At 66.3% G+C, this 378,888-nt stretch carries 342 protein-coding genes, 4 tRNA genes, 1 rRNA gene, 3 pseudogenes and 1 riboswitch; of the genes and pseudogenes, 148 read left to right on the forward strand and 202 right to left on the reverse strand.

The window, feature by feature from the left end; translation table 11 throughout:
* The coding region (locus tag G370_RS0115880; RefSeq protein WP_026347196.1) for a M20 family metallopeptidase at positions 1-1,271 on the reverse strand (1,271 nt) is incomplete at its 3' end.
* A 185-nt stretch (positions 1,272-1,456) separates the two neighbouring features.
* Here G370_RS0115880 and G370_RS0115885 point away from each other — a divergent pair.
* From G370_RS0115885 to G370_RS0115930, 10 genes are all read left to right on the forward strand, one after another.
* Positions 1,457-2,701: an efflux RND transporter periplasmic adaptor subunit gene (locus tag G370_RS0115885; protein WP_019661485.1), complete on the forward strand. Its 1,245-nt coding sequence runs from the start codon at positions 1,457-1,459 to the stop codon at positions 2,699-2,701.
* A 74-nt stretch (positions 2,702-2,775) separates the two neighbouring features.
* On the forward strand, positions 2,776-6,009 hold the full coding sequence (locus tag G370_RS0115890) for an efflux RND transporter permease subunit (RefSeq protein WP_019661486.1): 3,234 nt from the start codon (positions 2,776-2,778) through the stop codon (positions 6,007-6,009).
* 31 nt (positions 6,010-6,040) lie between these two features.
* Entirely contained in the window at positions 6,041-9,163 is a 3,123-nt protein-coding gene (locus G370_RS0115895) for an efflux RND transporter permease subunit (RefSeq protein ID WP_019661487.1), read from the forward strand.
* A 326-nt stretch (positions 9,164-9,489) separates the two neighbouring features.
* Positions 9,490-11,547, forward strand: a complete 2,058-nt coding sequence (locus tag G370_RS0115900) for a TonB-dependent siderophore receptor (protein ID WP_019661488.1) — start codon at positions 9,490-9,492, stop codon at positions 11,545-11,547.
* A gap of 182 nt (positions 11,548-11,729) precedes the next feature.
* Positions 11,730-13,907 (forward strand): YccS family putative transporter, encoded by a 2,178-nt coding sequence (yccS, locus tag G370_RS0115905; protein ID WP_019661489.1) that lies wholly within the window; start codon positions 11,730-11,732, stop codon positions 13,905-13,907.
* Positions 13,908-14,048: 141 nt separating this feature from the next.
* A complete protein-coding gene (locus G370_RS0115910) occupies positions 14,049-14,843 on the forward strand; it encodes an SDR family NAD(P)-dependent oxidoreductase (RefSeq protein WP_019661490.1) in 795 nt (264 codons plus the stop codon).
* A 99-nt stretch (positions 14,844-14,942) separates the two neighbouring features.
* The gene (locus G370_RS0115915) at positions 14,943-16,832 is read left to right on the forward strand and encodes an MFS transporter (RefSeq protein WP_019661491.1); all 1,890 of its coding nucleotides are present in this window, start codon (positions 14,943-14,945) and stop codon (positions 16,830-16,832) included.
* A gap of 182 nt (positions 16,833-17,014) precedes the next feature.
* Positions 17,015-17,302, forward strand: a complete 288-nt coding sequence (locus G370_RS0115920) for a CD225/dispanin family protein (protein ID WP_005419784.1) — start codon at positions 17,015-17,017, stop codon at positions 17,300-17,302.
* A gap of 34 nt (positions 17,303-17,336) precedes the next feature.
* Complete coding sequence (locus tag G370_RS0115925) at positions 17,337-17,615, forward strand: CD225/dispanin family protein (RefSeq protein WP_019661492.1); 279 nt, start codon at positions 17,337-17,339, stop codon at positions 17,613-17,615.
* Between the two features lie 43 nt (positions 17,616-17,658).
* Positions 17,659-18,084, forward strand: coding sequence for a DUF2752 domain-containing protein (locus G370_RS0115930; protein ID WP_019661493.1), 426 nt, complete (start codon positions 17,659-17,661; stop codon positions 18,082-18,084).
* 522 nt (positions 18,085-18,606) lie between these two features.
* Here the strand turns inward: G370_RS0115930 and ampE are convergent.
* The 5 genes from ampE to G370_RS0115955 form a co-directional block, all read right to left on the reverse strand.
* Positions 18,607-19,494 carry a regulatory signaling modulator protein AmpE gene (ampE, locus tag G370_RS0115935; protein WP_019661494.1) on the reverse strand — a complete coding sequence of 296 codons (888 nt, stop codon included), beginning with the start codon at positions 19,492-19,494 and terminating at the stop codon, positions 18,607-18,609.
* 146 nt (positions 19,495-19,640) lie between these two features.
* Positions 19,641-20,546, reverse strand: coding sequence for an NAD(+) diphosphatase (nudC, locus tag G370_RS0115940; protein ID WP_019661495.1), 906 nt, complete (start codon positions 20,544-20,546; stop codon positions 19,641-19,643).
* Positions 20,547-20,706: 160 nt separating this feature from the next.
* Positions 20,707-21,099 (reverse strand): iron-sulfur cluster insertion protein ErpA, encoded by a 393-nt coding sequence (gene erpA, locus G370_RS0115945; protein ID WP_005419789.1) that lies wholly within the window; start codon positions 21,097-21,099, stop codon positions 20,707-20,709.
* 31 nt (positions 21,100-21,130) lie between these two features.
* Entirely contained in the window at positions 21,131-21,595 is a 465-nt protein-coding gene (locus tag G370_RS0115950) for a bactofilin family protein (protein WP_006398829.1), read from the reverse strand.
* 4 nt (positions 21,596-21,599) lie between these two features.
* Positions 21,600-22,343 carry a DUF6776 family protein gene (locus G370_RS0115955; RefSeq protein ID WP_019661496.1) on the reverse strand — a complete coding sequence of 248 codons (744 nt, stop codon included), beginning with the start codon at positions 22,341-22,343 and terminating at the stop codon, positions 21,600-21,602.
* Between the two features lie 179 nt (positions 22,344-22,522).
* On the opposite strand from G370_RS0115955, the gene G370_RS0115960 reads away from it, so the two are divergent.
* The 3 genes from G370_RS0115960 to G370_RS0115970 are packed head-to-tail and all read left to right on the forward strand — an operon-like array spanning position 22,523 to position 27,304.
* Positions 22,523-23,140, forward strand: a complete 618-nt coding sequence (locus tag G370_RS0115960) for a DUF4126 domain-containing protein (protein WP_019661497.1) — start codon at positions 22,523-22,525, stop codon at positions 23,138-23,140.
* 44 nt (positions 23,141-23,184) lie between these two features.
* Positions 23,185-25,071: an EAL domain-containing protein gene (locus tag G370_RS0115965; protein WP_019661498.1), complete on the forward strand. Its 1,887-nt coding sequence runs from the start codon at positions 23,185-23,187 to the stop codon at positions 25,069-25,071.
* A gap of 1 nt (position 25,072) precedes the next feature.
* Positions 25,073-27,304 (forward strand): ATP-binding protein, encoded by a 2,232-nt coding sequence (locus tag G370_RS0115970; RefSeq protein WP_019661499.1) that lies wholly within the window; start codon positions 25,073-25,075, stop codon positions 27,302-27,304.
* 1 nt (position 27,305) lies between these two features.
* Here the strand turns inward: G370_RS0115970 and bfr are convergent, their stop codons facing one another.
* The 3 genes from bfr to G370_RS0115985 all read right to left on the reverse strand — a co-directional run bounded on the left by bfr (position 27,306) and on the right by G370_RS0115985 (position 28,856).
* Positions 27,306-27,776 carry a bacterioferritin gene (gene bfr, locus G370_RS0115975; RefSeq protein ID WP_005414691.1) on the reverse strand — a complete coding sequence of 157 codons (471 nt, stop codon included), beginning with the start codon at positions 27,774-27,776 and terminating at the stop codon, positions 27,306-27,308.
* A gap of 141 nt (positions 27,777-27,917) precedes the next feature.
* Positions 27,918-28,127 carry a (2Fe-2S)-binding protein gene (locus tag G370_RS0115980; RefSeq protein WP_019661500.1) on the reverse strand — a complete coding sequence of 70 codons (210 nt, stop codon included), beginning with the start codon at positions 28,125-28,127 and terminating at the stop codon, positions 27,918-27,920.
* 108 nt (positions 28,128-28,235) lie between these two features.
* Positions 28,236-28,856 (reverse strand): RNA pyrophosphohydrolase, encoded by a 621-nt coding sequence (locus G370_RS0115985; protein WP_019661501.1) that lies wholly within the window; start codon positions 28,854-28,856, stop codon positions 28,236-28,238.
* A 121-nt stretch (positions 28,857-28,977) separates the two neighbouring features.
* On the opposite strand from G370_RS0115985, the gene G370_RS0115990 reads away from it, so the two are divergent.
* Both G370_RS0115990 and G370_RS0115995 read left to right on the forward strand, forming a co-directional pair.
* Positions 28,978-29,054: transfer RNA gene (locus G370_RS0115990), tRNA-Met, on the forward strand.
* Between the two features lie 55 nt (positions 29,055-29,109).
* A tRNA-Gln gene (locus tag G370_RS0115995) sits at positions 29,110-29,184 on the forward strand.
* A 282-nt stretch (positions 29,185-29,466) separates the two neighbouring features.
* Here G370_RS0115995 and rpsI read toward each other — a convergent pair.
* Both rpsI and rplM read right to left on the reverse strand, forming a co-directional pair.
* Entirely contained in the window at positions 29,467-29,859 is a 393-nt protein-coding gene (gene rpsI / locus G370_RS0116000) for a 30S ribosomal protein S9 (RefSeq protein WP_019661502.1), read from the reverse strand.
* A 2-nt stretch (positions 29,860-29,861) separates the two neighbouring features.
* Positions 29,862-30,290 (reverse strand): 50S ribosomal protein L13, encoded by a 429-nt coding sequence (rplM, locus tag G370_RS0116005; protein ID WP_005414692.1) that lies wholly within the window; start codon positions 30,288-30,290, stop codon positions 29,862-29,864.
* 198 nt (positions 30,291-30,488) lie between these two features.
* Here rplM and coq7 point away from each other — a divergent pair, with 198 nt between their 5' ends.
* Positions 30,489-31,133, forward strand: coding sequence for a 2-polyprenyl-3-methyl-6-methoxy-1,4-benzoquinone monooxygenase (gene coq7, locus G370_RS0116010; protein WP_019661503.1), 645 nt, complete (start codon positions 30,489-30,491; stop codon positions 31,131-31,133).
* A gap of 85 nt (positions 31,134-31,218) precedes the next feature.
* Here the strand turns inward: coq7 and G370_RS0116015 are convergent, their stop codons facing one another.
* Entirely contained in the window at positions 31,219-31,539 is a 321-nt protein-coding gene (locus G370_RS0116015; protein WP_005419816.1) for a DMT family transporter, read from the reverse strand.
* 167 nt (positions 31,540-31,706) lie between these two features.
* Positions 31,707-32,501, reverse strand: a complete 795-nt coding sequence (gene speD / locus G370_RS0116020) for an adenosylmethionine decarboxylase (RefSeq protein WP_019661504.1) — start codon at positions 32,499-32,501, stop codon at positions 31,707-31,709.
* Between the two features lie 149 nt (positions 32,502-32,650).
* Between speD and crp the strand changes: the two genes are divergently transcribed.
* Entirely contained in the window at positions 32,651-33,340 is a 690-nt protein-coding gene (gene crp / locus G370_RS0116025; protein ID WP_010482649.1) for a cAMP-activated global transcriptional regulator CRP, read from the forward strand.
* Between the two features lie 62 nt (positions 33,341-33,402).
* On the forward strand, positions 33,403-34,164 hold the full coding sequence (locus tag G370_RS0116030) for a sulfite exporter TauE/SafE family protein (protein ID WP_019661505.1): 762 nt from the start codon (positions 33,403-33,405) through the stop codon (positions 34,162-34,164).
* A gap of 118 nt (positions 34,165-34,282) precedes the next feature.
* Here G370_RS0116030 and G370_RS0116035 read toward each other — a convergent pair whose 3' ends face one another.
* The 11 genes from G370_RS0116035 to G370_RS0116085 form a co-directional block, all read right to left on the reverse strand.
* Positions 34,283-34,999, reverse strand: coding sequence for a haloacid dehalogenase-like hydrolase (locus G370_RS0116035; RefSeq protein ID WP_019661506.1), 717 nt, complete (start codon positions 34,997-34,999; stop codon positions 34,283-34,285).
* Complete coding sequence (trpC, locus tag G370_RS0116040; protein WP_019661507.1) at positions 34,996-35,790, reverse strand: indole-3-glycerol phosphate synthase TrpC; 795 nt, start codon at positions 35,788-35,790, stop codon at positions 34,996-34,998. The genes G370_RS0116035 and trpC overlap by 4 nt, the downstream gene beginning before the upstream one ends.
* Before the next feature lie 75 nt (positions 35,791-35,865).
* Positions 35,866-36,897, reverse strand: a complete 1,032-nt coding sequence (trpD, locus tag G370_RS0116045) for an anthranilate phosphoribosyltransferase (RefSeq protein ID WP_019661508.1) — start codon at positions 36,895-36,897, stop codon at positions 35,866-35,868.
* A 16-nt stretch (positions 36,898-36,913) separates the two neighbouring features.
* Positions 36,914-37,501, reverse strand: coding sequence for an anthranilate synthase component II (locus tag G370_RS0116050; RefSeq protein ID WP_019661509.1), 588 nt, complete (start codon positions 37,499-37,501; stop codon positions 36,914-36,916).
* A 2-nt stretch (positions 37,502-37,503) separates the two neighbouring features.
* Positions 37,504-38,283 carry an SIMPL domain-containing protein gene (locus tag G370_RS0116055; protein WP_032955477.1) on the reverse strand — a complete coding sequence of 260 codons (780 nt, stop codon included), beginning with the start codon at positions 38,281-38,283 and terminating at the stop codon, positions 37,504-37,506.
* 3 nt (positions 38,284-38,286) lie between these two features.
* On the reverse strand, positions 38,287-40,326 hold the full coding sequence (locus G370_RS1000000121100; protein ID WP_195670310.1) for an acyltransferase family protein: 2,040 nt from the start codon (positions 40,324-40,326) through the stop codon (positions 38,287-38,289).
* Positions 40,327-40,403: 77 nt separating this feature from the next.
* Complete coding sequence (gene trpE, locus G370_RS0116065) at positions 40,404-41,879, reverse strand: anthranilate synthase component I (RefSeq protein ID WP_014648670.1); 1,476 nt, start codon at positions 41,877-41,879, stop codon at positions 40,404-40,406.
* Between the two features lie 309 nt (positions 41,880-42,188).
* Positions 42,189-43,118, reverse strand: a complete 930-nt coding sequence (gene yegS / locus G370_RS0116070; protein WP_019661512.1) for a lipid kinase YegS — start codon at positions 43,116-43,118, stop codon at positions 42,189-42,191.
* Between the two features lie 223 nt (positions 43,119-43,341).
* Positions 43,342-43,824, reverse strand: a complete 483-nt coding sequence (locus tag G370_RS0116075; RefSeq protein WP_026347198.1) for a GNAT family N-acetyltransferase — start codon at positions 43,822-43,824, stop codon at positions 43,342-43,344.
* Between the two features lie 12 nt (positions 43,825-43,836).
* On the reverse strand, positions 43,837-44,514 hold the full coding sequence (gene rpe / locus G370_RS0116080; protein ID WP_019661514.1) for a ribulose-phosphate 3-epimerase: 678 nt from the start codon (positions 44,512-44,514) through the stop codon (positions 43,837-43,839).
* Positions 44,515-44,571: 57 nt separating this feature from the next.
* Positions 44,572-44,901, reverse strand: a complete 330-nt coding sequence (locus G370_RS0116085; protein WP_008265098.1) for a J domain-containing protein — start codon at positions 44,899-44,901, stop codon at positions 44,572-44,574.
* Between the two features lie 141 nt (positions 44,902-45,042).
* Here G370_RS0116085 and G370_RS0116090 point away from each other — a divergent pair, with 141 nt between their 5' ends.
* The 8 genes from G370_RS0116090 (at position 45,043) to G370_RS0116125 (ending at position 52,846) form a co-directional block, all read left to right on the forward strand.
* Positions 45,043-45,969: a phosphoribosylaminoimidazolesuccinocarboxamide synthase gene (locus tag G370_RS0116090; RefSeq protein ID WP_019661515.1), complete on the forward strand. Its 927-nt coding sequence runs from the start codon at positions 45,043-45,045 to the stop codon at positions 45,967-45,969.
* A 135-nt stretch (positions 45,970-46,104) separates the two neighbouring features.
* Positions 46,105-46,590, forward strand: a complete 486-nt coding sequence (locus G370_RS0116095; RefSeq protein ID WP_010482667.1) for an Mpo1 family 2-hydroxy fatty acid dioxygenase — start codon at positions 46,105-46,107, stop codon at positions 46,588-46,590.
* 333 nt (positions 46,591-46,923) lie between these two features.
* The gene (locus G370_RS0116100; protein WP_019661516.1) at positions 46,924-49,752 is read left to right on the forward strand and encodes a monovalent cation/H+ antiporter subunit A; all 2,829 of its coding nucleotides are present in this window, start codon (positions 46,924-46,926) and stop codon (positions 49,750-49,752) included.
* On the forward strand, positions 49,752-50,144 hold the full coding sequence (locus tag G370_RS0116105) for a Na+/H+ antiporter subunit C (RefSeq protein WP_019661517.1): 393 nt from the start codon (positions 49,752-49,754) through the stop codon (positions 50,142-50,144). The genes G370_RS0116100 and G370_RS0116105 overlap by 1 nt, the downstream gene beginning before the upstream one ends.
* The gene (locus G370_RS0116110; protein WP_019661518.1) at positions 50,141-51,676 is read left to right on the forward strand and encodes a monovalent cation/H+ antiporter subunit D; all 1,536 of its coding nucleotides are present in this window, start codon (positions 50,141-50,143) and stop codon (positions 51,674-51,676) included. Before G370_RS0116105 ends, G370_RS0116110 begins: the two co-directional genes overlap by 4 nt.
* On the forward strand, positions 51,673-52,179 hold the full coding sequence (locus tag G370_RS0116115) for a Na+/H+ antiporter subunit E (RefSeq protein ID WP_019661519.1): 507 nt from the start codon (positions 51,673-51,675) through the stop codon (positions 52,177-52,179). The genes G370_RS0116110 and G370_RS0116115 overlap by 4 nt, the downstream gene beginning before the upstream one ends.
* Positions 52,176-52,460, forward strand: coding sequence for a K+/H+ antiporter subunit F (locus G370_RS0116120; RefSeq protein WP_005411334.1), 285 nt, complete (start codon positions 52,176-52,178; stop codon positions 52,458-52,460). Before G370_RS0116115 ends, G370_RS0116120 begins: the two co-directional genes overlap by 4 nt.
* The gene (locus G370_RS0116125) at positions 52,457-52,846 is read left to right on the forward strand and encodes a Na+/H+ antiporter subunit G (protein ID WP_019661520.1); all 390 of its coding nucleotides are present in this window, start codon (positions 52,457-52,459) and stop codon (positions 52,844-52,846) included. Before G370_RS0116120 ends, G370_RS0116125 begins: the two co-directional genes overlap by 4 nt.
* An 83-nt stretch (positions 52,847-52,929) precedes the next feature.
* Here the strand turns inward: G370_RS0116125 and G370_RS0116130 are convergent, their stop codons facing one another.
* A complete protein-coding gene (locus G370_RS0116130) occupies positions 52,930-53,895 on the reverse strand; it encodes a sodium:calcium antiporter (protein ID WP_019661521.1) in 966 nt (321 codons plus the stop codon).
* 72 nt (positions 53,896-53,967) lie between these two features.
* Positions 53,968-54,624, reverse strand: coding sequence for a hypothetical protein (locus tag G370_RS0116135; RefSeq protein ID WP_019661522.1), 657 nt, complete (start codon positions 54,622-54,624; stop codon positions 53,968-53,970).
* Positions 54,625-54,749: 125 nt separating this feature from the next.
* On the opposite strand from G370_RS0116135, the gene G370_RS0116140 reads away from it, so the two are divergent.
* Entirely contained in the window at positions 54,750-55,289 is a 540-nt protein-coding gene (locus G370_RS0116140; RefSeq protein ID WP_019661523.1) for a hypothetical protein, read from the forward strand.
* A gap of 48 nt (positions 55,290-55,337) precedes the next feature.
* On the opposite strand, the gene hmgA is transcribed toward G370_RS0116140, so the two are convergent.
* Together hmgA and hppD are read right to left on the reverse strand one after the other, a co-directional pair.
* Positions 55,338-56,645, reverse strand: coding sequence for a homogentisate 1,2-dioxygenase (gene hmgA / locus G370_RS0116145; protein WP_019661524.1), 1,308 nt, complete (start codon positions 56,643-56,645; stop codon positions 55,338-55,340).
* 85 nt (positions 56,646-56,730) lie between these two features.
* On the reverse strand, positions 56,731-57,843 hold the full coding sequence (gene hppD / locus G370_RS0116150; protein WP_019661525.1) for a 4-hydroxyphenylpyruvate dioxygenase: 1,113 nt from the start codon (positions 57,841-57,843) through the stop codon (positions 56,731-56,733).
* A 129-nt stretch (positions 57,844-57,972) separates the two neighbouring features.
* Here hppD and G370_RS0116155 point away from each other — a divergent pair, with 129 nt between their 5' ends.
* Positions 57,973-58,464, forward strand: coding sequence for a MarR family winged helix-turn-helix transcriptional regulator (locus tag G370_RS0116155; RefSeq protein WP_026347199.1), 492 nt, complete (start codon positions 57,973-57,975; stop codon positions 58,462-58,464).
* 81 nt (positions 58,465-58,545) lie between these two features.
* Here the strand turns inward: G370_RS0116155 and G370_RS0116160 are convergent, their stop codons facing one another.
* The 4 genes from G370_RS0116160 to G370_RS0116175 all read right to left on the reverse strand — a co-directional run bounded on the left by G370_RS0116160 (position 58,546) and on the right by G370_RS0116175 (position 63,130).
* Positions 58,546-59,685, reverse strand: coding sequence for a hypothetical protein (locus G370_RS0116160; RefSeq protein WP_019661527.1), 1,140 nt, complete (start codon positions 59,683-59,685; stop codon positions 58,546-58,548).
* Positions 59,686-59,948: 263 nt separating this feature from the next.
* Positions 59,949-60,554 (reverse strand): thioredoxin family protein, encoded by a 606-nt coding sequence (locus G370_RS0116165; RefSeq protein ID WP_019661528.1) that lies wholly within the window; start codon positions 60,552-60,554, stop codon positions 59,949-59,951.
* Between the two features lie 19 nt (positions 60,555-60,573).
* Positions 60,574-62,073: a peptide MFS transporter gene (locus tag G370_RS0116170; protein ID WP_005419890.1), complete on the reverse strand. Its 1,500-nt coding sequence runs from the start codon at positions 62,071-62,073 to the stop codon at positions 60,574-60,576.
* Between the two features lie 181 nt (positions 62,074-62,254).
* Positions 62,255-63,130 (reverse strand): tryptophan 2,3-dioxygenase, encoded by an 876-nt coding sequence (locus G370_RS0116175; RefSeq protein ID WP_019661529.1) that lies wholly within the window; start codon positions 63,128-63,130, stop codon positions 62,255-62,257.
* A gap of 335 nt (positions 63,131-63,465) precedes the next feature.
* Between G370_RS0116175 and pdhA the strand changes: the two genes are divergently transcribed.
* The 5 genes from pdhA to G370_RS0116200 all read left to right on the forward strand — a co-directional run bounded on the left by pdhA (position 63,466) and on the right by G370_RS0116200 (position 68,568).
* A complete protein-coding gene (gene pdhA / locus G370_RS0116180; RefSeq protein WP_019661530.1) occupies positions 63,466-64,548 on the forward strand; it encodes a pyruvate dehydrogenase (acetyl-transferring) E1 component subunit alpha in 1,083 nt (360 codons plus the stop codon).
* Positions 64,541-65,608 carry an alpha-ketoacid dehydrogenase subunit beta gene (locus G370_RS0116185; RefSeq protein WP_019661531.1) on the forward strand — a complete coding sequence of 356 codons (1,068 nt, stop codon included), beginning with the start codon at positions 64,541-64,543 and terminating at the stop codon, positions 65,606-65,608. Before pdhA ends, G370_RS0116185 begins: the two co-directional genes overlap by 8 nt.
* Before the next feature lies 1 nt (position 65,609).
* Positions 65,610-65,963: an SH3 domain-containing protein gene (locus G370_RS0116190; protein WP_005411349.1), complete on the forward strand. Its 354-nt coding sequence runs from the start codon at positions 65,610-65,612 to the stop codon at positions 65,961-65,963.
* Positions 65,960-67,351, forward strand: coding sequence for a dihydrolipoamide acetyltransferase family protein (locus tag G370_RS0116195; RefSeq protein WP_019661532.1), 1,392 nt, complete (start codon positions 65,960-65,962; stop codon positions 67,349-67,351). The genes G370_RS0116190 and G370_RS0116195 overlap by 4 nt, the downstream gene beginning before the upstream one ends.
* Before the next feature lie 266 nt (positions 67,352-67,617).
* Positions 67,618-68,568, forward strand: coding sequence for a hypothetical protein (locus G370_RS0116200; protein ID WP_019661533.1), 951 nt, complete (start codon positions 67,618-67,620; stop codon positions 68,566-68,568).
* 37 nt (positions 68,569-68,605) lie between these two features.
* On the opposite strand, the gene G370_RS0116205 is transcribed toward G370_RS0116200, so the two are convergent.
* The 3 genes from G370_RS0116205 to G370_RS0116215 all read right to left on the reverse strand — a co-directional run bounded on the left by G370_RS0116205 (position 68,606) and on the right by G370_RS0116215 (position 70,529).
* A complete protein-coding gene (locus tag G370_RS0116205; RefSeq protein WP_019661534.1) occupies positions 68,606-68,992 on the reverse strand; it encodes a VOC family protein in 387 nt (128 codons plus the stop codon).
* Positions 68,993-69,186: 194 nt separating this feature from the next.
* Entirely contained in the window at positions 69,187-69,894 is a 708-nt protein-coding gene (locus G370_RS0116210; protein ID WP_019661535.1) for a helix-turn-helix transcriptional regulator, read from the reverse strand.
* Positions 69,894-70,529 carry a Rossmann-fold NAD(P)-binding domain-containing protein gene (locus G370_RS0116215; RefSeq protein WP_195670311.1) on the reverse strand — a complete coding sequence of 212 codons (636 nt, stop codon included), beginning with the start codon at positions 70,527-70,529 and terminating at the stop codon, positions 69,894-69,896. The genes G370_RS0116210 and G370_RS0116215 overlap by 1 nt, the downstream gene beginning before the upstream one ends.
* A gap of 107 nt (positions 70,530-70,636) precedes the next feature.
* On the opposite strand from G370_RS0116215, the gene G370_RS0116220 reads away from it, so the two are divergent.
* Positions 70,637-72,175: a GGDEF domain-containing protein gene (locus G370_RS0116220; protein ID WP_019661537.1), complete on the forward strand. Its 1,539-nt coding sequence runs from the start codon at positions 70,637-70,639 to the stop codon at positions 72,173-72,175.
* A gap of 95 nt (positions 72,176-72,270) precedes the next feature.
* Here G370_RS0116220 and G370_RS0116225 read toward each other — a convergent pair whose 3' ends face one another.
* Entirely contained in the window at positions 72,271-73,197 is a 927-nt protein-coding gene (locus G370_RS0116225; RefSeq protein ID WP_019661538.1) for a DUF808 domain-containing protein, read from the reverse strand.
* Positions 73,198-73,404: 207 nt separating this feature from the next.
* Between G370_RS0116225 and G370_RS0116230 the strand changes: the two are divergent.
* Both G370_RS0116230 and G370_RS0116235 read left to right on the forward strand, forming a co-directional pair.
* Positions 73,405-75,051 (forward strand): annotated as a pseudogene (locus tag G370_RS0116230) (ABC1 kinase family protein); the annotation flags it as partial.
* Positions 75,052-75,295: 244 nt separating this feature from the next.
* Positions 75,296-77,401, forward strand: coding sequence for a phosphoglycerol transferase I (locus G370_RS0116235; RefSeq protein ID WP_026347200.1), 2,106 nt, complete (start codon positions 75,296-75,298; stop codon positions 77,399-77,401).
* Positions 77,402-77,932: 531 nt separating this feature from the next.
* Here the strand turns inward: G370_RS0116235 and G370_RS0116240 are convergent.
* Positions 77,933-80,299: a DUF3772 domain-containing protein gene (locus G370_RS0116240; protein ID WP_050563275.1), complete on the reverse strand. Its 2,367-nt coding sequence runs from the start codon at positions 80,297-80,299 to the stop codon at positions 77,933-77,935.
* A 141-nt stretch (positions 80,300-80,440) separates the two neighbouring features.
* Positions 80,441-80,689 carry a hypothetical protein gene (locus G370_RS0116245; RefSeq protein ID WP_006474562.1) on the reverse strand — a complete coding sequence of 83 codons (249 nt, stop codon included), beginning with the start codon at positions 80,687-80,689 and terminating at the stop codon, positions 80,441-80,443.
* 183 nt (positions 80,690-80,872) lie between these two features.
* On the opposite strand from G370_RS0116245, the gene G370_RS0116250 reads away from it, so the two are divergent.
* From G370_RS0116250 to G370_RS0116265, 4 genes are all read left to right on the forward strand, one after another.
* Positions 80,873-81,367, forward strand: a complete 495-nt coding sequence (locus G370_RS0116250; RefSeq protein WP_019336294.1) for a lipocalin family protein — start codon at positions 80,873-80,875, stop codon at positions 81,365-81,367.
* Positions 81,368-81,488: 121 nt separating this feature from the next.
* A complete protein-coding gene (locus G370_RS0116255) occupies positions 81,489-81,917 on the forward strand; it encodes an SMI1/KNR4 family protein (protein WP_019661541.1) in 429 nt (142 codons plus the stop codon).
* A gap of 3 nt (positions 81,918-81,920) precedes the next feature.
* Positions 81,921-83,129 carry an NAD(P)/FAD-dependent oxidoreductase gene (locus G370_RS0116260; RefSeq protein WP_019661542.1) on the forward strand — a complete coding sequence of 403 codons (1,209 nt, stop codon included), beginning with the start codon at positions 81,921-81,923 and terminating at the stop codon, positions 83,127-83,129.
* Between the two features lie 126 nt (positions 83,130-83,255).
* Positions 83,256-83,738: a hypothetical protein gene (locus tag G370_RS0116265; RefSeq protein ID WP_019661543.1), complete on the forward strand. Its 483-nt coding sequence runs from the start codon at positions 83,256-83,258 to the stop codon at positions 83,736-83,738.
* Between the two features lie 83 nt (positions 83,739-83,821).
* Here the strand turns inward: G370_RS0116265 and G370_RS0116270 are convergent, their stop codons facing one another.
* Complete coding sequence (locus tag G370_RS0116270) at positions 83,822-84,256, reverse strand: PepSY domain-containing protein (RefSeq protein ID WP_019661544.1); 435 nt, start codon at positions 84,254-84,256, stop codon at positions 83,822-83,824.
* Between the two features lie 151 nt (positions 84,257-84,407).
* Here G370_RS0116270 and G370_RS0116275 point away from each other — a divergent pair, with 151 nt between their 5' ends.
* The 3 genes from G370_RS0116275 to G370_RS0116285 are packed head-to-tail and all read left to right on the forward strand — an operon-like array spanning position 84,408 to position 86,673.
* The gene (locus tag G370_RS0116275; RefSeq protein WP_010482069.1) at positions 84,408-84,698 is read left to right on the forward strand and encodes a PepSY domain-containing protein; all 291 of its coding nucleotides are present in this window, start codon (positions 84,408-84,410) and stop codon (positions 84,696-84,698) included.
* A complete protein-coding gene (locus G370_RS0116280) occupies positions 84,698-85,357 on the forward strand; it encodes a response regulator transcription factor (protein ID WP_019661545.1) in 660 nt (219 codons plus the stop codon). The genes G370_RS0116275 and G370_RS0116280 overlap by 1 nt, the downstream gene beginning before the upstream one ends.
* Positions 85,354-86,673: a sensor histidine kinase gene (locus tag G370_RS0116285; protein ID WP_019661546.1), complete on the forward strand. Its 1,320-nt coding sequence runs from the start codon at positions 85,354-85,356 to the stop codon at positions 86,671-86,673. The genes G370_RS0116280 and G370_RS0116285 overlap by 4 nt, the downstream gene beginning before the upstream one ends.
* 263 nt (positions 86,674-86,936) lie before the next feature.
* On the opposite strand, the gene G370_RS0116290 is transcribed toward G370_RS0116285, so the two are convergent.
* Both G370_RS0116290 and speA read right to left on the reverse strand, forming a co-directional pair.
* Positions 86,937-87,257, reverse strand: a complete 321-nt coding sequence (locus G370_RS0116290; RefSeq protein WP_019661547.1) for a DUF6122 family protein — start codon at positions 87,255-87,257, stop codon at positions 86,937-86,939.
* Between the two features lie 37 nt (positions 87,258-87,294).
* Positions 87,295-89,184 (reverse strand): arginine decarboxylase, encoded by a 1,890-nt coding sequence (gene speA, locus G370_RS0116295; RefSeq protein WP_012512349.1) that lies wholly within the window; start codon positions 89,182-89,184, stop codon positions 87,295-87,297.
* Between the two features lie 191 nt (positions 89,185-89,375).
* Between speA and speE the strand changes: the two genes are divergently transcribed.
* Entirely contained in the window at positions 89,376-90,230 is an 855-nt protein-coding gene (gene speE / locus G370_RS0116300; RefSeq protein WP_010482074.1) for a polyamine aminopropyltransferase, read from the forward strand.
* A gap of 122 nt (positions 90,231-90,352) precedes the next feature.
* Here speE and G370_RS0116305 read toward each other — a convergent pair whose 3' ends face one another.
* Positions 90,353-91,258: an aspartyl/asparaginyl beta-hydroxylase domain-containing protein gene (locus tag G370_RS0116305; protein ID WP_026347202.1), complete on the reverse strand. Its 906-nt coding sequence runs from the start codon at positions 91,256-91,258 to the stop codon at positions 90,353-90,355.
* 435 nt (positions 91,259-91,693) lie between these two features.
* Here G370_RS0116305 and G370_RS0116310 point away from each other — a divergent pair, with 435 nt between their 5' ends.
* The gene (locus G370_RS0116310; protein WP_019661549.1) at positions 91,694-92,353 is read left to right on the forward strand and encodes an RIO1 family regulatory kinase/ATPase domain-containing protein; all 660 of its coding nucleotides are present in this window, start codon (positions 91,694-91,696) and stop codon (positions 92,351-92,353) included.
* Positions 92,354-92,478: 125 nt separating this feature from the next.
* On the opposite strand, the gene G370_RS0116315 is transcribed toward G370_RS0116310, so the two are convergent.
* Entirely contained in the window at positions 92,479-92,817 is a 339-nt protein-coding gene (locus G370_RS0116315) for a P-II family nitrogen regulator (RefSeq protein WP_005411374.1), read from the reverse strand.
* 137 nt (positions 92,818-92,954) lie between these two features.
* On the opposite strand from G370_RS0116315, the gene ubiK reads away from it, so the two are divergent.
* Complete coding sequence (gene ubiK / locus G370_RS0116320) at positions 92,955-93,206, forward strand: ubiquinone biosynthesis accessory factor UbiK (protein WP_019661550.1); 252 nt, start codon at positions 92,955-92,957, stop codon at positions 93,204-93,206.
* Between the two features lie 126 nt (positions 93,207-93,332).
* On the forward strand, positions 93,333-93,767 hold the full coding sequence (arr, locus tag G370_RS0116325) for an NAD(+)--rifampin ADP-ribosyltransferase (protein WP_019661551.1): 435 nt from the start codon (positions 93,333-93,335) through the stop codon (positions 93,765-93,767).
* Positions 93,768-93,918: 151 nt separating this feature from the next.
* Here arr and G370_RS0116330 read toward each other — a convergent pair whose 3' ends face one another.
* Both G370_RS0116330 and G370_RS0116335 read right to left on the reverse strand, forming a co-directional pair.
* Positions 93,919-94,284 carry a hypothetical protein gene (locus G370_RS0116330; RefSeq protein ID WP_026347203.1) on the reverse strand — a complete coding sequence of 122 codons (366 nt, stop codon included), beginning with the start codon at positions 94,282-94,284 and terminating at the stop codon, positions 93,919-93,921.
* Between the two features lie 55 nt (positions 94,285-94,339).
* A complete protein-coding gene (locus tag G370_RS0116335; protein ID WP_019661553.1) occupies positions 94,340-94,942 on the reverse strand; it encodes a DUF998 domain-containing protein in 603 nt (200 codons plus the stop codon).
* Positions 94,943-95,591: 649 nt separating this feature from the next.
* On the opposite strand from G370_RS0116335, the gene G370_RS0116340 reads away from it, so the two are divergent.
* Complete coding sequence (locus tag G370_RS0116340) at positions 95,592-95,948, forward strand: hypothetical protein (protein ID WP_019661554.1); 357 nt, start codon at positions 95,592-95,594, stop codon at positions 95,946-95,948.
* A 48-nt stretch (positions 95,949-95,996) separates the two neighbouring features.
* Entirely contained in the window at positions 95,997-96,512 is a 516-nt protein-coding gene (locus G370_RS0116345; RefSeq protein ID WP_019661555.1) for a hypothetical protein, read from the forward strand.
* Positions 96,513-96,561: 49 nt separating this feature from the next.
* On the opposite strand, the gene G370_RS0116350 is transcribed toward G370_RS0116345, so the two are convergent.
* Positions 96,562-97,335, reverse strand: coding sequence for a carbon-nitrogen hydrolase family protein (locus G370_RS0116350; RefSeq protein ID WP_026347204.1), 774 nt, complete (start codon positions 97,333-97,335; stop codon positions 96,562-96,564).
* 263 nt (positions 97,336-97,598) lie between these two features.
* On the opposite strand from G370_RS0116350, the pseudogene G370_RS01000000120910 reads away from it, so the two are divergent.
* Positions 97,599-98,441, forward strand: a pseudogene (locus G370_RS01000000120910) (magnesium chelatase domain-containing protein); the annotation flags it as partial.
* 397 nt (positions 98,442-98,838) lie between these two features.
* Here the strand turns inward: G370_RS01000000120910 and G370_RS1000000121685 are convergent.
* Entirely contained in the window at positions 98,839-99,045 is a 207-nt protein-coding gene (locus tag G370_RS1000000121685; RefSeq protein WP_152682135.1) for a hypothetical protein, read from the reverse strand.
* A 238-nt stretch (positions 99,046-99,283) separates the two neighbouring features.
* Here G370_RS1000000121685 and G370_RS0116365 point away from each other — a divergent pair, with 238 nt between their 5' ends.
* Positions 99,284-99,577, forward strand: a complete 294-nt coding sequence (locus G370_RS0116365; RefSeq protein WP_019661559.1) for a helix-turn-helix domain-containing protein — start codon at positions 99,284-99,286, stop codon at positions 99,575-99,577.
* A gap of 201 nt (positions 99,578-99,778) precedes the next feature.
* Here G370_RS0116365 and G370_RS1000000121955 read toward each other — a convergent pair whose 3' ends face one another.
* Both G370_RS1000000121955 and G370_RS0116375 read right to left on the reverse strand, forming a co-directional pair.
* A complete protein-coding gene (locus G370_RS1000000121955; RefSeq protein ID WP_019661560.1) occupies positions 99,779-100,732 on the reverse strand; it encodes an O-methyltransferase in 954 nt (317 codons plus the stop codon).
* On the reverse strand, positions 100,732-102,069 hold the full coding sequence (locus G370_RS0116375) for an ATP-binding protein (protein WP_019661561.1): 1,338 nt from the start codon (positions 102,067-102,069) through the stop codon (positions 100,732-100,734). The genes G370_RS1000000121955 and G370_RS0116375 overlap by 1 nt, the downstream gene beginning before the upstream one ends.
* 206 nt (positions 102,070-102,275) lie before the next feature.
* On the opposite strand from G370_RS0116375, the gene G370_RS0116380 reads away from it, so the two are divergent.
* The 5 genes from G370_RS0116380 to G370_RS0116400 all read left to right on the forward strand — a co-directional run bounded on the left by G370_RS0116380 (position 102,276) and on the right by G370_RS0116400 (position 107,947).
* The gene (locus G370_RS0116380) at positions 102,276-103,619 is read left to right on the forward strand and encodes a hypothetical protein (protein WP_019661562.1); all 1,344 of its coding nucleotides are present in this window, start codon (positions 102,276-102,278) and stop codon (positions 103,617-103,619) included.
* Positions 103,616-105,517, forward strand: coding sequence for a DEAD/DEAH box helicase (locus G370_RS01000000120915; RefSeq protein WP_049444014.1), 1,902 nt, complete (start codon positions 103,616-103,618; stop codon positions 105,515-105,517). The genes G370_RS0116380 and G370_RS01000000120915 overlap by 4 nt, the downstream gene beginning before the upstream one ends.
* Entirely contained in the window at positions 105,514-106,344 is an 831-nt protein-coding gene (locus G370_RS0116390; RefSeq protein WP_019661564.1) for a protein NO VEIN domain-containing protein, read from the forward strand. Before G370_RS01000000120915 ends, G370_RS0116390 begins: the two co-directional genes overlap by 4 nt.
* An 89-nt stretch (positions 106,345-106,433) precedes the next feature.
* Positions 106,434-107,351, forward strand: a complete 918-nt coding sequence (locus G370_RS0116395) for a DNA-methyltransferase (RefSeq protein WP_134709225.1) — start codon at positions 106,434-106,436, stop codon at positions 107,349-107,351.
* A 188-nt stretch (positions 107,352-107,539) separates the two neighbouring features.
* Complete coding sequence (locus G370_RS0116400; RefSeq protein WP_026347205.1) at positions 107,540-107,947, forward strand: MbcA/ParS/Xre antitoxin family protein; 408 nt, start codon at positions 107,540-107,542, stop codon at positions 107,945-107,947.
* Between the two features lie 107 nt (positions 107,948-108,054).
* Here G370_RS0116400 and G370_RS0116405 read toward each other — a convergent pair whose 3' ends face one another.
* Both G370_RS0116405 and G370_RS0116410 read right to left on the reverse strand, forming a co-directional pair.
* Positions 108,055-109,365 (reverse strand): hypothetical protein, encoded by a 1,311-nt coding sequence (locus G370_RS0116405; protein ID WP_032955482.1) that lies wholly within the window; start codon positions 109,363-109,365, stop codon positions 108,055-108,057.
* Positions 109,366-109,412: 47 nt separating this feature from the next.
* Entirely contained in the window at positions 109,413-110,522 is a 1,110-nt protein-coding gene (locus tag G370_RS0116410; RefSeq protein WP_019661568.1) for a toll/interleukin-1 receptor domain-containing protein, read from the reverse strand.
* Positions 110,523-111,224: 702 nt separating this feature from the next.
* Between G370_RS0116410 and G370_RS0116415 the strand changes: the two genes are divergently transcribed.
* The 4 genes from G370_RS0116415 (at position 111,225) to G370_RS01000000120920 (ending at position 115,942) form a co-directional block, all read left to right on the forward strand.
* Positions 111,225-111,752, forward strand: a complete 528-nt coding sequence (locus G370_RS0116415; protein WP_026347207.1) for an ImmA/IrrE family metallo-endopeptidase — start codon at positions 111,225-111,227, stop codon at positions 111,750-111,752.
* A gap of 81 nt (positions 111,753-111,833) precedes the next feature.
* Entirely contained in the window at positions 111,834-113,117 is a 1,284-nt protein-coding gene (locus tag G370_RS0116420; protein ID WP_154081356.1) for a hypothetical protein, read from the forward strand.
* 1,208 nt (positions 113,118-114,325) lie between these two features.
* The gene (locus G370_RS0116425) at positions 114,326-115,258 is read left to right on the forward strand and encodes a M48 family metalloprotease (RefSeq protein WP_019661571.1); all 933 of its coding nucleotides are present in this window, start codon (positions 114,326-114,328) and stop codon (positions 115,256-115,258) included.
* 210 nt (positions 115,259-115,468) lie between these two features.
* Complete coding sequence (locus G370_RS01000000120920; protein ID WP_019661572.1) at positions 115,469-115,942, forward strand: NrsF family protein; 474 nt, start codon at positions 115,469-115,471, stop codon at positions 115,940-115,942.
* A 25-nt stretch (positions 115,943-115,967) separates the two neighbouring features.
* Here G370_RS01000000120920 and G370_RS1000000121105 read toward each other — a convergent pair whose 3' ends face one another.
* The 7 genes from G370_RS1000000121105 to G370_RS0116465 form a co-directional block, all read right to left on the reverse strand.
* Positions 115,968-116,963 (reverse strand): TIR domain-containing protein, encoded by a 996-nt coding sequence (locus G370_RS1000000121105; RefSeq protein WP_195670313.1) that lies wholly within the window; start codon positions 116,961-116,963, stop codon positions 115,968-115,970.
* A gap of 197 nt (positions 116,964-117,160) precedes the next feature.
* Entirely contained in the window at positions 117,161-117,403 is a 243-nt protein-coding gene (locus G370_RS0116440) for a hypothetical protein (protein ID WP_019661574.1), read from the reverse strand.
* Positions 117,404-117,521: 118 nt separating this feature from the next.
* Positions 117,522-117,767, reverse strand: coding sequence for a hypothetical protein (locus G370_RS0116445; protein ID WP_019661575.1), 246 nt, complete (start codon positions 117,765-117,767; stop codon positions 117,522-117,524).
* Positions 117,768-118,041: 274 nt separating this feature from the next.
* The gene (locus G370_RS0116450; RefSeq protein WP_019661576.1) at positions 118,042-119,286 is read right to left on the reverse strand and encodes a DUF3800 domain-containing protein; all 1,245 of its coding nucleotides are present in this window, start codon (positions 119,284-119,286) and stop codon (positions 118,042-118,044) included.
* Positions 119,287-119,485: 199 nt separating this feature from the next.
* Complete coding sequence (locus tag G370_RS1000000121690; RefSeq protein ID WP_154081358.1) at positions 119,486-119,860, reverse strand: hypothetical protein; 375 nt, start codon at positions 119,858-119,860, stop codon at positions 119,486-119,488.
* Positions 119,861-119,980: 120 nt separating this feature from the next.
* Positions 119,981-121,027, reverse strand: a complete 1,047-nt coding sequence (locus G370_RS1000000121110; RefSeq protein ID WP_195670314.1) for a DUF4365 domain-containing protein — start codon at positions 121,025-121,027, stop codon at positions 119,981-119,983.
* A gap of 110 nt (positions 121,028-121,137) precedes the next feature.
* Entirely contained in the window at positions 121,138-121,752 is a 615-nt protein-coding gene (locus G370_RS0116465; RefSeq protein WP_019661579.1) for a hypothetical protein, read from the reverse strand.
* A 71-nt stretch (positions 121,753-121,823) separates the two neighbouring features.
* Here G370_RS0116465 and G370_RS0116470 point away from each other — a divergent pair, with 71 nt between their 5' ends.
* A complete protein-coding gene (locus G370_RS0116470; protein WP_019661580.1) occupies positions 121,824-122,099 on the forward strand; it encodes a hypothetical protein in 276 nt (91 codons plus the stop codon).
* Here the strand turns inward: G370_RS0116470 and G370_RS0116475 are convergent.
* The 6 genes from G370_RS0116475 to G370_RS0116500 all read right to left on the reverse strand — a co-directional run bounded on the left by G370_RS0116475 (position 122,096) and on the right by G370_RS0116500 (position 127,723).
* A complete protein-coding gene (locus tag G370_RS0116475) occupies positions 122,096-122,515 on the reverse strand; it encodes a BLUF domain-containing protein (RefSeq protein ID WP_019661581.1) in 420 nt (139 codons plus the stop codon). The genes G370_RS0116470 and G370_RS0116475 overlap by 4 nt on opposite strands.
* A 104-nt stretch (positions 122,516-122,619) precedes the next feature.
* The gene (locus G370_RS0116480; RefSeq protein ID WP_019661582.1) at positions 122,620-122,871 is read right to left on the reverse strand and encodes a hypothetical protein; all 252 of its coding nucleotides are present in this window, start codon (positions 122,869-122,871) and stop codon (positions 122,620-122,622) included.
* Positions 122,872-122,891: 20 nt separating this feature from the next.
* Positions 122,892-123,329, reverse strand: coding sequence for an NIF family HAD-type phosphatase (locus tag G370_RS0116485; RefSeq protein ID WP_019661583.1), 438 nt, complete (start codon positions 123,327-123,329; stop codon positions 122,892-122,894).
* Positions 123,330-123,550: 221 nt separating this feature from the next.
* Entirely contained in the window at positions 123,551-125,257 is a 1,707-nt protein-coding gene (locus G370_RS0116490; protein WP_019661584.1) for a hypothetical protein, read from the reverse strand.
* Positions 125,254-126,753 carry a hypothetical protein gene (locus G370_RS0116495; RefSeq protein ID WP_154081359.1) on the reverse strand — a complete coding sequence of 500 codons (1,500 nt, stop codon included), beginning with the start codon at positions 126,751-126,753 and terminating at the stop codon, positions 125,254-125,256. The genes G370_RS0116490 and G370_RS0116495 overlap by 4 nt, the downstream gene beginning before the upstream one ends.
* A gap of 412 nt (positions 126,754-127,165) precedes the next feature.
* A complete protein-coding gene (locus G370_RS0116500; protein ID WP_019661586.1) occupies positions 127,166-127,723 on the reverse strand; it encodes a hypothetical protein in 558 nt (185 codons plus the stop codon).
* A gap of 668 nt (positions 127,724-128,391) precedes the next feature.
* Here G370_RS0116500 and G370_RS0116510 point away from each other — a divergent pair.
* Together G370_RS0116510 and G370_RS0116515 are read left to right on the forward strand one after the other, a co-directional pair.
* A complete protein-coding gene (locus tag G370_RS0116510) occupies positions 128,392-129,348 on the forward strand; it encodes a hypothetical protein (RefSeq protein ID WP_154081360.1) in 957 nt (318 codons plus the stop codon).
* A gap of 75 nt (positions 129,349-129,423) precedes the next feature.
* Complete coding sequence (locus G370_RS0116515; RefSeq protein WP_019661589.1) at positions 129,424-131,262, forward strand: hypothetical protein; 1,839 nt, start codon at positions 129,424-129,426, stop codon at positions 131,260-131,262.
* Positions 131,263-131,403: 141 nt separating this feature from the next.
* On the opposite strand, the gene G370_RS0116520 is transcribed toward G370_RS0116515, so the two are convergent.
* The 5 genes from G370_RS0116520 to G370_RS0116540 form a co-directional block, all read right to left on the reverse strand.
* Entirely contained in the window at positions 131,404-132,216 is an 813-nt protein-coding gene (locus tag G370_RS0116520; RefSeq protein WP_154081361.1) for a hypothetical protein, read from the reverse strand.
* A 682-nt stretch (positions 132,217-132,898) separates the two neighbouring features.
* Complete coding sequence (locus tag G370_RS1000000122060; protein ID WP_080112549.1) at positions 132,899-133,921, reverse strand: TniQ family protein; 1,023 nt, start codon at positions 133,919-133,921, stop codon at positions 132,899-132,901.
* A 1-nt stretch (position 133,922) separates the two neighbouring features.
* Positions 133,923-134,810, reverse strand: coding sequence for a TniB family NTP-binding protein (locus G370_RS0116530; RefSeq protein WP_019661592.1), 888 nt, complete (start codon positions 134,808-134,810; stop codon positions 133,923-133,925).
* Positions 134,810-136,708: a Mu transposase C-terminal domain-containing protein gene (locus G370_RS0116535; RefSeq protein WP_032955460.1), complete on the reverse strand. Its 1,899-nt coding sequence runs from the start codon at positions 136,706-136,708 to the stop codon at positions 134,810-134,812. The genes G370_RS0116530 and G370_RS0116535 overlap by 1 nt, the downstream gene beginning before the upstream one ends.
* A 2-nt stretch (positions 136,709-136,710) precedes the next feature.
* A complete protein-coding gene (locus G370_RS0116540) occupies positions 136,711-137,298 on the reverse strand; it encodes a heteromeric transposase endonuclease subunit TnsA (RefSeq protein WP_019661594.1) in 588 nt (195 codons plus the stop codon).
* Between the two features lie 199 nt (positions 137,299-137,497).
* On the opposite strand from G370_RS0116540, the pseudogene G370_RS01000000120935 reads away from it, so the two are divergent.
* Together G370_RS01000000120935 and G370_RS0116550 are read left to right on the forward strand one after the other, a co-directional pair.
* A pseudogene (locus G370_RS01000000120935) lies at positions 137,498-138,157 on the forward strand (ATP-binding protein); the annotation flags it as partial.
* Between the two features lie 163 nt (positions 138,158-138,320).
* Positions 138,321-138,986: an Abi family protein gene (locus tag G370_RS0116550; protein ID WP_019661596.1), complete on the forward strand. Its 666-nt coding sequence runs from the start codon at positions 138,321-138,323 to the stop codon at positions 138,984-138,986.
* Positions 138,987-139,056: 70 nt separating this feature from the next.
* On the opposite strand, the gene G370_RS0116555 is transcribed toward G370_RS0116550, so the two are convergent.
* The 3 genes from G370_RS0116555 to yidA form a co-directional block, all read right to left on the reverse strand.
* Positions 139,057-139,443, reverse strand: coding sequence for a hypothetical protein (locus tag G370_RS0116555; RefSeq protein WP_026347210.1), 387 nt, complete (start codon positions 139,441-139,443; stop codon positions 139,057-139,059).
* A 95-nt stretch (positions 139,444-139,538) separates the two neighbouring features.
* A complete protein-coding gene (locus tag G370_RS0116560) occupies positions 139,539-141,857 on the reverse strand; it encodes a TonB-dependent receptor (protein ID WP_019661598.1) in 2,319 nt (772 codons plus the stop codon).
* Between the two features lie 361 nt (positions 141,858-142,218).
* A complete protein-coding gene (gene yidA, locus G370_RS0116565) occupies positions 142,219-143,052 on the reverse strand; it encodes a sugar-phosphatase (RefSeq protein WP_019661599.1) in 834 nt (277 codons plus the stop codon).
* A gap of 149 nt (positions 143,053-143,201) precedes the next feature.
* Between yidA and G370_RS0116570 the strand changes: the two genes are divergently transcribed.
* The gene (locus G370_RS0116570) at positions 143,202-143,864 is read left to right on the forward strand and encodes an exopolysaccharide biosynthesis protein (protein ID WP_010482104.1); all 663 of its coding nucleotides are present in this window, start codon (positions 143,202-143,204) and stop codon (positions 143,862-143,864) included.
* Between the two features lie 90 nt (positions 143,865-143,954).
* On the opposite strand, the gene G370_RS0116575 is transcribed toward G370_RS0116570, so the two are convergent.
* Both G370_RS0116575 and G370_RS0116580 read right to left on the reverse strand, forming a co-directional pair.
* Positions 143,955-145,265 (reverse strand): PQQ-dependent sugar dehydrogenase, encoded by a 1,311-nt coding sequence (locus G370_RS0116575; RefSeq protein WP_019661600.1) that lies wholly within the window; start codon positions 145,263-145,265, stop codon positions 143,955-143,957.
* Positions 145,258-145,698 carry a DUF2231 domain-containing protein gene (locus tag G370_RS0116580; protein WP_019661601.1) on the reverse strand — a complete coding sequence of 147 codons (441 nt, stop codon included), beginning with the start codon at positions 145,696-145,698 and terminating at the stop codon, positions 145,258-145,260. Before G370_RS0116580 ends, G370_RS0116575 begins: the two co-directional genes overlap by 8 nt.
* A 309-nt stretch (positions 145,699-146,007) precedes the next feature.
* Here G370_RS0116580 and G370_RS0116585 point away from each other — a divergent pair, with 309 nt between their 5' ends.
* Together G370_RS0116585 and G370_RS0116590 are read left to right on the forward strand one after the other, a co-directional pair.
* Entirely contained in the window at positions 146,008-147,774 is a 1,767-nt protein-coding gene (locus tag G370_RS0116585; protein ID WP_019661602.1) for a S8 family serine peptidase, read from the forward strand.
* Positions 147,774-148,352: a hypothetical protein gene (locus tag G370_RS0116590; RefSeq protein ID WP_019661603.1), complete on the forward strand. Its 579-nt coding sequence runs from the start codon at positions 147,774-147,776 to the stop codon at positions 148,350-148,352. Before G370_RS0116585 ends, G370_RS0116590 begins: the two co-directional genes overlap by 1 nt.
* 106 nt (positions 148,353-148,458) lie before the next feature.
* Here G370_RS0116590 and G370_RS0116595 read toward each other — a convergent pair whose 3' ends face one another.
* From G370_RS0116595 to cyoA, 5 genes are read right to left on the reverse strand one after another with little or no spacing between them, the layout of a single operon-like run.
* On the reverse strand, positions 148,459-149,139 hold the full coding sequence (locus G370_RS0116595; RefSeq protein WP_019661604.1) for an SCO family protein: 681 nt from the start codon (positions 149,137-149,139) through the stop codon (positions 148,459-148,461).
* Positions 149,140-149,150: 11 nt separating this feature from the next.
* The gene (cyoD, locus tag G370_RS0116600) at positions 149,151-149,483 is read right to left on the reverse strand and encodes a cytochrome o ubiquinol oxidase subunit IV (RefSeq protein WP_019661605.1); all 333 of its coding nucleotides are present in this window, start codon (positions 149,481-149,483) and stop codon (positions 149,151-149,153) included.
* 1 nt (position 149,484) lies between these two features.
* The gene (gene cyoC, locus G370_RS0116605; RefSeq protein WP_005414759.1) at positions 149,485-150,120 is read right to left on the reverse strand and encodes a cytochrome o ubiquinol oxidase subunit III; all 636 of its coding nucleotides are present in this window, start codon (positions 150,118-150,120) and stop codon (positions 149,485-149,487) included.
* Positions 150,117-152,093, reverse strand: a complete 1,977-nt coding sequence (gene cyoB, locus G370_RS0116610; RefSeq protein ID WP_014038802.1) for a cytochrome o ubiquinol oxidase subunit I — start codon at positions 152,091-152,093, stop codon at positions 150,117-150,119. The genes cyoC and cyoB overlap by 4 nt, the downstream gene beginning before the upstream one ends.
* Before the next feature lie 5 nt (positions 152,094-152,098).
* Entirely contained in the window at positions 152,099-153,004 is a 906-nt protein-coding gene (gene cyoA, locus G370_RS0116615) for a ubiquinol oxidase subunit II (RefSeq protein WP_019661606.1), read from the reverse strand.
* A gap of 183 nt (positions 153,005-153,187) precedes the next feature.
* Between cyoA and G370_RS0116620 the strand changes: the two genes are divergently transcribed.
* Genes G370_RS0116620 through G370_RS0116635 form a run of 4 tightly spaced genes read left to right on the forward strand, consistent with a single transcriptional unit; the run spans position 153,188 to position 157,060 of the window.
* Complete coding sequence (locus G370_RS0116620; protein ID WP_019661607.1) at positions 153,188-154,603, forward strand: aminotransferase-like domain-containing protein; 1,416 nt, start codon at positions 153,188-153,190, stop codon at positions 154,601-154,603.
* Positions 154,604-154,658: 55 nt separating this feature from the next.
* The gene (locus G370_RS0116625; RefSeq protein WP_019336318.1) at positions 154,659-154,937 is read left to right on the forward strand and encodes a hypothetical protein; all 279 of its coding nucleotides are present in this window, start codon (positions 154,659-154,661) and stop codon (positions 154,935-154,937) included.
* Positions 154,937-155,536 (forward strand): DUF6436 domain-containing protein, encoded by a 600-nt coding sequence (locus tag G370_RS0116630; RefSeq protein ID WP_019661608.1) that lies wholly within the window; start codon positions 154,937-154,939, stop codon positions 155,534-155,536. The genes G370_RS0116625 and G370_RS0116630 overlap by 1 nt, the downstream gene beginning before the upstream one ends.
* Before the next feature lie 9 nt (positions 155,537-155,545).
* Positions 155,546-157,060, forward strand: a complete 1,515-nt coding sequence (locus G370_RS0116635; RefSeq protein WP_019661609.1) for an aminotransferase-like domain-containing protein — start codon at positions 155,546-155,548, stop codon at positions 157,058-157,060.
* Positions 157,061-157,320: 260 nt separating this feature from the next.
* Here the strand turns inward: G370_RS0116635 and G370_RS0116640 are convergent, their stop codons facing one another.
* A complete protein-coding gene (locus G370_RS0116640) occupies positions 157,321-158,622 on the reverse strand; it encodes an aminotransferase class V-fold PLP-dependent enzyme (RefSeq protein ID WP_019661610.1) in 1,302 nt (433 codons plus the stop codon).
* On the reverse strand, positions 158,622-161,024 hold the full coding sequence (locus G370_RS0116645) for a TonB-dependent receptor plug domain-containing protein (protein WP_019661611.1): 2,403 nt from the start codon (positions 161,022-161,024) through the stop codon (positions 158,622-158,624). The genes G370_RS0116640 and G370_RS0116645 overlap by 1 nt, the downstream gene beginning before the upstream one ends.
* Before the next feature lie 201 nt (positions 161,025-161,225).
* On the opposite strand from G370_RS0116645, the gene G370_RS0116650 reads away from it, so the two are divergent.
* From G370_RS0116650 to G370_RS0116660, 3 genes are read left to right on the forward strand one after another with little or no spacing between them, the layout of a single operon-like run.
* On the forward strand, positions 161,226-162,053 hold the full coding sequence (locus G370_RS0116650) for an AraC family transcriptional regulator (protein ID WP_019661612.1): 828 nt from the start codon (positions 161,226-161,228) through the stop codon (positions 162,051-162,053).
* A 49-nt stretch (positions 162,054-162,102) separates the two neighbouring features.
* Positions 162,103-163,146, forward strand: a complete 1,044-nt coding sequence (locus G370_RS0116655; RefSeq protein WP_425423344.1) for an alpha/beta hydrolase family protein — start codon at positions 162,103-162,105, stop codon at positions 163,144-163,146.
* A gap of 54 nt (positions 163,147-163,200) precedes the next feature.
* On the forward strand, positions 163,201-163,872 hold the full coding sequence (locus G370_RS0116660; protein WP_019661614.1) for a VOC family protein: 672 nt from the start codon (positions 163,201-163,203) through the stop codon (positions 163,870-163,872).
* 1 nt (position 163,873) lies between these two features.
* Here the strand turns inward: G370_RS0116660 and G370_RS0116665 are convergent, their stop codons facing one another.
* The 4 genes from G370_RS0116665 to G370_RS0116680 form a co-directional block, all read right to left on the reverse strand.
* Positions 163,874-165,286, reverse strand: a complete 1,413-nt coding sequence (locus tag G370_RS0116665; RefSeq protein WP_019661615.1) for a TPM domain-containing protein — start codon at positions 165,284-165,286, stop codon at positions 163,874-163,876.
* A 141-nt stretch (positions 165,287-165,427) separates the two neighbouring features.
* Positions 165,428-167,152, reverse strand: coding sequence for a peptidoglycan-binding protein (locus tag G370_RS0116670; protein ID WP_019661616.1), 1,725 nt, complete (start codon positions 167,150-167,152; stop codon positions 165,428-165,430).
* Positions 167,153-167,274: 122 nt separating this feature from the next.
* A complete protein-coding gene (locus G370_RS0116675) occupies positions 167,275-167,850 on the reverse strand; it encodes a hypothetical protein (RefSeq protein ID WP_233653611.1) in 576 nt (191 codons plus the stop codon).
* A gap of 52 nt (positions 167,851-167,902) precedes the next feature.
* Complete coding sequence (locus tag G370_RS0116680; protein ID WP_019661618.1) at positions 167,903-168,427, reverse strand: hypothetical protein; 525 nt, start codon at positions 168,425-168,427, stop codon at positions 167,903-167,905.
* A 206-nt stretch (positions 168,428-168,633) separates the two neighbouring features.
* Between G370_RS0116680 and G370_RS0116685 the strand changes: the two genes are divergently transcribed.
* Positions 168,634-169,260: a YiiX/YebB-like N1pC/P60 family cysteine hydrolase gene (locus tag G370_RS0116685; RefSeq protein ID WP_019661619.1), complete on the forward strand. Its 627-nt coding sequence runs from the start codon at positions 168,634-168,636 to the stop codon at positions 169,258-169,260.
* Between the two features lie 55 nt (positions 169,261-169,315).
* Here G370_RS0116685 and G370_RS1000000121790 read toward each other — a convergent pair whose 3' ends face one another.
* The 3 genes from G370_RS1000000121790 to ubiA all read right to left on the reverse strand — a co-directional run bounded on the left by G370_RS1000000121790 (position 169,316) and on the right by ubiA (position 172,259).
* Positions 169,316-169,480, reverse strand: a complete 165-nt coding sequence (locus tag G370_RS1000000121790) for a hypothetical protein (protein WP_005414774.1) — start codon at positions 169,478-169,480, stop codon at positions 169,316-169,318.
* Between the two features lie 274 nt (positions 169,481-169,754).
* On the reverse strand, positions 169,755-171,179 hold the full coding sequence (locus G370_RS0116695; protein WP_019661620.1) for a short-chain fatty acid transporter: 1,425 nt from the start codon (positions 171,177-171,179) through the stop codon (positions 169,755-169,757).
* Between the two features lie 186 nt (positions 171,180-171,365).
* Positions 171,366-172,259, reverse strand: coding sequence for a 4-hydroxybenzoate octaprenyltransferase (gene ubiA, locus G370_RS0116700; protein WP_019336794.1), 894 nt, complete (start codon positions 172,257-172,259; stop codon positions 171,366-171,368).
* 149 nt (positions 172,260-172,408) lie between these two features.
* On the opposite strand from ubiA, the gene G370_RS0116705 reads away from it, so the two are divergent.
* A tRNA-Arg gene (locus tag G370_RS0116705) sits at positions 172,409-172,485 on the forward strand.
* Positions 172,486-172,536: 51 nt separating this feature from the next.
* On the opposite strand, the gene G370_RS0116710 is transcribed toward G370_RS0116705, so the two are convergent.
* The 5 genes from G370_RS0116710 to G370_RS0116730 all read right to left on the reverse strand — a co-directional run bounded on the left by G370_RS0116710 (position 172,537) and on the right by G370_RS0116730 (position 181,459).
* Positions 172,537-172,998, reverse strand: a complete 462-nt coding sequence (locus G370_RS0116710) for a hypothetical protein (RefSeq protein ID WP_019661621.1) — start codon at positions 172,996-172,998, stop codon at positions 172,537-172,539.
* The gene (locus G370_RS0116715) at positions 172,995-173,414 is read right to left on the reverse strand and encodes a hypothetical protein (RefSeq protein ID WP_019661622.1); all 420 of its coding nucleotides are present in this window, start codon (positions 173,412-173,414) and stop codon (positions 172,995-172,997) included. Before G370_RS0116715 ends, G370_RS0116710 begins: the two co-directional genes overlap by 4 nt.
* A 155-nt stretch (positions 173,415-173,569) precedes the next feature.
* A complete protein-coding gene (locus G370_RS0116720; protein WP_019661623.1) occupies positions 173,570-174,925 on the reverse strand; it encodes a Gfo/Idh/MocA family protein in 1,356 nt (451 codons plus the stop codon).
* A 65-nt stretch (positions 174,926-174,990) separates the two neighbouring features.
* Positions 174,991-177,966, reverse strand: a complete 2,976-nt coding sequence (locus G370_RS0116725; RefSeq protein ID WP_019661624.1) for a TonB-dependent receptor — start codon at positions 177,964-177,966, stop codon at positions 174,991-174,993.
* A 133-nt stretch (positions 177,967-178,099) separates the two neighbouring features.
* Positions 178,100-181,459 (reverse strand): TIM-barrel domain-containing protein, encoded by a 3,360-nt coding sequence (locus tag G370_RS0116730; protein ID WP_019661625.1) that lies wholly within the window; start codon positions 181,457-181,459, stop codon positions 178,100-178,102.
* A gap of 322 nt (positions 181,460-181,781) precedes the next feature.
* Here G370_RS0116730 and G370_RS0116735 point away from each other — a divergent pair, with 322 nt between their 5' ends.
* From G370_RS0116735 to G370_RS0116760, 6 genes are all read left to right on the forward strand, one after another.
* The gene (locus tag G370_RS0116735; RefSeq protein ID WP_019661626.1) at positions 181,782-182,936 is read left to right on the forward strand and encodes an SIS domain-containing protein; all 1,155 of its coding nucleotides are present in this window, start codon (positions 181,782-181,784) and stop codon (positions 182,934-182,936) included.
* Positions 182,929-183,867, forward strand: a complete 939-nt coding sequence (locus tag G370_RS0116740; protein WP_019661627.1) for an ROK family protein — start codon at positions 182,929-182,931, stop codon at positions 183,865-183,867. The genes G370_RS0116735 and G370_RS0116740 overlap by 8 nt, the downstream gene beginning before the upstream one ends.
* 17 nt (positions 183,868-183,884) lie before the next feature.
* Complete coding sequence (locus G370_RS0116745) at positions 183,885-185,219, forward strand: D-tagatose-bisphosphate aldolase, class II, non-catalytic subunit (protein ID WP_019661628.1); 1,335 nt, start codon at positions 183,885-183,887, stop codon at positions 185,217-185,219.
* A 33-nt stretch (positions 185,220-185,252) separates the two neighbouring features.
* On the forward strand, positions 185,253-186,029 hold the full coding sequence (locus G370_RS0116750; protein ID WP_010482152.1) for a DeoR family transcriptional regulator: 777 nt from the start codon (positions 185,253-185,255) through the stop codon (positions 186,027-186,029).
* The gene (gene nagA / locus G370_RS0116755; protein ID WP_019661629.1) at positions 186,026-187,141 is read left to right on the forward strand and encodes an N-acetylglucosamine-6-phosphate deacetylase; all 1,116 of its coding nucleotides are present in this window, start codon (positions 186,026-186,028) and stop codon (positions 187,139-187,141) included. Before G370_RS0116750 ends, nagA begins: the two co-directional genes overlap by 4 nt.
* Positions 187,142-187,333: 192 nt before the next feature.
* Complete coding sequence (locus G370_RS0116760) at positions 187,334-189,112, forward strand: MFS transporter (protein WP_019661630.1); 1,779 nt, start codon at positions 187,334-187,336, stop codon at positions 189,110-189,112.
* Positions 189,113-189,164: 52 nt separating this feature from the next.
* Here G370_RS0116760 and G370_RS0116765 read toward each other — a convergent pair whose 3' ends face one another.
* The 11 genes from G370_RS0116765 to G370_RS0116815 form a co-directional block, all read right to left on the reverse strand.
* Positions 189,165-189,635, reverse strand: a complete 471-nt coding sequence (locus G370_RS0116765; RefSeq protein WP_019661631.1) for a SecDF P1 head subdomain-containing protein — start codon at positions 189,633-189,635, stop codon at positions 189,165-189,167.
* Positions 189,632-190,183, reverse strand: a complete 552-nt coding sequence (locus G370_RS0116770) for an HdeD family acid-resistance protein (RefSeq protein ID WP_019661632.1) — start codon at positions 190,181-190,183, stop codon at positions 189,632-189,634. Before G370_RS0116770 ends, G370_RS0116765 begins: the two co-directional genes overlap by 4 nt.
* Before the next feature lie 58 nt (positions 190,184-190,241).
* Positions 190,242-190,937 (reverse strand): ComF family protein, encoded by a 696-nt coding sequence (locus G370_RS0116775; RefSeq protein WP_019661633.1) that lies wholly within the window; start codon positions 190,935-190,937, stop codon positions 190,242-190,244.
* A 97-nt stretch (positions 190,938-191,034) separates the two neighbouring features.
* Positions 191,035-192,375: a chloride channel protein gene (locus G370_RS0116780; RefSeq protein ID WP_019661634.1), complete on the reverse strand. Its 1,341-nt coding sequence runs from the start codon at positions 192,373-192,375 to the stop codon at positions 191,035-191,037.
* A 139-nt stretch (positions 192,376-192,514) separates the two neighbouring features.
* Positions 192,515-192,832, reverse strand: coding sequence for a hypothetical protein (locus G370_RS0116785; RefSeq protein WP_019661635.1), 318 nt, complete (start codon positions 192,830-192,832; stop codon positions 192,515-192,517).
* A gap of 132 nt (positions 192,833-192,964) precedes the next feature.
* Complete coding sequence (locus G370_RS1000000121830) at positions 192,965-193,195, reverse strand: double zinc ribbon domain-containing protein (RefSeq protein ID WP_425423338.1); 231 nt, start codon at positions 193,193-193,195, stop codon at positions 192,965-192,967.
* Positions 193,196-193,317: 122 nt separating this feature from the next.
* Positions 193,318-193,572, reverse strand: coding sequence for a hypothetical protein (locus G370_RS0116790; protein ID WP_026347213.1), 255 nt, complete (start codon positions 193,570-193,572; stop codon positions 193,318-193,320).
* Complete coding sequence (locus G370_RS0116795) at positions 193,569-194,474, reverse strand: hypothetical protein (RefSeq protein WP_019661637.1); 906 nt, start codon at positions 194,472-194,474, stop codon at positions 193,569-193,571. The genes G370_RS0116790 and G370_RS0116795 overlap by 4 nt, the downstream gene beginning before the upstream one ends.
* Before the next feature lie 15 nt (positions 194,475-194,489).
* Positions 194,490-195,365 carry a HEAT repeat domain-containing protein gene (locus G370_RS0116800; protein WP_019661638.1) on the reverse strand — a complete coding sequence of 292 codons (876 nt, stop codon included), beginning with the start codon at positions 195,363-195,365 and terminating at the stop codon, positions 194,490-194,492.
* A gap of 358 nt (positions 195,366-195,723) precedes the next feature.
* Entirely contained in the window at positions 195,724-196,098 is a 375-nt protein-coding gene (locus G370_RS0116810; protein WP_019661639.1) for a helix-turn-helix domain-containing protein, read from the reverse strand.
* 168 nt (positions 196,099-196,266) lie between these two features.
* Positions 196,267-196,596 (reverse strand): hypothetical protein, encoded by a 330-nt coding sequence (locus tag G370_RS0116815; RefSeq protein WP_019661640.1) that lies wholly within the window; start codon positions 196,594-196,596, stop codon positions 196,267-196,269.
* Positions 196,597-196,756: 160 nt separating this feature from the next.
* On the opposite strand from G370_RS0116815, the gene bioB reads away from it, so the two are divergent.
* From bioB to bioC, 5 genes are all read left to right on the forward strand, one after another.
* The gene (gene bioB, locus G370_RS0116820) at positions 196,757-197,800 is read left to right on the forward strand and encodes a biotin synthase BioB (protein ID WP_019661641.1); all 1,044 of its coding nucleotides are present in this window, start codon (positions 196,757-196,759) and stop codon (positions 197,798-197,800) included.
* A gap of 67 nt (positions 197,801-197,867) precedes the next feature.
* Entirely contained in the window at positions 197,868-199,091 is a 1,224-nt protein-coding gene (bioF, locus tag G370_RS0116825; RefSeq protein WP_019661642.1) for an 8-amino-7-oxononanoate synthase, read from the forward strand.
* Between the two features lie 17 nt (positions 199,092-199,108).
* On the forward strand, positions 199,109-199,888 hold the full coding sequence (gene bioH, locus G370_RS0116830; protein WP_019661643.1) for a pimeloyl-ACP methyl ester esterase BioH: 780 nt from the start codon (positions 199,109-199,111) through the stop codon (positions 199,886-199,888).
* Between the two features lie 29 nt (positions 199,889-199,917).
* The gene (locus G370_RS0116835) at positions 199,918-200,697 is read left to right on the forward strand and encodes an SDR family oxidoreductase (protein WP_019661644.1); all 780 of its coding nucleotides are present in this window, start codon (positions 199,918-199,920) and stop codon (positions 200,695-200,697) included.
* Between the two features lie 11 nt (positions 200,698-200,708).
* Positions 200,709-201,593 (forward strand): malonyl-ACP O-methyltransferase BioC, encoded by an 885-nt coding sequence (bioC, locus tag G370_RS0116840; RefSeq protein ID WP_019661645.1) that lies wholly within the window; start codon positions 200,709-200,711, stop codon positions 201,591-201,593.
* 113 nt (positions 201,594-201,706) lie between these two features.
* On the opposite strand, the gene G370_RS0116845 is transcribed toward bioC, so the two are convergent.
* Together G370_RS0116845 and G370_RS0116850 are read right to left on the reverse strand one after the other, a co-directional pair.
* Positions 201,707-202,351 (reverse strand): YdcF family protein, encoded by a 645-nt coding sequence (locus tag G370_RS0116845; RefSeq protein WP_026347214.1) that lies wholly within the window; start codon positions 202,349-202,351, stop codon positions 201,707-201,709.
* Entirely contained in the window at positions 202,336-203,298 is a 963-nt protein-coding gene (locus tag G370_RS0116850) for a pyridoxal-phosphate dependent enzyme (protein WP_019661647.1), read from the reverse strand. The genes G370_RS0116845 and G370_RS0116850 overlap by 16 nt, the downstream gene beginning before the upstream one ends.
* A gap of 159 nt (positions 203,299-203,457) precedes the next feature.
* Here G370_RS0116850 and G370_RS0116855 point away from each other — a divergent pair, with 159 nt between their 5' ends.
* The 9 genes from G370_RS0116855 (at position 203,458) to G370_RS0116895 (ending at position 213,947) form a co-directional block, all read left to right on the forward strand.
* Positions 203,458-203,937 (forward strand): hypothetical protein, encoded by a 480-nt coding sequence (locus tag G370_RS0116855; RefSeq protein ID WP_019661648.1) that lies wholly within the window; start codon positions 203,458-203,460, stop codon positions 203,935-203,937.
* A gap of 548 nt (positions 203,938-204,485) precedes the next feature.
* Positions 204,486-206,375 (forward strand): tRNA uridine-5-carboxymethylaminomethyl(34) synthesis enzyme MnmG, encoded by a 1,890-nt coding sequence (gene mnmG / locus G370_RS0116860; RefSeq protein ID WP_019661649.1) that lies wholly within the window; start codon positions 204,486-204,488, stop codon positions 206,373-206,375.
* A gap of 168 nt (positions 206,376-206,543) precedes the next feature.
* Positions 206,544-207,074, forward strand: coding sequence for a gamma carbonic anhydrase family protein (locus G370_RS0116865; protein WP_019661650.1), 531 nt, complete (start codon positions 206,544-206,546; stop codon positions 207,072-207,074).
* A 123-nt stretch (positions 207,075-207,197) separates the two neighbouring features.
* Positions 207,198-207,887 (forward strand): RDD family protein, encoded by a 690-nt coding sequence (locus tag G370_RS0116870; RefSeq protein WP_019661651.1) that lies wholly within the window; start codon positions 207,198-207,200, stop codon positions 207,885-207,887.
* A complete protein-coding gene (locus G370_RS0116875) occupies positions 207,884-208,876 on the forward strand; it encodes a stage II sporulation protein M (protein WP_019337015.1) in 993 nt (330 codons plus the stop codon). Before G370_RS0116870 ends, G370_RS0116875 begins: the two co-directional genes overlap by 4 nt.
* Entirely contained in the window at positions 208,866-210,488 is a 1,623-nt protein-coding gene (locus tag G370_RS0116880) for a DUF4129 domain-containing protein (RefSeq protein ID WP_019661652.1), read from the forward strand. Before G370_RS0116875 ends, G370_RS0116880 begins: the two co-directional genes overlap by 11 nt.
* Positions 210,485-211,669 carry a DUF4350 domain-containing protein gene (locus tag G370_RS0116885; RefSeq protein ID WP_019661653.1) on the forward strand — a complete coding sequence of 395 codons (1,185 nt, stop codon included), beginning with the start codon at positions 210,485-210,487 and terminating at the stop codon, positions 211,667-211,669. Before G370_RS0116880 ends, G370_RS0116885 begins: the two co-directional genes overlap by 4 nt.
* A complete protein-coding gene (locus tag G370_RS0116890; RefSeq protein WP_014648782.1) occupies positions 211,666-212,652 on the forward strand; it encodes an AAA family ATPase in 987 nt (328 codons plus the stop codon). The genes G370_RS0116885 and G370_RS0116890 overlap by 4 nt, the downstream gene beginning before the upstream one ends.
* Positions 212,649-213,947, forward strand: coding sequence for a DUF58 domain-containing protein (locus tag G370_RS0116895; RefSeq protein WP_019661654.1), 1,299 nt, complete (start codon positions 212,649-212,651; stop codon positions 213,945-213,947). The genes G370_RS0116890 and G370_RS0116895 overlap by 4 nt, the downstream gene beginning before the upstream one ends.
* 82 nt (positions 213,948-214,029) lie before the next feature.
* Here G370_RS0116895 and G370_RS1000000122025 read toward each other — a convergent pair whose 3' ends face one another.
* The 3 genes from G370_RS1000000122025 to G370_RS0116910 form a co-directional block, all read right to left on the reverse strand.
* Positions 214,030-214,353: a hypothetical protein gene (locus G370_RS1000000122025; RefSeq protein ID WP_342662206.1), complete on the reverse strand. Its 324-nt coding sequence runs from the start codon at positions 214,351-214,353 to the stop codon at positions 214,030-214,032.
* A gap of 299 nt (positions 214,354-214,652) precedes the next feature.
* Positions 214,653-215,831, reverse strand: a complete 1,179-nt coding sequence (locus G370_RS0116905; RefSeq protein ID WP_019661656.1) for a glutathionylspermidine synthase family protein — start codon at positions 215,829-215,831, stop codon at positions 214,653-214,655.
* A 7-nt stretch (positions 215,832-215,838) separates the two neighbouring features.
* The gene (locus G370_RS0116910) at positions 215,839-216,411 is read right to left on the reverse strand and encodes a DUF1190 domain-containing protein (RefSeq protein WP_005420172.1); all 573 of its coding nucleotides are present in this window, start codon (positions 216,409-216,411) and stop codon (positions 215,839-215,841) included.
* Positions 216,412-216,889: 478 nt separating this feature from the next.
* Here G370_RS0116910 and ilvD point away from each other — a divergent pair, with 478 nt between their 5' ends.
* Positions 216,890-218,728: a dihydroxy-acid dehydratase gene (gene ilvD, locus G370_RS0116915; protein ID WP_019661657.1), complete on the forward strand. Its 1,839-nt coding sequence runs from the start codon at positions 216,890-216,892 to the stop codon at positions 218,726-218,728.
* A gap of 213 nt (positions 218,729-218,941) precedes the next feature.
* Positions 218,942-219,553, forward strand: a complete 612-nt coding sequence (locus G370_RS0116920) for a hypothetical protein (protein ID WP_019661658.1) — start codon at positions 218,942-218,944, stop codon at positions 219,551-219,553.
* Between the two features lie 21 nt (positions 219,554-219,574).
* Here G370_RS0116920 and dinG read toward each other — a convergent pair whose 3' ends face one another.
* The 3 genes from dinG to aroE all read right to left on the reverse strand — a co-directional run bounded on the left by dinG (position 219,575) and on the right by aroE (position 223,047).
* Entirely contained in the window at positions 219,575-221,677 is a 2,103-nt protein-coding gene (dinG, locus tag G370_RS0116925) for an ATP-dependent DNA helicase DinG (RefSeq protein WP_019661659.1), read from the reverse strand.
* A 167-nt stretch (positions 221,678-221,844) separates the two neighbouring features.
* Positions 221,845-222,198 (reverse strand): hypothetical protein, encoded by a 354-nt coding sequence (locus G370_RS0116930; RefSeq protein WP_019661660.1) that lies wholly within the window; start codon positions 222,196-222,198, stop codon positions 221,845-221,847.
* Between the two features lie 3 nt (positions 222,199-222,201).
* On the reverse strand, positions 222,202-223,047 hold the full coding sequence (aroE, locus tag G370_RS0116935) for a shikimate dehydrogenase (protein WP_019661661.1): 846 nt from the start codon (positions 223,045-223,047) through the stop codon (positions 222,202-222,204).
* A gap of 48 nt (positions 223,048-223,095) precedes the next feature.
* Between aroE and G370_RS0116940 the strand changes: the two genes are divergently transcribed.
* Positions 223,096-223,968 (forward strand): PD40 domain-containing protein, encoded by an 873-nt coding sequence (locus tag G370_RS0116940; protein WP_019661662.1) that lies wholly within the window; start codon positions 223,096-223,098, stop codon positions 223,966-223,968.
* A 148-nt stretch (positions 223,969-224,116) separates the two neighbouring features.
* On the opposite strand, the gene G370_RS0116945 is transcribed toward G370_RS0116940, so the two are convergent.
* From G370_RS0116945 to G370_RS0116960, 4 genes are all read right to left on the reverse strand, one after another.
* Complete coding sequence (locus G370_RS0116945) at positions 224,117-224,386, reverse strand: hypothetical protein (protein ID WP_019661663.1); 270 nt, start codon at positions 224,384-224,386, stop codon at positions 224,117-224,119.
* 30 nt (positions 224,387-224,416) lie between these two features.
* On the reverse strand, positions 224,417-225,406 hold the full coding sequence (hemB, locus tag G370_RS0116950; RefSeq protein ID WP_006400669.1) for a porphobilinogen synthase: 990 nt from the start codon (positions 225,404-225,406) through the stop codon (positions 224,417-224,419).
* A 19-nt stretch (positions 225,407-225,425) separates the two neighbouring features.
* Positions 225,426-226,343 carry a bestrophin family protein gene (locus tag G370_RS0116955; RefSeq protein ID WP_019661664.1) on the reverse strand — a complete coding sequence of 306 codons (918 nt, stop codon included), beginning with the start codon at positions 226,341-226,343 and terminating at the stop codon, positions 225,426-225,428.
* Between the two features lie 122 nt (positions 226,344-226,465).
* Positions 226,466-226,714 (reverse strand): hypothetical protein, encoded by a 249-nt coding sequence (locus G370_RS0116960; RefSeq protein WP_006475755.1) that lies wholly within the window; start codon positions 226,712-226,714, stop codon positions 226,466-226,468.
* Positions 226,715-226,898: 184 nt separating this feature from the next.
* Here G370_RS0116960 and G370_RS0116965 point away from each other — a divergent pair, with 184 nt between their 5' ends.
* Entirely contained in the window at positions 226,899-227,357 is a 459-nt protein-coding gene (locus G370_RS0116965) for a hypothetical protein (RefSeq protein WP_010482223.1), read from the forward strand.
* Between the two features lie 84 nt (positions 227,358-227,441).
* On the opposite strand, the gene G370_RS0116970 is transcribed toward G370_RS0116965, so the two are convergent.
* From G370_RS0116970 to G370_RS0116985, 4 genes are all read right to left on the reverse strand, one after another.
* Complete coding sequence (locus tag G370_RS0116970) at positions 227,442-229,244, reverse strand: DUF885 domain-containing protein (protein WP_019661665.1); 1,803 nt, start codon at positions 229,242-229,244, stop codon at positions 227,442-227,444.
* Positions 229,245-229,480: 236 nt separating this feature from the next.
* Positions 229,481-229,996 (reverse strand): cytochrome c oxidase assembly factor Coa1 family protein, encoded by a 516-nt coding sequence (locus tag G370_RS0116975; RefSeq protein ID WP_019661666.1) that lies wholly within the window; start codon positions 229,994-229,996, stop codon positions 229,481-229,483.
* 25 nt (positions 229,997-230,021) lie between these two features.
* On the reverse strand, positions 230,022-232,247 hold the full coding sequence (locus G370_RS0116980; RefSeq protein WP_019661667.1) for a S9 family peptidase: 2,226 nt from the start codon (positions 232,245-232,247) through the stop codon (positions 230,022-230,024).
* 188 nt (positions 232,248-232,435) lie between these two features.
* Positions 232,436-233,125: a glutathione binding-like protein gene (locus tag G370_RS0116985; RefSeq protein WP_019661668.1), complete on the reverse strand. Its 690-nt coding sequence runs from the start codon at positions 233,123-233,125 to the stop codon at positions 232,436-232,438.
* Positions 233,126-233,235: 110 nt separating this feature from the next.
* Between G370_RS0116985 and G370_RS0116990 the strand changes: the two genes are divergently transcribed.
* Together G370_RS0116990 and G370_RS0116995 are read left to right on the forward strand one after the other, a co-directional pair.
* The gene (locus G370_RS0116990; protein WP_019661669.1) at positions 233,236-233,877 is read left to right on the forward strand and encodes a TIGR00645 family protein; all 642 of its coding nucleotides are present in this window, start codon (positions 233,236-233,238) and stop codon (positions 233,875-233,877) included.
* A 201-nt stretch (positions 233,878-234,078) separates the two neighbouring features.
* Complete coding sequence (locus tag G370_RS0116995) at positions 234,079-235,080, forward strand: energy transducer TonB (RefSeq protein WP_019661670.1); 1,002 nt, start codon at positions 234,079-234,081, stop codon at positions 235,078-235,080.
* Between the two features lie 83 nt (positions 235,081-235,163).
* Here G370_RS0116995 and G370_RS0117000 read toward each other — a convergent pair whose 3' ends face one another.
* Positions 235,164-235,418, reverse strand: coding sequence for a hypothetical protein (locus G370_RS0117000; protein WP_019661671.1), 255 nt, complete (start codon positions 235,416-235,418; stop codon positions 235,164-235,166).
* 78 nt (positions 235,419-235,496) lie between these two features.
* On the opposite strand from G370_RS0117000, the gene G370_RS0117005 reads away from it, so the two are divergent.
* Positions 235,497-236,282, forward strand: coding sequence for a helix-turn-helix domain-containing protein (locus G370_RS0117005; protein WP_019661672.1), 786 nt, complete (start codon positions 235,497-235,499; stop codon positions 236,280-236,282).
* A 67-nt stretch (positions 236,283-236,349) separates the two neighbouring features.
* Complete coding sequence (locus G370_RS0117010; RefSeq protein WP_026347217.1) at positions 236,350-236,775, forward strand: DUF7832 domain-containing protein; 426 nt, start codon at positions 236,350-236,352, stop codon at positions 236,773-236,775.
* 72 nt (positions 236,776-236,847) lie between these two features.
* Here G370_RS0117010 and G370_RS0117015 read toward each other — a convergent pair whose 3' ends face one another.
* Genes G370_RS0117015 through G370_RS0117025 form a run of 3 tightly spaced genes read right to left on the reverse strand, consistent with a single transcriptional unit; the run spans position 236,848 to position 240,298 of the window.
* The gene (locus G370_RS0117015) at positions 236,848-238,032 is read right to left on the reverse strand and encodes an ABC transporter permease (RefSeq protein WP_019661674.1); all 1,185 of its coding nucleotides are present in this window, start codon (positions 238,030-238,032) and stop codon (positions 236,848-236,850) included.
* On the reverse strand, positions 238,029-238,775 hold the full coding sequence (locus tag G370_RS0117020) for an ABC transporter ATP-binding protein (RefSeq protein ID WP_019661675.1): 747 nt from the start codon (positions 238,773-238,775) through the stop codon (positions 238,029-238,031). Before G370_RS0117020 ends, G370_RS0117015 begins: the two co-directional genes overlap by 4 nt.
* Positions 238,772-240,298: an alpha/beta hydrolase gene (locus G370_RS0117025; RefSeq protein WP_019661676.1), complete on the reverse strand. Its 1,527-nt coding sequence runs from the start codon at positions 240,296-240,298 to the stop codon at positions 238,772-238,774. The genes G370_RS0117020 and G370_RS0117025 overlap by 4 nt, the downstream gene beginning before the upstream one ends.
* Positions 240,299-240,594: 296 nt before the next feature.
* On the opposite strand from G370_RS0117025, the gene G370_RS0117030 reads away from it, so the two are divergent.
* From G370_RS0117030 to G370_RS0117040, 3 genes are all read left to right on the forward strand, one after another.
* A complete protein-coding gene (locus tag G370_RS0117030) occupies positions 240,595-241,122 on the forward strand; it encodes a DUF1203 domain-containing protein (protein ID WP_019661677.1) in 528 nt (175 codons plus the stop codon).
* A 191-nt stretch (positions 241,123-241,313) separates the two neighbouring features.
* Positions 241,314-242,486 carry a lytic polysaccharide monooxygenase auxiliary activity family 9 protein gene (locus G370_RS0117035; protein ID WP_019661678.1) on the forward strand — a complete coding sequence of 391 codons (1,173 nt, stop codon included), beginning with the start codon at positions 241,314-241,316 and terminating at the stop codon, positions 242,484-242,486.
* A gap of 178 nt (positions 242,487-242,664) precedes the next feature.
* The gene (locus tag G370_RS0117040; RefSeq protein WP_019661679.1) at positions 242,665-243,828 is read left to right on the forward strand and encodes a lytic polysaccharide monooxygenase; all 1,164 of its coding nucleotides are present in this window, start codon (positions 242,665-242,667) and stop codon (positions 243,826-243,828) included.
* 113 nt (positions 243,829-243,941) lie between these two features.
* On the opposite strand, the gene G370_RS0117045 is transcribed toward G370_RS0117040, so the two are convergent.
* Positions 243,942-244,691 (reverse strand): ferredoxin--NADP reductase, encoded by a 750-nt coding sequence (locus G370_RS0117045; RefSeq protein WP_019661680.1) that lies wholly within the window; start codon positions 244,689-244,691, stop codon positions 243,942-243,944.
* A gap of 84 nt (positions 244,692-244,775) precedes the next feature.
* On the opposite strand from G370_RS0117045, the gene G370_RS0117050 reads away from it, so the two are divergent.
* The 4 genes from G370_RS0117050 to G370_RS0117065 all read left to right on the forward strand — a co-directional run bounded on the left by G370_RS0117050 (position 244,776) and on the right by G370_RS0117065 (position 248,781).
* Complete coding sequence (locus tag G370_RS0117050; protein WP_019661681.1) at positions 244,776-245,744, forward strand: ABC transporter ATP-binding protein; 969 nt, start codon at positions 244,776-244,778, stop codon at positions 245,742-245,744.
* Positions 245,741-246,532 (forward strand): ABC transporter permease, encoded by a 792-nt coding sequence (locus G370_RS0117055; RefSeq protein WP_005420226.1) that lies wholly within the window; start codon positions 245,741-245,743, stop codon positions 246,530-246,532. The genes G370_RS0117050 and G370_RS0117055 overlap by 4 nt, the downstream gene beginning before the upstream one ends.
* Positions 246,533-246,919: 387 nt before the next feature.
* The gene (gene panE, locus G370_RS0117060) at positions 246,920-247,858 is read left to right on the forward strand and encodes a 2-dehydropantoate 2-reductase (RefSeq protein ID WP_019661682.1); all 939 of its coding nucleotides are present in this window, start codon (positions 246,920-246,922) and stop codon (positions 247,856-247,858) included.
* A gap of 29 nt (positions 247,859-247,887) precedes the next feature.
* Positions 247,888-248,781 (forward strand): Rossmann-fold NAD(P)-binding domain-containing protein, encoded by an 894-nt coding sequence (locus G370_RS0117065; RefSeq protein ID WP_019661683.1) that lies wholly within the window; start codon positions 247,888-247,890, stop codon positions 248,779-248,781.
* A 78-nt stretch (positions 248,782-248,859) separates the two neighbouring features.
* Here G370_RS0117065 and G370_RS0117070 read toward each other — a convergent pair whose 3' ends face one another.
* The gene (locus G370_RS0117070; RefSeq protein WP_026347219.1) at positions 248,860-249,657 is read right to left on the reverse strand and encodes a TatD family hydrolase; all 798 of its coding nucleotides are present in this window, start codon (positions 249,655-249,657) and stop codon (positions 248,860-248,862) included.
* A 67-nt stretch (positions 249,658-249,724) separates the two neighbouring features.
* Between G370_RS0117070 and hrpB the strand changes: the two genes are divergently transcribed.
* Both hrpB and G370_RS0117080 read left to right on the forward strand, forming a co-directional pair.
* Positions 249,725-252,229: an ATP-dependent helicase HrpB gene (gene hrpB, locus G370_RS0117075; RefSeq protein ID WP_019661685.1), complete on the forward strand. Its 2,505-nt coding sequence runs from the start codon at positions 249,725-249,727 to the stop codon at positions 252,227-252,229.
* A gap of 120 nt (positions 252,230-252,349) precedes the next feature.
* Positions 252,350-252,739: a hypothetical protein gene (locus G370_RS0117080; protein ID WP_019661686.1), complete on the forward strand. Its 390-nt coding sequence runs from the start codon at positions 252,350-252,352 to the stop codon at positions 252,737-252,739.
* Between the two features lie 90 nt (positions 252,740-252,829).
* On the opposite strand, the gene G370_RS0117085 is transcribed toward G370_RS0117080, so the two are convergent.
* The 3 genes from G370_RS0117085 to G370_RS0117095 all read right to left on the reverse strand — a co-directional run bounded on the left by G370_RS0117085 (position 252,830) and on the right by G370_RS0117095 (position 254,697).
* Positions 252,830-253,369 carry a pseudouridine synthase gene (locus G370_RS0117085; protein ID WP_026347220.1) on the reverse strand — a complete coding sequence of 180 codons (540 nt, stop codon included), beginning with the start codon at positions 253,367-253,369 and terminating at the stop codon, positions 252,830-252,832.
* A 107-nt stretch (positions 253,370-253,476) separates the two neighbouring features.
* Positions 253,477-253,728: a hypothetical protein gene (locus tag G370_RS0117090; RefSeq protein WP_224329425.1), complete on the reverse strand. Its 252-nt coding sequence runs from the start codon at positions 253,726-253,728 to the stop codon at positions 253,477-253,479.
* A 111-nt stretch (positions 253,729-253,839) separates the two neighbouring features.
* Positions 253,840-254,697: a class I SAM-dependent methyltransferase gene (locus G370_RS0117095; RefSeq protein ID WP_019661688.1), complete on the reverse strand. Its 858-nt coding sequence runs from the start codon at positions 254,695-254,697 to the stop codon at positions 253,840-253,842.
* A 169-nt stretch (positions 254,698-254,866) separates the two neighbouring features.
* Here G370_RS0117095 and G370_RS0117100 point away from each other — a divergent pair, with 169 nt between their 5' ends.
* From G370_RS0117100 to G370_RS0117120, 4 genes are all read left to right on the forward strand, one after another.
* Entirely contained in the window at positions 254,867-255,823 is a 957-nt protein-coding gene (locus G370_RS0117100; RefSeq protein WP_019661689.1) for an aldo/keto reductase, read from the forward strand.
* A gap of 650 nt (positions 255,824-256,473) precedes the next feature.
* A tRNA-Gln gene (locus G370_RS0117110) sits at positions 256,474-256,545 on the forward strand.
* 354 nt (positions 256,546-256,899) lie between these two features.
* Complete coding sequence (locus G370_RS0117115; RefSeq protein ID WP_019661690.1) at positions 256,900-258,024, forward strand: slipin family protein; 1,125 nt, start codon at positions 256,900-256,902, stop codon at positions 258,022-258,024.
* Positions 258,025-258,080: 56 nt separating this feature from the next.
* Positions 258,081-259,301: an RtcB family protein gene (locus G370_RS0117120; RefSeq protein WP_019661691.1), complete on the forward strand. Its 1,221-nt coding sequence runs from the start codon at positions 258,081-258,083 to the stop codon at positions 259,299-259,301.
* Between the two features lie 109 nt (positions 259,302-259,410).
* On the opposite strand, the gene G370_RS0117125 is transcribed toward G370_RS0117120, so the two are convergent.
* Both G370_RS0117125 and G370_RS0117130 read right to left on the reverse strand, forming a co-directional pair.
* Positions 259,411-260,316 (reverse strand): NAD(P)/FAD-dependent oxidoreductase, encoded by a 906-nt coding sequence (locus G370_RS0117125; RefSeq protein ID WP_019661692.1) that lies wholly within the window; start codon positions 260,314-260,316, stop codon positions 259,411-259,413.
* Entirely contained in the window at positions 260,306-260,761 is a 456-nt protein-coding gene (locus G370_RS0117130; RefSeq protein WP_019661693.1) for an Rrf2 family transcriptional regulator, read from the reverse strand. The genes G370_RS0117125 and G370_RS0117130 overlap by 11 nt, the downstream gene beginning before the upstream one ends.
* Before the next feature lie 182 nt (positions 260,762-260,943).
* Here G370_RS0117130 and G370_RS0117135 point away from each other — a divergent pair, with 182 nt between their 5' ends.
* Both G370_RS0117135 and dkgB read left to right on the forward strand, forming a co-directional pair.
* The gene (locus G370_RS0117135) at positions 260,944-263,064 is read left to right on the forward strand and encodes a methyl-accepting chemotaxis protein (RefSeq protein WP_019661694.1); all 2,121 of its coding nucleotides are present in this window, start codon (positions 260,944-260,946) and stop codon (positions 263,062-263,064) included.
* A gap of 245 nt (positions 263,065-263,309) precedes the next feature.
* Positions 263,310-264,119 (forward strand): 2,5-didehydrogluconate reductase DkgB, encoded by an 810-nt coding sequence (gene dkgB, locus G370_RS0117140; RefSeq protein WP_019661695.1) that lies wholly within the window; start codon positions 263,310-263,312, stop codon positions 264,117-264,119.
* Positions 264,120-264,192: 73 nt separating this feature from the next.
* Here dkgB and G370_RS0117145 read toward each other — a convergent pair whose 3' ends face one another.
* Entirely contained in the window at positions 264,193-264,894 is a 702-nt protein-coding gene (locus G370_RS0117145) for an alpha/beta fold hydrolase (RefSeq protein ID WP_019661696.1), read from the reverse strand.
* Positions 264,895-265,140: 246 nt separating this feature from the next.
* Here G370_RS0117145 and G370_RS1000000122065 point away from each other — a divergent pair, with 246 nt between their 5' ends.
* Positions 265,141-265,227: a hypothetical protein gene (locus G370_RS1000000122065; RefSeq protein WP_260832893.1), complete on the forward strand. Its 87-nt coding sequence runs from the start codon at positions 265,141-265,143 to the stop codon at positions 265,225-265,227.
* 42 nt (positions 265,228-265,269) lie between these two features.
* On the opposite strand, the gene G370_RS0117155 is transcribed toward G370_RS1000000122065, so the two are convergent.
* Together G370_RS0117155 and mgtE are read right to left on the reverse strand one after the other, a co-directional pair.
* The gene (locus G370_RS0117155) at positions 265,270-267,996 is read right to left on the reverse strand and encodes a bifunctional acetate--CoA ligase family protein/GNAT family N-acetyltransferase (RefSeq protein ID WP_019661697.1); all 2,727 of its coding nucleotides are present in this window, start codon (positions 267,994-267,996) and stop codon (positions 265,270-265,272) included.
* Between the two features lie 129 nt (positions 267,997-268,125).
* Entirely contained in the window at positions 268,126-269,496 is a 1,371-nt protein-coding gene (gene mgtE, locus G370_RS0117165) for a magnesium transporter (protein ID WP_019661699.1), read from the reverse strand.
* A 344-nt stretch (positions 269,497-269,840) separates the two neighbouring features.
* Between mgtE and G370_RS0117170 the strand changes: the two genes are divergently transcribed.
* Positions 269,841-271,619, forward strand: coding sequence for a monovalent cation:proton antiporter-2 (CPA2) family protein (locus G370_RS0117170; protein WP_019661700.1), 1,779 nt, complete (start codon positions 269,841-269,843; stop codon positions 271,617-271,619).
* A 134-nt stretch (positions 271,620-271,753) separates the two neighbouring features.
* Here the strand turns inward: G370_RS0117170 and G370_RS0117175 are convergent, their stop codons facing one another.
* The 31 genes from G370_RS0117175 to G370_RS0117325 all read right to left on the reverse strand — a co-directional run bounded on the left by G370_RS0117175 (position 271,754) and on the right by G370_RS0117325 (position 301,623).
* Positions 271,754-275,092: an ankyrin repeat domain-containing protein gene (locus G370_RS0117175; RefSeq protein WP_019661701.1), complete on the reverse strand. Its 3,339-nt coding sequence runs from the start codon at positions 275,090-275,092 to the stop codon at positions 271,754-271,756.
* Entirely contained in the window at positions 275,085-275,345 is a 261-nt protein-coding gene (locus G370_RS0117180) for a YcgL domain-containing protein (protein ID WP_014648833.1), read from the reverse strand. The genes G370_RS0117175 and G370_RS0117180 overlap by 8 nt, the downstream gene beginning before the upstream one ends.
* A gap of 160 nt (positions 275,346-275,505) precedes the next feature.
* Positions 275,506-275,946: a hypothetical protein gene (locus G370_RS0117185; protein WP_005420284.1), complete on the reverse strand. Its 441-nt coding sequence runs from the start codon at positions 275,944-275,946 to the stop codon at positions 275,506-275,508.
* Positions 275,947-276,007: 61 nt separating this feature from the next.
* On the reverse strand, positions 276,008-277,246 hold the full coding sequence (locus G370_RS0117190) for a beta-ketoacyl-ACP synthase (RefSeq protein ID WP_019661702.1): 1,239 nt from the start codon (positions 277,244-277,246) through the stop codon (positions 276,008-276,010).
* Positions 277,246-277,977, reverse strand: coding sequence for a 3-ketoacyl-ACP reductase FabG2 (locus G370_RS0117195; RefSeq protein WP_019661703.1), 732 nt, complete (start codon positions 277,975-277,977; stop codon positions 277,246-277,248). The genes G370_RS0117190 and G370_RS0117195 overlap by 1 nt, the downstream gene beginning before the upstream one ends.
* Positions 277,974-278,429 carry a hotdog family protein gene (locus G370_RS0117200; protein WP_019661704.1) on the reverse strand — a complete coding sequence of 152 codons (456 nt, stop codon included), beginning with the start codon at positions 278,427-278,429 and terminating at the stop codon, positions 277,974-277,976. Before G370_RS0117200 ends, G370_RS0117195 begins: the two co-directional genes overlap by 4 nt.
* Positions 278,426-279,610 carry a beta-ketoacyl-[acyl-carrier-protein] synthase family protein gene (locus G370_RS0117205; RefSeq protein WP_019661705.1) on the reverse strand — a complete coding sequence of 395 codons (1,185 nt, stop codon included), beginning with the start codon at positions 279,608-279,610 and terminating at the stop codon, positions 278,426-278,428. The genes G370_RS0117200 and G370_RS0117205 overlap by 4 nt, the downstream gene beginning before the upstream one ends.
* Positions 279,607-280,164: a DUF3261 domain-containing protein gene (locus G370_RS0117210; protein WP_019661706.1), complete on the reverse strand. Its 558-nt coding sequence runs from the start codon at positions 280,162-280,164 to the stop codon at positions 279,607-279,609. The genes G370_RS0117205 and G370_RS0117210 overlap by 4 nt, the downstream gene beginning before the upstream one ends.
* On the reverse strand, positions 280,152-281,402 hold the full coding sequence (locus tag G370_RS0117215; protein ID WP_019661707.1) for an NAD(P)/FAD-dependent oxidoreductase: 1,251 nt from the start codon (positions 281,400-281,402) through the stop codon (positions 280,152-280,154). The genes G370_RS0117210 and G370_RS0117215 overlap by 13 nt, the downstream gene beginning before the upstream one ends.
* Before the next feature lie 53 nt (positions 281,403-281,455).
* A complete protein-coding gene (locus tag G370_RS0117220) occupies positions 281,456-283,810 on the reverse strand; it encodes an MMPL family transporter (protein ID WP_019661708.1) in 2,355 nt (784 codons plus the stop codon).
* On the reverse strand, positions 283,803-284,432 hold the full coding sequence (locus G370_RS0117225) for a LolA family protein (RefSeq protein ID WP_019661709.1): 630 nt from the start codon (positions 284,430-284,432) through the stop codon (positions 283,803-283,805). The genes G370_RS0117220 and G370_RS0117225 overlap by 8 nt, the downstream gene beginning before the upstream one ends.
* Complete coding sequence (locus tag G370_RS0117230) at positions 284,429-284,854, reverse strand: acyl-CoA thioesterase (protein ID WP_026347222.1); 426 nt, start codon at positions 284,852-284,854, stop codon at positions 284,429-284,431. Before G370_RS0117230 ends, G370_RS0117225 begins: the two co-directional genes overlap by 4 nt.
* Entirely contained in the window at positions 284,847-286,397 is a 1,551-nt protein-coding gene (locus tag G370_RS0117235; protein ID WP_019661711.1) for an HAL/PAL/TAL family ammonia-lyase, read from the reverse strand. Before G370_RS0117235 ends, G370_RS0117230 begins: the two co-directional genes overlap by 8 nt.
* On the reverse strand, positions 286,387-287,328 hold the full coding sequence (locus G370_RS0117240) for a lysophospholipid acyltransferase family protein (RefSeq protein ID WP_019661712.1): 942 nt from the start codon (positions 287,326-287,328) through the stop codon (positions 286,387-286,389). The genes G370_RS0117235 and G370_RS0117240 overlap by 11 nt, the downstream gene beginning before the upstream one ends.
* Position 287,329: 1 nt before the next feature.
* Entirely contained in the window at positions 287,330-288,100 is a 771-nt protein-coding gene (locus G370_RS0117245; protein WP_019661713.1) for a glycosyltransferase family 2 protein, read from the reverse strand.
* Positions 288,090-289,775 carry an ApeI family dehydratase gene (locus tag G370_RS0117250; protein WP_019661714.1) on the reverse strand — a complete coding sequence of 562 codons (1,686 nt, stop codon included), beginning with the start codon at positions 289,773-289,775 and terminating at the stop codon, positions 288,090-288,092. Before G370_RS0117250 ends, G370_RS0117245 begins: the two co-directional genes overlap by 11 nt.
* Complete coding sequence (locus G370_RS0117255) at positions 289,768-290,319, reverse strand: COG4648 family protein (protein WP_026347223.1); 552 nt, start codon at positions 290,317-290,319, stop codon at positions 289,768-289,770. Before G370_RS0117255 ends, G370_RS0117250 begins: the two co-directional genes overlap by 8 nt.
* 22 nt (positions 290,320-290,341) lie before the next feature.
* Positions 290,342-290,599 (reverse strand): acyl carrier protein, encoded by a 258-nt coding sequence (locus G370_RS0117260; RefSeq protein WP_006402206.1) that lies wholly within the window; start codon positions 290,597-290,599, stop codon positions 290,342-290,344.
* 17 nt (positions 290,600-290,616) lie between these two features.
* Positions 290,617-290,874 (reverse strand): phosphopantetheine-binding protein, encoded by a 258-nt coding sequence (locus tag G370_RS0117265; protein ID WP_005411610.1) that lies wholly within the window; start codon positions 290,872-290,874, stop codon positions 290,617-290,619.
* Positions 290,861-291,658: a lysophospholipid acyltransferase family protein gene (locus tag G370_RS0117270; RefSeq protein ID WP_019661716.1), complete on the reverse strand. Its 798-nt coding sequence runs from the start codon at positions 291,656-291,658 to the stop codon at positions 290,861-290,863. The genes G370_RS0117265 and G370_RS0117270 overlap by 14 nt, the downstream gene beginning before the upstream one ends.
* Positions 291,651-292,394 carry a beta-ketoacyl synthase chain length factor gene (locus G370_RS0117275; protein WP_019661717.1) on the reverse strand — a complete coding sequence of 248 codons (744 nt, stop codon included), beginning with the start codon at positions 292,392-292,394 and terminating at the stop codon, positions 291,651-291,653. The genes G370_RS0117270 and G370_RS0117275 overlap by 8 nt, the downstream gene beginning before the upstream one ends.
* Positions 292,395-292,609: 215 nt before the next feature.
* Complete coding sequence (cydB, locus tag G370_RS0117280) at positions 292,610-293,623, reverse strand: cytochrome d ubiquinol oxidase subunit II (protein ID WP_019661718.1); 1,014 nt, start codon at positions 293,621-293,623, stop codon at positions 292,610-292,612.
* A 1-nt stretch (position 293,624) separates the two neighbouring features.
* Positions 293,625-295,022 carry a cytochrome ubiquinol oxidase subunit I gene (locus G370_RS0117285; protein WP_019661719.1) on the reverse strand — a complete coding sequence of 466 codons (1,398 nt, stop codon included), beginning with the start codon at positions 295,020-295,022 and terminating at the stop codon, positions 293,625-293,627.
* A gap of 129 nt (positions 295,023-295,151) precedes the next feature.
* Positions 295,152-296,348 carry an ABC transporter permease gene (locus G370_RS0117290; RefSeq protein WP_032955470.1) on the reverse strand — a complete coding sequence of 399 codons (1,197 nt, stop codon included), beginning with the start codon at positions 296,346-296,348 and terminating at the stop codon, positions 295,152-295,154.
* Position 296,349: 1 nt separating this feature from the next.
* Positions 296,350-297,648: an FtsX-like permease family protein gene (locus G370_RS0117295; RefSeq protein ID WP_019661721.1), complete on the reverse strand. Its 1,299-nt coding sequence runs from the start codon at positions 297,646-297,648 to the stop codon at positions 296,350-296,352.
* 27 nt (positions 297,649-297,675) lie between these two features.
* Positions 297,676-298,500 carry a hypothetical protein gene (locus G370_RS0117300; RefSeq protein ID WP_019661722.1) on the reverse strand — a complete coding sequence of 275 codons (825 nt, stop codon included), beginning with the start codon at positions 298,498-298,500 and terminating at the stop codon, positions 297,676-297,678.
* The gene (locus tag G370_RS0117305; RefSeq protein WP_019661723.1) at positions 298,497-299,714 is read right to left on the reverse strand and encodes a hypothetical protein; all 1,218 of its coding nucleotides are present in this window, start codon (positions 299,712-299,714) and stop codon (positions 298,497-298,499) included. Before G370_RS0117305 ends, G370_RS0117300 begins: the two co-directional genes overlap by 4 nt.
* A 51-nt stretch (positions 299,715-299,765) precedes the next feature.
* Positions 299,766-300,074, reverse strand: a complete 309-nt coding sequence (locus G370_RS0117310) for a hypothetical protein (RefSeq protein WP_019661724.1) — start codon at positions 300,072-300,074, stop codon at positions 299,766-299,768.
* A 325-nt stretch (positions 300,075-300,399) separates the two neighbouring features.
* Positions 300,400-300,615, reverse strand: coding sequence for a hypothetical protein (locus G370_RS0117315; RefSeq protein ID WP_019661725.1), 216 nt, complete (start codon positions 300,613-300,615; stop codon positions 300,400-300,402).
* The gene (locus G370_RS0117320) at positions 300,612-301,256 is read right to left on the reverse strand and encodes an RNA polymerase sigma factor (protein WP_019661726.1); all 645 of its coding nucleotides are present in this window, start codon (positions 301,254-301,256) and stop codon (positions 300,612-300,614) included. Before G370_RS0117320 ends, G370_RS0117315 begins: the two co-directional genes overlap by 4 nt.
* A gap of 37 nt (positions 301,257-301,293) precedes the next feature.
* Positions 301,294-301,623 (reverse strand): hypothetical protein, encoded by a 330-nt coding sequence (locus G370_RS0117325; protein ID WP_010482336.1) that lies wholly within the window; start codon positions 301,621-301,623, stop codon positions 301,294-301,296.
* A 167-nt stretch (positions 301,624-301,790) separates the two neighbouring features.
* Between G370_RS0117325 and G370_RS0117330 the strand changes: the two genes are divergently transcribed.
* The 7 genes from G370_RS0117330 (at position 301,791) to G370_RS0117360 (ending at position 310,542) form a co-directional block, all read left to right on the forward strand.
* On the forward strand, positions 301,791-304,163 hold the full coding sequence (locus G370_RS0117330) for a S9 family peptidase (protein ID WP_026347224.1): 2,373 nt from the start codon (positions 301,791-301,793) through the stop codon (positions 304,161-304,163).
* Entirely contained in the window at positions 304,160-304,579 is a 420-nt protein-coding gene (locus tag G370_RS0117335; RefSeq protein WP_019337913.1) for an NUDIX hydrolase, read from the forward strand. The genes G370_RS0117330 and G370_RS0117335 overlap by 4 nt, the downstream gene beginning before the upstream one ends.
* Before the next feature lie 30 nt (positions 304,580-304,609).
* On the forward strand, positions 304,610-305,170 hold the full coding sequence (locus G370_RS0117340) for a hypothetical protein (RefSeq protein WP_019661728.1): 561 nt from the start codon (positions 304,610-304,612) through the stop codon (positions 305,168-305,170).
* A gap of 32 nt (positions 305,171-305,202) precedes the next feature.
* On the forward strand, positions 305,203-306,321 hold the full coding sequence (locus G370_RS0117345; RefSeq protein ID WP_019661729.1) for a hypothetical protein: 1,119 nt from the start codon (positions 305,203-305,205) through the stop codon (positions 306,319-306,321).
* Between the two features lie 37 nt (positions 306,322-306,358).
* On the forward strand, positions 306,359-307,975 hold the full coding sequence (locus G370_RS0117350) for a hypothetical protein (RefSeq protein WP_019661730.1): 1,617 nt from the start codon (positions 306,359-306,361) through the stop codon (positions 307,973-307,975).
* A 54-nt stretch (positions 307,976-308,029) separates the two neighbouring features.
* Positions 308,030-308,926: an oxygen-dependent coproporphyrinogen oxidase gene (gene hemF, locus G370_RS0117355; protein ID WP_019661731.1), complete on the forward strand. Its 897-nt coding sequence runs from the start codon at positions 308,030-308,032 to the stop codon at positions 308,924-308,926.
* A 95-nt stretch (positions 308,927-309,021) separates the two neighbouring features.
* Positions 309,022-310,542 (forward strand): hypothetical protein, encoded by a 1,521-nt coding sequence (locus tag G370_RS0117360; protein ID WP_019661732.1) that lies wholly within the window; start codon positions 309,022-309,024, stop codon positions 310,540-310,542.
* Between the two features lie 43 nt (positions 310,543-310,585).
* On the opposite strand, the gene G370_RS0117365 is transcribed toward G370_RS0117360, so the two are convergent.
* On the reverse strand, positions 310,586-311,065 hold the full coding sequence (locus G370_RS0117365; RefSeq protein ID WP_019661733.1) for a DUF421 domain-containing protein: 480 nt from the start codon (positions 311,063-311,065) through the stop codon (positions 310,586-310,588).
* 328 nt (positions 311,066-311,393) lie between these two features.
* Positions 311,394-314,168 carry a DNA polymerase I gene (gene polA / locus G370_RS0117370; protein WP_019661734.1) on the reverse strand — a complete coding sequence of 925 codons (2,775 nt, stop codon included), beginning with the start codon at positions 314,166-314,168 and terminating at the stop codon, positions 311,394-311,396.
* Between the two features lie 98 nt (positions 314,169-314,266).
* Here polA and G370_RS0117375 point away from each other — a divergent pair, with 98 nt between their 5' ends.
* The gene (locus tag G370_RS0117375; RefSeq protein WP_005411628.1) at positions 314,267-314,551 is read left to right on the forward strand and encodes a DUF2782 domain-containing protein; all 285 of its coding nucleotides are present in this window, start codon (positions 314,267-314,269) and stop codon (positions 314,549-314,551) included.
* 147 nt (positions 314,552-314,698) lie between these two features.
* On the opposite strand, the gene G370_RS0117380 is transcribed toward G370_RS0117375, so the two are convergent.
* The 3 genes from G370_RS0117380 to G370_RS0117390 form a co-directional block, all read right to left on the reverse strand.
* Positions 314,699-315,145: a universal stress protein gene (locus G370_RS0117380; RefSeq protein WP_005420335.1), complete on the reverse strand. Its 447-nt coding sequence runs from the start codon at positions 315,143-315,145 to the stop codon at positions 314,699-314,701.
* A gap of 283 nt (positions 315,146-315,428) precedes the next feature.
* A complete protein-coding gene (locus G370_RS0117385) occupies positions 315,429-315,983 on the reverse strand; it encodes a hypothetical protein (RefSeq protein WP_019661735.1) in 555 nt (184 codons plus the stop codon).
* A 106-nt stretch (positions 315,984-316,089) separates the two neighbouring features.
* The gene (locus G370_RS0117390) at positions 316,090-316,416 is read right to left on the reverse strand and encodes a low molecular weight protein tyrosine phosphatase family protein (RefSeq protein ID WP_019661736.1); all 327 of its coding nucleotides are present in this window, start codon (positions 316,414-316,416) and stop codon (positions 316,090-316,092) included.
* Positions 316,417-316,554: 138 nt separating this feature from the next.
* On the opposite strand from G370_RS0117390, the gene G370_RS0117395 reads away from it, so the two are divergent.
* A complete protein-coding gene (locus G370_RS0117395; RefSeq protein WP_026347225.1) occupies positions 316,555-317,265 on the forward strand; it encodes a hypothetical protein in 711 nt (236 codons plus the stop codon).
* Positions 317,266-317,371: 106 nt separating this feature from the next.
* On the opposite strand, the gene uvrD is transcribed toward G370_RS0117395, so the two are convergent.
* The 5 genes from uvrD to rpmB form a co-directional block, all read right to left on the reverse strand.
* Positions 317,372-319,564 carry a DNA helicase II gene (gene uvrD / locus G370_RS0117400; RefSeq protein WP_019661738.1) on the reverse strand — a complete coding sequence of 731 codons (2,193 nt, stop codon included), beginning with the start codon at positions 319,562-319,564 and terminating at the stop codon, positions 317,372-317,374.
* A gap of 9 nt (positions 319,565-319,573) precedes the next feature.
* Positions 319,574-320,995 carry an FAD/NAD(P)-binding protein gene (locus G370_RS0117405; RefSeq protein ID WP_019661739.1) on the reverse strand — a complete coding sequence of 474 codons (1,422 nt, stop codon included), beginning with the start codon at positions 320,993-320,995 and terminating at the stop codon, positions 319,574-319,576.
* Between the two features lie 45 nt (positions 320,996-321,040).
* Complete coding sequence (gene cls, locus G370_RS0117410; protein ID WP_014648869.1) at positions 321,041-322,459, reverse strand: cardiolipin synthase; 1,419 nt, start codon at positions 322,457-322,459, stop codon at positions 321,041-321,043.
* 237 nt (positions 322,460-322,696) lie between these two features.
* The gene (gene rpmG / locus G370_RS0117415) at positions 322,697-322,864 is read right to left on the reverse strand and encodes a 50S ribosomal protein L33 (protein WP_169411268.1); all 168 of its coding nucleotides are present in this window, start codon (positions 322,862-322,864) and stop codon (positions 322,697-322,699) included.
* A gap of 10 nt (positions 322,865-322,874) precedes the next feature.
* Positions 322,875-323,111 carry a 50S ribosomal protein L28 gene (gene rpmB / locus G370_RS0117420; RefSeq protein WP_005411638.1) on the reverse strand — a complete coding sequence of 79 codons (237 nt, stop codon included), beginning with the start codon at positions 323,109-323,111 and terminating at the stop codon, positions 322,875-322,877.
* Positions 323,112-323,392: 281 nt separating this feature from the next.
* Here rpmB and G370_RS0117425 point away from each other — a divergent pair, with 281 nt between their 5' ends.
* A complete protein-coding gene (locus tag G370_RS0117425; protein ID WP_019661740.1) occupies positions 323,393-324,607 on the forward strand; it encodes a nucleotide disphospho-sugar-binding domain-containing protein in 1,215 nt (404 codons plus the stop codon).
* 13 nt (positions 324,608-324,620) lie between these two features.
* Here G370_RS0117425 and G370_RS0117430 read toward each other — a convergent pair whose 3' ends face one another.
* A complete protein-coding gene (locus G370_RS0117430; RefSeq protein WP_019661741.1) occupies positions 324,621-325,130 on the reverse strand; it encodes a DNA polymerase III subunit epsilon in 510 nt (169 codons plus the stop codon).
* 55 nt (positions 325,131-325,185) lie between these two features.
* Positions 325,186-326,079: a LysR family transcriptional regulator gene (locus G370_RS0117435; RefSeq protein WP_019661742.1), complete on the reverse strand. Its 894-nt coding sequence runs from the start codon at positions 326,077-326,079 to the stop codon at positions 325,186-325,188.
* 108 nt (positions 326,080-326,187) lie between these two features.
* Here G370_RS0117435 and G370_RS0117440 point away from each other — a divergent pair, with 108 nt between their 5' ends.
* From G370_RS0117440 to G370_RS0117460, 5 genes are all read left to right on the forward strand, one after another.
* Entirely contained in the window at positions 326,188-326,586 is a 399-nt protein-coding gene (locus G370_RS0117440; protein WP_019661743.1) for a RidA family protein, read from the forward strand.
* Positions 326,587-326,818: 232 nt separating this feature from the next.
* Entirely contained in the window at positions 326,819-327,151 is a 333-nt protein-coding gene (locus tag G370_RS0117445; protein ID WP_019337929.1) for a hypothetical protein, read from the forward strand.
* A 56-nt stretch (positions 327,152-327,207) separates the two neighbouring features.
* Positions 327,208-328,461 carry a TolC family protein gene (locus tag G370_RS0117450; protein ID WP_019661744.1) on the forward strand — a complete coding sequence of 418 codons (1,254 nt, stop codon included), beginning with the start codon at positions 327,208-327,210 and terminating at the stop codon, positions 328,459-328,461.
* On the forward strand, positions 328,458-329,663 hold the full coding sequence (locus G370_RS0117455; RefSeq protein WP_019661745.1) for an efflux RND transporter periplasmic adaptor subunit: 1,206 nt from the start codon (positions 328,458-328,460) through the stop codon (positions 329,661-329,663). Before G370_RS0117450 ends, G370_RS0117455 begins: the two co-directional genes overlap by 4 nt.
* 10 nt (positions 329,664-329,673) lie before the next feature.
* Positions 329,674-332,883 (forward strand): efflux RND transporter permease subunit, encoded by a 3,210-nt coding sequence (locus G370_RS0117460; protein WP_019661746.1) that lies wholly within the window; start codon positions 329,674-329,676, stop codon positions 332,881-332,883.
* 130 nt (positions 332,884-333,013) lie between these two features.
* Here the strand turns inward: G370_RS0117460 and G370_RS0117465 are convergent, their stop codons facing one another.
* From G370_RS0117465 to G370_RS0117500, 8 genes are all read right to left on the reverse strand, one after another.
* Complete coding sequence (locus G370_RS0117465) at positions 333,014-334,786, reverse strand: DUF885 domain-containing protein (RefSeq protein WP_026347226.1); 1,773 nt, start codon at positions 334,784-334,786, stop codon at positions 333,014-333,016.
* Between the two features lie 247 nt (positions 334,787-335,033).
* Positions 335,034-335,381: a lipid-A-disaccharide synthase N-terminal domain-containing protein gene (locus G370_RS0117470; RefSeq protein ID WP_019661748.1), complete on the reverse strand. Its 348-nt coding sequence runs from the start codon at positions 335,379-335,381 to the stop codon at positions 335,034-335,036.
* Positions 335,381-336,103: a glycosyltransferase family 2 protein gene (locus G370_RS0117475; RefSeq protein ID WP_019661749.1), complete on the reverse strand. Its 723-nt coding sequence runs from the start codon at positions 336,101-336,103 to the stop codon at positions 335,381-335,383. The genes G370_RS0117470 and G370_RS0117475 overlap by 1 nt, the downstream gene beginning before the upstream one ends.
* A gap of 90 nt (positions 336,104-336,193) precedes the next feature.
* Entirely contained in the window at positions 336,194-337,159 is a 966-nt protein-coding gene (locus G370_RS0117480) for an NAD-dependent epimerase/dehydratase family protein (RefSeq protein ID WP_019661750.1), read from the reverse strand.
* Between the two features lie 85 nt (positions 337,160-337,244).
* The gene (locus G370_RS0117485) at positions 337,245-338,168 is read right to left on the reverse strand and encodes a ParB/RepB/Spo0J family partition protein (protein WP_005411652.1); all 924 of its coding nucleotides are present in this window, start codon (positions 338,166-338,168) and stop codon (positions 337,245-337,247) included.
* Positions 338,168-338,965, reverse strand: coding sequence for a ParA family protein (locus tag G370_RS0117490; protein WP_019661751.1), 798 nt, complete (start codon positions 338,963-338,965; stop codon positions 338,168-338,170). Before G370_RS0117490 ends, G370_RS0117485 begins: the two co-directional genes overlap by 1 nt.
* 113 nt (positions 338,966-339,078) lie before the next feature.
* Positions 339,079-339,717 (reverse strand): 16S rRNA (guanine(527)-N(7))-methyltransferase RsmG, encoded by a 639-nt coding sequence (rsmG, locus tag G370_RS0117495; protein ID WP_012481632.1) that lies wholly within the window; start codon positions 339,715-339,717, stop codon positions 339,079-339,081.
* Between the two features lie 39 nt (positions 339,718-339,756).
* On the reverse strand, positions 339,757-340,356 hold the full coding sequence (locus G370_RS0117500; protein WP_019661752.1) for a 4'-phosphopantetheinyl transferase family protein: 600 nt from the start codon (positions 340,354-340,356) through the stop codon (positions 339,757-339,759).
* Between the two features lie 84 nt (positions 340,357-340,440).
* On the opposite strand from G370_RS0117500, the gene G370_RS0117505 reads away from it, so the two are divergent.
* Positions 340,441-340,692, forward strand: a complete 252-nt coding sequence (locus G370_RS0117505) for a GlsB/YeaQ/YmgE family stress response membrane protein (protein WP_005411656.1) — start codon at positions 340,441-340,443, stop codon at positions 340,690-340,692.
* Between the two features lie 81 nt (positions 340,693-340,773).
* On the opposite strand, the gene xth is transcribed toward G370_RS0117505, so the two are convergent.
* The 4 genes from xth to G370_RS0117525 all read right to left on the reverse strand — a co-directional run bounded on the left by xth (position 340,774) and on the right by G370_RS0117525 (position 346,491).
* A complete protein-coding gene (xth, locus tag G370_RS0117510) occupies positions 340,774-341,541 on the reverse strand; it encodes an exodeoxyribonuclease III (RefSeq protein WP_019661753.1) in 768 nt (255 codons plus the stop codon).
* A gap of 109 nt (positions 341,542-341,650) precedes the next feature.
* Positions 341,651-343,060, reverse strand: a complete 1,410-nt coding sequence (locus G370_RS0117515) for a coniferyl aldehyde dehydrogenase (protein WP_019661754.1) — start codon at positions 343,058-343,060, stop codon at positions 341,651-341,653.
* 214 nt (positions 343,061-343,274) lie between these two features.
* Positions 343,275-344,936 carry an MFS transporter gene (locus G370_RS0117520; protein ID WP_005420402.1) on the reverse strand — a complete coding sequence of 554 codons (1,662 nt, stop codon included), beginning with the start codon at positions 344,934-344,936 and terminating at the stop codon, positions 343,275-343,277.
* A gap of 127 nt (positions 344,937-345,063) precedes the next feature.
* The gene (locus G370_RS0117525; RefSeq protein WP_019661755.1) at positions 345,064-346,491 is read right to left on the reverse strand and encodes a DcaP family trimeric outer membrane transporter; all 1,428 of its coding nucleotides are present in this window, start codon (positions 346,489-346,491) and stop codon (positions 345,064-345,066) included.
* Between the two features lie 245 nt (positions 346,492-346,736).
* Between G370_RS0117525 and acs the strand changes: the two genes are divergently transcribed.
* Both acs and G370_RS0117535 read left to right on the forward strand, forming a co-directional pair.
* Entirely contained in the window at positions 346,737-348,680 is a 1,944-nt protein-coding gene (acs, locus tag G370_RS0117530) for an acetate--CoA ligase (RefSeq protein WP_019661756.1), read from the forward strand.
* Positions 348,681-348,760: 80 nt separating this feature from the next.
* Entirely contained in the window at positions 348,761-349,426 is a 666-nt protein-coding gene (locus G370_RS0117535; RefSeq protein ID WP_019661757.1) for a response regulator transcription factor, read from the forward strand.
* Between the two features lie 54 nt (positions 349,427-349,480).
* On the opposite strand, the gene G370_RS0117540 is transcribed toward G370_RS0117535, so the two are convergent.
* The 4 genes from G370_RS0117540 to G370_RS0117555 all read right to left on the reverse strand — a co-directional run bounded on the left by G370_RS0117540 (position 349,481) and on the right by G370_RS0117555 (position 356,718).
* Complete coding sequence (locus G370_RS0117540) at positions 349,481-349,936, reverse strand: REP-associated tyrosine transposase (protein ID WP_019661758.1); 456 nt, start codon at positions 349,934-349,936, stop codon at positions 349,481-349,483.
* Positions 349,937-350,083: 147 nt separating this feature from the next.
* Positions 350,084-350,659, reverse strand: coding sequence for a manganese efflux pump MntP (locus tag G370_RS0117545; protein ID WP_019661759.1), 576 nt, complete (start codon positions 350,657-350,659; stop codon positions 350,084-350,086).
* 88 nt (positions 350,660-350,747) lie between these two features.
* Positions 350,748-350,837: riboswitch (yybP-ykoY riboswitch) on the reverse strand.
* Between the two features lie 140 nt (positions 350,838-350,977).
* The gene (locus G370_RS0117550; protein WP_019661760.1) at positions 350,978-354,436 is read right to left on the reverse strand and encodes a hybrid sensor histidine kinase/response regulator; all 3,459 of its coding nucleotides are present in this window, start codon (positions 354,434-354,436) and stop codon (positions 350,978-350,980) included.
* Positions 354,437-354,570: 134 nt separating this feature from the next.
* Positions 354,571-356,718 (reverse strand): S46 family peptidase, encoded by a 2,148-nt coding sequence (locus tag G370_RS0117555; RefSeq protein WP_019661761.1) that lies wholly within the window; start codon positions 356,716-356,718, stop codon positions 354,571-354,573.
* A 122-nt stretch (positions 356,719-356,840) separates the two neighbouring features.
* Here G370_RS0117555 and G370_RS01000000120945 point away from each other — a divergent pair, with 122 nt between their 5' ends.
* Positions 356,841-357,617, forward strand: a complete 777-nt coding sequence (locus G370_RS01000000120945; protein ID WP_019661762.1) for a hypothetical protein — start codon at positions 356,841-356,843, stop codon at positions 357,615-357,617.
* A complete protein-coding gene (locus G370_RS0117570) occupies positions 357,614-358,714 on the forward strand; it encodes a hypothetical protein (protein ID WP_026347228.1) in 1,101 nt (366 codons plus the stop codon). Before G370_RS01000000120945 ends, G370_RS0117570 begins: the two co-directional genes overlap by 4 nt.
* Before the next feature lie 51 nt (positions 358,715-358,765).
* Here the strand turns inward: G370_RS0117570 and G370_RS0117575 are convergent, their stop codons facing one another.
* From G370_RS0117575 to glyQ, 4 genes are all read right to left on the reverse strand, one after another.
* A complete protein-coding gene (locus G370_RS0117575) occupies positions 358,766-362,620 on the reverse strand; it encodes a translocation/assembly module TamB domain-containing protein (protein WP_019661764.1) in 3,855 nt (1,284 codons plus the stop codon).
* Positions 362,617-364,413: an autotransporter assembly complex protein TamA gene (locus G370_RS0117580; protein WP_019661765.1), complete on the reverse strand. Its 1,797-nt coding sequence runs from the start codon at positions 364,411-364,413 to the stop codon at positions 362,617-362,619. The genes G370_RS0117575 and G370_RS0117580 overlap by 4 nt, the downstream gene beginning before the upstream one ends.
* Positions 364,414-364,619: 206 nt before the next feature.
* A complete protein-coding gene (glyS, locus tag G370_RS0117585) occupies positions 364,620-366,695 on the reverse strand; it encodes a glycine--tRNA ligase subunit beta (RefSeq protein WP_019661766.1) in 2,076 nt (691 codons plus the stop codon).
* Between the two features lie 73 nt (positions 366,696-366,768).
* Positions 366,769-367,680 carry a glycine--tRNA ligase subunit alpha gene (gene glyQ / locus G370_RS0117590; protein WP_019661767.1) on the reverse strand — a complete coding sequence of 304 codons (912 nt, stop codon included), beginning with the start codon at positions 367,678-367,680 and terminating at the stop codon, positions 366,769-366,771.
* An 83-nt stretch (positions 367,681-367,763) separates the two neighbouring features.
* Here glyQ and G370_RS0117595 point away from each other — a divergent pair, with 83 nt between their 5' ends.
* From G370_RS0117595 to G370_RS0117605, 3 genes are read left to right on the forward strand one after another with little or no spacing between them, the layout of a single operon-like run.
* The gene (locus G370_RS0117595) at positions 367,764-369,599 is read left to right on the forward strand and encodes a GspE/PulE family protein (RefSeq protein WP_019661768.1); all 1,836 of its coding nucleotides are present in this window, start codon (positions 367,764-367,766) and stop codon (positions 369,597-369,599) included.
* Positions 369,571-370,317 carry a glutamine amidotransferase gene (locus tag G370_RS0117600; RefSeq protein ID WP_019661769.1) on the forward strand — a complete coding sequence of 249 codons (747 nt, stop codon included), beginning with the start codon at positions 369,571-369,573 and terminating at the stop codon, positions 370,315-370,317. The genes G370_RS0117595 and G370_RS0117600 overlap by 29 nt, the downstream gene beginning before the upstream one ends.
* A 49-nt stretch (positions 370,318-370,366) precedes the next feature.
* Positions 370,367-371,278 carry a BPSS1780 family membrane protein gene (locus G370_RS0117605; protein ID WP_019661770.1) on the forward strand — a complete coding sequence of 304 codons (912 nt, stop codon included), beginning with the start codon at positions 370,367-370,369 and terminating at the stop codon, positions 371,276-371,278.
* A gap of 85 nt (positions 371,279-371,363) precedes the next feature.
* Here G370_RS0117605 and tatC read toward each other — a convergent pair whose 3' ends face one another.
* The 4 genes from tatC to G370_RS0117625 form a co-directional block, all read right to left on the reverse strand.
* Entirely contained in the window at positions 371,364-372,113 is a 750-nt protein-coding gene (tatC, locus tag G370_RS0117610) for a twin-arginine translocase subunit TatC (protein ID WP_010482410.1), read from the reverse strand.
* Complete coding sequence (gene tatB, locus G370_RS0117615) at positions 372,110-372,571, reverse strand: Sec-independent protein translocase protein TatB (protein WP_019661771.1); 462 nt, start codon at positions 372,569-372,571, stop codon at positions 372,110-372,112. Before tatB ends, tatC begins: the two co-directional genes overlap by 4 nt.
* 15 nt (positions 372,572-372,586) lie before the next feature.
* Positions 372,587-372,814, reverse strand: a complete 228-nt coding sequence (gene tatA, locus G370_RS0117620) for a Sec-independent protein translocase subunit TatA (protein WP_026347229.1) — start codon at positions 372,812-372,814, stop codon at positions 372,587-372,589.
* A gap of 75 nt (positions 372,815-372,889) precedes the next feature.
* Positions 372,890-373,780 (reverse strand): lipid-binding SYLF domain-containing protein, encoded by an 891-nt coding sequence (locus G370_RS0117625; RefSeq protein ID WP_019661773.1) that lies wholly within the window; start codon positions 373,778-373,780, stop codon positions 372,890-372,892.
* A gap of 165 nt (positions 373,781-373,945) precedes the next feature.
* On the opposite strand from G370_RS0117625, the gene hemH reads away from it, so the two are divergent.
* The 3 genes from hemH (at position 373,946) to G370_RS0117640 (ending at position 378,155) form a co-directional block, all read left to right on the forward strand.
* Positions 373,946-374,908 (forward strand): ferrochelatase, encoded by a 963-nt coding sequence (gene hemH / locus G370_RS0117630; RefSeq protein WP_019661774.1) that lies wholly within the window; start codon positions 373,946-373,948, stop codon positions 374,906-374,908.
* Positions 374,905-375,759 carry an alpha/beta fold hydrolase gene (locus G370_RS0117635; protein WP_019661775.1) on the forward strand — a complete coding sequence of 285 codons (855 nt, stop codon included), beginning with the start codon at positions 374,905-374,907 and terminating at the stop codon, positions 375,757-375,759. Before hemH ends, G370_RS0117635 begins: the two co-directional genes overlap by 4 nt.
* 290 nt (positions 375,760-376,049) lie before the next feature.
* Positions 376,050-378,155 carry a methyl-accepting chemotaxis protein gene (locus G370_RS0117640; protein ID WP_019661776.1) on the forward strand — a complete coding sequence of 702 codons (2,106 nt, stop codon included), beginning with the start codon at positions 376,050-376,052 and terminating at the stop codon, positions 378,153-378,155.
* Positions 378,156-378,634: 479 nt separating this feature from the next.
* Here the strand turns inward: G370_RS0117640 and rrf are convergent.
* Positions 378,635-378,749: ribosomal RNA gene (rrf, locus tag G370_RS0117645) — 5S ribosomal RNA — on the reverse strand.
* Positions 378,750-378,888 lie beyond the last annotated feature (139 nt).

Below are 378,888 nucleotides of genomic sequence, written 5' to 3' on the forward strand. Positions count from 1 at the left end.
AGCAGCGCACGCAGACCCACATCCAGCGCCTTCTCATCCAGCAGGAACTTCGGCGAATGATTGGCCGGCGCCGTCGCCGGGTCGATGCCCACGCTGGTGGAACCGACGAAGAAGAACATGCCAGGCACTTCCTTCGCGTACAGCGAGAAATCCTCCGCGCCCATCTGAAGCGGTGGCTCGTACACGTTGTCCTTGCCCACCACCGCCTGCAGGCTCGGCAGCATCTTCGCGGTCAGCGCCGGGTCGTTCACCGTGGCCGGGTTGCCCTCCGATTCGTAGATGTCGGTCACCGCCTTGGCACCGTGCGCGGCGGCCGTGTGCTCGGCCACGTTGCGCAGGTCGGCGAAGATCTGCTGGCGCATCCCTTCGTCGAAGGTGCGGATGGTGCCGACCATCTCCACTTCATCGGGAATGATGTTGTAGCGGATGCCGCCGTTGATTGCGCCGAAGGTCAGCACCGCCGGTTGCTTGGACAGGTTGGCACGGCGGCTGACGATGGTCTGCGCGGTGCCGACCAGATCGGCGGTGGCGACGATCGGGTCAACACCGTTCCACGGTGCCGAGCCATGCGTCTGGCGCCCGATCACTTTGATGCCGAAACGGTCCGAGGCGGCCATCAACGGGCCACCGCGCACCGCGATCTGGCCGGCCTGCACGCTGGAGAACACATGCAGGCCAAACACCGCCTCCGGCTTGAAATCGGCGAACAGCCCTTCCTTCAGCATAAGTGCGGCACCGCCCTCTTCCGGCGGCGGCGCGCCCTCCTCGGCCGGCTGGAAGATCAGCATCACCTGGCCCGGCAGGTCCTTCTTCATCGACACCAGTGCTTCGGCCACGCCGAGCAGCGTCGCGGTGTGCGCGTCGTGGCCACAGGCATGCATCACGCCCACGGTCTGCCCGCGGTACTGGTCAGTGGCCTTGGAAGCGAACGGCAGGCCGGTCTGCTCGGTCACCGGCAGCGCGTCCATGTCCGCGCGCAATGCGATCTTCGGGCCCGGCTTGCCGCCTTCGATGATCGCCACCACGCCGTGGTGGGCGATGCCGGTCTTCGGCTTCAGGCCCATCGCCCGCAGGCGCTTGGCGACTTCGGCCGAGGTACGCACTTCGCGGTTGGACAGCTCCGGGTGCTGGTGGAAATCACGACGCCACTCGATCACCTTGGACTGCAGCCGCTGCGCGGCGGCGGTCACTTCCGGGCGCTGCCCGTCCTGGGCGTGGGCGAGGGCCGGCAGGGCCAGCAGCAGGGCGGACAGCAGCAGCGAACGGCGCATCACAATCTCCACGGCAGGGGGTTCCAGCTGAATGTAGGGCAACACTGCCGCCACGGGAACCTCCGGCGCGGCATCCGGTCTTAGCGCCCGTCCCATCCGTCATGCAGGAAACGTGATGTGGCACAGGTATGCTTTGCGCATTGCCCCCGGGTCGCGCCCGGTCCAGCCCTTTTGGAGTCCTCGTAATGTCACGTGTTTGGAAGATCGTGCTGCTGGTCGTGGCAGTGCTGGTGCTGGCCGTGGTCGGCCTGCGGGTCATCGGCGGCGGCAAGGACGAGGCTGGAAAACCGGCTGCGGGCGCACGCCAGGGCGGCGAAGACCCGGATGCGGGCCCGGTGCCGGTGACCGTGGTCGATGCCACCCGCCAGGACGTACCGGTGTACGCCAGCGCGCTGGGCACGGTGACCGCAATGAATACCGTTACGGTCAGCCCGCAGGTCGGCGGCCAGCTGATGAGCCTGAATTTCCGCGAAGGCCAGGAAGTGAAGCAGGGTGATGTGCTGGCGGTGATCGATCCGCGCACTGCCCAGGCCAGCTATGACCAGGCCGCGGCAGCCAAGCGCCAGAACGAAGCCCTGCTGGCCACCGCGCGCTCCAACTACCAGCGCTCCAACGCGCCGGAATACCGCCAGTACGTCGCCAAGACCGATCTGGATACACAGCGAAACCAAGTGGCACAGTACGAAAGCGCGGTCGCTGCGAACGAGGCCAGCATGCGCTCGGCGCAGGTGCAGCTGCAGTACACCCGGGTCACTGCGCCGATCTCCGGCATCGCCGGCATCCGTGCGGTCGATGCGGGCAACGTGGTCAACGCCGGCACCGCGCTGGTCACGCTGACCCAGATCCATCCGATCCACGTGCTGTTCAACCTGCCCGAGCGCCAGCTGGGTGATGTGCGCCAGGCACAGGCCGCCGGCACGGTGCCGGTGGCCGCGCTGGACCGCGCCGACTCGCATGTTCTGTCCGGCGACGGCAAGCTGGACGTGGTCGACAACCTGATCAGTGCGGACAGCGGCACGTTCAAGGCACGTGCGGTCTTCGACAACACCGACAATGGCCTGTGGCCGGGCCAGTTCGTCAACGTGCGCATGCAGCTGCGCACGATCGCCGGTGGCGTGGTCATCCCGACCCAGGCGGTGCTGCGTGGCCCGGATGGCGAATACGTCTATGTCGTGCAGGGCGACAACACGGTGAAGATGCAGACCGTGCGCAGCGGCGTGGAAGTGGGCGACAGCCAGGTGCAGATTGCCGAAGGCCTGAAGGGCGGCGAGCGGGTGGTCAGTGAAGGCCAGTTCCGCCTGAAGCCGGGCAGCAAGGTCACCGCACTGAAGCCGGGCCAGACCCCGGCCGCACCGACCGAGGCCGAGCTGAAGGCGGCCGAGCAGAAGAACGGTGGCGGCGGTGGCCGTCGCGGTGGTGGCCCGCGCTGAGCGCAGGCGACTGTTCTCCCTCGCGCCGGCATGCTCGTCGGCGCCGACATTGAAGTGCCAGCAAGGATCAGTCCGTGGGCTTTTCGACGATCTTCATCCGCCGCCCGATCGCCACCTCGCTGTTGATGGCGGGCCTGTTGCTGCTGGGCATCCTCGGCTACCGCAAGCTGCCGGTGTCGGCGCTGCCGGAAATCGATGCGCCCAGCCTGGTGGTCACCACCCAGTACCCCGGCGCCAACGCCACCACCATGGCCTCGCTGGTCACCACGCCGCTGGAGCGCCAGTTCGGGCAGATCTCCGGGCTGGAGCTGATGACCTCCGACTCGTCGGCCGGGTTGTCCACGATCATCCTGCAGTTCTCGATGGACCGGAACATCGACATCGCCGCGCAGGACGTACAGGCGGCGATACGCCAGGCCACCCTGCCCTCGTCGCTGCCCTACCAGCCGGTCTACAACCGGGTGAACCCGGCTGACGCGGCCATCGTTACCTTGAAACTGACGTCTGACACGCGTCCGCTGCGCGATGTCAACAACTACGCCGACTCCATCCTGGCCCAGCGCCTGTCACAGGTGCAGGGCGTCGGCCTGGTCTCGATTGCCGGCAACGTGCGCCCGGCCGTGCGCATCCAGGTCAATCCGGCGCAGCTGTCGAACATGGGCCTGACCCTGGAACAGCTGCGCAGCGCGCTCACCCAGGCCAACGTCAATGCGCCCAAGGGCTCGTTGAACGGCAAGACCCAGTCCTACAGCATCGGCACCAACGACCAGCTGGCCAGCGCCGCCGAGTACCGCGACACCATCATCAGCTACAAGAACGGCCGCCCGGTGCGGCTGTCGGACGTGGCCGAGGTGGTCGATGGCGTGGAGAACGACCAGCTCGCCGCCTGGGCCGATGGCAAGCCGGCGGTGCTGTTGGAAGTGCGGCGCCAGCCCGGTGCCAACATCGTGCAGACGGTCGAGCGCATCCGCGCGATCCTGCCGCAGCTGCAGGGCGTGCTGCCAGCCGACGTGCACCTGGAGATCTTCAACGACCGTACCGAGACCATCCGCGCCTCGGTGCACGAAGTGCAGTTCACCCTGATCCTCACCATCGGCCTGGTGGTGGCGGTGATCTTCGTGTTCCTGCGCCGGTTGTGGGCCACGATCATTCCCTCGGTGGCGGTACCGCTCTCGCTGGCCGGCACTTTCGCGGTGATGGCCTTTGCCGGCATGTCGCTGGACAACCTCTCGCTGATGGCGCTGGTGGTGGCCACCGGTTTCGTGGTCGACGATGCGATCGTGATGATCGAGAACATCGTGCGGTATATCGAACAGGGCAAGAGCGGCAAGGAAGCGGCCGAGATCGGTGCACGCCAGATCGGCTTCACCGTGCTGTCGCTGACCATCTCGCTGGTGGCGGTGTTCCTGCCGCTGCTGCTGATGCCCGGTGTGACCGGCCGCCTGTTCCATGAGTTCGCCTGGGTGCTGAGCATCGCGGTGGTGCTGTCGATGCTGATCTCGCTGACGCTCACCCCGATGATGTGTGCCTACCTGCTCAAGCCCGATGCCCTGCCCGAGGGCGAGGACGCGCATGAGCGCGCGGCGGCGGCCGGCAAGCAGAACCTGTGGACGCGCACCGTCGGCCTGTACGAGCACAGCCTGGACTGGGTGCTGGGCCACCAGCGCCTGACCCTGGCCGTGGCCGGCGGCGCACTGGTGCTGACCGTGCTGCTGTACGTGCTGATCCCCAAGGGCCTGCTGCCCGAACAGGACACCGGCCTGATCACCGGCGTGGTGCAGGCCGACCAGAACATCGCCTTCCCGCAGATGGAGCAGCGCACCAGGCAGGTGGCCGAAGCGCTGCGCCAGGATCCGGACGTGACCGGCGTGTCGGCCTTCATCGGCGCCGGCAGCATGAACCCCACGCTCAACCAGGGCCAGCTGTCGATCGTGCTGAAGGAACGCGGCGAGCGCGATGGCCTGGAGGAGATCCTGCCGCGCCTGCAGAAGGCAGTGGCCGGCATTCCGGGGGTGGCGCTGTACCTGAAGCCGGTGCAGGACGTAACCCTGGATACCCGTGTGGCCGCCACCGAGTACCAGTACTCGCTGTCGGACGTGGATTCGGCGACGGTGGCGACCCAGGCCACGCGCCTGACCGAAGCGCTGCGCAAGCGCCCGGAACTGGCCGACGTCGACAACAACCTGTCCAGCCAGGGCCGCGCCCTGGAGCTGAACATCGACCGCGACAAGGCCAGCGTGCTGGGCGTGCCGATGCAGACCATCGACGACACGCTCTACGATGCGTTCGGCCAGCGCCAGATCTCGACCATCTTCACCGAGCTCAACCAGTATCGCGTGGTGCTGGAAGTGGCACCGGAGTTCCGCACCAGCACCGCGCTGATGGAACAGCTGGCGGTCGCCTCCAACGGCGCCGGCGCATTGACCGGCACCAATGCCACCAGCTTCGGCCAGGTCACCTCCTCCAACTCGTCCACCGCCACCGGCATCGGCGCGCAGAACACCGGCATCACGGTCGGCGCCGGCAACATCATTCCGCTGTCGGCGCTGGCCGAAGGCAAGGTGAGCAGCGCACCGCTGGTGGTCAGCCACCAGCAGCAGCTGCCGGCGGTGACGGTGTCGTTCAACGTGGCGCCGGGCTATTCGCTGTCCGAAGCGGTGCGAGCGATCCAGGAGACCAAGGACAGCCTGGACATGCCGGCACATCTGCATGCCGAATTCATCGGCAAGGCAGCCGAGTTCACCGGCAGCCAGACCGATGTGGTGTGGCTGCTGCTGGCCTCGCTGGTGGTGATCTACATCGTGCTGGGCGTGCTCTACGAGAGCTACATCCACCCGATCACGATCATCTCCACCCTGCCGCCGGCCGGTGTCGGCGCGCTGCTGGCGCTGATGCTGTGCGGGCTGAGCCTGTCGGTGGATGGCATCGTCGGCATCGTGCTGCTGATCGGCATCGTCAAGAAGAACGGCATCATGATGGTCGACTTCGCGATCGAGGCGCGCCGCGCCGGTGCCAACGCGCATGACGCGATCCGTCGCGCCTGCCTGCTGCGCTTCCGCCCGATCATGATGACCACCGCCGCAGCCATGCTCGGCGCACTGCCGCTGGCGCTGGGCACCGGCATCGGTTCGGAGCTGCGCCGCCCGCTGGGTATCGCCATCGTCGGCGGCCTGCTGCTGTCGCAGCTGGTCACGCTGTACACCACGCCGGTGATCTACCTGTACATGGAGCGCTTCTCCGAGTGGCTGGCGCGCCGCCGCGAACAGCGCGCGCTGCGCAATGGTTCGCTGCAGGAGCCGCAGGCATGATCCACGCCCCGCTGCTGCGGGAGGCCGCACGATGAACCTGTCCGGCCCTTTCATCCGCCGCCCGATCGGCACCGCGCTGCTGGCCATCGGCTTGTTCATGGTCGGCCTGATCTGCTACCTGCGCCTGGGCGTGTCGGCGCTGCCGAACATCGAGATCCCCGTGATCTTCGTGCACGCCAGCCAGTCCGGCGCCGATGCGGCAACCATGGCGTCCACGGTCACCGCACCGCTGGAACGCCACCTCGGCCAGCTGCCGGGCATCGACCGCATGCGCTCGTCGAGCTCGGAAGGCAGCTCGCTGGTGTTCATGATCTTCCAGAGCGGCCACGACATCGATTCGGCCGCGCTGGACGTGCAGACCGCGATCAACTCGGCGCAGGCCGACCTGCCCTCGGGCATGGGCTCGCCGATGTACCAGAAGGCAAACCCGAACGACGACCCGGTCATCGCCATTGCGCTGACCTCGCAGACGCAGTCTGCCGACGAGCTCTACAACGTCGCCGATTCGCTGCTGGCACAGCGCATCCGCCAGATCAGCGGCGTGGCCTCGGTGGACATCGCCGGTGCCTCGACGCCGGCCGTGCGCGTGGACGTCAACCTGCGCCTGATGAACGCGCTGGGCCTGACTGCCGATGATCTGCGCAACGCCGTACGCGCAGCCAATGTCACCTCGCCCACCGGCTTCCTCAGCGATGGAAATACCACCACCGCGATCATCGCCAACGATTCGGTCGCGCGTGCAGCCGACTTCGCCGACCTGGTGGTGAAGACCCAGGGCGATGGCCGGGTGATCCGCCTGAAGGACATCGCCAACGTCTATGACGGCCAGCAGGATGCCTACCAGGCCGCCTGGTTCGACCACAAGCCGGCGGTGGTGATGTACGTGTTCACCCGCGCCGGGGCCAACATCGTGGAGACCGTGGACCGGGTCAAGGCGCAGATTCCCGCGCTGCGCGACTACCTGCAGCCCGGCACCACGATGACGCCGTACTTCGACCGTACGCCGACCATCCGCTCGTCGCTGCATGAAGTGCAGATTACCCTGCTGATCAGCCTGGCGATGGTGGTGCTGACCATGGCGCTGTTCCTGCGCCGGCTGGCGCCGACGCTGATCGCCGCCGTAACCGTGCCGCTGTCGCTGGCCGGTGCGGCGCTGGTGATGTACGTGATGGGCTTCACCCTGAACAACCTGAGCCTGCTGGCGCTGGTGATCGCGATCGGCTTCGTGGTGGACGATGCGATCGTGGTGATCGAGAACATCATGCGCCATCTCGACGAGGGCATGCCGCGCATGCAGGCGGCACTGACCGGCGCGCGCGAGATCGGCTTCACCATCGTCTCGATCACTGCCTCGCTGGTGGCGGTGTTCATTCCGCTGCTGTTCGCCAGCGGCATGATGGGCGCGTTCTTCCGCGAGTTCACCGTCACCCTGGTGGCGGCCATTGTGGTCTCGATGATCGTCTCGCTGACGCTGACCCCGGCGCTGTGCAGCCGCTTCCTCAGTGCGCACGACCACAGCGCGCCGCCGTCGCGTTTCGGCCGCTGGCTCGATGCCGGCCACGAGCGGATGCTGCGCATCTACACCGTGTTCCTCGACTTCTCGCTGCGCCACGCGCTGCTGCTGTCGTTGACGCCGTTACTGCTGATCGCCGCCACCATCTTCCTGTTCGGTGCAGTGAAGAAGGGTGCGTTCCCGCCGCAGGACACCGGCCTGATCTGGGGCCGGGCCAATTCCAGCGCCACTGTTTCCTTCGAGGACATGGTCAGCCGCCAGCGTCGCATCACCGACATGCTGATGGCCGACCCGGCAGTGAAGACCGTGGGCGTTCGCCTGGGCAGCGGCCGCCAGGGGTCGAGTGCGCAGTTCAACATCGAGCTGAAATCGCGCAGGGAAGGCCGTCGCGAAACCACCGCGCACGCCCTGGCGCGGCTGAGCGCCAAGGCCGACCGCTACCCCGACCTGCAACTGCGCCTGCGCGCTATCCAGGATCTGCCCAGCAATGACGGCGGCGGCTCAAGCCAGGGCGCGCAGTACCGCATCTCGCTGCAGGGCAACGACCTGGCATCACTGCAGGAGTGGCTGCCCAAGCTGCAGGCGGAGCTGAAGAAGAACCCGAAGCTGCGCGACGTCGGCACCGATGTGGACAATGCCGGCCTGCGCCAGAACATCCAGATCGACCGCGCAAAGGCCGCGCGCCTGGGCATCACGGTGGGCGCCATCGACGGCGCGCTGTACGGTGCGTTCGGCCAGCGCCAGATCTCCACCATCTATTCGGACATCAACCAGTACAGCGTGGTGGTCAATGCCCTGCCCTCGCAGACCGCCACCCCGGCGGCGCTGGATGAGGTGTACGTGCGTGCGCGCAACGGCGACATGGTGCCGATCACCGCGGTGGCCACCCAGGTGCCCGGCCTGGCACCGTCGCAGATCACCCATGAAAACCAGTACACGACGATGGACCTCAGCTACAACCTTGCTCCGAACGTGAGCATGGGCGAAGCCAAGGCGATCATCGACGCCACCGTAGCCGGCATGCGCATGCCCGGTGACATCCGCCTGGCCGACGACGCGGGCTTCGGCTTCAACTCCGATCCCAGCGACATGCTGATCCTGGTGTTTGCCGCGATCCTGACCGTCTACCTGGTGCTGGGCATGCTCTACGAGAGCCTGATCCACCCGGTCACCATCCTGTCCACGCTGCCGGCGGCGGGCGTCGGTGCGCTGCTGGCGTTGTTCGGCACCAACACCGAACTGTCGGTGATCTCGATGATCGCGCTGGTGCTGCTGATCGGCATCGTCAAGAAGAACGCGATCATGATGATCGACTTCGCGCTGGTGGCGCAGCGCGAGCATGGGCTGGCGCCGCGCGAGGCGGCACGCGAGGCCAGCATCGTGCGCTTCCGTCCGATCATGATGACCACGATGGTGGCGATCCTGGCAGCGGTTCCGCTGGCGATCGGCCTGGGCGAAGGGTCCGAACTGCGTCGTCCGCTGGGTATCGCGATGATCGGCGGCCTGCTGTTCTCGCAGAGCCTGACCCTGCTCAGCACGCCGGCACTGTACGTGATCTTCTCCTGCCTGGCCGAACGCTGGCGGGCCCGTCGCGCGCGCAGGCGCGAAGCGAAGCTGCTCAAGCGCGCGCAGCGGGCGTAGAGCGGCCCATCCACGCATGGCGTGGATCTACGGGGGTAGAGCCGGCCACTGGCCGGCTTTCTCCGTACGGCGAATCTGCCGGCCAGCGGCCGGCACTACCGTGGATGCGAATGGTGGGTACGGACCGTGGGTGCGGACCGTTGGTCCGCACGCCTCCAGGTTTGACGTGCCGTAACGAAAAGAGAACAATTCTCATCCAGCTACGGTCCTGCGCCCCGTTGCGGCGCCCCGCTGCCTTCCCCGGCCAGCCTGCGTGATCCCAGCCACTGCCCCTTCCCCCACCCGTGGGCGGATGGCCTGTGGCCGTCCGTCGAGGACCACCATCGATGCTGCCTTCCCGTCTCCCCCGCCTGGCCCTGCTGGCCTCCGCCCTGTCCGCCGCCTGCGCTGCCCATGCCGAAGCGCCGGCCGTCAGCCGCAAAGCCACCGATCTGGATGCGGTGAATGTCACCGCCGAACGCACCCATACCGACGCCGGCGCACTGGGCGACCGCGCCCTGCGCGACACTCCGTTTGCGATCACCGCTGTTGGCCGCGAGCAGATCGAGCAGCGCCAGGTGGTCTCGCTGGGCGAAGCCTTCCTGCTCGACCCTTCGGTCACCACCCAGGTCAGCGCCTACGCCAGCGGCTGGAGCTCACCCATCCGCAATCGCGGTATCGAACTGAATTTTGACAGCTATCGCGTCAATGGCCTGCAGGTCTCTTCCTGGGGTACCGAATGGCCGCTGGAAGTGATGGAACAGGTCGATCTGCTGAAAGGCCCGGGCGGCTTCCTGTACGGGTTCGGTGCACCCGGCGGCATCGTCAACTACATCACCAAGAAGCCGACGGACACGCCCACCTTCTCCGCCCAGCTGGGTTGGCGTGAACAGGGCATCGTCAGCGGCGGCATCGACGTTGGCGGACGTTTCGGCAACGAGCAGATGTTCGGCTACCGTTTCAACGCCTTCCAGGAAAAGGGCGAGACCTTCAATGGTGGGCACGTCGATCGCAAGGTTGGCGCACTCTCGCTGGATGCCCGCCTGAGCGATGTACTGACCTGGACCTTCGACGGCGTATTCCAGTCACGCGATCTGCGCGAAGAATCGCCGCAGTACTACTTCCGTGGCCTGACATCGCTGCCGCGACCGATTGCCGGGGATACCCACAACAGCGTGCCCGGCACCTACTACGACACCCGATCCAGCCTGCTGTCGACCGGCTTGAACTGGCAGATCAACAGCGACTGGAAAGCCAGCCTGAGTTACGGCGTCACCACCTCGTGGAACGACGTCAACAAGATCTTCGCCTACATCGACAATCCCAACGGCGACTATGACGTCAACGTCTACGAACTGGGCGGCAAGAGCGAGTGGAAGCTGGCCCAGGCGATGCTGCAGGGCAGCTTCCGCACTGGCCCGCTGCAGCATCAGGTGGTGGCGGGCATCAGCCACCAGACCGGGCTGGGCTGGGACCGCCCCTACGAATGGAACCTGATCGGCCGCGGCAACCTGTACCAGCGCCACGCCATCCGCCACGATGCCGTCGGTTCACGAGTGATGACCCGTGGCGACGAAGCCGTGCAGCAAGCGGTGTTCGCAAGCGATACCGTCGATCTCGGCAGTGGCTGGTCGGTGCTGGCAGGCTGGCGTTACAACGACTACGAGACCAGGGGCCGCTACCACACCTACCCGGTCACACCGACCTACGCGGTGATGCTCAAGCCCCGCGAGGCCGTCACCCTCTACGCCAGCTACATCGAATCGCTGGAAGCGGGCAGCCGCGTGGGCAACAGCTACGTCAACGCCGGCGACGTGCTCGACCCGACCATCAGCAAGCAGTACGAGATCGGCGCGAAGGTCGAGGGGGCACGCTGGAATGCGAACCTGGCGGCGTTCCGGCTGGAGCGTGGCGCCAACATCGATGAGCTCACGCCTGCCGGCAAGCGCCTGGTGCAGGACGGCATCACGCTGTACGAAGGCATCGAAGCCAGTGCCGACCTGCACCTCAACGATGCCCTGACGGTCGGCGGTGGCGTCACCTGGCTGGACCCGACCTACGACAGGCTGTCGCCGGCCAGCGCCGCACAGGAAGGCAACCGTACCGCCGGTGCCGCGCGCTGGAGCGGCGTCATGCATGCCACCTACCAGCTGCCGTGGGTGGACGGCCTGGAAACGTATGCGGCCGTGCGCTACTACGGCGATGTCTGGTACGACGCCGACAACACCCTGAAGCTGCCCGACTACACGCTGGTGAATGCCGGCGTCGGCTACCGGCTGCTTGCCTCGGGCCACCCGGTGACCCTGCGTGCCAGCGTCGAGAACCTGGCCAACCGGAAGTACTGGTCCAACGCTGGCGCCGGCCTGCCGCGTACGTTCGCGGTGAGCGTTCGGTTCGACATGTAACCCCGGCAACCCCGTAGTGCCGGCCGCCGGCCGGCTCCTCGCACCTTCGTCCGGGCGCATGAAGAGCCGGGCAACGGCCGGCACTACCGCGTATCGAGCGGAAAATCATCCACGCGTGGCGTGGATCTACCATTTCACGCGTGGCCCGCAATAATGGTGGAAGACCCTTCCACCGAGCCTGCATGTCCGCCCGCCAATCCCGCCTCAGCCGCCTGTGGGCCCACGAAAAGGCCAGTTACGGCCTGCGCGTGTTCATCGCCCTGGCCGCAGCGCTTGCCGTGTGCTGGCAGCTGGATGCGCTCACCGCCCTGCCCGGCGTGTTTCTCGGCATCATCGCCAGCGCCATCGCCGAGACCGACGACAACTGGTGGGGCCGCACCAAGGCGGTACTGCTGTCGCTGCTGTGTTTCTGCCTTGCCGCAGCATCGGTGATCTGGCTGTTCCCGTGGCCGTGGATCTTCATTGGCGCGCTGGCGCTGTCCACCTTCGGCCTGACCCTGCTCGGTGCGCTCGGCGAGCGCTATGCGTCGATCGCCCAGGCGACGGTGACGCTGGCGATCTACACCATGATCGGCCTGGAGCAGCATGGCGCCGGCGACCTGCACAGCGCGCTGGACGCGGTCAGCCACCTGCTGGCCGGTGCGGTCTGGTATGGCCTGCTGTCGATCCTGTGGACCGCGCTGTTCGCCAACCGTCCGGTGCGCGAACGCGTGGCGCGGCTGTATCAGGAACTGGGCCACTACCTGCAGCTGAAGGCCGCGCTGTTCGAGCCGGTGAGGGAAGCAGACCTGCAACGTCGCCAACTCGACCTGGCCGAACAGAACCGGCGTGTGGTCGGTGCGTTGAACGAGGCCAAGACCGCGATCCTGGCCCGCTTCGGCCGTTCCGGGCGGCCGGGCGTGAACTCCGGTCTGTACCTGCGTCTCTATTACATGGCACAGGATTTCCACGAGCGCGCCAGTTCCTCGCACTACCCCTATGGCGCGCTGGTCGACGCCTTCTTCCACAGCGATGTGCTGTACCGCTGCCAGCGCCTGCTCGACCTGCAGGGCCAGGCCTGCGCGCGCCTGGGCGAAGCGATCCGCCTGCGCCGTCCGTTCGTGTATGGCGAAAGCAACCAGCAGGCCGGACGCGATCTGGCCGATGCGCTGGCCTACCTGCGTGACCAGCAGCGCCCGCAGTGGCAGCGCCTGCTTGGTTCTCTGGACCTGCTGGTGCACAACCTGCGCAGCATCGAGCGCCGCCTGCTGGACGCCGAGCGCTCCGAGGCCAGTCTGGACAACGTCGACACCCGCCTGCGCGACAGCAACCCGCACACGTTGCGCGAGATGGGCGTGCGCATCCGCCAGCAGCTCACGCCCGGCTCGGTGCTATTCCGCCATGGCCTGCGCATGGCGCTGGCGCTGATCGCCGGCTTTGCCGCGATACGCCTGTTCAATGCACAGAACGGCTCGTGGGTGCTGCTGACCATCGTGTTCGTGTGCCGCCCCAACTTCGGTGCCACCCGCCAGCGCCTGGCGCAACGCATCGTCGGCACCGTGGCCGGCCTGGTACTGACCTGGGCGCTGTTGCAGCTGTTCCCACAGCTGCACGTGCAGCTGCTGATCGCACTACTGTCGGCGCTGCTGTTCTTCTTCACCCGTACCGATCGCTACCTGGTGGCATCGGCGGCGATCACGGTGATGGCGCTGACCTGCTTCAACCTTATCGGCGACGGCTTCGTGCTGATCGTGCCGCGCATGGTCGATACGCTGCTGGGCTGCGCGATCGCCGCCGTCGCCGCATTCCTGATCCTGCCCGACTGGCAGGGCCGCCAGCTGCACCTCGTGCTGGCGCGCGTTCTGGATACCGCTGCGCGCTACCTCGATTCGGTGCTGGGCCAGTACCGCAGCGGCATGCGCGATGACCTGGCCTACCGCATCGCCCGCCGCGACATGCACAACGCCGACGCCGCGCTGTCCACCGCATTGTCGAACATGCTGCGCGAACCCGGCCATGTGCGCCGCAATCTGGATGCCGGCTTCCGCTTCCTGGCGCTGTCCAACACGCTGCTGGGGCATCTGTCGGCGCTGGGTGCGCACCGCGACCAGGTGGACAGCTATGCTGGCGATCCACTGGCGCTGGCCGCGGGCGATCGCGTGCGCAAGGCACTTCAGCAGCTGGCGACGGCGCTGACCGCGCGGCAACCCGTTGCGGAAGATGACAACGACTCAGACCGCGCGGTGGCCGCCGAGCTGGAGCAGATCGACGAGGCGATGCCGCCGAAACTGCAGCTGATCCGTACCCAGATGGCGCTGGTGCTGCGGATGCTGCCGAAGGTGCGTGCAGCGGCCAATGAGGCAGTGACCAACCTGACCTGATTCCTTGTCGCTGGTCGGACATCCCATCCGCGCGTGGCGTGGATCTACTGCACCGTGTGCAACCGTGTGTTGCGCCTTGCGATGCATCCCGATCACGTTCCCGCGCGGATACTGGGTGATCCCCTGGTACTGGAATCCTCCATGAAGATCGAACTCGCCGGCCGCACCGCGCTGGTCACCGCCTCCACCGCCGGCATCGGCCTGGCGATCGCCCAGGGTCTTGCCGCGGCGGGTGCGCAGGTCATTCTCAACGGCCGCAGCACCGACAGTGTCGAACGCGCCCGCCAGCGCCTGCTCGCTACCGTTCCGGGTGCCGAGGTGATCGGCATGGCCGCCGACCTTTCCGATGCAGCCGGTGTCGATGTGCTGCTGGCCGGCCTGCCCAAGATCGACATCCTGGTCAACAACGCCGGCATCTTCGGCCCACAGGACTTCTTCGAGACCGATGACGCCACCTGGGAGCGCTACTGGCAGACCAACGTGATGTCCGGTGTGCGCCTGTCGCGGGCACTGCTGCCGGCGATGGTCGATGCCGGCTGGGGTCGCGTGCTGTTCATCTCCTCCGAATCGGCACGCAACATTCCCGCCGACATGATCCACTACGGGGTCAGCAAGACCGCGCAGCTGTCGCTGTCGCGCGGCCTGGCCAAGCGCGTGGCCGGCAGTGGCGTCACCGTCAACGCGGTGCTGCCCGGCCCGACCCTGTCCGATGGCTTCGCGGCGATGTTCGAGGATGAACGCCAGCGCAGCGGCAAGCCGCTGGAGCAGATCGGCCGCGAGTTCGTGATGGCACACAGGCCATCCTCGGTGATCCAGCGCACTGCCACGGTCGAGGAAGTGGCCAACATGGTGGTGTACCTGGCCTCGCCGCAGGCTTCCGCCACCTCCGGCGCGGCGCTGCGCGTGGACGGCGGCGTGGTCGACGATATCGTCTGAGGGTGCTGGCAGGTGTGCGGACCAACGGGTCCGCACCCACAGGTCCGTACCCACAGCAGATGGGCAGGAATGCTAGGCTGCGCCGGTCAAGGAGGCTCCATGTCCGGTCACAACCAGTTCGCCCTGCTGCGCCAGCGCCGTTTCCTGCCGTTCTTCGTGGTCCAGGCACTCGGCGCGTTCAACGACAACGTGTACCGGCAGGCGATCATCAGCATGTTGCTGTTCATGGCCGTGCCGGAGGAGGAGCTGGGGCTGTACGCCACGCTGGCACCGGCCATCTTCATCCTGCCCTACTTCCTGTTCTCGGCACTGGCCGGGCAGATCGCCGACAAACTTGAGAAATCGCGACTGATCGTGATCACCACCACCATGGAGATCGTGATCATGTCGCTGGCGGCCGCCGGCTTCCTCACCCAGAGCCTGCCGGTGCTGCTGGTGGCCCTGTTCTGCACCGGCATGCAGTCGACCCTGTTCGGCCCGGTGAAGTACTCGGTGCTGCCGTCGGTGCTCAAGCCCGAGGAACTGACCGGCGGCAACGGCCTGGTCGAGATGGGCACCTCGATGTCGATCCTGTCCGGCATGATCGTCGGCGGCCTGGTGTTCACCGTGGCCGGCAGCCACGGCACCGTGGTGGCGGCCTGCGCGATCATCGCGCTGGCGATCTGCGGCAACATCGCCGCGCGCCTGATTCCCAAGGTCGATGCCGGCGACCCGAACCTGAAGATCAACTGGAACCCGCTGCCGGAATCACTGGCGGTGCTGCGCATGGCGCGCCAGCAGAAAGCCGTGCGCAATTCGATCCTGGGCGTGTCCTGGTTCTGGTTCGTCGGCACCGTGCTGACCTCGCAGCTACCGGCCTATGCGGTGACCAACCTGGGCGGTGAGCCAACCCTGTACATCTTTGCGCTGGCCCTGTTCTCGGTTGGCACCGGCATCGGCTCGCTGCTGTGCGAGAAGCTGTCGGCGCGCACGGTGGAAATCGGCCTGGTGCCGCTGGGCGCGTTCGGCATGACCGCGTTCCTGCTCGACCTGTACTTCGCCCGCAGCGGCGAGGCGACCGTGCAGGGGCTGGCCATCGGGCCGTTCCTGCAGCAGCCGGGCAGCAGCCGCATCGTCATCGACCTGGTCGGCATCGGCCTGTTCACCGGCATCTTCGTGGTGCCGCTGTTCGCGCTGATCCAGAGCCGCACGCCGAAGGCGCAGATGTCGCGCGTGTTCGCGGCGCTGAACATCCAGAATTCCGGCTTCATCGTCGCTGCGGCCCTGCTGTCGCTGGCCGCGCACACGCTGCTGCACTGGACCATCCCGCAGCAGTTCCTGGCGCTGGCCATCGCCAACGCGCTGGTGGCGATCTACATCTTCACCATCGTCCCCGAATTCCTGATGCGCTTCCTCAGCTGGCTGATGGTGCGCACGCTGTACCGGCTGCGCCCGCACGGCATCGAGGCCAACGTGCCCGACGAAGGCGCCGCGCTGCTGGTCTGCAACCATGTCAGCTACATGGACGCGCTGATCCTGTCGGCGACGATTCCACGCCCGGTGCGCTTCGTCATGTACTACCGGATCTTCAACATCCCGGTGATGCGCTGGATCTTCCGCACGGCCAAGGCGATCCCGATCGCCGGCGCGCGCGAAGACCCGGCGCTGATGCAGCGCGCGTTCGACGAGATTGACGCCGCGTTGGCCGAAGGTGAGCTGGTCTGCATCTTCCCGGAAGGTGCGCTGACCAGGGATGGTGCGATGGCCCCGTTCAAGTCCGGCGTTGAGAAGATCCTCCAACGGCGGCCGGTGCCGGTGGTGCCGATGGCCCTGCGCGGCATGTGGTCGAGCATGTGGAGCCGGCGCGACAGCCGCCTGGGCCGCATGCGGGTGCCGCGCCGTTTCCGTGCCACCGTCGAAGTGGTCGCGGCGCCGGCCGTGGATGGCCACAGCACCAGCGCCCCGGTGCTGGAGGCCCAGGTGCGGGCACTGCGCGGCGATCACGCCTGACGGAACCGGCCCGCCAGGCGGGCCCGGCGACCTCCCCCACATACGTCACCGTCCAGTGGCGTACGCGACATGTCGTGACTGTAAACGCATACATGCAACGTCGGTTGCGGTAGATTACGCACCCACAGGGGGGAGGTCCGGCCGATACATCACGGCTGGCCACCAAGGAATGGAGTCTTGCTTTGAATCAACCACCACCGCTCAGCCGTCCGGTCTACATCCCCAACCATCTGGTCTGGGCGATCCTGACGACGCTGTTCTGCTGCCTGCCGTTGGGCGTGGTGTCGATCGTCTATGCCTCCCAGGTCGATGGCCGCCGCGCGGCCGGCGACCTGCCGGGGGCCTACAGTGCGTCGCGCAAGGCGGGCTGGTGGGCGGTGGCTTCGGCCGTGGCCCTGCCGGTCCTGTTGCTGTTGTGGTTCGGGCTGTTCGGCGGCTTGGCCGTGCTGGGCGCTCTTTCCGACCAATGATCTACCACCACCACCCATCAAGGAGCTTGAACCCATGAATACCGCCACTCCGCAGGTCCCGAACAACCTGGTCTGGGCGATCCTGACCACCCTGTTCTGCTGCCTGCCGGCCGGCATCGTGTCGATCGTCTATGCCGCCCAGGTCAACGGCAAGCTGGCCGCTGGCGACATTGCCGGCGCCCAGGACTCCGCCGCGAAGGCCAAGAAGTGGGCCATCTGGTCGGCCATCGCCTGGGCCGTCGTGGTCGTGCTGTACGTGCTGTTCTTCGTTGTGCTCGGCGGCATGGGCGCGATGAGCAACAGCGGCTACTGATACGCTTGGACGGATCCGGCGCCTGCGCCGGATCCGTTGTTGCATGTCCGCGCTTCCTGCTCGTTCCCGGTTCGCCCGCTGGGCGCCGCTGCTGGTTTCCGCCGGCCTGGCCGCGGGCGCCACGGTGGTCCTGCGCAACGTCAATCCGTATGTCGCCGGCAATCCCTTGCCGAGCTGCCCGCTCTACGCCCTGACCGGCCTGTACTGCCCGGGCTGTGGCAGCACGCGCTGCCTGTATTCCCTGGTCCACTTCGACCTGCCCGGCGCGATGGCGATGAACCCGCTGCTGGTCATCAGCCTGCCCTTCCTGTTGCTGATGCTGCTGAACATCGCCGGCATCCGCCCACGCCTGCTCGACCCGCTCATGCGGGTGCTGGCCAATCCTGTGTTCTGGCTCTGGGTGCTGCCTGGGTATGCGCTGCTGCGCAACCTGCCGTGGGCACCGTTTACCGCGCTGGCGCCGATCTAGGTTTCCAGCCAACGGCGCAGCCCCTCGTGGTGGGCCGGTATCTGAAGGCAAAAGCGCCGGGGTTGGCCGGGCGGGTGGGCTGCGCAGGGGCCGCTGCAAGTACGTCCATGTAAGCTCGGTCGCCGCATCCATGCGGCTCACGCCCCTGCGCAGCCCACCCGCCCGGCCACGGACAGTTTCCGTGTGCGTCCACCACGGAAAAGAAAGAGAAGATCAAAAGCGGAAGCGGATCGCTTCGCTCTGCATCCACGCATGGCGTGGATCTACCGTGTCGACCAAGGTCGACACCTACCCGCAATCGCAGGTCACCCACCGCCACCGGGAAACCATCGGGGGTGGGGCGGTGTGGGGCTGCAGGACCGTTGGCGCCATGGATGGCGCCATCGAGCCCCCAGGGACGGGTTTACGGCGTGTCCTGCAGCCCCACACCGCCCCGCCCAACCCTCAGCAACCCAGAGCCGCTGTTGCTGTTGCTGTTGCCGTTGCCTCTGCAGGTGCAGGGCTGCAAGCCCTGCAAAGCAACTACGTCACCCAGCCTGCAATCACCAGCAGGGCGAGGATCGCCAGCCACAGCAGCAGCATCCGCCACACCAGGCTCATCGCATCACGCAGGTCCGGCAGCCGCTGCCACACCGGCAACAGCCCGGCCTCGGTGTAATCGTGCGCATCTTCGCGCAGCTCGGCGTTGACGCTGGCCCGCGCCACCGCGCCCAGGAACCCGATGGTGCCGGCCAGCCGCTCGCCATGGGCCTGGCGCCACGCCTTCCACGCCGTATCGAAGTTGCCCACCAGCGCCATCGAAAACGCCATCAGCTGCGCCACCGGCCACTCGATCCAGCCCAGCAGGCGCTGCGCCAGCGCCAGCGGCTCCACCGGCACGCGGGCACGCATCGGGCTTTCCGCCATCAGCGCCAGCAGCCGGTACCCCAGCGCACCGGCCGGGCCCAGCAGCAGGAACCAGAACAGCACCGCGAACCAGCGCCGCAGCGCGTTGAGCACGGTGGCCTCGACCAGCGACGGCACGTCTTCGCGCAGGCTGCCACCGGCCGCCTGCAGGTTGCGCACGGCGGCCTGACGCGTTGCGGCGTCGTCCGCATCGATGATCGCTTCGATATCACGATCCAGATCACGCGGCCCCCAGCACCAGGCCAGCACCGCCACGCCCAGCATCAGCGACGGCAGCCCGAACAGCACCCCGCGCAGCAGCCATGCCAGCAGCGCCATCAGCAGCAGCGGCGGCAGCAGTGCCAATGCAACACCGGCCGGTCCCTGCCACGCCTTTCCGCCATGCGCGTCCAGCCAGCCCAGCCAGCGCCGGAAGCCGGCGAAACGGCGCAGCGAGGCGGCAGCGGCCGGGGCAACATGGCCCAGGGCCAGTGCCACCAGCACGGCGGCCAGAGTGGTGAACATGGCAGGTCTCCCTACGAAACGGAACGCTCGGCGCCGTTACCTTACCTGTCGCAGCGGCGCCCCTCAGCGGTGAACCGGACTGTAACCCGGGCCGTGTTCAGGTGGCGGCAATACAGCAGCCACAACCGGCCCGGCCGCAGCCCGGTTCAGCCCTGCTGCTCGCGGTACCAGTGTTCGATCAGGCCGCGCGAAATCGAGATCGGCGGCGACAGGCGGATGCCCTGGCCATCGTCGTCCGCATCGCGTGCCAATGCTGCGCCAACCTCATCGGCAGTGAACCAGCGCGCGTCTTCCAGTTCGCCATCCACAGTCGGCAGGTCATCCTGCGCCTGTGCACGGAAACCGATCATCAGCGCGCCGGGGAACGGCCACGGCTGCGAACCGAGGTACTGGCAGGCGGTCACCCGCACCTTGCTCTCCTCGTGCACTTCACGCACCACGGTCTGCTCGAACGTCTCGCCGGGTTCGACGAAGCCGGCCAGCACCGAGTAACGACGCGGGGCCCAGTTCGACTGCCGGCCCAGCAGCAGCCGGCCCTGGTTCTCCACGGCGACGATCACGGCGGGATCGACACGCGGGTAGTGCTCGGTGGAACACTGCGCGCAACGGCCGACGAAGCCGCCTCGGGCAAACGCCACGGCGCCGCCGCACACACCGCAGAAGCGGGTGCGCGAGTGCCAGTAAGACATGCCGCGGGCATAGCTGAAGGCGGTCGCATCGGCCATCGACCACAGCAGCGCGGCCTGGCGCAGGTCGAGGCGACGTGGTGCGGTGACGGTGACGCTGGCGGCTTCAACCGAGAACCATGCTTGTTCCCCGCGCAGGCCGAGGAAGATCGCGGAGCCGGGACCACCCCCGATGTCGGCGCCGGTCAGCGCCAGCGGCTGGTCGTCATCGCCGGTAAAGGCGCTGCCGTCCTGATCGAGCACGAGAATGCGCGCGCCCGGCCACAGGCGCGCCAGTGCATCGGCATCGTCGCGCAGGGCATCGGCGCGCTCCAGCGGTTCGCCAACGAAGGCGAAACCGGAAAGCGGCGAAGAAGTATTGGGCATCCGGCAAGCGTGCCGCCAATCGATGCGGGTGGCAAGGTCGGCGCTGTGCGCAATCTGCTGTTGTGTGCATGGAGGCACAGAGCATCCACGCACGGCGTGGATCAACTGATCCGCTCTGGTGGGTGCCAACCGTGGTTGGCACATCCTGGCCACAGGGCTCTTACATGCTGAAGCTGCTGCCGCAGCCGCAGGTGGTCTTTGCGTTCGGGTTGCGGATCACGAACTGGGCACCGGTCAGACTCTCGGTGTAATCCACCTCGGCGCCCATCAGGTACTGCAGGCTGAGCGGGTCGACCAGCAGGGTCACCCCGCTGGTCTGTACCGCCAGGTCGTCCTCGGCACGGTTCTCGTCGAACTCGAACCCGTACTGGAAGCCCGAACAGCCACCGCCTTCGATGTACACGCGCAGGGCCAGGTCGGGGTTGCCCTCTTCCTGGATCAGGGATTTGACCTTGGCGGCCGCCGACTCGGTGAAGTTCAGCGGGCGCTCCAGCGATTGGTAATCGGGCGCGGCAACCGGAGTGGCGCCGGGCAGGGAGACTAGCGTGCTCATGATGTCAGCATGGGGGTGCCGGGGATGGCTTTCAAGCCATCGCCTCGGCCAGCTTGCGGCGTGCAGCAGTGTCGCCCTTGCCGCCATTGGCCTCATCGCCTTCCGGCGCCGGCAGGGCCGCCATCGGGGCGCTGGCATGGATCAGGCGGCCGTTCAGCTGGGCGCCCGCATTCATCTCCACCACCTGGTAATGGACGTTGCCATTGACCCGTGCGCTCGGGGTCAACTCGACCTTCTCGGTGGCGTGTACATCGCCGTCCAGGCGACCGCTGATGACCACCACCTGGGCCCGGATTTCGCCCTCGATCACGCCGTGCTCGGCGACCGTCAGGGTCGCGCCACTGGCGCCTTCGGCGGCGATCACCTTGCCATGGATGCGGCCTTCCACGTACAGGCCACCACTGAATTCCACATCACCGCGGATCACCACCTGGTTGCCGATCAGGGCATCCACCACCAGCTGGCCTTCACGGTTGGATTTGCTGCTTCCGAACATCTGCCTACTCCCCTTTGGCGGCCGGCGCACCGGCCTGTTTCCAGTCGAATACCTGGGTGGTACCCCCCGTACCACTCCCCAATGTCACCCGCACGCGTTGCGGGGTGAAGTCAGCCGGCAGCATCACGCTGCCGGTGAGCTGCTGGAAGTACCGGAACGAGTAATCCTGTCCCGGTACCTTGCTGCGCTGGTGCAGATCATCCCAGCTGATCGTGGCCAGCTTGCCGTTCCTGACGCCTTCCACGGTGAAGCGCATCTGCCCCTGGCTGATGGCGCCGCGGTTGAGGTTCTGGGTCAGCACGGCGGTGTATTGCCAGGTGCCGGCCGCTTCCGGGCTGAACTCGATCGAATGGGTGTTCAGGCCCTTGCGCTGGCTGGTCGAACCCACCAGGCGCTCATAGAAGGCAACGTCGGCACGCAGGCCGGCGATTTCCTCATCGCGCTCGGCCAGCGAGGACTGCACCTCGGTGTTGGCAGCGCGGCTGATGCGGTCGGAGGCTTCCAGCGTGGCCTGCTTCTGGCGCAGTTCGGTCAGCTGCGCCTGCAGCGTCTCGGCACGCTTCTCGGCGGCCTGCAGGCGCTGGCCCTGGGCATCGCGCGGGGTGGCCATCCAGCAGCCACCGAGCACGGCCAGCACCAGGCTGAGCAGCCAGATGCCGCCGATCACCAGCAGGCGGCGACGGTCGGCAGGCGGTTGCGGCGCGCCGGGCAGGCGGACCTGCACGCGCATGGGAGGACGGTTGGTCATGGGTGGTTTCCGGGGTATCGCAAGGGCGACACCGGTACGGCCCCTGTGGCAAACGACGGGCTAGTGTATGACAGGACGGGTGGGTTTCCTGCGCAGCAGCGAGCCACGGTCTGTGGCGTTCAGGCATGCCATCGTCGATAGTGTGGTCCCCTGCACAGTTCCGTCGCCGGAGCATCGCCATGACCGAAGCCCACCTGTTCGTGATCGGCATCCTGCTGGCCTGGCTGGCCGGCATCCGCGTCTACCTCACCGTGTTCGGTGTCGGCCTGGCCGGCCTGCTCGGCTGGGTCGACCTGCCACCGGCCCTGCAGGCTACTGAATCGTGGTGGGTGCTGGGCACTTCGGCGGCGCTGGCGGTGACCGAATTCTTCGCCGACAAGATTCCCGGCGTGGACTCGGCGTGGGATCTGGTGCAGACCCTGGCACGTGTACCCGCAGGTGCCTTCCTTGCCGCAGCCACGCTGTCGCCGGATGGGCAGCTGGGTACCGGCGCACTTGCTGCCGGTGCCGGTGTCGCGCTGGCCAGCCATGGCCTGAAAGCCGGCACCCGTGCCCTGCTCAATACCTCGCCCGAGCCTGCCAGCAACTGGGTGGCCTCCGCCGCCGAGGACACCGTGGTGGTCGGGGGCCTGGCCCTGGCCCTGGCACACCCGTGGATCGCGCTGATCGTGGTGCTGGCCTGCAGCCTGGCGGGCGCGCTGCTGGTGTGGCTGGTCTGGCGCACCTTGTGGAAGGGCGTGCGCTGGCTGGCACGCAGTGCGTCGCCGGACGGTCCGCGCCAGCCGGGTACCGGTTGAACCTCGGGCTTGTCGCATAATGGACGCGAACACCAGGAGCACCGATGGCCGCAAACGAATCCCCCGCGGGCGCCCGCCCGGGACGCGCTGAATCCCCTCCGGCCGATCATTGGCAACGCTGGGCCGCGGAGCCGGCGAGCGCGGTCGCCGCAGTACCCGCAGTGGTTCCGCCGCTGGCCAGCTCCGACATGCCCGCATCGATCGGCAGCGCGCCACCGCCTCTGCCGGGCCCGGCCTTCCTGGCCGAGGCTGGCAACAACGACCAGGCGCCGTTGGCCTCCGATTCGCCCTACCGCGTGCTGATCGTCGAGGACGACCGCGCCCAGGCCCTGTTCGCGCAGAGCGTGCTGCACGGCGCCGGCATGCAGGCGATCGTGCACAGCGACGCCGATGGCGCGCTGCAGGCGATCAAGGAACACCGTCCCGACCTGATCCTGATGGATCTGCACCTGCCCGGACTGGATGGCATGCGGCTGACCGCACTGATCCGCCAGCAGCCCGGCCTGCAGCTGCTGCCGATCGTGTTCCTCAGCGGCGATCCGGATCCAGAGCGCCAGTTCGAAGTGCTCGACAGCGGCGCCGACGATTACCTGAGCAAGCCGATCCGCCCGCGCCACCTGATCGCCGCCGTGGCCAACCGCATCCGCCGCGCACGTGCGCAGGCCGCGACCCTGCCCGGTGCCAGCGGCGTACCGGCCACCAGCAATCCGGAAACCGGCCTGCCGACGCGCCATCACGTGCTGCAGCAGCTCAACACCGCACTCGCCCACCGCGACCGGGGCGGTGTGTTCTTCATCGAAGTGGCCAGCGCGCTGGGGCTGCGCGAACGCTATGGTTATGCCGCCTTCGAGCGCCTGATGGTACAGGCCGGGCAGCGCCTGGCCGAGGCCGGCCATCCACACCTGCTGGCACGCCTGAACGACAACAGTTTCCTGCTGCTGGCCCGCAACGCCGACGAAGATGCCCTGGAAGGCATCGCCGCTTCCCTGCGCGAGCAGCTGTCGGCGCGTGCCTTCGTGATCCGCGACGACGAATCGGTGCACCTGCGCGGCGTGGTGGGTTATGCGCCGCTGTCGCCGGGCTTCGACGATGCCAACGCTGCACTGGAAGCGATCGAGCGCACCACCCTGCAGGCACGCCTGCTCAGCGCCGGTGTGGCGGGCCATGTGCACCGCCAGGCCGTCACCGAACAGGAGCACCTGGCACTGCTGGAAGGCCAGCTGGAGCTGGCCTATCAGCCGATCGTCGCCGTCGCCGGTGGCAACACCGCGCAGTACCAGCTGCTGCTGCGCCTGCGCCAGGCCGATGGCACGGTGCTGGCGGCCGGCCAGGTTATTCCGGCCGCCGAAGCGGCAGGCCGTATCGCCGACCTCGACCAGCAGGTGATGGACCACGCGCTGGGCCTGCTGGATCTCTACCGGCACGCCACGCCGCCGCTGAACCTGTTCGTCTCGCAGTCGCTGCGCACCCTGCAGCGCGATGCCTTCGCCGACTGGCTGCTGGAATCGCTGCAGCAGCGTGACCTGCCGGGCAGTGCGCTGGTGATCGACGTGCGCCTGCCCGACGCACTGATCCACACCGTGCCGCTGCAACAGTTCTGCCAGCGCATGGCCGGCGCCGGGGTGCGCTTCTGCCTGAGCCAGTTCGAGCCCAGCGGCGAAGCCGACGCCCTGCTGACCCAGCTGCCGCTGTCGTTCGTGCGCATGGCCGCGCGCTTCTCCAGCAGCCATGCCAACCCGGCCACGCGCGAGGAACTGCGCAAGGCGATCGAACAGGCACATGCGGCCGGGCTGCAGATCATCGGGCAGCAGATCGAGGACCCACAGGCCGCCGCGGCGATGTGGGTCGGCGGCGTCGATTACATCCAGGGCAACATGGTGCAGTCGGCCGGCAGCGACCTGAACTTCGACTTCCACAACGCGGTGCTCTGACGTGCCGCTGTGGGGCGTGCTGCTGGTTGCCCTTGCCGCGGCCGCCGTGGCGCTGCTGTTGGGCCTGCGCCTGCGCGCACGCAGCCGTGCACTGGCCCGGCTGCAACGCGCACACGATGCGCTCGCCGTCGAACGCGACCAGCTGCGCCGTACCACCGAACGCCAGGGCCAGCTGGAACAGCAGCTGCTGCAGGCCAAGCAGGCCGCCGAAGCAGCGGTGCTGGCCAAGGGCGAGTTCCTGGCCACCATGAGCCACGAGATCCGCACCCCGCTCAACGGCATCCTGCCGATGCTGGAGCTGATCGCGCACGGGCCGCTGGGCGAGGACCAGCGGCAGATGCTGGCCACCGCTTCGGCCAGTTCACAGCAGCTGCTGCGCATCGTCGATGACATCCTCGACTACTCACGGCTGGAAGCACAGGCGCTGGAACTGGAAATCACCAGCTTCAACCTGCGCGATCTGCTGGATGGCGTGGTGCAGCTGATGCAGCGCGCCGCCGACGCCAAGGGCCTGTCCCTGACCCTGCAGCTTGACCCGTCGGTGCGCCTGCCGGTGCGCGGCGACCCGGTACGCCTGCGCCAGGTGCTGAGCAATCTTCTGGCCAATGCCATCAAGTTCACCGCGCGCGGCCAGGTACAACTGCGCGTGCAGCGGCTGGGCGAAGGCGCGGCCCAGCACCAGCTGCGCTTCGAGATCATCGACACCGGCATCGGCATCGATGAGGCACTGCAGGCACGCCTGTTCCAGTCCTTCAGCCAGGCCGATGCCTCGACCACGCGCATCTACGGCGGCACCGGCCTGGGCCTGGCCATCTGCAGGCGCATCATCGACCTGATGCACGGGCAGATCGGCGTGCAGTCCACGCCCGGCCAGGGTGCTACGTTCTGGTTCGAGATTCCGCTGCTGAAGGTGCCCGGCGACCTGCCGGCGATGGCCCGCGCGCCGACAGCGCTGCTGCTGTTCAGTGCCGATGCAATGCTGCAGAAACGCATCGAGCGCATCGCCGCCCACCATGGGCTGCAGGTGCAGATGCTGAGCCAGCTGGACGCCGTGGTCGAACAGCTGCGCACCGCGCCGCAACCCGGGCAACCGGCACCGGCGTGGCTGCTGGTCGATGCACGCGCGCGGCGCAGCGGCGAGGCGATGCTGCAGCAGGCACTGGCCGAGCGCGGTGACGACGACGCACTGCAGGTGCTCTGGCTGCAGGATGACGCACCAGCGCAACGACCGCGCCAGCGCCAGCTGCCCACGCACTTCGACGATGCCGCACTGCATGCACTCCTGGCCGCACCTGTCACGCCTGCCCGTCCTGCCGCCCTGCTTTCCAGTGCCGGAGATGGGGTACCCGCGCCGGTGCTGCCGCCACTGCACCTGCGCGTGCTGCTGGTGGAAGACAATACGGTCAACCGGATGGTGGCCGAGCAGCTGCTGCGCGTATTCCAGTGCGAGGTGCGCAACGCCGTCGATGGCGAGCAGGCATTGGCCGCTCTTCGCGAAGGCGGCGTGGGCATCGTGCTGATGGATTGCCAGATGCCGGTGCTGGACGGCTACGCCGCCACGCGCCACTGGCGTGCGGAAGAAGCGGAAACCGGGCGAGCGCGCCTGCCGATCATCGCGATGACCGCCAATGCCATGGCCGGCGACCGCGAGCGCTGCCTGCAGGCTGGCATGGACGATTACCTGTCCAAGCCGATCGCCCGCGCCACGCTGCATGCGCTGTTGAAGCGCTGGGGTAGCGGTAAAGCCGCATCACCTGCACGGCCTTCTGTAGAGCCGAGCATGGCTCGGCTGACGGCCAACAGCAGTGGGGCTCCATCAGCCGAGCATGGCTCGGCTCTGCAGGACGATGACAGCCGAGTGGGCTCCAAGCCACAACCGGTACTCGACCGCGATGTGCTGGACGAACTGCACGCGGTGATCGGCGACGCCGCCATCCAGATCGTGTCGGTCTTTCTTGACGATGCGCCAGCGATGGTGCAGCAGCTGCAGCAGGCCGCGCAGAGCGGCGACGAGCCCCGCCTGCAGGCGGTCGCGCACAGCCTGAAATCGTCGAGTGCGAACGTGGGAGCCCTGTCGCTGTCGGCGGTCGCGCAGCGCATCGAACGCGAGGCCCGTGGTGGCAGCCTGCAGCGCCCCGCGGTGGCGGTCGCGCTGCTGGTTGCCGAATTCGCCCGGGCACGTGTGGCGCTGACGGGCTACCTGGCGCAGCATCGTGCCGGCCAGGACAGCTGACTCACTCTTCCAGCTTGCTCAGCAGGTACTTGGGCTCGCCGATGCGCTCGATCAGGTCGAGCTGGGTTTCCAGCCAGTCGATGTGTTCTTCTTCCGAATCGAGAATCTTCACGAACAGCTGGCGGCTGACATAGTCGCCGACCGAATCGGCATAGGCGACGGCCTCGCGCAGGGTGACCACGCCGTCGCGCTCCAGCGACAGGTCGCACTGCAGGATCTCGGTCGGGTTCTCGCCGATGCGCAGCTTGCCCAGCGCCTGGAAGTTCGGCAGGCCTTCGAGGAACAGGATGCGGTCGGCGAGCATGTCGGCATGCTTCATCTCGTCGATCGATTCCTTGTACTCGTGCTCGGCCAGTTCCTTGATGCCCCAGTTCTTCAGCATCTTGGCGTGCAGGAAGTACTGGTTGATCGCGGTCAGCTCGTTGTAGAGGACCTTGTTGAGGAATTCGATGACCTTGGTGTCGCCCTTCATGGGATGCTCCTGCACGCTGAAAACGCAGGCACTTTAACGCCTTGCCTGCGGCCGTGAAGGAACGCGAATCGTGCGCATTGGCCTGTGCGGCCGCGCGTGAAGGATGCGAAAGCGCGGCGTCAATGCGCCGCGAAGAAACGATCAGGCAACCTGGGCCAGGCCCAATACCGGCAGCGGCAGATCGTGGGTCGCACGCGCCTTGGCCAAGAGGTCCGCGGCCATGTCCAGGCAGGAACCGCAGGTCGCACCACAGCCGGTCCGCATGGTCAGTTCGGCCACCGTGCTGACACCATGGCTGGCGGCTTCGCGGATCTGGTGGTCGGTGACTCCGTTGCAGATGCAGACGTACACAGGCGGGAACCGGGCTGACAGGCCAGGAGCGGCCTGGTGGCTATTCCAATGGAAACGAGAATGGTTGTCAATCAGAGACCTGAACCATTCTCGATACCGTTCAGCCCGTCAGCTGGCTGGGCCATCACCCGTGGCCTTCTTCGGCCAGTAGCCGCGCGTCCGCGGGCGCTTGCGCGGGCGGTCGTGGCCGGCCGTGTGGCCGGGCATCCAAGCCTCGGCGGCGCTCTTGGGCATGGCGGTTACGCCCTGCCCGGCGACCCCGCGCGCCAAAGGCGCCAGATGACGCAGTGCGCGCGCATAGACGCCGCGCTTGAACACCACCACATGCTCCACCGGGTACCAGAAATCGACCCAGCGCCAATGATCGAACTCGGGCGAGTCAGTGTGGTCCAGCTTCACATGGGATTCGTCGCCGGTCAGGCGCAGCAGGAACCAGACCTGCTTCTGGCCGATGCAGACCTGCCGCTCGTTGCGGCGGATGGCCCGCGCCGGCAGCTTGTAGCGCAGCCAACCGGGCGTGGCCCCGAGCACTTCCACATGCTCAGGCAGCAGGCCGGTTTCTTCCTGCAGTTCACGATACATGGCCTCGACGGGCGTCTCATCGGTGTTCATGCCCCCTTGCGGGAACTGCCAACCATCCCGGCGCACGCGTCGTGCCCAGAACACCTGGCCGTCCTGCCGCATCAGCACAATGCCGACGTTCGGTCGATAGCCGTCCGGATCGATCACGATGCGGACTCCTAAGAAAATCTACTGCCCGGGACTATCCCACGCCCTCTGTCGGCCCACAAGCACGGCACAAAAGTGTTGACAGGGACGGTACACATCCGCAGAATAGCGGGCTCACCAAGGCTATGTAGCTCAGCCGGTTAGAGCACAGCACTCATAATGCTGGGGTCGGTGGTTCGAGTCCACCCATAGCCACCACACTGAAAATGAAGTTGTTTTTCAGCGTGACAAGTGAGAAAATCGTTGTACGTTTTGCCCCGTCGCCAAGCGGTAAGGCACCTGACTCTGACTCAGGCATTCGGTGGTTCGAATCCATCCGGGGCAGCCAAATTAAAAGCAAAAGGCCAGATCGAAAGATCTGGCCTTTTGCTTTTAATTTGGTCGCGCATTCCACCTTATCCCCGCGCCTGTCGGCGCACCCCCTTGAACAACAAGGGGGCTCTTCTCCAGAGAGAGGCCCGGGGTCGGACATGCAAAAAGACGGGTAGTGCCGGCCGCTGGCCGGCAACCACGAAATGCCTGACTCCAAAACGACAAAAGCCCGGCCGAAGCCGGGCTTTTGCTTTTCCATCCAGCGGGCCCCCGAAGGAGCCCAACCAGGCGCAGCAGATCAGCGCTTGGAGAACTGGGTGGCGCGGCGGGCCTTGTGCAGACCGACCTTCTTACGCTCGACTTCGCGGGCGTCGCGGGTCATGAAGCCAGCCTTGCGCAGCTCGGACTTCAGGCTTTCGTCGTACTCGACCAGCGCACGGGCGATACCCAGACGGATCGCACCGGCCTGGCCGGTGGTGCCGCCGCCAGCGGCGGTGACCAGGATGTCGAAGCTTTCGGTGTTCTTGGTCAGCTCGAGCGGCTGGCGCACGATCATGCGCGCGGTCTCACGACCGAAGAACTCGTCCAGCGGACGACCATTGACGGTGATGTTGCCCGAACCCTTGCGCAGGAACACGCGAGCGGTGGAGGACTTGCGGCGGCCAGTGCCGTAGTTTTGAGTGATAGCCATGATTAGATATCCAGAACCTGCGGCTGCTGTGCGGCGTGCGGATGCTCAGTGCCGGCGTAGACCTTGAGCTTGCGGTACATCTGGCGACCCAGCGGGCCCTTCGGCAGCATGCCCTTGACGGCGATCTCGATCACGCGCTCCGGGTGGCGCTCCAGCGCCTGGGCCAGGGACTCGGTCTTCAGGTTGCCGATGTAACCGGTGAAACGGTGATACATCTTGTCCTGCAGCTTCTTGCCGGTGACGGCAATCTTTTCTGCATTGATGACGACCAGGTAGTCGCCGGTATCAACGTGCGGGGTGTAGACCGGCTTGTGCTTGCCACGCAGACGGCGGGCCAGCTCGGTGGCGAGACGGCCCAGGGTCTTGCCCTCGGCGTCGACGAGGTACCAGTCGCGCTGGACGGTCTCGTTCTTGGCAGTGAAAGTGCTCATGAAGAACTCTAGGTTAGGTCGGGCTCATTGCGGCGAAAGGCTCGCCGGAACTCTGCCACGCGTTGTGAAAAGGTGAAGCGCAAGAGGCGGGATTGTACTGGCCTTGCCAGCCACTTGCAAGTGGACCGTCAGGCCGGGTTGGCACGGACGCAGGGCCGGGCGAGAATCGGGGGGACTTCCGCCCCACCGCGTACTGCCATGACCGTGCTCCGCCAGACCACCCCGCTGGACCACCTGCTGACCGAGGCGCAGCGCGCCCTGGACACGGTGTTCGGCAACCCACCGGCGGCCCGCCCCTACCCGGCTGCGGAGACCGACGAGCCCGGCATGGGCAGCGCCGAGCGCCGCCATGCCGCCGGCCTGATGCGGATCAACCACGTCGGCGAAGTCTGTGCGCAGGGCCTGTATTTCGGCCAGGCCGCCGTGGCCCGCGACCCGGCCACGCGTGAACACCTGCTGGAAGCGGCCCAGGAAGAGACCGACCATCTGGCCTGGTGTGCCACCCGGCTGGCCGAACTGGACAGCCGTCCCAGCCTGTTCAACCCGCTGTGGTACGCCGGCAGCTATACCATCGGTACGCTGGCCGGGCTGCGCGGTGACGGCTGGAACCTCGGCTTCGTGGTCGAGACCGAGCGCCAAGTGGAGGCCCACCTGGACGAGCATCTGGTCGACCTGCCGCCCGGCGACCTGCGCAGCCGCGCGGTCATCCAGGTGATGAAGGAGGACGAGGCCCGCCATGCCGAGCACGCCGAGCAGGCCGGCGCACGCCGCCTTCCGTTCCCGATTCCGGGCGCGATGGCACTGGCCTCCAGGGTGATGAAGACCATCGCCTACCGCATTTGAAGGGTCGCCCGCACCAACGGTGCGGGCCTACCAGGAGGTGCGGGGGGGGCCGACGGTGGGGCCCGACCGTTGGTCGGGCCATCAATCAGTTGGGCGAGACCAGCTTCAGGCCGATCACGCCGGCCACGATCAGGCCCACGCAGGCCAGGCGGGCCGGCGACGCACTGTCGTTGAACAGATAGATGCCCAGCACCGCCACGCCCATGGCACCGATGCCGGTCCAGATCGCATAGGCCGTGCCGACCGGGATGCTCTTCATCGCCTGGCTCATCAGGTACAGGCTGATCAGGGCGGACACCACCGTGGCAACGGTGGGCAGGGGTTTGCTGAAGCCTTCGGAGTACTTCATTCCGAGGGCGAAACCGATCTCGAACAGGCCGGCCAGCAGCAGGTAGATCCAGGGCATGGGTGGGGGCTCCTTACCTTTTGGGGAAAAAACGAAACGGCCCGGTGTTTTCACACCGGGCCGTGGGTCGGTACATCACCATGGAGCCAATCGCGCGTGCGACGCCAGTTCCACGGGGCGGGTCGTCCCGCCTGGGTGGCGATGCCTGCGGGCATCGCACATGGGGCTTACTCGGACAGGTTCCGGCCGTGGAACAACTCTTCGATCTCGCGCTTGAGCAGCGCCTCGATCTTCATCCGCTCCTTGAACGACAGGTTCCTGGCCTTTTCCTCGAACAGGTACTGGTCCAGGTCGAAGTCCTTCAGGTGCATCTTCGTGTGGAAGATGTTTTCCTGGTAGACGTTGACGTCGAACATCTCGTAACGCGACTTGATGTTCTTGGCCAGGAAGTTCTGGATCGAGTTGATCTTGTGGTCGATGAAGTGCTTCTTGCCCTTCACATCACGGGTGAAGCCACGGACGCGGTAGTCCATGATCACGATGTCCGATTCCAGGCTCTCGATCAGGTAGTTCAGGGCCTTCAGCGGGGAAATGACGCCACAGGTGGCCACGTCGATGTCCGCGCGGAACGTCGCGATACCTTCCTGCGGATGGGTCTCCGGGTAGGTATGGACCGTGATGTGGCTCTTGTCCATGTGCGCGACCACGGCGTCGGAGATCAGCTCCTTGCCGGCCAGCTTCTTGTCGATCACCGGTTCTTCGGAGATCAGGATGGTCACCGAGGCACCCTGCGGGTCGTAGTCCTGGCGGGCCACGTTCAGGATGTTGGCGCCGATGATCTCGGCGACATCGGTCAAGATCTGAGTCAGCCTGTCGGCGTTGTACTCTTCATCGATGTATTCAATGTAACGCTGACGCTCCTCTTCGGTGCGCGCGTAACACACGTCATAGATGTTGAAGCTCAGCGCCTTGGTGAGGTTGTTGAAACCCTGCAGCCTCAGGCGAGGCAACGGCTTGACCACGGCGGTCGATTCCTGTGTAAGAAGGGAAAGGGGGAATTATGGGGCAAACTGCCCCCGGGGGGAACGTGAAGAGCGCTCACATCTGGCACACTGTTTGCCCTTAACAATTGCGCTGGTTAAGCTCCGCTATCGACCCCGTGAATCCGTTCATGCGCAGAGGGAGCGCTCCTATCGTGTCAACCGTGCGCCTAGCTAGCAGTCCACTGGCCCTGGATATCGCCACAATCGATCGTTTCCTGGCGCACAGCCACAGGCGGCGATACCCCACCCGTACCGACGTCTTCCGGCCCGGGGACCCGGCGGGAACCCTGTATTACGTCATCAGCGGCTCGGTTTCGATCATGGCCGAGGAAGATGACGATCGCGAGCTGGTGCTGGGCTACTTTGGTGCCGGCGAATTCGTCGGCGAGATGGGCCTGTTCGTCGAATCGGACCGCCGCGAGGTGATCCTGCGGACCCGTACCGCCTGCGAGCTGGCCGAAATCAGCTACGAGCGCCTGCATCAGCTGTTCCTCGGCCCGCTGTCGGCCGATGCCCCGCGCCTGCTGTATGCGCTGGGCCAGCAGATTTCCAAGCGCCTGCTCGACACCAGTCGCAAGGCCAGCCGCCTGGCATTCCTGGACGTGACCGACCGGATCGTGCGCACCCTGCACGACCTGGCGCAGGAACCGGAGGCGATGAGCCATCCGCAAGGCAGCCAGCTGCGTGTATCGCGGCAGGAGCTGGCGCGCCTGGTCGGCTGCTCGCGCGAGATGGCCGGCCGCGTGCTGAAGAAACTGCAGACCGACGGCCTGCTGCATGCCCGCGGCAAGACCGTGGTGCTGTACGGCACCCGTTGACCGTTGAGCACCCGGTGGGTGCGGACCTTGGTCCGCACTCCCTGGCGCGCTAGGCTCGGTGCATGGAGCTGAGCAGCGAATTCTGGTGGTTCATCCTCATCGGCCTGGGCGCACAGCTGGTGGACGGTGCATTGGGCATGGCGTTCGGCCTGGTGTCCTCGTCGGTGATGCTGAGCATGGGCCTGCCGCCGGCGCAGGTCAGCGCCAGCATCCACACCGCTGAAGTGTTCACCACGGGCGCCTCGGGGGTGTCGCACCTCGCAGCCGGAAATGTCGATAAGCGCCTGTTTCTGCGCCTGGCCCTGCCCGGCGCAGTGGGCGGCGCCCTGGGCGCGTACGTGCTCACGCAGCTCCCGGGCGAGATCATTCGGCCACTGATCTACCTGTACCTGCTGGTGCTGGCGATCATCATCCTGGCCCGCGCCGCTGGGCGCTGGATGCCCAAGGGCGAGATCCGCCGGGTGCCGGTGCTGGGCTTCTTCGCCGGCCTGCTCGACGCCAGCGGCGGCGGTGGCTGGGGGCCCATCGCCACGTCCACCCTGCTCGCCCGCGGCGGCCAGGCGCGCACCACCATCGGAACAGTCAACGCAGCCGAGTTCGTGGTCACGTTGACGGTGTCAGCGACCTTCCTGTTGTCGATGGGCGTGCAGCACCTGCAGATCGTCGCCGGCCTGCTGATCGGCGGCATGATGGCCGCGCCGGTGGCGGCGATCCTGGTCAAGCGGGTGAAGGAGCGCTGGGTGCTGGTGGCCGTGGGCGTGCTGGTGCTGGGCATCAGCCTGTTCCAGATCGGCCACGCGGTTTACGGGCATCTGGGCCGCTGAGCGCTTGCCGGGCATGGCCCGGCGCTACCCGCGCCTTTTCCGGTAGCGCCGGGCCATGCCCGGCGGATCATTCACCGTGAGATGGGGTCAGAGCCCCTTCGGGGATCTGACCCTTGGATCAGGCCTTGTCGCCACCACGGTCCACGCAGCCCCAGTTGAGGATGCGGGTGCCGGCGGGCAGCACGCGGCGGAAGAACGCCACCCGGCCCGGCTTCGGGTTCACCACCACCGGTGCCTTGGCCGCCAGCAGCAGCGGCAGGTCGGCGGTGCTGTCGGAGTAGGCGATATCAATATCGCCGTAGCCGCGCTCGCGCAGCATGCGCATTTTCTCTTCGTTGTGGCAGTGACGGGTTGGACCGACGCCGCCCAGCCGTGGGCCGACCTCGGTACCGATCACCGGCACATCCTGATGGGCCACGAAGGCCAGGATCGCGCGTGCAAGCTCCGGCGGCGCACCTGTGGCAACCACCACGCGGTCGCCCTTGGCCCGGTGCGCGGCGAACACCTCCAGCGCCTGCGGCAGCAGCTTGGCGCGCATCTGCGCCTCGTTGCGCAGCACGTAGGCGTCGATCACCTTGTTGAAATCGCGCGCACGGTGCAGGCCGAAACTGCCGATCCACACGTAGACCGAAATGCCGGCACGACGGGTCGGCAGCAGCGCCACCATCGGCCCGGCGATCGGCGTGACCAGCAGCGCCGCCAGCATGCGCAACGGGTTGCGCTTGATCAGCGAGGCGAACAGATGGGTGCCCGAATCGCCGTCGTAGAGGGTGTGGTCGAAGTCGAAGACCACCAGCGGCGCATCCTCGCGCGGCGTCGGATAGTGCGTTTTCATGCCGCGAAGAATAGCTGACGCAGGCCCTCGCCCGGCTCTTCCACGCGCATGAAGGCCTCGCCCACCAGGAACGCGTGGATGCCGGCATCACGCATCAGCGCCACGTCCTGCGGCCCCAGGATGCCACTCTCGGTGACCAGCAGGCGGTCGCGCGGCACGGCCTGCTGCATGTCCAGCGTGGTCTGCAGCGACACCTCGAAGGTGCGCAGGTTGCGGTTGTTGATGCCGATCATCGGTGCCGGCACCTGCAGCGCACGCTCCAGTTCGTCGATGTCGTGCACTTCCACCAGCACGTCCATGCCCAGCGACAGCGCCAGTTCGGACAAGGTGGCCAGCTGGGTGTCGTCCAGCGCGGCCACGATCAGCAGGATGCAGTCGGCGCCCAGCACGCGCGCTTCGTACACCTGGTAGGCGTCGATCACGAAGTCCTTGCGCAGCACCGGCAGCGTGCAGGCCTCGCGGGCCTGCTGCAGGTAGGCGTCGGCACCCTGGAAGAAGTCCACGTCGGTCAGCACCGACAGGCAGCTGGCACCGCCGAATTCGTAGCTGACGGCGATGTCGGCCGGGCGGAAGTCCGGGCGGATCACACCCTTGGACGGGCTGGCCTTCTTCACCTCGGCGATCACCGCCGGGTCGCCATTGGCCACCGCCGCCTGCAGCGCGCGCACGAAGCCGCGTACCGGCGGGGCGCTGGCCGCGGCGGCCTGAAGCTCCTCGAGCGGGCGCTGGGCGCGGCGCTGGGCCACTTCTTCGGCCTTGCGGGCCAGGATCGTCTGCAGGATGTCGCTCATCGTCTTCGGGTCGGTGCGGGGGCGGTGAGGACGGCCATTATCGGGCCATCGACGGGGTCAGGCTGAACCGCGCGCTCAGGCAACCAGCGCGCGGGTGGTTTCAATGTACTGCTGCAGGCGCTGGCGGGCGCTGCCATTGGCGATGGCGGCACGGGCACGGGCCAGGCCATCGCCGATATCGCTGGCCACGCCGGCAACGTACAGGGCGGCACCGGCATTGAGCGCCACGATGTCCAGCGCCGGGCCCGGCTCGTTGTCCAGCACCGCGCGCAGCATCTGGATGGACTGTTCCGGGCCGTCCACGCGCAGGTTGCGGCTGGCCGACATGGCGATGCCGAAGTCTTCCGGGTGGATCTCGTACTCGCGGACCTTGCCGTCGCGCAGCTCGCCCACCAGGGTGCCCGCCCCCAGCGAGATCTCGTCCATGTTGTCGCGGCCCCAGACCACCATCGCGCGCTCGGTGCCCAGTTCGCGCAGCACGCGGGCCTGGATGCCCACCAGATCGGGATGGAACACGCCCATCAGCACAGACGGCGCGCTGGCCGGATTGGTCAGCGGGCCGAGGATGTTGAAGATGGTGCGCACGCCCATCTCGCGGCGTACCGGCGCGACCACCTTCATCGACGGATGATGGATCGGCGCGAACATGAAGCCGATGCCGGTCCGCTCGATGGCCGCGGCCACCTGATCCGGCTGCAGTTCGATCACCGCGCCCAGCGCTTCCAGCGCATCGGCACTGCCGGACTTGGACGACACGCTGCGGTTGCCATGCTTGGCCACGCGCGCGCCGGCGGCGGCCGCGACGAACATCGAGCAGGTGGAGATGTTGAAGGTGTGCGAGCCATCGCCACCGGTACCGACGATATCAACCAGGTTGGAGGTATCGGCCACCGGCACTGGCCGGGCGAATTCACGCATCACGGTGGCCGCCGCGGCGATTTCGTCCACGGTCTCCTTCTTCACGCGCAGGCCGGTGAGGATCGCGGCGGTCATCATCGGAGACACATCGCCGCGCATGATCTGCCGCATCAGGTCGACCATTTCGTCGAAGAAGATTTCGCGGTGCTCGATGGTGCGATGCAGGGCTTCCTGGGGGGAGAAGCTCATGGGTATGCTCCTTGGATCAGGCCGCCGGGCGCTGGAGGAAATTGCGCAGCAGCGCGTGGCCGTGTTCGGTGAGGATGGATTCGGGATGGAACTGGACGCCTTCCACCGGGAACTGGCGGTGGCGCAGGCCCATGATCTCTTCGATCGAGCCGTCCTCGTTCTCGGTCCAGGCGGTCACTTCCAGGCAGTCGGGCAGACTGTTCTTGTCCACCACCAGCGAGTGGTAGCGGGTGGCCTGGTAGCGGTCCGGCAGGCCGGCGAACACGCCCTTGCCTTCATGGCGGATCGGCGAGGTCTTGCCGTGCATGATGTTGCCGGCGCGGATGACGGTGCCGCCGTAGACCTGGCCGATGCCCTGGTGGCCCAGGCACACGCCGAGGATCGGCGTGGTCGGGCCCAGGCGTTCGATCAGCTCCAGCGAAACGCCCGCTTCGTTGGGGGTGCACGGGCCGGGCGAAATGACGATGCGCTCGGGCTTCTGCGCGGCGATCTCGTCCACGCTCATCACATCGTTGCGCACCACCTTCACTTCGGCGCCCAGCGTCTGCAGGTACTGCACGAGGTTGTAGGTGAAGCTGTCGTAGTTGTCGATCATCCACAACATGGTCAGGTTCCGTCGCTTATCAGGAAAATGGCGTACACGTTTTCGATGTAGGTGATGGGGCCGGCTTCAATGGATTCGGGCTCAGCGGGCGCGGGCGCGGAGGCGGGCGCGTAGCTGCCGGTCACCGAGATCCTGTCGAGGTCCCCGCCGTCCTCGCCCTGCTGCGGCCATTGCCCGGCCCGGATGCCGTAGGCGAAGTCCGGCGCCACATCGGAGATGCTGTACAGGCCACGCACTCTTGTTCCATAGGCCTTGGCCAGGCCCTGCGCGGACTCGCGGGTCTGGGCCGCTGCCTCGCCCTTGAGTTCGCGGCGCAGCGTCACTTCGCCCGAATAGGTCGGCGCCAGGCTGCTCACCTGTACGTTCTCGTTGGCCTTCAACGCCCCCAGAACATCCTGCATCGCCTTCACGCTGGCGAAGCTGGCACGCAGCTGGCGCGATACGCGGGTACCGATGAAGACCTGCCGGTTCTGCTCATAGCGCGTGGCCGGGCCGATCCGCAGGTTGTCCGCACGCACGCTGCCCTCCACCGCCTTGTGCTGCTTGAACAGTGCCAGCACGCGCGCCACGTTGTCCTGCACGCGGCGGCGCGCCGCGTCGGCATCCATGTCGGTCTCTTCGATGTTCAGCTGCAGGCCGAACCGATCGGGCATCACCGTGCGGGTACCCTGCCCCTTCACCAGCAGATGCGGCTGCGAGGGAATGGTATTGGCCTGCGCCCACGCAGACGGGGCCATCGTGGCCAGCAGCGACGACCACAGCAATGCGCTCAGCAGCTTCATCATCTACTCCTCACTGGAAACGGGCTCAGGCAGGCCGGCAGCAACCAGGTCGGCGGCATGCCGCTTGGCCAGCCGCTGGCCCAGGAAGCGCGCGTAGCCTAGGGACAGGTGATGCTGGTCGTAGAAGGCCGGCTCGCCGTTGGCCTCCATCACGCAGCCCTCCATAGCATTGCCGCCGCACAGCAATTCGTACTTGCTGATGTAGAGGTACGGCAGCGACTTCACCTGCGGAATGGTCGACTTGGCGCGCTCATCCGGGTTGAAGTAATTCACCAGGTCCGGGCGTTTGCATGCATCGAAGCTTCCGTAGCGGTTGTACAGCGACGCGCAGTCGGAGGTGGTTTGCAGGAAGGAGCCGATCGCGATGATCTTCAACTGCGGGTTGCGCGTCTTCAAGATCTCGAGGATCCGCCACAGGTCGGCGGCAACAGGGTCAAATCCCTGGTGCGTGTTGTAGACAATCACGTCCAGCGCCTGCACCAAGCGTTCATCGTCCAGCGCCGCGAAGCGGGTATCGCATGCCAGTTCCGGCGTGGGCGATGCAATGCGGCCCCGCTCCAGCACCACCTTGCAGTCGTTGACGGTACCGAAATTGACCAGGTTCACGCGGCGGTCTCGCCCGTAGATCTGCGCGAAGGCGTTGAAGCCGTCGGGCTCATGCGAGTTGCCGAACAGCAGCACCTGCACCGGCCGATCCATGGGGCAGCGCGCTGGATCCCGCAGCGACTGCACATTGCAGGCTGCGGCAAGGCCTTCGAATCGGCGCCCCTTGCCGGCCTCGATGTCGGCGGCCCCCAGCGGCTGGAACACCGACACTTCGGCGCGTGCCGCTGCATGCTGGACGGGGGCGCTGGCCGCCGTGCCCGGCCCGACCATGCCAGGGGTAAAGTACTGGTAGCGCCAAACCATGCCGTTGGATGCCAGCACCGCCACGCCCAGCGCACAGCAGAACAGCGAGGCGGCCAGCGTGCGGCCCACCAGCGCCCCCTTGGGCGCGGCCGGATCGACATAGCGGAATCGCACTTCCACCCAATGATGCAGCGCCACGGCCGTCACCAGGGACATCACCACCATCAGACTGAACTGTACCGCCCACGACCAGTGCGGCATGAACTGGGTGACGAATACCACTACCGGCCAATGGGTCAGGTACAGCGAGTAGCTGATCTTGCCGAACCAGACCGCCAGGGGATTGGCCAGCAGCAACGTGGTCGCACGGGAGCGGCTCGATGCGATGACCAGCAGCGCGCCCACGCACGGCGCAATGGCGTTGGTGTACGGGAATACGTCGCCTTCCACCAGGGTGGCGATCGAATACACGATCAGGGCAGCGCCGACGGCAAACATGCCTTCGTGGAGCCAGCGCGATGCCGGCAGCCGCGCGGCGATGAAGCAGCCGGCTGCGCCGATGGCGAACTCGAACACACGGAAGTGCGGCAGGAAGAAGAGATCCGAAGCAAAACCCACGCTCTGCCTGGCCACCACCAGGTGGTTGGCAAGGAAACTGGCTGCTGCTGCGGCGACGATGCCCCAGGCGATACCGCGGCGGCCGCCGAACCGGTAGCAGAGGAACAGGAACGCAGGCCACACCAGGTAGAACTGCTCCTCCACGCTCAGCGACCAGGTGTGCAGCAGGGGCTTAGTCTGCGAGGCCGCATCGAAGTAGCCGCTTTCCGACCAGAAAAGCAGGTTGGATACCGACAGCGCCGAGGCCAACAAAGACTTGCCGTACGCGACCAGATCGGCTGGCGTAAGGCTGAGCACGGCCAGGACCGTGGTAGCCAGCAGGGTGGCGATCAGTGCGGGCAGGATGCGCCGGACCCGACGCGTGTAGAAGTTGGCGAAGCGGAAACCACCGGTCTCCACCAGCTCACCTCGGATGATGGAGGTGATCAGAAAGCCGCTGATCACGAAGAAGATGTCGACGCCGACATAGCCACCGCCGAGCCCAGGCACCCCGAAGTGGAAGAGCAGGACCGCGAGCACCGCGACGCAGCGCAGTCCATCAATGTGCGGCATATACCGGGAGGTGGCGCTTTTCATGATCTGCAAGAACCCATTCAAGTGGGCGCGGCGCATCCCTTGCACCGCGCGACGGACAGCCTTCGACAATGGGAAGGTTACAGGCCCTTGGCGGCCTGGGCGACGGCGCGGAACAGCGCGCGGCCCTTGTTCATCGTCTCATCCCATTCCTTGTCCGGGTCCGAGTCGTAGACGATGCCGGCGCCGGCCTGCACGTACAGGCGGCCGTCCTTGATCACCGCGGTGCGGATCGCGATCGCGGTATCGGCATCGCCGTGCCAGCCGATGTAGCCGATGCTGCCGGCGTAGACATTGCGCTTGATCGGTTCCAGCTCGCGGATCACTTCCAGCGCGCGGATCTTCGGCGCGCCGCTGACCGTGCCGGCCGGGAAGGTGGCACGCAGCACGTCGGCATAGCTCAGGCCCGGCTGCAGCTGCCCGGTCACTTCGCTGACGATGTGCATCACGTGGCTGTAGCGTTCGATCACGAACTGCTCGCCCACCTCCACGGTACCTGCCTTCGAGACGCGGCCGGCATCGTTGCGGCCCAGGTCAATCAGCATCAGATGCTCGGCGCGTTCCTTCGGATCGGCCAGCAGCTCGGCTTCCAGCGCCAGGTCCAGCTCGGGCGTGGCGCCACGCGGGCGGGTGCCGGCGATCGGGCGCACGGTGACTTCGCCGTCCTGAAGGCGTACCAGGATTTCCGGCGATGAACCGACCACCTGCAGGTCGCCGACATCCAGGAAGTACATGTACGGCGACGGGTTCAGTGCACGCAGCGCGCGGTACACATCCACCGGGCGCGCCTTGAACGGCACGCTCAGGCGCTGGCTGAGCACCACCTGGAAGATGTCACCGGCGCGGATGTATTCCTTGCTGCGCTGGACCGCATCGACGAAGCCTTCGCGGGTGAAGCCGGAGACGAAGTCGGACTCGTCCAGCACGTCGCTGTTGAGCGGTGCGGGATAACCGGCGCCGGGCGCGCGCAGCTTGGCAGTCAGCGCATCCAGGCGTGCCTGGGCCTGCTCGAAGGCGCCCTCGACCCGTGGGTCGGCGTGCACGATCAGGTACAGCCGGCCCTTGAGATTGTCGAACACCGCCAGCTCGTTGGAATCCAGCAGCAGGATGTCCGGCGTGCCCAGCTCATCGCGGCCGGCCGGCGGGGCCAGGCGTGGTTCGATGTAGCCGATGCACTCGAAGCCGAACCAGCCGACCAGGCCACCGGTGAAGCCCGGCAGGCCTTCCAGCTTCGGCACCGAGTGGGCGCTGCGCAGCGCCTCGACTTCGGCGAACGGGTCGGCCACCTCGCGGGTGTCCACCACCTGGCCGTCTTCGCGCACAGTCAGCGTGTGGCCATGGAAGGCGTACACGCGACGCGCCGGCAGGCCGATGATCGAGTAACGACCAAAGCGCTCGCCGCCTTCGACGGATTCAAACAGGTAGGTATTGGGGCCGTCGGCGAGCTTCAGATAGACCGAAAGCGGCGTGTCCAGGTCGGACAGCACTTCACGGACGACGGGAATGTGGGTGTGGCCTTCAGCGGCCTGCTGCTGAAACTGAGCGTGCGAGTTCAAGACGACTTTCCTTCCGGGACACAGCGTTATGGGGGCGGACGACGGCAACGGGCCACCATCGCCACCAACGGCGTGCGGAAGAAAGGGTATGCGGGGTCGTCAGGCTGGACACCCCCTGACTGTATCGCAGCCGGGGCGGGAGGGGAACCCTGGGAAACTGAACCACGGGAAAGCACAGGGCTCATGGCGGGGACCGGTGGGGGACCGGCGCGGGAACCGGTAGAGTCGACAGTTAGTCGACTGCTCTTCGTCCCGACGGTAAAACCGGCGCTACACGCGTAAGTCGACTAACAGTCGACTCTACCCCGCCTACCCCGCCAGCAACGGGCAACCGACCGGCAGGTGCATGCGCACCCTGCCCGGCACGCACGCGATGCGGAACTGGCGGGCCTGGACTGGTTCGCCGTCCAGGTTGAGGGTCAACGGGCGCTCGGACTCCACCTGCAGCCACGGCAGCCGCGCACGCGTGGCCAGCTGTTCCAGCGCCGCCTGGGTGCCCGACTTCAGCATCTGGCCGAGCGTGGCGGTGACCTCACCCTCCAGTTCCGGAAGCACGGTGACATCCAGCAGCCCATCGTCGATCACGGCCTGCGGGCACAACTGCTGGCCACCGCCGGCCTGCCGGCCATTGCCGATGCCCAGGGCGATGAAGTCGCCTTCCCACGCGAAATCCGGGCCGGACAGCCGCGCGGTGATCGGCTCGATGCGGCCCAGCTTGGCGATGCCGGTGATCACATAGGCCAGCCCGCCCAGCATCTTCTTCAGGCCGGCATCGGTCTCCACCGTCACCTGCGTGCCGAAGCCACCGCTGGCGAGATTGGCGCACCACCATTGCGTGCCATCGGCGTCCACGCGCAACAGGTCAATGGCGTGCGGCGTCGCCTGCCCGATCAAGGCGAAGGCCTCCTTCGGCTCAGTGGGAATGCCGGCAGCAGTCGCGAAATCGTTGGCGGTCCCCATCGGAATCAGCGCCAGCGAGGGCAGCGCATCTGCCGGCTCCTCACGATGTGCCAGTGTCTCGGCCACCGCACTGAGCGTGCCATCGCCACCGGCGGCCACGATCACGTCCACGCCATGATCGATCGCCTCGGCCACGTAGCGTTCGGCGTCACCGTCTTCCCAGGTCACCCGCACTTCCAGCTGCACGCCCTGTCCGCGCCAATGGCCGACGGCGTCGCGCAACTCATCGTTGCCGGCGGATTTGCCGTTGAGGATCAGGCGCCAGCGCGGGGTGGTCATGCAGAGCTTCCAGGGATGCGGTGGCACAGGCTAGCAATGCGCTGTTTGCCCGCGGTGAATGTCACGCAGATGTCATTCAGCTGCTGGAGAATGGAAGGCCATAGCAGGGACGACGGATGGAGGCAGGATCAGCCTCCCACGCATGCAGCGAGGCCACGCCAGTGATTGGCGTGGCTTTTTTTTGCCGGCCGTAGATCCACGCCATGCGTGGATGCATTTCACGTCAACCGTTGGCGAAATCGTGCAGCGCCTGGCCCTGCAGCCGGTACACGGTCCACTCGTCCTGCGGCTTTGCGCCGGCGGCGGTGTAGAACTCGATGGCCGGGGTGTTCCAGTCCAGCACCGACCATTCGAAACGACCGCAGCCTTCGGCCACGGCCTGGCGGGCGATGTACTTCAGCAGTGCCTTGCCGGCGCCGCCGCCGCGCTTCTCCGGGCTGATGTACAGGTCTTCCAGGTAGATGCCCTTGCGGCCCAGCCAGGTGGAGTAGTTGTAGAAATACACCGCATAGCCGATGGCCTCACCGTCGGCTTCGCAGATCAACGCGCGGGCAGTCGCATCGGCACCGAACAGGCTTTCGGCAATACCGATCTCATCGGTCTGCACCGAATGCTCGGCCTTCTCGTAGATGGCCAGTTCGCGGATGAAGCGCAGGATCAGGCCAGCGTCGGCCACGGTGGCCGGGCGGATGTTCAACACGGCCACCGTACCCATGGCTCAGCCCCTTGCCGCAGCAACGTTCGCGCGCATCTGCGCGATCACGTCCTGGTAGCTGGTCCTGGCGTTGAAGATGGCCGAACCGGCAACGAAGGTGTCAGCGCCGGCGGCGGCGATCTCACCGATGTTGTCGGCTTTCACGCCACCGTCGATCTCCAGGCGGATGTCCTTGCCGCTGGCATCGATCATCTTGCGCACCACCTTCAGCTTGTCCAGCGCCGAGGGGATGAAGGCCTGGCCGCCGAAGCCCGGGTTGACCGACATCAGCAGCACCAGGTCCAGGTCATCCAGCACCCAGTCGAGGATGTCCACCGGGGTGGCCGGATTGAGCACGATGCCCGGCTTGCAGCCCAGCGAGCGGATCAGCTGGATGGTGCGGTGCACGTGGCGGCTCGCCTCCGGATGGAAGCTGATGTAGGTGGCACCGGCCTCGGCGAAGTCCGGGATGATGCGGTCCACCGGCTCGACCATCAGGTGCACGTCGATCGGCGCGGTCACGCCGTGCTTGCGCAGCGCCTGGCAGACCATCGGGCCGATGGTCAGGTTCGGCACGTAGTGGTTGTCCATCACGTCGAAGTGGACCCAGTCCGCGCCGGCGGCGAGGACGTTGTCGACTTCCTCGCCGAGACGGGCGAAGTTGGCAGAGAGAATGGACGGGGCGATGAGGCAGTTGGACATGGCCGGGGCCTTCGGAACGGGGAAAGGATTCTCCCGCCCGCAGGCGGGACTGTCGGATCAGCGCTTGCGCAGGGTCTTGATGCGGTCGTAGGCGGCATTGATCCGCCGCGACTTCTGCTCGGCCTGCTGCTGCAGCTCGGGGGCGGCGCCGCCAAGCTTGTCGGGGTGGTACTGCGAGATCAGCTTTCGGTAGGCGCGCTCGATCTCGGCATCGGTGGCCTCGGAGGTCAGCCCCAGCTCCCGGTACGGGTTCTCCTTGTTCAGGCGGAACCAGTCCGAATCAAAGGCATGGCCGATCAACAGGCCGACTACCGCGCCAAACAGCGGATTGGGCCGGAACAGCAGGGCCCCGGCGATGAAACCGAGCAGTTTTCCGTACCAGCGCATGGCGCCCCAGGGTCGACCGGCGAAATGGATGCTCATTTTACGTCACAGCGGGCCCGGACCGCTTTACACTAGGCCGCCCGCTGGTCAGCGGGCCCGCCGGGTCCGCTGGGCAGCCGTATCGACAACGCCCCAGGAGTGCCCGTGCCAACCACGCTGTTGCAATCCGATCTCCCCGGCCTGCCCTTGCGCCATCGCGGCAAGGTGCGTGATGTGTTCGATATCCCGCGCGAGCGGCTGCCTGCAGGGACCCCGCCGGGCGACTACCTGCTGATGGTGGCCACCGATCGCCTGTCGGCGTTCGACGTGGTCCTGCCCGACCCGATCCCGGGCAAGGGCGAGATGCTCTGCCAGGTCTCCAACTTCTGGTTCGCCAAGACCGCGCACCTGATGCCCAACCACCTGACCGGCATCGACGTGGCCAGCGTGCTGCCCGAAGGCGTGGACCCCGCCCTGTATGCCAAGCGCGCGGTGGTCACCCGCAAGCTGAAGCCGGTGCCGGTGGAAGCGATCGCCCGCGGCTACCTGATCGGCAGCGGCTGGAAGGATTACCAGCGCACCGGCAAGGTCAGCGGCATCGATCTGCCCGACGGCCTGCGCCAGGCCGAGCAGCTGCCCGAGCCGATCTTCACCCCCTCGACCAAGGCCGCCGTCGGCGACCACGACGAGAACATCGATTTCGACGCGATGGTGAAGCAGGTCGGTGCGGACCTGGCCGAGCGCGTGCGCGACGCCACCCTGCGCATCTACAAGTTCGCCGCCGATTACGCCCGCGAACGCGGCATCCTCCTGGCCGACACCAAGTTCGAGTTCGGTACCGACGCCGATGGCCGCCTGTACATCATGGACGAGATGCTGACGCCGGATTCCTCGCGTTACTGGCCGGCCGACGAGTACGAAGTGGGCACCAGCCCGCCGAGCTACGACAAGCAGTTCGTGCGCGATTACCTGGAGACGCTGGACTGGGGCAAGACCGCCCCGGGCCCGAGCATCCCGGCCGAGATCATCGAGCGCACCCGCGCCAAGTACGCCGAGGCGCTGCAGCGCCTGGCCGGGATCAGCGTCGACTGATCCGCCTGCGCCCCCGGCCCGCCGGGGGCGTTTCATTTTGGTGGTAGTGCCGGCCGCTGGCCGGCAACCTCGGCGAATCCGCAGCCAGACATGGCCTGGCTCTACTGTCGGCCCTGGCGGGAGTATGCTGGCCGCATGCAGACATCCACCGAGCTTGCGCGGCCGATCGACCGCTATTTCGCCAGCTACTCCGACGACCACCGCAATGTGATCAACCAGCGCATCCACGTGGTGGCGGTCCCGGCGATCCTGTGGTCGGTGGTGGCCCTGCTGTGGTGCCTGCCGCCGCTGATCACCTGGTTCCAGTACGGCATCTGGTCGGCGTTCGCGATGTTCAGCGCCTGGTGCTTCTACAACAAGCTGTCGCGCCCGCTGGGCATCGGCATGCTCATCCAGTTCTTCGTGTTCGGCTGCCTGTGCCGCCTGCTGGAAGCCGAAATCGGCCTGCAGGCCCTGCGCTGGCTGGCGGTGGGCGTGTTCGTGGTGGCCTGGATCGCGCAGTTCATCGGCCACACGTTCGAGGGCCGCAAGCCCAGCTTCCTGACCGACCTGACCTACCTGCTGATCGGCCCGGCCTGGGTGATGGCCAAGTTCTACCGCAAGCTCGACTGGCGCTACTGACCTGCCCAGGGCCGACGGCGCACCTCGTTTCCTGAACGGGCAGATCCCGTCACCCGCACTCCACGACGGCCCTGCCAGCCTGCGCCGGTGATCCGCTCCCCACTTCCCGCCCGTCGACGGCAGCCCCTGTGCGACAGGGCCTGCGGTCTCCCTGCGTGGGCGTAGGGCGTCCCCCGAGGGCAAGCGAGGAGAACACGCAGGAACGCGATGTTGCGTCGCAGAAAATATGAATCAGCGGACGTTACATGCAATTGATCGCTGTTCGATGGGTTTCAGCGACATTTCGCAGCCTGTTATTCTCCCTGACCTGCTCGTGAATCATGGATTCCCTGCATGCTCCCCAGCCTGCCCCTGCTGCTGGCCCTGCCGTTCCTGATGGCAGCGGCTGTTGCGGCCTTCCCCCGTAGTTCGCGCTCGACTGCTGCCTGGCTGGCGGCGCTGGCGCCGTTGGGCGGGCTGGCCATCCTCGGCTGGCTGACCCCGGCGGTGCTCGATGGCCAGGTGGTTCGCACCCTGGTGCCCTGGCTGCCACAGATCGGCCTGGACTTCACCCTGCGCCTGGACGGGCTGGCGTGGATGTTCGCCGGGCTGGTACTGGGCATCGGCGCGCTGGTGGTGCTGTACGCGCGCTACTACCTGAGCCAGCAGGACAACGCGCACCGCTTCTACTGCTACCTGCTGCTGTTCATGGGCGCCATGCTGGGCATGGTGCTGTCGGGCAACCTGCTGTTGCTGATGATCTTCTGGGAAATGACCAGCATCAGTTCGTTCCTGCTGATCGGCTTCTGGTCGCACCGCCAGGACGCCCGCGAAGGCGCACGCATGGCGCTGGTGATCACCGGTGGCGGTGGCCTGGCCCTGCTCGGTGGCGTGCTGCTGATCGGCCGCATCGTCGGCAGCTTCGACCTGGACGTGGTGCTGGCCGCTGGCGAGCAGATCCGCGCCAGCGCGCTGTACCCCTACGCCCTGTTCCTGGTACTGGCCGGCATCTTCACCAAGAGCGCGCAGTTCCCGTTCCACTTCTGGCTGCCGCACGCGATGGCGGCGCCGACCCCGGTCTCGGCGTACCTGCACTCGGCCACCATGGTAAAGGCCGGCGTGTTCCTGCTGGCGCGGCTGCATCCGGCACTGGCCGGCAGCGACCTGTTCTTCTACACGGTCAGCGGCATCGGCGCACTGACCCTGCTGATCGGCGCCTGGAATGCGATCTTCCAGCATGACCTGAAGGGCCTGCTGGCGTACTCGACCATTTCCCACCTGGGCCTGATCACCCTGCTGTTCGGCCTGTCCACGCCGATGGCGGTGGTGGCCGGCGTGTTCCACATCCTCAACCACGCCACCTTCAAGGCCTCGCTGTTCATGGCCGCCGGCATCATCGACCACGAAACCGGCACCCGTGACATGCGCAAGCTCGGAGGCCTGCGCAGGCTGATGCCGTTCACCAGCGCGCTGGCGATCATCGCCTCGCTGGCGATGGCTGGCATCCCCCTGCTCAATGGCTTCCTGTCCAAGGAAATGCTGTTCGCCGAAGCGATCACGGCCGGCGGCCCGGGCATCATGCGCACGGCGGTGTCGATCGCCGCGTTGCTGGCTGGCGTATTCGGGGTGGCGTACAGCCTGCGCTTCGTGCACGACACCTTCTTCGGCCCCGGCCCGCAGGACCTGGACCGCGTGCCGCATGAACCGCCGCGCTGGATGAAGGTGCCGGTGGAACTGCTGGTGGTGATCTGCGTGGCGGTGGGCGTGGCACCGGCACTGACCGTAGCGCCGGTGCTGCACGCCGCTGCGGCCTCGATCCTCGGCGACGCCATGCCCGAGTACAGCCTGGCGGTATGGCACGGCTTCAACCTGCCGCTGGCGATGAGCGCGATCGGCGTGATCGGCGGCGTGGCGCTGTACTTCGGCCTGCGCAAGCTGATCAACCTGCACGCCGTGACCAACGTCAGCACTGGCCGCAATGTGTTCCATGCGCAGCTGGACGCGATCTCCGCGCTGGCCATGCGCCTGACCAACGGCATCGCCAATGGCAGCCTGCAGCGCATGCTGCTGGGCCTGGTGCTGGTGGCCATCACCGTGGCCGCCGCGCCCTACATCGCCAACCCGGCCTCGCCGAACTGGACCGCGCCGCAGCCGATCCCGCTGCTGGGCTGGGCGCTGTGGCTGGTGATGATGGCCTGCGCCGTTGCCACCCTGCGCATCTACAAGCAGCGCCTGCTGGCAGTGCTGCTGGTCGGCGGCGTCGGCCTGATGGTGGCGCTGACCTTCGTGTTCCTGTCCGCACCCGACCTGGCCCTGACCCAGCTGCTGGTGGAGATGGTCACCCTGGTGCTGATGCTGCTGGGCATGAACTACCTGCCGGCGCAGTCCGGGCCGGAACGTCCGCGCTGGCGCAAGCGCCGCGATGCGGTGATCGCGATCATCGCCGGCGCCGGCCTGGGTGCGCTGGCCTATTCGGCGATGACCCTGCCGCCGAACACCATGGCCGGCGAACTGCTCGCCCGTGCGTTGCCCGAGGCCTATGGCCAGAACGTGGTCAACGTGATCCTGGTCGACTTCCGCGGCTTCGATACCTTCGGCGAGATCACCGTGTTCGGCATCGCCGCGCTGGTGGTGCATGCCCTGCTGCGGCGCACGCGGATGGCACCGGAGCAGATCATGCCCGGCCCTCCGATCAAGCTGCCGGTACCAGCCGACCTGGCCCAGATCATGTTCCCGCTGACCCTGACCGTATCGATCTTCCTGTTCCTGCGCGGCCACAACGCGCCGGGCGGTGGCTTCATCGCCGGCCTGGTGCTGGCGGTGCCGCTGCTGATCCAGTACGTGATCCAGGGCACCGCGTCGGTGGAGTCGCGCTTCGGCTTCGACTACATCCGCTGCATCGGCATGGGCCTGCTGATCGCCCTGCTCAGCGGCTGCGCCTCGATGCTGTTCGGCGTGCCGTTCCTGACCAGTGGCCACCTCGACCTGCACCTGCCGCTGATCGGCGACGTGCCGCTGGCCAGTGCGATCGGTTTCGACATCGGCGTCTACCTGGTGGTGTTCGGCGGCGCCATGCTGATGCTGTCGATGATGGGCACGATCAAGCCGTCGCGTACCCGCACCGCCCGCAAGGGCGAGATCGACCTGCAACGCCGTTCGGCACGTACCGGGGAGATGCACTGATGGAACTGGCCCTGGCCACCGCGATCGGCGTGCTGACCGCCATCGGCATCTACCTGCTGCTGCGTGCGCGCAGCTTCGATGTGATCCTCGGCATGACCTTCCTGTCCTACGCCACCAACCTGCTGATCTTCGCCGGTGGCCGCGTGGTGCTGGGCAAGGCGCCGGTGCTGCAGGAGGGCGTGGACAGCCACCTCGGCAACTACACCGATCCGCTGCCACAGGCGCTGGTACTGACCGCGATCGTGATCGCCTTCGCGATGACCGCAGTCAGCATCGTGCTGGCCATGCGCAGCCGCAGCGACAACCACAGCGACCATGTGGACGCCCACGAGCCCGACGATGACCTGCACGATGAGCGCGTGCCGCCGCGCCAGGGCGAGGACCGCGCATGAACCACCTGGTGATCCTGCCGATCCTGATTCCCCTGCTGGGCGCTGCGCTGTCGCTGTTCGTCGAACACCGTCGCTACGGCCCGAGGGTGCAGCGCGCGGTGGCCTGGACCGCGCTGTCGGCGCTGGCGCTGGCGGTGGGCCTGCTGTTTGCCAGCACGGCCAGCGGTGACATCAACGTCTACCTGCTGGGCGACTGGCCGTCGCGGCTGGGCATCGCGCTGGTGGCCGACCGGCTGTCGGCGTGGATGCTGCTGACCACCCTGCTGCTGGCCATTCCCAGCCTGCTGCACGCCTGCTCGGGCTGGGACCGCCGCGCACCGCACTTCCATGCGCTGTTCCAGTTCCAGCTGGTCGGCCTCAACGGTGCGTTCCTGACCGGCGACATCTTCAACCTGTTCGTGTTCTTCGAGGTGATGCTGATCGCCTCCTACGGCCTGCTGCTCAGCGGTGGCCGCGGCCTGCGCATGCGCATCGGCCTGCACTACGTGGTGTTCAACGTCACCGCCTCGACCCTGTTCCTGATCGCGCTGGGCCTGCTGTACGCCACGCTGGGTTCGCTGAACATGGCCGAGCTGTCGCAGCGCATCGCGCAGGTGCCGCCGGCACAGCTGACCCTGGTGAAGGCGACGATGGGCCTGTTGCTGCTGGTGTTCTGCGCCAAGGCCGCGCTGATGCCGCTGTACCTGTGGCTGCCGGAAGCCTATTCGCGTGCGCCAGCAGCGGTGGCTGCGCTGTTCGCGATCATGACCAAGGTCGGCCTGTACTCGGTGCTGCGCATCCAGATGCTGTGGTTCGGCGATGACGCAGGCGCGATGGCCGGCTATGGCCGCGACTGGCTGCTGTGGGCCGGCGTGGCGACGCTGGTGCTCGGTGGCCTGGGTGCACTGGCCGCGACCCGCCTGCGCGTCCTGATCTCGTACCTGGTGATCGTGTCGGCGGCCACGCTGTTCATCGCCTTCTCGGTGGGCACGCCGCAGGTACTCTCGGCGGGCCTGTACTACCTGCCGCACAGCAGCTTCGTCGCCGCCGCGCTGTTCCTGATCGCCGACCTGATCCGCCGTCGTCGCGGCGGTGCCAGCGACCGCAAGGAAGTGGTGGCACCGATGCCGGGCAAGGAAACCCCAGCGGTGCTGTTCCTGATCGGGGCAGTGTCGGTGGCCGGCCTGCCGCCACTGTCCGGCTTCCTGGCCAAGGCCGCGCTGCTGGCCGGCATGCCGGCGCAGTACACCGGGCCGGTGTGGTCCGCCGTGCTGGTCAGCAGCCTGCTGGTGATCATGGGCCTGACCCGCGGCGGCATCCGCCTGTTCTGGCGCGTGCCGCCGGTCGATCCAGAAGCACCGAAGCCGCGCAAGGCTCCCCTGCGCCGGGTAGAACTCTACGCCGCCTGCCTGCTGCTGGCCTACGGCATCGGCATGACCCTGGCCGCGGCACCGTTGATGCGCTACACCGACGCCACCGCCGCACAGCTGCTGCACCCCAGCGAGTACGTGCAGCAGCTGCGCGCGACCACGCCGGAGATCCGCCAGCCATGACCGCCCAGCGCTCCCTGTTCCGTCGCCTGATCCCCTCGCCGATGCTCAGCATCATGGTGGTGGCGTTCTGGCTGCTGATGTCCGACAGCTTCACCCTCGGCCAGATCGTGCTGGGGCTGGTGCTGGGCGTGGTGGTTCCGCTGTTCGCCGCGCGCCTGGACCGCGAGTTCGCGCGCATCGGCACCCTGCGGCCGCTGCCCAGACTGGTGTGCGTGACCCTGTTGGACATCCTGATGTCCAACATCCGCGTCGCCCTGCAGGTGCTGGGCCCGGAAAAGAACATCCACCCGGGCTTCATCTGGCTGCCGCTGGACATCGCCAACATCCACGGCATCGCCGCGCTGACCAGCATGATCACCCTGACCCCGGGCACGGTCTCGGCCGCGCTCAGCGACGACCGCAAGTTCCTGCTGGTGCATGTGCTGCACCTGGAGGATCCACAGGACCTGATCGATACGATCAAGCGCCGTTACGAGGCGCCGTTGATGGAGATCTTCCCATGACCGGTTTTGAAGTCATCCAGACCACCCTGGTGGTGTGCATGCACGTGGTCGGCCTGGCCATGCTGCTGGCCACCTGGCGCCTGCTGCGCGGGCCGACCGTGCCCGACCGCATCCTCGCACTGGACACCCTGTCGGTGACCGCGATCGCCGAGCTGATGCTGTTCGGCATGTACCTCAATTCACCGATCTACTTCGAGGCGGCGTTGATCATCGCCATGCTCGGCTTCGGCAGCACCGTGGTGCTGAGCAAGTTCGTGCTGCGCCGGGACATCGTCGAATGATCACTGCCATCCAGATCGGCCTGTCGATCCTGCTGCTGTTCGGCTGCTTCTTCATCCTGGTGGGCGCACTGGGCCTGGTGAAGCTGTCGACCTTCTTCAAGCGCCTGCACGCGCCGACCAAGGCCAGCACGCTGGGCGTGGGCTGCGTGCTGGTGTGCTCGGTCTGCTACCACATCTTCCTCGGCCAGGACCCGCAGCCGCGCGAGCTGCTGATCACCGTGTTCCTGTTCATCACCGCACCGATCAGCGCGCACATGATGGCCAAGGCCGCGCTGTCGCTGCTGATGGAGACCCGCCCCACCCTGCCGGGCAACGAACGTGCCGCCGAGGAGCAGCTGCCACCGCCGGAACCGGTGCGGGAAGAAGAAATCACGCAGAACCGGTAGAACCGGCCGCTGGCCGGCAATGTGACGCCCGGTAGGTGCCGACCGCTGGTCGGCACGAACAGCAGCCGAGCATGGGCTCGGCTCTACAGCGCCGGTGCGCCGACCAGCAGCAGTTCCAGCACGAACCAGCCGACAAACGCGACCAGCAGGATCACACCTTCGCCGCGGCTGATCTTCAGGTCGCCACGCAGCATCGGGTACAGCACCAGCGCGAACGCCAGCAGCGCCGGCAGTTCCAGGCGTACGAACGAGGCCGGCAGCGCCAGCGGCTGCAGCACGGCCATCGCACCGATCACCAGGAGCAGGTTGACCACGCTGGAACCCAGCACGTGGCCCAGCACCATGTCGCCATGCCCGCGACGCGCGGCGGCGATGGCGGTGGCCACCTCCGGCAGTGCGGTACCGATCGCCACCGGCAGCAGGCCGACCAGCAGCGGCGTCCAACCCAGGGCGACGCCAAAGTCGGCGGCGGCGCCCACCACCAGGCGCGCGCCCCAGTACAGCGTCAACGCGGCAATCAGCACGCGCAGCACGTTCAACGGCAGGCTGGTGCGGCTCAGTGCGGACTCGGCGATGGCCACCTGCACCTCCGCGCTCTCGCTGCGACCACGGCGCAGCAGCAGCACCTGCACCACGATGAAGCCGGCCAGCAGTATGCCGCCCTCCCAACGTGCCAGGCCGCCATCAAGCCCGAACAGGATCAGCAGCACACCTGCCGCCAGCAGCGACCACCACAGCACCGTCTGCAGGCGCGCGCGCAGCAGCAGGGGCGCAGCCATGGCCGCCACGGCCAGGGTCAGGCCCAGGTTGGTGATGCTGCTGCCGACCGCATTGCCCAGCGCCAGTTCTGGCTGGCCCACCGCCAGCGCGCACGCGTTGACTGCCAGCTCCGGCAACGAGGTGGCCACCCCGAGCAGCAGCAGCCCGGCAGTGAATGGGCTGGCCCCGAAACGCTGGGCCAGGCCGGACACGGCCTTGACGATGGAGTCCCCGCCCAGCGCCAGCAGCAGCAGGCCGAGCAGGAACCAGGCAATGGCAATGGCGATCATCGAGCACTCCCCAGCAGTGGTGCCGCGATTCTACGCGTGGCCCGAGCGCATGGCTCGGCGGTGGATCAAGGATCAGCCACAGCCTTCGGCGTAATCGACCTGTGGGGTCTTGCCGACGCGCCAGGCACTGACCCGACCATCAGCGCCGAGCGCGAAGTCGATGACCGCACCACCCTCCTGCGCCGGGCGCACGCGCAGGTGCTGGGCCTTCTCGTCGTACTTGTCAGGGCCGACATCGGCCCGCTCCGGGTACAGCACCTGCAGCTCACCCAGGGTCATGCCGACCTTGCCGCCGCCTGGTGCGGTGATGGCGGCGCTGCGCACGTCGTAGCGCACCAGCTTGCGGCCTTCGATCATCAGGCGCGGCTCTTCGGCATCCTGCGGGCGCAGGAAGTAGCAGCCGTCGTTGCTGTCGTCAGCCGGCAGCGGCTTGCCGGCCGCATCGGCGCCCAGACCCTGCAGCGGCGTGCCGAAGCCACTGCGGACCTCGGCGATGCCAGCGCCCAGCGCGGCGCCGCCGAAGCCATCCAGGCGCGCGGGACTGTCCTCGCGACGGTCATTGGCTGGACGGGCGGCCAGGTCGGGATCCGTCGACTGCGCAGGCCCGGTCGCCGAGGCGGTTTCCGCCGGGGTGTCGCTGCCGCTACCGGCCGCCCCCTGCTTGTCGGGGCCCGCACTGCAGGCGGCGAGCGAAAGGAGCAACAGACCAGCAATCGGGAGGTGCTTCATCGGTGCGGTTCCCTGGCACGAAGATGGCTGCACGCTAACCCATCCGGTGTGCAGGCGCTGCATTGTCATCGCGGTTTCATCGCCCTCGTTCAGGCTCGGCGAGCACCGATCTGGCCGTCCCTTCCATGCAACCGCGCAAGACCGATCTCGCCCGAACCGCGCTGCAGGCCCACCGCGCGCCGCTGGACATGCGCCAGCGCCGGCTGCTGATCCTGTGCGACGGCCAGCGTACCGTCGCCGACCTGACCGGTCTGCTTGGACAGGATGCGCCGGCGATGGTCATCCAGCTGGTGCAGGCGGGCTATCTGGCGACCGGCACGGCAACGGCGGCGGCACCCCCTCACGCCGCTGCCGAACCGGCCAATGCGGCGCTGGTGAAGGTGCCAACGAACGCCAGCGCCACGCCGGTCGAACGTCGCCGTTCGCTGGTGGCAGCGCGCATCTACCTGCTGGGTATCCTGGAAATGCAGCGGCATCCGCAGGCAGCGGCGCTGTTCCGCGATCTGCAGCAGGCGCGTGCGGAGGATGAGGTGCTGCAGCGGCTGCAGTCGGCGATGCAGCTGCTGCCCGCGCTGACTTCGGATGGCTATTGCCAGCGCGTGCGCCAGCGCCTGCTGGAGGCGTTGCCGCTGGAGCATTGCGACGCCTTCGCCGAGGTGGCGTAAGCGCAGGTTCCGGCGCATCGTGCCGACCAACGGTCGGCACCCACCACGCTAGCGGGACGACCGGAAGTTGTTGCGCAGGCCGTTCCAGCACTGCTGGTAATCGCCCTGGCGGTGGCCGGCGGCCAGTGCCTGTGCGGTCGGGCGGATCACCGCGCGGGTCTCGAACATGAAGGCCATCGTGTCCTTGATGACATCGGCCTTGGAAAGGTCGGCATTGGACGCCTTGTCGAAGGTCGGTGCATCCGGGCCGTGGCCGCTCATGCAGTTGTGCAGCGACGCGCCGCCCGGCACGAAGCCTTCGGCCTTGGCATCGTAGGCGCCATGCACCAGGCCCATGAACTCGCTGGCGATGTTGCGGTGGAACCACGGCGGACGGAAGGTGTTCTGCGCCACCAGCCAGCGCGGCGGGAAGATCGCGAAGTCCATGTTGCTGGTGCCCGGGGTGTCGCTGGGCGAATGCAGCACCAGGAAGATCGACGGATCCGGGTGGTCGTAGCTGATCGAACCGATGGTGTTGAAGCGACGCAGGTCGTAGCGGTACGGCGCGTAATTGCCGTGCCAGGCCACCACGTCCAGCGGCGAATGGTCGATCGGTGCACGCCACAGGCGGCCTTCGAACTTGGCGATCAGTTCGAAGTCGCCATCCACATCCTCGAACGCCGCATGCGGGGTCTCGAAGTCGCGCGGATTGGCCAGGCCGTTGGAACCGATCGGACCCAGGTCGGGCAGCTTCAACAGCGCACCGTAGTTCTCGCAGATGTAGCCACGGCTCGGGCCATCGGGCAGTTCAACGCGGAAGCGCACGCCGCGCGGGATCACCGCGATCTGCTGCGGCTCGATCTCGATCACGCCCAGCTCGGTCAGCAGGCGCAGCGCGCCCAGCTGCGGCACGATCAGCAGCTCGCCGTCGGCGTCGTAGAAGTAGCGGCCGACCATGTCGCGGTTGGCAGCGTACAGGTGGATGCCCACGCCGGCATGCGCATCGGGCGAGCCGTTGCCACCCATCGTGTACAGGCCTTCGACAAAATCTGTCGGCAGCTCCGGCAGCGGCAGCGGACTCCAGCGCAGCTGGTTCGGCGAGGCCGGCTGTGCGCCGAAATCACAGTGCAGCTGCGACTGCGCGAACGGAGTGAACTCGCCATGGGTCACCGCCGGGCGGATCCGGTACAGCCAGCTGCGGCGGTTGCTGCCGCGCGGCGCAGTGAAGGCGGTGCCGGTCAACTGTTCGGCGTACAGGCCGTGGGCCACCTTCTGCGGTGAGTTCTGTCCGACCGGCAGCGCGCCGGCGACTGCCTCGGTGGCGAATTCGTTGCCGAAGCCGGACTGGTAGCCGCGGGCGGTGATGGCGGGGGACATGGGAACTCCAGAGATTGCCGGCCAGCGGCCGGCACTACCATTCGGACAGGCAATGTCGACCGGAAGCCGACATTGCCTGCAGACCTTACAGCACGCCGCGGCGGATCTGGTCGCGCTCGATGCTCTCGAACAGCGCGGTGAAGTTGCCTTCGCCGAAGCCTTCGTTGCCCTTGCGCTGGATGATCTCGAAGAAGATCGGGCCGATGCAGTTCTGGGTGAAGATCTGCAGCAGCTTGCGCTGGTGGGTTTCCGGATCGGCATCGATCAGGATCTTGTTCTTGGCCAGGCGCGGCACGTCTTCACCGTGGTTCGGCACGCGCTGGTCGATCACCTCGAAGTAGGTCTCCGGCGTATCCAGGAAGTCCACGCCCTGCGCGCGCATTGCTTCGACGGTCTCGTAGATGTTCTCGGTGAAGCAGGCGATGTGCTGGATGCCCTCGCCCTTGTACGCGTCCAGGTACTCGTTGATCTGGCTCTTCGGGTCCGAAGATTCGTTCAGCGGAATGCGCACGATGCCATCGGGCGCGGTCATCGCCTTGGACACCAGGCCGGTCTTCAGGCCCTTGATGTCGAAGTAGCGGATCTCGCGGAAGTTGAACAGGCGCTCGTAGTAGTCCGACCACTGCTGCATGTTGCCGAAGTACAGGTTGTGGGTCAGGTGGTCGATGAAGGTCAGGCCGAAGCCGACCGGATGCAGGTCGGCCCCTGCGATCGGCTCGTAGTCGCCATCGTAGATGCTGCCGGCGCTGCCATAGCGGTCAACCAGGTACAGCATGCAGTCGCCGATGCCCTTGATGACCGGCGCGCTGACCGCCTTGCTGTCCGGCTTGAAGGCGATGGCTTCGGCGCCGTTGCCCAGCGCGGTCTGGTAGACCTCCTGGCCCGGCTTCTTGAAGCGGATGGCGAAGCCGCACGCGCACGGACCGTGCTTCTCGGCGAAGTCGGCGGCGAACGAATCGGGGTCTTCATTGACCAGGAAGTTGACGTCGCCCTGGCGATAGACGGTAATCGGACGCTGCTTGTGCTTGAGCACCGCGCTGAAGCCCATCTTCCGGAAGTACTCGTGCAGCTCCTGGCCACGGCCGGCCGGGGCGGCGAATTCGACGAACTCGAAGCCGTCGATGCCCATCGGGTTCTCGAAGGTGGTGACCTGCATGCCGGGGTTGGGGTGCGAGGCGGTCGGGACTGCGGTATTCATGGCGTGGCTCCGAATCGGTACCGCATCGGTACAAACCAGGTGCGGGCAGGTAGGGACCCGGCGAGAATGCAGGGTCTGGACCCACCCCTTATAGTTACACTTGAAACCACCAGCAAGGTGCACCGCAACATGAGCCCCGATCCCGCCTCGACCCGCCTGCGTGCCTCGCACGTCCTGCTCGACCTGGAACAGTTCCTGCCGTACCGGCTGAGCGTGCTGTCCAACCGGGTCAGCGGCAACATCGCCAAGCTATACGGTGATCGTTACGGTCTGGCGATTCCCGAGTGGCGGGTCATCACCATCCTGGCGCTGTACCCGGGCTCCTCGGCCAGCGAGGTCTCCGACCGCACGGCGATGGACAAGGTGGCGGTCAGCCGCGCCGTGGCCCGCCTGCTGGAGCGCGGCTTCATCAAGCGCGAGACCCACGGCGATGACCGCCGCCGCTCGGTGCTGGCGCTGTCCGCGGCCGGTTTCGAGGTGTACGAGACCATCGCGCCGATGGTGATCGAGATCACCCGCAAGCTGATGTCGGTGCTGAGCGAGGAGGAGGAACAGCTGCTGGAAAAGCTGATCCTGCGCTTGGCCGGTGACGGCCTGGAGCGGATGGGCGAAGGCGTCTGAAAGAAAAAGGGGACGGAGGGGATTAAGTCGTAATGAGTACAGGTGTGCCTGAAACGACTTAATCCCCTCCGTCCCCTTTTTTCAGCTCAGGTGCTTGCGCCGCGCGTGGATCCACGGCACCGCCAGCGCCGCGATGGCACCACCGGCGAAGCCAAGTGATGCAGCAACCGTGGCCGCCTCGACCGCACCGGGCAGCGCCAGCGCCGCCGCCACCAGCAGCAGCGACGGCAGGCCGACGAAGGTGCCCAGGAAGAAATGCCAACGCGGTGACCAGGTGTTGAGCTGCAGCAGGCTGACCGGTTGCCAGGCTTCGGATGCGGCCTCTTCGGCGATCTTCGCCACGGCCTTGGCCAGGTCCACTTCCGGCAGCGCGCGCCCCTGCCGTGCGGTTGCCAACAGCTCGGCCACGGCCTCCACAGGCGGGAAACTGGACGGCCACGCGACCGGCGCCGGCACGCCATACGCGGTCAGCAGCGGCACGCTCAGCCACGGCGCCACCAGCGGGCGCATGCGACGGCGACCATGCACGCACCAGATCTGCGACTGGCCGTGCGCGGTGACGCTGTACAGCGCCAGTTCGTTGGCCGGCGGGTAGCCGAGCATGGTCACCCGTGCCGCCAGGCTGTCCTGGCCCATCGCGCGCAGGAAACCGGGGCGGCTACGCCCCTCCTGCATCCACGCCAGGCCGAGTGCACCCACCAGATAGGCCTCGGCCACGTCCTTGCTGCCGGCGGTGGCGCGTTCGTCGCTAGCCAGGTACCAGGCCAGCGATTTCGGTTCGGCGACATCGTCCAGGCCCCAGCGGCTGTCGTCACCCAGCACATGGCGCACCGGCAGGCGCGCCGGCGCGGTTTCGCCACGTTCGCCGGGTTGCAGGAACGGCAGCACGCCCTGGATGAAGGTGGACAGTTCAATCGCGCGCACGCCATGGCCCTGCCACTCCGGTGGCAGCAGCCCGGCCAGCTGGCCATCGGCGGCCAGTGCATCGAGCCGCGATTTCTGCTCGACCAGTTTCTGCACCGCACCCTTCAGCACCACGTTATCGGGCAGCGCGATCTGCGGCAGGCGATGGCGCGGCGGTGCCAGGTCGACGGTGGCCTCGCCGGTACCGGCGTCATCCAGCAGCGCCTCCTGCGGCGGCAGGGTCACGCCCTCGCCTGCTCCACCCTCGGCCAGCTCACTGGCGGGTCCGGGCAATCGTTCGGCGTGGTCGCTGTGCATGGGCGTTCCGGAAGGTTGCATCGACGGGATGTCGACTGAGGTCCTTGCCGGTAACGGCGAGCGCGTTGCGATATTGAGATGCCGATTCCGGGAATGTGACCGCAACCACAGTAGATCCACGCCATGCGTGGATGCACTTCTGTGCCGACCAACGGTCGGCACCCACCGGGGATGGCGGTCAGCGGTTGGCATCCGCCGGGGTTGGCGGTCAGCGGTTGGCACCCACCCACCCCCCCCCCTGCCGGCCAGCGGCCGGCACTCCCCTATTCCGGTTTGTCGGGTGCCCACTGCTTGAGGAACGCGCTCACCCGCGCAGGCTGGAACGCCTCGCCCCTGCGCAGCTCAGCGGTCGCCTGCGACACCAGCAGGCCACCATCGGCGTCCAGCACCAGCAGATGCGGATAGTCGCGTTCCATCACCGGGAACTGGGCAAGGAACGCGGTGTTGGGCTGCTCGTCGCTGGCGTTGACCTTCACCCACACGTAGTGGGCATCGCGGAAGCGACGCAGGTCGCCGTTGCCTTCCACCACATCGTCCAGCGCCCGGCAGCGCTCACAGGCGGCGTTGCCGATCTCCAGCAGGATGCGCTTCTTGCCCCGCTGGGCTTCCACCTTGGCGGTGGCCAGGTCATCGGCGGGGTTGCGGGCCGGGTCGAACTGCGCACCGAGCCCGGCGATGGCGGCGATGTCCGCCGCCACCGGGGTGTTGCCCGAGGCCACCGGTTCGCTGGGGTCAGCGACCGGTGGCTCGGTGGGTCGGGTATCCAGCGGCTGCGTGGGCTCGGCGGTCGCAGGTGGTTGCGGTTGGGAACAGGCGCCGATCAGCGCCGCACAGACCACCACTACCGCAGTACCGAGCTTGCTACGCATGCCTTCTACCCTCTCATCATCATTTGACGCCGTGCATCAGCTTGTTGATCAGCGGGGCGATCAGGAACAGCACCACGCCGGAGCCGATCAGGGCCCAGAACCCGAAGGTATACCCCTTCAGGGCCGACTCGACCGTCATGCCGCCTTCACCACTGACCACGCCAGCGAAGATGCCCGACAGGTTGTTGCCGATGCCGGTGGACAGGAACCAGCCACCCATGCCGAAGCCGACCAAGCGCACCGGGGCCAGCTTGGTCACCATCGACAGGCCGATCGGCGACAGGCACAGCTCACCCACCGACTGGATGACGTAGACCATGAACAGGGTCCAGAACGGGATCTTGCCGTCCACCACCATCTGCGACAGGGCGAACATCAGCAGCGCGAAGGCGGCGCCGTTGAACAGCAGGCCCAGGCCGAACTTGCGCGGGATGGACGGATTGGCGCGGCCCATGGCGACCCAGATCCAGGCGATCACCGGGGCAAGGGTGATGATCGCCACCGAGTTGACCGACTGGAACCACGCGGTCGGGAAGGTCCAGCTGCCGAACTGGCGGTTGACGATGTTCTCGGCCAGGAAGGTGAACGAGCTGCCGGCCTGCTCGAAGAACATCCAGAACATCACGTTGAAGGCGAAGATGATCAGCATGGCGATCACGCGGTCGCGCTGCACCTTGCCTTCGCGGATGCCCTCGACCAGCAGCAGGACGGCCAGCGCGGTGAACATCGCACCCAGGATCCAGGCCAGCGCGGTGGCGCCGGTGGCCAGCAGGAAGTACGCGACCGGGATGGCAACCACGGCACCGGCCAGCACCATGATGATGCGGCCGAAACCTTCAGCGCCGGCCGGCGGTGCGCCGATGCCCTTCAGGCCGGCACGACCGATGTAGAACCACACCAGCGAGATCAGCATGCCTACGCCCGAGGCGATGAACACGACCTTGTAGGACGGCATCGCATCGGTACCGAACACCTTGCGGGCCAGGTACTCGGTCAGCACCGGGGCGATCATCGCGCCGATGTTGATGCCCATGTAGAAGATGGTGAAGCCCGAATCGCGGCGCTCGTCCTTCAGCCCGTACAGCTTGCCGACCATGGTCGAGATGTTGGGCTTGAACAGGCCGTTGCCGACGATGATCGTGGCCAGGCCGAGCTTGAAGATGTGCTCCTGCGGCAGCGAGATCATGAACAGGCCGGCGGCCATGATGATCGCGCCGGTCAGGATCGAGCGCTGGTAGCCCAGTACCCGGTCGGCCACGTAGCCACCGAAGATCGCCGCGGCGTACACCAGGGCCAGGTAGGCGCCATAGATGCGGCTGGCGTCGCCTTCACCGGCAGCGCTGCCGTTGTAGAACTGGGCGACGATGTACAGCACCAAGGCCCAGCGGATGCCGTAGAACGCAAAGCGTTCCCAGAACTCGGTCATGAACAGCATCCACAACGGGCGCGGGTGGCCCAGCGTGGTCTTGAAGTCCGGCAGCGCCGGCTCTGGGGTGTTCGCAGTGGCGTTTACGCTCATGCGGATTTCCTGGTTCGGTGGATGACGAGCACGTCCGCTGTGCAGTTGAAGCAACGCGCGAGGATCACCGACTTCTGGCGTTCACGTCAAATACACGCCGTTTGAGGCAGGTGGCAGCCTGCTCCCTGAACTTGCATCTGAAACGATCCAGTCGCCGGCTGGGATCCAAGCTGAATGGGGATCAACCCAGCGCTGTCGGGGGCGCGGCCTGCAGGCTGGTGCGCACCTGGAACAGCTCGGGGAAGAAGGTCAGCTCCAGTGCCTTGGCCAGGAAGCCCACGCCGGACGAGCCACCGGTGCCGCGCTTGAAGCCGATCACCCGCATCACCGTGCGCATGTGGCGGAAGCGCCACAGCTGGAAGGCGGTCTCCAGGTCCACCAGGTCCTCGCACAGCGCGTACTCGCGCCAGTAGCGGTCGGTGTCCTGGTAGATGCGTTCGAAGACCGGCTGCAATGCGTCGTCGGCCACGTGCGGCTGGGTCCAGTCGTGGGCCTCGTAGACCGCCGGCACGGGATGGCCGAAGCGGGCCAGGTACTTCAGGAACTCCTCGTACAGGCTCGGCGCCTCCAGCACGGTGCGCAGCTGCGCCTGCCCGGCCGGGTCATGCTCGAACACCTGCAGCATCTGCGCGTTCTTGTTGCCCAGCAGGAACTCGATGTAGCGGTACTGCAGCGACTGGAAGCCCGACGACGGGCCCAGCACGTCGCGGAAGCCCATGTACTCGGACGGGGTCAGCGTTTCCAGCACCGACCACTGCTCGGTCAGCTGGCGCAGCACCTGCTTGCTGCGCGCCAGCACCTTGCGGCACTGCCAGACTTCATCGCGCTGCAGGAAGCCGATTGCGGCACGCAGCTCATGGCCCAGCAGCTTCAGCCACAGCTCCGAGGTCTGGTGCTGGATGATGAAGAGCATCTCGTCATGGTGCGGCGGGCTGGACAGCGGCTGCTGCGCGCTGAGCAGCTGGTCCAGCCGCAGGTAGCCGCCGTAGGTCAGGCGCCCCTGCAGGTCGGTGTGGATGCCGGCTTCGAGATCGCGTTGGTTGTTGTCGACGGACATGGGCGGGACCAGATCGGGGGCGGCAAGGGTAGCGCGTTGCCGCCGCGCTGGCAGCCGCCGGGTCCATACCGGAGCGTGCGGTTGGCCGTGGAGCATCGGCCGATCCCGGGCCTGCGCGTGGAACCGTCCAGGCCGTTGTACTGGCGGTCAGCCAGAGGCGTATTCTGATGCTTTGCAGCAACGACTGAATACGTTGTTGTTATTGGCCCCCCACCCGCCGGCAGGGGTAAAACGGGGAATCCCCGTGTTGCGGCGCAGGAAGGCTATTCCGTACGCGTTCCTTAACATGGCGATTCATATCATTTGTAACTTCTCTGTCGAAGGTGCAGTACGCAATGACGGTTGCCGCTGAATTCAAGATCGAATACCTGCAGTACCTGGACACGGACGGCACGCTCGTCCGTGACGACCTGCCCGCGTCGCTGCGCGACCCCAAGGTCCTGGTACCGCTGTTCAAGCAGATGCTGTTCGTACGCACGTTCGACAGCAAATCCATCGCGCTGCAGCGCACCGGCAAGCTGGGCACCTATGCCGCCTGCCTGGGCCATGAAGCCGCGCACGTGGGTATCGGCGCGGCGATGCAGAAGGACGACGTGTTCGCGCCTTCGTACCGCGAATATGGCGCGATGTTCATGCGTGGCGTGCGCCCGCACGACGTGCTGATGTACTGGGGGGGCGACGAACGCGGCAACGATTACGGCGGCAACGCGGCCAAGGACTTCCCGTTCTGCGTGCCGATCTCCACCCAGTGCCTGCATGCCGCAGGCGCGGCGCTGAAGTTCAAGCTCAACAAGGAACCGCAGATCGCGGTGGCGGTGTGCGGCGACGGCGGCAGCTCCAAGACCGACTTCTACGCGGCACTGAATTCGGCCGGCGCCTACAAGCTCCCGCTGATCCTGTGCATCGTCAACAACGGCTGGGCCATCTCGGTTCCGCGTTCGGCCCAGACCGGTGCCGAAACACTGGCGCAGAAGGGCCTGGCCGGCGGCCTGCACTGCCTGCAGGTGGATGGCAATGACCTGATCGCGGTGCTGGCGGCCATGGAGCAGGCGCGCGAACGTGCGCTGGCCGGCGACGGCGGCACCGTGCTGGAACTGATGACCTACCGCCTGTCCGACCACACCACCGCCGATGACGCGCGCCGCTACCGCGACGACGCCGAAGTGAAGGATGCCTGGCAGCGCGAGCCGATGCTGCGCCTGCGCAAGTACCTGATCAACGCCGGTGTGTGGAGCGAAAACGAAGAGACCGCCTGGGTCGCCGAGTGCGGCACGCGCGTGGACGAGGAAGTGAACCTGTACCTCAACACGCCGGTGCAGCCGGTCGAGGCGATGTTCGACTTCCTGTATGCCGATCCGCCGCCGGACCTGCTGGCCCAGCGTGCCCAGGCGATCGCCTTGGAGAAGCGCCATGGATGAGATCAAGAACGGCGCGCCCGGCGCGCACACCAACGCCGCCGACAGCGCTGCGGTCGCGCGCGGAGAAGAGAGCATGACCACCACCCCGATCACCCTCATCGAAGCCATCACCCAGGCGCTGGCCTGGGAGCTGGAACACGACCCGTCGGTGCTGGTGCTGGGCGAAGACGTGGGCGTCAACGGCGGCGTGTTCCGCGCCACCGCCGGCCTGCAGCAGCGCTTCGGCTCGGACCGCATCCTCGACACCCCGCTGGATGAAACCACCATCGCCGGCCTGACCATTGGCCTGGCCGCGCAGGGTATGAAGCCGGTGGCAGAAGCCCAGTTCGATGGCTTCATGTACCCGATGGTCGACCATATCGTCTGCCACGCCGCACGCCTGCGTTACCGTACCCGTGGCCGCCTGCACTGCCCGATGGTGCTGCGCGTGCCGTGGGGCGGTGGCATCCGCGCGCCGGAACACCACAGCGAAGCCAACGAGGCGATCTTCACCAACGTGCCGGGCCTGCGCGTGGTGCTGCCGTCGTCGCCGCAGCGCGCCTACGGCCTGCTGCTGGCCGCGATCCGCGAGCCGGATCCGGTGATCTACATGGAGCCCAAGCGCATCTACCGCCAGTACAAGGAAGTGGTCGTCAACGACGGCGAAGCCTTGCCGCTGGACGTCTGCTTCGTGCTGCGCGACGGCACCGACGTGACCCTGGTGACCTGGGGCGCGCAGGTGAAGGAAGCGCTGGAAGCGGCCGACAAGCTGGCCGGCGAAGGCATCAGTGCCGAAGTCATCGACGTGGCCACGCTGCGTCCGCTGGACTTCGCCACCATCGCCGAATCGGTGGCCAAGACCGGCCGCTGCGTGATCGTGCAGGAGGCCCCGAAGACGGCGGGCTTCGGCGCCGAGATCGTCGCGCGCCTGGCCGAGGAATCGATCTACGACCTGCTGGCCCCGGTCGAGCGCGTCACTGGCTACGACACCCACATTCCGCTGTTCCGCCTGGAAATGAAGTACCTGCCGAGCGTTGAGCGGATCGTGGCTGCGGCCAAGCGCGCGGTGGCGGCCGGCTGACATGCGGGCCCGCCTTCTGGGGGCTTACCGCAGCCAGTATCCCAACCCGCTCCGGTTCCACACCGGCCAGATCGTCGAAGTAGGTGTGCGTGACGAGGAATGGCCGGCGTTTGCCTGGGTACGCACCAACGATGGGCGCGCTGGCTGGGCGCCCATCGCCTGGTTGCAGCTGCTGGACGAGGGTCGCGCCGAAGCGCTGTGCGACTACGACGCCCGCGAGCTGGATGTGGAAAGCGGCGAGATGGTGAAGCTTCATCACGAACACGGCGGGTGGTGGTGGTCCGAGCGCGCCAATGGCGCGACGGGTTGGCTGCCGGCCCGCGAACTGGAACTGCTGGAAGAGAACTGCAAATGAGCCAGACCAAGAACTTCAACCTGCCCGACCTGGGCGAAGGCCTGCCGGACGCGACCATCGTCGAGTGGTTCGTCAAGGAAGGCGATGTGATCAAGCTGGACGAGCCGCTGGTCTCGATGGAGACCGCCAAGGCCGTGGTGGAAGTGCCCTCGCCGTTCTCCGGCAAGGTGCTGAAGCTGTCCGGCGGGGCCGGCGACATCATCCCGACCGGCTCGGTGCTGGCCAGCTTCGAACTGGACCCGAACCTGCCGCAGCGCGCCGATGGCCAGGACACCGGCCACAGCCATGGCCACGCCGCACCGGCCGCGCCGGCTGCCGCACCGACCCCGCCGCCGCTGCCGGCTGCACCGGTCGTTGCGGAAGAAGCCAAGCCCGCCGCTGCCGAGCGTGATGACGCCGGTACCGTGGTCGGCGCGATGCAGAGCTCCAACACCGTGCATGCCGAACAGGCGCTGGCCGTCGGCGGCGTCAAGGCCGTGCCGGCCGTGCGTGCGATGGCGCGCAAGCTGGGCGTGGACCTGAGCCGCGTGGCCGCTACCGGCACCGATGGCGCGGTGACGATGGCCGACGTCAAGCAGGCCGCCGCCAACGGCACCGCCAAGCTTGGCGCCGCTCCGGCACCGGTCGCTGCCACGGCGTATGCAGCGCCGGCCCCGGCGCAGGTGTCTGCCCCGGTGCAGAGCGAAGCCCGCACCCCGCTCTCCGCCGCCGGCAAGCCGATGCGCACCCAGCCGCCGGGCGTGGTCGCCAAGGGCCAGCCGGAACCGCTGAAGGGCGTGCGCCGCAACATGGCCCGCGTGATGGCCGACGCGCACAGCAAGGTCGTGCCGACCACGCTGAACGACGACGCCGACATCCACGCCTGGCTGCCGGGCAACGACGTCACCGCGCGCCTGGTTCGCGCCATCGTCGTTGCCGCACAGAAGGTGCCGGCCATGAACGCCTGGTTCGACGGTGAAGCGCTGACCCGCACCCTGCACGCCCAGGTGGACATCGGCATCGCCGTGGACACCGACGACGGCCTGTTCGTGCCGGCCCTGCGCAATGCCGACATGCTCGACGCGCGTGGCATCCGCGAGGGCGTCAACCGCCTGCGCGAGCAGGTGGAATCGCGTTCGATCGCTGCCTCGGAACTGAGCGGCTACACCATCTCGCTGTCCAACTTCGGCATGTTCGCCGGTCGTTACGCAACCCCGGTCGTGGTGCCGCCGTGCGTGGCCATCGTCGGTGCCGGCCGTGCCCGCCACCAGATGACCCCGGTGATGGGCGGCGTGGAAGCGCACAAGGTGATCCCGCTGTCGGTCACCTTCGACCACCGCGCGGCTACGGGTGGTGAAGCCGCCCGCTTCCTGCGCGCGATGATGGACGACCTGGCGCTGGCCAGCTGATCGGCATCTGATCGGTGGGTGCCAACCTTGGTTGGCACATGACTTGGAAAAACGCCGGGCATTGCCCGGCGTTTTTTTGTGCCTGCTCCGTCGCGCTCCATCCACGCATGGCGGGGATCTACTGGGCTCTCCGACCGTCGGTTGAAAGCCCAACGAAGCACTTTGAGAATAGTTGCATGGATTCCCAAGAGCAGCTCGATAGCATTGAGCCTCTCTGCAGACGTCGAACTTCCGTGATTGAGACACCACCCACACTCGAAGAATTCATGAAGGCGGGCAATGATTTTTTCCGCGCCTCTCCATTCTTCCTACGGTTGACGAGGGATGAGGATCCGTCAGACACGAACTGGGTCCTTGGCATCATCTTCCTGCGCTGGCTCGCCCGAAATCACGCTTTCCTTGACGCATCGGTCGGCTCTACGGTGGCAGCCGCCCCCTCGCCGACAGACACCCTGGCATGCATCGAAGCTGCCTTCCAGGACGAAATCCCCGGTGCTGCGTTCGACCCGGAATTGCTGGAGTTCACCGTTCGCTACTTCTGCATGGCCGCTCCCTACTTTTCGGACTTCTTCTCGTTGTTCCCTCAAGACGCCATGCCTTCGCCGGACGCCATGTGGGACAAACAGGAGCAGGTATACGCAATTATCGACTCCCGTCTGCAGTCATGGCGCAACGGCGAGCCCATCATCCGGGCGGTCGTCCCCAATGCCGATCAACAAAGACACGCCGAACAGGCTACGCCGCTGGACGCTGACGTCTGGATCTCAACACTGGCAACGCTATCGGATGCTGCGGTCACCCACGAAGGTGATCGTGCATACGCCAACCACTTCTACAGGCCACTGACAAAACCACCGTCAGTAGAAGTCGTCCTTGCGGTCATGAGGGAGTTCCTCCGGAACCCGCCACATGACGCGTCGATCATGTGTGCAGCCGAGAACTTCCTGTCGGATATTCCGCTCTCCCGCTACATCAAAGCGTATTCCATCCTCGCACCCGACCTCTTGGACGTCTCTTCAGATGCTGCGCTCAATCTCTTCAACTATCCGGGCAGTGAATTAACGCCACGCCAGGTCCGACAGTTCACCAAAGAGCTCAGGCGATGCAATCCAAGCCGCGACGTGGTCGCAGAGCTGGCCCAGCTGGCCATTGAATGGGATTCGGAAGACGACGAGATATTCTCAATCGTCATCGACGCAGCGCAGAAGCAAGGGTAGGTCCAGGAGCCGGCAATTGCCGCCCCCCCTCCTTTGATCAATTCCGCGCGACCATGCCCTCGGCGCGGCTGTACACACGCAGGCGGTGGCCATCAGGATCTGCCCCGACAAATGTATGGCCGAATTCCAGTGTCAACGGCGCCTGCAGGATCTCCACACCAAGAGCGCGCCACGCATCGTGCATCTGCTGCACAGCCTCCGGGTTGGCCACCACCATCGCCAGTTCGGCGGCGCCGGCCTGCGCGGACACCGGCGGCTGCACGCCGTCGCGCTGCCACAGGCCCAGTGCAGCGCCATCGCCGAGCAGGAACAGGGCAAAGCCGGGCGACTGCTCGACCGGCGGCTTGCCGAGGATGCCGCTGTAGAAAGTGGCGCTGGTGGCGACGTCGCGCACGTACTGCAGCAGGGTGCTGGGCGTGAACATGGGGAAGCTCCGTTGTTGGGAGCGTTCATGGTGGTACGGGCCTGCTGACAGATTCTGTCAGCAGATTCGTCTGTCGGTAGAGTCGACTGTTAGTCGACTGCTCTTCCTTCAACGCGCTTGAAACCCCGCGCTGCGCGCGATAGTCGACTAACAGTCGACTCTACCCCGCCGCCCGCTCCCCGCTGTTGCTGTGGCTACGAACGGTCCAACCAGTCCGGCGCGATGCCCTGCGCCTTCTGCCAGCGTCGCAGCAGGGTGGCGCGTGGCACGAGGTAGTGATCCTCCAGCACACGCGCCTGGCGGATGCGGTCCAGACGGAAATGGCGGAAATCCTCGCGGCGCTCGCACCACGCCGCCAGCATCGGCACCTCATCGAAGTAGCCCAGCGCGAACGGCCAGACGATGCGCTCGCTGCGCTGGCCGTGCGCGTCCTCGTAGCCGAAATTCAGGCGCTGCTGTGAACCGACAGCCTCTCGCACGGCCTGCAGACGAGCTGGGGGAACCTTGGCCGCCGCACGCGAAGGGCCCACCCGCAGGCCACTGTCACGCAAGGCCTCGCGCCGCGCTGCGGGCAACACATGCGCGATACGCGCCAGGGCATCGCGTGCGGCTTCGGCCAACGCGGGTTCGGTACGGGCCGCAACCCAGCGCAGGCCCAGCACCAGCGCATCGATCTCGGCCGGTGGCAGGGTCATCGGCGGCAGGGTATCGCTCGGCGCCAGCTGGTAGCCGACGCCGGCCTCGCCACGCAGGTCGGCGCCCTGCTCGCGCAGGGTCTCGATATCGCGGTACAGCGTGCGCAGGCTGATACCCAGCGCATCGGCCAGCACCTGCCCCGCGACCGGCCGTCGATGACGACGCAGCAGCTGCAGCAGCTGGGTCAGGCGCAGCGCTCGCGACATCAGCCGACCAGCGCGCGCGACGCCACCACGTGCTCGCCCGGTTGCGGGGCCAGCGCAGCCTCGACCAGCGCCCTGGCAATTTCGCTGGCCGGGTTGATCCGCCATGCCCGTGGCAACACCGGCCCCAGTGCACCCAGCACCGTCAGTGCCAGGCGTTCGCCGCGGCGAACCTCGTTGCGCTCGCCACCGATCAGTCCTGGGCGGACCAGGGTCAACGAATTGAAGCCCAGCGCACGCAGATCACGCTCCAGCTCGCCCTTCACCCGGCTGTAGAAGATCGACGACTGTGGGTTGGCGCCGGCTGCGGAATTCAGCACATAGGTCTGCGCCCCCTGTGCTTTTGCCAGGCGTGCGAACGCCAGCGGGTAGTCATGATCGATGCGATGGAAGGCCTCGCGGCTGCCGGCCTGGGCAATGGTGCTGCCCAGCGCGCAGATGACCGCGTCTACGCGCGCCCATTCGGGCGAGGTGGGCAACGCGTCGAAGGCCAACACCGGGTTCTCCAGCTTCCCGTGGGTTACGCCCAACGGGCGGCGAGTGGGCGCCACCACGGCGCTGCAGCGCGGGTCGTCCAGCAGCCTGGGCAGGGTCAGCCCACCGACCAGGCCGGTCGCCCCCAGCAACATCACGCGCATCAGCACCTCCACTGCGGCATCCTGTCGCCCATCCTAGCCGTTCAAGCCGTCGGCGGCCGCGCCGATATGCTGGAACCAGTCCCTGCCAGCCCCCCAGGATTCGCTCCATGACGGACCAGCCCGACCACCGCCCTGCCCCCGGTACCGCCCTTGGGCCGCCGGCACGCGTGCGCGCGGTGGTGGACGATGGGCTGGGTGACCGCGTGGTGCTGCAGGGCGGCGGTGGCGTGGCCCTGCAGCAGCTGTTCGCAGGCGCCGACGCGCCGGAACCGCTGCTGGCGGCGTTCGCCAACGGCATGGCCACCCTGCCGGGCGAGCTGGGCGACATGGGCGACCGCCTGCAGTCGGCGCAGGCCAGCGCCGATTGGCCGCGCTACGGCCGCGCGATGCGGCAACTGATCGACAAGTACATCCGCACCATCGAACAGCATTCGCCGGACGGGCAGCCGGAAAGCCTGCGCCTGTCCGAGCAGCTGCGGCTGCTGCTGGGCGGTGCGGTGGTGGCCCTGCTGCAGCACGACCCGGACCTGCGCGAACAGGCGCAGGCCCTGGCCACGCGCCTCCGCCAGTGGCAGCCGGGTACCGCACTGGAGCCGATCGAACAAGGAGTGCGCGAACTCGGCCACCAGGTCGGTGTGCGTGCCGAGAGCTGGCAGGAGCAGCAGGCGCTGCTGCTGGAGCTGTTCGCGTTGCTGCTGGAGAACGTGAGCGAGCTGCTGGATGACCGCAGCTGGCTGCAGGGCCAGATCGCGGCGGTGCGCCAGCTGCTGGATGGTCCGCTGGAAGCCGAAGCAGTCGAGCGCACCCGCGCCGAACTGCGCGAAGTGATCTACAAGCAGGGACTGCTGCGCCAGGGCATCGACGATTCAAAAGCGGCGATGCGCGGATTGATGGGCGAGTTCATCGAGCGCATGGATGGCATGGCCACCAGCACCGGTGAGTACCATGACCGCATCGGCAGCTACGCGCTGCAGCTGCGTGAGGCGCGCAGCATCGCCGACCTCAACCAGCTGCTGCAGGAGGTGATGCGCGATACCGGCAAGGTACAGCAGCAGGCTGCGCAGGCCCGCGATCACCTGGCCAGCGCGCGGCAGGAAGTGGAACGCGCAGAGCAGCGCATTGCCGAGCTGGAGCAGGAGCTGCGTGCTGCTGGTGACCTGGCGCGTATCGATCCGCTGACCCAGGCACTGAACCGCCGCGGCCTGGACGAACTGCTGCAGCGTGAGCTGGCGCGTGCCATGCGCAACAACTCGCCGCTGGGCGTGGCGGTGATCGATCTGGATGATTTCCACCTGACCAACGAGGCGCACGGTCACGCTGGTGGCGATGCTTTGCTGCAGCACCTGGTGGCCGTGTGCAAGCTGCTGCTGCGCGCCACCGACGGCATCGCACGGTTGGGCGGCGACGAGTTCGTTCTGGTACTGCCGGAAACCCAGGGCGCCGACAGCATGGCCACCGTGCAGCGCCTGCAACGTTCACTGGCGCACCGCGTGCTGACCGTGCAGGACCGGCGCGTGCCGGTGCATTTCAGCGCCGGGCTGGCGCAATGGCAGCCCGGTGACGATACCGAGACCCTGCTGCGGCGCGCCGATGACGCGCTGTATGCGGCCAAGCGGCAAGGCAAGAACCAGGTGCAGGCGGGCTGATGATCCAGCGTGCAGACGCTGTAGCGCCCGAGCCCATGCTCGGGCGGCGGCACGCAGCGCCGTAGAGCAGCCGAGCGTGGGCTCGGCTCTACAGATCATTTCCCGCGCAGCTTCTGGAACCCGGTCACCGCCGCCAGCACGATGGCGCCGGCGATGATGCCGACCACCATGTTGGCCGCAGCACTGATCAGCCAACCCCACTGCCCTTCACCGCCCAGGGCCTGCACCGCGTGGTGCAGCGCCGGCACGTTGTGCACCAGGATGCCGCCGCCGACCAGGAACATGGCGATGGTGCCGGCCACCGACAGGAACTTCATCAGCCACGGCGCCGACGCCACCAGGCCTCGACCGAAGGCGGCAATGGCACCGCCCTTGCGCGACAGGTACAGCCCAACGTCATCGAGCTTGACGATGCCCGCCACCAGTCCGTAGACGAACACGGTCATCGCCAGTGCGACCACGCTCAGCGTGAGGATCTGGTTGGTGAACGACGCAGTGGCGACCACGCCCAGGGTGAGCACGATGATCTCGGCCGAAAGGATGAAGTCGGTGCGGATCGCGCCCTTCACCTTGTCCTTCTCCCACGCGACCATGTCCACCTGCGCGTCAGCCAGCGCCTTGCGGCGTTCGGCCTGGCGCTCGGCATCGTCGTCGGAGGAATGCAGGAAGCGGTGCGCCAGCTTCTCCACGCCTTCGAAGCACAGGAAGGCACCGCCGATCATCATCAGCGGCACGATCAGCGGCACGTTCCAGCCGCGGCTGCGCAGCCACGCTTCCAACGCACTGATCGCCAGGGCCGCCGGCACCAGGATGACCTTGTTGACCAGCGAGCCCTTGGCCACCGCCCACACCACTGGCAGCTCGCGGTTGGCGTTGACCCCGGTCACCTGCTGCGCGTTCAGCGCCAGATCGTCGCCCAGCACACCGGCGGTCTTCTTCGCGGCGACCTTGGTCAGCACCGAGACATCGTCGAGGAGGGTGGCGATATCGTCGAGCAGGGCGAACAGGCTGGCACCGGCCATGGGAAGTCCAGAGAGGGAATGAGCGGATTCTGACCGATCCGGTGTGGACTGCGGAAGACGTCGGATTCACCGCGTGCCCACCGCCCCCCGGCGACACTGCGGAATCCGGACATTGCCGGCCCGTGGCCGGCGCTACCTGTCTTCGTCGCATGGGAGTTCCGCTTGAGCAATCCGCCCACCGCCAATGGCAATCCTCCGCTGGTCAAAGGCATGAACCGGCGCAGCCAGATCCTGCGCCTGCTGATGCGCTATCGCCATTCAGGGGTGTTCTCGGGCATGAACCTGGATGCCGCGGGCAATCCGGCCGACGTACCGGCAGATGGCAACCCGGAACAGTTCGTCAGTGATCTGGAAGCGCTGGGGCCAACCTTCGTCAAGCTGGGCCAGATGCTGTCCACGCGCCCGGACATGGTGCCGGTAGAGTTCGCCACGGCGCTGGAGCGCATGCAGGAAAAGGTAGCGCCGATTCCCGTCGAGCGCATCCACGCCATCATCGAGCAGGAGCTGGGCGTAGGGGTGAACAAGCTGTTTGCCGCGTTCGACCCCGAGCCGCTGGGCTGCGCATCGATCGCGCAGGTGCATCGGGCCGTGCTGCACGACGGACGCCAGGTGGCGGTGAAGGTGCAGAAGCCTGAAGTGGCCGCACAACTTCGCTCGGACCTGGAGGCGCTGCGCAGCTTCGCGCTGGCCGCCGACCACCTGACCCAGGTGGGCCGCCGCGTGCGTCTGCGCGACTGGCTCAACGAATTCGCCAAGACCCTGATGCAGGAGCTGGACTACCACGCCGAGGCCGAGAACCTGGCCCGTTTCGGCCGGCATCTGAAGCCGTTCCGCCGCCTGTGGATACCGCAGCCGCTGTGGGACTACAGCAGCCAGCGCGTGCTGACCATGGAACTGGCCACCGGCGTGCGCGTGGATGCGATTCCCGATGTGCGCCGCACCGAACAATCGATGGACCCGCTGGCGGCCGCGCTGATCCGCGGCTACCTGGACCAGATCTTCGTGCACGGCGAGATCCACGCCGACCCGCACCCCGGCAACCTGCGGGTGATGCCCGATGGACGGCTGGCGATCTTCGACCTGGGCATGGTCGCGCACATGCCGCCGCGCCTGCGCGAGCGCTTGCTGAAGATCCTGTTCGCAGCGGTCGATGGCCGCGGCGAGGAAGTGGCTGACGACCTGATCAGCATCAGCACGCGGCTGGAGGCGTTCGACGAGGAACGTTATCTGCGCGAAACCGGCCAGTTGATCGCGCGTTACGCCGCCAGCGGCACGTTCTCCGAAGGCCGCGTGGTGCTGGACATGGTGCGCATCGCCACCGCCTGCGGCCTGCGCACGCCGCCGGAACTGAGCCTGCTCGGCAAGGCCCTGCTCAACCTGGAAACCGTGTGCCGGCTGCTGGCGCCAGAGCTGGACACGCGCCGCATCGTCGAGCGCCAGCTGCAGCATGTGATGCGTGCGCGCCTGAAAAAATCACTGTCCGCAGCCAACATCGCCAGCGAGGCGATGGAGCTGCAGCAGCTGCTGCGCGATGGGCCGCGCAAGCTGTCGGACATCATGGCCCTGCTGGCCGAGAACCGTCTGCAGATGAAGGTGACGGGCCTGGAAGAATCGCGGCTGATGGAGAACCTGCAGAAGATCGCCAACCGCGTGGCGGCCGGCATCATCAGCGCGGCATTGATCATGGCCGCCGCGATGATGATGAAGATCGACACCGGCTGGCACCTGTTCGGCTATCCGCTCATCGCCCTGATTCTGTTGTTCATCGGCGTAGTGCTCGGCCTTGGCATCGTAACCAGTGCATTGCTGTTCGACCGTCGTGCGCGGGCACGCGAAGAACGCGGGCATCGCTAGCGAATCTGGGAAAAAACACGCATTCATGCGGTTTTTAATGTAATCCAACGAAGCCTTTCACGCTCGTTTTACCTTCTGAGCGCGATTGCGCGCGCGTCATTTCAACAAACATTTCAGTCAGGTTCGTGCATGCACTATCGGGTCATCGGCCTGTCACATGCATGTGCTTGCGGCAGCGCCGGTCGGATGGACACGCGTCGGTACGACGTCCATCACCACCACCCCGTCACTGCCGAAGCTGCCTATGCTCTGGATACTGCTGCTGTCGTTGTTGCTGCTGTGCTGGTTGTTCCTCGCGTCCGAGAAATGGGTGTGGTGGAAGGCCAGTGCGTTCTCGCTGCTGCTGCTCATGCTCAGCGCATGGTGGCTGATCGACAAGCTGTCCGGTGATGGGCTCAACGCTGCCACCCTTTACCACCTCGGCGCCGACATGGAAGGCGCCGGTGTCTCCGACTTCAAGGGCTACATCGCCGGCTTCATCGTGCTGGCGCTGGTCTCGCTACTGCCGCTGTTCGCCACGCGGGTGAAGCGCTGGCGCCGGCCCGGCCACGGTGGCGCGCTGTTCGCGGGCTTCGCGGCCGTGTGGGTGGCCACGATCATGATCAGCCCGCTGGCCCGCGACGGCCAACGCCTGTACCAGCAGCTGCGCCCGGTCGACTTCTCCCGCATCGCCCCCGAGTATCAAGTGCCGACGCAGCCCTTGCAGCGCCCACGCAACATCGTCTGGATCTACGGCGAGAGCCTGGAGCGCACCTACCTGGACGAGAACGTGTTCCCGGGCCTGATGCCCAATCTCAACCGCCTGGCCACGAAGTCGCTGGACGTGCGCGGCCTTGCCTCGGCCGAAGGCAGCGGCTGGACCATCGCCGGTCTGGTGTCGTCGATGTGCGGCGTGCCGCTGACCACCTCGCAGGGCGATGAAAACAGCATGGACCGGATGGGTAGCTTCCTGCCCAAGGCAGTGTGCCTGGGCGACTACCTGAAGCAGCAGGGCTATACCAACCATTACCTGGGCGGAGCCAACGGCCAGTTCGCCGGCAAGGGCCAGTTCCTGGCCAGCCACGGTTTTGACGAAGTGCATGACCTCGCCTGGTTCAAGCAGCAGAAAAAGATCGGTCGCATCCACTACTCAGCCTGGGGCGTGCACGACGACGTGCTGCTGGATACCGCCTACCAGCGCTTCGAACAGCTCTCGCGCGCCGGCTCGCCGTTCATGCTCACCACGCTCACCATGGACACCCACCACCCGGCGGGCCACCTGCCGGTGTCGTGCAAGGGCGAGCGCTACCAGAGCCAGTACGGCAACATCAACATGCTCAACGCGCTCAAATGCAGTGACCGGCTGATCTCGCAGCTGGTCGAACGCATCCAGGCCAGCCCGTACGGCAAGGACACGCTGATCGTGATCGCCTCCGACCACCTGGCGATGCCCAACGATCTGACCCACATCCTGACCCGGCAGAAGCGCGAGAACCTGCTGCTGTTCCTGAGCGATGGCATTGCGCCGCAGCAGCTCAGCGCCGACGCCGGCACCACGCTGGATTCGGGTGCGACTCTGCTCAGCCTGCTGGACCCGAACCTGAAGACGATGGGCTTCGGCCGTTCACTGATCGACCCGCAACGCGCGCCCAGCGCCAGTGTGGCCGCGCGACGCGACCAGGGTCGCGACTACCCGCAGTATCTGGCGTTCGCCCGTTCGCTGTGGCTGGGTGAACCTACGCGTGAACTGAAGATCGACGGCGACGACCAGGTGGTGGTCGGCCTGCAGCACGTGCAGCCACCGGTGCTGCTGGAGTACGACAAGGACTGGGGTTTGAAGTCGGTCTACCTGGAGAACACCTCGCGCCAGTTCGATGACGCGGATCCGGACAACACGCTGGCCTATGTTGATCGCTGCACCGCGTTCGAGGACGGCTCGGCCGACGGCGACTGGTGTGCGCTGCTGGTCAACCGCGACAACGGCATCAAGCTGTACCGCGACAACGACCTGCGTGCCGGCATCGCCGTGGATGCGCCGCTGGATGCGTTCCAGGGACCGCGACCGAGCGTGCGCCAGGCGCACATGATCACCCAGAAGGGCCGCCGTACCCGTGCCGGCCAGTACATGTTGCAGCTGGTGGCGAGCACGCGCCCGGATCGCGGCTTCTGGATCGAAGCAGTGTCGTCGCAGCGCAAGGTGGTGCTGGCCCAGCAGTGGGTGCAGCCCGATGCCGACGGCAAGATCAACGTGACGTTCGGGCTGGACCACGAAGTGGATGATCTGGAGATCCGCGCGTGGTTGAACCATGCCGAGAAGCTGGCGGTGGATACGTTCGCACTGGTGCCGTCGCGCAGCCGACCGCGAGGGTAGGGTTCTTTGCAGGGCTGCGCCCTGCACCCGCTACAAGCCGGGGCAACAGCAACGGCAACAGCGTGCATTCCGTGGGATGGCGGGGCGGTGTCGGAGTGCGGGGACGCCGTAAATCCGTCCCTGGAGGCTTGGCAGCCGCATCCATGCGGCTGACACCCCGCACTCCGACACCGCCCCACCTCTGACAGATTCCTGCGGCTGTCGGTAGGTGTCGACCTTGGTCGACACTTCTGTCAGATATCGAAATCAATCTGGGGTCAGATCCGTTTTCCGGAGGAAAACGGATCTGACCCCAAGAGCATTTCCGACAGATCGCGGAAAACTGTCGAAGGCGGGGTGGGGCCGGGTGCGGGGGGGTCAGCCGCATGGATGCGGCTGCCAAGCCTCCAGGGACGGATTCACGGCGTCCCCCGCAACCGGACCCACCCCGCCATCCCTCAGGAAACCAGCCTTTGCTGTTGCTGTTGAAGTTGCCGGCCAGCGGCCGGCACTACCGCGGGTGCAGGGCGCAGCCCTGCAAAACAACCCCTACTACTGCGGGTCGCGGGTGATGTGGATGTCGGTCGGCGTCGACAGCGGAATGTTCCGCTCGGCCAGGATCTGCAGCAGGCTGAAGTACAGATCGCTGCGGGTTGCATACACCTGCCGCGGGCTGGCCACGTACGCGAAACTGTTGATGGTGATCTGGCCACCGGCAATGCTGTCGATGTAAACCGTCGGTGCCGGCTGCTGCAACACGTTGGTGTGCGCGGTATACGCATCCAGCAGCGCCTGCCGCAGGTTGCCGACATCAGTGCTGGGCGGCACCGCGAACTGGATCTGGATGCGGCCCTGGTTGTTGCCCATCGTCATGTTGCGCACGGTCTTGGTGACCAGCTCGGAGTTGGGCACGATCAGCGTCGACTTGTCGCCCACCTGGATCTCGGTCGATCGCAGGCTGATGCGGCGGATGTCGCCCTCCTGGTCACCCAGCTTCACCCAGTCGCCGATCTTCACCGGCCGCTCGGCCAGCAGGATCAGGCCGGAGACGAAGTTCTGGGTGATCACCTGCAGGCCGAAACCGATACCCACCGACAGCGCGCTGACCAGCAATGCCAGCTTGCTCAGCTGCAGGCCCATCGCCGACAGCGCCCAGATCACCGCGATGATGATGCCCACATAGCGGGCAACGGTACTCACCGAATTGCGCGCGCCCAGGTCCAGCTCGGTCTTGGGCAGGTAGGTGTCGGTCAGCCAGCGCTGTACCAGCTGGGTAACGGCCAGGCCAGCCAGCAGCACCAGCACCGCCAGCACGATGCGCACCGGCTCCAGCTTGGTTCCGCCAATGTCGAATCCAGACGTGAACAGCGAGGAGAAGCGCTCCACCACCGCGCCGATGTTGCCGAACGGTGCCACCAGCGCCAGCAGCGCGATCAGTACGACGATGGTGCGCAACGCCGCCGACAGCAGCACGCCGGCCTGCTCCAGACGCGACACGCTCAGGCCGGTGCTGAGCAGGATGGTCTGGCCCACCTTGCTGTCCGCGTTGAGCATCCACGTGCTCAGGTCATCAACGAACTTGAACAGCAGGGTCGCTGCCAGCACCACGATGCTGCCGCCGATCAGCTGCTGGTTCACGAACTTGGCGAAGTTCAGGTAGCCCAGCAACGTCGCGACGATGGCGGCCACCACCGCGACGTTGCCCGCCACGCGTGCCAATACCAGCCAGCTGCTGCGGCGCACCGGCGTGGCCGCGCCCACGCCATCGGCCTGTGCCTCCAGCTTGGCCTCGGCCTCGGCGGTCTGCCGGCGATGCAGGCGTGCCAGGGTCACCAGCATGGCCATGATCAGGCCCAGGTAGGTCAGGGCAATCAGGCCATCCAGCGCCACCGTGGTGACATCGCTGGTGCGCGTGGCCTGGTCGAGGACCATCAGCACCGTGCTCAGCCAGGCCAGCGCCGCCGCGCCCCACGCGTACTTGCGCAGCTTCAGCGCGGCGGTGTCGTCCAGGTTCAACAGCCGCCATGACGGGCGCTTGGGCACCAGCATGCAGGCGCTGAGTGCAGCGATGAAGGCGGCGCGGAAGGTGGCCGTCTCCAGGCCGTCGGCCACCACCTGCAGGCGCGGCGCGATGGCATCGATGGCGTCCAGCGCCGCCATCAGCACCACCACGGCATAGCCGGGCAGCATCGTGCCGACCAGCAACAACCACATGGCCAGGCCGGAACGGCGCAGGCGTCCATCAGGCGCACGATCGGACGCGGCGAACTGCCACCCCAAGCGGCGCAGCCACAGCCGCAGCGGGAACATCATCACCAGCGCGGCGATCAGGCCCAGCAACGGCGTGCCCCAGCCATTGGCCCGGACGCCGGCAACGAACGTATCGCGCCCCTGCTCGGCCAACGGCGCGACGCGTGCGATATCGATGGGCAGGCGCTCGGCCACCTTGCTCCACAGTGCCGGAGACAACGGCGAGGCGACCTTCTTCCCCATGTCTTCGGCGCGCTGCGCAGTGCGCTGCTGGTCGATGTCGGCTGCCAGCTGCTGGGCACGCACGGCACTGGTCTTGGCCTGCGCCACCGATGCGGCCAGGCCGTCGCGCTGCTTGTTGATCGTGCGCCGTTGCGCCGCCAGTTCGGGCGGCTCGGTGGTGCCCTCGGCAGGCGTGCCCAGCTGCGCTAGCTGTTCGTCGAGACGGTCCAGCTGCGGCTGCAGCGACTTCTCCAGCGCCTCGGCGTCACGCCGGGCCTTCGAAGCGTCCTCGGACAGCATGGCCAATGTTTCGATGGCCGCGGCATCACCACGCTTGCGGTCGACTTCCTTCAGCTTCGCATCGATATCCGCCAGCTGCTGCTTCGGCGTGGGGTCTTCATCCTGTGCCAGCACCGGCGCGGACAGCAGGAGGGCGGTGCACAGCATCAGGACCCACCAGGGGCCCCGTGCACGGATCGATCGCAGGAAAGAAGACACGCCAGCCACACCGGTTCGCGCGGACCACCGCGCCTGCGCGCGACTATACGGCACAGGCGGTAAAGGGCGGATGGGCGACGCGCAGCAATATCAGTACTTCAGGCGCAGCTCTTCCACGGTCGGCTGCTGCAGCGCGTACCAGTCCTGGAACTCTTCCTCGGTGATCTCATCGGGCGCGTACACCGCCACCGGATGCCAGTCGTGGTCGGTCGGCAGCGGCTGGCGCGGCCCGGCACGCAGGCTGTAGGACACGCCTTCGTAGTCGACCAGATCATCGACCTGCGGCCACTGTTCGCGTGCGAACGCGGATTCACTCTTCAACAGGATCACCTGGTACATCGGCACCTCCACTTCGGTTGGATCAGGAAAACACGGCGCTGGCGGCAGCATACCGCCGCACCGGTGACAACGGGCACGCCGCAGCAGCGACGGAACGTTCTGGACACGGCCATCGCCCCGGCTTCACCCGCCCATGGCAAGGCCATCGGCATCGTGGAGGCCCCCCCCCTGCCACGACCGCCGATGACCGAGCACCCGCCGCTGAAGACCGTTGCCGACCTCAAGCTGCCCCGCTACCTGGGCACCTGGTACGAGATCGCACGCCTGCCAATGCGCCATGAACCGGAAGGCTGCACCGACGTGTCGGCGCACTACACCCTGCTCGACAACGGCAACGTCGGTGTCACCAACCGCTGCCGCATGGACGGCGAGATCGAAGAGGCCACCGGCGAGGCCTGCGCGATCGACAACGACAGCGCGCGCCTGGAGGTCAGTTTCCTGCCCAAGGGCCTGCGCTGGCTGCCGTTCGCCAAGGGCGACTACTGGGTGATCCAGGTCGCCCCGGACTACAGCGTCGCGCTGGTCGGCAGCCCGGACCGCAAGTACCTGTGGCTGCTGGCCCGCGAGCCGCAGCTGGACGCCACCGTGCAGGACCATTATCTGGCGTCCGCGCGCCTGCAGGGCTTCGATCTGTCCGAACTGATCCAGACCCCGCATACCGGCCAGCCCACGGCCTGATCTACGGGCAATGGTGGACGCCAACCGACTCCGCCCATGACGTTATCCCCCATCGCGACATTCATCAGCAGCAGGCAAACTTCTGGTTTAACCAGTCCCCGAGAGACATGGAAGAGCAGTCATGGAATATCACCTGACAGAGGGACACCTCAATGGCCCGGCTGAAATGTCGGCCATTGCTGATCTGTCAGCCCGCGTGGGAGTGGCACTTCCCGAGAGTTACCTTGAATTCCTTAGGGCGCACAACGGTGGCGAAGGATTTATTGGCGACAACTACATTGTCTTCTGGAAAGCGGAAGAGGTGGTCGACTTCAATCGTGAGTATGAAGTTGAATCATACGCGCCGGGCATATTCCTGTTCGCGTCGGACGGCGGCGGGGAGGGATTTGGATTCGACACACTGGACGCAGCAATGCCGGTAGTGCGGATTCCATTCATTGGCATGGAACGTCAGTACGCCCTCCCGGTAGCGCGCGACCTCCCCGACCTGTTTGCTCGACTGCTTGCAGATCAGCCTGAGGACGAGCATGAAATCAATCCGGCAGGCTGACCCATGGACCTGAAGAGTGGCTACCCGTGGTGGGCGGTTCGCAATGGCCTGATCCACGCCTTCCCGCCGCTGCAGCAGGACCTGCGCTGCGACGTGCTGGTGGTCGGCGGCGGCATCACCGGCGCGCTGATTGCCGACGAACTGTCCCGGCATGGCCACGACGTGGCGGTGATCGAGCAGCGCGACATCGGCTGGGGCAGCACGGCCGCGAGCACCGCGCTGCTGCAGTACGAGATCGATACCCATCTGCTGGAACTGGCCCAGCGCTACGGCCAGGACGCCGCCGCGCTTGCCTACCGTGCGTGTGCCGAGGCCATTCCGGCCCTGGGCGACGTGGCGCGCGGGTTGAAGGATGTGGATTTCCAGCGCATGGACAGCCTGTACCTGGCCAGCCGCCATCGCGACGTGCCGCGCCTGATGGCCGAGGGCGATGCCCGTCGCGGCATCGGCCTGGATGCCCGCTGGCTGGGCCCGGAGGCACTGCGGGAACGTTTCGACGTTGAGGCCGGCGGCGCCCTGCTGACCCGGCAGGCGGCCCGGGTTGATCCGTATCGGCTGACCTATGCGCTACTGCAGCGCCTGCGTCGGCGCGGCGGCCATGTGCATGACCGCACCGTACTGCACAGCCTCGATGCTACCGCGCGCGGGGTGGCCGCCCGTACCGAAGCCGGTGCCACCATCCGCGCACGCCACGTGGTGCTGGCCATGGGCTATGCCAACCAACGCTGGCTCAAGCAACGGGTCGCACGCAACCGCAGCAGCTACGCCTTCATCACCGATCCCATCGATGCGGACGTGCTCGGCCGGCTGCGCACCACGATGGTCTGGGAGAGCGCCCGCCCCTACCTGTACCTGCGCGCCACCGGCGACTGTCGCCTGCTGGTCGGCGGGCTGGACGACGCCATCGACATCCCCGCCCGCCGCGACCGGCGCGTGCAGCACAAGGCCGACAAGCTGATGGATCAGCTGCTGCACTGGTTCCCGCGTCTGGATCCGGTACCAGCGTTCTCCTGGGCCGGCACCTTCGCTGAAACCGCCGACGGCCTGCCGTTCTTTGGCCCGCACGACCAGTGGGGGGCGCGGGTGCATTTCGCCATGGCCTACGGCGGCAACGGCATCACCTATTCGATGATCGGCGCGCAGCTGCTGCGGGCCCGGATCGAGCGGCGCAGGCATGCGCTGGAGGGATTGTTCGGATTCGGGCGGTTGTGACCTGCGGCCAGGCACGGCCTGGCTCTACCCCAATCCGGCGCCGACAGGCATCATTCAAGCAACCCCTGCTAGCGTCGGCCTGTACCGCCGCGTGTTGCGTGGCCACCTGTCCGCTGGAGCGCCGTCATGATCCGCCCCCTGACCCTGCTGCTGTGCCTGGCCCTGCCGGGAACCGTGCTGGCCCAGTCCGCCGCAGGCGCCACCGCGCCGCAGGCGGCCGGCCTGGATCTGACGCTGCCGCAGGCGCCGATGCGCTACCTCAACGACCCGGCCCTGCAGCAGGACCCCCCGGGCACGTACTACGGCGACAAGAGCGGCCCGCGCGTGCACGACGACGCGAAGATCGCCGACGTCACCGACGACAAGGTCAAGGTGTCCGGCAGCTTCACCACCGGCATCGGCTATTCCAAGAACGGTGGCAACAGCCACTACAACGCCGCCACGCTGAACCTGAGCAAGAACTACACCACCGATGAAGGCAAGACCCACGGGGTCAACGTCAACATCCACGTGAGCGAAGGCAAGGGACCGGGCTTCTTCGGTCCGTATGGCGGCTATTACGGCCGCGGCCCGGGCTATTGGGACTACCCGCCGCCGTACGGCTGGTAAGCCAGCTCCTGTAGAGCCGAGCCCATGCTCGGCTACGGTTGGCCGCAAAGCCGAGCATGGGCTCGGCTCTACATGGGCAAACGTCAATCCAGCCAGCCATCGCGCTCGCTGTGCAGGATGCGGCCGTCATAACCGCTCAGGCGCACGTCCACCTTCTGGTTGCGTGCATTGCGGGCCTCCAGCGACCAGGTCGCACCATCGCGTTCCAGCGAATGGATCTCGCGCAGGCCATGCGCCTGTGCCCGTGCCAGCACCTGCTCGGTGGTCAGCAGCGCGCGGCCGCTGTGCTCGTCGAAGATCTCGCCGGTCTTCGCGTCCACGTAGACCTCGCTGAAGCGGCCATCGGCGCGGCTCACGTCGGCCTCCCACAGGCCATCATCGCGTTCGATCTCGTGGATCTGGGTGTAGCCGGCCTTGCGCAGGGTCTGTTCAACCTGGGCCATGCCCAGCGGCGCGGCCTGTACGGCCGGCGCGACGGTCAGCAGGGCAACAGTGGCGAGGGTGAGCGACTTCAACATGGGGGTTCTCCTGTTCGTGTTCGTGGCCGGACCATCCCGGCAACGCCACAATGCACCCCGTGATTAACAGCGCCTTAGCCGGCACTGTTAGCCAGCTGTTAGTCACCCCCGGCACACTCACGCCTGTTCCTACAGCCCTCCCTGCGCCCCGATGCTCTCCACCCTGCCCCTGCTGCTGGCCCTGGCCAACGCTCCTACCGCCGCCGCGCCCGTCCAGGACCCGGCACAGCAGGTCGCGCGCCGTGCCGTGCAGCAGGGCCGCTACGTGCCATTGGAAAGCGTGGTGCGCGATGCACTCAAGCGCTTTCCGGGGCAGCTGCTGGAAGTGGAGCTGGACGATGGTGTCTACGAAGTGGAGATCCTGCGCGGCGACGGCGTGGTGGTGGAGCTGGACTATGATGCGCGCAGCGGAAAGCTGCTGAAGACGGAGCTCGACGACTGATGCGCATCCTGTTGGCCGAAGACGATGCCGCACTGGCACAGCGCCTGGTGCCCCTGCTGGAGCAGGCCGGCTACGTGGTGCATGTGGTTGCCGATGGCCGCCAGGCCGAGGAAATCGGCCAGATCGAGGACCTGCAGGCGGCCATCGTTGACCTGGGCCTGCCCGGGCTTGACGGATTGAGCGTGATCGAGCGCTGGCGCGGCAATGGCCGCAGCTTTCCGGTGCTGGTGCTGACCGCGCGCGGGCGCTGGCACGACAAGCTGGCCGGCTTCGATGCCGGTGCCGACGACTACCTGACCAAACCGTTCCAGGCCGACGAACTGGTGCTGCGCATGCGCGCCCTGATCCGCCGCAGCCATGGCCATGCCAGCCCGCGCCTGCACTGCGGGCCGCTGCAGCTGGACGTCAACGCCGGCCGCTTCGAACTGGACGGACAGCCGCTGGCGCTGAGCCCGCAGGAGTTCCGCCTGCTCAGTTACTTCATCCACCACAGCGGCCAGGTGATCGGCCGTGATCGTCTGGGCGAGCAGGTGTTCGAAGGCGGCCACGACCCGGACTCCAACGCGCTGGACATGCTGCTGGGTCGGGTCCGCCGCAAGCTCGGCATCGATCTGATCCAGACCGTGCGCGGCCAGGGCTGGCGGCTGGCCGCGCCGTGAGCCGGCAATCCTCGCTGCGGCGGCGCCTGCTGCTGGCTGGCGGCGTCGGCCTGCTGCTGGTCTCGCTGCTGGCCAGTGCATTGCTGGGCGAACTGTTCAAGCGCAGCGCGCGTGATCGGCTGGACCACGAACTGCAGCAGGACATGCTGACCCTGGTCGCGCAGATGGAAGTCACCCCCGACCACCAGCTGCAGCTGCGCCAGGAACCGAACGATGCGCGCTTCCAGCGCGTGTTCTCCGGTGCGTACTGGCAGATCGCCGGTGCCGATGGCCGCGTGCTGCTGCAGTCGCGTTCGCTGTGGGATGAAACGCTTCCCGCTGCGGTCACCGGTCCGGCCACGCGCAACCTGACCGGTCCGTTGCAGCAATCGCTGCGCGCACGCGTGCAGCAGGTGCGCCTGCCGCGCGCCAGTGAACCGTTCGTGGCGGTGGTTGCCACCGACCGCAGCGCGCTGGATGCCGATGTTGCCGCGTTCCGGCAGCGCACCGCCATCGCGTTGGGTGTACTGGTCGCAGCGTGGCTGGCGGTGCTGGCCAGCCAGGTGCACTTCGGCCTGCGTCCGCTGCACCGCCTCGGTGCACAGCTGGAACGGGTGCGGCGCGGCGACGCGCAACGCATCGACACGCAGGGACTGGGGGCAGAAGTCGCACCGCTGGGTGAAGAACTCAATGCACTGCTGGACCACCAGCAACGCATGGTCGCGCGGGCACGCACCAGTGCACAGGACCTAGCGCATGCGCTGAAGACCCCACTGAGCGTTTTGGCCACCGAGGCTGACGGCGACGGCGCAGACTGGCGGGCCACCGTGCGTGAGCAGAGTGCCCGCATGCAGGCCAGCGTCGACCGCTACCTGGCTGCCGGACTGGCCGCTGACCACCGCCAGCGCACCGGCGTAGCGCCGGTGGTGCAGGCGCTGTGCCGATTGATGGCACGCGTGCACGGCGAACGCGGCATTGCGTTCACGGCGGTGGGTATCGATCCGGTGCTGCAGTTCGCCGGTGCCAGTGCGGATCTGGAAGAGATGCTGGGCAACCTGCTGGACAACGCAGGGCGGTGGGCACAACAGCAGGTGACTGTCGAAGCGGAAGCCAGCGACGGACAGCTACGCATCGAAGTACGTGACGACGGACCTGGCCTGGCTGCAGACGCCCTGGAACGGGTAACCCAGCGCGGCGTGCGGCTGGATGAGCGCGAGGGCAGCAGCGGGCTGGGGTTGGCCATCGTGGGCGATATCGCCTCCAGTTATGGCGGGCGCGTGGCGCTGGAGAATGCGCAGCCCGGCCTGCGTGCGACGGTGTGGTTGCCGGTGGGGTGACGCACCGCTACCGGTTCACGCGCTTCCGGTAGGTGTCGACCTTGGTCGACATGCACCAAAAGCGCCGACCAAGGTCGGCATCTACCAAAGCAGTGCATCGGTTCCGCCGACTATCGTGCACCCGGTGTCGACCTTGGCCGACACGCATCAAAAGCGCCGACCAAGGTCGGCATCTACCAAAGCAGTGCATCGGTTCCGTCGGCCATCGTGCACCCGGTAGGTGTCGACCTTGGTCGACACGCATCAAGAGCATCGATCAAGCATCAACGGTGGTGCATCCACCAGCAGTCAATCGCGTCCAGCACGATGTGGATGATCAAACCGATGCCGAACAACCGCGTTCTCTTCGGCACGCACAGCCCTGCATAGACCGCGATGGCCGGTGCGGTATGCAGCGGGTGGAAACCGATGCTGCAGCGGTTGGGCGCGTAGATCGGATCGGCCAGCAGGTGGTCCAGATCGATGATCCAGCCCAGCAGCATCAGCAGCCACGCCGAGGCAAAGCGCTTACGCCAGAACAGCCATGCCAGCAACGCTGGCACGGCGGCATGCAGGAACAGGTGGAAGATCGCGCGTGCGCTCATCGGCAGCGGTGGCGCCGGGCAAGCCCGGCGCCGTCCATCAGACCAGCGGTTCGTCGGACAGGTAGGTGTAGCCGGTCAGGCCGGCTTCCAGCGCCTCCGACAGCTCCTGCGCGCGTTCCGGCGACAGCTGGGCCTCGGCCACGCGCTGCGCGTAGGTCGCGCGCAGCTCATCCAGGCGGTAGCCCACGTAGTCCAGCATCACGTCGGTGGTGTCGCCGCGGCGCTGCTGGGTGATGGCGTAGCCATCGGCGTCGGCCAGCACTTCCACCGCGTCGGTATCGCCGAACAGGTTATGGATGTCACCCAGGATTTCCTGGTAGGCGCCCACCATGAAGAAGCCGATGCGGTAGCTCTCACCGGGCTTCATCTTGTGCAGCGGCAGCGAGCTGTCCAGGCTCTCGTTCTCGACATAGGTTTCCACCATGCCGTCCGAGTCGCAGGTCATGTCGGCGATGATGCCGCGACGGTCCGGGGTCTCGTCCAGGCGCTCGATCGGCACGATCGGGAACACCTGGTCAATCGCCCACACGTCCGGGATCGATTCGAACACGCTGAAGTTGACGAAGTACTTGTCGACCAGGCGCTCGTTCAGTTCGTCCAGCACCGGGCGATGGCTCTTCTCGTCGTAGCTCAGGCGCGCGCGCACGCCGTGGGCAATGGCGTAGAACAGATCGTCGATACGCGCACGCTGCGGCAGGTCGATCTGGCCCAGCGCGTAGCTGGCCAGGCCTTCGGCATGGAAATGCTGCGCTTCCTGGAACAGCTCCACCGCCGGGCGCACGTCCAGTTCGTCGTGGATCTCGCGCAGGTGGCGGATCGCCGCCGGCTCGTCGTCGTGCTGGTCCGGCACGCGGCCTTCCTGCGCCTCTTCCACTTCCGACACGTTGGCGATCAGCACCGCGTGGTGCGCGGTCATCGCGCGGCCGCACTCGGTCACGATGCGCGGCGGGGTCAGGCCGAACTCTTCGCAGGCATTGGCCAGCGGCTGCACGATGTTGCTGGCGTAGGAATGCAGGCCGTAGTTGATCGAGCAGAAGCTGCGCGAACGGGTGCCTTCATAGTCCACACCCAGGCCACCGCCCACGTCGACGTGGGTGATCTTCGCGCCCAGGCGCGACAGCTCCACGAAGTAGCGGGTGGCTTCGCGCATGCCGTTGGCGATGTCGCGCACGTTGGAGATCTGCGAGCCCATATGGAAGTGCAGCAGGTTCAGGCAGTCGGCGTACTCGGTGTCACGCAGCGACTTCCACAGGTCCAGCAGCTGGCGCGGCGACAGGCCGAACTTGGCCTTGTCGCCACCGCTGTTCTGCCACTTGCCGGCGCCCAGCGAGGCCAGGCGCATGCGCACGCCCAGGCCCGGCTTCACGTCCAGCGCCTTGGACTCTTCCAGCACCAGCTTCAGCTCGGACGGCTTCTCGATGACGATGAAGGTCTGCAGGCCCAGCTTGCGGCCGATCAGGGCCAGGCGGATGTACTCGCGGTCCTTGTAACCGTTGCAGACGATCAGGCCCCCCGGGCGCGACAGCGCCAGCACGGCCATCAGCTCCGGCTTGCTGCCCGCTTCCAGGCCGAAGCCTTCGCCGTGGTGGCTGGCCAGGGTACCGGCCACGCCGCGGGTCTGGTTGACCTTGATCGGGTACACGGCGGTGTAGCCGCCGCTGTATTCCCAGTCCTGCTGGGCCTGGCCGAAGGCCGCCTGCAGCTTGCCCAGGCGCTGGCCGAGGATGTCCGGGAAGCGCACCAGAAGCGGCAGCTTGGCGCCCGCCGCACGCGCCGCATCGACCACCTTGGGCAGCGACACCACCGGGCCGTCCGCCCCGGTCGGTCTCACCACCATGTGCCCGGCCTGATCCACATCGAAGTAACCGTCCGCCCAATGCGGGATCGAGTAGGTCTTGCGGGCTTGGTCGAGGGACCAATCGGTCATTTCAGTCGGCCTTGTTGGCAATAAAAGGGGGGGCATGATAACGCCTATATGCCCACAGGTTCGTTATCATGCGCGCCCGCGCCCGTGACAGGTTTCAACCTGAACGGGCCGATCCGTCCGGATGTGGCATCTGTGCCACGCGGCCCCGCCCGCCAGCCCGGCTCCACCCCTCCGAACAGGACTGTTTTCCAATGACTGACAGCAACAACTGGTACATCGAACACTTCGAGCGCACCGGCTCGGCCATCGGCTACCGCATCACCGGCAAGCTGGACGAGGTGCAGTCGCCGTTCCAGAAGATCGAGATCTTCCAGACCACCGACTGGGGCAACCTGATGACCATCGACGGGGCCATCATGCTGACCAGCAAGGACAACTTCTTCTACCACGAGATGATCAGCCACCCGGTGCTGTTCACCCACGCCGCGCCCAAGCGCGTGGTGATCATCGGTGGCGGCGACTGCGGCACCCTGCGCGAAGTGCTCAAGCACACCGGCGTGGAGAGCGTGACCCAGTGCGATATCGACGAGCAGGTCACCGTGATGGCGCGCAAGCACTTCCCGGAACTGTGCGACTCCAATGACGACGCCCGCGCCGAGCTGCTGTTCGACGACGGCGTGGCCTACATGGCCAACTGCCCGGCCGGCAGCGTGGACGTGGTGATCGTGGACTCGACCGACCCGGTCGGCCCGGGTGAAGGCCTGTTCAACAAGGCCTTCTACGAGAGCTGCTTCAAGGCCCTGAAGGACGACGGCATTCTGGTGCAGCAGTCCGAGTCGCCGCTGATGCAGCTGGAGCTGATCAACGAAATGCGCACCGAGATGGGCAAGGCCGGCTTCGGTTCGTTCAAGACCCTGCCGTTCCCGCAGCCGTGCTACCCCACCGGCTGGTGGAGCGTGACCATGGCGCGCAAGGGCGACAGCAGCTTCGACTTCCGCCAGGCCGACTCGGCCGCCAAGACCTTCAACACGCTGTACTACACCGCCGCGCTGCACACCGGCGTGCTGGTGACTCCGCCGTTCGTGCAGGCGGCATTGAAGGGTTGATCCAAACAGAAACCCGCGCTGGCGACAGCGCGGGTTTTTGCTTTCTGTAGAGCCGAGCCATGCTCGGCTGCTGTTCGGACAGGTTGCGATAAATCAAGCCGAGCATAGGCTCGGCTCTACAGTCACAGCGCCCAGATACCCGCAATCACCGCCACCACCAGGCCCCACTTGATCAGCTGGTAGGCCACCACGCTGCGCTCGCGCAGTGCCTTGGCCTTCAGGCGCACCTTGTAGACACTGCCAAACGCCTTGTTGACGCCACCGGTCGGGTCACCCGGCAGGTTCGGCGAGGCACCGCCGGCCAGCAGCGTGGCCGCCACCGCACGATTGAACAGGCTCGGCAGGCCGAAGCGCAGCGGGCGGGCGATGTCGCAGAACAGGATCACGCGGTCATCGGGCGTCTCGTTGTGCGCGTGGTGGATGTAGGTCTCGTCGAACATCATCCACTCGCCATCGCGCCAGCTCTTCTTGATGCCGTCCACTTCGATGTAGCAGCCGTCGTTGTTCGGCGTGGCCAGGCCCAGGTGCAGGCGCAGCGAACCGGCGAACGGATCGCGGTGCGGGCGCAGTTCGCTGCCCGACGGCAGCTGCGCGAACATCGCCGCACGCACGTCCGGCAGCGACTCCAGCAGCGCGGTGGTCTTCGGGCACATCGCCTTCGCCGACGGGTGCGACGGGCCATACCACTTCAGGTAGAAGCGCTTCCAGCCACGACGGAAGAACGAATTGAAGCCGGCATCGTTGAACGTGCTGGAGGCGGCGATCTTCTGCGCATCGCGCAGCGCCAGCGCCTCGTCGCGGATCATCTGCCAGTTCTGGCGCAGCGGCTCCAGCTGCGGGAACTCCTTGGCCGGGTCCAGGAACGGCGTAGTCGGCACCTTCGAGAACATGTACATGACCACGTTGATCGGGGCCATGAAACTGGAGTGGTCCAGCAGCTGGCGCGACCAGCGCGCGCGAACCTTGCCACGGAAGTGGATGTACAGCACGCAGGCGACGAACAGCGCTGCAATGACGATTTTGATGATCAAAACACTTTCCTCCAGCCGCAGCCGGAATGGGAAACGGGGCGATGCACGGCCTGGCGGCCAGCACCGATTGGGAACGCGGCAGGGGACGGGGACGTGCCGGAGGGGGCGGCCGCCGATGTCGCGGGTTAACAGCTTATGGTCGGCAGGGCGTGCGCCGGGGTCAAGCCGGACGTGCGTGGCGTTCAGCGCGGCGCCGATGACTGGGCTGGAATCGCGCCCAACTCATTGATCCAGAAGGGCAACCCTTATAAGTGAGACGGAATTGTCCGATTCTGCGTGACGAACTGTTCCAGCCACGGCCCCGACATTTCTCCGACAAATCGTGGAATAGCGAACTGGCGAGTACTAAAATTAACGAAAACTTAGTAACTCCCTGTAACACCGGTTCGCTTGACGCTTTGCGCCACCCACCGGGTCGTCCGAGACCCCGACATGTATCTTCCTGCTCTCCCCCCCTCCTCCTGCGGCAATGACGCCGCCTCCCCGCTGCTGCTCAAGCGCGGCGAACGCTTCCTGGCCCCCGACGTCTATCGCACCTGCCTGGACGGGCGCGAGGCGGTCATCAAGGACTACTCCCGCTACCGCGGCACCCCCGTTTCACTGATCGCGCGGCTGATGGTGCGCCGTGAGGCCCGCATGCTGCAGCGCCTGGGCGGCTGGAAGCATGCCCCCGCGCTGCTTGGCACCCTGGGTGGCCTGGCACTGGGCATGGAGTTCATTCCCGGCCAGACCCTGAGCACCGCGCAGGCCGTGGGCAATGAAGTGTTCGAGCAGCTGCAGCACGCGCTCAGCCGTTTGCATGCCGCCGGCATCACCCACAACGACCTGCATGGCACCAACGTGGTGGTCAGCGGCGGCGTGCCGGTGCTGCTGGACTTCACCTCCGCCTGGCGCGCCCCGCGCTGGCTGCGCCGCAACCCGCTCAGCCGGCAGATGCGCCGCAGCGACATGAAGAACCTGCTGAAGATCCGCCAGCGCATGACCGGCCAGGCCCCGAGTGCCGCGCAGGCCGCACTGGTGGCCGACCCCGGCTGGGTCGCTGCCGTGCGCCAGGGCTGGAAGCGGTTCTACAAGTGGGCCAAGCGCCGGTAGGGGTCGAGCTCGCTCGACCGCTTTACCGCTCTTTGTAGAGCCGAGCCCGCGCTCGGCTGCTGTTCCTGCATCGCGCGAAATGCAGCCGAGCATAGGCTCGGCTCTACAACATCCCGCCGAGCGGGTTACAACGCGTCCGCGTCCAGTTCGCCGGTACGGATACGCACCACGCTGCCCAGGTCGTACACGAACACCTTGCCGTCACCGATCTTGCCGGTGCCGGCGGCCTTCACGATGGCCTCAACCACGGCCTCCACCTGGTCATCGGTCACCGCCACTTCCAGCTTCACCTTCGGCAGGAAATCGACCACATACTCCGCGCCACGGTACAGCTCGGTGTGGCCCTTCTGGCGACCAAAGCCCTTCACTTCCGTCACCGTGATGCCGGTGACCCCACGCTCGGCCAGCGCTTCGCGGACGTCGTCGAGCTTGAACGGCTTGATCACCGCCATGACCATCTTCATCGTCTATCTCCTGTCTTCCGGCGTGGAGGATAGCGCCTGAACGTGGCCCGGTGCGAAACAGCCCATGCCTGTGCGGGCGACCGGCCCAGCAGTATCCTTGTGGCCTGCACGGCCCGCCCGCACCACGGAGTACTCCCATGATCGACCTGAACCAACTGGATGACCTTGCCCGTCGCTTGAGCGACCTGGTGCCACCGGGCCTGCGCGAATCGCGCGAGGAACTGCAGGCCACCTTCAAGAGCGCGTTGCAGGCGGGTCTGGCCAAGCTGGACCTGGTCACCCGCGAGGAGTTCGAAGTGCAGCGCGCCGTGCTGCTGAAGACCCGCGAAAAGCTGGATGCGCTGGAAACGGCCGTGCGCGAGCTGGAAGGGCGCGGCGCCGCAGAATGAAAAAAGGAGGCGCACTGCGCCTCCCGTTTACAGATTATTTCCCGGATGGGGCCTTGCAGCAAGGCCCACCGGGCGCCCTAGACTCGCCGGCCTGTCGATCCGGCAGCACAGAGAGGGGCAGCAGCGATGGCGCAGGACACCGATTGGACACCCGTTTCGCATGACACCTGCGACCAGGTCGACGGGCCGTTCTATCACGGCACCCGCGCTGACCTCGCGGTGGGCGAGTTGCTGAGCGCGGGCTTCCGCTCCAACTATCGCGACAGCGTGGTGATGAACCACATCTACTTCACCACGATTGCCAAGGGCGCCGGGCTGGCTGCGGAGATGGCCCGCGGCGAGGGTCGGCCGCGTGTGTATGTGGTGGAGCCGACTGGACCGTTTGAAGACGACCCGAATGTGACCAACAAGAAGTTTCCGGGGAACCCGACGCGGTCGTATCGCAGTGCGCAGCCGTTGCGGGTGGTTGGGGAGATTGTGGAGTGGGAGGTGTATGACGCGGAGTTCGTCCGGCAGTTGAAGGCGTTTGTTGCTTCGGGGAGTGGGGAGATCATCAATTGAGGAAAGGAGAGACACGTGCTTTGGCCGACGGAGGATCAACGCAGCAGATCGTCGAACGATGTCCGCTCCCGGCCAAGAGCGGACTCTCGCAGTGCCTCGAACAGACCCAACCACAAATTTTCCTGACCTGGAACGAAGTATCGGGCCGGCACTACTTGAACATCTCCAACAGATCCTTGTCTTCATGCCGCTTCTCCCACGTGGAGAGAAAACAGAAGCTCACACCACTTCCCATGGCAGCCTTCTGGAACCCGGCCAGTTCTTCCTTCGTGACCGGGTACTCAACCGGATCAAAGTGCAGAATCCCCCACGGCTTGACGAGAGAGAACCCAGGCAGGAGTTCCGAGAAGATCGCCTTGAGCAGGGGCCGGATACTCGAAAAGTCCTTGATCGGGCCCGCGCGATTGCCAAGGGCATGACACTGACGACGGATGGTCCTGTCTCCACCAACCACGCGCGCAATGAAGTGGTACTGGTGCACTCGAACGTAGATCAGCTGACGGCGAAAGATCTTCATCCCCATCTCAAAGCCACGTGCTCAACAGCCATCCATGCAACTGCATGCCTATCCATCAATGCGCAGGCTCCGCCTTCAGCGCGCTTGAACCCCTTCGCAGCAGGTACAGCGCAACCAGGAACGGCCACAGCGAGTTGATAGACGAGAACACGCGCTGGGTCAGCCCCCTGAACCCTTCCGGGTCCGCTCCCACCACGTTCAACCAGAGATAGACAATCCCCGCGACGCTCACCGTAGCAGTCACGGCGTACGCCCTTCGGTTGGCAGACCACGCGCTCAGTTCGATGTGCGACATCGCCGGTGCAATGATGTTTGCGATACCGATGGTGTAGAAGCCGTGCATCGGATGGCCCATGGGCCAGAGACCGTTGGTCAGCATGGAGATGCCAAAGATCATCCAGCAGATCGCGCCTACGGCAATCCGGCGGCCGGACTCCCGCCATACCCCGATGGCAAACGCCACGAAGCCCACGCCGCAGCCGATGGGGGCAATCCTGGCGCAGATGCTTGCAAGCGTTGGTGCCTGCAGCAGTTCGCTGGCGTGCTGTGCAAGCGGGTTGTAGCCCGGCGCGAACAGGGCGGCAACGCTGGTCCAGAACAGGAACCACGGAAGCGGGACCAGGCCCGCAGACAGAAGAAGTCGATTGCGGCGTAACACGTACAGTGATCCTTGTATTGGCCTGCGCCAGTGGGTGAAATCCGTTCAAACGCTACAAGACCGTCCTGCTGCGGGCAGGGCAGCCCCGCGTGACTACAGCGGTAGTCAGATTGCGCGCGGCACTCGGTAGGTTCAATAGGCAGGAAGTCATTTAAACCATCCAGCCGGTGTCGCAGCGGTTCGGTTGCATGAGCGATCACGCATGCCCGATGGGCGAGTGCTGTCGCATTTGCCGCGCTTTACATCTCTGACGGAAGTTTCTGACGACTCCGTTCCAGAAGTGCCGCTGCGCCAAGCACGCCAAGGCTCTCGCCGCTTCCGGTGCTATGCGACAATGCCAAAAGCGTCTCGGGTTTTGGCGGCATTGACCCCTACCCCTTGGCATTCCCAACTACGTCAGGCAACTCTGGTATCGCCACCGAAAACGGGTGGCCGGGCCTCGAAAACCCGAGCTATTAGGATGTTGTTTGCACTTGCCAGCCGGCATCACCTTGCGTGGTGCCGGCTGGCATTCCGTCTGCCGGCTATGGCGGGCGGGGCGTGGGGGCCTCGTGCCCGCCGGTTTCTTCCTAGTAGCCCGGTTTTCGAGCCACGCTCTGCCCGCCACCTTTATCGGTGGCGGCTTCCGCCTGCATGCACGGAGCCAGCCATGACCACACCGCACTCCCCTCCCCCGCGCCCCATCCAGGAAGCGCCCTCGGCCGCCCCGGCCCTGGACCCCAACAGCCTCATCGCCATCCTGCACGCCATCGGCGCGGGCGCTGCGGCCGACGGACAGCCCTGGCCCGAGCGGCATCACCTGCGCAGCCGACAGATGCAGTTGTCCGACGCCGACTGCGCGCTCACCGGCCAGCGCATCGTGCAGGAAATCCTGCTGGCCGCAGAACGCACGCGCCAGAACGGCGAGCCCGAGCAGTACGTGGGCGACCGGGTGATGGAGGGGCTGGTGATGGCCGACCTGGCACTTACCGCTTTCATCCACGAGCGAGTTCGGCCAAGGGACTGAGCGCCCCGCCAGCAACGCATGCCCTTCTACCTATGTGCGGGGTGACGAATGAAGCGGTACGGTCTTGCCGCTGTGGCGGCGTGCATCGCGGTGATCGGCGCAGTATGGGCAGCATGGCCCGAGCCCGCGGGCGATCAGGTGTGGGCCTACCAGAAGCTGCAACCGGCTGATTACCGGCTGCTGCACAGCGATGCGCTCGGCTTCGTCACTGCGAAGGCCCAGGAAGGATTTGAACTGCGCACGCGCTATGCCGGAGTGACGTCCTTCGATATCCGATGCAAGGGCGTTGTGGTGATGAACGTGGAGAATGCGCCCTCGCACGTGCTGATCCGCATGCCTGCCGATGCACGCTGGCGAGCGCCGGACATCGAGCGCCTGCGCATCAGCTTCGAGCGTTGGCTGGATCTACACCAGAGCCGGGGAAGGTTGCTGGTGGAAAGTGCGGGGCCTTCGTGGGTTGAGGCGCGGTTTGGGCGCCTTGACAGGTCGGTGCCTGATGACCAGCGCTGCGTGAACGACGTCGTGCACATGACAGGGACACAGTTTCTCAGGGACACCATCTGATCGAACGGATTCTGTTCGAACAAAGCCAGCTGCTGAAGTCGCGTGCCAGTCAATTTTCCCGGGCGTTGCCCCGCGCTCCCGCGATGCTCATTGCCTGGACTGCCACGGCACTACCGATCTGTTCTGCGAGGTCATACACCACCAATGCCTCGTCTTCAGTTCCGGCGCTGCATCTGAGCGCACCACTGTTGTCCCAGGCTGCAGACCCTCCCGTCATCTCAAATCCATCGGCATGACCCACGCCGTTGCATACCAACACGTTCATCCCAAGCTCCCGCGCGACTGTTGCGTAGTGGCGGTGAGCGCGTTCCATACCGATCATGTTCTTCGCAACACTGGCAACGTAAACCGTTGCTCCCGCGTCCTTGGCCCGCAATGCACTTTCCATCTGTAGCGACTCGAAGCAGATGGCGGGGACCAGAATTTCCTCTCCAAGGGTTACTGACAGGGGCGTGGTTCCTGCCTTGAAGTAAGGCAGTTCGTCGGCGTGGAGCGTCTGCTTGGTGTAGACAGCCGGTGTCTGGCCGCTGCGGAAAACGAACATGCCGATCTCCGGCCCATCCTTGCCGCGATACGGCCCGCCGACGGCGACCAGAATCTGGTGCCGATCGCTCAGAGATTGGAATACCTCCAGCCGTGCATCGTCTGCCGTCATTGCCAGCTGTTCGGCCAACCGCGGCTCATAGCCCGTCAGCGACATTTCCGGAAAGAAGACCGCTGCACCGCCACATGAGGCGGCCAGTTCAATGAAGTGCACATGCCGTTCGATATTGCCAACGATGTCGCCAGGAACTGATCGCATCTGTGCTGCAACAATCTTCATTCCCGTCCTCTCCACTCAGACGTAAGTCGAAATGAGAACCGCTTCATGCACTGATTATGCAACCGCCGGTTGGGTGCATCCATCGTGGATCGAAGCGCGGTCGGGTTGCTTCAGCGAGGCAACTTCTGATGCGCAGCGATGTCTGGTCAGGGCAAAGGATCGCCCCTGACCAGAATCCCCCTAGCCGTTTCACCCGCAATGTCCGATGGCGCCGTGCCGAATGCCTGCCGCACCATCAAGCGCCCCTCTGCAGGAAACCACACATGAGTCTGGCGCTGGTTCACAGCCGCGCCCGCGCCGGGGTTGATGCCCCGCTGGTGCGGGTGGAAGTGCATCTCTCTGGCGGCCTGCCTGTCACTCAGATCGTGGGCTTGGCCGAGACCAGTGTGCGCGAATCGCGCGAGCGCGTGCGTGCCGCCCTGCTCTGCGCGCGCTTCGACTTCCCGCAGCGGCGAATCACGTTGAACCTCGCGCCCGCCGACCTGCCCAAGGAAGGCGGCCGCTACGACCTGGCGATTGCCCTGGGCATTCTTGCGGCCAGCGGCCAGGTCGATCCGCAGTCGCTTCTGCAGTACGAATTCCTTGGCGAGCTGGGGCTGAACGGCGAGCTGCGGCCGGTGGCCGGTGCACTACCGGCTGCGATCGCGGCCGCTGAAGCCGGGCGCATCCTGGTGGTGCCGCCAGGGAATGCCGCAGCGGCTGCGTTGGCCGAGCACGCGGATGTGCGTGTGGCGCGCACGCTGCTGGAATGCTGCGCCGGGTTGGGCAACCCGCGCCTGTTGCCGCCCGTGGAGCGCGTGGACACGACGCCGTTGCCGCTGCCGGATCTGGCCGACGTGCGCGGGCAGGCGCACGCACGGCGCGCGTTGGAAGTGGCCGCTGCCGATGGGCACCATCTATTGTTGATCGGTAGTCCTGGCTGCGGCAAGACTCTGTTGGCCTCGCGCCTGCCCAGTCTGTTGCCGGATACCGAAGAGACTGAGGCGCTGCAGCTTGCCGCGATTGCGTCGGTGAGTGGCGAAGGGCTGGACCCAAGACGATGGCGGCAGCGGCCCTTTCGGGCGCCACATCACAGCGCCAGTGCGGCGGCGCTGGTGGGTGGGGGCTGTCACGATTCTCGATTAGTGCGACTAGATCACAATTGCCGCGACTGGCATTAGTGAATCCCCGGGGTCTAGATGCCTGGTAACAGGAAGGCAGATACACGGTGCCCCTGACTCGGTGTCGCAATGGGGCTCACAGTCACCCACGACATGACCAGAGACGACACAGTCCAACGTCGATCGCCAGTGTGGCTACTGCCATCAGGGTAACGATGCCCCAAATCGATGTCGCCAATCTGACACCTCCCGCGCCACCGCGATTCATGCTGGATAGCTGAAGGGACCCACCGCTTCGCGGGAGGTCTTCATCTTGTTGATCGCGCAAGAAAATGGGCTCCGCCGGTTCGGCGGAGCCCATCTAAGATCATCACAATGCCAGCCCTACTGGCCGCTAGTGCGCCTAATTTCGCTGCTCTTCGAGCTCTGCAATTTGGGCCTTCACCAGCTTAAGTGCTTCCTGCACTTCTTCCTCTGTCCCGTTTTCGGCGGCTTTCTGCGCCTCAGCGCGAACTCGGTCGCATTCAGCCTTGAAAACCAGGTCGTCCCAGCCAACCGATTCACTGTGCAATGTGCGAATTGCAGTCTGCAGTTGTCCAACGGCACTCATGAAACACCTATCTGCGAGCAATGGACCGCACCAGCACGCTGCTGGTACTACAACCCAGCCCTCGCGACTTTCACGCTACCTTAACTTGACCCAGAAAAGCAACTCGGCTTGTCAGCCATCTGGCTCGTAGGCTCCTGATTCGATAGCCGGCGGCTCATTCAAACTTTCACATCGATATTGCGCGCATTTGCGCGCACTATAAGGGCTCCAGGCTCCTTGTGAGCGGAATTACGCGCATATGAACGTCAGTCCAGTCCAGTCTCCCGACGAAATTGCCGAAGCTCTAGGAAAGCGATTGAGGTCCAAGAGGCTTGCCGCCAACATTTCTCAAGCAGCACTCGCCGACAAAGCTGGAATTTCGCGCAGGGCCCTGGTGCAGCTTGAGGGTGGGCAGGGCTCGACCGTTTACACGCTCGTCTGCGTTCTCAAAGCGCTGGGTCTGGATGACCAACTGAGCGCAATCGCGATGGGCCCAACAGTTAGCCCAATGGCTATGCTCAAGATGAAGCGTCTTCGGCAAAGGGCGAGCTAACGGCGTTTCTTCGGGGAACGGTTCAACCCCAGTTTTTCGGACACTTACAAGGCCGCGCCGAGGCGACGGCCATCCAAGCCCATGCACGCGAGCTTCAAGCGAATAGCCCAACCCAAGGCCTGATAGCCGACCACCACTCTGCCGGCGACATGATCAGCCCGCCGAGCAGGCAAGCGCTCTAATGCAAGGACGCTCAGCCATCTAGACTGCAGCTTCGACATACCTTGGGAGGTATCTGACCAACTCCGAGTAGGCGCGGAGATCAGGCTCCTTGAAACCGAGCAGCTCGAGCGTCTCATGCTCAGGCGACGCCTCGTCCCCGGTCACCGCTCTATCAAACAGCGCCCGCTCTCGCTCGGTGAGATGGAACGACCTAATCCTGTACATCGATCCTTGAGGAAGAAACGGCAACGAAGAGCTCAGCGCCTTGCGCACCTTCTTCGCCTTGGCCACCGGCAGCAGCCCACCACCGACAGTCACCATCGGCATCGAGTCGGAGTACTCAACCTGAAGCAGGAACACGAACTCGTTTTCTGCATCACCAGGGAATGCATTCTTAAAAGCAGCAACCAGTATCTTGTGGACCGCTGTGGCAAAAGAGGACTTCTCGGTGTCGGCAACCCTCACGCCCCCTGAAAAATCACCCAAATTCTCTTGCAGGTGAGTCAAACGATCCGCTGCGCTGGCACTCTCAATCACTCGCGGAGGATGACCGGAAACCGTGACAAAGCAGAAGTGACCCGGCTTGGCCCTGGTAGCAACAGATGCGATATCGGCCACCACCTCAGGGCCAATGCCTCCATCGTAGTCCAGCCACAGCAGCTCCCTCCTCGCCGACCGAACGTTCTGCAAGAAGCCGAGCACTGATTCATTTCTAACTTCGATGAAGCGATAGGGCACGTTGTACATCGCCCTCTCGTACATCTGGGCGTCATGCTCCAAGCTCACCATCGCCTTTACTCCCAGATGCTTGTGCAGCATCAGGAAGTCGTAAAAGCGATTTGCGCCCATGCCAATGTACTTGTAGTCACGAATGGGGATGCCGCAGTCACCCGCAACCTTCAACACATCTACCAGAAGGCCGCGCTCGGACTGCTTCGCCGGCCTAAGATCGTAAGCAATGAATCGCGCAGTAGACTTGGTTGGCCGAGGCATCAGGTCTCTCCGACCTCATTGCGCAGGAAGTAGTTGAACGTATGTCGCCCAACATCTGATCCCGACATACCCGGCTTCTTCAGATGCTTAGCGATCTTCTCAACCTCAGGCATCAGCGCGTCGTACTGAATCTTGACCGTTGGGATCACCTTTCTCTTAGGCGTCTTGAAGGCCTTGGGCTTTGCTACCGCGGCAGCCAAGACGCTTACCCGTTCCGGACCGGAGGCGGTCTGTAGATCGTTGGCATCCACCTCAGTTCCGACATCGGAGTAGCGAGAGTCCAAATAAGACACGACCTCGCGCCCGACGGCGGCCATCTCGCGCTTAGCCGTCTGCCAAGTCGAAGAGTCTTCATTGATTCCCGATTTGGTCGTCGTCCAAGGCAGCTTCTCCGGGTCCTCGGCGACAAAGAAGACCGTCCCCAAGAACGGTCGGTGCTTAGGCTGGAAGATGGGAATGGCGCCACCGCCCCAGCCGGTCAGTGCGGTCTTATCAGCCGAAACGACAGCTCGGCCATTGCAGAAGACGAACCAACCAGAAGACTTCTCGCGATACTTTCCCGCAACCGGCACACCCAAGCCCGCAGAGATTGTGCAGGTCACATCATTGATCTTCACCTGTTTGGTGGCGTGATTCTCGCTGAGATCGATGCTGGTGCCTTCCACCTGCTCATCATTGAGGCTGATGGTGACCAGCTTACCCAAGTAATAGGAGTAGGTACGAGAGATGGCATCTCTCAGCTGCCCGTCAAAGACACCATCATTGACGCGCCGCTTTACTTCGTCGTACAGCTCAGTGACGGTAATGGTCGTACCTGTCTCGCCTGCAGGAACCGGATCTCGCTTGGTGATCTTGAAGGTCCATTCACTGCCTTTGACTTTCGACCACTCCGACACGTTCAAGGCCAGGTCAAAGCCTCCATCAACGTGATCAGACCGCATATGGATAACGTTGCCGAGCTTGAAGATCGCCCGCTTAAGGCCGATGCCATAGACTGACAAACGGTCTGTTACGCTTGCTGGCTCATCGCCCCGTCCAAATTTAAACACGTGGTCCTTGGCGGTCTGAGCCGAGATGCCAGTTGCAGTGTCGACGATGACAACAGACTGATCAGAAATCTCCAAAGAGATTGAAGCCGATGGCTTTACCTTTGGGTCATCTTTGAGCTTCAGATAGTCATGCGCCGTCTTCAGCCGAGCCGCGTAGGGCTCGGCAGCCGCATTGATGGAGTTATCTACAAGATCAAGAAACGCCGCGACCAGGGGGATGTCCCTGGTCAGCAGGGAGATAAATAGTCGCTTCTCCGGACTGGCGTCCGCTGCAAGAACTTCGTTCACCTCGGATCCCCCATGACAGCCCGTTGCGAATGCACTCATTGAGTGTATCGCCGGGACGGCTCGTTCGCCATATGCCTGGGACAGCGTTAGAAATCCAGTGCCGCATGTAGGAATTTCCCTACAGCAAGGACAGAGTTTACGTGTGCAACAATCGCGCTGCCCCGTTAAGGGGATCGATTCACGCACACACTCGACAGGGGAAGGCAGTGAGCATCATTTTCAAGGTAATGGATCCCGAAGCCCGGACGGAGCTCATCAGGGATCTGACTGAAGAAGCTATCGCTAAGCGGCAGTACCAGAAAGAGTTCAAGTTCCGAGCCGGCATGGAGCTTCCTGTCATTGCCGTTCCGATCGAGTTGCCGGTCTATCGCCTGGAGAACTATCGCACTCGCGACCAGCAGCTGACGCTGATCGCCAAGCGGGAGAAAGAGGACGGCCTGTTTGATGTAAGCAACACTGAGAATCCCGAGTCGCAGCTGGCGCAGCACGCCATCCTGCTGAAGCAGTCAAAGGACGGGAGTGGAGAGACCATCAAGCCCATCCATCAGGAGCTTGGCCGCGTCGGCCAACAGACGGAAAACCTGATCATCTCTGCCACCGGCATTGTAGTGAATGGAAACCGCCGATTGGCGGCAATGCGAGACCTGCGCGGGCAGAGGTCTGAGGGCTCGGATCCGTTCAAGTACGTCAACTGCATGGTCTTACCAGCGTCGGCCACTCCGAGGGAAATTCGCGAGCTCGAGATTGCATTGCAGATGCAGCCTGAGACGAAGCTGCCCTACAACTGGACTGCTCTTGGCCGTGCGGTGCGAGACATGCTCGATGCGAACTACTCCTATGAAGAGATCGAGCGGCAAACGAACCGTAGCAGGAGCGAGCTGGACCGGGCTGCCGCAATGGTCACTGCCGCGGAGCTCTACCTGGCCTCCTGGCTGGAGAAGCCCCAGGACTTCAGCAAGCTTGACGATACCGAGCAGGCATTTGCCCAAGTAGTAGTGCGAAATTATGCCAAGCAGGACGACGCGCAGCTTCGGGAAGCCACGCGCAAGTTCGACTTCTTTGTGATTGAGCATCGCGACTTCATTAGTGATAGCGCTTACAAGCTCATCAACGCAATTGAATCCAACCCCGAGATATTCCTGACCAACATGGCCAAGGAGTTGGACGTTGACCTCGCCCCACTTCAGGATGCGTCCGAAGAGGTGCTGGAGATCGACTTCGGAGTTGGAGCTGATGGCGTAGCCCCTGTCAGCTACGACGCCCTGATCGATAGTCTGATGGTCGGCCGCGGTGATAAGGTCAGAGCGAAGCAACTGATCAGTACCATCGAGGAAGTAGCCTTCGCAGCGGTTGAGCAAGGCAGGGCCCGAGACAAGGCCGCGCTCAAGTTGGTCCAGGCGGCCGAGCGAAAGCTCTCCCAGGTCGACATCAACTCAGCTGGCACCGATACCTATGCTGAAATTCTTGATCTGCTTGATCGCTGCGTAGCTCGCATTGAAAGCATCCGTAACGAGATCGGACTTCAGAATCGCGCCGGGGGCACCCATTGAGCCAACCAGCGATCGTTCTTTCGTACAACACGGTCGACCGAAGCGGCGTGTTCCGTCGAGGCACCGGGGTCCCTAGCGATGCCTGGACCAGGCTTAAAGCTGTTGCGCAGGAAATGGATGCGGGAAGCAGAAGTGTCGGCGATGAGCTGGAAGTCCATTGGCCAGCAGCACTTAGTCTGCTGAGAGCGCTTCACACCTTGCAGAAGTCACACGGCTTTCGCTTCACCACCGACGACTCCTCCGGGGAGAGAGTCCAGCAGTTCATGCGGGACTTCCGCGCCACCCAGGAGGCGGGCGGCAGAAGCACTACCATTGATGCGCAAGAGCTCGCTGCAAGGCTTACCGCACTGGGATGGAACAACCAGACGCATAAGCTCAAGCCCTACCAGTTGGACAATCTCGCAACGCTGCTGTCCATACGTAATGGAGCCAATTTCTCTGTCCCTGGCGCAGGCAAGACGACCGTTACGTTCGCACTGCACTTGCTAGCCCGAAGCCCTGGCGACATCCTGATCGTTGCCGCCCCGAAGAACGCGTTTCCCGCCTGGGAGGGCATCGCAGAGGAGTGCTTGCTGCCGACGGCGGACGAGGAGCTGATGGAGGAATTCATCCCGCTGGTTGATGGCGAGGTGCGTATCCGTGCCGCCCTTGAAGGCGGCGGACGTCGCTTCCTCATCTCCTATGATCAGCTGGTGCGGGTCGAGGCTACCTTTGCTCAGTTCATTGCCACCCACCCAGTGCACTTGGTCCTCGACGAATCGCATCGCATGAAGGCCGGTTACAACTCACTTCGTGGCGCCAGCTTGCTGCGAATGGCCCACCTTGCTGTGAGGCGCGACATCTTGACAGGCACCCCGATGCCTCAGTCCAGCTCGGACATGCAATCTCAGCTGGATTTCCTGTGGCCGGGTGTCGGGTTGGGCTGGAAGGTGGCCGCAGGCACTGAGCCTCGAAAGGTGATGGATGGACTCTATGTCCGGACAACCAAGACACAGCTCGGCCTGCCTGAGAGGCGCCGTGAGTTTGTCCAAGCGACCCTCTCCGATGCCCACTGCGCGTTCTACTCTGTCCTTAAGGATGACCTACGGTCTAGGGCGAGCTTGCTTCGGAAAGGGCGGACATCCCAGTCCCTCATCGCGGCCCGACGCTCTGTGGTAAGGCTTTTGCAGGCAGCTGTCGATCCCACCCTGGTCGCAGAGACGATCGATGACTTGGCAAGCCAAAACGCCAATGGGTTGCTGCGAGCAGTTCAGGCGGAAGCGCTCAATGGGCGAATTCGAGCCGCTGTGGATCTGGCCGAACGCTTGATCAGTGAGGGCAAGAAGGTGCTGATCTGGACCATCTTTACCTCTACGGTCCGCAAGCTGCGCGATGTTCTTGCCCACCACAACCCTGCCCTAATCTATGGCGAAATCGGCATGGGTGAGGCAGATGACCTGAGCACGCGCCAAGGCAACCTGGCCCGCTTCAAGAATGATCCCAATTGCCGCGTGATGATCGCCAACCCTGCGGCGGCCTCGGAGGGCATCAGCCTGCACATGCATTGCCACGATGCAATCTACGTGGATCGTAGCTACAACGCGACCCACTTCCTCCAGTCCATCGACCGAATTCACCGACTGGGGCTGCCGGCCGATGTCGTCACTACGGTGTACGTCATCCAGAACCGGCTACCGGCTGGAATCGGCTCGATCGACGTGTCCGTTAGCCGGCGTCTGGGCCAGAAGATCCGAGCGATGGAGAAGCTTCTGGAGGATCCGGACCTGAATGATCTTGCCCTGGACGAGGAAAACGCTCCGGCATCGCTGGCAGATGAGCTCGACGCCGAGGATATCGATGACATCATCGCCGAGCTCGAGGGCAATCCCCCTCCGGCAACTGACGAGGATCTGGTGTGAACCGGGAGGCCGCTGCGGCCTCCTTTCTAAAGCCCTCGGTGGTATCTGGGCTGGCGCTACTGCGCAAGCGGGCCGCTCAGGCGCCGGGTCAGCCATGGGAGGTCACCGTTCGCTTGGCCGCGGCAAGCCATCAGGGGCAAGGGGTTGATCTTGATCGCGCGTGCCAGCTGCATGAGCTGTTGCCTGCTGACCTGGTGGACAGTCCCGGCTTGTATCGAGCGGCCATACTGCTCACAGCCAAGCAGCTGCCTCCGTGGCTGGGGCAGCTCCGATCGGGGCGGGAGTTTCTCAGCGACGCCGGCGCGGATCTGCGCTCCTGTTTTGAGAGGGCGGGCGCGCTGGATGCGGCACCCGATCAGACGGTCATCAGCTGGTGGGACGACTTGGCAGGCCTGGCCTACGGTACGTTGAACCAGGCCAAGATGGACGTAGGCAGACGTGCGGAGCGCCTCAGCTTGGAAAGGGAGCAAAGGCGGCTGGAGTCTTTCCCCGGGCATCCTCCGATCCAGTGGACTGCCCTGGACTCCAACGCCGCCGGCTATGACATCCTTTCCTGGTCAAAGCGGGATGGCCATTGGTATCCGATGTACCTAGAGGTCAAAGGCTTTAGCACCTCCCCGGCCAAGCTCTACCTGACCCGAAACGAGTGGGAAACGGCCAAGCGCCTTGCCGATGACTTCCACTTTCAAGTGTGGGATGTGGGCTCGAACAGGATGGCCCAGCTATCCACAAGCCAAATGCTTCCCCATGTTCCATCGGACGAGGGCATGGGTCGGTGGGAGGTGCTCTGTGTCGAGGTTTCTGAGGACTTTTTCACCCCCGCGTAACCCTCCTCCTTGTCCCTCAAGGGCTTGACCGGGTAACTTGCGCCCAAGACAGGGAGATCTATAATTCTGGCAGATCTTAGGAGCAGAGCATGCCATATCGTCGCGCTACCGCAGCATGGAGCCATTTGGACGCCAAGGAGGGCAGCTACGCGCTACTGAATGGCGACTGCGTTGACCTGCTCCGAGCCCTGCCTGACGAATCCGTTTCGTTGGTCGCGACCTCCCCCCCATATTGCATGGGGAAAGAGTATGAGGCGGGGAACACCATCGATGACTTTATTCTCGCCCACGACAAGATCCTTCCGGAAATACTTCGGGTGGTGAAGCCCGGCGGAAGCATCTGCTGGCAGGTGGGTTATCACGTCGACAACAGTCAGGTCATGCCACTTGACTACCTTGTCATGGATGCGATGCGCAAGCTCGCCGATCCCCCGGTCCTACGCAATCGAATCATCTGGACGTTCGGCCATGGCTACCATTGCGAGCGCAGGTTCAGCGGCAGACACGAGACCATTCTTTGGTACACCAAGGGTGGCAGCTATCCCTTTGATCTGGACTCGGTGCGTGTCCCTCAGCTTTATCCAGGGAAGACTGCGAACAAGGGGCCGCTGAAGGGACTTCCAAGTGGCAACCCCCTGGGCAAGAATCCTGGCGACGTCTGGGACATTCCCAACGTCAAGTGGAATCACGTTGAGAAGCTGGATCATCCGTGTCAGTTCCCCGTCGCGCTGATCAGCAGACTGGTGAACTCCATGACGCTGCCCGGAGACATCGTGCTGGATCCGTTTGCAGGTGTTGCGACCACGGGCGTCGCCTCACTCCTTGCCGGCCGCCGATTCATCGGGGCCGAGCTGGACAGCAAGTACGCCGACATTGCGGACAAGCGGCTGAGAGAGGCCGTCGAGGGAACGGTGCGCGTCCGGGAAGACAAGCCCGTTCAGCCCCCGAGCCCCCGCAGCAAGCTTGCGATCAGGCCCGACAACTTTAAGAACTTCGATGCGCTTTGATCTGCTGCTGCTTTGCACGGTGGCCCTGCAGCGGCCATCCTGAGGCCCCTCCTGGAGCAGTAGGCTAAGCCAGATGCTTGTCACTCTGGCCGCGGGTACCGCAGCCCGTCCTCGGTCGGAGTTCCAACGCCAGCCGCCGATTCGAATTGGGGGTAGCATGGAGTTCTGCTTCCCAAGAGCCGAAGAACATGAGCAGACCAATTGCTGCGCCCGATGGCGAGCTTGCAGGACCTGCCTTGCGAGCCTTCACTCAGATTGCCGAGGCCTGGTCCCTGACAGAGCTGGAGCAGTGGGCGATTCTCGGTCAACCAGTGGACGCCGCCTTCGCGGTGATCGACGCTGGCGATGTGGACGACCTCTGGCCGGACACTCTTGAAAGAGTGAGCTACGTGCTCGGCATCTATCGTGCGCTGCACACGATCTTTTCCGATCCAGAGCAAGCAGATTCTTGGGTGCGCCGCCCCAACGCCGCCCCCGCGTTCAACGGTTCAACAGCGCTGGCGCTCATGTCTAGCGGCAGGCTCAGCGACCTTGCGTCGGTGCGACAACACTTGGAGGCTGGCGGATGGATCAATCCTGAGGCACCAGCCACTTAGCGATATCGCGCGAAGCAAGAACCTGTGCTGGAGCCAGTTTGCCACCCTTCTTTGAAGTCGAGAGCTAGAGCTCTCGATCCTCAAGTGCGGATTGGCCGAACTGCGAACTATGCCCGCTGGTTCTTCGCCGGTAGCAGAGGCACACCCCGATCCAGCAATTCATCCAGGAAGGCATCGCGCACCAATGCCTGGTCGGACTGGTTGGCCAACACCAGGCTATCAACCACGCGCCTGGCAAGCGTACGGGCCCGAACTCGCAGAAGGGCCGGGATCGCCTGCATCGATCTACCGTGCAAGAACTCGCTGCGCAGCTCGAACAGCTCCCTGTAGTCGGAGGTGGCCTGCTCATCGAGCAGCGCCACCAAACGAGCGCACACTCTTTCAGTCGCCCCAAGCTTATCGTGAGTGCCGACGCCCGAGCTGGACTTACGCTTGTAGTCCAACGGCAGGCCGAGCGCCGCCTCGATGGCAAGAAGATGAGACATGAATTCGTCGATGCCATCAGTCAAGAAGGCACGGCAGAAAAAGTGGGCTACAGGTGTCTGGAACAGCTGCAGCTGAGGCAACTGTGCGATCGCCTGGGCGCGGCCCGCGAAATGTTCGGTAAGAGCGTCCGCCGATCCATCTCTCAGCCACATTGCAACGGGCTGAGAGATGTCGACCGATCGACCTTCCGCGTCATGGGCGATCCGATCCTCCCAAGTGAGGGTATCCGAGCTGGGCGGCCGCTTCATGGTGGAGAACAGATCATGGTCCACCGAGTACAACCAGGGAATCTGCATCCCACGCCATTCAATGTGTGGCGCATCTGACCAAATTTCCCACGGTGCCAGCGCTAGCCAGAACAGTGCCGTCTCAACGGCCTCCGGATACTTTCCTCGATGAGGTTCGATGCGCCCATAGTCCTGTTTCGGATCGAACGAGAATCGGAACAGCTCTCGGCCTTCAGGGCCACGACGGATCGACACTTGTTCCCTCACGACCAGCCATTGAAACTGGGAGAACTCGTCAAGGTCAAAGCTCTTCCCTGGATGGACTCTCTCCATGCGATCAAGGTCAACAAGCTCGGCAAGCTCGTCCTTGGTCAATCTGCCAACCACCGCATTACCGAAACACGCCATTGGAAGGCCGTCTGCAAGATCCAGAGGCATCAGATGGACTCGCGTGAAGCAGGTTGCTTCCAGCGCGGCCTGTAGCCGTTCCGCAGCCTCCCTTGCCGTCATCGCCAAGTGCTTCTTGGATTCAGGCAACCCACACGGCAGACCAAGGCCGGCCAGCGCACAGGACATGGATATGCCACCGAAGAATCTCCGCGCGTCTGCAGAGTAGGGCTCAATCGCGTCCACCAGCTGTGCGTAGAGGGGGGTCTCTGTCAGATTCTTCCACGCGGAGTCGGGAAGCTGCCAGAGCGCCTCCATTGCACCTACGAGTTGTGAGGAGGGAGCCCCGGCCACCGAGCTGCTGATCATATCTTCAGCCTCCGCAGCAACTTCTCCAGTCCTTCCTCATACTTCTCCGCGCTGGAGAAGTCGGCGTAGAGCTTCCCTTGCAAGAAAGCAGGGATATCGCAATCCTCGAAGAGCATGGGCAGGACAACGACTTCGCCGCTACTGATCTCGCGGTTCATGGCCACATCAAGCTCTTTCTTGACCCAAGGCGCAGCGATCGACTTCTGCGACAGGACTACACCGACGTATCGGCTCATTACCATTCCCTCGTCAATCTTTGCGATCAGCGAGTCACCCACTTGTATCTCGGCTTCATCCAGCCAGACCTTTGGCACGCCTCTTTCCATCAGGTCACGCCTGAGCTTCCTGACGAACGGCTTGTCGGCACTGGTATGGCTAAGGAATATCCCATGGTACCTGGGGGCTTCTGGCTCCGCCTTGCTCACGGCCAGAGCGCCCAAGATGAGACGGTTGGTCGCTTCCTGCGTCAACGGCGGAGTTATCAACCATCCTGTGGTTGCACCGATCTCAACTCTGGCTCCAATTTGGTAACCCTCCGGCGTCGCCGCAATCGTAGTCAAGCCCGGTTGATCGTTCTCCAGCGCGATCCTCCAGCCGCCGAGAGTGGCCAAGTCCCCGAAGTAGGAGGCGAAGGGCGTATCGGGATCTATGAAACCCACTCGCCTTCCCTTCTTGATTATCTGACCCCCACGCCGAATCGCGGCTGTCATCGCCGGCGCCAGATACCCCAGGCTCGTCTCTCGATAGCCGAAGAAGTTCATTCGCCGTGGCTCGGCCATGCACCAGACCACGGTCGCACCCACGGCCATGGCGGCCTCCAGCTCGTTCTGGCGGTCCACACTGTCAAAGACGTTGTCCAGATCATGCTCTCTGTCGTCCGCTTTCAGCTCCAGAAGCTCCTGATCTGAGCCAGAGTGCACGCCCTCTTTGCCGAACAGGAAGTGGCTGTAGCTCTGTGGATTGATAACGATGACGTCATACTCATAGAGCGGGTACGCAGCCCTGGCCTCATCGATGTCTGATCGGCAAAGTCCGAGTTGCTCGAACTCCACACCTTCAATCGGGGTGCCGGTGTATTGCATACCGACAGTCAGCACTCTCTTCATGGGTTCTCTCCTTGCTCACCATTGTTCGTCGGTCACCGACGATCCACGCTGTTCCGCCCTACCCATCCGCACTGTTGCGAAGGGAACGTTGAAATTGCTGTTGCAGAGCAACTCTGGAACTGCCGCTTTCAGGGCCACCATGAATACAACAAGCTCCATCGCAACCTAGAGGTCAGATCCCGATGCGGCGGCTGACCGGCGATCCGACTGAGGTGTGGACGATCTTGGCTGGAGGGTCATCTGCGTGGCAAGCGGCGCGACACCCAGTCGCTCCAGGCGCCTCTCATGCGCCCAATGTGCCTTCCCCATCCCCATCCCCATGCTCCTTGCAACTTGCAACTTGCAACTTGCAGTTGAGGATCATTCTCAAAGTTGCGCAATTGACACTTTTGCTCGCATCCGAGGGGCCTTGTCGGGGGAGCGAGCCGCTCGCGGGGATTGCCCCGCCCGGGGCGCTTGAATGCCAGGTTGTACGCCCCGCTCGGGACCCTTCACATTGGTCCTTTCACGTCCGATTGTGCTTGTAAATAGCATGCTTGCTTCATGTCCTACAGCCGTCCCGGCTGCCCTCCCCCCCTTCCCAGCCGGGGTAGACCGCCATGGCTGGCGACCTGCCACAGCCGGTCTCAGTCTGGGAGATGGGGGCATGTTGTACTTGCAATGAAAACCGGGTGCTACAATTTCCAAACGATGGGGACCGTCATGACGACAATGTGGAAAGAACCTGAAGCACTGGGCTGGAACCGTGCCGAGGTGTCTGCGCTTGCCTCCGATGCGGTGAAGGAACTGGGCTTCTCCCCTGGGCAGCCCATTGAGCCAATCGTCCATCAGCTCGGCGGTAAGATCGTCTACGGCGAACTCATCGAGGATGAGTCGGATTCTGGCTCGATTCGCATCGAGAACGGCAAGTTCACCATCAACATCCCCTTCAACACGAGTCCCCTGCGCGATCGATTCACCATCGCCCATGAGATAGGTCACTTTGTTTTGCACTACCTGGTGCAGAACAAGATGAACAAGAAGAACATCACGCACCTGCGCGCTCAGCGGTATGGAAAGGACCAACCTGAGATCGAGGCCAACTGGTTCGCTGCTGCATTCCTGATGCCCAGCGATACCTTCCGCAGGGTCTACCAAGAACTTGGGAAGGACACGCTGAAGGTAGCGGAGTACTTCAAGGTTTCGCCCAGCGCAGCGAGCGTGAGGGCCCAGTCTCTCGGCCTTTCCTAAGTGCCGAGGTCTGGCCTGAGCAAAGGCGACGTTCGCGAGTCGCTTGAGCCAAAACTGCGTCTATTCCTGAGCGCAGACATTGTGGGCTCCACCGCGTTCAAGCAGCGCTCTGGCGAAGGCTCTGAACAATGGTTCCGCTTGGTACGCACCTTCTACATGATGGCGGAGCGCTACTTCGCGTTCCGCTGGTCTTTGGCCAAGGATAGGTATCAGGACGCAGAACGCCCGCTGCTCTTTGGCGACGCCGCTCCCGAGCTGTGGAAGACCGTGGGTGATGAAGTCCTCTTTACCAAAGAGATTGCCCATCCCTCGGAAGCCATGATGTGCATGAGCATCTGGCTGCAGGTCCTGGAAGATTTGCGTCAGTTGCTCGATAAGAGCGGTTTGGACGTCAAGTCCTCGGCCTGGCTCGCTGACTTCCCGATTCGCAATCGGGAGATTTTCCTGCACACCGGCGCGCCGACCAAGACCGATGATGGCGCGAAGAACGACCCTCCGCCTCAGACTGATGTCGCCGACCGCTCCAACGACCCGACGGAGGATCTGGAGTGGGAAAATGACAGTCTGTTCGACAGCTACAAGGCACGCTTGCCTGGGGTAACACGCGACTTCATTGGCCAGTCGATCGACACCGGCTTCCGCGTCAGCACCGCGGCGTCGTCGCGTAAGCTCATGTTGTCGGTGGAACTTGCGCACATGCTCAGCATGGAGTGCGAACGTTTGGATCTTGATCCCTACCGAATCGGTGCCTTCCCTGTCCGCAGCTTCACCTTTCACTACGACGGACGCAATGCTCTCAAAGGCGTGCTCAACGGCACGCCCTATCCGCTAATCTGGCTCGATGTTGAGCCGGCAAAACGAATCCACGTCACCGAGGATGTCCTCAGCGCCAGGCCCAAGCCAACGCCGCGACAGATCCACGAGTTCACCACGGCGCTGATCACCGAGTTCCCCACCCGGTTCTGCTCGATGCTGGAGTTCCTGGATGGCCCATGCCCGCCGGCATACGAAGAGTTTGAAAAGAGCCTCACTGATTCGATCAAGAAGCTCCACCAGCAGTTCACCGACCGGGAAGCGAACATTGAGCTGAAGAAGTTGGCCGTTGGCATGCCTGAGGACGGTCCACGCAATGTTTCTGCCGATTTCAAATCCCTTCTGCAGCCCGCCGATGCCGGCAAGCCGCCCAGTTCCTCCCGCAAATCTCGCCCGCAGAAAGCAGCTAAGGCCTCGTCGAAGTCGGCTCGGAAGGTGGTAACCAACGCTCCGGGTAAGACCAGCGGGACGCCCCCTGTTGCGGCGGCCAAGAAGGCTTCTGCGAAGAAGACCCGTGCGAAGAAGGCGGCGAAGGCCCCCCCTCAAGACTAGACTCCATCAGCCCAGATGTAGGCGAGCTAGTCGTAGGTGACAATGACGAGCGGATTGCTTGTGGCGCGCCGCTCACACTGACGTTGATCGTGGAGCCGCCGGCAGGCGCTGTGGGCTTGGATTCGCCCACACTCACGATCAACAAGATGATGACCCCGATTGCGCCGAAACATTTCAGAAAGCCCATCGCGCTGCGATAGTTCCGCTCGCCTTTCTTGATTCGATTCCACTCCGGCTTGATCACCAAGTTGCCCAGTAGCGTTGCATCGTCAATAGACCGCTTGATGAGCGCGTACTGCTCCTTGGTACCGACTTTCTCGTACGGACCGAGCATTGCACCGATCAGCCTTTCCAGTTCAGACACCAGCAACGCTGCGGCACCTGACGGGCTACCGTTCTGGCTGGTCTGATGGATGTCACTTGGCTGCTGCGCCGGACTGAACTGGCTGTTGCGAATCAGAAGCTTCCACCTCTCCTCCACCTTCTGCTCAACTGAGATGTCTTGGGTAATGTAGGGCAGCCCCCAAGCTGTCTCCCCAAAGTTCAGATGTAGCAGCACCGTACGATGAGCTTTCCTCAACGTGTTCCAGTGACTGGTCAGCTGTTCCTCGAGCACTTCAGTGTCAGCCTTGCCCAACAGCGGAGCGCCCACGGACTTTCCCGAGCGTTCCGCATCCACCTGGGCGTGCTGAACCCGAATCCAGATGCGGCCAGAGATGACATAGGCTTCGCCCAGGAGTTCAGCCAGGGCGCTTCGGAAGGAGCCAATCCAGTCCTTCCGGAAATCAGACGTGCGCGATTCCTTGTCTGCGATCAGCTTGGCGATAGCCAAGATCGCTGCGATGATCGCACCGCTGAGTGCAACTAGTTCTTTGCCTTCCATGGGTACTCCTCCGCCGCAACATCTCTAGCCCCATCTGGATCGATGGGGCGCCATTTCGCCTACTTTCGCATTGCGAGTTATCGGCTGTCCGTCGCCGAACTTTACAGCTCTCCTCATGGCTTGGGCAGAGGGAAGATTCTCCTATTCGCGCCGCAGGCTGCGTACTCGCCCCTGTCGATTCAGCGCTGCTGGACTCGTACAGTTCTACTTTGACCTGGCCTGCGCTATGACTTACCGTCCGCATGGACCCACAGGGTCTACAGACCATGCTGAACCAAGCATGGCAACGCAACACTCGATAGACTCAGAAGGGAGTGGACACGGAATGTTTAAGCGTTTTGATGAGAGCTATGCACAGCTAGTCAACTTCTTTCCGGATTTGACGTTTGTTTCTCCTGAAGAGGCGCGCTCGGATGAGGTGCTCTCTACATCCGTTGCCATCGTCGATCAGCTTTGCCGCAGCTTTTTTGCCTATCGCTCGTCACAGGTTCACGGCGTGTGGGGGATTGAAAACTCCTACGACGAGAACGCCTTTGTGAGTACCCTCAATGGCTGTTCAAGCATCGTCATCACTCGTGGCGCTTGCGTTCGGCTCGCGCGCGTAGGAAATTTTTTTGCGACTCACGATTGGATAAGCAACAGTGAACGGATGCGTCCGTTCCACGACGCTATTGACGTACCGCGGAACAGATTGGGCGAGGCCACGCAGATGCTTGGTTTGGCGGCCCTGTTCGGTCATGAAGTGGGCCACGCAATGGACCGGCACAACGTGCACAGCATTGCCGGCCAAAAGCAGGAGGCGCAGCTCGGCGAGGAGATATCGGCCGATGGTCGAGCAATCCTTCATGGGCTTGATATCGTGGATGCGTGGGCCCACAGCTTGGCCACGGGGCATGAATCGGAGCAGGACGCGATCAAGCAGGCAGGTGCTGTCCTTCTTGTGATCGCAAATGCCGCCATCGACAGTATCCACCTCGACCGCAGCTGGGATGTTCCGGCCAATCAGACGCACCCACCTGGCGCCCAGCGTCTTCTTGCCACATGCATAATGCTCGATCAGTACTTTGACGGCGTCGCTGAAGAGGGATTTGGGCTCAAAGTGTTCTTGACCGCCCTCTCAGGGCTCAAGGAAATGGGCATTTACCATGGCCCGGTCGAGGAGGAGGCGCTGAGGCAACTGTTGGCGATCTACGATTCAGCAGCGGTCGTCGCGCAGTACAACGCCCTGCAAGCGACACTGATCGAGCGAGGGCTCTGAGCCACGGCCAAGCGCCCGACTTGAAGGCACTGGCGGCCTTGAGGCCGCCAGTGTGCAATCGGTAGAAGTTGGAATTGCCACTCCGTCCGAAGCTATAGGCCGCCTAGGGCGTCGGAAGATTGGTGGCTGCTGCTTCACCTCTACTTGCATCACCACGTAACTGCAGACGAGCAGGAACGCGGGCAAGAGCCGGTTGACCGGGGGCCCGACTTGGAGCGCGTGGTGGGAACGTGGCTCTTCGCCCTCAAGGTAGGCTGCATGTCCTTGTTGGCTCTGACGGCGGCAGTAATGGTCCAACGTGCCGGTCGACCCGGCGACCGTTTGGGAGCCGAGCTGCTGATCCCGGTAACTGCGCTCCTGCTTGTCGGCGTGATACTGGACGACTCTGGATATCCACTGCTTGGAACCTCGCATTGGTCGGTAGCACGCTGCGTAGGCACCATCGTGCTGGCGTCACTGCCGCCATTGGCAATCACCCTGGTCATCCTGCGCCAGGCGATTCCAACACGCCCCGCCTTGGCAGGCGCACTATGCGGCCTTCTCGCCGGTGCGCTTGGCGCACTTGGCTATACAGTCGCCTGTGTGAACGATGGCGCCGGATTTGTCGCTGTGTGGTACAGCTTGGCCGTGCTGCTGATAGCTGCGCTCGGCTCGGCCTTGGGCCGGCGCTTCCTGCGCTGGTAAATGAGTGCCGCGACCGTTACGTCGCCTAGATGTCAATCTCGACGTACTCGTGACGAACATGGCTGAGGAGTTTCGGAAGTAGCAGACGCATCCGGTCCAACGCGACTTCGATCTTCTGCCAGACGATCTCCTGATCTGGGGAAAGAGACGCATCTCCAGGATTGGAGAAGAAATATCGGCTTCCGTCCGGCGCGGGGCGATAGACCTGCCAGTAGCGCACGGTCTCGGCAAATTCCTCTTCGAACTGAATGAGAAGCTCATGAGCCGCTGCGTCATGGAGATGAAACGAGCTTGCCGCAAGCACGCCGCTGAAACACTCATACATATCGACCGTGTTTGATGTGAGCACGCGAGGCGCCCACTGCATATGAACATCCAGAACATTCAAATCAAGCGTAGATATCACCCTTCTCAGCGCGGCCAGGTCGCGAGAGCGCCTCAGCTGCTCCGGCGACTTCTCCGCACCGGGCTTATCTGGTGCCAAGCTGATCAACGTATCAACAGCAACGCTCAATAGCGACAGGAGGCTATCCTTCTGATTCTTGGTAACAGGCTCGCTCGCCTTGTAGCCAGAGGCGCGTTGCCGATCAATATCAAACGGCATATCTGAAAGCGGACCGAACTCCTCATTTACAAGCAGGATGATGCGCCCCCAGCCCAGCATGGCGACCGCATAGCCAAGCTCGAAAATCACGTTGGGGTTGGGCACCCTCCTGTCAGATGGTGCGGCGCTCTTGTTGATCGTAGATACGTCGCAGATGAAGTAATCTGCCTTGCGTATCTTCTCCAGAATCGTCAGCGGAACGTTCTGGCTACCAGAGGTCTCGCGAGTTGCCTCATCCAACGTAATGGACAGGCCAGAGTGCTTTTCTTCGGCAGCATTGATGGCCAAGCGCAGCTGCTTCTTGATCAGCTGGCGATTGGTCGCATTGGGCAGATCGCTCTGCCAAGAGTAGAAGATGGTCCTGGTGGTGGTTTCGCTGGTCATGCTGATGGCAATCGGGCTAAGGGTTGCGAGCATGGAGAGGTTCGCCGCGGCGGTCAACACAGAGTAGGCGCACGCGGCTCCACACAACATCCATCTTCTGGACCGGTCTCCGCCGATACCCTAAAGGCCGACAGCCGGAGTAGCCGCTCGCACCCCGGCTATCGGCAACGGCAAGGCGTAGCGCGCACTCATAGGCAGCGATGAGAGCTTCCGCCTCCCGGCACCGACACTCAGGCCTCGTCGAAGCCCGCTTGTGTCAAGATGTAGGACTGCCCCTGCGAGTGTTCAATCCATTCCTTCTCAAGTGCGTACTGCAAGCCGTCGTTGAAGTCTGATGCCTTGATGTCGTAGTCATAAATAACCGAGTTGAAGTTGCTCAGACGCAGGACCTTCCCCGCTCGAGCCTCGAAGTGCTCGACAAACAGCTTCAGAATCTTCCGTGCACTCTGCTCAGGACTTGGAACCGTAGCCATGGCATTTCCCCCTGTGGCGGTGTTGGATTTGCTGTGGACACCAACGACTAGCACTGGTGACTGAAATTTCCTGCGCAGACTGGGCCACCTGCCCGCGCAGAGGAGTTGACGAACGGGCTTACTGGCCGAGTTTCGCTGCCGCGCGCTCACGAGCCTGCGATAGCTCTTCGCCCAGTGCCTGACTCTCTGCGTTACTGATGATACCCAGGCGTAGCATCATCAAGAGCTCGCCTTCCACGCGGGCCTTGTACTTGAGGAACTCCTCCTTGCTCCCCATCTGCTCGAGCACGCTCAGTTCAGAGCGGATGTAGGAGAGCGCGTCCGCCTTCTTGATCCCTACAACGTCATCGTTCTTGAATTCCACAACGTGTTCCCTTTTTCGGTGTGTATGGCCGAGCCAGATGGCTCGCTGAGAATGACGCGCGTCTTAGATTTTCGGCGTCCTCTGGATCATAAATTTGCGGACCACGTTCAACAAGACGCAACATAGCCTTGAAGATAGCGGGGCCGGCAACCAGCAGCGCAAATGGATACGGCGTCAGGTTCTGTGCGGTGGCCAGTACTGCTGGAGCCCCGGGGCGCATCCAAGCCCCCCCATGCCGGTGGAGCGCAAGGCGTGTGCTGGATTCTGGACAGAGCTAGGCCGTCGAGTCGCTTTTCGACCTGGGTAAGTGCGGAGCCACCGTCTCTCGAGCTCGCTCGTGGCGGCGTAGAAGTACTCGATGATGCAGGCGTTCCACCGTCGCCGTAGGCAACACCAAATTCATGCCTGTGCCTCGTTCAAGATTACCGGCGTCCCATACTTGGAGGAACGCATCCCAAGCTTGTGGGTGGATATCCGATTCCGCAGCATGCTCGCGCATGACCCGCCTGACGTGTCCGGCAATGACATCGGCAATCATCAGCCCGGGAGTCTGGGCTGAGGACTCAAAGGCCAGGCCGGCATGCTCGACAAATGAGTAGTCGGCACCGGGGTGCTCATAGCCAGAGGTATCGACAAAGGTCTCTACCTTCGCCTTGGCAGCACGAAGGACCTCATCGTACTGCGTCTGCTCATCATGCACTAAGGTGACATCCGAAAGGCGACCTGCACAGCACTTGTTGATCCGAGCGTATAGATTGGTCAGCGACGAGTAGTTGGGAAGCAGCCAGTAGGTCGCGTGTTGCTTACCCTCATCTGGCAGTGGCAAGTAGGTGTGGTGCCCCTGCGGATCGTGCTTCATGGCGAAGTCGAATACCTCCAGGGAGTGACCCATGCTCTGGCGCAGCAGGTACAGGAGTTGACGGTCTTCTGGGTCGTCCTCCAGCGCCGCCTCTTCAGCCCATGCCTGCAAGGTGACAAGACTGGCGCGCACAGCTTCTGGAGAACTTAGCTTGCAGGCGTCGACATAGGCCCCTAGCACTGAATCGGGCAGGTTTGCGTAGAGGTAGTCTGCCAGACGGTTTCGCAGGTATACCTCGCCCTCGTCAAGCTCAGGACCCGACCCTGGCGGAATGATCTGCGAGTTGATAATGGAGGCGATCAGATAGAACGCTTTATCCACCACCTCAATGAAAATGGGGATATCCAGCTCCCCCAATCCTCGTGCCAGATCGCGCGCGACTCCAGGGCGCCGGTGAAGCAGCTCTGATTTGAGCTCTCGCATTTGATGCAGACGGTGCTTGGCCACGATGTCATCGAGCAATCGGGACGCCTGTTCGCTGCTCATGGGCCCAACGGCCGCCAGCACGAAGTGAGGCTGCTCACCGAACTCGAACGACCGACCGGTGTTGACCAAGTCGCCCGTGTGCCCGCTCTCGTCGATGTAGACGAACTTCATGCAGGCCGGTTCCGGCTCATCGCTCTGCCCAAGCGGGAGCGTATCGAACTGCGTCTCATCCATGGATAAGCCTCTATCCTTCAACTGCTCTCAATGAGCAGAGATATCCAGCAGGTATCGGCGAGTGCGCCCCATCCTTTAGTAGGGCCACCGAATCCTGATGCCCCTGACGCTGGAAGGAGATGTCCACTCAAGCGCACGCAAGGGCCGCATAGCGCTGTACGGCCAAGGCACACCCAAAGCCGCTACTGGCGGCACAGTCTCAGTCTGGGAAGTGCCAGCGAGCAATGCCCTTTTTGACAAGCGCCGCCGCCACCCCCTGTCCATCGGTAGTGAGATGGGCCCCGCTGTCAAGGGCGACCCCGACCCTGTTCTCAAACCATATGCCGGCACCAGTTTCCGACGCAAACTCCTTGATCAACGCTACGGAAAGGCCCTGTCCCTGATAACCCAAGATCACCTCGATGCTGGTGACAAGGAACTCCTCGTTGTCAGCATCCAATGGCGTGAAAACTGCCTTTCCGACTTCAAGACCCTGATCGCTGAAAGCTGTGGATGACCAATCAACATCGCAAGCTTCCAGATAGACCTCTCTTCCGTCCTTCAGGGTAGTGTTTGGTATGTACTTGGATGACATGGCTAACGCGACCAGGCAGCTCTGAGAGCGCGATTCTATGCCTTCGCAGCCCCATATCCTAGTTCGTCTTCAGTGAACACGCTCTGGGGCGACAACACGCGCAGCCGCGACTATCCAAGATCAGTACAGCGCAATTCCATATCCTTGTGCCACATCGTTGCGCCACATCACCATCAGCGGGTCCTCAAGAAGGTTTGGTAGAAGGACTGAGAGTCTGTCCAGAGCACCGGACGGATCGCTGAGCCGACATGCGAATGATCCGATCAGACGAACAGCCTCGCGAGTCAGGCCCTGGGCGGACAGCTGGCGGCAGGCCATCTGCACTATCTCCTCCGAAATATCCTGATCATGGAAAAGCATCACATCTAGCGCCTGCCCCAGTCCGCCTCGCTGCCATTCCTCAACGTCTACAGAGGAAAGCAGATGCTTCAGCTCCTGCGCGCTGAAGCCCAATGCTCTGCTCAAGCGATCTCTAACATGAGCGGGCAGCCAGGTCTTGCTGTCGTAGTAGACGTCCGGATTGCCTAGTGCGAGCGCCAGCAGCCAGATGGCGTTACGAGTCGCCGCCGGGGAAAGCTCGGTGATGAGCCGTCTGAGCAGTACCAGAGAATGCGGAGCGTGTCTGGCAAGCGCCCAAGACTCGGCAACGGCCGCGATCTGAGTAGCCTGGTCCTGGCTGAGCAGGCGTGCCCCCAGGTCCCTGGTGGGCTGCTGCGCGTGCCGCTTTACAGCATCCAGCATCCCCTGATACCCCAAGGCGCTGTCCAACCGCTGCACCTTTGAGACCTGAATCGCCGCTGGAAGCGTAGTAGTCTCCGTCAGCACACGCGTGATGTCGGCCCAGAACAGGCCACCACAGTCGGGGTCGAAGACGATCCCAAAGATGGGTACCGTGGAATCTCGCCATACACTGCTATGAGCGCCGACAGGTATGAAGTAGTCTCCGTCCGACCGTCGGTAGGAGGCCCCGGACTTGATCTGCAGTCCGATCGATAGGCCTGTCATCTCACCCTCATGGACAAAGTCGACGAGTGCATCTCGCCCAAAGTCGTGTTGCAGCGGCACTTCTTGGAAGACGTGATGACGCCGCTCAAATAGATCGGCCGCGGCCCGCAAGCCTTGGCGCTCCACCAGACGATTCTTTGGTATCTGAGGATGCTGACCCATGACCATACTTGACGATTTCCCCTGACCATTTGGAGGTGCTGACGTCGACGCGGCGTTGACCGGGCTTGTCTCCGTCGGCGCAAACATGCCATTCACACAACGAGCACGACTCAGATCGCGCCCAAGTTGCGCACTGTGACCTCATCCTTGTTCACGACCGCGCACAATAGGTCTCCCCCGGCCCACGCTGGCATTCCAGGCCTATTGAGAAACTTGGCCTGAAGCTTCCCCGCCTCTAGTACATCGGCAGGCGCCATGCTGGCGGGTCTGTGCCTTAAGGGGTCTCCAGGTGCCGCTAGTTGACCTGTGATGGGCTGGACGACCGTGGGGTTGTGGATGTCGCTTTTGGCATAGGCGGTGGCCATCATTCGACCATTTCGGGGAGACCAGCCCCCAAGTACCAGTTCGCATCCCAACTCGGCAGTGGGCAAACCAGCGCGCTCTGCGGCGCCTTGATAGTTCGGCCACAGTTGATCAATGACCAGGCCGAACTCGGCCATCAACTGCTCCATCGTAAAATCTGCGCGGAAGCTGGCCTGCAGAGATAGCTCGTACATTCGCAGGAAGAACTGCGCGGAGCCCCGGCACGCGAGCACGAGATTGTAATGTGGGATCAGCAGAAGCTTTGCCCCCGCTGATGGAGCCCCTGTCAGCGCATCGTGGGCCAGGGTATCCACGGCAACCACGAGCTGTTCATGGCTTACAAGAACATTGAGGATGCTCAAGTCACGCGCTCCTTTGATTGGACAAACTATCCCGCCAATCTGGAGTGCTGTCCATCCAATGAGGACATGTCATGCCTGATGATCCCAATACCCCGCCCCTGCCGAGTCCCCATTGCCAGACCGAACTTGCCGCCCATCGGGGCTACCTCAAGGCAATGGAGTACGGCCTACGGGCCCTGATAATTGCCCACCCTGCTCCGGACCGACTATCGCAGGTGTGGGAACGCATGCTTCCTGGAATTGTGGACGCGCATGCATCAGAAGACGAATCCATGTTTTCCGCCGCCTTCCAGCAGCTATTGACTCTGCTCGGCGAGCAGATCCAACAGGGCAGTCAGCCACCCTAGGCAGCCTGGGGATCGCTGCCAGGCAGGTACGGGGGGACGATCTGCGTCCGTTGCTCCAACCCTGCACTCCTGGTCAAGCCATACCAGTCGCAATTTGCTGCGGCTTGCAGTTCATAGGCCTTTGCGGGAAGCATTCGCATCGACCAATAGGGGAAGTGGCGAGCGGTAATCCGGCCTCGACACAACTCCACGATCTCGTGGTTGCTTCGCGCAGCCAGGACTCTGGCGTAGACAATGGCCATCCCATCTTCTGGACCTTCCAGATACTGGAAGAAGCGGCGTCCATCGTAGAGAAGGGCGCCGGTGACACCGGCCTGAAGATTGAAGCGGCAGGCGCTCTGAGCCAGGTCATGAATCTGCTCATTGGACAGGCCAGGGATCGCCTCGCTGGCATACACGATCGCTCGAAGATTCATAACAATCTCCCGGCCTTTGGAACTCAGTACTTTACCAACGATGATCGTACGTACGCGTTACGCTGCTACCTGAACAGATGTCCGCCGCCCGATGCTCAGGGCGTTCAAGGTCCCAGTGCAGGATTCCAGCTGGTAGAAACCACAACTGTACCTTGGGCGTCCCTCTGCACCACCGTATTGGTCTGCCTGAGACCCCTGACGGCGACGTCCTCGGTGAACTCCACGCTACCGATCAGGTTCCCTGCCGCATCCAGAATGTCGTACTCCGTAATATCGGTTTGGCCGGCAAATCCCCGCGTTCGTGACGACTTGTACTTAAGGGTGTCGTCCTCGGCCAGCTTCAACTTGTCTCTCATTGTTCCTCCATAGGGTGGGACTATCCAGCCAGCTGGTGCAGCTTGGCGTCAATGCGCTCGCAAGCTATCTCCAGACCACGATCGGCATCGTCGTATGGTGCACCAAACAGCGGCACTTCAACCCACCATGGCTGCTGACCAGGATGGACATAGGACGCATGATCGTCCAGTAGGAGCGCATGGCCCAACACCGTCGAGACCCGTCGGAGGTCCTTGGTTGGCCCAGACCAGGTGGTGCAATCGAGGTGCTCAAACCACGCTGGTGCGTGTTGCTCCAACACCAGCAGGTTGGCAATCCGCCGAAACAGGGGCTCCGGGACCGTCGTGAACATCACCAGCTGATCGAACTGCCCATTCATCGTCTCCAGAAACCGATACAACCCAGGGCGCGGAATCTGGCTTACGGCATTGGAGATCAGGGTTCCCTCCAGATCCATAGCAAGGATGATCGGGCGCATGGGACAAGCCTCCATAGGGTCATTGGCCAAGCCTAGCCACGTTCTGTCGCTGGAGATGAGACCTGGGCTCCGTCCTCTTCCCAGGTGCTATCAGACGGCGCGGGAACGGCCAGTCCATGGCATAGCTACTCCGTCTGACCTCAACCGGATGTCAACGGCGTGAGCCTACTGGTACGCCTTGGCCCCTCCAGCGCGCACCGCGAGATACTCCTCCCCACTGCCTAGGCAGCCGGAACGTCCGGCAGCCAAAACTGCGGGGCGAGCGGCGTGCGAAAATGCCGAGAGGCCATCGGAATCAGAACAGGTAGGCCCTCTTTGACTGCTGAGAAGGCCTCGGGGCCAACGAAGTTTCCTGACTGGGCCCTCAGGCGCTGGGCTCCCAAGAATCCGGCGATATCGGCGGGGAACCGAATAGGGGCCTCGGTCGTACCGCTGTCATACTGCGCCTGCTGCATGTAGATCAGTGGCTCGGTGGCTTGGTCCGGATACCAGAGCTGGAGGCAAACGTCCTTGAACACGTTGGCCTGCAGTTGGCTGAGTCTCTCGTAGAGAGCGCTCTCACCCAGCATTGCGCACCAGTGCATGATCACAGGGATCAATGTACTAAGATCCTTGAGCTTGCTGATCTGCCCTTGATCCAAAATGCCAAGCTCCAAAGCCAGCAGATCATCGAAGGAATCGGTGGAAATTGGGAAGCTGTTTGAGGTTTGCCACGAGAAGGTGATGCGAGCAGCCAGATCTTCCAGCCACTGCTTTGCCTGCTCATGCCCCCCCGCGACGTAGAGAAGCATGAGAGCCAAGGCGATATCGATTGCATTGCCGTCGTACCGGGGGGACCCAGAGGACGGGTTGTTACTTATCAGCTCCAGCAGTGCCCCGGCGGCCTCCCCTGCCTGATCAATAGCACGCCTCACCTGCTCCTCGTCTGTTGAAAAGTGCGCCACCTGGATGTGCACCAGACCGATAACCGCCAGTACGCCGATCTGCTCAAATAGCGTGTTGGTGATCAATGCGTTTTCGCGTGAGAACAGGGAGACCCCATCCCTTGCCGAGTAGTAGGGTCGCAGCTTCTGCAGATAAGCCTCGCAGATGCGCTGATGAGAACGGAAAATCTCCTTCACCGCGCGCTTGATCGAGGGGTGGCCGGCCAGACCTCGCAGTCGCGCTCCCTCCCAGGCCCACAAGCAGCAGCGCTCGCCAACCTTGAAGGCATTGAGCAGATTCCCGGCATCCGCTGCCCAGCGGAATATGATCTCCAGAACGAGCGCGGCCGTCTTCAACTGTCGGACAAAGCGCTTTCGACCCGTCCGCCCGAGGCACACTGACGCCTCTGCGCCTTCAATGAGTAGCGCCTTCAGAAGGTCGTAGGCATGGCGCAGGTCATAGTCGCGTGACCCGATAAGCGCCAATGCCCGGCGAAGATCTGCCCTCTGATCCGGATCTATGACGTACTCGTCGAACAAGTACTGATCAATGAGTTCGGCGAGGTGATCGCCCGACCAGAAGGTAAAATCCAGGGAAATCGAGTTGTTTCGAGCGCAGAAGCCAGCAAAATCTGTCTGGACTTCCTGTTTGAGGTCGCCGGTCGAGCAGATGACAACCGTGATAGGCAGGTCACGATACTCAGGAAGAACATTGCACTGCAGGTAAGAATCCAGGATCTGGTTCAGTGACACCCGAACGGTGTTCACCCCGCCGTCCCAGTCTCTGCGCCCCAGATCGCCTACCTTCAGCACGAAAAGATAGAGTCGCCGCACACCATTGGTGTCCACACCAATACCTGCCACATCGACACCATTCTGGCGAACTCCCACCTGCGCCCGGCTAATGGGCACGATTCTCATGCGCGTCAGAAGGTCAGGCAGCAAGCGATCCAGCTCGCCCGATTCGCCGAGCTGGGAAAGGAATTCCTTGATGATCAGTCTCATTTCCTAACCAGCCTCATCCCAAAGATATGCCTGCGCTGAATATCGCTGCCAACTTTGTCGATGACTTCGCTTCTGGGAAAGGCGGCTGAGTGGGACGTTGAAATCATCGGCGTGTTATGACCAACCCGGCCTTCTATAACCTGAAACATTGATCGACCAGCCTTGATCGGAATCATCGTGGCAATCCGTGCAGTGAAAGAGTTCTCATTGGCGCGATCCATCGATTGCCGCATCTGCTTGGCACGCCCCTTGAGGAAAAAATTGTGCTCTTCTGACGAGGGCAGGAGCTCCTCAGCTGGGGACAAAGCTTGTAGGGGCTGGTCGTAGCTGTCCATCGCGCCGAGTATCTCTTGAGCCAACCTGACCTCGGGCCGTGCTGCATCCCCGGTGGAAACGTCGCCCAGATACGACCGCACCGCATGTGGATAGTCGTAGCCAATCGAATTGACCATTGTGTCCAACACCAATGGATAGGTACGCTCCCGGGCAGAGCCTGCCTTGGTCAGCGACCACACCAAAGACACCCGCTGCTCATCACTCAAGACATGACCGACCGTGCGAAGCACAAGTAGCTGGAGCTCGGCATCGGCCATTGTATCGAGCAGGCGTACGGGGAAGACCATCCCAGTGATCCGATGAAGACTGAGCTCGTCTAGTGCGTCGCTTGCCGCCCTCTGCATGCGGTACTCATCATGCGTGAGCCATTGCGCCAGTAGAACGCCAAGCTCCTCACGCTCCTCCACCATCTTCTCGAAGAGACTTGGAAACTCATTGGCCAGTGAGAGCTCCCGGTCGGTGTGCGCAGCCGCCCAAGTACCGATCCACGCCATGCATCTGGACCTGTCCGCATCAAATAGCTGCGCGAGGATATGGTCGATGCCATGAAGGCCATTGCGCATCACTCCAGCCTTGCCCGCGAGCAGATCGACCTTATCCAGGTACCAAGATTCTTGGTTCAGATGATGAGCGGAGAATGCTAGATGGTCGCCAACGCGACCGGGTAGCTCGGGGTCATCCAGGGCAAGGATCTCATCAATAAGGCCATGTTGTGCCGGCGCCGTCTCGACCAGATCCAGACACGCGGTGATCGCCGTTCTGCGCACATCGTCCTTGTCCGAGGACAATCCTGATCGGATGACAATAAGTGCCGTCTCAGTCTGTGACTGCTCAGCGGCGGACCAATTCACCTTACCTAGGGCCTCCAAGGCCGGCAGGGACAGCGCGGGCAGACTGCTGGAGATCAAGTCATGGATCCGGGCGAGTCCATCGGTTCGATCTGCGACTGTCGCCTCGATGAGCGCATTGCGCAGGAGTAGACCGCTCTTCAGCGTCGGATGCTGGACGCAGGCCTCAGTGATAGGGGCGATCAGGCCTGGCTCGTGCTGCATCCGGTAGGTCGCACCGGAGACCAGCAATCCACCCTGTTCGGAGCATTCGATCAACGTAAGAAGTTTTTCAGGCTGCAGGCCCTCCAACAACGGGAGCACCTCGCTCATCACCCTCTGCACTGCCATCGTGGAGTTGGCCCCTTCCGATGCCTGCAACGCCAGGTCTAGGGCATCCAGCTTCCCTGAATTTCCGAGTTGAGAAAGCGCTTGGCCCACCAGACGGTCAGACCTGGCTCGACGTGCTTGCGCAGTCATCCTCTGCAGCTCAGCGAAAAGTTGCTGAGGAGAGGCGAGCGTGGAAGGATCACCGCGTCTTGGATGTGCCTAATGGCTCTTTGAACTGTCAGAGACCGGTCACTGAATCCTATGCTTCCTTCTTGCAGGTAGAACTCTTGGCCCAGTTCATCCTCGCTCAGTCCCACCTCTTCCAGCGTTGCTGTCTGAGGAGCACTCAGAAGGAGCCATGCGAGCTTGTCCAGTCTGGAGTCGCGTGAGGTCATGTCTGCTCGGTCACCTAGTGTTAAGAGGTACTTGCGCGCACGGAGTTCCAGACCTTCGCCTTGCGAATCTCGTACACGAAGTCAGGAGCTCGGATGTACTGCATTGCCTCGTCCCACAGCGGATCGGTCCGCTCGTATAAATTGAGCGCCAACGCCTTGATCTGCGGGGGCGCATCGTCACGGAAAAAGCCGCTGCTGCGCTGGCTTCTGTCATAACTGATGCCGACAACCTCAAACTTCAAGAAGGATGCCCCTGCCCGCTTCTGCTGCGCGATGTCCTGGTGGGCCGCCTCCCAAGTCAAGGCTCGGGTCACAGCAAGGTACCTGCGTTCGTTGAAGACGCCTTGGACGGTGTAGTCCGCTTTCGGCGGATACTTCGGGAGTATCTTCCGGCGATAAAGCCCGCCAATCACGAATCGGAAGTGAAGGTTGTCCGTGGACTTCTCGTACCGGCGAAAATCCTCTGGGTCCACCCAGTGTCCCCTTGCCTGCGGCAGGTGCCCCTTGATGAATAGCACAGCAAACGCCTCGTCCGAGTGGGCGTATTCCTGGTAACGTGCCAACAGGTTGTCATCCATAGACCGACTCACGCGGAGTTCCTCCTTCCAATGGCAGGGCCTTGCGGGCGATTGTGCCACTGCCTGCTCTGCGCTAGCCATCAGTGCCGCCCTCCATCTGGCCAAGGGGCCACCACATGGCCCCGTCCCACCTCTCCCTTGATGATCGGCAGCATCGGCGCTCTTGAGCTCGACGTTCGCAGCACGAAGAACACAGGCCGAATTCACGGCCAGTATCGCAGCCGGCGCGGCGCCGTCGAGCAATACGTGCGGAGATAGGAACCACTCAACCTCGCCCCAACTAGTCTGTAGCGGCCAGGAACCCCAGAACTGCCGCGGGGCTCACCCAGGCGTAGATTTCCAGAGAAGCTGGTACGCAGCCAACCATTGATCAGTGATGTCGAGCGCGGTAAGCGGCGACTGGACATTGTCGAGCTACGGAACATCGTCCACCAGTCCAGCCTCTCGCTCGCCCAACTCATCGCCGACTTTAAAGATCGCCTGTAAGCTGGACTGATATGACCCAAGAGTTAATCTTCGATTCTTTCGATCGGACCGACCCTCGACCAAGGTGCGCCAGGGAGTCCCTGTTCCAGTTTTACAACCGCTCATCTTGGCCATCGATGGCCAGGCTCCGCCAATTCCTTACTTGCGCTGTCCAGCGGTACCCCGCCGCCGAGCGGAAAGAAATGATCGCTCGGCTCAAGAAAGATGCTCACATTCGATCCGCCGAGTTTGAGCTGTTGCTGTTCCAGCTTCTGACCCGCTCCGGGTTTGAGGTTGAAGTTCACCCTGAGCTCAACAATGGATCGACCAGGAGACCGGACTTCCTGGTGCGCACTCCCGATGGCGAGTCGATGCTGCTGGAAGCAATCACGATCCAGCCTACCGATGACAGTGGACTTGATGAGCATGCGATCCAGGTCCTGATGGAAGGCCTGCGGGATGCACGCAATGAGCACTACCGCGTCACCGTGACTGTGTCGGGAAATACCCGGAAGACGCCGCCAGCCCGTAGCTTCGTAGCCCAAGTACAACAATGGCTGGCCGAGCTGGGATCCTATACCCAGACGCCTTGGGCCACCCGGGACTGGGTGTTTGAGGGGCTAACCCTGACGATTGAGGCGCACGCCATCAGCCCAGCTGATGCAGGCCCCGACGATCCCCTACTTGCTGCCTACCACCGCGGCGCGATCATGGTCGACGGGATGTCTCACCTTCGGGACAAGCTGCAGACAAAAGCAGGGGCATACGGTGTCACCGGTCTGCCCCTTGTCGTGGCTATTAATTGCCAGAACGCCTTCCACAGGGACATCGACTCTATTGACGCGTTGTTTGGACGCGGCGGCCCGTCGCAGGACCTACCCCTCGGACGGCCCAATGAGGGATTGTGGTCAGGCGGACGGTACTCACGCATGTCTGCGGCGTGGATCTTCTCCAATTTCAGCACCATCGCTTTCCTGAGAAGTCCCCACACGCTCTATCTCAATCCTGGGTCAACCCACTGCGTGCCACCCGCGCTGCGTCGATTCACTCATGCTCAGATCCTATCCACTGGTCAATGGGAGACTGTCGCTGGTGCCGTACCTATGACCGAGCTCTTCGGTCTGGACGCCGATTGGCCCGGCGCACCCGGGCCAGGCTAGCGTCGTTCATACACAATTCCTCAATTGCGACGACTGCGTGCCGATATCAAGGCGTAACCGCACCCCGCGCAATGCATGACTGACTTCAAGCACTTTCCCAACGATTCGCGACTCTGGTTCACACGCTGGATCGAGCGCTTCAACAAGCCGCACAAAGCGTCAACTTCAACCTCAGTCTGCTGCTATCTGTCGCCGCTTCCCCCGTCGCTATCGGATCCCGCCAAAGCGACGCCTGCCCAGATCGCCAGCCTCTTTGCGCAGGAATCCGAGACCTTCGAGACGCACATCCTTGCCGGAGCATTGCCAACTTATCGGGTCGGTGAGGTCTTCCGCCAGGCACGCCGGGTGGGTGTCCTGCCCGCAGTGGACCTCAATCTTGGTCGGGCAATTGCCCAAGGGGAACTATCAGCAAAGTATGGCAGCGATCTCACGCTGGACTCGGTGATCGCCAGGTCAGCTGGCTATCCGATCAAGGCAGTACCAACGCGCCAGCTGCACCTGGGCCATCGTATCCGCGAGGGTAGCCAGGTGCTGATCGTGGAGCATCAAGACATTGAATTCATCATCCCTCGTGCCTTGATCTTCCGCACCTTCTACGCCCGATCGTCCTTCTTGGCCTCTGTCTTTACATCATCGGCATGGTCGACGGCCAAGCACAGGGCGCTATTGCTGGACAAGGAGTACGCCGGCCACCGAACCGGGCGAAACGAGGAGTTTGGTACCTTTGACGTGATCATGCAGCGAGGAATGCGCCTGGATGATGCCCATCAGATGGCGTTGCTTCACTTCTACGAGTACGGCGAGGCACAGGCTAACGCACTGTTCAACCCCATGCTCAAGGCGTTTCAGGACACCAAGCCTGGAAAGGAGACGTCCTGGTTCAGCAATGCGCGGCTCCCGTTGGATCCGACCTTGGGTCCCTATGAAGGCAAGGTCGCTGGCTACTTCCTGACACCCCACACCGATCAGCGCCGGCAGCTTCGTACCTTTCTGGTGACTTCCATCGTCGGCACCTCTATGCCCCATGATTTCAAAGTCACCAGAAGAATCCTGGTGAATGACGGGTCCCTGGACGGTGACGTCGAAGTCACCGGCGGCCCCCGTCCTTACGGTGCAAAGCCTGGCAGCGGCGGACGACGCCCTAACGATAAGCCCAGCGATGACGGCCACAACGGTTCAACAAACCATCAATCGTTCGACTCCCCTGGAGACTCATTCGAGTGGATTAAAGCACCGGAGCCGGTGGAGCTTGAGAAGAAGCACAGCAAGAAGTATTCCCAACCGCGAGTGCCCCCCGAGTCACCTGTGACAGAAGAGGGTTCTTACGGTGATCGCGACGGATCGCAAGGCTCGCAAAGCTCCTTTGAAGGCCGACTGATCACTCGGGAAGCCCTGACGCGCTTTAAGATGCTGATAAAGGCAATGGATGCGATGATCCTTGATCGTGTCATCTCAAGCTGCGAAGAGCTCTACCCCGACGACTCCACAAAGTGTGTCTCCGTCGGCGCTCGTGTCTGTTGGAACTTTCTCGACCAAGCCCAGCGCCAGACCGCACCGAGTCAGCGGTACCGCCGCGGCTGGCAGTTCGTCCACCCCATCGGCAAGAGATCGGGCGGTCTAGAACGGGCGGCGCTAGTCTTGGAGGTCACCCTTCTGGACGGAAGAACCGCCTACTGGATCGAAATACAGACGCGACAAGGCGCGATGTCCCCTCTGTTGATCTGCGATGGATCTTGCAAGCAGGAGCAGATATCGACTGCGCTGAACATCATTGCTGGTGCGCGAGGCGCGAACTTGGAAGAAGCCTTCGATCGACCCAAAGCGGCCTACTTCTTTACCCATCGCTACCTCTCGGGTGGAGAGGGACCGTGGGATCTGGACTGGCTCAAGAAGTTCTTCTCCAGCATCAAGTGATCTGCAGTGCTGCTGATCACGCATAGGAGGCAGAGCCTCCGTGCCCATCACATCTGTAGAGCAGCCGTTGGCGTAGTGCGACCCTGTCATGCAGGCTAATTGGAATGGAATGGAGCCCGCAGCGAGACGGTTGCGGCCCTCCTAACTGGCCCATCCGCGAAGTCGTGCCCAGCCGTTGACGGCTGACCTGAGCGGCCCGGGAACCTGAACCGGCCCGTTAGCGGTGATCAGGTCTCCGGAGTCGGATATACCTGTCACTTCGCGCGCCAGTTCTGACTCGGAGTAGCCGAAGGCCAAAGCAACCACCTTACTGAGAAGTGACAGATCCAGCTCGGGCTGCCTGCGGACCTGCTCGAGCAGCTGGTTCAGCTGCCGGGCGTCTGCCTTGAGTGCAATGCCTGCCGTTACTTTCGGCGGGAGGGTGACCGCCCAGCCGAGCTCCCTCTGCACATAGGACACCCAGGGCCCAAGATTCGCCCGAGCCCCGGGCTTGTCGACAAGGAACGCGACGATCTGCTCCTGGCTAAACGGACCGGACACCTGGAACTGGCGGCAGAACGCCTCGGCGGTCGCCAGGTACTGCGAGGCTGTTCGTGCGGCACGTCCAGCCAGGCTCTGCGCGTACCCTTGGAGATAGGGATGCCACGGCTCAAGCTGTGCGGTACTGAGCTTGGAGGCAATCAACGACCTCTTTTGGGCATCGGATCGGGCGGTGGCATCTATCACGAACCCGAACTGCTGCTGCAGATACGTGGACGCGTTCAAGTTTGCACGCAATGTCCTGGAGTCGAAGAGACGTAGCATGTCTTCGGCCCGCAAGGGTCGCTCCAGCGCAGTATCCTGATCTAACGCTAGAAAGAACTCCAGTGAGCGCACCACATTGGCTGGAACCCTCGGATTGGCCGGGCTACGTGTGTGACTCCATTGACCAAACCCCATGAAAAGTTCGGCCACCCACGGCTGGTGGAAAAGCGGCAGGCGCAGATCCTGCTCTCGCCTGAGTCTGACCGCAATTCCACACGAGGCGCACATGTGGGCCCCGGCACCGGGCACCTCCACCTCGCAGCGCGGGCAAGGGTGAGACGCAGGCGACAAGCCGGTGCAGGCTTTGCACAGCACTCGATCACCATCAATCGATGCAACGCGACGGTGCTTCCGACATCGGGAACAGGTTGCGTGGGTGTTCTTTCGTATGCAGATCGGACAGGCCCGGACACCGGCTTGGAGATGAGCCGCTCCACTCAAGCGGGAGCTCAGCTCTTCACATATCCCGCATGGCTCCGGATCGCGGAAGTACGGCACGCAGCTGGCGCACACCGCAATTGACTGGACGGACCCTTCATTCAGGCCAAGAGAGTCTGGCCGCTGCACCGTGTGAATCAATGCCGCCCTGGGCGTAGGCCGGTGGCACCGGCCGCACTCCCGCTTTTCCAAGGTGCACTTCTGGCACTCCGGCACTTGGTCCTCAGCGACGTGATAGCGCACGCCTGCTTGGCAGGTTGGGCAGATCCCCCGCGCAAACTGCTGCTCGTAGCAGGCTTGGCAGTACTCAGTGCCCTTGTAGATGCGATGAGCTTTTACCAACAGCCGCCCGCAGCAGTCACATGTTCTTCTGCCGTGATTGTCGGTGCTCATGCTATTGACCCGCCATTTCGATGAGAATCTGGGCGCGCATGGTACGCCAGCCAGCCCGGCGCGCCAGTTGCGCTGATCGGGCGGCCCTGACTCTGGCCAAGCTGGGCGCGCCCAGTCCGTTTACCCGTCCTGGCGGGAGGTACCGGACAGCTTGCCAGAGCCAGTGGGGACACTCTCGCCTGAAGGACCGTTGGGTGAGATGGTATCGCTCTGCGATGGACAGCATTGAGTACGGCCAAAGGCGCACAAGCTCGTCCAGCAGTTGCATGTCCAAGTGCCGCTCGCGGACCCGCCTGAGCTCGATCCGATCCCGCATCCGGCCTGTGCAGCAAAAGTCGACGCCGCGGGCATCGTGGAATGCCGATAGAAGCACATGCATCCCCCACGCGTAGTCGCTGCCGGAGGTCGCCGCGCACGGCCAGTATCTTGGAACCTGGCTCATCAACGAAGCTGCAGTCAGGGCAGTCTGCGTATGGGTGGGCGCCGCGAGAGTTGCCAATTGTCCTGTCATGAGCTGATGGCAACGGGCGCAGCGCCGCAGGTCAACCCGCTGACGATGGGGCTCCAGGGCCGCACCGCACTGTGGACAGGAATCGCACAGCACGACACCGTGCGCGGGGCACACCGTCCAGTAGGACAGCCGCCAGTGCGCGTTGAATACCGCGGACTCTTCCAGACATTGCGGGCAGTAGCACAGCCCATAGCGGGTGCGGCATCGGTGATAGATGCCGACCGCGTTAACCCAGGACCGGACGCCACCGGGGCCTTCGAGCTCCAAATGGCCCTTCATCAATCCGGCCAGAGTCATATCCATCAGCGCATCCACATCACATCCAATCGCTGTTGCCAGTTCCAGGAGGAAACAATCCGAGGGACTAACATCAATGTCTCTGTTCCATGCCGATCGCCCCGGACATGCCAGGGCGACCAAGCTCTGCGCGCTTACACCTCGAGTTAGCGCAGAGCGTGCCAGATAGGAGCTGAGGAGCTCACCGGGCACCATAGGTGGCCAACCCGTTCGCATTTCAGGTGGCTGCCACCACACCCTGGTAGTTCTGCTTGAGGCGCAGTTCGGCTTGCAACACGATCTCGGCGGTGATTCGCTCCTCACCCGAACGTATGGCCATCACCGCCGCCTCCTTGATCAGGTAGACCGTGCCGCCAATCGCCACACCGCTCGCCTTGAAGATCAGAGACGCCAGCTCCATCTCGGCTAGCCCAGAAGGCTTGGCCAGCGGCAACAACTTCTCATACGTATTAAGGAAGCCTCGGTAAGAGCGATCCATCTGCCACCGTGCCAGTGCGAGCGGTTTGAATCGCGAGCGCATCTGCGCATCGAAGGACAGCGCATTGATGGCAGCCTCGGTTCCGGCCGCCACGATGCTGAGATTGAGATCATTGCTCAGCTTTCGAATGCCGGCCAGCACGTCGGCAGCGCCCTTGCGTGCATTGACCACGTTGTTGAACTCGTCGATCGCCAGGACCCGGGTCTTCAGGTATCTCAGGATCGCCAGAACCTGGCTGTACTTGGCAGGGGCGGTATCGCTACGGCGATGCGTGACCGCGCACGAGTCCAGTATCTCGGACCAAAGCTGAGATAGATCGGGAGTCGCTGGCATACCGATGATCACCACGGCTGCGTTCGTGGTCCCATCTTCCCTAAGCAAAATTGGATGCCTGGCATGGAACTGCCTCAACACTGCAGTCTTTCCATTGTCGCCACGGCCCACGATCAGCCTGCACGGCGGCCGCTGAGTGGTCGGGTAGGCGATGATCTGATCCAGATCATCCAGGACATCCTTCGCAACCGGATATGCTATCCATCGGTCACTGCGCGTGAACTCCACGCGCTCAGGGACCGATGCATCCATCCGCTCTGCAACCTTCTCTAACAGATGTGGGTAGGCGTTCATCAATCCAGCTCTCCCACTTCAAACACATCCAACTCTTGGTCAAACAGACTTGCGTCAGCAGTCACAACTATCGATTCGGTAGGCGACGGCGCCTCTGCCGTGGTCGCAGGCAACTGTGTCTCTCGCTTGCGCTTTGGACGTGATGCCATTTGACGACGCGCCGACTTGGTGCTGGCGGCAGATGCTTCAATCCGCTCACGATTGCGCTGGATGCTCGCGAAGATACGCTCCTCGTCGACCTCCCCCTTATTCTGCTCCTTGACCAATCGAGTCACTTCTCGCAGCTCAGACGCACTGATTGCGGGGTGGGACAGCGTTCTGTACGGAATTGGCGTATAGCGATTCGCCGCCGGGTCCAGGAAGTAGATCTGACTGATGTCGCGAGGATCTCTTGCGAAGAGGAATTTACGCTTCCGACCAGGATCGTCAGGCATCGTCGCGCCAATGTACGGATCCAGGACAGGATCGTAATAGAAAATGTTGTCCAGCCTCACGCCTGATCGTTGGACGGTGATCTCAAAGTACGGAAGAAAGTCCATCCGAAGACGATCAATGTCTTGGATCATGGGAGGATAGCCAATGCCGGGCTTGCCCGCCGAGCCGAGCACACCTTCCCTCCAGACCTTGGAAGGTGATGCACTATTAAGCTGACTATGTGGGCGTTGGTGATAATTGTTCACGATGAACTCTACCAAGTACGCCTCTACCTCCCCCATGGTGAGGACAGCTTCGGACTCCGAGTCGTAGCCCTTTCGCTGCTGCGTATTCGAGAAGGTCGCCCCTGGCACCTTCTTCAACTCAGTGGCGACAACTCCCATGTACCGCTCAATGTGACCGCCGTAATGCGGCTTCTTCACCGGCCTCCACTGCATATCAACATGGTTGGCCTCGCAGCCACGCGTCACAGCCTTGCACTTGAACTCCTTGGCGTTGTCAGCGTGCAGCGTTCCGATCTGTCCCCATACAGGCCAGTCTCCTTGAATGCCCAGGGCTGCCAGGTACTCAGTCTTAGGCGACATCGCATGAGATACACACATCGCAACCGAGGTCGCCGAGGGCTTGTCGAGGGTGACGTACAGCCCAACGACCATGCGGCTGTAGACGTCGATGGCAAGGGTCAACCAAGGCCTACCGAGGGGGCGACGGTAAACTTCGTCGACCACCATCACGTCCAGCGGAGTGTGATCGATCTGCACAACTGCCCATGGAAAGTCCGCGCCAGGGAACGACCCTCGAATCGGCTCATAGGTGTCGCGTGCTTTGTCCCGATGCCCTCGACGCCGCAGGGCCAGAGCCGGCGAGAGCTCCTTGAGCCGGCGCCTCACGGTGCTCGCCGCCGGAGGGTTGATCTTGGCCAGTTTGCACCGGCGCGCCACCTCCTCTACCACTTCCTTGGGCGAATGGCGCTGCCGCTTCAAGTAGATGTCTTCCACGGCAGAACTGATCACCAGCTCCTGGGAAGGATCCAAGTGTTTCTGCCCCTTGATGGCACCGCGCTTTCGCGGCACCAAAGCGGCCACGTGGCCCGCGTCGTGATACGCGGCCAGCCACTTGTAATAGGTCGCAACGTGGACTCCAGCCTGCGCAGCGAGCTTGGCAACTTCGCTCCGCGTTCTGACGGGATGATCAATCATTGGGCGAAGCGCCTCGAAGCGCTTCTGTGCAACAGCCCATTCCTCCTTGGAGTAGTGATGGATCGGCAGCCCGCCAGCCTCGTTGGCTGATTCGGCGGCGATGATCGTGGACAGGGTCTCAATGCGAAGCTTCGCGCTCGTACCTGTTTCCATGTCTTCGGCCAGCACGCTATCGATCGACAGCATGTGCGTGACCCGATACTTGCGAGCGCCGACATAGACCTCAGCGCCAGGCTCCACTTTGAAGAAGTTGGACAAGGACATGGTCAAGCACCCAACTGAATGGCTGTGGACATCGTTAGCGGCACGTTGAGGTCGACGACGACTTGCCCACTCGCGACCAGCTGCCAGAGCGCGGGGATCGCCATGGCTTGCTCTTCTGCAGACCAGTAGGCGGCGGCCAGGAGGGCTTGAGGGGTCGTCGGGCCGAGAACGGACGCGGTGTACTTCAGCTGGGCCTGTCGGACAAGCAGCGGCTCCATTGAGCGATAACGGCGAAGGAAGTTGACGTTCGCTAGGCGGGGGGTTCGGATGTGAGTCTCAGTGATGATCTTGAACCGCCATCCCCGCTCCCTGCAGTGAGCAACCGCCGCCTTGAAACGCGGACGCAGCTGCCTCCATTCAGATCGTAACGACTCCAGCGGCTTCACTTCATACACGCTCGTGCGAGCGACATCCCCCTCAAGCAACTCAGCTAGAACGTCTGGCGTGTAGCGACGGCGACCATCCTCAGCGTCGTAGTAGATCGTAAAGGGCTGCTCCTTGATGACCTGCACTTGCGGGTCGAAGTCGAGCAGTCGGATCCAGTCCCTCTCCAAGGACGACTCGAACCCCGCAACGCCTCCACCGGCCAAATTAAGCCTACCCGTCAGGGCCCGACGGCTATTTTTCAAAGGTCGAACGGGAGAATGTGAACTCAGTCGCGTCATTGATGGTGATTTGCTTCGCAGTCGCTTTAATTGTGACATTTGGTCGTGCTAATTTAGGGCGATAATCTGCCAAAGCCGTTGCGGTGTAAAGGCCTAAGTCGCGGTAATTTCTGGAAATGACAGCGGCAATCCGCCCTGCCCCGGCGAGATCTCCCTGGCCCATCACGGCGTGCTGTTCCTGGACGAGCTGCCGGAATGGAACCGCAGCGCGCTGGAGACCCTGCGCGAGCCGCTGGAGTCCGGCCACATCCGCATCGCCCGCGCGGCGCGCAGCGTGCAGTATCCGGCGCGATTCCAGCTGGTGGCGGCGATGAATCCCTGCCCCTGCGGCTGGGCTGGCGACCGCAGCAACCGCTGCCTGTGCAGCGATGAGCGCATCAACCGCTATCGTGCCCGCGTGTCCGGTCCGTTGCTGGACCGTATCGACCTGCATATCAGTGTGGCGCGCATGGATGCGATGGAGCTACGGGAAAGCACGCCGCTGGGTGAACCCAGTGCTGCGGTGCGTGCACGGGTGGAAGCCGCGCATGCCCGGCAGCAGGCGCGTGGCGGGCTCAATGCGCATCTGCCGCCAGCGGCGCTGCGGGCGTGCACGAAGCTGAGCGAGGCCGATCAGGATCTGTTGGAGCAGGCCATCGAGCGTCTGCAGCTTTCCGCACGTGCGATGCACCGGATTCTGCGGGTCGCGCGCACGATTGCGGATCTTGCGGGTTGCCAGGTGATCCAGACGGCGCATCTGGCTGAGGCGATCGGGTATCGGCAGTTGGATCGGGGAAATGCATGAGCCTGATTGCCGGGAGCCCTCGTCCGCACGGGAGCAGCAACAATCAAAAAAATACCCCGGCCGCATGCCCAGAAGGACAGAGACGGTACCGGGGTGTACTTCACCACCGTACCCCACACGACAGCACACTGCAATCGGCATCAGTGGAGGCGTCCAGGCAGCGATGAGCCATGACAGATTCGAAGAAGCCCTTTCCCTGGAGCGCTTTGGCCGCTACCTGGATTGGGCGGGGGGCGACCGTAGCCGAGCCATCGCCCTGTATGGATGCAATACGCACTTGTCTGAAAGCCTCTACGCACCGCTGCAGACGTTGGAAGTGGCACTGCGAAACCGCATCCACACCGTTCTGACCCAGGCCAAGGGCGAGGCGTGGTACGGCCGAGGCGCTGGCGCCCTGAAGGTTGCTCATCAACTCGAGCAGGTCGCCAAAGCCGTCAACGAATTGGTCAGAGCGGGAAAGACGGTAACAGCAGGCGGTGTGGTCGCCAGTCTCACCTTCAGTTTCTGGACAACAATGTTCAACAAGGACTACGAGGCCCTTTGGCAGCAGATCCTTCACCGGATTGCGGACCCCAGTGCGCCCAGGGGACTGAAGAGGAGGAGCTTTTCGGGACCGCTGACTCGCATACGCGTGCTACGCAACCGCATCGCCCATCATGAACCGATCCTCGGCTGGAACCTGCGCAGGCACCACGATGAGATTCTGATGCTGATCGAATGGCTATCGCCGCCCGCCGCGACATGGTGTCGTGAGAACAACCGCTTTCCGCAGGCATACCCGGAAGACGGAATCACCTTGGTGTGTTCGTCCGAGTCGAATAGACACTGACTGCGCGTGTCCTCCTGCGGCCTGGTGCGAAGAGCGGTCGACTAACAGTCGACCCTACCAAGGGCAGGCATCAGGCTGCCGAATGCACCCGCCCACGCCTCGCCAGCAACGCCACCCGACGGCTGACCAGCGCGTGCAGCTCCGCCAGCTCCGACGCCCGGTCAGCCGTCATGTTCCCGCCAAACAGCACCCGCGACAACGCCGCCTCGTCGCTGTCGTCCGGGTACTGCCACCGGTCCCGGTACACCTTCTGGCACACCAGCCAGGCCTGCGGCAGCCCACCGCCGGGTAGCGGGCGGACCACGCGTTCGTAGACCTGCCAGAACTGGTATTCGGCCCGCAGGTCGATTGCAGGCGCCACGGACAGCGCCTGCCGGGGCCGTCCTGGGCCCCGGATGCCGAACAGCGGGGTTCGCGGGTTGTACTGAGCCATGCGTACAGGATGACCCAGCAACATTGTGGGAACCTTGCGTCGCCGCCAGAAAATCCCTGTTGTTTGCGCAAGGCTTGTTTCTGGCAGGGGTCAGCTATCCACGCACGGCGTGGATCTACTCAGAAGGTCATCGAGGTGCTGAACATCAGCTGCCGTGGCGCGCTGCGCTGCAGGGTCTGGTAATCCCCAGAGAACGACGAGCCGGCGATGGTGGCGGTGCCGATGTTGTGGCGGTTGAACAGGTTGCTCACGTCCAGCCGCAGTTCCAGCCCTGGCACTACGCTGTCCGCACCAAACCGATACGCGGCATAGGTGTTGACCTGCCAGAAGGTCGGCACGCGGATGTCGTTCTCGTAGGTGAAGGGCTGGCGCAGGTACGAGGTACTGGTGGCACCAAAACGCCAGTCACCGAAGTGGGCGGACAGGTCGCTGACCAGCGAGATCTGCGGGTAGCCCGGCTGGGCATTGCCCTTGATCGGGTACACGGTGTCACCCACCACGAAATCACTGTCGTAGTACGAACGGGCCACGGCCACGCCCTGGTAGAACTGCAGGTGGTCGGTCAGGTCGGCGGTGATGCCGAGGTCGGCGCCGATCACGTGCATCTTCGGCATCAGCCGCACGGTGTTGATCTGCGCGAACTGGGTACCGATGGCGGCTGACAGCAGACGGTTGCGGATGTCGTTGTAGAACACGTCGCCGGTGATCGTCAGCCGATCGAAGCGGTGCGATGCACCCACGGTCAGGTTCCAGTTCTTTTCCGGGCGCAGCGTGCCGGCCACGCGGTCGAACTCCTCCTGGTCGGTGATGGTCCACGCCGAGGCGGTGTAGCCGATGTTGCCGCGCTGGGCGACGCGGTAGCCGTTCATGGTGTTGGCCAGGTCGATGAAGGCGTCGGTGGATTCAGTCGGGCTCCAGAACAGCGAGACATGCGGCAGGAAGTTGCTCTTCGCGCGCAGCGTACCGTTCACCGGCCGATCCTCGGCATTGCCGAGGCCGCCGCCGCGGGTGCGGAAGTCCACAGCCTTGAAGCCGACACCCAGCTTCAGTGTGTCGTTCAACACGATGTCGTCCTGCAGGTAGAACTGGCGCGAGCGGGTCACCCAGCTCGATGCGTTGTCGGTCTTGAACGCCGGACCGTACACATCGAACGGACCGGTTGCCTTCAGCGGCGGGCCCTCGCCGAGCAACGGCTGCTGGTACCACTCGGTCTTGGCCGCAGCCTTGCTCTTCTCCTGCCAGAAACCGGCAGTGAAGGTCTGCGCGCCGGTCTCGAACTGCAGGTTGAGCATGCCGCCCAGCCGGTTGAGGCGCGGCGTCTGCACCTGTTCGGAGAATGGCGCGCCGTTGGGCGACGGTACGGTCGGGTCGGTCAGCGTGGCCTGGGTGTGGCTGTTGGCGTTGTACAGCTGCACGTTGCCGCGCAGTGCGGGTGTGATCTGGAAGCGATGGTTGATCGAGGACACGCGGTCGCGGGTGGTCTGGCCGGTGTCGTACGGAATCAGTTCGGACAGCTCACCGCAGGTGTAGGCGCCGCAGGATTTGTCCGCGTTTTCCGGCGAAGCCACGTACCAGGCCCAGGCGTAGTCCGGATAGAAGATGTCGGCCTTCCAGCCCAGCTTGCGGATCATGTCGAAGGAGATGTTGTTGTAGCCCCAGACCTTGGCCTTGCTGTCGGACAGGAACACGGTGAAGTCACCCCAGGCGACGTCCTGCTGCAGCTTCAGGTCGCCGCGCAGGAAGTTCTGGGTGCCCTCCCCCTGGTACTTGTCGGCCGATACACGCTGCAGGTCGACCAGTACTTTCGGGCCGTGCTCACCGAGCTGGCCGCTCTGCCCGGACACGGTGGTGACCAGCGTGTTGTTGCTGCCCAAACCCTGCTTCACGCGCAGGCTGGGCGTGTCCTGCAGGTTGCGCAGGCGGTATTCCAGGCTGCCGCCGTTGACGCTGCTGGAGAACACGCTGACCGGTGCGCCACCGGGACTGACCGTGATCGCGCCGATGCCATCAGGCACGCCCACGTTCACCACGCTGGTGCCGGTGAGCGAGAGGAAGCCGTTGTCGTTCAGCGGCACGCCTTCGAAGGTGATGCCCATTTCATTCATGCGGAAGCCGCGCACGAACAGGCTGGTGGCCGAGATATCCAGACCCAGCCCGTCGGTGGCGGTATAGCTGGCGCCGGGCACCTGCTTCAGCATGGCCAGGCCGTTGTTGCCGGTGACCATCGCGTCGAGGTCTTCTGCCTTGATGATGTAGCGGTTGGGGCCGACCACCTGGGTCGGTGCAACGGCGGCGCCGCGCGGTGTGGCGATCACCTGCAGGGCATTGAGCGTGGTGGGCGTGTCGTGCGCGGCATCGTGCGTTTCTGCGGCGTATGCAGGTGCGGTGATGGCCGCGATGATGGCCAGGGCGAGGCGCGTCGTGGGTGGGGTGTTCATGGACAGATCCAGGTGCAGGGAGAGAGCGGCGCAGGCGCACGCCCAGCGCGTTGCAGCACCGGTGTCGGCGCCCTGGCTGGCGATGCGATTGCGTTGGGGGTGACGGCGCAGTGCGCGCCGGTCAGTGGCAGAGGAGGACGATCCTCTGCCTCAGAATTCGATGGCGTGATTTCGACGTGCGAAATTCTTGCATCGCGCTGCCGCATCCGCCATTGCGCGGTGGTACAGCGCGAATGGCGATAGGGATGGGTGGGTTATACGTGGGTATAGCCCCGGCGTGGTCGGGGCCGACCTTGGTCGGCGCTTGCCGTCTGCGTGTGCCAACCAAGGTTGGCAGCTACCTGGACAGCTGACCGCGCGGTTACTGCAGGACGAAGCGCTCGATCGCCCGCGCCACACCTTCATCGGCGTTGCTGGTGGTTTCAAACCGCGCCACCGCCTTCACAGCATCAATGGCATTGCCCATCGCCACGCTGGTACCGGCGTACTGCAGCATGGTCAGGTCGTTTTCCTGGTCACCGATGGCCATCACGTTGGCGCGATCGATGCCCAGGTGCTCGGCCAGCTTCTGCAGGCTCGGGCCCTTGCCGGCGCGGCGGTCGAACACTTCCAGGAAGAACGGTGCGCTCTTCAGCACCGCGAAGCGCTCGGTCAGTTCGCTGGGCAGGCGCGCGATGGCGGCATCCAGCACGTCGGGCGCGTCGATCATCATCAGCTTGATGAAGGACATCGACGGGTCCATGTCTTCCACGCGGCGGTAGGACAGTGGCATCCGCGAAAGATGCGAGTCGGCCACGGTGTAATAGCTGATGTCCTGGTTGGGCGTGTACATGCGCTGGCTGTCCAGCGCCTGGAAGTGCACGCCCAGGTCGCGGGCCACCTGCTCGCAGAACAGGAAGTCGTCGAAGCTGAGCGGATACTCGACCACGGTTTCGCGCGTGCCGATGCGTTGTACCAGGCCGCCATTGCAGGCGATGCAGTAGTCGTCGTCGCCGGTGATGCCCAGCTCGTGCAGGAACGGTGCCAGGCCGGGAACCGGGCGGCCACTGGTCAGCACGATGTGCACCCCCAGCGCGCGCGCCTGCGCGATGGCCTGCTTGGCCCGGGCGGTGAGCGTGTGGCTGGGGTCCAGCAGGGTGCCATCCATGTCGATGGCGACCAGTTCGATGGTCGATTGCCTGCGGCCCATGTCCATTGCGTTCAACTCGTGCGGGGCACGCCAGTTTACCCCCTCATGCCCGGTTCACCTCTTTGCCCACGTTGGCCGGGATACTGCGGGAGCCTGTGCGTCCCCCACCGCAGGACGGCCCGCTGACCGCCCTTCCCTGGAGAACCTTGCGACGCATGACCTACCGTGCCCCCGAAACCAACGACAGTGCGCCTCTGGCCCAGCAGATCGAGCAGATGATCGACGAGCTGCCCGGCGAGCAGGTCAGCGTCGGCACCCTGCTCAGTGCGCTGGGCGATGAAGGCCTGCTGCTGATCGTGATCCTGCTCTCGGCCATCTTCATCATTCCGGTGTCGATTCCCGGGCTGAGCACCGTATTCGGTGCCTCGATCCTGCTGATCGGCCTGAGCCGGGTGCGCAACCGCCCGCTGTGGGTGCCGCAGAAGCTGGCGCGCCGCGAGATCGCCACCGACAAGCTGAAGGCCAACCTGGGCCGTGCGCTGAAGTGGGTGCACCGCATGGAGCGGCTGTCGCGGCCGATGCGGCTGGCGGTGATGGTGCGCTCGAAGAAGATGATGCGCCTGAACAACCTGATGCTGGTGTTCGCGACCCTGCTGCTGATGGCGCCCGCCGGACCGATTCCTTTCAGCAACACGCTGCCGGCGCTGGCGCTGATGTCCTTTGCAATCGGCTTCATCCAGCGCGATGGCGCGGCGGTGGCGGCCGGTTACGGCTTCGTGGTGGCCACGGTGGTGTATTTCGGCGTGCTGCTGGGCGGCGTCGGGTTTGCTGCCGAGTCGGTGTTCAGCGGGTTCCGCAGCAGTACTGCGGAACTGTAGAGCCGAGCCCATGCTCGGCTTACGCGCGCACCGCGCGGGTTTCCGTGCACCGAACGAAGAGCAGCCGAGCATGGGCTCGGCTCTACAGAACTACTTGGCCGACACCCGCCACACCACGTCGCCCACGTCGTCGGCGACCAGCAGCGCGCCCTCTGCATCCATGGCCATCCCCACCGGCGCACCCATCAGCGTCTTCTCGTCCTTCGAGGCGAAGCCACTGACCACAGTCTGTGGCCGCCCGGTCGGCTTGCCGTCCTTGAACGGTACGTACACCACTTCGTACCCGCTCAGCGGCGAGCGGTCCCAGCTGCCGTGTTCACCGATGAAGGCGCCGCCGTGGTACTGCGCCGGCAGTGCCTGGCCGGTGTAGAACAGCAGGCCCAGCGGTGCCACGTGCGAGCCGATGGCGTAGTCCGGCACGATCGCCTTGGCCACCAGGTCCGGCCGCTGCGGCTGCACGCGCTCGTCCACGTGCTGGCCGTAGTAGCTGTAGGGCCAACCGTAGAAACCATCTTCTTTCACCGAGGTCAGGTAATCCGGCACCAAGTCGGCACCGATCTCGTCGCGTTCGTTCGCAACAGCCCACAACTTTCCGGTGCTCGGCTCCCAGTCCAGGCCGGTCGGGTTGCGGATGCCCGAGGCGAAGATGCGGCTGCCACGGGTGGCCACGTCCACTTCCAGCACCACCGCGCGGCGGTATTCGACGGCCAGGCCATTTTCGGTGATGTTGCTGTTGGAGCCGACGCCCACGTACAGCTTGCGGCCGTCGCGGCTGGCCAGCAGTTCCTTGGTCCAGTGGTGGTTGATGGTGCTGGGCAGGTCGGTGAACTCGCGGCCCTTGTCGGACATGCGGGTTTCGCCGGGCACGTAGTGGTACTGCATGATGTTGCCGGTGTTGGCCACGTACAGCGTGTCACCGATCAGCTGGATGCCGAACGGCGAGTGGAGGCCTTCGATGTAGACGTGCTGGGTCCAGGTGTTCGTTCCCGGCGAGCGGCGCAGCAGGGTGACCCGGTTGCCGCCCTTGCCGGCCTTGCCCGAGCGCGCCTTCACCTTGCCGGCAATCCACTGCTTGGGCGTGGTGACCGGTTCTTCGCCGGGGCCGTTGCCTTCCACCACCAGCACATCGCCGTTGGGCAGGGTCAACAGCCGCCGCGGATGCAGCAGGTTGGCGGCGATGCGCTCGATCTTCAGGCCCTCTGCCACCGAGGGCGACTGGCCGTCGGCCCAGCCGACGCCCTTGGGCACCTGCATCGGCGGCATCAGGAAGTTCTTCGGTGCCGGCAACGGCGGCTGTGCGCCGGACTGGTCAGCGGGGTGGTATTCGGCCTTGCCCGCGCAGGCCGACAGGGTGACGGCCAGTGCCAGCGCGGCCACGGTGGGCAGGATGTGCTTAGCCATGACGACCTCCCTGCAGCACCGGCGGCTGCAGTGACAGCAGGATCAGGCCCAGGGCGATCAGGGCCACGGTCAGCGCCGACAGGATCGTACCCGGCACGGCAGCGGCATACGCATCGCGGCTGTGCACGAACGCGTTCCAGATGGCCAGCACCACCGCGACCAGGTTGAGGAAGAAGTCGATGCGGTCGATGCGGGTGGCCGTGCCGTTGCGGCGCCAGACCGCGAACAGGTTGATCAGGCGCGGCACGATGGCGATCAGCAGGCCGAAGGTGATCAGCCAGGCGGCTGCCTTGCCCCACATCACCTCGGCGCTGTTGAGGTAGATCGCGTCGAAGATCAGTGCGCCGACGAAGAAACCGAAGGGTATCGGGTTCAACAGGCTGAACAGTGTGGTGCCGAGGCCGCGATGGGCCTGGGCGAGCGGATTGACCATCATCGTGCTCCGTGCGGAAGGGTGCACGGGCTGTAGTAGCACAGCGCGATGTGAGGGCGCGCGATGACACATGGTAGATCCACGCCATGCGTGGATATGCGGGCCAACCAAGGTTGGCGTCCACCAGATGCGGGGCTCGGCAGTCGTCATTACCCCGCGGCATAAGCGTTTGTGACGCAATCGGCACATCTGCAGATTGGGTGTGTGAAGAGGTAGGGGGTTCTTCGTTGTGTCGCGTTTGGCTCGTTGCGATGGGGCAGATCCGCCCCGCCGTCCTGCCATGCCGATTCACAACAGAAGGATTCGTGTATGAAGCGACACACGCAACGCTCCGCGCCACCGCGCTCTGCGCGCCTGGCCCTCGCCACTGCCCTGGTGCTGGGCAGCCTGGCCGTCACCGCCCAGGCCCAACAGGCCGATCCACTGGCGGGGATACAGTGGCACCTGCTCAACACCGGGCAGACTGTCCCGGCTGACACACTGCCGGTGGCCGGCAACGACCTGAACGTGGATGGCCTGTTCCGCAATGGCATCCGTGGCCAGGGCGTCACCATCGCCATCGTCGATGACGGCCTGCAGATCGCGCACCCGGACCTGGCCGCCAACGTGGCGGCGGTGGCCGGCAAGAACTTCACCAATGGCTCGAACAACCCCACCCCGACCAACCCGGATGTCGACAACCACGGCACCATGGTCGGCGGCATTGCGGGCGCGGTGGGCGCCAACAACCTGGGCGTGCGCGGTGTGGCGCCGGCGGCGACGCTGAAGGGCTTCAACCCGATTTCGCGCTCGGCCCTGGGCAACCAGCAGAGCAACATCGAGTACGCCTGGTGGGACGGCGCGGAGTCGGCCGACGTGCAGGTGTTCAACAACAGCTGGGGCGCCGGCCCGGGCAATCCGAACCTGCCGTTGGCGTACAGCGAAAACACGATTCGTTCGTACGAGCAGGCGCTGTCGGGTACGCGCGGTGGCCGCGGCGGCATCTACGTGAAGTCGGCCGGCAACAACTTCAACAATGCCTCGATCAGCCAGACCCAGGATGTCTGCACCACCGACACCAAGAACCGCAACACCGGCTGCGTGCCGGCCGGACGCGATCCGCGCAACAACCTGTTCAACGTGATCACCGTAGGCGCGGTGCGTGCCGATGGCGTGCGCTCGTCCTACTCCTCCACCGGCTCGGCGCTGTGGGTCTCGGCCTTTGGCGGTGAGTACGGCCTGCAGGCCCAGTACGCCCCCGGCCTGGTGGCACGCGCGTACGACCCGGCCATCGTCACCACCGACGTGACCGGGTGCGCGCAGGGCAGCAACAAGAACACCAACCGCCAGAACACCCTGGACAGCAACCTGTCGGCCATCGACAGCACCTGCAACTACACCGCCAAGATGAACGGCACCTCGGCGTCGGCGCCGATGGTCTCGGGCGTGGCGGCGCTGGTGCTGGAAGCCAACCCGAACCTGTCCTATCGCGATGTGAAGTACATCCTGGCCACCACCGCCACCCGCAACCACCCGAACCAGCCGGCGGTGACGCTGGCCGACGGCCGCACGCTGGTGCCGGGCTGGACGGTGAATGCTGCCGGCCGTGCCTACAGCAACTGGTATGGCTTCGGCGTGGTCAACGCTGCACGCGCGGTGCAGGTGGCCGAGAACTTCCAGTCGCTCGGTGCGCTGGTCGATAGCGGCTGGCGCAACACCACGCGTACCGTGGCCATCGGCAACACCTCGGCCGCCGCCGCACGCCTGACCTTCCAGCTGGCCAACGGCGCGCGCAACATCGAGAGCGTGCAGCTGGGCTTCCGGGTCAACCACCGCAACACGCGCCAGCTGCAGTTCGTGCTGGTGTCGCCCAGCGGCACCCGCAGCGTGGTGCAGCCGGCGTTCACCGCGATCGGTTCGGGCACGGGTGGCGCGCAGAGCAACTTCACCAGCTGGGACCTGCTGTCCAGCAATGCCTTCCTGGATGAGAACGCCACGGGCACCTGGACGCTGGAAGTGACCGACATGGGGCAGGCCGCGACCGCTGCATCGCGTGGCAACCTCGAATTCTTCAAGATCCGCGTTATGGGGCACTGATGATGAAGACGACCATTCTGTTGAGCACGCTCACCTTCGCGGTGATGACCTCCCCTGCCTGGGCACAGAGCTCGGGGCAGACCCCTCCGGCCAGGACCCTGTCGACCGTGGATGCGCAGGAACTGAAGGCATCCGCTACCGGCCGCACATTCGACGTGGGCGGCACGCGTTTCCAGCTGTCGCCCTCGGCAACGGTAAAGCAGGCCAGCGGCGGCCAGTTCACGATCACCCCGCAGGCGGCGGCGACCACCAGCGCGCGTACCAAGCGTTCGCTGGATGGCGCCGCGGCCGCGCCTGTTGATGCCGGCGCCGGCAAGTTCGCGGCGGCGGTGTCCCGTGACGGCGCGCCGGTGGTGGCGACCTCGCGGGTCAAGGTGTTCTTCGCCGATGAAGCCTCGGCCCAGCGCGCAGCCGCCGCCACTGGCGGTACCGTGGTGAAGGTCTCCAAGGCTTCAGGCCAGGCCATCGTGGAGTACCCGTCGGTGAACGCGGCGCTGGATGCGAGCACCAAGCTGCTGTCCACCGCCGGTATCCGCGCGACCGAGCCGGACGTGGTGCAGTGGGAAGAGACCAAGTAAGGCGTTGAGTGGTGCCCCTGGCCGGTTGGCTCTCCTGGCCGGCCGGGGGATGGGTGTGTGGGGAAGTGCCGACCAACGGTCGGCACCCACCGCGGTGGAGGTGACGTCAGCGCGCGGCGAGTGTGTCGCTTTGCTTGAGACTGCAGCTGGCCAGTGCGTCGTTGCCGGCGGCGGGATGAGCGGGCTCCAGCAGCAGGCGCTGCACGTCGGAAAACAGCTTGTCCACCGGCATGCCATAGGGCGCGAACAGGCGCAGTCGACCCTGGCGGTCGAACACGTAGCCGCCGGCAATGTGGCTCATGGTGTAGGTATCCGGTACCTCGCCGGGCTCTTTCTCGTAGAACGCCTTGAAGTCGCTGGCCATCGCCGCCAGCTGTGCTTCGTTGCCGACCAGCGCGATTGCCTTGGGGTCGAACGCTTCGACATAGGTGCGCGCGACCTCGGGCGTGTCGCGGGCCGGGTCGACGCTGACGAACACCACCTGCAGCTGGTCGGCATCCTTGCCCATCAGGTGCTTGACCTGGCTCAGCTCGACCATCGTGGTCGGGCATACGTCCGGGCAGCTGGTGAAGCCGAAGAACAGATAGGTCACCTGCCCCTGCAGGTCCTTGGGGCCACGCACGGTGCCGTGGCTGTCGGGCATCGACCACTGCTGGCCAAGTTCTTCGCAGGCGATGTCCTTCGCATAGAAGTCCATGCGCGACTGCGCGCTGCAGCCGGCCAGCAGGCCGAGCAGCAGGCCTGCGGCCAGGCGTAGGCCACGATGGGAGAACGCAATGCCTTTCACGGTTCGCCAGCTCAGTTGATCATCATGTGGTAGTGCATGCTCCAGATGATCCAGACCGACAACGCGACGACGATGAACAGGATCACCAGGGTGAACACGAAGCTGGCCAGGTTCCAGCCACCTTCGGAATTGCGGTCCATGTGCAGGAAATAGACCAGCTGTACCAGGATCTGCGCCACCGCGAAGCCGACCAGCAGGAACAGCGTGAGCGGCCGCGACAGCACCGGGTTCATCACCAGTGCGAACGGCACCACGGTCAGCAGCGCGCACAGCACGAAGCCGATCAGGTAGGACTTGGTGGAGCCGTGCGCATTGCCGGCGCGCGAGGTTTCGACGTGGGCCATGTCAGAAGGCTCCGATCAGGTAGACGAAGGTGAAGACGCAGATCCACACCAGGTCCAGGAAGTGCCAGAACAGGCTCAGGCACGAAACACGGGTGATGTTGGTCGGGGTCAGGCCACGGCGGTAGACCTGGTGCATGACCACCGCCATCCAGATCAGGCCGCTGGCCACGTGCAGGCCGTGGGTGGCGACCAGCGCGAAGAACGCCGACAGGTAGGCACTGGTGCTGGGGCCCGCGCCTTCGTGGATCAGGTGCGAGAACTCGTAGATCTCCATGCCGATGAACGAGGCACCGAGCACGAAGGTCACGCCCAGCCAGCGCAGCACCGCCGAGGTGTCGTGGCGATGCATCGCCAGTACGGCCTGGCCGTAGGTGATGCTGGAGACCAGCAGCAGGAAGGTCTCGGCCATCACGAACGGCAGCGAGAACAGCTCCTTGCCGGTGGGGCCGCCGGCGTAGGCGGTGCTGAGCACCGCGTACGAGGCGAACAGCGAACCGAACAGCACCAGGTCGGACATGAGGTAGACCCACATGCCGAACACCTTCATGCCGCCCTGTTCGTGGCCGTGGTCGTGCTCGTGGTGGTCCTCATGAGCCTGCGTGTCGCTGGCCAGCTCGGGGCGGGTCAACAGGTTCATGCGCGTACCTCCTTCAACTTGGCCAGGCTGGCCGCTTCGGTGCGCGCCACCTCTTCGGAACTGACGTAGTAGTCCACGTCCTCGTCGTAGGACCGCACGATCAGGGTCACGATCATCGCGATGAAGCTGGCCGCGGCCATCCACCAGATGTGCCAGACCAGGGCGAAGCACAGCACCAGGATCCAGATGTTGAGGATCAGCGGCACGCCGGTGTTCTTCGGCATGTGGATCGGTGCGTACTTCTTCGGCGGCGGCGGCAGGCCGCGCTTCTTCGCTTCGTGGAAGGCGTCCAGCTCATCGGCCTTGGGCACCACGGCGAAGTTGTAGAACGGCGGCGGCGACGGCGTGGCCCATTCCAGCGTGCGTGCGTTCCACGGGTCGCCGGTCAGGTCCAGGTTGCGCTTGCGGTCGCGCACGCTCACGTAGATCTGCACCAGCATCAGGATGATGCCCGCGAACACGAACAGCGCACCGATGAAGGCGGCGATCAGGTACGGCGTCCACGCCGGGTTGTCGTACTGGTTCATGCGGCGGGTCATGCCCATGAAGCCGAGCATGTACAGCGGCATGAAGGCCAGGTAGAAGCCGATCACCCAGCAGGCGAACGACCACTTGCCCAGGCGCTCGTTGAGGGTGAAGCCGAACACCTTCGGGAACCAGTAGGCGAAGCCGGCCAGGTAGCCGAACAGCGCGCCGCCGATGATGGTGTTATGGAAGTGCGCGACCAGGAACAGGCTGTTGTGCAGCAGGAAGTCCGCGCCCGGGATGGCCAGCAGCACGCCGGTCATGCCACCGATGGTGAAGGTGACCAGGAAGGCGATGGTCCACAGCATCGGCACGCTGAACTCGACGCGGCCACCGTACATGGTGAACAGCCAGGTGAAGATCTTCACGCCGGTGGGAATGGCGATGATCATCGTCATGATGCCGAAGAAGGCATTGACGCTGGCACCGGAACCCATGGTGAAGAAGTGGTGCAGCCAGACGATGAACGACAGGATGCCGATCGCCAGCGTGGCGCCCACCATCGACTTGTAACCGAACAGCTTCTTGCGCGCGAACGTGGCAGTGACTTCGGAGAAGATGCCGAACGCCGGCAGCACCAGGATGTACACCTCCGGATGGCCCCAGGCCCACACCAGGTTCACGTACATCATCGGGTTGCCACCCAATGTGTTGGTGTAGAAGTTGAAGTCCAGGTAGCGATCCAGGGTGAGCGCGCCCAGCGCCACGGTCAGGATCGGGAAGGCGGCGATGATGATCACGCTGGTGACCAGCACGGTCCAGGTGAACACCGGCATCTTCATCAGGGTCATGCCCGGCGCACGCATGCGCAGGATGGTGATGAACAGGTTGACGCCGGTCAGCAACGTACCGATGCCGGACGCCTGCAGGGCCCAGATGTAGTAGTCGACACCTACGCCTGGACTGAACTCGATGCCCGACAGCGGCGGATAGGCGACCCAGCCGGTCATGGCGAATTCGCCAACGCCCAGCGAGATCATCATCAGCGCCGCGCCGACCACGAAGATCCAGAAGCTGAAGGCGTTGAGGAACGGGAACGCCATGTCGCGCGCACCAATCTGCAGCGGCACGATGATGTTCATCAGGCCGACCACGAACGGGGTGGCCACGAAGAAGATCATGATCACGCCGTGCGCGGTGAAGATCTGGTCGTAGTGCTCGGGCGGCAGGAAGCCGTCACTGCCTGGCCCGGCCGCGGCCAGCTGTGCGCGCATCATCAGCGCGTCGGCGAAGCCGCGCACCAGCATGACCAGCGCCACCACCACGTACATGATGCCGATCTTCTTGTGGTCCACGGTGGTGAACCAGTCGCGCCACAGCGGGCCCCACAGCTTGAAGTACGTCACTGCGCCAAGCAGCGCGAGGCCACCCAGCACCATGGCCGCCAATGTGACCACGACGATCGGCTCGTGCAGCGGCACGGCCTCCCACGTCAATTTACCCAACATGTTCGTTACTCCTGGGAAACCTGAGCACCGCCGGCAGCGCCCGCCGGGGTAGCAGCAGCGGTGTTCTCACCGACGCCGATGAACTGGTCGATGACCTTCTTGAACAGCAGCGGTTCAACACTGGAGAAGTGCTGCACCGGTGCGTTCTTCGACGGCGCGGCCAGCGCCTTGAACTGCGTGAAGCTGAGCGCGTCGGGCGCGCTGCGCACTTCGGCCACCCAGCGCTCGAAGTCTTCGTTGCTGCTGGCAGTGGCGATGAACTTCATGTTCGAGAAGCCATGCCCGCTGTAGTTGCCGGACATGCCACGGAACTGGCCGGGTTCGTTGGCGATCAGGTGCAGCTGCGTGCGCATGCCGGCCATCGCGTAGATCTGCCCACCCAGCTGCGGGATGAAGAAGGTATTCATCGTCGAGTTGGAGGTGATGTTGAATGCCAGCGGACGATTGGCCGGGAAGTTGAGCTGGTTGACCGTGGCGATGCCCAGGTCCGGGTACACGAACACCCACTTCCAGTCGGTGGCGATCACGTCCACCTGCAGCGGTTCGCCAGCCACGTCCAGCGGCTTGTAGGGGTCCAGCTCGTGGGTGGACTTCCACACGATCACCGCCAGCACCGCGATGATGATCAGCGGCACGCCCCAGACCACGATCTCCACCTTGGTGGAGTGCGACCAGTCCGGCGTGTATTTCGCTTTGGTGTTGCCGGCGCGGTAGCGCCACGCGAACACGAAGGTCAGCACGATGGCCGGTATCACCACGATCAGCATCAGGCCGATGCAGATCAGGATCAGGTCGCGCTGGGCGAGCCCGACCATGCCCTTCGAATCCAGCAGCACCCAGTCACAGCCCGACAGGCCGACGCAGGCCAGGGCGACCAGCGCCAGGCGGATGCGGTTCCAGCAGATATTCATTGGAGGTCAACCCTGTTGAAGAAGCGCGCTTGACCGGCTCGCCTGCGCGCAGCGCCCGGGCGTGGAGCGGCTACACTGTGGGTACGAGGTCGCCTACAAGCAGGCGAGCCACTCCAATCAAGCCCATACAAGATACAGCATTGTATGGACTTGTGCATCTGCACGTATGGAAAAATCTGACCGATGACGCCACCTGCTGCCGGCCGCCGCCTGAAACACCCCAATCGCACCTGGGTCCGCCCCTTCCGCGAGGGCGCCGGCCCGCTGTACCTGCAGATTGCCCAGCAGGTGCGCGAGGCGGTGGATGACGGCGTGCTGCGCCCGGGCGACCGCCTGCCGCCGCAGCGCGACCTGGCCCAGCAGGTGGGCGTGGACCTGACCACGGTCACCCGCGCCTTTGCCGAACTGCGCCAGGCCGGCCTGCTCGACGCGCAGGGCGCGGGCGGCACCTTCATCGCGCTGTCGGCCGGCAACCGCAGCACCTCGGTCGACCTGAGCATGAACATCCCGCCGCTGCTGGGCAGCGCGCCGTTCGCGCAGGGCATGGAAGCCGGCTTCCAGCACGTGGGCCAGCAGCTGGGCCAGGGTGAACTGATGAGCTACCACGTCGGCGCCGGTACCCACGAGGACCGCGCCGCCGCCGTACAGTGGCTGGCACCGATGCTGGGGACGGTCGGCACCGACCAGGTAGTGATCTGCCCCGGTGCGCAGACCGCGCTGTGCGCGCTGATCCTGGCCCGCACCCAGCCAGGCGAGCTGATCGCCGCCGAGCAGCTGACCTACCCGGGCCTGCTGGCCGCCGCGCGCGTGCTGCAGCGGGGCGTAGTGCCGGTGGCGATGGACGCCGAAGGCATGCTGCCCGAGGCACTGGAAGAAGCCTGCCAGATGCGCCGCCCGCGCCTGCTGTACCTGGTGCCGACCATCCAGAACCCGACCACGGCGACGATGTCGGCGCAGCGCCGGCAGGCCCTGCTGGCGGTTGCCAAGCGCCACGATCTGACCGTGATCGAAGACGATCCCTACTGGTTGCTGGCTGGTGATGCCGCGCCGCCGTTGGCCGCCCATCGCGACGCCGGCTGCCCGGTCTACTACATCTCCACCCTGTCCAAGTGCCTGGCCCCGGGCCTGCGCACCGCTTACCTGGTGGTGCCGGCCGGCGAGCCGATGGAGCCAGTGCTGGACGCCCTGCGCGCGATCGCACTGATGCCGACCCAGTCGATGGTGGCGGTGGCCTCGCAGTGGATCCGCAGTGGCCAGGCCCAGGACATGGTGCAGCGCTTCCAGCAGGAGCTGCGCGAGCGCCAGGCCATTGCCGCCCGGTATCTGCCCACCCGCGCCCAGGCCCATCCGGCCGGCCTGCATGTGTGGCTGCCGCTGCCGCCTCGGCTTGACCAGTACCGGCTGATCCAGGCCGCGCAGGAACAGGGCCTGGGCATCGCCAGTTCCGACGCCTTCAGCGTGGAAGAGCCGCCGCCGGGCAACGCAATCCGCCTGTCGCTGGGCGGCGCGGTCGACCAGGGCGCTTTGGCCGGGGCGCTGGCCAAGCTGAACGAGATCCTGTCCGAAGTTCCCGAGGCCCGGCACAACGCCATTGTCTGAACCGAACGCATGGCGCCCAATCCATACAAAATGATATTTTGTATGCAATGTATGGATGAAGGGACGTGCATCGATGCGCGCCGAGAAACTGAAGTTCCACCTGGTGATGGCCGGGTGCGGTGGCTTTGTGGTGCTGATGCTGGCCGCGCTGGCCTGGGTCTGCCTGCAGCCACAGACCGTGGACGTACAGGCCGCCGAACGCCATGCCATCGAGCAGTGCCTGCAGCGCAGCGAGGATCCGTCGCGTAGCGAGATCCAGCGTCGCGCGCAGGCCGATTCCTGCCGCGAGATGCGCAAGCAGTACGTGCACAAGTTCGGCCGGGAAGACTCCTGATGGGCGCAGCCGCGCCGCGCCGCCGCTTGCTGCTGCCGACGATGATCGCCCTCGCCTGCCTGTTCATGGCAGGCGTGGCGGCTGCACTGTGGCAGTACTTCGGCTACAGCGCGCAATCCACGTTCACCGAACAGGCCATCGTCTTCGACGACTCGCAACTGCGCCTGCCAGCCGATCTGGCCAGTGATACCGGCCGCATCCGCGTGGTGCATTTCTGGGACCCGGCATGTGCGGTCTGCAACCGCGAAACCGGTGCCCACCTGAGCTACCTGATCAGCATGTACCGCCGCGCCGGCATCGACTTCTACGCGATCCGTCGCCCTGGCACGCAGGGCGAGCTGCCCGAGCCGCTGCGCAGCAAGGTGATCAACCTGCCGACCATCGACGGCATCGAGCACATCCCGGCCAGCCCTGCGGTGGCGATCTGGGACCGGCAGGGCCATCTGGCCTACGCCGGCCCGTACAGCATCGGCATGGTCTGCAACTCGGCCAACAGTTTCGTCGAACCGCTGCTGGACAGACTGGTGCGCGGCGAAACCGTGCGCCCCAAGGGACTGCTTGCCGTGGGCTGCTACTGCCCGTGGCAGGCCAAGCGCTGAGGACGCGCAATGACATCACTGGCTCTGGGTGGCGCGACCGCCGCAAACAACAACGGCGGTCACCTGTCCGAACCGACCGATGGTTATGGACAGGCTCCCGCCGTTGGAAGCAACGATACGCCCCGACATGCTCCGTACATGCCGCGACCGGATGTCGCAGCGCGCGAGTGGGTGCAGGACGTGCTCGCGCACAGCGGTCCGATCTACCTGCGCATCGTCAATTCGCTGGAACGCACGGTGCGCCGTGGTGGTCTGGCACCGGGACAGCGCCTGCCCTCGCAGCGCGCGTTGGCGCAGCAGCTGGGCATCGACCTGACCACGGTCACCCGCGCCTTTGATGAAGCACGCAAGCGTGGCCTGATCGAAGCGCGTGGACCACAGGGCAGCTTCATCGCACCGCCCAAGGCTGGCTTCGACCAGGTGGTGGACCTGAGCATGAACGTACCGCCAGTGCCCGACGCCGATGCGCTGGCCGAGATGCTGCGCCGTGGCGCCGCCGCCGTGCTTGCACGCAGCAACGCGCCGAACCTGATGACCTATCACCTGGGCGGCGGCAATCCCACTGATCGTCACGCCGCAACGCGCTGGCTGCGACCCATGCTGGGAACGGTCGACGACGCCTGCCTGCTGCTGACCGAAGGTGCACAGGTGGCGCTGGCCGCGATCCTGGTCAGCCAGGGCCGCGATGGCGATACGATCCTGTGCGATGCGCTGGTCTATCCGGGCCTGTTGCAGGCCGCAGCGGCGCTGGGGCGTCGGCTGATGCCGGTGGACAGCGACGAACACGGCATGTGCCCTGAAGCGCTGCTGCGGCAGGCGCGCGAAAGCGGCGCGCGCCTGGTCTATCTCAACCCCACCTGCCAGAACCCGACCGCGCTGACCCTGCCGCTGCAGCGGCGCGAGGCGCTGGCGCGTGTACTGGAGAGCGAAGGCCTGCTGGCGATCGAGGATGATCCGTACTGGCACCTTGCCGAAGATGCACCGATACCCCTGGCAACGCTGGCACCGCGCCATGTGTTCTATGTGGCGACGCTGTCGAAGGTGATCAGCCCCGGCCTGCGCACCGCGTTCGTGCAGTGCCCGAGCGCTGCGCACGCCGAGGCGATGACGGCTGCGTTGCGGGCGACGCGGCTGATGGGCCATCCGCTGGTCTCGGCATTGGCCAGCCAACTGCTGCTGGATGGTTCGGCGCAGTCACTGCTGGCCCAGGTACGCGCCGAGGCACGCGAGCGCATGCGCATGGCACGTTACCTGCTCGCGCCGTCGCTGCTGCAGCGCGCGGAGGGCCTGCATGCCTGGTGCCGGATACCGGCACCCTGGACCGACGCCACGCTGGTGCGTACCGCACAGCTGCAGGGGCTGGCGATTGCGCCGTCATCGGCGTTCTGTCCGCCGGGGGTCTCGCTCCAGTACGGCGTGCGGTTGTCGCTGGGGCTGGCAGCGGACCGAGGGCAGCTGGAGAGTGCGTTGCATCGGATTGACCGGTTGTTGTTGTCCGATGCGTTGCCGGCGATCGAGCGGTAAGCGTGGAATGGGATGTGCCGACCAACGGTCGGCACCCACCCGATCGGTAGTACCGGCCGCTGGCCGGCAGAAGATTCCCCAGCACGGTCGGAATGTGCCAACCAAGGTTGGCACCCACCAGATCAGAGGTAGATCGTCGATGGGATGTGCCGGCCAACGGTCGGCACCCACCCGATCGGTAGTGCCGGCCGCTGGCCGGCAGCTGCTCGTGGGCGACGATCATGAGGTTGCCGGCCAGCGGCCGGCACTACCGTTCATGATCAGGCCAGGGCAGAGAGCGCCTGCACCAGCGCATCCAACTGCTCCGGTCGGGTGAACACCGACGGCGTCACCCGCACGCAGGCGCCGGAGTCCAACCCGTCACGATGCGTGGTGAACACGCGGTGTTCGTCCAGCAGGCGCTTCTGAAGCGCGATGTTGTCAGCCACGCTGGTGCGCCCGTGCAGGCGGAAGCTGGCCAATGCGCTGGCCAACGCCGGGTCCGGTGAAGACAGCACTTCGATATGCGCCATCTGCCGCGCAGGCACCGTCCAGCGCTCGCGCAGGTAGCGCAGGCGCGCCTGCTTGTTGGCCGCGCCGATACGCTGGTGCAGCGCGATCGCTTCTGGCAGCGCCAGGTAAGCGGCGAAGTTGACCGTGCCGGTGTGCACACGGCTGCCCACGCGGCCATCGTCGGTCTCGCCCATGTACGGGTCGAGGTCCGCAACGCGGCCCTTGCGCACATACATCGCGCCGACGCCGACCGGTGCGCCGATCCACTTGTGCAGGTTGATGCCAACGAAATCGGCCTTGAGCTGCGGCACCGCGTAGTCGATCTGGCCGAACCCGTGCGCCGCATCAACGATCACGTCGATGCCGCGTGCCCGCGCACGTTCGGCGATTTCGGCCACCGGCAGCACCAGCCCATGGCGATGGCTGACCTGGGTCAGCAGCACCAGCTTCAGGCGTGGCAGCCGCGCGAACGCGGCCTCGTAGGCCTGCAGGATCTGCACATGGTCGGGCACCACCGGCAGCGCGATGCGCTCGACCTGCACGCCACGGCGCTGCTGCAGCCAACGCATCGCACCGATCATGCTGTCGTAGTCGATGTCGGCGTACAGCACCTGGTCGCCGGGCCGCAGGCGGTTGTAGCCACCGATCAGCGCCAGCATCGCCTCGGTGGCGCCTCGGGTCAGTGCGATCTCATCCACGCCCACGCCCAGCAGTTCGGCCACCTGCCGCTGCACCGCCATGTACTGCGCCGGGAACGCATGACGGCCATACCAGGCGTTGCCACGGTTCACTTCAGCGGTATGGCGCTGGTAACTGGCCAGCGTTTCGCGGCCCATCGCGCCCCAGTAGCCATTCTCCAGGTGGTTCACTTCGTCGGTGATGTCGAAGTGGCTGGCCACGGCGGCCCAGTAGCTCTCATCGCGGGCCAGCACGTCCGGCGCCACGGTCGTTGCGGGAATCTGCATGGACGCAGCGTAACGCGTGGCAGCCATGGCGGGCAGTGAAGAAAGTGCGGCTGCGGCCGGCAGCAAGGAGCCGGCACGCAACAGGAAGCGGCGGGTCGGGTCCATCAGAAGCTCAGCCGGTACTGCGCGTACAGGTTGGCGCCGTCGGTGTCGTACGGCGCGTTGCGCGAGTAGACCAGGCCGCGACTGGCCTGGAAAGTGGCTTCGTCCGGATAGCGGTCGAACACGTTGTCGGCACCCACGCGCAGGCTGTGATGTTCGTTGATGCGATAGCCGACAGCCAGGTCGAGGAAGCTCATCGCGCCGAAGCGCTGGTAGATATCGCCCACTGCATTGCCGCTGGAATCGGTCCAGGCGCCGTAGTAGCGCATGCGTGCCATCAGCGACCAGGCGCCGATGTCCCAGCTGCCGGTCAAGCTGCCCTTGTGCTCGGGCAGGCGGTCTTCGAACAGCACGCGCTGGGTCTCATTGGTTGCCACCGAGGTGCTGCCGTTGTCCACGCGGGTGCGGTTGTAGTTGTAGGCCAGGGTCAGCGTCATGCGGCCCGCGCCGAGGTCGCGCAGGTAGTTGCCGACCACGTCCACGCCGGTGGTGGTGGTATCGAAGTCGTTGGTGAAATAGTTCACCGAGGTATAGCCCAGCGGATTGGGCGTACCGGCCGGAATGGCGAAACTGGCCGACTGGCTGAAGCGGTCGGTGAGCTTGATCTGGTAGACATCCACCGAACCGGACAGGCCCAGGTCGGTGCGCCAGGTCAGGCCGAGCGAGGCGGTGCGTGATTCTTCCGGCTTCAACGGCCTGGCACCGAGCAGCTGCGCCAGCGGATCGTTCGGCGACAAGCGGCCGCTGGTGAAGATCTGCAGCGTGCGCGTGTCCAGGCCCTGGGTGGTACTGGTGGTGTTGAGCTGCGCCGGCGTCGGCGCACGGAAGCCGGTGGACACGGTACCGCGCAGGGCTACATCCGGCGTGATCGCGAAGCGCGCCGAGAGCTTGCCGTCCAGCGTGCTGCCGAAGCTGGAGAAGTCCTCGTAGCGGCTGGCCGCACCGATGCTCCAACGCTCGCCCAGCGGCACTTCCATGTCCACATAGGCGGCCTTGCTGCGCTGGCTCCACTGCCCGGCCTGGCTGGCCGAGAAACCGGGCGCACCATTGGAATTGGCCTCCAGGCCTGCAGCCGCGCCCGGACCCACCGCGTATGACGCCGGGTCACCGGCGCGCACCTGGTAGGTGTCCTGGCGGAACTCGCCACCGAAGGCGACGTTGATCGGCCTGGTCAGCGCGGCCACGTCCCACTCATAGTTGAAGTCGGCGTTGGCGTTCTTCTCGGTCTGGGTCAGGCGGCCGAGATCGAAGTCGGTCGGGCTGGCCGGGCCGAGCGAGGCATTGATCGAGTTCTTCAGGCTGTAGTCGATGGCGTTGCGGCCATACGAGGCGCTCACGTCCCAGCGCAGCTTCGGTGTGATCTCGCCGCGCAGGCCGCCGACCAGCTGCAGGTCGTTCTGGACGTTGCCGTACTGCGGGCTGAAACCCACCGGGTAGATCGAGCGCAGGTTCCAGCCCGGGAAGATGACGGTGGTGCGGTAGGCGCCGGTGGTGGTGTCCGGATTGCGCCAGTTGAAATCACTGACGCCATCGCTGTGGCTGTAAAGACCGAACGCATACAGCTCCAGCGCGTCGCTGGCGTTGGCCTTCACGTTGAAGCCGACGCGGCGGCTTTCCAGTTCCGGCTGGCCCCAGCGCTGCACCGGGTTGGGCACCTCCAGCTCCGGATGTACAGCCTGGAAGGCGATCGCATCCGGGCGCTGGCGGGTACGCGAGGTGGCGTCTGAATTGGACGACTCGGCGAACAGCACCAGGCTGCCATAGTCGCCCAGCGACCAGCCGGTGCGCGCACTGAAGTCGCGCGAGGCACCGTCGCCCTGCGCGTACTGCGAATAGCCGGCGGTGATCCCGGTGCCGGGGCCGTCCTCAAGAATGATGTTGATGACACCGGCGATGGCGTCCGAGCCGTACTGCGCCGATGCGCCGTCGCGCAGCACTTCGATGCGCTTGATCGCGCTGGTCGGAATCTGTGCAAGGTCGGCCGCCTGTGCACCACGGTTGCCGAGCAGCGCGCTGCGGTGGAAGCGACGCCCGTTGACCAGCACCAGGGTCTGGTCCGGCGACAAGCCACGCAGCGTAGCCGGACGCACGAACACCTGGCCGTCCGCCATCGGCAGGCGCTGCACCACGAATGATGGCACCAGCTGGGCAAGCACGTCCTTCAGATCGGTGGATTCAACGGAGCTGATGTCTTCCTTGCTGAACACGTCCACCGGCGCCAGTGTTTCGAACTGGGTGCGGTTGGAGGCACGGGTACCGGTGACCAGCATTGCATCAAGCTGGGTGGGCGCGGCGCGGCTGCCGCCTGCGGCATCGACCGCATCGGCCTCCGCTGCGATCGCGCCTCCTGCGCTGGCCATGGAAAGGGCGAGGAGGATGGAACGCGAAAGCTTCGAACGATGCACGGCAGGACTCCGGGAGGACGCGACGGGGCCAGCACCTGCAGGGATATCCCAGGCCTGGACAAGGCGCGCAGTCTCGGCGCGATCTGTGAAGGAGGCATGACGTCAGTGCGACAGCTTGAGTCCGCGCAGGCGCAAGAACTGCTAAACGCCGCGCCTGCCGATCCGCTACTGTGTCCAGCATCGGATTCATGGAACGACAGGATGAGTGCGGCAGGCAAGGCGGTGTGGTACATCGAAACCCATGCGGAGCAGCCGCTGGCCTTGGCCGATATCGCCGCTGCGGTGGGACTGTCGCCATTCCATCTGTCGCGCCTGTTCCAGGCCCGCACCGGCACGTCGGTGGTCCGTTACCTGCGTGGGCGCCGCTTGACAACGGCCGCGCAGCGGCTGGCCAACGGCGCATGCGACATCCTGCAGGTGGCGATTGGCGCGGGCTACACCACTCATGCCGCGTTTACCCGTGCCTTCAGCGAACAGTTCGGGCAGACACCGGAACGGGTACGCCAACAGGGCACCGATGGGCTGGCGCTGGTGCAGGCGATCCGCGTGGACGAGGCGCCGGCTGCCTGCGCTGAGGCGCCACAGCTGCTCGACACCCCGGCCTTCCAGCTGGCCGGCATCGGCATGCGCCATACCCGCAACAGCGGCGGTGCCATTCCCGGGCAGTGGGCCCAGCTCAACCGGGAATGGCCGGCGCCGGCCCCGGTCAGTTTTGGGGTGTGCTGCAACAACGACGACGACGGCGGCTTCGACTATATCGCCGCGCTGCCGATTGGTTCACTTGGCCCTGTACCCGCGCACTGGCAGCGCGTGGATGTGCCCGCACGACGCTACTTGGTGGCCTGGCACGGCGGGCACATCTCGGCCATCCGCTCGACCTGGTTCTGGTTGCTGGATCACTACCTGCCCAGCGCCGGCCTCAGCCTGGCCGACGCGCCGGACCTGGAGCGCTACGACGCCCGGTTCAACGAGCACACTGGCAACGGCGGCGTGGAGATCTGGCTGCCGGTAGACGAACGTCCCTGCTGACATGGAGCTGAAGATGCGCGTGAACATCACAATTGTCGGGCTGCTGCTGATGGCAGCGGCGCTCTCCGCCCACGCAGGCGACACCTGGAAAGCCGGCGAGCGCCATGGCACCACGACGGTGGCCAGTGCCGCCGTGCGCGATGCGCAGCACCGCAACACCCTGCGCTACACGGTGTGGTATCCGGCACCGGCCGATAGCAGCGAAGTCGAGGTGACCATCGGGCCGCCTGGCACGCCCCTGTTCGATGTTGGTCGCTCGGCGATGGATGCGCTGCCCGCAGGCGCTCGCCTGCCGACACTGCTGCTGTCGCATGGCAACGGCGGCAGCGCGCGCATGATGGGCTGGCTGGGCACCGCGCTGGCACGGAAAGGTTATCTGGTGATCGCGGTCGATCATCCCGGCAACAATGGTGCCGACCAGATGACCCTCCATGGCAGCATGTTGACCTGGCTGCGCGCGGATGATCTGCGCGCGGCACTGGCGGCCGTGCAGGCCGATCCAGTGCTGGGCCCGCACGTCGATCCTGAACGCCTAGGTGTTGCCGGTTTCTCGGCCGGTGGCTACACCGCGCTGTTGGCGGCAGGGGCGCAACCGGACCTGCAGCGACTGCTGGCGTTCTGCACGGCGCATCCGGATGACGGCGTCTGCCGGCCTCAACAGGAAGCGGCAACGCACACGATGGAGGCGCGTGTTGCCGCTGCGGCGTCGGCCGAGCTGTCGCCGTGGATGTCCCACGCCAACGACGCACGCGCCATTCCCGGCGTGCGCGCGGTGTTCCTGATGGCACCGGCGATCATCCAGGCCTTCGCGCCCGAGCAGCTGTCCTCGTTGCGGCTGCCCGTGTCGATTGTGCTTGGCGAGGCTGACACGGTTGCGCCGCCACAGACCAATGGCGCGGCCGCGCGTGCAGTGATTGCGGGCGCTGCACTGCAGCTGCTGCCAGGTGTCGGCCATTACGATTTCCTCGCCGCATGCACCCCGACCGGGCAGCAGCGGCTGCAGGACCTCTGCAGCACGTCAGTGCCAAAGGCAAAGACCCACGCGCAGACAGTGGACGCAGCAGTACGGTTCTTCGACCATTCACTGCGCTAGTGGCCGCCGGGCGTGGCCCGGCGCTACAGTGGGCGCGTCCACGGAGAATCGATCATGCGCCTGCTGCACCTCACCCTGCCGGTATCCGACGTCGCTTCCGTGGCCGCGTATTTCCATGATGTGCTGCAGCAGCGCGTGGTCGGCAACCATGTGCACATCGGCTGGAGCACCATCGAACTGCAGCCGGCGGGTGATTACCCCGTCGGTGGCGTGCACCTGGCCTTCAACGTACCGGACAACCGCTTCGGCGAGGCGATGGCCTGGTTGCGCGAACGGGCCCCGCTGCAACGTAATCCTGAGGGCCTGGATTACTTTGCGCTGGAGAGCAGCTGGCAGTCGCAGTCGGTGTACTTCACCGGTCCTGATGGCCTGATCCTCGAGTTGATCGGCCGGCGCCGTCTGCCAGTCAGCACGCGCGCAGGCGCCTTCCATGGCAGCGAGCTGACCTGCCTGAGCGAGGTTGGCCTACCCAGCCACGATGTCGATGCGGTGCGCGAACAGTCCAGCCAGCGCTTCGGCCTGCAGCCGATCAGCCCGCCGTCGCCGCAGTTCGCGCCGATGGGCGACGACGAAGGCCTGCTGATCGTGGTTGCTGCGGACCGGCGCTGGTTCCCCGAGCAGAAAGACCTGCCCAGTGCCCAGGGCGTGCAGCTGCAGGTGGGTGATGTGAACGGTAGCGGCGAACTGCGCGATGCCGCGCTGGGCTGGCGGGTGTGGGCGGCCTGAGCTACCAGCTGCCCGAAGCGCCGCCGCCGCCGCTGCGACCACCACCACCGGACCAGCCGCCGGAACTGCTCGAGGACGAACTCGACGACGAGGTGCTGGACGAGGAACGGTAGCCTTGGGACGACCTTCGTCCGCTGCGTGCTTTTTCGCCGGGCAGCAGGGTGAACAGCCAGATGAAGTACAGGAACAGCGTGCCTACGCTGGACACGATCATCGCCAACACGCGTGCGTTCCCGTCGCTGGCCCGGTCGATGGCCAGCAGCGCGCCCAGCGCATAGGCGCCGGTCAACAGCACCAGCACCACCAGGCGCACGGCGAAGCTGTTGCGGTTCTTGCGCCAGCGCGCGCGGCCGGCCTGCACCAGGAAGAACACCAGCATGGCGGCAAGGGCGACCGCCAGGTTCAGCAACGTGTGCAGGGCAAGGCTGGGCGGCAACTGGCCACGGACCGGCATCACCGCGAAGAAACCGATACTGACGGCCAACATGCCGCACAGCACGATGCGCACACCACGGCTGCGACGCCAGCACCATCCCAGCAGCGCCGCCACCGGTACAGCAGGTAACAGCACGCAGAACAGCGCAGGCAGCACATGCCGCGGCAGCAGCAGCGTCGCCGAAACCAACCCAGCGGCCATCACTGCCGTTACCAGCAGCGGTCTACCCCAGGCAGGCAATGTCGGCCAATTCGGCCTGGGCATTGCCGCATTGGCTGCCAATGCCTTGCGCCGTCGCTCACGGCGTTTAAAGCTGAACTCGGCCTCGGTCCTGGTGGCCATCAGGCGCGGCGGTGATCGCCACAGACCGGCCAGGAACCCCACCAGCAACGTCAGGGCAACGACCGAATCCCCTGTGCGCCAATCCGCTGGCAACAGGTTGCGTGCGGATGAATCTTCCTGGGGCGGCAGCGGCTCGCCATCGATCAACGCCACCAGCACCTTGCTGCCGTCCAGCAGGCCCTGGTCCAGGTCTCCCTCACGCAGGCGCGGCACGATCGCCTTGTCGATGATGCGCGCGGCATAGGCATCGGGAATGGTGCCTTCCAGGCCATAGCCGGTCTGGATGCGTACGCGCCTGTCCTGCACTGCCACCAGCAGCAACACCCCGTCATCGACACCGGCGCGGCCCAGCTGCCACTGTTCGAAGACGCGCTGTGCATAGGCTTCGATGCCGTCATCGCCAACACTGGGCACCACCAGCACCTGCAGTTGCGCGCCTTTGCGTGCCTGCAGCTGCAATGCCTGCTCGCGCAGCGTGGCGAGGGTGCTGGCGGACAGCGCGTTGGCGGTGTCCACCACCGGGTCATCCAGTCCCGGGATCGCGGCCGCCGCCAGCACTGGCAGCGGCAATAGGCAGAGCAGCAGTGCCAGCCCTACCCGCTGCCATGCGTTGCGCCACCGCAGCACCCGGCTCATGTGGACGCCATGCCTTGCAATGGCGGCGTGCTGTGCATCATGCGAAACAGCATCCGTGTATGTCCTTGCCCCATGAACGGAAAAGCCGGCCGGATTACCCCGGCCGGCCTCCTTTACCACACACCTCTTCACACGCAGCGGTCAACGGCCCATGGCCACGCGCTGCTGCTCGTCCTGCACGTGTTGCTGCGAAGGCTCATGCTTGGCCAGCATTGCAGCGCTGGTCTCCTGCAGGCTCGGTGCCGTCTGGGTCATGTCCACCGCAGTACGGAAGCCGGGAACGGTGCCGATGACGAAGGCCTTGCCATCCTGCACGGTGACGCCCTGCAGCTTCTCCGGTGAATCGATGCCGGCGGCCTTGGCCTGGGCGGTCACATGCGCGCTCATCTCGTTGCAGATCATGCCCGGCATGTGGCCACGGATCGCATTGTGCAGCGGCGTATCCGGATGCGCCTTGTCGCCCAGTTGCGGCCCCTTCGGCGCCGCCTCGGCATGGCTGCGGCCTTCGGCCAGCTTGCCCAGCGTCGCCGGACCCGCCACGCCATCGGCGGTGAGCCCGTGCTGCTTCTGGTAGGCGATCAGTGCGTCCCTGGTATTGGCACCGAACTTGCCATCCTCGCTCAGCGGATTGCCTTGGCCGTCGCGCACGCCCAGGCGGTTGAGTTCCTTCTGCAGCGCAGTCACTGCCTCGCCCTTGGCCCCCTGGCGCAGCACACCGTTGTGGTCGGCGTCATGCGAATGGCCACCCTTGCCGGTTTCCTTCAGCTTGCCGTGGTCCCAGAAGTCCTGCGGGCTGAGCAGCTTGCCGTGCGGATCCTTCAACTGGTAATGCACGTGCTGGGCATACTGCCCCGCACCGCCCGGGCCACGCCCGCCCATGGTGCCGATCGGCTCGCCCGCCTTGATCGGCTGGCCTTCCTTCACCTGGGTCGAGTGCAGGTGCAGGATCTCGTGCGAGTTGCCCTGTGCATCCCTGATCTTCACCGTGCCGTAGTCGCCACCGACGAACGTCACCGTTCCGGAGATCGGCGCGTTGACGGTCGGGTGCTGCAGATTACGACCGTGCTGGCCGCCGACATAGTTGAAGTCGGTGCCACCGTGCGGCTTGTGCGCGCGGTGTTCGCCGAACTCACCGGTAACGTGCGGCTTGACCCCGTTCTGCGGGGGCAGCATCACCTGCATCGTCTGCTCGAAGGTGCGGGTCTGGCCTTCGGCGTGCGCCGCTGCCGGCTTGGCCTGCGCGTGGGTGGCCGCAGCTGCGGAGGGGGCCGCGTGGCTGCCATGGGACTGGCCGTGGGTCAGGCCCAGGCGCTGCTCCACGAACCGCTCGTACTTGTCCACGTACGGCATCACCTTCTTTTCAGACAGGGTGAGGCCGCCGTAATCGCGGGTCGGGCCGTCGTGGTGGTACTTGTAGATGTACTCCTCACCCTGGCCGCGCTTGTGCGCCAGCGTGCGGTTATCGATGTAATGGTCAACCAGTGCATCGGACTGTGCGCCGACGTCGAAGCGGTTGCGGCTGTTGAGGTGGTAGTGGTTGCCGGTCTTGTCGATGAACTGGCCCAGGCCCGAGGCCGAGGTGGTGCCAGCGGCGGCATCGGGGTTGAAGCCCGATTCAACGCGGGCGATGGCCAGCACGTGCGCGGTTTCGCGCGGGGTCAGGCCCTTCTCGCGCGCCGACTCGATGATCGTGTCGATCACCCGTGACTGTACTTCCGGGGTCGCATCGCCCCACCGGCGGGAATTGCCATGCAGGCGGCCGTCGCTCTGGTCGATCGGCTCCCGGTAGTGGCTCCACGGTTTGATGCGGTCACTGCTGTAGGCCGCCCCGCGGGGCTGGACCATGTCCTGGTAGATGTCTGCCATGTCTGTGCTATCCATTCTATGAAAAAGGGGATTTCCTTAAGGGGTACTGCTCCTGGTACTTCTGGTACTGCGGTACTGCGGTGCTGCGTTCACAGCGCGCGTGCGACGTCCTGCCGCTGCGCTCAGTCTTCGATGTAGTTCACCTCCGGGTGCTTGATGCCGAGCGAGTCGATCAACGTCTCGTACTCGTCGTTGTTGGGCTCCTGCTCCTCGCCTTCCGCGCCGCGCAGCGGGGGTGTGCTGTGGGTCAACTGGCGGCCACTGGCGTCGTACAGGTAGTACCACTCGCAGAAGCTGCAGCCGAACGGCAGTTCACCGTACTGCACGACGAAGTACGGCGTACCGCTGCGGTCCTGCACGCAGGCCAGGCCAACGGCGGTATAGCCGTCCATCTCCTTGGGCGCAGCAATGGCCTGGCGTGCGCCGTCCTTTTCGATTTCCAGCGTGGTCAGCCGGGAAGCGTCCGTGTCTTGGGTGGGCTGGGCCGCCAGGTGCAGGCGGGTGCCTTGGCAATCGATATGCATGCCGGTCTCGTCGCGCGTAAGAGAGGTGGGAAGGTCCGCAACGGCAGCCGCTGGTGCGGCCGGCTTCGCTGCCGGTTCAGTAGAAGCGGGGGCCGCCGCCGGTGCAGCCGCCTCAGGGCCGCTGCAGGCAGCAAGCATCAGGGCCAGCACGGGGGCAACGGGAGACAGACGCATGCGGTGCTCCTTGGGTGAATCACACGACCGCCCGCAGGCGGTCGCTCAGGGGTCAGATCGATTCGTCCTCACGCTTGACCAGTTGCCAGCACGGCTTCTGGGCAAAGGTGTAGATCTGCTGGTCGCTGGTATCGGGGGTGCGCATCTGCACCTGTACCTGGCCGTCGGGCAGGCGGGTGACCTGCATCTCGCGGCCCTGGCGTTGCAGCGTGGCCGGGTCCGGCATCACCGGCCATTCGACCTTGGCAAGCGGCACCTTCTCCTCCACCTTGCGTGGCTCCGGCTCGGCGTCGCCATCGATGTGGCTGTCCAGCAGCGGATCGGCAGTGGACGTTTCCTGCAGCGCGATCTCGTTGCCGAAATGCTTGAGGAAGTCGTCGAAGACCGGATGGGGGCAGCTGGCAGACGCGTCTGCCGGGGCCGCGGCAACCGGCGTGGCCGGCGTCGTGGCGGCGGCCGTGCTGCTCGGAGCCGGTGCGGCGGCGTCAGTGATGGCAGCCTGGGGCGCAGGCTTGCAGCCCGACAGCGCAAGCCCCAGGGCAAGCGCAAGCAGGGCAACGGGGCGGAGCTGGTTCAAGGGATCCTCCTGATTCCGGGCGGTCGCGCGCGGTTCCGGCGCGGTAGGGAGGCAAGGATAGCCATGCCTCTGTCGATTCAGTTTCAACATCCGCTGTCAGGAATATCCCGACATGCTGAATTGAGACTCATATCACACTTGGACTGAAATCAACGTCATCGCAGCAGCCGTTAGACTACGCCGCACACGCTTCGACCCTGGCCCCCATGCGCGCATTCCTGCTTGCCCTCTCCCTGCTGGCGCCAACGCTGTGGCCTGGTGTTGTGGCCGCACTGGAGGTCCGGGAAGGCGACCTGCTGTTCGTCACCGCCGGCCGCAGCGGCCTCAGCGCGGCCATCGACGATGCCACCGGCAAGCAGCACGGCCCCAGCTTCGACCACGTGGCCCTTGTCGCCTTGGCGTCGCAGGGGTGGGAGGTACTGCACGCCGACGAGAAGGGATCGCGCCGGCAATCCCTGGTCGAGTTCCGCCAGGACGCCCGCGCCAGGCAGCGGCAGATCGTGGTCTATCGCCTGCAGGCACCGCAGCAGGCCGCCATCAAGGATGCGATCGCGACCGCACGCACGATGCTGGGCAAACCGTACAACACGTCATACGTGTTGAACGAGGACAGCTACTACTGCTCGGACTTCATCGAGCGCGCATTCCGTGCGCACCATGTGTTCGCGTTGCAGCCGATGAACTTCCGCAACCCGCAGACCGGGCAGATCGCCCGGCACTGGGTGGATCTGTACCGCGGCATGGGCATGGACGTGCCGCAGGACCAACCCGGCACCAATCCCAATGACATGTCGGCGGCGCCGGTGCTGCAGCGCATCGGCGTGCTGGAATAAGCGAAGCCCCGCACAGGGCGGGGCTTCGCGGGTTGCCCAGGCTGGGGCATCGAAGTCACTCTTCCTCGTCCTGCCCACCCTGCTGCTGGTTGCGCTGGTTGCGCTGCTGCTGTTCCTGCTGCTGTTGCTGCTGCTGGTCGCGGCCGCGCCCCTGCTGCTGATCCTGCTGGTTCTGCTGGCCCTGCTGCTTCTGGTTCGGGTTCTGGTTCTGCTGTGCCATGTCCGATCTCCAAAGCCACGCGCGGAATGCGGTGGACGGGACCATCGTCTGCAGCGATTGGTTAATCACACGTGGGTGGCCGGCTACATTCGTGTGTACGCCTGTGAATGAACGCGCGGAACCTCTTGCGGCACAAGCGCCTGAAGGATTCATGCGGGTTCGGCATGTGCTCATGCCGTCATCTGCGTTGCACGCATTCATGGCGCTCGCAGCCGGAGACACGCGCTGAACGAGGCTGGCTTTCCCGGCTCACACAGGGAAGCCAACGCTGCATTCATGGCATCACCGGCGGCACGTACGCCAGCGTCATCCCCAGCAGCCACAGCAGGCCCAGCACCAGCGGGATATGCACCAGCAGCTGGATGAAGGTGAAGCCCACGATGTCGCGTGCCTTCAGGCCCAGCACGCCCAGCAGCGGCAGCATCCAGAACGGGTTGATCAGGTTCGGCAGCGCTTCGGCCGCGTTGTAGACCTGCACGGCCCAGCCCAGGTGCGCCTTCAGTTCGTTGGCGGCCTGCATCACGTAGGGCGCCTCGATGATCCACTTGCCGCCACCAGACGGCACGAAGAAGCCCAGCACCGCCGAATAGACGCCCATCACCAGCGCGAACGAATCGGTGCTGGCCACGTGCACGAACAGGCTCGACAGCCGGTGCGCCAAGGTCTGCCCGTCACCGCCGGCGGCGTGGGTGAGGATCATCGCGATACCGCCGTACAGCGGGAACTGGATCAGTACGCCGGTGGTGCTCGGCACCGCCTTGGCCACCGCGTTGAGGAAGCTGCGCGGGCGCCAGTGCAGCAGCAGGCCCAGCGAAATGAACAGGAAGTTGTAGGTGTTGAGGTTGGCGATGGCGGTGACCACCGGTTTGTTGGCGAACTCGTTGAACAGCCAGCCGAACGCCAGCAACGAGAGCAGCACGGTCAGCAGCGGGCTGTATTCCAGCCACTCGCCCGGGCGCGTGCGCCGCTGCAGCGGCTCCGGCTCGGCCTGCGCGGCGCCCGGGAAATCCTCGGCGGTACGCGCACTGCCGGCCGCAGGCGCGGTCAGCCAAGCGATCAGCAGCGAGACCAGGATCAGCACTGCGGTCAGCGCGATCGACTGCCACAGGAAGATGGTTTCGGTGAACGGCAGCACGCCGGTGATCTCCACCAGCCCCGGCGGCATGCTGGCCGGGTTGGCCTGGAGCTGTGCGGCCGAGGAACTCAGCCCCATGGCCCACACCGCGCCCAGGCCAAGATATGCCGAAGCACCGGCCGCGCGGTAGTCCATGCGCAGCTCGGTACGGCGGGCCAACGCGCGGACCAGCAGGCCGCCGAACACCAGCGAGAAACCCCAGCTGAGCAGCGAGGCGAGCATGCTGACCAGGCCCACGTACACCACCGCGCCGCGACCGGTGCGCGGCACACGGGCGAGGAAATCGATGAAGCGTGCGACCACCGGCGCGGTGGCCACGGCGTAGCCACCGATGACCACGAAGGCCATCTGCATGGTGAAGGGAATCAGGCTCCAGAAGCCGTCACCGAAGGCGCTGGCGGTGGCCTGCGGGGTCGAGCCGAAGCCCATCGCGGCCAGCGCGACGATGACCACGCCCAGCACCGCGAACACATACGCGTCGGGGAACCACTTTTCCGCCCAGGCGGCCGAGCGCAGCGCTGCGCGCGCCATCCAGCCATCCTGTACTGCTGCCTTCGAGGCCATCGCCTACCCTCCCAGGTTCGATGGATCGATTCTGGGCGGTGGGGTGCAGGCTGTCAGCCACCTATTGGTCGTAGGCGGCGGAAGGCCCGGCGCTGTGCGCCGCCGCCCGAGCATGGGCTCGGGCGCTACGGATATCCGGTTTCGGGGGGCCACCTGTAGAGCCGAGCCCACGCTCGGCTGCGCGTCTCAGCGCAGCGCCAGGTCCACGGCGATGCCGGCAAACAGCGCGGCACCCACCCAATTGTTGTGCAGGAACGCCTTGAAGCATGGACCGCGTTCGCGATTGCGGCAGATCCAGAACTCGTACACCACCAGCACCGTGGCCACGGCCACACCGGCCAGGTAGTACCCACCCAGCCCGCCACGCACGCCAACCAGCGCCATGGTGGCCAGGAACAGCGCGTAGAGCACGCCCTGGATGACCAGGTCGAGGTCACCGAACAGGATCGCGGTGGAGTGCGAGCCCATCTTCAGGTCGTCCTCGCGATCGACCATGGCGTACCAGGTGTCGTAGGCGGTGGACCACAGGATGTTGCCGGCATACAGCAGCCAGCCCAGCATCGGCACCTCGCCCTGCACGGCGGCGAACGCCATCGGGATGCCCCAGCCGAAGGACATTCCCAGGTAGACCTGTGGCAGATGGGTGTAGCGCTTCAGGTAGGGGTAGCTGGCGGCCAGGAACACGCCGATGAAGCTCAGGCCGATGGTCAGCCCGTTCATCGTCAGCACCAGGCCAAATGCCACCAGCATCAGCACCGCAAACAGCGCCAGCGCGGCACGGCCACTGATCGCACCGGTGGCCAGCGGGCGCGCCTTGGTGCGCTCCACGTGCGGGTCGAGCCAGCGGTCGGCGTAGTCGTTGATGACGCAACCGGCCGAGCGGGTCAGCCACACACCGGCAGTGAACACGAACAGGGTCCACAGCGGCGGCAGGCCGCCTGCGGCCAGCCACAACGCCCACCAGGTGGGCCACAGCAGCAGCAGCGTGCCGATCGGGCGATCGGCGCGCATCAGACTCCAGTAATGCCGCCAACGCGGCGTCGCCGGCGACTGCGGCGAAGTGAGGGGGGTATCAGCCATGGCGATAGGATACTCCTGCCCCTCCGGCAGGGCTTTGCCCGTGGGGGGAGATTTGTTCGGCGAAACTGGATAGAATGCCGGTCCCGCACCGCCTCATGGCGCTGCGATGCCCGCCCCGGCACTGGCCGGTGGCGCGGCGGTTCTACAACGCGCCCGTAGCTCAGCCGGATAGAGTAGTGGCTTCCGAAGCCATTGGTCGGGGGTTCGAATCCCTCCGGGCGCGCCATCTTCCCCTGCTCGTTCCCGTCACCCCGGGCCTCTCGCTTGCGCTTCCACGTCAACGTGGCTCAGGAGCGAACGGCATCGAGCGATGTGTGCAACCTTGAAGATCGCGCACGACGATGGAAAGCGCCTGCCCTTTCTGCACGGCACCGGGCAGGAAGGCGCCCTTGCCGTCGTACAGGAAGGTTTCAATCTCACCACGTGCAACCACCAGGTCCGCAGCCGGCGGCTTGAGCTCTTCCAGAACAACACTGAAGGGACGCCAGGCCAGACCGTGTTCGTCGCGGATATCGGTCGATACGGCGTGTGCATGCGCCTGCCGATCCATGCTGGCCAGTGGCAGCCGTAGTGCCTGCGATCCCTCCGTAGCGATCTGGAACCTGCCAAGGACCACGGTATCCACAGTTTCACTGCCGATGTAGGTGATCGTGGCCTCGGGACACTGCACGGCATCGGCCGGGTGCGATGCACACGCGGCCATGCTTGCGGTCAGGAGCAGAATGATCGGCCGGATCATTGGCTGGCACCTGGCACATCGCTACCCTGCCCGGGGTTTGCAGCGGCGCGCGTAGTGGTAGCGCCCGGCCTGCGCGCATAGCTGTAATCGGGATCGCGCCAGGCGCGCACGATCGGACTTCGTGCGTGCCTGATCGCGCCGGGGACCCAGGACAACATCAACACCACGGCCCAGATCGCAGCCAGCCAGAACCATCGGCCCGAGGCATAGGCCCAGATCATGGGTAATGCAGCCAGCATTACGATGATCTGCGTATACAACAGGTAGAGCGTATACAGGCCCAAGCGAGGATCCGAGCGCAGCACCACGCCACATCCCCTGCATGCCGTCTTCGCCTGCCGTCTCGATGCGGAAAGCAGTGGAAACCGCTGCCCCGCGGCGCCGCAAAGTGGACAGGTGAAGGTCAGCAGGCGCATCAGGCAGCTCCTCTCTGTCGTTTGACATCAACTGTCCGGCACGAGGCCGAGCCTAGCATGGGCTTGGTAGGGGGACGCCACAAACAACAACGCCGGGCTATGCCCGGCGTTATGTTCAAAGCAGTCGAGCATGGCTCGACTCTACACAGAGCAGATCAGTACCTGCCATCGAACGCGAAGATCGGCTTGCGCTGCTTCCACGCACCTGCAGTGAAGTCCGGGAACTCCAGCGTCTGGAAACTATTGGCGATCGACTGCTCGCTCAGCGGCGTGATCGCACTCCAGGTCACCGCATCGTAGATGTCGATCGGCATCGGTGCCTTGGCCTTCAGCGCCTCGACAAACGCGTGGATGACGAACCAGTCCATGCCACCGTGGCCGGCGCTGGCGGCGGTATCGGCATTCTGCTTCCACAGCGGGTGCTCGTACTCGTCCTGGTACTTCTTGAACTCCTCCCACTGGTGCGGCGGGCTGCGGCCTTCGATGTGGATCGAATGGTTCACGTCCATCCACAGACCCTTGGTGCCCTGCACGCGGAAGCCCATCGAGTACGGGCGCGGCAGCGAGGTGTCGTGCTGCAGCAGGATGGTCTCGCCGTTCTCGCAGGCCAGCGTGGTGGTCACGATGTCGCCGAGCTTGAACTTCACCTTGGTGCTGGGGTGGGTGGTGCCGCCACTCTTGGCCACGGTGTATTCGTGCAGGCCGCGTGCCTTGGTCGCGAAGGCGTTGATGTGGGTGAAGCGGTTGCCACGGTTGATGCCGGTGTACATCGCGCACGGGCCGATGCCGTGGCTGGGGTACAGCTCGCCGTTGCGCTCCACCGAATGCTCGGTGCGCCAGCGGGCTTCGCTCCAGCCCTTGGGCCCGAACTCCACGCCGCTGTCGTAGGGCTGGTTGGGGTCGCCGGAATTGAACTTCACGCCGCGCAGGTCGTGCTGGTAGCCGGCCTGCAGATGCACCAGCTCGCCGAACAGGCCCTGGCGCACCATCTGCAACGCCGCCATCACGTCGCGGCGGTAGCAGACGTTCTCCAGCAGCATGTACGGGGTACCGGTGCTCAGCTGGGTCTTCAACACGTCCCAGTGGTCCTGCAGGGTGATGCCGGCCACTACTTCGCAGCCCACGGCCACGCCGGCCTGCATCGCGGCAATCGCCATCGGCGCGTGGTACTCCCACGGCGTGGCGATGATCACGCCATCGATGCCCTTCTGATCCAACAGGCGCTTCCAGGCATTGGTGTCGCGATCCTGGCCGTAGGTCTTCGGGGCCGGCTTGCCGGCCTTGACCACCATGTCCATGGCGCGGCCGAGCATGATCGGCTCGATGTCGCACAACGCGACCACCTCGACATCGTCGCGGCGCACCAGCTCCTTCAGCAGCACCAGCCCACGCATCCCGGTGCCGATCATGGCCAGGCGCACCTTGCGCCCGCGTGCCCATGCCGGGGTCTGCGGCAGCAGGCTGCTGGCGGCGACAGCGGCACTGGCCGCGATGAATTCCCTACGCTTCATGGCAGACATCTCTCCTCTTGGCAGCGAGCCGGCCGTAGCCGGCCCGCCGGGTCACGCAAACGGAATTACTTGAAACGGTAGCCGATGGTCACACTGTAACCACGACCGAAAATGGTGGCGTAGTCACTGGAGTCACCCAGGAAGCTGTTCGGATCGTAGAACGGCAGGCGGTTGAACAGGTTCTTGACGGTGAAGCTCAGGTTCCACGCGTCATCCGGGCGCCAGGTGACGCTCATGTTGGCGGTCCACCACGACGGTGCACCATCGCACTTGCTCTTCTGCAGGGCCAGGTAGCCGCCGGTGCAGGTTTCCTTGTTGTTGCTCACTTCGTCGATCTGGTCGGTGGCCCACTTGGTGCCACCCACGTAGTTGACGAACATGCTGGTGGTGACCTGCTTGTAGGTCCAGTCTGCATTGAGCGTGGCACGCAGGCGCGGGTTGTTGTAGTAGCCCACCACGTCGCCGTAGTACCAGCCGTTCTCCGCGTCCATGTAGAAGCGGTTGCGGTTGGCGATGGTGGCGGCCAGGCCGATGTTCAGGTTGCCCCAGTCGCCCAGCGAGAAGCGGCTGCGCGCGTCGATGTCGAATCCGTCGATCAGCGTCTTGCCGCGGTTCTTGTACTGGCCGACCACGCTGGCCACGTTGCCGGCGGAGTAGCCCGGCAGGGTGGCCGGGCAGCTCACGCCGCTGGCCGGGTCGGCGCACATCGCCGCCAACTGGGCAAGATTGGCACGGTCGCTGTCGGTGATCGGCGAGCGCGACATCGAGATGATGTCTTCCATGCGGCGGTAGTCCGGCGCGACGATTTCATTGTCACGGTAGATGAACCAGTAGTCGGCCGACACCGACAGCCAGGTTGCTGGCTCGTATACGAAGCCGAGGGTGGCGATCTTGGCCTTTTCCGGCTTCAGGTCCTTGTTCGGCTGGGTCATGCGCGCCACGGTGCGGCTGCAGTCGACGTTCAGCAGGTTCTTTCCGAGGTCGACGTCACCCGGCCGCTGCGACTTCAGCAGCAGGTTGGCGATGGCGTTGGTCTCGTTGCAGCGCAGCTCGTCACGGAAGCCACCGAGCTGTGCGAACACGCCGCCGTTGCCGGACTCGGCCAGGCTCGGTGCGCGGAAGCCGGTGGAATAGGTGCCGCGGAGCATCAGCTGGTCGAAGGCCTGGTACTTGAAGCCGATCTTCGGCGCCACGTTGGCACTGAAGTTCGGGTACTTGTCCACGCGCACCGCCGCATCCAGTTCCAGCTTGTCGGTGATCGGCGCCACGGTCTCGGCGAACAGCGCGTAAGTGTTGCGCTTGCCATCGAACCACGAGCCACCCTGCTGGGTGATCAGGCCGTTGGCCGCATCCGCATTACCCGGGGTGTAGAAGGTCTCGCGGCTGGCGTTGAAGCCGAACGCGGCACGCATCTCACCGGCCGGCAGCTGGAACAGCGGTCCTTCGATCTTGCCGTCCAGGGTATGCAGGCGGGTCCACGACTGGATGTCGAAGGTCGGGAACGCTTCACGGATCAATGCGGCGTTGGCTTCGCTGATCTCGCCGAACTTGTACGCCGGGTGGTCGGAGATGATCACCCGACCGGTACCCGGATCGATCGTGTACGGCCCGAACGCCTTCTCGAAGCCCTTGGTGTTGACGTTGATCGTCTGGTAGGTGGTGGAGTGGGTACCGGCGCTGGCGAAGGCGGTCTCCCAGTTCCAGTCACCGCGGTTGCCACGCGCACCGGCCAGCACGCGGTAGCTCTTGTCGGTATTGCGCTGGCCGAAATAGTTCGGGCCGGCATCCTGCAGCAGGTAGTTCAGGCCGACCACCCCGCCCATCATCGCCTTCAACTGCGGACTGGCATGGTTGTATTCGTTGTTGGGGCCCAGGAACGGGTACAGGAACTGGTTGACGGTGTTGCCGGTATTGCGCGAGAACCAGCTGGTCGGGTTGCCGGTGGTGGTGCCGTAGGTGCGCGGCGTGCCGCCGTTGGCGCGCAGGTCGATGTCGGTGTAGGTCGCCTCGGCGAAGATCTCGGTGCTGTCACCCACCAGGAAAGTGCCGTTGAGGTAGGCGGTATTGCGCTCGGACTTGGCGCCGGCATCGATCTCGTTGTTCATCCAGGTTTCCCAGACGCAACGCGGACCGGCCGCTTCACTGGTCAGCACGTTCTTGCAGCCCGGCGCGGCTTCCTGCACGCGGCGGCCGGTGACCGGATCGAAGGCGAAGTAGGTGCCCGGGTTGAACTCGCCCGGCTTGCTGCCCACGCCCAGGCGCAGGTTGTTGAGGTAGTTCGGGTTGTTGACGTAGTACTGGTCCGGACGCTTGTCGTAGAAATCGCTCAGCGGAATCGCGTCGCGACGGTACATGTTGACCGCGCCATAGATATTGAAGCGGTTCTCGGCCAGGTCACCGAAGCCGGCGGTGATGCTGGCCTGCCGCTCACCGTAGGAATCGATGCGCGAGGAGGTGTCGTTGGTGAAGCTGATCTCGGCACCCTGGAAGTTGCGCTTGGTGATCACGTTGATCACGCCGGCCACCGCGTCGGTACCGTACACGGCCGACGCGCCGTCGGTCAGCACTTCCATGCGCTCGATGGCCGCGGCCGGAATCGCATCGATGTTGACGAACTGGGTCTGGAAGCCGGCCGGGGCACCGTAGTACGACAGGCGGCGACCATTCAGCAGCACCAGGGTGCCCTGCGCGCCCAAGCCACGCAGGTTGGCCTGCGAAGCACCGTCGGAACCGGTGAACAGCGAACGCGCGTCCTGCTGCGCCGGGCGGGCGGCCGGCAGGTTGTCGAGCACCTGCAGCAGCGTGCGCGCACCCATGTTCTGGATGTCCTGCTTGCTGATCACCTGCACCGGCGAGGCGGTTTCAACGTCGGTGCGGCGGATGTTGGAGCCGGTGACCTCGATGCGGGCCAGGTCGGTGGCCTTGTCCTTGCTCTCCTGGGCGAAGGCAGGAACGGCGACCGACAGCAGCACGCCGGCGATGGCCAGCGACAGCGGAGCGATCGAACGACAGGGGGGGCGGTGGTGGCGGGCGGGCAACATCGGGGTTCTCTCCTGGCAGGGGTGCAGCGCAATAAGTGAGCGCGTGGGCGTTCGGCGGGCAAAACGCTCCCGGGCCACGGCCACGAGGGCCGTAGTCGGAATGGGCGGGGGGAGGAGCGGTGTTACGAGGGGGTCATGGGGCGACGATGCTGGCGGAGTCGCCCTCCTGGCCGATCAGTACGGCGTTGGCCCAGTTGGCACAGACCTGGGCGGGTTGGCTGCCCTGCGCACCCAGCGTGCGCAGGCTCAGGGTGGAAAGGCCACGGATGTCCAGCTCCGGCTTGACCACGCCGGGTGCCTTCACCAGGCCGCTGTCGTACAGCAGGCGGTTGTCACCCCAGACCTGGAACTGCAGGCCACCGGCGCTGCGGCAGGCGTCGTCGATGCCGAGGTCGGCACGCAGCAGGTGCCAGCCGCCCTGCAGGCGCAGGTCGATGCGGCTGTTGGCGCCGACGCCCAGGCCACGGCGGAACTGCAGGCCGTTCATGCGCATGCCGGCGTCGCCACGGAACGACTGGTCGGCGCGCACCTGGCTGGCCAGCGCGGCCGGCACCGGCAGCTCGGAGAGATAGCGCTGCCGGGCCGGTCGCTCCGGTTCCTGGTGTTCGAGGATGTGGAAGGTGGACAGTGCGATCGGGCCGACGTCGCGCGGCTGCAGCGCATCGAAGGCGCGGGCACTGCCCTGTGCGGCGGTAACCATCGGATCGGTGCTGCTGGCGCCATCGCCTTCCGGGTTCTGCACGCTCAGCACGCGGAAGCGCAGCAGGCGGCCGGCATGGGCCGGGAACGCGATGCGCTGCACGCCTTCCTTCAGCTGCAGGCGGCCACGTGCGACCGGCTCACCCCATTCGCCATTGCTGTCGCCCAGGTACACCTCGTAGTCGCGTACCTGGCCGTGCTTCCAGTTCTTGTCGTTGCGCGGCGCGATGTCGATGCCATCGATCATCCTGCGCTCGCCGAACCCGATCACCCATTCATGCGCACCGGTGCGCACGGCCTGGTTGCGCACACTGCGGAACCAGGTACCCGGGTCATCATCGAAGGCGTTTTCCAGCGCGTGGCCGGGCTCTTCGGCCGGGCGGTTGACCACCAGCAGGCTGTCGGCCGGCAGTTCGCGGCCGAGTACCGGTGCCGCCGGATACGCATCGTCGGCAGCGGCGGCGGCGACCGCGAAGTCCAGCTGTATTTGCAGCGGCTGGCGGATGTCCTGGCTGGCGGTGCGCACATGCAGCGTGCCGCGTCGTTCGGCGGCATCGAAGTACCAGCCTTCAGCAGCAGCGTTGAACGCAGCGGCATCAGCCAGCGCCGGCAGCGCGCGGCCAGCGGCCTGCACCGCACGCGGTGCCTGGCGGCTGAGCACGCGCAGGCCATAGCGGCGCTGCGGCAGCTGGCCGCTGTACTGGCCCTGCACCGCATCGATCTGCACCTGCACCGGGCCACTGCCCTGCGCTGGCGCCTGCACGCGGATCACCTGCGTGCTCGACTCGCCCTGCTGGTAGCGGCGCGTGTTGCCATCGTCTTCGTACAGCGTGTAGTGCGACTCGCCCTGCGGGTACAGGTCGAAGGTCACTTCATCGAGCGGCTTCTCACCGTCGAACAGCATCGACGGGTACATCGGCAGGATCGCTCCGGCACGCACGAACACCGGCAGCGTGGCCAGGTCCACCTGGCGGTCGAGCTGGCGACCGTCGGCGCCGGCCTGCACGCGGCGGCCGTCCCAGTAGTCGATCCAGCCGCCGGCCGGCAGGTGGATATCGCGGCGCCAGCCACGGCTGGCCGCCTGGCTGCGGTACACCGGCGCCACCAGCAGATCGCGGCCAAGCAGGAACTGGTACTTGTAGGTTTCATCCTGCGCGTGCGGGTCGCGCGGGTTGTCCCACATCAGGCCACGCACCGGTGGTGCGCCGGTCTGCGCGGCCTCGTGCACCAGGCCGTACATGTACGGGGTCAGGCGCATCTTCAACTTCAGGTAATCGCGGTTGATGCTGCGGTAGGGCTCGTCGTACCACCACGGATGCTTGCGTGCGTTCGACGACCAGCCGCTCATGCCCATCAGTACCGGCGTGAACGCCTTCCACTGCAGGTCGCGGGTGAAGGTCTCGGCGCTGCCGCCGAAGATCGCATCGACGTCGCCGCTGGCATAGGCCATGCCGGACAGGCCGGAACCGACCAGGGTCGGCACGTGCCAGCGGATGTAGTCCCAGCTGCTGCTCTGGTCGCCGGTCCAGGCCACGGCATAGCGCTGGATGCCGGCCCAGCCCATCACCGTCCACAGGAACGGGCGCGAATCGGAATTGTCGAGGATGCCGTTGAACGCCTGGCGGTTGGCGTCCATCGCGAACTGGTAGCCCTTGCCGGTCCAGGCCACGTCCAGCTTCTGCACGCGGCTGCCGGCCTTGCCCACTTCCCAGGCGATCTTGTCGACGCCGTTCTCGGTCCACAGTCCGGTGCGGAAACCGTAGCCGGCCAGCCCCTTCACGGTTTCCGGCAACTGCTTGTAACCGCAGCCGTAGCCGTCGTTGGGCAGGATCCAGCCACCGGGCATGTCGTGGGCGCGGTACTGCTTGGCCACGCTGTCGATCACATCGGGGGTGGTGCCGGTCGGGCCGTCGCTCCAGCCTTCGGGCACGGTGCCGGGCTTCTTGCTGTTGTCGCCATCGTTGTAGCAATCGGCGTCGCCGTAGGACAGCGCCCAGCGCGCGACCATGTTCGGGCGGCCAGTCAGCTGGGTGTAGCGCTCGATCAGTTTCGGCAGGTCGGCGCCGACGAAGTAATAGGCATCGAAGCGGTCTTCGCGATGCAGCAGCGTGGACTGGTCGGCCTCGCGCAGATCGTAGCTGCCATCGCTCCAGGTATTGCGCAGCATGCCCCAGCCACGGCTGCTCAGCAGCATCGGTGCAGGGCTGGGGCGGTCGCCCTCTTCCCAGCCGCCGGAATAGGACACCTCCAGCTCGCGACCCTTGAACTGGTAGCGGCCGTTCTGCTGGCCGCCACCGAAGTAGCCCTCATCGGCCTGCGAGGACAGCACCTGCACGCTCTGCGTGGCATCCAGGTCCAGCGTCTGCAGTTCCTGCCACAGCGCGGTGGGCTGGCCGTTGTCCAGCCGTTCCAGGCGCATGCGTAGCGGCTGCCGCTGTACATGCAGCACCAGGGACTCGGTCCGCACGCGGATTTCCTGCGCGTCTTCTTCCAGCTTCGCCTGCACGTTGGCCTTGGGCTGCGGCAGTACGATCGGCGCGGCCTTGTCGCCGGCGCCGGTCAGCGTGCCGTTGCGGCCGGCCTGCACGCGGACGATGTCGGTGGCCGGCAGTTCGATGCGGAGGCGCGCGCCCTTGTCGGTCTGCAGGTCCCAGCCCTGCACGCCGTCGCGGCTGGCGCTGGCGGCAACCGAACGCAGGTTGCCGACCGGCTCGGCGCGGGCCGTCATGGACGCCAGCATCAAGGCCGGCACCAGGGCCAGCATCAGCGGCGAGCGACGAACGCAGATTTCCACACGGACTCCCAACCCGTTTACCGGGCGTTTCGAAAGCGGTTGGGCCGACTCTAGGGCAGCGATTCGAAAGATGTCAACAAATTGAAAGGAAAAAGGAAGATATATTCCACTGAAACGAAAGTTGTTGCGTCGCAATACTTTGTGTAACCGATTGCAGCTGCCTGTTAAGCATTGTGCGATACGGCATTCGCCCCGTTCTTTCGTTTTCCCGAGGGCTCGGCAGCGGGAGAAGTCATCGCGTCATTTTCTTTCTTTTTACTTTCGATGTTTGACATTTCGAAAGAAAACGCAGATGGTGCGCTGGCCCAACTGGAACCTCCGAATGGACGTCACCCTGCTTTCCGATGTGTCCGCCTGGCAGCGCCTTGGCGGAGCCGATACCGCTACCGAAATCGCCCAGCAGCCAGCGCTGTGGGAAGCCCTCGCCCAGGACCTGTCGCATGCCCGCGACCGCCTGCAGGCCTTTCTTGGCAACAGCCTCAACGATCCCAACCAGCGCGTGCTGTTCACCGGCGCGGGCAGTTCGGGCTTCATCGCCGAAATGGTGGCCGACGCGATCAATGCGCAGTGGCCGGCCGAGGTGCGCGTGGTGCACACCACCAGCCTGCTGACCCATCCGGCGCTGTACCTGGAGCGCGACCGCCCCACCCTGCTGGTGTCGTTCGGCCGCAGCGGTTCCAGCCCGGAAAGCGTGGCCGCGGTGGACCGCGTGCGCGCCGATGTGGATGAGGCACGCTTCCTCGACATCACCTGCAACGCCGATGGCGAACTCGCCCGTCGTGGTGCCGGCCGTGCCGATACCTGCACGCTGCTGATGCCGTCGGCCAGCTGCGATCGCGCCTTCGCCATGACCAGCAGCCTGACCTGCATGCTGCTGGCCGCACTGACCGTGTTCGATCGTTCGCCGTGGGATGCGCGCGTGGCGCGCCTGAAGCAGATCGCCGCGCTGGCCCGCGAAGGCCAGGCGCAGTGGGATGCACCGGTGGCGGAGCTGGCGCACCGCCCGTTCAACCGCATCATCTACCTCGGCAGCGGCCCGCTGGAAGCGCTGGCGCGCGAGTGCGCGCTGAAGGTGCTGGAGCTCACCGCCGGCCGCGTGCTGGCGCTGGCCAACACACCGCTGGGCTTCCGCCATGGCCCGAAGTCGACGCTGGACGGCAACACCCTGGTGGTGGTGCTGCGCAGCGTGCAGCCGCTGGCGCGCCGCTACGAACAGGACCTGCTGGAAGAACTGCGCCGCGATGGCGTGGCCGGCCAGGTACTGGCGATCGGCCCGCATTCGGACATCGGCACCGATGACGAGTACACCCTCACCGTGCCGGCACTGGACGATCCGTGGCTGGCACCGGTGTGGCTGGGCTTCGCGCAGCTGTTCGCGCTGCAGCGCTCGGCCGCGCTGGGCCTGACCCCGGACAACCCGTTCCCGGACGGCACCGTCAACCGCGTCGTCAAGGGCGTCACCATCCACCATGGCTGAGCTGATCGCCCACGCCTGCTACGGCATCGACATCGGCGGCACCAAGATCGAGCTGGTGGCGTGCGATGCGGCGATGCAGGTCACCTGGCGCCGCCGCGTGGCCACCCCACAGGGTGACTACGACGGCTTCCTGAAGGCGGTGGTGGCGCTGGTGGCCGAGGCCGATGCGGCGCTGGGCCGCGGTGATGCCGCCATCGGCATCGCCCTGCCCGGCGTGCGCGACCGCCGCAGCGGCCGCCAGCTCAGCGCGAACGTGCCTGCACTGACCGGCCAATGCGTGGCGCAGGATCTGCAGGCACGCCTGCAGCGCCCGCTGCACTTCGGCAACGATCTGCAGTGCTTTGCCCTGTCTGAAGCGCACGGCGGCGCGGCTGACGGCTACCCCAGCATGTTCGGCGCCATTCTCGGCACCGGTGCCGGCGGCGGCTTCTGCCTGCACGGCCGGCTGCTGTCGGGCTTCAACGGCCTGGCCGGCGAATGGGGCCACTGGAGCGTGCCCGGCCACCTGCTGCAGCGCCATGGCCTGCCGCTGATCGACTGCGCCTGTGGCCTGCAGGGCTGCGTGGAGCGCTACGTGTCCGGCAGCGGGCTGGCAATGATCGAGCGCCACCTCGGTGGCAGTGCCGCGGACGCCAGCGCCGTGATCGCCCTGGCCGAAGCCGGCGATGCACGTGCGCGCCAGGCGCTGGACATCCACCGCGATCTGCTTGGCCACAGCCTGGCCGCGCTGGTGCTGGCGCTGGACCCGCACGTGATCGTGCTCGGCGGTGGCCTCTCGCAGTACGCGCCGCTGTACCAGCAGCTGCCGGCCGCAATTTCCGCGCATCTGTTCAACGGCGTGCAGGTTCCGCCGATCGTGCCGCCGCGCTTCGGCGATGCCGGTGGCGCACGTGGTGCCGCCCTGCTCGCCTGCCAACCCTCGTTTTCCTGATTGACCGGAGCCTGACCATGTCCCCGTTGCAGACCCTGCTTGCCTCCCACCGCGCCGGTGCCAACGTCGGCCTGTACAGCGTCTGCTGCAGCAACGAGCAGGTGCTGCGTGCGGCCATGCACGTGGCGCTGGCGCACGGCACCGTGCTGCTGATCGAGGCCACCTCCAACCAGGTCGACCAGTTCGGCGGCTACACCGGGATGACTCCGCCGCAGTACCGCGATTACGTCAGCACGCTGGCCGATGAAGAGGGTTTCCCGCGCGAGCGGCTGATCCTGGGTGGCGACCACCTCGGCCCGAATGCCTGGCAGAAGCGCCCGGCTGCCGAAGCGATGACCCACGCGCGCGTGCTGATCGAAGCCTACGTCGCCGCCGGTTTCCACAAGATCCATCTGGATTGCAGCATGTCCTGCGCCGATGATCCGGTGCCACTGCCCGATGCCATCGTCGCTGCGCGCTCGGCCGAGCTGGCCGAAATCGCCGAGCGCACCGCCGCCGAACATGGCCTGCCGCCGCCGGTCTACGTGATCGGTACCGAGGTGCCGATTCCCGGGGGTGAAGCCTCGCTGGCCGAGGGCCTGCAGGTGACCACGCCCGCTGCTGCCGCGCAGACCCTGGCGATTCATCAGCAGGCGTTCGATACGCCGCAGCTGCGCGATGCGTGGCAGCGCGTGATCGCCATGGTGGTGCAACCGGGCGTGGACTTCGACCACAGCAGTGTGCACGAGTACGACCCAGCCGCCGCCAGCACGCTGGCCGACTTCCTCGAACAGCAGCCGCGCATCGTGTTCGAAGCGCATTCCACCGACTACCAGCGCGAAAGTGGCCTGCACGCCTTGGTGCGCGACCACTTCGCCATCCTCAAGGTCGGCCCGGCGGCGACCTTCGCCTACCGCGAAGCGCTGTTCGCGCTGGCCGCGATCGAGGCCGAACTGCTGCCGGCCGCACAGTGCTCGCGCCTGCCGCAGGTGCTGGATGAAGTGATGGCGGCGCAGCCGAAGTACTGGCAGTCCTACTACCAGGGCGATGAGGCAGCGCTGCGCCTGCTGCGCAGCTATTCCTTCAGCGACCGCTGCCGCTACTACTGGGGCGAGCCCGCGCTGGTGCAGGCGGTGAAGACCCTGTTCGCCAACCTGGAACAGCACGCGCCGCCGCTGGTACTGCTCAGCCAGTACCTGCCGGAGCAGTACCGCGCCGTGCGCGAGGGCACCCTGGCCAATACGCCTACCGCGCTGGCACGGCATCGCGTCGGCCTGTGCCTGGGCGAGTACGCCCGTGCGTGCAGCGCCAACCAGGCCGGAACCCGCACGCATCACGCAGACGCGGCTGCCGCCGTTGCTGCGAACGGCTAATCTCTACCTTTCCCCGCGACACCGAGAATGGCCATGCGCAACACCCGCTCCCGCCGGCAACAGATCCTGCAGCTGCTGATCGAGCACGGCTCGGTGCAGGTGGCCGATCTGGTCGAGCGCTTCGGCGTGTCGGCGGTGACCATCCGTGCCGACCTGACCCACTTCGAATCGCAAGGCCTGGCCAACCGTACCCACGGTGGCGCCACGCTGGTACGCACGCCGCCGCAGGAACAGGACATCCACGAAAAGGACGCACTGAACCTGCCGCTGAAGGAATCGATCGGCGCGTGTGCCGCGCGCCTGGTGCGGCCCGGTGACAACATCATCATCGACTCCGGCTCGACCACGATGACCCTGGCCCGTCACTTGCGCACCCAGCGCGACGTGACGGTGATGACCAATGGGTTGAACATCGCCTGGGAACTGGCCAACGCGCCCGGCATCAACGTGCTGCTGACCGGTGGACTGCTGCGCCAGCAGTCGTTGTCGCTGCAGGGCAGCCAGGCCGAAGCCAGCCTCAACTCCTACAGCTTCGACACCCTGTTCCTGGGCGTGGACGGCCTGGACCTGCAGTTCGGACTGACCACCCACGATGAAGCCGAAGCCCGCCTCAACCACCGCATGGTCGAGCGCGCGCGCCGCATCGTGGTGCTGACCGACGCCTCCAAGTTCGGCCGCGTCAGCCTGCACCGCATCGCACTTCTCGATCAGATCCACGCCATCATCACCGACGCCGGCATCGACGACGCAACCCGTGAAGGGCTGCAGCGGCTGGGCATCGAGGTGATCATCGCCGAGCCCACTGCATGACCGACACCCGCACCCTGCATGGCCGCATCCTCACGCCGCTGGGTTGGCGGCGTGGCCACGTCCACTTCGATTCGCACATCCGCCAGCTGCAGGTGGACGACCACAGCGGCGCTGACGACCTGCAGCTGCCGGTGATCCTGCCCGGCTTCATCGACCTGCACGTGCATGGTGCGGCCGGCGTCGACCTGATGCAGGGCGGCGACGTGGCCCGCACCATTGCCCGCACCCACCTGCGCTTCGGTACCACCACACTGCTGGCGACCACCATGACCGCCGGCCTGGATGAGATCGAGCACGCGCTGCACGGCGTGGCCGCGACCATGGCAGCGCCCGATGCCGACGCCGCCTGCATTGCCGGCGTACATCTGGAAGGGCCGTTCATCAGCCCGCAGCGCCTGGGCGCGCAACCCAACCGCACGATCGAGGCGACGCTGGCGCTGGTGCAGCAACTGCATGCACTTGCACCGATCCGGGTGATGACACTGGCGCCGGAAATCGGCGAGCACACCGCGCTGATTCCCGCGCTGGCGGCAATGGGCATTCGCGTGCAGCTCGGCCACAGCGCCGGCACTTACGAAGAAGGTGTTGCTGCCCTGCAGGCGGGTGCCTCCGGCTTCACTCACCTGTTCAACGGCATGACCGGCGTCGACCACTACCGGCCTGGCATCGCCGCGGCGGCACTGGCGCATGCGCAGTACGCCGAGATCATTCCCGACCTGCAGCACATCCATCCCGGCGTGATCCGCCTGGCCACACGGGCGATTCCGCGCCTGTACGCGGTGACCGACGCCACGGCGGCCACCGGCATGCCCGATGGCGAGTACGCCCTGGGCGAACAGCGCGTGCACAAGTGCGGCGGCTGCGTGCGCCTGGCCACCGGTTCGCTGGCCGGCAGCGCACTGACCATGGACCAGGCGCTTCGCAACCTGGTGCGCGTCGGCCTGGACCTGGCCGACGCCTCGCAGCGGGTTTCCACCTTCCCGGCCGACTATCTGGGCCTGGGCGATCGCGGCCGCATCGCGCCCGACGCCCGCGCCGACCTGGTGGTGCTGGACGCCGAACTGCGCCTGCAGCAGGTGGTGGTGGGTGGGCGCGTGGTCGATCTGAACTGACACGCGCGATGCGGCCCGGATGCCGCGCAGGCTCCCTGTAGAGCCGAGCCATGCTCGGCTCAGCGCGCGAAGCGCGGCATGGGGAACCTCGATATCGGAACGGAAAGCAGCCGAGCATGGCTCGGCTCTACAGAAAGCACTCTGCGACGAACCGCCGCCGGGCGTGGCCCGGCGCTACCACAGGAACTGCCGATGACTCCAAGCACCGCTCCGCGCTGGCCCGTACGCTACCTGCTCTTCATCGGCGGCCTCGGTGGCCTGCTGTACGGCATCGACATCGGCATCATCGCCGGTGCCCTGCCCTACCTGGAAGCAACGGCCAGCCATGCCTGGCAGCTCAGCAGCCAGCAGCTCGGCTTCGTGGTGGCCGCGGTACTGCTGGGCAGCGTGCTGTCGTCGCTGTTCGCCGGCATGATCGCCGACCTGATCGGCCGCCGCGGCGCGATGCTGCTGGCCGGCCTGCTGTTCACCGCCTCGATTCCGATCATGGCGCTGGCCTCCGGTTACACGCCGCTGCTGCTGGGCCGCCTGCTGCAGGGCATCAGTGGCGGTTTGATCGGTGTAGTGATTCCGCTGTACCTGGCCGAAGTGCTCAGCCCCGAGCGACGCGGGCGCGGCGCGGCCATGTTCCAGCTGCTGCTGACCGTTGGCCTGGTGCTGGCAGCCCTGATCGGCCTGTACCACGCCCATGCCGTGGATGCCGCCGCCGAGGCCGTGCGCTCGCTGCCGGTCGCGCAGCAGGCGCAGGAACTGTTCACGGTGAAGGACCACGCCTGGCGCACCATCTTCTGGACCTGCCTGGCGCCCGGCCTGCTGTTCTGCGCCGGTATCTTCTGGCTGTCCGAATCACCACGCTGGCTGGTGCGCCGCGGCCGCATCGATGAAGCCCGCCGCAGCCTTCAGCGCGTCCTCCCCGCCGCAGACGTCGAGCCCACGCTGGCCCAGATCCAGGCGCCGGAATCGAGCAGCAGCGACGGCAAGCGCGATCCGCTGCTCAGCCGCCGCTACGTGGTGCCGTTCGTGCTCGCGTGCGTGGTGCTGGCCTGCACCCAGGCCACCGGCATCAACTCGGTGCTGGCCTACGCGGTCAACATCCTCAACCAGGCCGGCCTGTCCGGTTCGGTGGCCAACGGTGCCGACGTGGCGATCAAGCTGCTCAACGCGGTGATGACCGTGGTCGCGCTGCTGCTGGTCGACCGCAAGGGCCGCAAGTTCCTGCTGATGCTGGGCAGCGGTGGCATCTGCGTGGCCCTGCTGGCGGCGGCCACGCTGTTCTTCCAGGCCGAGCGCGGACGCGCCGATGTGCAGCCTCAGCTGCAGGCGGCGGTCAGCGGCGACGGCCTGCGGCTGGTGCTGGATGATGCGCAGTGGCAGCGCCTCGGCGCTGGCATCGACAGCGAAGGCCGGCCGCTGCAACTGACCGTGTCGTATGCCTACGGCGACTTCACCAATGTGCGCGCCCTCCGCAGCGACAACCTGACCGACCGCGAGCTGCGCATCGAGCGTGCCGGCACCGTGCAGCCGGACAGCGTGATCGGTGCGTTCTTCCGCAAGCTGCATCTGAACCCGTTCGCCGACCCGGCCAGTGCCAGCCAGGCGCCATTGCGCATCGAGCAGGCCCGCATCGGCCCGGTGCCGCCGCCGGCCCATGGCTGGGCCGTGGCCGCCTGCATCCTGGTGTTCGTGGCGTTCTTCGCGGTCGGCCCCGGCGTCTGCGTGTGGCTGGCACTGTCGGAACTGATGCCGAACCGCATCCGTTCCAACGGCATGAGCATCGCGCTGCTGATCAACCAGTTCGTGTCCACCACCATCGCTGCCATCTTCCTGCCCACGGTGGGCCACTACGGCTACGCCAGCATGTTCGTGTTCTGGGCGGCGTGCACTTTCGTGTTCTTCCTGGTGGCCGCGTTCTGGCTGCCGGAGACCAAGGGCAAGTCACTGGAAGAGATCGAAGCGCGGTTCGCCCGGTAGCGGTCGACCTTGGTCGACCTCCATGCGCAGCGTGGGGGTGTTGGCACGTCCGTCAGTCGCCCGTGATGTGCTTGGCCAGCGCCTGCGCCTCGGCAACGCTGGGCAACCCGCTCAGCATCATCGATTCACCGAACGGGCCTTTCACCGTCGCCACCATCAGCACGCGGCCGTCCACGCTGAGCGCCGCGCGCTGGCCCACCAGTGCTTCCGTACCATCGTGGATGCGCTGGTGCGCTTCGGGCCGATAGCGGATCTGCAGGCCCGGCTGCTTGGCCTCGTCCAGCACGTAGCGCACATCGGCGATGTCGGCGCTGCCAGCGATCGGCGGCTCGCGCAGGGCGAGCGTTTCGCCCTGCCACTGCGCCTGCCTGCCCTTGCCGTCCGCATCGACCGCGCTCAGGCGTACATCCACACCCGCGCGCGGCGCATGATCCTTGCCTGCCAGCGCACCGGGCGTGGCACCCGGCATGCATCCGGCCAGCACCAGCGCTGCGCCCAGCAGGAACGGAAACGCGCCCCTCACTTCAGCTTCCGCAGCTTGAACGCCACCAGCACCTGCAGCAGCCCGTACAGCAGGCTGCCAATGCCGATCCACAGCGTGGTCACCGCCACGCCTGCATACGGATTGGCCGCGAACAGCAGCCCCAGCACCGCCGCCAGCACGCCACTGAGGATCAGCAGCCACTCGCCCTGGATCTGCTTGCGCACGCGGATCGCGAACACGATGCGATAGATGCCGGCCACCAGCAGCCACGCCGCCAGGAACAGCACCAGCACGCTGGCGGTGGCCAGCGGATTGATCACCGCCAGGATGCCGAAGCCCAGCGAGGCGATGGCATACAGCGCCAGCCAGCCGCGCGGAGCACCATTGCCGCCGCTGATCAGTGCGAACAGGCTGATGACGCCTTCAACGATGGCCATCACGCCCAGTGTCCAGGCCAGTGCCATCGCTGCGGACAGCGGCCAACCGATGGCGATGATGCCGAAGCCCAGTGCGACGAGCCCGTACAGCAGCAGGATCCACCAGCTGCGCCCAACCGCCGACAACAAGGGAGACAAGGGGGAATTCATGGCCACTCCTCCGATCCGGAACCGGCCTCATCCTAGCCCCTGTGGATGAAGAGGGCGATCACGGCGCCCGCGCACAGACCCACACGCGCACCTCCGCTGCTCCGGCCAGGCGTAGCGTCTCGGCGACCTCCATCACCGTGCTGCCAGTCGTCATCACGTCATCGACCACGGTCAGCCGCGAGGGCACGGAACCACGCACGTCGAATGCATCGAACAGGTTTTCCCTGCGCTGTTCGGCCGTGCGTTCAGACTGCGGTGCGGTATGCCGCTGCCGGTACACCCCCTGCCAGACCGGCATCGGCAGCAACCGGCACAGCTCACCGGCCTGGTTGTAGCCGCGCTGGCGCAAGCGTCGCCTGTGCAGCGGCACCGGCACCAGCGGCGTGCACGACCACGGCGGCGGTGCGCGCTGCATCAGCTGCGCGAGCAGGCGTCCAGCGGCGAGATCCTGATGGAACTTGTAGCGGACCAGCAACTGGTCGACCGGTGGCAGGTACAGCAGGCTGGCGTGGGTAGCCGCCTGTGGCGGTACCTCCTCGCGGCAGGTGCCACAGACGATCAACGCGGTGTCGGGCAACGGCAAGGCGCAGCGCAGGCAGGCACGGCCTGCCCAGGGCAGATCGGCCAAGCAAGCCCAGCACAGATCAAGATCATCGTGGCCCGGGTCGCCGCAGACCAGGCAGCGGAGCGGTAGCAGCACACCAAGCAGTGCGCGCGAGACACGGGTTGCCGAACGCAGGAGATAAGTACGCATCACCCAATACTTGATGGCGCACGCCGCGTGCGGCCATCGGCGAAGCACCGATTGCAGTGTCGGAACTGCCCTCAACTGCGACGGGGGCCGCCGCCCGTCAGGAAAGGCGTTCGCCCTGTCCGGTCGCCGGTGGCGTAGCGGCGGGCCCGATCAACAACTCCGCCAGCCCGCGATAGATCGGCACCCTGCACACCAGCCCGGACACGCCACGCGCGATCAGCACCGTGGCCAGTATCGGCAGCAGCAGGTCGCCGCTGTCGGTCAGCTCCAGCGAGATCACGGCCGACGTCAGCGGGGCCTGGGTAACGCCGGTCAGGTAAGCACACATGCCCAGCAGCACGAACGCGCGCGGGTCCACGCCCGGCATCAGCACTGCCAGGTTGTGGCCGAGTCCAGCGCCGACCGCCAACGCCGGCGAGAACAGGCCGCCGGGAATGCCCGCCACGTACGAGGCCAGATTGGCCAGCAGCTTCATCACCCCGAACTCGTGGCCGACCACCGCCTGCCCCTGCACCAGGCTGCGCGCCTGCTCATAGCCGGTGCCGAACGCGCCTTCACCGAAGACCAGGGCGAGCAGTACCACCACCAGGCCGCAGCCTGCGGCCAACAGAACCGGATGCCGCTGCCGCAGTTGCCCGAGCCAGCGCGGGCGGCCCGCCGCACTGGCCAGCACCGCACGCGCGAACAGGCCGCCCAGCAGGCCCGCCACCACGCCGCACAGCAGGATTGCCAGCCAGCCCTGGCCGAGCGGCAGGCGTGCGCTCACATGGCCGAAATAGGTGTAGTTGCCCAACAGGCCCAGCGACACCACGCCACCGACGATCACCGCAGTCAACAGGGTGCCCGAGAAGCGATGCTCGAAACGACCGCTGAGCTCCTCGATGGCGAAGACGATGCCGGCCAGCGGCGTGTTGAACGCCGCCGCGATACCCGCCGCACCACCGGCCAGCAGGAAGTGCGAGAGCTCGCGGGGATCCTTGAAACCGAACCAGCGGCCGAACAGGTACATCAAGCTGGCGCCTACGTGCACAGTCGGGCCCTCGCGGCCCACCGAGGCGCCACCCAGCAGTGACAGCGAGGTCAGCAGCAGCTTGCCGGCCGAAACCGCGGGTGAAAGGTTGGTCTTCCGGAACCGCTCATCGGCCTTGTCCAACGCGGCGATGACCTGCGGAATGCCGCTGCCGCGCGTGGGCTTGAGCACACCGGCGGTCAACCAGGCCAGCAGCGCGAAGATGCCCGGCGTCAGCAGCAGGGCCCACCACGGCGAGTGCGACGTGATGCGCTGGAACAGATGGAACGCCGCGTCGCTGGCCTTGGCGAACAGGATCGCCACCAGCGCCACGGCCACGGCGCCGCCCCAGAGCGCGGCGCGGCGGCGCCAGGCTTCGCTGAGAACCAGCGCGGTGATGCGGCCGCGGAGGCGATGGAGATCGGTCATGGGAAAGAGTCTGCGCGCCAGCGCTTCCGTTGGGCAGCGGCCACTTTGGCCGCAGCCCTTGCAGGATGCGGTGAAATGCACCGGTGCCGCCAGAAGGGCGCCCGGAGCACGGGCGGATGCGGCGATCTGCGGGACCTGATCAGACCAGCATGCGATGGAGAATGTGGGTCAGCGTCAGTTGAGAACAACCTCGGTCCGGCAAGACACCATCCTCGCCCGGCGTGCCTACCTCGAATCCTTCCTCAACGTCCTCGTAGTAAAGCAGCCCCTCGGGCAGTTGTGCGACCACCCAGACCCACTCAATCATGCCCAGCCTGTGCAGCCGAACGGCACGGAATGGCAAACGCAGGGACTCGAAGACGGCTCGTTGCACAGGTGAGCAAGCCTGCAGTTGCTGCGAGATCAGGATTGCCAATTCTTCCCGGGTGATCGGCTGCCAGCTGTCCGGATAGATCATCGCAACGCGGCTCGACTGGGTGTGCGTGCCTCAAGGTACGTCAAGCGCGCCTCCGGCACCGCCATTTTGTTCGTGGCAGCCTTGGCACGGACGCCTCATTCCAGGTGCGAACAATGTAAACCATAGGCCATCTCAAATGATTGGCCATACGCCCCGCCACCTCCACACTGCGTTCACCGAAGGGCCGCGACATCCCGATCGCAGACACGCGCGGCCGGACCAGGGCAACTCGGCCAGGGAGGCCGGGCAGAGGTCCAGGCCGTCATGGCCAGGATCGTTGCAGACCAGGCATCGGAAGGGAAGCAGCAGGCGAAGCGGCGCCTGCCCGGAACGTACCAGCCTGAATGTGGATATCAGCCCCATTCGTCCAGCTTCGCCACCCCTCCCCGTTCACCATCGGCGCAGCGGACGTTGGGCGGCGGGGTTTCCCCTACACGGCTGCCGGACAGGCGCCGGATGATTCGCCCGGCCCCCGTGTCCGGTCGTCAGCGCGTCTTGAACAACTTCCTGAGCCTGAGATAGCAGGGCATGATGATGAACGTACTGATGACCGACCAGTTCTGCCGCAGCTGGATGCCGATGAGCAGGACGAACACGTCCACGCCAATCATGTTCACCAGCAGAACCACCGACAGCAGTTCCGGATTCGACAGGAACAGGATCACCGTGGCGAACACGATGAGTGCGCCCCACTTGCGTGCGAACGGCGTGCTGAAGCGGCTGCGGAGGAAGCCCATCATCCGGCCGCTGCCTGTCCCTGTTCCAGCCAATGCCGTGCCGAACGACGGATTGCCGGATCGGCATCCTGTTCGGCCCTTCGCCACAGGCGCTCACGCTCATCGGGCGCAAGCAGCCCTGCCACTTCCAGGGCAGCATTGCGCACTCGCCAGTGGCCGGTGCCGAAGGCCAGCCGTTCGATGGAATCGTAGGCCTGGGTGGTGCCAAGCAGCGCAGCGAATGTCAGCAGCGACATGCACCCCAGATTCGGCGACGTAATGACCCCGGCAATGCGCTTGGCGGCGACATCGAAGCTGTACTGGTCGGCAAGCTGCTCGTAAGGCGGTACGACCAGAAGGTTCAGCGATATCGACAACTCTTCGCACGGCAACTGGGTGTGAACGTCCTCGCAGGCACGGAAAAGAATGACCTTGCCTCGGGGCAGGGAGGTCTTCTCAAGGTAGTCCAGCGCTACGGGCTCACCGATGTATCCCTGGATCCGATCAGGCTTGCACTCATGGATTTCGGTCCAGTAGCCACTGCCCAGGTAGCCCACCGTCAGCAGCTCGAAGTTGTGATTGTGTGCGTAGTTGTAGGAGTAGAGATTGGAATCGTGGTCCATGCTGCCCGCACGGGCGACCGGCTTCTTCCAGACGTTGGCGCGCACCTTGAACGTCGGGTCGGAGTGCAGAATGATCGACTGGCTGGAAACGCCCATGTTGTCGTTGAAGTAGTCATCACGCTCCAGCAGCGACGAGTTGATGGCCCTGACCAGCAGTTCGCGGTCGTTCGCCAGCGCAGCCAGCAGATCCGATGCGCCGAGGATGCTGTCGTAATCGCCGTATCTGACATGACTGCGGCAATAGGAAACAAGGTCTTCCACACTGGCGGTGCCCTGCACGGCGGGATACAGGCTGAATGCCATGAACGTTTCTCCGCGTCAGTTGAGATGCGCCGCGATGGCGCGTTGCGCTGCGGCAGCGACCGCCGGATGGACATCCCGTGCCGCCTCCAGCAGATGGGGACGGGCATGCTCGAGGTCAATCGCGCACAACCCCTGGAGCGCCGCCCAGCGGACAAAATGCGATTCATCGCGAACGAGCGCTGACAGCGTGGACAGAGATGCCTCCACCGGCAGCACTTCGGTCTGGTGGATGTGCTGCAGCATCGCCGCACCCGCTTGCCGCCGTACCGGGCTGTCATGACTGGCCAGGGCCATCACCGACTGCAGCGACTGCCTGTCGAAGCACCAGATCAACGGCGCGTACACCTTGGGGTACAGCGTGAGCGTCAATGCCGGCGCACGCATCTGTACGTGCGGAATATCCTGGTTCATCAACAGCTCTGCAGACTCGCCCCGGCCCAGGCTGAGCGTACCGCGCTCCACGGCCTTTAGGCCCACCTTGAACGCATCCATCTGCGCGCCCGCGGGAAACCCATAGCGGGTCAACGAGAATTCGGGCCCACTCATGTTGCCGACCAGGCAGTTGAAATTGAGGCTCTGCAGCAGTTGCCCCGAGCGGGGTTTGCGTGCGACCAGCCGCAGCGAATAGTCCCGGGTGTCCATCACCACCCATTCTTCGGCCGTCTTGGACAGCCACTCAGGGTGGACGAGATCCCCGTTGGCAACGGCATGCAGGGTCTCGGCGACGATCAGCGACAACTCCTCCGACCGTAGAAGGCCATCAAATGGTTCGCGGCAGTGGCCGGTCAGGTCCGCAGCGTTCCCCTCTGCCACGCAGGCATCGGCGGCGGCGGCCAGGGCACTGAGCCGGGGGAAGCGCCCCTCGGTCAGGTAGCGTCTGTGTTCATTCATTTTGTCACCATCGGGTAAGCGTTCAACATCCGTTCGTAACGCCACGCGTGCCCGCGCAGAACCCCTCCCCGGAACGGGGAGGGGTCCCGCGGGTGCATGCTTACAGAATGACGACTGCGATGGTGATCACGATCCCGAGCTCGGTGGTCGTATTGGTGGTCGGGGCGACGTCATCCAGCAGATCTTCCAGTACGACAGACTTGCGTTCCATGCTGCATCCTTTTGGCGAGTAGAAGTAAAGAGTTGATTGACCGGGCGTCGTCGCGGTGCGAACCATGCCCGGCCTGATTACATCTACTTGCACACTCAAGGCGCAAACGTTCTGCTGTGCGACGCACAGCAGTGGATGCAAGGTGTACTACAGGTACGTCTCGGCGTTTTCAAGAAGGGCGACGACACTGGCAAGGAATGACACAGGCAGATGCTTTGACAGCAACAGCAGCTTCGCCTCCAACCCGGCGCGCACGCCCCCCATCTCCACCGGCAGTGGAACGTCCTCGCCATGCAGCAACCAGGCTGAGCTCACCTGCATGACCTGGCTCAGTGCACGCAGATGGTCGACACTCGGTGCAAAGCCATTCTCGCGTTCCCAGTGCCCGATTGTTGCGCGATTGACGGCGAGCTTCTGCGCCAGCTCGGTCTGGGACATCCCGACCCCGATCCTGGCAGCACGGATCCTCGCTGCCAGGGAACTCGTCTTACCATCCAAACAGTCTCTCCACTGCTTCCGCATGCGCGGTCTTCGAGACTCTATCAATCCCGGAGCGCGAGTCAAACCGCCGCGCACTGACAGCGGTGCCCGCACCGGGTCGGCCATTGCGCCCTGCACCGCGCGTTCTGCACCAGGAGGGGCACACGCTGCGCGTAGAGCACGTCGGGTATTCCTGGGTGTCGCTGCCGGTCAGCGCGGCGATGTTCTGTCGCGCTGCTCGGCAAGGTGGGCATCGCTGTCGGGCTCCTCCTCCGTGTCGCGCAGGCAGCCATTGATGGCCAGCAGGCGAACCAGCACGTACAGACCGATCGCCTGCAATTCCTCGTTCGGCAGCGTCGACGGATCGAGCTGCCCCGCCGCGTAGTCCTTGAAGGTCACGAAGAAGCGATTCTGCCAATGCCCAGATTCACCCGTCTGGCGCAGATCATCCATCACCACGCGCAGGCCGCCGTCGGGCAGTTCGGCCAGGCTGCACAGCACCGCATCGCGGCGGATCGGGTGGGGCTGGTAGCTGTCCATTGCAGGTGCTCGCGAGTCCGTATGCAGCAATGAACTTACACCGCAGCGCACACTTCCAGCTATCGATCAATGTAAACCATAGCCAGAACATTGAGGTTGACAGACTTCGCCAAGCCACCCACACTGCCGCCCTCGCTCCACGCGTACCCAAGGTCCCGCCATGGCTGCTGCCATCCGCCACGACTGGCAACACGACGAACTGCAGGCCCTGTTCGACCTGCCGTTGCCCGAGCTGCTGTTCCGCGCCGCGGCGGTCCACCGTGAGCACTTCGACCCGGCGCAGGTGCAGGTCTCCACGCTGCTGTCGGTGAAGACCGGCGGCTGCCCGGAAGACTGCGCGTACTGCCCCCAGGCGCAGCGCTACAGCACCGGGGTGAACGCGCAGAAGCTGATGGAGACCGACGCGGTGCTGGCCAAGGCACGCCAGGCCAAGGCCGCCGGTGCATCGCGCTTCTGCATGGGTGCCGCATGGCGTTCGCCGAAGGATCGAGACATTCCGAAGGTCGCGGCGATGATCGCCGGGGTGAAGGCACTGGGTCTGGAGACCTGCGCCACGCTGGGCATGCTCAGCGGCGAACAGGCGCGTGCGCTGAAGGACGCCGGCCTGGACTACTACAACCACAACCTCGACACCGCGCCGGACTACTACGATTCGATCATCCACACGCGCCAGTACCAGGACCGCCTGGATACGCTGGAACACGTGCGCGATGCCGGCCTGAAGACCTGCTGCGGCGGCATCGTCGGCATGGGCGAGACGCGCGCGCAGCGCGTCGGCCTGCTGCTGGCGCTGGCCACGCTGCCGGCGCATCCGGATTCGGTGCCGATCAACAAGCTGGTGCAGGTGGCGGGTACGCCGCTGCATGGCAGCGCCGAACTGGACCCATTCGAGTTCGTGCGCATGATCGCGGTGGCCCGCATCGCCATGCCGCGCTCGATGGTGCGGCTGTCGGCCGGGCGCGAGGCGATGAGTGACGAACTGCAGGCGCTGTGTTTCCTGGCCGGCGCCAACTCCATCTTCTACGGCGACAAGCTGCTGACCACCGGCAACCCGGAAAGCGAGCGCGATCTGGCGCTGTTCGCACGGCTGGGGCTACAGCCGATGGCGGTGCAGGTGGATGCCGAAGGCCACGACCACGGCGGTACCGTGCACGCCGATATCAGTGCCGATACGCCCGGCTGTGGCTGCGCTCACGCGGCCTGAGACGGGCCGCAAGCAGGCGCCGCGGCAACGCGCTACCCTAGCCGCCCCGTCGACGCATTCAGCCACCATGGCCCGCCCCGACCTGACCGCCCGCCTCCACGCCCAGCGCGCCCTGCGCGATGCCCAAGGCCGTCGCCGCCCGCGACGCACGGTCACCCGACGTGATGGCGTGCGCCTGGAAGTGGACGGCCAGTGGCTGACCGGCTTCTGCAGCAACGACTACCTGGGCCTGGCCCAGCAGTTCAGCGTGGTCAACGCGCTGCAGGACGCCGCCGCACGCGAAGGCGCTGGCGCCGGTGCCTCGCACCTGGTCTGCGGCCATCATGTCCTGCATGAGGCGCTGGAACGCGAGGTGGCCGAGTGGCTGGGCTATCCGCGTGCGCTGCTGTTCGGCAGTGGCTTCGCCGCCAATCTGGCGGTGCAGCAGGCACTGCTGAGCGAAGAGAACGATGTCTGCGTACAGGACAAGCTCAACCACGCCAGCCTCCTTGATGCCACCCGGCTGGCCGGTGCGCGCCTGCGCCGCTACCCGCACCTGGATGCGGAAGGCGCGATGCGCCAGCTCAAGCACGCGCCCGATGGCGCGGCCATGCTGGCCACCGATGGTGTCTTCAGCATGGATGGCGACATCGCACCGCTGCGTGCATTGTCGCTTGTGGCACGCCTGCAGCAGGCGCTGTTCTATGTGGATGATGCGCACGGTGTCGGCGTGGTCGGTGATGGCCGTGGTGCCGTGGCCGCCGCCGGGCTGGGCGTGGACGACGTACCGCTGCAGCTGGTCACACTGGGCAAGGCACTGGGCGGTTCCGGTGCGCTGGTGCTGGGCCGCGACGACCTGATCGAGCATCTGGCCGAAACCGCGCGCCCGTACATCTACACCACCGCGGTGCCACCGGCGATGGCCGCTGCTGCGCTTGAAGCAGTGCGCCTGGCGCGCCGCGACCACTGGCGTCGCACAAAGCTGACCGACCTGATCGCGCTGTTCCGCACTGAAGCGCGTCGCCATGGCCTGGACCTGATGGCTTCGGAAACACCGATCCAGCCGCTGCTGTTCGGCGATGACCGCACCGCCGTGGCGATGTCCACGGCGCTGGAACAGGCCGGCTGGCTGGTCGGTGCAATCCGCCCGCCGACGGTGCCGGAAGGCAAGGCACGCCTGCGCGTGACACTGTCCGCGCTGCATACGCCGGAACAGGTGCGTGGCCTGGTGGAGGCCATCGCCAGCGCGCGCGATCGCGTGACCCTGGCCGTGCGTGAAGCCGCGCCACCGCCGCTGCCCGCTTTTGCCTGAGTTCCGTGTCATTGCCCATGCATATTGACGTCACCGGCCGTGGGCCGGACCTGGTACTGATCCACGGCTGGGCCCTGCAGGGCGGTGTATTCGCGCCGCTGGTGCAGCGCCTGGCAGACCAGTTCACCCTGCACCTGGTCGACCTGCCCGGCCATGGCCACAGCCGCGACGACACCACGCCGCTGCGCCTGCCGTTCGTAGTCAGTGCCATTGCCGCGGCCACACCCCCGGCGGTGTGGTGCGGCTGGTCGCTGGGCGGTCTGTTCGCGCTGCACGCTGCCGCGACGCTGCCGAAGGTGCGCGGGCTGGCGATGATCGCGGCCACGCCACGCTTCGTGCGTGGCGAAGACTGGCCGCATGCAGTGGAACCGGCGGTGTTCGAGCAGTTCGGGCGCGAGCTGGCCACCGACTTCGGCGGCACCCTGGAACGCTTCCTCGCGCTGGACGTGATGGGCTCGGCACACGCCCGCGAGGAGCTGCGCATCCTGCGGCAGCGCCTGGTCGAGCGCGGTGCGCCCACCGAACGCGCCCTGCTGGAAGGCCTGCGCCTGCTGGAGAGCACCGACCTGCGCGGGGCACTGCCGACGCTGGGCAAGCCCAGCCTGTGGATCGCCGGCCAGCGCGACCGCCTGGTGTCACCGGTCGCCATGCAGGCCGCTGCGGCGCTGGCCCCGGGTGCGCAGGCGCTGACCATCGCCCACGGCGGCCATGCGCCCTTCCTCGGCCATGCCGACGAAGTGGCCGCCGCCCTGCAACACTTCGTTGCCGGCCTGTCGCCGGCCGATGGCGGACAATGAGCCCCCTCCGAATTCCGCAGGATTGACGCATGGATCTGGGTATCAACGGCCGCTGGGCACTGGTCTGCGGCGCGAGCAAGGGGCTGGGCCTGGGCTGCGCGCGTGCGCTCGTACGCGAGGGCGTGAACGTGGTGATCGTGGCGCGTGGCGAGGCTGCACTGAAGGTCGCCGCCGACGAACTGCGTGCACTGCCCGGTGCCGCTGAGGTGCGCGCCGTCGCCGCCGACGTCACCACCGAGGCCGGCCGCACTGCGGCGCTGGCCGCCTGCCCGCAGGTGGACATCCTGGTCAACAATGCCGGTGGTCCGCCGCCCGGTGATTTCCGCAATTTCGAACGCGACGACTGGATTGCCGCGCTGGACGCCAACATGCTGGCGCCGATCGCGCTGATCCGCGCCACCGTCGACGCGATGATCGAGCGCGGCTTCGGCCGCATCGTCAACATCACCTCGTCGGCGGTGAAAGCCCCGATCGACATCCTGGCGTTGTCCAATGGCGCGCGCAGTGGCCTGACCGGTTTCGTCGCCGGCCTGGCGCGCCGCACCGTGGCCCACAACGTCACCATCAACAATCTGCTGCCCGGCCAGTTCGACACCGACCGCCTGCGCGCCAACTTCGCCCACAGTGCGGGCAAGGACGGCGATGCCGGCGAAGTCGCCGAACGCCGCCGCCAGCAGATTCCCGCCGGCCGCTTCGGCACGCCTGACGAATTCGGCGCCGCCTGCGCCTTCCTGTGCAGTGCACAGGCCGGTTACCTCACCGGGCAGAATCTGCTGATCGACGGCGGCGCCTACCCCGGTACGTTCTAAGAGAGTTCGCAATGCCGTCCCACTTCGATGCCCACCATGTCCGTCGCGCGTTCGCGCGTGCCGCCACCAGTTACGACGCTGCCGCCGCCCTGCAGCGCGAGGTGCAGTCGCGGCTGATCGAATCGCTGGACTACCTTGAGGCACGCAAGCCCGAGGTGGTGCTGGACATCGGCGCCGGCACCGGCCATGCAAGTGCGTTGATGAAGAAGCGCTGGCCGAAGGCGCAGGTGATCGCGCTGGACGTGGCGCTGCCGATGCTGGACCAGGCCAAGCGCCAGGCCGGCTGGTGGAAGCCGTTCCAGCGCCTGTGCGGCGACGCCGCTGCGCTGCCGCTGGCCGACAACAGCGTGGACGTGATCTTCAGCAACCTGTGCCTGCAGTGGGTGGACGACCTGCCGGCGGTGTTCGCCGGGTTCCGCCGTGTGCTCAAGCCCGGTGGCCTTCTGGTGTGCTCCACCTTCGGCCCGGAAACGCTGATCGAACTCAACGAAGCCTTCGCCGCCGCCGATGACCGCCCGCACGTCAGCCGCTTTGCACAGATCGCCCAGTTCGGTGATGCGCTGATGATGGCCGGCTTCCGTGACCCGGTGCTGGACCGCGATCTGTTCACCCTGACCTACGACGACCTGCCCTCGTTGATGCGCGAACTGCGCGCGATTGGCGCGACCAATGCGCGGGTGGACCGCCGCCATACGCTGACCGGGCGTGGTCGTTTCGCCGCTGCCGCCGCTGCATACGAGCCGATGCGCCGTGCCGACGGCAAGCTGCCCAGCAGCTGGGAAGTGATCTATGCCCACGCCTGGGCACCGGACCCGGGCGCGCCGATCCGCGAAGGCGGGCATGACGTCGCCTCGGTGCCGGTGTCGGCGATTCCAATCCGGCGCAAGCAGACCTGATCGAAAGCCGCCGGGCATGGCCCGGCGCTACCGGGCGCGCGATAGGGGCCGCGCCGGGTGCACCAATGGTAGCGCCGGGCCATGCCCGGCGAGCGCAGCGGCGCGGCAGCCGCTCAGGTATTGGCCGGCGAGCTCAGCGGCGGGCGCACCAGGTCGCGGTGGAAGAAGTAGATTTCCTGCACCAGGAAGCGCCAGCTGGTGTGGAAGCTGCGGAAGCGCGTGCTGGGCGTGGACGAGGCCAGCGCATCGATGCCCAGCGCCTTGCTCAGGCGCAGCGCGCGCGCCATGTGCAGCGGGTCGCTGACGATGATCACCCGGTGCAGGTCGCGCTGGTCCATCAGTCGCTTGGCTTCCACCAGGTTCTGCACGGTGTTGCGCGACGCGGTCTCGATCAGGATCGCATCGTCCGGCACGCCATGCTTCAGCGCATAGCGCCGCGCCACCTGCGATTCGGAGAAGCGCGCACCGGTGCCGCCATAGCCGCCGGTGAAGATCAGCAGCGGCGCGTACTGGGCCTCGTACAGGTCTAGTCCATGCCGGATACGTTCTTCGAACACCGGCGATGGCTTGGCGTCATAGGCGGCCGCACCCAGCACGATGATGGCATCGGCCTTGGCGGCCTGGTCGCGCTCGCCGACCCAGACGATCCAGGCGGTCACGCCCAGCAGCCAGATCACCAGCAGGACAAACAGCCGCCACAGCCAGCCCAGCAGGCCGGTGCGGGGCCGGTGCCGGTCGCGGCTCATGGCGCGCCCCAGCGCAGCGCAGGCAGGTCGACATTGCCACCAGACAGCACCAGGCCCACGCGCAGGCCGGCGAAGCGCTGTGGCTGTGCCAGCACGGCAGCGAGCACGGTGGCCGACGACGGCTCGACCACCTGCTTGAGCACCTCCCACAGCAGGCGCATCGCCGCCATCGTCGCGGTGTCATCAACCACGATCACCTCGGCGCCTGCCGCGCGCAGCAGTTCGAAATTCGGCGCGCCGATCAGGGTACGCAGTCCATCGCAGATCGTGTCCGGGGCGAACGCGCCCTGGCGCTCGCCAGCGGCCAGCGAGCGCGCGGTATCGTCGGCTCCGGCTGGCTCGGCCAGCACCAGGCGGGTCTGCGGGCTGGCGTGCTGCAGCGCCAGCGCAGTACCGCTGGCCAGGCCACCACCACCCACCGGCACCACCAGCACATCGAACGGGCCGTCGCTGTGCAGCAGCTCCAGCGCGGCGGTGCCCTGCCCCGCCATCACCGCCGGGTCGGTGTATGGATGGACGAGAGTCGCGCCGGTATCGGCCTGCACTTTGGCGCAGGCGGCCTCACGATCGGCGGTGGTCGGCGGGCAGCGCCAGAGGGTGGCGCCATGGCGCGCGATGTTGGCCAGCTTGGCCGCCACCGCGCCTTCCGGCACCACCACGTGACAGGGAATGCCACGCGTGCGCGCGGCCAGCGCCAAGGCGGCGCCGTGGTTGCCGGAGGAGTGCGTGACCACGCCGGCACTGGCGCGATCGGCCTCCAGCGCCCACACCGCGTTGCAGGCACCACGGAACTTGAATGCGCCGCCGCGCTGCAGGTGCTCGGCCTTGAACGCGAGTTGCGCGCCGGCCAGCGCATCAAGCATGCGCGAGCGCAGTACCGGGGTCACGCTGGCATGCGGGGCAATCCTCGCCGCAGCAAGCAGGACGTCATCGGCGCGGGGCAACAGTGAATCGCTCATGACGCAAGATTAACGTATGGCTTCGCGCTGGCGACCGGGGCGCAGGTCATGCCAGCATGCAGGCCTACGCCTCCATTCATCCTGGCCGGCAGAATTAAGGGCCGATTCAACGCTGGCGCCCGAAGCTGACTGCACACCCGTCCTCTGGGGGGACCCACCATGAAAATGCGCCTGATGCTTGCCGGTGGCCTGTTGCTGGCCCTGACCGGCTGCACCACCTACGACTATGTCGGCGGCGGCCGCAGCGGCAGCTACTACCACGGTGCGCCGTCGGTGGAGTACCGCTACCCGGCCGGCTATCCCTACAACTACGGCCCCTACTACGGTGGCTATGGCGGCTACTACGGCGGCTACGGCAACCCGTATTACTCGCGCCCGATCTACCGCCCGCCGCACAACCATCGCCCGCCGCCGCGCCCGGGCAATGGTGGCGAGCACCGTCCGCCGCCGCCGTCGCGACCGTCGTACAACGGTGGTTCGCCGTGGCGGAACATGGACTCGATGCGCCGCCCGCCGCAGTCGAACGCACAGCCGCCGGCGCCCCAGGCCCGTCCGGCACCGGCACCGAGTGCGCCGAGGATGAACGGTTCCCCCTGGCGCAACATGGATCGTGCGACGCAGCGCACAGTTGAGCGCTGAACCGTCTTGCATTTCACACGGTCCAAGCCGCACTCTACGCGGACAGTGACGGCCCACGTCACAAAGTGACAAAAACGACACGGGCCGCCGCAAAAAGCTCTACGTCGATATCCGACAGGAACATCTGGATCCCCCCTGTTCCGGCCCTGTCGGATGTCGGCACCTCTGAAGGCAGACGGCCCCGCAATGCGGGGCCGTTTGTTTTGTCAGGTCGCCAACCGGCGAAAGCCCCAGCTTCAGTAGATCCACGCCATGCGTGGATGGCGCCTTCCCGACAGCCCCAAAAAAACAGGGCCGGACAGTCCCCCGACTGCCGGCCCTCTGCTCCCCCACCGTGCGCCTGTACCGGCCCCTGTTCCAATTCCGGTCACGGGCGCCTACGGCGCCAGCCACGATGGGTGCTATTGGGTTATCTGCAAAAATCCTGCCAACTTTAGGGCCGATTTCGCCGCCAACTGGCCGGCGCCGGCGTCCGGACCCCGAATGGCGCTAAAATCGCCACCCCGGCGCCGCCCCCGGCCGCGCCTGCCCCAAGCTGAACAGCCCCCATGAACCCGTCCTTCCATCGTTACGACGTCATCGTCATCGGCGGTGGCCACGCCGGCACCGAAGCCGCGCTGGCCGCAGCCCGCACCGGCGTGCGCACCCTGCTGCTGACCCACAACATCGAAACCGTGGGTGCGATGAGCTGCAACCCGGCCATCGGCGGCATCGGCAAGGGCCACCTGGTCAAGGAAATCGACGCGCTCGGCGGTGCGATGGCGCATGCCGCCGACCGCGCCGGCATCCAGTGGCGCACCCTCAACGCCTCCAAGGGCCCGGCCGTGCGCGCCACCCGCTGCCAGGCCGACCGCAACCTGTACCGCATGGCGATCCGCGCCATCGTCGAAGGCCAGGCCAACCTGACCGTGTTCCAGGCGGCCGTCGATGACCTGGTCATCGAAGGCGATGCCGTGCGCGGGGTCATCACCCAGACCGGCCTGCGCTTCGACGCCGAGGCCGTGGTGCTGACCGCCGGCACCTTCCTGGCCGGCAAGATCCATGTCGGCCCGACCCAGTACGCCGCCGGCCGCATGGGCGACCCGCCGGCCACCACGCTGGCCGCGCGCCTGCGCGAGCGCCCGTTCCAGGTGGACCGCCTGAAGACCGGCACGCCGCCGCGCATCGACGGCCGCTCGCTGGACTACAGCGTGATGGATGAGCAGCCCGGCGACTCGCCGCGCCCGGTGATGTCCTTCCTCGGTTCGGTGGACGAGCATCCGCAGCAGGTCAGCTGCTGGATCACCCACACCACCGAACAGACCCACCAGATCATCCGCGACGCGCTGCACCGCTCACCGCTGTACAGCGGCCAGATCGAGGGCATCGGCCCGCGCTACTGCCCGTCCATCGAGGACAAGGTGGTGCGCTTTGCCGAGAAGGCCAGCCACCAGATCTTCGTCGAACCCGAAGGCCTGGGCATCGTCGAGATCTACCCCAACGGCATCTCCACCTCGCTGCCGTTCGACGTGCAGCTGGAGATGGTGCGCAGCATCCGCGGTTTCGCCAACGCGCATATCACCCGCCCGGGCTACGCGATCGAGTACGACTTCTTTGATCCACGCGGGTTGAAGGCTTCGCTGGAAACCAAGCTGGTCAACGGCCTGTTCTTCGCCGGCCAGATCAACGGCACCACCGGCTATGAAGAAGCCGCCGCGCAAGGCCTGTTGGCCGGCCTCAACGCTGCACGCCAGGTGCGCGGGCTGGACGGCTGGTGCCCGCGCCGCGACGAGGCGTACCTGGGCGTGCTGGTGGATGACCTGATCACTCACGGTACCAACGAGCCCTACCGCATGTTCACCAGCCGCGCCGAGTACCGCCTGCAGCTGCGCGAGGACAATGCCGACCAGCGCCTGACCCCGGCCGGCCGCGAGATGGGCTTGGTGGATGACCGCCGCTGGAACGCGTTCGAGACCAAGCAGGCCGCTGTTGCTGCCGAACGCGCACGCCTGGGCGCGCTGTGGGCAACCCCGGCCAATGCGCTGGGCCGCGAAGTGCAGGACACGCTGGGCGTGGCGGTCAGCCGCGAGACCAGCGTGCTGGACCTGATCAAGCGCCCCGAGCTGGACTACGCGCAGCTTATGCAGGTGCCGTCGCTGGGCCCGGCCGTGGCCGACGCCAAGGTGGCCGAGCAGGTGGAGATCGGCGTGAAGTACGCCGGCTACCTGGACCGCCAGCGCGAGGAGATCGAGCGCCAGCAGCGGCATGAAGCCACGCCGATCGCCGAAGCCTTCGATTACGCGGCGGTGCGCGGGCTGTCGGCCGAAGCGCTGCAGAAGCTGGAGCGCGTGCGCCCGCAGACCATCGGCCAGGCGCAGCGCATTCCGGGCATGACCCCGGCGGCAATCTCGCTGCTGCTGGTGCACCTGGAGCGTGCACGCCGCGGCCGCGTGGCGTAACGCGGGATCGGTGGATGCCATCCACCAATGCGGCGCGCGATCCGTTCTGGCAGGTGTCGACCTTGGTCGACACGGATGCATGAGGCATTCCGGCAGTTGCGGGTGGCGGGGTCGCCATTGGCCGAGCGCGTATCATCGTCGCGGACGCCCTGATTTCCGGAGACATCGATGAACCCGCTGCGCCCCTTCCGCGACAAGATGCCCGTCCTCGGCGAGCGCGTGTACATCGACCCGTCGTGCACGATCATCGGTGACGTGGAGCTGGGCGAGGACGTCTCGGTGTGGCCGGGCACGATCATCCGCGGTGACGTCAACTACGTGCGCATCGGCGCACGCACCAACGTGCAGGACGGCACCATCATCCACGTCAGCCACCACAGCCCCTACAACAAGGCCGGCTACCCGACCCTGATCGGCGAAGGCGTGACCGTCGGCCACGGCTGCATCATCCACGCCTGCACCATCGGTGATTACAGCCTGATTGGCATGGGTGCCTGCATCCTCGACGGCGCGCGGGTCGAGCGCCATGGCTTCGTCGGCGCCGGTGCCGTGGTCGGCCCGGGCAAGGTGGTCGGCGAAGGCGAGCTGTGGGTAGGCAACCCGGCCCGCCCGGCACGCACGCTGAGCGACAAGGAAATCGAGGCGCTGCACTACTCGGCCGACCACTACGTGCGGCTGAAGGACGAATACCTGGGCTGAGCGCCCAACGCCGCCATGCGGCTCTGCTAAAGTCTGGGCCCGACCAGGACCTGTCGAGACCCCCATGCCTGTGGCTGCCTGCCGGAGAGGACTCCGGCGCCCACAACGAAGGCCATCACGCTGATGGCCGCACCGATGCTCGATACCTACCGCGAGGTGGTAACGCCGGAGGGTGTGCCGCTGCAGTTGCCTGCAGCCGGCCCGGTACCGAGGGCGATGGCCTGGCTGGTCGATCTCGGCGTGCGCATCGCGGCACTGGTGCTGATGTCGATTCCGCTGGCACTGCTGGACCAGTTCGGCTCCGGCCTCTACCTGGTGCTGATGTTCCTGGTCTACTGGGCCTACCCGATCGTCTGCGAAGCAGTGTGGGGACGCACCCTGGGCAAGCGTGCGCTGGGGCTGCGCGTGCTGTCCCGCGATGGCGCGCCGGCAGGCTGGATGGCGGCGATCACCCGCAACCTGCTGCGCACGGTGGACATGCTGCCCTTCGGCTATGCGCTGGGCCTGATCAGCAGCCTGTTCGATCCGCATGGCCGCCGTCTGGGCGACCTGGTGGCGGGCACTGTGGTGGTGCATGCACCCGCGCTGTACCTGCCACCGCCGCCGACCATCGGCAGCGTGCTGGCCCCGCCGCAGCCCCTGCGACCAGAGGAACAGGCCGCGCTGATGGCCTTCGCCGAGCGCGCGCCACGCTTGTCGGCGGCGCGCCAGCAGGAGCTGGCCGGTATTGCCGAGCCACTGACCGGCACCCACGGCCAAGTCGGCGTGTTGCGCCTGTATGCGATGGCCAACTGGCTGCTGGGGCGGCGATGAAACAGGAGCAGTTCGTCGCCCGCTACCAGCAGGAATGGCAGGACCTGGAGCAGTGGCTGCTGCTGCGTGCCGGCGCCTCACGCCGCACGCGCCGCAAGGCCAGCGGCCTGGCACTGGACGACACTACCTTCCCGCAGCGCTACCGGCGGCTGTGCCAGCAGCTGGCGCTGGCCCGCGAGCGCGGCTACAGCCCGCAGCTGGTGCAGCGCCTGCAGCAGCTGATGCAGCAGGGCCACAGCGTGCTGTACCGCACGCCGCCGACACGTTGGCGGGGTGCCCTGGAGTTCCTGGTGGCCGACTTCCCGCTGCTGGTGCGCAGCCAGGCGCGCAGCATGTGGGTAGCGCTGGCGATGTTCGCGCTGCCGGCGGTGGCCTGCTTCGTGCTGGTGCAGGTCTATCCGGACCTGATCCACATGCTGATGGACAACCGCCAGATCGCAGAGATGGAGCGCATGTACGATCCCGCCGCCGAGCGCCTGGGGCGTGACAGCGGCACCGACTGGATGATGTTCGGCCACTACATCATGAACAACATCAGCATCGCCCTGCGCACCTTCGCCAGCGGACTGCTGGCCGGGCTGGGCACGCTGCTGGTGCTGCTGTTCAACGGCGTGATCATCGGTTCAGTGGCAGGCCACCTGCAGCACATCGGCCATGGCGACCCGTTCTGGCGCTTCGTGGTCGGCCACGGCGCCTTCGAGCTGACTGCGATCGTGATCGCTGGCGGTGCCGGCCTGCAGCTGGGCATGAAGCTGCTGGCGCCGGGCCGGCGCAGCCGCCTGGATGCACTGGTCGACGGCGGCCGCATCGGCGCGCGGCTGTGCCTCGGCGTCGCCTTCATGCTGTTGGTGGCCGCCTTCATCGAAGCCTTCTGGTCATCGATCGCCGAAGTACCTGCATGGGGCAAGTTCAGCGTGGCCGGTGTGTTGTGGGCCGGCGTGCTGCTGTGGCTGTGGCGCGGCGGACGTGGAGCTGGCCATGCGCATTGACCACCTGGACGTGGCGCTGCGTGCCCGCAGTGGCTGGGAAGCGATGGAGCTCGGCACCGCGCTGTCCCGCCGTCACGCGCGCGCGCTGTGGGGCAGCTGGCTGCTGGCCAGTGCACCGCTGTTCGTGATCTTCAACGCGCTGGGCTGGTGGCTGGATGCCTTCGGCTGGGCCTGGCTGGCGATGTGGTGGTGCAAACCGCTGTTCGAACGTGCGCCGTTGTATGTGCTGTCGCGCGGCATCTTCGGTGAACCAGTCGGCACGCTGGCCGCGCTGCGTGCGCAACGTCACTGGGGCAACAGCGGCTTCTGGGGCTACCTGGGTTGGCGTCGTTTCAGCGTGCTGCGCAGCCTGTGCCTGCCGGTGAACCTGCTGGAAGGCAACACACCGGGCCAGCGCGGCCCACGTCGTCGTGCAGTGGCAGCCGGCGCAGCGGGCGCGGCACTGGTACTGACCGTGACCTGCATGGCGTTCGAAGCCGTGCTGGTGTCCGGCGCGATCGGTGCGGTGTTCATGTTCATGCCACTGGAGCTGATGTCCGAATCATGGCGCGCCGCATGGGACATGATCGGCCAGGACACACCCGCATGGGCACGGCTGGGCTTCAACCTGGCGTGCTGGCTGGCCTCGGTGCTGATCGGCCCGTTCTTCGTCGGTGCGGGCTTTGGCCTGTACTTGAACCGGCGCACGCAGATGGAAGCCTGGGATGTGGAGATCGCCCTGCGCCGCCTGCGCGAGCGGCTGCTGCCGGCGGCATCGACGCTGGCCCTGCTGCTGTGCCTGGCACTGCCGCTGGTCTCCGCACCGGTGCATGCGCAGGACACAGACGCCGAGCCCGAACGCGCCATGGGCAAGCCCAACGACCGTGGCATCGACGCCGAGGAAGGCGACGAAGCACCGACCATCGACCCGGGCAACACCCCGGCAACGATCTTCGGCGGTACGCCGGTGGACACCGCCGGTTTCCGTCAGGCAGTGAACCGCGCCTATGAAGACCCGCTGCAGCGCCCGACCCGCCAGGTCACCCGCTGGAAGCCGATCGAACAGGCCGAGGAAGAGAAGAAGGAAGACAAGCAGCTGCAGCGTGACACCAACAGCAACGGTGAACGCAAAGCGCGCAAGGACGGCATCGCCTGGCTGGCGCGGCTGGCCGAATGGGGCCTGTGGGGGCTGCTCGGCGTCCTGCTGCTGGTGCTGCTGCTGACCGCACGGCTGTGGCTGCCGTGGCTGCGGGGCAGTGGCCGACGCAAGGCCGAGGCCGCACCGCCGGTGGTGGAGGAACAGGTGGAGTTGCCGGTGGTGCTGCCGCCGGACGTGGCCACCCAGGCCGGCCTGCTCTGGGACCAGGGCCGGCCGCGGCAGGCGCTGGCCCTTCTGTACCGCGCCAGCGTGCGCACGGTGGGCGAGCGCAGCGGTATCGCGCTTCCACCCGGTGCCACCGAAGCGCAATGCCTGCGCGCGTCGCGGCGCATGCCCGAGGCCAGCGACCGTGACCTGTTCGCGCGCATCGTGCGCATGTGGCAGTACGCCGCCTACGGTGGCCGCCTGCCCAGCCGCGCCGATTTCGATGCATTGGCCGATACGCTGCGCCAGCAGTACCGGTGGCAGGCATGAGCCCGCGCCTGTTCTGGTCGCTGCTGCTCGGTGCATTGGTGCTGGTCGGTGTACCGCTGACGATCCTTTACCTGCGCACGCATGAGCGGGTGACCGAGACCGTGCAGCTGCCGCCGCAGGGCGAAGCTGGCTACAACCCGCTGTACGTGCTCGGCCAGGCCCTGCGCGCCGACGGCATTGACGTGCACTCGCGGCCACGGCTGGAACTGCGGCAAATGACGCTGGGGCCGCACGACACGGTGGTGCTGCTGCAGGACAGCAGCGAACTGCCGCCGCCCGTCGCCAGCGCGCTGCTGGACTGGGTCGATGGGGGCGGCCACCTGCTGGTGCGGACGCCGCCACCGGCCGAGGACGATGCCGGCAGCACGCAGGGGCCCCTGCTGGATCAGCTGGGCGTGGACAGCCTGTTCCAGCGCAGCGACTGCCAGCCGTTCCATGTCGACGACGATCCTGGTCACGTTGAGTTCTGTGGAGGCCGCCGCTTCACCCTGGGTTTTGCCGCCAGTGCACAGGCCGAACGTCGCTGGGGCACGGATCGCGACCTGGTGTTTGCGCGCCTGCGCCATGGCCAGGGCAAGGTGAGCGTGCTGGCCGACATGGAGTTCATGCGCAGCGAGGTGGACTCACCGGCAGCGCGCCTGGCATCGGCAGGGGGCAAGGCCAGCGACGGCCTGCACGACGCGTCGCACCGCGACCTGACCCGCTATCTGCTCGATCCGAACTACGGCAAGGGTGCGGTCTGGCTGATCTACGCCAGCCGCCCGCCGTCGCTGTGGTCGCGCATGTTCTACCAGGGCTGGCCACTGTGGGCGCCACTGCTGCTGGCCCTGCTGGGCTGGTTGTGGGGCCGCTCGCAGCGCTTCGGCAGCCTGCTGCCGTCACCGGTACTGGAACGCCGTTCGCTGCTGGAACACGTGCGTGCCAGTGGTGAACTGCTGCTGCGTTTCGGCCACGGTACGCGCCTGTACGAGGCCGTACTCGCCCTGTTCCTGCACCGCCTGCGCCTGCGCGCACCGGTTGCGGCCGCACTGGATGGTGCGCCACGCGATCAGGCCATCGCCGAGCTGCTGAAGTGGCCTCAAGGCCGCGTTGCCAGCGCGCTCACGCCCCCTCCGCCGCACGATTCCTCCGCCCTGCGCGAGCGCATCCGCTTGCTGCTCCAGATGAGATCCCTGCTATGACCGAAGTCCCCGAGCTGCCGGCGGCCGCCAACGCCCGCCTGATCGAACGCGTCGATGCCATCCGCACCGCCGTCGGACACGCCTTCATCGGCCAGGCCGATGTGCTGGACCAGATTCTGGTGGCCCTGCTGGCCGGCGGCCACGTGCTGATCGAAGGCGTGCCCGGGCTGGGCAAGACGTTGCTGGTGCGCGCGCTGGCCCAGGCCCTGGAGCTGGACTACGGTCGCGTGCAGTTCACCCCCGACCTGATGCCCAGCGACGTCAGCGGCCACGCGGTGTACGACCCGAAGAGCGAGAGCTTCAAGATCCGCCGCGGCCCGGTGTTCACCAATCTGCTGCTGGCCGATGAGATCAACCGTGCACCGGCCAAGACCCAGTCGGCGCTGCTGGAAGTGATGCAGGAAGGCCAGGTGACCATCGAAGGCAAGGCCTTCACCCTGGCGCCGCCGTTCATGGCGCTGGCCACGCAGAACCCGCTGGAGCAGGAGGGCACCTACCCGCTGCCGGAAGCGCAGCTGGACCGTTTCCTGCTGAAGGTGCTGATCGACTATCCGCAGCTGGAGGACGAGAAGCGCATGGTGACCGCGATCACCAGTGGTCGTGCTGCCAGCGATTTCGACCTGAGCCAGGTGCCGCGCGTGCTCGGTGCCGGCGAGTTGCTGGAACTGCAGCGTGCCACTGCGGCGATCACCGTCGATGACGAAGTGATCGACTACGCGGTGCGCATCGTTGCCGCCACCCGGCAGTGGCCGGGTATCGCGGTCGGTGCCGGCCCCCGTGGCAGCATCGCGCTGGTGCGTGCTTCGCGCGCGCAGGCGGTGCTGGCCGGCCGTGATTTCGTCACTCCGGATGATGTGCGCGACATCGCACGCCCGGCGCTGCGCCACCGCATCGCGCTGGCCCCGGAACTGCAGATCGAAGGCCAGGACGCCGACGACGTGCTGGGCGCGCTGCTGGCCAAGGTGGAAGCGCCGCGCCGATGAGGCCGGCCCCGCTGCTGCTGGCGCTGCTGCTGGCCTGGGCCGCCTTGGGTGGCCTGGTGCTGGGCGGGTTGCTGCCGCGCTGGAGCTGGGCGCTGGCGGCACTGGCGATTGCCGTGCCGGCGTTGATGGATCTGTGGCGGCAGTCGCGGCGTCCGTCGCCGCAGGTGCAACGCGAACTGCCCGAAGCGCTGGCACTGGGCGTGCGCCGCGATGCCGCGCTGCGGCTGCAGGCAGACACGTCGATGACGGTGCAGGTGTTCGACCTGGTGCCCGGCGGCTGGCCGCTGGAATCGCTGCCGCAGCGCGTGCGCCTGCAGGCCGGCAGCGCCTCCACCCTGCACTATCACCTGCACCCGCTGCAGCGTGGGCACTTCCGCTTTGAAGGCGTGCACCTGCGCATGCGCTCGCCGTGGCGCCTGTGGTGGCAGCAACGCACCCTGCCACCGGCGCTGGACGTGCGCGTCTACCCGAACTTCGTGCCGCTCACCCGCTTCGCGCTGTTCAGTGCGGACCAGGCCTCACGGCTGGTGGGTGCGCACGTGAAACGCCGGCGTGGCGAAGGCACCGACTTCCACCAGATGCGCGAGTACCGCGTGGGCGACAGCCTGCGCCAGCTCGACTGGAAGGCCACGGCACGGGCACGCAAACTGGTCTCGCGTGAGTACCAGGACGAGAAGAACCAGCAGCTGCTGCTGATGCTCGACAGTGGCCGGCGCATGCTGGCCAGCGAAGGCGGGCTCTCGCATTTCGACCACGCCTTGAACGCTTCGCTGGTGGTGGCGTACCTGGCGCTGCGCCAGGGCGACGCCGCCGGCCTGTTTGCTGCCGGTGGCGAGCGCCGCTGGGTGGCGCCGCAGCGTGGCATGGGCACGGTCGAGCACCTGTTGCGTGCCAGCTACGACCTGCAGCCGCGCGCGGTGGCCACCGACTACCTGGCCGCCGCCACCGAGGTATCGCTGCGCCAGCGTCGGCGCGCGCTGGTGATGCTGGTCAGCAACGTGCGCGACGAGGACATCGAAGACCTGCTGGCGGCAGTGCGCCTGCTGCAGCGGCGCCACCTGGTATGCGTGGCCAGCCTGCGCGAGCGCGAGCTGGACGGCGTGCTGGACAGCGAAGTGCAGACACTGGAAGACGCCACCCAGGCCGGTGCCGCCGCACTCTACCTGCAGCAGCGCGCGAAGGCGCACGAGGCACTGCGCAGCGAGAAGGTGATGGTGCTGGACGTGACCGCCGATGCCCTGCCCGCAGCGCTGGTGGAGCGCTACCTGGCAGTGAAGCGCGAAGGGTTGTTGTAGCCCTGCGCTTGACCGGAGCCGAGCGTGGGCTCGGCTCTACGGAACAACACGTGTAGAGCCGAGCCCATGCTCGGCTGCCGTATCAGCGCTCACCCAACAACCGCCGCTCCAACCGCTCCACCGCGCGCTGCAGCAGCACCCGGTTGCGGGCCAGCTTCATCCACTGCGGCAGGCGCGAGAACATGGATCGGTGATGGCCGCTGCCTTCGCGCAGTCTGGCCGCGGCGTAGTCGTGCAATGCCTGCAGGTGCTCGGCGTTATACGCCCACAGCAGGCCAGCCGAGGTTTTTTCCACCAACCTCAAAGGCAGGCCGAAGTCCGGGTCGATGGCTTCGTTGCCAAGCCACCGCGACCGGGTGACCTCGACATCGCTGCTGCGCCCACATTGGCTGCAGTCCGCAGCCATGGTCCGCAGCGGCGGGGTGGCACGGGCACGACGTACCTCGATGCGTACCCACTGGTGGCCGCAATAACCACACGGCCGGTAACCGCTGTAGCGCACCGGTCCTACCCAGTCTCCGGAGCCACAGCGGCTGCAACCGCAGCCGCCGTTCAATGCCTGGCTGCAACCCAGGCACCGGAAGCGGCGTGAATCAGGCGTACCTACCACCCAACCCGGCGTGTCACATCGATTGCAACGCACCGCCACCCGGTCTGCATAGCGCAGCAGAGAGTGACCGTCGTCCCGGTGGCGCCCTGCCACCATCAGACGTAGATCCGCGTCGGCGCCTCATCAACGATTGCGTGCGGCACGAAGCGCGCACTGTCGCGGGTGATCGCGCTGTCGTCCTCGCGGATACCGATGCCGCAGGCGTGGTCACCGATCACCCAGCTGCCGATCAGCGGGTAGCCGCCTTCGAAGCGGGTCAGCGGATGCGCGCGCTGGATGATCGCCGGGCCGTCGTAGGGACCGTCGCTGCGCTGGGTGCTGCCATCGGCCAGGTGCATCTCGATGTTCGCGCCTTCGCGCGAGAACAGCGGCTTGCGCACCCAGCCCGAGGCCAGCATGCTGCCGTCATCGAAGTGCGCTTCCAGCAGGTTCGGATGGCCCACGTTGCGCTGCCACAGCAGCGGCAGGATGCCCTTGTTGCTCAGCACCGCCTTCCACGCCGGTTCCAGCAGCTGCATGCCCGAACCGGGCAGCGCGCGACCGAATTCCTCGGCCATCAGGTCTTCCAGCGGGTACAGCTTGAACAGCGTGCCGATCACCGAATCATCCAGCGCGGTGAAGCGGCCGTCCTCGGACAGACCGATGTCCTCGATGGCGATGGCCTGGCCATGCAGGCCGGCCTGCGAGGCGCAGTCGCGCAGGTACTCGACCGTGCCACGGTCTTCCTCCGAACTGCCCACCGCGCTGAAGTACAGCGGCGGCGGCAGCTGTGAAGCCAGTTCGCCGAAACGCTCGACCAGCGCCTCGTGGATCGCATTGAACTGGTCGGCGTGCTGCGGCAGGCGACCGGCGTTGCGCTGGTCTTCCAGCCACTGCCACTGGAAGAAGCTGGCCTCGAACAGCGAGGTCGGCGTGTCGTAGTTCAGTTCGTACAGCTTGGCCGGGCCGGTACCGTCGTAGGCCAGGTCCAGGCGCCCGTACAGGTTTGGCTGGCGCTGGCGCCAGCTGTCGGCGATCCAGTCGCGGTAGTGCGACGGAATCGCCAGCTGGTCCATTAACCGTTCACTGGCGATGACATCGCCCACCAGGTCCAGCGCCATCTGGTGCAGCTCGGCGCTGGGGTCTTCGATGTCCTGTTCGATCTGGCGCAGGGTGAAGGCGTAGTACGCGCTTTCATCCCAGTACGGCTGGCCGTCGATGGTGTGGAAGCGGAAACCCGCCTCTTCCGCGCGTACCCGCCACTGGGCACGCTCGGCAATCCGGATGCGCTGCATGGGTCGATCAGCCGCCGTAGCTGCCGCTGGTGCTGCGGCGTGCGCTGGTGTTGCCGAAGCCACCACGGCTGGCAGTGACCGCACGGTTCGGCTCGCTGGTGACCGGCGCCAGGCCAGCCTTGCCGGCACCGATGCCGCTGGCGGTGTTCAGGCCACCGGTGCCGCCCGGTGCCGGGCGCGCCCAGCCAGCGTTCTTGTCCTGGTAAGCCGGTGCCGACGCCGGCGCCTGCGGGGCGAGGCCGCCGCGGTTGCTCAGCATCTGCGACATGAAGAAGCCCATCATCATCGGGCCGATGAACGAGGTACCCGCCGAAGTGTGCTGCTGCACGCACTGTTCCGGCTTGTAGTCCTTCTCGCAGGCTTCCTTGCTGGCGTACTTCGGCGCCGCATCGGCGGCCTGCTTCTGCGCTTCGGCGAAGGCATTGCGGCACGACGACGGATCGCCGGTGGCCTCGGTGCAGGCTTCCACCGAGGTGTACAGGCCTTCCTGCACCTTCACCTCCGGCTCCTTCTGGCAGGCGGTGAACAGCAGCGGCGCGGCGCTCATCAGCAGCAGCGCGGTGGTGCGGGAACGTTTCATGGCCTCATGCCCTGTCGACGGATCAATGCCCCAATGATGCCAAATCCGGGCCAGCAACCGGAGTCGGCAAAGTGGGAAAGATGAACGGCCTTTCATTTTCGTCGTTCCCCATCATCCACGCGTGGCGTGGATCCATCGTGTCGACCAAGGTCGACACCTACCACGAGCAACGCAGAGCGCCGGCCCCGACAGATCGCGGGAAACTGTCGAAGGCGGGGTGGGTCCGCTGGCGGGGGTGTCCGCGGCATGGATGCCGCGGCCAAGCCCCCAAGGAAGGGTTTACGGCGTCCCCCGCCAGCGGACCCACCCCGCCTCCCGCAGGAAGCCCGCTGTTGCTTCGGCTGTTGCTTCGGCGGGTGCTTCGGCGGGTGCCGGGCGCAGCCCGGCCGGACCACCTCCGGTGGTTGCAGCAGCAACCGAAAAAATTGGCCATGATCGGCTGACTCCCACGTCGTACGGCCCGCCCGTTCCGCCAGCCATGCCCGAATACCGTTCCCGCACCTCCACCGCCGGCCGCAACATGGCCGGCGCCCGCGCCCTGTGGCGTGCCACCGGCATGAAGGACGGCGACTTCCACAAGCCGATCATCGCCATCGCCAACTCCTTCACCCAGTTCGTGCCCGGCCACGTGCACCTGAAGGACCTCGGCCAGCTGGTCGCGCGCGAGATCGAACAGGTCGGCGGCGTCGCCAAGGAATTCAACACCATCGCCGTGGACGACGGCATCGCGATGGGCCACGACGGCATGCTGTATTCGCTGCCCAGCCGCGAGATCATCGCCGACGCCGTGGAGTACATGGTCAACGCGCACTGTGCCGACGCACTGGTGTGCATCAGCAACTGCGACAAGATCACCCCCGGCATGCTGATGGCCGCGCTGCGCCTGAACATCCCGGTGGTGTTCGTGTCCGGCGGGCCGATGGAAGCGGGCAAGACCAGGCTGTCCGAGCACAAGCTGGACCTGGTCGATGCAATGGTGGTGGCCGCCGATGACAGCGCCTCCGACGAGAAGGTGGCCGCATTCGAGCGCAGCGCCTGCCCTACCTGCGGCTCCTGCTCGGGTATGTTCACCGCCAACTCGATGAACTGCCTGACCGAGGCGCTGGGCCTGTCACTGCCCGGCAACGGCACCACGTTGGCCACCCACGCCGACCGTGAGGCGCTGTTCCGCCGTGCCGGGCGCCTGATCGTCGAACTCTGCCATCGCTGGTATGGCGGCGAAGACCCGAGCGCGCTGCCGCGCGGCATCGCCACCCAGGCCGCGTTCGCCAATGCAATGACCCTGGATATCGCCATGGGCGGTTCCACCAACACCATCCTGCACCTGCTGGCCGCCGCGCAGGAAGCGGAGGTCGACTTCGACCTGACCCACATCGACGCGCTGTCGCGGCGCGTACCGCAGCTGTGCAAGGTGGCGCCGAATACGCCGAAGTACCACATCGAGGACGTGCACCGCGCCGGCGGCGTGTTCGGCATCCTCGGTGAACTGGAGCGCGCCGGCCTGCTCGAAACCACGGTGCCGACCGTACACAGCACCAGCCTGGCCGAAGCGCTGGAACGCTGGGACGTGGTGCGCAATGACAACGACACCCTGCACACCTTCTTCAAGGCAGGCCCGGCCGGCATTCCCACCCAGGAGGCCTTCAGCCAGGCCACGCGCTGGCCGACGCTGGACGTGGACCGCGCCGAAGGCTGCATCCGCTCGCTGCAGCACGCGTACTCACTGGAAGGCGGCCTCGCCGTGCTGCGCGGCAACCTGGCCGTCGATGGCTGCGTGGTGAAAACCGCCGGCGTGGACGAGTCGATCCACGTGTTCGAAGGCCCTGCGCGCGTCTATGAAAGCCAGGACGCGGCCGTCGCCGGCATCCTCGCCGACGAAGTGCAACCCGGCGAGGTGGTGGTGATCCGCTACGAAGGCCCGAAGGGTGGCCCGGGCATGCAGGAAATGCTGTACCCGACCAGCTATCTGAAGTCGAAGGGGCTGGGCAAACAGTGCGCGCTGCTCACGGATGGCCGCTTCTCCGGCGGCACCTCGGGCCTGTCGATCGGCCACGTCTCGCCGGAGGCCGCCAGCGGCGGTGTCATCGGCCTGGTGGAAGATGGCGACCGCATCCGCATCGACATCCCTGCCCGCCGCATCGATCTGCTGCTGGACGAGGCCGTGCTGGCCCAGCGCCGCAGCGACGCCGATGCGCGTGGTTGGAAGCCGCGCGAAGCACGCCCGCGCAAGGTCACCAGCGCACTGAAGGCCTACGCACTGCTGGCGACCAGCGCCGACAAGGGCGCCGTCCGCAACACCGCTCTGCTCGGCGATTGATGAAGAGGGGTCGGATCCCTTTCGCAGAAAGGGCTCCGACCCCGGCACAGCATTCCAGTCACTGTGGGTCGCAATGATGGTCCAGCCGTCATGTGACTCGCCGCGCGTGCAATCGCGCCGTGACAGTCCGATCTTCGAGGTTGCCGGCCAGCGGCCGGCACTACCCGGACGATCTGCTACGGTGCCGGGGTACTCACTGACACGGAGGTTGTGATGACGTTGCTTTCGCTTGCCCTGGCCGCTGCGCTGGGCGCCGCACCCGAACCGTCGAAGGCGCCGGACTGCAGCTACGACCGCGATGCGATGCTGGCGATGGAACCGGATGCGTTCGACCAGGACCTGGAAGGCGGCTGGCGACCGCTGGCCGAGCGCGGTTGCCAGCGCGAAGCGGCCGATCTGCTTGCCGCCTACAGCGCCCTGCCCAAGGCGGCGGGCAACACCACCATCATCTGGCACGAAGGCCAGCTGCGCGCCGAGCTCGGGCAGACGGCCCAGGCGATTGCGCTGATGCAACGCACCTACAAGCCTAAGGACAAGGATCCCGGTTACTGGAATGCCTACGTGGACGGCACGGTTGCGTTCCTGCAGCACGACCGTGCGGCACTGGAAAAGGCCCGCGCGGCGCTGGTCGCGATTCCCACACCGGAGGGTTTCGCCGGGGCGTTGAAGGATGGGCGCTACCACTTCACGACCGCAGGCGGGCAGAAGGTGGATGTGGCCTGGCCACCGAACCTGGACGTGCTCGATGGCTTCCTGCGCTGCTTTGATCGCGATTACCACAACGCCTATGGCAACCAGGCCTGCCGGAAGCCGGAGGGCGGTTGAGCGACAGCGTGCGTGGTGGGGTCAGCCGATCACACGCTTGAACGGCGGCAGCGCGTCGATGATGCGCTTGCCGTAGCGGCGGGTCAGCAGCCGCGAATCAAGGATGACCACGCGGCCGGTGTCGGTGGAAGTGCGGATCAGGCGGCCGGCGAACTGGGTCAACGTGCGCAGCGCATGCGGAATGGCGATCAGGTTGAAGGCGTTCAGCCCCCGCCCTTCAAACCATTCGCTGAGCGTGGCGGTCTGCGGGTCGGTCGGCACCGCGAACGGCACCTGGGTGATCACCACCGTGGTGCAGGCTTCACCTGGCAGGTCGAGGCCTTCGCCGAACGAATTCAGCCCGAACAGCACCGAGCCCTCACCCGCCGCGACACGGCGCAGGTGTTCATCGATCAGCCGCGTCTTGGACATCTCGCCCTGCACCAGCACCTGCTTGCGGCGCGCGGCCGACATCAGGCCAGCCACCTTTTCCATCTTCCAGCGCGAGGTGAACAGCACCATCGAGCCCTTGGCCCAATCCAGCTCGGTGTCGAGGTAGCGTGCCACTTCGCGCGGATGGCCTTCGCGGTCATCCGGCGTGACCGGGAACTTCGGCACGATCAGCTCGGCCTGGTTGGGCAGGTCGAACGGCGACGACAGCGAAACCATCTCGGCCTCTTCGGGAATGCCGTTGTCGATCGCCAGCGATTGGAAATCGCCACCGCCGGTCAGCGTCGCCGAGGTCATCACCACCGAATCCACTTCATCCCACAGCAGCTTGCGCAGCACGTGCGCGGCCGACACCGGCGAGCCGTGCAGCACCAGGTCGCCGTCGCGGGTGGCGGTGACCCAGCGCGCCATCGGCGGCGCGCCGTCCTTGTCCTCGCGGCGCCAGGCCTGCCACAGGTTGTACTGCTGCTCGATCATTTCCAGCGCCATGCCCAGGTTGCGCTGCAGGCGCTCGCGCGCGGCATCGTCCGGCTTGCCCTTGGCGACCTGCGCGGTGGCGGCATGCGCCCAGTTGTAGAGGCTGCGGGTCTCGTCAGCCAGCGCCTCGATCGGCTCGCGCCAGGCGTCGGGCAGTCGCCCATTGGCCGCGCGCCACATCGGCTCTTCGTCCGCCGGCGCCGGCATCCACACGCGCTCGATATGATCGCGGAACGCGCGCAGCTGCTTGGCCACGTTGCTGGCCACTTCGATCGCTTCGTTGGGCAGCAGGTTGCCGAGGCGGTCCTTGTCGACCGCGCGGTAGGCACCGGCGATCAGGATCTGCAGGCGGCCGGTGCGCTTGGCCATTTCATCCAGCGCCAGGCTGGCCGCGCCCTGGTCGATCGCCACGTTGCCGATGTGATGGCCTTCGTCCAGCACCAGCAGCATGTCCGACGGCGGCGCGATCAACGGCTGGCCGTTGTCGCTGTCGCCGATCGACAGCGCCGACAGCAGCAGCGCGTGGTTGGTGACCACGATCTGCGCATCGCGCACCGTGTTGCGCGAACGCAGCACCGCACACTGCGCCGAATAGGCACAGCGGCGCCCGGCGCAGCCCGAGGCCGGCGTGGTGATGCGGCTGCGCAGGCCGGGGCTGATGGTCTCCGGTGCGTTGTCGATGTCGCCATCCCAGCTGCCGCTGGTGAAGGCGTCGGTCAGGCGCTTGGCGATGTCCATTTCGATCGGCGCCAGCGGCCGATCAAACAGCGGCGCGTCATCCTCGAACATGCCGCCCTGCGAGCCCTCACCCTGTGCCTCGGCAGCATTGCGCGTGCACAGATAGCGGGTGCGGCCCTTGGCCAGCGCCACGGTCGCTTCCAGGCCGGTGGCCTTGAGGAAATTCGGAATGTCGCGCTCGACCAGCTGCGACTGCAGCGCCACGGTGCCGGTGCTGATCACCAGCTTTTTCTTGCTGGCCAGCGCGATCGGTACACCTGCGGTGAGGTAGCCCAGACTCTTGCCGACGCCGGTGGGCGCCTCGACCACGCCGACGCCGCCACTTTTCGACAGCGCACGCGACACCACACCGATCATCTGGCTCTGCGAGCGGCGGGTGGAGAAGCCGGGAGTATTGGCCTGCAGCGTGGTGTACGCCTTGCGGATCGCGTCCTTCAAGGCGTCATCAAGCGTGCGCGGAGCGGCGACGGTTTCGGTCACGCCGGGAAGTACCGTGGCTGGATCAGGCCGGTCATTGTCGCATGGCCGGCCACGTTCACCGCCGCTGGCACCCTGAACGGGCCAGCGACGACGCCTGGCGGCGGTCACGGTCCGGTGGCCGGACCGCTCAGGGGCCAGATACGCCCGGCATGGCCCGGCGCGACCGGTCAGGCCGCCGGGATCGTACGGCTACGCAGCAGGCGCACCAGTGCCCACACCAGCAGCACCACGCCGATGGCCTCGACCATCGCCAGCGCGAAGTGCAGCACGCCGAGGATGGTGCCGATGCCCGACACGGCGCCGAAGTTACCGCTGCTGACCAGCCACATCGGCAGGATGCCCGCTGCCAGGCCGCCAAGACTGGACAGCAGCAACAGCAGCAGGCCGGCCAGGGCGCCGGTGCGGGTGGCATCGCGCGGCGCGCCGACCACCCAGACCAGGCCGATGCACAGCGCGATCAGCACCGGCAGGCGCACGCCCACCATGCTCAGCACGGTCACCAGCAGGGTTGTGCCGTCCATCGATCAGTCCTCGCCGGCCAGCACGGCCGAGCCCTGCCGCAGCGACTGGTAGACCTCATCGGTCTGCGGGCGCACGCCATGCCACTGCAGGAAGCTCTCGGCGGCCTGTTCGACCAGCATGCCCAGCCCATCCACGGTATTGCGGCAGTTCGACGCGCGTGCCCAGGCCAGGAAGGCGATGGCAGCCTCGCCGTAGTTGAGGTCGACGGCGGTGGTCATCGAGTTGACCAGCGACAGCGGCAGCTTGAACTCGACGTCGCGGTCGCGGCCGGCCGAGGTGGCATTGACGATCAGCTCGAAGTCACCCAGGTCACGCAGGTCTTCCCAGTAGCGGCTGATCGCGCGGCCCGGTTCGCCCATCGCGTCGATCAGTTCATCGGCGCGTTCCGGTGTGCGGTTGACCACCACCAGCTCGGTGATGCCGGCATCGAGCAGCGCCGGCGCGACGCTGCGCGCGGAACCGCCGGCGCCGATCAGCAGCACGCGGCGGCCACGCAGGTCCAGGCCATGGCGGTCGGTCAGGTCACGCACCAGGCCGATGCCATCGGTGGTATCGCCGTGCCAGCGGTCGCCCTTGCGCAGCAGCGTGTTGACCGAGCCGGCGCGGCGCGCGCGCGCGGTCAGGGTGGTGCACACCGAGAACGCGGCTTCCTTGTGCGGCGAGGTGACGTTGGCACCGACACCGCCTTCGGCGGCGAAGGCTTCCAGGCCGGCCAGGAACGCATCAGGGGCCAGGTCGATTGCACGGTAGTCGATGCTGATGCCTTCCTGGCGACCGAACGTCGCGTGGATCTGCGGCGACTTCGAGTGGGCAACGGGGTGTCCGAAGACGGCGTAACGGTCGGTCATGGAATCCTCAAGCTGGCTAGACTGATGCTCTTTCGTGCACGGACCCGGATGATGCGCATCACCCCGCCCCTGCTGGTGCTTGCCGCCAGTCTACTCTCTGCCCCCGTGGCGATGGCGTTGAACGAGTACGGCATCGAAGGCATGGGCGTGGTCTCCACCCGTGCCGACGAGGGCCGCGCCACGATCAGCGCCGATGGCCAGCGCATCGTGTTCGCACGCCGCGGCGAGGCGGGCTGGGGCCTGTGGCAGGCGCGCGTGGTCGAGGGCCGCTGGCAGCAGGCGCAGGCGCTGCCGGTGGGCGTGGCCGGCGAGGCCCGCGATCCCTACTTCAGCCGTGATGGCCGCTGGCTGCTGTTCGCGGCCGGCCGCGAGGGCGCGCTGGCGCTGTACCGGGCCACGGTGGAAGCCGACGGCCAGCTCGGGAAGGCGCAGCCCTTGGCGGGCGATGGTGGGCGCCGGGAAGAGCGCGGGCCGGCCCTGAGTGCGGACGGCAAGCGGCTGTTGTTTGCCCGCGAGCAGGGTCGCGGCGCGGGCTGGGACCTGTTCGTGGCGTCACTGGACGCGCAGGGCGTGCGTGGCCCAGCCACCGCGTTGGCCGCGTTGAACAGCGCCGACGACGAGACCGACGGCGACTGGCTGGGCAACGACGGCGCGGTGGTGTTCAGCCGCGGCAGCGGCACGACCGCACAGGTGTGGAGCAGCGGCTGCGCGTGGAGTGGCGCGGCCCTGCAGCCGTTGGGACTGTCGTTCAACCAGACCGGCGGCTGGACCGGCGCGCCGGTGATCGACAACGCCAAGCCGGGCGAGATGCTGGTGGCCAGCAGCGCGGCGAAGGCGCCGCGCGCCGGTGGCGTGGACGTGTACCGCTTGGCGGTGCCGAAGAGGGCGGCGGTGGCCGGGTGCGTGCCAGGCGCGCGGTAACGGCAGACGCCAACCAAGGTTGGCGACTACCAGGGCGATGGGGGTGCCAGGTGCGTGCGATAGATCCACGCGATGCGTAGATGATCGCGGGGTAGGTGCCGACCTTGGTCGGCACGCCAAGGTGCCAACCAAGGTTGGCACCCACCCGTCAGCGAGACAACACCTTGGCGCGCTGCTGCTCGTACTCCAGCTCACTCAGCTGGCCGTTGTCCTTGCGCTGGTTCAACGCGGCCAGCTCGGCCTGCACGCTGTCCGGCAGCGCCTGCTCACGGGCCACGTGGCGGGCAGCGGAGAGCTGTTCCGGCGGGCGCTTGCCGGCCCGCCAGGCGGCGATGAAGACACCGACGATGATGGCGCCGAACACCAGTGTTCCGGTGCCCCAGATCAGCCATTGCATCCATCCCAGTTCGGGTGCCATCGCAGTCCTCCGTCTATCGTGTCGCTATTGTCAGCGCTCGCGCAGCCATCGCGCCACCTGCGGCGCGAAATAGGTCAGCACGCCGTCGGCGCCGGCCCGCTTGAAGCCCAGCAGCGACTCCAGCACGCAGGCGCGTTCGTCCAGCCAGCCGTTGGCGAAGGCGGCCTTCATCATCGCGTACTCGCCACTCACCTGATAGGCGAAGGTCGGCACACCGAATGTCTCCTTCACCCGGCGCACCAGGTCCAGGTACGGCATGCCCGGCTTGACCATCACCATGTCGGCGCCCTCTTCCAGGTCCAGCGCGATCTCGCGCAGGGCCTCGTCGCCGTTGGCCGGGTCCATCTGGTAGGTCTTCTTGTCGGCCTTGCCGAGGCTGGCCGCGCTACCCACCGCATCACGGAACGGGCCGTAGAACGCCGAGGCGTACTTGGCCGAGTAGGCCATGATGCGCACGTTGATGTGGTTGTCGGCATCCAGCGCACGGCGGATCGCGCCGATGCGGCCGTCCATCATGTCCGACGGCGAGACGATGTCGACCCCGGCTTCGGCGTGCGACACCGACTGCTTGACCAGCGCTTCCACGGTGATGTCGTTCAGCACGTAGCCCTTGTCATCGATGATGCCGTCCTGGCCGTGGGTGGTGTACGGGTCCAGCGCCACGTCGGTCATCACGCCCAGCTCCGGGAAGCGCGACTTCAGCGCGCGGATCGCACGCTGCGCCAGGCCGTCCTCGGCCCAGGCGGCCGATGCGTCCAGCGACTTCAGCGACGGGTCGATCACCGGGAACAGGTCGATCACCGGAATGCCCAGCTCCAGCGCCTCTTCGGCAACCTTCAGCAGTTCTTCGATGGACAGCCGCTCCACGCCCGGCATCGACGGCACTGCGGTGCGGCCGGCCAGTTCGTGCACGAACACCGGGTAGATCAGGTCGTCGGTGGTCAGCGTGTTCTCGCGCATCAGGCGGCGCGAGAACTCGTCGTGGCGCATGCGGCGCGGGCGGTACAGCGGGTGGGACATGGCAGGCTCCGAGGAGTGGCTATTGCAACAGGTAGCCCTGCGGCAGCAGGGGTTCGGGCAACGGGCGTTCGCCGAGCGCATCGAGCTGGTCGATCTCGATCGTGCGCACCAGCGCGTCCAGCGGCAGATCGTTCGGCTCAAGGCCGAAGGGGTCTTCCATTTCTTCGCCCAGCTGGTCCAGGCCGAAGAAGGCATAAGCCAGCACCGCCGACAGCACCGGCGTGCCCCAGCCCAGCGAACTGGCCAGGCCGAACGGCAGCAGCACGCAGAACATCCACGCGCAGCGGTGCAGCAGCAGGGTGTAGGCGAACGGCAGCGGCGTGGTGAGGATGCGCTCGCAGCCGGCCTGGATCGACGACATCGCGTGCAGGCGCTCTTCCAGCTGGGTGTAGAGGATCGGATCGAGCTCACCGCTGCGCAGCGCCTGGGCCAGTTCGGCGGCGATCATCGCCAGCAGCGCGTCGGGCACGTTCTCGCGCTGGCCCAGCTGTTCGCGCTGGCGCTTGTCCAGCCACGGCAGGGCCATCAGCGCCACGATGCGCCCACGCAGGCGCCCGGCCAGGGCGTGGGCGAACGCGGTGGTGACGTAGGCGATGCGGCGACGGCGGCCGGTGTCATCGGCCAGCAGCAGGTTCACCTGGCGGGCCAGCGAACGCGATTCGTAGACCAGCTGGCCCCACAGCTTGCGGCCTTCCCACCAGCGCTCGTAGCAGGCGCTGTTGCGGAAGCTGAGGAAGATCGACAGCACCAAGCCGAGCAGCGTGAACGGCGTGACCGACACGCGTTCGATGCCGGTCGGCGGCGCCAGTTCCACCACCGCAGCCACGGCGATGGACAGGATCAGGATGGCCAGCACCTTGGGCGCGATCGCTTTGACGATCGAACCGCGCAGGATGTACAGCAGTTGCCAGCCGTGGGGACGGGGTCGGATGATCATGGGGCAGCCGCGCCGGGCGCGGATTCACAGGCACGCGGGGGGCTCGCGCAGCCATTCATTGTACGCCCCCGCCCGGCCATCGGCCGTGCGCCTGCGACGCCCTGTCGCACCCGGGCGCGGGCTCAGATGACGCCACCACCCAGGCCGAGGCGGAGGATGCCCACCACCACCACGATGCCGTTCAGGACCAGGCCGGCCCAGGCCCGGCCACGCTTGCTCGGGTGGGTGAACAGGATGCCCAGCGCGGCGATGACCGCGCCCACCGCAGCGAACGGGATAAGGAACCAGTTGCCCCAGCCGAGCAGTGGAATCAGCGCCAGGATCATCCACAACAGCGCCAGTACGCCCCACAACAGACTGATCACGCCCATGCCACTCTCCCGCAGTTGGTTCCTGCCCCAACCATAGACGTTCCCGCTGCCGTCGCCTACTGCCGTTGGCGGGGCTGTCACCCCCGGCGTGCTAGCGTGCTGCCGTGCGTGCCCTGGCCCGGGTGTTGGCGCCGATTCAGAGTGGCCCGCCGATGATCGCAACCAGTCCTACAGGGGTCGTGCCATGAACATCCGTTGGGCCGCGTTGGCGGCCATCCTGCTGGTCGCCGCCGGCTGTGCCAGCACCTCCAAGGTGATGCTGGGCCGCGCCCGCGCACCCATCGATCCGGCACTGGTGCAGATCTATTCGACGCCTCCGGCCGGTTCCCAGGAAATCGCCCAGCTGGAATCGGCGTCCGCCGTCGGCTTCGGCACACAGGGCCAGACCGATGCCGCCGTGGCACGCCTGAAGCGTGAGGCCGCCGCGCTGGGCGCCAATGGCGTGGTGCTGATGGGCGTGGGCAGCAGTGGCTCGCCGGTGGGCATGTCGGTGGGCGCCGGCACGTTCGGCTCGCATGTGGGTGGCGGCGTCGGCATCGGTATTCCGACCACGCAGAAGCGCGCCGCCGGCGTCGCGATCTGGGTGCCGAATCCGGCACCGCCGGCGCGATTGCCGACACAGGTGATTACCCCGCAGCGGTGAGGCGGCAGCGTCACCGCGGGTAGCGCCGGGCCATGCCCGGCGTCTCTCCCGCTGCGCTCGCCGGGCATGGCCCGGCGCTACCGATTATTTCTGCCGGTACTTCGGCACGAACACCTTGTTCACCGCATCAGCCAGCTGGTCCGGCGGCAGCAGGCCCTGGTCGAGCAGGAAGTTGTTGAACGCAAGGCGGTCGAACTTCGCACCCAGTGCCAGCTCGGTCTGCATGCGCAGTTCCAGGATGCGGGTGTAGCCGTAGAAGTAGCTGCCGGCCTGGCCCGGCATGCGCACCATGTAGCGGTCCAGTTCCTGGGTGGCCATTGCCTTGGACAGGCCGACCTGCTCCATCAGCACGCGCTCGCCGTTGGCGCGGTCGGTCAAGCCCAGGTTGAGCATCGGGTCCAGCATCGCGCGCGCGGCGCGCAGCAGGCGGAACTGCAGGGCGATCATCTGACCGTCCAGCGGTTCGTAGGGCACCATCTCGGCCTCGGCATACAGTGCCCAGCCTTCCACGTTCACCGAATTGAACGCGAACATGGTGCGTGCCAGCGACACGCCACGCTCGACCATCGCGGTGAACTGGAGCTCGTGGCCGGGGCGGCCTTCATGCGCGCTCAGCGTCCATGCTGCCGCACCGAAGTTGAAGTCGTCGTACTGCGCGCCCGGGCCCGCTGCCGGGTTGCCCAGCGGCAGCACGAAGGTGCCCTGCTGCCCGGTGTTGTTGACCAGCGGCGCCGGCAGGAAATGCGGCGCGGGACTGGCCGCGCTCTCGGCGGCCGAACCCAGGCGCATCTGCATGGCGCGCTGGGGCACGTCGACGATGGCATGCTCGCGGATCAGCGGATCGATCGCGTCGATCACCTTGCGGTAGTGGCCTTCCAGATGGTCGTCGGCGATCTTGTCGGCCTTCAGCGCGCGGATCACCGCCACCGGGTCGCTCGGGTCGGCCACCTTCAGGCCCTTGTCCTTCACCACCAGCGGCGCCAGCTGCTGCATCGCCGAGCGGGTTTCCATGAACTCCAGCTGCGCGCGCTGCATCAGCAGCTTCGGGTCGATGTCGATGCCGACCTGCTTGAGCTGGTAGGCGTACAGCGGCGCCGGCAGGCGCGCATCGGTGCGTGCCTTCGGCAGCACGTCCTTGCGGGTCCAGGCGGCGTAGTCCTTCATCTGCCCGGCCAGGGCCTTCATTGCTTCATCGGTACCGGCGATCTGGTACTTCTTCAGCAGCGACTCGATACCGGTGATGTAGGTCTCGACGTTGTCCAGCGACTGCTGCACTTCGATCTTGGTCGGCTGCAGCAGGCTGGTGTCCTTCAGGCGCTCTTCATAGCGCTGGCGGGCCAGCGTGGTGAAGGCGGTGCCGCCCGGCTGCAGGCCGGCATAGGCCTTGAGGCGGTCGATCGCCTTGGCCCGGCGCTCGGCCGGCACCTGGTCGGACAGCAGCAGGTTGAGGCCGCTGAACACGGTCTGCGGCGCATCACTCCACGGCAGCAGGTATTTCTCGTTGAGCTCGCTGCCTTCGATGTTCTGGCTGGCGGCGTGGATCATGATCTCCAGGTCCTGGCGGACGTTGGGATCCTTCTCGGTGGCCAGCTTTGCCTTGAGTTCATCGCGGGCTTTGGCCATCGCGGCGCGATAGCGCTTGCCGTTGTCCGGGCCAAGGTCTGCGACCTTGTCGTCGTAGCCGGGAACGCCGAAGAAGCCGGTTTCCTCCGGCTGGAACGGGCCTTGTGCATCAAGCAGGATCTGCGCCAGTGCATTGCTGCGGGCAACCCAGGCCGGGCTGGCCGGGGTAGCGGCCTTGGCGGCGGGTGCGGCCAGCGCCGGTGGCGCAGACAGCAGCGGTGCGGCAGTCAGGGCCAGGGCAACGGCGAACGCAATCGGCTTCATGGTGCACTCCAGGACGGGGTTGCCCGCACCCTACGCGCTCACGGCGATGGCGACAATCGGCGGGAAGTCATGGCGGCTGGTTGTGCAGCCGGGGCTCCGCGGAAGCCTGCCGGCGTAGAGTCGACTGTCAGTCGACTATCGCGCGCAGCGCGGGGGTTTCGCTATCTGACCGAAGAGCAGTCGACTGACAGTCGACTCTACCCGGTCGACGTCCCGCAGTCGCCTGCCCGGGGAGGTCACAACGCGGCGGTCAGCGGGCATTCGCCGCGATCACGGCAGGCCTGCAGCTCGCACTCCTGCGCAGCCTCATCATCATCCAGCGCCGTCAGGTCGAAGGTCTGCTTGTCTTCGGCCAGCACGTACATCACCGGGTAGTCCCAGACATCGTCACGACGGATGCCCTGCACGAACAACCGCCCGCGTGCCTGCGGCCCTTCCAGCGCAACGGTCAGGCCAACGTCGCGCTGGCCGTTGATGGCGGTCTGCATGCTGCCCAGCGGCATCGATTCGATATGCAGCGGCTCGCCGAAGGCTTCCACCAGTTCGATGCTACAGCCCGCGCGGCGCAACGCTTCGCGCATCGGTGGACTTTCGCGTGCCGCCTCGCTCCAGCGCAACAGGCTCCAGGTCACCACGCCACCGGCGCCACCCAGCACCAACACCACCGTCAGCGGCATCGCCCAGCGCCAGTGGCGGCGCCACCATCCGGTGGACGTCTGGCGATGGGCGGGAATCGGCGGTGGCAGGGTCATCGGCGGGCTCCTTCCCGGTTGCGGATCAGGGTTTCAGGCAGCGTCCCAGGAAGGCTTCGGCCACGCGGTAGCGATGCAGGGCATCGGCGCCCGACAGGCCATGCTTGGCACCCGGGTAGGTCATCAGCTCGAACGGCTGTGCACGCTTCTGCAGCGCGCTCATCAGGCTGGTCGAGTTGGTGAACAGCACGTTGTCGTCGGCCATGCCGTGGATCAGCAGCAGCGGCGAGCGCAGGCCATCGATATGGGTCAGCACGCGCGCTTCGCGATAACCGGCTTCATTGCGTGCCGGCAGATCCATGTAGCGTTCGGTGTAGTGGCTGTCGTACAGGCCCCAGTCGGTCACCGGCGCACCGGCCACGCCGCAGGCGTACTGGTTCGAGGCCTTGGCCAGCAGCATCAGGGTCATGTAACCGCCGTTGGACCAGCCCTGCACGCCAATGCGCGCCGGGTCCACCCACGGCTGCTGCTTGAGCCAGGCCACGCCGCGCAGCTGGTCGGTCACTTCCACCGTGCCCTGCTTCCCGTACAGCGCACCACCGAAGTCGCGGCCGCGACGCGGGGTGCCGCGGTTGTCCAGCGAGAACACCACGTAGCCCTGCTGGGCCAGGTACTGGTTGAACAGGTGATCACCGCGGCCGGGCCAACTGTCGGTGACGGTCTGGCTGGCCGGGCCGCCATAGACATACACCGCCACCGGGTAGCGCTTGGACGGATCAAACCCGGCCGGCTTGATCAGGCTGTAGTTCAGTGGGGTCTTGCCATCGGCGGCGGTCAGCGTGCCGAACTCGACCGGGCGCTGCGCGTCGCGGTAGCGCGCATACGGGTGCTTGGGATCGGCCAGGTCGTTCTCCACCAGCGTAGCGATCTTCTCGCCATTGGCGCGGAACAGCTCGATCTGCGGCGGCGTGGTGCTGTTGGACCAGCTGTCGACATAGACGCTGGCATTGCGGGCGAACGTGGCGCTGTGCATGCCCGGTGCCTTGGACAGGCGCTGGGGCTCGCCGCCCTGCAGCGATACCGCGTAGATCTGGCTTTCGCGCGAGGTTTCGATGCCGGCGCGGAAGTAGGCCTTGCCAGCCTTCTCATCAACCGCCAGCAGTTCGTCCACCGGCCAGTTGCCGTGGGTCAGCGCGGTGGTCTTGCCCTTGCTGTCGATGCGGTACAGGTGCTGGAAGCCGGTACGCTCGGACGACCACAGCACGCTGCCGTCTTCCAGGAAGCGCAGGCTGTTATGCAGCGGCACCCAGGTCGGGCTGGTCTCGTGGGCGAGCACGCGCTGGCGGTTGGAGTCGAGCGCCACTTCCACCAGGTCCAGCTGCTTCTGGTCACGCGACTGGCGCTGGAAACTCAGGTGCTGCGGATCGCGCCAATCGACGCGGGCCAGGTAGATATCCTGTTCCCTGCCGAGGTCGACCCAGCGCGGCTGCGCATCGGCGGCCGGTGCGATCACGCCCAGCTGCACGCGCACGTTGGCGTCGCCGGCGGCCGGGTAACGCTGCTCGATCACGTCGGTGCGGTCGGCATAGACCTCGTAGCGCTTCTGTACCGGCACCGGCGATTCATCGATGCGGGCAAAGGCAATGGCCGAATCATCCGGCGCCCACCAGTAGCCGGTGTGGCGATCCATCTCCTCATCGGCGACGAACTCGGCCACGCCGTTGCCGATGGTGGTGCTGCCGTCGTGGGTCAGCTGCAGCTGCTTGCCATTGGCCAGGTCGATCACCCACAGGTTGCGGCCGCGGATGAAGCTGACGAAACCGCCCTTGGGCGACAGCTTGGCGTCGGTGGCGAAACCTTCACCGTGGGTCAGCTGGCGCACGGCCGCCTGGCCCTGCTGCTTGAGGTCGTACAGGTAGAGTTCGCCGCCCAGCGGGAACAGCAGGCGCTGCGCGTCCGGCGACCACTGGTAATCAACGATGCCGGTCATCGCGGCGATGCGCTGGCGCTCGCGGCGTGCCTTTTCCTCGTCGCTGAGGGTCTCGGTGCCGGGCAGCACCACCTTGGAATCAACCAGCAGCCGGGTCTGGCCGCTACCGATGTCGTAGGTCCACAGGTCCAGCTGGTTTCGGTCGCTGTCCTTGCCGCGCAGGAAGCTGACCTGCGATCCGTCCGGTGCCACCTTGGGCTTCATCAAGGTCGGGCCGGACAGCGGCAGCGGACCGGTGATGGCTTCCAGGGTCAGCTTTTCAGCGTGGGCAGCGGTTGTGGTGGCAAGCATGAGGGCGAGCGAAGCGAACAGGTGGCGCATGGAGGATCCCGGCAAACGGCAGGTCCGCCTCCACGCGGGGCGCGGGACGGTCGTCCCCCCATCCTAACCAAGCCCGTGCGGGAAGGCAGCATGACCTTCTGCCCATAAGGCGTGCGGACGAGTGCCGACCAAGGGTCGGCACCCACCACCCGTAGATCCACGTCACGCGTGAATGACGCCGTCCTGGTTCAACGCTGGCCGAACAGGTGCTTGCGCTCTTCGTCGCTGAGCGGCTTGCCGGCGTTGGGGTTCACCTGCTGGCGCAGGGCATAGGCGCGCTGGGTGGCCGGGCGTGCGGCAATCGCTTCATGCCAGCGCTTGAGGTTCGGGAACGCGGCGAAGTCCACCGGCAGCGTGTCGTAGGCGCCGACCCACGGGTAGCTGGCCATGTCGGCGATGGTGTACTCATCGCCGGCCAGGAAGGCGTGCTGGGCCAGGCGCTTGTCCATCACCCCGTGCAGGCGGCGCACCTCGTTGTCGTAGCGCTCGATGGCATAGGGAATCTTCTCCGGCGCGTACACGTTGAAGTGGCCCATCTGGCCACTCATCGGGCCCAGGCCCGCCATCTGCCAGAACAGCCATTCCAGGGTGGTCACGCGGCCACGCGCGTCGCTGGGCAGGAAGCGGCCGGTCTTCTCGGCCAGGTACAGCAGGATCGCGCCGGACTCGAACACACTCTGGGGAGCACCGCCATCGGCCGGGGCATGGTCGACGATGGCCGGCATCTTGTTGTTCGGCGAGATGGCCAGGAATTCCGGCTTGAACTGGTCGCCCGAACCGATGTTGACCGGGTGGATGCGGTACTCCAGGCCGGCTTCCTCCAACAGCAGGGTCACTTTGTGGCCGTTCGGGGTGGGCCAGTAATACAGGTCGATCATGGCGGCGGCTCGGGGTGCGGAAAGGAACCTGAAGTCTAGTGCGTGAGTTGGGTTGGCACCGTCATGGCGGGCCGGTAACCTCGCGGCTCCCCCGAAACGCACTGTCCTGCATGAGCCACAGTCCTCGTCCCTTGTCCCCGTTGTCCTCGCTGATCTTCGCCTCGCGCTGGCTGCAGCTGCCGCTGTACCTGGGCCTGATCCTTGCCCAGTGCGTCTACGTGTTCCTGTTCGGCAAGGAACTGTGGCACCTGCTGTCCCACTCGGTGTCGATGGGCGAACAGCAGATCATGCTGATCGTGCTGGGCCTGATCGACGTGGTGATGATCTCCAACCTGCTGGTGATGGTGATCGTCGGCGGCTATGAAACCTTCGTCTCGCGCCTGCGCCTGGAAGGCCATCCGGACCAGCCGGAATGGCTGAGCCACGTCAACGCCAGCGTGCTGAAGGTGAAGCTGGCGATGGCGATCATCGGCATCTCCTCGATCCACCTGCTGAAGACCTTCATCGCCACCAGCGCGTTGAAGGGACTGCCGCTGTGCAAACCGGAACAATGGGCAGCGGCAGTGTCTTCGGCGTCGACCAGTTTCTACAACGCTGGCGTCGATACCTGCACGACCATGACCCAGGAAGGTGTGCTGTGGCAGACCATCATCCACTGCGTGTTCATCCTGTCGGCGATCGGCATCGCCTGGACCGACAAGCTGATGTCCAACGGCCACAGCAAGTCGCACGACAAGGCACACGACCACTGAGGTCGCCGCCGGCCACGACATGATCACTGCGGCCCCACCCGGCCACCACCCCTTGTGCGGGGCGGTGGCCGGGATGCTAGATTGCATCCTCGCCGTTGCCGGCGGTGGCGTCGGGAAACGCCACCCTGCCGCGCCTGGACCACGGGTCCCGGCCATGCATATCAATGATTTACGTCACGTCGTCTTCTAGAGGGGAGCAGGATGTCGCACGTCTCAACGATCACCGCCGCGCGCCGGTGGCTGCCGGTTGCTTTGGCACTGGCGCTGGCCGCCTGCTCGGGCAAGGAAGAATCCGCAGCACCGGCTCCGGCCGCCGCCCCCACCGCCGCTGCACCGGCCGCACCGGTGGTCGCCGCCAAGGTGCAGTCGATGGGCACCGAGCAGCTGCGTGAGTCGGCCAGCCAGGCCCTGCGCGAGAACCGCATGTACGCGCCGGCCGGCGACAATGCCATCGAGTACTACCTCGCCCTGCGCGACAAGACCCCGGACGACGCCTCGGTGAAGAGCGCGCTGACCGACCTGCTGCCCTACACCCTGATCGCCGCCGAGCAGCACCTGGGCCGCGAGGACTACACCGAAGCACAGCGCCTGGTGGCACTGATCGAGAAGGTGGATGCCTCCGCGCCCGCCTTGCCGCGCCTGAAGGACGGTCTGTCCAAGGGCGTGGAAAACGCGGCCAAGCGCACCGAGACCGAAGCGGAGAAGGCAAAGAAGGACGCCGAGGAGCGCAGCAAGCAGCAGATCGAACAGCAGCGCCTGGCCGAACAACGCGCCAAGGAAGCCGACGCGGCCAAGCAGATCGCTGCCCAGCAGGACGCCGCACGCCGCGACAACGAACGCCAGGAAGCCGAGCGCCAGGCCGCCGCACGCCGCGAAGCCGAACAGAAGCAGCAGCAGGCCGCGGCCCAGCAGGCCAGCGCGGCGCGCCAGGCCGCGGCTGCCGCCGCGCCCACCCTGCGCCCGATCAGTACGCCGGCGCCGCGCTATCCGGCCGAGGCACTGCGTTCGGGAACGTCGGGCGAAGTGCTGGTGGAGATCACGGTCGGTACCGACGGCTCGGTGGTCAACGCCCGCGTGCTGCGCGCAACCTCCGGCCGCACCTTCGACCGCGAAGCCCTGAACGCAGTCAAGCGCTGGCGCTTCGAGCCGGTCAGCGCGCCGGTCACCACCCGCCGCACCCTGGTGTTCGCGCCAGGCGGCTGACCGCAGAAAAGGGGACGGAGGGGATTAAGTCGTTTCCGCCCCAAAATGACCACACGGCCCGGCATCTCCGGGCCGTGTCCGCTTCAGGAGAGGCTGTCAATCAGGCGTTGCAGTGCCGGATCGCGCGCGGCCAGCACCTGGAACAGGCCCAGCGCATGCAGGCCCGGCAGCAGCCCACGCAGATCTGCTTCGGCGGTGGCGCGGGTGGCGTCATCGCTGGCGGGGTCCTGCCAGTCACGGACGCTGGCGAGGAAGGCGCCCACGCTGCCCTTGCGCAGGGTGAGCCCGTTTACCTGTACCTCGTTCTGGTGGTCGGGAAGGATGTCTTGGGGCTGCATCGGGGCGGCTCGTGTTGGAATGGGCGCCCAGTGTGGCGCGCGCGGATCGGCGCTTCTGCCGTATAACTGCCAATGGATATGGCAGATCAGACACCGACCGGCTTGATTGATCCGGCATTGGCGGACGCCGACGACGGCCCCATCGTGCTGGCCGGCCAGCTGCGCGTGCCCGGAAGGCGGCGCACCGCGCGCCACCAGCACGTGCGCGGCCAGTTGCTGGGTGCCCACCACGGCCTGCTGCGGATCGAGGCCGGCGACCTGCACTGGCTGCTGCCGGCGGGGCATGTTGCCTGGATACCGCCCTTGCTGCCCCACGCCCTGGTAGGGGCAGACGCATTCGATGGCTGGAGCCTGTACGTCCGCGCCGATGCCGGCCTGGATCTGCCGCCGCTGCCCCGCATTTTCCAACCCGATGTGCTGTTGCAGGCGGCGGTGACGCGGGCACTGCGCTGGCCGCATCAGGCACTGGACGCTGCGCAGGCACGCTTGGCCGGCGTCATCGCCGATGAGATCCGTGCCAGCACTCCCTTGCCACTTGCCCTGCCACAACCGCAGGATCGACGGTTGCGGCGGATCGCGGCGGCGCTGGCACGGTCGCCGGACGACCTTCGCAGCGTCGAAGCGTGGGCAGCCACCAGCGGACTGTCCAGCCGCAGTCTCGCCCGCCGTTGGCAGGCCGAAACTGGCATGACCTTGAGCCAGTGGCGGCAGCGCCTGCGCGTGCTGCTGTCACTGCCACGCCTGCTGGCAGGCGAACCCGTGATCAGCGTTGCGCTGTCAATGGGCTACGACACGCCCAGTTCGTTCATCGCCGTGTTCAAGCGCGAGATGGGTGTGACGCCTGCGCGGTATAGCGTGGAGTGACGCAATCAACACTCGCGCTGTATATCTTCGCGACCTAACCTGCCCGTTGGTCCATAGACGCACCCATATGAAGTACGACGACGCCAGCTGGCACTCTGACGGCGACTTCCCTGCCGATCTCTCCCCTGAGGCAGGCGCTACCCACATCGGAATGTATCTGGCGTGGCTGCTGCTACGGGGGATGGCGGGCGAAGAGCTGTTGGATGACATGCAGGAGGAGCTGGGAGCCTTGACCCGGCGTGCAATGACACCCGGTCAGTTCCTGCTGGTGTGTGATGGCAAGTTCCTTGATGAAATGATCAACGATGAGGCGAATGCATTCACGCTGGAGTACTACCAAGCGGATGACTGCCTGTATCCCGATGACTACATCGAATTGCTGGCAGACGATCTTCCTTCGCTGTACCACGTCGCCGATACCTGGGAAAACTTCGATCGACTGGCACCGGTGATCGCCCAGCGCTTCGCCGCTTGGCAGGCAGCACAATCCTGAAAACAACGAGGCCCGGAATGACCGGGCCTCGTTTCATATCCGCCGGGCATGGCCCGGCGCTACCCGTGGCGGTCAGCCAGAGATGGCCAGGCGCTCGTTGTGGTAGCGGCGCACAGCGGCGAACCACAGCATAGCGGCCAGGCCGAGGCTGGCACCGAGGTAGATCGCCCAGACCGTCGGGGTGATGGTCTCGTGGCGGATCACCTTCAGCAGCATCTGGTTCTGCGACAGGAACGGCACGGCGTACTGCCACATCTCGCTCTTCAGCGGATAGGCCACCAGGGCGTAGCCAGGCAGCATCGGCAGCAGCATCAGCCAGGTCATGTGGCTCTGCGCTTCCTTCATGCTCTTGGCCGCAGCCGACAGGAAGGTCAGCAGCGAGGTGCCGATCAGCAGCATCGGCAACATCACCAGCAGCATCTGCAGCATCGAGCCGACGTTCATGTTGAACTGGCGGCCGATGTTGCCGGGGGCGATCTGCGCGCTCACCTTGAACGCGACCAGGGTCAGCAGCAGCGACACGAAACCGACCACGCAGGCGGCGGCGATCTTGCCGCTGACGATCGCACTGCGCGAGCCCGGCGTGGCCAGCAAGGGTTCCAGTGACTGCCGCTCGCGCTCGCCGGCCGTGGCGTCCATCACCAGGTAGGCGCCACCGATGAACGAGGTCAGCGTCAGCAGTACCGGCAGCAGCATCGACAGGATCATGCCGCGCTTGGCCTCGGCACTGGCCAGGTCCTGGCGCGCCACGTCCAGCGGGCGTGCCACCTGTGCGTCGATGCCGCGTGCCATCAGGCGCAAGGCACCGACCTGGCCGTTGTAGGTGGCCAGCGCCGCCTCCAGGCGTGCACTGGGTACTTCGGCCGCGCGACGCGTGCTGTCCTTGATCACCTCCACCAGCGCTGGCTTGCCCTCGGCCCAGTCCTTGCCGAACTCATCGCTGATGCGCAGCGCCACATCGATGTCCTGGGTGCGGATGGCCTCGGCCAGGTCCTTCGGTGCCGGTGCGGTGTTCAGCCCCTGCGCGGCGAGGAAGCGCACCAGGTTCGGCGCGTTGTCCGCACCGATGGTCGGAATCTGCAGCGGTTGTTCGATCTGGGTGCGCACCCGGCTCTCGGCCAGCTTGCCCATGCCCAGCAGCAGCACCGGGTACAGCAGTGGCCCGAACAGCAGGGTCAGCAGCAGTGTGCGGCGATCACGCGACAGGTCGCGCAGTTCCTTGCGCATCACCGTCATCAGGGTCGACATCATGCTCATGCGTGCAGGCCCTCTTCGCTGCCGATCAGTTTCACGAACGCATCTTCCAGGTTGGATTCGGCGGCCTGCGCACGCAGTTCGTCGGCGCTGCCGGCGGCCATCACCGTGCCCTTGGCGATGATCACGATGTGATCGCACAGCGCGGCCACCTCCTGCATGATGTGGCTGGACAGGATCACGCAGCGACCCTCTTCGCGCAGGCCCAGCAGGAAGCGGCGCAGCGCGCGCGTGGTCATCACGTCCAGGCCGTTGGTCGGTTCATCGAGAATGACGTTGCGAGGGTCGTGCACCAGCGCGCGGGCAATCGCGGTCTTGGTGCGCTGGCCCTGCGAGAAGCCATCGGTCTGGCGGTCGAGGATGTCCCCCATGTCCAGCGCGTGCGACAGCACCTCGATGCGTTCGCGGATGCGCTCGGCCGACAGGCCATGCAGTTCGCCGAAGTAGGCGATGTTCTCGCGCGCAGTCAGGCGCTTGTAGACGCCACGCGCATCAGGCAGCACGCCGAGGTGGCGACGCACCTCCACCGGATTGCGCGCCGCATCGATGCCGTCGACAGTGATGCTGCCCTGATCGGGCGTCATCAGCGTGTACAGCATGCGCATGGTGGTGGTCTTGCCGGCACCATTGGGCCCCAGCAGGCCGGTGATGCGGCCATCCTCGGCGCGGAAGCCGACGTTGGACACTGCCTGGATACGGCCGGTGCGGGTGTCGAAGGCCTTGTGCAGGTTGTCGGCGACGATCATGGTTCCCATCCGTTGAACGAGGTGAACGCCGGCACGTAGCTCAGCGTATCCAGGCAGCCGGCGTCCAGCGCCTTGGCATCGGTCGTGTCGATGAACTGGCCGAGCAGGCGCGGCATGCAGCCGGCGGTCAGCGTGCCGTGGCCCTGGCCACGGGCGACCAGCGCGCGTCCATTGGGCAGGCCCTTGAGGACCTGCTCGGCATAGCGCGGCGGGGTCACCGGGTCCAGTTCACCAGACAACAGCAGCGCCGGTACGTCACTGCGCAGCGGCACGGCATTGGCTGCCGGTGCCGGACGGTGCGGCCACACCGGGCAGGCCGCGAAGAATGCACTGGCCACCTCGTTGCCAAACAGCCGCTCGGGATCCTCGGCCGGCGCGTGGTAGCGCGGCGCATCTTCGCTACAGATCACCGACCAATGCATCCCGCGGTTGATCTGGAAATCCATGCTGCGGTTCGCACCGCGTGCCAGCGAGGCGAGCGGCGCGTAGCGGCCGTGCGCGGCTTCATCAAGAACCAGCGGCAGCAATGAGGCGTACTGGGGTACGTAGGAAAACGCAAAAGCCAGGCCCACCACGCTGTCCGGTGTCAGCACATCCTTCCGGGTCCCGTAGGTGCCGGGGTCGCGATACTCGACCGGAACCGGTGCACGGCGCAGGGTCTCGACCACGCTGCGCAGCTGCGCACGGGTATCGGTCGGGAAGCGCTTGCTGCAGGTAACGTCCTTGCGGCACTGCGCCGACTGCAGGGCGATCGCGTCCTCGAATGTCCTGGCGAAATCGCCGCCCACCACCAGCTCATTCGGCACCACGCCATCGATGACGATGCTGCGGGTGTGCTGTGGATAGGTGCCCGCATAGCGCTGGGCCACGCGGGTACCGTAGGAGCCGCCAACCAGGTTGAGCTGGTCCACACCGAGCGCCGCACGCACCGCATCCAGATCGGCGATCGCCTCGGTGGTGGTGTAGAAGCGCGCATCGGCACGCCCCTGCAGCGATGCGGCACAGCGCTGGGCGTAGTCGCGCAGCGATGCCTCGGAAGGCGCGGCATCCTCATCCATCGGCAGCTCCTTCCCGTCCGCGCCCAGGCAGCTGAGCGGGCTGGAACCGCCAGTGCCGCGCTGGTCGATCAGGAACACGTCGCGCTGTTTGCGCACCTGGCGCAGTGCAGTATCGACGATGACCGCCACCTCGCTGGCCGCCTGGCCGGGGCCGCCGGCCAGGAAGAACACCGGATCCGGCTGGCTGGCGCCGCTGCTGCCCGATTCCAGCCAGGCGATACGCAGGCCGATCCGGCGACCGTCAGGCTGGGCCCGGTCCTCCGGCACCTGCAGGGTGGCGCACTGCGCCTCCACGTTGGCGCTCGCACCTACCGTGGACAGCGTGCAGGGCTGGAAATCGATCGTGCCGAAGCGGCGGCCGGGTGCGTCAGTGGCACCCTCGGCGCCGGGTGACGGCGGCTGGCTGCAACCGGCAAGCATCAGGCTGGCCAGCATCCCGGCCAGCGCGAGGAGGTGTCTTTGCATCGTGCTCGTTTCCCCTGGAAGACGTTCCTGGCAACCACGACGGGCTGCCGCGGAAGATGTGACTCAACTTACACGGGCAGCGCGCCGACGGCGATGGGCAATGACGAATCCGCCGCCAACGGCGCGCAGACCGGACGGTCCTGCCCCTCGGCCTTGGTCGGCACAGGGCGGCATCGGCGGCGACCCGCAGCGCCCCACGGGCCAGTGCCCCGGCCTGACGGCGATGCGGGGTCTGAAAACGGCGAGCACGGCCGCCGGCGCACGCGCAGAATCCGCCGCAGACCCAGGAGACACCCATGCACACGTGGTACCTCGGTGGCATCGACCATCGCCCCTTCCTGCACCTGTTCGAGATGAGCGACTGCGCGCTCGCTGCGCTCGGCATCCAGCGTCGCTGGGCCGGCGCCAACGGCGGGCATCCCTGCCGGATCAGCCTGAGCGATCCCGCGCCTGGCAGCGAGCTGCTCCTGCTGTCCCACGTCCACCTGCCGCTGCATTCGCCGTACCGCGCCGCCGGCCCGATCTTCGTGCAGCGCGGCGTGACCCGTTGCGTCCTGCCGCCGGGCGAGGTACCCCCGTATGTGCAGCGCCGGGTGATCTCGATGCGTGCCTATGACCACGCCGCGCTGATGTGCGGTGCCCAGGTCTGTGCGGGCACCGAGGTGGCCGACCACCTGGATGCACTGTTTGCCGACCCGTCGGTGGCGTTCGTCCAGCTGCACAACGCCGCGCATGGCTGTTTCTCGTGCCAGGCAGATCGGGTAGGTACCGGGACTGCGTCGCGTGATCTCCATGACGTGATCGATGCCACGCCGGTCACGTGACGTCCAGCGCATCCGTTCAGCCCTGCGTGAAGCCTGCGGGAAGGGCTTCACATGCGCAGTCACGGATCGGCACTGCGATGGTTCCGCCGCCTGCAGTGCGACTCGATACTCGCCCTGGTGCCGCCGAAAGTCCGCCGCCCAGCGCAGCGCCTGCGGTCACCGTTCCCTTTCGACGACCACAAGGATGCGCCATGTCATTCCGATCCACACCGCTGTTGCTGGCCACCTCGTTCGCCGCTGCGGGCCTGTGCCTGGCCGGCAACGCGTTCGCCCACGGCACGATGACCACGCCGGTCAGCCGCGTCTATGCCTGCTTCCAGGGCAATCCCGAGAATCCGACCAACCCGGCCTGTGCCGCTGCAAAAGCGATTGGCGGTTCACAGGCGTTCTACGACTGGAACGGCATCAACCAGGCCAACGCCAACGGCAACCATCAGGCCGTGGTGCCCGACGGCAAGCTGTGCAGCGGCAACAACCCGACCTTCCGCGGCCTGGACGTGAACCGCAGTGACTGGCAGACCACGCCGATCCACGCCGATGCCAATGGCAGGTTCACCTTCGTGTTCAAGGCAACCGCGCCGCACGCCACGCGCGACTGGCGCTTCTTCGTCACCCGCGACGGCTGGCAACCGGGCAGCCCGTTGCGCTGGGCCGACCTGCAGGAGTTCTGCACGCTGGGCAATACACCGCTCTCTGCCGATGGCACCTACAAGCTGCAGTGCACGCTGCCGCAGCGCAGCGGCCAGCATGTGATCTACAACACCTGGCAGCGCTCGGATTCGACCGAGGCGTTCTACACCTGCATGGACGTGCGCTTTGAAGGCGGCGGCGGTGGTACGACGCCGGCACCGCAATGGCAGGATGCCGGCCCGGTCACCGCCCGCGGTGAATTGCCGGTCGGTACGACGCTGGCACTGCGCGTGTTCAATGCCAGCGGCAACGATGTCGAACGTGTGGAAGCGACGCTGGCCAGCGGCCAGACCTCGGCCGCGCAATGGCCCTTGGCGCTGGCCCGCAAGGTCAATGCCAGTGCCCAGCATGCGCGCGTGGGCGTGCTGGCCAATGGTGCAATCACGCCGACGGCCTCGGCCACCGCCAACCGCGTGTACCTGAAGGATGGCAACCGCTTCCAGCTCGACACGAAGGTGCCGGACCCGGGCACGCCGTCGCCGGGCGGTGATTTCGACCATGTGTACCCGGCCGGTATCGGCGGCTATGTGCCGGGCCAGACCGTGGTGAAGGGCACCGACGGCAAGCTGTACGCCTGCCGTCCGTTCCCGGAGGGTGCATGGTGCAACGTCAATGCCGAGGCCTACCGGCCGGGCGTGGGCGCGGCCTGGCGCGATGCGTGGATCGCGTACTGAGGCAGTGATGCGGGAGGCGGTGCACAATGCACCGCCTTTCGCCCGGATGACGGCAAAGTAAGCACCGTGTTGCAGATCGAACACAGCCGCCATCGATTTCAAACTTGTCCGATGTTGCCGGCGCATCCGCATGTGAAGACTCCTTGAGGTTTCCCACACCTCGCAAAGGAGTCTCTGCATGCACCTGTCCCATCGGGCAGTCTTCGCACTGTCCGTCGTCGCCGGCCTGGCCTTGTCCGGCAGCGCCTTCGCCCACGGCACCATGACCAAGCCGCTCAGCCGCGTGAAGCAGTGCCACGAGGGCAATCCGGAAAACCCGACCAACCCGGCCTGTGCCGCAGCCAAGGCCATTGGCGGCGCGCAGCCGTTCTACGACTGGAGCGCGATTGCCCACGGCAATGCCAATGGCAACCATCGCGAACTGGTGCGCGATGGCGAACTGTGCAGTGCCAGCATTCCCAAGTACCGCGGCCTTGACCTGAACCGTACCGACTGGCCGACCACACCAATCCGCGCCGACGCGCGTGGCCGCTACACCTTTGAGTTCTATGCCCCGGCCCCGCATGCCACCCGCGAGTGGAAGTTCTATGTCACCCGTGATGGCTGGCAGCCGGGCAGCCCGCTGCGCTGGGCCGACCTGCAGGAATTCTGCACACTGGGCAACGTGCCGGTGGACGGCAAGACCTACAAGTTGGACTGCCCGCTGCCCAAGCGCAGTGGCCAGCACATCATCTACAACACCTGGCAGCGTTCGGATTCGGGTGAAGCGTTCTACACCTGCATGGATGTCCGCTTCGAAGGCGGCAACGGCGTGATTCCGCCGCCGCAGTGGCAGGATGCCGGCCCGGTCACCGCCCGCGGTGCGCTGGAGGCAGGCACCACGCTGACCCTGCGCGTGTTCAATGCCAACGGCAACGATCTGGAGCGCCCGGAAGTGACCCTGGCCGCCGGCCAGACCGCTCCGGCGCAGTGGCCGATGGCGCTGGCCAGCAAGGTCAATGGCAGCGCCCAGCACGCCCGCGTCGGCGTGATGAAGAACGGCGTGATCACGCCGGTGGCGTCCGCCACCGAGAACCGTGTCTACCTGAAGCCGGGTCATCGCTTTGAACTGGAAACCCAGATTCCGGGTCCGGGCCCGGTCGATCCGCCGGGTGGCGATTTCGACTTCGTGTATCCGGCAGGCCTCGGCAGCTACAAGCCGGGCGAGACCGTGGTGAAGGGCACCGACGGCAAGCTGTACGCCTGCCGCCCGTTCCCGGAAGGTGCGTGGTGCAACATCAACGCCGATGCCTATCGCCCAGGCACCGGCTTTGCCTGGCGTGATGCCTGGATCGCGTACTGAGGCATGGCACCGGGGGCGGCGTGATGCCGCCTCCGATTTGCGGGATTGCCGGCCAGCGGCCGGCATTACCAAGGTTCGTGGGGTTGCCGGCCAGCGGCCGGCACTACCCTGGCTTACTTGCTGCTGACGTACTTCTCGCGGCGGATCTGCGGGTTGCCCAGGCCGGCGGCCTTCAGCAGCTCGGCGCAGGCATCGACCATGTCCGGGTTGCCGCACAGGTAGGCGATGTCGGTGGCCGGGTCCGGCGTGAAACCGGCCAGCGCCTGCTGCACGTAGCCGTGCTGTACATCCGGGTGCGGTTCGGCCGGCAATTCGCGCGACAGGCACGGAACATAGCGGAAGTTCGCGTGCTTTTCGGCGAAGCTGTAGAAATCTTCGCTGTACAGCAGCTCGCCCGGGCTGCGCGCGCCCTGCAGCAGCACGATCTGCACATCGCGTTCGGCCATGGCCTTTTCCAGCAGCGGCAGCATGGAACGGTACGGGGTAACGCCGGTACCGGTGGCGATCAGCAGGTAACGGGCGTTGTGGTCACCGGGATTCAGGCAGAACCGGCCATAGGGGCCGGACGCACTGATCTGGCCGCCCGGCTCCAGTGCCTCGAACAGGGCCGTGGCAGCACCACCGGGCACGAAACTGACCGCGATATCCACCGCCTCGCCCGGGCCCAGCGCATGGTCGTGGATGGTCGCCAGCGAGTAGCTGCGCTTGGTTTCGGTGCCGTCGGCATAGCTGAAATGGACCTGGATGAACTGGCCGGGCTGGAAATCCAGTGGCTGTCCATCATCACGCACGAACTGGTAGTGGCCGACGGTCGGGGCCAGCATGCGGCAGCCGACCAGCTTGAGGGGGAATTGAACAGGCACGACTTTTCGGGACAGTGTGTAGCCGGGGCAAGCCCTCGGGGTCTTCTATAATAGCCCCTCCCCGCCCCTCTCCAGCGCCAGCCCATGGGCGCGAAGGCTTCGAGCTTGGCATCCCAGAACGATACGGCGCCCGCCCTGCGCGTGCGCGACCTGCGCAAGACCTACGACAACGGCACCCAGGCCCTGAAGGGCGTTTCCCTGGAAGTGGCCCCGGGCGACTTCTTCGCCCTGCTCGGCCCCAACGGGGCCGGCAAGTCGACCCTGATCGGCATCATCAGCTCCCTGGTCAACCTCAGCGAGGGCCAGGTGGAGGTGTTCGGCAGCGACCTGGTGCGCAACCGCAGCGCGACCATGCGCCTGATCGGGCTGGTGCCTCAGGAAATCAACTTCAACCTGTTCGAGAAGCCCTTCGACATCCTGGTGAACTACGCCGGCTTCTATGGCGTGCCGCGCGAGGAAGCCGAGCAGCGCGCCGAAGAGGAACTGAAGCGCGCGCACCTGTGGGAAAAGGCACAGGTGATGAGCCGCACGCTGTCCGGCGGCATGAAGCGCCGGCTGATGATCGCCCGCGCGATGATGACCCGCCCGCGCCTGCTGATCCTGGACGAACCGACCGCCGGCGTGGACATCGAGATCCGCCGCGACATGTGGCGCGTGCTGAAGGAGATCAACGGTGCCGGCACCACGATCATCCTCACCACGCACTACCTGGAAGAGGCCGAGTACCTGTGCCGCCACCTGGCGATCATCAACCATGGCCAGATCGTCGAACAGGGGCCGATGCGCACCCTGCTGGCCAAGCTGGACGTGGAAGGCTTCCTGCTGGACATCGACGGTGACCTGCCGGCGCAGCTGCCGGTGATCGAGGGCGCGACGCTGACCGCCCCGGACCCGCACACGCTGGACATCGATATGCCACGCGCGATGGACCTCAACCGCGTGTTTGCGACGCTCAACGCGTCCGGTATCCGCGTGCGTTCGATGCGTACCAAGAGCAACCGCCTGGAGGAGCTGTTCGTGCGCCTCACCGGCAACATGGAGAAGCCCGCATGAGCACCACCGAGCTGACCGACGGCCAGCGCAACCGCATCGCGCTGATGACCATCGTGCGCCGCGAAGTCGCCCGCATCATGCGCATCTGGGGCCAGACCCTGGTGCCGCCGGCGATCACCATGACCCTGTACTTCCTCATCTTCGGCAACCTGATCGGGTCGCGCGTGGGTGACATGGGCGGCTACACCTACATGCAGTTCATCGTGCCGGGCCTGGTGATGATGAGCGTGATCCAGAACAGCTACGGCAACATCAGCTCCTCGTTTTTCGGCGCCAAATTCGGCCGCCACGTCGAAGAGCTGCTGGTCAGCCCGATGCCGAACTGGGTGATCCTGTGGGGCTATGTGGCTGGCGCGGTGCTGCGCGGCCTGATGGTGGGCGTGATCGTGCTGATCATCGCGATGTTCTTCACCCCGGTGCGAATCCCGCATCCGATCGTGATGCTGACCACGGTGATCCTCGGCGCGACGATCTTCTCGCTGGCCGGATTCATCAATGCGGTGTATGCGAAGAAGTTCGATGACGTGGCGATCGTGCCGACCTTCATCCTGACCCCGCTGACCTACCTGGGTGGCGTGTTCTATTCGGTGAAGCTGCTGCCGGGCTGGGCCGAAGCGGCCACGCACGCGAACCCGATCTTCTACATGGTCAACGCGTTCCGCTATGGCCTGCTGGGTAGCAGCGATGTGCCGCTGCCGGTGGCCTACGGCCTGATGATCGGTTTCGTGGTGGTGCTGACGGCGCTGGCCCTGTGGCTGCTGCGCCGTGGCGTGGGCATGCGCAGCTGAGTTTTGCCTGCAGGGCCTGCGGCCCTGCACCCGCTGAATCAACGTCAACGTCAACTTCAACGGCAAAAGCTGACTATCCGGGGGATGGCGGGGTGGGTCCGGTTGCGGAGGACGCCGTGAATCCGTCCATGGAGGCTCGGTCGCGCCATCCATGGCGCTCACGCCCCCGCAACCGGACCCACCCCGCCTTCGACAAATTCCTGCGATCTGCCGGGGAGCCGTTCTGCGCTGCTGTTGGTAGGTGTCGACCTTGGTCGACACGATGGATCCAAGCCATGCGTGGATGAAGCGATCTCTGTAGAGCCAAGCCGATGCTCGGCTCTTTTTTTGCCCGCAATCTCCGGCACAATCGCAGATCTGATTCCCCCAGAAAGCGGTGAACGTGCAATGCGCATCCTGATCCTCGGCGCCGGCGGTACCGGCGGTTACTTCGGTGGTCGCCTGGCCCAGGCCGGCGTGGACGTGACCTTCCTCGTGCGCCCCGCGCGCGCCGCACAGCTGGACCGCGATGGCCTGGTGATCCGCAGCCCGCTCGGCGATGCCAACTTCCCGGTGCAGCACGTCACCGCCGATGCGCTGCCCGCATTGGCCGCGCAGAAGCCGTTCGACCTGGTCATCCTCAGCTGCAAGGCCTACGACCTCGACAGCTCGATCGACGCCATTGCTCCAGCCGTGGGCGCGAACACCACCGTGCTGCCGATCCTCAACGGCCTGCACCACTACAACGCGCTGGACCTGCGCTTCGGCCGCGACGCCGTGCTCGGCGGCCTGTGCTTCATCAGCGCCACCAAGGCCCCCGACGGTGCGGTGCTGCACCTGGGCAAGCCGGCCAAGCTCACCTTCGGCGAGCGCGATGGCGGCGCGGCGTCCGCACGCGTGCGTGCCTTCGCCGCAGCCTGCGCGCAGGCCCATCTTGATCACCTGGCGAGCGAACACATTGGCCAGGAACAGTGGATCAAGTACACCTTCCTGACCGCGCTGGCCGCCGCGACCTGCCTGCTTCGCGCGGATATCGGCACCATCGTCGCCACCGATGATGGCGAGGCGATCGTGCGCGGCCTGTACGACGAATGCCTGGCCGTGGCCGAAGCTGCCGGTGAGCCGATTCCAGATGCCGCGCAGGACACCGCACGCGGCACCCTCACCCAGGCGGGCTCGGCACTGAAGGCGTCGATGCTGCGGGATCTGGAAGCCGGCCAGCAGGTAGAGGCCGAACAGATCGTCGGCGACATGCTGGCGCGTGCACGCAAGGCCGACCAAGAAGCCCTGCTGCTGCAGGTCGCCTACAGCAGCCTGCAGGCCTACCAGGCACTGCGCGGCGCGTGAGCCTCCCGTTGCAGGCCAGCGCGCTGCCTATGCGGGTGCTGATCCTCGGTATGGGCTGGAGCGGATGCGTGCTGGCCCCGCATCTGCAGGCGCGGGGCGTGCACGTCGTCGGCACGGTGCGTAACCCCTCGTCGGCGCCGGACGATGGCCTGCTGCGGCATCAGCTGCACGCTGACTCCCCACCGTCGCCCGCCCTGCTCGATGAGGTCGCGCAGGCCGAGGCCGTGCTGTGCAGCGTGCCGCCAGATGCCGCGGGCGACCCGGCACTGCGCCTGCTGCTGCCGGCTCTGCGGGCCAGCCCGGCACTGCGCTGGGTGGGCTATCTGTCGTCCACGTCGGTGTATGCCGATCGGGCCGGCGGCTGGGTTGACGAGCGCAGCGCAGCCGATGCCACCGAAGCAGCCGGCGTGCAGCGCCTGCGTGCCGAAGCGCAATGGCGTGCGCTTGCAGAGGTACGTGGCATCGCTTCGGCGGTGTTCCGCCTGCCCGGCCTGTACGGGCCGGGGCGCAATGCGTTGCTGCAGTTGGCGCAGGGGCGTGCACGCCACGTGGTGCGCCCTGGCCTGGTGTTCAACCGCCTGCACGTGGATGACCTGGCAACGGTCGTTATCGCGTCGATGCAGCGGCCGTGCGTGGAGGGGCTATACCTGCCGGCCGACGACGAGCCGGCACCACCGCAGGATGTGCTGGCCTTCGCCGCGAAGCTGGGCGGGTTTGCGATGCCACCTGCCGTGGCGTGGGACGACCCTGCACTCAGCCCGACGCTACGGCGCTTCTACGAGAGCAACAAGCGCATCGACAGCCGTGGCACGCGTGTGGCGCTGGGGTGGGCACCGCGGTTTCCAACGTATCGGGAAGGGCTGCAGGCGCTGGCCGCTTCGCTCGCCGGGCATGGCCCGGCGCTACCGGACAGCGCTTTGTAGAGCCGAGCCCATGCTCGGCTGCTCTTTGCGTCTTTCGCGCTGCGCGCGATAAGCCGAGCATGGGCTCGGCTCTACGGATCAACCGGCGTCGGGCAGGCGGAAGAACGCACGCGTCGCCGCAGTCGCATTGGCCGCCGTCACTGCAACGTCCTCGCCACGGTCACGTGCCAGTTCTTCCACGATATGCGAAAGGAACATCGGTTCGTTGCGGCGGTCCTTCGGCATCGGCTTCAGCGTGCGCGGCAGCAGGTACGGTGCGTCGGTCTCGATCATCAGGCGGTTGGCCGGGATGTTCTTCACCAGTTCGCGCAGGTGCGCGCCACGGCGCTCGTCACACAGCCAGCCGGTGATGCCGATGTACCAGTCCTGATCCAGGTAGTCGAACAGTTCGTCGCGTTCGCCGGTGAAGCAATGCACCACCGCCGGGCCGATGCGGCCTTCGAAGTTCTTCATCTGTGCCATGAAATCGGTATGCGCATCGCGCTGGTGCAGGAACAGCGGCTTTCCATTCTCAGCGGCCAGCTGCAGCTGTCGCTCGAAGGCACGGTGCTGCGCCGGGCGCGGCGAGAAGTCACGGAAGTAGTCCAGCCCGCACTCACCCACGGCCACAACTTCCGGGTGGGCATGCAGCGCGCGCATCTCGGCATCACATTCCTCGGTGTATTCCACCGCATGATGCGGGTGCACGCCGGCGGTGGCATACAGAAAGCCCGGGTGCTGCTGCGCCAGCTGCACGGCCAGCGGCGAGTGCTCGCGGCTGGCACCGGTGATGACCATCTGCACCACGCCGGCCTGCCGTGCGCGGTCCAGCACGGCATCGCGGTCGCGGTCGAAGGAGTCGTGGGTCAGGTTGGCGCCGATATCGATCAGGTGCATGGTCATCGCGGGGGAAAAGTGCCCGCGCATTGTACCTGCGCCCGCCATGGCCCCTTATCCTTTGCCCATGAATGCCCCGCTCTTCCCGATTTTCCCGCTGCTGCCGCAGATCCAGCAGCACCTGGCCGTGCAGCCACGGCTGGTGCTGGAAGCCCCGCCCGGCGCCGGCAAGACCACCCAGGTACCACTGGCCCTGCTCGAAGCGCCATGGCTGCAAGGCCGGAAAATCATCCTGCTGGAGCCGCGCCGGGTCGCCGCACGCAGCGCCGCGCTGTTCATGGCACGGCAGCTGGGCGAGGAGGTCGGTGGCACGGTCGGCTACCGTATCCGCTTCGAGAACAAGGTTTCGGCGCGTACGCGCATTGAAGTCGTCACCGAAGGCATCCTGACCCGCATGCTGCAGGAGGACCCGATGCTGGAAGAGGTCGGTGCGATCCTGTTCGACGAATTCCACGAGCGCCATCTCAGCGGTGACCTCGGCCTGGCGCTGGCGCTGGACGTGCAGGCGCAGCTGCGCGATGACTTGCGCCTGGTAGTGATGTCGGCCACGCTGGATGGCGAGCGCCTGGCACGCTTCCTCGATGCGCCGCGGCTGAGCAGCGAGGGCCGCAGCTACCCGGTGACGGTCAGCCATTTCCCGGCGCGCCGCGATGAGACGCTGGAACTGCAGGTGCGCCGCGCGGTGCAGCAGGCCCTGGCCGATCACCCCGGTGACCTGCTGGTGTTCCTGCCCGGCCAGCGCGAGATCGCGCGCGTCCAGGCCGGCCTGCAGGAGTCACTCGATGGCAACGTCGAGGTGCTGGCGCTGCATGGCGAGCTGCCGGTGGAACAACAGGCGCGCGTGCTGCAGATGGCCAGCGATGGCCGCCGTCGCGTGGTGCTGGCGACCAACGTGGCCGAGTCGTCGGTGACCCTGCCCGGCGTGCGCGTGGTGATCGACAGCGGCCAGGCGCGCGAACCGCGCTACGACCCCAACAGCGGCTTCACCCGGCTGGACGTGGTGTCCATCGCCCAGGCGTCGGCCGACCAGCGCGCCGGTCGCGCCGGTCGCGTGGCCGAAGGCGTGGCCTGGCGGCTGTGGCCGCAGTCGCAGCGATTGGAGCCGCAGCGCCGCGCCGAGATCGACCAAGTGGAACTGGCCGGACTGGCGCTGGAACTGGCCGCGTGGGGCAGCAGCGACCTGCGCTTCCTCGACCCGCCACCGGCCGGCCCGATGGGTGCGGCGCGCGAACTGCTGCAACGCCTGGGTGCACTGTCGGACTCGGGCGCGATCACCGCACTCGGGCGCCGTGTACTGGCGCTGGGTACGCACCCGCGGATGGCGGCGATGCTGCTGGCAGCGCCCGATGCCCGCGCGCAGGCGCTGGCCACCGATCTGGCCGCCCTGCTGGAAGCGCGCGACCCGCTGCGCCAGGGCGGTGACGCGCTGGCGAGCCGCTGGCGCGCACTGGCTGCGTTCCGCAATGGCCGCATACCGGGCGATGCCAACCGCAGCGGGCTGGCCGCCATCGATGCCGCCGCCAGGCAGTGGCGTCGCCGCCTGCGCTGCGAAGCCACGCCGCCGGCCAGCATCGAGGCCCATGAGCTGGGCGACCTGCTCGCGCACGCCTTCCCAGACCGGATTGGCGTCCAGCATCCCAGCGATCCATTGCGCTACCTCCTGGCCAATGGCCGCAGCGCGCGCCTGCACGAGCTGAGCGACCTGCGCGGCGAGCCGTGGCTGGTGGCCAGCGAACTGCGCTTCGAAGCGCGCGATGCGTTGTTGCTGCGTGCCGCACCGGTAGATGAAAGTGCTCTGCGCCATGCGTGGCCGGAGCGCTTCGTCACCGAAGACGTAGTGCGTTGGGACAGCGAACGCCGCGCCCTGGTTGCGCTGCGCGAGACCCGTTTCGACCGCATAGTGCTGGACAGCCGCTCGGCCGGCCGGGTCGATCCACAGCACGCCGCGCAGGCACTGACCGACGCGGTGACCGAACTCGGGTTGCAGGCCCTGCCGTGGACCGAGAGCCTGCACCAGTGGCAGGCGCGGGTGGAATCGCTTCGACGCTGGATGCCGGAGCTCGGCCTGCCCGACTGCAGCGACGATGCCCTGCTGGCCACGCGCGCACAATGGCTGCAGCCCGCGTTCGCCGGCAGGACGCGACTGGATGCGCTGGACGAATCCAGCTTCGGCGAAGCGCTGAAATCGCCACTGGAGTGGCCACAACGGCAGCTGGTCGAGCGTCATGCGCCGACCCGCATCACCGTGCCGTCCGGACTGGAGCGGCCGATCACCTATGCGCTGGACAGCGAGAGCGGCGACCCGCTGCCGCCGGTGCTGGCGGTGAAGCTGCAGGAACTGTTCGGCCTGGCCGACACGCCGCGCATCGCCGATGGCCGCGTGCCGCTGACCCTGCACCTGCTCTCCCCCGGCGGCCGCCCGCTGCAGGTCACCCAGGACCTGCGCAACTTCTGGGAAAGCACCTACGCCGAGGTGAAAAAGGAAATGAAGGGCCGTTACCCGCGCCATCCGTGGCCGGATGACCCGTGGACGGCCACGGCCACGCATCGGGCCAAGCCGCGCGGGACGTAGCCGGACCCTGCCTGATCCTGAATGGCTGCGGTAAAGTCACACCGCGTGCCACCTCGACTGACATACCGTTTACGGGCAACACGCGACACTGGACTTCGACCCGAGGCAAAGGACCCCCGCATGAGCAAGCTGACCGTAATCACCGACCGCGCTCTGGAGCGCGCCCTGGACCTGGCCCACAGCGCCGGCGACGGACTGAAGAGTGCCGGTGGCAGCCTGCGCCACCTTGGGCCGCAGGCCAGTGACTGGATCAAGACCGGCGCGGCGCTGGGCGCCGTCAAGACCGGTGGCAAGGTGGCCACCAAGTTCGCCCGGCGCAACCCGGCGGTGACCATTGCCGCCGCTGCGGTGGGTGTCGGCCTGCTCGGCTATGCGCTGTACCGCAAGCAGCAGAAGAAGAAGGCCGCCAACGGCCACGTGGTGAATGGTCAGGCGCAGCGCATCAATGCGCGTGACCGCCGCAACGACACCGTGGTGGACGAGCACAGCGATATCGGCAGCGACGCCTGAGTCTGCCGCGGTCGGCTTCCTTCCGCAGGAACTGAGCCCATCAGCCCGCTATGAGGGCCGGATACCGTAGGGTATCCGGCCCTTCGTGTTTCAGCCGATCTGCCGCCACTGCCCCGGCTGCAGGTCGTCCAGGCGGTAGGGTCCCATCGACACGCGGACCAGCCGCAGCGTCGGCAGGTTCACCGCCGCGGTCATCCGCCGCACCTGGCGGTTGCGGCCCTCGCGGATCGTGATCGCCAGCCAACTGTCGGGCACGGTCTTGCGGAAGCGCACCGGCGGATCGCGTGTCCACAGCGACGGCGCCGGATCGAGGCGCTCGATCTTCGCCGGCAGGGTCGGTCCGTCATTCAGCTCCACCCCATCGCGCAGCCGTTGCAGCTGCTCATCGCTGGGCGTGCCTTCCACCTGCACCCAGTAGGTCTTGTCGGCCTTATGCCTGGGGTCGGTCAGCTTGTGCGCCAGCGTACCGTTATCCGTCAGCAGCAGCAGGCCTTCGCTGTCATGGTCCAGGCGACCGGCGGCATACACGCGCGGCGGCAGGCCGAACCCGGCCAGCGTCGGCCGCGGCGGTACGCTGCGGTCGGTGAACTGGCAGAGCACGTTGAAGGGCTTGTTGAAGGCGATCAGCATTGCGGGCACGACGGGCGGCAGGTGCAGCATTGTCCCATGCCGCGCAACCTCGGCCGAGCGCGGCCCCGGTGCTGCCGGGCATCACGCCGGCCGAGGCTGCGGCGCGATCAACCGAAGACCTTCCACTCCAGCAGGAAAGAGCCCAGCACCAGTGCGATGCCGCACGCCGCGATGACATTGGCCCGGCGCCGCAGGCGGACCGGCGGCGGATTCATGGCACGCGCACGCTCCTCCAGCAGCGCACCGGCAAACAGCACGGCAAACCCCACGGTCGCCACCAGGTCGTAGGCATGGCCACCGTAGAACACGAAGTCAATCAGCCGCGCCAACACCAGCACTGCAACAGCGATATAGAACACCTTCTTCAACTGTCCACTCCATTGGCAGCAGGGCCGGGCCACGCCCGGCGGATACACGTTACGTCCATTGTGACGCCGCAGCGCTCACCGGGCGCAGCCCGGCGCCGCCCGCTACGGCTTGATGAAGCGCAGGGTCATGCGGTCGCTTTCACCGATCGCCTGGTACTTCGCATCATCGGCCTTGTCGTGCTGGTTGGTCGGCGGCAGCGTCCACACGCCGTTCGGGTGGTCCTTGGTGTCGCGCGGGTTGGCGTTGACCTCGCTGCGTGCATCCAGCTTGAAACCAGCCGCCTCGGCCATCGCGATCACCTGCTGCTGGCCGACATAGCCGGTGTCATCATCGTCGGCTACGTCGGCCTTGGCACGATGCTCGACCACGCCCAGCACGCCGCCCGGCTTGAGCACGTTGAAGAAGCCCTGGAACATGCCCTGCGCCTGGCCGGCCTTGCGCCAGTTGTGCACGTTGCGGAAGGTCAGCACCACATCGGCTGAATTGGCCGGGCCGAACACCGGCTTGGCCGGATCGTAGGCGACCACGGCAGTCTTGCCGAACTGTGCCGGCGCACCGGCGTACTTCTTCTCCAGGCTGTCGCGGCTGCGCTGCTGGTAGTCACGGCCGCGGCCTTCGGGCACCGCCATCGGATCGACCACCGCAGCAACGTAGTGGCCCTTGTCGTGCAACAGCGGCGCCAGGATCTCCGAGTACCAGCCGTTGCCGGGGGTGATCTCGATGACGGTCTTTTCCGGTGCCACCTTGAAGAACGACAGCGTCTGCGCCGGATGACGGAAGCCATCGCGCTTGACGTTGTTGGCATCACGGGTCGACGCCTTCACCGCCGCATCGATGGCCGGTGAGACCTGGATCTTCGCCGGCGCGACCGTGGACGGTGCGGCGAACGCGGGAACAGCAGCAAGCAGGGCCGAAGCAAGCAGCAGTCGGCAACCACGCAGGGACGAAGCAGGCATCATCGGGACGACTCCAGCGGAAGATGCGGCGAGACTAGCAGTCACAGCGTCCCAGGTGTTCACAAAACGTTAGCTGCGTGCGCGCCGCGGAACACTGTTTTGTGGTCGTCGCCGCAGCACGGTCACACTACGCGTTCTATTCTGGAGCACTTCCCCCAAGGAGTCCGTGCCCATGACGGCAACCCGCGAACTGGGCCGTTCCGGCCTGCATGTACGTCCGCTCGCCTTCGGTGGCAACGTGTTCGGCTGGAGCGCCGATGAAAAGGCCAGCTTCGCCCTGCTCGATGCCTTCGTCGATGCCGGCTTCAACCTGGTCGACACCGCCGATGTGTACTCGGCCTGGGTGCCCGGCAATGCCGGCGGCGAATCGGAGACGCTGATCGGCAAGTGGTTTGCCCGCAGCGGAAAGCGCGACAAGGTGGTGCTGGCAACCAAGGTGGCCAAGTGGGCCGAACGCCCCGGCCTGAGCCCGGACAACATCAATGCCGCGGTCGAGGATTCACTGCGCCGCCTGCAGACCGACGTGATCGACCTGTACCAGGCCCACGAGGATGACGAGTCGACGCCGCTGGAAGCGACCCTGGCCGCGTTCGGGCGCCTGATCGAAGCCGGCAAGGTGCGTGCGATCGGTGCCTCCAACTACAGCGCCACGCGCCTGGCCGATGCGCTGAAGGTGTCCACCGACTACAGGCTGCCGCGTTACGAAACGCTGCAGCCGGAGTACAACCTGTATGACCGCGCCGGCTACGAAAAGGAACTGGAACCGCTGGTGCAGCGCGAACAGATCGGCGTGATCGGCTACTACGCGCTGGCCAGCGGCTTCCTCAGCGGCAAGTACCGCACGCCGGCCGATGCAGCCAAGAGCCCGGCGCGTGGCGAGAACGTGGTGAAGCGCTATCTGAATCCGCGCGGCCTGCGCATCCTGCAGGCACTGGATGACGTGGCCAGCAAGCACAGCGCAAGCGCTGCACAGATCGCACTGGCATGGCAGATCGCGCGGCCGTCGGTCACCGCACCGATCGTCAGCGCCACCAGCGTCGAGCAGCTGCACGATCTGCTGGCGGCGGCAAACGTGTCGCTGAGCGTGCAGGATGTCGCGCAGCTGGATGCCGCCAGCGCGGAAGCCTGAGGGCCGGTAGTGCCGGCCGCTGGCCGGCATTGCACACATACCGAAGAAAATAATTGAACAAAATGGTTGCGCGCGACTAAATCGTGGTTTATCGTGCGCACCTCGTTTCAACAACCACTGGAAACTTCCCTTGAACGCGCATTCCGTCGCCACCGCCAAACTGCTGCCATGCCTGCGCATGGACGTGCTGGCGCGCGCGTTCGGCAAGGAAGACCAGCTGACAACGGCCTGATATCCGCCCTGCGGAGATCGGCCACCCCGATCTCCGAGGCCTGACGACGCCCTCGGAACGCAAGTCCCGGGGGCGTTTTCGTTTGCGTCGGCACAAGGACCCGCGATGCCAGAACTGCACCCCGCGCGGCAACCCGCCGCTCACTGACCCAGGCTTTTCCCGCCCCGCCGAAGGATTTACTTCGCGCGACCGGCAGCGCCTGGACATTATCTGCATCGCACCCAAACATTATCGCTCGCCGATAATGTCGGTGGCCTGCACCCTCGATTCTCCAACGGTCCCGTTTCCACCACGGGCTGGTGCGCGCGGCGTTGCCGTGGCGTATGCCGGAGGTCGCGGACATGCCATCGCCTGGATCGCCTGCTGGAGGCAGGCGCCGGTTCGCCGGTACGCGGTTCGATTCCGCGCGGTCCCCAACTGGATAGCTCAGCTTGGTCAGAGCAACGGATCCTGATTCCGTCTGTCGTGGGTTCGACTCCCACTCCAACCACATGACCTGTCACGTCATGACTTGAAGCAACACCCGGGGCGCAAGCCCCAGCAGCCATCGTCGCCGTCCACCGCCATCGCCTTCGGGCGGGGCCTGGAAGGCAACGGACCGCACGCCGGGCCCCGGCCCGCCGCCACTGCCAGCCACGTTCCGCCCCGGTGCTGCCTGCCGGGAACGACGATGGCAGCACTGCCGGTGCACCGATGGCCCCGCGCGCGGACCGTCCGCCGATGGCCGCCCTCTTCCGCAGGCGGCACAGCGTGTGCCGCCTGTCCTGCCACGACCGGTTCGACCCGGGTCATGGCATTCATTCCATCGGGTCGAATCACCAGAGCCATACAAGGAGAGACTCCCATGTTCTGGACCATCAAGGTCGTGATCGGCGACGGCGAGCGCGGCCTGGTGTATCGCAACCGTCGTTTCCAGCAGATCCTGCTGCCGGGCGTGCACCGCCTGTCGCCGTTCGGCGGCCGTCCGCACGTGGACATCCACACCGCATCGAAGGGCGCGGCCTACACCGGCAGCGACCAGGACAGCCTGATCGAAGCGCTGGGCGCACAGCTGGACACCCACTTCGTGCTGGCCAACGTCGGTGCCACCGAGGTCGGCCTGTTGCTGCGCAACGGCCGCATCGATGAAGTCCTGCCGCCGGGCAGCCGCCGTCTGTACTGGCGCGGTTCGGTCGATACCCAGGTGCAGGTAATGGCGTTGGGTGACGAGCCGCGCATTCCGGCCGACGTGCAGCAGCGGCTGGGTCAATTGGGCGTGCTGCCGCGTGTGGCGGTGATCAGCACCGTGCCGAGCGAGTCGGTGGGCCTGCTGTTCATCGATGGCACGCTGCGGCAGACGCTGGACGCCGGCCTGCACGCGTTCTGGAACTTCAACGGCAACGTGTCGGTGGAGCGCGTGGAACTGCGTGCACGTTCGCTGGACGTGTCCGGCCAGGAACTGCTCAGCCGCGACAAGGTCACCCTGCGGGTGAACCTGGCCGCGACCGTGCAGGTGGTCGACCCGGTGCGTGCACACCGCACGCTCAGCAATGGCGATGAGTTCGTCTACCGGCAGCTGCAGTTCGGCCTGCGCCAGGCGATTGCCGCGCGCAGCCTGGACGAGCTGCTGGGCGACAAGGCGGCGCTGGACGGCGAGATCGCCTCACATGTGCAGGCGGCAATCGAGGGCCACGGCGTGCGGTTGCTCGGCGTCGGCATCAAGGACGTGATCCTGCCGGGCGAGATGAAGGAGATCCTCAACGGCGTGGTGCTGGCCGAGAAGCAGGCCCAGGCCAGCGTGATCCGTCGCCGCGAGGAGGCCAACGCCACGCGATCACAGCTCAACACCGCAAAGCTGATCGAGGACAACCCGGTGCTGATGCGCTTGAAGGAGCTGGAGGCACTGGAGAAGGTCACCGAGAAGATCGACACGCTCACCGTGTTCGGCGGCCTGGATGGCGTGCTGAAGCAGCTGGTGACGATCAGGTAGGGGGTAGCGGCGGCGCAGGGACGCGCCGCCGGCCCATCAAGGACATACACGAAGACATGGACACTCAACACAACTATCAATGGCTGCACGTCGAGGGCACCACGCCGATCAAGGGCTGGGTCAACGGTGTGCCGCTGGAAGCGCAGGCGCATGAGCAGCTGCGCAACATCGCCGCGATCCCGTTCGTCGGGCCGTGGGTGGCCGTGATGCCGGACGTGCACCTGGGCAAGGGCGCGACCGTCGGCTCGGTGATCCCGACCCGCGGTGCGATCATCCCGGCCGCGGTCGGCGTTGACATCGGCTGCGGCATGGCGGCGGTGCGCACCACGCTGCGCGCCAACGACCTGCCCGACGACCTGCGGCAGCTGCGCAACAGCATCGAGCGCAGCATTCCGGTCGGCAACGGACGCGGCGGCGAGCATCACCGCATGCCCGACAGCATCCACACGCGGCTGGTGCAGTCCGGGCTGGCCGACGGCCTGGAGAAGATCAAGGACAAGCACCGCAGGATCCGCACCGATAAGCTGGACCGCCAGCTGGGTACGCTGGGCGGCGGCAACCACTTCATCGAACTGTGCCTGGACGAGACGGATACGGTGTGGGTGATGCTGCACAGCGGCTCGCGCGGCACCGGCAACCTGATCGGTACCTACTTCATCGAGAAGGCGCGCGAGGAACTGGCCCGGCGCGTGCTGGGCTTCCACCTGCCGGACAAGGACCTGGCGTTCTTCATGGAAGGCGAGCCGCTGTTCGATGACTACGTCGAAGCCGTGTCGTGGGCGCAGGACTACGCCCGGCAGAACCGCGAGGCGATGATGTCGCGCGTGCTGGCCGAGATGCGCCACCGGCTGCCGAAGTTCCAGCTGGCGGCAATGGCGGTGAACTGCCACCACAACTATGTACAGAAGGAAACGCACCACGGGCAGGAGCTGCTGGTGACCCGGAAGGGGGCCGTCAGCGCTCGCGAGGGTGAGCTGGGCATCATTCCCGGCAGCATGGGCACGCGCAGCTACATCGTGCGTGGCAAGGGCAACGCGGACAGCTTCCACAGCTGCAGCCACGGTGCCGGCCGGGTGATGAGCCGTGGCGCCGCGCGCCAGCAGATCACGCTTGCCCAGCATCGCGAGGCCACCGCGCACGTGGAATGCCGCAAGGACAGCGGCGTGCTGGACGAGTCACCGGCCGCGTACAAGTCGATCGACGATGTGATGGCCGCGCAGCTGGACCTGGTCGACGTGGTGCACACCCTGCGCCAGGTGTTGTGCGTGAAGGGGTAACGGAGCGGTGCCGGCCAAGGCCGGCACCCACCGCACCCGATTGCAGTAGATCCACGCCATGCGTGGATGGAACAGCGCCGACCAAGGTCGGCCTCTACCTGTGCAACGTTCAGCGCGCGATGCTGTCTTCGGCCACCAGCGCGTGGTGCACGCCGATGCCCGCGCGCACGCCTTCGGCCATGGCCAGGGTGATGTTGCCGACCGTCGTCGCATCGCCTGCGGCATACACGTTCGGCACCGAGGTCTGCTTCATCGCATCGACCTCGATCAGCACGCCCAGCGGGCTCTCGACCAACGTGCAGCCCAGCTGCTGCACCAACGGCGTGGCCATCGCCTGGGTGGCCGGCACGAACAACGCACGCTGGGCGATTCGGCGGCCGTCGGCCAGCTCCACTTCCAGCCAGGTCGGCTGGTCGCCCTGCACGCCCAGCACGGGTGACGTCTCGATCTGCACGCCGCGCTGCTGCATGGCGGCGCGTTCCTCATCCGTGATGTCCAGTCCCATGCTGAAGAACGTGACATTGCCCCAGTCGGCGAACAGCGGCGCCTTGCTGGCGGACATCGGATGACCGCCAAGCAGGCCAATGGCACCACCACCCACTTCATAGCCATGACAGTACGGGCAGTGCAGCACGGTGCTGCCCCAGCGCTCGGCGAGGCCCGGCAACGCCGGCAACTGGTCGGCGATGCCGCTGGCGAGCAGCAGCTTGCGCGCGGCCAGCACCTGGCCATCGGCGGTACGCACTTCCACGCCTTCGGCGCGGGCGGTGGCCTGCACGGCTTCGGCATGCACCCAACGCACCGTGGGGTAGTCCAGCAGCTGCTGGCGCGCCGTCTTCAGCAGCTCGGCGCCACTGATGCCATCCAGCCCGAGCACCCCGTGCGAATGACTGGCGAAACGGTTGCGCGGCGAACCTGCGTCGATGACGGTGACCGGGCGACGGGCACGGGCCAGGATCAGGCCGGCGGCAATGCCGGCATAGCTGCCGCCGACGATGAGCACATCAGGATTCATGGTGACCTTCCAGGGAACGGTGATGGGCGAGATGGCGGGCGAAGTCGGCGCCAAGCTGGTCCAGCGTGGTCGCCTGCAGCCGCGCTTCGAGCAGGCGCTGCGCTTCGCGCGCCCCATCGAGCAAGGCGCTGTTGACCAGCCGCTGGATCGGGCAGCCACCGCCGGAGTCGCGTGCGCCGACCTGGACCAGCGGTGGTGCGCCCACCGCCAGGTAGATGTCATGCAGGGTGATCGCCGCGGCGTCGCGTGCCAGCAGGCTGCCGCCGCCGTGGCCGCGGGTGCTGCGCACCAGGCCGGCCTTGTGCAGCTGTGCCAGCAGGCGACGGATCACCACCGGATGCGTCGGCAGGCAGGACGCCAGCTGCTCGGACGTACGCGGGGCGGCATGGCCGACCAGGTGCGCCATCACATGCAGGGCGTCGGACAGTGGATTTGCGGATTTCATGTAACAACGATAGTTACATTTAAATTCTCTGTCGAGGGTCTTCTTTCGTTCCATATGGACACATTTGTCCTATGAAACATCCCCTTCACATCACTAAACGAAACGGTAATGTGATGAGCGTCGCACTTCAGACGCGTGGGGACAGGTCGATACCGCATTGCCCCTTCCCGAGAGTCCCTTCCATGAAAGCGTCTGTCCGTGCTCCGCGCCTGCAGTCCAAGCTGCTCGGCGCGGTTTCCGTTGGTCTGGCCGTGGTCCTGCTGTGCGCATTGGCGGGCCTGGCCTCCGCCTGGTTGAAGCTGTCCACCGAGGTTCCACCCGAAGTCGCGCACAGCCGCGACGCCGAACGCCTGCAGCGCGAGTTCCGCGGCCAGGTGCAGGAATGGAAGAACGTGCTGCTGCGCGGCCACGACGACGCGCTGCGCCAGCGCCATCTGGACGCCTTTGACAGCGAGGGCCGCCTGGTCGAGCAGCTGGCCAGGGGCCTCGTAGCCAGCCCGGACATACGCACGCGCGAACTGGCACAGTCCTTCATCGGCCTGCACACGCAGCTGCAGAAGGACTACCACGCCGCCCTGCAGGCGTTTGCGGAAGCCGGCTACGATCCCGCCGCCGGCGACAATCTGGTGCGTGGCAAGGACCGCCCGGTGGCGACCGCACTGGATGCGCTGAGCACGCATGCCACGCAGGTGGCCGAAGCAACCGTAGCGGCGCGGTCGCAGCAGGCCCGGCAGACCCTGCTGCTGTGCGCGGCGCTGACCGTGCTGGCCGCCGTGTTGCTGCTGATGGGCCTGGCCTGGTGGCTGCGGCGCGCGGTGGTGCAGCCGGTGCTGGCGGTGGAAGCCGCTGCGCGTGCCGTGGCCGCCGGTGATCTGCAGCACGTGGTGCAGGTGCGCAGCCGCGACGAGATCGGTCGCCTCGCGCAGGCGATGCAGGCGGTGCAGTCCACGCTGCGCGGCGTACTGGACGCACAGGCGACGATGGCGCAGGCGCATGATGCCGGCACCATCAGCCATCGCATGGAGGCCAGTGCGTTCCCGGGCGCGTTCGGCACCATGGTGGCCGACTGCAACACGCTGGTTGACGCGCACATCCAGGTGAAGATGCGCGCGATCTCGATCATGGGCCGCTATGCCGTCGGTGACCTCAGCCAGGACATGGAACGCCTGCCCGGCGAAAAGGCCGTGATCACCAACGCATTGGATACGGCCAAGGCCAATCTCGGCATGATCAACGGCGAGATCCGCCGCCTGGCCGAAGCCGCTGCCGCCGGTGACTTCAGCCAGCGCGGCGACAGCGCACGCTTCGAGCATGATTTCCGCGCGATGGTCGACGGCCTGAACCGCCTGATGCAGACCACTGAACTGAACCTCGGCGAGGTTTCCAGCATGCTGCGCGCGATTGCCGATGGCCGTCTCGGCGCGCGCATGCACGGTGATTTCCAGGGCGTGTTCGCGCGTATCGCCGGCGACGCCAACACCACCGCTACGCAGCTGGCAACCATCGTCACCGACATCAAGCACGCCTCCGGCAACATCCACACGGCGGCGGCGGAGATCGCCGCCGGCAACAACGATCTGTCGCGCCGTACCGAACAGCAGGCCGCCAACCTGGAAGAGACGGCGGCATCGATGGAGGAACTGACCTCCACCGTGCGCCAGAACGCCGAGCATGCGCGCCAGGCCAACCAGCTGGCGATCGGCGCGCACACCGTTGCCTCTCACGGCGGCAGCGTGGTCGGCCAGGTGGTGGCAACGATGGGTGCCATCGAAACCTCGTCGCGGCAGATCGCCGAGATCATCAGCGTGATCGACGGCATCGCCTTCCAGACCAACATCCTGGCGCTGAACGCCGCGGTGGAAGCGGCACGCGCCGGCGAGCAGGGCCGCGGCTTCGCGGTGGTTGCCAGCGAAGTGCGCACCCTGGCACAGCGTTCGGCGGCAGCCGCGAAGGAGATCAAGGCGTTGATCGAAGCGTCGGTGGAACAGGTCGGCCACGGTGCACGGCGCGTGCGCGAGGCCGGTGACACCATGGCCGAGATCGTGGCGTCGGTGCAGCGCGTCACTGACATCATGGCCGAGATCTCCGCCGCCTCGCAGGAGCAGAGCGCGGGCATCGAACAGGTCAGCCAGACCGTGATCCAGATGGACGGCACCACCCAGCAGAATGCCGCGTTGGTGGAGGAAGCCAGCGCCGCCGCACGCAGCCTGGAACAGCAGGCGAACCGGTTGATCGACGCGGTGGATGTGTTCGACCTGTCGACCACCGCCGCAGCGAAGGACGCGCTGATGCGCGCGGCCTGATTGATCCGGTTGCCGGCCGGCGGCCGGCACTACCGTGGAGCGCAGACAGGGGGAGTGCCGGCCGCTGGCCGGCAGCTCCCAACGCTGCATGGGTGGCGGCATGAACAGTGCGGACCAACGGTCCGCACCCACCACCACCTGCCGTCGTACACGTCGATGCAATGCACCGTTGCCGGCATGCACACGGCCGCTGGCCTACCCTTTCGTGGATATTCCCGCCTCCCTCCCCCTCTGCTGGAGCCCCCATGACTGCCCCCGCCTTCGGTCTCGGTACCTTCCGCCTGAAAGACCAGACCGTGATCGACTCGGTGCGCAACGCGCTGGATGTCGGCTACCGCGCCATCGATACCGCGCAGATCTACGGCAATGAAGCCGAGGTCGGCCAGGCCATCGCCGATTCCGGCGTGCCGCGCGAAGAGATCTACCTGACCACCAAGGTCTGGATCACCGCGTTCAAGCGGGAAGCGCTGCTGGCCAGCCTGCATACCAGTCTGGAAAAGCTGCGTACCGATCATGTGGACCTGACGCTGATCCACTGGCCGTCGCCGAACGACAAGGTCGACGTGCCGATGGAGGAGTACCTGCCGGCGCTGGCCGAGGCCAAGGCACAGGGCCTGACGAAGGCGATCGGCATCTCCAACTTCACCATCGCCCAGACCCGCAAGGCGATCGAGATCCTTGGCGCCGATGCCATCGCCACCAACCAGATCGAGATCCACCCGTACCTGCAGAACCGCCTGCTGGTGAAGTTCCTGCAGGACAACGGCATCCACGTCACCGCCTACATGAGCCTGGCCTATGGCGAGGTGATCAAGGACCCGGTGATCCAGGCCATTGCCGGCCGCCACCAGGCCGCTCCGGCGCAGATCGCGCTGGCCTGGGCGCTGCAGCAGGGTTACTCGGTCATTCCGTCGTCGACCAAGCGCGAGAACCTGTCGAGCAACCTCGAAGCGGCAGCGATCCGGCTGACCGACGAAGACATGGCGCAGATCGCCAAGCTGGATCGTGGCCATCGCCTGGCGAATCCGGAAGGCATTGCGCCGGCCTGGGATTGAAGAGCGGCCGCCGGGCATGGCCCGGCGCTACCGGATACGCGTGGGTAGCGCCGGGCCATGCCCGGCGGATCCATCAGGCCTGCAACAACCAGCCTCGCATTGCCGCACTGACCTCATCCGGCTTTTCCATCGGTGCCAGGTGCCCGCAGTCCGGCACCACCACCAGCTGCGAGTGCGGCACCAGGGCGTGCATTTCCTCGCTGACCGCGAGTGGCGTAATGCGGTCGTTGGCGCCACATACGATCAGCAGCGGATCGCGGTAGCCAGCCAGCACGTCATGGCCGTCACGGCGTTCCAGCGCACTCTGGCGCAGGAACACGTCCGCGCCCAGGCGGGCGGTCATGTCACGCACACGTTGCACCAGCACGTAATCATCCAGCCGCGAGGCATCGATGTAGCTGCGCATCAGCACATCGCCGAAGCCATGGAACTTTCCGGGCAGGCGCACGCTGGCGCGCTGGCTGCGGCGCTGCTCGGCACGTTCCGGTGAATCGGCGTGGATCGAGGTATCGATCAACGCCAGCTGCAGCACGCGTTCCGGCGCGATGCGCAGGATCTGCTGGGCGACGAAACCGCCCAGCGAGAACCCGGCCAACGCAAAGCGCTCCGGCGCCTGTGCCAGCACGTCCTCGGCCACCGCCTGCAGGGTTTCGCCACGGGTCTGGTCGCCTACCGTGCAATCGGCGATGTCGGCAAGATCAGCCAACTGTGAGCGCCACAGCTCAGCGTCGTTGAGCAGGCCAGGCAGCAGCAGCAGGGGGATACGGTCGGTCATGGGGGTATTGTCGCGCCAGCACGGTGACGGAACCATGCCGCAACAGGGGGCGGATTGTAGCGTCGAGCCACGTTCGACGGCTGCATAGCCAGTGGCGCATGGCTCGACGCTACAGAAGACAGCGGCGGAGCCGCTCTTTGGCGACACCATCACCATCTACACCGCGCTGTGCGGACAGGCCGCGAGTAAACCTGGCGCAGCAGAGACAAGCAAGCACGGCAGCTGGCTGCCAACCCGATCATCGGCATGCGCTACGACGCCATCTATGTGATGACCGGGCTGACCGTGCGGCTGTGCTATGGCACGGCGGTGGCGGTGGAACCGCAGCGGTGAGGTGATCGGCGGGCATGGCCCGGCGCTACCGATGGGCGGCGATCACGCCACCGGCGGGACGTCAGGCACTTCGACCTGCTGCACCGGCAAGGTCACCATCATCACCGTCGGGTCATCCGGGTCCAGCTTCGTCTTGAAGCCCAGGCTCTGGCACATCGCCAGCATGGTGCTGTTCTCGCGCAGCACCTGGCCTTCGACCACGTCCAGGCCCAGCCACTTGGCGTACTCGATCATGATCGCCATCAGCCGCCAGCCGATGCCATGGCCCTTCAGGTCCGAGCGGATCAGGATGCCGTATTCACCGCGGTGGTAATCCGCATCGGCGTGCAGGCGCACCGCGCCAAGCATTTCGCCACTGCGCGGTTCGATCGCCACCAGTGCGATCGAGCGTGCGTAGTCGAGCTGGGTCAGGCGCGCGATGAACTCGTGGCTGAAGTGCTTCACCGACTGGAAAAAGCGCAGGCGCAGGTCCTCGTCGCTGACGCGGGCGAAGAACGCACGGAACAGCGCGTCGTCCTCCGGCCGCACCGGACGCACGAAGGCACGGCCGCCATCGGACAGTTCGATGGTGCGCTCCCACTCCTTCGGGTACGGGAACACCGAGAAGCGCGGATGGCCACGGCCCTTGTGCAGGATGCGCGACGGCGCCACCGCCACGCGTGCGTCGAGGGCGAGGATGCCCTTGCCGTCGACCAGCAACGGATTGATGTCCAGCGTACGCACTTCGGGGATGTCGGCGGCCAGCTGTGCCAGCTTGACCAGCGCCAATGCCAGTGCGCGCTCGTCGGCGGCAGGCACATCGCCATAGGCCTTGAGGATGCGCGAGGCGCGGGTCTGGCCGATCAGCTCGTGGGCCAGGCGCAGGTCCAGCGGCGGCAGCGCCAACGCCTTGTCATTGATGACTTCAACCGCGGTACCGCCACGGCCGACCACGATCACCGGGCCGAACGTCGCGTCATCGGCAATACCGACGATCAACTCGCGCGCCTTCGGGCGAACGATGGTCGGCTGCACCAGCAGACCATCGATGCGCGCATCCGGCCGCAGCTGGCGTGCACGCGACAGGATCGCGTTGGCCGCGCTCTGCACCGCCGGCAGGGTGGACAGGTTCAGGCGCACGCCGTCCACTTCCGACTTGTGCGGAATATCCGGCGAGAGAATCTTCAGCGCGACCGTGGCACCGCGTTCCAGCAGCGGCTGTGCCAGATCCATCGCCTCGTGCGCGTCACGCGCATGCATCACCGGCGCGGAGGGAATGCCGTAGGCCTTGAGCAGTTCATGCGTAGCCAGCGGGTCCAGCCACTGCTGGCCGTTGGCCAGCGCGGCATCGACCAGTGCGCGCGCGGCGGCCGTGTCGACGCTGAAGTCCTGCGGCAGGCTGGGCGGCGTTTCCATCAACGCGTTCTGCGCTTCGCGGTAGCGCACCAGATGCTGGAAGCCACGTACGGCTTCGGCCTCGGTCGGATAGGTCGGCACCCGCGCCGCGTTGAGCGTGGCGGTGGCCTGGTCATCGTTGCCCAGCCACACCGCGAACACCGGCTTGTCGCGGTGATGGCGCGGGCGCAGTCCGAGCGTGCGGGTAAGCGCCTGTGCGGCGTCTGCGGATGAAGTGAATGCGGTCGGCACGTTGACCACCATCACCGCATCATTCTCGTTGTCGGCCAGCAGCGCCTCGATGGCGGCGGCATAGCGATCACCATCGGCGTCGACCACGATGTCGACCGGGTTGCTGCGCGACCAGCCCTGTGGCAATACCGCATCGAGCTTCTGCACCGTGCTGTCGGACAGGGTGGCCAGCGTGCCACGCAGCGCGATCAGCTGGTCCACGGCAAGGCGACCGACGCCGCCACCATTGCTGAGAATGGCCAGGCGACGACCGGGGAAGGTCCCCAACCGGCCCAGCGATTCGGCGGCCGTGAACAGTTCGTCCAGCGCGCCCACGCGCAGCAGGCCGGCGCGGTTGAAGGCGGCACCGTACACATCATCGGCACGGGCCAGGGCCTGCACATGGGTATCGCGGCTGCCCGGCTGCACGCGCTCGGCGCGCCCCGACTTCACCACCACCACCGGCTTGGCGCGGGCGGCGGCACGCGCAGCCGACATGAACTTGCGCGCGTCCTTGATCTGCTCAACGTAGAGCAGGATGGCGCGCGTACGGTAATCGGTGGCGAAGTAGTCGAGCAGGTCACCGAAGTCGACGTCCAGCGTGTCGCCCAGCGAGACCACGGCAGAGAACCCGACCGAGCGCGCCACGCCCCACTCCACCAGTGCGGCGGCGATGGCCGAGGATTCGGAGATCAACGCAAGATCACCGGCCTGCGGGAAGTGCGCGGCGATGCTGGCATTGAGCCGTGCGTGCGGCGCGATCACGCCCAGGCAATGCGGCCCGAGGATGCGCAGGCCATGCTTGCGCGCCACCGCCTCCACCTGTGCAGACAACGAACCGGGGCCTTCGCCCAGGTGCGCGGTGAGGATGATCGCCGCCTGCACGCCACGTTCGGCGGCAGTGCGCACCACCTGCGGCACGATGGCCGCTGGTGCGGTGATCACCGCCAGGTCGGGGACCCAGTCCAGGTCCTTCAGCCGCTTGACCGTGCGGATGCCATCGATCTCGGCATGCCGCGGATTGATCCACGCCACCTTGCCGGGGAAGCCGGTGCCGCGCAGGTTGCGCATCACCGCGCGGCCGGCCGAACGCTCACGCGGACTGCCGCCGATCACCGCGACCGACTGCGGACGGAACACGGACTGCAGGTGGTAGGTACTCATGCGCCTACGGTACACGGACTGGCGCGGCAACGGCATGATCGTGCGCAAGGTCCTGATACCGCACCCACGCATGGCGTGGATCTACCGCCGGGACCAGTAGATCCACGTCATGTGTGGATGACGCTCCCGTTACAACAGCGTGCCGTGCAGGATCATCGCGGCGATGCTGAAATAGATCACCAGGCCGGTCACGTCCACCAGGGTGGCCACGAACGGGGCCGAGGCGCTGGCCGGGTCGAAACCGAGCCGCTTGAGGATGAAGGGCAGCATCGAGCCGGACAGCGAGCCGAACGTGACGATGCCGACCAGCGCGGCACCGATGGTGATCGCCAGCAGTATCCAGTGCTCGCCGTAGTCGTGCAGGCCGCCCAGCTGCCAGATCACGATGCGCACGATGGCCAGGCAGCCGAGGATCGCGCCCAGCACCATGCCGGTGGGCACTTCGCGCAGGGCCACCTTCCACCAGTCGCGCAGGCGCAGCTCGCGCAGCGCCAGGCTGCGGATCAGCAGCGAGGTGGCCTGCGAACCGGAGTTGCCGCCCGAACTCATGATGAGCGGAATGAACAGGGTCAGCACCACCGCGCGCGCCAGTTCGTCCTCATAGTGCTGCATCGCGCTGGCGGTCAGCATCTCGCCCAGGAACAGCACGCTCAGCCAGCCGGCGCGCTTGCGCAGCATCTCCAGGAAGCCGATCTGCATGTAGGGCTTGTCCAGTGCCTCCATGCCGCCGAACTTGTGCGCGTCCTCGGTCGATTCCTCGATCAGCGCGTCGAGCACGTCGTCCACGGTGACGATGCCGAGCATCTGCTGCTGCGCATCGACCACCGGGATCGCCAGCAAGTCGTGGCGACGGATCAGCCGTGCCACTTCTTCCTGGTCCATCAGTGCGTCCACCGTCACCGGTGGATTGACCTGAGCCACGTCCAGGATCGACTCCTCCGGCAGGCCGGTGATCAGGCGGCGCATGGTCACCACCTGCTGCAGCTGCTGGCTGGACGGCTCCAGCACGTAGATCGCGTACACCGTTTCACGGGTGCGCTCGACCTGGCGGATGTGCTGCAGGGTCTGCGCCACGGTCCAGCTGGCGGGTACCGCCACGTACTCGGTGGTCATCAGCGCACCGGCGGTGTTCGGCGGGTAGCTGAGCAGCTTCTGGATGGCCTGGCGGGCGTCGGTGCCCAGCAGCGGGATCAACCGCGCGCGTTCTTCCTCATCCAGCTCATGAACGATGTCGGTGGCGCGGTCGTCGGCCATCAACCCGAGCAGGGCGGCAGCGCGCGCCGGGGGCAGCGCTGCCACCAGCTCGCCACTGCGGTGCAGTTCCGGCGCTTCCAGCATTTTCACTGCACGCGGCAACGGAAGGGCAGCCAGCGTTTCCGCGGCGCGGGTCAGCTCCAGCGTGTTGAGGAATTCCACCGCATCGGCAGTGTTGAAGTTCGCCAGCGGCGCGGCCAGTGCGGCGGCATCGGCCACCGGGCGCAGCAATTGCTTTTGGTTCATCGGGTTTGCCTTGTGGGGGTGCGACCTCGCGCAACGCCAACGCAGGCAAACCGTCCCGATGTCAGGCGGTGGCCATCGCTGGCGTCGAACGAGGTCGACTTCTACTGTCGCTGGACATGGGTTGGGGACTCCGGGATGCGTGTGCCGGCGGACGCGCCGCCAGCGGCGGGCAGTCTGGACCCGTGGACCATGCAGGTCAACCCGGTCCCGCCGCGGCAGCACCCTGCCCGCAGGTTGTTCTCGTGCATGCACAGGCCGGCGCGCATAATGGCGCGGTGGTGTTCGCCACGCTTTTCCCAACCCGAACGGACGCACAGCGGCTCCCCCGATGACCAGGTATTCCCATGCATAGCGGTGGTCTGGAACTGGCGCTGGTGCTGCTGCTGGCGGCGGTCATCGCCGTGCCGGTGTTCAAGAAGTTCGGCTTCGGCGCGGTGCTGGGCTACTTGGCGGCCGGTGTGGTGCTGGGCCCGGACGGGCTGGGCTTCGTGCAGGAGGCCGACCGCATCCTCGGCGCCGCCGAGATCGGCGTGGTGATGCTGCTGTTCGTGATCGGCCTGGAGCTGTCACCGGCACGCCTGAAGGTGATGCGGCGCTCGGTGTTCGGCGCCGGTGCGGCACAGGTGGCGCTGTCCGGGCTGGTGCTGGGCGGCCTGCTGCTGCTCGACCACTTCCAGTGGAAGAGCGCGCTGGTGGTAGGTGTGGCGCTGGCGCTGTCATCCACGGCGGTGGGCCTGCAGCTGCTGTCCGAGCACAAGGCGATCAACAGCGACCATGGCCGGCTCGGGTTCGCCATCCTGCTGTTCCAGGACCTGATCGCGATTCCGCTGCTGGCGGCCATCCCGCTGCTGGGCGGGGTGAAGAACGAGACCCTGCGCTGGGAAGACGCCGCCGTGGCCCTCGGTGCGCTGGCCGTGGTGATCCTGTGCGGGCGACCGGTGCTGCGCAAGGTGTTCAGCATCATCGCCCGCACCCGCAGCCCGGAAGTGTTCACCGCCACCGCACTGCTGGTGGTGCTGGGCACCGCCTGGTTCATGCAGGAAGCCGGCCTCAGCCCCAGCCTCGGCGCGTTCCTGGCCGGCGTGCTGCTGTCCGATTCGGAGTTCCGGCATGAGCTGGAAGCGCAGATCGAGCCGTTCAAGGGCCTGCTGCTGGGCCTGTTCTTCATCGCGGTGGGCATGGGCATCGACCTGGACCGCATTGCCGCCGAACCGTGGATGATCGCGGCTGGCGTCGGCATCCTGCTGGTGGTCAAGTTCAGCCTGCTGTACGCGATCGGCCGCATCGCCCGGCTCAGTCCGCGGCAGTCGCTGCTGCTGGGCAGCGTGTTGTGGCTGGGCGGCGAGTTCGCTTTCGTGGTGTTCAACGAAGCGCAGCGCGCGCACCTGCTCGGCAATGCCAACCACGACCGGCTGGTGGCGATCGTGGGCCTGTCGATGGCGATCACGCCGCTGCTGATGATCGCGCTGCTCAAGCTGCTCGGCCAGGAGAAGGCCGCACCGCGCGAGGCAGCCGAGGCCGACAAGGTGGCGCCGGACAACCGCCCCAAGGTGCTGATCGCCGGCATGGGCCGCTTCGGCCAGGTCATCGCACGCCTGCTGACGGCACAGAAGGTGCCCTTCGTGGCGCTGGAGGCGAACCCGGACACCGTGGCCGACCTGCGCCGTTTCGGCAACCAGCTGTATTACGGCGACCCGACCCGGCCGGAGATGCTGCGTGCGGCGGGCGGCGAGCACATCGATGTGTTCGTGATCACCGTGGACGACCCGGAGACCAACCTGCGCGCGGTGCGCATGGTGCGCCGGCTGTACCCGGACGCGAAGGTGCTGGCGCGTGCGCGCAACCGCCAGCATGCCTGGCGCCTGATGGACATGTCGGCCGAGCCGTTCCGCGAAGTGTTTGGCACCAGCCTGGAGATGAGCGGCCGCGTGCTGACCGCATTGGGCGTGGCGCCGGACGTGGCCGAACGCCATGTGCAGCGCTTCCGCGAGCATGATGAGCAGCTGCTGCGTGACCAGTACCTGGTGTACGACGACGAAGCGGCCGTGATCCAGACCTCGCGCGATGCACGCAACGACCTGATGCATCTTTTCGAGGCCGACGCGGAAAGGGACGGCGAGTAGGTGTGCCGACCAACGGTCGGCACCCACCCGATCAATGGCGGACCCGGTAGTGCCGGCCGCTGGCCGGCAATCCCGTGTTCCCGGAGATGTCATGAGGTAGCCGGCCAGCGGCCGGCACTACCCTTTTCCAGCGATCAGCCGTTGTCGCGCAGGAACCGCGCCATCGACGAAACGCCCGGCACGCGCGGTTCGAACTCACCGGCCACGTCGATGAAGCCGCGCATCACCGCGATCTCGCGCGGACTGCGGTTGAGGCTGTCGCGTGCTTCCGGATCCGCCCCCGCGCGCAGCAGGCGCTGCACCAGCAGCGGCAGGCCATGCAGCGCGGCCAAATGCAACGGGCCGAAGCCGCGCGGATCACGCACGTCCAGGCTCACGTCCTCATCCAGCAGGCGCTCTACCGCCGCCATCACCACCTGCTCGTCGCAGGCGGTACCCGGCTCGGCGCGTGCGCCCAGCAGCAGCAGCAGGGGCGTGACCGAACCGGCGGCGGCCTGGTCCGGCTCGGCGCCCGCCAACAGCAGGGTGTCGAGCAGGGCCAGCAGGCGCGAGCGGTCGCGGGCACTGAAACCGTACAGCGCGGCACAGTGCAGCGGGCCCAGCTGCTGCGCGTCACCGGCGTGCACGTCGGCACCTGCGGTGAGCAGGCGCGCGACGATGTCCGGCAGGCCCAGCGCCGAGGCCAGCATCAGCACGGTCACCCCACCCGGCAGGCGATGTTCCAGCTTGGCGCCGGCGTCGAGCAGGGCCGAGACGATATCCACCTGGCGCATGCTGACCGCCGCCGACAGCGGCGTGGCACCACTGGCCGCGGCGTGCTGCGGATCGGCGCCACGCGCCAGCAGCAGGTCGGTCACCGCCAGATGGCCACCACCGGCGGCGCGCAGCAGCGCGGTGCAGCCCTGCGCATCGACCGCGTCGACGGCGAAGCCCAGATCGATCAGGCGGCGCACGGCGTCTACATCACCGGCCATCGCAGCGGCCGGCAGATCGGCCTCGCGCAGGGTACGGCGCGGCAACGGCCACACCCGCCAGTCCAGCCAGTCGGCCAGGTCACGGCGACCGATCGACAGCGCCACGCCCAACGGCGTCTGGCCGTCGGCGGCGCGGGCTTCCGGCGAGGCACCGTGCTGCACCAGCAGCTTCAGTGCGCCTTCGCGGGCCAACGCGGTGGCCAGGTGCAATGCGGTCATGCCGTGGCTGTCGCGCGCTTCACGATCAACACCGGCCTTGAGCAGGGCCTGCTGCAGGCGCAGCCAGCCCAGGCGCACCGCCAGCGACAGCGGCGGATCGCCGGCCGGCGAGGCGGCGAACGGATCGGCGCCACGTTCCAGCAGTTCCAGTGCCAGCTGTTCCAGGCCACGGGCGGCCTGGTCGTGCTGCGCACACGCTGCGAGGAAGCGTGCCAGGCCACCGCGTCCGGCCGGCGACAGGCCACGCTGCAGCATGACCTGCAGCGCCGGCACCGCGTCGATGCCGCGCGACAACAGCGCGAACATCGGTGTGTCGGAACAGGCGTCACGCACGTAGGGATCGGCACCGTGGGCCAGCAGCCAGTCGACCGCACGCGGCTCCAGCGCCAGCTCCGGATCGAGCAGCAGGCCACCCAGCTCTTCCGGCTGGCACAGCTTGGCCAGCGCGGCCATGCCTTCGGTGTTGCCGAAGCCCAGCGCTTCGCGCAGCAGGGTCAGCGGCGGGCGGTCCGGCAGCAGGCCACTTGCGCCGGCGGCTTCGCCACGCTCGGCCAGTCCATCGCTGACCGCAGCCGGCAATGGATAGGACGGGTCCAGCAGAGCCACGATCGCCCAGCGGCCGGCTTCGGCGGCATAGTCCACCGCACGGCGGCCGACCGGATCGGTGGCATCGGCGGCGATGCCGAGTTCGACCAGGCGCTTGATCAGCAGCGGCGAGACATCCTCGGCCATCGCCGCCAGCTGCACCGCATTACGGCCTTCGCCGTCCACCGCGACCAGGTCCGGCTTGTGCGGCAGCAGATGCTCGATCACGGCGGCGCGACCGGCACGGGCCGCTTCCAGCCACGGCGTACGGCCCAGCGCATCGCGCGCTTCCAGATTGGCGCCGGCAGCCAGCAGCACGCCGATGATCTCGACGTGACCGGCCAGCGCCGCTTCATGCAGCGCGCTGCGACGCTGGCGATCACGCGCGTCGGCCCGCGCCTTGTGCTTGAGCAGCAGCTGCACGCCCGCCGGATCGTCGTCCTCGGTGGCGGCGGCGGCCAGCAGCACCGGGGTGCCATCGGCCGGTTCGCAGCGTGCACCGCGTTCGAGCAGGAAACGGGCCAGGCGCCAGTTGCCGACCTGGCAGGCCACGGCCAGCGGCGACCAGCCCTCGTTGTTCAACGCATCGACTTCGGCGGCGGCATCGCGCAGCAGCGCCGCCACACCCGGGTCGGAACTGCGCGCAGCATGGTGCAGCGGCGTGTTGCCATCGCTGTCGGTGGCACGCGAGTCGGCACCGTTGGCGAGCAGGGTCATCACCGCCTCGGGGCGGCCATGCCAGCTGTCACGGGTGGCGGCCAGCAGCGGGGTCATGCCCCGGTGCGGTGCGTTCACATCGACGCCGCGGGCGATCAGCTCGCGCAGCAGGCGCAGGTCCGGCAGCACCGCTGCCAGCACCGCCAGGCTGCGCTGGTCGCGCCAGTTCGGGTCCGGCAGCGCATACGGATCGGCACCGGCCTGCAGCAGTTGCAGGCCCCGGTCGATGCGGCCATGGCGGGCGGCTTCATACAGCGCCGGGGTCAGCTCCTGCGGCGCCATCGCCTCCAGCGGCGTGGTTTCGACCGCAGCGGAGAACATCGGTTCGCGCTCGTCGCTGGCCGTGGCCAGTGGGCCTGCGCGCAGCGACACCAGCGGTGCCGGCGCCACCCGCTGCAGCAGCAGGTGCAGCACGGGAGACAGCAGCACCACCGCCAGCGCGGCGGGCCAGTGTGCGCTTTCCGGCAGCAGTCCCGGCCAGGCCGGCAGCACCACCAGCGCGGCCAGCGCGATCACCAGCGCGGCCACACCGAGGCCGCGCCAGGCGCCCAGGTCACGCCCCGCCAGCGCCTGCCAGTGCTGGGCCAGGCTGCCGTCGAGGCGTTCGACATCGTTCCACAACGGCCAGGTGCGCCAGGCGGCGAGCAGGCCGGCACTGACAAGCACGCTCAGGCCCAGCACCGCCGCAAGGCTGCCGCTGTCGCGCAGCGCCGCCAGCGGCCAGGCCAGCAACAGCGCCAGCAGCAGCGGCGCGGCCGTCCACAACGCCAGCAGCGCCGGCAGGTCCTGGCGAGCGACCACCTTCAGCGGCAGCAGCGCGCGGCTGCGACGCCACCATGAGATCGCCAGCGCGAACGCTGGCTGCGCCAGTGCGGCCAGGACGGCACCCGGGAAGCCGCCCACGGCGGCGCCCAGCGCCAGCACCGCGCCCGCGGCGAAGGCAATTGACACAAGGCGCGGACGGGAGGCGTCAGTCATAGTGGCGCGGCATCAGGCTGGCCACCGACGGCGGCACCTGCAGGTAGAACCCGCGCTCGCTCATTTCGCTGCGGACCTTTTCCGGGTCAGCCTGCGCCAGGCGGCGCTGGGCATCCAGGGCCACCTCCAGGACGAAGGCGAGCGTCCCCAGCGAGGTGAGCAGCGGCGCGGGCAGCGCGCTGAAATCATCGCGACGGGGAACGTAGACGTAGGTGTCCGGCTTGAGTTGGCTTTTATAGACGTAGGCGTGCATGTCCGCGGGACGATAACCCGGGAAGAGCCATGATTGTGTCGGAAAGCCGACACCGGGGAAAGCCGTCAGCCGACGTTGGCGGCGTGATCGACGGCGTTTCCCCGGCGAGGTTCAGCAATGTGGCGGCGTCGTTCAGCCACGGCTGCCACCACACGGGCGCTTACTTGACCTTGGCGTAGGTGCCCTTCAGCGCGACACCCGCGAGGATGGCACCGGCGTAGCACTCGTAGTTGGTGCTGCTCTTGAACTCGTTCTTCTTGTAATAGCTGACGATGTCGACCACGGCGTTGGCGCCGCGCGACTTGGCACCGTCCTGCAGCGCGCGCAGTGCCGACAACGCAACCCAGCGGCAGGCCTCGGCATCGCTCTTGTTGGCGGCGTTGGTCTTCTTGTTGGTCACGTCTTCGCCCAGGCGCTGCTGCACGCTGACCGGCTGGCCGGCCAGATAGAAGCGCACGCTGCCGTCGATGCCAGCGTCCTTGGCGGCCTGCGAATTGACCAGTTCCTGCAGGGACTGTTCGACACGCGTGTCGCGGGCAGAGGCGGTGGAGGTCAGGGCCAGCAGCGCGGTGGCAGTGGCGATCATGAGAGTGCGGCGCATCGAAACTTCTCCTTGTCAGGGGTGCGGGTGGGTAGCGGAAACAGTGCGGTGGGACGGTGGTTCACTCGCGCCAGCGGCGGAACACCAGCGAGGTGTTGATGCCGCCGAAGGCGAAGTTGTTGCTCATCACGTACTCGGCCTGCAGTTCGCGGCCCTGCCCGGTGATGAAGTCGAGCTGGCCACAGCGCGGATCGACCTCGGCCAGGTTCAGGGTCGGCGCGAACCAGCCGGTGCGCATCATCTCGATGCTCAGCCAGGCCTCGAACGCGCCACAGGCACCCAGCATGTGGCCGACGTAGCTCTTCAGCGAGCTGATCGGCACGCGGCTGCCGAACACCTGTGCGGTGGCCTGGGTCTCGGCGATGTCGCCGTGGTCGGTGGCGGTGCCATGGGCGTTGACGTAGTCGATCTGCGCCGGGTCCAGGCCGGCGTCCTCCAATGCCAGGCGCATGGCCTGGGCCATGGTGTCGGCACTGGGCTGGGTGACGTGCTGGCCATCGCTGTTGGTGCCGTAGCCGACCACCTCGGCCAGGATGGTGGCGCCGCGCGCCTGCGCGTGTTCCAGGTCCTCCAGGATCAGCGTGCAGGCGCCCTCGCCCAGCACCAGGCCATCGCGGCCGGCATCGAATGGGCGTGGCGTGGTCTGCGGCGCGTCGTTGCGCACGCTGGTGGCGAACAGCGTGTCGAACACCGCCGCAGCGGTGGCATCGAGCTGCTCGGCACCGCCGGCCACCATCACCGTCTGCTTGCCGCTGCGGATGGCTTCATAGGCCGCACCCACGCCCTGGCTGCCCGAGGTACAGGCACTGGACGTGGTGTACACGCGCCCGGACAGGCCGAAGAACACGCCGATGTTGACCGGCGCGGTGTGGCTCATCATCTTCAGGTAGGTGGTGGCACTGATGCCATCGGTGGTGAACTCGTTGAGCATGCGCCCGAATTCACCGGTGGCCTCATGGCTGCCCGACGAGGAACCATAGGCCACGCCGGTACGGCCGCTGCGCAGCACCGGATGCTCGTGCAGGCCTGCCTCGCGCAGCGCCACCTCGGTGGCGCGCACCGACATGATCGCGACCTTGCCCATCGAGCGGGTGGTCTTGCGGTTGTAGTTGGGCGGCAGCGCGAAATCCTGCGCCGGCGCCGCCAGCTTGGTGTTCAGCCCGGCATACACATCCCACTCGGGCATCGCACGCACCGCATTGCGGCAGCTGCGCAGGTGTGCCTCGATGGTCGGCCAATCGTGGCCGAGCGGACTGATGGCGGCGGCACCGGTGACCACCACGCGACGATTGGCGGCCATCAGAGGATGCCTCCGTTCACCGAGATCACCTGGCGGGTGATGTAGCCGGCCGGCTCGGACAGCAGGAACGCCACCGTGGCCGCCACTTCGTCGGGACGGCCGACGCGGCCGGCGGGAATCAGCTTGAGCGCGTGTTCAACCACTTCATCGTTGAGCATTTCGGTTTCGATCAGGCCCGGAGCCACGCAGTTGACGGTGATCTGGCGGCTGGCCAGTTCCAGCGCCAGCGCCTTGGTGGCACCGATGATGCCGGCCTTGGCAGCACTGTAGTTGACCTGGCCGCGGTTGCCGGCCAACCCGGATACCGACGACAGGGTGACGATGCGGCCCGGCCTGCGCCGCCGTACCATCGGCATGATCAGCGGATGCAGCACGTTGTAGAAGCCATCCAGGTTGGTGTGGATGACCTGGTCCCAATCGTCCTCCGACAGCGCCGGGAAGGCGCCGTCACGGGCGATGCCGGCATTGCAGACCACGCCGTAATACGCGCCATGTGCCTCGACATCGGCTTCCAGCGCGGCCCTCGCGGCCTCGCGGTCGGCCACGTCGAACACCAGCACGCGGGCCTGCTGGCCCAGTGCCTGGATCTCAGCCTCCACGGCCTGTGCCTCTTCCAGGCGGCTGCGGCAATGCACCACCACGTCGAAGCCATCGCGCGCGATGCGCAGCGCAATGGCCCGGCCGATGCCCCGGCTGGCGCCGGTCACCAGCACGCTTCGATTCCCTGTCATGCCTGTCCACTCTCCAGATAGGCCATCGCGTCGGCCGGTTCGTACACCGACACGTTGGCTGTCGCCCATTCGTCCTCACCTGCCAGGATGCGGCAGGCGAACATCCCCAATCCATTGTCACCCAACAGCTCGCAGCGCGCCTGTACGCGCAGTCGCGAACCGCTGGGGAAGCTGCTGCGCGCGCTGCTGTAGCGGCGGCTGCCGAGCAGGAAGCCCAGCTGCGGCGGCTTGCCGGCCGCACGCGCGCGGCAGCCGGCCCAGGCCGCAATGGCCTGCGCCATGTATTCGATGCCGACCCACGCCGGCACTTCGCCGTTCTCCACGAACAGGCCGGCCTCGGGCACCACCAGTTCGGCCTCGAGGGTGTCCTGGTCCCAATGCGTGATGCGCTGCAGCAGGCACATGTCCTGGCGGTGCGGCACCACCTCTTCGATTGCATACAGCGTGTTCATCGACGCTCCAGTGCCAGCACGGCGTTGCTGCCGCCGAAAGCGAACGAATTGCTCAGCACCCGTCGCGGCGGCTGCGCCAGGCGCATGCCCGGTGCGACCAGCGGCAGCACCGGCAGTGCCGGGTCGGCCACGCCGTCCCACCAGTGCGGCGGCAGCAGCTGCTGCCGGTTCTCGGCCAGCACGATCCAGCACAGCGCCGCCTCGATGGCGCCCGAGGCACCCAGCGTGTGGCCGGTCAACGGCTTGGTCGAACTGGCCGGCACGCTGTTGCCCAGCACCTGCGAGACCGCCAGGCTTTCCATCGCATCGTTGTGGCCGGTGGCGGTGCCATGCAGGTTCACGTAATCCACTTCGCCGGCGGCCCAGCCAGCACGCTGCAGCGCCTGCTGCAGGGCGTCGATGGCGCCCAGGCCCTGCGGGTCAGGCGCGGACATGTGGTGGGCATCGGCCGACTCGCCCCACCCCGCCAGGCATACCGGGCCGGGTTCGCGGGTGAGCAGGAACAGCGCGGCACCCTCGCCGATGTTGATACCAGTACGATGCTGCGAGAACGGATTGCAGCGTTGGGCCGAGACCGATTCCAGCGCGCTGAAGCCAGCCACGGTGAAGCGGCACAGGGAGTCCGCGCCGCCTGCGATCACGGCGTCGACGATGCCGGCGCGCAGCATGCGCGCGGCCGACATCAATGCCTTGGCGCTGGACGAACACGCCGTGGACAGGGTCCACGCCGGTCCCAGCGCGCCACTGCGCTGGCGCACGAACTGCGCGGCGGTACCCATTTCCTGCTGGGCGTAATCGAACCCTGGCGGCCACTGGCCCTGCTCGGCATGGGTGCGCAAGGCCTGCTCGGATTCACCGATGCCCGAGGTGCTGGTGCCCAACACCACCGCTACGCGCTCGGCGCCATGGCGGGCAATGGCTGCGCTCACCGCCGGAGCGATCTGCGCCAGTGCCACGTCCAGCAGGGCGTTGTTGCGCCCACGCAGGGCCACCGGCAGGTCTTCCAGCGCCGGCAGCGGCGTGCGTACTTCTCCCAGCGCCAGGGTGCGCCCCGGCATCAGGCTGTCGTTGGTGCTGAGCCCGCCCGGTACATCGGCGAACAGCGCCGACGCCACTGTGGCACGGTCCTCGCCAAGCGCGCAGACCATGCCCAGGTCGTTCAGGTAGATCGGTGCACTCATCGGTCCTGCCCGGCCATGTCGATTGATTCGATGCGCAGCGCATAGCCTTCGGCGCGGTTGTCCAGCTGCATGCTGCCATCGTCCAGGCGCTGCAGCAGCAGCCACACCGTGCCGTCGCGCGACAAGCTGCGCTGGTGGCCGTCGTCGATGACCTCCCAGCCGGCCGGCAGCGCTGCGGCGATGGCCGCGGTCGGCCACAGCGCGAACTGCAGGTCATCCAGCACACGCTCGGCACGCACCTGCGGCGGCAACCACGGCGCACGCTGCTGGGTCAGCTGCTGGCCGTCCCACTGCAGGCGCACGCCGGTCTGGCCCATCGCCTGCACCGCCAGCTGCACCCGCTGTGCATCGGCTTCCAGCAGCGCATCGAGGTCGCGCTCATGGCTGCCGAAACGGAAGTGCAGCTGCTGCTGCAGCGCCAGCGGCGCCGGCAGGCTGGCCGGCGACAGGCGCAGCGGCGGCAGTTCCACCTGTGGCTTGGGCATGCGCCCGGCACAGGCGGCCAGCAGCAGGCACAGCAGCAGGGCCGCAGTACGGAAGATCAGGCGCTGCACAGTTCCTCCAGCACGCGCATGCGGCGGCCGCTTTCGTCGGCCACATACGGGTTGTTGGTGTCCCAGGCGTAGCCGGCCAGGATGGAGCTGATCATGTCGCGCACTTCGGGCTGCTGTTGCGGGTGGTAGATGATCTTCTGGAAGCCGCCTTCGTACCAGCTTTCGACGAAGCGGCGGAAGGTCTTCACGCCGGCGCGCAGCGGGATCGAGAATTCAGCTTCCCAGTCGACGGTTTCACCGGCATAGCGGCGCGCCAGGCATTCGCTGGCCAGCTGCGCGGACTTGAAGGCAATGGTCACGCCCGAGGAGAACACCGGGTCGAGGAACTCGCCGGCGTTGCCCAGCAGGGCATAGCCGGGCCCCCACAGCGAGCTGACGTTGGCCGAGTAGCCGGTGATGCGGCGCACCGGCAGCACCGCCCATTCGGCGTTGGCCAGTAGGCGGGTCAGGTTGGGGTCCTCGCCGACGATGGCCTGCAGCTTCTGCAGGTCGTCGCCCTCGTAGCGCTCGAAGAACGACGGCTCGGCGACCACGCCCAGCGAACAGCAGCCGTTGGAGAACGGGATCGTCCAGTACCAGACGTCGATGTGCTCGGGATGGGTGGTGATCAGGATCTTGTTGCGGTCGAAGTCCGCTTCGGCCGGAATGTTGTCGCGCACGTGGCAGAAGATCGCGCCGCGCACCGGGAAGTTGGACGGCGACTCCAGCTGCAGCAGCCGCGGCAGCAGGCGCGCGAAGCCGGAGGCATCGAGGATGAAATCGGCCTCGATGCGGTATTCACTGCCGTCCGGGCGGCGCACCGTCACCGCCGGTTGCTCGCCCGGCTCGACAGCAAGCACTTCGTCGCCGAAGCGCAGCGTGGTGCCCATGCGCTCGGCACCGCGTGCCAGCACGTTGTCGAAGTCGGCGCGCTGCACCTGGTAGGTGGTGCCCCAACCCGGCGAGAACTTCTTCCTGAAGTCGAATGCCGTGCGCGCTTCGCCGTGCACGAAGGCGGCACCGTTCTTGTACTGGAAGCCCGCCTCGACCACATCCTGCAGCAGGCCGGCCGCCTCGATGTACTCCATGCTCTGCGGCAGCAGGCTTTCGCCGATGGAGAAGCGTGGAAACTGCTGGCGTTCCAGCATCAGCACCTGGCGGCCCTGCTGGCGCAGCATCGCCGCAGCCACCGAACCGGCCGGGCCCGCGCCGATGATCAGGATTTCAGTACGTTCGACAGCATCCACAGCAGTGTTCATCGGTGCGTCCTTGTTGCTCGATCAAGTGGAAAGAAGGAAGTCGGAAAACAGGCTCAGGCCGGCGGCAGATCGTGCGGCGGCGGACGGAACAGCGGCGAGATCAGCCAGACCAGGCCGATGCCGAACAGCAGGGTCAGGCCGAACGCGCGCAACGCCGGGGTCTGCGACAGGCCCAGCAGGCCGAACGACAGCCAGGTGCTGGCCGCGCCCACGCACACCGCCAGCCAGGCGCTGGCATCGCCGCGGTGCTCGATCAGGAAAATGCCGTAGTCGATGCCCATGCCCAGCAGCAGCATCAGTGCCAGCACGTTGAACAGCTGCAGCGGCTGGCCGAACAGGCCCAGCAGGCCCAGGGTCAATGCGCCGGCAATCAGGGTCGGGGCAAACACGCGCCAGGCCTGGCGGCGGTAGCGCAACCACAGCGCACCGAACACCAGTGCAATGCCGACCAGCAGCAGCCCGCCCATCAGCTTGCGGTAGTGGCCCAGCAGCTGCGAGAAGTCGGCGGTGCGGTCCACCCAGCGCACGCCGGGCAGGCCTTCGGCCGCCCCGCGCAGGGTCGCCAGCGCATCGGCGCGCGACAGGTCATCGACCATCACCACGCTGATCATCTGCCCACCGACTTCACCCACCCACAGGTGACGGAACGGCTGCGAGGCCGGCGAGGCCAGGAACGCCTCCGCGGTCAGCGGCGTGGTGGCGAAGTCGGGGCGCGGCAAGGGTTCTCCGACCGCATCGGACACGGCCTGCAGCACGCCAGGTTCCACCTTCGCGGTCAGCGCGGCGTCGGCCTGCTGGCGTGCCGGCGACGGCAGCCAGTCACTGATCGCGCGGTAACCGCCGATGCGCTTGTCGTTGGCCAGCACACGCAGGCGTTCGGTCAGTGCTTCTTCGCGCTGCAGCAGCTGTGCAGCGTCACTGCCCTGCACCAGATAGAACTGCGCCGGGCTGGGCATGCCCAGCAGCTGGCTCAGGCGGATCTGCTGCGCCATCAACGCTGGCGGTGACGACTGCAGGCTGCGCAGGTCGTCGTTGCTGTGAAGGCGTGCGATGCCGATTGCAGACAGTGCCAGCGTGATCACCACGAACATCGTCACCGCGCGACGGCCATGCAGGCGCGGGAAACGTTCCAGCGTATTGCCCAGCCACTGCGAGAACCGGGTCTGGCGGATCTCGCCGCCATCGAGCCACGGGAACCAGAAGATCACCGTGAGGAAAGCAGCCGCCAGGCCGACCACCGAGAACAGCGCCATCTGGCGCAGGCCCGGGAACGGGGCCAGGCCCAGTGCCAGGTAGGCCAGCGCGCTGGTCAGCAGGGCCAGCCACAGGCCGGGCAGCAGGTGCCGCAGCAGCTTCCAGCGACGATCGGCCGGCTCGGCCTGGCGCGAGGCGAACCAGTGGATGCCGTAATCCTCGGCCACACCCACCAGCGATGCACCGAACACCAGGGTCAGCACGTGCACCTTGCCAAACACCAGCACGGTCACCGCCAGCGCCACGCCACAGCCGATCAGCAATGACGCGGCGACCAGCAGGATCGGGCGCAGCGAACGGAACGCCAGCCACACCAGCAGCAGCACCGCGGCCAGCGAGCCCCAGCCGATCGTGTTGATCTCACGGTTGGCCTGCACTGCGGCTGCCTCGGCATGCAGCGGCACGCCGGCGTGCAGGATCTCCAGCTCCGGTGCTACGGCCTTGGCCGCCTTTCCGGCGCGTTCCAGCAGGCCATCGAGATGGCGTTCGCCGTCAAGCTGGAATGCCGAACCAGGTGTATCGAACTGCAGCACGGCCCAATGCCTGCCCTCGGCTTCGAGCAGGCCGTCATCGCCCAGCCGCAACCCCGAGCCCTGCGCCTGCTGCTGCCACCATTGCGGCCACAGCGACAGCGGGTCCTGGCGCCAATCGGTCAGGCGTGGGGCGCCCATCGGACCGTACAGCGCAGCCAACGCCTGCTCCGCCAGCGCCCCCGGCTCGCTGCCCTTCAACTGCTCGCGCTGGGCCGGCGTCAGCAGCCGGTCACGGTACGGCGCATAGAACGCGCGCGCCTCATCGAACCAGCCCTCGATGGAACCACTGGGCACCAGCAACGCGTGATCGGCGTCCTTGGCCATGGCCGCAGCGAACGCGGACTGCGCGCGCTTGGCGACGGCACCGTCCTGGCTGCCGAGCAGTACCACCACCTGCCGCGAACTGCCATCGGCGATGCGCCGGGTGACATCGCTCAACAGGCGGTCATGTGCATCCTGCGGCAGCAGGGCGAGGATGTCGGTGTCGATCCGCGATTGCTGGCTCCACAGCTGCCACTGCTGTGCGCCCAGCGCCAGCAGCAACACCAGCCAGGCGATGCCCAGCCAGTGCCACCAGCGCCGCAGGCGGTCCGGTGCGTTCGATGCCACAGCCTCACTCAAAACGGCGGGCCTCGTCGGCGCTGAGCGTAGCCGGGGCCTCGCTCAACGCGCTGAACTGGATCTGCGTGCGGTCCTTGTTGGCCTCGACGATCTCGACCTGGCGCACGTAGCGGTCGCCCTGCAGGGTCAGCGACTCGAAGGCCTTGGCCAGCATCGCCGACTTCGGCGTCAGCCGCAGCCGCCAGCCCTGCCCTTCACGGCTGGCCGCCACGTTGAACTGGCCGGACAGCGCCTGCACGTCGCCACTCATCAGCGCGAACATGATCGCGTTCACCGAACGCATCGCCGGCTGTTGCCGTGCATCGAGCTCGACACGGGTGCTGCCATCGCGCTGGCGGCTGAGGATGCGGTCGGCGGTGACCACCACTTCGGAGGGGAACGGCTTGAGCGTGGTCCAGATCACGCCATGCTGGCGCGCGACCACGAACTGGCCCTGCGAGCGCAGCGGGTTCCTGAAGCCGCTGACCTGCTTTTCCTGGCTGAACTGGCCACGCAGCACGTCCGGCCGCGCCACCGCCTGGGTGATCGCATCAATGGCGGGGTCGGCCGCCTGCACCTGCGGTGCGGCAACGAAGATCAGCGCGCACAGCAGCGCGCTGGAAAGACGGACAAGGGTGTTCACGGTGCAGGCACTCCCAGGCGTTCCCACAGTACCGGCGGGCACTGGTACAGCATTTCCTTGCTGGCCGCGTCCACCGCGACCTGGATGGTCATCGCGCGGGTCAGCACCTGGCCGCTTTCCGCATCGAGGATTTCATACTCGATCTTCAGCCGGTTCTCCCATTCCACGATGCGCGCGACCACGCGCAGGGCCTGGTTGAACAGCAGCGGCCGCACGTACTTCACCCGCGCATCGACCACCGGCCACAGGTAGCCCGATTCGAGCATCTGTGGATAGTCGTAGCCGTAGCGCCCGAGCAGCGCGCAGCGCGCGATCTCGAAGTACTTGAAGTAGTTGCCATGCCAGACCACGTTCATCGGATCGCAGTCATGGAAGGCAGGGGTCAACGCGATTTCGCCAACCCGTTCGATGGCCTCATTCACCGGCGTACAGCTCCCAACGTTGCGCGCGGATCTCCACCAGCAGTTCCCGCAGTTCGCGATCCAGCGCGCGGTCTTCTTCGACCAGGGCGATGCGCTGCCCCAGGTCGGCGTACATGTCGGCCAGACTGCCATGCAGCTGCGCATTCAGGCCAACCCGTTCGCGCAGCGCCAGGCCCTGGCGGGCAGCGATCAGCATCGCGGCCACCACCTGCTCGGTCAGCTCGATCACGCGCAGGCAGTCGCGCGCGGCAATGGTGCCCATGCTGACCTTGTCCTGGTTGTGGCACTCGGTGGAGCGCGAGAACACGCTGGCCGGCATGGTCTGCTTCAGCGCTTCGGCGGTCCAGGCCGAAACGCTGATCTGCAGCGCCTTCAGGCCATGGTTGATGGCCGCGCGCGGGCCGGTGGCCGCCGACAGGTTGGCCGGAAGGCCATGGTTGTAGCGGGCATCGACCACCAGCGCCAGCTGCCGGTCGAGCAGATCGGCAACGTTGGCCACGGTGTTCTTCAGGGTGTCCATCGCCAGCGCGATGTGGCCGCCGTAGAAGTGGCCGCCGTGCAGGATCCGCTCGCCATCGGCATCGATCAGCGGGTTGTCGTTGGCGCTGTTCAGCTCGGTTTCGATCAGCTGGCGCAGGAACGGCAGGCTGTCTTCCAGCACGCCGATGACGTGCGGCGCGCAGCGCAATGAGTAACGGTCCTGCAGGCGCCGTTCATTGCGCGGCGGGCGTTCGCTGTGCAGGTCGCTGCGCAGGCGCGCGGCGATGCGGCCCTGGCCCGGGTGCGGCTTGGCCGCGAACAGGGTTTCGTCGAAGTGGTGCGCGTTGCCGTCGCTGGCCAGCACGTTGAACGCGGTCAGGCGCGTGGCCATGCGGGCCAGGTAATCGGCGCGCTGCCAGGCCAGGCAGGCCAGGCCGGTCATCACCGCTGTGCCGTTCATGATCGCCAGGCCTTCCTTCGGCCGCAGTTTCAGCGGGGTCATGCCGATCTTCGCCAGCACCTCGGCCGCCGGCTGCACGCGGCGCTCGTGCAGCACCTCGCGTTCGCCGCACAGCACTGCCGCCACGTACGACAGCGGGGTCAGGTCGCCACTGGCACCGACCGAGCCTTCGGCCGGAATCATCGGCAGCACGTCGTGCTGCAGCAGCGTGGCCAGGCCTTCCAGCAGCGGCAGGCTGACACCGGACATGCCGCGCACCAGCGACGCCAGGCGCGCGGCCAGCACCGCACGGGTCTCGACCGGGTCCAGGTAACGGCCCAGGCCGCAGCCATGGTAGGTGTACAGGTGGTGCGGCAGTTCAGCCACCAGTGCCGGCGGGATGTTCACCGTGCACGAGTCGCCATAGCCGGTGGTTACACCGTAGATCACGCCGTCCTCGCGCAGCAGGCGGTCGAGGAAGTCGGCGCCGCGCTGGATGTGCGCGCGGAATGCCGGCGCGTCGCTCAGTGCGGCCTCACACTGGCGCTGGGCCAGGGCAACCACGTCTTCGATGGTCAACGGTGCATCGCCAAAGCGGCACACGGGTACGGCGTCAGTCGTCATGCGGAGCCTGATCCCAGAAGGGGAAGAAATTGAACCAGTCCAACGGGGACTGGATGACCTGCAGTTCCAGCCAGCGCGCGAAGCGCTGTGCCTGTTCGGCCAGCGCGGCGTCGCGCGAGCCACGCGGCAGCACGATGCGTTCGGCGAACTGTTCGAATGCCACCCGATAGCCGTCGCCCTGGTGCAGGCAGGCCATGGTGTAGACCGGGCAGCCCAGCGCGGCGGCGAGCACATAGGCGCCGATCGGGAACGGCGCGCGGTGGCCCAGGAAATCGGCGGTGACGCTGCGGCCACCCTGTACCGGCGTGCGGTCGCCGACGATGGCAACGAAGCCCCCCGCCGCAACGCGCTCGGCCAGCATCACCGCCGTGGCCGGCCCCATTTCGGTCACCTGCACCAGTTCCACCGCCGCCAGCGGGTCCAGCCGCTGCAGCAGACGGTTGAAGCGCTGCGCGTGTGCGGTATGCACCAGCACGGTGATGCGGAATCCCGGCACCTGCTCGGCCAGCACCTGGCACAGCTCCAGGCAGCCGATGTGCGCGGTGAGGATCAGCCCGCCCTCGCGGCGCGCGATCTTCTGCAGCACCAGGTCGCGGTGCAGGTGGATGCGTTCGGCCGGGTAGCGCCCGCCCAGGCCGAGGATCTTGTCCAGCATCGTGTCGGCGAAGGTAAAGAAGTGGCGCAGGCTGTCACGCCGTTTCGGCGCGCGGCCGAGCACGCCGCTGTGCGCCTGCAGCCGCTGCAGGTACTGCATCGAGGCCTGTCGCCCCACACGGTTGCCCAGCCAATGGCAGGCCACCACCGGCCACACGCACAGGCGGAACGGCCAGCGCCCGAACCAGCGGTGCACCCAGCACAGGAACAGCACGCCGGCCACAGAGGTGGATTCGCCGATGTCGGCCCAGTGTGGAGCGCCCTGCGCGGCCGTCATCTCAGCGCTGCCCCCGCAGGCGGCGCCACAGCAGGCGCGGCGCGCGCCAGAGCATGCCGAAGAACAGACGGGTATGCATGCGGCTGATGCGCACGTTGTCGCGCCACACATCGAAGTGCGACACGCCATCGGCGGGATAGGTCACGCGCGTGGCCAGGTGCTCGACCGGCAGCCCGCGCCAGTACAGGCGCACCATTATTTCGGTATCGAAATCCATGCGCCGGCCGATGGTCTCTTCACCGATCAGGCGCAGCACCGGCGGCAGTGGATACACGCGTAAGCCGCACATGGTGTCGCGCAGGTGCAGCGACAGCGTGTTGATCCAGACCCAGATGTGGGTGGCGTAGCGGCCATACAGGCGCGCCTTGGGAACACTGGCGTCGTAAGCCGGAATGCCGCAGATCACCGCCTCGGGATGGGCGCGCGCGGCTTCGATGAAGCGTGGCAGGTCAGCGGTATCGTGCTGGCCGTCGGCATCGATCTGCAGCACGTGGCTGTAGCCACGCGCGCCGGCCTCGGCAAAACCGGCCAGCATCGCCCCGCCCTTGCCCTGGTTGATGTCCAGGCGCAGCAGGTCGACGCCCTGGCGCTGTGCCAGCGCGCGCAGCACCGCCGCGCACCCATCGTGCGAACCATCGTCGACCAGCAGGCAGGGCAGTCCCGCGGCCTGCACGCCGTCGAGCACCGCCGCGATGGCGTGCTCGTGGTCGTAGACGGGAATCACCACCAGTGGCGCGAATGCGGCACCGGCAACGGCCGGATCAGTCCGCATCGGCGAAGACCACTTTGCCGCTGGCATGCACACCATGGCTGGAGGTGTAACGGAAGGCCAGCGCGCTGCGTGCGGCATCCCACTCCAGCTGCAGGGTCAGCTCATCGCCGGGGCGGGCCACATGCTGGAACTTCACCGCATCCATGCGCAGAAACGCTGCCGGCATTGCGAACACCTGGCGGCCGAAACGCACCGCCCAATCCAGCTGCGCCACGCCGGGCAGGATCGCTGCCTGGGGGAAGTGGCCCTGGAACGGCCGCAGCGTCGGGTCCAGGGTCATGCGCAGGGTGGCGCTGGCGGCGTCGCGGCGGTCCCAGACCGGCACCGGCATCAGTGGCTGGAACAGCGCTGCCAGCGCCGCCTGGGTTACCTTGCCCTGCGCATTGATCGGCAGCGCCTGCACCAGGCGCCAACGGCGCGGCCGGGTCACTGCGTCATGCGCGTGCGCCAGGCGCGCGCCAAGGCGCTGGCCCAGGGCGCGGCGCGCGGTGTCACCACCCGCCAGCAGCGCCCGGTCAGCCGGTACCACCACGGCCGCCAGCTGCTCGCGCTGGCCGGGCAGGACCAGCACGCGCGCGTCGTCCACTTCGGCGTCTTCGCGCAGCGCGCGCTCCAGTGCATCCAGCGAGACGCGGCGTTCTTCGATCTTGACGATGCGATCGGCCCGGCCCAGCAGGCGGAACCGGCCATCGGCCAACGCTTCCACGCGGTCCTGGGTACGCCACCAGTCGAGGGTTTCCAGATGCGCCGAGGCGACGGCCAGGCAGCCATCCTCGATGCGCCACTGCACGCCCGGCAACGGTTGCCACGGTGGCAGGTCGGTGTCCCAGCGGCGCCAGGCGATGCCACCGGTTTCGCTGCTGCCGTAAACCTCGGTCGGCGCCACACCCAGCCACTGCCGCACCTGGCGTGCGGCTTCTTCCGGCAGCGGGCCGCCGGAGGAGAACACCGCGCGCAGGCGGCCATGCAGGCTGGCCCAGTCCAGCTGCTCGGGCAGGCGCTTGAGGTGGGCTGGCGTCGCCACCAGCACCGTGTCGGTACCGGCCAGCGCACCCACCAGGTCTTCATGGAAGAACCGGCGTGGATGGATCAGGCGGCCGGCGGCCAACGGCCACAGCACGCGGAACAGCAGGCCGTAGATGTGCTGGTGGGATACCGTGCCATGGACCTGCACGCCCTCCATCTGCGCGCCGAACGCGGCCTGCAGCGCCTCCACCTCGCGCGCCAGCTGGTCCAGGCGCTTGCCGATCGCACTGGGCTGGCCGGTGCTGCCGGAGGTGAACACGCACAGCTCGCAGGCGCGCTCGTCCAGCGCCTGCAGTTCATCGTCCACCGTGGTGTCCAGTGCCGCCAGCGGGTGGTAGTCGGCGCTGACATCACCCGCGAAACCGCTCACCTGCGGCTGCAGTGCCTGCAGCGTGGCCGGCAGGTTGTCGGCCGCCAGGAACACCCGCTTGCCGGCATGCCAGGCACCGAACAGCGCCGCCGCGAAGGCCACGGCGTCATCGAAGTACAGGGCCCAGTCGCGGCCTTCGGCCGCCGCAAAGGCGGCGCGCCAGCCCAGCACGCGCTGGCGGAAGCGGGCGTGGTCGATCACCTCGCCATCGCAGACGCCAACATTGCGCTGCGGCCGCGCCTCCAGCAGCAGCCTGTCAAGGGGAATCCACTCAGCCATGCGCGTGCGCCGCCTTCACCCGCCGCCGCACCAGCCACTCCCCTGCGAACAACACGCCCATCATGACGTACGCCAACAATCCGTTGTAGAGCATCCAGGCCCGGTCCGACGCGTACAGCGCGGTCAGCAGGGCCAGGCTGCCGTTGAGAACGAAAAACCCGCACCACACCTGGGTGACGCGTCGGGTATAGGCCACCGCGAACGGGGGCAGGTCCGGCTCCTGCAGCCGCGCCAGGCGCTCCACCAGCGGTGGCCCGAAGCGCAGGCTGGTGCCGAACACTGCCAGCATCACCGCATTGACCAGCGCCGGGTACAGCTTCAGTGGCAGGGCCTGGTTGAGCACGGTAGCCAGTACCGCCAGCAGGCCGGTGCCCGCCGCTGCGGCCCACCACAGCGGCTGGCGCGAACTCAGCGCGCGCAGCAGGGCCAGGGTGAACAGCAGCAGCGACAGCCAGCGTGGCTCGAAACGACCCATCGCCAGGTACACCAGTACCGGGTAGGCCAGCGAGATCGCAGCCACCACGACCGTGCGTGCGCGTGCCATGGTGGAGCCGTCGGCGCTGCGGTCAGGCGGCTGCCTGGTCCGGCAGCAGCCTGTGCACCACATCGACGATGTCCTGCACGGTACGCACGGCCTTGAACGCTTCCGGCTGCAGGTTGCGGCCGAGCAGCGGCTTGAGCTGCACGATCAGGTCCACCGCATCGATGCTGTCGATGTCCAGGTCGTCGTACAGGCGGGCTTCCGGGGTGATCCGGGCCGTTTCGATCTCGAAGCTGTCGGTCAGGATGCTGACGATGCGTTCGAACAGTTCATTCTTGGTCATGGCAATTCCTGGCGCCGTTACGACTGGCGGGCGGCGACGAACTCGCCGAGCGCGCGCACGCTGGAGAAATGGCGACGGGTTTCTTCCGAATCGGCCGAGAGGCTGACACCGTACTTCTTCTGCAGCGCCAGTCCCAGCTCCAGCGCGTCGATCGAATCCAGGCCGAGGCCCTCGACGAACAGCGGCGCGGTCGGATCGATGTCCTCCGGCGTGATGTCCTCCAGCGAAAGGGAGGAAATGATCAATTCCTTGATCTCGTGCTCAAGTGCTTGCACGGTTCGGATCTCCAGACAGGTCGAAATAACGAGAAAGGTGCTCGGTGACGCGACGGGCCGCCAAGGCATCCCCCCTTGGCGAGTCGTCTTCGGCCAGAAATGGCGCGATCGGGATATCTTCGCCGATCTGCAGCCGAACGTGAAAGCGACGTGAGGGGACACGATACCACTTCTGCCCCTTGGTCAGCGTTGGCGGGCTGCAGGTGATCCGCACCGGGGTGACGTCGATGCGGCCCCGTACGGCGATGTTGGCGGCCCCGCGCTGTAGCCGCGGTCGCTGCCCCGGCACGCTGCGGGTGCCTTCCGGGAAGATGACCAGGGTGCCTCCAGCGCGCACTGCGGCCACACAGTCATCGACCAGGCCGGCGCCATCGTCATTGGAGATGTAGCCGGCAGCCCGCACCGGGCCGCGCATGAACGGGTTGCAGGCCACCGCCCGCTTGACCACGCAGTCGGCGTTGGGAAGCAGCGAGATCAGGCAAACCACGTCGATCAGGGTCGGGTGGTTGGCCAGCACCAGCAGGCCGTCGCGCTGCAGGCGTTCGCCGCCCTCGATCTCGTAGGTCATCACCCCCAGCCCGCGCATCAGCCGCAGATGGCTGGCGAACGCGACCTGGACCACGCGCCGGGCACGGCGGCGCCGCGCCACCGGATCACGCATCAGCAGCAACACCGGCATCACCAGAACGCCGAGCAGCAGCCCGCCCAAGCCGAATGCGGCAAAGCTCAGGCCGGTGCCGAGCACCCGCCAAGCATGATCGAGACGGCGCAGCGCCTCAGCCACGGCGCCCCCAGCGCCAACGCTGGCCCTGAGCCACGTGCTCCAGCGCCGGCGCGCCGGACAGCAGAAAGCGGTGCAGGTCCAGCGCGTGCGGCAGCGTGCCCGGGGCGGTGGCAGTGGCCTCCGGCGCCGCCTCCCACTGCAGGGAGAGGATCGGCTGGCCCGGCATCGGCGCCGTCAAACGCCAGCACCAGGCAAAGAACGGGTCAGGTTCGTCGGCAAACGTCGCGTAAATTTCAGGAAGCGGCGACTCATAGACCACCACCCGCACTTCGCGGGCGCCATCGGCGAGCAGACCGGCCGCTTCCAGGCAGGCGGTCTCGACCGTGGCCTGGCCGGCGGCCAGCGCCAGGTAGTTGCCGCGGTGACCGCGCGCGATCGAGTACAACGCAGCGATCGCGTTGTGCACCGACAGGCCGAACCCCGTCGGTGACAGGGGCTGATCGCTGGCGAGCGCCCCCAGCAGCTCCATCGAACGGGCCACGTCGCCGTGGCGGCTGGCGAACACCAGCGGCACCTGGCTGTCAGCGCCCTGCCCGTCCTCGCACCAGCAGGCAGCCTGGATCGCCATCCGGCCCAGCCGCTCGATTCGACGGCGCTGCATTGCCGGGATTTCGGCGAGCGGCGGCGTGTCTTCGCCAACCGGCGGATACGGCGCATCGGCCCAGCCCAGCCACTGGCTACGCTCGCTCAGGCCGGGCGCCCAGGCAGCCCAGTCGACGATGGAGAATTCGATCATTAGCGAAGGTGCTTCAACGGGAGAACGATAGGCACGAGCCATTACGGCGACGCGCGGCGGCCCCCCGTTCCCGCAGCCGTGCGTCCGTCCAGGACGTCGCCGGCTGCCCCCCTGGCTGCCGGAAAGGAGCGCACGCTAGCACGTCCCGCCCGGGGTGTGCAGATTTCACATTCCACAACAGGGGGCCCGGCACCGGCGGGCCCCGCTTCAATCGATCAGTGGTAACCGCTATCGGCGCGCACTTTGCCGCGGAACACCCGGTACGACCACGCCGTATAGCCGAGGATGACCGGCAGCAGAATGACCAGGCCGACCAGGCTGAAGCCCAGCGAGGAGGCCGGCGCGGCGGCCCGCCACAGGGTCATCGACGGCGGCAGCAGGTAGGGCCACATGCCCAGCACCAGGCCGAGGAAGCCGAGCACGAACAGGGCCAGGCTGAGCAGGAACGGCGGCAGGTCGCGGCGCGGATGGGTCGCGCTGCGCCACAGCGCGGCAGCCACCGCCAGGGTCAGCAAAGGCACCGGCGACAGCCACCAGAAGTTGCCGTCGCTGAACCAGCGATCCATCAACCGCGAATCGAGGAACGGCAGCCAGCTGCTGACCAGGCCCATCGCCGCGATCACCGCCACCACCAGCGGCCGGGTCAGCTGCCGCGCCAGCGCCTGCACGCGCCCTCCGGTCTTCAGGATCAGCCAGGTGCTGCCCAACAACGCATAGCCAGCCACCAACGCAGCACCGGTCAGCATCGCGAACGGGCTGAACCAGGTGAATGCGCCGCCCTGGTAGACGCCGTCCACCAGCGGGATGCCCTGCACCAGGGTGCCGAGGATCACGCCCTGGGCAAAGGTCGCCAGCAGCGAACCGAGGCCGAACGCCACGCTCCACAGCCGGCGCGATCGATGCGCCTTGAAGCGGAACTCGAAGGCCACGCCGCGGAACACCAGCGCCACCACCAGCAACAGCACCGGCAGGTACAGCGCCGACAACAGCACCGCATAGGCCTTCGGGAACGCCGCCAGCAGCCCGGCGCCGCCCAGTACCAGCCAGGTCTCGTTGCCGTCCCAGATCGGCGCGGCGGTGTTCATCATCAGGTCCAGCTGCTCCTCGTCCTCGGCGAACGGGGCCAGGATGCCGATACCGAGCACGAAGCCGTCCAGCACCACGTACATCAGCACGCCGAAGCCGATCACCGCAAACCACGCCACCGGCAGCCAGGTCATCAGGTCCATGTCAGCGCTCCTCCAGCGGTTCGTCGGCCGCCGACAGCGGGCGTGCCGGGGTGTGGCTGCCGTGGTCCAGCGATGGCCCATCATCGTGCGGACGCGGTCCGTGGCGCAGGATCTTCACCAGGTACCAGATGCCCCAGCCGAACACGAAGGCGTAGCCAACGACGTAGACCGCCAGCGACAGCGCGGTCATCCACGCGCTCTGCGGGCCGACCGCATCAGCGGTGCGCAGCACGCCATACACCACCCACGGTTGGCGGCCCATCTCGGTGACGAACCACCCGGACAGCAGCGCGATGAAGCCGCTGGGCAGCATCCAGTTCCAGCCGCGCAGCAGCCACGGCGAATCCAGCAGCTTCCTGCGCCACAACTGGAACGCCGACACCCAGGCCAGCAGCAGCATCAGCGTGCCCAGCCCGACCATGATGCGGAAGGCGAAGAACACCGGCGTCACCGGCGGCCGCTCGCTGGACGGTACCGAAGTGAGCGGGTCGAAGGTGCCGTCCAGGCTATGGGTCAGGATCACGCTGCCCAGCTTCGGGATGGCCACTTCGAAATCGTTGCGCTCCTCCTTCTCGTTGGGCAGCGCGAACACCACCAGCGGTACACCCTCGCCTTCCCGGGTCTCATGCCAATGCGCTTCCACCGCCGCGATCTTCATCGGCTGGTGCTTGAGCGTGTTCAGGCCATGCATGTCGCCGACGAAGATCTGCACCGGCACGGTCAGCGCGGCGAATGCCACAGCGGCGATCAGCATGCGCCGGCCCGCTTCCACGTGCGTGCCCCTGCGCAGGTACCACGCACCCACGCCACCAATCACGAAACAGGTGGTGATGAACGAGCCCAGCGCCATGTGCGCGAGGCGGTAGGGGAACGAGGGATTGAACACCACCTGCCACCAGTCCACCGGATGCACGATGCCGTTGACCATCTCGTAGCCGGCCGGCGTATGCAGCCAGCTGTTGGACGACAGGATCCAGAACGTGGAGAACAGCGTGCCCAGCGCCACCATGCAGGTGGACAGGAAATGCAGGCGCGGCGAAACCCGGCCCCAGCCGAACATCATCACGCCGAGGAAGCTGGCTTCCAGGAAGAACGCGGTCAGCACTTCGTAGGTCAGCAGCGGGCCGATGACCGTGCCGGCCACCTCGCTCAGCCGTGGCCAGTTGGTGCCGAACTGGAAGGCCATGACGATGCCGCTGACCACGCCCATGCCGAACGACACCGCGAAGATCTTCTGCCAGAAGAAATACAGCTCGCGCCACACGGGCAACTTCGTGCGCAGCCAGCGCCATTCGATGAAGGCCAGCCAGCTGGCCGTACCGATGGTGAAGGCGGGGAACAGCACGTGGAAACTGATGACGAATCCGAACTGGATCCGGGACAACAACAACGCGTCCAAGGGACGCCTCCTGCCTGTGACCGGTGGGATACCGGACCACTTTAGGAGGATTTCGTTAAGGTGGGATGCGACCGGGTGACGCGCTGCTTCACTTTGTCGCAGGGGGAGCTGGGCTCACGGGCGAACGAATCAGAACGGCTTCAACAACGCCAATGGCTCCTCCCGCACCGTTCGCCATGCACGGGGCAGCAGGGCAGCAAGACTCGCCACCATCACCAACATGAACGCCAACCCTGTCAGCCACGACGATATCGAGCTTCGGTCCTCGGGCGACCAGAACAGGTACAGCGAACACGCGCCCAGCACGGCGCCAGGAATGGTGAAAATGCTGACTTCGAAGATGATCTCCGTGAAGATCACCGATGCGCGCGCACCCAACGTTCGACGGATACCGATGGAGCGCCGCCTACGCTCCAGCCATGCGCCTACCACGCCGGACACGCCGGCCATCAGCACACCCAGGACCACCGCTGCCATGAAAGCGAGCATGGCCGTCGTGAAGCGGTCTGCACGAAGGTAGGCATCGCGATATCCGGCCAACGTGTCAACGCCTGTCGGATTCACGACGCGATAGGGCTGCCGCAGCGCCTCAACGGTGCGGTCAAGCAACACGCGATCCACCTCCGAGTGGGATCCGATCAGGTAATAGCGGCTCGCACCGGTTGGAAAACCGGGAAACAGCGCCCACTGCGAGTCCCGATCGTTTCCACTTGGCGCAGGCCCGACGATGGACGAGAACACACCCACGATCACCCTGCTGCTTCCCGGCCCGAAGTACAGCTGACGACCCACGGCGCTCTCCGAGCCAAACAGATGGACGGCCAATGCCTCGCTGATCAGCACGACCGGCGCGCCGTCGGTCGCCTCATGGTCTGCCGGCAAACGCCCCTTCACCACCTGTGCCCCCAGCATCGTCAACAGGCCTGGGCTGGCGGTTATCACGGGAATGCGATCACAGCCTGCCACGTCGCTGCTGCCAGCCGCCATGGCGTGTGCCATGGCTGCATCACTGGTGCATGCACCGTAATGATGAGCCCTGCCTCCGAACGGAACCGAATCGCTGGCGACCGCCTGCCGGACGCCAGGGAGCTGGATGGCGGAGAGGTCCGATCGCACCAACGAAGGCGCCACCCTCTCTTCGATATCGGAGACCCGGATGACACCGATCGCCTGTGCTCTCTCGATGCCCCGCGTGTTCAATCGTGAGAAACCATCTGCGGCAGACTGCAGGGCAAAGGCGCAGGCCAGGCTGGCCAGTGCGGCCTGTACAAACAGCAGCGACGCGCGGCCCAGGTGGTTGCGGACTTCCTGCATTGAATCCAGCATTTCACGCCGCTCCCTTTGCAAACAACCGCGACAGCGATCCGCTCCGGCAGACTTCCAGCGCGGGGATGAACGCGCACAACAGCGCTGTCGCGAACCCAACCCCGGCTGCCATCAGTACGGACGCGGGGTCCAGCGTAGTGATGGCCGACGGAAGCACCTCCCCTGTCGCCACCAGCCGCATGCCCACCGCATACGCAATGGCCGCCAATGCAGCACTGGCCAATCCCGACGATGCGGATTCCCACATGAGCTGGGCAAAAACATCCCCCCGCCGGGCACCCAGCGCGCGACGTATCGCAAGCTCGCGACGGCGCGCGCCCAGGCTGAATCCCAGCAGCGCGGCTGCATTGACGATGCAGACCACCAGCAGAAGCAGTGCCAGATGAAGCTGTGTCCGGGTGCGTTCAGGGACCAGCCCCTGTCGGTCCAGCCACGCCATCAGCGGCCAGAGCCCGACCTGATCGCTGTCCGGGTCAACCTGCAGATCCCGGGCTTGCGCGTACGCGTTCAGCATCGCGCGGTATCCAGACACGTCATCCACTGTCGGTAACCATGTCCACAGTTGCAGCCAGGACGCCTGCGGGCCAGCAAGGTCCACTCCCTCCCCACCGCCCCAGACCGCCACGCCGTCGACCACGGTCAATCCGTCCGCAATGGCAGTTTCAACCGGTAGATAGATCTGATCGGGTTCCACGAAAGGACGACGGGTCACGTCTCCCTGGAACATCGGCACCGGATGCCAGTCCTCCGCCACGCCGACAACCGTGTATGTGCGCCCGCTCAGCTCCAGCGGATGACCGATGCATCCGGCCGGGCACTCGACCGCTGCGAGTGCCCGTGACAGCACAGCGATCCGACTTCCAGCCTGCCCTTCCTCCGCCGTCCACGATCGCCCTTGCACCAGAGTGATCCCGAGCACGCCGAACACTCCTGACGTTGCGTATCTGGCACGCAGCCGGGCGCTTGATTGCCCCGGTTTCAGCAGGGTCACGGCACCACCGGCCATGGCCGCCTGATTCCAGGCATACCCTTGGTCCAGCAGGGCTTTGGCATCAGGCCAGGTCAACCCCTGCCCAGGATCAGGTGCCGCCGCGTGCTGTGCTCCCGGGCGCACGTCCAGGTGTGGACGGAAGAGCGACCCGCTGCGTCCCGGGACCGGATCGGAGGATGCCTGCAGCACAATGGACAGCATCACCATGGCGGTTCCCACTCCCGCACCGAGCATGAGAGCGACGGCAATGTGCGTCCGGAGGCGCTGCCGAAAGCGCTTAAGCGACAGAGAAACGTAATAGAAGATCATACACCCTCCATGGAGTTGACCCTGTGCCTAGACAGACGCGATCGGCATCCCACGCAGAAGCAGATCCCTGCTTCTCACTGGATCGCCAAGGGTGGCCAGATACGGGCTGAATGCACAGAAAGTGATTGTCGTCCCTTGGACGTAAAATAAGATCTCGCCAATTCTGCTATCGAACGTTTCGCGACATGCAGCTACTAGCGATCTGATAACACCCGCGCCGATCGATACCGCGCCTCGTGGAAATTCCAGGTCAACCGCATCGCCGTGATAGCTGCAGACTACGGGCACACCCTCAGGCCGTTCAACGAAGAAGGGATGCCACTGCTCCTCTCCCTCTTCTACATCCGACGTCCCATCCCACTTGAAGTAGGACCATACGGATTTCTGTACAGGATCCTTGAGATGAGAAGTGTCTGGCATCCTGTGGCCAAAGCCAAACGCGAATGGTGGAACTCTGATGTCCGAAACAAGGCCAGAAATCAGCATCCACTGAACATTCAGCGGAAGAAGTGATTTACTCACCCCGCGAGTACCGATTCCATGCGCCAGTGTTGCGGCACCCACCAGGAGAGAGCCCAGTGCAGCATGTGCCCAATTCTCATGTAGTCCACACTTGCGGAGCTTCATGCCGATATCGCAACGAGAGATATCAAACACCCGGTTGATTACGTAGCCTGCATGCAGTATTGGCTTCCGACCAAGGGGCGCGGCAACGATCGGCGTCGCTTCCCGGATCGTCCACAGGCTGGTCAGCTGATCCAGATGAATCACGGTTACGTCCCTGACGTCGCGCAGAGCGACCGCGACTGCGTCCTGCTCATCCGAGTGAAGAACGACAATGGAATTTTTCATGCCACCGCCTCCGCGACCACAGCGCCTTCTGGAGATCTGTAAACTCTCTTGATTTCACTCTGCATTTCGTCGACCAGTTCCGTGAGCTTTTCTGAAGGCGCTTCTTCCAACACAAAAAGCGTCGATACTCTCCTCTCGATGAAGAACCCCCCATCGATATGCATCAGCCTTCGCCTCACTCTTCTGATTGCTGCATGGTCGAAGTCCACGAAGAATTCCAAGGCACTAGCGAGCAACTGATGAATGGCGTAGTAGACGAACACAGCGTGAACCAGCGAGTGATTGGGAATGAAATTTCCCGACCAGGGGGAGACCGGCCGAACGCGGATTGCGCTGGACATGAACTTCCCGTAGACATCCTCATATGCTGAAAGAAACGAATGCACAGATTCATGCAGGATCGCTTCTGCGCAAAGATCCACCGTCATTTCTTCCCTATGGACATTCAGCACGCGAATGCAGCCCGCGTGAGTTGGCCGATACTCCGATCCAAGGTTGAGCTGGGCTACGCTGTCACCAACGCCAATGGATTTTCTGACAAGAACACGCCTTGTGAATGTTCGAATCAACAAGCCGAGATGCGGAACTGACTCGTCCACCATACGAATGGCCGCTTCAAGCTTGTTCCTTATTACTTGAATCTCGTGCTGTGGGATATCCAATGATGGTTGGCAGAACGTTCCGCTCTCGGGTTCGTACCTCTGCGAAAGCCGGCTGTCCACATCAAGGACAATCACTCCACCAATCCTGGGTCTGTCCATCCTTTCAGCGATGTCGCCCTCACTCGTTGTCACCCAGTCGCCCAGAGCGCTTTCGAGCGGGCTCGCGACAGCAGGCCGCTTCGGCTCGATGGTGTGGGTGCGCTGTTGAGCCGGGCACTCGGCGATAGCCGCAAACCAAAGAGCATCGAGAGTCGAAACCGGCTCACCATGCTGATCTTCATATGCGATGCCCGCCGACTCGTCCAGGAATGCGGATACCCAAGGCGAGGCAAGAAGCCTCCGTCTTCCGGCAGCGTCAAGGCGATGAATTGCACGCTCTATCGCGTCGACCCGGCCCTGAATCCCAGCCCCTTCACCTCGCTTGACTGAAAGCGCAACTCCCAAGCGTTGCCCAGTAATCTCGATCCACGTTTTCATCAACGCCACGCACACATCGGCCGTGCGTCCGGGCTCATCTATCGCCCTCTTCAGATCTTCAAAGCACAGCTCCATCAATCGCTCCTTGATGGCGGGCGATCACCTTTACAGCGATCGCCCGTTCTATCAGATAATGAATTTCCGGACTTCAGGAACTGCGTGCGCGAACCTGAAACTCTCCTTCTGCTGATCTCCGGTGGAGTAGTGTCCGCAATGGGTACCGCCACTCGAGTAGCTCGTGCACTGCGTACCTGCGATTTCATGATCGCCAGGCAGTTCGTGCGTAGACATCCCACTATCGATGCTGATTTCTGGAATCGAGAGGCTCTGAACCAGTGGCGACGCATCCGACTGCGCTGCAGCTGCAATGCCGGACAGGCCAAGCAGTGCTACGAGAGCAGGGGGAAGCAGCACAGACTTGTCGATCTTCGACATGACTCATCTCCGTTGAAGTTGATGGAACGCGAACAGGTCCAAGCCTCCCCGGCTATGACCTGCGTCAGCGATTGCCGACGACCGAGAGTTCCCCAGGACGCACATGAACCTCAATAGCGGAATGGAACTCTGCAACTTTCCTCAAGATGGTTGAGAGCTCAGAATCATTGTCGGCAACATCAGCCTACGATTGGCGGCGCGATCACGACTCGTCATGGCGCTAATCACCACATCTTGATGAAGCTCGCGAGTTTCACGAGTCCTCATTCCAGGTCATTGGTCCTGCAGACCACGCAGAATGCGTCTAACGCATCACCACGTCCTGTCAGCGCCAGAAGTACCAGACAGCCCCTGCCACCAACGCCCCCAGCAACACCACCTGCACCACCACATAGCCCACGCCACTGTCGCGCGACTCAACGGCGATGCGCTTCTGCAGCGCCTCGCTCACATCCGGTGTCTGTTCCTGCTGCGCCTGCTCACGCAACGCCTGCGCCAGCGCGCGCTTTTCCGCATCGCGAGGGTCGGTCGGTGGATTCACAGCAGTTCTCCGGCGGCGGCATGCCGCGTCAGTTCCTGCTTCAGGACCTGGCGCGCACGGTGAAGGTGGCTCTTGATGGTACCGCGCGCCAGCCCGGTCACCTGCTCGATCTCGGCCAGATCGAAATCCTCCAGGTAATGCAGGCCGACGATCAGCCGCTGCGGTGCACTCAGCCGTTCCAGCGCCGCGCCAAGATGGCGACCAGCCTGCAGCGCCTCGCTCAGTTCAGCCGGCCCCGGCCCTTCATCGCCAATACCCAGTTCCTCGGGTACTTCCACCGCCACCATCCATTGCGCCTCCAGCCGTCGCCTGCGCAGGTGCTGCAACGCCGTGGTGTAAGCCACCCGTGAAACCCAGGTACGCAAAGAGGATTCAAAGCGGAACCGGTGCAGCTGGCGGAACACGGCCAGGAAGGTTTCCTGCAGCAGGTCGGCCACCTGATCACGGTCGCCCACCATGCGCCCGATCACGTGCGCGCAGGTACGTTGATGGGCCTGCACCAGCTGTGCGAAGGCCGGTTGCGAGCCATCGATGATGGCGCTGACCAGGGCGCGGTCGTCGTCCGCGTCCGGCGTGGGCTCGACGGGGACGTCGCGGCGGCGTCCCCGCAATGCAGCCAGTGCTTCGCCGAGCAGGCTCATCTACGGGGCGCCCCCTGTGCCCGTGGCATGCGCCGGCTCAGCCCTTGCGCGCGGCAGGGCGGGTGAAGTGCCAGGCCAGCAGCTGGCCAAGGCCGGCGCTGCCGACCATCGCAGCGGCGGCGCCGAAGGTCAGCTCGCGTGCACCGATCGCCTCCAGCAGGCCCATCGCCACGGCCAAGCTGACCAAGCTGATGCCCCAGCGCAGCGCGCCCTGGCGGCGGCGCTCTTCTTCCAGCACGGCCAGCGAGCGGATCACTTCCTCGGGCACGTGCGGGGCCACCAGCTTGCTACGCGCGCGGGCATCGGCAATGGCGTGGATCGCGTAGGCGATGCAGATGAAGAGGGTGATCGGGATCAATTCCTGCATGGTCGGGCTCCTGTTCGGTGGATGATGCGGGTTCAGGAGAATGGATGCGCGACCACGGCAACCGGTTGCGCCACTTTGCCAATGCCGCTGCCATGACCTGTGGCCCCTGCCCCCGGCCCGGACGGCTGCTACCCTTGGCCGGTTTCCTCTTCTGGTGCCGTCCGCCCATGTCCCGAGTGCTGCCCCTGTCCCTCCTGCTGTCGGCCGTGCTGGCCGCACCGGCTGCGCATGCCGCGCCGACGCCGATCACCATTGAACAGGCGATGGCCGACCCGGACTGGATCGGTCCGCCGGTCGAGAAGGCCTGGTGGTCGTGGAACAGCCAGCAGGTGGAGTACCAGCTCAAGCGCAGCGGCAGCCCGGTACGCGACACCTTCCGCCAGCCGCTGACCGGCGGCGTGGCCGCGCAGGTGGCCGATGACCAGCGCGGCACCCTGGACGTGGCCGATCCCGTCTACGATCGCAACCGCAGCCGCAGCGCCTTCGTGCGCAATGGCGATGTGTTCGTGCGCGACCTGCGCAGTGGCGCGCTGACCCAGCTCACCCGCAGCAACGAACGCGCGGGCAACGTGAACTTCGCCGCCGACAATGGCGTGATCTGGCGCGTCGGCCAGAACTGGTTCCACTGGACCGCCGCCAGCGGCGTGCAGCAGGTGGCCAGCCTGAAGGCCGAAAAGGATCCGCGTACGCCGCCGAAGGCCGATGTGCTGCGCGACCAGCAGCTGCGCACGCTGGAAACCCTGCGCCGCGACCGCGAGCAGCGCGAGGCATTGAAGGACCAGGACCAGCGCTGGCGCCAGGCCGACCCGACGCGTGCGCCGGGCCCGGTGTACCTGGGCGCCGACGTGGAGATCGCCGACAGCGTGCTGTCGCCGGACCTCACCCACCTGATCGTGGTGACCAAGCCGAAGGACTTCGACGACGGCCGCACCAGCAAGATGCCGCTGTATGTGACCGAATCGGGTTACGAGGAAACCGAGGACACCCGCACCCGCGTCGGCCGCAATGGCTTCGAGCCGCACACGCTGTGGTACGTGGACGTGCGCACCGGCAAGGCCGAAAAGGTCTCGCTGGCCAGCCTGCCGGGCATCAGCACCGACCCGCTGGCCGAACTGCGCCGCAAGGCCGGCAAGGACGCGCTGAAGGGTGAGCGCAGCGTGCAGGTGATGAGCGACTTCATGGGCGGCGGCATCCGCTGGAGCGCCGATGGCCAGCAGGCCGCGGTGATGCTGCGTGCCAACGACAACAAGGACCGCTGGATCATCAGCGTCAACGCTGCCGACGGCCGTGTGCAGAACCGCCACCGCCTGACCGACAACGCCTGGATCAACTGGGGCTTCAACGATTTCGGCTGGATGGCCGATGGCCGCACGCTGTGGCTGCTGTCCGAGGAATCGGGCTTCTCGCACCTGTATACCCAGGCCGGCACCGCCAAGCCGCAGGCGCTGACCAGCGGCAAGTGGGAAACGTCGGCGCCGGTGCCGTCGGCCGATGGCAAGGGTTTCTACTTCCTGTGCAACCAGCAGGCGCCGCATGACTACGAAGTCTGCGCGGTCGACACCGGCAGCCGCCAGGTGCGCGAGCTGACCAGCCTCAACGGCGTGGAGGATTTCTCGCTGTCGCCGGACGGCCAGAAGCTGCTGGTGCGCTACTCCGGCGCCTACCTGCCCGCACAGCTGGCCGTGGTACCGAGCACTGGCGCAGGCCAGGCCCGCGTGCTGACCGACACCCGCACCGCCGACTACAAGGCACGCCAGTGGATCCAGCCGAAGCTGGTTGCAGTGCCGTCCAAGCACGGTGCCGGCGTGGTCTGGGCCAAGTACTACGAGCCCGAAAACAAGGAGCCGGGGAAGAAGTACCCGATCGTGATGTTCGTGCACGGCGCCGGCTACCTGCAGAACGTGCACCAGCGCTACCCGGCCTACTTCCGCGAGCAGATGTTCCACAACCTGCTGGTGCAGAAGGGCTACATCGTGCTGGACATGGATTACCGCGGCAGCGAGGGCTACGGCCGCGACTGGCGCACGGCGATCTACCGCAACATGGGCCACCCGGAACTGGAAGACTACAAGGACGGCCTGGACTGGCTGGTCGACACCCAGCAGGGTGACCGCGACCACGCCGGCATCTACGGTGGTTCCTATGGCGGCTTCATGACCTTCATGGCGCTGTTCCGCTCGCCGGGCACCTTCAAGGCCGGCGCCGCGCTGCGCCCGGTGGTGGACTGGCACCAGTACAACCACGGCTACACCAGCAACATCCTCAACACCCCGGACATCGATCCGGAGGCGTACCGCGTGTCCTCACCGATCGAGTACGCGCAGAACCTGCAGGACAACCTGCTGATCGCCCACGGCATGATGGATGACAACGTGTTCTTCCAGGACTCGGTGAACCTGACCCAGCGCCTGATCGAACTGCACAAGGACAACTGGTCGATCGCACCGTACCCGCTGGAACGCCACGGCTACACCCGTGCCGATTCCTGGCTGGACCAGTACAAGCGCATCCTCAAGCTGTTCGAGCAGAACCTGAAGTGAGCAACGCCGCGGCCACGATCCACATCGTGGCCGCGGTCATCCTGGATGACCGCGGCCAGGCGCTGGTGGTGCGCAAGCAGGGCGCCAGCCGCTTCATCCAGCCGGGCGGCAAGCCCGAACCCGGCGAGGCGCCTCTGCAGGCGCTGGCCCGCGAGCTGGACGAGGAGCTGGGCGTGCAGTTGCGTACGGCTTCAGCGGCTGCGCTGGGCACGTTCGAGGACTGGGCGGTGAATGAGCCTGGCCAGCGCGTACAGGCACAGGCCTGGTGGGTGCAGGTGCACGGCACGCCGCAGGCGCGCGCCGAGATCGCCGAACTGGCCTGGGTCCCGCTGCAACCGCCGCATGGCCTGCCCTTGGCACCCTTGAGCGAACACCATATCCTGCCGGCGGTCGCCACCCGGGTGACGGCCCGCTGACCGCGCGGGCACCGATTGCAAGGACACCGGATGTCAATGTCGATCCCGCCGATTCCTTCGCTGGTCCAGCCGGCCTATCACGCCTGGGTGCGCCCGATCGCACAGGCCTCGTTCTGGCTGTCACTGCTGCTCACGGTCTACTTCGTGATGCAGGGACTACTGCTGTGGCCGCTGCACAACCTTCCGATCTGGCATCTGGTTGAGAGGGAAGTGCAAGACCAGCACCTGCACAGCCTGATCTGGCTTTTGGCGCATCCGGTGGCCGCGTCGTTGATCGTCGCGCTGCTGTGCCTGGCCTCGACCCTGGCCAGCTGGGGCCTGCTGCGCGAGCGCAGCTGGGGCCTGTGGAGCTTTGTGGTGATCCTGCTGCTGAGCGCAGTGACCAACTTTGCGATCGCCGGCTGGTTGGATGTGTTCATGCGTGACGTCATCCCGTTTCTCTCCGACGACGCCCTCCTGCAGCAGGAACTCCATCTGAAACGCTGGTTGATCACGCTGACCGTGGTGGCCATGTCATTTGTGTTCCTCGGCCTGCAGGGCTGGCTGGCCTGGCGCCTGCTGCGGCCGGACATCCGCTCACGTTTCCACTGAGCCCCCCTTTTCCGCACGACAAGGACCGTCGCATGCGCTTGCAGGCTCTTCTCCCCGCACTGCTGCTGTTCGCCGCGCTGCCAGCCGGCGCCGACGCGTTGCAGTGTGGCGAATACCGCAGCGCCGATGGCGGCATGGCGCTGGTGTTCACCACCCCCAGCAGCGGCTACCACCACGCTGACGGCAGCGAGCCGCAGCCGCTGTGGGTTGATCGCAGTGCGGCGCAGACGCGCCTGGTCATGCTCGACGATGGCGTGGCGGAGCCGATCCGGATCAGTGCCGATGGCCAGCGCATCGAGGACGACGGGGTGGTGACCTACACGCTGCGCCAGTCCCGTGCCTGCACCGTCGAGCCCAGCACGATGGACGGCAGCTGTCGCGCCGCCGGCAGCCACTGCATTGCGCAGCTGCCCACGGCCTCTCCCGGCCAGGCCCAGCGCGCGTGCGGCGAAGGCGTTGGCGCGGGCTGCTCGGCGCTGTTGCGACAACTGCGCGATGGCAACGCCGCAGCCGCTGGTGACACCGGCGCCGCCCTCTTCGAGCGCCCGTCCGCCTGCCGCGAACACACGCCCGAGCATGACCCGCAGGCCTGCGAGGCGCTGACCGGTGATGCGCTGGCCACCGCGATGCAGCGGGTGGGTGAACGCCTGCAACAGGAAGACGAAGACGCACTGGATTCACCGCTTCCGGCCGCTGCACGCGATCGTCTGCAGCAGCTGTGTCTGCAGCACCGCAGTGGTCGCTTCTGCGTCGAAGTGGCCGAACAGCAGTTGATCGCGCTGGAACCCGCGTGGGCGGTGCAGGCCCTGCAGGTGGTCTGCGATGCAGGCCGCATCAGTGCCTGCGAACGCATCGCACCGCTGCGCGATCTCGGCGCGGACCTGCGCCTCGTCCCGGCCCAGCAGGTGCCGTGCGGCCGCTATCAGGCCAACAGTGGCGTGATCGACAGGCTCGACTTCGGCGATGGCGCGCGTGGCCGTCTGCATGACGGCGCGATCCACCTGCAGCAGAACGGCGAAACCCTTGTGCTGCGTCAGCTCGGCAATGGCGACCTGCTTGGTATGGATGCGCAGACGGGATATCAGCGTTACCAGCCGGTGCCCGGCACGGCACAATGCACGCCCCCGCGCGAGGGCCGTGGTTCGCCGTAGCGCCTGGAGTTTTCCGTTCGATCGTCAAGGAGACGACATGCATTCACCCGCACCGCGCCGCCGCTGGCTGGCCTGGGCGCTGCTGCTGGCCGCGCCGATGGCCGCCGCACAGTCACCGCAATGCGGCATGTTCAAAGCCGACGAAGGCAGCGGTACGCTGCGCATCAGCTCGCCAAACCGCGGCGAGCAGAAACACTTCGGCAGTGCGCCCTCTCCGGTCGCGTTCCAGCAGATCGACGGAAAGCTGCAACTGGTGAACCTGGAGTACGGCCTGCCCAGCGCGCTGCAGGTGCGCGATCGTGGCCGGACGGTCGAGGTGGATGGCACGGTCTACATCCTGCAGGCCCCTGCACAGTGCGCCGCAGCCGCCGCGCCGGCTGAAGGCAGCTGCCTGGCCGATGCGGCGGCGTGCCTGGACAACCGTCGCGAAGCCACCCCGACCGCGCTGGAATCAGGGTGCCGGGAAGGCGTGCCAGGCATGTGCCTGCAACTGGCTGATCGTTGGCACGAGGAGGCCAAACCCACGGTCGCGGCCGATCCTGCCCTGGCAAAGGCAGCGCTCGACGCCGCCCTGTCCGGCATCAAGCTCCCCGCCGCCTGTGACGACGGTGGCTTCGAACAGGGAACCGCGGCGTGTGCCGCCGCACTCGAGGCCGACCCCGCAGTGCAGGAGCAGCTGGTCAAGGCGGCGATGACGGCAGCCATGACCGAAGCCATGGTGACGATGACGGCGCCGACCGTGCCGGTGATCATTCCGGCCGAGCGGCGGCAACAGTTGTTGCGGCTGTGCCGCGAGGTATTCCATGGCGGCTTCTGCACCCGCGTGGCTGAACTTTCCTGGGAGGCAGGAGACCACTTGCAGGCGGTGCAGGCCCTGGCTGCGGCCTGCACACCCGGCAACGATACCGCCACCTGCGAGCGCCTGCCTGCGTTGCAGGCGGTGGGTGCGTCGTTGCAACCGCAGCGGGCAACGGTCCTGCCCTGCGGCAGTTACCGGTCCGACGACGGCCTGATGGACACGCTGGATTTCGGCGATGCCGGCCTGGTCGGTGTCGGCTGGAGCAGCCATCTTCGCGCGCGCGTCGAAGCGGGCGACATCCGCATCCACCACGACCGGGACGGCGACTTCGTGCTGCGCCCGCTGCCCGGCGGGCAGCTGCTGGGCCTGGATAACTGGACCCGCTTCCAGGTGTTCGTCCCCACCGGGGAGGGCCCGACCCGGTGCAGTGCGCCGAAGCAGTTCAGGGTGCTGCCACTGCCACAGGATTGCCCGCTGGCACTGACCAACGAGGACGGTGCCGACGCCTGCTGCGCGCAGGGCAAGCTGCAGGGCTGCAACATTCTCGGCAACCGTCTTGCGCTGTCCGGGCACTGGCTGCAGGCCGTCGAGCACTACACAACGGTCTGCCGTGCCGGTGTCCGCGAGGGTTGCGAGAATCTGGTCACCGCACAAGGCAACGGTGCGGAGGTGGACGCGCGTCGAATCCTGGAACAGCTGTGCAAGGCCGACCGCAGCGGCCTGCATGTGGCCTGCGACGTGCTCGAAACCCAGAACTGGGAGCTGATCACGCTGGGCGGTGCCCTGCAGAAGGCGGGTGACGAGGCGGCGGTGGACGACCTTCCGGTACCGCGCAACCCCAACCGCAAGCGCTGAGCCGGCCAGGGCCTGCCCGCAGCTTCGGGCGGGCCCTGCGGTAAAGTACGCGCCATGAACGAATTCGAGCGCGTGCGCGCCTACCTCACCGACCTGCAGGACCGCATCTGTGCGGCGATCGAGGCCGTCGATGGCCAGGCCCGCTTCCAGGAAGACCTGTGGCAGCGGGCCGAGGGCGGTGGCGGGCGCACCCGCGTGCTGCGTGACGGTGCGGTGTTCGAGCAGGCCGGCATCGGCTTCTCCGACGTGGCCGGCAGCCGCCTGCCGCCGTCGGCCTCGGCCAACCGCCCGGAACTGGCCGGCGCCTCCTGGCGCGCCACCGGCGTGTCGCTAGTATTCCACCCGCTCAACCCCTACGTGCCGACCACCCACGCGAATGTGCGCTTCTTCCAGGCGCAGCGCGACGGTGAAGTGGTGGCCAGCTGGTTCGGTGGCGGCTTCGACCTGACGCCGTTCTATCCGTTCGACGAAGACGTGCAGCACTGGCACCGGGTCGCACGCGACCTGTGTGCGCCGTTCGGCGAGGAACGCTATGCCGCGCACAAGCGCTGGTGCGACGAGTATTTCTTCCTGCGCCACCGCAATGAAACGCGTGGCGTTGGCGGCCTGTTCTTCGACGACCTGCACGGCGACTTCGAGCGCGATTTCGATTACCTGCGTGCGGTCGGCGATGGCTTCCTTCAGGCCTACCTGCCGATCGTGCAGCAGCGCAAGGACGCCCTCTATGGCGAGCGCGAACGCGAGTTCCAGCTGTACCGCCGCGGCCGCTATGTGGAGTTCAACCTGGTCTATGACCGCGGCACGCTGTTCGGCCTGCAGAGCGGTGGCCGCAGCGAGAGCATCCTGATGAGCCTGCCGCCGCGGGTGCGCTGGGAATACGGCTTCACCCCGGAAGCGGGCAGCGCCGAGGCGCGCCTGGCCGACTACCTGGTGCCGCGCGACTGGCTCTGATCTTCCGGCGCCACGCCTGACGCGTGGCGCCTTCCCCGCCTGCGGTGCGCCCCGCACCGGACAGGCCCTGCCCCACTTCTTTCAAGGATGACCCCATGCCTGCTGCTGTTTCCCTTCGCCCCCGCGCTGCGGGCTGGCGCTCCCTGCTGTTGCTTGCATTGGCCTCGGCCAGCCTGCCGGCCGCTGCGCAGTCGATGGCCTGCGGCACCTACAAGGACAGCAGCGGCAACACCACGCTGACCCTCGAGAGCGAAGGCCACGGCTTCCTGTCCGGCCCCTACCAGGCGACAGAGGAGCTGCGCATCGCCCGCCAGGAGGACGTGCTGGGTACCGGCAACCTGTCCACGGGCCAGCTGGAAAATTGGTACTTCTCGGACAACGACCGCACGATCAGCACGCCCTATCGCGAGTTCACCCGTGAGCACGCCGCCGCCTGCAAGACGATGCCGGAGCCCATCGAAGACGGTTGCGTGATGAACACCTCCGAGTGCCTGGAGGCGCTGCCGGAGGCCGCACCCGTGAAACTGCACGCCTGGTGTGCCGAGGGCGTGGGCGCAGCCTGCATGCGGTTGCTGGAGACCTACCAGCAGCGGGCCAAGGACGCAGCCCCCGCGCCTGCACGAGCCGAGCCGCCGAAACCGGAGATCTGCAAGGAGGATTCCGCATCCTTCAACGCCGAGGGCTGCCGGGCGATCGCCGAGGTGATCGGGCTGGAGATGATCGGCAAGTCCCTGCTCGGGCTGCAGCATGCGGTCGACCCTGCGTTGCCGTCGGCGCAGCTCGATGAGCTGGCCGCACTGTGCCGGCAGCAGCACGGCGAGACCTTCTGCGTCGACGTTGCCGAGGTGCTGTGGAGTGGTGGACGCCTTTCACAGGCCCACGAAGCACTGCAGCTGTCGTGCGCGCAGCGCGCGGACGGCGTGGCCTGCGGCCGCGCCAAGGCACTTGCCAGCCTGGCCACCGCACCGGCCGCTGCACTGGCCCCGGTGCCGGCCACCGCACTGCCCTGTGGCAGCTTTGAAGCCGAATACGGCGTGCTCTCGCAGCTGCGCTTCCTTGATGGCGGCCTGGTTGAGGCCGAGGGTCGCGACCAGCGCATGCGCGCGCGCCTGCAGGACGGCCGTATCTTCATCCGTCGCGATGTCGGCAGCGACTTCGTACTGCAGCCGCTGAAGAACGGAAACCTGGCCAGCGTCGACGGCGGCAACCGCTTCGCCTATTACGAGCGCAAGCCCGCCACAGGCAATGCCACCTGCACGCCGCCGGTGGCCTTCGTGGAGATCCCGCTGCCGCTGGATTGCCCGACCCTGGCCCGCAAGGACGGCGCAAAGGCCTGCTGCACCGATGGCAAGCTGCTCGGCTGCAAGGTGGCCGGCGAAGCGCTGTTCGAGTCCGAAAAATGGGCCGCGTCGCTGCCCTACTTCGAGACGCTGTGCGGCGCGGGTGTGCGCGAAGGGTGCCTGGCATTGGCAGCGGTGTATTCGCACACCGCAGACCCGAAGATCCCGCAAGCCATGGCTGCGATCTGCGCGAAGGATGGCAAAGGCACGCACGTGGCCTGTGATGTGGACGCCACCCGCAACTGGCCGGCACTGAAGGCCGAAGCTGCGCCCTGATGCCCGACACCAGTGGAGCCGGGCATGGGCCGGCTCTACAAGGTCAGGTGCTCTTCCTCGGAATGATGGTGATGTGCCCGTTGATCTCCAGCAGGGCCAGCTCCACATCCTCCACGCCCAGGCAGCCCTGCTGGCGCATGGCGGCCTCGAAATCGGCACACGTGACCGGCTCGCGACGCAGAACGGCGTCGAACAGGCGCCCATCACGCGCGATCACCACGGGTTCTCCTTCAACCAGGCGCTCGATCCGTCGGCTGCGGGTACTCACCCAGCCTACCCCATAGTTCAGCAGGATCAGGGTTGCCGCCAGCAGCAGGCCACCGCCCAGCGAGGTATCGGTGCCCAGCAGCGCGTTCTGCACCGCATTGCCCAGCAGCACCACCAGCAGCACGTCGAACGGGGTGATCTGCCCCAGCGGGCGCTTGCCACTGAGCCGCACCATGCCCAGCACCACGACGTAGACCACCACCGCACGCAGGATGAACTCCCACCACGGCATTGCCAGTGCGAACAGGTCGGGCATGGTCTTCCCCTGCGGAGCGGTGGCCCAGCGTGGCGCAGGCCATGGCGTCTGGCAACGGCGCAAATAAAAAGCCCCGCTGACCAGGGGGAGGTCAACGGGGCCGGGGAACGGGCACTTGGGGAGGAGTCCCCGTTCCGAGATCTGCTCCAGGGGATGGGAGAGATCCACAACAGGCGTTGCGCCTGTCGAGAGTTATAGAAGCACTCCGAACACTAACGGTTCGTGAAGGGGCCCAATTTAATGAACCTCGATCAGGGCAACATTCATGATCGAGTCAGAAACCTCTGACGAATGAACGAATTCACGTCGTTTTCGGCCTGAAACACCCTCAGTGTGCTTCGTCCCAGTTGTTGCCGATGCCGGTATCGACCACCAGCGGCACCCGCAGTTTGGCCGCTTGCGACATGCGCTCCACCACCTGCAAACGCAAGTCTTCAACGAAACTACTTTCGGTTTCTAAGACCAGTTCATCGTGCACCTGCAGGATCATCCGTGCCGGTGCCCCGCTGTCGCGCAGCCATTGGTCCACGTCCACCATCGCGCGCTTGATGATGTCGGCGGCGGTGCCCTGCATCGGCGCATTGATCGCCGCGCGCTCGGCACCGGCACGCAGGCCCTGGTTGCGGGCGTGGATGTCGTTCAGGTACAGGCGGCGACCGAACAGGGTCTCCACATAGCCCTGGTCGCGGGCCTGCTGGCGCATCCGCTCCATGAAGTCACGCACGCCCGGGTAGCGGCTGAAGTACAGCGCCACGTAGTCCTGCGCCTGCCCGCGGTCGATGCCCAGGTTGCGGGCCAGGCCGAAGGCGCTCATGCCGTACATCAGGCCGAAGTTGATCGCCTTGGCGGCACGGCGCTCGTTCGGGGTCACCTCTTCCAGCGTACGCCCGAACACCTCGGCGGCGGTGGCACGGTGCACGTCGGCGCCCTGCTCGAAGGCACGCACCAGACCCGGGTCCTCGGACAGGTGGGCCATGATCCGCAGCTCGATCTGCGAGTAGTCGGCGGCCAGCAGCTGGAAGCCCTCCGGGGCGATGAACGCGCGGCGGATGCGGCGGCCATCTTCGGTGCGGATCGGGATGTTCTGCAGATTGGGGTCCGACGAGGACAGGCGGCCGGTGGCGGCGCCGGACTGGTGGTAGCTGGTATGCACGCGGCCGGTGTCCGGGTTGACCATCTCCGGCAGCTTGTCGGTGTAGGTGCTGCGCAGCTTGGCCAGCCCGCGGTACTCCAGGATCACGCGCGGCAGCTCGTGCTGGTCGGCAATCGCCTCCAGTGCCTCTTCATTGGTGCTGGGCTGGCCCTTCGGGGTCTTCACCACCGCCGGCAGCTTCAGCTCGTCGAACAGCACCGCCTGCAGCTGCTTGGGCGAATCCAGGTTGAAGCTGCGCCCAGCCAGTTCGGTGGCCTTCTGCTGCGCCGCCAGCATGCGCGAGGACAGGTCCTGGCTCTGCCGGCGCAGTTCGTCGGTGTCGACCCGCACGCCGTTGGCTTCGATGCTGGCCAGCACCGGCACCAGCGGCATCTCGATGTCGCGGTACACGCTGTCCAGTGCCGGTTCGGCCAGCAGCTGCGGCTGCAGCGCGCGGTGCAGGCGCAGGGTGATGTCGGCGTCCTCGGCCGCATAGCGGCTGGCTTCGTCGATGCCCACCTGCGAGAACGGAATCTGCTTGGCGCCCTTGCCGGCCACGTCCTCGAACTTGATGGTGCTGTAGCCCAGGTAACGCAGGGCCAGCGAATCCATGTCGTGACGGGTGGCGGTGGAGTTGAGCACGAAGCTCTCGAGCATGGTGTCGTCGTGGTAGCCCTGCACGTCCACGCCGTGGCGGCGCAGCACATGCAGGTCGTACTTGCCATGCTGGCCCAGCTTCTTCTTCGCCGGGTCCTGCAGCGCCGGGCGCAGTGCGTCCAGCACCTGCTGCGCTGGCAGCTGGACCGGAGCCCCCGGGTAATCATGGCCCACCGGAATGTAGGCCGCCCTGCCCGGCTCGACCGCCAGGCTGATGCCGACCAGGCGCGCGCGCATCGCGTCCAGCGCATCGGTTTCGGTGTCGAAGCTGATCAGGTCGGCCTGCTGCAGGCGCTCGACCCAGGCCTGCAGCTGCTCGGCGGTCAGAACGGTCTCGTATTCACCCGGCGCGGACAGTGCCGGATCCAGCGTGCCGGCGGCGGGCGCCTCGACGCTGCCACGTGCGAAGCCGGCCGCGGTACCGCGCAGGCTCGGGGTGGCCTCGCTGGCCGCTGCCGGCGCCGGCACAGGCGCACCCAGTTCCTTCAGGGCCTGGGTGAAGCCGTAGCGCGTATACAGTTCGGTCAGCTCCGGCACGTCCTGCTCGCGCAGCGCCAGGCTGGTCGGGCTGGCCTCGAGCGCCAGGTCGGTGCGGATGGTCACCAGCTCGCGGTTCAGCGGCAGGCGCTCCAGCGCGGCGCGCAGGTTCTCGCCGATCTTGCCCTTCATGGTCGGCGCGGCCGCCATCACCCCGTCCAGGTGCTGGTACTCGGCCAGCCACTTGGCAGCGGTCTTCGGCCCGCACTTCTCCACGCCCGGCACGTTGTCGACCGCGTCGCCCATCAGCGCCAGCAGGTCGACGATCTGATCGGCGCGCACGCCGAACTTGTCCATCACCGCCGCGTCCGAATCCATGCGGCTGCCGGTCATGGTGTTGACCAGCTCGATGCCCGGGCGCACCAGCTGGGCGAAGTCCTTGTCGCCGGTGGAGATGGTCACCTTCAGGTCCTGCGCCAGGCCCTGCAGCGCCAGCGTGCCGATCACATCGTCGGCTTCCACGCCGGGGATGCGCAGGATGCTGATGCCCAGCGCTTCGACGATGCGGCACATCGGCTCGACCTGGCTGCGCAGCTCATCGGGCATCGGCGGGCGGTTGGCCTTGTACTGGTCGTACAGGTCATCACGGAAGGTCTTGCCGGGCGCATCGACCACGAACGCGACGTAGGCCGGGCGCTCCTTCAGCGTCGAACGCAGCATGTTGACCACGCCGAACAGCGCGCCGGTGGGCTCACCCTGTGCATTGGACAGGGGCGGCAGCGCGTGGAACGCGCGGTACAGGTAACTGGACCCGTCGATCAGGACTAATCTGCTCATGCGCCGATTCTACGCGCCCGTGCCTGCACCGCGACGACACGGCACGCACTTGGCGATGGGGCATAATCAGGGCTCTCTCCAGGCAAAGGCCCCCGCCGATGAAGACCCTGATGCTGGCTTCCCTGCTCCTGCTCGCTGGCTGCGCCAGCATGGGTGGCGCAGGTGCTCCCCCGGTGGACGTCAAGGGCGCCGATGTCTCCAAGCGCACTATGGACAACGGCGATGTCATCGAGGAATACCGTGTGTCCGGCCAGCTGCGCATGGTCAAGGTGACGCCGTCGCGCGGCGCCCCGTTCTACATGTACGACAAGAACGGCGATGGCCGATTCGACAACGACAAGGATGGCGTGTCGCCGGTGTACTGGAAGCTGTACAGCTGGTGATGTGACCGGGGTCGGATCCCTGCAACTCAGTAGATCTGCAACTCAGTAGATCCACGCCATGCGTGGATCCACCCCGGCCCCCACAAAAAACAACGCCGGCGCGCATCCTGCGGCCGGCGTCGGGTCCCCTCCCCGGGAACACTTGAATCAGCGGATGACCAGCACCGGCAGCGTGCTGCGCGCCAGCACCTCGGCGGTCTGGCTGCCCAGCAGCACGCGGGTCACGCCCCGGCGGCCATGCGAGGTCATCACGATCAGGTCGCTGTTGCGCTCGGCCGCCGTCTCGATGATGCCGTCGGCCGCGTAGCGGTCCAGCACGTGCACCGGGTTGGCGGTGATGCCCTGCTCGGCGGCCTTGGCCAGCGCCGGCTGCAGCACCTTCTGCGCGCCTTCCTCGCGGTCGGCCTTGTATTCCGGGCTGTTCATGTAGCCCACGCTCCAGCCCATGGCGTCATACATGCCGACGGCCCACGGCTCGGAAACAGTGACGATATCGACCTCGGCATTGAGGTCCTTGGCCAGCTCCAGGCCCTTGGCCAGGCCCTTGTCGGCCAGCTCGGACCCGTCAGTGGCAATCAGGATGCGCTTGTACATGGTAGGGCTCCGTGGCGATCTGCCAGATGGGAACGACACCATTACACACCGGATGTGCAGGCTGCGCCTTGAGCAGGATCAATCCGGCGTAGAGCAGCGCCCGTGCGCGCCACCCGCTTGCCCGCCCCCCCTTCTGTAGAGCCAAGCCCATGCTCGGCTGCTTCTGGCGGGAAAAGCAGCCGAGCCTGGCTATGCCGGTCGTCCTGACCGGCACCCTTCGGGCCGTCGCAAGCGACGTTGGCAGCGGCTACTGCCGCTACCTTCGGCTCTACAACAATGTCGCTCAGGCGATCTGCACCACGCGTGCGTTCTGGCACAGCGGGTAGCTGCCCACGAATTCAGCGATTGCATCGCGCATCGCCTCGAACGATTGGCCGTACATGTACAGCGCGGTCTCGGTCGGGCCCTGCCACCAGCTGCAGATCTCGCCAAGGCCATCAATGCGCTCGGACAGCTGCTCGAACACGTGGTTGGAATCGCACTGTTCGTAGACTTCGTCCGGCAGGTTCAGGCCATCCAGGTAGATGCCCAGGCCCTCGGTCACGCCGAAGCTGCGATCGGCTTCACCCGCGCCCTGGATCTTCGAGCCCTTCGGTGCACCCAGCTGCTCCAGCAGGTCGATCAGCTTGGGCACGCCATCGGCATCGACCAGCGCCACTTCGATATCGCCGTATTCGACCTCACCCAGGTCGGACATCGCCGTGCCGCCGCCGGTGATCTCGCCGACATTGGCCGCCTGCAGCAGCGCATCGAGTGGGTCCTCGAACAGTTCGTGGCGATGTTCGGGCTGCAGCCGGGCATTCAACGTCACGGTGACGTGCAGCGCGGGTTCGGTCATGGGAGCGTTCCTGAAAGAAGTGCCGCCTATTGTAGAGCCGAGCCCATGCTCGGCTGCTTTTCGCGCCAGAAGCAGCCGAGCATGGGCTCGGCTCTACAACAGCCCGTCAGCGCAGGAACGGGGTCACCTTGCGCTTGAGCAGCTCCACCAGCACCGGGTCCATGTACTCGTAGTCATCCGGGATATCCAGGCAGATCACGCGCTTCTCCTTCAGCCACGGCTTGTAGCGGCTGGACAGCCGGTTGCGGTGGGCCTTCTCCATCACGAACACCAGGTCGGCCCACTGCAGCAGCTCGGGGCTGAGCACTTCCTCGGCGTCGGCCAGCAGCCCGGCCGAGGCAGTCTCGATGCCCGGCCAATCGGCGAATACCTGCTCGGCCGTCGGGCTGCGCAGGCGGTTCTGACTGCAGAGGAAGAGCACGTTGCGGGTCATGCCGGCAGCCTAATCGGGGTCGGATCCCTTTTCCAACGGAAAAGGGCTCTGACACCAACAGGGTGCTTTCAGACAAGTTGCATGGTCGGATGACCGTTCAAGGGGCCACCATGTGCTTCTGCCACCGTCCAGATGCCCATGATCACCAAGGATGACCTGTTAACGACGTTCGGAGAGGTGGCCGAAATCCACGGCTGCTACTTCTGCAAGTACGTAGTCGCGACGTACGTACTCTATTGCTGCGTGAGGAACGCCAAGGGACATGACCTCGCGATCGCTTCCAGGAATGTCGATGATCCGGAATTCGCCACCAGCGTCGTGCTGAACGCACCGCACCATCTTTCACATGATGGGCCAACGATCTTCGAGATTCCTTCCAACGCCTATGGGTTCACTCATGCGATGGCGGTTCCCAGCACCTATCACGGGCTTCTGAATCGGATCGAGAAGCGCACGGGGCTGTTCCTATGCCTGCCGATCTTCCGGTGTGAGTTCAACGGCAACGAATCAGCAGAGGATTTCAGATGGTCCACACATCACATCGTTGACGTCAACAACTGGCATAGGACCAAGCAGCCGAAGATAAGCGTGTACTTCGACAATCCCCGCACTGGCGGCGGAACGGACAAGGACGGCGCCATCGTGAGCCTGGAGACGTTAATGGCCGAGATCGACAACCTCAACGGAGTGAACAGCGGCTTCATCGAGATCACCAACTATCGCGATGAGGTGATCGAGGTGTTGTCACCGGAGGATGGCCACTACGTATTGATCCGCAACCGTCAGGACGAAGAAGCGATGGACCGAGCGCGGTTGGTGGCAGCCGTAGAGACGTTCACCACCGGCTGACGACCGACCGCATTTGTAGAGCCGAGCCCATGCTCGGCTGGGTTTTCCCGGTACAAGCAGCCGAGCATAGGCTCGGCTCTACAGGTATCCCGCCTCCCGACGGTGATCAGATCACCGTCAGGTTGGCGTAGGCCATCACCAGCCACTTGCTGCCGGCGTCGGCGAACTCGACCTGCACGCGGGCGTGGGCGCCGCTGCCTTCGTAGTCGGTCACCATGCCTTCGCCGAACTTGGGATGGGTGACCAGCGCGCCGAGCTTGACCGGCGGTGCCTCGATCGAGGCATGGCCCATCACCCGGCTGGCGCCCATCGAGGCCGGCCGCGAGACCTGCACCTTCGGGCGCACCTCGTGCAGCAGCTCGCGCGGAATCTCGCGCAGGAAGCGCGAGGGCAGGCTGTAGTTGTCCTGGCCGTGGATGCGACGCGATTCGGCATAGCTCAGCACCAGCTTCTGGCGCGCGCGGGTGATGCCGACGTAGGCCAGGCGGCGCTCTTCCTCCAGCCGCCCGCTTTCTTCCAGCGAACGTGCGCTGGGGAACAGGCCGTCTTCCATGCCCGCCAGGAACACCAGCGGGAATTCCAGGCCCTTGGCCGAGTGCAGGGTCATCAACTGCACACCGTCCTCGCCGGCCTGCGCCTGGCCTTCGCCGGCCTCCAGCGCGGCATAGGCCAGGAACGCGACCAGCTCGTCCATGTCCTCGCCCACTTCCTCGACGTCGTCGGCGCGGCGCACGAAGCGCGACGCCACCGAGACCAGTTCGTCGAGGTTGTCGGTACGCGATTCCGAATCCAGCGAATTGCGGCTTTCCTTGCTCCAGTGCTCGCGCAGCTGCGAGCGGGCCAGCACGTGGTCCACCCGCTCGGCCAGGGTCATGTGCAGGGTCTGCGCCTGCAGCTCGTTGACCAGCCCCAGGAAGCCGGCCAGCGCATTGCGCGCACGTGCGGCCAGTGCGCTGCCCTGAGTGACCAGCATGGTCGCTTCCCACAGCGAGATGCCCTGCGCACGCGCTTCGCGGCGCACTTCGTCCAGTGTGCGGTCGCCGATGCCCCGGGTGGGCGTGTTGACCGCGCGCTCGAACGCCGCGTCATCGTTGCGGTTGGACAGCAGGCGCAGGTAAGCCAGCGCATCCTTGATTTCGGCACGCTCGAAGAAGCGCATGCCGCCATACACCCGGTACGGCACCTGTTCACTCAGCAGCGCTTCTTCCAGGGCGCGCGACTGCGCGTTGCTGCGGTAGAGCACGGCCACTTCGGTGTAACTGCCACCGTCGCGCACCCATTGGCGGGCACGCTCGACGATGTAGCGCGCCTCGTCCATCTCGTTGTACGCCGCGTACAGATCGATCGGCTCGCCGTCACCGCTGTCGGTCCACAGCTGCTTGCCGATGCGATCCGGGTTGTGCGCGATCACCGCGTTGGCAGCGCCGAGGATGTTGGCGGTGGAGCGGTAGTTCTGCTCCAGGCGGATGGTCTGCGCGCCCGGGAAATCGCGCAGGAAGCCCTGCACGTTCTCGACCTTGGCGCCGCGCCAGCCGTAGATGGCCTGGTCATCGTCACCGACCACGAACACGTGGCCGGAATCGCCGGCCAGCACGCGCACGAAGGCGTACTGGATGGCGTTGGTGTCCTGGAACTCGTCCACCAGGATCTCGCGGAAGCGGGCGCGGTAATGCGACAGCAGCGCCGGGTTGTCGCGCAGCAGTTCGTGCGCGCGCAGCAGCAGCTCGGCGAAGTCGACCAGGCCGGCGCGGTCGCAGCGCGCCTGGTACTCGATGTAGGCCTGGCGCATGGTTTCCAGCCACGCGTCGTGCGGCTCGGGCTGGATGTGCTGCGGGCGGCGGCCTTCGTCCTTCTGCGCGTTGATCCACCACGCGATCTGCTTGGGCGGGTACTTGCCGTCGTCCAGCTCCAGCGCCTGCACCACGCGCTTGACCAGCCGCAGCTGGTCGTCCGAGTCCATCACCTGGAAGCCTTCGGGCAGCTTGGCGTCCTGCCAGTGCAGGCGCAGCAGACGGTTGGCCAGGCCGTGGAAGGTACCGATCCACATGCCGCGGCTGCCATGGGGCAGCTGGGCGTCGATGCGGTGGCGCATCTCGCCGGCCGCCTTGTTGGTGAAAGTCACCGCGAAAATGCCGTGGGTCGGCACGCCATCGACTTCATGCAGCCAGGCGATGCGGTGGGTGAGTACGCGGGTCTTGCCGGAACCGGCACCGGCCAGCACCAGGTGGTGGCCGGGAGGAGCGGAGACGGCTTCGCGCTGGGCCGGGTTCAGGCCATCAAGCAGGTGGGAGACATCCATGCCCCCATTTTACGGCATCGCCGTCGCGGCTCCTGCGACCACTTCGGTGGCGAGCGCCTGCGCCTGCTGACGCAGTTCAGGCACCGCCAGGCTTTCCCACAGGCTGCCGATGCGCAGGCTGCCGAGCACGCCCAGCCGCGCCTGCGGCTGGCCACCGGCGGCGCGCAGGCGGTCGCCCGGCACCGTGCTGTCCAGGCCCAGCCCATGCGGGCCGGGGCGTGCCAGGCCCTCGGCCTGCAGCTGCTGCAGCAACGGATTGCGCAACGCGTTGGCGCGGGTCTCCACGCCGGTGGCGTTGATCACCCCGCTGATCGTCCACTGCTGTTCATTGCCGGAGGCATCGCGGCCAGACAGCTGCAACGCATCGCCTTCGCGCCAGACGCGCTGCAGGCGTGACCGATGGATGCGCAGTTGGCCGCTGTCCTGCAGGGACTGCAGCTGCGCATCCACCTCTTCGGCGATGCGGTGGCGATGTACGTCCCAGTAGCGCACCACATGGCGCAGGAAACGGCGCTGGTCGGCCGCGTCGAGGCTGCACCACAGCGCCTGCCCGTGCGGACGGATGCGGTCCATCACGCCCTGCCACGGCAGGCCGTCGGCCTGCGCCTGGCGCGCGAACCCGCGCAACGCGCGCAGGCGCTGGCGCAGGCTCATCGGCAGCAGCGCAGCCGGGTCGAACGTGGGCAGGCCGCCATGCGCATGCGGCAACGGCAGCAGCCCATGGCGCGAGATCACATGCAGCGGGCCGGTGTGACCGGCAGCAACCAGCGCCAGCACGGTGTCGGCCATGCTCAGGCCGGAGCCGACAATGGCCACGGCATGGTCGCCGGCCAGGGTCCGCACGCCGTCGTAGTCCCAGGCCTCGATCACGTCATCGGCGGGCAGTGCCTCGGCACCGGCCACCGGCAGCGGCCGCATGCTGTTGCCGGTGGCGAGCACCGCCTGTGCGGCGTGCAGCGTCTGGCCATCGCCGAGTGCCAGCTGGTAGCCGTGGTCATCCGGCTGCAGGCCCAGTACCGGCTGCACGATCACCTGCAGCTGTGCCGGGCTGGCCGCGGCGGCCTCCTGCAGGCGCTGCTGCAGGTACGCTGCAAAGTAGTGGCGGCACACGTAACGCTCGCCCAGCACCTCGCGCGCCTCGCCCGGGTAGGCGTTGGCGGCCATCAGGTAGTCGAGGAAATCGCCAGGCTGGTCGGCAAACGCACTCATCTTCGCCGCCGGCACGTTCAGCAGGTGCTCCGGCCACGGCGTGGCATAGGCGATGCCCTGCGCCAGCTGCGAAGCCGGTTCGAAGATGGCCAGCGCCAGCGGCGCCTGGGCCTGGCGCAACACCTGGATCGCCACCAGCACCCCGGCCGCACCACCACCGATGATTGCCAGGTCCAGTTCGCCATTACGCGGTGAATCAGTCATGCGCCGATTGTAGGCCATCGGCGATGACGGGCCGGATTGCCGAAGCGGGCGGTTGCCACCGTTTCACATCAACGCATCGGCCAGCCGTGCAATACCTTCGCGGCTGCGCCGCCACGTAGGGCGACTGCGCCACTGCTGCAGGTCCAGCTGCCGCGACTCGCGCAGGTAGCCATCCTCGATCGCACACAGCTGCTGCACCAGCGCACGGTCGTAGCAGACCAAGCCGATCTCGGCATTCAGTGCGAACGAGCGGATATCCATGTTGATTGAGCCGAGCACGGCGATGTCCTCGTCCACGCTCATGTGCTTGGCATGCAGGAACTGCGGCTCGTACAGCGCGATGCGCACGCCACAGCGCAGCAGTTCGTCGTAGTACGCCTCCTGCGCCCACGAGGTCAGCCGCTGGTTGTTGCTGGCCGAGAGGATCAGCTGCACCTGCACGCCGGACAACGCCGCAATGCGCAGCGCGCTGAGCGTGGCTTCGTCGGGCACGAAATACGGGGTGACCATCACCAGCCGTCGCCGCGCCAGGTGGATCAGCGCCGCCACCGCGTCGCGTGCGTTGCTGTACGGATAGGCCGGGCCGCTGGGCAGCAGCTGGGTGGCGATGTCGTCGCTGCACTCGGGCACATCGGCGATCACGTCCAGGCGCTGGCCGGTTTCCATGTACCAGTCGCTGGCGAACACCGCTTCCAGATGCGCTACCGCCGGGCCACGCACGCGCGCCACCAGCTCGCGGTTCGGGTGGCCGGGCACGAACTGCGGGCCGGCCAGGTTCTGCGAACCGACATAGGCCACTTCGTTGTCGATCACCGCTATCTTGCGGTGGTTGCGCAGGTCCATGCGCCCGCTGCGGCGCCAGCGCAGGCCACCGGGCAGCATCGCGCGCACTTCGATGTCGCGCGCCTGCAGGCGCTTGCGATAGGCGCGCAGGCCACGCTTGGCGCCTACCGCGTCGAGCAGCACGCGGCACTGCACGCCACGTGCAGCCGCACGCTGCAGGGCCTCGACGATCGCCTCGCCGACCGCGTCATCGAACATCAGGTAGTACAGCAGGTGCACGCGGTCTTCGGCCTGGTCGATATCGGCAATCAGCGTGTGCAGCGATTCGTCGTAGTCGGTCAGCAGATCGACGGCGTTGCCGTGCACCGGCATGAAGTCGCCCTGGCGCTGCACCAGCGGCACGATCTCGGCGCTGGCGGTGTCCGGCTGCGGGGTCCAGCGCAGGCGATGCTGCAGCGCCTGTTCCTCGCGGATGACCTGCGAGGCCTCGGCCTGGCGGCGGATGCGCTCACGCGAAAGCCACGGGTGGCCGAACAGCAGGTACAGCGGCAGGCCCAGCAGCGGCACGAAGCCGACCAGCAGCAGCCAGCTGCGCGCCGCACCCGGCGTGGTGCGGGTGGGAATCCAGCACAGCGCGACCAGCCGGATCAGCCAGTCGATCAGCAGCAGATACGAACCCAGCAACCACTCGAACAGCATCGCGTCGCCCGTCGGGAGGTGATGGGCCATTCTGCCCAGCAGGATTTGTAGAGTCGAGCCATGCTCGACTGCCTTTCGAACCGACGGCAGAGAGCCAGCGTGTCGACCAGGGTCGACAGCTACCGGGTGCGGGGAGAGCGTGCCGACCAACGGTCGGCACCCACCACGTGGATGCCAGGCATGAAAAAACCCGCCACAAGGGCGGGTTTCTTCGCGGGGATCAGCAATCCGTGCGGATTACTTGATCTTGCCTTCCTTGTACAGGACGTGCTTGCGCACGACCGGATCGTACTTCAGGAATTCCATCTTCCCCGGGGTGTTCTTCTTGTTCTTGTCGGTCGTGTAGAAGTGGCCGGTACCGGCCGAGGAAATCATACGGACCTTATCGCGCTTGCCTGCCATGATGCTTTACTCCTCAGACCTTTTCGCCGCGCGCACGCAGCTCAGCCAGAACGGAATCAATGCCGTTCTTGTCGATGGTGCGCAGTGCATGCGCGGAAACACGAAGCTTGACCCAGCGGTTCTCGCTGGCCACCCAGAAACGGCGCTCGTGCAGATTCGGCAGGAAACGACGACGGGTCTTGTTGTTGGCGTGCGAGACGTTGTTACCCGTCTGCACTCGCTTGCCGGAAACCTGGCATACGCGGGACATTGCGCACCTCGATAGTAGTAGTTGTCAGCCCGTAGCCCGGGCGACGGCGGCCTCGATGGTTGCCCACCACACGTCAAGAGAATCAAAGGGTTACGCTGGCGTTGGGCGGCCGGGGACGTGCTCCCGGGGGCGCCGCCCGGTAGAAAACCGGACACAGCGAGCCGCGCATTATGCACGGGTTCAAGCACTTGCGCAAGTTACCCACAGGCGGGGACTGAACCGGCAGGGCCGGGGGAACTCCGCCAACCGGCATACTGGCCCGGATCACTGCGGAGCTTTCCATGCGGCTGCTGGCCCTGACCTACGGAACCGAAGGCGATACGCGTCCGCTGGCCGTGCTCTGCCATGGGCTGATCGGCGCAGGCCACACGGTGACACTGCTGGCCGATGGCGGCACCCTGGGCAGTGCGCAGGCCCTGGATGTGCCCCACGCGGCCCTTGAGGGTGACATCCATGACGAAGTGGTCGCCCTGGTGTCGCGTGGCAACGGTGTTGCCGCCGCCAGTTCCGGTCTGGCACGGATGGCGCTGCAGCATGTCAGCGGCTGGATGCGCCAGGCCGATGCGGCTGCCGAAGGCTGCGATGCGATTCTGACCGGTGGCCTGGCGGCCTTTGTCGGCATGAGCGTGGGCGAACGCCGCGGAATGCCGGTCATCGGCACCGGCATGATCCCGCTGACCCCGACGCGGGCCTTCCGCTCTCCGTTCCTGCCACCGGGACGCTCGCCGGGCTGGTTGAACCGCGCCAGCTATGGGCTGGTCAACGGCCTGATCTGGCGCCAGTTCCGCCGGCCGATCAACGCGGCACGCCAGCAACTGGGGCAATCGCCGCGCCGCGCGTTGTGGTCCGGCCTGCCAATGCTCTATGGCATCTCGCCGCAGCTGCTGCCGCCACCGGCGGACTGGCCAGCCGACCACATCGTCTGTGGCCAATGGCGGCTACCTGATGCGCCCTGGACGCCCCCGGTCGATCTGCAGGCCTTCCTGGATGCCGGGCCGCCGCCGGTGTACCTGGGCTTTGGCAGCATGACCGGGTTTGATCGCGAGCGCGTGCTGCCGGCCCTGCTGCAGGCGCTGGCACCGCGCCGGGTGCTGCTGTTTCCGGGGTGGGCCGGGCTGCCGACGGGCGCGCTGCCAGCAGATGTGTTCGTGCTCGGCCCGACGCCACACGAAGCACTGTTCCCGCATTGCGCACTCGCCATCCACCATGGTGGCAGCGGCACCACGCATTCGGCCTGCCGCGCCGGCATTCCCTCGCTGGTGATGCCGTTCGCCGCGGATCAGTTCTTCTGGGCCGATCGCCTGCATCGGTTGGGCGTGGCACCGGCACCGTTGTCACCGAAGCGACTGGATGCAGCAACGCTGGCGGCAGCCATCACCTTCGCTGAAACCGACGCAACACGCGCACGCGCGGCAGCCCTGGGCGCGGCGATGAGCCATGAGGACGGGGTGGCATGCGGCATTGAAATGATCGAGCGCTGGGTGCGGCCGGCGTAACAGCGGCCATGCCTCAGCGCAGGTGCGGAATCACCTGCGCCAGCAGGTGTGCATCCTTCAGCGCGCCATGCAGGCCACGCGTCCCTGGAATGCGCAGGCGCTGCAGCACGTCGTCCAGCTTGTTGCCCTGACCGGGCCAACGCCCCCGCGCCAGCTTCAGGCTGCAGGTGATGCGGCAATGCTGGGCCAGCATGCCGGGGATGCTAGCCAGGCGCAGCTCGTTGTCCAGGAAGCCCACGTCGAAGGTGGCGTTGTGCGCGACCATCTCGCTGCCGCGCAGGAAGTCCAGCAGTTCGGCGGCCTTGCTGGAAAACAGTGGCTTGCCCACCAGCATCGCATCGCTGATGCCATGCACGCGCTGTGCGCCCCAATCGACCCTGCGCTGCGGCTGCAGGTAGGTGTGGAACTGGCGGCCGGTGAGCTGGCCATCGATCAGTTCGACGGCACCGATTTCGATCACCCGGTGCCCCAGGCGGTAGGAGATGCCGGTGGTTTCGGTATCCAGTGCGACGATGCGACTCATGCGTGGCGATGGTTGCTGTTGCGTGCCGCGATGATTTTCGCACGCCCGGTGTGCATCACCCCAACGCTTCCACCACCCAATCGATGAACACCCGCAGCCGCTGGCTCATGTGCCGGTTCGGCGGGAACATCACGTGCATCGGCATCGGTGGCAGCTGCCAGTCCTGCAGCAGCGGCAGCAGTTCGCCACGTGCCACATGCGGCGCGGCCATGTAGCTGGGCAGCGCGACCACACCCAGTCCCGCCAACGCGGCCGCCAGATAGGCGTTGCCGTCGTCGAAGCCGACCGCATACCGGCCCTGCACTTCTACGCGCTCCTCGCCGCGCTGCGCGCTGAACACTCTCGCCCGGCCACTACGCGGGCTGAGGAAGCCGACCATGTGATGATCAGGCCCTTCCAGCGCGCGCGGGTCGGTCGGCAGGCCGAAGCGCTGCACATAGCCCGGGCTGGCGTGGAAACCGATCGGCAGGCTCGCCAACGGTCGCGCCACCAGCGCCGGGTCGGCCGGGATGCCGCCGCGGATCACGCAGTCGACGTTGTCGGCGATGACATCGACCTCGCGGTCACTCACGCCGATATCCAGCCGGATCTCAGGGTAACGCGCCTGGAAATCCGGCAGCGCCGGCACCAGCCTCAACCGCGCATACGGCCCGGGCACGTCCACGCGCAGGCGCCCGCGCGGCTGGGTGGCCGCGTCGCCCAGCCCGCCTTCCACCTCTTCCAGCTCGGCCAGCAGGCGGGCGATGCGCGGGTAGTAGGCCGCGCCGTCGGCGGTGACGCTGACCCGGCGCGTGGTGCGGTTGAGCAGGCGCAGCCGCAGGTGTGCCTCCAGCTGCTGCACCAGCTGGGTGGCTGTGGTGCGGCTGATTTGCAGGGTCTGCGCCGCGCGGGTGAAGCTGCCGGTCTCCACCACCCGGGCAAACGCCCGCATCGCCTCGAAACGGTCCATGGCGGGCCATGATTGTTTAGAATTGGCAATCAATCTAGGCCGATCATCGCGGTTTATCCAGACAGCGCTGGCAGGGAGGATGGCGTTCTCTCCCACGGGATCTTCCCCATGTCACAGCGTGATGTCGTTTTCCCCGCCGGACGCCAAGCCCTGTACGAGCGCAACCGCTACTCGCCGGCGATCCGGTCCGATGGCTTCCTGTTCGTTTCCGGCCAGGTCGGCAGCCGCGAGGACGGTTCGCCCGAGCCGGACTTCGAAACCCAGGTGCGCCGTGCCTTCGAGAATCTCAATGCGGTGTTGGCTGCCGCCGGCTGCACCTTCGATGACGTGATCGACGTGACCGTGTTCCTGGTCGATCCGGAAACCAACTTCGAGAAGGCCTGGGCGATCGTGCCCGAGTACTGGGGCGAGGCGCCGCACCCGACCCTGACCGGTATCGGCGTGACCTGGCTGTACGGGTTCCAGTTCGAGATCAAGGTGATCGCGAAGCTGCCTGCAGACCGGTAGTGCCGGCCGCTGGCCGGCAATGTGTCGGGGGTCGAAAAGCGTGTCGACCAAGGTCGACCCCTACCGGGGGGCTGATCGTGCGACAGCAGCCGAGCGTGGGCTCGGCTCTACAGAAGCGCAGCCCGGTGGGCCGAAAGGCGTGCCCGGCCCACCTGAACGGGAGATTCCGACGTATTCCCGAAGCGGCCATTGATATTGTATCCGGCGAAAACCGCTTGCTAGCCTCCCCTTCATGCGCTGGATCACCCGCCACCTCCGTTCGACCCTGCTGATGCTGCTGATGGCGGCATTCGTGGTCGTGCCGGTGGCCGACGCCCTGGCGTGCACGGTGGAACCGCATGCCAGCACGGTGCATGTGGAATCCGCACCGGATGCCGATGGCGATACCGACGGCAAGCATGTCGGTGCCTGTGGCCACAACCACTGCCACCACTCCAACCTGAGCCTGCCGGCGCACACGATCGCCGCCTTCGGGGCGCCACTGCCGGCGCGCTGGATGAGTGCGGGCGATGCGGCGACCTATGCGGTCGCCCAGGATGAATTGACGCGTCCACCCCGGGCGTGAGTTGAGCGCGTCCCGCGATTGCGGGCTCCCGTTTCACTCACAACCGGAATCCCCCTATGTCGATCCTGACACCTCGGTCGCCGCGTGCGGCCGGGCTGGTCGTCGCCGTGTTGCTGGGCCTGGCCCCGGCGGCATCGGTGATGGCGCAAGCCGCCCCCTCCTACGACACCCTGCTTGAACGCCTGGACCAGCTGCCCGGCACTCGTGTGGGCACGGCACTGGCCGAGGCCGCCGATGCGCGCGCCGACCAGGCCCGTGCGCTACCCAATCCCTCCCTTTCCTGGTCGGCCGAAAACGCCTGGGGCTCCGGCACATACCGCGGCATGGGCAAGGCCGACACCGTACTCACCCTGTCCCAGCCGCTGGAGGTCTGGGGCCAGCGTGGCGCGCGCGTTCGTGCCGCCCGTGCCGAGGCCCAGGCGGCCAACCTGCGTGGCGCGCAGAGTCGCAGCGACGTGGCCAGCCAGCTGGCGGTGGTCTATGCACAGGCGGAAAGTGCACTGCGCCGCTACACCCTGGCCGAGGAAGCACTGTCACTGACCCGCGATGACGCCAACGCCGTCAACGCCATGGTCAAGCAGGGCCGCGAACCACAGCTGCGCGCGGTGCAAGCGCAGAGCGAAGTAGCCAATGCCATGGCGTCGCTGGATGAAGCACAGGCGTTCCGCGATGCCGCGCTGGCCCGCCTGGCCGGCACCGCGCTGCTGGATGCGCCGGTGCAGTCGATCGACAACAGCCTGCTCGACCGCGCACCGCCGCTGCCGCGCGGTGCCACCGATACCGCACTGGCAGTGCGCATTGCCGAAGCCGAAGCCGATGCGGCGAGCAAGCTGGTCGACGTGGAGCGCAAGCGCGCCCTGCCCGACCTCAGCGTCACCGCCGCACAGACCCGCTTCCGCGAAGGCGGCGAGCGTGCCTACAACCTCGGGCTCAGCCTCAGCATCCCGCTGTTCGACCGCAACCGCGGGGGCATACGCGCCGCCAATGCCGACCAGCGCGCAGCCGAAGCACGCCTGGACCAGCAGCGCCGCGACAGCGAGGCCGCACGCCTCTCCGCCGTGGCCGGACTGAAGGCGGCCGGCAGCCGCACCCGCGCCGCCGATGAAAGCGTGGTCGCCGCCGAAGAGGCGTATCGCTTGGCCCGCATCGGCTTCGACGCCGGACGCATCTCGCAGCTGGAACTGCGCAGCACGCGCAGCGCCCTTATCGCCGCCCGCGCCGCCGCCGTGGATGCGCGCCTGTCGCGCGTCGGCGCGGAAATCGATCTTGCCCGCCTGGAAGGGCGCGCGCCCTTTGTGGAGGCCCCATGACTCTCTCCCGTACTTTTCCGCTGATCGGCGGCCTCTTGCTGACCGCGCTGCTGGCCGGCTGCGCCGGCAACGCGCAGACGCCTGCCAATGAAGAACCCGCTGCGGCCAAGGCCGGCACCGACGACGGCCATGGCCACGCGCCCGGCAGCAAGGAAGCCAAGGCGGAAGCCGCCAAGGCGCCGGCTGGCGCCGACGAAGGCGTGGTGCCGCTGACCCCGGAGCAGATCAAGGCGTCCGGTATCGAGGTGGTCGCCATCGGCCGCGGTGGCGGTGGCTCGACGCGCCTGTCCGGCCGCGTCGAGCCGTCGGTGGGCGCACGTGCCTCGGTGGCGTCGACCGTTACCGGCCGCGTCGAACGCGTGCTGGTCGCACCGGGCACCGCAGTGAAGCAGAACCAGGCCCTGGCCATCGTGGTCAGTGGCGAAGCGGCGGTGTTCCGTGCCAATGCGCTGGCCGCCTCGGCCGAAGCCGAGGCCGCGCGCCTGGCCTATGGCCGCGACAAGGCGCTGGTCGACCAGGGCGTGGTCGCGCGCCAGGAGATGGAAGCCTCGCGCGCACGTTCGCTGGCGGCACAGGCCCAGGCCGCTGCCGCGCAGGCCCAGGCCGCCGCCAACGGCGCGCCCGATGCCAGTGGCCGCGTGCGCATCACCAGCCCGGTGGCCGGCATCGTCGGTAACGTGCAGGTCACTCCGGGCGGTGTGGTCGCCGCCGGCAGTGCAGTCGCCGATGTCGCCGACCCGTCGATGAACGAGCTGGTGTTCACCGCACCGCCGGCGCTGGCTGCACAGGTCACGCCGGGCATGAAGCTGGAAGTGAGTGTGCCGGGGGGCAGCTTCACCGCCACCGTCACCGGCTCGGCCGCCGATGTCCGCCAGCAGGGGGGCGTCGCGGTGATCCGCGCCACGCCGGTCGATGCGCCACTGCCGCCGGCCGGTTCGCCGGTGTCAGCCGTGGTGGTCACCGAAGGCCAGGACGGTTCGCTCAGCGTGCCCGCTGATGCGGTGCAGAACGTCGATGGCAGCAGCGCGGTGTTCGTCGCCGTCGAAGGCGGCTTCAAGGCGCAGCCGGTACTGGCCGGGCGTCGCGCCGGCGACCGTATCGAGATCCTCGGTGGGCTGACCGGCAACGAGCGCATCGTCGGTGCCAACGCCTTCCTGCTCAAGGCCGAACTGGCCAAGGGCGAAGCCGAGCACGGCCACTGAGGAGGCGACCATGTTCAAGCTGATCATTGAAACAGCGGTGCGCCACCGCTGGCTGGTGGTGTTCATGGCCGCGCTGATCGCCGCCGTGGGCCTGTTCCAGCTCGGCAAGCTGCCGATCGACGCGGTGCCGGACATCACCAATCGCCAGGTACAGATCAACACGGTGGCGCCGGCGCTGACCCCGGAGCAGATCGAGCGGCAGGTGACCTACCCGCTGGAAACCGCGCTGGCCGGCATTCCCGGCCTGACCACCACCCGTTCGCTGTCGCGCAATGGCTTCTCGCAGGTCACCGCGATCTTCACCGATGCCACGGACATCTACTTCGCCCGCCAGCAGGTAGCCGAGCGCATGCGCGAAGCGTCGGAAGACCTGCCCGATGGTGCATCACCGATGCTGTCGCCGGTCACCACCGGCCTCGGTGAAGTGCTGATGTGGACGGTGGACTTCACCACGTTCGACCCAGCCAAGCTGGCCAAGCCCGGTGAAGCCGGCTGGCAGGCCGGTGAGGTCTACCGCACACCGGAAGGCAACCTGCTGCGCACGTCGGAGGAACGCGCGACCTACCTGCGCACCGTGCAGGACTGGATCATCGCGCCGCAGATGCGTTCCAGTCCGGGGCTGGCCGGCGTCGATACGGTCGGTGGCTACGTCAAGGAATACGGCGTGCATCCGGACAGTGCCAAGCTGGCCGCGCACGGCCTCGGCCTGGCCGACCTGGTCACTGCCCTGCAGCGTTCCAACGTGCAGGCCGGTGCCGGTTTCGTGCAGCGTGCCGGCGAGGGCCTGGTGGTACGTGCCGACGGCCTGGCGCTGACCACCGACGACCTGGCGCAGGCGCCGGTGGCCACCCGCAATGGCGTGGTGGTGCGCGTGGCCGATGTGGCCGACGTCGACCTGAGCCGCGCGCCGCGCCTGGGTGCGGCCAGCCGCAATGGCCATGAAGCCGTGCTGGGTACCGCGCTGATGATCGCCGGTGGCAACAGCCGCACCGTGGCGCAGGCCGCTGCGGCGCGCCTGGAACAGGTGAACAAATCGCTGCCGGCCGACATCGTGGCGGCACCGGTGCTGGACCGCAGCGTGCTGGTCAATTCCACCATCAAGACCGTGGCCAGGAACCTCACCGAGGGCGCACTGCTGGTGGTGGTGGTGCTGTTCCTGCTGCTGGGCAACCTGCGTGCGGCGACGATCACCGCGCTGGTGATCCCGCTGTCGTTCCTGTTCGCAGTGATCGGCATGAACCGCTTCGGCATCAGCGGCAACCTGATGAGCCTGGGTGCGTTGGACTTCGGCATCCTGGTGGATGGCGCGGTGATCGTGGTCGAGTCGACCCTGCTGATGCTGGGCCAGCGCCGCGCCGAACTGGGCCGTGCGTTGACCGCGATGGAACGGCTGCGCGTGGCCGCCGATTCGGCAATGAAGATGGCGCGACCGGCGGCGTTCGGCCAGCTGATCATCCTGCTGGTGTTCGCACCGATCCTCACCCTGGAAGGCGTGGAGGGCAAGACGTTCCACCCGATGGCGGCGACCTTCATGCTGGCCCTGGTGGGTGCCTTCCTGTTCTCCTTCACCTTCGTGCCGGCGATGACGGCGCTGCTGGTGCGCGAGCCCAAGGTGAAGGAAGGCGATGCGCATGCGGACGACGGCGAGCACGAGACCAGGCTGATACGCGTGCTGCGTGCGCGCATCGAGCCGGTGATCCGCAAGGCCGTGGCGCATCCGCGCACGGTAGTGGCCAGTGCGGTGATGATGGTGGTGGTGGGCATCGGCTCGTTCTGGCTGCTGGGCCGCGAGTTCATGCCGACGCTGGACGAAGGCAACGTGGCGATGCAGGCCCTGCGCGTGCCATCGACGTCGCTGGAGCAGTCACTGGCCATGCAACTGGCGTTGGAGAAGGTGATTGCCAAGCAGCCGGAAGTGGAAACCGTGTTCTCGCGTACCGGTACCGCCGAGGCGGCGATCGATCCGATGCCGACCAATATCTCCGACAGCGTGATCGTGCTGAAGCCGCGCAAGGACTGGCCCGATCCGAAGCTGGACAAGGAAGCCCTGGTGGCGCGCTTCGAGAAACTGGCCGGGCAGCAGCTGGGCAACAGCTTCGAGTTCAGCCAGCCAATCGAGCTGCGCTTCAACGAGCTGATTTCCGGCGTGCGTACCGACCTGGCCGTAATGATCTTCGGCGATGACTTCAGCCAGCTGCAGAAGGTGGCCGACCAGGTGGCGTTGAAGCTGCGCGCGGTGAACGGCGCGGCCGACGTGCGGGTGGAACAGATCTCCGGCCTGCCTACGCTCAACGTAGCGATCGACCACGTGGCGGCGGCGCAGTACGGGCTGACCGCCGCGGACGTGAGTGATGCGCTGTCCACCGGCATTGGCGGCACTGCGGCCGGCAAGATCTTCGAAGGTGATCGCCGCTTCAACGTGGTGGTGCGCCTGGACGATGCCTCGCGCAACGATCCGGACCAGCTCGCGTCACTGCCGATCGCCACGCCGTCAGGGCTGGTGATTCCGCTGTCGTCGGTGGCGCGCATCACGGTGAGCGAAGGGCCGAACCAGATCAGCCGCAACAATGGCAGCCGCCGTGTGGTGGTGCAGGCCAATGTGCGTGGCCGCGACCTGGGCGGCTTCGTCGGCGAGGCACAGGCCGCGGTGGCCGACGTGGCGCTGCCGCCGGGTGCCTACCTGACCTGGGGCGGTCAGTTCGAGAACCTGCAGCGCGCGGAGAAGCGGCTGGCGACGGTGGTACCGGTGGTGTTCCTGCTGATCGGCAGTCTGCTGTTCATGGCGCTGCGCAGCGGCAAGGAAGCCATTCTGGTGTTCAGCTGCGTGCCGTTGGCGCTGGTCGGCGGCATCCTCGCGCTGCTGCTGCGTGGCATGCCGTTCTCGGTATCGGCGGCGGTTGGCTTCATCGCCGTCTCCGGCGTGGCGACCTTGAACGGCTTGGTGTTGATGCAGGCGATCCGCGAGCGCCTCGACGCCGGCGACCTGCCGCTGCAGGCGGCGATCAACGGTGCCTCCAGCCGCATCCGCGCGGTGCTGATCACGGCGCTGGTAGCGATCGTCGGCTTCATTCCGATGGCGATTGCCAGCGGTTCCGGTGCGGAGGTGCAGAAGCCGCTGGCGACGGTGGTGATCGGTGGCCTGATCACCGCCACCGTGCTGACCCTGCTGGTGCTGCCGACGTTTGCCGCGCGCGTGGCCAAGCCGCGGGCGGTGGGGTGAGGTGAGAGGGGGTCGGAGCCCCGCCCTTCGGGCGGGGCTCTGACCCGATCGCATCACGCTCGCCGGGCATGGCCCGGCGCTACCACCGCGCATTCTGGTAGCGCCGGGCCATGCCCGGCGACGCGTCGGGTCAGGCCTTCTTGCGTTCGGCGATGTAGGCCTGGATCTGCTGTTCCAGCACCGGCAGCGGCACCGAGCCCTGCTTGAGCAGGGTGTCGTGGAAACCCTTGATGTCGAACTTTTCGCCCAGCTCCTTCTCGGCCTGCGCACGCAGGCGCACGATGGCGATCTCGCCCAGCTTGTAGCTCAGCGCCTGGCCCGGCCAGGAAATGTAGCGGTCCACTTCGGTGGTCACTTCATGCTCGCTCAGCGCGGTGTGGTCACGCAGGTAGGCCAACGCCTGCTCGCGGGTCCAGCCCTTGCTGTGCACGCCGGTGTCGATCACCAGGCGCGCGGCGCGCCACATCTCGTAGGTCAGGCGGCCGAAATCCTCGTACGGGGTTTCGTAGATGCCCATTTCCACGCCCAGCTTCTCGCAGTACAGCGCCCAACCCTCGCCATAGGCGGAGATGTAGGCGTTGCGGCGGAACTCGGGCAGGTTCTTCTGTTCGGCGGCGATGGCACCCTGCAGCGCGTGGCCCGGATCCGACTCATGCAGCGTCAGTGCCGGCAGGTTGTACAGCGGGCGCGACGGCAGGTTGTAGGTGTTGAGCCAGTAGGTGCCCATGCCACCGCGGCCAGCGGTCCAGAACGGCGCGATGTCCGGCGGCACCGGCACGATGGTGAAGCGCGCACGCGGCAATGTCATGTACTTGCCAAGCTGGCCATCGGCGCGCTTGGAGATCCACGCGGCACGCGACAGCAGCTCCTCCGGCGTCTTGGCGTAGAACTGCGGGTCGGTACGCAGGAAGGTCAGGAATTCGGCGAAGCTGCCCTTGAACTTCACCTGCTTGATGATGTCGTTCATTTCCTTCTGGATGCGTGCGACTTCATCCAGGCCGATGCGGTGGATCTCGTCCGGCGACAGGTCCAGCGTGGTGTATTCGTGGATCTGCTGCTTGTAGTACGCCTTGCCGTCGGGCATCGCTTCGGCGGCCAGGGTGGTGCGCGCCTGCGGCACGTACTCGTTGACGAAGAAGGTGCGCAGCTGCTGGAACGCGGGCACCACCTTGCCACTGATCGCTTCACGCGCCTGCGCCTGCAGCCTGGCCCGTTCGGCCGCCGGAACGGTGTTGGGCAGCTTCTTGAACGGCGCGTACAGTGGCGACTCGGTCGGGTCCTTCAACTCGGCGACGGTGGCGATGGACACCTCGCGGCCATCGAGCACCGCGCGCGGCACGCTGAAGCCACGCTTCAGGCCGGCGCGCATGTTCTCTGTCTGCTGCCCGAAATAGCGCGGCACATCGTTCAGCCGTGCGATGTAGTTCTGGTAGTCCTGCACGGTCTTCATCTCGCGCCGGGCCATGAAGGACAGGTTGGACCAGAACGAGGAGTCGGCGTTGAACGGCATCTCGTAGCCGCGCAGGCGCACCTCTTCGGCGAGGTTGAACACCTGGTCGCGGTAGATCGCGTAGTTGACCTGGTTGTCGGGCGACAGGGTCTTCGGGTCGATCTTCTTCAGCGCGGCGAGAGTCTCGTCCCACACCTTCAGGCGCGCCTGCTGCGCGGCCGGGCCGACGTCGGGCATGCGGGTGGCATTGGCCGGGGCGTCCTCGTCCTCGCTGGCCTCGCCGCCGCCATCCTGGCGCCACTTCCATTCCTTCTCGTACAGCGCGCGGAAGGCAGCGTCGGCGGGCGATTCGGCGGCCACGCTGGCCGGCGCGGCGGTGGCGGGCGGTGCAGCCAGCGCCACAGCGGGGGCGGACAGGGCGAGCAGCAGGGCAACGGCAAGACGGGTTTTCACGAGCACAGGTTCCCGGGAAGGCAGACCCCGATCATGGCACCGCCCACGGTCCAAGGCATGGGACGAAGGTCCTGCCTGCGCAGCAGGCAGGACCGGGAACCGCCCGCAGGCCGGGGCCCCAGCGCCGCAGGCGCGTGGTAGAGCCGACTGTCAGTCGGCTGCTCTTCCGCCACATGCAGCAAAGCCCGCGCTCCGCGCGAAAGTCGACTGACAGTCAACTCTACCCATGGCAGGCACCCCGCAGGCCTCAGTGGCTGGCCTTGTCGCGCTTCCAGCCGCGGTGCTTGATGTCCAGGTGCAGGCTGTACAGCGCGGTGAACGCCGGGAACAGGTTCTGCAGCACACCCACCGAGTCCTGCTTGGCCGAGAACAGGAAGTAGCTCAGCGTCATCAGGCTGCCGAGCACGCTCATGTACCAGAACAGGCGCGGGATGACGGGCTTGCCGGCACGCTTGGACGCGATGAACTGGACCAGCCAGCGGCCGCCGAACATCAGTGCGCCGGTGTAACCGATCAGCTTCCAGCCGGTTACATGCAGGCCGGTCCAGTACAGCCAGGTCAAGGGCTGATCCAGCCAGTGAAGCTCCAGATCCATCAGCGCTCCTCCACCGCGGTGCGCTTGCTTCGGGTGATCAGCCAGGCCACGCCACGCAGATCGCGGATGCCGACCAGCGCACGGCCGAGGTTGTTGTACTTGGACACGCCAGCGGTGCGGTGGCGGTGGTTGACCGGCACACTCGTGGTCTTCCAGCCGGCGCGCTGCATCAGCGCCGGCAGATAGCGGTGCATGTGGTCGAAATACGGCAGGTCGAGGAACGCGCTGCGTTCGAACAGCTTGATGCCGCAACCGGTGTCGGGGGTGTCGTCGCGCAGCATGCGCGCACGGATGGCATTGGCCCAGCGACTGGCCCAGCGCTTGCTGCTGCTGTCCTGCCGGTTGACGCGCCAACCGGCGAACAGCTTCACCTGCGCGTCGGCGGCGTCGCGTGCGGCGAGCAGCTTGGGAATATCGGCCGGATCGTTCTGGCCATCGCCATCCAGGGTCGCGATCCACGGCGCCCGCGCATGCTTGACGCCGGTGCGCACCGCCGTGCTCTGCCCGCTCTGGTTCACATGGTGCAGCACGCGCAGTTCCGGGGTGGTTGCCTTCAGCCCCTGCAGCACCGCCAAGGTGTCATCACGCGAGTGGTCGTCGATGTAGACGATCTCGAACGGCAGTCGGCCACGCAGCGCAGCGGTGATTTCGGCGACCAGCGGGGCAACATTGTCGCGCTCGTTGAACACCGGGACGACAACGGAAAGCTCGGGTTGGCTCATAAGGCACTCGGCCAAAGGGGGGACAAAGACCGCGCATTCTCCGAAACCGAGGTTATCCGAAGATGAACCCGGCGGCGTGAGGATCCGTCCTCAGGCGCGATCGCCAAAATACTCGCGGCACCACAGCACCACAGGCGGCAGGCCTTGTTCGATCGGGGTCACCGCATCGAAGCCGAAAGCGTCATGTGCGCGCCGGGTATCGGCCATCGTGCGCACCATGTCGCCCGGCTGCATGGGCTTGTAGACCTTCTGCGCAGGGCGGCCGGCCGCCTGCTCGATCACGCTGATGAAGCGCTCCAGCTCGACCGGCGTATGGTTGCCGAGGTTGAACACCCGGTGCGGCACCGGGCCGTCGGCCGGATGCGCGAGGGCGCCGAGGATACCGGACACGATGTCGGAGACATGTGTGAAATCGCGCTGCATGCGGCCTTCGTTGAACACGTCGATCGGCCGACCGGCCAGCACCGCGCGCGAGAACAGCAGCGGTGCCATGTCCGGCCGGCCCCACGGGCCATACACGGTGAAGAATCGCAGCCCGGTGGCATGCAGGCCGTACAGCTGTGCGTAGGTGTAGGCCATCAGCTCGTTGGCCGCCTTGGTCGCCGCGTACAGCGAGCGCGGCTGGTCCACGCGCTGGTCCTCGGAGAACGGCGGCGTGGCCGAGTCGCCATACACCGAACTGCTGGAGGCATACACCAGGTGCTGCACGCCACGGTGGCGGCATAGCTCGAGCATGTTGACGAAGCCGACCAGGTTGCTGTCGACGTAGGCCTGCGGGTTTTCCAGCGAATAGCGCACGCCGGCCTGTGCAGCCAGATGGATCACGGCGGTCGGCTTCACTTCGTCGAACAGCGCGGCCAGGCCTTCGTTATCGGTCAGGTCCAGCGTGCGCAGGTCCAGCGCCGGGCACAGCGCGGCCACGCGGTCACGCTTGATCTGCGGGTCGTAGTAATCGTTGAAGTTGTCCAGACCGACCACGGCCTGGCCGGCCTCCAGCAGCGCGCGGGCGGTGTAGGCACCGATGAAGCCGGCAGCGCCGGTAAGCAGGATGGTCATCGCGGGTCTCGATCAAAGCACCCCGCTGCCATCGGCGTGGCCGACGTCGCGGGGATGCGTCGGCCGGCGTGATGTGGCGCCGGGTTCAGCCCTGGCGCGTACGCAGCTTTTCCAGCACGCCGTCCAGGGTGTCCAGATCGGTGTAGTGGATGATCAGCTTGCCCTTGCCGCCACGGCCGTGGTTGATCGCCACCTTGGCACCCAGCGCTTCGGACAGTTCGGTTTCCAGCGAGGCGATGTCGGCCTGCTGCACCTTCGGCGTCGCCACCGGGCGGTTGCTCGGCACCTTGCCGGCGGCGAAGGCCTGCGCACGGCGCTCGACCTCGCGCACCGACCAGCCTTCATCGGCCGCTTCCTGCGCCAGCTTGCCGGCCAGCTCGGGAGCCAGGGTCAGCAGCGCGCGGGCGTGGCCCATTTCCAGGCGGCGGGTTTCCAGCAGCAGCCGGATCGCCACCGGCAGCTCCAGCAGGCGCAGCAGGTTGGACACCGCCGCGCGCGAGCGGCCGACGGCCTCGGCGGCCTCGGCATGGGTCAGGGTGAACTCGCTGATCAGGCGCTGCAGCGCCTCGGCTTCTTCCAGCGGGTTGAGGTCTTCACGCTGGATGTTCTCGATCAGCGCCATCGCGATGACGGTGCGGTCTTCCAGCTCGCGCACCACCACCGGCACTTCGTCCAGCCCGGCCAGCTGCGATGCGCGCCAGCGGCGTTCACCGGCGACGATTTCGTAGTTGCCCGCCGGCAGCTGGCGCACCAGGATCGGCTGGATCACGCCCTGCGACTTGATCGAGTCGGCCAGCTCGGACAGCTTGCCCTCGTCCATCTCGCGGCGCGGCTGGTACTTGCCTGGCTGCAGCTGGCCGACCGGCAACTTGCGCAGCACTTCACCCGGCAGCGGCTCGATCACCGCGGTGGTGGCCTGCACCTGGCTGACCGCGCCCTTCGGGCCCAGCAGCGCGTCCAGGCCACGGCCGAGGCCTCGCTTCTTGGCTGCCGGCTTGCTGCTGGTCATCAGACGGTCTCCACGGCCTTGCCGGCCTTGTTGCGTTCGTTGTTGCGGCGGATGATCTCGCCGGCCAGGCCCAGGTAGGCCACGCCACCGCGCGAGGCGCGGTCGTAGCCGACGATGCTCTGGCCATGGCTGGGTGCCTCGGCCAGGCGCACGTTGCGCGGCACGATGGTGCGGAACACGCGGTCGCCGAAGTGCTCGGTGAGCTCGGCCGACACTGCGTTGGCCAGGTTGTTGCGCACGTCGAACATGGTGCGCAGCACGCCTTCGATCTCCAGCGCGGGGTTCAGGCTGGTGCGCAGCGCTTCGATGGTTTCCACCAGCGCGCTCAGGCCTTCCAGTGCGTAGTACTCGCACTGCATCGGCACGATCACCGAATCGGCGGCGGCCAGCGCGTTGAGCGTCAGCAGCGACAGCGCCGGCGGGCAATCGATCAGGATGTAGTCGTACTCGTCGCGGATCGGCGCCAGCGCGCGCTTCAGCCGCTGCTCGCGCTCGCTCTGGCCCATCAGCTGGATCTCGGCGGCGGTCAGGTCGATGTTGCCCGGCAGCAGGTCGTAGCCTTCGGCGGTCTGCACGCGCACATCGGCGGCGCTGTTCTCGCCCAGCAGCAGATCGCAGGTGGAGGCCGCCAGCTCACGCTTGTCCACGCCGCTGCCCATGGTCGCGTTGCCCTGCGAGTCCAGGTCGACCAACAGCACGCGCTTGGGTGCGTTGGCCAGGGAAGCGGCCAGGTTGACGGCGGTCGTGGTCTTGCCGACGCCACCCTTCTGGTTGGCGATGGCGATGATGCGGGCCATGCGGGTGTGCCTCGTCGACGGATGGTTGGGACCGGTCATTATGCGTACAACCGGCCCCTTGCGGAAATCGTGGATCGCCAACCCGTTGTTCCACAAAGGGCTGGCGGCGGGAATCAGGGACCTGTAACGGTGACCAGGTGGCGTTCGCCGGCCAGGCCGGGCACGCTCAGCGGGGTCACCTCACGCACCTGCCAGCCAGCCGGCAGTTCCGCGATCTCCTCATGCGGGTAGACGCCCTTCATGGCCAGCAGCACGCCACCGGGGCGCAGCAGATGGCCACCGACACGGACGATGCCGGCCAGGGTATCCATTGCGCGCGCGGTCAGCTGGTCGTAACGACCGGCCTCGTCCAGCGCTTCGGCCCGCGATTCGGCCACGCGGGCGTTGCCCAGGCCGAGCTGGCGCACGGCCTCGCGCATGAAGCGCGCCTTCTTGCCGTTGCTCTCGACCAGGGTGACCTGCAGGCCCGGGCAGGCGATCGCCAGCGGGATGCCGGGCAACCCGGGGCCGGTACCGAGGTCGGCCAGGCTGCCATCAGCCACGAACGGCTGCATCGCCAGCGAATCGAGCAGGTGGCGGGTAACCATCTCCTGCGGGTCGCGGATGGCGGTGAGGTTGTAGGTGCCGTTCCAGCGGTGCAGCAGGGCCAGGTAGCGCAACAGCGGCGGCGCCAGCGCGGCGTCCAGGCCCATGCTGGCCAGGCCCTGTTCCAGCGTGGCAGCCACGCTGGCGGGAAGTGGGTGTTCGCTCATGCCGCCATTATCGCCGGTTTTGCGCGCTGATTCCCCGCTTCAGTGCGGATACCAGGCCAACGCCGCACGGAACTGGCCGCTGGCCTGCCATTCGTGCAGGTGCCAGCGCGCGGCCTCGCCCAGTTCCAGGTCGCACCAGCGCAGGTGCAGGGCGCCATCGGCCCCCGGCGCCAGCTGCAGGCGGTGCAGGCCGAACGAGATGCCCTGGCCGTGCGCCTTCAGGATCGCCTCCTTGACGCACCACACGCGGAAGAACCAGTGCTCGCGGTCGGCCTCGTCCAGGCGTTCCAGCCAGGCCACCTCCTGCGGGTGGAAGAAGCGCCGCACGATTTCCAGAAGACGCGGCCGCGGCCGCAGCAGTTCCAGGTCCACGCCCAGCCGCACGCCTTCGCCCAGCGCCACCAGCAGCACCTCACCGCTGTGGCTCCAGCCGGTCCCGTAGTGGGCCAACGGGCCGCTCAGCTCCGGCCGGCCCTTGTCGTCACGGACCAGTGGCAGCGTCTGCGGATCGGTGCCCAGCGCCTGCGCCAGTACCTGCCGGGCCTGCGGTTCACCGCGCTGGCCCGGCACGTGCGGGCAGCGCCAGACCGTCACCGGGCCGAAGCGCCAGGGGCCGTCGAGGGTGGCTGGCAGGCTCATCCGCACGCGCCCATCACGCAATTGCACGACGGGTTCACAGCCGTGCGCGTCAACTGGTCACAGTTTCCCACCGGAGGTTCGATCATGGGCATCATCATCTGGCTGATCGTCGGCGGCATCGTAGGCTGGCTGGCCAGCATCATCATGAAGCGCGATGCCCAGCAGGGCATCATCCTCAACATCGTGGTCGGCATCGTCGGCGCGCTGATTTCCGGCTGGCTGTTCGGCGGCGGCATCAACGAAGCGATCACCATCCGCACCTTCCTGTTCTCGCTGATCGGCGCGGTGATCCTGCTGGCGATCGTCAACCTGTTCACCCGCAAGAGCATACGGTGATCTAAGGGGTAGCGCCGGGCCATGCCCGGCGTCACCCTGCCGCCGCTGCGCTCGCCGGGCATGGCCCAGCGCTACCTCAACTCAACCCAACTGCACCCAGGCCGGCGCATGGTCACTCGGGCGTTCCCAGGTGCGCGGCTCGCGGTCGATGCCCGAAGCCACCGCACCGCTCTTCAGCGCATCGGAAACCAGGGTCAGGTCGATGCGCAGGCCCAGGTTGCGGCGGAAGCCGGCGGCGCGGTAATCCCACCAGCTGAAGGTACCCGCCTCGTCGTTGTGCAGGCGGAAGCCATCGTGCAGCCCCAGCTGCAGCAGCTTGTTGAGCGCGCCACGCTCGGCGGTGGAGGTCAGGATGTGGTTGTCGTTCCACACCTCCGGGTCGTGCACGTCGCGTGCGTCCGGGGCAATGTTGAAGTCCCCCATCACGATCAGCTTCGGGTGCCGCTGCAGTTCCTGCGCGATCCACGCATGCACCGCGTCCAGCCAGCGCAGCTTGTACTCGTACTTGTCGGTACCGATGTCCTGGCCGTTGACCACGTACAGGTTGATCACCCGCAGGTCGCCGAAGGTGCCGGCGATGACGCGCTTCTGCTCGTCCTCGAAGCCGGGAATGCCGATCTGCACGTCCTGTGCAGGCTCAAGCGACAGCAGCGCCACGCCGTTGTAGGTCTTCTGGCCGGCGAACACGCTGCGGTAGCCGGCGGCGATCAGCGCAGAGTCGGGGAACTTGTGGTCCTCCAGCTTGGTTTCCTGGATGCCGACGATGTCCGGGCCGAACTCCCTGAGCCACTGCTCCAGGTGCGGCAGGCGGACATTGAGCGAATTGACGTTCCACGAGGCGATTTTCATGCGGGCATTCTAACCGGGTGGGCCGCCCATGCCCCGGTAGTGCCGGTCGCTGGCCGGCAACCCGATGAACCGTCGGCGAGACCCTGCAGTTGCCGGCCAGCGGCCGGCACTACCGAAGCAGCAGCTTCAACAACCCCGCAATCTTCGAATACGGCGGCCGCAGCCGGTCGCTGGCCGCCCACCGCGCCTGCCAGAGCACTGGCAGCCGCTTGCTCATGGCATCGAACCCGGCGCGGCCGTGGTACGCGCCCATGCCGCTGGCGCCCACCCCGCCAAACGGCAGGCCATCGGCGGCGAAGTGCAGCAGCGTGTCATTCACCGTCACCCCGCCCGCCACCACCTGGCCGAGGATGCGCTCCACCGTCGCCTTGTCGTGGCTGAAGGGATACAGCGCCAGCGGCCGGTCGCGGGACAGCACATCGGCCAGCGCCGCCTCCAGATCCGGATAGGCCCGCACCGGCAGGATCGGCCCGAAGATCTCCTCGCGCATCAGATCCAGGTCGTCCGTCGGGTCCAGCACCACGGTCGGCACCAGCAGACGCTCGCGGTCGGCGCGCGCGTCATCCACCTGCGCCAGCGGAATCACCGGCACCCCGCGTTCGCGCGCCTGCGCCAGGTAGCCCTGCAGGCGTTGGTACTGGCCTTCGTTGATGATGCGGGTGTAGTCGTCGGCATCGCTGAAGTCGCCATAGCGCTCGCGCACCTGCTGCTGCAGCACCTGTACGAACTCGCGCTGGCGCGCGGTGTCGATCAGCACGTAATCCGGCGCGATACAGGTCTGGCCGGCATTGAACCACTTGCCGGTGGCCAGCCGCGCGGCGGCCTTTCCCAGTGGGAAATCGCGGCAGACGATCGCCGGCGACTTGCCGCCCAGTTCCAACGTGACCGGCACCAGATGCTCGGCGGCGGCGGCCATCACCTTGCGGCCAACGGCCGTCGAGCCGGTGAACAGCAGATGGTCCAACGGCAGCGACGACACCGCCGCCGCTACGTCCGCATCGCCCTGCACCACCGCCACGCGATCGGGCGGGAACACACTGGCCAGCAGATCGGCCAGGAACGCGCTGGTGCGGGGCGTGTGTTCCGAAGGCTTCAGCAGCACGTGGTTGCCCGCAGCGATGGCGGTGGCCAACGGCACCAGTGCCAGCGTGACCGGGTAGTTCCAGGGCGAGATCACCCCGACCACGCCCAGCGGCGTCGGCCGCAACTGCGCGCGCGCCGGCCACAGCCGCCAGCCGGCGCCCACACGCTGTGGCTTCGACCAGCGCCGCAGGTGGCGGCGCAGGTGGTCGATGGCCGACAGCACGCTCATGCCATCGGCCAGCTTCGATTCGGTGTGGGCGCGGTGGCCGAAGTCTTCGGCGATGGCCGTGGCCATTTCGTCCAGGCGTGGCTTCAGCGCCTCGCGCAGGCGGCGCAGGTCGGCTTCGCGCTGGTCGAGCGTGGGGCGCTGCGACTGCCAGGCGCTGCGCAGGGTGTGCAGGATGGCGGGGAGCTCGGCCGGGGTGACGGTGGTCATGGGCCGACTATACGGGGTGCCGCGCATCGCCATGGTAGTGCCGGCCGCTGGCCGGCAATGGGTTCATGTCTGCGGAGATTCATGGGGTTGCCGGCCAGCGGCCGGCACTACCGGAATGCGAGCCGAAATGACACGGCGCAGAAAACAGAAAGGCCGCGGTCTGCACCGCGGCCCCTGAAACGCGGTGGGTGCCGACCGTTGGTCGGCACGCCGGTTACTTGGTGATATCCACGTTCTTGGTCTCGCGCAGGAACAGGCCGCCGATCACCACCGACATCAGTGCGATCGCAATCGGGTACCACAGGCCGTAGTACAGGTTGCCGGTACCGGCCACCAGCGCGAACGAGATCGCCGGCAGGAAGCCACCGAACCAGCCGTTGCCGATGTGGTACGGCAGCGACATCGAGGTGTAGCGGATGCGGGTCGGGAACAGTTCGACCAGGTAGGCGGCAATCGGGCCGTAGACCATGGTCACGTACAGCACCAGCAGCCACAGCATGAAGATGGTGCCGGCAATGTTGATGCGCGCACCATCGGCCTTGGCCGGGTAGCCGGCAGAGGTCAGGGCGGTCTTCAGTTCCGCGCCGAACGCATCGGCCTTGGCCTTGCCTTCTTCCTTGGTCAGGCCGGCGGCCTCATACGAGGTGACGCTGGCGCTGCCCACATTCACCATCGCCAGCGAGCCGGCGGCGGCGGGCTGCACGTCGTACGGCACACCGGCCTTGGTCAGCGCAGCGGTGGCCACGTCGCAGGAGCTGGTGAACTTGCGCAGGCCCACCGGATCGAACTGGAACGAGCAGGTGGCCGGATCGGCGACGACCAGCGCCGGCGAGCTGCTGCGGGCTTCTTCGATGGCCGGGTTGGCGAAGTGGGTCAGGCCCTTGAAGATCGGGATGTAGGTGATGGCCGCCAGCAGGCAGCCGGCCAGGATGATCTTCTTGCGGCCGATGCGGTCGGACAGCCAGCCGAAGAAGATGAAGAACGGCGTGCCCAGTGCCAGCGCTGCGGCGATCAGCAGGTAGGAGGTGGTGGCATCGACCTTCAGCATGCTGCTGAGGAAGAACAGCGCGTAGAACTGTCCGCCGTACCAGACCACGGCCTGGCCAGCCGCTGCACCGAGCAGGACCAGCAACATCAGCTTCAGGTTGCCGCCCTTCAGGCTGTCGCGGAACGGGGTCTTGGAGCCCTTGCCTTCAGCCTTCATCTGCTGGAACAGCGGCGATTCGCTCAGCTGCAGGCGGATCCATACCGAAATGCCCAGCAGCAGGATCGACACCAGGAACGGGATGCGCCAGCCCCAGGCCTCGAACGCCTCGTTGCCCAGGGTCATGCGGCAGGCCAGGATGATCAGCAGCGACAGGAACAGGCCCAGCGTGGCGGTGCACTGGATGAAGCTGGTGTACAGGCCGCGCTTGTCGTCCGGCGCGTGCTCGGCCACGTAGGTGGCGGCACCGCCGTACTCGCCGCCCATCGCCAGACCCTGGGCCAGGCGCAGGATGATCAGGATCACCGGTGCGGCAAAACCGATCGAGGCGTAGTTGGGCAGCACGCCGACCAGGAAGGTCGAGATGCCCATGATCAGGATGGTGACCAGGAAGGTGTACTTGCGGCCGATGCGGTCGCCGAGGCTGCCGAAGAAGGCCGCGCCGAACGGACGCACGAAGAAGCCGGCGGCGAACGCCAGCAGGGCGAAGATCATGCCCGTGGTTTCATTGACGCCGCTGAAGAACTGCTTGGCGATGATGGCCGCGAGCGAGCCGTACAGGAAGAAGTCATACCACTCGAAGACCGTGCCGAGGCTCGAGGCGAAGATGACCTTCTTGTGGCCCTTGGTCAGGGTGCCCGCCTTATGTGCGGTGCTGGGTGTACTGGACATGGGACGCTTCCCCTCCGAAGCAATCGTTGTTGGTGAGTGCCGACCGTTGGTCGGCACTCAATTCGGTAGATGCCGACCTTGGCCGGCACCCCATCTCGGTAGGTGCCGGCCGCTGGCCGGCACGCTCTTAGAAGCTGTACTTCGTGGTGAACTGCAACCGGGTGATGTCACCCTTGTTGCCGTTCTCCACTTCGCGACGGCCATACATCAGCTCGGCGCCGATATCGACCTTGGGCAGCGGTGAATAGAAGATGTTGCCGCGGACGCTCTGCACGCTCTTGGTCACCAGCGGGCCGAGGATGCTGTCGTTGTCGTAGTCGCTGCGCGCGTAGATCAGGTTGGTGCGCAGCTTCGGCGAGAACGCATGCCGCCAGCCGACGTAGCCGGCCAGCACGCCGGTCGGGTTGAGCTCATCGCGGGCCACGTCGTAGGCGCTGTCGGCGGTGATGCCCAGGCCGATGTAGCGGGCGATGCCTTCGCCGCCGGTCAGCTGGTAGTGCAGCGAATCGCTGTCACCCATCACCCACTTGCCGCCCAGGGTCAGGCCGCCGGCCACCTTGTCGGCCTTCGCGCCGGTGGCCTGGTTGTCGACCTTCAGCTGACGGACGATGCCGCCGACGCCGAAGGTGCCCCAGTCGCCCTTCCAGCCATAGCGCAGGGTCAGGTCGGGCAGGCTGCCACGGTCGGAGTTGGCGCTGGCGTTGGTCCAGGCACCGGTGACCGGGTTGCGGGTGCCGGTGAGGGTGGTGGTTTCCGGGTTTTCCAGTGCGACACTGAAGCCGCCCTGGGTGTAGCGCACCTGCGCCTGGCGCACGAAGATCACGCCGTCGGTGGGGCCGACGAAGTCGACCGCTTCGGGCAGTGCGGCCGCGTCCATGAAGTTTGACCAGGTCTGGCCGGCCAGCCAGTTGTTCCAGTACATGTAAGCGTGGCGCAGGGTCACGCCGTAGGTGTTGGTGGCGGTCTGGTTGCCCAGCGAGTTGCCGAAGAAGTCCATCTCGAAGAACGCACCGGCCTTGTTGCCCGATTCGCTGACGTTGTCGATGCCCAGGTTGAAGCGCGAGAACTTGGCATGGGCGTTGAAATCGGTGCCCGAGCGCTTGCCGCTGCCGCCAGCGCCTTCGACCGGGGTCTGGCCCGGCAGGTACAGCGAACGGCCGGTGGCGTCGTCGGCCAGCTGGCCATCGCTGGTCTGGGTGGCCAGGAAGTCGGCCTTGATGAAGCCGCCGATCTTGACCGTGGTGCCCGGCGCGGCGCCCGGGGTGAGGGTGGTGACCTGGATCGGCTGCTTGCCGGCCGGCACCTGTGCGACCGGCTTCTGCCCGGCCTGCACCGTGCGCACTTCGGTCACGGCCTGCTGGGTCTGGCTGATCTGGGTCTGTTGTTGTTGCTGCGAAGACAGCAGCAGCTGGACCTGGCGTTCCAGTTCGGCAACGCGTGCTTCCAGTGCCTTCTCTTTGGCGGTCTCTGCGAACGCCATGCCCGGTGCGACCAGGGCGACCAGCAGGCAGGCCGCCAAAGGTGTGCGCACGGCTTTCAACGTACGGTGGCTCATGTTGCCCTCTCTCCCAAGTGGCAAGGTGATGCCGCGCGTGGGGCACGGTCGAGCCGAGACTGCGGGGCGATTATGTATAGCGGCTATTCGCCATTGGTCGAACCCGGGCCTGCAAGGCGCTCACTTTCGACCATGGTCTAACCAGGGTGGTGACGCGGCCGGGGGTGGATGGGGCAAACTGAGGGGGATCGGTCGTTGCGATGCTGCGACCGCACATACAAAGTCAACGTGCAAGTGAGGGTGCCATGGCTGATATCTACCCCGTCGATCCGCAGTTCGCCGCCAAGGCACGCATCGACAAGAAGACCTATGAACAGCAGTACCAGGCGTCGGTGGCCGATCCGGATGGATTCTGGGGCAAGGCCGCCGAGCGCCTGCAATGGATGCGCAAGCCGACGAAGATCAAGAACGTCAGCTATGACCTGTCCGACTTCCGCATCAAGTGGTTCGAGGATGGCGAGCTCAATGCCAGCGTGAACTGCCTGGATCGCCAGCTGGAAACGCGCGCCGACAAGACCGCCCTGCTGTTCGAGCCGGACGGCCCGGATGCACCGGCCCAGCATGTGACCTATCGCGAGCTGTACGAGCGCACCTGCCGCCTCGGCAACGCGCTGCGCAACCTCGGCGTCAAGAAGGGCGACCGGGTCACCATCTACCTGCCGATGATCGTCGACGCCGCGGTGGCCATGCTGGCCTGCGCGCGCATCGGTGCGATCCACTCGGTGGTGTTCGGTGGCTTCGCACCGAACTCGATCGCCGACCGCGTCAGCGACTGCCAGAGCAAGCTGATCATCACCGCCGACGAGGGCCTGCGTGGTGGTCGAAAGATTCCGCTGAAGGCCAACGTCGATGCCGCGCTGAAGCTGCCGGGCACGAACACGGTTGAAACCGTGCTGGTGGTGCGCCACACCGGCGGCGCGGTGGACATGCAGGCCCCGCGCGACCGCTGGTTCCACGACGTGGTGGACAGCCAGCCGTCCACCTGCGAACCGGAACGCATGAACGCGGAAGACCCGCTGTTCATCCTCTACACCTCCGGTTCCACCGGCAAGCCCAAGGGTGTGCTGCACACCACCGGCGGCTACCTGCTGTATGCGGCCTACACCCATGAAGCGGTGTTCGACCTGCGCGAGGACGACATCTACTGGTGCACCGCCGACGTCGGCTGGGTCACCGGCCACAGCTACATCGTGTACGGGCCACTGGCCAACGGTGCGACCTCGCTGATGTTCGAAGGCGTGCCGAACTATCCGGACACCTCGCGCTTCTGGAACGTCATCGACAAGCACAAGGTGAGCATCTTCTACACCGCCCCGACCGCCATCCGTGCGCTGATGCGCGAGGGCGAGGAGCCGGTGAAGAAGACCTCGCGCGCGTCGCTGCGCCTGCTCGGCAGCGTGGGCGAGCCGATCAACCCGGAGGCCTGGCGCTGGTACTACGAGGTGGTCGGCGACAGCCGCTGCCCGATCGTCGATACCTGGTGGCAGACCGAGACCGGCGGCATCCTGATCTCGCCGCTGGCCGGTGCGATGGACCTCAAGCCGGGTTCGGCCACCCTGCCCTTCTTCGGCGTGCAGCCGGCGCTGGTCAATGCCGATGGCGAGATCCAGGACGGCCCGACCGAGGGCAACCTGATCATCCGTGATTCCTGGCCGGGCCAGATGCGCACGGTGTACGGCGACCACCAGCGTTTCATCGATACGTATTTCCGCACCTACCCGGGCAGCTACTTCACCGGTGACGGGTGCCGCCGCGACGAAGACGGCTATTACTGGATCACCGGCCGCGTCGACGACGTGATCAATGTGTCGGGCCACCGCATCGGCACCGCCGAAGTGGAAAGCGCGCTGGTCTCGCACCCGAAGGTGGCCGAAGCGGCCGTGGTCGGCTTCCCGCACGACGTGAAGGGCCAGGGCATCTACGCCTACGTCACCCTAGTGGCCGAAGAGGCACCGAGCGACGAGCTGTACAAGGAGCTGATCGCCTGGGTGCGCAAGGAGATCGGCCCGATCGCCACGCCGGACCACCTGCAGTGGGCGCCGGGCCTGCCGAAGACCCGCTCGGGCAAGATCATGCGCCGCATCCTGCGCAAGATTGCCGAGAACGCGCCGGACCAGCTTGGCGACACCTCGACCCTGGCCGATCCGTCGGTGGTGGCGTCGCTGGTGGACGAGCGCAAGGTGCGCTGACGTACGACCCGGGGTCGGATCCCTTTCCGCAAGGAAAGGGCTCTGACCCCATCTGCTTTCCCCCACGGTTCCCCCCGACCATGACCACCCTCCTGATTGCCGATGACCACCCGCTGTTCCGCGAAGCCCTGCGTGGGGCCGTGCAGCGGGTCATCCCCGGCGTGCAGCTGTTCGAGGCCGACAGCGTGGAAGCGTTGTATGCACTGGCCGACCAGCACAACGACGCCGACCTGGTCCTGATGGACCTCAACATGCCTGGCGCACAGGGTTTCAACGCGCTGGTGCACATGCGCTCGCTGCACCCGCACCTGCCGGTGGTGGTGGTGTCCGCACGTGAGGAGGCCACGGTGATGCGCCGCGCGCTCGACCACGGTGCGCTGGGCTTCATTCCGAAGTCTGCGGATTCGGACACCATCGGCCATGCGCTGGGCGCCATCCTCGATGGCGAGACCTGGGCACCGCCGGAAGCGCACAACGTGCCGCCTACCGGCAGCGAAGAACGCGAAGTCGGCCAGCGCCTGCGCGAGCTGACCCCGCAGCAGTTCCGCGTCCTGCAGATGCTCGGCGCTGGGCGCTTGAACAAGCAGATCGCCTACGACCTCAGCGTCTCCGAAGCGACGATCAAGGCCCACGTCACCGCCATCCTGCGCAAGCTGGGCGTGACCAACCGCACCCAGGCCGTGCTGATGGCCGGCAAGCTGGCGATCGACGACGACGCCATCGTGCTGCCGCCGGAAGAAGACTGAGACCTCCGCTGTAGAGCCGAGCCCATGCTCGGTTGCTCTTCGCCAGGTTCCAGATCACGCTTCAAGCGGCCATCGACTCCACACATAGGGGTATTCCCCGATGCGCGTGGCCAATCCTGCACGCACGGGATTGGCCGCGATGTACATCGCCTGCGTGCGCAGGCATTCATCGCCGCGCAGCGGATGATCGTAGTATCCCGCCTGCCCGATCGGCGCGCTCGCATCAACGCGCCTGGCGATGGATCTTCCACTCCGGGACTTCAGGATCTGCATGCAGCCGGCCAGCGTGCCCGTACGCAGCTCGATCAACCAATGCAGGTGGTCCGGCATGATCACCCAGGCCAGGGAGAAGGTACGACCGGTTTGCTCGACTGTGCGCAGCGCTTCGATCAGCAGATCGACGTTGCCCTTGTCACTGAACCAGGGACGACGCGCATGCGTCACCGTCGTAAGGGCATAGACATTGCCGGTATGCGACCAACGACCATAACGGAGTGCGGGACTGGCCATGCGAAGACGCTATGGCACGCGTGACAGCCTCTCCATCAGTGCAACACCGCAATGCTTGTCAGCCAAAACCCTGATGTAGAGCCGAGCCCATGCTCGGCTGACATGCAAAGCAGCCGAGCGTGGGCTCGGCTCTACAGATTTCCCTGCTTACCCCACGCCGTGCAGGTGTTCGTACAGGATCGTCGCGCCGATGATCATCAGGATCACGCCGCCGATGATCTCGGCACGCTTGCCGACCATGCTGCCCAGCACGCGGCCGAGCATGATGCCGACGGTGACCATGGTCAGCGTGCACAGACCGATGACCGCCGCCATCACGCCGATATGGACGTCCATGAAGGCCAGGCCGATGCCCACGGCCATCGCGTCGATGCTGGTGGCGAAACCGGTCAGCGCCAGCTTCCAGAAGCCGTGGTGCTGCGAAGGGTCTTCGTCTTCCTCGGCACTGTCCGGGAGCAGGCCGTTGTAGATCATGTGGATGCCCAGCGCGCCGAGCAGGCCGAAGGCGATCCAGTGGTCGAAGGCTTCGACGTACTGCAGCGCGGCGCGACCGAGCAGCCAGCCGATGATGGGCGTGATCGCCTCGATGACGCCGAAGATGATGCCGGCCCGCAGTGCATCGCGGAACACCGGCTTGCGCATGGCCGCACCCTTGCCGATCGCCGCAGCGAAGGCATCGGTGGACATGGCAAAGCCGATCAGGAGGATCGAAATGGGGGACATGGACAGCGGCTGAGGTCGGGCTAGGACGGACGCACGGCCTGCGCTCGCGCCCAACCTGACGTTGCGCGCGCGGGCCGCTGGTCTCGCCAACCATCATGGTTGTCCACGCCACGGCGCACTGGCCGAGTATGTTGACGTGGACGATTCCTGCGAAGGAATCCGGCTACTCCCCAAGGGGACGCGAAGCTTAGCATCGCGATTCGCGCGTGGCGCATTTCCAGCGAAACGCGCAGGCAGGGCTGGTTTGTATAGCGATGGCTATATCGGCGCCGTGCAGCGCGCGGAAGCCGAGCATAGGCTCGGCTCTACAGTTGCCAATCAGGCATCGCTGTTGCCGGCGTCGCGCAGCGCGCCGAGGAAGGCGCGCAGCGAGGCCGGCTTGATCGGCTTGGTCAGCACGCGGTAGCCGCGTTCGCGCGCCATCCGCTTCAACTCGTCGCGACCATCGGCGGTCAGCAGCGCGCCGGGCAACGGGTAGCCCGCAGCCTCGCGAAGTGCCACCAGCGCATCCAGGCCATCCATGCGGTCGTGCAGGTGGTAGTCCACCAGCATCACCTGCGGGCGCTCGGCGATCTTCTCCAGCGCCTGGTCGACGGTGGCGGCAGTGATCACCTGCACCTGCCACCGGCCCAGCAGCGCGCGCATGCCGTCGAGGATTTCCTCGTCGTTGTCCACGCACAGCACCCGCAGGCCCGCCAGCGAATCGCTGCGCACCGGTGTGGCCATGGCCTGGGTCGCCTTGGCAGGCTCGGTGTAGCCGGGCAAGGGCGCAACCCGCGGCAGGATGATCGAGAACATCGAGCCACTGCCAACGCGGCTGCGTGCGTTGAGGCGATGGTCGAGCAGGCGCGAGATGCGCTGGCAGATCGACAGGCCCAGGCCCAACCCCTGCTCTCCCCAGTCGAACGGCTGCTGGTAGCGGTGGAACTCGTCGAAGATCTGCCGCATATGGTGTTCGGGAATGCCCGGGCCGGTATCCCACACCTGCAGTTCCACTTCGTCGCCGCGCTGGCGCACGGCCAGCACGATGCGCCCTTGGCGCGTGTAACGCAGCGCATTGGCCAGGAAGTTCTGCAGCACGCGGCGCAGCAGCCGGCGATCACTGCGCACCCAGGCCGCGCGCGCGAACAGGTCCAGGCGCAGGCCACGACCGGCGGCGACCGGCGTGTACTGCGCAGCCAGCTCGCGCATCAACGCACTCACATCGAACTCGCCGATCACCGGGTGCAGGCCACCGGCATCCAGCCGCGATACGTCCAGCAGACCATCCAGCAGTTCTTCGGCCGCACGCAGCGACGCGTCTACGCGTTCGGCTAGATGCTTCTGCTCGTCGCTCACGTGATCGCTGTCGCGCAGTGCGGACGCAAACAGCCGCGCGGCATTCAACGGTTGCAGCACGTCATGGCTGATCGCCGCCAGGAAGCGGGTCTTCGACTGCTGCGCGACCTCGGCCTCATGCGAGCGCTCGGCCACGCGCTGCTCCAGCGTTTCGTTGGCTTCAAGCAGCGCCTTTTCGGCGTGCTTGTAGTCGGTGATGTCGTTGTAGCTGGTCACGTAGCCGCCGCCGGGCAGCGCCTGGCCGCGCATCTCGATCACCTTGCCGTCGCTGCGGGTGCGCTCGAACACGTGCGGCGAACCGGCGCGCATGTAGCCGATGCGGCGGTTGATCTGCACTTCGATATCGCCCTCGCCCAGCTCGCCGCGCTCGGCGTTGTAGCGGATCAGGTCGGCCACCGGGCGGCCCACGTAGAGCATGCCGTCGGGGTAACCGAACATGTCCTGGTAGCGGCGGTTCCACGCGGTCAGGCGCATGTCCGGATCGACCACGCTGACCCCGGCGCTGATGTTCTCCAGCGTGGTCGACAGGATCTCGCGGTTGAAGCGCAGTTCCTGCCCGGCTTCGTCCAGCACCGCCACCACTTCGCCAAGGTCCATGCCCGAGCCACGCAGCAGGCTGGTCAGCAGCAGGCGCGCCGAGGCCGCACCAATCGACGCGGCCAGCAGGCGTTCGGTGAACTGCACCCACGGCCGGTCGGCCGGCGCCGAGGATTGCAGCTCGCGGCCCAGCGACTGTGCCTGCTCGAAGAACGAGCGCCGCGCATGGCGCTCGCCGACCACGCGCGAGGCCAGTGCCAGCAGGTCGCCCACGTGCACATGACCGGGCCAGCCACCGGCCACCGACGGGCGCTCGGCATACGGGTCGAGGAACGGCGCGGCGCGCAGCCGCTCGTCCACACCGGGGCGCCAGCGCGCGGACACCAGCATCATCGTCGCCGCGTTGACCAGCAGCGACCAGAACGTGCCGTGGGTCAGCGGATCCCAGCCGGACATGCCGAACAGCTGCTGCGGACGCAGCCACTCGATGCCGAACGGGCCGTGCTGCACCCAGGCGGCGTCGACCCAGCCGGCCATGGTCATCGCCGGCAGCAGCAGGGTGTACAGCCAGGTGGCGAAGCCGAGCAGCATGCCCACCTCGACACCACGCCGGCTGGCACCGCGCCAGTACAGGCCGCCGATCAGGCCGGGCGCGAACTGCGCTACCGCCGCGAACGCCATCAGGCCGTACGAGGCCAACGTGCTGTCGTTGCTGCTGGTGCGGTAGTAGCTGTACGCCATCAGCGCCAGCAGCAGGATCGCCAGGCGGCGGATCCACAGCACGCGCGAGGCGACGTCGGCGGCCTCCTGGTGGTCACCGCTCCGACGCAGCAGCACCGGCATCACCAGGTCGTTGCTGACCATGGTGGCCAGCGCGATGGACGACACGATGACCATGCCGGTGGCCGCCGAAAAGCCGCCCACGTAGGCGATCAGCGCCAGTGCGTTGCGGCCCTCGGCCAGCGGCAGGGCCAGCACCATCGAGTCGTCGGCGACGCTGCCGCCGGTGCCAAACAGGGTCACGCCGGCGGTGGCGATCGGCAGCACCATGCCCGAGATCAGCACCAGGTAGCCGCCGAACATCCAGCGCGCGCGGCGCACGTCGCGCACATCGCCGCACTCGACCACGGCCACGTGGAACTGGCGCGGCAGGCAGATGATGGCCAGGAAACTGAGCAGGGTCTGCGAGATGAAGCCCACCGGCGGCAGGCCGGTGAACAGCGTATGCACCGACTCGACCACCGCGTCGGTGCGGTTGCTCAGCCACAGGTAGGCGAACACGCCCACTGCCACCATCGCCAGCAGCTTGATCACCGATTCGAAGGCGATCGCCAGCATCATGCCGTGGTGGTGCTCGGTGGCATCGACCTGGCGGGTGCCGAACAGGGTGGCGAACAACGCCATCAGCAGCGCCACGTACAGCGCCGGATCGGTGAAGAAGCCGGTCGGGCCGGTGTTGCCGGTCAGTACCTGCAGGCTCATCGCCACTGCTTTGTACTGCAGCGCCAGGTACGGAATGATGCCAATCAGCGCGATGATCGCCACCAACGCCGCCAGCCGCCGCGAACGGCCGAAGCGCGAAGAGATGAAATCGGCGATGGAAACCACGTTCTGGCTGCGCGCGATCAGCGCCAGGCGCTCGATGATGCGCCAGCCGAACAGCAGCAGCAGCAGCGGGCCGATGTAGATGGGCAGGTAGCCCACGCCGTTGCGCACGGCGGTGCCGACCGCGCCGTAGAAGGTCCACGACGAGCAGTACACCGCCAACGCCAGGCTGTAGACCACCGGCCGCAGCCACGGCCGGTCGGGATACATCGGCCGGCGGTCACCCCACCACGCCACGCCGAACAGCAGTGCGGCATAGGCAACCGAGACCAGCAGCAGAACCCAACTGGAGACCACGCGTGCGTTTCCGTCGGAAGAACCCGCAGTGTAGGCCAGGCGTGGCCGGGGGTGCGGGCTCGTTGGGGCAACCACCCCCACCAGGGTGGGGGCCTACGCGGTGCGGGCCACGACCGTTGGTCGTGGCCGGCTTCTTACTGGGCCGGCACGCCCATTTCCTTCAGCAGTTCCGGCGCCGGGTAGACCTTGGCCAGCAGCCAGCGCAGGTAGCGCATGTCTACGTGCACGGCGCGCTTGTAGCGCGGGTCGAACCACCAGCTGGCGCTGACCGACTCCCAGTTGCTGTCGAAGTTCAGGCCGATCAGTTCGCCCTTGGCGTTGAGCACCGGCGAGCCGGAGTTGCCGCCGGTGGTATCCAGGTTGGTCAGGAAGTTGACCGTCTGGGTCTTCAGCGCCGGGTCGGCGGTGCTGCCGAAGTCACCCTTGGCGATCGCCGCCAGCAGCGGCTTGGGTGCATCGAACGGGTAGGCGTTGGTGTTCTTCTCGACGATGCCGGCCACGGTGGTCACCGGCGAATAGGTCACGCCATCACGCGGGTGCAGCGCCTCGACCTTGCCGTAGCTGATGCGCAGGGTGCGGTTGGCGTCCGGGTACACCGCACGGCCCTGCTTGGCACGCCAGGCGAACAGCGCCTGCATGTACGCCGGGCGCAGGCGCAGCTGCTCGCCTTCGCGGGTCTTGCTCTCGTTTTCGATGCGCAGCTGCGCGGCCACCAGCGGGCCGGCCACGGCGATCAGCGGATCGGCGGCCAGGGCCTTGCCTTCGCGTGCGGCGGCAAAGCGCGACAGGCGCTGCGCCTCATCGCCCAGCTGGGTTCCGGCGTACAGGGTGTCCAGCGCCGTGGCCAGCTGCTGCGGGGTGCGGCCGAAGGCCGCGTCGAACTCGGCCACGCGCTGCGCGTCCGGCAGCTGCTGGTAGCGGGTCAGCAGGGTGGTCAGCAGGGCCTTCTCGACCTCCGGCGCGTAGCGGCGCTGGACCTGCTTGAGCACGCCTTCGATCATCGCCTGGTCGCGCTGCTGGTAACCGCTCTCGCGCTGCGCGTCAGGCTTGGCCGATTCGATGCGCAGGCGCTCCAGCAGCAGCGCAGAGCGCAGCAGCTGGCTCTGCGCGGCGATCTGGTCCAGCAGCAGGTCACGCTCGCCCACCGCCGCGCCCTGCGACAGGTTGGCCAGCAACGCCTTGATGTCGCCCTGGTACTTGCGGTCGGTCGCGGCCAGCATCGCGGTCTCGTCGGCGGCACGCTGGGCCTTGGCGTCGCTGCGCAGCAGGCCTTCCAGTTCGCCAGCGGCGCGCTTGCGGTTGTTCTTCAGCGACTGCAGCTGCGAGGCATAGCGGGTACGCGCCTGCGCGTCCTTGGCGGTGGCGGCCTCGATGGTGTCGATCATCTGCTGGAACACCGACACGCGGCGCGGCAGCACGGCATCGATCTGGCCGGCGAATTCGGCCGCGGTGCGGTGGCGGTAGGTGATGCCCGGGTAACCGGCCAGCATCGCGTAGTCGCCTTCCTTCGGGCCTTCCACCGACATCTGCAGGTGTGCCGGTGCCTGGTAGGGCACGTTGTCCTTGCTGTAGGCGGCCGGCTTGCCGTCCTTGCCCACGTAGGCGCGCAGCAGGGTGAAGTCGCCGGTGTGGCGCGGCCACATGAAGTTGTCGATCTCATCGCCGTAGTTGCCGATCGCACGCGGCGGCGCATACACCAGGCGCACGTCGCTCAGTTCCAGCTGGGCGATGCGGTAGAAGTCGGTGCCGTAGTACATGTTGGCCACCGAGCAGCGCACGCTGCCGTCCTTCTCGCACTCGGCCACGATCTGCTTGCTGGCCGCATCCACCGCATCGAAGTAGGCGCGGCCGGTCTTGCCACGGGCCTGCGCCAGCACCTGGTCGGTCACCTTGTCGAAGCCGACGGTGACCAGCACGCGGAAGTCCGGGTTGGCCGGGCGCTCGTCGGCGCGGTCCTTGGCGATGAAGCCACCGTTGATGAGGTCGTGCTCGGGCGAGCTGTTGTACTGGATCACGCCCATCGCCACGTGGTGGTTGGTGAGCAGCAGGCCGTCGGAGGACACGAAGGAGCCGGTGCCACCACCGGCACGCACCACGGCACTCAGCGGCGGTGCAGTGACGTTGGCCAGGTCGGCCGGATTGCCCTTGAAGCCTGCGGCCTGGAGCGGCTTGGCCAGTTCCGGCAGCTGGGTCGGCATCCACATGCCTTCGTCGGCGTGAGCACCGGCGGCGAGGGTCAGGCCCAGGGCCAGGGCGGTGGGAAGGGCTTTGCGTGGTGACATGAGGCAATCCGGTACGACAGAACAGCCCGGGACCATAGCCGCTGGGGCCGGATGGGGCAACGGCCGATGGTTGGGGGCACCGATGCTGGCTAGAATCAGGCACGGATACCAGGGAAGGACCGATGATCGCAGGAATCGATCTGGGCACCACGCATTCGACAGGGCCATCTGCCGCCGAGGCGCTTGCCGACCGCATCGTCCGCAACGGTCAGCAACGCGATCCGGCAGACTTCGCAGCCTGGCTGCAGCAGTCCCCGGAACTGCAGCCCCCTGCGGATGCTGGCGCGGTGAACCTGGCAACCTGGCAACGGCTGATGAAGGGCACTACGCCGTTCCCGCAAGCGAACTTCGAGCAGCTGGCCGACCGCTTCCAGTGGTATGACCGGGACAGTATCCGCGAGTGCTACGACATGGCCGCCCTCGGCCACAGCATGCACCTGTGCTGGTTGCTGGTGCCAGGCAACGAGACCGCGCTCGCCCGTTACATGCATCTCGAGAATGCGCCGGTTTCGGTGGTGCAGGCCCGCACCCGTGTCGCCCGGCTCAGTGGCCCCTGGCACCCACTGCGCGCGCACATCCAGGCGCTGTCCGCGCGCACGCGGCACGAAATGCGTGAAACGCTGCATTACCTTGTCGGCGTGCCTGTGATGGCGCACGTGGCGCTCCCACCGCCATTGCAGCGCAGGCAGGTCATGTTCTGGGCGGCCGCATGCGACGCCCTGCACCATTCCGTGCCGTCACGCAGACGCTTCACGCGGCGAACGGTCACTTTGGCACTGCTTCTGACGTGCGCCCTGCTGGCCACCATCGCAATCCTCCGCGGGGCATTTTCCAGCTCCCCCGGCAATGCAGACAGTGATCGTTCAAGCCTGCAGCCCCCACACGAGGCAAACCCATGAGCAACTGGATGGACCTGCTGGAGCGCGCCAAATCCACCGACCCGCAGCCTTTCGCGGTGTACCTGCAGGGCCTGCGCAGCCAGTGGTCCCTGGACGAGCGCGCTGAAGCCAGTGCCAGGGTGCTGCAGGCGCTGCGCGCGCGGCAGGCGCCCATGAACCTGTCCGAAGCCGCGGCGCTTTACCAGGCCTTCGGCTGGGACGACGCGGGCTGCGGCCTGGCACCAGGCGAACTGCGCGAGCTGGCCGAACACGCCTGGCAGGACTGGCTGCAACTGCCCGCGCAGACCGATCTGCTGGCCCAGCAGATGGAGGCGCGTGGCGGGCGCTGGACCAGCCACGATGACGCTGCCAGCCGCCTTCAGCAGCTGCGCGAACCGCGTTCGCACCTGCGCAACCTGATGTCCGCGCTGCCGCTGCGCGTGCCGCGCCAGGCCGCAGCGTTGATGGACGTACTGGGCTGCCAGGAGGACCGTCCTCTGCCGCCCGGCATCGATGCGGGCCAAGCCCGTTTCTGGGCCGGCGCCAGCGATGTCACCCGCCTCACCGCGGCACAGTTGTCATTGCTGCGTGCACTGCTGGCAAGCGTGGCGCTGACGTTGATGGCCTTCATCGCGTTGGCCACCACCCAGATCGCCAGCACGCTGCTGCCCTACCAGTCGGAAGAGCAGCGCAGGGCGATCGTGCTGGGCACGGCAGCGCTGGCGCCACTGCTCGGCACGCTGCTGGCCATTGGCCTGCGTCATCTGTTCGTCTGGCAGAGCGCCCCTGAAGACCCGTCCGTGCCGCCTTCCCGGCTGCGTTGGCTGACCCTGCCGGTCGCCTGCGCAGCCATCGCAGCGGTCGGTACCGCCGTCTACCTGTGGGTGCCCTCGCCTTCGCTGTGGTTGGCACCGCTGTGCTGGCTGCTGGCCTGGACCGTGCTGGCCACGGCATGGATCCGCTACCAGCTGCGCCGAGGCAAGCCCGCCCGCATGGAATTGCCAGTGTCATTCCTGGTGATGCTGTCCGTGCTCAGCGTGCTGCCGGCGCTGCTGGGTGCGCTGCTGCTGTGGAGCATGGACCTGTCCGGGCACCGCCAGCGGCTGCGCCGCAGCTGAAGAAGCCGGGGGTCGGACCCTCTCAACGAAAGGGCACCGCCCCCGACCCGGTCATTTCTCCCGCCGCCAGTTGATCGACCCACGGTTTTCCACCGTGCTCGATTCCACTTCCACGTCGAAGCCGCGACGCAGCAGGTACTTCAGCGTGATCACCGAACCGGCACCGACCAGCGACACGCCGTAGCCGACGTACAGCTTGGGCGAGATGTACTTGCCGACGCCGATCACCGAGCCGCCCAGCGCGCGCGACTGGCTCACGCCGGCATCGTCCAGGCCCAGCTTGGCACCCAGCTGCGACGCCAGCAGGCCACTGCCGGCCGAGAGCGCCGCCGAGGCCGCGTTGACCTGCTGCGCCTGGTCGCTGCTGGCGCCGGTCAGGCTGCGTCCCAGCACCAGATAGGCCAGTGCCTCGGACTGCGACATCGCAGGATCGGACCACACGTCGGCACGCGGTTGCTGGGCACGCCCGGTCACGTCGATGCCGGCGGTGACATCACCGATCCGTCGCTCGGCACGGATGTTGATGCGCGGGTCGGACACCGCGTTGTAGTTCCAGTTGAGGTTGCCGCGGGTGATGGTCAGGTCCTGCCCGTACGCCTTGTAGCGACCGCTCACTTCCAGGCCGCCATTGGCGGTCATTTCGCGGCCGGGCTTGGCCCAGACCTGCATCTTGCCGGTCAGCGCGCCCTTCAGGCCGAACCCGGTCATCTTCACCTTTTCGCCGAGGCTGACGGTCAGGTCCATGTCCAGCGGCGAGGTGCGCGACTCTTCCGGATCAGCCGGATCCAGCACGACCACGTCTTCGGACACCGAGGTGCCACGGTCCAGGCGCTCCAGGTCGATGTCGGCCTCGGGCACGTGGACGGTACCGCGCAGCTCCATCGCTGCCTTGGCCAGGGTGAAGTCGAGGTTGGGGTTGGCGACGATGCGCAGTTCGCTGGTGTTGGACAGCAGCACGTTCTCGCCGTGGATCTTCAGCTGCAAGGGCTGCGCATTACCGAACCACGACAGGCCACCGTCCACGTACAGCGTGCCCTGGCCGGAGTTGGCCTGCGCGGTGATCTTGGCCGAACCATCGGGCTGGGCCACGAAGCTGCCCTTGCCCTGGTCGAAGGTCAGGCCCAGCGCGGGGAATTCGCCCTTGAAGTTGCTCAGCTGCGCGTCGCCACCCAGCGACGGCTGCCCGCGCGTACCGCGCAGGCTCACGTGGCCCTCGATCAGGCCGGTCGGGCGCACGATGTCCGGCGAGAACAGCTCCAGCCAGTACAGCCGCGACATGTTCAGATAGAGCTCACCGTTCAGTGGTGCACTGGCTTCCCAGCCGGTCTGCATCTTCGCGTCGACGAAGCCGTTGCCCTGGAAGCCCATGCCCAGGTAGCCCTTGATGCTGGACGGGGTCATGTCGAGCTTCAGCGAGAACTGGTCATAGCGCACCAGCTCGCCGCGGGTGGTATCGCCCACGGTGTTGCGGTTCTCGCCCAGGCGCACGCCGCCTTCCTTCGAGCGCACTTCCACATGGCCTTCCCAGGCCGCGCCACGCGGGCGGATCTGCGCGTCCAGGCTGACGTCGCCGCGCAGATAGATGCGGCGGCCGGACTGCGGCGGCAGCCAAGGCTGCACCAGCGCCAGCGGCAGCGCGTCACTGCGCACCACCAGGCCTTCGCGCGGCCAGTTGGCCTGTGCGCACAGCGCGCCGCTGCTGGCGGCGGCCAGGCAGGCTTCGGACAGGGTGTAGGTGCTGCCGTTGATCGCGAACGCCGCCGGTGCACGCAGCGACCACGCATCACCCTTCACCGGTGCGATGCGCAGCGAGGCCAGCTCGCCGCGCCACTGCGTGCCCTGCTGGCGCACGCTGCCCTGCAGCTCGATCGTCCCCATCTCGTTGCGGGTCTGCGCAGCCAGGCGCAGGTTGGAGACACTGCCCTGCGCATCCACGTTCAAGCGCTCCAGCAGCATGCCCGCGTTGACCTGCTGGCCCTGGATCGCCAGCGTGCCGCTGTCGCCGCGCCACGGCAGGCGGCCCTTGATGCTCACGCTTTCGGCGCCGTAGCCGTCCCAGTTGAGGTTGTTGCCGACCAGGTCGGCGGTGATGTCCGGCGCGTCGCGCGGGCCCTTCACCTGTACCTGGCCACGCAGGCCACCATCGGCGCCCGGCAGCAGATCGCTCAGCTGCAGCGGTTCGAAACGCGCATCGATATCGAGGCGGTCGCCGACCTTGCCCGACGCGGTCACCCGGCTGCTGCCCAGGGACAGCTTCAGGTCGCCCTGGCCCTGCGCGCCCTGCAGCGCGAACTTGCCCTGCGCATCGAGATTGCGCTGGCGCAGCACGCCCTTCAGCGACGGCAGATCGACCGTGGCTTCCAGTGTGCCGGTGGTACCCGGCGGTGCGTTTGCCGGCGGCGGCAGTTGCCGTCCCTTCGAAGCCAGGTTGCCGGACAGCCGGCCGTTCCAGCCCGGCACGAAGTAGCCAGGGTCGAAGTCCTTCAGCGTGGCCTTGGCATCCCAGTCCAGCTGCGGTGCCCACGCCACCTGGCCTTCCACCTGCAGCTGTCCACCCGGCGTCTGCGCCTGCAACTGGTGGATCGACGCGGCCTGGTCGTTGCCGCGTACGTCGAAGCGCAGCTGGGCCTTCTGCTTTTCGCGTTCGACATCGGCGCGGCCGATCGCCGCCCAGGCCTTCAGGGTACCGGCCAGGCCGAAGCGTGCTTCCTTCAGGGTGACCGGCACCGGTGCGCTGCCGGCGGTGTTCGGGTCCGGTGCCGGCACCCAGGTCAGGTCACGCGCGACCACCGAGAAGTTGAGCTTCTGCTGGTCTTCCTGACTGAAATCGGCGGTACCTTCCAGCCGCGCCTCACCGCCAAGGCCCTTCACCAGCAGCGGTGAGACCTTCAGCACCTGGTCCTGCAATGACACCACCGACGGTGCCAGTTCCAGTTCCTGATCGCCCTGCTTTACCTTGCCACGCAGGTTGGCATTGCCGCCCTTGCCGGCGGCGGTGAAGTCCAGCGACAACGGCGCGATCGCCGAGCTCGCCAATGCTGGGGACAGCAGCGCCAGATCCAGCTCGTCGCTGCGCACGCTGGCGTTCCAGGTCGGGTCGGTGCGGCCATCGAACACCAGCATCGCGTGCAGTGGCTTCGGCGCGCGCCCGGCTACGGCCACTTCCATGTGCGACAGGTCACCGCGGGCGACCAGGCCCACCGTGGCGGCCGTGCGCCCACGCGGTGCCGGCAGCACGGCAGTGACGGTCACGTCGGTGTCGTAGTCCTTGGCCGGGATGTAGCGACCCTGGGCGGTGAAGTTGCCCATGTCGCTGTCCACCACCAGCCTGCGTGCCTGGAACTCGCCATTGGCGATCTCGATGCCACCACGCACGCGACTGATGTCGATCACCGGCTCGTTGGCCTGGCTGATGCGGAAGCCGTCGATGGCAATGGCGTCGGCCTGGATCGCCAGCGGCATCTCGATCTGCGGCAGCGAATCGGGCCACGACGGCAGCTTGAACGGCTCATCGCTCTTGGCCAGGTTCAACGTCGCGTTGCTCAGCTCCAGCTTGTCCAGCAGCAGCTTGCGGCCCAGCAGCGGGCGCAGGTCCGGCTCCAGGTAGGCGCGCTCGGCGTGGAAATGGATGTCGTCGTAACGGAAGTCGACGTTGTACAAGGTCAGCGGCCCTGCCACCGGGCCGTCCACCTTGTCCCAGGTGAAGCTGGCACCCACCGGCAGGCGCGCCACCACCTGGGCCAGCAGTACGTCACGGCCGGCCACGGTCTGCAGCAGCCAGTACACCGCCAGCAGGGCCAGCAGCACCAGGCCCAGCACGCCCACGCCGGACCAGGCCCAGAAGCGGCGGCGCCGGTAGAAACGCACGCGCGGCGGCCTGTTCGGAGTCGGTGCGGGGGCACTCACAGGTCTGCTCCGATGTTGAGGTACAGCTGGAACTGCGAATCCGGGTTGTTCAGGCCGTGCGCGATATCCACCCGCACCGGGCCCACCGGCGATTTCCAGCGCACGCCGAAGCCGACGCCGGTATGCAGGTCGATGGTGTTGTCAAAGGCACTGCCGGTATCGACGAACACCGCCGCACCCCAGGGGCCACCGTTGAAGTAGTGCTCGTACTCGGCCGAGCCGATCACCAGGTTCTTGGCACCCAGCGCATACTTGTCCGGCTTCGGCGTACGCGGGCCAACCTCACGGTAGGCGTAGCCGCGGATGCTGCGGTCACCACCGGCGAAGTAGCGCAGGCTCGGCGGCATCGCCACCAGGTCGCTGGTCCAGGTGGTGCCACCCTCGCCGCGCAGGATCAGGCGATTGCTATCGCCCACCGGGATGTACCAGCGCAGCACGGCATTGGCCTGCACGAAGCTGGTGTCCGAACCCGCACCTTCCACACCGGCGCGCATCGTTGCCGTACCGCTGACGCCCTTGCGCGGGAACAGCTCGTCATCGACGTCGACGTAGTCGGCGACCAGCTGCGGGTAGACCAGCGTCGAGGTGTTGTAGACCGCGTCGGTGAATTCGGTGCCCGAGGCATAGCGCCAGCGCTCGCGCAGCGCGTTGATCGAGGCGATCGCGGTCCAGTGTTCGTTGATCTCGCCGCTGCGGCTGGCGATCAGCTTGAAGTTGCGCAGGTCGATGTAGTCGGTCTGCTCGTCGTAGGCGCTGGCAGCGAAGGTGTACCAGCCATCAAGCCAGTTGAAGGCTGGAATGCGGTAGCTGGTGATCAGGCTCTTGCGCTTCTGCGCATAGTCCAGCTGCGTGTTCATCTTGTGGCCGCGGTTGTTCAGGAACCGCCGCTCGATGCCACCACGCACACCCGGGCCACTCTCGCTGCCGTAGCTCAGGCCCGCGGTGTAGATGGTGCGCTTGGCGCGCGTCAGCTTCACGTCTACCGGCACTTCGCCGTTTTCGTCGGCCTGGTCCGGACGCGGCTGGATGTCGATCACGCTGAAGTAGTCCAGCTTGGTCAGCGACTCGCGCAGCCGGTCCAGCTTGCCCTCGTGGTAGTAGCTGCCCTGCTCCCAGTACACCAGCGGGTCGAACAGCTTGTCGACGAAGTAGTCCTGCTGGAAGCGCACCGGGCCCATGTTGTAGCGGCGGCCGCTGTCCCAGGTCAGGTCGATGTCGGCCGCGTTGTCGGCGCGGGTGATCTGCACCTGGCGCTGGGTGTAGTCGGCATCGAAGTAGCCACGCTCGGCCAGGCGCCGGGTGATGGTGATCTTGCTGGCTTCGTACTGGGTGTGCTCGAAGCGCTGGCCCTTGCGGGGCTTGAATGCGGCCAGGTCGTCCTGCAGGTACTGGTCGTACATCGCCGGGCCGGTGATGTCGATGTGCTCGCGGCGCACGGTCACCGGGGCCCCCTTGTCGACATGGATGAGCACGCGCACGTGCTCATCCTGGCGCGGCGCCTCGACCTTGATCACCGGGTTGTAGTACCCGAACGGTTCCAGCGCCTGGCGGGTCTGCCGCTCGGCCTGCGACAGCAAGTACTCCAGGCGCGATTCACCCTGCTCCTTGCCGATCGTGTCGAACAGCGACAGCGATTCCTGGATGTTCTCGATGATTGCGGCGTCGTCGCCCTTGTCCAATCCCTTGATGTCCACCTTGTCGATGGTGCCGCGCGCGTGGGCCACGGAGGTGGCGGCCAGCGACAGGACCATCAGCGGCAGGGCGTATTTCTTTGGCTGCATGCGGCACAGCATACCGACCGGAGGTGACGATGCGAAATGCATCACGTCGTTGGAGATCGGTTGTTAAGTGGCGGTCAAAATACGCGCCTTTGTGGCGATCATCGGGATCGCACGCGAGGATGCCGACGTCGCGTGCGGCGACGGCGATGATCCCGATGGACATCCGCCGGCGATGTTCCGGTAGTGCCGGCCGCTGGCCGGCACTACCGATACGGGCGTCAGCTCGACAGATGCTCGATCGCCGCCACCTTGCCCAGGCGCTCGCCTAGCATCGTCAGCAGCGCCAGGCGGTTGCCACGCAGTGCCGGATCTTCCGCGTTGACCATCACGCCATCGAAGAACGCGTCGACCTGCGGACGCAGGCGCGCCAGGCGTGCCAGCGCCGCCACATAGTCCTTCTGGTGCAGGCTGGCGCCGGTGTCATCGATGGCGGCGGTGACCGCTTCGGCCAGCGCGCGCTCGGCATCTTCCTGCAGCAGTGCCGCGTCGATCTGCGCCGGAATCTCGCCCTCGGCCTTGCGCAGGATGTTGCGGATGCGCTTGTTGGCCGCGGCCAGCGCTTCGGCTTCCGGCAGCGTCGCAAAGATGCCGATCGCATCCAGGCGGCGGTCGAAGTCGTACAGCGAGGCCGGTTTCAGCTCGGCCACAGCGTTGAAGTGTGAAGCCGGCACGCCCTTGTCGCCGTAGTAGCCCTTCAGGCGGTCGAGGATGAAGTCGTACAGCTCGCCGACGTCGGCCTGCACGTTGCGCGCCGCCAGGCCGCCGTTGGCGCTGGCCAGCAGCGCGCGCAGGTCCAGCTCGAAGCCGCTTTCGATGATCGTGCGGGCCAGGCCCAGCGCGTTGCGGCGCAGGGCGAACGGGTCCTTGTTGCCGGTCGGCTTCAGGCCTGCAGCAAAACCACCGGCCAGCGTATCCACGCGTTCGGCGATGGCCAGCACCTTGCCCAGCGGCGACAGCGCGATGTCATCACCACCGAACCGCGGCTGGTAGGCCTCGTCGATGGCCAGCGCAACCTCGGCCGATTCACCACCTGCCACGGCGTAGTGGCGGCCGGCGATGCCCTGCAGTTCCGGGAATTCGTTGACCATGCGCGACTGCAGGTCGTTCTTGGCCAGCTCGGCAGCCCGCTTGGCCTGCGCCGGATCGGCACCGACCTGGGCTGCGATCACTTCGGCCAGTGCGGCCACGCGCGCCACCTTGTCGGCCACGCTGCCCAGCTTGGCCTGGTAGGTCACCGTCTTCAGGCCCTCACCCATCGACACCAGGCCCTGCTTCAGATCCTCGTCGAAGAAGAACTTGGCATCGGCGAAGCGCGGGCGGATCACCCGCTCGTAGCCCTTGGCCACTTCGGCCACGTTCTTCGACTCGATGTTGGCAATGCCGATGAACTTCTCGGTCAGCGTGCCGGCCGCATCCAGCACCGGGAAGAACTTCTGGTTGATTTCCATCGTCTCGATCAGCGCTTCCTGCGGCACCGCCAGGAACGCGGGCTCGAAGCTGCACAGCACTGCCGACGGCCATTCGACCAGGTTCACCACCTGCTCCAGGTTGTCCTCGGTGATGCGGGCACTGCCACCGGCCTTGGCTGCGGCGGCTTCGACCTCGGCGACGATGCGTGCGCGGCGCTCGCTCGGATCGACCAGCACGAACGCGGCGCGCAGCGCTTCAACGTAGTCCTGCGGCTGTGCCAGCGACACGGCCTGGTCGTGGTGGAAGCGGTGGCCACGGCTGACGCGGCCGGCCTGCAGGCCGAACAGTTCGGCCTCGACCACAGTGGCACCGTGCAGCAGCACCAGCCAGTGCGCCGGGCGCGCGAAACCCCAGGCGTGGTCGCCCCAGCGCATCGGCTTGGGAATCGGCATCGCCGCGATCGCCTCGCGCAGAATCTCCGGCAGCAGGCTGGCGGTGCTCGCGCCCGGGGTCACTGCGCGGTGCACGAAGCGCTCACCCTTGTTGTCGGTGGTCTTCTCCAGCGCGGTCCAGTCGATCCCGGCCTTGGCGGCGAAGCCCTGCAGGGCCTTGGTCGGCTGGCCTTCGGCGTCCAGCGCGATGTTCAGGTACGGGCCCAGCACTTCGCTGTGCTGTTCCGGCTGTTCCAGGCCGACGCCCGGCAGCAGCACGGCCAGGCGGCGCGGGGTGGACAGCGGGCGCGCATCGCCCAGTTCCAGCGCGATGCCACGCTTGCGCAGGCCTTCGACAACACCGTCAAAGAAGGCCTGGGCCAGGCCCGGCAGCGCCTTGACCGGCAACTCTTCGGTGCCCAGTTCAATCAGCAGGGGGGACAGTTGGCTCATCGTTTCAATCCTGTGGTGGGGGCGCAGCGCGCGACGCGTCCGGCGCCCCGGAGTAAGGGGGAGAGCGCGGCCTTCAGGCCTTCTTCGCGCCCGGGAAGCCCAGCTTCTCGCGCTGTTCGTAATACGCCTTGGCCACCGCCTGGGCCAGTGCGCGCACCCGCAGGATGTAGCGCTGGCGCTCGGTCACGCTGATCGCGCGGCGCGCATCGAGCAGGTTGAAGGTGTGGCTGGCCTTCATCACCTGCTCGTAGGCCGGCAGCGGCAGGCCTACTTCCACCAGCTTCTGCGCTTCGCGCTCGCAGGCGTCGAAACGGTGGAACATTTCTTCCACGTCGGCGTATTCGAAGTTGTAGGTGCTCTGCTCCACCTCGTTCTGGTGGTAGACGTCACCGTAGGTCACCGGCTGGCCGTCCGGGCCGTAGGTCCAGACCAGGTCGTAGACGTTGTCGCAGTTCTGCAGGTACATGCACAGGCGCTCGAGACCATAGGTGATCTCGCCCAGCACCGGGCGGCATTCCAGGCCACCGGCCTGCTGGAAGTAGGTGAACTGGGTCACTTCCATGCCGTTGAGCCAGACTTCCCAGCCCAGGCCCCACGCGCCCAGCGTCGGCGATTCCCAGTTGTCCTCGACGAAGCGCAGGTCGTGCACCAGCGGATCGATGCCCAGTGCCTTCAGCGAATCCAGGTACAGCTGCTGGATGTTGTCCGGCGCCGGCTTCATCGCCACCTGGTACTGGTAGTAGCGCTGCAGGCGGTTCGGGTTCTCACCGTAACGGCCATCGGTCGGGCGCCGCGACGGCTGCACGTAGGCCGCATTCCAGCTTTCCGGACCGATCGCACGCAGGAAGGTGGCCGGGTGGAAGGTACCGGCGCCCACCTCCAGGTCGAGCGGCTGGATGAGCACGCAGCCCTGCTGGGCCCAGAACTGGTTCAGGGTCTGGATCAGGCCCTGGAAGGTGATCGGAACGGTCGGGGTCGCGGACATGCGTACGAGTCTTGGCCGGCAAGGGGGTGCGCTAGTATAACGGCCGACCTGCGGGGCATTCCGTACCCGGGAGGAGCAGGCAGATGGAACATCGGCTGCCGGCAGGCACGCCCGGCGAGGCGGGCGGCGTCCCGCTGCCCTGGGGACGGCTGCATTTCGAGCAGATTGCCGCGGCTCTGGTCGCCGATGACCTGGTGGCCGAGCAGGACCGCGAGCGCATGCGGTTTTCCGCGCAGGGCGCGCGCAATGCCAGTGAATTGCACCCGCTGGTGCTGCTGTCCAACCTCAAGCTGGCCGCCAACGGCGGTGGCGAGCTGACCCTTGAACGGCTGACCGAGTGGCTGGCGCAGCGTACCGGCAGCCGCTACCTGCGCATCGACCCGACCCGGGTCGACGTCGCCGCGGTCACCGCGCTGGTCTCCCACGCCTACGCCCGCCGCCACCGCTTCCTGCCGCTGGCGGTGGACGCCGAGCGCGTGCTGGTGGCCACCAGCGAGCCGCTGGTGCAGGAATGGCGCCGCGACCTGCAGCACCTGACCCGCCGCCGCATCGAGCTGGCGGTGGTCAACCCGCTGGACCTGCACCGCTACACCATGGAGTTCTACGGGGTGACGCGTTCGGTGCGCGGTGCCCGCGGCGACGTGCGCGGCGAGGCCAGCACCACGCTGCCCAGCTTCGAACAGCTGGTCGAGCTGGGCCGCACCGGCGACGTCAATGCCGACGACCAGCACATCGTGCACATCGTCGACTGGCTGCTGCAGTACGCCTACGAACAGCGCGCCTCGGACATCCATCTGGAGCCGCGTCGCGAGATGGGCCGCATGCGCTTCCGCATCGACGGCGTGCTGCACAAGGTGTTCGAGGTGCCGCCAGCGGTGATGACCGCGGTGGTCAGCCGTATCAAGGTGCTCGGCCGCATGGACCTGGCCGAGCGGCGGCGCCCGCAGGATGGACGCATCAAGACCCGCTCGCCGGGTGGCCGCGAGGTCGAGATGCGCCTGTCGACCATGCCCACCGCCTTCGGCGAGAAGTGCGTGATGCGCATCTTCGACCCGGATGCTGCGTTCAAGAGCATCGACCAGCTCGGTTTCAGCCCGCAGGAGGCCGCCGGCTGGAATGCGCTGGTCGAGCGCCCGCACGGCATCGTGCTGGTCACCGGCCCGACCGGCTCGGGCAAGACCACCACCCTGTATTCCACGCTGAAGCGGCTGGCCACGCCGGACGTGAACGTGTGCACGGTGGAGGACCCGATCGAGATGATCGCGCCGGAGTTCAACCAGATGCAGGTGCAGGCCAACATCGACCTGGACTTCGCCAGCGGCGTGCGCACCCTGCTGCGGCAGGACCCGGACATCATCATGATCGGCGAGATCCGCGACCTGGAGACCGCGCAGATGGCGGTGCAGGCCTCGCTGACCGGCCACCTGGTGCTGTCCACCCTGCATACCAACGACGCGCCCTCGGCGGTCACCCGCCTGCTCGACCTGGGCGTGCCGCACTACCTGCTCGCCAGCACCCTCAACGGCATCCTCGCCCAGCGCCTGGTGCGCACGCTGTGCCCGCACTGCAAGCAGCCGCACACCCTTGGTGCTGCCGACTGGGCGGTGCTGGCTGATAGCGATGGCGCATATCCAGATGCCGCCACGCCCTGTCGGCCGGTTGGCTGTCTGGAGTGCCGGCGCACCGGATTCCTTGGCCGCATCGGCCTGTATGAGTTGCTGCCATTGGGCTCGCGGCTGCGCGGGCAGATCCGCGCCGACATGGATCTGGCCGGTTTCAGCCGTGCCGCACGTGCTGAAGGGCTGCGGACCCTGCGCCAGGCCGGGCTTGAAAAGGTGGCGCAGGGGCTGACTACAATCGAGGAAGTCCTGTCAGTACTGCCGCCCCCGGATGAATCCAGCCCCGTTCCTGATCGTTGAAACCGGCCGACCGGTGCCGCCGCTGCGCCGCTATGGGCGCTTTCCACACTGGATTCGCGTCGCCGCCGGACTGGAAGAACACGAGACGGTGGTGGTCGATGTCGAACACGGTGATGCCCTGCCCGATCCGCATGCCTTTGCTGTCGTGCTGGTGACCGGCTCGGCCGCCTTCGTCACCGACCACGCCGACTGGAGCGAGCGTAGCGCCGCATGGCTGCGCCAGACTGCCCACGCCGGTCTGCCAGTGTTCGGCATCTGCTATGGCCATCAGTTGCTGGCCCATGCGCTGGGGGGCGAGGTGGCCTACAACCCGGCTGGCCGCGAGTCCGGCACGATCGAACTGGAACTGCAGCCGCAGGCGGCACAGGACCCGTTGTTCCAGGGCCTGCCGCAGCATTTCGCCGCCCACGCCACCCACCTGCAGACCGTGCTGCGTGCGCCCGAGGGTGCCCAGGTGCTGGCACGCTCGCCGCTGGATGGCTGCCATGCATTCCGCTGGGGCCGCCACGCCTGGGGGGTGCAGTTCCATCCGGAATTCGCCACCCACCACATGCGCGGCTACGTGCGTGCCCGCGCCGACTGCATCGGTCGCCACGGCGGCTGCGCCCGCACCATCGAGCGCGCAGTCAGCGCCGCGCCGCTGGCCCGCCAGCTGTTGCGCCGTTTCGTGCGCCAGGCGCGGCTGTCTTCAGCCCAGCCGATGGCAAAACAGGGATAATCGGCGGCACGGGCAGCCGCCCGGCCCCTCCTGTCCCTCCCGGATGTCCATGAAAGAGATTCGCAAGCTGCCGGCTTCGGCGGGCGCCCAGTGGTTGCTGGATACGTTCTCCCTGTACCGGCGTGCGCCGCTGCAGCTGGCCCGGATCGGCCTGGCCTGGCTGCTGGTGAGCTGGCTGGTCACCCTGTTGTCCACGCTGATTCCCGGCGCGGCAGGCATGGCCGTGCAGCTGATGACCCTGGCCATCTCGCCGATCATGTTCGGCGGCATGCTCTACGCCGTGGGCGAGATCGACGAAGGCCGCCCGGGCCTGGCCTCGCACTTGCTGCAGCCGATCCGCGACCACCGCGTCAGCCACCTGCTGGTGCCGCTGGCGATCCAGGTGCTGGCGGTACTGCTGCTGGGCGCGCTGCTGTTCATGATGATCGGTCGCGAGGGCTTCACCGCCTTCAGCGAGGTCATGACCAAGATGGAAGAGATCAGCCGCAGTGGCCAGCAGATCAAGCCGGACGATGCCGCCGCGCTGGTCGCCAACCTGCCGGCAAAGCGCATTGCGCTGTGGATGCTGCTGGTGTTCCTGAGCGCGGTGGCGCTGTCGCTGGCGATGTTCACCCAGCCGGCGCTGGTGGTGTTCGACAAGCAGAGCGGCATGCATGCGCTGCGCCTGAGCCTGCAGGGCTGCATCGAAAACATCGGCGCGATGATCGTGTTCGCCGCACTCGGCCTGATCGCCGCGTTCTGCATGTACATCCTGTTCGTGATCGTGATCCAGATCGCGATGCTGATCGGTGGCCCGCTGGCCGCGGCCTTCATCGCCCAGCTGGTACTGACCACGGTGCTGATGCCGCTGTATGTCGGTGCGGTCTACGCCGCGTGGAAGCAGATGTTCGTGCATCGCGGCAGCCGTGCAGCGCCGCCGATCCCGACCACGCCGACCTCGAGCGACGTGTTCCACGCCTGACCGGTCCCACCGGTAGCGCCGGGCCATGCCCGGCGGTGGCATCACATCGCACCCCGCACGCCGGGCATGGCCCGGCGCTACCGCATCACGCGGCGGGTTTCTTCACTACCGACGACGGCACCAGCCAGCGCGCGGCGTGGATGCCCAGCTCGTACAGCAGGCACATCGGGATCGCCAGCATCAGCTGCGAGACCACGTCCGGCGGAGTCAGCACTGCGGCTACCACGAAGATGCCGACGATTGCGTAGCCACGGCCTTCCTTGAACTGCTGCGGCGTCACCCAGCCCAGCAGCACCAGGATCACCATCGCCACCGGCAGTTCGAAACTGCCGCCGAAAGCGAAGAAGATCGCCAGCACGAAATCCAGATAGGCATTCGCATCCGGAGTGATCGCAATCACGTCCGGGCTGAAGGTGGTCAGAAAATGGAACACCGCCGGCAGCACCAGGAAGTAGGCGAAGGCGCAGCCGGTGTAGAACAGCAGTACCGACGACACCAGCAACGGCACCGCCAGGCGCTTCTCACGCGCATACAGGCCCGGGGCAACGAACGCCCACAGCTGGTACAGCAGCCAAGGCACCGCCACGAACAGGGCCACGAAGAAGGTCAGCTTCAACGGCGCAAAGAAGGCACCGGCCGGATTGGTGGCGATCATCGTCTGCCCGTTCGGCAGCTGCGAGACCAGCGGTTCGGCCAGCGCGTTGTACAGCTTCTGGGTAAACGGCAGCAGCGCCAGCAGCACCACGCCCAAGCCCAGCAGTGCACGCACCAGGCGGCCGCGCAGTTCCACCAGATGTTCGACCAGCGAGCTTTCGCCGAAATCCTGTTCACTCATGGCTGGCGCTCCGTGCTCTGCGGCGGCGGTGTCGCGGCTGCTTCAGCGGGCGCGTCTGCAGCCGCCCCGGCAACGGCGCCAGCCTGGGCCGGTGGGTCCACGCCGGGCTGGGCAATCATGTGCGGCGGCAGATCGGCCTGCGCCGGTGCTCGCACTTCCTGCGCCAGATCGTCGCCCTGCTGCCGCGCCTGCTGGGCCTGGCGACGGAGCGCTTCGCCACTGGCGCGCAGCTGGTTCTCGGTGTCCTGCATGCCTTGGCGCACGTCCTGCATCTGCCGCTTGATCTCTTCGGCGTGCAGTTCGCGCTCCAGTTCCTGTTTCACCGAATCCCACTGGTTGCGGGCACGACGCACCCACAGGCCGGCGAAGCGGGCCGCCTTGGGCAGGCGCTCGGGACCGAGCACCACCAGAGCGACCACGGCAATCACCAGCAGTTCGCTGAAGCCGATATCGAACACCGCGACCGCTCCGGATCAGCGTGGGTTGCGGTCGTGCTCGTCCTGCACGGTGCGCGAGGCATCCTGGCTGCGCGACTCGTCGCCCAGCTGCGCGTTCGGCTTGTCGTCGTCGCGCATGCCCTTCTTGAATTCCTTGACCGCCGAGCCGAGGTCCTTGGCGCCACTGGTCAGGCGCTTGGTGCCGAACACCAGCAGGACGATGGCCAGCACGACCAACCAATGCCAGATGCTGAAACTGCCCATAAAGACGCTCGTTACGTTAGTGATCAGGCTGTCGAGCATAGCGCACCGGCTGTAAGCCGGCGCGCGTGACGAAAGTCAGTTCCCGCCCAGCGTTTCCGTGCGGATTTCGCCGTCATTGACCGGCTGGAAGCCCTGCTGCTGCGGTGGCGGGGTCTGCGGCACGTTCTGCAGCGGCGCCGTGGTGGCTTCCGCCGGGGCGGCCGGTGCTGCCTGAACAGGCGCCGGCGCAACCGCCGGGGCCGCTGCCGGACGCGGTGCGCTGCCGTTGCCGCTGCGGTTGCTGCGTGCAGCGTAGGTGGCCTCTTCCAGGCGGTCACGGAAGGCCACCACATCCATCGACGGCGAACCGGCAGCGCGGCCTTCGAAGATCATGCGCGGTGTGGTGTTGCTGCCGTAGGCATCCAGATTGGCGGCATCATCGATCTGCAGCACCGCACCATCCAGCGCGACGCCGGCAAACAGGCCGCGCGCGCGCGACCAGGACCAGATCTCGGCCTTCAGCTGGCCGTCGGTGGCAGCGGCGGCATTGCGGCCGACCGGGCCGGCGGCGACACCGGCATCGGCGCCCAGCGTGAACTTGCCATTGACCAGGTTGTCCAGGCTGCGGTCGTTGCGGAACACCAGCACCACGTCCGAGGACTGCACGCCGGCCTGGAAGCCGATGCTGCCGCCGGTCAGCTTCACGAACACCGGATTGGACCAGGCGCCGTTGGGCATGCGCACCGACATCAGGCCGTGGCCACGACGACCACCAATGACCAGACCGGCCTTGATCGTGTCGGGAATGACGATGACCGCGCGGCCTTCGTCGAGCAGTTTGTCCGGAATGCCCTGTTCGGGGATTTCCTGGATTTCAGCAAGCACGCGCACGGCATTGCGCGCACGCTGGTCTTCCTGCGGTCCGGCCATGGCCTGGCTGGACAGCAGGCTGGCGGCGATCAGCAGGGCTTGGATCGGGCGACGCATGGCAGGCTCCAGAAGTCAGTCCATAGGAAGATATAGCAAGTGACTGAAATTAGTAGCGTTGTCATGAATCCCCAATGAGCGTTCCCTGCTCACATTGATGCGCGCTATGCCTGCAATCCGAACCCTGCATCCCGGCACGGCGCCGGATCGGCGACAATACCGCCCATGCTCGACGCACCCGATACCGCCGTGCTGGCGGTCAACCTAGGCACGCCCGAGACGCCGACGGCCCCCGCCGTACGCCGTTACCTGGCCGAATTCCTGTCCGACCGCCGCGTGGTCGCGATCCCCCCACTGCTGTGGCAGCCGCTGCTGCGCGGACTGATCCTGCCCCTGCGCAGCAGTCGTTCGGCGGCCAAGTACGCCCAGGTCTGGCTGCCCGACGGCTCACCGCTGATGGTGCATACACGCCAGCTGGCGCAGGCCATGCAGGCCCTGTTGCCGACCCTGACAGTGCGCCATGCGATGCGTTACGGCGAACCGGCGCTGGCCAGCGAGCTCGACCGCCTGGCAGCCGACGGCGCGCGCCGCATCGTGGTGCTGCCGCTGTACCCGCAGTACTCCACCACCACCACCGCCTCGGTCGAAGACCGCGTCGATGCGTGGCAGCGCCGCAACCCAGGCGTAACCGTCAGCCTGGTGCGCGATTACTCGGTCGATCCAGGCTGGGTCGAGGCCGTGGCCGGATCGATCCGCCGCTACTGGGAGCAGCACGGTCGCGGCCGGAAACTGATGTTCTCCTTCCATGGCATCCCACAGCGCCTGGCCGACGCGGGCGACCCGTATCCGCAGCGCTGCGAGGCAAGCGCGCAGGCCATCGCCCACGCACTGGGCCTGGGCAGGGACGACTGGCAGATGGGTTACCAGTCGCGCTTCGGCCGCGAGCGCTGGCTGCAGCCGTATGCCGAGCCCAGCCTGTGGGCGCTGGCCGAATCCGGCGTGAAGCAGATCGACGTGGTCTGCCCGGGCTTTGCCACCGATTGCCTGGAAACGCTGGAGGAAGTGGCGCTGGGCTTCACCGAGACGCTGGCCGAGCGCGGCGCGACGATGCGCTACATCCCCTGCCTCAACGCCGATCCGGAACACGCTCGCGCCCTGGCGCGGCTGGCCGTGGCCTCGCTGGCATGAGTCTGCAGCCGTTTGAACTGGAGGTCGGTGGCGCGCGCGTCGCCGGCCTGCGCAATCACGGCGACGGCCCGCGCGTGCTGGCCCTGCATGGCTGGCTCGACAATGCGGCCAGCTTCGTGCCGCTGGCGCCGCACCTGTCGCCGTTGCAGCTGGTGGCCATCGACCTGCCCGGGCATGGCCACAGCGCGCACCTGCCGGCCGGTGCCAGCTACACCACGGCCGCCGCGATCTGCCACGTACTCGATGTCGCCGACGCGCTGGGCTGGGACCGCTTCAGCCTGCTCGGTCATTCAATGGGCGCCGGCATCGCCAGTCTCACCGCCTCGGTCAGCGACCGCGTGGAGCGGCTGGTGGCGATCGAAGCACTGGGCGGCCTGCGTGGCCCCGAGGAAGAAACGGCCAACCGTCTGCGTGAACATGTAAACGCCACGCGGGGACTGGCACGCAAGCAGTTGCGCGTGTTCCCTGACCTGGCCGCGCCGATCCGTGCGCGGATGATGACCAACCAGCTCAGCGAAGGATGCGCACGGCTGCTGGTCGAGCGGGGCGTGGAACCGGTCGAGGGCGGCTACCGCTGGTGCAGCGATCCGCGGCTGATGCTGCCCACCGCGATCCGCCTCAGCGAAGGCCAGATCGACAACCTGCTGCAGGCCATCGCCTGCCCGACGCAGGTAATCTATGCCACGCCTGCGCAGTCCTACTACCCCGAGCCGATGCGCAGCGAGCGCCTGCAGCACCTGCGCAACGGGCGGCTGGCGGTGTTTCCCGGCAACCATCACCTGCACATGGAAAACCCGGAACAGATCGCAGACGTGATCCTGCACTTCTTCAGCAACGACAACGCCGGCTGATTCGCGGCGTTCGCGCACTTCACTCCGCGCAGTTGCGGCCGATACATCAGTTGCGGGCCCCTGCGCCCGCCGCACGCGGACCCGGTCGGGCCTGCGGCGTGTGTCTGGTCCTGCAAGGAAGTCCGCATGCCCGCTCTGCTGCACCGTCATCCACAGGATGTGGCCACGGTGCCCCGTCTGCGCGTCGCTGATCGCGTCGCATTCCCCGAATTCCCGGCACCCGCCCTCGTCACGCCCTGCTGCGTGCGTTGCGGCGTGGCCGTTGTCTTTAGCTGACCCAGGAGTCGCCGATGTCCGTTGCATCCTCCCGTCCCCCCGATACCGCCCGCCTGCCGCATCTGCAGCAGCTCGCGCGCCGCGCTGACCGCCGCCTGCTGATCGGCAGCGGGATATTGGCTATGGCTGCCCTGGTGCTGGCGCTGCGTGGGCCGCAGGCACAAGCCGCCGCGTTGGCGGCCGTCGCCGTATTGCCAGCCGCGTGGTTGGGCGGCCCCCAGGCGGGCCGGGCCGTCGCCCGCAACGGTCTGGCGTTGCTGTTGTCGCTGCAGCTGGCCGTGTTGTGCGCGATCATCAGCCTGTCACCGGCATTGCCAATTGCCCTGCTGCTGGGCGTGCTGCTGGGCCACCGTGATCGCCTTCCGGTGTGGCTGGCCGGTGGCGTCGGTACGCTCTCCCTGCTGGCACCGCTGCTGGACGGTACTGCGCTGTGGCCGGCGCTGCTGCAGGCCGCGATGCTGGCCGGCCTGACCCTGTTCCTTGGCCAGGTCGCACTGCGGCTCCGCCAGCAGACCGAAGCACTCGGCCACGGTCCCCGCCGGCTGGCCGCGCTGGCGCGCGACATCGCCACCGGCGCCGATCTTGGTGCACATGCTGACACCACCGCCTACGCACCAGGTTCGCTGGCCCATGCGCTGGCCGACACCGCACGCCATGTGCAGGCCCAGCGTGGACGCGAAGCGGAGGCACACGCCGAGAACGCGCAGATCCGCCAGGCCCTCGATGCCTCGCGCACCGCGATGATGATTGCCGACAACGATCACGTGATCCGCTACGTGAACCGCTCGGTGGTGGCCCTGCTGCGTAACCAGCAGGCAACGTTGCGCCAGGCCTTCCCCGATTTCGATGCCGAGCGCCTGGTCGGTAGCAGCATCCATCGCTTCCACGCCAACCCGGACCGGATCCGCGCCATCCTCAATGGCCTGCGGGTCAGCCACAACGGCAAGGTACAGATCGGCCCGGTGCACTTCGCACAGGTGGTTACTCCGGTCTTCGACGCACAGGGCGTGCGCCTGGGCTTCGCCGTGGAGTGGCATGACCGTACCCATGAGCTCGCGTTGGAGAACGCCGTCGCCGGCATCGTCGCGGCCGCCGCCGCCGGCGACCTCGACCAGCGCCTGCAGGCAACCGAAGGTGCCAGCTTCCTCGATGGCCTCACCGGTGGCATCAACCAGTTGCTGGATACGTTGGGCAGTACGGTTGACGAGGTGCGGCAGATGCTCTCGGCGCTGGCCAGCGGCGACCTCGATCGACGCATGCATGGTGAGTATCACGGCGCCTTTGCCGCGATCCAGCGCGATGCCAACGCCACCGCCGGCCAGCTGGCGCGCATGGTGGGCCGTATCCAGCAGTGCGCGTCCTCGATCAGCACCGCTGCGAGCGAAATCGCTGCGGGCAACGGCGCGCTGTCCGAGCGCAGCGAGCGCCAGGCAGCGCACCTGCAGGAAACCGCCGCTTCGATGGAAGAGCTGACCGCCACCGTGCGCCAGAACGCTGCCCATGCGCGCGAGGCGAGCCAGCTGGCGATCACCACCCAGAGCGCCGCCAGCGACGGCAACGTCGCCATGCAGCGGGTCGTCGACACCATGCAGGCGATCGAGGGAGCCTCGAAGCGGATCGGCGACATCACTGGCGTGATCGATGGCATCGCCTTCCAGACCAATATCCTCGCGCTCAACGCGGCAGTGGAGGCCGCCCGTGCCGGCGAGCAGGGCCGCGGCTTCGCAGTGGTGGCCAGCGAGGTGCGCGTGCTGGCGCAGCGCTCCGCCGCCGCCGCACAGGAAATCAAGAAGCTGATCGATGAGGCGGGTCGCCAGGTGGGCGAAGGTGCCCAGCTGGTGGCCGATGCGGGCCAGCGGATGCAGGGCATTGTCGGGGGCGTTGAGAATGTCAGCCACCTGATGCACGAGATCTCGGCGGCCTCTCAGGAGCAGTCGGTTGGCATCGAGCAGATCAACCAGACCGTGGTGCAGATGGATCAGGCCACGCAGCAGAACGCGGCGCTGGTGGAGGAGGCCACCGCTGCCGCACGTGAGCTGCAGTCGCAGGCTGGGACGCTGACTGAAGCGGTGTCGGTCTTCCGCCAGCAGGAAGCACACGAGGTCCCGCGGGCCGCCTGATCAGGGTCTGCCAAGCGAGTGGATGAGGACGGCGCCCGCAGGGCGCCGTCTTTTTATGCGTGACCTGCCCCTGGTAGTGCCGGCCGCTGGCCGGCAACCGATTGCTGTGTGGGCCTGCTGTTGGTAGCGGCCAACCTTGGTTGGCACCGCTGCTCCTCGCAGGGGGTATCCACGCATGGCGTGGATCTACCGGGCGATGTAATGCCATCGGGTTGCCGGCCAGCGGCCGGCACTACCCGGTGTTTACCGCGCACAAAGTTGCCGGCCGCTGGCCGGCAAACGACCGCTGTGTGCGCCTGCTGTTGGTAGCGGCCAACCTTGGTTGGCGCCGCTGTTCCTCGCAGGGGGATCCACGGATGGCGTGGATCTACCGGGCGATGTAACACCGTCGGGTTGCCGGCCAGCGGCCGGCACTACCCGGTGTTTACCGCGCACAAAGAAAAACCCCGCTGCGTGAGCAGCGGGGTTTTGGGTGTAAACCCTGGCGATGACCTACTCTCGCATGGCTTGAGCCACACTACCATCGGCGCAGCTGCGTTTCACTTCCGAGTTCGGGATGGGATCGGGTGGTTCCACAGCGCTAATTTCACCAGGGAGGCGGTTGGAGCGTCGCCATCCGGTACAGCTGGATAAGGCGCCTGCCTCTCATAGTTCTTGTGACGTAGCGTGCACTTGGATGCTCTTACGACGTTGTCGTAAAGCCAAGGCAACTTGAGGTTATATGGTCAAGCCG

This window comes from Stenotrophomonas hibiscicola ATCC 19867 (assembly GCF_000382065.1).
Lineage (GTDB): Bacteria > Pseudomonadota > Gammaproteobacteria > Xanthomonadales > Xanthomonadaceae > Stenotrophomonas > Stenotrophomonas hibiscicola.

Bases quoted from the DNA above. Each gene is read 5' to 3' on its own strand.
- G370_RS0115955 (WP_019661496.1), bottom strand. From the start codon at position 22,343: ATGACCAACCGTCCTCCCATGCGCGTGCAGGTCCGCCTGCCCGGCGCG.
- G370_RS0117375 (WP_005411628.1), top strand. From the start codon at position 314,267: ATGAAGACCCTGATGCTGGCTTCCCTGCTCCTGCTCGCTGGCTGCGCC.
- G370_RS0116050 (WP_019661509.1), bottom strand. From the start codon at position 37,501: ATGTTGTGGATGATCGACAACTACGACAGCTTCACCTACAACCTCGTG.
- G370_RS0116775 (WP_019661633.1), bottom strand. From the start codon at position 190,937: ATGCGTACTTATCTCCTGCGTTCGGCAACCCGTGTCTCGCGCGCACTG.
- G370_RS1000000122060 (WP_080112549.1), bottom strand. From the start codon at position 133,921: ATGCGAACGGGTTGGCCACCTATGGTGCCCGGTGAGCTCCTCAGCTCC.
- G370_RS0116410 (WP_019661568.1), bottom strand. From the start codon at position 110,522: ATGAAGAGAGTGCTGACTGTCGGTATGCAATACACCGGCACCCCGATT.
- G370_RS0117100 (WP_019661689.1), top strand. From the start codon at position 254,867: ATGACGGCAACCCGCGAACTGGGCCGTTCCGGCCTGCATGTACGTCCG.
- G370_RS0116660 (WP_019661614.1), top strand. From the start codon at position 163,201: ATGCGCCTGCTGCACCTCACCCTGCCGGTATCCGACGTCGCTTCCGTG.
- G370_RS1000000121100 (WP_195670310.1), bottom strand. From the start codon at position 40,326: ATGAAAAGCGCCACCTCCCGGTATATGCCGCACATTGATGGACTGCGC.
- G370_RS0116280 (WP_019661545.1), top strand. From the start codon at position 84,698: ATGCGCATCCTGTTGGCCGAAGACGATGCCGCACTGGCACAGCGCCTG.
- G370_RS0116500 (WP_019661586.1), bottom strand. From the start codon at position 127,723: ATGGATGACAACCTGTTGGCACGTTACCAGGAATACGCCCACTCGGAC.
- G370_RS0115950 (WP_006398829.1), bottom strand. From the start codon at position 21,595: ATGTTCGGAAGCAGCAAATCCAACCGTGAAGGCCAGCTGGTGGTGGAT.
- G370_RS0117385 (WP_019661735.1), bottom strand. From the start codon at position 315,983: ATGACCGAACCCGCGCTGCACGTCACCGTGACGTTGAATGCCCGGCTG.
- G370_RS1000000121105 (WP_195670313.1), bottom strand. From the start codon at position 116,963: ATGCTCGCAACCCTTAGCCCGATTGCCATCAGCATGACCAGCGAAACC.
- G370_RS0116810 (WP_019661639.1), bottom strand. From the start codon at position 196,098: ATGCGGAAGCAGTGGAGAGACTGTTTGGATGGTAAGACGAGTTCCCTG.
- G370_RS0116310 (WP_019661549.1), top strand. From the start codon at position 91,694: ATGTATCTTCCTGCTCTCCCCCCCTCCTCCTGCGGCAATGACGCCGCC.
- G370_RS0117555 (WP_019661761.1), bottom strand. From the start codon at position 356,718: ATGTCACCACGCAAAGCCCTTCCCACCGCCCTGGCCCTGGGCCTGACC.
- G370_RS0116780 (WP_019661634.1), bottom strand. From the start codon at position 192,375: ATGACCGATCTCCATCGCCTCCGCGGCCGCATCACCGCGCTGGTTCTC.
- G370_RS0117125 (WP_019661692.1), bottom strand. From the start codon at position 260,316: ATGAATCCTGATGTGCTCATCGTCGGCGGCAGCTATGCCGGCATTGCC.
- G370_RS0116165 (WP_019661528.1), bottom strand. From the start codon at position 60,554: ATGCGTAGCAAGCTCGGTACTGCGGTAGTGGTGGTCTGTGCGGCGCTG.
- G370_RS0116940 (WP_019661662.1), top strand. From the start codon at position 223,096: ATGATGCGCATCACCCCGCCCCTGCTGGTGCTTGCCGCCAGTCTACTC.
- hemF (WP_019661731.1), top strand. From the start codon at position 308,030: ATGAACGAATTCGAGCGCGTGCGCGCCTACCTCACCGACCTGCAGGAC.
- G370_RS0117130 (WP_019661693.1), bottom strand. From the start codon at position 260,761: ATGAAATCCGCAAATCCACTGTCCGACGCCCTGCATGTGATGGCGCAC.
- erpA (WP_005419789.1), bottom strand. From the start codon at position 21,099: ATGAGCACGCTAGTCTCCCTGCCCGGCGCCACTCCGGTTGCCGCGCCC.
- rpe (WP_019661514.1), bottom strand. From the start codon at position 44,514: ATGTCCAACTGCCTCATCGCCCCGTCCATTCTCTCTGCCAACTTCGCC.
- G370_RS0117445 (WP_019337929.1), top strand. From the start codon at position 326,819: ATGCGCTGGATCACCCGCCACCTCCGTTCGACCCTGCTGATGCTGCTG.
- G370_RS1000000121830 (WP_425423338.1), bottom strand. From the start codon at position 193,195: ATGGGGCTGATATCCACATTCAGGCTGGTACGTTCCGGGCAGGCGCCG.
- tatA (WP_026347229.1), bottom strand. From the start codon at position 372,814: ATGGGCAGTTTCAGCATCTGGCATTGGTTGGTCGTGCTGGCCATCGTC.
- G370_RS0116795 (WP_019661637.1), bottom strand. From the start codon at position 194,474: ATGGCATTCAGCCTGTATCCCGCCGTGCAGGGCACCGCCAGTGTGGAA.
- G370_RS0117425 (WP_019661740.1), top strand. From the start codon at position 323,393: ATGCGGCTGCTGGCCCTGACCTACGGAACCGAAGGCGATACGCGTCCG.
- rpmB (WP_005411638.1), bottom strand. From the start codon at position 323,111: ATGTCCCGCGTATGCCAGGTTTCCGGCAAGCGAGTGCAGACGGGTAAC.
- ilvD (WP_019661657.1), top strand. From the start codon at position 216,890: ATGCCCGAATACCGTTCCCGCACCTCCACCGCCGGCCGCAACATGGCC.
- G370_RS0116975 (WP_019661666.1), bottom strand. From the start codon at position 229,996: ATGACCCTGCCACCGCCGATTCCCGCCCATCGCCAGACGTCCACCGGA.
- yidA (WP_019661599.1), bottom strand. From the start codon at position 143,052: ATGGACATGGGCCGCAGGCAATCGACCATCGAACTGGTCGCCATCGAC.
- G370_RS0117350 (WP_019661730.1), top strand. From the start codon at position 306,359: ATGCATTCACCCGCACCGCGCCGCCGCTGGCTGGCCTGGGCGCTGCTG.
- G370_RS1000000121110 (WP_195670314.1), bottom strand. From the start codon at position 121,027: ATGGGTCAGCATCCTCAGATACCAAAGAATCGTCTGGTGGAGCGCCAA.
- G370_RS0115895 (WP_019661487.1), top strand. From the start codon at position 6,041: ATGAACCTGTCCGGCCCTTTCATCCGCCGCCCGATCGGCACCGCGCTG.
- G370_RS0116510 (WP_154081360.1), top strand. From the start codon at position 128,392: ATGATCGCTCGGCTCAAGAAAGATGCTCACATTCGATCCGCCGAGTTT.
- G370_RS0116030 (WP_019661505.1), top strand. From the start codon at position 33,403: ATGGAGCTGAGCAGCGAATTCTGGTGGTTCATCCTCATCGGCCTGGGC.
- G370_RS0115910 (WP_019661490.1), top strand. From the start codon at position 14,049: ATGAAGATCGAACTCGCCGGCCGCACCGCGCTGGTCACCGCCTCCACC.
- G370_RS0116815 (WP_019661640.1), bottom strand. From the start codon at position 196,596: ATGGACAGCTACCAGCCCCACCCGATCCGCCGCGATGCGGTGCTGTGC.
- G370_RS0116875 (WP_019337015.1), top strand. From the start codon at position 207,884: ATGAAACAGGAGCAGTTCGTCGCCCGCTACCAGCAGGAATGGCAGGAC.
- G370_RS0117195 (WP_019661703.1), bottom strand. From the start codon at position 277,977: ATGACAGGGAATCGAAGCGTGCTGGTGACCGGCGCCAGCCGGGGCATC.
- yccS (WP_019661489.1), top strand. From the start codon at position 11,730: ATGTCCGCCCGCCAATCCCGCCTCAGCCGCCTGTGGGCCCACGAAAAG.
- G370_RS0116415 (WP_026347207.1), top strand. From the start codon at position 111,225: ATGACGACAATGTGGAAAGAACCTGAAGCACTGGGCTGGAACCGTGCC.
- G370_RS0117180 (WP_014648833.1), bottom strand. From the start codon at position 275,345: ATGCACGCCTACGTCTATAAAAGCCAACTCAAGCCGGACACCTACGTC.
- G370_RS0116140 (WP_019661523.1), top strand. From the start codon at position 54,750: ATGCAACCGCGCAAGACCGATCTCGCCCGAACCGCGCTGCAGGCCCAC.
- G370_RS0117250 (WP_019661714.1), bottom strand. From the start codon at position 289,775: ATGGCTGAGTGGATTCCCCTTGACAGGCTGCTGCTGGAGGCGCGGCCG.
- G370_RS0117190 (WP_019661702.1), bottom strand. From the start codon at position 277,246: ATGGCCGCCAATCGTCGCGTGGTGGTCACCGGTGCCGCCGCCATCAGT.
- ubiK (WP_019661550.1), top strand. From the start codon at position 92,955: ATGATCGACCTGAACCAACTGGATGACCTTGCCCGTCGCTTGAGCGAC.
- G370_RS0116590 (WP_019661603.1), top strand. From the start codon at position 147,774: ATGATGAAGACGACCATTCTGTTGAGCACGCTCACCTTCGCGGTGATG.
- G370_RS0116490 (WP_019661584.1), bottom strand. From the start codon at position 125,257: ATGAGACTGATCATCAAGGAATTCCTTTCCCAGCTCGGCGAATCGGGC.
- G370_RS0117305 (WP_019661723.1), bottom strand. From the start codon at position 299,714: ATGGAGCTGTGCTTTGAAGATCTGAAGAGGGCGATAGATGAGCCCGGA.
- G370_RS0117050 (WP_019661681.1), top strand. From the start codon at position 244,776: ATGGGCGCGAAGGCTTCGAGCTTGGCATCCCAGAACGATACGGCGCCC.
- G370_RS0116035 (WP_019661506.1), bottom strand. From the start codon at position 34,999: ATGAAAACGCACTATCCGACGCCGCGCGAGGATGCGCCGCTGGTGGTC.
- G370_RS0117460 (WP_019661746.1), top strand. From the start codon at position 329,674: ATGTTCAAGCTGATCATTGAAACAGCGGTGCGCCACCGCTGGCTGGTG.
- cyoD (WP_019661605.1), bottom strand. From the start codon at position 149,483: ATGGCCCACGTCGAAACCTCGCGCGCCGGCAATGCGCACGGCTCCACC.
- G370_RS0116965 (WP_010482223.1), top strand. From the start codon at position 226,899: ATGAACATCCGTTGGGCCGCGTTGGCGGCCATCCTGCTGGTCGCCGCC.
- crp (WP_010482649.1), top strand. From the start codon at position 32,651: ATGCGCAGAGGGAGCGCTCCTATCGTGTCAACCGTGCGCCTAGCTAGC.
- G370_RS0116995 (WP_019661670.1), top strand. From the start codon at position 234,079: ATGTCGCACGTCTCAACGATCACCGCCGCGCGCCGGTGGCTGCCGGTT.
- G370_RS0116210 (WP_019661535.1), bottom strand. From the start codon at position 69,894: ATGTCGCGAGCGCTGCGCCTGACCCAGCTGCTGCAGCTGCTGCGTCGT.
- G370_RS0116665 (WP_019661615.1), bottom strand. From the start codon at position 165,286: ATGAGCCGGGTGCTGCGGTGGCGCAACGCATGGCAGCGGGTAGGGCTG.
- coq7 (WP_019661503.1), top strand. From the start codon at position 30,489: ATGACCGTGCTCCGCCAGACCACCCCGCTGGACCACCTGCTGACCGAG.
- G370_RS0116350 (WP_026347204.1), bottom strand. From the start codon at position 97,335: ATGAAGATTGTTGCAGCACAGATGCGATCAGTTCCTGGCGACATCGTT.
- G370_RS0117380 (WP_005420335.1), bottom strand. From the start codon at position 315,145: ATGTACAAGCGCATCCTGATTGCCACTGACGGGTCCGAGCTGGCCGAC.
- G370_RS0115885 (WP_019661485.1), top strand. From the start codon at position 1,457: ATGTCACGTGTTTGGAAGATCGTGCTGCTGGTCGTGGCAGTGCTGGTG.
- G370_RS0116620 (WP_019661607.1), top strand. From the start codon at position 153,188: ATGACGCCACCTGCTGCCGGCCGCCGCCTGAAACACCCCAATCGCACC.
- ubiA (WP_019336794.1), bottom strand. From the start codon at position 172,259: ATGGCTGATACCCCCCTCACTTCGCCGCAGTCGCCGGCGACGCCGCGT.
- G370_RS0116265 (WP_019661543.1), top strand. From the start codon at position 83,256: ATGATCCGCCCCCTGACCCTGCTGCTGTGCCTGGCCCTGCCGGGAACC.
- tatC (WP_010482410.1), bottom strand. From the start codon at position 372,113: ATGAGTGAACAGGATTTCGGCGAAAGCTCGCTGGTCGAACATCTGGTG.
- G370_RS0116235 (WP_026347200.1), top strand. From the start codon at position 75,296: ATGCTCTGGATACTGCTGCTGTCGTTGTTGCTGCTGTGCTGGTTGTTC.
- G370_RS0116685 (WP_019661619.1), top strand. From the start codon at position 168,634: ATGCGCGCATTCCTGCTTGCCCTCTCCCTGCTGGCGCCAACGCTGTGG.
- G370_RS0116855 (WP_019661648.1), top strand. From the start codon at position 203,458: ATGAAAATGCGCCTGATGCTTGCCGGTGGCCTGTTGCTGGCCCTGACC.
- G370_RS0116970 (WP_019661665.1), bottom strand. From the start codon at position 229,244: ATGAAGCCGATTGCGTTCGCCGTTGCCCTGGCCCTGACTGCCGCACCG.
- G370_RS0116535 (WP_032955460.1), bottom strand. From the start codon at position 136,708: ATGTCCTTGTCCAACTTCTTCAAAGTGGAGCCTGGCGCTGAGGTCTAT.
- nagA (WP_019661629.1), top strand. From the start codon at position 186,026: ATGACCGACACCCGCACCCTGCATGGCCGCATCCTCACGCCGCTGGGT.
- G370_RS0117080 (WP_019661686.1), top strand. From the start codon at position 252,350: ATGAGCAAGCTGACCGTAATCACCGACCGCGCTCTGGAGCGCGCCCTG.
- G370_RS0117240 (WP_019661712.1), bottom strand. From the start codon at position 287,328: ATGACGGCCGCGCAGGGCGCTCCACACTGGGCCGACATCGGCGAATCC.
- G370_RS0117000 (WP_019661671.1), bottom strand. From the start codon at position 235,418: ATGCAGCCCCAAGACATCCTTCCCGACCACCAGAACGAGGTACAGGTA.
- hrpB (WP_019661685.1), top strand. From the start codon at position 249,725: ATGAATGCCCCGCTCTTCCCGATTTTCCCGCTGCTGCCGCAGATCCAG.
- G370_RS0117435 (WP_019661742.1), bottom strand. From the start codon at position 326,079: ATGGACCGTTTCGAGGCGATGCGGGCGTTTGCCCGGGTGGTGGAGACC.
- G370_RS0116870 (WP_019661651.1), top strand. From the start codon at position 207,198: ATGGCCGCACCGATGCTCGATACCTACCGCGAGGTGGTAACGCCGGAG.
- G370_RS1000000122025 (WP_342662206.1), bottom strand. From the start codon at position 214,353: ATGGCTGCGGACTGCAGCCAATGTGGGCGCAGCAGCGATGTCGAGGTC.
- G370_RS0116225 (WP_019661538.1), bottom strand. From the start codon at position 73,197: ATGGCCGGTGCCAGCCTGTTCGCCCTGCTCGACGATATCGCCACCCTC.
- G370_RS0116800 (WP_019661638.1), bottom strand. From the start codon at position 195,365: ATGAATGAACACAGACGCTACCTGACCGAGGGGCGCTTCCCCCGGCTC.
- G370_RS0117035 (WP_019661678.1), top strand. From the start codon at position 241,314: ATGTCATTCCGATCCACACCGCTGTTGCTGGCCACCTCGTTCGCCGCT.
- cydB (WP_019661718.1), bottom strand. From the start codon at position 293,623: ATGGACCTGATGACCTGGCTGCCGGTGGCGTGGTTTGCGGTGATCGGC.
- G370_RS0116895 (WP_019661654.1), top strand. From the start codon at position 212,649: ATGAGGCCGGCCCCGCTGCTGCTGGCGCTGCTGCTGGCCTGGGCCGCC.
- G370_RS0116555 (WP_026347210.1), bottom strand. From the start codon at position 139,443: ATGTTGCTGGGTCATCCTGTACGCATGGCTCAGTACAACCCGCGAACC.
- nudC (WP_019661495.1), bottom strand. From the start codon at position 20,546: ATGCCCAATACTTCTTCGCCGCTTTCCGGTTTCGCCTTCGTTGGCGAA.
- G370_RS0117525 (WP_019661755.1), bottom strand. From the start codon at position 346,491: ATGAGCCACCGTACGTTGAAAGCCGTGCGCACACCTTTGGCGGCCTGC.
- G370_RS0116635 (WP_019661609.1), top strand. From the start codon at position 155,546: ATGACATCACTGGCTCTGGGTGGCGCGACCGCCGCAAACAACAACGGC.
- G370_RS0117635 (WP_019661775.1), top strand. From the start codon at position 374,905: ATGAGTCTGCAGCCGTTTGAACTGGAGGTCGGTGGCGCGCGCGTCGCC.
- rpsI (WP_019661502.1), bottom strand. From the start codon at position 29,859: ATGGCTATCACTCAAAACTACGGCACTGGCCGCCGCAAGTCCTCCACC.
- trpC (WP_019661507.1), bottom strand. From the start codon at position 35,790: ATGAGCGACATCCTGCAGACGATCCTGGCCCGCAAGGCCGAAGAAGTG.
- G370_RS0116480 (WP_019661582.1), bottom strand. From the start codon at position 122,871: ATGAGAGACAAGTTGAAGCTGGCCGAGGACGACACCCTTAAGTACAAG.
- G370_RS0115925 (WP_019661492.1), top strand. From the start codon at position 17,337: ATGAATACCGCCACTCCGCAGGTCCCGAACAACCTGGTCTGGGCGATC.
- G370_RS0117330 (WP_026347224.1), top strand. From the start codon at position 301,791: ATGTCCCGAGTGCTGCCCCTGTCCCTCCTGCTGTCGGCCGTGCTGGCC.
- dkgB (WP_019661695.1), top strand. From the start codon at position 263,310: ATGACTGCCCCCGCCTTCGGTCTCGGTACCTTCCGCCTGAAAGACCAG.
- G370_RS0116695 (WP_019661620.1), bottom strand. From the start codon at position 171,179: ATGGCCTCGAAGGCAGCAGTACAGGATGGCTGGATGGCGCGCGCAGCG.
- uvrD (WP_019661738.1), bottom strand. From the start codon at position 319,564: ATGGATGTCTCCCACCTGCTTGATGGCCTGAACCCGGCCCAGCGCGAA.
- glyQ (WP_019661767.1), bottom strand. From the start codon at position 367,680: ATGTCCGCGACCCCGACCGTTCCGATCACCTTCCAGGGCCTGATCCAG.
- G370_RS0116345 (WP_019661555.1), top strand. From the start codon at position 95,997: ATGAAGCGGTACGGTCTTGCCGCTGTGGCGGCGTGCATCGCGGTGATC.
- trpD (WP_019661508.1), bottom strand. From the start codon at position 36,897: ATGAGCTTCTCCCCCCAGGAAGCCCTGCATCGCACCATCGAGCACCGC.
- G370_RS0116750 (WP_010482152.1), top strand. From the start codon at position 185,253: ATGCGCAACACCCGCTCCCGCCGGCAACAGATCCTGCAGCTGCTGATC.
- mgtE (WP_019661699.1), bottom strand. From the start codon at position 269,496: ATGAACCAAAAGCAATTGCTGCGCCCGGTGGCCGATGCCGCCGCACTG.
- G370_RS0116550 (WP_019661596.1), top strand. From the start codon at position 138,321: ATGAGCCATGACAGATTCGAAGAAGCCCTTTCCCTGGAGCGCTTTGGC.
- G370_RS0116105 (WP_019661517.1), top strand. From the start codon at position 49,752: ATGGAACTGGCCCTGGCCACCGCGATCGGCGTGCTGACCGCCATCGGC.
- G370_RS0116670 (WP_019661616.1), bottom strand. From the start codon at position 167,152: ATGGCAGACATCTACCAGGACATGGTCCAGCCCCGCGGGGCGGCCTAC.
- G370_RS0117010 (WP_026347217.1), top strand. From the start codon at position 236,350: ATGAAGTACGACGACGCCAGCTGGCACTCTGACGGCGACTTCCCTGCC.
- bioH (WP_019661643.1), top strand. From the start codon at position 199,109: ATGCATATTGACGTCACCGGCCGTGGGCCGGACCTGGTACTGATCCAC.
- G370_RS0115915 (WP_019661491.1), top strand. From the start codon at position 14,943: ATGTCCGGTCACAACCAGTTCGCCCTGCTGCGCCAGCGCCGTTTCCTG.
- G370_RS0117020 (WP_019661675.1), bottom strand. From the start codon at position 238,775: ATGATCGTCGCCGACAACCTGCACAAGGCCTTCGACACCCGCACCGGC.
- G370_RS0117430 (WP_019661741.1), bottom strand. From the start codon at position 325,130: ATGAGTCGCATCGTCGCACTGGATACCGAAACCACCGGCATCTCCTAC.
- G370_RS0117480 (WP_019661750.1), bottom strand. From the start codon at position 337,159: ATGACCATCCTGCTTACCGGCGCTGCCGGCTTCATCGGTGCCTACACC.
- G370_RS0116160 (WP_019661527.1), bottom strand. From the start codon at position 59,685: ATGCACAGCGACCACGCCGAACGATTGCCCGGACCCGCCAGTGAGCTG.
- polA (WP_019661734.1), bottom strand. From the start codon at position 314,168: ATGAGCAGATTAGTCCTGATCGACGGGTCCAGTTACCTGTACCGCGCG.
- G370_RS0117600 (WP_019661769.1), top strand. From the start codon at position 369,571: ATGAATCCAGCCCCGTTCCTGATCGTTGAAACCGGCCGACCGGTGCCG.
- G370_RS0116135 (WP_019661522.1), bottom strand. From the start codon at position 54,624: ATGAAGCACCTCCCGATTGCTGGTCTGTTGCTCCTTTCGCTCGCCGCC.
- G370_RS0116155 (WP_026347199.1), top strand. From the start codon at position 57,973: ATGAGCCCCGATCCCGCCTCGACCCGCCTGCGTGCCTCGCACGTCCTG.
- G370_RS0116405 (WP_032955482.1), bottom strand. From the start codon at position 109,365: ATGGAGGCGCTCTGGCAGCTTCCCGACTCCGCGTGGAAGAATCTGACA.
- G370_RS0117520 (WP_005420402.1), bottom strand. From the start codon at position 344,936: ATGTCCAGTACACCCAGCACCGCACATAAGGCGGGCACCCTGACCAAG.
- G370_RS0117320 (WP_019661726.1), bottom strand. From the start codon at position 301,256: ATGAGCCTGCTCGGCGAAGCACTGGCTGCATTGCGGGGACGCCGCCGC.
- G370_RS0117485 (WP_005411652.1), bottom strand. From the start codon at position 338,168: ATGACCAGCAGCAAGCCGGCAGCCAAGAAGCGAGGCCTCGGCCGTGGC.
- G370_RS0116330 (WP_026347203.1), bottom strand. From the start codon at position 94,284: ATGAAGATCTTTCGCCGTCAGCTGATCTACGTTCGAGTGCACCAGTAC.
- G370_RS0116945 (WP_019661663.1), bottom strand. From the start codon at position 224,386: ATGGCACCCGAACTGGGATGGATGCAATGGCTGATCTGGGGCACCGGA.
- G370_RS1000000122065 (WP_260832893.1), top strand. From the start codon at position 265,141: ATGCGCTACGACGCCATCTATGTGATGACCGGGCTGACCGTGCGGCTG.
- G370_RS0117295 (WP_019661721.1), bottom strand. From the start codon at position 297,648: ATGATCTTCTATTACGTTTCTCTGTCGCTTAAGCGCTTTCGGCAGCGC.
- bioC (WP_019661645.1), top strand. From the start codon at position 200,709: ATGCCGTCCCACTTCGATGCCCACCATGTCCGTCGCGCGTTCGCGCGT.
- G370_RS0117490 (WP_019661751.1), bottom strand. From the start codon at position 338,965: ATGGCCCGCATCATCGCCATCGCCAACCAGAAGGGTGGCGTCGGCAAG.
- pdhA (WP_019661530.1), top strand. From the start codon at position 63,466: ATGACGGTTGCCGCTGAATTCAAGATCGAATACCTGCAGTACCTGGAC.
- G370_RS0116570 (WP_010482104.1), top strand. From the start codon at position 143,202: ATGACCTACCGTGCCCCCGAAACCAACGACAGTGCGCCTCTGGCCCAG.
- glyS (WP_019661766.1), bottom strand. From the start codon at position 366,695: ATGAGCCAACTGTCCCCCCTGCTGATTGAACTGGGCACCGAAGAGTTG.
- G370_RS0117145 (WP_019661696.1), bottom strand. From the start codon at position 264,894: ATGACCGACCGTATCCCCCTGCTGCTGCTGCCTGGCCTGCTCAACGAC.
- speE (WP_010482074.1), top strand. From the start codon at position 89,376: ATGACTGACAGCAACAACTGGTACATCGAACACTTCGAGCGCACCGGC.
- G370_RS0117580 (WP_019661765.1), bottom strand. From the start codon at position 364,413: ATGCTGTGCCGCATGCAGCCAAAGAAATACGCCCTGCCGCTGATGGTC.
- G370_RS0116790 (WP_026347213.1), bottom strand. From the start codon at position 193,572: ATGATGGGCTTCCTCCGCAGCCGCTTCAGCACGCCGTTCGCACGCAAG.
- G370_RS0117030 (WP_019661677.1), top strand. From the start codon at position 240,595: ATGCACACGTGGTACCTCGGTGGCATCGACCATCGCCCCTTCCTGCAC.
- G370_RS0116865 (WP_019661650.1), top strand. From the start codon at position 206,544: ATGAACCCGCTGCGCCCCTTCCGCGACAAGATGCCCGTCCTCGGCGAG.
- rplM (WP_005414692.1), bottom strand. From the start codon at position 30,290: ATGAGCACTTTCACTGCCAAGAACGAGACCGTCCAGCGCGACTGGTAC.
- G370_RS0117345 (WP_019661729.1), top strand. From the start codon at position 305,203: ATGCGCTTGCAGGCTCTTCTCCCCGCACTGCTGCTGTTCGCCGCGCTG.
- G370_RS0117395 (WP_026347225.1), top strand. From the start codon at position 316,555: ATGATCACCAAGGATGACCTGTTAACGACGTTCGGAGAGGTGGCCGAA.
- G370_RS0117455 (WP_019661745.1), top strand. From the start codon at position 328,458: ATGACTCTCTCCCGTACTTTTCCGCTGATCGGCGGCCTCTTGCTGACC.
- G370_RS0116170 (WP_005419890.1), bottom strand. From the start codon at position 62,073: ATGAGCGTAAACGCCACTGCGAACACCCCAGAGCCGGCGCTGCCGGAC.
- arr (WP_019661551.1), top strand. From the start codon at position 93,333: ATGGCGCAGGACACCGATTGGACACCCGTTTCGCATGACACCTGCGAC.
- G370_RS0116495 (WP_154081359.1), bottom strand. From the start codon at position 126,753: ATGAGCGAGGTGCTCCCGTTGTTGGAGGGCCTGCAGCCTGAAAAACTT.
- G370_RS0117005 (WP_019661672.1), top strand. From the start codon at position 235,497: ATGGCAGATCAGACACCGACCGGCTTGATTGATCCGGCATTGGCGGAC.
- G370_RS0116470 (WP_019661580.1), top strand. From the start codon at position 121,824: ATGCCTGATGATCCCAATACCCCGCCCCTGCCGAGTCCCCATTGCCAG.
- cyoB (WP_014038802.1), bottom strand. From the start codon at position 152,093: ATGTTGGGTAAATTGACGTGGGAGGCCGTGCCGCTGCACGAGCCGATC.
- G370_RS0116650 (WP_019661612.1), top strand. From the start codon at position 161,226: ATGAGTGCGGCAGGCAAGGCGGTGTGGTACATCGAAACCCATGCGGAG.
- G370_RS0117290 (WP_032955470.1), bottom strand. From the start codon at position 296,348: ATGCTGGATTCAATGCAGGAAGTCCGCAACCACCTGGGCCGCGCGTCG.
- acs (WP_019661756.1), top strand. From the start codon at position 346,737: ATGGCTGATATCTACCCCGTCGATCCGCAGTTCGCCGCCAAGGCACGC.
- G370_RS0115965 (WP_019661498.1), top strand. From the start codon at position 23,185: ATGGCCGCAAACGAATCCCCCGCGGGCGCCCGCCCGGGACGCGCTGAA.
- G370_RS0116640 (WP_019661610.1), bottom strand. From the start codon at position 158,622: ATGGACCCGACCCGCCGCTTCCTGTTGCGTGCCGGCTCCTTGCTGCCG.
- G370_RS0117120 (WP_019661691.1), top strand. From the start codon at position 258,081: ATGGACACTCAACACAACTATCAATGGCTGCACGTCGAGGGCACCACG.
- G370_RS0116440 (WP_019661574.1), bottom strand. From the start codon at position 117,403: ATGGCTACGGTTCCAAGTCCTGAGCAGAGTGCACGGAAGATTCTGAAG.
- G370_RS0116115 (WP_019661519.1), top strand. From the start codon at position 51,673: ATGACCGCCCAGCGCTCCCTGTTCCGTCGCCTGATCCCCTCGCCGATG.
- G370_RS0116215 (WP_195670311.1), bottom strand. From the start codon at position 70,529: ATGCGCGTGATGTTGCTGGGGGCGACCGGCCTGGTCGGTGGGCTGACC.
- G370_RS0117235 (WP_019661711.1), bottom strand. From the start codon at position 286,397: ATGACGACTGACGCCGTACCCGTGTGCCGCTTTGGCGATGCACCGTTG.
- G370_RS0117505 (WP_005411656.1), top strand. From the start codon at position 340,441: ATGGGCATCATCATCTGGCTGATCGTCGGCGGCATCGTAGGCTGGCTG.
- G370_RS0116485 (WP_019661583.1), bottom strand. From the start codon at position 123,329: ATGCGCCCGATCATCCTTGCTATGGATCTGGAGGGAACCCTGATCTCC.
- hemB (WP_006400669.1), bottom strand. From the start codon at position 225,406: ATGTCCCACCCGCTGTACCGCCCGCGCCGCATGCGCCACGACGAGTTC.
- G370_RS0116085 (WP_008265098.1), bottom strand. From the start codon at position 44,901: ATGCGCTGGTACGGAAAACTGCTCGGTTTCATCGCCGGGGCCCTGCTG.
- G370_RS0117070 (WP_026347219.1), bottom strand. From the start codon at position 249,657: ATGCACCTGATCGATATCGGCGCCAACCTGACCCACGACTCCTTCGAC.
- G370_RS0116395 (WP_134709225.1), top strand. From the start codon at position 106,434: ATGCCATATCGTCGCGCTACCGCAGCATGGAGCCATTTGGACGCCAAG.
- G370_RS0116890 (WP_014648782.1), top strand. From the start codon at position 211,666: ATGACCGAAGTCCCCGAGCTGCCGGCGGCCGCCAACGCCCGCCTGATC.
- ampE (WP_019661494.1), bottom strand. From the start codon at position 19,494: ATGTTCACCACTCTGGCCGCCGTGCTGGTGGCACTGGCCCTGGGCCAT.
- G370_RS0116400 (WP_026347205.1), top strand. From the start codon at position 107,540: ATGAGCAGACCAATTGCTGCGCCCGATGGCGAGCTTGCAGGACCTGCC.
- G370_RS0117640 (WP_019661776.1), top strand. From the start codon at position 376,050: ATGTCCGTTGCATCCTCCCGTCCCCCCGATACCGCCCGCCTGCCGCAT.
- G370_RS0117595 (WP_019661768.1), top strand. From the start codon at position 367,764: ATGGAACATCGGCTGCCGGCAGGCACGCCCGGCGAGGCGGGCGGCGTC.
- G370_RS0117040 (WP_019661679.1), top strand. From the start codon at position 242,665: ATGCACCTGTCCCATCGGGCAGTCTTCGCACTGTCCGTCGTCGCCGGC.
- G370_RS0116955 (WP_019661664.1), bottom strand. From the start codon at position 226,343: ATGATCATCCGACCCCGTCCCCACGGCTGGCAACTGCTGTACATCCTG.
- G370_RS0116270 (WP_019661544.1), bottom strand. From the start codon at position 84,256: ATGTTGAAGTCGCTCACCCTCGCCACTGTTGCCCTGCTGACCGTCGCG.
- G370_RS0116880 (WP_019661652.1), top strand. From the start codon at position 208,866: ATGCGCATTGACCACCTGGACGTGGCGCTGCGTGCCCGCAGTGGCTGG.
- G370_RS0117475 (WP_019661749.1), bottom strand. From the start codon at position 336,103: ATGAGCCAACCCGAGCTTTCCGTTGTCGTCCCGGTGTTCAACGAGCGC.
- G370_RS0116015 (WP_005419816.1), bottom strand. From the start codon at position 31,539: ATGCCCTGGATCTACCTGCTGCTGGCCGGCCTGTTCGAGATCGGTTTC.
- G370_RS0117215 (WP_019661707.1), bottom strand. From the start codon at position 281,402: ATGAACACTGCTGTGGATGCTGTCGAACGTACTGAAATCCTGATCATC.
- G370_RS0117015 (WP_019661674.1), bottom strand. From the start codon at position 238,032: ATGAGCATGATGTCGACCCTGATGACGGTGATGCGCAAGGAACTGCGC.
- G370_RS0116560 (WP_019661598.1), bottom strand. From the start codon at position 141,857: ATGAACACCCCACCCACGACGCGCCTCGCCCTGGCCATCATCGCGGCC.
- G370_RS0116340 (WP_019661554.1), top strand. From the start codon at position 95,592: ATGACCACACCGCACTCCCCTCCCCCGCGCCCCATCCAGGAAGCGCCC.
- G370_RS0117325 (WP_010482336.1), bottom strand. From the start codon at position 301,623: ATGCAGGAATTGATCCCGATCACCCTCTTCATCTGCATCGCCTACGCG.
- G370_RS0117025 (WP_019661676.1), bottom strand. From the start codon at position 240,298: ATGCAAAGACACCTCCTCGCGCTGGCCGGGATGCTGGCCAGCCTGATG.
- G370_RS0116205 (WP_019661534.1), bottom strand. From the start codon at position 68,992: ATGTTCACGCCCAGCACCCTGCTGCAGTACGTGCGCGACGTCGCCACC.
- G370_RS0116120 (WP_005411334.1), top strand. From the start codon at position 52,176: ATGACCGGTTTTGAAGTCATCCAGACCACCCTGGTGGTGTGCATGCAC.
- G370_RS0117625 (WP_019661773.1), bottom strand. From the start codon at position 373,780: ATGCGTCGCCCGATCCAAGCCCTGCTGATCGCCGCCAGCCTGCTGTCC.
- G370_RS0116530 (WP_019661592.1), bottom strand. From the start codon at position 134,810: ATGAACGCCTACCCACATCTGTTAGAGAAGGTTGCAGAGCGGATGGAT.
- bioB (WP_019661641.1), top strand. From the start codon at position 196,757: ATGGCTGCTGCCATCCGCCACGACTGGCAACACGACGAACTGCAGGCC.
- G370_RS0117540 (WP_019661758.1), bottom strand. From the start codon at position 349,936: ATGGCCAGTCCCGCACTCCGTTATGGTCGTTGGTCGCATACCGGCAAT.
- xth (WP_019661753.1), bottom strand. From the start codon at position 341,541: ATGAAAATCGCCTCGTGGAACGTCAATTCGCTCAATGTCCGCCTGCCG.
- G370_RS0117095 (WP_019661688.1), bottom strand. From the start codon at position 254,697: ATGATGCCTGCTTCGTCCCTGCGTGGTTGCCGACTGCTGCTTGCTTCG.
- G370_RS0116315 (WP_005411374.1), bottom strand. From the start codon at position 92,817: ATGAAGATGGTCATGGCGGTGATCAAGCCGTTCAAGCTCGACGACGTC.
- G370_RS0116835 (WP_019661644.1), top strand. From the start codon at position 199,918: ATGGATCTGGGTATCAACGGCCGCTGGGCACTGGTCTGCGGCGCGAGC.
- G370_RS0116100 (WP_019661516.1), top strand. From the start codon at position 46,924: ATGCTCCCCAGCCTGCCCCTGCTGCTGGCCCTGCCGTTCCTGATGGCA.
- G370_RS0116930 (WP_019661660.1), bottom strand. From the start codon at position 222,198: ATGGACGGCACAACCCTGCTGGTGACCGTGCTGAGCATGGTGGGCGTG.
- G370_RS0116255 (WP_019661541.1), top strand. From the start codon at position 81,489: ATGGAATATCACCTGACAGAGGGACACCTCAATGGCCCGGCTGAAATG.
- G370_RS0117515 (WP_019661754.1), bottom strand. From the start codon at position 343,060: ATGACCACCGTCACCCCGGCCGAGCTCCCCGCCATCCTGCACACCCTG.
- G370_RS0116200 (WP_019661533.1), top strand. From the start codon at position 67,618: ATGAAGGCGGGCAATGATTTTTTCCGCGCCTCTCCATTCTTCCTACGG.
- G370_RS0117085 (WP_026347220.1), bottom strand. From the start codon at position 253,369: ATGCTGATCGCCTTCAACAAGCCCTTCAACGTGCTCTGCCAGTTCACC.
- G370_RS0116110 (WP_019661518.1), top strand. From the start codon at position 50,141: ATGAACCACCTGGTGATCCTGCCGATCCTGATTCCCCTGCTGGGCGCT.
- G370_RS0116990 (WP_019661669.1), top strand. From the start codon at position 233,236: ATGAGCCACAGTCCTCGTCCCTTGTCCCCGTTGTCCTCGCTGATCTTC.
- G370_RS0116985 (WP_019661668.1), bottom strand. From the start codon at position 233,125: ATGATCGACCTGTATTACTGGCCCACCCCGAACGGCCACAAAGTGACC.
- G370_RS0117255 (WP_026347223.1), bottom strand. From the start codon at position 290,319: ATGGCACGCGCACGCACGGTCGTGGTGGCTGCGATCTCGCTGGCCTAC.
- G370_RS0117300 (WP_019661722.1), bottom strand. From the start codon at position 298,500: ATGAAAAATTCCATTGTCGTTCTTCACTCGGATGAGCAGGACGCAGTC.
- G370_RS0116185 (WP_019661531.1), top strand. From the start codon at position 64,541: ATGGATGAGATCAAGAACGGCGCGCCCGGCGCGCACACCAACGCCGCC.
- G370_RS0116960 (WP_006475755.1), bottom strand. From the start codon at position 226,714: ATGGGCGTGATCAGTCTGTTGTGGGGCGTACTGGCGCTGTTGTGGATG.
- bioF (WP_019661642.1), top strand. From the start codon at position 197,868: ATGGCCCGCCCCGACCTGACCGCCCGCCTCCACGCCCAGCGCGCCCTG.
- G370_RS0116580 (WP_019661601.1), bottom strand. From the start codon at position 145,698: ATGGTCAATCCGCTCGCCCAGGCCCATCGCGGCCTCGGCACCACACTG.
- G370_RS0116625 (WP_019336318.1), top strand. From the start codon at position 154,659: ATGAAGGGACGTGCATCGATGCGCGCCGAGAAACTGAAGTTCCACCTG.
- G370_RS0117450 (WP_019661744.1), top strand. From the start codon at position 327,208: ATGTCGATCCTGACACCTCGGTCGCCGCGTGCGGCCGGGCTGGTCGTC.
- rsmG (WP_012481632.1), bottom strand. From the start codon at position 339,717: ATGAGCGAACACCCACTTCCCGCCAGCGTGGCTGCCACGCTGGAACAG.
- G370_RS0116740 (WP_019661627.1), top strand. From the start codon at position 182,929: ATGGCTGAGCTGATCGCCCACGCCTGCTACGGCATCGACATCGGCGGC.
- G370_RS01000000120945 (WP_019661762.1), top strand. From the start codon at position 356,841: ATGATCGCAGGAATCGATCTGGGCACCACGCATTCGACAGGGCCATCT.
- G370_RS0115960 (WP_019661497.1), top strand. From the start codon at position 22,523: ATGACCGAAGCCCACCTGTTCGTGATCGGCATCCTGCTGGCCTGGCTG.
- bfr (WP_005414691.1), bottom strand. From the start codon at position 27,776: ATGAAGGGCGACACCAAGGTCATCGAATTCCTCAACAAGGTCCTCTAC.
- G370_RS0117155 (WP_019661697.1), bottom strand. From the start codon at position 267,996: ATGAGTACCTACCACCTGCAGTCCGTGTTCCGTCCGCAGTCGGTCGCG.
- hppD (WP_019661525.1), bottom strand. From the start codon at position 57,843: ATGAATACCGCAGTCCCGACCGCCTCGCACCCCAACCCCGGCATGCAG.
- G370_RS0116250 (WP_019336294.1), top strand. From the start codon at position 80,873: ATGACCGAGCACCCGCCGCTGAAGACCGTTGCCGACCTCAAGCTGCCC.
- G370_RS0115930 (WP_019661493.1), top strand. From the start codon at position 17,659: ATGTCCGCGCTTCCTGCTCGTTCCCGGTTCGCCCGCTGGGCGCCGCTG.
- mnmG (WP_019661649.1), top strand. From the start codon at position 204,486: ATGAACCCGTCCTTCCATCGTTACGACGTCATCGTCATCGGCGGTGGC.
- G370_RS0116425 (WP_019661571.1), top strand. From the start codon at position 114,326: ATGTTTAAGCGTTTTGATGAGAGCTATGCACAGCTAGTCAACTTCTTT.
- cls (WP_014648869.1), bottom strand. From the start codon at position 322,459: ATGCTGTTCGAGTGGTTGCTGGGTTCGTATCTGCTGCTGATCGACTGG.
- G370_RS1000000121790 (WP_005414774.1), bottom strand. From the start codon at position 169,480: ATGGCACAGCAGAACCAGAACCCGAACCAGAAGCAGCAGGGCCAGCAG.
- G370_RS0117205 (WP_019661705.1), bottom strand. From the start codon at position 279,610: ATGAGTGCACCGATCTACCTGAACGACCTGGGCATGGTCTGCGCGCTT.
- G370_RS0116850 (WP_019661647.1), bottom strand. From the start codon at position 203,298: ATGAGCGATTCACTGTTGCCCCGCGCCGATGACGTCCTGCTTGCTGCG.
- G370_RS0117440 (WP_019661743.1), top strand. From the start codon at position 326,188: ATGTCACAGCGTGATGTCGTTTTCCCCGCCGGACGCCAAGCCCTGTAC.
- G370_RS0116630 (WP_019661608.1), top strand. From the start codon at position 154,937: ATGGGCGCAGCCGCGCCGCGCCGCCGCTTGCTGCTGCCGACGATGATC.
- G370_RS0116725 (WP_019661624.1), bottom strand. From the start codon at position 177,966: ATGTTGCCCGCCCGCCACCACCGCCCCCCCTGTCGTTCGATCGCTCCG.
- G370_RS0117500 (WP_019661752.1), bottom strand. From the start codon at position 340,356: ATGAGCCTGCCAGCCACCCTCGACGGCCCCTGGCGCTTCGGCCCGGTG.
- G370_RS0116275 (WP_010482069.1), top strand. From the start codon at position 84,408: ATGCTCTCCACCCTGCCCCTGCTGCTGGCCCTGGCCAACGCTCCTACC.
- G370_RS0116195 (WP_019661532.1), top strand. From the start codon at position 65,960: ATGAGCCAGACCAAGAACTTCAACCTGCCCGACCTGGGCGAAGGCCTG.
- G370_RS0117390 (WP_019661736.1), bottom strand. From the start codon at position 316,416: ATGACCCGCAACGTGCTCTTCCTCTGCAGTCAGAACCGCCTGCGCAGC.
- G370_RS1000000121685 (WP_152682135.1), bottom strand. From the start codon at position 99,045: ATGAGTGCCGTTGGACAACTGCAGACTGCAATTCGCACATTGCACAGT.
- G370_RS0117545 (WP_019661759.1), bottom strand. From the start codon at position 350,659: ATGTCCCCCATTTCGATCCTCCTGATCGGCTTTGCCATGTCCACCGAT.
- G370_RS0116130 (WP_019661521.1), bottom strand. From the start codon at position 53,895: ATGATCGCCATTGCCATTGCCTGGTTCCTGCTCGGCCTGCTGCTGCTG.
- yegS (WP_019661512.1), bottom strand. From the start codon at position 43,118: ATGACCACCCCGCGCTGGCGCCTGATCCTCAACGGCAAATCCGCCGGC.
- speA (WP_012512349.1), bottom strand. From the start codon at position 89,184: ATGACCGATTGGTCCCTCGACCAAGCCCGCAAGACCTACTCGATCCCG.
- G370_RS0116125 (WP_019661520.1), top strand. From the start codon at position 52,457: ATGATCACTGCCATCCAGATCGGCCTGTCGATCCTGCTGCTGTTCGGC.
- G370_RS0117135 (WP_019661694.1), top strand. From the start codon at position 260,944: ATGAAAGCGTCTGTCCGTGCTCCGCGCCTGCAGTCCAAGCTGCTCGGC.
- hmgA (WP_019661524.1), bottom strand. From the start codon at position 56,645: ATGTCCCCCGCCATCACCGCCCGCGGCTACCAGTCCGGCTTCGGCAAC.
- G370_RS0117275 (WP_019661717.1), bottom strand. From the start codon at position 292,394: ATGATCGAATTCTCCATCGTCGACTGGGCTGCCTGGGCGCCCGGCCTG.
- G370_RS0116260 (WP_019661542.1), top strand. From the start codon at position 81,921: ATGGACCTGAAGAGTGGCTACCCGTGGTGGGCGGTTCGCAATGGCCTG.
- G370_RS0117310 (WP_019661724.1), bottom strand. From the start codon at position 300,074: ATGTCGAAGATCGACAAGTCTGTGCTGCTTCCCCCTGCTCTCGTAGCA.
- G370_RS0116515 (WP_019661589.1), top strand. From the start codon at position 129,424: ATGACTGACTTCAAGCACTTTCCCAACGATTCGCGACTCTGGTTCACA.
- G370_RS0117260 (WP_006402206.1), bottom strand. From the start codon at position 290,599: ATGACCAAGAATGAACTGTTCGAACGCATCGTCAGCATCCTGACCGAC.
- G370_RS0117065 (WP_019661683.1), top strand. From the start codon at position 247,888: ATGCGGGTGCTGATCCTCGGTATGGGCTGGAGCGGATGCGTGCTGGCC.
- G370_RS0116785 (WP_019661635.1), bottom strand. From the start codon at position 192,832: ATGATCTATCCGGACAGCTGGCAGCCGATCACCCGGGAAGAATTGGCA.
- G370_RS0116675 (WP_233653611.1), bottom strand. From the start codon at position 167,850: ATGCGTCTGTCTCCCGTTGCCCCCGTGCTGGCCCTGATGCTTGCTGCC.
- cyoA (WP_019661606.1), bottom strand. From the start codon at position 153,004: ATGAATATCTGCTGGAACCGCATCCGCCTGGCGCTGGTCGCCCTGGCC.
- G370_RS0116245 (WP_006474562.1), bottom strand. From the start codon at position 80,689: ATGTACCAGGTGATCCTGTTGAAGAGTGAATCCGCGTTCGCACGCGAA.
- G370_RS0117360 (WP_019661732.1), top strand. From the start codon at position 309,022: ATGCCTGCTGCTGTTTCCCTTCGCCCCCGCGCTGCGGGCTGGCGCTCC.
- G370_RS0117245 (WP_019661713.1), bottom strand. From the start codon at position 288,100: ATGCGGACTGATCCGGCCGTTGCCGGTGCCGCATTCGCGCCACTGGTG.
- G370_RS0117365 (WP_019661733.1), bottom strand. From the start codon at position 311,065: ATGCCCGACCTGTTCGCACTGGCAATGCCGTGGTGGGAGTTCATCCTG.
- G370_RS0117200 (WP_019661704.1), bottom strand. From the start codon at position 278,429: ATGAACACGCTGTATGCAATCGAAGAGGTGGTGCCGCACCGCCAGGAC.
- G370_RS0116745 (WP_019661628.1), top strand. From the start codon at position 183,885: ATGTCCCCGTTGCAGACCCTGCTTGCCTCCCACCGCGCCGGTGCCAAC.
- G370_RS0116475 (WP_019661581.1), bottom strand. From the start codon at position 122,515: ATGAATCTTCGAGCGATCGTGTATGCCAGCGAGGCGATCCCTGGCCTG.
- G370_RS0116365 (WP_019661559.1), top strand. From the start codon at position 99,284: ATGAACGTCAGTCCAGTCCAGTCTCCCGACGAAATTGCCGAAGCTCTA.
- G370_RS0116585 (WP_019661602.1), top strand. From the start codon at position 146,008: ATGAAGCGACACACGCAACGCTCCGCGCCACCGCGCTCTGCGCGCCTG.
- G370_RS0116920 (WP_019661658.1), top strand. From the start codon at position 218,942: ATGACGTTGCTTTCGCTTGCCCTGGCCGCTGCGCTGGGCGCCGCACCC.
- G370_RS0116095 (WP_010482667.1), top strand. From the start codon at position 46,105: ATGCAGACATCCACCGAGCTTGCGCGGCCGATCGACCGCTATTTCGCC.
- G370_RS0116735 (WP_019661626.1), top strand. From the start codon at position 181,782: ATGGACGTCACCCTGCTTTCCGATGTGTCCGCCTGGCAGCGCCTTGGC.
- G370_RS0117340 (WP_019661728.1), top strand. From the start codon at position 304,610: ATGTCAATGTCGATCCCGCCGATTCCTTCGCTGGTCCAGCCGGCCTAT.
- G370_RS0116715 (WP_019661622.1), bottom strand. From the start codon at position 173,414: ATGCGCCTGCTGACCTTCACCTGTCCACTTTGCGGCGCCGCGGGGCAG.
- G370_RS0116905 (WP_019661656.1), bottom strand. From the start codon at position 215,831: ATGCAGCGCATCCGGATTGCCGAGCGTGCCCAGTGGCGGGTACGCGCG.
- G370_RS1000000121955 (WP_019661560.1), bottom strand. From the start codon at position 100,732: ATGCCTCGGCCAACCAAGTCTACTGCGCGATTCATTGCTTACGATCTT.
- G370_RS0116575 (WP_019661600.1), bottom strand. From the start codon at position 145,265: ATGGCTAAGCACATCCTGCCCACCGTGGCCGCGCTGGCACTGGCCGTC.
- panE (WP_019661682.1), top strand. From the start codon at position 246,920: ATGCGCATCCTGATCCTCGGCGCCGGCGGTACCGGCGGTTACTTCGGT.
- G370_RS0117605 (WP_019661770.1), top strand. From the start codon at position 370,367: ATGAAAGAGATTCGCAAGCTGCCGGCTTCGGCGGGCGCCCAGTGGTTG.
- G370_RS0117470 (WP_019661748.1), bottom strand. From the start codon at position 335,381: ATGGATCTGGAGCTTCACTGGCTGGATCAGCCCTTGACCTGGCTGTAC.
- G370_RS0117535 (WP_019661757.1), top strand. From the start codon at position 348,761: ATGACCACCCTCCTGATTGCCGATGACCACCCGCTGTTCCGCGAAGCC.
- cyoC (WP_005414759.1), bottom strand. From the start codon at position 150,120: ATGAACCTGTTGACCCGCCCCGAGCTGGCCAGCGACACGCAGGCTCAT.
- G370_RS0116980 (WP_019661667.1), bottom strand. From the start codon at position 232,247: ATGCGCCACCTGTTCGCTTCGCTCGCCCTCATGCTTGCCACCACAACC.
- G370_RS0115900 (WP_019661488.1), top strand. From the start codon at position 9,490: ATGCTGCCTTCCCGTCTCCCCCGCCTGGCCCTGCTGGCCTCCGCCCTG.
- G370_RS0117115 (WP_019661690.1), top strand. From the start codon at position 256,900: ATGTTCTGGACCATCAAGGTCGTGATCGGCGACGGCGAGCGCGGCCTG.
- G370_RS0116175 (WP_019661529.1), bottom strand. From the start codon at position 63,130: ATGTCCGTCGACAACAACCAACGCGATCTCGAAGCCGGCATCCACACC.
- G370_RS0116760 (WP_019661630.1), top strand. From the start codon at position 187,334: ATGACTCCAAGCACCGCTCCGCGCTGGCCCGTACGCTACCTGCTCTTC.
- G370_RS0117570 (WP_026347228.1), top strand. From the start codon at position 357,614: ATGAGCAACTGGATGGACCTGCTGGAGCGCGCCAAATCCACCGACCCG.
- G370_RS1000000121690 (WP_154081358.1), bottom strand. From the start codon at position 119,860: ATGTCATCCAAGTACATACCAAACACTACCCTGAAGGACGGAAGAGAG.
- hemH (WP_019661774.1), top strand. From the start codon at position 373,946: ATGCTCGACGCACCCGATACCGCCGTGCTGGCGGTCAACCTAGGCACG.
- G370_RS0117405 (WP_019661739.1), bottom strand. From the start codon at position 320,995: ATGGCCTACAATCGGCGCATGACTGATTCACCGCGTAATGGCGAACTG.
- G370_RS0116770 (WP_019661632.1), bottom strand. From the start codon at position 190,183: ATGAATTCCCCCTTGTCTCCCTTGTTGTCGGCGGTTGGGCGCAGCTGG.
- G370_RS0116710 (WP_019661621.1), bottom strand. From the start codon at position 172,998: ATGATCCGGCCGATCATTCTGCTCCTGACCGCAAGCATGGCCGCGTGT.
- G370_RS0117175 (WP_019661701.1), bottom strand. From the start codon at position 275,092: ATGACTGACGCCTCCCGTCCGCGCCTTGTGTCAATTGCCTTCGCCGCG.
- G370_RS0116655 (WP_425423344.1), top strand. From the start codon at position 162,103: ATGGCAGCGGCGCTCTCCGCCCACGCAGGCGACACCTGGAAAGCCGGC.
- G370_RS0116055 (WP_032955477.1), bottom strand. From the start codon at position 38,283: ATGAAGCTGCTGAGCGCATTGCTGTGGTCGTCGCTGCTGGCCACGATG.
- G370_RS0116220 (WP_019661537.1), top strand. From the start codon at position 70,637: ATGACGGACCAGCCCGACCACCGCCCTGCCCCCGGTACCGCCCTTGGG.
- aroE (WP_019661661.1), bottom strand. From the start codon at position 223,047: ATGACCGACCGTTACGCCGTCTTCGGACACCCCGTTGCCCACTCGAAG.
- G370_RS0116450 (WP_019661576.1), bottom strand. From the start codon at position 119,286: ATGGATGAGACGCAGTTCGATACGCTCCCGCTTGGGCAGAGCGATGAG.
- G370_RS0116885 (WP_019661653.1), top strand. From the start codon at position 210,485: ATGAGCCCGCGCCTGTTCTGGTCGCTGCTGCTCGGTGCATTGGTGCTG.
- G370_RS0116720 (WP_019661623.1), bottom strand. From the start codon at position 174,925: ATGAAGCGTAGGGAATTCATCGCGGCCAGTGCCGCTGTCGCCGCCAGC.
- G370_RS0117055 (WP_005420226.1), top strand. From the start codon at position 245,741: ATGAGCACCACCGAGCTGACCGACGGCCAGCGCAACCGCATCGCGCTG.
- G370_RS0117170 (WP_019661700.1), top strand. From the start codon at position 269,841: ATGCATAGCGGTGGTCTGGAACTGGCGCTGGTGCTGCTGCTGGCGGCG.
- G370_RS0116190 (WP_005411349.1), top strand. From the start codon at position 65,610: ATGCGGGCCCGCCTTCTGGGGGCTTACCGCAGCCAGTATCCCAACCCG.
- G370_RS0116910 (WP_005420172.1), bottom strand. From the start codon at position 216,411: ATGAAACGTTCCCGCACCACCGCGCTGCTGCTGATGAGCGCCGCGCCG.
- G370_RS0116290 (WP_019661547.1), bottom strand. From the start codon at position 87,257: ATGAGCGCACGCGCGATCTTCCACCTGTTCCTGCATGCCGCCGTGCCA.
- G370_RS0117185 (WP_005420284.1), bottom strand. From the start codon at position 275,946: ATGCGCCGCACTCTCATGATCGCCACTGCCACCGCGCTGCTGGCCCTG.
- G370_RS0116240 (WP_050563275.1), bottom strand. From the start codon at position 80,299: ATGCTGTGCACCGCCCTCCTGCTGTCCGCGCCGGTGCTGGCACAGGAT.